General features: G+C 66.5%; 424 protein-coding genes, 9 tRNA genes, 23 pseudogenes and 2 riboswitches (2 of these 458 only partly in view). Of the genes and pseudogenes, 234 read left to right on the plus strand and 222 right to left on the minus strand.

What is annotated here, in order from left to right:
- The 8 genes and pseudogenes from mshD to ACJEIK_RS02695 all read left to right on the plus strand — a co-directional run.
- Positions 1-730, plus strand: partial view of a mycothiol synthase gene (gene mshD, locus ACJEIK_RS02660; protein WP_135355862.1) — the 3' portion only. It extends 185 nt beyond the left edge of the window; only the last 730 of its 915 coding nucleotides appear in the window; its start codon lies beyond the left edge, outside the window; it ends in the stop codon at positions 728-730.
- A 149-nt stretch (positions 731-879) separates the two neighbouring features.
- Positions 880-1,992 carry a phosphate ABC transporter substrate-binding protein PstS gene (gene pstS / locus ACJEIK_RS02665; protein ID WP_133428302.1) on the plus strand — a complete coding sequence of 371 codons (1,113 nt, stop codon included), beginning with the start codon at positions 880-882 and terminating at the stop codon, positions 1,990-1,992.
- A 72-nt stretch (positions 1,993-2,064) separates the two neighbouring features.
- Positions 2,065-3,096: a phosphate ABC transporter permease subunit PstC gene (pstC, locus tag ACJEIK_RS02670; protein WP_409430999.1), complete on the plus strand. Its 1,032-nt coding sequence runs from the start codon at positions 2,065-2,067 to the stop codon at positions 3,094-3,096.
- Between the two features lie 8 nt (positions 3,097-3,104).
- Positions 3,105-3,728 (plus strand): annotated as a pseudogene (pstA, locus tag ACJEIK_RS02675) (phosphate ABC transporter permease PstA); the annotation flags it as partial.
- 88 nt (positions 3,729-3,816) lie between these two features.
- Positions 3,817-5,244: a tyrosine-type recombinase/integrase gene (locus ACJEIK_RS02680; protein ID WP_409431000.1), complete on the plus strand. Its 1,428-nt coding sequence runs from the start codon at positions 3,817-3,819 to the stop codon at positions 5,242-5,244.
- Positions 5,245-5,393: 149 nt separating this feature from the next.
- The gene (locus ACJEIK_RS02685) at positions 5,394-7,118 is read left to right on the plus strand and encodes a hypothetical protein (RefSeq protein WP_409431001.1); all 1,725 of its coding nucleotides are present in this window, start codon (positions 5,394-5,396) and stop codon (positions 7,116-7,118) included.
- Positions 7,115-9,250, plus strand: coding sequence for a hypothetical protein (locus tag ACJEIK_RS02690; protein ID WP_409431002.1), 2,136 nt, complete (start codon positions 7,115-7,117; stop codon positions 9,248-9,250). Before ACJEIK_RS02685 ends, ACJEIK_RS02690 begins: the two co-directional genes overlap by 4 nt.
- Positions 9,247-9,672 (plus strand): hypothetical protein, encoded by a 426-nt coding sequence (locus ACJEIK_RS02695; protein ID WP_409431003.1) that lies wholly within the window; start codon positions 9,247-9,249, stop codon positions 9,670-9,672. Before ACJEIK_RS02690 ends, ACJEIK_RS02695 begins: the two co-directional genes overlap by 4 nt.
- 63 nt (positions 9,673-9,735) lie before the next feature.
- Here the strand turns inward: ACJEIK_RS02695 and ACJEIK_RS02700 are convergent, their stop codons facing one another.
- Complete coding sequence (locus tag ACJEIK_RS02700; RefSeq protein ID WP_061002103.1) at positions 9,736-10,212, minus strand: ArsI/CadI family heavy metal resistance metalloenzyme; 477 nt, start codon at positions 10,210-10,212, stop codon at positions 9,736-9,738.
- Positions 10,213-10,313: 101 nt separating this feature from the next.
- Between ACJEIK_RS02700 and ACJEIK_RS02705 the strand changes: the two genes are divergently transcribed.
- Positions 10,314-10,673 (plus strand): Rv2640c family ArsR-like transcriptional regulator, encoded by a 360-nt coding sequence (locus ACJEIK_RS02705; RefSeq protein WP_061002101.1) that lies wholly within the window; start codon positions 10,314-10,316, stop codon positions 10,671-10,673.
- Positions 10,674-10,684: 11 nt separating this feature from the next.
- Here the strand turns inward: ACJEIK_RS02705 and ACJEIK_RS02710 are convergent, their stop codons facing one another.
- Together ACJEIK_RS02710 and ACJEIK_RS02715 are read right to left on the minus strand one after the other, a co-directional pair.
- Positions 10,685-10,981 (minus strand): hypothetical protein, encoded by a 297-nt coding sequence (locus ACJEIK_RS02710; protein WP_409431004.1) that lies wholly within the window; start codon positions 10,979-10,981, stop codon positions 10,685-10,687.
- A gap of 15 nt (positions 10,982-10,996) precedes the next feature.
- Complete coding sequence (locus ACJEIK_RS02715; RefSeq protein ID WP_212814985.1) at positions 10,997-11,674, minus strand: ArsR family transcriptional regulator; 678 nt, start codon at positions 11,672-11,674, stop codon at positions 10,997-10,999.
- Positions 11,675-11,914: 240 nt separating this feature from the next.
- Between ACJEIK_RS02715 and pstS (ACJEIK_RS02720) the strand changes: the two genes are divergently transcribed.
- From pstS (ACJEIK_RS02720) to ACJEIK_RS02745, 6 genes are all read left to right on the plus strand, one after another.
- Positions 11,915-13,033, plus strand: coding sequence for a phosphate ABC transporter substrate-binding protein PstS (gene pstS, locus ACJEIK_RS02720; protein WP_071287805.1), 1,119 nt, complete (start codon positions 11,915-11,917; stop codon positions 13,031-13,033).
- Between the two features lie 89 nt (positions 13,034-13,122).
- The gene (pstC, locus tag ACJEIK_RS02725; protein ID WP_083420453.1) at positions 13,123-14,094 is read left to right on the plus strand and encodes a phosphate ABC transporter permease subunit PstC; all 972 of its coding nucleotides are present in this window, start codon (positions 13,123-13,125) and stop codon (positions 14,092-14,094) included.
- 1 nt (position 14,095) lies between these two features.
- On the plus strand, positions 14,096-14,998 hold the full coding sequence (gene pstA / locus ACJEIK_RS02730) for a phosphate ABC transporter permease PstA (protein WP_071287806.1): 903 nt from the start codon (positions 14,096-14,098) through the stop codon (positions 14,996-14,998).
- Positions 14,999-15,017: 19 nt separating this feature from the next.
- Entirely contained in the window at positions 15,018-15,794 is a 777-nt protein-coding gene (gene pstB, locus ACJEIK_RS02735) for a phosphate ABC transporter ATP-binding protein PstB (protein ID WP_061002092.1), read from the plus strand.
- 68 nt (positions 15,795-15,862) lie between these two features.
- Positions 15,863-16,597 carry a winged-helix domain-containing protein gene (locus ACJEIK_RS02740; RefSeq protein ID WP_071287807.1) on the plus strand — a complete coding sequence of 245 codons (735 nt, stop codon included), beginning with the start codon at positions 15,863-15,865 and terminating at the stop codon, positions 16,595-16,597.
- Positions 16,594-17,652 (plus strand): helicase associated domain-containing protein, encoded by a 1,059-nt coding sequence (locus tag ACJEIK_RS02745; protein ID WP_071287829.1) that lies wholly within the window; start codon positions 16,594-16,596, stop codon positions 17,650-17,652. The genes ACJEIK_RS02740 and ACJEIK_RS02745 overlap by 4 nt, the downstream gene beginning before the upstream one ends.
- A gap of 24 nt (positions 17,653-17,676) precedes the next feature.
- Here the strand turns inward: ACJEIK_RS02745 and ACJEIK_RS02750 are convergent, their stop codons facing one another.
- The 8 genes and pseudogenes from ACJEIK_RS02750 to ACJEIK_RS02785 all read right to left on the minus strand — a co-directional run bounded on the left by ACJEIK_RS02750 (position 17,677) and on the right by ACJEIK_RS02785 (position 23,440).
- A complete protein-coding gene (locus ACJEIK_RS02750) occupies positions 17,677-19,098 on the minus strand; it encodes an FAD-dependent oxidoreductase (protein ID WP_071287808.1) in 1,422 nt (473 codons plus the stop codon).
- A 112-nt stretch (positions 19,099-19,210) separates the two neighbouring features.
- Positions 19,211-19,630, minus strand: a complete 420-nt coding sequence (locus ACJEIK_RS02755; protein ID WP_071287809.1) for a low molecular weight phosphatase family protein — start codon at positions 19,628-19,630, stop codon at positions 19,211-19,213.
- Positions 19,627-20,154 carry a GNAT family N-acetyltransferase gene (locus tag ACJEIK_RS02760; RefSeq protein ID WP_071287810.1) on the minus strand — a complete coding sequence of 176 codons (528 nt, stop codon included), beginning with the start codon at positions 20,152-20,154 and terminating at the stop codon, positions 19,627-19,629. Before ACJEIK_RS02760 ends, ACJEIK_RS02755 begins: the two co-directional genes overlap by 4 nt.
- A gap of 4 nt (positions 20,155-20,158) precedes the next feature.
- Complete coding sequence (locus ACJEIK_RS02765) at positions 20,159-20,827, minus strand: arsenate reductase ArsC (RefSeq protein WP_409431005.1); 669 nt, start codon at positions 20,825-20,827, stop codon at positions 20,159-20,161.
- Between the two features lie 38 nt (positions 20,828-20,865).
- Positions 20,866-21,906 (minus strand): annotated as a pseudogene (arsB, locus tag ACJEIK_RS02770) (ACR3 family arsenite efflux transporter); the annotation flags it as partial.
- A 35-nt stretch (positions 21,907-21,941) separates the two neighbouring features.
- Positions 21,942-22,322, minus strand: coding sequence for a metalloregulator ArsR/SmtB family transcription factor (locus tag ACJEIK_RS02775; RefSeq protein ID WP_212813416.1), 381 nt, complete (start codon positions 22,320-22,322; stop codon positions 21,942-21,944).
- Positions 22,250-22,432 carry a hypothetical protein gene (locus ACJEIK_RS02780; RefSeq protein WP_213020323.1) on the minus strand — a complete coding sequence of 61 codons (183 nt, stop codon included), beginning with the start codon at positions 22,430-22,432 and terminating at the stop codon, positions 22,250-22,252. The genes ACJEIK_RS02775 and ACJEIK_RS02780 overlap by 73 nt, the downstream gene beginning before the upstream one ends.
- Positions 22,433-22,438: 6 nt before the next feature.
- Positions 22,439-23,440 carry a DUF6602 domain-containing protein gene (locus ACJEIK_RS02785; RefSeq protein WP_212813414.1) on the minus strand — a complete coding sequence of 334 codons (1,002 nt, stop codon included), beginning with the start codon at positions 23,438-23,440 and terminating at the stop codon, positions 22,439-22,441.
- A gap of 655 nt (positions 23,441-24,095) precedes the next feature.
- On the opposite strand from ACJEIK_RS02785, the gene pstS (ACJEIK_RS02790) reads away from it, so the two are divergent.
- The 4 genes from pstS (ACJEIK_RS02790) to ACJEIK_RS02805 all read left to right on the plus strand — a co-directional run bounded on the left by pstS (ACJEIK_RS02790) (position 24,096) and on the right by ACJEIK_RS02805 (position 28,050).
- Positions 24,096-25,181 (plus strand): phosphate ABC transporter substrate-binding protein PstS, encoded by a 1,086-nt coding sequence (gene pstS, locus ACJEIK_RS02790; protein ID WP_212814984.1) that lies wholly within the window; start codon positions 24,096-24,098, stop codon positions 25,179-25,181.
- A 161-nt stretch (positions 25,182-25,342) separates the two neighbouring features.
- A complete protein-coding gene (locus ACJEIK_RS02795; protein ID WP_409431006.1) occupies positions 25,343-26,032 on the plus strand; it encodes a hypothetical protein in 690 nt (229 codons plus the stop codon).
- Positions 26,017-26,382: a hypothetical protein gene (locus tag ACJEIK_RS02800; protein ID WP_212813408.1), complete on the plus strand. Its 366-nt coding sequence runs from the start codon at positions 26,017-26,019 to the stop codon at positions 26,380-26,382. The genes ACJEIK_RS02795 and ACJEIK_RS02800 overlap by 16 nt, the downstream gene beginning before the upstream one ends.
- A 201-nt stretch (positions 26,383-26,583) precedes the next feature.
- The gene (locus ACJEIK_RS02805) at positions 26,584-28,050 is read left to right on the plus strand and encodes a hypothetical protein (protein ID WP_212813405.1); all 1,467 of its coding nucleotides are present in this window, start codon (positions 26,584-26,586) and stop codon (positions 28,048-28,050) included.
- A gap of 77 nt (positions 28,051-28,127) precedes the next feature.
- Here the strand turns inward: ACJEIK_RS02805 and ACJEIK_RS02810 are convergent, their stop codons facing one another.
- Both ACJEIK_RS02810 and ACJEIK_RS02815 read right to left on the minus strand, forming a co-directional pair.
- Positions 28,128-28,442, minus strand: coding sequence for a helix-turn-helix domain-containing protein (locus ACJEIK_RS02810; protein WP_212814983.1), 315 nt, complete (start codon positions 28,440-28,442; stop codon positions 28,128-28,130).
- A gap of 759 nt (positions 28,443-29,201) precedes the next feature.
- Positions 29,202-29,558 carry a hypothetical protein gene (locus tag ACJEIK_RS02815; RefSeq protein ID WP_409431007.1) on the minus strand — a complete coding sequence of 119 codons (357 nt, stop codon included), beginning with the start codon at positions 29,556-29,558 and terminating at the stop codon, positions 29,202-29,204.
- Positions 29,559-29,848: 290 nt separating this feature from the next.
- Here ACJEIK_RS02815 and ACJEIK_RS02820 point away from each other — a divergent pair.
- A pseudogene (locus ACJEIK_RS02820) lies at positions 29,849-30,139 on the plus strand (phosphate ABC transporter, permease protein PstA); the annotation flags it as partial.
- 16 nt (positions 30,140-30,155) lie between these two features.
- Entirely contained in the window at positions 30,156-30,932 is a 777-nt protein-coding gene (gene pstB, locus ACJEIK_RS02825) for a phosphate ABC transporter ATP-binding protein PstB (RefSeq protein WP_409431008.1), read from the plus strand.
- A 301-nt stretch (positions 30,933-31,233) separates the two neighbouring features.
- Here the strand turns inward: pstB (ACJEIK_RS02825) and ACJEIK_RS02830 are convergent, their stop codons facing one another.
- Positions 31,234-32,208, minus strand: coding sequence for a zinc-binding alcohol dehydrogenase family protein (locus ACJEIK_RS02830; protein WP_409431009.1), 975 nt, complete (start codon positions 32,206-32,208; stop codon positions 31,234-31,236).
- A 69-nt stretch (positions 32,209-32,277) separates the two neighbouring features.
- Between ACJEIK_RS02830 and ACJEIK_RS02835 the strand changes: the two genes are divergently transcribed.
- Positions 32,278-32,790, plus strand: a complete 513-nt coding sequence (locus ACJEIK_RS02835) for a MarR family winged helix-turn-helix transcriptional regulator (RefSeq protein WP_409431010.1) — start codon at positions 32,278-32,280, stop codon at positions 32,788-32,790.
- On the opposite strand, the gene phoU is transcribed toward ACJEIK_RS02835, so the two are convergent.
- From phoU to ACJEIK_RS02860, 5 genes are all read right to left on the minus strand, one after another.
- Positions 32,787-33,455, minus strand: coding sequence for a phosphate signaling complex protein PhoU (gene phoU / locus ACJEIK_RS02840; protein ID WP_061002051.1), 669 nt, complete (start codon positions 33,453-33,455; stop codon positions 32,787-32,789). The genes ACJEIK_RS02835 and phoU overlap by 4 nt on opposite strands.
- Before the next feature lie 78 nt (positions 33,456-33,533).
- Positions 33,534-35,609, minus strand: a complete 2,076-nt coding sequence (locus tag ACJEIK_RS02845; protein WP_409431011.1) for an LCP family protein — start codon at positions 35,607-35,609, stop codon at positions 33,534-33,536.
- A 2-nt stretch (positions 35,610-35,611) separates the two neighbouring features.
- On the minus strand, positions 35,612-36,697 hold the full coding sequence (gene dusB, locus ACJEIK_RS02850; RefSeq protein ID WP_409431012.1) for a tRNA dihydrouridine synthase DusB: 1,086 nt from the start codon (positions 36,695-36,697) through the stop codon (positions 35,612-35,614).
- A gap of 74 nt (positions 36,698-36,771) precedes the next feature.
- Positions 36,772-37,773 (minus strand): acyl-ACP desaturase, encoded by a 1,002-nt coding sequence (locus ACJEIK_RS02855; protein WP_061002045.1) that lies wholly within the window; start codon positions 37,771-37,773, stop codon positions 36,772-36,774.
- A gap of 132 nt (positions 37,774-37,905) precedes the next feature.
- Entirely contained in the window at positions 37,906-38,493 is a 588-nt protein-coding gene (locus ACJEIK_RS02860; RefSeq protein WP_133428295.1) for a TetR/AcrR family transcriptional regulator, read from the minus strand.
- Between the two features lie 69 nt (positions 38,494-38,562).
- Here ACJEIK_RS02860 and ACJEIK_RS02865 point away from each other — a divergent pair, with 69 nt between their 5' ends.
- The 5 genes from ACJEIK_RS02865 to ACJEIK_RS02885 all read left to right on the plus strand — a co-directional run bounded on the left by ACJEIK_RS02865 (position 38,563) and on the right by ACJEIK_RS02885 (position 42,267).
- Positions 38,563-39,570, plus strand: a complete 1,008-nt coding sequence (locus tag ACJEIK_RS02865; protein ID WP_267324636.1) for an oxygenase MpaB family protein — start codon at positions 38,563-38,565, stop codon at positions 39,568-39,570.
- A 110-nt stretch (positions 39,571-39,680) separates the two neighbouring features.
- Positions 39,681-40,046 carry a group I truncated hemoglobin gene (locus ACJEIK_RS02870; RefSeq protein WP_135357912.1) on the plus strand — a complete coding sequence of 122 codons (366 nt, stop codon included), beginning with the start codon at positions 39,681-39,683 and terminating at the stop codon, positions 40,044-40,046.
- Between the two features lie 56 nt (positions 40,047-40,102).
- Entirely contained in the window at positions 40,103-41,233 is a 1,131-nt protein-coding gene (locus tag ACJEIK_RS02875) for a serine/threonine-protein kinase (RefSeq protein WP_267324637.1), read from the plus strand.
- 78 nt (positions 41,234-41,311) lie between these two features.
- On the plus strand, positions 41,312-41,650 hold the full coding sequence (locus ACJEIK_RS02880) for an ArsR/SmtB family transcription factor (RefSeq protein ID WP_064858780.1): 339 nt from the start codon (positions 41,312-41,314) through the stop codon (positions 41,648-41,650).
- A complete protein-coding gene (locus ACJEIK_RS02885) occupies positions 41,650-42,267 on the plus strand; it encodes a cation transporter (protein ID WP_061006935.1) in 618 nt (205 codons plus the stop codon). The genes ACJEIK_RS02880 and ACJEIK_RS02885 overlap by 1 nt, the downstream gene beginning before the upstream one ends.
- A gap of 3 nt (positions 42,268-42,270) precedes the next feature.
- Here ACJEIK_RS02885 and ACJEIK_RS02890 read toward each other — a convergent pair whose 3' ends face one another.
- The 3 genes from ACJEIK_RS02890 to ACJEIK_RS02900 are packed head-to-tail and all read right to left on the minus strand — an operon-like array spanning position 42,271 to position 45,719.
- Positions 42,271-43,887, minus strand: coding sequence for an AMP-binding protein (locus ACJEIK_RS02890; RefSeq protein WP_267324638.1), 1,617 nt, complete (start codon positions 43,885-43,887; stop codon positions 42,271-42,273).
- Between the two features lie 18 nt (positions 43,888-43,905).
- The gene (locus tag ACJEIK_RS02895) at positions 43,906-44,895 is read right to left on the minus strand and encodes an SDR family NAD(P)-dependent oxidoreductase (RefSeq protein WP_064858782.1); all 990 of its coding nucleotides are present in this window, start codon (positions 44,893-44,895) and stop codon (positions 43,906-43,908) included.
- Positions 44,896-44,927: 32 nt separating this feature from the next.
- Entirely contained in the window at positions 44,928-45,719 is a 792-nt protein-coding gene (locus ACJEIK_RS02900; RefSeq protein ID WP_064858783.1) for an SDR family NAD(P)-dependent oxidoreductase, read from the minus strand.
- A gap of 80 nt (positions 45,720-45,799) precedes the next feature.
- Between ACJEIK_RS02900 and ACJEIK_RS02905 the strand changes: the two genes are divergently transcribed.
- Complete coding sequence (locus ACJEIK_RS02905; protein ID WP_064858784.1) at positions 45,800-46,522, plus strand: MerR family transcriptional regulator; 723 nt, start codon at positions 45,800-45,802, stop codon at positions 46,520-46,522.
- 3 nt (positions 46,523-46,525) lie between these two features.
- On the opposite strand, the gene ACJEIK_RS02910 is transcribed toward ACJEIK_RS02905, so the two are convergent.
- Together ACJEIK_RS02910 and ACJEIK_RS02915 are read right to left on the minus strand one after the other, a co-directional pair.
- On the minus strand, positions 46,526-46,984 hold the full coding sequence (locus tag ACJEIK_RS02910; protein ID WP_234789634.1) for a PaaI family thioesterase: 459 nt from the start codon (positions 46,982-46,984) through the stop codon (positions 46,526-46,528).
- Positions 46,985-47,550: 566 nt separating this feature from the next.
- A tRNA-Lys gene (locus tag ACJEIK_RS02915) sits at positions 47,551-47,626 on the minus strand.
- A 164-nt stretch (positions 47,627-47,790) separates the two neighbouring features.
- Between ACJEIK_RS02915 and ACJEIK_RS02920 the strand changes: the two genes are divergently transcribed.
- The 3 genes from ACJEIK_RS02920 (at position 47,791) to ACJEIK_RS02930 (ending at position 48,072) form a co-directional block, all read left to right on the plus strand.
- Positions 47,791-47,863 (plus strand) — tRNA-Glu (locus ACJEIK_RS02920).
- Positions 47,864-47,896: 33 nt separating this feature from the next.
- Positions 47,897-47,973: transfer RNA gene (locus tag ACJEIK_RS02925), tRNA-Asp, on the plus strand.
- A 25-nt stretch (positions 47,974-47,998) separates the two neighbouring features.
- Positions 47,999-48,072: transfer RNA gene (locus ACJEIK_RS02930), tRNA-Phe, on the plus strand.
- Positions 48,073-48,088: 16 nt separating this feature from the next.
- Here ACJEIK_RS02930 and ACJEIK_RS02935 read toward each other — a convergent pair.
- The 6 genes from ACJEIK_RS02935 to ACJEIK_RS02960 all read right to left on the minus strand — a co-directional run bounded on the left by ACJEIK_RS02935 (position 48,089) and on the right by ACJEIK_RS02960 (position 54,298).
- Positions 48,089-49,177: a tyrosine-type recombinase/integrase gene (locus ACJEIK_RS02935; protein ID WP_409431013.1), complete on the minus strand. Its 1,089-nt coding sequence runs from the start codon at positions 49,175-49,177 to the stop codon at positions 48,089-48,091.
- A gap of 97 nt (positions 49,178-49,274) precedes the next feature.
- Positions 49,275-50,510 carry an IS256 family transposase gene (locus ACJEIK_RS02940; protein ID WP_036437208.1) on the minus strand — a complete coding sequence of 412 codons (1,236 nt, stop codon included), beginning with the start codon at positions 50,508-50,510 and terminating at the stop codon, positions 49,275-49,277.
- 660 nt (positions 50,511-51,170) lie between these two features.
- The gene (locus tag ACJEIK_RS02945) at positions 51,171-51,404 is read right to left on the minus strand and encodes a hypothetical protein (RefSeq protein ID WP_409431014.1); all 234 of its coding nucleotides are present in this window, start codon (positions 51,402-51,404) and stop codon (positions 51,171-51,173) included.
- Entirely contained in the window at positions 51,401-52,936 is a 1,536-nt protein-coding gene (locus ACJEIK_RS02950) for an FtsK/SpoIIIE domain-containing protein (protein ID WP_409431015.1), read from the minus strand. Before ACJEIK_RS02950 ends, ACJEIK_RS02945 begins: the two co-directional genes overlap by 4 nt.
- Positions 52,933-53,391, minus strand: a complete 459-nt coding sequence (locus tag ACJEIK_RS02955; RefSeq protein WP_409431016.1) for a hypothetical protein — start codon at positions 53,389-53,391, stop codon at positions 52,933-52,935. The genes ACJEIK_RS02950 and ACJEIK_RS02955 overlap by 4 nt, the downstream gene beginning before the upstream one ends.
- A 55-nt stretch (positions 53,392-53,446) precedes the next feature.
- On the minus strand, positions 53,447-54,298 hold the full coding sequence (locus tag ACJEIK_RS02960; RefSeq protein WP_409431017.1) for a hypothetical protein: 852 nt from the start codon (positions 54,296-54,298) through the stop codon (positions 53,447-53,449).
- A 467-nt stretch (positions 54,299-54,765) separates the two neighbouring features.
- Between ACJEIK_RS02960 and ACJEIK_RS02965 the strand changes: the two genes are divergently transcribed.
- Entirely contained in the window at positions 54,766-55,137 is a 372-nt protein-coding gene (locus tag ACJEIK_RS02965; protein ID WP_409431018.1) for a hypothetical protein, read from the plus strand.
- A 42-nt stretch (positions 55,138-55,179) separates the two neighbouring features.
- Positions 55,180-56,034 carry a hypothetical protein gene (locus tag ACJEIK_RS02970; RefSeq protein WP_409431019.1) on the plus strand — a complete coding sequence of 285 codons (855 nt, stop codon included), beginning with the start codon at positions 55,180-55,182 and terminating at the stop codon, positions 56,032-56,034.
- 44 nt (positions 56,035-56,078) lie between these two features.
- Here the strand turns inward: ACJEIK_RS02970 and ACJEIK_RS02975 are convergent, their stop codons facing one another.
- Entirely contained in the window at positions 56,079-56,723 is a 645-nt protein-coding gene (locus tag ACJEIK_RS02975) for an RES family NAD+ phosphorylase (RefSeq protein WP_409431020.1), read from the minus strand.
- Positions 56,720-57,310: a hypothetical protein gene (locus tag ACJEIK_RS02980; protein WP_409431021.1), complete on the minus strand. Its 591-nt coding sequence runs from the start codon at positions 57,308-57,310 to the stop codon at positions 56,720-56,722. Before ACJEIK_RS02980 ends, ACJEIK_RS02975 begins: the two co-directional genes overlap by 4 nt.
- A gap of 174 nt (positions 57,311-57,484) precedes the next feature.
- On the opposite strand from ACJEIK_RS02980, the gene ACJEIK_RS02985 reads away from it, so the two are divergent.
- The 6 genes from ACJEIK_RS02985 to ACJEIK_RS03010 all read left to right on the plus strand — a co-directional run bounded on the left by ACJEIK_RS02985 (position 57,485) and on the right by ACJEIK_RS03010 (position 64,290).
- The gene (locus ACJEIK_RS02985) at positions 57,485-57,919 is read left to right on the plus strand and encodes a hypothetical protein (protein ID WP_409431022.1); all 435 of its coding nucleotides are present in this window, start codon (positions 57,485-57,487) and stop codon (positions 57,917-57,919) included.
- Between the two features lie 132 nt (positions 57,920-58,051).
- Positions 58,052-60,088: an AAA family ATPase gene (locus tag ACJEIK_RS02990; protein WP_409431023.1), complete on the plus strand. Its 2,037-nt coding sequence runs from the start codon at positions 58,052-58,054 to the stop codon at positions 60,086-60,088.
- Between the two features lie 20 nt (positions 60,089-60,108).
- Positions 60,109-60,252, plus strand: coding sequence for a hypothetical protein (locus tag ACJEIK_RS02995; protein ID WP_409431024.1), 144 nt, complete (start codon positions 60,109-60,111; stop codon positions 60,250-60,252).
- A gap of 382 nt (positions 60,253-60,634) precedes the next feature.
- On the plus strand, positions 60,635-61,702 hold the full coding sequence (locus ACJEIK_RS03000) for an ABC-three component system protein (protein ID WP_409431025.1): 1,068 nt from the start codon (positions 60,635-60,637) through the stop codon (positions 61,700-61,702).
- A 91-nt stretch (positions 61,703-61,793) separates the two neighbouring features.
- A complete protein-coding gene (locus tag ACJEIK_RS03005) occupies positions 61,794-62,273 on the plus strand; it encodes a three component ABC system middle component (RefSeq protein ID WP_409431026.1) in 480 nt (159 codons plus the stop codon).
- Positions 62,274-62,358: 85 nt separating this feature from the next.
- Positions 62,359-64,290 (plus strand): DUF3732 domain-containing protein, encoded by a 1,932-nt coding sequence (locus ACJEIK_RS03010; RefSeq protein WP_409431027.1) that lies wholly within the window; start codon positions 62,359-62,361, stop codon positions 64,288-64,290.
- 64 nt (positions 64,291-64,354) lie between these two features.
- Here ACJEIK_RS03010 and ACJEIK_RS03015 read toward each other — a convergent pair whose 3' ends face one another.
- The gene (locus ACJEIK_RS03015) at positions 64,355-65,467 is read right to left on the minus strand and encodes a hypothetical protein (RefSeq protein WP_409431028.1); all 1,113 of its coding nucleotides are present in this window, start codon (positions 65,465-65,467) and stop codon (positions 64,355-64,357) included.
- Between the two features lie 258 nt (positions 65,468-65,725).
- On the opposite strand from ACJEIK_RS03015, the gene ACJEIK_RS03020 reads away from it, so the two are divergent.
- On the plus strand, positions 65,726-66,793 hold the full coding sequence (locus tag ACJEIK_RS03020) for a DNA cytosine methyltransferase (protein ID WP_409431029.1): 1,068 nt from the start codon (positions 65,726-65,728) through the stop codon (positions 66,791-66,793).
- Between the two features lie 33 nt (positions 66,794-66,826).
- Here the strand turns inward: ACJEIK_RS03020 and ACJEIK_RS03025 are convergent, their stop codons facing one another.
- Positions 66,827-68,335, minus strand: coding sequence for a hypothetical protein (locus tag ACJEIK_RS03025; protein WP_409431030.1), 1,509 nt, complete (start codon positions 68,333-68,335; stop codon positions 66,827-66,829).
- A 197-nt stretch (positions 68,336-68,532) separates the two neighbouring features.
- Between ACJEIK_RS03025 and ACJEIK_RS03030 the strand changes: the two genes are divergently transcribed.
- A tRNA-Phe gene (locus ACJEIK_RS03030) sits at positions 68,533-68,600 on the plus strand.
- A 513-nt stretch (positions 68,601-69,113) separates the two neighbouring features.
- Here the strand turns inward: ACJEIK_RS03030 and ACJEIK_RS03035 are convergent.
- The 3 genes from ACJEIK_RS03035 to ACJEIK_RS03045 are packed head-to-tail and all read right to left on the minus strand — an operon-like array spanning position 69,114 to position 70,223.
- Positions 69,114-69,494 carry a hypothetical protein gene (locus tag ACJEIK_RS03035; protein WP_234880517.1) on the minus strand — a complete coding sequence of 127 codons (381 nt, stop codon included), beginning with the start codon at positions 69,492-69,494 and terminating at the stop codon, positions 69,114-69,116.
- Positions 69,491-70,039, minus strand: coding sequence for a hypothetical protein (locus ACJEIK_RS03040; protein WP_138247888.1), 549 nt, complete (start codon positions 70,037-70,039; stop codon positions 69,491-69,493). The genes ACJEIK_RS03035 and ACJEIK_RS03040 overlap by 4 nt, the downstream gene beginning before the upstream one ends.
- A gap of 55 nt (positions 70,040-70,094) precedes the next feature.
- Positions 70,095-70,223, minus strand: coding sequence for a hypothetical protein (locus ACJEIK_RS03045; RefSeq protein ID WP_268815721.1), 129 nt, complete (start codon positions 70,221-70,223; stop codon positions 70,095-70,097).
- 188 nt (positions 70,224-70,411) lie between these two features.
- Here ACJEIK_RS03045 and ACJEIK_RS03050 point away from each other — a divergent pair, with 188 nt between their 5' ends.
- The 3 genes from ACJEIK_RS03050 (at position 70,412) to ACJEIK_RS03060 (ending at position 72,058) form a co-directional block, all read left to right on the plus strand.
- Positions 70,412-70,663 carry a hypothetical protein gene (locus ACJEIK_RS03050; protein WP_234880520.1) on the plus strand — a complete coding sequence of 84 codons (252 nt, stop codon included), beginning with the start codon at positions 70,412-70,414 and terminating at the stop codon, positions 70,661-70,663.
- 62 nt (positions 70,664-70,725) lie between these two features.
- Positions 70,726-71,754, plus strand: a complete 1,029-nt coding sequence (locus ACJEIK_RS03055; RefSeq protein WP_409431031.1) for a hypothetical protein — start codon at positions 70,726-70,728, stop codon at positions 71,752-71,754.
- A 37-nt stretch (positions 71,755-71,791) separates the two neighbouring features.
- Positions 71,792-72,058 (plus strand): DUF6480 family protein, encoded by a 267-nt coding sequence (locus ACJEIK_RS03060; RefSeq protein ID WP_135355531.1) that lies wholly within the window; start codon positions 71,792-71,794, stop codon positions 72,056-72,058.
- Here the strand turns inward: ACJEIK_RS03060 and ACJEIK_RS03065 are convergent, their stop codons facing one another.
- The 6 genes from ACJEIK_RS03065 to ACJEIK_RS03090 all read right to left on the minus strand — a co-directional run bounded on the left by ACJEIK_RS03065 (position 72,059) and on the right by ACJEIK_RS03090 (position 78,414).
- Positions 72,059-72,697, minus strand: coding sequence for a flavodoxin family protein (locus ACJEIK_RS03065; protein ID WP_138247877.1), 639 nt, complete (start codon positions 72,695-72,697; stop codon positions 72,059-72,061).
- A gap of 47 nt (positions 72,698-72,744) precedes the next feature.
- Entirely contained in the window at positions 72,745-73,356 is a 612-nt protein-coding gene (locus tag ACJEIK_RS03070; RefSeq protein ID WP_061003913.1) for a pyridoxamine 5'-phosphate oxidase family protein, read from the minus strand.
- A gap of 27 nt (positions 73,357-73,383) precedes the next feature.
- Positions 73,384-75,960 carry a cellulase family glycosylhydrolase gene (locus tag ACJEIK_RS03075; protein ID WP_409431032.1) on the minus strand — a complete coding sequence of 859 codons (2,577 nt, stop codon included), beginning with the start codon at positions 75,958-75,960 and terminating at the stop codon, positions 73,384-73,386.
- 134 nt (positions 75,961-76,094) lie between these two features.
- Positions 76,095-76,745, minus strand: coding sequence for a hypothetical protein (locus tag ACJEIK_RS03080; RefSeq protein ID WP_318987350.1), 651 nt, complete (start codon positions 76,743-76,745; stop codon positions 76,095-76,097).
- 59 nt (positions 76,746-76,804) lie between these two features.
- Positions 76,805-77,476: an MspA family porin gene (locus ACJEIK_RS03085; RefSeq protein ID WP_133426510.1), complete on the minus strand. Its 672-nt coding sequence runs from the start codon at positions 77,474-77,476 to the stop codon at positions 76,805-76,807.
- A gap of 251 nt (positions 77,477-77,727) precedes the next feature.
- On the minus strand, positions 77,728-78,414 hold the full coding sequence (locus tag ACJEIK_RS03090; protein WP_133426511.1) for an MspA family porin: 687 nt from the start codon (positions 78,412-78,414) through the stop codon (positions 77,728-77,730).
- A gap of 144 nt (positions 78,415-78,558) precedes the next feature.
- Here ACJEIK_RS03090 and ACJEIK_RS03095 point away from each other — a divergent pair.
- The 3 genes and pseudogenes from ACJEIK_RS03095 to ACJEIK_RS03105 form a co-directional block, all read left to right on the plus strand.
- Positions 78,559-78,846, plus strand: a pseudogene (locus ACJEIK_RS03095) (transposase); the annotation flags it as partial.
- 659 nt (positions 78,847-79,505) lie between these two features.
- Positions 79,506-80,960: a group II intron reverse transcriptase/maturase gene (gene ltrA, locus ACJEIK_RS03100; RefSeq protein WP_061002868.1), complete on the plus strand. Its 1,455-nt coding sequence runs from the start codon at positions 79,506-79,508 to the stop codon at positions 80,958-80,960.
- Positions 80,927-82,063 (plus strand): annotated as a pseudogene (locus ACJEIK_RS03105) (IS3 family transposase); the annotation flags it as partial. The gene ltrA (ACJEIK_RS03100) and the pseudogene ACJEIK_RS03105, both read left to right, overlap by 34 nt.
- Before the next feature lie 60 nt (positions 82,064-82,123).
- Here ACJEIK_RS03105 and ACJEIK_RS03110 read toward each other — a convergent pair.
- Positions 82,124-83,443: an ISL3 family transposase gene (locus ACJEIK_RS03110; protein ID WP_073698465.1), complete on the minus strand. Its 1,320-nt coding sequence runs from the start codon at positions 83,441-83,443 to the stop codon at positions 82,124-82,126.
- A 422-nt stretch (positions 83,444-83,865) separates the two neighbouring features.
- On the opposite strand from ACJEIK_RS03110, the gene ACJEIK_RS03115 reads away from it, so the two are divergent.
- The 6 genes from ACJEIK_RS03115 (at position 83,866) to ACJEIK_RS03140 (ending at position 87,985) form a co-directional block, all read left to right on the plus strand.
- Positions 83,866-84,393 (plus strand): hypothetical protein, encoded by a 528-nt coding sequence (locus ACJEIK_RS03115; RefSeq protein WP_244872674.1) that lies wholly within the window; start codon positions 83,866-83,868, stop codon positions 84,391-84,393.
- Positions 84,394-84,416: 23 nt separating this feature from the next.
- Positions 84,417-85,115 carry a sensor domain-containing protein gene (locus ACJEIK_RS03120; RefSeq protein ID WP_244872673.1) on the plus strand — a complete coding sequence of 233 codons (699 nt, stop codon included), beginning with the start codon at positions 84,417-84,419 and terminating at the stop codon, positions 85,113-85,115.
- Positions 85,116-85,178: 63 nt separating this feature from the next.
- Positions 85,179-85,619, plus strand: a complete 441-nt coding sequence (locus ACJEIK_RS03125) for an SRPBCC family protein (RefSeq protein WP_133426512.1) — start codon at positions 85,179-85,181, stop codon at positions 85,617-85,619.
- Between the two features lie 47 nt (positions 85,620-85,666).
- Positions 85,667-86,746: a CaiB/BaiF CoA-transferase family protein gene (locus ACJEIK_RS03130; RefSeq protein WP_318986794.1), complete on the plus strand. Its 1,080-nt coding sequence runs from the start codon at positions 85,667-85,669 to the stop codon at positions 86,744-86,746.
- Between the two features lie 66 nt (positions 86,747-86,812).
- Positions 86,813-87,250 (plus strand): SRPBCC family protein, encoded by a 438-nt coding sequence (locus ACJEIK_RS03135; RefSeq protein WP_318986793.1) that lies wholly within the window; start codon positions 86,813-86,815, stop codon positions 87,248-87,250.
- A gap of 27 nt (positions 87,251-87,277) precedes the next feature.
- Entirely contained in the window at positions 87,278-87,985 is a 708-nt protein-coding gene (locus ACJEIK_RS03140) for a GntR family transcriptional regulator (protein ID WP_409431033.1), read from the plus strand.
- A 52-nt stretch (positions 87,986-88,037) separates the two neighbouring features.
- Here ACJEIK_RS03140 and ACJEIK_RS03145 read toward each other — a convergent pair whose 3' ends face one another.
- Both ACJEIK_RS03145 and ACJEIK_RS03150 read right to left on the minus strand, forming a co-directional pair.
- Positions 88,038-89,198 (minus strand): pyridoxal phosphate-dependent aminotransferase, encoded by a 1,161-nt coding sequence (locus ACJEIK_RS03145; RefSeq protein ID WP_071286757.1) that lies wholly within the window; start codon positions 89,196-89,198, stop codon positions 88,038-88,040.
- A gap of 11 nt (positions 89,199-89,209) precedes the next feature.
- Positions 89,210-89,710 carry a DUF2834 domain-containing protein gene (locus tag ACJEIK_RS03150; RefSeq protein ID WP_071286737.1) on the minus strand — a complete coding sequence of 167 codons (501 nt, stop codon included), beginning with the start codon at positions 89,708-89,710 and terminating at the stop codon, positions 89,210-89,212.
- Between the two features lie 70 nt (positions 89,711-89,780).
- Between ACJEIK_RS03150 and ACJEIK_RS03155 the strand changes: the two genes are divergently transcribed.
- The 5 genes from ACJEIK_RS03155 (at position 89,781) to ACJEIK_RS03175 (ending at position 95,118) form a co-directional block, all read left to right on the plus strand.
- Positions 89,781-90,365 carry a TetR/AcrR family transcriptional regulator gene (locus tag ACJEIK_RS03155; RefSeq protein ID WP_071286736.1) on the plus strand — a complete coding sequence of 195 codons (585 nt, stop codon included), beginning with the start codon at positions 89,781-89,783 and terminating at the stop codon, positions 90,363-90,365.
- Between the two features lie 62 nt (positions 90,366-90,427).
- Positions 90,428-91,978, plus strand: coding sequence for a phytoene desaturase family protein (locus ACJEIK_RS03160; RefSeq protein WP_409431034.1), 1,551 nt, complete (start codon positions 90,428-90,430; stop codon positions 91,976-91,978).
- 65 nt (positions 91,979-92,043) lie between these two features.
- Entirely contained in the window at positions 92,044-92,745 is a 702-nt protein-coding gene (locus tag ACJEIK_RS03165) for a GntR family transcriptional regulator (RefSeq protein WP_409431035.1), read from the plus strand.
- A gap of 83 nt (positions 92,746-92,828) precedes the next feature.
- Positions 92,829-94,376 carry an NCS1 family nucleobase:cation symporter-1 gene (locus ACJEIK_RS03170; protein ID WP_409431036.1) on the plus strand — a complete coding sequence of 516 codons (1,548 nt, stop codon included), beginning with the start codon at positions 92,829-92,831 and terminating at the stop codon, positions 94,374-94,376.
- 19 nt (positions 94,377-94,395) lie between these two features.
- Positions 94,396-95,118 (plus strand): aspartate/glutamate racemase family protein, encoded by a 723-nt coding sequence (locus tag ACJEIK_RS03175; protein WP_212813267.1) that lies wholly within the window; start codon positions 94,396-94,398, stop codon positions 95,116-95,118.
- On the opposite strand, the gene puuE is transcribed toward ACJEIK_RS03175, so the two are convergent.
- From puuE to ACJEIK_RS03190, 3 genes are read right to left on the minus strand one after another with little or no spacing between them, the layout of a single operon-like run.
- On the minus strand, positions 95,115-96,017 hold the full coding sequence (gene puuE / locus ACJEIK_RS03180) for an allantoinase PuuE (RefSeq protein WP_409431037.1): 903 nt from the start codon (positions 96,015-96,017) through the stop codon (positions 95,115-95,117). The two genes, ACJEIK_RS03175 and puuE, sit on opposite strands and share 4 nt — an antisense overlap.
- Positions 96,014-96,976 (minus strand): allantoicase, encoded by a 963-nt coding sequence (gene alc, locus ACJEIK_RS03185; protein ID WP_409431038.1) that lies wholly within the window; start codon positions 96,974-96,976, stop codon positions 96,014-96,016. Before alc ends, puuE begins: the two co-directional genes overlap by 4 nt.
- Positions 96,973-98,187 (minus strand): DUF6986 family protein, encoded by a 1,215-nt coding sequence (locus tag ACJEIK_RS03190; protein ID WP_409431039.1) that lies wholly within the window; start codon positions 98,185-98,187, stop codon positions 96,973-96,975. Before ACJEIK_RS03190 ends, alc begins: the two co-directional genes overlap by 4 nt.
- 103 nt (positions 98,188-98,290) lie before the next feature.
- Between ACJEIK_RS03190 and ACJEIK_RS03195 the strand changes: the two genes are divergently transcribed.
- From ACJEIK_RS03195 to ACJEIK_RS03215, 5 genes are all read left to right on the plus strand, one after another.
- Positions 98,291-99,313: an alpha/beta hydrolase gene (locus ACJEIK_RS03195; RefSeq protein WP_409431040.1), complete on the plus strand. Its 1,023-nt coding sequence runs from the start codon at positions 98,291-98,293 to the stop codon at positions 99,311-99,313.
- Between the two features lie 698 nt (positions 99,314-100,011).
- On the plus strand, positions 100,012-101,223 hold the full coding sequence (locus ACJEIK_RS03200) for an acetyl-CoA C-acetyltransferase (protein WP_073697797.1): 1,212 nt from the start codon (positions 100,012-100,014) through the stop codon (positions 101,221-101,223).
- 15 nt (positions 101,224-101,238) lie between these two features.
- A complete protein-coding gene (locus ACJEIK_RS03205) occupies positions 101,239-103,386 on the plus strand; it encodes a 3-hydroxyacyl-CoA dehydrogenase NAD-binding domain-containing protein (RefSeq protein ID WP_061004846.1) in 2,148 nt (715 codons plus the stop codon).
- A gap of 157 nt (positions 103,387-103,543) precedes the next feature.
- Positions 103,544-103,972, plus strand: a complete 429-nt coding sequence (locus ACJEIK_RS03210) for a VOC family protein (protein WP_406776047.1) — start codon at positions 103,544-103,546, stop codon at positions 103,970-103,972.
- Between the two features lie 49 nt (positions 103,973-104,021).
- Positions 104,022-104,672, plus strand: coding sequence for a flavin reductase family protein (locus tag ACJEIK_RS03215; protein ID WP_406776048.1), 651 nt, complete (start codon positions 104,022-104,024; stop codon positions 104,670-104,672).
- On the opposite strand, the gene ACJEIK_RS03220 is transcribed toward ACJEIK_RS03215, so the two are convergent.
- Positions 104,639-105,232 (minus strand): MarR family winged helix-turn-helix transcriptional regulator, encoded by a 594-nt coding sequence (locus tag ACJEIK_RS03220; protein WP_267324680.1) that lies wholly within the window; start codon positions 105,230-105,232, stop codon positions 104,639-104,641. The two genes, ACJEIK_RS03215 and ACJEIK_RS03220, sit on opposite strands and share 34 nt — an antisense overlap.
- Before the next feature lie 152 nt (positions 105,233-105,384).
- On the opposite strand from ACJEIK_RS03220, the gene hpaH reads away from it, so the two are divergent.
- Both hpaH and ACJEIK_RS03230 read left to right on the plus strand, forming a co-directional pair.
- Positions 105,385-106,215 carry a 2-oxo-hept-4-ene-1,7-dioate hydratase gene (hpaH, locus tag ACJEIK_RS03225; protein WP_071286723.1) on the plus strand — a complete coding sequence of 277 codons (831 nt, stop codon included), beginning with the start codon at positions 105,385-105,387 and terminating at the stop codon, positions 106,213-106,215.
- Complete coding sequence (locus ACJEIK_RS03230; protein WP_406776049.1) at positions 106,205-106,996, plus strand: aldolase/citrate lyase family protein; 792 nt, start codon at positions 106,205-106,207, stop codon at positions 106,994-106,996. Before hpaH ends, ACJEIK_RS03230 begins: the two co-directional genes overlap by 11 nt.
- 5 nt (positions 106,997-107,001) lie before the next feature.
- On the opposite strand, the gene ACJEIK_RS03235 is transcribed toward ACJEIK_RS03230, so the two are convergent.
- The 5 genes from ACJEIK_RS03235 to ACJEIK_RS03255 form a co-directional block, all read right to left on the minus strand.
- Positions 107,002-107,439, minus strand: a complete 438-nt coding sequence (locus ACJEIK_RS03235) for a TIGR03618 family F420-dependent PPOX class oxidoreductase (RefSeq protein ID WP_406776050.1) — start codon at positions 107,437-107,439, stop codon at positions 107,002-107,004.
- A 7-nt stretch (positions 107,440-107,446) separates the two neighbouring features.
- Positions 107,447-107,869 (minus strand): PPOX class F420-dependent oxidoreductase, encoded by a 423-nt coding sequence (locus ACJEIK_RS03240; RefSeq protein WP_064859742.1) that lies wholly within the window; start codon positions 107,867-107,869, stop codon positions 107,447-107,449.
- A 231-nt stretch (positions 107,870-108,100) separates the two neighbouring features.
- Positions 108,101-108,712: a class I SAM-dependent methyltransferase gene (locus ACJEIK_RS03245; RefSeq protein ID WP_064859741.1), complete on the minus strand. Its 612-nt coding sequence runs from the start codon at positions 108,710-108,712 to the stop codon at positions 108,101-108,103.
- A gap of 4 nt (positions 108,713-108,716) precedes the next feature.
- Positions 108,717-109,142 carry a pyridoxamine 5'-phosphate oxidase family protein gene (locus ACJEIK_RS03250; RefSeq protein WP_138247906.1) on the minus strand — a complete coding sequence of 142 codons (426 nt, stop codon included), beginning with the start codon at positions 109,140-109,142 and terminating at the stop codon, positions 108,717-108,719.
- Between the two features lie 58 nt (positions 109,143-109,200).
- A complete protein-coding gene (locus ACJEIK_RS03255) occupies positions 109,201-110,388 on the minus strand; it encodes an FAD-dependent monooxygenase (protein WP_409431041.1) in 1,188 nt (395 codons plus the stop codon).
- A gap of 81 nt (positions 110,389-110,469) precedes the next feature.
- Between ACJEIK_RS03255 and ACJEIK_RS03260 the strand changes: the two genes are divergently transcribed.
- The 3 genes from ACJEIK_RS03260 to ACJEIK_RS03270 all read left to right on the plus strand — a co-directional run bounded on the left by ACJEIK_RS03260 (position 110,470) and on the right by ACJEIK_RS03270 (position 113,383).
- A complete protein-coding gene (locus ACJEIK_RS03260; RefSeq protein WP_212813237.1) occupies positions 110,470-111,021 on the plus strand; it encodes a TetR/AcrR family transcriptional regulator in 552 nt (183 codons plus the stop codon).
- A 112-nt stretch (positions 111,022-111,133) separates the two neighbouring features.
- A complete protein-coding gene (locus tag ACJEIK_RS03265; RefSeq protein ID WP_138247909.1) occupies positions 111,134-112,150 on the plus strand; it encodes a VWA domain-containing protein in 1,017 nt (338 codons plus the stop codon).
- 3 nt (positions 112,151-112,153) lie between these two features.
- Positions 112,154-113,383: a hypothetical protein gene (locus ACJEIK_RS03270; protein WP_064859738.1), complete on the plus strand. Its 1,230-nt coding sequence runs from the start codon at positions 112,154-112,156 to the stop codon at positions 113,381-113,383.
- Here the strand turns inward: ACJEIK_RS03270 and ACJEIK_RS03275 are convergent.
- A complete protein-coding gene (locus ACJEIK_RS03275; protein ID WP_061004862.1) occupies positions 113,380-113,685 on the minus strand; it encodes a type VII secretion target in 306 nt (101 codons plus the stop codon). The genes ACJEIK_RS03270 and ACJEIK_RS03275 overlap by 4 nt on opposite strands.
- A gap of 104 nt (positions 113,686-113,789) precedes the next feature.
- Here ACJEIK_RS03275 and ACJEIK_RS03280 point away from each other — a divergent pair, with 104 nt between their 5' ends.
- The 4 genes from ACJEIK_RS03280 (at position 113,790) to ACJEIK_RS03295 (ending at position 116,366) form a co-directional block, all read left to right on the plus strand.
- Positions 113,790-114,782, plus strand: coding sequence for an LLM class F420-dependent oxidoreductase (locus ACJEIK_RS03280; RefSeq protein ID WP_064859737.1), 993 nt, complete (start codon positions 113,790-113,792; stop codon positions 114,780-114,782).
- A gap of 5 nt (positions 114,783-114,787) precedes the next feature.
- On the plus strand, positions 114,788-115,510 hold the full coding sequence (locus ACJEIK_RS03285) for a YqjF family protein (RefSeq protein WP_064859736.1): 723 nt from the start codon (positions 114,788-114,790) through the stop codon (positions 115,508-115,510).
- 95 nt (positions 115,511-115,605) lie between these two features.
- Positions 115,606-115,980 (plus strand): hypothetical protein, encoded by a 375-nt coding sequence (locus ACJEIK_RS03290; protein WP_131808797.1) that lies wholly within the window; start codon positions 115,606-115,608, stop codon positions 115,978-115,980.
- 47 nt (positions 115,981-116,027) lie between these two features.
- Positions 116,028-116,366 (plus strand): cupin domain-containing protein, encoded by a 339-nt coding sequence (locus ACJEIK_RS03295; RefSeq protein ID WP_061006989.1) that lies wholly within the window; start codon positions 116,028-116,030, stop codon positions 116,364-116,366.
- On the opposite strand, the gene ACJEIK_RS03300 is transcribed toward ACJEIK_RS03295, so the two are convergent.
- From ACJEIK_RS03300 to ACJEIK_RS03310, 3 genes are all read right to left on the minus strand, one after another.
- Positions 116,347-117,942 carry a GMC oxidoreductase gene (locus ACJEIK_RS03300; RefSeq protein WP_267324688.1) on the minus strand — a complete coding sequence of 532 codons (1,596 nt, stop codon included), beginning with the start codon at positions 117,940-117,942 and terminating at the stop codon, positions 116,347-116,349. The genes ACJEIK_RS03295 and ACJEIK_RS03300 overlap by 20 nt on opposite strands.
- Before the next feature lie 78 nt (positions 117,943-118,020).
- Positions 118,021-119,670: a DNA repair helicase XPB gene (locus ACJEIK_RS03305; RefSeq protein WP_226520619.1), complete on the minus strand. Its 1,650-nt coding sequence runs from the start codon at positions 119,668-119,670 to the stop codon at positions 118,021-118,023.
- A 128-nt stretch (positions 119,671-119,798) separates the two neighbouring features.
- Positions 119,799-122,036 (minus strand): helicase-associated domain-containing protein, encoded by a 2,238-nt coding sequence (locus tag ACJEIK_RS03310; RefSeq protein ID WP_267324689.1) that lies wholly within the window; start codon positions 122,034-122,036, stop codon positions 119,799-119,801.
- A gap of 65 nt (positions 122,037-122,101) precedes the next feature.
- Between ACJEIK_RS03310 and ACJEIK_RS03315 the strand changes: the two genes are divergently transcribed.
- The 4 genes from ACJEIK_RS03315 to ACJEIK_RS03330 are packed head-to-tail and all read left to right on the plus strand — an operon-like array spanning position 122,102 to position 123,658.
- Complete coding sequence (locus tag ACJEIK_RS03315) at positions 122,102-122,287, plus strand: hypothetical protein (protein WP_061006992.1); 186 nt, start codon at positions 122,102-122,104, stop codon at positions 122,285-122,287.
- A 41-nt stretch (positions 122,288-122,328) separates the two neighbouring features.
- A complete protein-coding gene (gene moaC, locus ACJEIK_RS03320; RefSeq protein WP_061006996.1) occupies positions 122,329-122,763 on the plus strand; it encodes a cyclic pyranopterin monophosphate synthase MoaC in 435 nt (144 codons plus the stop codon).
- The gene (locus ACJEIK_RS03325) at positions 122,760-123,239 is read left to right on the plus strand and encodes a molybdenum cofactor biosynthesis protein B (protein WP_061006993.1); all 480 of its coding nucleotides are present in this window, start codon (positions 122,760-122,762) and stop codon (positions 123,237-123,239) included. Before moaC ends, ACJEIK_RS03325 begins: the two co-directional genes overlap by 4 nt.
- The gene (locus tag ACJEIK_RS03330; RefSeq protein ID WP_061006994.1) at positions 123,236-123,658 is read left to right on the plus strand and encodes a molybdenum cofactor biosynthesis protein MoaE; all 423 of its coding nucleotides are present in this window, start codon (positions 123,236-123,238) and stop codon (positions 123,656-123,658) included. The genes ACJEIK_RS03325 and ACJEIK_RS03330 overlap by 4 nt, the downstream gene beginning before the upstream one ends.
- Positions 123,659-123,909: 251 nt before the next feature.
- Here the strand turns inward: ACJEIK_RS03330 and ACJEIK_RS03335 are convergent, their stop codons facing one another.
- The 4 genes from ACJEIK_RS03335 to ACJEIK_RS03350 all read right to left on the minus strand — a co-directional run bounded on the left by ACJEIK_RS03335 (position 123,910) and on the right by ACJEIK_RS03350 (position 127,179).
- The gene (locus tag ACJEIK_RS03335; RefSeq protein WP_267324691.1) at positions 123,910-125,043 is read right to left on the minus strand and encodes a transglycosylase family protein; all 1,134 of its coding nucleotides are present in this window, start codon (positions 125,041-125,043) and stop codon (positions 123,910-123,912) included.
- A 7-nt stretch (positions 125,044-125,050) separates the two neighbouring features.
- A riboswitch (cyclic di-AMP (ydaO/yuaA leader) is annotated at positions 125,051-125,246 on the minus strand.
- 210 nt (positions 125,247-125,456) lie between these two features.
- Positions 125,457-125,714 carry a MoaD/ThiS family protein gene (locus tag ACJEIK_RS03340; RefSeq protein WP_082934726.1) on the minus strand — a complete coding sequence of 86 codons (258 nt, stop codon included), beginning with the start codon at positions 125,712-125,714 and terminating at the stop codon, positions 125,457-125,459.
- A gap of 2 nt (positions 125,715-125,716) precedes the next feature.
- A complete protein-coding gene (moaA, locus tag ACJEIK_RS03345) occupies positions 125,717-126,778 on the minus strand; it encodes a GTP 3',8-cyclase MoaA (RefSeq protein WP_133426537.1) in 1,062 nt (353 codons plus the stop codon).
- The gene (locus ACJEIK_RS03350) at positions 126,775-127,179 is read right to left on the minus strand and encodes a YccF domain-containing protein (RefSeq protein ID WP_064859312.1); all 405 of its coding nucleotides are present in this window, start codon (positions 127,177-127,179) and stop codon (positions 126,775-126,777) included. Before ACJEIK_RS03350 ends, moaA begins: the two co-directional genes overlap by 4 nt.
- Positions 127,180-127,328: 149 nt before the next feature.
- On the opposite strand from ACJEIK_RS03350, the gene ACJEIK_RS03355 reads away from it, so the two are divergent.
- Entirely contained in the window at positions 127,329-127,739 is a 411-nt protein-coding gene (locus ACJEIK_RS03355; RefSeq protein WP_053854517.1) for a cold-shock protein, read from the plus strand.
- An 83-nt stretch (positions 127,740-127,822) separates the two neighbouring features.
- A complete protein-coding gene (locus ACJEIK_RS03360; protein WP_409431042.1) occupies positions 127,823-128,827 on the plus strand; it encodes a glutathione S-transferase family protein in 1,005 nt (334 codons plus the stop codon).
- A gap of 1 nt (position 128,828) precedes the next feature.
- Here the strand turns inward: ACJEIK_RS03360 and ACJEIK_RS03365 are convergent, their stop codons facing one another.
- Complete coding sequence (locus tag ACJEIK_RS03365; protein WP_409431043.1) at positions 128,829-129,311, minus strand: DUF2771 domain-containing protein; 483 nt, start codon at positions 129,309-129,311, stop codon at positions 128,829-128,831.
- Positions 129,308-131,038 carry an MFS transporter gene (locus ACJEIK_RS03370; RefSeq protein ID WP_409431044.1) on the minus strand — a complete coding sequence of 577 codons (1,731 nt, stop codon included), beginning with the start codon at positions 131,036-131,038 and terminating at the stop codon, positions 129,308-129,310. Before ACJEIK_RS03370 ends, ACJEIK_RS03365 begins: the two co-directional genes overlap by 4 nt.
- Before the next feature lie 393 nt (positions 131,039-131,431).
- On the opposite strand from ACJEIK_RS03370, the gene ACJEIK_RS03375 reads away from it, so the two are divergent.
- Complete coding sequence (locus tag ACJEIK_RS03375; RefSeq protein WP_234789681.1) at positions 131,432-132,130, plus strand: DUF3027 domain-containing protein; 699 nt, start codon at positions 131,432-131,434, stop codon at positions 132,128-132,130.
- Here ACJEIK_RS03375 and ACJEIK_RS03380 read toward each other — a convergent pair.
- Together ACJEIK_RS03380 and ACJEIK_RS03385 are read right to left on the minus strand one after the other, a co-directional pair.
- The gene (locus ACJEIK_RS03380) at positions 132,127-132,585 is read right to left on the minus strand and encodes an SRPBCC family protein (protein WP_060998947.1); all 459 of its coding nucleotides are present in this window, start codon (positions 132,583-132,585) and stop codon (positions 132,127-132,129) included. The genes ACJEIK_RS03375 and ACJEIK_RS03380 overlap by 4 nt on opposite strands.
- Before the next feature lie 30 nt (positions 132,586-132,615).
- The gene (locus ACJEIK_RS03385; protein ID WP_060998949.1) at positions 132,616-132,882 is read right to left on the minus strand and encodes a DUF2530 domain-containing protein; all 267 of its coding nucleotides are present in this window, start codon (positions 132,880-132,882) and stop codon (positions 132,616-132,618) included.
- Positions 132,883-132,923: 41 nt separating this feature from the next.
- On the opposite strand from ACJEIK_RS03385, the gene ACJEIK_RS03390 reads away from it, so the two are divergent.
- The 3 genes from ACJEIK_RS03390 to ACJEIK_RS03400 are packed head-to-tail and all read left to right on the plus strand — an operon-like array spanning position 132,924 to position 134,486.
- Entirely contained in the window at positions 132,924-133,355 is a 432-nt protein-coding gene (locus tag ACJEIK_RS03390) for a MarR family winged helix-turn-helix transcriptional regulator (RefSeq protein WP_133426540.1), read from the plus strand.
- Between the two features lie 23 nt (positions 133,356-133,378).
- The gene (locus ACJEIK_RS03395) at positions 133,379-134,200 is read left to right on the plus strand and encodes a TrmH family RNA methyltransferase (RefSeq protein ID WP_409431638.1); all 822 of its coding nucleotides are present in this window, start codon (positions 133,379-133,381) and stop codon (positions 134,198-134,200) included.
- Positions 134,201-134,210: 10 nt separating this feature from the next.
- On the plus strand, positions 134,211-134,486 hold the full coding sequence (locus ACJEIK_RS03400; protein WP_060998952.1) for a DUF2537 domain-containing protein: 276 nt from the start codon (positions 134,211-134,213) through the stop codon (positions 134,484-134,486).
- Between the two features lie 237 nt (positions 134,487-134,723).
- Here the strand turns inward: ACJEIK_RS03400 and sepH are convergent, their stop codons facing one another.
- Entirely contained in the window at positions 134,724-135,653 is a 930-nt protein-coding gene (sepH, locus tag ACJEIK_RS03405; RefSeq protein ID WP_060998954.1) for a septation protein SepH, read from the minus strand.
- A 137-nt stretch (positions 135,654-135,790) separates the two neighbouring features.
- A complete protein-coding gene (serC, locus tag ACJEIK_RS03410) occupies positions 135,791-136,897 on the minus strand; it encodes a phosphoserine transaminase (protein ID WP_060998956.1) in 1,107 nt (368 codons plus the stop codon).
- 206 nt (positions 136,898-137,103) lie between these two features.
- On the opposite strand from serC, the gene ACJEIK_RS03415 reads away from it, so the two are divergent.
- Both ACJEIK_RS03415 and ACJEIK_RS03420 read left to right on the plus strand, forming a co-directional pair.
- Complete coding sequence (locus tag ACJEIK_RS03415) at positions 137,104-138,120, plus strand: diiron oxygenase (protein ID WP_060998957.1); 1,017 nt, start codon at positions 137,104-137,106, stop codon at positions 138,118-138,120.
- A 15-nt stretch (positions 138,121-138,135) separates the two neighbouring features.
- Positions 138,136-139,806: an FAD-dependent oxidoreductase gene (locus tag ACJEIK_RS03420; protein ID WP_409431045.1), complete on the plus strand. Its 1,671-nt coding sequence runs from the start codon at positions 138,136-138,138 to the stop codon at positions 139,804-139,806.
- 21 nt (positions 139,807-139,827) lie between these two features.
- Here the strand turns inward: ACJEIK_RS03420 and ACJEIK_RS03425 are convergent, their stop codons facing one another.
- The 5 genes from ACJEIK_RS03425 to ACJEIK_RS03445 all read right to left on the minus strand — a co-directional run bounded on the left by ACJEIK_RS03425 (position 139,828) and on the right by ACJEIK_RS03445 (position 143,983).
- Entirely contained in the window at positions 139,828-141,057 is a 1,230-nt protein-coding gene (locus ACJEIK_RS03425) for an AAA family ATPase (RefSeq protein ID WP_409431046.1), read from the minus strand.
- Positions 141,000-141,539 (minus strand): nicotinamide riboside transporter PnuC, encoded by a 540-nt coding sequence (gene pnuC, locus ACJEIK_RS03430; protein WP_409431047.1) that lies wholly within the window; start codon positions 141,537-141,539, stop codon positions 141,000-141,002. Before pnuC ends, ACJEIK_RS03425 begins: the two co-directional genes overlap by 58 nt.
- A 73-nt stretch (positions 141,540-141,612) precedes the next feature.
- Positions 141,613-142,065 (minus strand): VOC family protein, encoded by a 453-nt coding sequence (locus ACJEIK_RS03435; protein WP_020098902.1) that lies wholly within the window; start codon positions 142,063-142,065, stop codon positions 141,613-141,615.
- A 99-nt stretch (positions 142,066-142,164) separates the two neighbouring features.
- A complete protein-coding gene (locus tag ACJEIK_RS03440) occupies positions 142,165-143,307 on the minus strand; it encodes a citrate synthase 2 (RefSeq protein WP_409431048.1) in 1,143 nt (380 codons plus the stop codon).
- Between the two features lie 55 nt (positions 143,308-143,362).
- Positions 143,363-143,983: a maleylpyruvate isomerase N-terminal domain-containing protein gene (locus ACJEIK_RS03445; RefSeq protein ID WP_409431049.1), complete on the minus strand. Its 621-nt coding sequence runs from the start codon at positions 143,981-143,983 to the stop codon at positions 143,363-143,365.
- 19 nt (positions 143,984-144,002) lie between these two features.
- Between ACJEIK_RS03445 and pdxH the strand changes: the two genes are divergently transcribed.
- The 7 genes from pdxH to ACJEIK_RS03480 all read left to right on the plus strand — a co-directional run bounded on the left by pdxH (position 144,003) and on the right by ACJEIK_RS03480 (position 150,999).
- Complete coding sequence (pdxH, locus tag ACJEIK_RS03450; protein WP_409431050.1) at positions 144,003-144,686, plus strand: pyridoxamine 5'-phosphate oxidase; 684 nt, start codon at positions 144,003-144,005, stop codon at positions 144,684-144,686.
- Positions 144,687-144,714: 28 nt separating this feature from the next.
- The gene (locus tag ACJEIK_RS03455; protein WP_064860332.1) at positions 144,715-145,986 is read left to right on the plus strand and encodes an MFS transporter; all 1,272 of its coding nucleotides are present in this window, start codon (positions 144,715-144,717) and stop codon (positions 145,984-145,986) included.
- Between the two features lie 118 nt (positions 145,987-146,104).
- Positions 146,105-147,400 (plus strand): citrate synthase, encoded by a 1,296-nt coding sequence (locus ACJEIK_RS03460; RefSeq protein ID WP_020098907.1) that lies wholly within the window; start codon positions 146,105-146,107, stop codon positions 147,398-147,400.
- 205 nt (positions 147,401-147,605) lie between these two features.
- A complete protein-coding gene (locus tag ACJEIK_RS03465) occupies positions 147,606-149,060 on the plus strand; it encodes an MFS transporter (protein ID WP_318986768.1) in 1,455 nt (484 codons plus the stop codon).
- Entirely contained in the window at positions 149,050-149,469 is a 420-nt protein-coding gene (locus tag ACJEIK_RS03470; RefSeq protein ID WP_061005598.1) for a MarR family winged helix-turn-helix transcriptional regulator, read from the plus strand. The genes ACJEIK_RS03465 and ACJEIK_RS03470 overlap by 11 nt, the downstream gene beginning before the upstream one ends.
- A 50-nt stretch (positions 149,470-149,519) precedes the next feature.
- The gene (locus ACJEIK_RS03475) at positions 149,520-149,885 is read left to right on the plus strand and encodes an FKBP-type peptidyl-prolyl cis-trans isomerase (protein WP_064860349.1); all 366 of its coding nucleotides are present in this window, start codon (positions 149,520-149,522) and stop codon (positions 149,883-149,885) included.
- A gap of 118 nt (positions 149,886-150,003) precedes the next feature.
- A complete protein-coding gene (locus ACJEIK_RS03480; RefSeq protein WP_409431051.1) occupies positions 150,004-150,999 on the plus strand; it encodes an OmpA family protein in 996 nt (331 codons plus the stop codon).
- Between the two features lie 220 nt (positions 151,000-151,219).
- Here ACJEIK_RS03480 and ACJEIK_RS03485 read toward each other — a convergent pair whose 3' ends face one another.
- The gene (locus ACJEIK_RS03485) at positions 151,220-152,560 is read right to left on the minus strand and encodes a HAMP domain-containing sensor histidine kinase (protein WP_061005594.1); all 1,341 of its coding nucleotides are present in this window, start codon (positions 152,558-152,560) and stop codon (positions 151,220-151,222) included.
- A gap of 6 nt (positions 152,561-152,566) precedes the next feature.
- The gene (locus ACJEIK_RS03490; RefSeq protein ID WP_029104649.1) at positions 152,567-153,277 is read right to left on the minus strand and encodes a response regulator transcription factor; all 711 of its coding nucleotides are present in this window, start codon (positions 153,275-153,277) and stop codon (positions 152,567-152,569) included.
- Between the two features lie 73 nt (positions 153,278-153,350).
- Between ACJEIK_RS03490 and ACJEIK_RS03495 the strand changes: the two genes are divergently transcribed.
- From ACJEIK_RS03495 to ACJEIK_RS03515, 5 genes are read left to right on the plus strand one after another with little or no spacing between them, the layout of a single operon-like run.
- Positions 153,351-154,340 carry a phospholipase D-like domain-containing protein gene (locus tag ACJEIK_RS03495; protein WP_409431052.1) on the plus strand — a complete coding sequence of 330 codons (990 nt, stop codon included), beginning with the start codon at positions 153,351-153,353 and terminating at the stop codon, positions 154,338-154,340.
- On the plus strand, positions 154,333-154,908 hold the full coding sequence (locus tag ACJEIK_RS03500) for a chromate transporter (RefSeq protein ID WP_061005590.1): 576 nt from the start codon (positions 154,333-154,335) through the stop codon (positions 154,906-154,908). The genes ACJEIK_RS03495 and ACJEIK_RS03500 overlap by 8 nt, the downstream gene beginning before the upstream one ends.
- Positions 154,909-154,939: 31 nt before the next feature.
- Entirely contained in the window at positions 154,940-155,500 is a 561-nt protein-coding gene (locus ACJEIK_RS03505) for a chromate transporter (RefSeq protein WP_138247938.1), read from the plus strand.
- Positions 155,501-155,559: 59 nt separating this feature from the next.
- Positions 155,560-157,467, plus strand: coding sequence for an ABC transporter ATP-binding protein (locus ACJEIK_RS03510; RefSeq protein WP_409431053.1), 1,908 nt, complete (start codon positions 155,560-155,562; stop codon positions 157,465-157,467).
- Entirely contained in the window at positions 157,464-159,281 is a 1,818-nt protein-coding gene (locus ACJEIK_RS03515) for an ABC transporter ATP-binding protein (RefSeq protein ID WP_409431054.1), read from the plus strand. Before ACJEIK_RS03510 ends, ACJEIK_RS03515 begins: the two co-directional genes overlap by 4 nt.
- Positions 159,282-159,285: 4 nt before the next feature.
- On the opposite strand, the gene ACJEIK_RS03520 is transcribed toward ACJEIK_RS03515, so the two are convergent.
- Entirely contained in the window at positions 159,286-160,125 is an 840-nt protein-coding gene (locus ACJEIK_RS03520) for a LuxR C-terminal-related transcriptional regulator (protein WP_409431055.1), read from the minus strand.
- A gap of 76 nt (positions 160,126-160,201) precedes the next feature.
- Between ACJEIK_RS03520 and ACJEIK_RS03525 the strand changes: the two genes are divergently transcribed.
- From ACJEIK_RS03525 to ACJEIK_RS03550, 6 genes are all read left to right on the plus strand, one after another.
- A complete protein-coding gene (locus ACJEIK_RS03525; RefSeq protein WP_409431639.1) occupies positions 160,202-161,902 on the plus strand; it encodes an AMP-binding protein in 1,701 nt (566 codons plus the stop codon).
- Positions 161,902-163,518, plus strand: coding sequence for an AMP-binding protein (locus ACJEIK_RS03530; protein WP_409431056.1), 1,617 nt, complete (start codon positions 161,902-161,904; stop codon positions 163,516-163,518). The genes ACJEIK_RS03525 and ACJEIK_RS03530 overlap by 1 nt, the downstream gene beginning before the upstream one ends.
- A gap of 260 nt (positions 163,519-163,778) precedes the next feature.
- A complete protein-coding gene (locus ACJEIK_RS03535) occupies positions 163,779-163,931 on the plus strand; it encodes a hypothetical protein (RefSeq protein ID WP_165605587.1) in 153 nt (50 codons plus the stop codon).
- A gap of 76 nt (positions 163,932-164,007) precedes the next feature.
- A riboswitch (M-box (ykoK) riboswitch) is annotated at positions 164,008-164,179 on the plus strand.
- Positions 164,180-164,469: 290 nt separating this feature from the next.
- Positions 164,470-164,622 carry a hypothetical protein gene (locus ACJEIK_RS03540; protein ID WP_165605588.1) on the plus strand — a complete coding sequence of 51 codons (153 nt, stop codon included), beginning with the start codon at positions 164,470-164,472 and terminating at the stop codon, positions 164,620-164,622.
- An 80-nt stretch (positions 164,623-164,702) separates the two neighbouring features.
- A complete protein-coding gene (locus ACJEIK_RS03545; protein ID WP_064860341.1) occupies positions 164,703-166,463 on the plus strand; it encodes an NRAMP family divalent metal transporter in 1,761 nt (586 codons plus the stop codon).
- 600 nt (positions 166,464-167,063) lie between these two features.
- Positions 167,064-167,810, plus strand: coding sequence for an SDR family oxidoreductase (locus ACJEIK_RS03550; RefSeq protein ID WP_064860343.1), 747 nt, complete (start codon positions 167,064-167,066; stop codon positions 167,808-167,810).
- 6 nt (positions 167,811-167,816) lie between these two features.
- Here ACJEIK_RS03550 and ACJEIK_RS03555 read toward each other — a convergent pair whose 3' ends face one another.
- Positions 167,817-168,569, minus strand: a complete 753-nt coding sequence (locus ACJEIK_RS03555) for an IclR family transcriptional regulator (protein WP_064860352.1) — start codon at positions 168,567-168,569, stop codon at positions 167,817-167,819.
- Positions 168,566-170,023 (minus strand): APC family permease, encoded by a 1,458-nt coding sequence (locus tag ACJEIK_RS03560; RefSeq protein WP_409431057.1) that lies wholly within the window; start codon positions 170,021-170,023, stop codon positions 168,566-168,568. The genes ACJEIK_RS03555 and ACJEIK_RS03560 overlap by 4 nt, the downstream gene beginning before the upstream one ends.
- Before the next feature lie 255 nt (positions 170,024-170,278).
- Here ACJEIK_RS03560 and ACJEIK_RS03565 point away from each other — a divergent pair, with 255 nt between their 5' ends.
- From ACJEIK_RS03565 to ACJEIK_RS03575, 3 genes are all read left to right on the plus strand, one after another.
- The gene (locus ACJEIK_RS03565; protein ID WP_409431058.1) at positions 170,279-171,778 is read left to right on the plus strand and encodes an aldehyde dehydrogenase family protein; all 1,500 of its coding nucleotides are present in this window, start codon (positions 170,279-170,281) and stop codon (positions 171,776-171,778) included.
- A 108-nt stretch (positions 171,779-171,886) separates the two neighbouring features.
- Positions 171,887-173,353, plus strand: coding sequence for an APC family permease (locus ACJEIK_RS03570; RefSeq protein WP_409431059.1), 1,467 nt, complete (start codon positions 171,887-171,889; stop codon positions 173,351-173,353).
- Positions 173,350-175,275 carry a primary-amine oxidase gene (locus ACJEIK_RS03575; protein ID WP_212813165.1) on the plus strand — a complete coding sequence of 642 codons (1,926 nt, stop codon included), beginning with the start codon at positions 173,350-173,352 and terminating at the stop codon, positions 175,273-175,275. The genes ACJEIK_RS03570 and ACJEIK_RS03575 overlap by 4 nt, the downstream gene beginning before the upstream one ends.
- Positions 175,276-175,344: 69 nt before the next feature.
- On the opposite strand, the gene ACJEIK_RS03580 is transcribed toward ACJEIK_RS03575, so the two are convergent.
- On the minus strand, positions 175,345-176,484 hold the full coding sequence (locus tag ACJEIK_RS03580; protein WP_409431060.1) for an FAD-dependent oxidoreductase: 1,140 nt from the start codon (positions 176,482-176,484) through the stop codon (positions 175,345-175,347).
- Positions 176,485-176,580: 96 nt separating this feature from the next.
- Between ACJEIK_RS03580 and ACJEIK_RS03585 the strand changes: the two genes are divergently transcribed.
- A complete protein-coding gene (locus ACJEIK_RS03585; protein ID WP_406802176.1) occupies positions 176,581-177,123 on the plus strand; it encodes a TetR family transcriptional regulator in 543 nt (180 codons plus the stop codon).
- On the opposite strand, the gene ACJEIK_RS03590 is transcribed toward ACJEIK_RS03585, so the two are convergent.
- Together ACJEIK_RS03590 and ACJEIK_RS03595 are read right to left on the minus strand one after the other, a co-directional pair.
- On the minus strand, positions 177,124-178,623 hold the full coding sequence (locus ACJEIK_RS03590) for a carboxyl transferase domain-containing protein (protein ID WP_409431061.1): 1,500 nt from the start codon (positions 178,621-178,623) through the stop codon (positions 177,124-177,126).
- 17 nt (positions 178,624-178,640) lie between these two features.
- Positions 178,641-179,447, minus strand: a complete 807-nt coding sequence (locus tag ACJEIK_RS03595) for a DUF6498-containing protein (protein WP_212813156.1) — start codon at positions 179,445-179,447, stop codon at positions 178,641-178,643.
- 82 nt (positions 179,448-179,529) lie between these two features.
- On the opposite strand from ACJEIK_RS03595, the gene ACJEIK_RS03600 reads away from it, so the two are divergent.
- From ACJEIK_RS03600 to ACJEIK_RS03630, 7 genes are all read left to right on the plus strand, one after another.
- The gene (locus ACJEIK_RS03600; RefSeq protein ID WP_020098935.1) at positions 179,530-180,264 is read left to right on the plus strand and encodes an enoyl-CoA hydratase; all 735 of its coding nucleotides are present in this window, start codon (positions 179,530-179,532) and stop codon (positions 180,262-180,264) included.
- Positions 180,264-181,379, plus strand: a complete 1,116-nt coding sequence (locus tag ACJEIK_RS03605; protein ID WP_212813154.1) for an MBL fold metallo-hydrolase — start codon at positions 180,264-180,266, stop codon at positions 181,377-181,379. Before ACJEIK_RS03600 ends, ACJEIK_RS03605 begins: the two co-directional genes overlap by 1 nt.
- A gap of 73 nt (positions 181,380-181,452) precedes the next feature.
- Positions 181,453-183,861 (plus strand): HAD-IC family P-type ATPase, encoded by a 2,409-nt coding sequence (locus ACJEIK_RS03610; RefSeq protein ID WP_409431062.1) that lies wholly within the window; start codon positions 181,453-181,455, stop codon positions 183,859-183,861.
- 49 nt (positions 183,862-183,910) lie between these two features.
- Positions 183,911-184,123: an antitoxin gene (locus tag ACJEIK_RS03615; RefSeq protein ID WP_020098938.1), complete on the plus strand. Its 213-nt coding sequence runs from the start codon at positions 183,911-183,913 to the stop codon at positions 184,121-184,123.
- Positions 184,124-184,125: 2 nt separating this feature from the next.
- On the plus strand, positions 184,126-184,563 hold the full coding sequence (locus tag ACJEIK_RS03620; RefSeq protein WP_073697853.1) for an SRPBCC family protein: 438 nt from the start codon (positions 184,126-184,128) through the stop codon (positions 184,561-184,563).
- Positions 184,564-184,695: 132 nt separating this feature from the next.
- A complete protein-coding gene (locus tag ACJEIK_RS03625; RefSeq protein ID WP_061004093.1) occupies positions 184,696-185,466 on the plus strand; it encodes a VOC family protein in 771 nt (256 codons plus the stop codon).
- A 107-nt stretch (positions 185,467-185,573) separates the two neighbouring features.
- On the plus strand, positions 185,574-185,822 hold the full coding sequence (locus ACJEIK_RS03630) for a hypothetical protein (protein ID WP_409431063.1): 249 nt from the start codon (positions 185,574-185,576) through the stop codon (positions 185,820-185,822).
- A gap of 8 nt (positions 185,823-185,830) precedes the next feature.
- Here ACJEIK_RS03630 and ACJEIK_RS03635 read toward each other — a convergent pair whose 3' ends face one another.
- Positions 185,831-187,510, minus strand: a complete 1,680-nt coding sequence (locus tag ACJEIK_RS03635; RefSeq protein WP_409431064.1) for an NAD-binding protein — start codon at positions 187,508-187,510, stop codon at positions 185,831-185,833.
- Between the two features lie 5 nt (positions 187,511-187,515).
- Positions 187,516-187,956 (minus strand): cupin domain-containing protein, encoded by a 441-nt coding sequence (locus ACJEIK_RS03640; protein ID WP_409431065.1) that lies wholly within the window; start codon positions 187,954-187,956, stop codon positions 187,516-187,518.
- A gap of 62 nt (positions 187,957-188,018) precedes the next feature.
- Between ACJEIK_RS03640 and ACJEIK_RS03645 the strand changes: the two genes are divergently transcribed.
- The 3 genes from ACJEIK_RS03645 (at position 188,019) to ACJEIK_RS03655 (ending at position 189,700) form a co-directional block, all read left to right on the plus strand.
- Positions 188,019-188,429: a hypothetical protein gene (locus tag ACJEIK_RS03645; RefSeq protein ID WP_073697858.1), complete on the plus strand. Its 411-nt coding sequence runs from the start codon at positions 188,019-188,021 to the stop codon at positions 188,427-188,429.
- A complete protein-coding gene (locus tag ACJEIK_RS03650) occupies positions 188,426-189,016 on the plus strand; it encodes a GNAT family N-acetyltransferase (RefSeq protein WP_110767641.1) in 591 nt (196 codons plus the stop codon). The genes ACJEIK_RS03645 and ACJEIK_RS03650 overlap by 4 nt, the downstream gene beginning before the upstream one ends.
- 147 nt (positions 189,017-189,163) lie before the next feature.
- Positions 189,164-189,700, plus strand: coding sequence for a CHAP domain-containing protein (locus tag ACJEIK_RS03655; RefSeq protein ID WP_061004081.1), 537 nt, complete (start codon positions 189,164-189,166; stop codon positions 189,698-189,700).
- A gap of 5 nt (positions 189,701-189,705) precedes the next feature.
- Here ACJEIK_RS03655 and ACJEIK_RS03660 read toward each other — a convergent pair whose 3' ends face one another.
- On the minus strand, positions 189,706-190,758 hold the full coding sequence (locus tag ACJEIK_RS03660) for a class I SAM-dependent methyltransferase (RefSeq protein ID WP_409431066.1): 1,053 nt from the start codon (positions 190,756-190,758) through the stop codon (positions 189,706-189,708).
- A 212-nt stretch (positions 190,759-190,970) separates the two neighbouring features.
- Here ACJEIK_RS03660 and ACJEIK_RS03665 point away from each other — a divergent pair, with 212 nt between their 5' ends.
- Positions 190,971-192,809, plus strand: a complete 1,839-nt coding sequence (locus ACJEIK_RS03665) for an SLC13 family permease (RefSeq protein WP_167838045.1) — start codon at positions 190,971-190,973, stop codon at positions 192,807-192,809.
- Positions 192,810-193,062: 253 nt separating this feature from the next.
- Complete coding sequence (locus ACJEIK_RS03670) at positions 193,063-193,554, plus strand: hypothetical protein (protein ID WP_409431067.1); 492 nt, start codon at positions 193,063-193,065, stop codon at positions 193,552-193,554.
- A 119-nt stretch (positions 193,555-193,673) separates the two neighbouring features.
- Here ACJEIK_RS03670 and ACJEIK_RS03675 read toward each other — a convergent pair.
- Together ACJEIK_RS03675 and ACJEIK_RS03680 are read right to left on the minus strand one after the other, a co-directional pair.
- A tRNA-Arg gene (locus ACJEIK_RS03675) sits at positions 193,674-193,746 on the minus strand.
- 85 nt (positions 193,747-193,831) lie between these two features.
- Entirely contained in the window at positions 193,832-194,521 is a 690-nt protein-coding gene (locus ACJEIK_RS03680; protein ID WP_409431068.1) for a DUF4396 domain-containing protein, read from the minus strand.
- Positions 194,522-194,689: 168 nt separating this feature from the next.
- Here ACJEIK_RS03680 and ACJEIK_RS03685 point away from each other — a divergent pair, with 168 nt between their 5' ends.
- Positions 194,690-195,121 carry a nitroreductase family deazaflavin-dependent oxidoreductase gene (locus ACJEIK_RS03685; RefSeq protein WP_409431069.1) on the plus strand — a complete coding sequence of 144 codons (432 nt, stop codon included), beginning with the start codon at positions 194,690-194,692 and terminating at the stop codon, positions 195,119-195,121.
- Positions 195,122-195,372: 251 nt separating this feature from the next.
- Entirely contained in the window at positions 195,373-196,095 is a 723-nt protein-coding gene (locus tag ACJEIK_RS03690) for a hypothetical protein (protein ID WP_409431070.1), read from the plus strand.
- A 27-nt stretch (positions 196,096-196,122) separates the two neighbouring features.
- On the opposite strand, the gene ACJEIK_RS03695 is transcribed toward ACJEIK_RS03690, so the two are convergent.
- Positions 196,123-196,419, minus strand: coding sequence for a hypothetical protein (locus ACJEIK_RS03695; protein ID WP_110767100.1), 297 nt, complete (start codon positions 196,417-196,419; stop codon positions 196,123-196,125).
- Positions 196,419-196,802, minus strand: a complete 384-nt coding sequence (locus tag ACJEIK_RS03700; protein ID WP_060999942.1) for a heme-binding protein — start codon at positions 196,800-196,802, stop codon at positions 196,419-196,421. Before ACJEIK_RS03700 ends, ACJEIK_RS03695 begins: the two co-directional genes overlap by 1 nt.
- Positions 196,803-197,177: 375 nt before the next feature.
- Between ACJEIK_RS03700 and ACJEIK_RS03705 the strand changes: the two genes are divergently transcribed.
- Genes ACJEIK_RS03705 through ACJEIK_RS03720 form a run of 4 tightly spaced genes read left to right on the plus strand, consistent with a single transcriptional unit; the run spans position 197,178 to position 200,544 of the window.
- Positions 197,178-198,245, plus strand: a complete 1,068-nt coding sequence (locus tag ACJEIK_RS03705) for a hypothetical protein (protein ID WP_061010372.1) — start codon at positions 197,178-197,180, stop codon at positions 198,243-198,245.
- Positions 198,246-198,302: 57 nt separating this feature from the next.
- Positions 198,303-199,088, plus strand: a complete 786-nt coding sequence (locus ACJEIK_RS03710; RefSeq protein WP_060999945.1) for a DUF4239 domain-containing protein — start codon at positions 198,303-198,305, stop codon at positions 199,086-199,088.
- A gap of 47 nt (positions 199,089-199,135) precedes the next feature.
- A complete protein-coding gene (locus ACJEIK_RS03715; protein WP_064858305.1) occupies positions 199,136-199,537 on the plus strand; it encodes an ArsR/SmtB family transcription factor in 402 nt (133 codons plus the stop codon).
- Positions 199,534-200,544, plus strand: a complete 1,011-nt coding sequence (locus ACJEIK_RS03720; RefSeq protein ID WP_061006794.1) for a cation diffusion facilitator family transporter — start codon at positions 199,534-199,536, stop codon at positions 200,542-200,544. The genes ACJEIK_RS03715 and ACJEIK_RS03720 overlap by 4 nt, the downstream gene beginning before the upstream one ends.
- Here ACJEIK_RS03720 and ACJEIK_RS03725 read toward each other — a convergent pair.
- Both ACJEIK_RS03725 and ACJEIK_RS03730 read right to left on the minus strand, forming a co-directional pair.
- Positions 200,541-200,975 (minus strand): ester cyclase, encoded by a 435-nt coding sequence (locus ACJEIK_RS03725; protein WP_064858306.1) that lies wholly within the window; start codon positions 200,973-200,975, stop codon positions 200,541-200,543. The genes ACJEIK_RS03720 and ACJEIK_RS03725 overlap by 4 nt on opposite strands.
- Before the next feature lie 48 nt (positions 200,976-201,023).
- Positions 201,024-201,386: a metalloregulator ArsR/SmtB family transcription factor gene (locus tag ACJEIK_RS03730; protein ID WP_061006796.1), complete on the minus strand. Its 363-nt coding sequence runs from the start codon at positions 201,384-201,386 to the stop codon at positions 201,024-201,026.
- A 116-nt stretch (positions 201,387-201,502) separates the two neighbouring features.
- On the opposite strand from ACJEIK_RS03730, the gene ACJEIK_RS03735 reads away from it, so the two are divergent.
- Complete coding sequence (locus tag ACJEIK_RS03735) at positions 201,503-203,419, plus strand: heavy metal translocating P-type ATPase (protein ID WP_409431640.1); 1,917 nt, start codon at positions 201,503-201,505, stop codon at positions 203,417-203,419.
- Positions 203,420-203,440: 21 nt separating this feature from the next.
- Here ACJEIK_RS03735 and rd read toward each other — a convergent pair whose 3' ends face one another.
- Complete coding sequence (gene rd, locus ACJEIK_RS03740) at positions 203,441-203,623, minus strand: rubredoxin (protein WP_073697884.1); 183 nt, start codon at positions 203,621-203,623, stop codon at positions 203,441-203,443.
- Between the two features lie 28 nt (positions 203,624-203,651).
- Positions 203,652-204,734: a fatty acid desaturase gene (locus ACJEIK_RS03745; protein ID WP_073697885.1), complete on the minus strand. Its 1,083-nt coding sequence runs from the start codon at positions 204,732-204,734 to the stop codon at positions 203,652-203,654.
- Between the two features lie 83 nt (positions 204,735-204,817).
- Between ACJEIK_RS03745 and ACJEIK_RS03750 the strand changes: the two genes are divergently transcribed.
- Together ACJEIK_RS03750 and ACJEIK_RS03755 are read left to right on the plus strand one after the other, a co-directional pair.
- Complete coding sequence (locus ACJEIK_RS03750) at positions 204,818-205,534, plus strand: TetR family transcriptional regulator (protein WP_162563671.1); 717 nt, start codon at positions 204,818-204,820, stop codon at positions 205,532-205,534.
- 43 nt (positions 205,535-205,577) lie between these two features.
- Positions 205,578-206,789, plus strand: a complete 1,212-nt coding sequence (locus ACJEIK_RS03755; RefSeq protein ID WP_409431071.1) for an acyl-CoA dehydrogenase family protein — start codon at positions 205,578-205,580, stop codon at positions 206,787-206,789.
- A 1-nt stretch (position 206,790) separates the two neighbouring features.
- Here ACJEIK_RS03755 and ACJEIK_RS03760 read toward each other — a convergent pair whose 3' ends face one another.
- On the minus strand, positions 206,791-207,618 hold the full coding sequence (locus ACJEIK_RS03760) for an SDR family oxidoreductase (protein ID WP_135356981.1): 828 nt from the start codon (positions 207,616-207,618) through the stop codon (positions 206,791-206,793).
- Positions 207,619-207,805: 187 nt separating this feature from the next.
- Here ACJEIK_RS03760 and ACJEIK_RS03765 point away from each other — a divergent pair, with 187 nt between their 5' ends.
- From ACJEIK_RS03765 to ACJEIK_RS03795, 7 genes are read left to right on the plus strand one after another with little or no spacing between them, the layout of a single operon-like run.
- A complete protein-coding gene (locus ACJEIK_RS03765; RefSeq protein ID WP_409431072.1) occupies positions 207,806-209,185 on the plus strand; it encodes an aldehyde dehydrogenase family protein in 1,380 nt (459 codons plus the stop codon).
- The gene (locus ACJEIK_RS03770; protein ID WP_135356979.1) at positions 209,185-210,603 is read left to right on the plus strand and encodes a wax ester/triacylglycerol synthase family O-acyltransferase; all 1,419 of its coding nucleotides are present in this window, start codon (positions 209,185-209,187) and stop codon (positions 210,601-210,603) included. The genes ACJEIK_RS03765 and ACJEIK_RS03770 overlap by 1 nt, the downstream gene beginning before the upstream one ends.
- Positions 210,603-211,577 carry a PDR/VanB family oxidoreductase gene (locus tag ACJEIK_RS03775; protein ID WP_135356978.1) on the plus strand — a complete coding sequence of 325 codons (975 nt, stop codon included), beginning with the start codon at positions 210,603-210,605 and terminating at the stop codon, positions 211,575-211,577. The genes ACJEIK_RS03770 and ACJEIK_RS03775 overlap by 1 nt, the downstream gene beginning before the upstream one ends.
- Before the next feature lie 34 nt (positions 211,578-211,611).
- Complete coding sequence (locus tag ACJEIK_RS03780; RefSeq protein ID WP_135356977.1) at positions 211,612-212,856, plus strand: cytochrome P450; 1,245 nt, start codon at positions 211,612-211,614, stop codon at positions 212,854-212,856.
- Between the two features lie 2 nt (positions 212,857-212,858).
- The gene (locus tag ACJEIK_RS03785) at positions 212,859-214,403 is read left to right on the plus strand and encodes an acyl-CoA synthetase (RefSeq protein WP_409431073.1); all 1,545 of its coding nucleotides are present in this window, start codon (positions 212,859-212,861) and stop codon (positions 214,401-214,403) included.
- A gap of 4 nt (positions 214,404-214,407) precedes the next feature.
- On the plus strand, positions 214,408-214,950 hold the full coding sequence (locus ACJEIK_RS03790) for a TetR/AcrR family transcriptional regulator (RefSeq protein ID WP_135356975.1): 543 nt from the start codon (positions 214,408-214,410) through the stop codon (positions 214,948-214,950).
- Positions 214,951-214,992: 42 nt separating this feature from the next.
- Positions 214,993-215,553 (plus strand): TetR/AcrR family transcriptional regulator, encoded by a 561-nt coding sequence (locus tag ACJEIK_RS03795; protein ID WP_135356974.1) that lies wholly within the window; start codon positions 214,993-214,995, stop codon positions 215,551-215,553.
- 19 nt (positions 215,554-215,572) lie between these two features.
- On the opposite strand, the gene ACJEIK_RS03800 is transcribed toward ACJEIK_RS03795, so the two are convergent.
- The 3 genes from ACJEIK_RS03800 to ACJEIK_RS03810 form a co-directional block, all read right to left on the minus strand.
- Complete coding sequence (locus ACJEIK_RS03800; RefSeq protein WP_409431074.1) at positions 215,573-216,193, minus strand: hypothetical protein; 621 nt, start codon at positions 216,191-216,193, stop codon at positions 215,573-215,575.
- Positions 216,194-216,301: 108 nt separating this feature from the next.
- Positions 216,302-217,570: a CdaR family transcriptional regulator gene (locus ACJEIK_RS03805; protein WP_135356972.1), complete on the minus strand. Its 1,269-nt coding sequence runs from the start codon at positions 217,568-217,570 to the stop codon at positions 216,302-216,304.
- A 79-nt stretch (positions 217,571-217,649) separates the two neighbouring features.
- The gene (locus ACJEIK_RS03810) at positions 217,650-217,853 is read right to left on the minus strand and encodes a hypothetical protein (RefSeq protein WP_135356971.1); all 204 of its coding nucleotides are present in this window, start codon (positions 217,851-217,853) and stop codon (positions 217,650-217,652) included.
- A gap of 256 nt (positions 217,854-218,109) precedes the next feature.
- Here ACJEIK_RS03810 and ACJEIK_RS03815 point away from each other — a divergent pair, with 256 nt between their 5' ends.
- A complete protein-coding gene (locus tag ACJEIK_RS03815) occupies positions 218,110-221,586 on the plus strand; it encodes a protein kinase domain-containing protein (protein WP_409431075.1) in 3,477 nt (1,158 codons plus the stop codon).
- Between the two features lie 19 nt (positions 221,587-221,605).
- Here the strand turns inward: ACJEIK_RS03815 and ACJEIK_RS03820 are convergent, their stop codons facing one another.
- The gene (locus ACJEIK_RS03820; RefSeq protein WP_060999306.1) at positions 221,606-221,896 is read right to left on the minus strand and encodes a hypothetical protein; all 291 of its coding nucleotides are present in this window, start codon (positions 221,894-221,896) and stop codon (positions 221,606-221,608) included.
- A 213-nt stretch (positions 221,897-222,109) separates the two neighbouring features.
- On the opposite strand from ACJEIK_RS03820, the gene ACJEIK_RS03825 reads away from it, so the two are divergent.
- Positions 222,110-222,448, plus strand: a complete 339-nt coding sequence (locus tag ACJEIK_RS03825) for a MerR family transcriptional regulator (RefSeq protein WP_082934618.1) — start codon at positions 222,110-222,112, stop codon at positions 222,446-222,448.
- A gap of 33 nt (positions 222,449-222,481) precedes the next feature.
- Here ACJEIK_RS03825 and ACJEIK_RS03830 read toward each other — a convergent pair whose 3' ends face one another.
- The 5 genes from ACJEIK_RS03830 to ACJEIK_RS03850 all read right to left on the minus strand — a co-directional run bounded on the left by ACJEIK_RS03830 (position 222,482) and on the right by ACJEIK_RS03850 (position 228,153).
- Positions 222,482-224,044, minus strand: a complete 1,563-nt coding sequence (locus tag ACJEIK_RS03830; RefSeq protein ID WP_110767102.1) for an FAD-dependent oxidoreductase — start codon at positions 224,042-224,044, stop codon at positions 222,482-222,484.
- A 2-nt stretch (positions 224,045-224,046) separates the two neighbouring features.
- Positions 224,047-224,430 (minus strand): heme-binding protein, encoded by a 384-nt coding sequence (locus ACJEIK_RS03835; protein WP_064858311.1) that lies wholly within the window; start codon positions 224,428-224,430, stop codon positions 224,047-224,049.
- A 325-nt stretch (positions 224,431-224,755) separates the two neighbouring features.
- On the minus strand, positions 224,756-226,900 hold the full coding sequence (locus ACJEIK_RS03840) for an MDR family MFS transporter (RefSeq protein ID WP_409431076.1): 2,145 nt from the start codon (positions 226,898-226,900) through the stop codon (positions 224,756-224,758).
- Between the two features lie 22 nt (positions 226,901-226,922).
- Positions 226,923-227,480 carry a type 1 glutamine amidotransferase domain-containing protein gene (locus ACJEIK_RS03845; protein ID WP_060999312.1) on the minus strand — a complete coding sequence of 186 codons (558 nt, stop codon included), beginning with the start codon at positions 227,478-227,480 and terminating at the stop codon, positions 226,923-226,925.
- Positions 227,481-227,502: 22 nt separating this feature from the next.
- Entirely contained in the window at positions 227,503-228,153 is a 651-nt protein-coding gene (locus tag ACJEIK_RS03850; protein ID WP_409431077.1) for a TetR/AcrR family transcriptional regulator, read from the minus strand.
- A 144-nt stretch (positions 228,154-228,297) separates the two neighbouring features.
- On the opposite strand from ACJEIK_RS03850, the gene ACJEIK_RS03855 reads away from it, so the two are divergent.
- The gene (locus tag ACJEIK_RS03855) at positions 228,298-230,022 is read left to right on the plus strand and encodes an alpha/beta hydrolase (RefSeq protein ID WP_409431078.1); all 1,725 of its coding nucleotides are present in this window, start codon (positions 228,298-228,300) and stop codon (positions 230,020-230,022) included.
- Here the strand turns inward: ACJEIK_RS03855 and ACJEIK_RS03860 are convergent.
- Complete coding sequence (locus ACJEIK_RS03860) at positions 230,003-230,824, minus strand: TIGR03621 family F420-dependent LLM class oxidoreductase (RefSeq protein ID WP_409431079.1); 822 nt, start codon at positions 230,822-230,824, stop codon at positions 230,003-230,005. The two genes, ACJEIK_RS03855 and ACJEIK_RS03860, sit on opposite strands and share 20 nt — an antisense overlap.
- Before the next feature lie 64 nt (positions 230,825-230,888).
- Between ACJEIK_RS03860 and ACJEIK_RS03865 the strand changes: the two genes are divergently transcribed.
- Genes ACJEIK_RS03865 through ACJEIK_RS03875 form a run of 3 tightly spaced genes read left to right on the plus strand, consistent with a single transcriptional unit; the run spans position 230,889 to position 234,472 of the window.
- On the plus strand, positions 230,889-232,403 hold the full coding sequence (locus tag ACJEIK_RS03865; protein WP_409431641.1) for an MFS transporter: 1,515 nt from the start codon (positions 230,889-230,891) through the stop codon (positions 232,401-232,403).
- A gap of 46 nt (positions 232,404-232,449) precedes the next feature.
- Positions 232,450-233,259 carry a GNAT family N-acetyltransferase gene (locus ACJEIK_RS03870; protein ID WP_133426585.1) on the plus strand — a complete coding sequence of 270 codons (810 nt, stop codon included), beginning with the start codon at positions 232,450-232,452 and terminating at the stop codon, positions 233,257-233,259.
- 10 nt (positions 233,260-233,269) lie between these two features.
- Positions 233,270-234,472, plus strand: coding sequence for a lysine N(6)-hydroxylase/L-ornithine N(5)-oxygenase family protein (locus tag ACJEIK_RS03875; RefSeq protein WP_409431642.1), 1,203 nt, complete (start codon positions 233,270-233,272; stop codon positions 234,470-234,472).
- Here ACJEIK_RS03875 and ACJEIK_RS03880 read toward each other — a convergent pair.
- Together ACJEIK_RS03880 and ACJEIK_RS03885 are read right to left on the minus strand one after the other, a co-directional pair.
- Positions 234,462-235,697 (minus strand): Nramp family divalent metal transporter, encoded by a 1,236-nt coding sequence (locus ACJEIK_RS03880; RefSeq protein ID WP_409431080.1) that lies wholly within the window; start codon positions 235,695-235,697, stop codon positions 234,462-234,464. The genes ACJEIK_RS03875 and ACJEIK_RS03880 overlap by 11 nt on opposite strands.
- Positions 235,698-235,769: 72 nt before the next feature.
- Positions 235,770-238,307, minus strand: coding sequence for an AAA family ATPase (locus ACJEIK_RS03885; RefSeq protein WP_409431081.1), 2,538 nt, complete (start codon positions 238,305-238,307; stop codon positions 235,770-235,772).
- 74 nt (positions 238,308-238,381) lie between these two features.
- On the opposite strand from ACJEIK_RS03885, the gene ACJEIK_RS03890 reads away from it, so the two are divergent.
- Positions 238,382-239,269 carry a LysR family transcriptional regulator gene (locus ACJEIK_RS03890; protein WP_133426587.1) on the plus strand — a complete coding sequence of 296 codons (888 nt, stop codon included), beginning with the start codon at positions 238,382-238,384 and terminating at the stop codon, positions 239,267-239,269.
- A 68-nt stretch (positions 239,270-239,337) separates the two neighbouring features.
- Here ACJEIK_RS03890 and ACJEIK_RS03895 read toward each other — a convergent pair whose 3' ends face one another.
- From ACJEIK_RS03895 to ACJEIK_RS03910, 4 genes are all read right to left on the minus strand, one after another.
- Positions 239,338-241,008, minus strand: a complete 1,671-nt coding sequence (locus ACJEIK_RS03895) for a hypothetical protein (protein WP_409431082.1) — start codon at positions 241,006-241,008, stop codon at positions 239,338-239,340.
- Between the two features lie 126 nt (positions 241,009-241,134).
- Entirely contained in the window at positions 241,135-242,211 is a 1,077-nt protein-coding gene (locus ACJEIK_RS03900; RefSeq protein ID WP_212813021.1) for a diacylglycerol kinase, read from the minus strand.
- A gap of 11 nt (positions 242,212-242,222) precedes the next feature.
- Positions 242,223-243,014: an SDR family oxidoreductase gene (locus ACJEIK_RS03905; protein ID WP_060999402.1), complete on the minus strand. Its 792-nt coding sequence runs from the start codon at positions 243,012-243,014 to the stop codon at positions 242,223-242,225.
- 247 nt (positions 243,015-243,261) lie between these two features.
- Positions 243,262-244,101: a Ku protein gene (locus ACJEIK_RS03910; protein WP_060999344.1), complete on the minus strand. Its 840-nt coding sequence runs from the start codon at positions 244,099-244,101 to the stop codon at positions 243,262-243,264.
- 47 nt (positions 244,102-244,148) lie between these two features.
- Here ACJEIK_RS03910 and ACJEIK_RS03915 point away from each other — a divergent pair, with 47 nt between their 5' ends.
- Positions 244,149-246,365 carry an ATP-dependent DNA ligase gene (locus ACJEIK_RS03915; protein WP_060999346.1) on the plus strand — a complete coding sequence of 739 codons (2,217 nt, stop codon included), beginning with the start codon at positions 244,149-244,151 and terminating at the stop codon, positions 246,363-246,365.
- Positions 246,366-246,410: 45 nt separating this feature from the next.
- Here the strand turns inward: ACJEIK_RS03915 and rnhA are convergent, their stop codons facing one another.
- The 4 genes from rnhA to ACJEIK_RS03935 all read right to left on the minus strand — a co-directional run bounded on the left by rnhA (position 246,411) and on the right by ACJEIK_RS03935 (position 248,354).
- The gene (rnhA, locus tag ACJEIK_RS03920; RefSeq protein ID WP_060999348.1) at positions 246,411-246,875 is read right to left on the minus strand and encodes a ribonuclease HI; all 465 of its coding nucleotides are present in this window, start codon (positions 246,873-246,875) and stop codon (positions 246,411-246,413) included.
- Positions 246,872-247,051: a helix-hairpin-helix domain-containing protein gene (locus ACJEIK_RS03925; protein WP_020099001.1), complete on the minus strand. Its 180-nt coding sequence runs from the start codon at positions 247,049-247,051 to the stop codon at positions 246,872-246,874. Before ACJEIK_RS03925 ends, rnhA begins: the two co-directional genes overlap by 4 nt.
- Positions 247,052-247,158: 107 nt before the next feature.
- Positions 247,159-247,779 carry a glyoxalase gene (locus ACJEIK_RS03930; RefSeq protein ID WP_409431083.1) on the minus strand — a complete coding sequence of 207 codons (621 nt, stop codon included), beginning with the start codon at positions 247,777-247,779 and terminating at the stop codon, positions 247,159-247,161.
- A complete protein-coding gene (locus ACJEIK_RS03935; protein ID WP_409431084.1) occupies positions 247,776-248,354 on the minus strand; it encodes a TetR/AcrR family transcriptional regulator in 579 nt (192 codons plus the stop codon). Before ACJEIK_RS03935 ends, ACJEIK_RS03930 begins: the two co-directional genes overlap by 4 nt.
- A gap of 95 nt (positions 248,355-248,449) precedes the next feature.
- Here ACJEIK_RS03935 and ACJEIK_RS03940 point away from each other — a divergent pair, with 95 nt between their 5' ends.
- Both ACJEIK_RS03940 and ACJEIK_RS03945 read left to right on the plus strand, forming a co-directional pair.
- The gene (locus ACJEIK_RS03940) at positions 248,450-249,610 is read left to right on the plus strand and encodes an acyl-CoA dehydrogenase family protein (RefSeq protein ID WP_060999354.1); all 1,161 of its coding nucleotides are present in this window, start codon (positions 248,450-248,452) and stop codon (positions 249,608-249,610) included.
- A gap of 98 nt (positions 249,611-249,708) precedes the next feature.
- Positions 249,709-250,071 carry a DUF5709 domain-containing protein gene (locus tag ACJEIK_RS03945; protein ID WP_060999356.1) on the plus strand — a complete coding sequence of 121 codons (363 nt, stop codon included), beginning with the start codon at positions 249,709-249,711 and terminating at the stop codon, positions 250,069-250,071.
- 8 nt (positions 250,072-250,079) lie between these two features.
- On the opposite strand, the gene ACJEIK_RS03950 is transcribed toward ACJEIK_RS03945, so the two are convergent.
- The gene (locus tag ACJEIK_RS03950; RefSeq protein WP_060999358.1) at positions 250,080-250,955 is read right to left on the minus strand and encodes an LLM class flavin-dependent oxidoreductase; all 876 of its coding nucleotides are present in this window, start codon (positions 250,953-250,955) and stop codon (positions 250,080-250,082) included.
- 59 nt (positions 250,956-251,014) lie between these two features.
- Positions 251,015-252,211, minus strand: coding sequence for a diiron oxygenase (locus ACJEIK_RS03955; RefSeq protein ID WP_061009632.1), 1,197 nt, complete (start codon positions 252,209-252,211; stop codon positions 251,015-251,017).
- Between the two features lie 115 nt (positions 252,212-252,326).
- On the opposite strand from ACJEIK_RS03955, the gene cobF reads away from it, so the two are divergent.
- Together cobF and ACJEIK_RS03965 are read left to right on the plus strand one after the other, a co-directional pair.
- Entirely contained in the window at positions 252,327-253,073 is a 747-nt protein-coding gene (cobF, locus tag ACJEIK_RS03960; protein ID WP_409431085.1) for a precorrin-6A synthase (deacetylating), read from the plus strand.
- Positions 253,070-253,465 (plus strand): phage holin family protein, encoded by a 396-nt coding sequence (locus ACJEIK_RS03965; RefSeq protein ID WP_409431086.1) that lies wholly within the window; start codon positions 253,070-253,072, stop codon positions 253,463-253,465. Before cobF ends, ACJEIK_RS03965 begins: the two co-directional genes overlap by 4 nt.
- A gap of 51 nt (positions 253,466-253,516) precedes the next feature.
- Here ACJEIK_RS03965 and ACJEIK_RS03970 read toward each other — a convergent pair whose 3' ends face one another.
- Positions 253,517-255,301, minus strand: a complete 1,785-nt coding sequence (locus tag ACJEIK_RS03970) for an FUSC family protein (protein WP_409431087.1) — start codon at positions 255,299-255,301, stop codon at positions 253,517-253,519.
- Between the two features lie 40 nt (positions 255,302-255,341).
- Here ACJEIK_RS03970 and ACJEIK_RS03975 point away from each other — a divergent pair.
- Together ACJEIK_RS03975 and ACJEIK_RS03980 are read left to right on the plus strand one after the other, a co-directional pair.
- Positions 255,342-255,536, plus strand: a pseudogene (locus ACJEIK_RS03975) (DNA-formamidopyrimidine glycosylase family protein); the annotation flags it as partial.
- A gap of 195 nt (positions 255,537-255,731) precedes the next feature.
- Positions 255,732-256,205: a zinc finger domain-containing protein gene (locus ACJEIK_RS03980; RefSeq protein WP_286150086.1), complete on the plus strand. Its 474-nt coding sequence runs from the start codon at positions 255,732-255,734 to the stop codon at positions 256,203-256,205.
- A 1-nt stretch (position 256,206) separates the two neighbouring features.
- On the opposite strand, the gene ACJEIK_RS03985 is transcribed toward ACJEIK_RS03980, so the two are convergent.
- Positions 256,207-256,752 (minus strand): chorismate mutase, encoded by a 546-nt coding sequence (locus tag ACJEIK_RS03985; RefSeq protein ID WP_409431088.1) that lies wholly within the window; start codon positions 256,750-256,752, stop codon positions 256,207-256,209.
- Positions 256,753-256,812: 60 nt separating this feature from the next.
- Between ACJEIK_RS03985 and ACJEIK_RS03990 the strand changes: the two genes are divergently transcribed.
- A complete protein-coding gene (locus ACJEIK_RS03990; protein ID WP_133426600.1) occupies positions 256,813-257,562 on the plus strand; it encodes an SDR family oxidoreductase in 750 nt (249 codons plus the stop codon).
- A gap of 51 nt (positions 257,563-257,613) precedes the next feature.
- On the opposite strand, the gene pgi is transcribed toward ACJEIK_RS03990, so the two are convergent.
- Positions 257,614-259,278 (minus strand): glucose-6-phosphate isomerase, encoded by a 1,665-nt coding sequence (pgi, locus tag ACJEIK_RS03995; protein WP_135356953.1) that lies wholly within the window; start codon positions 259,276-259,278, stop codon positions 257,614-257,616.
- Between the two features lie 50 nt (positions 259,279-259,328).
- Between pgi and ACJEIK_RS04000 the strand changes: the two genes are divergently transcribed.
- Positions 259,329-260,777, plus strand: coding sequence for an NAD-dependent succinate-semialdehyde dehydrogenase (locus tag ACJEIK_RS04000; protein WP_409431089.1), 1,449 nt, complete (start codon positions 259,329-259,331; stop codon positions 260,775-260,777).
- Positions 260,778-260,828: 51 nt separating this feature from the next.
- On the opposite strand, the gene ACJEIK_RS04005 is transcribed toward ACJEIK_RS04000, so the two are convergent.
- Positions 260,829-261,122: a chorismate mutase gene (locus ACJEIK_RS04005; protein WP_409431090.1), complete on the minus strand. Its 294-nt coding sequence runs from the start codon at positions 261,120-261,122 to the stop codon at positions 260,829-260,831.
- A 232-nt stretch (positions 261,123-261,354) separates the two neighbouring features.
- Between ACJEIK_RS04005 and pcrA the strand changes: the two genes are divergently transcribed.
- Positions 261,355-263,694, plus strand: a complete 2,340-nt coding sequence (pcrA, locus tag ACJEIK_RS04010; RefSeq protein ID WP_409431091.1) for a DNA helicase PcrA — start codon at positions 261,355-261,357, stop codon at positions 263,692-263,694.
- A gap of 66 nt (positions 263,695-263,760) precedes the next feature.
- Here pcrA and ACJEIK_RS04015 read toward each other — a convergent pair whose 3' ends face one another.
- Positions 263,761-264,459 carry a hypothetical protein gene (locus ACJEIK_RS04015; RefSeq protein WP_060999404.1) on the minus strand — a complete coding sequence of 233 codons (699 nt, stop codon included), beginning with the start codon at positions 264,457-264,459 and terminating at the stop codon, positions 263,761-263,763.
- A gap of 33 nt (positions 264,460-264,492) precedes the next feature.
- Positions 264,493-265,578 (minus strand): M23 family metallopeptidase, encoded by a 1,086-nt coding sequence (locus tag ACJEIK_RS04020; protein ID WP_110767709.1) that lies wholly within the window; start codon positions 265,576-265,578, stop codon positions 264,493-264,495.
- Between the two features lie 269 nt (positions 265,579-265,847).
- On the opposite strand from ACJEIK_RS04020, the gene sucC reads away from it, so the two are divergent.
- Together sucC and sucD are read left to right on the plus strand one after the other, a co-directional pair.
- Positions 265,848-267,011, plus strand: coding sequence for an ADP-forming succinate--CoA ligase subunit beta (gene sucC / locus ACJEIK_RS04025; protein WP_060999384.1), 1,164 nt, complete (start codon positions 265,848-265,850; stop codon positions 267,009-267,011).
- A gap of 15 nt (positions 267,012-267,026) precedes the next feature.
- A complete protein-coding gene (gene sucD / locus ACJEIK_RS04030) occupies positions 267,027-267,929 on the plus strand; it encodes a succinate--CoA ligase subunit alpha (RefSeq protein ID WP_135356951.1) in 903 nt (300 codons plus the stop codon).
- 67 nt (positions 267,930-267,996) lie between these two features.
- Here the strand turns inward: sucD and ACJEIK_RS04035 are convergent, their stop codons facing one another.
- From ACJEIK_RS04035 to ACJEIK_RS04080, 10 genes are all read right to left on the minus strand, one after another.
- The gene (locus ACJEIK_RS04035; RefSeq protein WP_409431092.1) at positions 267,997-269,865 is read right to left on the minus strand and encodes an alpha/beta fold hydrolase; all 1,869 of its coding nucleotides are present in this window, start codon (positions 269,863-269,865) and stop codon (positions 267,997-267,999) included.
- Between the two features lie 69 nt (positions 269,866-269,934).
- Complete coding sequence (locus ACJEIK_RS04040) at positions 269,935-270,549, minus strand: TetR/AcrR family transcriptional regulator (protein ID WP_409431093.1); 615 nt, start codon at positions 270,547-270,549, stop codon at positions 269,935-269,937.
- 105 nt (positions 270,550-270,654) lie between these two features.
- Positions 270,655-271,740 carry a MarR family transcriptional regulator gene (locus ACJEIK_RS04045; protein WP_267324749.1) on the minus strand — a complete coding sequence of 362 codons (1,086 nt, stop codon included), beginning with the start codon at positions 271,738-271,740 and terminating at the stop codon, positions 270,655-270,657.
- Between the two features lie 3 nt (positions 271,741-271,743).
- On the minus strand, positions 271,744-272,856 hold the full coding sequence (locus tag ACJEIK_RS04050) for an ATP-binding protein (protein ID WP_133426649.1): 1,113 nt from the start codon (positions 272,854-272,856) through the stop codon (positions 271,744-271,746).
- Between the two features lie 84 nt (positions 272,857-272,940).
- A complete protein-coding gene (locus ACJEIK_RS04055) occupies positions 272,941-273,333 on the minus strand; it encodes a hypothetical protein (RefSeq protein ID WP_409431094.1) in 393 nt (130 codons plus the stop codon).
- Between the two features lie 179 nt (positions 273,334-273,512).
- Positions 273,513-274,010: a hypothetical protein gene (locus tag ACJEIK_RS04060; RefSeq protein ID WP_409431095.1), complete on the minus strand. Its 498-nt coding sequence runs from the start codon at positions 274,008-274,010 to the stop codon at positions 273,513-273,515.
- Between the two features lie 18 nt (positions 274,011-274,028).
- Positions 274,029-274,475 carry a hypothetical protein gene (locus ACJEIK_RS04065; RefSeq protein WP_409431096.1) on the minus strand — a complete coding sequence of 149 codons (447 nt, stop codon included), beginning with the start codon at positions 274,473-274,475 and terminating at the stop codon, positions 274,029-274,031.
- 273 nt (positions 274,476-274,748) lie between these two features.
- Positions 274,749-275,504, minus strand: coding sequence for an IS21-like element helper ATPase IstB (gene istB / locus ACJEIK_RS04070; RefSeq protein ID WP_074360265.1), 756 nt, complete (start codon positions 275,502-275,504; stop codon positions 274,749-274,751).
- 54 nt (positions 275,505-275,558) lie between these two features.
- Entirely contained in the window at positions 275,559-277,103 is a 1,545-nt protein-coding gene (istA, locus tag ACJEIK_RS04075) for an IS21 family transposase (protein WP_109558051.1), read from the minus strand.
- 134 nt (positions 277,104-277,237) lie between these two features.
- A complete protein-coding gene (locus ACJEIK_RS04080) occupies positions 277,238-278,149 on the minus strand; it encodes a WXG100 family type VII secretion target (protein ID WP_409431097.1) in 912 nt (303 codons plus the stop codon).
- Positions 278,150-278,577: 428 nt separating this feature from the next.
- Here ACJEIK_RS04080 and ACJEIK_RS04085 point away from each other — a divergent pair, with 428 nt between their 5' ends.
- A complete protein-coding gene (locus tag ACJEIK_RS04085) occupies positions 278,578-280,107 on the plus strand; it encodes an acetyl-CoA acetyltransferase (RefSeq protein ID WP_409431098.1) in 1,530 nt (509 codons plus the stop codon).
- Positions 280,108-280,226: 119 nt separating this feature from the next.
- Here the strand turns inward: ACJEIK_RS04085 and istB (ACJEIK_RS04090) are convergent, their stop codons facing one another.
- The 6 genes from istB (ACJEIK_RS04090) to ACJEIK_RS04115 form a co-directional block, all read right to left on the minus strand.
- Positions 280,227-280,982 carry an IS21-like element helper ATPase IstB gene (gene istB, locus ACJEIK_RS04090; protein WP_074360265.1) on the minus strand — a complete coding sequence of 252 codons (756 nt, stop codon included), beginning with the start codon at positions 280,980-280,982 and terminating at the stop codon, positions 280,227-280,229.
- Between the two features lie 54 nt (positions 280,983-281,036).
- Positions 281,037-282,581 (minus strand): IS21 family transposase, encoded by a 1,545-nt coding sequence (gene istA / locus ACJEIK_RS04095; protein WP_109558051.1) that lies wholly within the window; start codon positions 282,579-282,581, stop codon positions 281,037-281,039.
- A gap of 1,500 nt (positions 282,582-284,081) precedes the next feature.
- Positions 284,082-285,310 (minus strand): IS3 family transposase gene (locus ACJEIK_RS04100; RefSeq protein ID WP_109557065.1). Its coding sequence is split into 2 segments (ribosomal slippage): positions 284,082-284,998 and positions 284,998-285,310, totalling 1,230 coding nucleotides; the frame shifts between segments, so codons are not numbered across the junction.
- Between the two features lie 63 nt (positions 285,311-285,373).
- Positions 285,374-286,807 (minus strand): DUF4185 domain-containing protein, encoded by a 1,434-nt coding sequence (locus tag ACJEIK_RS04105; RefSeq protein WP_409431099.1) that lies wholly within the window; start codon positions 286,805-286,807, stop codon positions 285,374-285,376.
- 253 nt (positions 286,808-287,060) lie between these two features.
- Positions 287,061-287,450 carry a hypothetical protein gene (locus ACJEIK_RS04110; RefSeq protein WP_135357009.1) on the minus strand — a complete coding sequence of 130 codons (390 nt, stop codon included), beginning with the start codon at positions 287,448-287,450 and terminating at the stop codon, positions 287,061-287,063.
- A 57-nt stretch (positions 287,451-287,507) separates the two neighbouring features.
- Complete coding sequence (locus tag ACJEIK_RS04115) at positions 287,508-288,359, minus strand: LLM class F420-dependent oxidoreductase (RefSeq protein WP_409431100.1); 852 nt, start codon at positions 288,357-288,359, stop codon at positions 287,508-287,510.
- 185 nt (positions 288,360-288,544) lie between these two features.
- On the opposite strand from ACJEIK_RS04115, the gene sfnG reads away from it, so the two are divergent.
- From sfnG to purH, 5 genes are all read left to right on the plus strand, one after another.
- A complete protein-coding gene (gene sfnG / locus ACJEIK_RS04120; RefSeq protein WP_071286607.1) occupies positions 288,545-289,675 on the plus strand; it encodes a dimethylsulfone monooxygenase SfnG in 1,131 nt (376 codons plus the stop codon).
- 129 nt (positions 289,676-289,804) lie between these two features.
- A complete protein-coding gene (locus tag ACJEIK_RS04125) occupies positions 289,805-290,749 on the plus strand; it encodes a DUF5336 domain-containing protein (RefSeq protein ID WP_409431101.1) in 945 nt (314 codons plus the stop codon).
- Between the two features lie 76 nt (positions 290,750-290,825).
- Positions 290,826-292,349: a DUF6350 family protein gene (locus tag ACJEIK_RS04130; protein ID WP_409431102.1), complete on the plus strand. Its 1,524-nt coding sequence runs from the start codon at positions 290,826-290,828 to the stop codon at positions 292,347-292,349.
- Between the two features lie 9 nt (positions 292,350-292,358).
- Entirely contained in the window at positions 292,359-293,009 is a 651-nt protein-coding gene (gene purN, locus ACJEIK_RS04135; RefSeq protein ID WP_061005730.1) for a phosphoribosylglycinamide formyltransferase, read from the plus strand.
- A 1-nt stretch (position 293,010) separates the two neighbouring features.
- Entirely contained in the window at positions 293,011-294,579 is a 1,569-nt protein-coding gene (gene purH / locus ACJEIK_RS04140; protein ID WP_409431103.1) for a bifunctional phosphoribosylaminoimidazolecarboxamide formyltransferase/IMP cyclohydrolase, read from the plus strand.
- Positions 294,580-294,642: 63 nt separating this feature from the next.
- Here purH and mqo read toward each other — a convergent pair whose 3' ends face one another.
- A complete protein-coding gene (mqo, locus tag ACJEIK_RS04145) occupies positions 294,643-296,061 on the minus strand; it encodes a malate dehydrogenase (quinone) (RefSeq protein ID WP_082761927.1) in 1,419 nt (472 codons plus the stop codon).
- 84 nt (positions 296,062-296,145) lie between these two features.
- Between mqo and ACJEIK_RS04150 the strand changes: the two genes are divergently transcribed.
- Positions 296,146-297,039: a LysR family transcriptional regulator gene (locus tag ACJEIK_RS04150; RefSeq protein ID WP_061005724.1), complete on the plus strand. Its 894-nt coding sequence runs from the start codon at positions 296,146-296,148 to the stop codon at positions 297,037-297,039.
- Here the strand turns inward: ACJEIK_RS04150 and ACJEIK_RS04155 are convergent.
- Positions 297,036-298,052, minus strand: coding sequence for an alpha/beta hydrolase (locus ACJEIK_RS04155; protein ID WP_064860956.1), 1,017 nt, complete (start codon positions 298,050-298,052; stop codon positions 297,036-297,038). The two genes, ACJEIK_RS04150 and ACJEIK_RS04155, sit on opposite strands and share 4 nt — an antisense overlap.
- A gap of 76 nt (positions 298,053-298,128) precedes the next feature.
- On the opposite strand from ACJEIK_RS04155, the gene ACJEIK_RS04160 reads away from it, so the two are divergent.
- Complete coding sequence (locus tag ACJEIK_RS04160) at positions 298,129-299,523, plus strand: sigma 54-interacting transcriptional regulator (protein ID WP_061005748.1); 1,395 nt, start codon at positions 298,129-298,131, stop codon at positions 299,521-299,523.
- Positions 299,516-301,483, plus strand: a complete 1,968-nt coding sequence (locus tag ACJEIK_RS04165; RefSeq protein ID WP_409431104.1) for a VWA domain-containing protein — start codon at positions 299,516-299,518, stop codon at positions 301,481-301,483. The genes ACJEIK_RS04160 and ACJEIK_RS04165 overlap by 8 nt, the downstream gene beginning before the upstream one ends.
- A 169-nt stretch (positions 301,484-301,652) precedes the next feature.
- Here the strand turns inward: ACJEIK_RS04165 and ACJEIK_RS04170 are convergent, their stop codons facing one another.
- The 7 genes from ACJEIK_RS04170 to ACJEIK_RS04200 form a co-directional block, all read right to left on the minus strand.
- A complete protein-coding gene (locus tag ACJEIK_RS04170; protein WP_061005718.1) occupies positions 301,653-302,240 on the minus strand; it encodes a DUF1707 domain-containing protein in 588 nt (195 codons plus the stop codon).
- A 90-nt stretch (positions 302,241-302,330) separates the two neighbouring features.
- Positions 302,331-303,098: an enoyl-CoA hydratase family protein gene (locus ACJEIK_RS04175; RefSeq protein ID WP_409431105.1), complete on the minus strand. Its 768-nt coding sequence runs from the start codon at positions 303,096-303,098 to the stop codon at positions 302,331-302,333.
- Positions 303,099-303,110: 12 nt separating this feature from the next.
- The gene (locus ACJEIK_RS04180) at positions 303,111-304,274 is read right to left on the minus strand and encodes an acyl-CoA dehydrogenase family protein (protein ID WP_406802340.1); all 1,164 of its coding nucleotides are present in this window, start codon (positions 304,272-304,274) and stop codon (positions 303,111-303,113) included.
- Entirely contained in the window at positions 304,271-306,229 is a 1,959-nt protein-coding gene (locus tag ACJEIK_RS04185; RefSeq protein ID WP_409431106.1) for an acetyl/propionyl/methylcrotonyl-CoA carboxylase subunit alpha, read from the minus strand. The genes ACJEIK_RS04180 and ACJEIK_RS04185 overlap by 4 nt, the downstream gene beginning before the upstream one ends.
- A 13-nt stretch (positions 306,230-306,242) precedes the next feature.
- On the minus strand, positions 306,243-307,838 hold the full coding sequence (locus tag ACJEIK_RS04190) for an acyl-CoA carboxylase subunit beta (RefSeq protein ID WP_409431107.1): 1,596 nt from the start codon (positions 307,836-307,838) through the stop codon (positions 306,243-306,245).
- Positions 307,835-308,983 (minus strand): acyl-CoA dehydrogenase family protein, encoded by a 1,149-nt coding sequence (locus ACJEIK_RS04195; RefSeq protein ID WP_061005709.1) that lies wholly within the window; start codon positions 308,981-308,983, stop codon positions 307,835-307,837. Before ACJEIK_RS04195 ends, ACJEIK_RS04190 begins: the two co-directional genes overlap by 4 nt.
- Positions 308,980-310,617, minus strand: coding sequence for an acyclic terpene utilization AtuA family protein (locus ACJEIK_RS04200; RefSeq protein ID WP_237162827.1), 1,638 nt, complete (start codon positions 310,615-310,617; stop codon positions 308,980-308,982). Before ACJEIK_RS04200 ends, ACJEIK_RS04195 begins: the two co-directional genes overlap by 4 nt.
- 302 nt (positions 310,618-310,919) lie before the next feature.
- Between ACJEIK_RS04200 and rpmF the strand changes: the two genes are divergently transcribed.
- The 6 genes and pseudogenes from rpmF to ACJEIK_RS04230 all read left to right on the plus strand — a co-directional run.
- The gene (gene rpmF, locus ACJEIK_RS04205) at positions 310,920-311,096 is read left to right on the plus strand and encodes a 50S ribosomal protein L32 (protein WP_133763289.1); all 177 of its coding nucleotides are present in this window, start codon (positions 310,920-310,922) and stop codon (positions 311,094-311,096) included.
- A 78-nt stretch (positions 311,097-311,174) separates the two neighbouring features.
- Complete coding sequence (locus ACJEIK_RS04210; RefSeq protein WP_020099048.1) at positions 311,175-311,861, plus strand: response regulator transcription factor; 687 nt, start codon at positions 311,175-311,177, stop codon at positions 311,859-311,861.
- A gap of 53 nt (positions 311,862-311,914) precedes the next feature.
- A complete protein-coding gene (locus ACJEIK_RS04215) occupies positions 311,915-313,402 on the plus strand; it encodes a sensor histidine kinase (RefSeq protein WP_061005743.1) in 1,488 nt (495 codons plus the stop codon).
- Positions 313,403-313,514: 112 nt separating this feature from the next.
- Positions 313,515-314,930, plus strand: coding sequence for a trypsin-like peptidase domain-containing protein (locus ACJEIK_RS04220; RefSeq protein WP_409431108.1), 1,416 nt, complete (start codon positions 313,515-313,517; stop codon positions 314,928-314,930).
- A gap of 20 nt (positions 314,931-314,950) precedes the next feature.
- Positions 314,951-315,475 carry a molybdenum cofactor biosynthesis protein B gene (locus ACJEIK_RS04225; protein ID WP_133763292.1) on the plus strand — a complete coding sequence of 175 codons (525 nt, stop codon included), beginning with the start codon at positions 314,951-314,953 and terminating at the stop codon, positions 315,473-315,475.
- Positions 315,476-315,750: 275 nt separating this feature from the next.
- Positions 315,751-316,647: pseudogene (locus ACJEIK_RS04230) on the plus strand (IS256 family transposase); the annotation flags it as partial.
- A 164-nt stretch (positions 316,648-316,811) separates the two neighbouring features.
- Here ACJEIK_RS04230 and ACJEIK_RS04235 read toward each other — a convergent pair.
- The 3 genes from ACJEIK_RS04235 to ACJEIK_RS04245 all read right to left on the minus strand — a co-directional run bounded on the left by ACJEIK_RS04235 (position 316,812) and on the right by ACJEIK_RS04245 (position 319,796).
- Entirely contained in the window at positions 316,812-317,585 is a 774-nt protein-coding gene (locus tag ACJEIK_RS04235; protein WP_226522213.1) for an ExeA family protein, read from the minus strand.
- A 38-nt stretch (positions 317,586-317,623) separates the two neighbouring features.
- Positions 317,624-319,087 (minus strand): DDE-type integrase/transposase/recombinase, encoded by a 1,464-nt coding sequence (locus ACJEIK_RS04240; RefSeq protein ID WP_071289796.1) that lies wholly within the window; start codon positions 319,085-319,087, stop codon positions 317,624-317,626.
- Positions 319,088-319,205: 118 nt separating this feature from the next.
- Positions 319,206-319,796 (minus strand): hypothetical protein, encoded by a 591-nt coding sequence (locus ACJEIK_RS04245; RefSeq protein ID WP_061000565.1) that lies wholly within the window; start codon positions 319,794-319,796, stop codon positions 319,206-319,208.
- A gap of 57 nt (positions 319,797-319,853) precedes the next feature.
- Here ACJEIK_RS04245 and ACJEIK_RS04250 point away from each other — a divergent pair, with 57 nt between their 5' ends.
- Positions 319,854-320,138, plus strand: a complete 285-nt coding sequence (locus tag ACJEIK_RS04250; protein ID WP_409431109.1) for a hypothetical protein — start codon at positions 319,854-319,856, stop codon at positions 320,136-320,138.
- A 216-nt stretch (positions 320,139-320,354) separates the two neighbouring features.
- Here the strand turns inward: ACJEIK_RS04250 and ACJEIK_RS04255 are convergent, their stop codons facing one another.
- From ACJEIK_RS04255 to ACJEIK_RS04265, 3 genes are all read right to left on the minus strand, one after another.
- Positions 320,355-321,446 (minus strand): IS630 family transposase, encoded by a 1,092-nt coding sequence (locus tag ACJEIK_RS04255; protein ID WP_409431110.1) that lies wholly within the window; start codon positions 321,444-321,446, stop codon positions 320,355-320,357.
- Between the two features lie 236 nt (positions 321,447-321,682).
- Positions 321,683-322,105, minus strand: coding sequence for an IS3 family transposase (locus ACJEIK_RS04260; RefSeq protein WP_409431111.1), 423 nt, complete (start codon positions 322,103-322,105; stop codon positions 321,683-321,685).
- Positions 322,102-322,422 carry a transposase gene (locus ACJEIK_RS04265; RefSeq protein WP_409431112.1) on the minus strand — a complete coding sequence of 107 codons (321 nt, stop codon included), beginning with the start codon at positions 322,420-322,422 and terminating at the stop codon, positions 322,102-322,104. The genes ACJEIK_RS04260 and ACJEIK_RS04265 overlap by 4 nt, the downstream gene beginning before the upstream one ends.
- A 492-nt stretch (positions 322,423-322,914) precedes the next feature.
- Between ACJEIK_RS04265 and ACJEIK_RS04270 the strand changes: the two genes are divergently transcribed.
- Positions 322,915-323,571, plus strand: a complete 657-nt coding sequence (locus ACJEIK_RS04270; RefSeq protein ID WP_071289758.1) for an MspA family porin — start codon at positions 322,915-322,917, stop codon at positions 323,569-323,571.
- A gap of 101 nt (positions 323,572-323,672) precedes the next feature.
- Here ACJEIK_RS04270 and ACJEIK_RS04275 read toward each other — a convergent pair.
- From ACJEIK_RS04275 to ACJEIK_RS04295, 5 genes and pseudogenes are all read right to left on the minus strand, one after another.
- Positions 323,673-324,209: pseudogene (locus ACJEIK_RS04275) on the minus strand (IS3 family transposase); the annotation flags it as partial.
- Between the two features lie 63 nt (positions 324,210-324,272).
- Positions 324,273-325,070: an ATP-binding protein gene (locus tag ACJEIK_RS04280; RefSeq protein ID WP_138247680.1), complete on the minus strand. Its 798-nt coding sequence runs from the start codon at positions 325,068-325,070 to the stop codon at positions 324,273-324,275.
- Between the two features lies 1 nt (position 325,071).
- Complete coding sequence (gene istA, locus ACJEIK_RS04285; RefSeq protein ID WP_406775775.1) at positions 325,072-326,682, minus strand: IS21 family transposase; 1,611 nt, start codon at positions 326,680-326,682, stop codon at positions 325,072-325,074.
- Positions 326,683-326,829: 147 nt separating this feature from the next.
- Positions 326,830-327,150, minus strand: coding sequence for an IS3 family transposase (locus ACJEIK_RS04290; RefSeq protein WP_409431113.1), 321 nt, complete (start codon positions 327,148-327,150; stop codon positions 326,830-326,832).
- 50 nt (positions 327,151-327,200) lie between these two features.
- A complete protein-coding gene (locus ACJEIK_RS04295) occupies positions 327,201-327,494 on the minus strand; it encodes a transposase (protein WP_061001527.1) in 294 nt (97 codons plus the stop codon).
- Positions 327,495-327,611: 117 nt separating this feature from the next.
- Here ACJEIK_RS04295 and ACJEIK_RS04300 point away from each other — a divergent pair.
- From ACJEIK_RS04300 to ACJEIK_RS04310, 3 genes and pseudogenes are all read left to right on the plus strand, one after another.
- Positions 327,612-327,899, plus strand: a pseudogene (locus ACJEIK_RS04300) (transposase); the annotation flags it as partial.
- Between the two features lie 657 nt (positions 327,900-328,556).
- Positions 328,557-330,011, plus strand: a complete 1,455-nt coding sequence (gene ltrA, locus ACJEIK_RS04305; protein WP_163693164.1) for a group II intron reverse transcriptase/maturase — start codon at positions 328,557-328,559, stop codon at positions 330,009-330,011.
- Positions 329,978-331,035: pseudogene (locus tag ACJEIK_RS04310) on the plus strand (IS3 family transposase); the annotation flags it as partial. The gene ltrA (ACJEIK_RS04305) and the pseudogene ACJEIK_RS04310, both read left to right, overlap by 34 nt.
- A gap of 30 nt (positions 331,036-331,065) precedes the next feature.
- Here the strand turns inward: ACJEIK_RS04310 and ACJEIK_RS04315 are convergent.
- Positions 331,066-332,333, minus strand: a protein-coding gene (locus ACJEIK_RS04315) for an IS3 family transposase (protein ID WP_409431114.1) whose coding sequence is annotated in 2 segments (ribosomal slippage) — positions 331,066-332,060 and positions 332,060-332,333 — 1,269 coding nt in all. Because the reading frame shifts where the segments join, the coding sequence is not laid out codon by codon here.
- A gap of 425 nt (positions 332,334-332,758) precedes the next feature.
- On the opposite strand from ACJEIK_RS04315, the gene ACJEIK_RS04320 reads away from it, so the two are divergent.
- The 8 genes and pseudogenes from ACJEIK_RS04320 to ACJEIK_RS04355 form a co-directional block, all read left to right on the plus strand.
- Positions 332,759-333,343, plus strand: a complete 585-nt coding sequence (locus ACJEIK_RS04320; protein WP_409431115.1) for a DUF1942 domain-containing protein — start codon at positions 332,759-332,761, stop codon at positions 333,341-333,343.
- 400 nt (positions 333,344-333,743) lie between these two features.
- Positions 333,744-333,902: pseudogene (locus tag ACJEIK_RS04325) on the plus strand (permease); the annotation flags it as partial.
- Positions 333,903-334,139: 237 nt separating this feature from the next.
- A pseudogene (locus ACJEIK_RS04330) lies at positions 334,140-334,451 on the plus strand (transposase); the annotation flags it as partial.
- A gap of 663 nt (positions 334,452-335,114) precedes the next feature.
- A complete protein-coding gene (ltrA, locus tag ACJEIK_RS04335) occupies positions 335,115-336,569 on the plus strand; it encodes a group II intron reverse transcriptase/maturase (RefSeq protein ID WP_163693164.1) in 1,455 nt (484 codons plus the stop codon).
- Positions 336,570-336,682: 113 nt separating this feature from the next.
- Positions 336,683-337,132, plus strand: a pseudogene (locus ACJEIK_RS04340) (IS3 family transposase); the annotation flags it as partial.
- A gap of 185 nt (positions 337,133-337,317) precedes the next feature.
- Positions 337,318-338,862, plus strand: a complete 1,545-nt coding sequence (istA, locus tag ACJEIK_RS04345; protein ID WP_109558051.1) for an IS21 family transposase — start codon at positions 337,318-337,320, stop codon at positions 338,860-338,862.
- Positions 338,863-338,916: 54 nt separating this feature from the next.
- Complete coding sequence (gene istB, locus ACJEIK_RS04350; protein WP_074360265.1) at positions 338,917-339,672, plus strand: IS21-like element helper ATPase IstB; 756 nt, start codon at positions 338,917-338,919, stop codon at positions 339,670-339,672.
- 52 nt (positions 339,673-339,724) lie between these two features.
- Positions 339,725-340,259, plus strand: a pseudogene (locus tag ACJEIK_RS04355) (DDE-type integrase/transposase/recombinase); the annotation flags it as partial.
- Between the two features lie 208 nt (positions 340,260-340,467).
- Here ACJEIK_RS04355 and istB (ACJEIK_RS04360) read toward each other — a convergent pair.
- The 3 genes from istB (ACJEIK_RS04360) to ACJEIK_RS04370 are packed head-to-tail and all read right to left on the minus strand — an operon-like array spanning position 340,468 to position 342,798.
- Positions 340,468-341,250 (minus strand): IS21-like element helper ATPase IstB, encoded by a 783-nt coding sequence (gene istB / locus ACJEIK_RS04360; protein ID WP_212812412.1) that lies wholly within the window; start codon positions 341,248-341,250, stop codon positions 340,468-340,470.
- Positions 341,247-342,503 carry an IS21 family transposase gene (gene istA, locus ACJEIK_RS04365; RefSeq protein WP_165605542.1) on the minus strand — a complete coding sequence of 419 codons (1,257 nt, stop codon included), beginning with the start codon at positions 342,501-342,503 and terminating at the stop codon, positions 341,247-341,249. Before istA (ACJEIK_RS04365) ends, istB (ACJEIK_RS04360) begins: the two co-directional genes overlap by 4 nt.
- A 52-nt stretch (positions 342,504-342,555) precedes the next feature.
- The gene (locus ACJEIK_RS04370) at positions 342,556-342,798 is read right to left on the minus strand and encodes a hypothetical protein (protein ID WP_409431116.1); all 243 of its coding nucleotides are present in this window, start codon (positions 342,796-342,798) and stop codon (positions 342,556-342,558) included.
- A gap of 171 nt (positions 342,799-342,969) precedes the next feature.
- On the opposite strand from ACJEIK_RS04370, the pseudogene ACJEIK_RS04375 reads away from it, so the two are divergent.
- A pseudogene (locus ACJEIK_RS04375) lies at positions 342,970-343,519 on the plus strand (IS3 family transposase); the annotation flags it as partial.
- A 165-nt stretch (positions 343,520-343,684) separates the two neighbouring features.
- On the opposite strand, the gene ACJEIK_RS04380 reads toward ACJEIK_RS04375, so the two are convergent.
- From ACJEIK_RS04380 to ACJEIK_RS04400, 5 genes and pseudogenes are all read right to left on the minus strand, one after another.
- Complete coding sequence (locus tag ACJEIK_RS04380) at positions 343,685-344,332, minus strand: MspA family porin (RefSeq protein ID WP_406776332.1); 648 nt, start codon at positions 344,330-344,332, stop codon at positions 343,685-343,687.
- A 94-nt stretch (positions 344,333-344,426) separates the two neighbouring features.
- On the minus strand, positions 344,427-345,083 hold the full coding sequence (locus ACJEIK_RS04385) for an MspA family porin (RefSeq protein ID WP_409431117.1): 657 nt from the start codon (positions 345,081-345,083) through the stop codon (positions 344,427-344,429).
- 145 nt (positions 345,084-345,228) lie between these two features.
- Positions 345,229-345,396 (minus strand): annotated as a pseudogene (locus ACJEIK_RS04390) (integrase core domain-containing protein); the annotation flags it as partial.
- A 78-nt stretch (positions 345,397-345,474) separates the two neighbouring features.
- Positions 345,475-345,789, minus strand: a pseudogene (locus tag ACJEIK_RS04395) (transposase); the annotation flags it as partial.
- Between the two features lie 77 nt (positions 345,790-345,866).
- Positions 345,867-346,394: pseudogene (locus tag ACJEIK_RS04400) on the minus strand (helix-turn-helix domain-containing protein); the annotation flags it as partial.
- A 1,675-nt stretch (positions 346,395-348,069) separates the two neighbouring features.
- On the opposite strand from ACJEIK_RS04400, the gene ACJEIK_RS04405 reads away from it, so the two are divergent.
- The 5 genes from ACJEIK_RS04405 (at position 348,070) to ACJEIK_RS04425 (ending at position 353,166) form a co-directional block, all read left to right on the plus strand.
- The gene (locus ACJEIK_RS04405; RefSeq protein ID WP_061010369.1) at positions 348,070-349,095 is read left to right on the plus strand and encodes a PLP-dependent cysteine synthase family protein; all 1,026 of its coding nucleotides are present in this window, start codon (positions 348,070-348,072) and stop codon (positions 349,093-349,095) included.
- A complete protein-coding gene (locus ACJEIK_RS04410; RefSeq protein WP_061001302.1) occupies positions 349,092-350,393 on the plus strand; it encodes an MFS transporter in 1,302 nt (433 codons plus the stop codon). Before ACJEIK_RS04405 ends, ACJEIK_RS04410 begins: the two co-directional genes overlap by 4 nt.
- 418 nt (positions 350,394-350,811) lie before the next feature.
- Positions 350,812-351,459: an MspA family porin gene (locus tag ACJEIK_RS04415; RefSeq protein ID WP_212814960.1), complete on the plus strand. Its 648-nt coding sequence runs from the start codon at positions 350,812-350,814 to the stop codon at positions 351,457-351,459.
- A gap of 155 nt (positions 351,460-351,614) precedes the next feature.
- Entirely contained in the window at positions 351,615-351,743 is a 129-nt protein-coding gene (locus ACJEIK_RS04420; protein WP_409431643.1) for a hypothetical protein, read from the plus strand.
- Positions 351,744-351,852: 109 nt separating this feature from the next.
- Positions 351,853-353,166 carry an IS256 family transposase gene (locus ACJEIK_RS04425; RefSeq protein WP_067990476.1) on the plus strand — a complete coding sequence of 438 codons (1,314 nt, stop codon included), beginning with the start codon at positions 351,853-351,855 and terminating at the stop codon, positions 353,164-353,166.
- Between the two features lie 111 nt (positions 353,167-353,277).
- On the opposite strand, the gene mscL is transcribed toward ACJEIK_RS04425, so the two are convergent.
- From mscL to ACJEIK_RS04445, 4 genes are all read right to left on the minus strand, one after another.
- Positions 353,278-353,646, minus strand: a complete 369-nt coding sequence (mscL, locus tag ACJEIK_RS04430; RefSeq protein WP_064859516.1) for a large-conductance mechanosensitive channel protein MscL — start codon at positions 353,644-353,646, stop codon at positions 353,278-353,280.
- Between the two features lie 141 nt (positions 353,647-353,787).
- The gene (locus tag ACJEIK_RS04435; RefSeq protein ID WP_061003897.1) at positions 353,788-354,453 is read right to left on the minus strand and encodes an SAF domain-containing protein; all 666 of its coding nucleotides are present in this window, start codon (positions 354,451-354,453) and stop codon (positions 353,788-353,790) included.
- A 63-nt stretch (positions 354,454-354,516) separates the two neighbouring features.
- A complete protein-coding gene (locus tag ACJEIK_RS04440) occupies positions 354,517-354,834 on the minus strand; it encodes an FmdB family zinc ribbon protein (protein ID WP_061003899.1) in 318 nt (105 codons plus the stop codon).
- A 267-nt stretch (positions 354,835-355,101) separates the two neighbouring features.
- Positions 355,102-355,674, minus strand: a complete 573-nt coding sequence (locus tag ACJEIK_RS04445; RefSeq protein WP_064859513.1) for a 5-formyltetrahydrofolate cyclo-ligase — start codon at positions 355,672-355,674, stop codon at positions 355,102-355,104.
- Between the two features lie 159 nt (positions 355,675-355,833).
- On the opposite strand from ACJEIK_RS04445, the gene ACJEIK_RS04450 reads away from it, so the two are divergent.
- From ACJEIK_RS04450 to ACJEIK_RS04470, 5 genes are all read left to right on the plus strand, one after another.
- Positions 355,834-356,724 carry a UTP--glucose-1-phosphate uridylyltransferase gene (locus tag ACJEIK_RS04450; protein WP_406784555.1) on the plus strand — a complete coding sequence of 297 codons (891 nt, stop codon included), beginning with the start codon at positions 355,834-355,836 and terminating at the stop codon, positions 356,722-356,724.
- A gap of 86 nt (positions 356,725-356,810) precedes the next feature.
- On the plus strand, positions 356,811-358,049 hold the full coding sequence (gene glp / locus ACJEIK_RS04455) for a gephyrin-like molybdotransferase Glp (protein WP_133427929.1): 1,239 nt from the start codon (positions 356,811-356,813) through the stop codon (positions 358,047-358,049).
- A gap of 3 nt (positions 358,050-358,052) precedes the next feature.
- Positions 358,053-358,706 (plus strand): GNAT family N-acetyltransferase, encoded by a 654-nt coding sequence (locus ACJEIK_RS04460; protein WP_409431118.1) that lies wholly within the window; start codon positions 358,053-358,055, stop codon positions 358,704-358,706.
- A 182-nt stretch (positions 358,707-358,888) separates the two neighbouring features.
- Positions 358,889-360,097 carry a gephyrin-like molybdotransferase receptor GlpR gene (gene glpR / locus ACJEIK_RS04465; protein WP_409431119.1) on the plus strand — a complete coding sequence of 403 codons (1,209 nt, stop codon included), beginning with the start codon at positions 358,889-358,891 and terminating at the stop codon, positions 360,095-360,097.
- Between the two features lie 51 nt (positions 360,098-360,148).
- Positions 360,149-360,221 (plus strand) — tRNA-Ala (locus tag ACJEIK_RS04470).
- 62 nt (positions 360,222-360,283) lie between these two features.
- Here ACJEIK_RS04470 and ACJEIK_RS04475 read toward each other — a convergent pair.
- Positions 360,284-360,841: a TetR/AcrR family transcriptional regulator gene (locus ACJEIK_RS04475; protein ID WP_135355204.1), complete on the minus strand. Its 558-nt coding sequence runs from the start codon at positions 360,839-360,841 to the stop codon at positions 360,284-360,286.
- A 217-nt stretch (positions 360,842-361,058) separates the two neighbouring features.
- Here ACJEIK_RS04475 and ACJEIK_RS04480 point away from each other — a divergent pair, with 217 nt between their 5' ends.
- Positions 361,059-362,354 (plus strand): cytochrome P450, encoded by a 1,296-nt coding sequence (locus ACJEIK_RS04480; RefSeq protein WP_135355203.1) that lies wholly within the window; start codon positions 361,059-361,061, stop codon positions 362,352-362,354.
- A gap of 96 nt (positions 362,355-362,450) precedes the next feature.
- Positions 362,451-363,326: a glyoxalase III HchA gene (hchA, locus tag ACJEIK_RS04485; protein ID WP_406784519.1), complete on the plus strand. Its 876-nt coding sequence runs from the start codon at positions 362,451-362,453 to the stop codon at positions 363,324-363,326.
- A 14-nt stretch (positions 363,327-363,340) separates the two neighbouring features.
- On the opposite strand, the gene ACJEIK_RS04490 is transcribed toward hchA, so the two are convergent.
- From ACJEIK_RS04490 to ACJEIK_RS04510, 5 genes are all read right to left on the minus strand, one after another.
- A complete protein-coding gene (locus ACJEIK_RS04490) occupies positions 363,341-364,588 on the minus strand; it encodes an MgtC/SapB family protein (RefSeq protein WP_135355201.1) in 1,248 nt (415 codons plus the stop codon).
- A 14-nt stretch (positions 364,589-364,602) separates the two neighbouring features.
- Positions 364,603-365,400, minus strand: a complete 798-nt coding sequence (locus ACJEIK_RS04495; RefSeq protein WP_061007401.1) for an enoyl-CoA hydratase/isomerase family protein — start codon at positions 365,398-365,400, stop codon at positions 364,603-364,605.
- A gap of 87 nt (positions 365,401-365,487) precedes the next feature.
- The gene (locus ACJEIK_RS04500) at positions 365,488-366,402 is read right to left on the minus strand and encodes a lysophospholipid acyltransferase family protein (RefSeq protein ID WP_135355200.1); all 915 of its coding nucleotides are present in this window, start codon (positions 366,400-366,402) and stop codon (positions 365,488-365,490) included.
- Between the two features lie 56 nt (positions 366,403-366,458).
- Complete coding sequence (locus tag ACJEIK_RS04505) at positions 366,459-366,824, minus strand: WhiB family transcriptional regulator (protein ID WP_244602166.1); 366 nt, start codon at positions 366,822-366,824, stop codon at positions 366,459-366,461.
- 2 nt (positions 366,825-366,826) lie between these two features.
- Positions 366,827-367,078, minus strand: a complete 252-nt coding sequence (locus ACJEIK_RS04510; protein ID WP_061007399.1) for a type B 50S ribosomal protein L31 — start codon at positions 367,076-367,078, stop codon at positions 366,827-366,829.
- 121 nt (positions 367,079-367,199) lie between these two features.
- Between ACJEIK_RS04510 and ACJEIK_RS04515 the strand changes: the two genes are divergently transcribed.
- Together ACJEIK_RS04515 and ACJEIK_RS04520 are read left to right on the plus strand one after the other, a co-directional pair.
- On the plus strand, positions 367,200-368,225 hold the full coding sequence (locus tag ACJEIK_RS04515) for a GNAT family N-acetyltransferase (RefSeq protein ID WP_135355199.1): 1,026 nt from the start codon (positions 367,200-367,202) through the stop codon (positions 368,223-368,225).
- Positions 368,225-369,061, plus strand: coding sequence for a shikimate 5-dehydrogenase (locus ACJEIK_RS04520; protein ID WP_135355198.1), 837 nt, complete (start codon positions 368,225-368,227; stop codon positions 369,059-369,061). The genes ACJEIK_RS04515 and ACJEIK_RS04520 overlap by 1 nt, the downstream gene beginning before the upstream one ends.
- Before the next feature lie 11 nt (positions 369,062-369,072).
- On the opposite strand, the gene ACJEIK_RS04525 is transcribed toward ACJEIK_RS04520, so the two are convergent.
- The gene (locus ACJEIK_RS04525) at positions 369,073-369,765 is read right to left on the minus strand and encodes an LpqN/LpqT family lipoprotein (protein WP_064859501.1); all 693 of its coding nucleotides are present in this window, start codon (positions 369,763-369,765) and stop codon (positions 369,073-369,075) included.
- Between the two features lie 148 nt (positions 369,766-369,913).
- Here ACJEIK_RS04525 and ACJEIK_RS04530 point away from each other — a divergent pair, with 148 nt between their 5' ends.
- A complete protein-coding gene (locus ACJEIK_RS04530) occupies positions 369,914-370,588 on the plus strand; it encodes a DUF5642 family protein (protein WP_061007395.1) in 675 nt (224 codons plus the stop codon).
- Between the two features lie 10 nt (positions 370,589-370,598).
- Positions 370,599-371,258 carry a DUF5642 family protein gene (locus tag ACJEIK_RS04535; protein ID WP_061010658.1) on the plus strand — a complete coding sequence of 220 codons (660 nt, stop codon included), beginning with the start codon at positions 370,599-370,601 and terminating at the stop codon, positions 371,256-371,258.
- Here ACJEIK_RS04535 and ACJEIK_RS04540 read toward each other — a convergent pair whose 3' ends face one another.
- Both ACJEIK_RS04540 and ACJEIK_RS04545 read right to left on the minus strand, forming a co-directional pair.
- A complete protein-coding gene (locus ACJEIK_RS04540) occupies positions 371,259-371,870 on the minus strand; it encodes an alpha-ketoglutarate-dependent dioxygenase AlkB family protein (RefSeq protein ID WP_060999285.1) in 612 nt (203 codons plus the stop codon). It lies immediately after the preceding gene.
- 101 nt (positions 371,871-371,971) lie between these two features.
- Complete coding sequence (locus ACJEIK_RS04545) at positions 371,972-373,510, minus strand: dolichyl-phosphate-mannose--protein mannosyltransferase (protein ID WP_133427940.1); 1,539 nt, start codon at positions 373,508-373,510, stop codon at positions 371,972-371,974.
- 24 nt (positions 373,511-373,534) lie between these two features.
- Here ACJEIK_RS04545 and rsmI point away from each other — a divergent pair, with 24 nt between their 5' ends.
- Entirely contained in the window at positions 373,535-374,389 is an 855-nt protein-coding gene (gene rsmI / locus ACJEIK_RS04550) for a 16S rRNA (cytidine(1402)-2'-O)-methyltransferase (RefSeq protein WP_060999281.1), read from the plus strand.
- Positions 374,390-374,396: 7 nt separating this feature from the next.
- Here rsmI and ACJEIK_RS04555 read toward each other — a convergent pair whose 3' ends face one another.
- From ACJEIK_RS04555 to metG, 5 genes are all read right to left on the minus strand, one after another.
- The gene (locus ACJEIK_RS04555) at positions 374,397-375,605 is read right to left on the minus strand and encodes an aminodeoxychorismate synthase component I (protein WP_060999280.1); all 1,209 of its coding nucleotides are present in this window, start codon (positions 375,603-375,605) and stop codon (positions 374,397-374,399) included.
- Positions 375,606-375,618: 13 nt separating this feature from the next.
- A complete protein-coding gene (locus ACJEIK_RS04560; RefSeq protein WP_060999278.1) occupies positions 375,619-376,536 on the minus strand; it encodes an RNA polymerase sigma-70 factor in 918 nt (305 codons plus the stop codon).
- Complete coding sequence (locus tag ACJEIK_RS04565; protein ID WP_060999275.1) at positions 376,533-377,702, minus strand: NAD(P)/FAD-dependent oxidoreductase; 1,170 nt, start codon at positions 377,700-377,702, stop codon at positions 376,533-376,535. The genes ACJEIK_RS04560 and ACJEIK_RS04565 overlap by 4 nt, the downstream gene beginning before the upstream one ends.
- 89 nt (positions 377,703-377,791) lie before the next feature.
- Positions 377,792-379,147, minus strand: coding sequence for an NADP-specific glutamate dehydrogenase (gdhA, locus tag ACJEIK_RS04570; protein WP_060999274.1), 1,356 nt, complete (start codon positions 379,145-379,147; stop codon positions 377,792-377,794).
- 9 nt (positions 379,148-379,156) lie between these two features.
- The gene (gene metG, locus ACJEIK_RS04575; RefSeq protein ID WP_061010660.1) at positions 379,157-380,722 is read right to left on the minus strand and encodes a methionine--tRNA ligase; all 1,566 of its coding nucleotides are present in this window, start codon (positions 380,720-380,722) and stop codon (positions 379,157-379,159) included.
- 25 nt (positions 380,723-380,747) lie between these two features.
- Here metG and ACJEIK_RS04580 point away from each other — a divergent pair, with 25 nt between their 5' ends.
- The 7 genes from ACJEIK_RS04580 (at position 380,748) to ACJEIK_RS04610 (ending at position 387,791) form a co-directional block, all read left to right on the plus strand.
- Complete coding sequence (locus tag ACJEIK_RS04580; RefSeq protein WP_409431120.1) at positions 380,748-381,581, plus strand: TatD family hydrolase; 834 nt, start codon at positions 380,748-380,750, stop codon at positions 381,579-381,581.
- Between the two features lie 129 nt (positions 381,582-381,710).
- On the plus strand, positions 381,711-382,838 hold the full coding sequence (locus ACJEIK_RS04585) for a resuscitation-promoting factor (protein ID WP_060999293.1): 1,128 nt from the start codon (positions 381,711-381,713) through the stop codon (positions 382,836-382,838).
- Positions 382,835-383,755, plus strand: coding sequence for a 16S rRNA (adenine(1518)-N(6)/adenine(1519)-N(6))-dimethyltransferase RsmA (gene rsmA / locus ACJEIK_RS04590; protein ID WP_135355195.1), 921 nt, complete (start codon positions 382,835-382,837; stop codon positions 383,753-383,755). The genes ACJEIK_RS04585 and rsmA overlap by 4 nt, the downstream gene beginning before the upstream one ends.
- A gap of 66 nt (positions 383,756-383,821) precedes the next feature.
- The gene (locus tag ACJEIK_RS04595) at positions 383,822-384,790 is read left to right on the plus strand and encodes a 4-(cytidine 5'-diphospho)-2-C-methyl-D-erythritol kinase (protein WP_064859490.1); all 969 of its coding nucleotides are present in this window, start codon (positions 383,822-383,824) and stop codon (positions 384,788-384,790) included.
- 282 nt (positions 384,791-385,072) lie between these two features.
- On the plus strand, positions 385,073-386,710 hold the full coding sequence (locus ACJEIK_RS04600) for a fatty acyl-AMP ligase (protein ID WP_135355194.1): 1,638 nt from the start codon (positions 385,073-385,075) through the stop codon (positions 386,708-386,710).
- Positions 386,711-386,868: 158 nt separating this feature from the next.
- Positions 386,869-387,279 (plus strand): hypothetical protein, encoded by a 411-nt coding sequence (locus ACJEIK_RS04605; protein WP_234785587.1) that lies wholly within the window; start codon positions 386,869-386,871, stop codon positions 387,277-387,279.
- Positions 387,280-387,527: 248 nt separating this feature from the next.
- Positions 387,528-387,791 carry a hypothetical protein gene (locus ACJEIK_RS04610; protein ID WP_061010661.1) on the plus strand — a complete coding sequence of 88 codons (264 nt, stop codon included), beginning with the start codon at positions 387,528-387,530 and terminating at the stop codon, positions 387,789-387,791.
- 75 nt (positions 387,792-387,866) lie between these two features.
- Here ACJEIK_RS04610 and pth read toward each other — a convergent pair whose 3' ends face one another.
- The 8 genes from pth to ACJEIK_RS04650 all read right to left on the minus strand — a co-directional run bounded on the left by pth (position 387,867) and on the right by ACJEIK_RS04650 (position 393,774).
- Positions 387,867-388,442, minus strand: coding sequence for an aminoacyl-tRNA hydrolase (gene pth, locus ACJEIK_RS04615; RefSeq protein ID WP_061010663.1), 576 nt, complete (start codon positions 388,440-388,442; stop codon positions 387,867-387,869).
- 6 nt (positions 388,443-388,448) lie between these two features.
- A complete protein-coding gene (locus ACJEIK_RS04620) occupies positions 388,449-389,117 on the minus strand; it encodes a 50S ribosomal protein L25/general stress protein Ctc (RefSeq protein WP_060999258.1) in 669 nt (222 codons plus the stop codon).
- Between the two features lie 142 nt (positions 389,118-389,259).
- Positions 389,260-390,129: an oxidoreductase gene (locus ACJEIK_RS04625; protein ID WP_409431121.1), complete on the minus strand. Its 870-nt coding sequence runs from the start codon at positions 390,127-390,129 to the stop codon at positions 389,260-389,262.
- 24 nt (positions 390,130-390,153) lie between these two features.
- Positions 390,154-390,804, minus strand: coding sequence for an LpqN/LpqT family lipoprotein (locus ACJEIK_RS04630; RefSeq protein WP_409431122.1), 651 nt, complete (start codon positions 390,802-390,804; stop codon positions 390,154-390,156).
- Entirely contained in the window at positions 390,801-391,139 is a 339-nt protein-coding gene (gene arsC, locus ACJEIK_RS04635) for an arsenate reductase (glutaredoxin) (RefSeq protein WP_064859483.1), read from the minus strand. The genes ACJEIK_RS04630 and arsC overlap by 4 nt, the downstream gene beginning before the upstream one ends.
- The gene (locus ACJEIK_RS04640) at positions 391,139-392,119 is read right to left on the minus strand and encodes a ribose-phosphate diphosphokinase (protein WP_064859482.1); all 981 of its coding nucleotides are present in this window, start codon (positions 392,117-392,119) and stop codon (positions 391,139-391,141) included. The genes arsC and ACJEIK_RS04640 overlap by 1 nt, the downstream gene beginning before the upstream one ends.
- Positions 392,120-392,222: 103 nt before the next feature.
- Complete coding sequence (gene glmU / locus ACJEIK_RS04645) at positions 392,223-393,611, minus strand: bifunctional UDP-N-acetylglucosamine diphosphorylase/glucosamine-1-phosphate N-acetyltransferase GlmU (protein WP_244602168.1); 1,389 nt, start codon at positions 393,609-393,611, stop codon at positions 392,223-392,225.
- Positions 393,612-393,702: 91 nt separating this feature from the next.
- A tRNA-Gln gene (locus ACJEIK_RS04650) sits at positions 393,703-393,774 on the minus strand.
- An 85-nt stretch (positions 393,775-393,859) separates the two neighbouring features.
- Here ACJEIK_RS04650 and ACJEIK_RS04655 point away from each other — a divergent pair.
- Positions 393,860-394,453, plus strand: a complete 594-nt coding sequence (locus ACJEIK_RS04655) for a TetR/AcrR family transcriptional regulator (RefSeq protein WP_020099104.1) — start codon at positions 393,860-393,862, stop codon at positions 394,451-394,453.
- A gap of 23 nt (positions 394,454-394,476) precedes the next feature.
- On the opposite strand, the gene ACJEIK_RS04660 is transcribed toward ACJEIK_RS04655, so the two are convergent.
- On the minus strand, positions 394,477-395,724 hold the full coding sequence (locus ACJEIK_RS04660) for a diaminopimelate decarboxylase (protein ID WP_060999250.1): 1,248 nt from the start codon (positions 395,722-395,724) through the stop codon (positions 394,477-394,479).
- A 107-nt stretch (positions 395,725-395,831) separates the two neighbouring features.
- On the opposite strand from ACJEIK_RS04660, the gene mfd reads away from it, so the two are divergent.
- Positions 395,832-399,485, plus strand: coding sequence for a transcription-repair coupling factor (mfd, locus tag ACJEIK_RS04665; RefSeq protein ID WP_061010667.1), 3,654 nt, complete (start codon positions 395,832-395,834; stop codon positions 399,483-399,485).
- Positions 399,482-400,429, plus strand: coding sequence for a nucleoside triphosphate pyrophosphohydrolase (locus ACJEIK_RS04670; RefSeq protein WP_135355191.1), 948 nt, complete (start codon positions 399,482-399,484; stop codon positions 400,427-400,429). The genes mfd and ACJEIK_RS04670 overlap by 4 nt, the downstream gene beginning before the upstream one ends.
- Here ACJEIK_RS04670 and ACJEIK_RS04675 read toward each other — a convergent pair.
- Positions 400,417-400,533: pseudogene (locus ACJEIK_RS04675) on the minus strand (alpha/beta hydrolase); the annotation flags it as partial. The gene ACJEIK_RS04670 and the pseudogene ACJEIK_RS04675 sit on opposite strands and share 13 nt — an antisense overlap.
- 457 nt (positions 400,534-400,990) lie before the next feature.
- Between ACJEIK_RS04675 and ACJEIK_RS04680 the strand changes: the two are divergent.
- The gene (locus tag ACJEIK_RS04680; RefSeq protein WP_133427954.1) at positions 400,991-401,278 is read left to right on the plus strand and encodes a hypothetical protein; all 288 of its coding nucleotides are present in this window, start codon (positions 400,991-400,993) and stop codon (positions 401,276-401,278) included.
- Here ACJEIK_RS04680 and efeB read toward each other — a convergent pair.
- The 3 genes from efeB to efeU are packed head-to-tail and all read right to left on the minus strand — an operon-like array spanning position 401,251 to position 404,604.
- Positions 401,251-402,522, minus strand: a complete 1,272-nt coding sequence (efeB, locus tag ACJEIK_RS04685; protein WP_061006160.1) for an iron uptake transporter deferrochelatase/peroxidase subunit — start codon at positions 402,520-402,522, stop codon at positions 401,251-401,253. The two genes, ACJEIK_RS04680 and efeB, sit on opposite strands and share 28 nt — an antisense overlap.
- A gap of 28 nt (positions 402,523-402,550) precedes the next feature.
- Positions 402,551-403,711: an iron uptake system protein EfeO gene (gene efeO / locus ACJEIK_RS04690; protein ID WP_133427955.1), complete on the minus strand. Its 1,161-nt coding sequence runs from the start codon at positions 403,709-403,711 to the stop codon at positions 402,551-402,553.
- Complete coding sequence (gene efeU / locus ACJEIK_RS04695) at positions 403,708-404,604, minus strand: iron uptake transporter permease EfeU (RefSeq protein WP_212812868.1); 897 nt, start codon at positions 404,602-404,604, stop codon at positions 403,708-403,710. Before efeU ends, efeO begins: the two co-directional genes overlap by 4 nt.
- A 193-nt stretch (positions 404,605-404,797) precedes the next feature.
- Between efeU and ACJEIK_RS04700 the strand changes: the two genes are divergently transcribed.
- The 5 genes from ACJEIK_RS04700 to ACJEIK_RS04720 all read left to right on the plus strand — a co-directional run bounded on the left by ACJEIK_RS04700 (position 404,798) and on the right by ACJEIK_RS04720 (position 409,065).
- On the plus strand, positions 404,798-405,523 hold the full coding sequence (locus ACJEIK_RS04700) for a lytic transglycosylase domain-containing protein (protein WP_064859474.1): 726 nt from the start codon (positions 404,798-404,800) through the stop codon (positions 405,521-405,523).
- A gap of 99 nt (positions 405,524-405,622) precedes the next feature.
- On the plus strand, positions 405,623-406,912 hold the full coding sequence (gene eno, locus ACJEIK_RS04705) for a phosphopyruvate hydratase (RefSeq protein WP_409431123.1): 1,290 nt from the start codon (positions 405,623-405,625) through the stop codon (positions 406,910-406,912).
- Between the two features lie 23 nt (positions 406,913-406,935).
- Positions 406,936-407,631 carry an FtsB family cell division protein gene (locus ACJEIK_RS04710; RefSeq protein WP_061006152.1) on the plus strand — a complete coding sequence of 232 codons (696 nt, stop codon included), beginning with the start codon at positions 406,936-406,938 and terminating at the stop codon, positions 407,629-407,631.
- Positions 407,624-408,115 carry a DUF501 domain-containing protein gene (locus ACJEIK_RS04715; protein ID WP_133427959.1) on the plus strand — a complete coding sequence of 164 codons (492 nt, stop codon included), beginning with the start codon at positions 407,624-407,626 and terminating at the stop codon, positions 408,113-408,115. The genes ACJEIK_RS04710 and ACJEIK_RS04715 overlap by 8 nt, the downstream gene beginning before the upstream one ends.
- Entirely contained in the window at positions 408,106-409,065 is a 960-nt protein-coding gene (locus tag ACJEIK_RS04720; protein ID WP_346416171.1) for a Ppx/GppA phosphatase family protein, read from the plus strand. The genes ACJEIK_RS04715 and ACJEIK_RS04720 overlap by 10 nt, the downstream gene beginning before the upstream one ends.
- Positions 409,066-409,413: 348 nt before the next feature.
- Here the strand turns inward: ACJEIK_RS04720 and ACJEIK_RS04725 are convergent, their stop codons facing one another.
- From ACJEIK_RS04725 to ACJEIK_RS04760, 8 genes are all read right to left on the minus strand, one after another.
- Positions 409,414-410,169, minus strand: a complete 756-nt coding sequence (locus tag ACJEIK_RS04725; protein WP_133427960.1) for a cutinase family protein — start codon at positions 410,167-410,169, stop codon at positions 409,414-409,416.
- Between the two features lie 152 nt (positions 410,170-410,321).
- Positions 410,322-411,002 (minus strand): response regulator, encoded by a 681-nt coding sequence (locus ACJEIK_RS04730; RefSeq protein ID WP_061006148.1) that lies wholly within the window; start codon positions 411,000-411,002, stop codon positions 410,322-410,324.
- Positions 410,999-413,527 (minus strand): DUF4118 domain-containing protein, encoded by a 2,529-nt coding sequence (locus tag ACJEIK_RS04735; RefSeq protein ID WP_409431644.1) that lies wholly within the window; start codon positions 413,525-413,527, stop codon positions 410,999-411,001. Before ACJEIK_RS04735 ends, ACJEIK_RS04730 begins: the two co-directional genes overlap by 4 nt.
- On the minus strand, positions 413,527-414,414 hold the full coding sequence (locus ACJEIK_RS04740) for a potassium-transporting ATPase subunit C (protein ID WP_267324778.1): 888 nt from the start codon (positions 414,412-414,414) through the stop codon (positions 413,527-413,529). The genes ACJEIK_RS04735 and ACJEIK_RS04740 overlap by 1 nt, the downstream gene beginning before the upstream one ends.
- A gap of 2 nt (positions 414,415-414,416) precedes the next feature.
- Positions 414,417-416,519 carry a potassium-transporting ATPase subunit KdpB gene (gene kdpB, locus ACJEIK_RS04745; protein WP_409431124.1) on the minus strand — a complete coding sequence of 701 codons (2,103 nt, stop codon included), beginning with the start codon at positions 416,517-416,519 and terminating at the stop codon, positions 414,417-414,419.
- Positions 416,519-418,189: a potassium-transporting ATPase subunit KdpA gene (gene kdpA / locus ACJEIK_RS04750; RefSeq protein ID WP_409431125.1), complete on the minus strand. Its 1,671-nt coding sequence runs from the start codon at positions 418,187-418,189 to the stop codon at positions 416,519-416,521. The genes kdpB and kdpA overlap by 1 nt, the downstream gene beginning before the upstream one ends.
- Positions 418,189-418,278, minus strand: coding sequence for a potassium-transporting ATPase subunit F (locus ACJEIK_RS04755; RefSeq protein ID WP_212812854.1), 90 nt, complete (start codon positions 418,276-418,278; stop codon positions 418,189-418,191). The genes kdpA and ACJEIK_RS04755 overlap by 1 nt, the downstream gene beginning before the upstream one ends.
- Complete coding sequence (locus ACJEIK_RS04760; RefSeq protein ID WP_244872655.1) at positions 418,275-418,370, minus strand: potassium-transporting ATPase; 96 nt, start codon at positions 418,368-418,370, stop codon at positions 418,275-418,277. Before ACJEIK_RS04760 ends, ACJEIK_RS04755 begins: the two co-directional genes overlap by 4 nt.
- Positions 418,371-418,690: 320 nt before the next feature.
- On the opposite strand from ACJEIK_RS04760, the gene ACJEIK_RS04765 reads away from it, so the two are divergent.
- The 8 genes from ACJEIK_RS04765 (at position 418,691) to ACJEIK_RS04800 (ending at position 426,870) form a co-directional block, all read left to right on the plus strand.
- Positions 418,691-420,337 carry an acyl-CoA synthetase gene (locus tag ACJEIK_RS04765; protein ID WP_409431126.1) on the plus strand — a complete coding sequence of 549 codons (1,647 nt, stop codon included), beginning with the start codon at positions 418,691-418,693 and terminating at the stop codon, positions 420,335-420,337.
- A gap of 7 nt (positions 420,338-420,344) precedes the next feature.
- Entirely contained in the window at positions 420,345-421,664 is a 1,320-nt protein-coding gene (locus ACJEIK_RS04770; RefSeq protein ID WP_409431127.1) for an acetyl-CoA hydrolase/transferase family protein, read from the plus strand.
- A gap of 24 nt (positions 421,665-421,688) precedes the next feature.
- Complete coding sequence (locus tag ACJEIK_RS04775; RefSeq protein ID WP_409431128.1) at positions 421,689-422,066, plus strand: hypothetical protein; 378 nt, start codon at positions 421,689-421,691, stop codon at positions 422,064-422,066.
- Between the two features lie 68 nt (positions 422,067-422,134).
- A complete protein-coding gene (locus ACJEIK_RS04780) occupies positions 422,135-423,151 on the plus strand; it encodes a diiron oxygenase (RefSeq protein ID WP_061006141.1) in 1,017 nt (338 codons plus the stop codon).
- Between the two features lie 101 nt (positions 423,152-423,252).
- On the plus strand, positions 423,253-423,636 hold the full coding sequence (locus tag ACJEIK_RS04785; protein ID WP_212812849.1) for a YciI family protein: 384 nt from the start codon (positions 423,253-423,255) through the stop codon (positions 423,634-423,636).
- Positions 423,637-423,650: 14 nt separating this feature from the next.
- Positions 423,651-424,862: an RNA polymerase sigma factor gene (locus ACJEIK_RS04790; protein WP_212812847.1), complete on the plus strand. Its 1,212-nt coding sequence runs from the start codon at positions 423,651-423,653 to the stop codon at positions 424,860-424,862.
- Between the two features lie 194 nt (positions 424,863-425,056).
- Positions 425,057-425,818 carry an EAL domain-containing protein gene (locus ACJEIK_RS04795; protein ID WP_061006138.1) on the plus strand — a complete coding sequence of 254 codons (762 nt, stop codon included), beginning with the start codon at positions 425,057-425,059 and terminating at the stop codon, positions 425,816-425,818.
- A 155-nt stretch (positions 425,819-425,973) separates the two neighbouring features.
- Complete coding sequence (locus ACJEIK_RS04800) at positions 425,974-426,870, plus strand: alpha/beta fold hydrolase (protein ID WP_061006137.1); 897 nt, start codon at positions 425,974-425,976, stop codon at positions 426,868-426,870.
- A gap of 1 nt (position 426,871) precedes the next feature.
- Here the strand turns inward: ACJEIK_RS04800 and ACJEIK_RS04805 are convergent, their stop codons facing one another.
- The 4 genes from ACJEIK_RS04805 to ACJEIK_RS04820 form a co-directional block, all read right to left on the minus strand.
- Positions 426,872-428,005 (minus strand): MAB_1171c family putative transporter, encoded by a 1,134-nt coding sequence (locus tag ACJEIK_RS04805; protein ID WP_162563611.1) that lies wholly within the window; start codon positions 428,003-428,005, stop codon positions 426,872-426,874.
- A gap of 8 nt (positions 428,006-428,013) precedes the next feature.
- A complete protein-coding gene (locus ACJEIK_RS04810) occupies positions 428,014-428,532 on the minus strand; it encodes a hypothetical protein (protein WP_061006135.1) in 519 nt (172 codons plus the stop codon).
- 2 nt (positions 428,533-428,534) lie between these two features.
- The gene (locus tag ACJEIK_RS04815) at positions 428,535-429,023 is read right to left on the minus strand and encodes a hypothetical protein (protein ID WP_061006134.1); all 489 of its coding nucleotides are present in this window, start codon (positions 429,021-429,023) and stop codon (positions 428,535-428,537) included.
- Between the two features lie 401 nt (positions 429,024-429,424).
- Positions 429,425-432,643 (minus strand): N-6 DNA methylase, encoded by a 3,219-nt coding sequence (locus ACJEIK_RS04820; RefSeq protein ID WP_234935344.1) that lies wholly within the window; start codon positions 432,641-432,643, stop codon positions 429,425-429,427.
- Positions 432,644-432,758: 115 nt separating this feature from the next.
- On the opposite strand from ACJEIK_RS04820, the gene ACJEIK_RS04825 reads away from it, so the two are divergent.
- Together ACJEIK_RS04825 and ACJEIK_RS04830 are read left to right on the plus strand one after the other, a co-directional pair.
- The gene (locus tag ACJEIK_RS04825; RefSeq protein WP_406776152.1) at positions 432,759-432,938 is read left to right on the plus strand and encodes a hypothetical protein; all 180 of its coding nucleotides are present in this window, start codon (positions 432,759-432,761) and stop codon (positions 432,936-432,938) included.
- Positions 432,935-435,385 carry an ATP-binding protein gene (locus tag ACJEIK_RS04830; protein ID WP_208673712.1) on the plus strand — a complete coding sequence of 817 codons (2,451 nt, stop codon included), beginning with the start codon at positions 432,935-432,937 and terminating at the stop codon, positions 435,383-435,385. Before ACJEIK_RS04825 ends, ACJEIK_RS04830 begins: the two co-directional genes overlap by 4 nt.
- Before the next feature lie 369 nt (positions 435,386-435,754).
- Here the strand turns inward: ACJEIK_RS04830 and ACJEIK_RS04835 are convergent, their stop codons facing one another.
- From ACJEIK_RS04835 to ACJEIK_RS04845, 3 genes are all read right to left on the minus strand, one after another.
- Positions 435,755-437,149, minus strand: coding sequence for an IS1380 family transposase (locus tag ACJEIK_RS04835; RefSeq protein WP_099961824.1), 1,395 nt, complete (start codon positions 437,147-437,149; stop codon positions 435,755-435,757).
- A gap of 395 nt (positions 437,150-437,544) precedes the next feature.
- On the minus strand, positions 437,545-438,039 hold the full coding sequence (locus ACJEIK_RS04840) for a hypothetical protein (RefSeq protein ID WP_406776375.1): 495 nt from the start codon (positions 438,037-438,039) through the stop codon (positions 437,545-437,547).
- Between the two features lie 16 nt (positions 438,040-438,055).
- The gene (locus ACJEIK_RS04845) at positions 438,056-439,156 is read right to left on the minus strand and encodes a helix-turn-helix domain-containing protein (protein WP_406776376.1); all 1,101 of its coding nucleotides are present in this window, start codon (positions 439,154-439,156) and stop codon (positions 438,056-438,058) included.
- Positions 439,157-439,702: 546 nt separating this feature from the next.
- Here ACJEIK_RS04845 and istA (ACJEIK_RS04850) point away from each other — a divergent pair.
- The 4 genes from istA (ACJEIK_RS04850) to ACJEIK_RS04865 all read left to right on the plus strand — a co-directional run bounded on the left by istA (ACJEIK_RS04850) (position 439,703) and on the right by ACJEIK_RS04865 (position 443,624).
- On the plus strand, positions 439,703-441,247 hold the full coding sequence (gene istA / locus ACJEIK_RS04850; protein ID WP_109558051.1) for an IS21 family transposase: 1,545 nt from the start codon (positions 439,703-439,705) through the stop codon (positions 441,245-441,247).
- 54 nt (positions 441,248-441,301) lie between these two features.
- Entirely contained in the window at positions 441,302-442,057 is a 756-nt protein-coding gene (gene istB, locus ACJEIK_RS04855) for an IS21-like element helper ATPase IstB (RefSeq protein ID WP_074360265.1), read from the plus strand.
- 269 nt (positions 442,058-442,326) lie between these two features.
- A complete protein-coding gene (locus tag ACJEIK_RS04860; RefSeq protein ID WP_406804964.1) occupies positions 442,327-442,644 on the plus strand; it encodes a hypothetical protein in 318 nt (105 codons plus the stop codon).
- Between the two features lie 116 nt (positions 442,645-442,760).
- Positions 442,761-443,624, plus strand: a complete 864-nt coding sequence (locus ACJEIK_RS04865; protein WP_406804963.1) for a hypothetical protein — start codon at positions 442,761-442,763, stop codon at positions 443,622-443,624.
- 3 nt (positions 443,625-443,627) lie between these two features.
- Here ACJEIK_RS04865 and ACJEIK_RS04870 read toward each other — a convergent pair whose 3' ends face one another.
- The 3 genes from ACJEIK_RS04870 to ACJEIK_RS04880 all read right to left on the minus strand — a co-directional run bounded on the left by ACJEIK_RS04870 (position 443,628) and on the right by ACJEIK_RS04880 (position 446,049).
- Positions 443,628-444,098, minus strand: a complete 471-nt coding sequence (locus ACJEIK_RS04870; RefSeq protein ID WP_406776367.1) for a transposase — start codon at positions 444,096-444,098, stop codon at positions 443,628-443,630.
- Positions 444,099-444,173: 75 nt separating this feature from the next.
- Entirely contained in the window at positions 444,174-445,718 is a 1,545-nt protein-coding gene (locus ACJEIK_RS04875) for an ATP-binding protein (RefSeq protein ID WP_406776368.1), read from the minus strand.
- 133 nt (positions 445,719-445,851) lie between these two features.
- The gene (locus ACJEIK_RS04880; protein ID WP_208676971.1) at positions 445,852-446,049 is read right to left on the minus strand and encodes an AlpA family transcriptional regulator; all 198 of its coding nucleotides are present in this window, start codon (positions 446,047-446,049) and stop codon (positions 445,852-445,854) included.
- Positions 446,050-446,236: 187 nt separating this feature from the next.
- Between ACJEIK_RS04880 and ACJEIK_RS04885 the strand changes: the two genes are divergently transcribed.
- Together ACJEIK_RS04885 and ACJEIK_RS04890 are read left to right on the plus strand one after the other, a co-directional pair.
- The gene (locus ACJEIK_RS04885) at positions 446,237-447,448 is read left to right on the plus strand and encodes a tyrosine-type recombinase/integrase (protein WP_406776369.1); all 1,212 of its coding nucleotides are present in this window, start codon (positions 446,237-446,239) and stop codon (positions 447,446-447,448) included.
- A gap of 20 nt (positions 447,449-447,468) precedes the next feature.
- A tRNA-Leu gene (locus ACJEIK_RS04890) sits at positions 447,469-447,542 on the plus strand.
- A 101-nt stretch (positions 447,543-447,643) separates the two neighbouring features.
- Here the strand turns inward: ACJEIK_RS04890 and ACJEIK_RS04895 are convergent.
- From ACJEIK_RS04895 to ACJEIK_RS04920, 6 genes and pseudogenes are all read right to left on the minus strand, one after another.
- Positions 447,644-448,780 (minus strand): annotated as a pseudogene (locus tag ACJEIK_RS04895) (IS3 family transposase); the annotation flags it as partial.
- On the minus strand, positions 448,747-450,201 hold the full coding sequence (ltrA, locus tag ACJEIK_RS04900) for a group II intron reverse transcriptase/maturase (protein WP_061002868.1): 1,455 nt from the start codon (positions 450,199-450,201) through the stop codon (positions 448,747-448,749). The gene ltrA (ACJEIK_RS04900) and the pseudogene ACJEIK_RS04895, both read right to left, overlap by 34 nt.
- 659 nt (positions 450,202-450,860) lie before the next feature.
- Positions 450,861-451,148, minus strand: a pseudogene (locus tag ACJEIK_RS04905) (transposase); the annotation flags it as partial.
- 169 nt (positions 451,149-451,317) lie between these two features.
- Positions 451,318-451,716, minus strand: a complete 399-nt coding sequence (locus tag ACJEIK_RS04910; RefSeq protein ID WP_409431645.1) for a DUF6941 family protein — start codon at positions 451,714-451,716, stop codon at positions 451,318-451,320.
- Between the two features lie 59 nt (positions 451,717-451,775).
- Positions 451,776-452,270, minus strand: a complete 495-nt coding sequence (locus ACJEIK_RS04915; protein ID WP_162563610.1) for a helix-turn-helix transcriptional regulator — start codon at positions 452,268-452,270, stop codon at positions 451,776-451,778.
- Between the two features lie 47 nt (positions 452,271-452,317).
- Positions 452,318-452,692 carry a hypothetical protein gene (locus ACJEIK_RS04920; protein ID WP_135355178.1) on the minus strand — a complete coding sequence of 125 codons (375 nt, stop codon included), beginning with the start codon at positions 452,690-452,692 and terminating at the stop codon, positions 452,318-452,320.
- 458 nt (positions 452,693-453,150) lie between these two features.
- Between ACJEIK_RS04920 and ACJEIK_RS04925 the strand changes: the two are divergent.
- From ACJEIK_RS04925 to ACJEIK_RS04935, 3 genes and pseudogenes are all read left to right on the plus strand, one after another.
- Positions 453,151-453,387 (plus strand): annotated as a pseudogene (locus tag ACJEIK_RS04925) (transposase); the annotation flags it as partial.
- Positions 453,388-454,055: 668 nt separating this feature from the next.
- The gene (ltrA, locus tag ACJEIK_RS04930) at positions 454,056-455,510 is read left to right on the plus strand and encodes a group II intron reverse transcriptase/maturase (RefSeq protein ID WP_061002868.1); all 1,455 of its coding nucleotides are present in this window, start codon (positions 454,056-454,058) and stop codon (positions 455,508-455,510) included.
- A 116-nt stretch (positions 455,511-455,626) separates the two neighbouring features.
- Positions 455,627-455,789, plus strand: a pseudogene (locus ACJEIK_RS04935) (IS3 family transposase) (its annotated part continues 809 nt past the right edge of the window); the annotation flags it as partial.

Below are 455,789 nucleotides of genomic sequence, written 5' to 3' on the forward strand. Positions count from 1 at the left end.
GAACCTCGCACCGGACATGGCGGAGGCCGTCGTCGCCGTCGAGGCACGACGCCGGGGCATCGGCAGCGACCTGATCCGTGCCGGCCTCGCCGCCGGTGGCGCGGCGACCCGTATCTGGGCGCACGGCAACCTCGATGCCGCGCGTGCCACCGCTGTGGCACTCGGCCTGACCGCGGTGCGCGAACTCTGGCAGATGCGTCGCTCGCTGTCCGACTTGCCTCCTTTGCTGGGTGAACCCGGTGTCCGGCTGACCACGTATCCGGGGCCCGAGGTCGACGCCGAACTGCTGCGCGTCAACAACGCGGCGTTCCACTGGCACCCCGAACAGGGCGGCTGGACGCAGGCCGAGGTGGACGAGCGCCGGGCTGAATCGTGGTTCGATCCGGCGGGGCTGTTCCTGGCATATGACGCCGACGATGCGGCCGGGGAACGGTTGCTCGGCTTCCACTGGACGAAAGTTCATCGGACTCCGGACACCGAGTCTTCTGACGCCTCCGGCGTCGGCGAGGTGTACGTCGTCGGTGTGGGGCCGGACGCGCAGGGCCGCGGTCTCGGAGCGTTGCTGACGCTGGCCGGTCTGCACCACCTGGCGGACCGGCTGGGTGCGGGCGGGACCGTACTGCTGTATGTCGAGGCAGACAATGCCGCGGCGGTGAAGACCTACCGACGTCTCGGGTTCGAGCTGTACAGCGCCGATGTCGCCTACGCGGCAGCCCCGACCGTTAGCTGAAACGACGAGTTGCCTGAAAAGTCGCTGATCGAGTTCACCCGGTGTTCATTCGGCATCAGTGATTCGTCCATTACGGCCGCATACGTTGCGCGGGAGTCGGAAGCCGACCCTTGAAAGCCGACCATCGGCCGACACCGAAAGTAGGACCCGTGAAGTTCACCAGCATCGGTAAAGCATTCGTCGTCACCGCAGCGGCCGCATCGCTTGCCGTCGGCATGACCGCGTGTGGCAACGACAACACCTCCGGCACTTCGTCGTCGTCGGCGTCCGGTTCGTCTGCCGAGTGTGGCGGCAAGAACGCGCTGACCGCCGAGGGCTCGACCGCGCAGCAGAACGCGATCGCCGAGTTCAACAAGGCCTGGGGCCAGGTGTGCGCCGGCAAGAACCTGTCCTACAACGGCACCGGCTCGGGTGCCGGCCGCCAGCAGTTCATCGCCAAGCAGGTCGACTTCGCCGGTTCCGACTCGGCGCTGGCCAAGGAGCAGATCGAGAAGGCCGCCGAGCGCTGCGGTGGCAACCCGGCGTGGAACCTGCCGCTGGTCTTCGGCCCCGTCGCGATGGCCTACCACCTCGAAGGCGTGAGCAAGCTCGTCGTCAACGCCGACGTGCTGGCCAAGATCTTCCAGGGTGAGATCAAGAAGTGGAACGACCCGGCCATCGCCGCGCTGAACGCCGGCACCACCCTGCCGGACACCGACATCAAGCCGGTCTACCGCTCGGACTCGTCGGGCACCACCGACAACTTCCAGAAGTACCTGGCCGCCGCGGCTCCCGAGAGCTGGAAGAAGGGCGCCGGTAGCGAGTTCCAGGGCGGCGCCGGTGAAGGCGCGCAGAAGTCGGCCGGCGTCGTGCAGGCCGTCCAGGCCACCCCGGGCGCCATCGGTTACGTCGAGAAGAGCCCGGCCGCAGCCGCCGGGCTGCCGTTCGCGCAGATCGACAACGGTTCGGGCGCAGTCGAACTGACCGACGACAACGCCAAGAAGGCCATCGCCGCCGCCAAGTTCGCCAAGGACGGCAACGACCTGGCTCTCGACCTGAAGTCGCTGTACTCGACCAAGGAAGCCGGCGCCTACCCGCTGGTGCTGGCCACCTACGAGATCGTCTGCTCGAAGGGCTACGACGCCGACACCGCCGCCGCGGTGAAGTCGTTCCTGAAGGTCGCCGCCAACCAGGGCCAGGCCAACCTGTCGAAGGCGGGCTACATCCCGCTGCCCGACGCCTTCAAGGCGCGTCTGCTGCAGTCGGTCGACGCAATCGCTTAAGCAGTGCTGGCGCTCCGGTTCCATCGCAGTAAGGATGGAACCGGAGCCCACGACCGTTAGGTTCCTGACAGGATGACAGTGACAACACCGAATCCAGCCGACGCGGGGTCGGGGGAGGCAATTGCCGCACACTTCCCCGAGCCGACGCCGGTGTCTCTCGACCCGTCGAAGGGCTCGAAAGTTCGCCTGGGCGACCGGATTTTCCGCCTACTCGCCGAGGGTTCCGGCGTACTGATCGTCGCGCTCATCGCGGCCATCGGTGTGTTCCTGCTGTGGCGCGCCATCCCGGCGCTGGCCCGCAACAAGGAGAACTTCTTCACCTTCGGCGGCAACTGGGTCACCACCGACACCTCCGCGATGCACTTCGGCATCCTCGATCTGCTGCAGGTCACCGTCTTCGTGTCGGTGTTCGCGCTGCTGATCGCGATGCCGGTCGCACTGGGTATCGCGATCTTCGTCACGCAGTACGCGCCGCGCCGGCTGTCCGGCCCGCTGTCGTACATGGTGGACCTGCTGGCCGCGGTGCCGTCGATCGTCTACGGCGTCTGGGGTCTGTACGTGCTGGCCCCGGTGCTCAAGCCGTTTGCGTTGTGGCTCAACAAGGATCTGGGCTGGCTGTTCCTGTTCAAGACCGGTAATGCCTCGGTAGCCGGTGGCGGCACCATCTTCACCGCCGGCATCGTGCTCGCGGTGATGATCCTGCCGATCATCACCGCGGTGACCCGCGAGGTCTTCGTGCAGACGCCGCGCGGCCAGATCGAAGCCGCGCTGGCGCTGGGCGCCACCCGCTGGGAAGTCGTGCGCACCACCGTGCTGCCCTTCGGCCTCTCTGGCTACATCAGCGGCGCCATGCTCGGCCTCGGCCGAGCACTCGGTGAGACCATCGCGCTGCTGATCATCCTGCGCGGTACGCAGACCCACTTCAGCTGGACCCTGTTCGACGGCGGCTACACGTTCGCCAGCAAGATCGCTGCCACCGCAAGCGAATTCAACGACCAGTTCAAGGCCGGCGCGTACATCGCCGCCGGCCTGGTGCTGTTCATCCTCACGTTCGTGGTGAACTCCGCGGCGCGGGCGACGGTGGCCGGTAGGGGAGCGAAATGAACGCCAAGATGGCCGCGATGCTCGAGCGGCCCGTCAAGCACCAGTCGTTCGAAGGCGTCAGCCTGCGTCGCAAGGTGACCAACTGGGTGGCCACTGTGCTGGTCAGTCTGTCGGTGCTGGTGGCGCTGATCCCGCTGGTGTGGGTGCTGTATTCCGTTGTGACCAAGGGCTACAAGGCGATCACGTCGGCGGATTGGTTCACCAACTCGCAGTCCGGCATGACCGCGTTCGTGGAGGGCGGCGGTGCGTATCACGCCATCGTCGGCACCGTGCTGCAGGCGCTTGTCTGTGCTGTCATCTCGATCCCGATCGGTGTGATGGTTGCGGTGTACCTCGTCGAATACGGCGGCGGCACCCGGCTGGGCAAGGTCACCACCTTCATGGTCGACATCCTCACCGGTGTCCCGTCGATCGTCGCCGCGCTGTTCGTCTACGCGCTGTGGGTGGCCACGCTGGGCTTCCAGCGCACCGGTTTCGCGGTGTCGCTGTCGCTGGTGCTGCTGATGATCCCGGTCATCGTGCGGTCCACCGAGGAGATGCTGCGCATCGTCCCGATGGACCTGCGGGAGGCCAGCTACGCACTCGGCATCCCCAAGTGGAAAACGATTGTGCGCATTGTCATTCCGACAGCGCGGACAGTTCTATAGCCACCGTTTCTGTTGTGGTTGAATGACCCGACTTTCTGATGGGAGCGGGCGGTTGGATTCTGGTAGCTGGTCTGTGCATCGGTTCGACTTTCGTCGATCGAACGGTGTGGTTGTAGAGGGGCTTGAACAGCAGGGGTTGGATCTGAGTGCCTGGGCGGCGCGGCTCGGCGTTCGGGATGGGCAGCGCTATCTGTTGGGGCCCAACGGATTTCCTGATGTTCGCGTGAATGCTTTTCTGGCCTCGGCGCGGATGCGCAACTTGGCCGAGACCACACAGCGCGATTACGCGCACGCGTTGGCGCTGTGGCTCAACTTCCTGGAGACCCGAGGAATCTCGTGGTGGGATGCTGCCGTCGACGATGCCGAGGAGTTCGAGTTCTGGCGGTTGATCGATCCGGCCAACGCCGCGCCGGTGGGGACATCGACGTTCGCCAAGGATGTGGCGGCGTGTAAGAAGTTCTACCGGTGGACGGCGGCTCGGTTCCCCGACGTCGTCGACGTGTTCGCGGAGGTGAGCTTTCCGCGGGCGAAACGCCAAGCGGGCGTGAAGTGGTTGGACCCGGCCGCCATCGTACGTTGGCGCGACGTGGGGCTGCGGGGCAGGGACTTGTCCGGACGGCGCGACCGGTCATGGAAGGGACGAAATGAGCAGCGGGACAGCGCTTTTGTCGACGGCCTCTACGGGACGGGTCTGCGCCTGACAGAGTGGGCCAGCGTGGTTTTGCCGGAGTTGCCGACGCTGGAGGCGGACCGGGGTTTTTTCACCTGCCAGCTGGCGGATGCGTGTGCAAAGGGCGGGTACGGGCATACGTATTGGATGCCGCGTGCGGCGCTGAGCGAGGTGCGTGCCTATATCGAGGGGGCGCGTGCGCGCGCGGTCCGCGACGCGCAGTGCGCCGGCCGCTATCAGCAGATGGCGGGGATCTGCGTTGTCGCCGAGACCGGGCGCCGGCGCTCGGTCTCGCTGCCCGACGGGGATGCGATGGTGGAGCGCAACTGGAATCTCATTGGTCCGCGCGTGCGGCGCACGCTGTTTCGCCGGACGCCGTCGGGCTTGGAGCCGCTGGCGCTGTGGCTCAATGAGGATGGCACGCCCCGCGATCCGCATGGTTGGCACCACACATTTGAGACGGGGAACCAGCGGATCGCCGATCTTGGGTTGGCGGATTTCAGCTGTACACCGCATATGTGTCGACATTCTTTTGCACTGAAATGGTTTTCGATCGCCAGGCTGGTCCAGTTGGCACAGCTGGGCCACCTGAGTACTCAGGAGGCCAGTGACTTTCGCGCCCAGTTCGGCGACACCTGGCATCTTGTGCAGACGATGCTCGGTCATGCCCGGGTGGAGACCACCAAGAACGTGTATTTGGAGCCGTTCCGCAACCTGGACGTCGAGGTGCTGCTGACCCACGCAGACGGGTTTCCGATCGCGGAGTTCATGGCCGCTGCGTTCGCCACGCACCCGAAGGTCGCCGGTGACCCGCTCATGGCGGTGCAATGACACGGCGGGGTCGCAAGGCTGCATTGCCCAAGAGTGGTCATGGCACTGATCGTGGCCTGGTGCCGGGAAGCTTGACTGTGCGCTGTTTTTCCCAAAAGTCCGGCACTGTAATCGATTTCGATTTCTCGGCGCTCTCGACGGCGCCGGATGTGCAACGCGCTCTGGCCCTCGCGTTCGCGCGGCGCACCGCTCCAGGTGGCGGCCTGAACGCGGTGCAGTCGTTTCGTATCAGCTTCCGCGTGGCGCGGCTGTTCAGCGATTATGTGTCCGCCCTGCCATCCCCGCCGCTGCACATGGCCGACGTGACGGCTCAACACATCGACGGGTTTCACGCGTCGCGAGGCCACATCTCGTGTGCTCCGATGGAGCTGGGTGCGCTCAAGGCGCTGTTGTTGCGTGCCGATGGCATCGGCGAGGCGTTGCGGGCCAAGCTGCATGAAGCCAACCCGCCGTTCGTGGCCAGCGGAGAGGGCAAATCAAGCTACAGCCGTGCGGAGTTCAAACGAATCGCCGACGCAGCGCGATCGGACCTGAGGGCCGCGGCAGCGCGCATTCGTTCCAATCGGGCGTTGCTGGCGCGGTTCCGCGCCGGGGAGTTGGCCGACCCCGATCGGCGTTTGGAACTGCTCGATTGGGTAGACCGTACCGGCGATGTTCCGCGGTATGAACGAAAGTACCGGCAAGGCACCAACATCAAGGCCTGGGTACAGCAGGGGCGTTACGGCAGCGTGGCCGATGTCATTCGGTGGGCGCACCTGGATGGCTTTGAGGCCAGTGCCGGTGCGGTGTTACTGGCGGTGATGACCGGGGAGAACATGAGCGTCATCTTGGACACCCCGGCGGCCCATCACCGCGCCGACGGGTACACCGGGGACGCGGCGACGGCAATCCTGGACACCTACAAGGCGCGTCGCGGCGCCCGGGCGTACATGAATCTGGTGCTGTCGCAGGTTCCCGACTGGATCAGCATCCCCGCTGAGCCCCAGGCGCTGTCGGTTCGCGACGAGTTGCACACCCCGTTCGGTCTGTACGCGCTGCTGCTGGAGCTGACGGCGCGTTCGCGTGAGATCACCGGCAGTGACCGGCTGCTGCTCGGTTATCACTGGACCGGTGGGCACAGCGGTTTAGGGCGGGGGTTTCGGGTTCCCCCGGGGCACAAGTGTTTCGCCACGTGGGCCGACAGGCACAATCTGCGCAGCGATGCGCTCGACAGCCAGGGCCGCGCGGTACCGCTGGCGGTGGCGGCGGGCCGGATCAGACTGACGTACCTTCAACTGCACCAGAAGCCGGTGGCGCACACCGAGACCACGCTGGTACGCGACTACCTGGGCCGTGATCGAGGCAATCTGCAGGAGTATCGCGGCGTGGTCGCCGCGGCGCTGGCTGATCAGGTGGACACCGCCCGTACCCGCGCCGCCATGGACGTGATCTCCCCCGCCGAACTCGAACAAGCCAGCTCCGACCCCGAGGCGATCGCCGCCAGTCACGGGGTGGACGCCGCGACCCTGCAACAGCTGGCGCGCGGGGAGCTCGACACGGTCATGAATGCGTGTATCGACCACGAGAACAGTCCGCACGCCCCGGCGGGGCAACCCTGCCGGGCGTCGTTCATGACGTGTTTGGAGTGTCCGTGTGCGCGGGCGCTGCCACGCCACCTACCGATTCAGGTGCTGGTTCATGACCGCCTGGCGGCCCGCCGGGCCGTCATGCCGCCGCTGGCGTGGGTGCAGCGTTTCTCGGTGCCGTACGCGCAGCTCGCCGACCTGCTGGCCCGCCAGGACCCGCTGGACGTAGCGGAGGCACGCGCCAATCCCACACCGGCGCAACGTGATCTGGTGGAGCGGTTCGTCAATCGGGAATTGGATCTACGGTGACGACGCTCGCGGCAACGGACTGCTGGCCCGAGGGCCCGCCGGCGGGGGTGTCCTGGCCAACCCCTGACACGGTGGTGTTGCTGGACCGCGAACTGGTACCCGGAACCGATGTGAGCACGTTGTGCCGTTTCGGCGCGGACCGCTGGCGGCTCTCGGAGGCGATCTTCGAAGAGCACGAGACTGCGGCGAGCCTGAACTTCGCGGCACTGCCCGCTCCGCTGCGACTGGCGGCCAAACACTATGTGTGGCAGCTGATTAACCACGACGCGCCGACACCACTGTATCGGGTGGGCGCCGAACGGGCTTCGATCCGCACCATCTTGTCGGCGTGGTCGGGGTTCAAAGATTTCCTCACCTGGCTGCATCGCCGCCAGATCACCCAGTTCTGCGACGTGACCCACGATCTGCTCGATGACTACCTCAGTCATGTCGGCGATCAGGACATCACCCTGGAGGCCAAATTCCGCCGCACCGTCGAGGTCCGGCGGCTGTGGAGCTATCGCAGCATTCTGCCCGCATCGATGCGCCTGCCCGTGTTGCCGCCGTGGGCAGGCGATCCGGCGGGCGAGCTGTTCGGGCGCGCGCGAACCAGCCGGGAAAACCGCACCCCACGTATCGCCGAAGCGACCATGGCGGCGCTGCTGTCATGGTCGCTGCGCTTCGTGGAGGATTTTGCCGCCGATATCGTGGCCGCCCACACCGAGTACGTGCGGCTCAAGGCGCGCACGCCGGAGGGGCGGCGCCGACACGGGCCGGTGCCGTTTCGGCCTCCGCCCGGCACCGTCGAGCGGCAAATGCGCGCCTACCTCGACGACGTGAAACGACGTGGCGCTTGCCTGCCAGGCAAGACAAGCGCCGACGGTCAGGTCGAGGTGGACTGGCGCCACGTCGGCATGATTCTGGAGCGCTCGTTTAACTCCAAGACTGCCTCCAGCCCGGCCGGGCAGCTGCTGCTGGCTGCCGGCGTGCCCGTCGCCGATGACGCCTACCTCGATACCGCGATCACCGCGCAGCTCGACGGCCAGCCATGGCATGCCGGCCCGATCGCCTACCGCGACGCCAAAGTCCTTGCCCGGCACCTGAGTACGGCGTGTTTGGTGGTGATCGCCTATCTGTCCGGGGCCCGCCCGGGCGAGGTGCTCAACCTGCGCCGCGACTGCATCAGTCACGATGACGCGGCCGACATGTGGTTGATGTCAGGGGTGTTCTTCAAAAACGCCGTGGATGTCAGCGGCAACAAGATCCCCGCGGGGGCACCACGGCGTGACCCCTGGGTGGTGGTGGCACCGGTGGCCGACGCGGTGGCGGTACTGCAGCGCCTGCACGACGATGACTTGTTGTTTCCGGTCACCCTCGAGGTGGGGCGAAGCCGGCCCCGCAATATCACGCGCAGCGGGCGGGCCCGTACCGAATCGACTCCCGACATTGCCGCGTTCATCGACTGGGTCAACGACTACTGCCGCCCCCGCGGACTACCGCCGATCCCACCCGATCCGCGTGGCGGGCTGAGCATTTCGCGGTTTCGCCGCACACTGGCGTGGTTTATCCGACGCCGCCCACGCGGCCTGGTCGCCGGTGCGATCCAATACGGACATGTGCACACTCGGCTGATTCAGGGTTACGCCGGCGACTACAACTCCGGCTTTCCCGACGAATACGCCTTCGAAGACTTCTTGGCCCGCATGGAAGAACTGGCCGCCGACGAACAAGCCCTGGCCGGTGGCGAGCATGTATCGGGACCGGCTGCGCACACCTACCGCTCCCGTGTCAGCGCAGCGAGCAAGCAGTTCGGCGGCCACGTGATCACCAGCGCCAAACAGGCACGTGATCTGCTGGGCAATCCGCTGCTGCAGATCTTTCACGGCGACGGGATGACGTGTGTGTTCGAACCGGCCCAGGCACGGTGCCAGATCCGCGGCAGCGCCGAGGATCCTATGGTGACCCCGGATATCGATGACTGTCAGCCGCGGTGTCGTAACATCGCGCGCACCGACCGTGACATCATGGCCGTGCGCGCCCGTCACGATGAGCTGGCCGACATCGTCAACGACAGTTTGGCGCCACCGTTGCGCCATGCACGTGAGCGCCAAGAGCTTTCGCGCTTGGCGGCGATTCTGCAGGAGCACCAATGAGTGGCAGTGTTGCACAACGAGACAACGACCCGGTGCGCCAGAAGATCATGGCCGCGATGGATCGACTGCTGGCGGGCGAGCCGCTGCGGTCGAGCGGGCGGCTCAGCGTGTCCCAGCTGGCGGTGGAGGCCGATGTCGGCCGCTGGCAGCTGACGCATCAGCACGTCGATCTCAAAGAGCAGTTCCAGGCCCGGGTCCGCAACGCTGACGGGGCGCCGGCCGCCTTCGCCCGTCAACTCAGCGACCACGCGAAACTCCAACGCGACCACACCGCGCTGCTCGCGCACTGCGTCGAGTTGGAGGAACGCCTCGCCACCTATGCCAGTGTCATTCAGCTGCTGGTCCTGGAACGCGAAGCCGCTGCGCGGAAAGCTCCTGTCGCCGATATTGCGTCACGACGCATCACTGGCCAGGGCCGCTAACCGACCACGCGGCCCTGCTGCACGCCGCGGTACGCCGTGGCGTGCAGCCGGGCTGCTGGGGCCTCAGCAGCAGGAGGCGGCGCTGGGCTGACCAGCTTCAGCGGCCGCGGTGCCGCCGCAGCAGACACCGCCTTCGCCGGAGTCGTCGAGAAGGTTGGGGCTGGAGCCAAAGGTGTCCGAATCGGCGAGCACGGTGTAGACCTCCCACTTCTCGCCGGCCGGGCCGGTCACCCACACTTTGTCCTGGGTGGCGAAACAGCACGTGGTGCCGATTTCCTCGTCGGTGAATAAGCCTTCGCCGGTCAACCGGGCGATCTCGCTGTGGACCTGCTCGCTGGAGGCCACCTCGACGCCGAGATGGTTGATGGTGCCGCCCTTGCCGGGGTTCTCCAGCAGCACCAACTTGAGGGGCGGCTCGGCCACCGCGAAGTTGGCGTAACCCGGCTTCACCTTGGCCGGGCTGATGCCAAACAGCTTGGAGTAGAACGTGATTGCCTCGTCGAGGTTGTCGACGTTAAGGGCGAGCTGGACACGGGACATGGTCGAGACCTCCAGTATTGGATGTGACATATATCGAATTGGCGCCGACCTCAGCTTGCCACCTTTTTGATATATGTCAAGATCGCTGGCACGATGGTGTCATGCCCAAGGCGTTACCGATGATCGACATGTCCGAGCCGGTGTGTTGCAACCCGGTGGCCTCGGGCCCGATGGGCGATGAGGATGCGCTGGCGGTGGCCATGCGGCTCAAGGCAATCGCCGACCCGGTGCGCATCAAGATCTTGTCGTCCCTGTTCAGCGCGGCCGATGGCGAGCAGACCAGCGGGGACCTGTCCGAAGCGCTCGGCGTAGGAGAGTCCACGATCAGTCATCACATCGGGCAGCTGCGCACCGCGGGGCTGGTGTTGTCCGATCGCCGCGGCATGAGGGTGTTCCACCGGGTGAAACCTGATGCGCTGCAAGCGTTGTGTGTGGTACTCGATCCCCGCTGCTGCCAATAGCGGGGCGGCCTCTAGGCGCGCCCGGGGTATGCGCGCAGCAGCCGCTCGATGGTGCGCCGCTGCCCAGGATGGGGCAGCCGGCCGGTGACACCGACAATCGCCACCGCGACCTCCACCGGATCGGCCGGGCGGTCCACCAAGTGCTCGACCACCTGCTGGGCCTGCTTCGGCGTCAGCGACGGCGGGCCCGCCAACGCCATGAGCGGTGAATACCCCAGGCCCGGAGCCTCATTCGGGTAGCCCGCCCGGAACCGATCGCGCAACGCCCGCAGGCGGCGCGTGAGCGGGACGGAGGCTGTGCCGGCCACCGTGACCACCGGACCTCAGCCCGCCCGCAGCCGCGGGGCGACGTGATCGATGCGTTCGACAAGCGTGTCGACCACGATGTCGAAGGCATCGGGCGTCGCCGCGCGGACCGGATCGGGGATCGACCAGTGGATCCGTTGCGGGTCGGCGGGCAGTTCCTCGTGCGCGTTGTCACACACCGCGATCACCAGGTCGCTGGGCTGCAGCACGTCGTCGAGGCGCTGGGGTGTGCGCGCCGGCATCGGCACCTGCCGACGCTGCGCGGCCGCCAGTGCCAAGGGATGAATGTGCTCGGCGGGATGGGTGCCGGCCGAGGTGGCCGGCACGGCGCTCATACGGTTCCAGATCGCCGCCGCGAGCTGACTGCGCGCAGAATTCTGCGTGCAGACGAAAACCACCCGGCGCGCCCGCCGCCCCGCCACGGGCACCATGGCATCCAACGCGCGGCGGTCCAAATGCAAGTACGTACGGCGCCCGTCGGCTTCGGAGCGGCGGCGGGTGATGAGCCCGGCCTCGGCCAGCACCCGCAGATGATGGGCCAACAGATTCGACCCGACACTCAGCAGCTCTTGAAGTTCCGACGGGGAGGCGTCTGCCAGCAACAAATGGTCAACGATGGTGAGGCGGCCCGGATCGGCCAGTGCGGCGTGGATGGCCGCCCGGTGGTGCACGGTGTCACTCGACTCCATAGGCATTGACTCAATGTTCATTGAGTTATCACGATACGTCAAGGTAGGGCATACCGCTGCAGCGGACACCCTCCCAGCGTGGTTCATCTTCCGTTCATCGTGATTGGGCCGGACGTTCATGGGGGACGCCTAGGTTCTGTTGCCGGACGGAGACAGAACCGTCTAGCGGAGCGACATTTTCGTGCTCGGCCCAACCCGGTGACGCAAATTTTTGCGGACGTCACCCCAATGCTGTGAGGGAGTTCTGTGAAGCTCAACCGATTTGGCGTCTCCGTGAGCTTGGTGGCCGCCGGAGCGCTGGCGCTGTCGGCGTGCGGCAGCGACAACAACGCGTCCTCGGGTGGCTCGAGCGCCAACGGCGGTTCGTCCAACGTGTCCTGCGGCGGCAAGAAGGCACTCAAGGCCAGCGGCTCGACCGCGCAGGCCAACGCGATGACCCGCTTCGTCAAGGCCTACGAGGAGGCCTGCTCGGGCTACACCCTGAACTACACCTCCAACGGTTCGGGCGCCGGCGTGAGCGAATTCCTCGGCAAGCAGACCGATTTCGGTGGCTCGGACTCCCCGCTGAACGCCAAGAAGGGCGAGATCGACAAGGCCAAGGACCGCTGCGGCTCGGAAGCCTGGAACCTGCCGGTCGTCTTCGGCCCGATCGCCATCACCTACAACGTCCCCGGCGTGACCTCCCTGTCGCTCGACGGCCCCACCGCCGCCAAGATCTTCAACGGTGAGATCAAGACCTGGAACGACCCGGCCATCGCCGCACTGAACAACGGCGTCGCCCTGCCGGCCGACCCGATCCACGTGGTCTTCCGCAGCGACGAATCCGGCACCACCGACAACTTCCAGAAGTACCTGGACGCGGCCTCTGACGGCGCCTGGGGCAAGGGCGCCGGCAAGGCCTTCGCCGGCGGCGTCGGCGAAGGTGCCAAGGGCAACGAGGGCACCTCGGCCGCCATCAAGAACACCCCCGGATCGATCACCTACAACGAGTGGTCCTTCGCCAAGACCCAGGGCCTGACCACCGCCAAGGTCGTCACCTCGGCCGGACCGGAGCCCGTCGACATCAGCACCGAGACCGTGGGTAAGACCATCGCCGGCGCCAAGGTCAAGGGCCAGGGCAACGACCTGGTGCTCGACACCGCCACCTTCTACAAGCCGACTCAGGCCGGCTCGTACCCGATCGTGTTGGCCACCTACGAGATCGTGTGCTCGAAGTACGCCGACGCCGACACCGGCAAGGCGGTCAAGGCGTTCCTGCAGTCGACGATCACCGGTGGGCAGAAGGGCCTGGACAGCAACGGCTACATCCCGATCCCGGCCGAGTTCCAGTCGAAGTTGACCACCGCCGTCAACGCGATCTCCTGATTTGAGTTCTCATGGCGTTACAACCCGATATTTCGGGAACCCCGCGGGTGCCGTCGTCGACGGCACCCGCGCCGGGGGACAATTCACGGATGTCTGATCCGATCACGCCCCCGAAACCGGCCGCCCCGAAACGGACCAGCACCGGCGCCCTCGGCGACCGGATTTTCAAGGCCATTGCCGTCGCCGCCGGGGCCACGATCGTCATCGCCATCGCGCTGATCGCCGTGTTCCTGTTGATCCAGGCGATCCCGTCGTTGATGGCCAACCACGACAACTTCTTCACCAGCAGCGAGTTCAAGACCTCCGACGGTGACCACCTGGCGTTCGGTATCGCCGACCTGTTCATGGTCACGGTGCTCAGCGCAGGATTCGCACTGGTCTTGGCGGTACCAGTGGCGATCGGCATCGCCCTGTTCCTGACGCACTACGCCCCGGCCCGACTGTCCCGGCCGTTCGGCATCGCGGTCGACCTGCTGGCCGCGGTCCCCTCCATCGTCTTCGGCTTGTGGGGCATCTTCGTGCTGGCACCCCAGCTCTCGCCGGTGGCCGAGTTCCTCAACCGCAACCTGGGCTGGCTGTTCCTGTTCAAAGAGGGCAACGTGTCGCTAGTTGGTGGCGGCACCATCTTCACCGCGGGCATCGTCCTGGCGGTGATGATCTTGCCGATCATCACCTCGGTGAGCCGGGAAGTGTTCCGCCAGACCCCGATTCCGCACATCGAAGCCGCCCAGGCCCTGGGCGCGACGAAGTGGGAAGTGGTGCGCATGACGGTGCTGCCGTTCGGCCGCAGCGGCGTGGTGGCCGCGTCCATGCTGGGCCTGGGTCGTGCCCTCGGTGAGACCGTCGCGGTCCTGATCATCCTGCGGTCGGCGGCCAAGGCCGGTAACTGGTCGCTGTTCGACGGTGGCTACACCTTCGCATCGAAGATCGCTTCGGCCGCAGCCGAATTCAGCGCCCCGCTACCTACGGGCGCCTACATCGCTGCGGGCTTCGTCCTGTTCGCGCTGACCTTCGCGGTCAACGCTGCCGCACGCGCCATCGCCGGATCGAAGGTGAACTGAGATGAACGTCGCCACACTGGATGAGCCGATCAAGAGCCCGACTTTTCACCCGACCGCGCGCGGTCGGCGCATCAAGAACGCGGTGGCCACCACGCTGGTGGGTAGCGCCTTCGGGGTCGCACTGATCCCGCTGGTCTGGGTGCTCTACATCGTCATCGAGCGAGGCTGGCGCGCCATCGTCAGCTCCACCTGGTGGACCCGGTCGCTGCAAGGCGTGCTTCCTGAAGAGTTCGCCGGCGGTGTGTACCACGCGCTGTACGGCACCATCGTGCAGGCGAGTATCGCTGCGGTGCTGGCGATCCCGCTCGGGGTGATGGCCGCAATCTTCCTCGTCGAGTACGGCGGTGGCCGTCTGGCCCGCACCACTACCTTCATGGTGGACGTGCTGGCCGGTGTGCCGTCGATCGTCGCGGCGCTGTTCATCTTCAGCTTGTGGATCACCACCCTGGGCTTCACCCAGAGCGCGTTCGCGGTCTCGCTGGCGCTGGTGCTGCTGATGCTGCCAGTGGTGGTCCGATCCACCGAGGAAATGCTCAAGCTCGTCCCCAATGATCTGCGGGAAGCCAGCTACGCCTTGGGCATTCCGAAGTGGAAGACCATCGCACGCATCGTGGTGCCCACGGCCCTTCCCGGCATCATCACCGGCGTGCTGCTCTCGATCGCCCGCATCATCGGCGAGACCGCGCCGGTGCTGGTCTTGGTCGGCTATGCCCGTTCGATCAACTTCGACATTTTCGACGGCAACATGGCCTCGCTGCCGCTGTTGATCTACACCGAGCTGATCAACCCGCAGCCCGCAGGCCAACTACGGGTGTGGGGCGCGGCACTGACGCTCATCATCGTGGTCGCCATTTTGATCCTCGCCGCCGCGGCCACGACCCGGCTGCTCACTCGCAAACGCTGAATCGACAGGAACTTTCGTCATGGCCAAACGTATCGACCTCAAAGACGTCAACATCTTCTACGGCGCGTTCCACGCCGTAGCGGATGTCTCGCTGTCGGTGCAGCCGCGTAGCGTCACCGCGTTCATCGGGCCCTCGGGTTGCGGCAAGTCCACGGTGCTGCGCTCGCTGAACCGCATGCACGAGGTCACCCCCGGTGCCCGCGTTCAGGGCTCGGTGCTGCTCGACGGCGAGGACATCTACGCCGCCGGTGTGGACCCCGTCGGGGTGCGCCGCACCATCGGCATGGTGTTCCAGCGGCCGAACCCGTTCCCCACCATGTCCATTCGCGACAACGTCATCGCGGGGTTGAAGCTGCAGGGTGTGCGCAACAAGAAGACCCTCGATGAGGTCGTCGAGCGCTCGCTCAAAGGCGCCAACCTGTGGAACGAGGTCAAAGACCGCCTCGACAAGCCGGGGTCGGGCCTTTCGGGTGGTCAGCAGCAGCGGCTGTGCATCGCTCGGGCGATCGCGGTGCAGCCCGATGTGCTGCTGATGGACGAGCCATGCTCGGCGCTGGACCCGATCTCCACGTTGGCGATCGAGGACCTGGTCGCCGAGCTCAAGCAGGACTACACCATCGTGATCGTCACGCACAACATGCAGCAGGCTGCCCGGGTCAGCGATCAGACGGCGTTCTTCAACCTGGAAGCCACCGGTAAGCCGGGCCGGCTGATCGAGATCGACGACACCGAGAAGATGTTCTCCAATCCCGGCAAAAAGGCGACAGAGGATTACATTTCCGGACGGTTCGGTTAGCGTCAGCGTGCCGCTCACGGTAGGGGCATGAGCGGCATCAGCGGCACAGGAAGGGTGGGCGGCACGCGTTGACCATCGAGGTGCGGCGAACGAACGCGCCGATGGAGCCGGGGACCTACCGCGCGGCACTGGGTGCGCCGCGCGGCAGCCTGGTGTTGTGTGAAGTCGACTCCCGCATCGCCGCGGACCTGATGGATGAGGCCGCACGAGCGGGGATCGACACCACCTGGTGCCGCAACGGCGCTGAGACCCTGCTGGCGGTCGGCGCCGGCGCTCCGGATGTGTTGATCATGGCCGCCCGCACCGCCACCGTCGCCGCCGCCAGCATCACCTCGGCGGTGCGCGCGACCTCCGATCTGCCAATCCTGGTGGGTGCCGCGCCCGGCGAGGAAGACCTGGCGCGTCCGGTGCTGGCGGCCGGCGCGTCAGCGGTGATCGCTCGGCCCTATGCCATCGCCGCGATTACCCCCTTCGCCCTCACCGGCGAACCCGGGCCGGCGATCCTGGTCGCCGGACCGATCCACGTCGACCGGCACGGCTACGAAACCCAGGTTCGGGGCCGCGAAGTGCAGCTCACCCACCGTGAACTGGAGCTGCTGGTGTTTCTCATCGAGCGGCGCGGCAAAGTCGCCAGCAGCGAAGAGATCAGCCGCGCGGTGTGGGGGCACCCGTCGGACACCAATACTGTTGCGGTGCATGTCAAACGACTCCGCCGGAAACTGGGCGACGATCCCGAACATGGCGAGTTCATCCGCACCGTCCGCGGGGTTGGCTACCGGCTGGCACCGTCTGTGTGCGCGTGAGCGTCCCGGACACCGCGCCGCACTGGAACGATGCCCTGGCCGCCCTGCAGCGCTATCAGAGCCAGCGCGGCACCACCGACGTCGGCCCGAACATCCGCGCCTACGGCATCGATCTGGGCAAGTGGGTCGCCCGCTGCCGTGACGAGTACTGGGACGGGATCCTGGACCTCGATCACCTCGCTGCGCTGGAGGCGGTCACCGGCTGGCACTGGGGGCCGCCGCGTCCGGGCAGTTGGCGCCACGGGCACGATGCGCTCGCGACCTTCGCGCGCCAATCCGGCACGACGAGGATGCTGGCCGGCACCGTCGTCGACGGCGTCGACCTGCACGCCTGGGTGACCGCACAGCGCCAGGCCTTCACCGGCCTGGAACTGTCCGCGCCGCAAATCCGGCTGCTGGCGGCGCTGCCGGAGTGGGACTGGGACATCGAGACAGCCCGCTGGGACCACGGTATCGCCGCCGCGACCGCCTGGATCGCCGAGCACCACACGCTCGCCTCGGTGCAGCGCGACACCCGACTGGCGGACTATCCGCTGGGCCAATGGCTGCACCGCTGTCGCGAAGATTTTCGGGCCGGCACGCTGCTCGCTGACCGCGTCGCCGAGCTCGAAGCGCTGCCCGGTTGGAGCTGGGGCCGCCACCATGACAGCTGGGAGGAAGGGCTGCGGGTGTTGCGTGCCTACCTCGCCGAGACCGGCCACGCGTGCCCGCCGCAAAAGACGGTCTTTGACGGCCACCCCATCGGCTGGTGGGTCACCCACCGCCGTCGCGAGCATCGCAACGGCACCTTGCCCGTCGACCGCGCCGAACTGCTCGCCGCCCTGCCGGGGTGGCGATGGACACCGACGCAGGACCGCTGGCAGGAGGGTCTCGATGCCCTCACCACCTACGTCAGCCGGCACGGCGCCGCCACCCCTGGTCGCGGCGACACCGTCGACGGCTACCCACTCGGTGCGTGGGTGAACACCCAAAAGAGCGCGCACAAGGCGGGCCGGCTGCCTGCCGATCGGGCCGCCAAACTTGCGGCCCTACCGGGCTGGCGCTGGCGAACCTGACTCGGTTGCCACGCACCGTCTCGATCAGGCTGTCGCCGACGTGCCCAGGGCGCTGCGCTGGTGACGGGTCCAGGTTTGAGCGGCCACCTGCACCGCATCCCAGGGCGAGCCCAGCGGTGGGGTGTAGGACAAGTCGAGTTCGCTGAGCCCGTCGATAGTCATCCCGTGAAACAGGGCGGTGGCATAGGTGTCGACGCGTTTGGCGACCTCGGCGCTGCGGTGCCCGACCAGCTGAGCGCCCAGCAACGCGCCGCTGGCGGTGTCACCGGTAATCCGGATGTGGATCGGGGTGGCGCCCGGGTAGTACGCCTTGTGATCGTCGGGACTGGCCGCGACGGTGGCCGGGGTCCAACCCCGTTGCGCGGCAATGACTTCATGTTCCCGTAGCCCGGTGCGGGCGGCGACCAGATCAAACACCTTGACCACCTGGGTGCCCAGGCTGCCTGCGTAGCGGGCGTTGCCGCCGATGGCGTTCTCGCCGGCGACCCGGCCCTGCTTGTGAGCGGTGGTGCCCAGCGGGAGCCACGTCAGGCCCAACAGCCTGTGGTGCGTGTGGACGCAGTCCCCGGCGGCGTACACGTCGGGCAGATTGGTGCGCATCGCCTCGTCGACCACGATCGCGCCTTTGGTTCCGAGTTCGGCGCCGGCGTCGGCTGCCAGTTCGACATCCGGGCGCACGCCCACCACGACCAGCACGAAATCAACAGTGCGGGCGATGGTTTCGCCATCGTGGGTGCCGGTCACCGTCAGGGCGCCGGCATCGATGCGGCCGATCGCTTGCACGGTGGTGCTGGTGAGCACCTCAACCCCATGGCGCTCGAGCTCGGTGTGGACCAGGGCGCCCAACTCGGCGTCCACGGTGGGCAGCACTTCGGGCAAGGCTTCGATCTGGGTGACCGCGATACCGCGGGTGGTGAGCGCTTCGGCCATTTCCAGGCCGATGTATCCGGCACCGATGATCACCGCGCGTTTCGGGTCGCGCTTGTGCAGGGATTCCATCACCGCGAAGGTGTCGCCCATGGAATGCAGCAGGTGCACACCCTCGGCGGGGCCGAGGGCATCCGGACCGGTCAGACCGGCGATAGGAGGCCGGGCCGACACCGCGCCGGTACCGACCACCAGGGCGTCGTAGGCCAACTGCTGGGGTGTGCCGTCGGCGCCCAGGACATCGAGGGTGTGCTCGGTGACGTTGATCCGGGTGGCGGTGGTGTCGGTGAGCACCCGCATCCCGGTGGCGGCGAGGTCGGCCGCGGTGCGGTGTGCCAGGTTGCTCCAGTGGGTGACTTCACCGGAGACGTAGTAAGGGATGCCGCAGATGGAGAAGTTCGGGAAAGCGTCGGCGACTACGACGGTGACGTCGGTGGTGGGGTCGAGTTCGCGGATACGTAGGGCGGCGCTGATTCCGGCATCACTGCCACCAATGGCGACAACTCGGCGGTCAGACATCAGGGTGCTCCTCACAGGAGTGGGCGTGCGATCAAGGGATTGCCAGACGGCGGCTGCCGCGATGAAGCACCGTCCATGTCAACAATTTTCGTGATCAATGGCCCGATCGGGCCTAGTGGCCGGTGAGTCGGGAAGCCAACTCCGTGACGCGGGCGGCGATGTCGTCGCGGACCAGCCGCATCCGTTCGATGCCGTCGATGCCGCGGTCGGACGGTTCGTCGGTGTCCCAATTCTCGATCGGGGTGCCCGGTACCGGTTCGACGACGGCTTCGCGACCCAGCGTCACGACCAGATCAACCTGGCTCAGCAGATCAGGGTCGATCGGTTTGGGCTTCTCGCCGGTGATATCCACGCCGATCTCGGTCAGCACCTGTGCCGACAGCGCGTTGATTGCACCGCCGGGTTTGGTGCCGGCCGAGTAGACGGCGACAGTGTCGCCGGCCGTATGGCGCATGAGGCCTGCGGCCATTTGGGACTTTCCGCCGTTCTTCACACAGACGAAAAGCACGGCGGGTGTTTGGGGTTGGGTCATGTCGGGTCCTGTGGTGTGGGTGAGAGGCCGGTGCGGGTGCTGCGCCGTTCGAGCAGGGTGACGTCGCGCCAGCGGCCGTGGTGTTGGCCGAGGTGGTGTTGGGTGCCAACGACGCGGAAGCCGGCCGTTTCGTGCAGGGCCAGGCTGGCGGTGTTCTCGGGGAAGATGCCGCACTGCAGCGTCCAGATGCCGGCGTTCTCGCTGGAGGAGATCAGGGTCTGCAGCAGACGGGTGCCCAGGCGCTGGCCGCGGGCGGCGGCGGTGACGTAGACGCTGTGCTCGATAACACCGGCGTAGACGCATCGCGATGAGATCGGCGCGGCGGCAACCCATCCCAGGACAGTGCTGGTGTCGTCACAGGCGACGTATCGGTGCTCGGATAGGTGGCCTGCGTCGAACGCGGCCCAGTCGCCGGCGGTGCTGGCGAAGGTGGCGTCCGCAGTATCGATCCCCTCCTGGTAGATGGCCAGCACCGCGTCGGCATGAGCTGCCGTCATCGCCGCGATGTGCGGGGTCGGGTTCATGCGGTCAGCCCGTGGTGGTGACGTTGAGGTCGGCGAGCAGCCGACGGACGAGTCCTTCGATATCGTCGCGGATCGGACGCACCGCATCAACGCCTTGGCCGGCCGGGTCGGGCAGTTCCCAGTTCAGGTACCGCTTCCCGGGGAACACCGGGCAGGCGTCCCCGCAGCCCATCGTGATGACGACGTCGGCGGCCTGCACGATCTCCTCGGTCCACGGCTTGGGGTACTCACCGGTGATGTCGATACCGACCTCGGCCATCGCGTCGATCGCCGCGGGGTTGATCGCGTTGCCGGGCTCGGATCCCCCCGACCAGGCGACCGCCCGGTCACCGGCCAGGTAGGTGAAGTACCCCAACGCCATCTGAGAGCGTCCGGCGTTGTGGGTGCACAGGAACAGGACCGTGGGTTTGCCGTCGACGATCTTGCCTTCCACGCGGGCTAGAGCGTGCAGGCGCTGGCGGGCGAATCGCTCGGCCAGCAGCGGCAGAAAGTTGGGAATGGTTGCCCGGCCGGCGAATTGGTCATAGGACGTGTGCAGGAACCGTTCGATGGTCTCCACCCCGAAGGTGTCCTCGAACTCGGTCCGCAGCCGGGTCGCCGCGGTCTTGAGGGCGAGCTTCTGGTCGATGGACAGGTCGTCGCGCAGTTGGTGGGTGACAGGGGTGCCGGTCATGATGCGGATTCCGTAATCGTCGCTGAGTCGGTGGGCAGATGCTGGGACGTGTGGTGGCTGAACCGCTTTCGCAAGGCCAGGGAGACGTAAACCAGCGCGACCAGAACCGGTACCTCAATCAGTGGCCCGACGACACCGGCGAGGGCTTGGCCGGAGGTGGCGCCGTAGGTGGCGATCGCCACAGCGATGGCCAGCTCGAAGTTGTTGCCCGCGGCAGTGAACGCCAGCGTGGTGGTGCGCTCATAGCCCAGCCCCGCCGCGGCGCCGAGCACGTACCCGCCGCCCCACATGATCGCGAAGTACGCCAGCAGCGGCAGCGCGATCCGGGCGACATCCCACGGGCGGTTGATGATCTGGTCGCCCTGCAGCGCGAACAGGATCACGATCGTGAACAGCAGCCCGTACAGCGCCCACGGTCCGACGGTCGGGAGGAACTTGGTCTCGTACCATTGCCGGCCCTTGGCGCGTTCGCCCAGACGCCGCGACAGGTAGCCGGCCAACAGCGGAATCCCCAGGAAGATCAGCACCGACTTGGCGATCTGCCACGGGGAGGTGTCGATCGTGGTTTGTTCCAGCCCGAGCCAGCCCGGCAGCACCGACAGGTAGAACCAGCCCAGGACGGCGAACATGACGACCTGGAAGATCGAATTCAAGGCCACGAGCACGGCGGCGGCTTCGCGGTCGCCGCAGGCCAGGTCATTCCAGATGATCACCATCGCGATACAGCGGGCGAGGCCGACAATGATGAGGCCGGTGCGGTACTCGGGCAGGTCGGGCAGCAGCAGCCAGGCCAGGGCGAACATCAGCGCCGGGCCGAGTACCCAGTTCAGCAGCAGTGAACTGATCAACAGTTTGCGGTCACCGGTGACGGTGTCGAGGCGGTCGTAGCGGACCTTGGCCAGCACCGGGTACATCATGATCAACAGACCCAACGCGATGGGCAGGGAGATACCGTCCACCTGAATCGCTTCGAGCGCGGTGTTCATGCCCGGAATCCAATGGCCCAGCAGCAGGCCGGCAGCCATCGCGATACCGATCCACAGCGGCAGGAATCGGTCCAGGGTGGAAAGTTTGCCCATCACATGCGCGTCGGCGGGGCTGGGGGCGGTATCGGTCACAGGGTCACCTCGGTGGAAACGTCGATGTCGATGGGGGCGAAGAAAGCGGACAGGCCGATCAGGGCTTCGGGGACCACGGAGTAGTACACCCATGACGCCCGGCGTTGCGATGTGAGCAGGCCGGCGTCGCGGAGGACCTTCAGATGATGCGAAATCGTGGGTTGGCCGACGTCAAGGCCGTCGGAGACATCGCACACGCACGCCTCGCCGCCAGCGCGGGTGGCGACTGCACTGAACAGACGCAGTCGTACCGGATCGGCCAATGCCTTGAGTTTGACTGCCATCTCCGTGGCAGCCGCTGTGGTCAGCGGCTCGCGAAGAAGTGATGTGGTTTCGCAGCAGGCGTCAGCGTCGACCCCTGCCGGTGAATTCGACATTCATCGATATTGACAGAGATCGATACCGCCTGCCAAGCGAACAGTTCATGAACGCCTGCGACGTGGACCTCGGCAAGGACGACGTTGAGGCCGGCCTTCCTGGCGGGCACCCGGCCTTAGTAGGACCACGGCTCACTGTTGCGGTATCGATCGGCAATAGTCGCTGGGGCGACATCAGCGAGTTTGTATGGACCGGGCCCGGTATTGAGACCACCCTTGGTCTCCACCGTCTTGGTCATGCGGAGGCCGTCTGCCAACGGTTTGAGAGTTGGGTCGTTGAGCGCCAGGCGATTCCACAACAGGCCGATGAAGTTGGTCAACGGCGACAGGGTCGTCTGCTCATAGTCGTGCCGCATACCCGACAAGACAAGCGATTGAGCCTGGGCGCTTCCCGTGAAAGCGATCATTGCTTCTTCCGGCCATTTCTGCCGCGCGATAAATCGCTCAGGCAGTACCGCAGTTGTCCGGCCCCAGGTCGCTAGGTCGGCTACGCACAGAAGATCGAGCCCCTCGCGCGGCGACAGCACCAGGTCTCGATCGAACTCGTTGGTGATGTCTTTGACGTTGTCTTTCGGTGTGCTGCCTGGGTTCTTCCAGTTATGGGATTCGGCGAGCAGTCCGTAGAACACAGGCGGTATCAGATAGGACTGCAGGCCGTCTCCACGTATCCGTATCCCCCGACGGAGCGCGATGCCCTCTTTGTAGGCCTCTTCAATGTCGTTTCGCCCGATGGTGCGCCTGACGCTAAAAGCCGCAGCTACACCCGAGGCAAGAATGTAGTTCTTCTTTCGCATCTTCTCCGGATAGTGAGGGTGATAGACAACGACGTCGGTTTCCTTGGGGAGCGACGTACCCTCGTCGTTTTCGAGCAAGATGTACTTCCGCTTCGCAACCTCGTACTGCGGCGGCAGCCAATCGGTGAGTACGACGTCCCAGAGTGACTCGACTACGTGCCCCGTCTCCTGGGTGCGCCCCTTGGTCTGGGCCATCTTCTGCTCGCGCTCGTAATCCCTGACGATCGAGTCGTTCACATCGGTCAGCCACTCGTGGTGTTTGTGGATCATGTCCCGAGCGTAGTGAGATGCTCCGACGCTTTTGACGAGCTTGACAATATCCATCTATTTTCAACGTTCGTAGTCAATCGCGTAGCTTGCGCACACGAGATTCGACGTCCAGGGAAGTGAACCTGCGGATCGCTCGAAGTGGTTCTATGGCGAAATGCTCTCGGGCACTTAGTGATTGATGGGCGCGCGTCGCGAGATGTGCCCAATCTCGCCCTTGGTGGTCCGCGCTCCAGATCTGTTCGCAGCGGCCGGAGCCTAACCACGCGCAGCGACAACCACGGCGTTCTTGCTGCGGACATTCAACCGAGCGCGGCTGATGCGTCGCGGCAGGTCGGCTGCTGGTGACGACCGAGGGTATGCGTGATGAACGCTGCATGACACTGTCGGGTGCGCACCTGCTGCGTCTTGACCCGGTAGCTATGTCAGTGAATATTGACTCAATGATGGTTGAGCAATTATCGGGGTGGTGCAGCGGCACGGGGGCTGCGGGCCGTTCATGGGTGATCGGGGCAGCGGGCAGCATCGCATTGGCCGGCCTGTGTGCTCGACGTTGTTCACTCGCAGGCCTTAATCCCGTTAGGCGGCTGCACCGGCCACGCGTCACCCGCCCCGTTCACCGCGATGCCCACCGCGATGCCCACCGACGCGGTGCCGCGCGCTCGGCGCGTCAATCCACCAACCGGTACCTGATCGAGGAGTCGACATGTTGATGAACCCCGCCAAAGCTGGTGCTATCGCCAGCCTGATCGCCGTCTCTGCCCTCGGCTTGTCCTCATGCGCCAGGACGCCGGTCCAGCCTTACGCGCAGAACGCCACCATTGACTGCGGAGGCAAACAGGGCCTGGTGGCCAGCGGTTCCACGGCGCAAGCCAACGCGATGACCCGCTTCATCGCCAGCTACCAGAAGGCGTGCCCCGGCCAGACATTGACCTACACCTCCAACGGATCAGGCGCTGGCGTCCGCGAATTCGTTGCCGGGAAAACCGATTTCGGCGCATCCGACTCTCCGCTTCGCGACCAGGAATACACTACTGCCAAAGGGCGGTGCAACGGCGCGGACGCGTGGAACCTGCCCGTGGTCTTCGGGCCTCTGGCGGTGACGTTCAACCTCAAGGACGTCAACGTGCTGACCCTCGATGCGCCCACCATCGCCAGGATCTTCATCGGTGCTATCACCCGCTGGAACGATCCGGCCATCACCGCGCTCAACGGGCAGATGCCCGCCGAAGACATCCACGTGGTCTACCGCAGTGATGACTCGGGCACCACCGACAACTTCCAGCAGTACCTGCAGGCCGCTTCCGGCGGCGTGTGGAACCGGGGCGCGGGCAAGGCATTTCACGGCGGCACCGGCCAGGGGGCAGCCGGGAACGAAGGCACCTCAGCGGCGGTCGCCAAAACCGAAGGCGCCATCAGCTACAACGAATGGTCCTATGCCCTCAACCAGAACATGGCCGCCGCCGACATCAAAACACCTGCCGGCATCGTCCACATCGGCGACGACTGGGTCGGCAAGACCCTCGCCGACGCCAAGATCACCGGCAACGGCGACGACCTGACCGTCGACCTCTCGGCGATCTACAACACCACGACAAAGGGCGTGTACCCGATCATGTTGGCCAGCTACGAAATCGTCTGCTCCAAGAACCCCGACGCCCAGGTCGGCAAGGCCGTCAAGGCGTTCCTGCAGTCCACCACGACCGTCGGGCAGACCGACCTGACCAAGAGTGGCTACATCCCGCTGCCCCCGGAATTTCAATCCAAAGTGGCTGCCGCCGTGAACAAACTCACCTAACGCCAAACCCGAGCAGCGCGACCCACACGAACGGCCAACGCCTCCCGGGCATGCGCTCGACCGTGTGCGGCCGTGGCGATGGATCAGCACCGAAGGCCACCGGGGCGACCGCGATGGAGAACTAGAATGCGTCAGCATCGAGACGTCATGGGGCCTGGAGTGTGAGCCATGCACGAAAATTGCCTGCGATCGCACGAAACTCGTCGCGTCAGGCGAGTTTCGTGACGCCGGCCGAGGCCATCGAGCAGCGTGCCGCCGGCATCATCAGCACCGACGAGATGATGCAGAGTCTGTTGAGCTGGTCTTACACCTTCGGTGACGTCGCTCGTGTCGATGGCGTTGCCACCGACGCCTGGATCCGTGGTGACTGGGACTGCGTGGAAATGGCCTTCTATGTCGATAAGCTGACCGACGACGAGTTCGAGCGCGTGGCCGAGTATGCCCGCCTTCAGTTGCCGGCGGCTGGGCACGAGCAGCGGCTCACGGGTAGCGCCTTTACCGCGCAGGACGTCGCGGCAGGACTGGAGCTCAACTATGCCCAGGTCCACCACATGCGGATGGCACGCCAGCTCTGGGCGGTCTCGGATGGGCAGTCGTGGCGATTCCCGGCAGCCCAATTCGATATCGACATCGTGGCCTGGCGGCCGATCCGTCAGATCAGCGGCCTCGCTGACGTGCTGGCCGCGCTGCCAGCTGACCTACGTCCGGTAGCGATCGAAGGCTTTCTGTACACGCCGCAACCGGACCTTGTCCGTGGCCGGGCTCAATCGACTCTGGCCTGGCTGCGCGGCGGCGGTGATATCGACGCGGCGGTACGCGCCGCGCGGGCTTATCCGTGGTACGGCCGCTGAGTACCGAACCGACGGGCGTCGTTTTCTACCTCGCCAAGGACGGTGACCGCACCATCGCTCTGGTCGCCGAGCGCGACGGCAGACTGTTCTGCTACATCCCCAACGTCGACGCCTTCGTCTACAACAAGCCGATGAGCGTCGACTTCCTGATCGACCGCAGCCGCCGATACGACCAGATCAACACCGCCGACGCCGCACGGATCATCGGTGAGGGCCGCATCGGCAGAATCGACGGCGGCGAGTACGTCACGCTATGGGAGTGGGCAACATCTGAGCCACTGCGGATGAATCCGGAGGCGGTGCTCGGCGCGCCGGATCCCGAAGAACCGAGAAAGCGCCCGCACCGATGACCAACGCACGTTGAGCTTGCCGCGGGCGGCGGTCTTCGCAGGGGCGCAGCCGCCCTCCGACACGGCCGTTGGATACCCCAAGAGTCCGAGAAGCCGGAGTGCGTCCTGATATGAAATCTGGGTGCCGCAGCGTCGCAAACCGCCCACCGAACGGGACTGGATGCAGGCCCCCGTCAACGCGTGGCCACAGGTGCTGGTCCCGTGAAGATCGATGTGCCCGCTCAGATGTTTGGCGGCGACCCGGCGGGGTTCATTGAGCACTTGGGCTTGCGCATCACCGGTCGCCCATCGCCCTCTGAGACCGTCTGGGACATCGCCGCACCTGCGGCAACGCTGGTCGCGGGACAGACGCTGCACGGTCCGGCGCTCAAGCGCAGCAGATTCGATGTCTCAACGGCACCGGAGCCTTCGGTGCCGGGCGGCGTGCCGGCCGAACTGGCCGGCAGATTCGAACAGCTCGCCGCACTCCTTGACGAACACCCAACGCTGCCTTCGCGATTCGACCGGATCGTCCAGACACTCATTGCAGTACCCGACGACCAAGTACCCACCGCGATCAGATGGGGCAGCAACATGCTCGCGGCCATGCCGCTGCAGAACGAGGACGGCACGACCGAGCCGCTGTTTCCTCGGCATTCGGTCCACGACATTCGCATCAGCGAGAGCGTCTACCGCTGGACCAAACTCCCCCAGGTGTTCCTCCTCCTCAAGCGCCACAGTCTGTCCGAGGTGATCGCCGCTTCCCGAACGAATTCGTTCGAGCAGGTCTTCCAGTCCTCCGGAGCCCTGCTGGAGGGCAGCGTATTTGGCGGCCTCTACTTCGCCCCGCTGCTGGGCAACCAATCCCCGCTGATGTGGGGCATCGGAGCCCCGCGCATCGGCCAGGTCATCATCTACACCTTCGGACGGCTGATCGGTGGACGAAGCGACGGCGCCAGCCGCGACGGCCTGGATTCTCTTCAACCCCTTACCCACTTCACCGCCAGCCGCGAGTTCGCAACCGGACTCCAACACGAAACCACCATGCACAAGGCAGTGTTCTCAGAGGCGGTGGACTGGTGGACCTCACGAATCAACAACGCCATCGTCGACCTCTACTCACCGACCACCTACGTCAACAGTAACGGCTTCTACGTGCCCGAAGCGCACCAACGATGGATGCTCAACTTCGAACAGCTCCTGGTGCGTATCGCGGCAATACTGCGTCACCCTCGCGATCAAGCGGCCCAACTGACCTTGCTGTTCCCGGCGATGGACATGCTCGCAGACAGCTTGATCAGGAGCAGCGGCATCGGCCAGCTCATGACTCCCACCCGCATCCGCAAGCGTATCGTTGCCATAGAACAGCATGTGCCCCAACGTATTAGGCAACTCATCATGGAGCCCGCCCACCGTGCTCTGGCCGCGGCAGAACACGTCGCCGACGAGTTCTTCGTCGAAAGCCTCAACGCGGACGCCACTACCGAGTCGCGGCTCACCACGCTGTGGAACGCCAGGCGCAACGCCACCCACGGCTTCAACAGCAACGCGGAAATCCTCGCCGAGCACAGTGGGCGACTGCCCTCCGACATCGTGCTGGTGCCGATGGTGTACCTGTTGGACATCCTGACCGACCGGCAGTATCTGCTCAGGCACATCGAGAGCAGTTGCGCACGGAATCCGGCATAGCCACCGGACAACCGCGGACGACCCACCCACGCCGCGGCTGCCCGAGTCGGCCGACTGCCGGAGCATCGAAGCGCGAGTTATTCCGCCGGGGGCAGTTCCAGTTCAACAACGGCGCCGTCGCCGACCATCAGAAACTCATGGGGCGAGACTTCAAGGGCGGCGGCTAGATCGAACAAGCGCTCATAGAGCAGGCCGCTCTTGCCGAGTTCCACGTCGACCAGCAGGTTTCGCGAAAACCCGGAGCGTAGTGCCAGAGCTTCCTGAGTTAGACCGCGACGGGTACGCACTTGGCGGATCCGCTGTCCCACAAGGGCGCGAGCCCGGGCCCACTCTGCAACGCGTTCTGGGTCGGACTGATCTCGCGGTTTCGGCACCCAACCAAGTAGCAGCATCGCACCACCAAAGGTCTGCCAAGCTAGCTTGGCATGAGATCTATACTTTGCCGGGTCGCGAATGAGAGGGAAGTAACGAATGCCGGATAGTGCCAGTGCAAAGAGGGGTCGCAGTGGATCGGAAACGCGACAGCGCACCGATACCGTGACCCTTCGGCTTCTACCGGCGGAAGGTGCTGCGCTCAGCATCTTGGCGAAGAAGCATGGACACGCGAGCCGCCAAGCGCTAATACTTGCTGCGCTGCAGCCGCTCATTTCTGATTCTTCGCAAACGCCGTCGTAATCGGCTGTACCATGCGCTATTCCGGCGGCGTGCCCTCCACGATCATCGCGGGACGGGCGTATTCCATCGCTTCGGCTAGGGTGCGACGATGATGAAAGCACATGAAACGTCAGCTGTTTCGGTATTTCGATGAGGAGAACGTTGCCACGTAACGTGCAGTATCCAGTCGCCGAGCCGTCGTCGATGTGGCCAGATACGTGATACTGCGCCACATCTGCGAAGTGTGCGGTATCGAAGAACACCTCACGCCCGAAGCGGCCCACGAAGCCGGCTGGGACTACCCGCCGAAAATGGGCACATTCGGCGTGATCAGCCCACGAACCTGCCCCAATTGCGTGGTCAACCAGACTCTGTGGTGGGCGGTCGTGGTTGAGAAATGCACAGTCGACATGCTCACTACGCGCCAGCGAGAAACGTTCGTCCGGATCACCGGCGAGCCTGGCAACATCACAGTCCCGTAGATCGGTCGGACGCATTCATTCGTTGTGTCCCAACGCTTCACGGCGCTCCTCGTCCGGGAGTAAGCCGCCCATCGGTGACGCTTCACGCATTTCGATTGCGTGGCGATGCAGGCCAATCAATGCGAGGCGCAGTGCCGCCAGATCGTTGCTCTCCACGATGCGTTGCCGACAGTCGAGGTTCGCAATGTGAGGCTGGCCGTGAACACCGGTGCGCAAGCGTGCGATGTTGGCGAGGATGGTCAATGCCCAATCGCCGAGTGACGATTCGGTTAGGTCTGTAGCGAGCTGGCGATGGACAAGCCACGAGCGCCGCTCGGATCGGGTCAGTTCGACATCGTCAACGTGGCGCATCGGCTCGCTGGCCTCGACCATAAGTTCCTCCAGATGAACGTCCCGAGCTGAACGCCTCACCATGCTGGCGCTCAACGGGTTTCACGGCTGAATCGGCGTTCACTGACGAGCTGAAGGTGAAGGCTGGCCCTCGGTCATAGACGGCGCTGCTCGCCGCCTCAGTCAAACGGTCTTGCTTGAAGCGGTGCTCAAGGAGCGACACACGTCGCCCCTGGTGCTGTTGTAGACGGATCAAGGCACGATATAGCTGTTGAAGTGTACGTTCGATGCTACAAGCGATGATGTGTACAACAGAAAAAAGTAGCGAAAGAATATCGGGCATCGTGACCGGCATCATGTTGTCGCTGGCCCGCGTCATGGGCGAGACGGCCCCGCTGCTGGTCCTGGTGGGCTACGCGCAGGCCATGAATTTCGACATGTTCGGCGGCTTCATGGGTTCGCTGCCGGGCATGATGTACGACCAGATCGGCGCCGGTGCCGGCGCCAACGAGGTCCCCACCGACCGGATGTGGGGCGCGGCGCTGACCCTGGTGCTGCTCATCGCGTTGCTGAATGTGGCAGCGCGGCTGGGCGCCAAGTTCTTTGCCCCGAAGAAAGTTTGAGCAGGAGTACGGGATAATGGCCAAGCGTCTGGATCTCAAAGATCTCAACATCTACTACGGTTCGTTCCACGCCGTGCAGAGCGTCAGCCTGTCGGTGGAGCCGCGCAGCGTGACTGCGTTCATCGGGCCGTCGGGCTGCGGAAAGTCGACGGTGCTGCGCACCCTCAACCGCATGCACGAGGTGATCCCGTGCGCTCGCGCCACGGGCTCGGTCCTGCTCGACGGTGACGACATCTACGCCCCCGGCGTCGACCCCGTCGGCGTGCGCAAGACCATCGGCATGGTGTTCCAGCGCCCGAACCCGTTCCCCACCATGTCCATTCGCGACAACGTGGTGGCCGGCCTGAAGCTGCAGGGCGTGCGCAACAAGAAGACGCTCGACGAGGTCGCCGAGCGGTCACTCAAGGGCGCCAACCTCTGGAATGAGGTCAAGGACCGGCTGGAAAAGCCCGGTGGTGGCCTCTCCGGCGGTCAGCAGCAGCGGCTGTGCATCGCGCGGGCCATCGCTGTGCAGCCCGACGTGCTGCTGATGGATGAGCCGTGCTCGGCGCTGGATCCGATCTCGACGCTCGCCATCGAGGACCTGATCGCAGAACTGAAGCAGGACTTCACGATTGTGATCGTCACGCACAACATGCAGCAGGCGGCGCGCGTCAGCGACCAGACCGCGTTCTTCAATCTCGAGGCCACCGGTAAGCCGGGGCAGCTCATCGAGATCGACGACACCGAGAAGATCTTCTCCAACCCGTCCAAGAAGGCCACCGAGGACTACATCTCCGGCCGCTTCGGTTAGGTCGCCTTTTTCGCGGGCAGACGCCCGCAAATGAAGTGCTCCCCACGAGCTGGACTGAAAGTTGGTTCTGGGGAGCACTTTTGAATCGTGCTCACGTCCCAACGGGCAGCGGCGCGACAGCTCGACGGGAGCCCAGTGACAGAAGTACGTGGCTTCAATCACCATGCGGCCCAGCGGCCCTGATTGAACACAAGTACGTTTTCAGGCTGGCAGAGGTGCCTGAGTTCAATCACCGCCGGCATCTTCCCGCCGCGATTGAACTCAGGGACTTGTCCGCCCTATCCGGCAAGTCGAACGACCTCTACGGCGTGATGACGACTCGGGTGCCGGAGGGTTCCTTTGCCGCCCAGACGTTTTCGATGTCGGCGAGCGGGCGGGCAACGGTGGTCAGATGCAGTTCGCCGGAGTCGAGCATCGCGAACATCCGGGGCAGACCTTCGGTGCGGGCGCGCTGCAGCGCCTCGGGCGGGACGCTGCCGATACCCACGCCTTGGAGCGTGATTCCGGTGCTGCGCAAGTTCGCAGCGTCGATCTGGATGCTCGCACCGGTCATGGAACCGACCTGGATGAACCGCGTGGCGTGGAAATGGGCCGACGGATGCGCGGCGGCCAGGGCGTCGAGCGTCTGCTGTGCGGACGTGCCCCACAGGTAGTCGATGACGGCGTCGAACGGCCGCGCCGAGTGTTGGGCGACAACGCTTTCCGTGAGATCGTCGGTTCCGAGCGCGATGACGTCGTCGGCCCCGACGGTGCGGAGCCACTCCAGTCGCTCAGGGTTGCGGCCGGCGACCACGACGTGTCCCGCCCCGAACACGAACTTGGCCAACTGCACGGCAATCGATCCCGTGACGCCGGTGGCGCCGAGGACCAGCACGTGGTCGCCGGGTTTGGTCTGGGCGGCGTAGTCGAGGCTCATCCACGCCGACATGCCGGGATTGGGCACCGCGGCGGCGGTGACCGAGTCGACGTGTTCGGGAACCGGGACCGCGTCGCCGGGGTCGACGAGGGTGCGTTCGGCCATCAGTCCGTACGGGGCGAGCGACGCGGTGTAGACGCGGGAGCCGTCATCGAGGCGGGCGACACCGTCGACCCCTGCGATGGCGGGGAGCTGAATTTCCTTGCTGCTGTAGTGCTTTCCCATGATCAGCATGCGGCTGAGGTTGGTCAGCGCCGACGCCTCCACGTCGGCGACGACGGCGCCCTCGCGTGGCTGGGGTTCGGGGAAGTCCAGATACCGGGGCTCCTGGCCCCACTCGTGCACGACCGCTGCCTTCATGTGCGCTCCTCAAAATAGTTTCTTCGGAAACTATATGCCGCGTGCCGGCGGGATGGCAAGATGGTTTCCGTGAAAACCAAGTCGGCGCTGATCACCGAGATCAGTGCACTGGTGACGGCGGTCGGGGACAAGTTCGACACCGACGAGAGCGATGCCGAACGGGACTTCCTCGCCGAACACTGCCCTGCGCGGCTGGAACGCACCGTGCGTGAGCTGCCCACCCTCAGCCTGCACCTGCTGGCGGAGCTCGCCGAAGGGCCGATCAGCGTGGTGGGCCTGGCGGCGCGCGCCGATCAGCTCAAGGGCACGGTGTCCAAGCATGTGCAGCGCCTGGTCGACGCCGGTCTGGTCAGCCGCTCACCGGTGCCGGGCAACCGCAAAGAACTGCAGCTGAGCCCCACTGAGGACGGAAAAACCCTCATCGAGGTACACCAGCGCATGCACGACGAGATAGACGCCGGCCGACACCACTTCCTGTCGCGCTATCCGGCGGCGGAACTGTCGGTACTGGCGAAGATGCTGCAGGACCTGCTGGCGGCCGATCGGGACGGGGTGCGGCTGGTACCCGCCGAGCAGGGCTAGTGGATGGTCGGCAGGCCGTCGTCGTCGGAGAAACGGCCGGTGACCTGGAAGATCACCCGGCGCGCGACCTCGACGGCGTGGTCGGCGAAGCGCTCGTAGAAGCGGCTCAGCAGCGTCACGTCGACCGCCGCGGTCACGCCGTGCTTCCACTCGCGGTCCATCATCACGCTGAACAGATGACGGTGCAGGTCATCCATCGCGTCGTCTTCTTCCTGGATGCGGGCCGCGCGCTCGGGGTCCTGGGTGAGCAGTACCTCTTGCGCGGTGTTGCCCAATTCGACTGCCAGGCGGCCCATTTCGGCGAAGTAGCCGTTGACCTCCTCGGGCAGCGCGTGCTGCGGGTGCCGGCGCCGGGCGATCTTGGCGACGTGCAGCGCCAGCGCGCCCATGCGGTCGACGTCGGCGACGATCTGGATGGAGCCGACGACGGACCGCAGGTCACCGGCAACCGGGGATTGCAGGGCCAGCAGGACGAAGGCCTGCTCCTCGGCGTGGGCGCTCAGGGTGGCGATCTGCTCGTGATCGGAGATGACCTGCTCGGCCAGCACCAGGTCGGCCTGCAGCAGGGCCTGGGTCGCGCGCTCCATGGCAACGCCGGCCAGTCCGCACATCTCGCCCAGGCGGTTGGTCAGGCCTTCAAGCTGCTCGTGGTACGCGGTACGCATGGGCTCCAGACTACTTTCTGGCCCTTGGACATGCCGTGATCTGGCAATGAACGGCCGGTGAATGGGACAGGTCAGATGCTATTTGCACGTGGTGTCGGCTGCATTGGTGATGCTGAGGTCTTCCGGCAGCTTGGTGGGCTCTCCGGACAGGCTGCCGTGGGTCACCCGCATCTGTGCTGCTGAGCCGCTGGCCGCCGGGGTTCCCACCGCGGTGAAATCGGTCCCCAGCACCACCCGCACCACGTCTCCCAGGCCAGACACCCGTTCGACGTGGGCGCCCGGCAAGGTGGACGCCACGGTCGCGGCGGCCTGTTCGTGCCCTGCCGAGAAGAACACCGTCGTCGACGTCACCTGGCCCTGGTAGTCGTCCGGCGAGTTGACGGTGAAGCCCTGCTGCTCGAGTTCCTTGGTCGCGGTCGCGGCCAGGCCGTCCTGACCGGTCGAGTTGGATACCCGGACCGTCACCTGGCTCGGGTCGGTCGTCGTGGTGTTGACGTCTTCGCCGTCCGGTGCGGCTGCGTTGGTGCTGGGCGCGGCCGACGTGGACGGCACCGGGGTCTTGTCGGCGTTGCGCTCCTCGGGCAGTGGATCGTCGTTGATGATCGCGTCGAACAGTGCGCGCATGTCGTCGACCCGCGGCGGTTCGTTGCCCTCGGAGTCGGTGACGCCGGTGGGCACCGTCACGAAGGTGACGCGGCCGGCGCTGACGCCCTGGATGGACTGGCCGAGCTGCACCAGGTCCTTGGTGGTGACGTTGTCCACAGAGGAGTCGTTGATGAACAGGTTGACGACGTTGTTGAGCTTGCCGATGTTGAAGAACGTGTCCTTGGAGATCATCGACCGCAGCAGCGACGACAGGAACATCTGCTGGCGCTTGATCCGGCCGTAGTCGCCGTTGACCTCGGTGGTGACCTGGCGGGCGCGGACATACTGCAGCGCGGTGTGGCCGTCGATGACCTGACGCCCGGAGTGCTCCAGCACGGTGCCCAGCTCGTAGTCCTCGAGCGGCGTGCTGCTGCAGACCTCGACGCCGCCGACGGCGTCGACGAGTTTGGAGAAGCCGGCGAAATCGACTGCCATGAACCGGTTCACCGACAGGCCGGACAACTTCTGGATCACCTTCACCAGGCACTTCGGCCCGCCGAACGAGTACGCCGAATTCAGCTTGGTCTCGGTGTAAACCTGGTCTGGCCCATAGCTTTTGGTGTCTTCGTCGTAGATGGGGCCGTAGCCGCCGGTCTTCGGATCCCAGGCTTCGCACTGCGTTGACTTGATGGCCAGGTCGCGCGGGAACGACACTGCCACAACACGTTTGCGGTTGGCCGGGATGTTGACCAGCATGATCGTGTCGGAGCGCGTGCCGCCCGCGTCTTCGGTGGTACCTGCGCCCATGTCGGCGTTCTGGCCGTAGCGGCTGTCCACGCCGACGATCAGGAAGTTCTCGTCACCGAACTGCGCGTTGGGGTCGACGATGTCGCGGGAGTTGAGGTCCAGCGCCGAGACCCGGTTCATGTTGTTGTTCTTGATGTTCTGCCACTGCCAGGCGGCGCCGGTCATCGACAGTGCGATGACGGCCGCCAACGCCATGAGAATGCGGCCGGCCACCGCGAACCGGTGACGGGTGTGATGATCGACAGGTGGGGGAGCGTCGGCATGCGTCGGCCGTTCCGGATTGTCGATGTAGTTCCGGACGTCGGTGCGCACCACGGCTCGCGGCCGTTCGGGCAGTTCGACGGGTTCGGCCAGCGGCGCGCCGAAAACCTCTGTGACGGGATCGGATTCGGGCCGAAGGCGGGCGGTTCGCACCGGCTCCTCGGCCGCCGGTTCCGGGATCGGCGCCGGGGCGACGGGCTCGGGCTTCGGTGCGGACCGCGGCGGCTGCGGACGCTTGACTGGCGCCGCCGGCGCCGAGGGCGCGGGTGCCTCGATGGCCGTCGCCGGCGGGACCGCGCCACCGGAGAGCCGGGCGATGAGTTCGGCGACGGTGACGCCGCCGCCGCCGTGGCTGCCGGTGATCTCGTCGTCGGGCTGTTCCGCTAAGCGACTGGCCCGTTCCCATGGCGCCCGGACCGGACCCGAGGCGCGCGTTGTGCGCGTTACCCAGGGGTTGTCGCCGTCACCCTCACCGGGGGTGGTCCGGTCGCGGTCGCTCACGTCTACCCGCCAGAGTTGACCACGTCGGCGCCGAACGGCACCGTGCAGTCGTCGGGGTCGTCCAGCCAGCCTTCGGGCAGCACCACGGAACCCGGCGACCCCTGCCGGCCTCGCGGGCCCTCTGCGCAGTCCGGGAACGGCACATCGGAATCCAGTTGGGTGAGCAGTTCGTCGAGCTCGGCCAGGGTTTTCACCAGGGCCAGGGCGCGGCGCAGATCGGCGCCGGCGGGCAGCCCGTGCAGGTACCAGGCGACGTGCTTGCGGATGTCGCGCATGCCCTTGTCCTCGCCGAAGTGGTCGGCGAGGAGTTGGCCGTGCCGGCGGATGATGTCCGCGATCTCGCCGAGCGTCGGCGGGGTGGGGCGCGGCTGGCCGTTGAAGGCCGCCGAAAGTTCGGCGAACAGCCAGGGCCGGCCCAGGCAGCCGCGGCCGATGACGACGCCGTCGCAGCCGGTCTCGGCCATCATTCGCAGGGCGTCATCGGCGTCGAAGATGTCGCCGTTGCCGAGCACGGGAACGCCGCTGACGTGGGCTTTCAGCGCGGCGATCTGGTCCCAGTCGGCGGTGCCGGAGTAACGCTGCGCGGCGGTGCGGGCATGCAGCGCGACGGCCGCCGCGCCCTCCTCGGCGGCGATACGGCCGGCATCGAGGTGGGTGTGGTGGGCGTCGTCGATCCCGACCCGGAATTTCACGGTGACCGGGATATCAGTGTTTTCGGTCGCGCGCACGGCGGCCGCGACGATCTGGCCGAACAGCTTGCGTTTGTAGGGCAGGGCCGAACCGCCGCCGCGGCGCGTCACCTTGGGCACCGGGCAGCCGAAGTTCATGTCGATGTGGTCGGCCATGTTCTCGTCGACGATCATCTTGGCCGCAGCGTACGTGGTGGCCGGGTCGACGGTGTAAAGCTGCAGCGAGCGGGGCGACTCCTCGGGCGCGAACGTCGTCATGTGCATGGTCGCGGCATTGCGCTCGACGAGGGCGCGCGCGGTGACCATCTCGCAGACGTACAGGCCGCTGACCGTGCCCACCCGGGCCAGTTCCTGCTCGCGGCACAACGTCCGGAAGGCTACGTTCGTCACACCCGCCATGGGGGCGAGGACGACCGGAGAGCGCAACGAGATCGGCCCGATCCGCAGGGATCGGGCCGTGTCTCGTTCCGGACTTACGACGCTGATGTCGACACCAGTAGGTTCTTCATCGCCTTCTTCTCGGCGACCTTGCGCTCGCGCTCCAGGCGACGTTCCTTGGCCACCTCGAACTTCGCGCAGGTGTCCTCGAGCTCGTTGATGATCCGGCCCAGGTCGTCGCGCAGTCGTGCGCCTTCACCGGTGAAGTCTTCGCGCTCGAAGATGCGCCACTTCTTGAGCACCGGCATGAGGACGTCGTCGAGGTGGATGCGCGGGTCGTAGACGCCGCCGACGGCGATGATGACGGCCTTGCGGCGGAAGTCGGGCACGGTGTACCCGGGCATCTTGAAGTTCTCGACGATGCGGTGCAGCGAGGCCATCGCCTGGTTCGGGTTGATGTCCAGGCCGGCGGCCGAGACGTCGCGGTAGAAGATCATGTGCAGGTTCTCGTCGCCGGAGATGCGCTGCAGCAGCTGGTCGGCGACGGGGTCGTTGCAGGCCTTGCCGGTGTTGCGGTGCGAGACGCGGGTGGCCAGCTCCTGGAACGAGACGTACATGACCGAGTCGAACAGGCTCTCGGCGAACAGGTCGCCCTGCAGGTTCTGGCCGGGCGAGAAGCCGCGGGTGACCTGCTCGACGCGCAGTTCCTCGAGCTCGACGGGGTCGCAGTTGCGGGTGACGACGAGGTAGTCGCGCAGGGCGATGCCGTGGCGGTTCTCCTCGGCGGTCCACCGGTTCACCCAGTAGCCCCAGGCGCCGTCCATGCCCATGTTCATCGCGATCTCGCGGTGGTAGGACGGCAGGTTGTCCTCGGTCAGCAGGTTCTGGACCATGGCGGTCTGGGCGACCTCGGAGAGCTTGGCCTGATCCGGATCCCAGTCCTGGCCGCCGAGGGCGTAGTAGTTCTTGCCCTCTTTCCAGGGGATGTAGTCGTGCGGGTTCCAGTCTTTCCGCATGCTCATGTGGCGGTCGACGAGCGTCTCGACGACCGGCTCCAGCTCGTGTAGGAGCTGCAGGTCGGTGTAGTCGGCTGTCATGGCGCCTCCCGGTGCGATGTATCTGTACCTGTTGGTAGCAGTCAGAGTATCTGTGTCGGGTAGTGACATCAAGTTGCTGTGACGCATGTCCGACCGGTGATTCTGAACTGTGATGTCGGCGCTCGTTAGGTGTTACCGGTGTGAGGGCACCCGGCTCATCAGCATGTCGACGCAGTAATCGACGAACTGCTCGCGGGTGACCGGCAGCTTGCCGCCCAGGTACCCGGTGAACAGTGCGGTGAGGGCGCCGATCAGGCTGGTGGCCTCGAGCGCCCGCCGCGCGGGATCGCCGCCGGGGAACATCTTGTGCTGCAGCAGTTCGATGAAGCTCGGCATCCAGTCCGCGCCCGAGCGGGTGAGTACGGGTTCCTGCGCCGGCGCGATGAGCAGGACGCGGCCGCGCGTGGGGTCGTCGACCATCATCGTGACGAACCGTTCGACGGCGTCGCGGGGGCTTTGCGATGTGGTCAGCGCCGCCATGGCCGTCGTGCACACCTCGTCGTACACGGCGCGGACGAAATCCTCACGGTCGGTGAAGCTCTCGTAGAAGTAGCGCTCGGTCAGGCCGGCGGTGCGGCACACCGCCCGCACCGTCGCCGCGGGGCCGTCGGCATGGCCGAGCGCGGCGATGCCGGCTTCGATGAGCGCCTCGCGACGCCGCGTCGGGCGGTCCGCCAGTGGGACGGCGGACCAGCGGCCCTGTCGTTGACCGGAAGGCACGTGACTCCTAAGCTGTGGCTGACAACGCGTGTAGTCAGGATACCCGCTGACATCCAGGAAAGAATGCCGGTGACCCAAAATACTTCCGACACATGCCCAGTGACCAGCGAATCTGCCCCCGTGGCGGCGGTCGGCTGCCCGGCTTCGCCCGGCGGCTACGACGCGGTGCCGCTGGGCCCTGACTCGCTGACGTGGAAGTACTTCGGCCAGTGGACCGGGCTGTTCCAGGGCACGTGGGCCGGCTCCATGCAGAACATGCATCCGCAGCTCGGCGCGGCGGTGGAGGAACATTCGATCTTCTTCATGGAGCGGATTCCGCGGCTCCTGCGGTCGATCTATCCGATCGGCGGCGTCGTCTTCGACGGTGACCGTGCGCCCAAGACCGGCGCCGAGGTGCGGGACTATCACATCGGGATCAAGGGCGTCGACAAGCAGGGTCGCCGCTACAGCGCGCTGAACCCCGACGTCTTCTATTGGGCCCACTCGACGTTCTTCAAATCCACTCTGCTGGCTGCCGAGAAATTCGGCGGCGGCATCTCCGAGGCCGACAAGCGACAGCTGTTCGACGAGCACGTGCAGTGGTACCGCATGTACGGCATGAGCATGCGGCCCGTGCCGAAGAGTTGGGAGGACTTCGAGGTCTACTGGGATCACATGTGCCGCAACGTCCTGGAGAACAACTATGCGGCGCGCGAGGTCATGGATTTGTCGACCATGCCCAAACATCCGTCGCTGCAATGGATTCCGGACTGGCTGTGGTCGCAGAACCTCAAGGTGATGCAGCGCTTCCTGACTTTCATGACGGTGGCCCTCTACGACCCGCCGGTGCGCGAGCTGATGGGTTACTCGTGGTCCGCGCGGCAGCAGTGGGTGCACGACCGGCTGTGCCAGGTGATCACGTTGGTCTCGAAGTACGGCCCGAAGCGCAGGCTGATGCATCCGCGCAAGCGGTCGGCGATGGACCGCGCCTCCGGCCGGCTTCCCGTCGACTCGCCGCTGGTGGAGACGCCCGCGCGTAACCTGCCGCCGCTCGAATATCGGGGTCAGCCGCAGTTCTACTGCCCAATTGTGGACTGACCCAGGCACTTTCCGTACTCGCAGCAATTCGAGGGGTCTGTGAGGCCGATTTAGTCGCTGGGTCACCGTCGAGCAATGGATAGGCAACACGGCGGGTGTTGGCTCGGTGCATGACGAGCATCTATGAGCAGATCGGAGGAGCCGAAGCGCTCGAACAGGTGGTGGCGGACTTCTACGAGCGCGTACTGGCCGACCCCGAACTCGCCGGCTTCTTCGCCGGCGCCAACATGTCACGGCTCAAAGGCCGGCAGGTCGAGTTCTTCGCCGCGGCCCTGGGTGGTCCCGAGCCCTATACCGGCGCTTCCATGCGGGACATCCACCGCGGGCGCGGCATTTCCCGGCAGCACTTCAACCTGGTGGCCGCGTATCTGAGTGAAAGCCTAGCCGCGGCGGGCGTTCCGGCACGGACCGTGCAGCGGATCATGGCCGCCATCGCGCCGCTGGCCGGCGACATCGTCACCGCCAAGAGCGCCTGACGGACCCTGCCCGCACCAGACTCGGCGGGTCGGTCGAGGCGGGCTAGCGTGGAGTCATGCCTTATCCCGGGGTTCTCGCCAACCGCTACCAATTGCGGGGGACGCTGGGCCACGGCGGTATGGCGGAGGTCCGCGACGCGTGGGACGCCCAATTGCAGCGTCCGGTGGCCGTCAAACTGCTTCATGCGCCGCTGAGTGCACAGCCAGACTTCCGGCGCCGCTTCGAGGTCGAGGCCCGCGCCGCGGCCGGCCTGAACCATCCGCACGTTGTCGCCGTCCACGACTACGGCGAGCAGGACGGCACCCCGTACATCGTCATGGAGCGGCTACCGGGACGCACCCTGGCGGACGCGATCGCCGCGGGTCCGCTGCCGCTGCCGCAGGTTCGGTCGGTGCTCGACGACGTGCTCTCGGCACTGGCGATGGCCCACGCGGCCGGCATCCTGCATCGCGACATCAAGCCGGGCAACATTCTGCTGGCCGATTCGGGAGCGGCGAAGATCGCCGACTTCGGCATCGCCAAGAGCGCCGAATCCAGCCACACCACCGCCGGCCAGGTCGTGGGGACGATGGGTTATCTCAGCGCCGATCGCCTCTCTGGGCATCCGGCGACCGTCGCCGACGATCTGTACGCCGTCGGTGTCGTCGGGTACGAGGCGCTCACCGGCCGGCGGCCTTTTCCGCAGGACAATCTGGTGGCGCTCGCCCGCGCTGTCTCGGAGGGACATCCGGTACCGCTGCGCGTGTTGCGGCCCGACGTCGACCCGGCCCTGGCGGTGGTCGTCGAACGCGCGATGGCGCGTGACCCGCGGGTGCGCTTCGGCGGTGCCGACGAGATGCGTGCGGCGTTGCACGGTGCTGTGCCCGCCGGTCGTCCTCCGACGCTGGTGCTGGGGCAGCCGCTGCCGGACCCGACGACGTCGTTGCTGCCGGTCGCCGCGCCGCGGCGCCGCTCGCGACTGCTGCTCTGGGGTGCGGCCGCCATCGTGGTGCTGGTGACGGTCGTCGCGGTGATCGTCGACGCCGCGTCACGGCCGTCGACGCCGGCGCCGGTCGGGACGAGCACGCCTGAGCCGACCCCGACGTCCACGTCGGCCCCGGTTTCGACTCCGCCACAGCCGGTCGATGACGCACCGCCGCCCAACGGTCATGGCAACGGAAAAGGCAAGGGCCACAACAAACATTGACGACGCGGTGATTGGCGGCGGGATGAGTCCGACGGTACATTGGTTCCTGAATACAGAAAATGATGTACCGTCAACCGTATGGCGACACTGCAGCACACTGACGCCCTGGCGCGGTTCGGCCATGCCCTGTCCGATCCGACGCGCACCCGAATCCTCCTGAGCCTGAACAAGGTTCCCGGGTACCCGTCGGACCTGGCCGACCAGCTGGGCGTCTCCCGGCAGATCCTCTCCAACCACCTCACCTGCCTGCGGGGCTGCGGTCTGGTGGTGACGGTGCCGGAAGGCCGTCGGATGCGATACGAGCTGGCGGACCGCCGGATCGGCCGGGCCCTGGACGACCTCATGGGACTGGTGCTCGCGGTCGACCCCGACTGCGTGTGCGTCGGCGCCGACGGCGAGCCGTGCGGGTGCACCTGATGACACTCACCGACGTGCGCCGCGGTCAGCTGGCGCGGCGCATCAGGTGGCTGGTCGCGGCGACCATCTCCTACAACGTCATCGAGGCCGTCGTGGCGCTGTCGGAAGGCACACGGGTGTCGTCGGCGGCGTTGGTCGGCTTCGGCCTGGATTCGGTGATCGAGGTGTCCTCGGCCGCCGCGGTCGCCTGGCAATTCGCGGGCGCCGACCCGGAAGCCCGCGAGAAGACCGCACTGCGCGTCATCGCGTTCTCGTTCTTCGCGCTGGCCGCCTACGTGACGATCGACGCGATCCGTGCCCTGCTGGGCTTCGGTGAAGCCCAGCACTCGACCATCGGCATCGTGCTGGCGGTGGCGAGCCTCATCGTCATGCCGGTGCTGTCTTATACGCAGCGCCGGGCCGGCCGGGAGCTCGGATCTCGTTCGGCGGTGGCCGATTCCAAGCAGACGCTGCTGTGCACCTACCTGTCGGCCGTGCTGTTGATCGGCCTACTGGTGAATTCCATCCTCGGCTGGTCCTGGGCCGACCCGATCGCCGCACTGGTGATCGCGGGCATTGCGGTCAAAGAAGGCGTCAATGCGTGGCGGGGCGACGCCTGCTGTGCCTCGTGCGGATGACGCTCAGTCGTCGTGTACTGCCAGATCCCGCTTGAGCACCTTGCCGGTGGGGTTGCGCGGCAGCTCGTCGAGGAACACCACCTCGCGCGGCACCTTGTAGCGGGCGAGGTTGTCCTTGACGAACTGTTTGACCTCCGCCTCCGACACCTCGGTGCCCTTGACGGTGACGACGAAGGCGCGCAGGCGTTTTCCGAATTCCTCGTCGTCGACGCCGATCGCAGAGGCTTCCACGATGGCGGGGTGGGTGACCAGCAGTTCCTCGACCTCGGCCGGGAAGACGTTCTCTCCGCCGGAGACGATCATGTCGTCGTCGCGGCCGTCGATGTACAGCCGACCCTCGTCGTCGAAGTGCCCGACGTCGCCGCTGGCCATCAGGCCGTCGATGAACTCCTTGGTGCCGCCGCCGGTGTAGCCCTCGAATTGTGTTGCCGCGCCGACGAATATCCGGCCCGTTCCGGGGGTGGGCACCTCGTGGCCGTTGTCATCGAAGATTTTGATCCGGCAACCGAGCATCGGCTTGCCGACCGAGGTGGGTGCTTCGCGGATGTCGGACGGCGTCGCCATGGTCGCGAGCGCCACTTCCGTTGAGCCGTAGAGGTTGTAGACCACCTCACCGAGCAGGTCCTGTGCCGCGGTGGCGACGGCGGCCGGCAGCTGGGAGCCGGCGCAGAAGATCGCGCGCAGGCTGGTGGTGTCGTAGCTGCGGACGGCGTCGTCGCCGAGGCCCATCACCCGCTGCAGCATTACCGGCACGACGCACACCGTGGTGGCCTTGTGTCGCTCGATGTCGGCGACCAGCTGCTCGGCCTCGAACTTGCGGCGCAGCACCAACTTCGAGCCGAGGGCGATCGTCATGATCGCGATCAGCAGGCCGGTGCCGTGGAACAGCGGCGGCCCGATGATGGTGGCTTCGCGAGCCCGCATCGGCAGCCGCTCCAACAGTCCGCCCGGCAGGATGAAGCTGCGCGGCTCGGCGCGCGGTGCACCCTTGGGCGTGCCCGTCGTCCCGCTGGTCAGCAGGATGATCCGGCCCTGCTTGGCCGGCGCCGGCGGCGCCTTGGGTGATGCATCGGCCGCCAGGGCGTCGAGATCGTCACTCGCGCTGTCGATATCGGCGACGAACGTGCCGTGCCTGGCTTCGATGTCCGCGACGAGATCGGTGAATTCGACGTCGTGCACCAGCAGGTCGACGGCTTCGCGGTTCGCGACCTCGGCCGCCTGGCGGGCCGAGAACGCCGTGTTGAGCCATACCGCGTTGACGCCGGCGCGGGATGCGGCGAACGCCACGATCAGCGGACCGCGGTGATTGCGACAGAGGATGCCGACGGTGTCGCCGGGGGCCAGGCGAGCGCGAAATGCGTTGGCGATCCGGTTGACTGCCTCGTCGAACTCGGCGTAGGTGAGTTCGCCTCGTTCGTCGGCGATCGCCGGAAACGCGCCGTGCCGGATCGCGGCGATGCGCGGTGCGGCCCCGAACGGCCCGTAGGTGTCGAGTGCCGCCAGGACCTGCACCAACCGGTGCGGCAGATCGACGCCGATGGCGCCGGCCCGCACCAATGCCACGAGGGCGCGGGTTTCGAGGCCGGCGCGCCGGGCGGGCTCGGCAAGCAGTGAGTTCATGTCCATCAGAGTCCTCTTCTATTCGGCCACAACGGATTCGGGCGCCTCAGCCGGTGCCGCCTGGGCAGCGGCGGACTCGCCGAACATCGAGTAGACCTTGTTCCGCACCAGGTCGAACGGACGCGGGCTGAGGGCGTCGGTGAGGGCCGTCAGCTGTCCGGACGGCGGGCTCAGCCGGCGCGGCCGGTGCATGATCGCGTCGCACAGCGTGGCCGCGGCCTGCTCGGGCGTCAGGGTGGGGAAGCGGTCGTACATCTTGGTCGGGGCGATCATCGCAGTGCGCACCAACGGCATGTGCACCGTGGTGAACGTGATGTTCTCCGACACCGTCTCACCTTGCAACGTGTCGCACAGTCCGTCCAGTGCCGACTTGCTGGCGATGTAGGCGCCGAAACGCGGCAGCTTCGTCTGCACGCCGATGGAGGACACATTGATGATGTGCCCGAAGCCGCGCTCACGCATGCCCGGCGTGAACTTCAGGATCAGCTGGACCGGCGCGAAGTAGTTCAGCTGCATGGTCCGCTGGTAGTCGTGCATCCGGTCGTGCGACAGCTCCAGTGAGCGGCGGATGGAGCGGCCGGCGTTGTTGATCAGGATGTCGACGTGACCCAGGTCGGCCAGCACCTGGTCGGCCATGGCGCCGATGGCGTCGAGGTCGCTCAGGTCGCAGGGGTAGACGTGCGCGGTGCCGCCGTCGGCGCGGATGTCGTCGGCGACGCGCTCCAGGTTCTCCCGGGTCCGGGCCACCAGCACGACCTCGCCGCCGGCCGCGCCGATGCGGCGGGCGGTGGTCTCACCGATACCGGCCGAGGCGCCGGTGATCACGACGACCTTGCCCGCGACGGCGTCTTCGAGGGTGTAGCCGGTGAGGGCGTCGACCACGGTCTGCAGATAGATCGGGCGGGTCTTGATGGGCGTGTTCATGACACTTGCGAACACGGCGAGCGGCTTGGCGCTGACGGCGGCGACGGGCTTGGTCGCCAGTGCGGTGATGTCGGAGAGGTTCATGGCAGGGGTCCGTTCTCGGGTTTCGGTTGGTTTCAGCCCAGGGCCCGGCGGGCCAGGCGCAGGGCGGGCAGCAGCAGGGCGTGGGGAGTGATGGAGCCGGTGATGGCCATGAGCTTCACGACGGTGCCGGGGATCACCTGGCGGGCGCCGGCCTGCATGCCGTCGACGGCCTGGGTCGCAACGTCTGCGGGGGAGACCTGAGCGGGCCGCAGGCTGAACTCATGTGCGGAGGCGACCTCGGCCCATTCGGTCGGGACCGGCCCGGGGCACAGCGCGGTGCAGGAGACGCCGGTGCCGCGCAGCTCCTCGTGGACGGCTTCCGAGAACGAGTTGACGAACGCCTTCGATGCGCCGTAGGTCGCCATCGACGGCATGGGCTGGAACGCGACGACGGAGGCGACGTTGAGGACGGCGCCGGCGCCGCGCTCGACCATGCCGGGCAGTACGGCGTGCGTGAGTTCCTGCACCGCAACAACATTGACCTCGACCTGCTCGCGCTCGCGGTCCATCGGCAGGGTGTGGAAGGCGCCGCTGGTGCCGAAACCCGCGTTGTTGATGAGGCCGGCGACGGGCCGGGTGCGCAGTTCCTCGGTGAGCGTCTGACGCTGCGTGGCGTCGGCCAGGTCGCACGGCCGCACCGTCACGCCGACGCCGTGGTCGGCGCGCAGCTCGTCGGCAAGGGCGTCGAGCCGGTCCAGGCGACGGGCGACGAGGAGGAGGGCGTAGCCGCGGGCGGCGAGCACGCGGGCCAGTTCGGTTCCGATTCCGGAGGAGGCGCCAGTGATGACGACCTCGGTGGTGCCATCGGGCTTCGGCAGGGTCATGTGGCTCTCATTTCCTAGTGACGTGTGACTGTGCCAGTAACACTGGCACAGTGTGAATGTTGGTGTCTATACTTCGTGGAATGACAGATGTCACAGTCGAGGAATTCACCATCGACGAACTGGCCGCTCGCACCGGCACGACCGTGCGCACCATTCGCTTCTACAACGAGAGCGGCCTGCTGCCGCCCGCCGAGCGGCGCGGTCGTCTCGCGTATTACGGTGCGCCGCATCGCATTCGGCTTGAGCTGGTGCAACAGCTGCAACAGCACGGCTACACGCTGGCCGCCATCACCAAGGTGCTGGCGCGGCTACCCGAAGGCGCGACGGCCCATGACCTCGCGGTGCGTGCGGCACTTCTCACACCGTGGAGCCCCGCCGAGGACGAGACCGTCGACCTACGCGAACTCGAGCAGCGCGCCGGTCTGTCGCTGGATGACCGGGCCCTCGACACGCTCGAAGCTTTGGGGGCGATTCGACGATTGGATGACGGCCGTTTCAGCGTCCGGCAGTCGGTCTTGGGCGCCGCCATGAACCTGCGCGACACCAACGTGCCGGCCGAGGATGTCCGGCGCCTGGCCGGCGTCGTCGACAGGCACATCGACGCCCTCGCCAATGAGGTGACGGACGTCGTGTTCAGCCGGATTCGCGAGGCCGACGACCCCAACGTGTACCTCGCGCGGATCGCCAAGGTGGTGCCCAACCTGCGGCCGCTGGCCGCGCAGATGATGGCCGACCGGTTCACCGCGGCGATCAGTCAGGCGGTGCAGGAACGCGTGGTGGAACTGGAGATCCCGGCGAAGTAGGCGTTACTTCCGCCGGAGCTGGCAGGTCGCCTGGGTAGTGGCGACGACGGTGCCGTCCGCGTCGGTCACGACCGCTTCCACGACGTACTCCGACTTACCGTTCTGCGTGGCCTCGGCTTCGATCCGCGCGATGTCCTCGTCGCTGAGCTCTGCTTGTGCCCGCACATCGGATTTCGCCGGTGCTTTGTACTTGATCGACATGTCCTTGACCAGGGGATAGAACTGGCTCTGGTCGAATGCGATGAGGGCGAGAATCCCGCCGAGTACCTCGGCGACGGTGAACAGCACTCCGGCGTACATCACGCCAAAGTGGTTGCCGTTCCCCGCGATTGGGGCCGTCGTCGCGGCGAAGCCCGGGCGGACCTCGACGACTCGGACGCCCAGGCCGTGGGCGGAGGGGATGGTGGTCGCGAACATCGAGTTCATGAACTCGAGCTGGGCGGCGTCGGCGTTGTTCGTCACGTCGCCAGACTATCCATCACGCTTAGTACGGCTACTGATTTTGTGGGTTTGTGGTGCCCCCACCAGGGCTCGAACCTGGGACCTGCGGATTCGCGGACGCGGTTCAGTCACGCAACCGACCGCTGCGTCGCCGATCGTTTGAGAACACGTTTCGAGTAGCCCTCTACTCATACTCGTGAGCCGGATCTGCGTGAGTCTTACGTCAGGCCAGAGCTCCTGCAGAGAGGCGCCGACATGTCCGAGCTCCTTGATGAACTTTCCACGACGTGCCGGCTTTGTCGCCGGTTGCATATCGACTGCGATGTCTGCCCTTGCGTTCAGCGCCTTGGACATTGGGTCATCGAAGGATGCGATCACTGCAGAACCCGAGACGACACGTCAGGGGCCAACTCCGCGATGGCGGCCGGTTGAGAGGTTGGGCGCCCGGCCGAGCGCCTCAAGGATCAGGATTCTTGAGCACCCACCGCCGCAAGACATATAGGGGCCGCGGGATGGTGCACTCGCAGGTAGCGGCGGTGCGGGACGGCGTGATTTCCGAACGAATTAACGTCGATTGGTTGACACTTTGGTGCCCCCACCAGGGCTCGAACCTGGGACCTGCGGATTAAAAGTCCGTAGCTCTACCGACTGAGCTATAGGGGCGTGGGAGAAAGGATACTGCGTCCCGCGCGGCCGCTTCGCCGGGTAGGTGGTTGAGCGGCGGTTGGTGGTCTGAAGTGCCGATTTGGGCCGTGGGGCGGTCGTGCCCTAAGCTATCGAAGCTCCCAACGGAAACGTTGAGAGTGCCCCCGAAGAGATTCGGATTGGCCCCCATCGTTTAGTGGCCTAGGACGCCGCCCTTTCACGGCGGTAGCACGGGTTCGAATCCCGTTGGGGGTACGCAACGCGAAAGCGAAGCAATGCAGTACGTAAGGCCCTGTGGCGCAGTTGGTTAGCGCGCCGCCCTGTCACGGCGGAGGTCGCGGGTTCGAGTCCCGTCAGGGTCGCCAGAACGGCGAGGCAACTTGCCCTTCCGGCCAGGTAGCTCAGTTGGTACGAGCGTCCGCCTGAAAAGCGGAAGGTCGCCGGTTCGATCCCGGCCCTGGCCACTTCAAGAAACCCCAGCTAGTTGGTGGTTTCGTTACCCTGTTCCAGCTCATCGTCAAGGGTTGGTTGCCCACCCAAGTGGGCCAATGGTGGGCCATCTTGCTGCGTGTTAGCGGTATTCGTTCGATGTGCAAGCGTGTCGAGTGCGTCGGCTACGGCGTCGAGGTCATGGTCGTACAGGTCTGCGTAAGTGTGTGCGGTGACGGTGATGGAAGCGTGCCCGAGAGTCTTCTGCAAGAGACGTAGGTCTGCGCCAGCGGAGCGTGCCAGCGACGCATATGTGTGGCGGAGATCGTGGATGCGTAAGTCCGGGCGGTTGATCTGCTTCTTAGCCTTCGCCCAAGCCACGTCGCGGACCCAGTTCTCCCGACGTAAAAGCGAGCCGTTGGGCGAAGTGAACGCCGGCTCCTCGCCGGCACGGCCACCGATGCGTGTTTTCAACAGATCGATGACCTTGTTTGGGATCGGGACCGTTCGTGTGCCGGCTTTCGACTTCGGCGCACCCTCTACCAGCTTGCCGCCGACGGCCGTGATGGAACGGCGGACTCGGATACGCCGCGCTGCCAGATCGACGTCCGACACACGCAGGCCGGTCAGCTCACCCCACCGCAGCCCGGTGTAGGCCAAGACGGTCACTATGTCGCCCTGCGGGCCGCAGAGCGTGGCGAGCTGGTCGACTTCATTGGCAGTCAGGTACACATGCTCGCGTTCTCGGAGCGCCGGGAAAGTCGTCCCAGCGCACGGGTTGCGGACGATCCAGCTCTCATCGAGTGCGTAGGCCAGAACCATCCGCAGTACAGAGTGCCGCCAGCGCAGCGTCCGCGGGCCCACTTCATCGGCCATTCCATTCACCCATGCCTGCACCGAATGCCTGTCCACCTGGGTTACCGACCACACACCGAAATGGGGCTGCACCGCAAGGCGGTAACAATCCATGTAGCCACGGCGAACCTTCGCCGTCAGATCAGCACGTGAGGCCAGCCAGCGCTGGTAGGCGTACTCGACAGTGATCGCCGCGCCCCGTTTCGGATCGACGACGATTCCACGTGAATGGGACGCGATGACCTCAGCTTCGAACGTGCGTGCCTCGGCTGCCGAGCGGAACACTTTCCGACGTTTGAGCCGGCCTGATAGCGTCCCGGGGAGTGGTGGACTTCGGATCTGGCGTGGTTCACGCGTTGTGATCAACGAGTCATGGTGAACGCTAGGCGATTTGGTGTTGTTTGGCAAGTGCTGCCGCGGCGTGTTTGGCGGCGATCACGGCGCGTAGTTCGTCCATGGAGACATCGGAGAGGTAGCGGCGGGTGACCTGCCACTCGTCGTGGGATTCGATGACCACCGCGGTGGCCAGGCGAAGGAACGCCGCCGGATTGGGGAAGATCTCCACGACATCGGCCCGACGCTTGATCTCTTTATTCAGACGCTCTATCGGATTATTCGACCAGATCTTCTGCCAATGCGCCTTCGGGAACGCAGTGAACGCCAACACGTCGGTCTTGGCCTCGCCCATCATCGCGGCCACCTTCGGGAACGACGCGGCCAGGGTGTCGGCGACCCGGTCCCACTGCGCGGCGACCTCGTCGGGTTCGGTGTGAGCGAAGATGGTCTTGACCGCCGCGGTAACCGCCGGGGCGTGTTTGGCCGATACCGCGGTATGCAGGTTCCGCATGAAATGCACCCGGCACCGCTGCCACGATGAGTTCGTGAACTGCTGTGCCACAGCGACTTTCAACCCAGCGTGCGCATCGGAGATGACCAGGTGCACCCCCGATAGGCCGCGCGCCTTAAGCGAGGCGAGGAACTCGCGCCAGAACTCGAACGACTCGCTGTCACCGACCGCGGTGCCCAGCACCTCACGGGTGCCGTCGATCGACACGCCGGTCGCGACCACCAGGGCCTGGGAGACCACGTGCGCCCCCACGCGGACCTTGCAGAAGGTGGCATCGCAGAACACGTAGGGGAAGCTGGTGTGGGTCAGCGAGCGTTCCCGAAACGCTGTGATCTCGCGGTCCAGGCCGGCGCAGATCCGCGACACCTCCGACTTGGACACCCCGGTCTGCACGCCCATCGCCGTCACCAGGTCATCGACGCTGCGGGTGGACACCCCGTGCACGTAGGCCTCCATGATGACCGCGTGCAGCGCCTTGTCGATACGCCGGCGGGGTTCCAGCAGCGACGGGAAGAACGATCCCGCCCGTAGCTTGGGGATCTGCACCTCGATGTCCCCGGCGGTCGTGGAGACGGTCTTGGGGCGGTGCCCGTTGCGGTGCACCGTGCGGCCGTCGCTGCGTTCGTAACGGCCCGCGCCGATCGCCGCGGTGGCCTCGGCCTCGATGAGCTGCTGCAACCCGGAACGGATCAACTCGGCGAACACCGCACCCGAGTCAGCGGACTTCAGTGCATCGAGCTGAGCGAGCAGGGCAGAATGGTCAAGGGTCATCGCGCGGTTTCCTTCGGTGAGTCACTTTGGTACGTAACTCACTGACCACTACGCGATGGCCCACCCCAACACCGGCACCGACACGGCCTGAACATCTCCGCCCACCTCAGCCCCGTCCCCGAATTCCCACCACCCCAGGGGACTTAGCCGCCGGCCTGGAACCCGCCACTCGACGCGCCATCGCGGCTCACCATGTGAGGTCAAATATTTGGTGACAGACAAGACCAGCCCCCTACCGCTGCCCACTCACGCGGCAGGCCTCAATCCAGGCCAAGACGTCGCGGCGCAGCCACCGACGTCGGCGCGGACCAAGCTGAACATGCTGCGGACCGTACGACGGCAAACCGAGTTCACGGCGCTGCGCATATTCGTGCAGCGTTGAGACGGAATATGGCACCAAGACGCTGACCTGGTGCGCAGTCAGGAACTCGAAGTCGTCAGCATCACTGGATACTTCACGAATGACACGCATCTACGCGCTCCCTCTTGGCTCCCGCGGGCCCGCTGACGCGGTCCCTTGCGTCTGAACGACGTGGTCCCAAACGAACTCGACAGTCAGAGCGTCGGTAACCCGGCGGTCGATGAAATCTGCCGCGCGATGAAGACTCTCTTCATCGTCGAACGCCAACCGCGCCGTCAGCATGAATTTCCCTATCGTCACTACGTTCTCCTCAACCTGGCGTCGCACAACTGCACGTCGACACGTCTTCTCAGGTCATCTGCGGTATCAGCCAGGGCATGCAGGAACTCAGCGTTCGGGTCGTCCTCGGCTCGCCAGCGCTGGGTGTCCGCATACTCGGCAAGTGCATCGGTGATCACGAATGCCTCGTGGCTGTCACGGTGATTGGCGCTGATGGCCAGTTCGACATGGAACACCTCTTCGTAACCGGTCACTGGTCGTGTCCTCCGCAACGTGGATCGGCAACCAGGCTCGCGTAGAGCGAGGACCACTCGGCGACTGCGCCGTCCGGAACAAACGGAGAACGGATACGTGCAAGGTGACCCATCCCATCGGCGTAGACGGCGAGTCCCTGTGGTGCCGCGACGGGTGTGACGGGCGATTCAGCGGCCGACCACGCGTCGCCCAGCACTGCTTCGGCAGCCTGTCGTGTCGGCACCGAATAGCACAGCTTGATGCCGGCGGAATCTCGGAGCGATGTCGGCAGGTTGTCAGCCGTCGGCTTCTGCGTGGCGAGAATGCATACCAGTCCGGCCGACCGGCCTTGCGACACCAATCTCAGTAGCAGACCGATGATTTCGTCGACGAGTTCACGAGCACATTTACTCGGGTGATAGGCCTTCGACACGAATGCTTGAACCTCGTCGATGCATAGCACGATCAGCGGCATGTCCACTCCCGGGCCCAGGTCCCAAAAGTTCGATGAGCCACGGTGATTCATCATTGTCGCAACTCTGCGTGATCGTTCGGACTCAAGAGAGCGCAGGAGCGTGATCACCGCGTCGAGATCATCGACCGTGCTGATGTACTCGAAGCACCTCGCGGCCAATGGGTTCCAATCGGACCCGCCCTTTCCGTCCACGACGGCAAACTGGACATGTGGCAGTGACGCCCACGCGGCCAGCATCGAACGCAGCGACCCGGTCTTGCCGGACCCCGGCTGGCCACCGACGACGACGCCGGCCCGATTGGCAAGGGGCACGTCCACCCAGAGTCCACCCTCAGCAACCCCAACTCTGAGTGACCAGTCAACAGGTGGCACCGGTCGTGCTAGCACGAGTGAGCCGTGCAGCGGATCGACGGCGGGAGCTGCCTCCGTATGGCGGTGGCTCAGGTCGAGCACGCCAGGTTGAGGTGACGAGAGAATCAGGTCCACGCCGAACAGATGCGGTAGTTCGCCCATCGCCGCTTTCCACGCCATCGCGGTCCCAGGCAGCGGGCGAAACCGGACAGTGTCGACTGTGTCCCCGGAGCGCGCCTCGATCGCGGTCGGTCGCTGGACCGTGCCATCGTTCAACCGGAAGAAGAGGCCTCGACTGATCAGCACATCATCGAAGTCGGTCCGTCGACCGGTCAGTGATTGATGGAGGAGCCTTAGTTGGTGGATTTTGTTGAAAGTGTTTGATGCACTTGACTTTTTGCGCGAAGTCGCGGCGACGGCGAACGCGGTCCCCACGAGTAGCACTATGGGCCAGATGCTGGCGATCAATTTGATGGACATCCATCCAACTCCGACGAGCGCGGGCACGATGAGCAGCGAACCCAGGACTTTGCCGCTGTTCTTCGCGACTGCGAGCGTCAGCGCGCCGATGATGATGCCGACACCGATCATGAGAATGGCAGGTGCTGTTGCGTGGAGTCCAAACCACGAGATGACGCCGAGGGCGATGAGCCCTGTCGACCACAGGACCCCGCTACCGATGTCTGACACCGTTCGTTGCTGATCGTGAGCTGTACGGGCGATCACGATGCGGCTCGCTGCTCACGCACGGCCGATTTCGCGGCCGCGAGCAAATCGGTAGCGGAGCCGATATCGCTCACACCGGTAATGCCCGTGATCGTCGCCCGAGTCGCACCAAAATCACCGCCGCGCACCGTCATTCGCAAGGAACCGGTGATTTCGATCAAGGTCCCAGCCGGCGGAAGGGCACTGGTGAGGGGCTCGGGCGCGATGACCGTCGCACCTTCTACCCATCCCACCAGGCTGCCAGCGACAGTTGCGGGGAATCCGGCCAGCTCCGTGCCGGACGCGTCGGTTTCTACGCCGACGGCGACTCGGGTGCCATCGGCGCGTGTGCTGTAGCGCGACCGCGCCCGGGCAGGTCCCGCCACGACAACTCGAAGCGAATTGCCAAGTGCCAAATCCATTTTCGAACCTTCCTGTGTGGATTCGTGCCGGTTGATCCGGTACTGATCCAACATTTCCAGTCGGTTGGCCCACCGACTAGAGGAAGATGCAAATGTTCGAAACTGCAGTTCAGGGGGTATAAGTCTGCCGTTTCCGGCCAATGACCGGCGTTCCTGGCGGTGCGGATGACAACCAGACCGTGCCGCGATCCGCGGATTCGATCAATTCGGCGATCGTGCGAGTCATGTTGTGAAACGTGGCGAACAAGGTGTTCGTGTCATCGAGCAGTTTGGGAAGTCTTGATGAAACGCCGTTCGAGGCAGCCCACGGTTCCGTGAATCGGCGCCACGACGCCAACGTTGATTGGCGACCGTACTGGCTGCCCCATCGGCCGAGGACCTTCCCGATTTCGGTGGGGGTGGCGCCCGAGGTCGCAAGTCTTCGTGCAAGGCGAGTTCGGTCGCGAGTGGTCAACACCCCGCCGGCCAGTCGCCGCAGTTCTTTCCATGCCGTGTCGGTATCGGAGAAAGCGTAAACGGCGGCCCCTTCCGGGATATGTGCGGTGATCTCGAGCTGGGCTCCGAGTTCGTCGGTCAGCGTGTCGATGTGTGTCTGGACTTGTAAGAGCCAGGGGATATGCACGTCGAGCAGTGATTTGATCTGGCCTCGCGCCGCGTCAAGCGAGTCATCGACGACTTGCCCGCGAAACTGCATGGCCGCCTGCTCGACACATTCGGCCAAAGCCTGGCGGCCAGCCGTTGTTATCGTTTCTGGCTCGCCGCGGAGTGACGGCCCGGCGAAGACCAATCGGCGCAGCATCCCGCGATCTTGAGACTGCCCGAGAGCACTGTCGATGCGCTTGGCGGCGACGCCAGCTCGCAAAGCTTTCGATGTTGCAGTTCGAACTGTCTGGAGACCGCCGGATAGTGTTTCGGAACTCGCGACCACCTGGGCAAGATTGTCGTCCACAGACTGGCCCATGATCGCAGCCTAGCTGCATTCTGCGGGTAGCCGCAGTGAGTGGCGGTCATAAATCGGCACCACCCGGACTTGGTACGTGATAGCGACCGGTGCCGACATCCGCGAGAAGGCTTGCGGTGGAAAGGCCATACGCGCCGAGCGCCAAACGGAGGCTCGATCCATTTTGGCAGTGTCGCAGAATTGATAGTCATTCGCCACGCCATATTCGGTGATATCTGAATATTTCTGAGGTAAGCATGTATAGCGCTGCTAGCGGCGCTATACATGGGAGCATCGCTATAAAGTAAAGGGTCGATTGCTCTGATTTCGTTGCTATGCGTTATGTGAAAGCTATGTGTGCTTGCAGGGCTATCTTTGTCAATTTGATGGGGTCATATGTCAACGTTTAGTTGACCGTTCCGAAATTCCGGTTTGGAGCGCTATTCTCGCGATGCGTAGTGCAAAACATCAGTTACGGAGTGTCGAGAGTGAAATACATTTCGGGCGAGAACGGCACGGCTGTGCTCGAACTCAGTCGGAGGAACCTGACCGTTCTGCTGGCGAAGTTGGACGACCCGCTTTCCGCGCGCGCGTTGGTCGCGCCGGATGGTCAGCTCATGGTCAGAGCTGTTGAAGAAGAGGGGTATGCAGCAGGCCGCCATGCCCAGTTGAGCGAGGGCGTAGTCCAGCTGACGCGCCGTGAAATCCTCTGTCTATTAACGAGTTTGGACCGTGGCTGCGGAACGCCCAGAGCGAAGCGCATCGGAAACGTATCGATTAGGGCGGTGGAGGACGCCGAGCATTACCGCGATCGGCGGCCAGGACAGGTGTGGATGCCATCGTCAGGGGAGCTGTTGTGAGCAGAGTGCCTGAGTGCCACCCCTACCCCCGACGTTGGCGACATGTCTAGCGACGACATCGTCCCGTCGGAACTCACCGAGAACGAGAAGGCGCGGCACCGCGCTGCGCATGCTGCATCCGCTGACCTACGCGCGGCGTTCGAGAGCGGCGACGACGACGAGCGTTACGCGGCCGCAGGGCAGTTCTTGCAGGCTATTTCGAAGCTTGATCCCACGACCCGCGACAAGCTGCACGTCCCCGATGACGCAGGGGAATACCGCTACGACCTCATCCGAATGATGCTGCGCATCCCCGATCGTTGGGGCCGCTGGATTAGATGCGCAGCCGGCTGGTATCCGCTGATCACGCAACTCGACCAGCAGTTGGCGGAACTCGACCCCGCCTATGAGCTATATCAGTGCAAGGAGAAGTTCGGCGAGCTGCGCTACTACGCGCACACCGAGCTCGAGGACATACGCAGTGCGTTCGACGACGCGATCAGCGCCGCGGAACGCCGCAGTGCCGTCACTTGCGAACTTTGCGGCCAGCCCGGAGCCTTGCATGTCGGGAGCTTCAGCTGGCTACGGACGCTGTGCTCGGCATGTGCGGTCACGCACAACTTCGGCTTGGTCGGAGAAACTGTCGAGGAACTCACTCCGGAGATGCGTGGCGTCTGGCGTGTGACCACGCGCGGCAGCGAGCACATTTGGGATCTGAACCGTGGTCGATATACACGTTTACCAGGCCCGACCAGTGGGTCCGGCGCCATGCTTGGCGACGGCGAATCCAATCGGATTACGCAGGTCGTTCGATGGCCGCGGGTCGGCGAACGATCACATGTCGTCTTCGACTGGGATGACGCGAGTGACCAGTGGAGGATAAGTAGCCCCATCTCGAAAATAGAGCGAATCCATTAACCGCGACACGACAATTGGCGCACGAGCAGTTCGCGACCCCTACGTCAGACGAGCAAATATCCGAGGCGTTGGGCGGCGCCGGCGATCCGCGTCGTCAGCCCAGGGTGAGTCAGCGGCAGGGACAGGACCGGCCGCATCGGCATGGCGGGTGCGGCCGGCGCGAACAATGCTATGCACCCTTGACCTGAGAAGCGGCTGTCATAGTGCACGCCATCCAGATCGGGGAAGGCCTCGACCATCCGGCGGGCCCAGCGTTGTGTGATCGAGTGCGGGCCGGTCGACAAGGCGTACGTTCCGCCGGCTCGGGTGGCCCACGATCCGGCACTGTGCACCGACACGTCCAGTAGGCGTAGCTCGCGACTGAACCGCAGCCCGGTCAGATAGGGAAGCTGGCGGAAGCGGTCGATGGTGCGGTCACCTTGGAAGGCCTCGGCGAGAGCATCGAGTGGGGACGCGGCGCCGTACCAGATCCCGTCGGCGGCGTGGTCGCGTCGCGGCGGAGGATGCGGGTCGAACCGCAGAACCGGCCCATAGGTGCGAAAAGTGTTCCATCCCAACACATGAGCGCCTTGGGTGCGGTGAACGCGCCACCACAAGGCGGCCGGCGTGATGAGACGGTATTCCTCGCTGCGGATGCCAATTACCTGCAATTGGGCTGCGGTGGGTGGGCCGGGTAGGCCGGAACTCACCGGCCGTACCAGTCAGAGGCCAGCGCAGCAGCCACGACGTTGCTGGCATCGCCGCCATCGCGCAGCCAGCTCAGCGGGGCCTGCGCGTGGCCGTCGAGCTCGAGTTCGGGCTGCGGGGTATGCAGGAAGCCGTCGACCGCTACCGGATGCAGATCTTCGGGCATCGCCTTGAACACTTCGGCCAGGCCGCGGACCTGCCGGAATGGCAGACCTGTCTTCGGGTCGCTCTCGAACTGAGAGATTGGGAACAGCCAGGTCTGACCGTCAGGGATCGCCCACAGTTCGCGGGCCAACCGCTTCTGCCGAACTCGGGAGTCGCTGAGACCCAACGCGGTTTTGACCTCAGTGCTGGTCAGTGCCTTCACTGCGAGCCGTCCTGCGTGGCCGGCGATTTCAGTACCGGCGGCGATGTAGGCCTCCGGGTCTTCGCCGAAGTCGGCGTCGTCGAGCAGCCGGGCTTCTTCCTCGGTGAGTGTGGTAGCCCAGGGTCGCACCGACGGCAGCGTTCTGAGGGCCGCTACGAAGTCGTCGCGGGTGATATCGAAGCGCTCGTGGAGCAGCTGGTCGAGCTCGCCGATTGTGCTCATCTCACGTACTCCTAACGAATTCTAACACCATGCTAGATACGTTAATCACGGTCCGCAAGGGAGTGGCCGGCGAAATGGTCAAGCAAGTCGACCCCGAGGAGATGCTGGCCTATCGGCGTGCGATACGTCACGTATCGTCCGGCGATACACTACGTATCAAGGTGGGAGGAGGTCATGATGGCCCTCGTTGTTGAAGAGATCGCATGCAAGGCCCTAATCCGCCAGGCTCGGGAACGACTGGGTGGCATCGAAGAGATGCGCGACGCCGCACAACTGAGCTTGGCCGGCATGAGTCAGAGAGAAATCGCCGAAGTCCTTAACACCACCCAACCGCGTGTGCATCGGATGCTGCGCGGCGCCAAGACGTTAGGCAAATCCACAACGCCCGAGGAAGTGATCCTTCGAGCCACCCTCGACGGGACCGCGCGGGAGCTGCTGGTCAAGGACCTCAGCAGCATGCATTACACCTTCGCGACGTACGCGCCGTCTCCGCACGAGGGGGCAATCCCGGGAACCTGGACCCAGGTTGGCGCCGCGCATGTGCGGGGCTTGCTCAGCGACGCGGAATACGAAGAAATCTGTGCCGCTGTCGGACCACCAACTCCGTAACTAGGTCCACGCTTTGAACTCGCTGCCTCCAAGACGGAGGGCAGCTTGACCGTCGTACCCCAACCTCGTCGAGACTGTCGGCACCTCCACCTACGATCCGAAGCAGCACCGTCAAGACCGCAGGGGAGCGCCGTGAAGCTCGAAGCATTCCGAGTCCAGAACTACAAGCGGGTCGAGGACACCGACTGGGTCTCCTGTGGCGACCTCACGGTCCTCGTCGGGAAGAACGAAGCAGGCAAATCCGCGATCCTGCGGGGCCTGTCCAAGCTCAACCCCTCCGATGGTGAAAAGTATGACGGCCTCCGCGAGTTTCCCCGCCGGCGCTACACCGACGAATTCGACCCGGACGACCCCGCTGAGGTCGCCAGTGCCCGGTTCTCGCTGACGGACGACGAGCGCGCCGAGTTGGCTGAGATCTCGCCACTGATAGCCGACGCGAAGACGGTCGTGATCACCAAGAACTACGGCAACACGTTCACGGTGGGGTTCGACCCGCACCCTGGTTCCGAACGGATGAGTGCGAGCGCAGTCAAGAAGACAGTCACCGCTGCGCTGGACACGTTCGCTGAGTCCGTCGCTCCGGACGGACACGGCGAGGAGTTCGGGCCACTCAAGTCGGAACTCACCGAGCAACTAACTGCGCTCGCCAATGCGCTGCCTTCGCCACTGAAACGAGCAACGGCGGAATCGGTCGAAGCGTTCTACTCCGCTGTCTCGGCGAAGGTCACCGAGGAGTGGCACAGGACAGCTCTCGCCAGTCTGCTCGACGCCTTCCGACCGCTGCGGGACGAAGCACGCAGCCGCGCGGCACTCGGGAACGCCCGCAACTGGGCCGTCGAGAACATGCCTCAGTTCATCTACTTCGACCGCTACGACGTGCTCGACAGCGCGGTCCACATCCCGACGTTCATGACTCAGCTCCGAGAGAACCCGCACGCCCCGCGCGTGCGGACTACGCGCGCACTGTTCCGCCACGTGAACCTGGACCCCCAACAACTGCATGAGCTCAACGGTGACGACACGCAGATCTCTCAGGAGGACATGAGGCGTCGAGTCGACGAGCGAGCCATTCTCACGTCCTCCGCCGGCCAGGCGATGACGGACAAGTTCTCCAAGTGGTGGCTCCAGCGACGCCACACCTTCCGCTACGACCTCGACGGCAACTTCTTCCGGGTCTGGGTCTCCGACGATCTCGACCCCAGCGAGATCGAACTCGACCAGCGGAGCCAGGGGATGCAGTACTTCTTCTCCTTCTTTCTGATCTTCCTCGTCGAGGCGGTTGACACCCACCGCAACAGCATCCTGCTCCTCGACGAGCCGGGGAACTCTCTGCACGGCACCGCGCAGGCCAAGATCATCGAGTTCCTGCGCACCATCTCCGACGACAACCAGGTGATCTACACGACGCACTCGCCGTTCATGATCGACGGCGACCACCTCGAAGAGATCCGGCCGGTGTGGGAGGACCGTGAAACCGGGTCCACCAAGATTTCCGAAGACGTCTGGCCGAAGGACAAGGACGCGCTCTTCCCGCTGCAGGCCGCGCTCGGGTACCAGTTGGCGCAGTCGCTCTTCATCTCTCGTTACCAGGTACTGGTCGAGGGGATCACCGACATGTGGATCGTCAAAGCCCTCGACGCCGCACTGCCCGCCACCGGACGCACGGGGCTTCGCGACGGGATCATCATCACTCCCGGCGGTGGTGCGGGGCGGGTGCTGCCGCTCGCTAGCATGCTCGTCGGCCACGAGGTACGGGCCGCGGCTCTACTCGACGGCGACGAGCCGGGCCGCAAGGAGGGCAGCAAGGTCGAGCGCGTGCTCGGCTACGACAACCGCGTCCTGTTCGTCGGGGACTTCACTCCCGACGGCAACGCCACCGGCGAGATCGAGGACCTGTTCCCTGACGACTACTTCATGGCCGCGGTGAAGGAGGCGTACCCCGGAAAGGACCTTCGCTTCAACGCCGACGAGAAGGGGATCCCGAACATCGTCGACCGGGTTGAAGCTCTGTTCGAGCGCAAGGGGCACGGTGGCTTCGAGAAGTGGAAGGTTGCCCGGATCCTCGCGGACGGCATCATGGCGGACCGGTCGAAGGTTCCGAGTGAGACCCTCGACGCTTTCGCGAACGTCGCGGTCGAGCTGAACAAGCTCGTCGAGGTCACGTCCTAATGCGGCTGTGACCCCGAGTGGTGTCGGCACTGCGAGAGCGGCACCCGAATCGTCGGCTGTTCGCGTACTACGAGGAGGCGCACGGATTCTGGGCATCGCTCGGCTGGGAGCGGTTTGACCACCCGGACGGTGAGCAGCTCCACCGGCCGCTGTTCATCAAGTAGAGGTAGCCGAGTGCTGGATCGTCTGATCGAGCAGCGTTTCGGGCCAGTCGGACGCGCCCCATCGGCGCACATGGTCCTGGGAAGGTGGCCATGTCGACCGGTTGGCCATCTTGTCAGTTGCAGGTGGACGGCGTCTGTGACGCGAGTAGTGTCCGGAGTCGGGCCGTCGAGCCAGCCACCCCACCGCCGGGGTTCCCCCTGCGCAAGCGCTTGTTCGCGAACGGCTAGCCGGCCTAGGGCTGAGGGGACTTGTATGAATCCATCTTCTGTCGGACCCAATCATTCAGCCTCCGCGTCTGCACTGGGGTACCTCCACCAAACTCGCTGGGGCCTTCTTGAACTCCTCCGGTCGAGGTCGGACGATCCCACTCGCAGCCTGACGATGGAGATGTACGACGACGTCGCCTGGGAGGAAGCGGGAACGCCAACGGACCTCAAGCAGCTGAAGCTGCATATCGGGTCTGCTTCTCCGAACCTCACCGACGCGTCGACCGATCTGTGGCGCACGCTACGAGTGTGGATGGACGACGCCTCGCCGGGCGATCCCTACGGTCCGGTGTTGAGCTTGATCACGACCAGCAGCGTGGGTGTGGACTCGGCCGCCTCATACCTTCGTACGGTCAACAGAGACCCCAAGATGGCACTGACCAAGTTGGAAGAGACAGCCCGCACGTCGACGTCGAAGGAAACCGAGACCTCGCGTAAACAGTTCCTGTCGCTGGGCGCCGCTGACCGTGCGGCGTTCATTGAACGAGTATTCGTAATTGATCAGTCGCCGGATTTGGATGGCGTTGACGAAGAGGTCGCCCTCACGCTGAGGTGGTTAGCGCCCAGCGAGCACTTTGACACGTTCATGGACCAGGTGTGGGGGTGGTGGAGCCGCACGTCCCTGAGGTTGCTTCAGGGACAGCGTGGACCCGTAACTGTCGCGGAGGCGCAATCGGCACTCGAACGCATTCGCGACGGCTACTCGAGGGAAAACCTCCCCATGCTGGTCGAAGTCGACGAACTACAAACTGACCCGTCGTCGCATCATGACCGGACGTACGTCAAGCAGCTGAAGTTGCTGCAGGTGAGCCCTCGGCCGATCGAGAAGGCGATCATCGACTACCAACGTGCCTACCTTCAGGAAACGCGGTGGTTGGACCGGCACCTGGTCGACCTCGAAGAGCTGGACCGGTTCACCGAGCGCCTCGTAGACGAGTGGGAGCGTGCTTATGACCACATGTGCGATCAGCTCCCCGGTGACGCCAGCGAGGACGATAAACGAGCCGCCGGACGTGCACTGTTGCACTCGCTATGCAACGAGTCTGCGCTCACTATCCGGGTGCGCTTTCAAGAACAGTTTCATGCTCGCGGCCGGAGACACGCGCTCGCTGACAACCGGACAATCGGCTGGTATCCGAACTTTGAAGAACATCTTGAAGAGGTGCTCCTCAAGACCAGCTAGTCAGAGTCGATAGGAGGATCCGCCGGCCGACACGCGTTCGGGTCCATCAACTTGGCGGGAGCGGCGACTCCGCATGACAGGATCGTCAGTTATGGAGCAGTGGAGCAGGCGAAACCCCGCGGTGGCAGATTTGCTGAACCCCGCACTTGTGGCGACGGTGGTCGCATCCGCAGCGGACCAGTACGAGCGCAACGTCGCCTTGCAGATGCCCTTCGAGCTGTCATTTCTGCTCACCCCGCTTGTCTTGCACCGAGACACCCGTCTATCGCTTCCTCGGAGCACCAACTCTCATCTCACCAAGTGGGTCTCAGACCACGCGGTGCTTGCCGCAGGGTTCGGTGCCCGCGCTAAGTCCCTCGCCGAGCCGACTAGGGAAGGCCTGCGCTTCGGAGTCCGAGAAGGTGCCATCGTGTTCGATGGCGCAACGATCACCGGCCACATGGGTTCGAAGCGCCCGGCACGAATCGGGGACGTTGCCGATGTCGTGAAGAAGGCCGGATTCGTCGGTAGGTGGTTCACGAAGCTTGATTCGCCGGCGACTGCGTTCGCTCTTCTCGGCGTCACGGTCTAGAGCCATGCAGTTACTCGGATTGGCGCTCTACGCACATGACGGACGTCGTCGAGACGTTCGATTCCGCCCAGGCCGGTTGAACATCGTGACGGGAGAGTCGAAGACCGGAAAGAGTGCGCTTCTGACCATCACCGAGTTCTGCCTCGGGCGAGCGAAGTTCCTGGTGCCCGCCGGTCCAATCACCGACCATGTTGCGTGGTACGGATCGCTGTGGCAGATCACTGACGACCCGCACGGGCCCCGCGCGTTCGCGGGCCGACCAGCTCCCCCGAAAGGGCAGGCGTCGGTGAGCCGAGCCATGCTGGCATTTGGAGGGCGCGAACTCGACTTTTTCGATTTCGCCGATCTCATTGAGAACACAGATGCCGATGGTCTCCGCCGAGAACTCGGTCGCCGGATCGGGATCTTGGAAAACGTGATCGAGTCTCGTGGACCGGGCGTCAGTCAGACGCCATTCGAGGCTGGTCTTGGGCACGCCGCGCTGCTGTGCTTCCAAGATCAGGGAGAGATCGCGAGCCAGAGCCTGCTGTTTCATCGACAAGGCGAGCACCCCATCGCGCAGCACCTCAAAGACACCATCCCCTACTTCCTTGGGGCGCTACCCGCCGACGCCGCGGCGTTGAAGGCTGCACTTCGTGACGCGATCCGTGCCCATCGACGTGCAGAGCAGCGACTGTTGGCTGCCGAGCAAGAGGCTGAGACAGCTGACGCTACCCTGCGTGGACTCCTGGCCGAGGCGTACGCGGCGGGCCTCACCACGGAGAATGAACTCATGGAGGGTGCACACATCGTTGCCGCCTTACGCGAGGCGCTCCACGCAGCGCGGACCGAGCCCGAGACCGCGGCCCAAGCGGCAGGCGCGGACGTCGACGATGTCGCGCTCCAAGACCGCCGGCGAGACCTGCTACGCCGACGTGGTGAGATCCGCGATGATCTAGAAACAGTGATGGACAGCAGAGCGCTGCTGCTTGAGCGGGCCGAATCCGAACGCGACTTCGAGACGGCGGTTGAACTGCACGCCGGACGCTTGACGAGTCTTGAATTGCTACCGCAGCAAGACCGCACGGGCGGTGACACGGATCAGTCGGCGGGAGTTTGCCCGCTGTGTTCCAGCGAGCTGGTTCACCCTGACCCGACGTCGTCGGCCCTCACTGAACGTCTGCAGGCCCTCCGCAGAGAGCTGGACCTTCTTGATGCTGCCCCAGAATCCCGCCGCCGGGTCCTCACCGAGCTTGAAGCCGAGGCGAACCGACTACGTCAGGAACTGATAGCGGTGGGGGGCGCGGTCGAGGCACTCAACTCGGCTGACGAAGCGATGCGTGCGCAACGCAACGCAATCGCGACCAGAAACTACACGCGCGGTCGTATCGAGGCGTTGTTGGGCGTGGTGACTTCCAGCACCGGTGAATCGCTGGATCGGCTGCGGAGGAGTGTTGAAGGGGCCGCGGAACGGGTTGACCAACTCCAGGCGGAACTCGACCCCGAAGCTGACCGCGAACAGCTCACTTCGCGCCTCAACATTGTCGGCAGGACGATGACTGAACTGGCCGAGCGGCTGGCGCTGGAGCACGTGGAGGAAGGTGTAAGACTCGACCTTGCGAACCTCACGGTCGTGACAGATACCAACACTGGACCGCTACCGCTTGTACGAATCGGAAGCGGAGCAAACTGGGTCGGATACCACCTTGCAACCCACCTTGCGCTGCACAAGTACTTCACCGAGAACAATCGGCCGGTGCCGCGATTCTTGATGATCGATCAGCCGACCCAGGCGTTCTACCCGTCGGACGTCGAGAAGAACGCAGGAACGGTCAACGACGCGGACCGCGAAGCCGTGCTGGCAATGTTCAGGGCGATGAGGGACGTTGCGGAAGAGTTGGCCCCCAGGATGCAGATCATCGTCAGCGACCATGCGAATCTCGTTGACGAGGATTGGTTCCAGGATTCGGTCGAGCACATCTGGCGCGGGGGCGAGGCTTTGGTGCCGGCGGAGTGGATACAGGACACCGAGCTGTGACGTCGGTACGAATGACGACGCCGAGCGGCACCTGCTTGACCTCGGGTGATTGTGGTTCGACTCTTTACCAGCTGAGATCGGCGATGGCATCCGTCCAATCGGAAGTGATTGGCTGGATCGGCGCGAGTCGGTCAGGGAAGTCCTTGTGCCGAGCCATCCGTGAGGTAGCCCCGTATCGAAACTTCCACTCGCCAGTCGGTGAAAACAAGCACGCGGCAACGACATCGAATCCGTCAGCCGGGTAGAACCGTGAAGCGGGGTCGCCCTTAGACGCGCGCGTTTTCTGCACCTCGACCCTGAATTCGCCTGCGGCCGTTGTCTTTGGGCTCGCGTTCTTGCACTCAACCCGTAGGCGTCGACCATCGGCCAACGTGACATTGAAGTCGTGCATCGCGTCGACATCCAAGCGCTCGACGTCGGAGATGCTGGGTGCTTCTAGAAGTAGCCGCTCTAAGTGGTACTCAGCCACTCCACCGCGTACTGCGACCGAAAGTCGATTGCGGCCGCCGATGATGTCGAGGATCTGCTCACTTGTAAGAGCAAACTGGTCTTCCAGGACATGTCGGCGCAGGGGTTCGTCGCCGGGCGTCTTGTCGGCAAGCGCGAGGGCTGCCGAGTAGCGCAGGGGCGGATCGAGTCGGAGAGAGGCCGCTCGGCGTTCCAATCGGGCGTAATCGACGAGACGATCGGGGGCAAATGCGACGACGGTCTCCAGATTCGTCGGGGAACGAGCTTCGGCCCTCTTGTTGCCGGGCCGGTTAACCTTCTCCCAAACATGCCATCCAGATTTCTGAGCCTGCCTGACCGCGGCCTCCTTGGCGTAGAAGGAGATGCCCATCGGCAACGGATCCCACAGGTTCGCGTCAAGCCCTAGAAACACGCCATCAGCAAGGTCTATCCCGAGAATCATTGTCACATCTACCCCAGCGACATCGCGACCGACTGGATGGTCGCGCAGCCACGTCTCCTCCGACCCATAGCGAAGCTGGCCGCGAACTTCGTCCGCCGGTCGGTTTCTAATGGTGTTCCGGGTGATCCGAAATGGATAGATGAGCATGCCGATCCGCTCATCGGAATCCATCTGCACACCAAGGTAGACGGGTGCACGATTCGGGTCGCTCGCGTACAGAACGCGACCGCCGCTTTTGCGAATCGCGTCGACGAGGAATGCGTGCAAGTCCGCACGACCCTGAACACGGTAGACCTCACCGAAGGCGCGGCCTGCAACCGACGCGTGTTCCAATCGCTGTCCCCTCAGCTTGACTGCGCAAGCTCGGCTCGTCCCGATTGCGCGTGTTCTCGGCAGATTGAGTCGACCTTACTGGCCTGATGCGCAATGGACCCGGAGGCGTGAGAACGACGTCAAAACGCGTCAGGAACGAGACATGACCAGGCAATACGCCGACTTGTGGGTGGCTCGTGGGAAGCTGAGCGCATGGCAGGCACGAATGACGTCGCGATCTCCCTTTTCTCGGGTGCAGGCGGACTCGACCTCGGAGCCGAACAGGCTGGATTTAAGGTGCGCGCCGCCGTTGAACGTGACAAAGACGCGGCGCTCACGATGGAGAAGAACTTCGATTCGCTTGCATCGCCAGTCATCCAGAACGACATCCTCGATACACCGACAAGCGACATCTTGAAAGCCGCCGGCCTGCGAAAGGGACAACGTCCCGACTTGTTGCTCGGCGGGCCGCCGTGCACGCCGTTCTCGAAGAGCGGGTTCTGGTTGGAATGGAAGCGAGCTGGGCTTGACCCAGACGCTTCCCTGCTTCAGGCATATACGCGAGTGCTAAGAGAGGCACGTCCCCGGGCGTTCGTGCTGGAAAACGTGTACGCGCTGACGTACAACAACACGGCCAGCCGCCCTGCCCTCACCAGGCTGCTGCGCGAAATCGACGAGGCTGGCTATGACTGCAATCTCGAAGTCTTGAACGCCGCAGACTTCGGCGTTCCGCAAGCCCGTCCGCGGCTCTTCATAGTTGGAGCGCCGAAGGGTAACCCAACACCGACGCATCCAGACCCCACTCATGGGGGGAGATGGGAACGCCGTCATACAGGCCGTGCCGATCGTCCGCATGTCACTGCCGGGGAGGCGCTCCAAGGATTAGTCAGCGACCCTGAGCGGGAGGAGGTGCACCGCGGGCAGTACGGGCACCTGCTTGCTGAGATTCCTCCGGGAGGGAACTACCTCCACTACACGGAAGAGCGTGGGCACCGAGACCCTCAGTTCGCCTGGCGCAGTCGATACTGGTCCTTTCTGCTCAAGCTGGACCCCAACAAGCCCTCGCCGACGATTCAGGCGCGGCCAGGTCCCAACGTCGGGCCGTTCCACTGGGAAAATCGCCGGTTGCGTGTGGCTGAGGTGAAGCGGCTCTTTACCTTTCCTGACAGTTTTGAATTGGTCGGGACAAGGGCAAGTGTCCAGGCCCAGCTGGGTAATTCTGTGCCTCCACTTCTATCCCAGCACGTTGTAGCATCCGTTAAAAAGTGTGTCGTCAGGTGAGCCTTCGCACCCAGCGGGAAGATAAGCAGTGCATCAAACAATGGCACGTGCGAGCTGGGCTGCGAAGCCTGGTCCGCTGTTCACCAGTACATAACCGCCACCCAAGCCACCCTGATTGCAGAACGTTCGTCGTCGTCGCACCTTCCGGTGTGTCACCACCCCAGTCTCTTCGTCGACACGCGGGACCATGCGGACAACCGTGCGTGGGATCACGGAGGTGGGGAACCGGTTGTCTGAATCTCCGTACGCGGCCTGACTGCGTGACCATCGCCGCACGATCCGACGAGCAGTCAGGTACGCGACTTGGGCGACCTCGACCACTGCGATGGCCTTTTTGAGTCCGTACACGCCCCAGAACCGTCCGGGGCCGCGCCCCGGTTGTCGCCACGGTTCGGGAACGATGTGTTGATACTCCTTATCTCCGTTCATGTTTGGTGATGAGTGCTTGGTGAAGTAGATTGCCAACCGCTTCGGATCGCAGGCTTTCAAACCGCTGAGAACGTCGATGGCGATGCCGGCCGACCGGTGGCGGGCTTTCTGTACAGGGTCGGGATGGTCGACAATCTCAGCCCACACGGCGGACAACCACTGAGCAAAACTGAGCCCCGAGCGGCCCGGTGACATCGGTGGTGCCATCCAGAGGTGAATGTGCGGAGCACCGCGCCGTTGGAACTCAAGCTTCCAGATGTAGCGAGCCGGCTCTCCGTACTCCCGTTGAAAGCGTTTGCGCCACAACACCATATGTCGCTTCACGCTTGCTCCGTCCGGTGCGGTGACCTCCCAGTCGCCGGGATAAGTCAACGTCACCATGGCCGGGATGTGGCCGGACTCGACCATTGGGCTGTAGTCGAGTTCGGCGAAGGTGCGGCACATCATTGAGCGTGACTTGCGTGACCACTCGCTGATCGTCGCGCCGTGGCCAGGTTCGGATGGTGGCAACGAATCACGTTGCGCCAGTGCAATTACAGCTTCGGGCTCGAGCTGACGCGCTCGTTCGTAGGTGTCTTTGACCCGGACCTCGTATTCATCGACTTCGGCCGCATGCCGTCCCACGCTCCGTTCGGCGGCTCTCTCGGCTCGAACGGGATTGGTCCAACCGAGCCGGACGACACCGGGACCGACCGTGATGCGGAACCGTCCGGATTCAGGTTCGGTACCTCGTCGGCTGCGACCACGTGCCCATGGTGCTGCGGGTTCGAACAATGCCGCTGCCGCGGTGACCATTTCGGGGCTCGGGAAGCGCAGCCCTAACGCGTCGATCGCTCGCAGCTCGCCGGTCGCGATTTCGTCGCCGACCGACTCGCGGACATTTTTGGCACATATAACAAGCCCGTGCGCGCGGGTCCCGAACGCGCTTGCTGCTACCGCTGGGCTCTCGCTCCCGCCGCCGCGCTCCGGCGATCGGCTGACGCTGCGCTGGCCTGCGCGCGGCGCTGGCGCGCCGTGCTCGGCCCACCCCTCTCCGCCTCCGCGCTCTGGCGTCCGCTCGTTCGCATTGCTATCGGTACTCGGGTAAGGCACGCTGGATGCCGACGTGGGCATGTGCCGTGCTCCGTCCTGGGAGCCTCCGACACCATCCGCCTGCGAAACGAGAGCGGTGCTGGGGGCTTTTCCCGTTCAGGAGTTGGATCAGTGAAACGGAACAGCCCGGGAGTGGGCCTCTAGTGGGCCGAATACCCAGAGTGGGCCGGTATAGCTGGTCTGGTCACACCGGCAATGTCCGGTGTGACCAGTACGGAAGCTTCAGTGGCGTAACCTCAACCGCCTGAAAAGCGGAAGGTCGCCGGTTCGATCCCGGCCCTGGCCACTTCAAGAACCACCTGCTGACGGGTGGTTTTTCTCGTTTCTAGGGTGCTGCCGCGCGGACTCGAATCTGACACACCCAACGCGCCCTTCTTCTTGCCCGTCGTGATCGACCCGAGCAAGCGTGATCGTCAGCAGCCCCCGCCACAGCCGCCCCCACCGCCGCAACCGCCACCCCCGCAGCCGCTGTGCCCACCACCGCAGCCTGAGTGCGCCCCGTGGCCTCCGTCGCCGCAGCCGGAGAAGTCGGCACCGACCGCCCAGCCGGCAGCTCCGGCGTCGGCGCCAGGCCCGAAGCTTCCGCCGCGGGTAGTTCCAAGGCGCTGAAGCCCCCGTCGCTTGACGGCTGCGAAGAACAAAATGATCGCCGCGTCGAACGCGATGACCACCACCGGAATCGTCCACCACATGATCGCGTCCTTCCGCACGTGTACGTCTTACGGGACGAAGCGGACCATCACCGCGGCGCTACCGATCCCAACTCCGGTGTCGTGGCCGCCGCGTACCTTCATCGCCGTCAGCCGGCGGACATGGCTCGCGCATCACCACCCAGAGCGAGCCCGAACCAGATGCGGTACTGCCACTCCTCAGGCTCACCGTGGCGATCGACGTACATGCCCCGGATTCGCTCGGCGCTGGCGTCAGCGGATAGACCCCAGTCCGGGGTCTCGGCTCCGTCGCCCGGCAGATCCCCCACGCTGACCAGACCCTCTTCGAGTAGCGCGCGCACCACACTCGTCACCAAGTCGAACCGTTCGCCGTCGTTCGCCGCGAGCTGCTGTTGGGTCACGATCTGATCGACCTCGATCATGGGCACCCAGTCGTACGCTGCGGCGTCCAGGATCTCGCCGCGCAACGTGTCCTGCGCTCCGCGCCCGGGCTCTCCAGATGAGGTCATTCGGCCCGGGTCGGGCGAGGCGCCCACACCCGGCTCCACAATTCACGAATCGCAATGCCGACCAGCACCAGCGCGAACACGATCAGCAAGTTCAACTTGAGACCACCGCCGAATCCGGTGCCGTGGTAGAGCGCACTGAGGATGATGGCCCCGCCGGTGATCGGCGCGAGAATCGTGGCAATGCCTGTCGGCCATCTCGCGACGGATATCGCTTCGACCACGGCGGCTATCGCGGTGATGGCCAGCGCCACGACCGCGACGGTCGAGAGGACGTTCATGATGAAGAACCCATCGTTCAGCGACGAGGGCGGATGGCCGGTCAGCGGCTCGTACGCTGTCCAGCCAAAGTCTTTGTGCCCCAACCCGACTCCGAATATCGACTCGTCGTAGTCGGCGTACCGCCGCGGCAGGCCGAAGTTCATTGGCGCTGAATTCATCTCTGTCATGAGACGAGCGACGACGAACACCCACCACGACACAGCCCCGGTGACGTGAGCGATCCGAGCCGTAACGAAGCGCCGACCGTGGAGTTCAACGCAGCTCATCCGAATACCGGCGCGCCGTTCGGGCCGATCTGTGGCGCCGGCATGAAGCAGCGAGTCATAGTTCGTCGTCTTCGTCTTCAAGCCGCGGGCGTGGCTTGAGCATCACGACCACTGCCCAGATCACGCCGCCGATCAGCCCCGCGACGATCGCCAAGAAAACCAGCTGTCCCGCCAAGTAGTCCATCGCATCCCCCTGCCCCCGAAACCAAGGATAAGGCGATCACCGGCATGGTTCCCGCGGACATTTGGGCGTCTCCCGCTGCGGTGATCGCGGGACGGAACACGCGCACTCACTCCGCCAACTCGCGGGTGTACTTCTAACCGCGGGCATCGGGCTATGTTGGCCATTGAACGGGTGAAAGCGTGGCGATGATGGCCGGTCTCCTTCGGATGGACACGTACCTGGCGGCGTGCGGGGCTATGGCCATCGGCCTGTCGCCGGCAGCCGGCGCCGACGCTGCTTTCGACCCGACCGGGAACCGATCAGGTGGGCCGGTACCGACGGTCAATGGGGTGCCCTGTGTCGGCGGCGGCCTGGGTGCTTGCCTGAGCATGACGCAGAACCGTCCGCCCACGTCGGTGCCGCAGTCCGGTGTGGGCCACAGTCCGACGGTGCGCCGCTGAGCTGCGAGCTGCCCAAACGCACAGCCCGCGGCCGATGAGTCCCGCTGGGTAAGGTGCTCGCAATGACCAATTTCCCGGAGCCGGCCGACGACCTCGAGCCGCAGCTCGAACCGGTCGCCGCCCGGCTCCTCGATGCGCAGGTGGCGTTCGCCATGCAGCAGCTGCGCGGCGAGAACTACCACAGCCTGGTCCTCGATGAGATCGAGCACGCGCTGCTGGAGGCGTCGGAGATCACGCTGTCCGACGCGGTGACCCCCACCATGATCAAGAACGTCGCCGCGAAGTACGCCGTGCAGGTGCCGGTGGAGGGCGGCATCGCGGAACTGGTCAGTGAGATCGCCACCCGGCTGTTTCGGCTCACCGCCGCCTCGGATACCCGTTTCGGCGACGTCATCGACGGCCGGCGGTTCAGCGAGCTCAGTGCGATGGTGGTCGAGATGGGCGTCACCCAGCGGCTCCTGGAACGCATTCTGAACAGCGAGGCGTTCACCGAATTCTGCGTGACTCTGGTGCAGCACTCGCTCGCCGAATCCGTCACGCAGGGAGGCAGGTCGCTGGCTCGCGGCCGACTGGGCCGCGTGTTTGGCGCAGTCGGTGCCCGGATGCCGCAGGGCCCGGTCGAACGGTTGGAGCTGCGCGCCGAAGTTCTGGCGCGCCGTGGCGCCCGCTTTCTGCTCGCCCACACGCACGCGGACGAAGACGTGCTCGCCGCGGCGCTCAACGAGCTGTGGCGCAGCAACCTCGACAGCCCGCTGTCGTCGGCGGTTTCGGTGATCTCAGCCGACGATGTCGAGGACGCCGTCGTGCCGATCTACGAGTTCTGGCGTACTTTCCGCGACACCGATTACTTCCGCACGCTCCTCGATGAGGGCATCGACCACGTCTTCGAAAAGTACGGGGATGTCAGCCTTTACGATCTGCTGCTCGATCTCGGCGTGGGTCGTGAGGACATGATCGAGGAAGCACTGCGCTTCGGCCCACCGGTGATCGCGCTGCTCGACGAGCGCGGCTATCTGGAGTCTGTTTTGCGGCGCCGCCTCATCCCGTTCTATGTCTCGGATCAGTTCCGGGAGGCTTTGGCGGGCCACTGAGCCGTTTGGCCGCGCAGCACCCGGGTAACCACCCGTCATGGCTTCTGACAGACAGCCGAACCAGGCACCTCCGGACCCGGATCCGACGTTGACGCCGGGCCTGGCACCTGGCGGCGGCACTGAACCCGGTGATACGCCGCCCGATTCCGGGCAGGAATCGGCGACGAGCAACCCCGATCCGACCCCACCGGCCGGCGGCCCCAAAAAGCTGATCGCGCCGACAGTGGTGATCGCGATCTACGTCCTCGTCTTCCTCACCATCGCGATCCTGTTCATCCTGAAGCTCGTCGGCGTCTTCAACTGACTACTTGTACGGCGGATACGGCGCCGAGTGCAGCACGCGGGCCAGGTGTGCGGCGTTGCGGGCCGCGGCCGCGGTGGCCGACGCCACGGCTTCGGGTACCTCGTCGAGGTCGTTGTAGTCCGTCGACTCCATCGCGGCGCCGTTCCAGTACGTGCACCCCTGGGCGGGGATGTTGAAGCCAATGTCGTTGAGCCCCTGGAAGATGTTGAGCCCCTGGAAGATATCGGCGACGGTCTTGTGGGCGCCGTCCTCGTTGCCGACGACGCTGACGATCGCGACTTTCTGCGAGACGGCCGGTCGGCCCTGATCGTCCTTGTTGGACAGCTCAGCGTCGAGGCGCTCGAGAACCCGCTGCGCGACCGATGACGGGTGCCCCAGCCAGATGGGCGTGCTGATCAGCAGGATGTCGGACTCGAGGACCTGGGCCCGGATCTGTGGCCACTGATCGCTGTCGCCCATGTCGGCCTCGACTCCGGGAGCGATGTTGAAGTCGACGCACCGGACGGTTTCGCACGCGACGCCCTGATCCCGCAACACGGCCAGGACATTCTCGGCGATGAGGTCACTGCTCGACGGTGCCGGGCCCGGCTTGAGAGTGCAGATCAGTGCGGTCGCGCGGAGGGGCGTTGGTTGGGTCATGACGAGCGGGTACCCGGGCTCCGAGTAGACAAACGGAAATGACCCCGTCAGCGCCTCTCCAACTCCGCCACCCGTGCCTTGAGTGCGTCGATCTCGGCCTGCAGCTCGGCCTCGCGGCCGTCGAACTTGGCCTGGTACGCCTCGCCGAGTTCGCGCAGGTACTCGCGGTCGAAGCGCGGAATGATGGAGCGCGAGCAGTTCCAGTCGAAGGCCTCGACCGCGATCTCGATCTCGCGCTGCGGCCCGTCCTCGATGACAGTCCCGCGGCCGAAGACCTTGAGGCGCGTGCGTCGCGGGTAGTCGACGAAGAACATCGCCAGCCGGTCGTCGGCGGCCAGATTGCCCAGGGTGACGAACTGGTTGTTGCCCGGCAGATCGATGAACCGCAGCCGGTCGGTCTCGGGTAGGTATCGGACGAATCCGGCTGGGCCGCTGCGGTATTGGAGGTAGGGCCAACCGTTGGGCGTGACCGTGGCCAGGCAGAACTGATCGGCGCGTCGGATCATCAGCAGCTCGCGGTCGTCGAGGCGCTGCGGGCCGTCGTCGGCCCGTTCGGTGTGCCGACCGTAGGCCAGGTAGCTGCCGTTGCGCTGCTGACGATTCAGTGCGTCAGGGCCGAATGCCAGGTGGTGATAGTGGTTGTTCGGCTCGTTCGACACGTCGATCACGCTACGCCCGGCCTCGGGCTACGGCGCGGCGGTCACCACGACCTGAACGACGCCGGTGTCGGTGTCTGATGCGATCACCAATGTCGGTGCGTTCGCGGCCGAGACCACGTGGCCGCCGGTGACGGTCACCGTGTACCCGTTCGGGTAGGCGACGGCGGGCACCGACACGCTGCTCAACGAACCGGCCGCGAAGTTGCCCGAACCGTCGGCCTTGGCCGTCGAGTAGTTGAAGGTGAAGGCGCCGTCGGTATTTGAGAGTTTGAGTGGTGTGCCCGATACCGCCTGTGGGTACGGCCCGGCCAGCACCTGAAGGTTCCCGGTGTTGACGTTGTCGCCAGTGGGCGGCAGGGCCGGGTCGTAGACGACGGACTCGCCGTCGGTGCTGCCGCTGGTGGTGATGTCACCGACACCGGAGTAGGCCCATACGGACCAGCTCATCAGGTACCGGTCTGCGGCGTTCATCTCGGCTCTCAGATCCGAGGGCAGGTGGGAGGCGCCGAACTCGTCCATGAACACCGGGATGTTGTTGGCCTTGCCGTAGGCGTGTGCCGTGCTGGCCTGCTGCATGGCCAGCCAGCCACAGATGCTGCTGGTGGCCGAGCCGGCGCAGTAATCATGAAACGCCAGAACGACATTCGCATCGTCGATGGTGCCCAGCTGGATGGGCAGGCCGAGGATCGCGGGAACTTCGGACACGGCGGGGTTGGCCGGTTCGACGAACAGCGCGGTGTTCGGATCGACGGCCCGGATGGCAGCCGCCACCTGGTTGTACATCGGCGTCAGCTGTTGCGTCGCGTAGAACGGGCTGCCCAGCAGCGTCGGCAACCACGAGGTGCCCGGGAAGGGTTCGTTCATGATGTCGTAGCCGATGACGCTGTTGTTGCCAGCGACCGCGGCGGCGACCGTCTCCCAGGCCTTGGCGTAGTTGTCCTCGAGCCCGATTCCGTTGGCGGCCTCGGCGTTGTTCCAGAAGCCATCCCACGCCGCGGTTTCGGCGGGGTTCAGGTAGTAGCTGCCGGGGAAGCCGAAGCTGCGGTTGGGCAGCCCGCCGGTCTTGGTGGCCCACTCGGGCGCGCCCTCGCCGCCGAGCGATGCGCTGTACAGGTCCTGGTGCATGTCGATGATGGTGTAGATGCCGTGCGCCGCAAGCATGTCGACGGTCTGCCGGATCGAGTCGACATAGGCGGCGTCGCACACACCGGGCTGCGGCTCGACGCCGGCCCAGATCACCCCGAGCCGCACCACATTGAAACCGTTGGCCGCCAGGAATGCGGCGTCGTCCTCGCTGAATCCGCTCGCCGACGGTTCATACGGCGCCAGCTTGTACACCTCGTTGAAGCCATGCAGCAGGACGACCTGTCCTTCGCTGTTGGTGAGCCAGACGCCGGTCGGCGTGACGGACAGCATGGAGGTGTTCGCGCCGGTCTGGATGAGAGTGGCGCCGGTGCCGGACTTACCGACCGCGCCGTGATTGCCCAGCAGACCCGCGTTGCCGCCCGCGCCAGCGAGCGCGGGCAGTCCGGTGGAGCCGCCGCCCACTCCGCTGTTGCCGGCATCCCCGCCGGCGCCGCCGATGCCCATGATGAAAGCGCCGGAACCACCGTTCCCGCCGCGGCCGCCGTCGGCCCCGTCGCCGCCGCGGCCCCCACCGCCGCCGGCGCCGAACAGCAGACCGCGCCCGTTTCCGCACTTGCCGCCCGGCCCTCCGGTGCCGCCGGCCTGGGCACCGCCCGCACCGCCATGGCCGCCGATACCCATCAGCATGCCGCCGGGGCCACCGGCGCCGCCCGATGCTCCGGCGCCCCCGGAACCGCCGCGCCCGCCATTGCCGACCATGCCCGCCGCGCCGCCGTTGCCGCCGCGGACCAAGGCCTCGGTGCTGTCCCAGCCGGCGCCGCCGTCGCCGAACAGCCACCCGCCCGCGGTGCCATTGGGTGCGGTCGCGGTGCCGATGCGGCCGTTGCCGATCACGTAGGTGCCGGCCAGCCTGTTGATGACGCCGTCCACGCCCTGCCCGAGCGGACTGTTGATCCAGCCTTGGATGCCGGTGTGCAGCGGGTTGTAGATCACTGCCTGGAACCACCCGGCCGCATTGTTGGGTAGGGCGGCCGGCACGGCGCTCGGCGCCGCCTGTGTCGCCGCGGAGGGGAGCGTCGCGGCGACAGTCGTGGCACTGGCGCTGGTGGCTCGCGGGGTCACCGCAGGCGCTGCGGCCGCCGCACTGGCTGCTGACTTCGGCTTGGGGACAACGGGATTCGCCAGGATCTGGGGTCGCGATGACGTCGCGCCGGTGGTCGGTGCGGCTGTGCGGTGCGACCGTTCACCAGCCGAACTCGCCGCAGGTTTGGTGCGGGCGGGGGAGCGGGTGCCGCTCGAGCGGGGCGGTGCGGAACGCGCCGGCCGGCCGGTGGGCGGGGCTGAACTGTCGCTACCCGCGTGCGCCGCGGCACTGGCCGCCGAGGCGGCGGGACTGCCGGCAGCGTTGTGGCCGGGTTCATTGTCCGCCCATGCGACGGCGGTCCCGGTGGTGAGTGCTGCCCCGATGATGGCCGCCGCGAGTCCGCCGACGCCGTACCAGCCGGCGCTTACCGTCATTGCTTGTGTATACGTGACGGGCCCATGCGCTGCGGCCAAAATGGCGCGGCTGTCTGAATTCAGCATGACCGGCGACCAACCGGCGCAGACGATTCGGGCCCGCCAACCGGAGTTGACGGGCCTGAATCAGGTGTTCAGTTGGCGGGTGCCGGCGGTACCGGCGGAACCGGTGCCCCCGGCGGGGGCGGGACATCGGCGGGGTCCGGACGGAACTCCACCAGGCCCGGCGGGATGTTGGTCCCGGGAGGCGGTGCCGTGCCGGGTAGGGATTCGCCGAGCTGTTCGCGCGGCATCTGCCCGAGCAGTCCGCCCTTCAGACGACCGTCGCGGTACATGTCGATGTAGCGACCCAGCCACGTACGCCCGTTGACGTCGGCGTTCTCCTCACCGGGTTCGACATCGAACTGCTCGCACTTACCGGGAGCCGACGGCTTGATGCACTGCTGCGGGCCGTAGGCGTTGTTGAAGGCCCGGAGATTCGGTGTCGTGACGGGCGATGGCCCGCCGGGAGCCGAGGGCACGGCGTACTGGCCCAGGACGCTGCCGCGGTCGAGGCCGGTCAGGTCCGAGGGTGCACCGAGCGCGGCGCCCAGGGGATTCACCCCGTCGCTCTGGGCGAGGACGTTGAGCCCCTGGGGACCCAGGTTGGCGCCCGCGACCGGGACCGCGAGGTTGCCGCCGGGGCCTTCGGGTGCGACGGGCGCCGGTGGTGGCAGGGCGGGGCCAGGCGCGGGAATCGGCGTGGGCACGACCGGATCGGCGGATGCGATGTCAGTTTGCGTCATTGCCGCCGCCGCAGCGAAAACCGCTGCGGCGGTGACAATTCCGCGGGTAACCCGATGCATCAGACCGACTTGGTGATGCCGTAGTAGGCCACGATGTCGTCGGTGTCGGTGGTGGAGCTGGTCAGCACCGCGTACGACCGCAGGAAGGACTGGCCGACGCAACCGTCGATCTTGATGTGGGTGTCCTTGAGCGTCACGCGGACCGGAGCCGACTTGAAGGTCTTCTTGTCGACCGGCACCTGGGTCACGGTGCCCGGCTTGGCGTGGATTTCCAGGGTGCCCGACATCGGCATGCTGACACCGGTCGGGATCAGGCCGGCCAGGGTGGAGCCCGAGGTGCTCAGACCGATCTGGCCGATCAGACGCACCTGGCCGAGCTCGATGCCGCAACCGATCTGGTAGCCGGCCTCCAGCGTGCCGCCGTTCAGCTTGGTCTTGCCGTTGCCGGTGACCGTGCCGGTGAACGTGCCGCCCACCAGGTATTCGCGGGAGCTGACCGCGGTGGTCAGCGGGGCGACGGGCAGCTGGGTCTCGTTCTTGGCCACGACCTCGAGGACCCACCCGTCCGGGCTGGTGATGCGGGCCGGCTCGTCGGAGGCCACGACGCCGTTGTCCGGCGGCGGGCCGTCGAAGCCGGCGGGATCGACCGGGTCGGCCAGGGCGAGCGGCGTAACGGTCGCCGACAGCAGCACGCCCGCTGCGGCAGCCAATGTGGCAAGTCGGTTCAACATGGGGTTACGGCGCCTCTCGTGGGTTGGAATGCGAGAACGAGACTGTTTTCGATTCTCGGAGCATTCAATATTCGGATTTCGAATTGGTGAACGGCTGGCCAATTACTCGGAACTGGCTCTGTTTTGTGGATGGATCAAATTCTTTAATCAGTGACAATATTTTTCGTCTGACTGATTAAATTCACGGCCGGTGTCCGTGGCCGGTGCGGGCGGGCTCGGGGAGAGCTTGCTCGCCCGCACCGGGCATCAGGTCAGACGGACTTCGTCACACCCAGGTAGGTGATGACGTCGTCGGTGTTGTCGGTCGAGCTGGTCAAGGTGGCGTACGACCGGATGAAGGACTGACCGGCGCACTGATCGGTCTTGATCCGGACGCCCGTGATGGTCACGCGGGCGGTGGTGCCCTTGAACGACTTCTTGTCGATCGCGACCGTGGTCACCGTGCCGGGCTTCAGGTAGACCTTGCCCTGGAGGCTGATGCCGGTACCGAGGCTGGGGTCAGTGCCCGCGAACGGGATCTTGATACCCGGCGTGAAGCTGATACCGGGGTTGATCTCGGCCTCGTCGGAGATGATGCCGCAGCCGATCTGCTCGCCGGCTTCCAGCGTTCCACCAGCCAGTTTGGTCTTTCCGCCACCGGTGATCTTGCCGGTGAAGGTACCGGCGACCCAGTACTCACGCGAGGAGATCGCGGTGGTCAGGGGCGCGACGGGCAGCTGGGTCTCGTTGCTGCCGGTGACCTCGATGTGCCAGCCGTCCGGGGTGTCCAGAACGCCGGCGGGGCCCGACGGCACGGCGCCCTCGCCCGGAGGCGGCGGGGCCGGGTTGCCGGCCGGCTGCACAGCCGGATCGGCGGGAGGGTCAGCGAGTGCCAGCGGCGCGGTGCCGACCGGGAGCACCACGCAAAGGGCTGCCAACATGGCATAACGGTTCGACATGGTGATGAGCGCGCCTCTCGTATCGGGTAATCAGCAGTGCTGCGGATCGCTGTGCGTTGCTGAATTTGTGTCGCTGCGGAGCATCTACTGTGAACCGCCCCAGGTTTGATGCCGCTGCTGTTTGAGTCCGGAAGGATGAGCAGCATGCCGAAGAAAATCGATCCTGCCTTGCGTGAGCGGGCGGTGCGGCTGGTGACCGAGCATCAGCAGGAGTACTCGTCGTTGACCGCCGCTTCGGAAGCGGTGGCCCGTCAGCTTGGGGTGGGTAAGGAATCGGTGCGGCGCTGGGTGGTGCAGGCCCAGATCGATGATGGTCAACGACCCGGTGTCACCACGGAGGAGAACGAGGAAATCAAGCGGCTGAGGGCTGAAAACCGAAGGCTACGTGAGGATGTCGCGATTCTGAAAGCGGCGACAACTTTCTTCGCGGGGGAGCTGTGCGCCACGAGGCGCTGGGTATATCGAGAGGCGGTGAGAGACCGTCTCCTTCGGGTCGTCGCAGCGGCCTGAGGAAGCATCGGGGCAGCCGATCGCCGGGAACGACGGTGATCGGTGGCAAGCGGTCCCGAGAAGGCAAGCCGTGCCGGCACTGCCAGACGGTGCGGGCTTGTCGAGCAAGGTCAGAAGGTGCAGCGTAAGCGAACCAGTGTCAGACGCTCCGTAACCGCGAAGCCGGCTCCAATCTGGTGGATATGGGCCGGTGTGCAGTGCACGAACCCGAGCGGGTGGGGTTTGACTCCGAAGCCGTTTAGTTCCAGCGGTGGGGAGGCCACGGTGAAGGCCTGCGGCGTAGCCGTGGCGATGCTGCCGGAGTAGAGCTGGGCGCCTCCCTGACCAATCGATGACCTGGTGAACGTGGGAACCACCCTGCGGGACCGCTCATTTCGTTTCCGGCAGCCAGTCGGGGCGGGTGTGACGACTCGGGTTCGGAGTCAAGGAACCGCATTTCAGGGTGGGGCGGAGGCCTCGTAGTAGTCGCGGGCGGTGACGTGCCCGTCGTGGAGACCGAGAAAGGCGGTCACAGGGCGAAGGGGGCCAGCAAGACATGCAGTGCGGAAACTGGAAGGTCAGGAGAGGAAGTTATGTCGCCGGTGAATACCGACGAGCTGGAGTTGGCGCTGATGCTGGCGCGGCAACGGGTACTGAAGATCCAGACCAAGCTGCACCGTTGGGCACGCGATGATCTTGATCGCCGGTTCGACGATCTGTTCAACCTCGTCGCCGATCCCGCGTTCGTGTTGGTGGCGTGGGATCGGGTCAGCGGGAATAAGGGTGCCGCCACGGCCGGGGTGGATCGGCGCACCGCGTCGTCCATCACTGCCGGGCAGGGCATCGAGGTGTTCCTCGATGAACTGCGGTCGCAGTTGAAGGACCGCAGTTTCCGCCCGTTGCCGGTGCGCGAGCGGATGATCCCCAAGACCGGTGGTGCGTTGCGCCGCTTGGGGATTCCCACCGTGGCCGATCGGGTGGTCCAGGCATCGTTGAAGTTGGTGTTGGAGCCGATCTTTGAGGCGGATTTCCTGCCGTGTTCCTACGGTTTCCGTCCGAAGCGCCGCGCTCATGATGCGGTGGCCGAAGTGCGTTATCTCGCAACACGTCCCCGGTGTTATGACTGGGTTGTTGAGGGAGACATCAAGGCCTGTTTCGATGAGATCGACCACACCGCTCTGATGGGGCGGGTGCGTCGACGCGTCGGTGACAACCGTGTCTTGGGGTTGGTGAAGGCGTTCCTCAAGGCGGGCATCCTCACCGAGGACGGCCTGCTGGCGGACAGCACCGCCGGAACTCCGCAGGGTGGGATTCTTTCGCCGCTGTTGGCCAATGTGGCGTTGTCGGTGCTCGATGAACACATTGCCGGGTTGCCGGGTGGTCCGGCTACCGGCTCGGTTGAGCGCGCTCGACGACTTCGTCACGGGCAGCCGAACTTTCGGCTGGTCCGCTATGCCGACGACTGGTGTCTGATGGTGCGGGGCACCAGAGCCCACGCCGAAGCACTACAGGAGGACATCGCCGCCGTGTTGGCGACGATGGGGTTGCGTCTGGCACCGGACAAGACCCTGATCACCCATATCGACGAGGGGCTGGACTTCCTCGGGTGGCGCATCCAGCGTCGCCGCAAGCGGGGCACCAGCTGCAGCTACGTCTATGTTCATCCGTCCACGAAGGCCGTGTTGGCGGTCAAACGGAAGATCAAGACGCTGCGCCGAACAGTTGAACTCAACCAGCCGCTCGATGACCTGCTGCGCCGCATCAACGCGACGCTGCAGGGATGGGCGGGCTATTTCCGGGCCGGGGTGTCCTCGGCGACCTTCTCCTACCTCAGTCACTACACGTGGCAGACGGTGTGGCGCTGGCTCCGACGAAAACACCGCAAGTCGACCTGGAAAGACCTGCGCCGCCAATATTGCGGCGGCGGCTGGTGGCCAGCCACCGAGGACCGTGTGCTGATCGATCTGGAGAAGATCGGCACGACCCGCTACCGCTACCGCGGTGCGGTCATTCCCTCGCCCTGGCCGACCGACGAGGAGGACACCACAGCAGCCTGACCGGGTCTTGTGGAGAGCCCGGTGCATTGAAAGGTGCACGCCGGGTTCGGGAAGCGGCCCGGGAAAACGGAACAGCCCCAACGGTTGTCACCGCGTCCCGGGCCGACTTTCACCGACCCCCGCAACCGGTGATCTTCGCGTTCATCGACGATCAACGCGCCGCTGGGCACGCGGTCGAGTCGATCTGCCGAGTCTTGTGTGAGCAGGGCTGTCAGATCGCCGCGCGCACCTACCGGTCCTGGAAACAACCAGGCCGGACGGTAGCGGCCCGCACCATCACCGACGCCCAGGTCATCGACGCTGTGCGTGGCCTGGCGTGGACCACCAACGCCGCCGGCAAGCGCGTTCTGGCCCCCGAGGGGCTCTACGGGCGGCGCAAGATGACGGCCCTGATCCGCCGTGCCGCGCTGCCAGAGGCCTCGGCGGGCTCGGTGCACCGGGCGATGTGCACGTTGGGTCTGCAGGGCATACGGCGGTCAAAGAAGGTGCGCACCACGATCCCGGACACCGACGGGCGCCGCGCCCCGGATCTGCTCAACCGCAACTTCCATGCGAGCGTCCCGAACCGGGTATGGGTCACCGACTTCACTTACGTGCGGTCCTGGGCGGGCTTTGTCTACGTGGCCTTCATCGTCGACGTGTTCGCTCAGCGGATCGTGGCCTGGCACGCGGCCACCACCAAGACCACCGATCTGGTGATGGTCCCGTTGCGGATGGCCGTGTGGCAGCGCCGTCACGAAGGTCATCCCACCGCAGCCGGCGAGCTCATCCACCACAGCGACGCCGGAAGCCAATACACGTCGGTCCGTTTCACCGAACACCTTGAACTGGAAGGGATTTCACCTTCCATTGGCAGCGTCGGGGATGCCTACGACAACGCTCTGATGGAAACGATCAACGGCTTGTACAAGACCGAATGCATCCGAACCACAGTGTTCCACCCGGGGCCGTTTAGGACCATCGCCGACGTCGAGTACGCGACAGCAGCCTGGGTCGAGTGGTACAACAACCGAAGGCTGCACTCCAGTCTCGGCATGGTCAGCCCAACCGAGTACGAGCACGCCCACTACAGCGCCCTCGACCGAGAGCGTCAACCCGTATAGCAGCGGCGGAAAACCTGGGGCGGTTCAACTGGCTGGGTTGCCAGACGGTTAACGGGCTCTTCATGATTGACGGTGTAGTTGGGGTCTGAATCCGCCGGTTTCGAGTAGGGATCGGGCGATGTAGTGGGTGAGGTTGCGAAAGCCCAGGGCGGAGCCACGGAGGTGTTCGAGACGGCCGTTGATCGCTTCGGTCGGTCCGTTGCTGGTGCCGGGCCGGTCGAAATAGGCCAGCACATCGACAGCCCGCTTGGTCAGTGTGCGTCCGAGGGTGATCAGCTCGGTCAGCGGTTTGGGAACGCCGGCGCTCAGCGTGTCGATCAGCGCCGCCATCATGGCTCGGCCTTTCGTGCGGTCGGGTTCGCGGTAGGCGGCCACGGCGCGTTGGTACATGTGCCAGGTCGCTTCGACCTCCACATGAATGTCGCCGGTGAACAAGGCTGCCAGCCGGGCTTTCTGGCGGTCGGTGAGCAGATCGACGCCGGTGTGCAGGGTGCGTCGGCAGGCATAGAGCGGGTCGGTCTTGCGGCCGCGGTGCCCACACGTGGCCACCTGGATACGGCGGCGGCAGTCGTCGAGAGCGTTGCCGGACAACCTCACCACGTGGAAGGGATCCATCACCGTGGCTGCCTCAGGAAGTTCTTCGGTGGTGGCGGTCTTGAACCCGGAGAAGCCGTCCATGGCAACAACTTCGACACCGTCGCGCCAGGGCTGGGGTCGCTCGGACAGCCAGTCGGCGAACGCCTTCTTGGAGCGGCCTTCGACCATGTCGAGCAGCCGGGCAGGGCCGGTCTGGTCGTGGACCGGGGTGAGGTCGATGATCACGGTGACGTACTTGTCGCCGCGACGGGTGTGCCGCCACACGTGCTCATCGACGCCGATCACCCGCACGCCGTTGAAGCGGGCCGGATCGGCGATCAGCACTCGCTGCCCTTCGGCCAGGACGGCGTTGTTGGCGGTGTTCCACGACACCGCCAGCGCTTCGGCGACGCGAGCCACGGTCAGGTGTTGGCAGACAATCGCTTTCAAGGCCCACTGCAACGCACGCCGGGACAGCTTGGCGCGTGGTTCGGCGGCGTTGCCGAGGTCTTGGCGCCACACATGGGCACAGCCGGCGCAGCGGTAGCGGCGGAGGGTGACCAGCAAGGTGGTGGGCCGCCACCCGAATGGTTCGTGGGCAAGCTCGCGTGTCACGCTGTCGCGGCTGACGCCTCGCTCGCCGCAGCGGCGGCACCACGAGTCGTCGTCGCTGACCCGGCATGCCAATACCGCACGATCGGGGTGCAGTTGCTGGCCGGTCACCTCCAACCCGAGGTCGTCGAGGCGGCAGAAAGTAGTCAGGTCAGCGCGGGCGAAGCCCGCCCGACCGGTAGCGTCAGGCACGTCGAGGTCTTTCGGATGAGGCGTGTAGGAACCTTCATCTTCGAGAGACCTCGACCCCTATCCCGGCAACGACGCGCCGATGACCTCTACACCCTCAACTGCGAAGAGCCGGTTAACGGACTGCAAAAACTTGCCCTTGCGTTATCAACCAGTGGGCAACACCGGAATATGCGTGTATTGCTGGAGTCATTTGTCGTGGTAGCCGGCTATTGAATGCCCAGTTCGGCGAGTGTGATCTGGGTCATTGGTCCAGTAGTGAAATACAACCGACGGAGATTGGAAATCGCCGGTTTGTCTTGTGTTAACCAACTGGCCATGTACACGCCTGACCGTGAGAGGGTCGAACGCCGAGCGTCCGTCATTGCCGGGTGACTCATGTCCGGTGGACGCGGCAATCGCACCGAATGACTTGGAGGAAAACGGTGAAGTCTTCACGCACCTGGGTACGTCTGGTTGTCGCATCTGCTGCCGTCTTCGGCGCAGGGGCGATGTACCTGCCCACCGCTGCGGCCGACGATGAAGCCGGGCCGGTCGGCCCGATCGATGCCGGCGCCGGGGTGCAGTCGACGGGCGTGACGTCGTCGAACGCCGACCCGGCCGCGGTCGCCGCGTGCTCGCAGTTCGCGACCGCGCTCGACAGTGCGGCCTCGGGCTACGAGGGCTTCGCCGACAGCCTCGACGCCAACGACCCCTACGTCCACCAGAGCAATGTGGCCGGCCGGACCACTCTGCGGCAGTCCTCGGCGGTCGCGATGGATGCCGCGAACACCCCGGGCCTGAACCCGGCAATCGCCGACCCCATGCGGTCCTGGTCGTACGGCGCCGCCAAGCTGCTCGTGAAGATGGGCATCGGCATGACGGGCGGCAGCCTCGACGACACGGCAACCCAGGTCAACACCAACGCCGAGGCCGTCCAGCGCGAGTGCGCCGCGGCCGGTACCCACGCCTGAGCGCGCCGGTATATAAGGAATACGTGAAGCGACACGCCTTCGGCGTCGCCGTGCTGTGCCTGGCGCTGGCCGCCTGCGGTGGCAAGACCGGTACGCCGACACCCGCGACCCCGTCCGTCGTTGCCGAGTCCAGCATGGACAGCCTGCTGCTGACGCCGGACGAGATGAACAAGACGATGGGCACGACCGGGATGGTGGGCCGTCCGCCGAAAGACGGGATGGACGACCACCGCAACCTGCTGCCGAACCTGAACTGCCTCGGCGTCTGGCAGATCGACGAGTCCGTCATCTACTCCAAGGACGGCAAGGATCTCAAGAGCGGCCAGGACTGGAAGGCCGTGCGGCAGCAGACGTTGCAGGTCCCTGACAGTGACCAATGGGACTACCTGGCAGCGCAGTCGGTCGTCTACTACCCGACATCCGACGCGGCCCGAAACTTCTTCAACCTGTCGGCCGCGCGGTGGGCCAAGTGCACCAACCACCATGTCAACATCCGGCTCAACGACAAGCCGTTGCCGAAGTGGCTGTCGGGCGACCTGGAGCGCACCGACACCAAACTGGCGATGCCCATCACGCGTGGCACCGGGCCCGAAACCCGTTGGTGCCAACACGTTCTCCAGCGCGTCGAGAACCTGATCATCGATGTCGAAGCATGCACGCCCAAGGCGCCGGTGACGGCGGCCGCCGACATCGCCACGAAGATCCAGTCGAACATCCACTGACGGTCGTCCCGCTGGTTGCACCATCTGGTCACGGCGCGTGGTCCCGTGGTCTATGGTCGCGCCATGGCAGTCAGCGCGTCGCACGAAGTGACCATCGAGGCAACCCCTGAAGAGATCATGGATGTCATCGCAGATCTTGCGCAGACACCCGTGTGGTCGCCGCAGTACACCAAGGCCGAGGTCCTGGACACCTACGAGAACGGCCGGCCGAAGCAGGCCAAGATGACCATCAAGGCCGCCGGCATGGCCGACGACCAGATCCTCGAATACACCTGGACCGACCTGACGGGCAGCTGGGTGCTGATCAGGTCGTCGTCGCTGAAGAAGCAGGAAGCCAAGTACACGCTGACCCCGGCCGGCAACAAGACCAAGGTGAAGTTCGAGATCACCGTCGACCCGGTGGTGCCGATCCCCGGCTTCCTGCTCAAGCGCAGTGTCAGCGGTGGTGCCGAGACCGCCACCGAGGGGCTGAAAAAGTTCATGGCCAAGAACAAGAAGGGCTGACGCACACCGGGATTCAGCCGCGTCAACCCATGGGCTAACGTCGCGGGATGACGAATGCGGGGCCACTGGCCGGAGTCAAGGTGATCGAACTCGGCGGAATCGGCCCCGGGCCGCACACCGCCATGATGCTGGCGGACCTCGGCGCCGACGTGGTTCGGGTGCGTCGTCCCGGCGGGCTGACGATGCCCGCCGAGAACGTCGACCTGCTGCACCGCGGCAAGCGAATCGTCGACCTGGACGTCAAGTCCGACCCGGCAGCGCTGCTCGCGCTGGCCGCGAAAGCCGATGTGCTGCTTGACTGTTTCCGTCCCGGCACCTGCGAGCGCCTCGGCATCGGGCCGGCCGAGTGCGAGGCCGTCAACCCGCGGCTGATCTTCGCCCGGATCACCGGCTGGGGCCAGGACGGGCCGCTCGCCCAGACCGCGGGCCATGACATCAACTACCTGTCGCAGACCGGTGCGCTGTCGGCCATCGGCTACCGCGACCGGCCGCCGGTGGCGCCGCTGAACCTGGTCGCCGACTTCGGCGGCGGGTCGATGCTGACGCTCATCGGCATCGTCACCGCGCTGTACGAACGCGAACAGTCCGGCCGCGGCCAGGTGGTCGACGCGGCGATGGTCGACGGTGTCAGCATGCTCGCCCAGATGATGTGGACCATGAAGTCCACCGGCGTGATGAAGGACCAGCGCGAGTCGTTCCTCCTGGACGGCGGCGCCCCGTATTACCGCGTCTACGAGACCTCCGACGGCGGCTACATGGCGGTCGGCTCGATCGAACCGCAGTTCTTCGCTCAGCTACTTGTGGGCCTTGGCCTGGATCCTGCCGAGGTGCCCAACCAGTTCGACCTCGCGCGCTACGACGAGATGCGCGACATCTTTGCTGCCCGGTTCGCGAGCCGGACCCGTGCCGAGTGGACCGAGACGTTCGCCGGCACCGACGCCTGCGTCACTCCCGTGCTCACCTGGACCGAGGCCGCCGCGGGCGAACACCTCCGGGCCAGGTCGACGATCGTCACCGTCGACGGCGTCGACCAGGCGTCGCCCGCACCGCGCTTCTCACGGACCCCGTCGGGCCCCGTCGGCGCTCCGCCGCAGCAGACCACGCCGATCGAAGAAGTCGGTTGGTAGCGGGTTTTGAAAGTTAGCTGACGCATTCTCTACCCGAGGCCGGTAGAGAGGACTAAATTTGCCCTTATGGCAGTTATGGCGTCCCGAGAGCTGGTGATCGACGCCTCGCCCGAAGCCATCATGGATGCGCTGGCCGACATGGACGAGGCGTCGCAATGGCGCAGCTTGCACCGGGAATTACAGGTAGTGGATCGGTATCCCGACGGTCGTCCGCACCATGTCAAAGCGACCGTGAAGATCATGGGCATCACCGACAAGGAGCTCTTGGAGTACCACTGGGGTGATGACTGGATGGTGTGGGATGCGGCCGACACCTTCCAACAGCGTGGGCAACATGCCGAGTACAAACTGACTCGCGAGGGCGACCGGACCCGGGTGCGATTCGACATCATCGTGGACCTCGTCGCCCCCATTCCCGAGTTCCTGTTGCGCCGAGCCCGCAAACTGGTGCTCGATGCTGCGGTCGACCGGCTGCGGGCCCGGGTGACTCGTCTCTACGGCTAGTCCACACTCTGTCGATAGGGAGTTCGTATGACCGACCGCCCACCTTCTCCGCTGTTGGAGAAGCTGGTGGTGGTGCGGAACGGTGGGCCGCAGCAGACGGTGGTGACCGAGCTGCGCCGGGTGATCCTGCGCGGTGATGCGCCGCCCGGAACCCCGGTGCCGCTGACCGATGTCGCCGAACTGTTCGGCGTGAGCCATATTCCCGTCCGCGAGGCACTCAAGACGCTCATCAGCGAGGGCTTGGTGACGCACCGGCCCAACTCGGGATACACCGTCGCCCGGATGACGAAGCAGGAACTGCACGAGATGTATCTCGTGCGCGCGGCGCTGGAGGGCGCGGCGCTCACGATCGCCGCGGAGAAGGCCACCGACTATGAGCGGGCCGTCGCGATCGAGGCCAGTGACCGGATGGCGCAAGCGATCGACGACGGTGACGGCGCGGCGTTCCAGCGGGAGAGCCGCAACTTCCACATGTCTCTGGTGCGCCCGTCCGGCATGCATCGGCTGCTGCACATTCTCGAGATGTCCTGGAACATGATCGAACCCGTGCAGGCGATGATGCATGTGACGCCGGACGACCGGGCCAAGCTCAACGGCGATCACGAAGAGATGCTCGAGGCCTTCCTGGCCCGCGACACCGCGCGTCTCGACGCGGTGGCGCAGCGGCACAACGACAGCGTCGACGCCGCGATCGGGACCCTGCCCACCGACACCGGCCTGCTCCACGACGAGTAGCCAGCGATTTGTGCACGTTTTTCCGCGCCCGCCGCGGAAAAACGTGCACAAATCACAGGGTGCGGAGCCGGGTGATGGCCTCATCGAGGGTGTCGTCGCGCTTGCAGAAGGCGAAGCGCACCAGGTGATTCCAGCCCGCCGAGTCGGGGGAGCTCGGATCGAGGAAGGCGGACATCGGGATGGCCGCGACGCCGACCCGCTCGGGCAGCCCGGCGCAGAACGCGGTGCTGTCGTCATATCCCAGCGGGCGGGGATCGGCGCACAGGAAGTAGGTGCCGAAGCTGTCGTGCACGTCGAAGCCGATGTCGGTCAGGGCGCCGGCCAACCGATCCCGCTTGCCGCGGTAGGACTTTCGTAGCGCCGCGACCCAGGCGTCCTCGTGGTCCAGCGCGTGCGCGACGGCCGGCTGGAACGGCGCGCCACCGACGTACGTCAGGTACTGCTTGGCGGCGCGCACCCCGGCGATCAGGTCAGCCGGCCCACATGCCCAACCGATCTTCCAGCCGGTGCAGTTGAACATCTTGGCGGCGCTGGAGATGGTGACGGTGCGCTCGGCCATGCCGGGGTACCCGGCGAGCGGCCGGTGCTGATGACCGTCGAACGTCAGCTGCTCGTAGACCTCGTCGGTGATGACCAGCAGGTCATGCTCGATGGCGAGGGCGGCGATGGCCGTCAGCTCGTCGTGGCTCGCGACCATGCCGGTCGGGTTCTGCGGCGAGTTGAGGATCAGCGCACGGGTCTGCGGCGTGATGGCGGCACGGAGCCGGTCGATGTCGATGGCGAAGCCGTGGTTGTCGGGTGCCAATGGAACGACGACGCGCCGGCAGCCGGCCATGGCGATCACCGGGGAGTAGGAGTCGTAGAACGGCGCGATGATCAGGACGTCGGATCCTGGCTCGACCAGGCCGATCACGGCCGCGGCGATGGCCTCGGTGCCGCCGACGGTGACGAGCACCTCGGTGTCCGGGTCGTAGTCGATGCCGTAGTGCCGTGTGCGCTGGGCCGCGATGGCCTGGCGCAGCGCGGGGATGCCCGGGCCGGGCGGGTACTGGTTCACGCCGTCCGCGATGGCCTGCTGCGCCACCGCCAGCATCGGTGCCGGGCCGTCCTCGTCGGGAAAGCCCTGGCCGAGGTTGACGGCGCCGACCCGTGCGGCCAGCGCCGACATCTCGGCGAAGATGGTGGAGGCGTAGGGCCGCAGGCGGGCGACCATCCCCGGTGGCGTCACCCCTGGATTGTCGCAGAACTCCTGACGTGGTCGACGGCGCGCTCGTGCCGCTGCTGCCGGGCGACGACGGCGAAGTAGAACGCCAGCGCGAAAGCACAACTGGTGAACAGGCTGCTGACGAAGAACAGCCAGGGGTGCCGGATGCCGCGTCGCAGCCCGTCGGCGATGCTGAACAGCGGTAGCAGGATGACGTTGATGATGGTGTAGTCCTGGCCCGCCGACGACGCCGCGGGGTTGACGAACATCAGGCGGATGTAGTCCGACCAGCTGCCCGGCCCGGTGATCGGATTGCCGCCCGGCGGTTGGTAATCCATGACGAATTTGGTGTTGAAGTAGTAGCCCAGCGCTATCGAGGCGATGCCGATCACGTAGTACGCCGACTCGAGTGCCGAGAACGCGGGTCCGTCGGCCGGCTTGCGGAAGACCGCGGGATTGAGCTTGACGATGAACGCAATGGTGATCAGTCCGAGGAGCGCGTGGACGATGAGCGAGACCATGTCAGCGGAGTCTGCTCGCCGCAGAATGTTTTGTCAATCATGACAAAACATTCTGCGGTACCGTACTGGGATGCCCCGGCCGCCGCAGACCGTACGTAGTGAGCGCACGCGCGAGGCGCTGCAACAGGCGGCGTTGGTCCGTTTCCTGGCGCAGGGTGTCGAGGGCACCACGGCCGAGGAGATCGCCGCCGACGCAGGTGTTTCGCTGCGCACGTTCTACCGGCACTTCACGTCCAAGCACGAGCTGCTGTTCGCCGACTACGACGCGGGTCTGCACTGGTTCCGCACCGCGCTGGCCGGACGGCCCGCCGACGAACCGGTGCTGGCGGCGGTACAGGCCGCGATCTTCGCCTTTCCGTACGACTTTGGTGCGGTCACCAAGATCGCCGCGCTGCGCGAACAGGAACTCGACGCCGAGCGGATCGTCAGTCATATCCGGCAGGTCGAGGCCGACTTCGCCGATGCCATCGCCGAGTATCTCGAGCGGCGGGGCGGGCCAGACGACCGGTTGCGCGTCGCGGTGACGTCGCGGACCATCGCCGCCGCGGTGTTCGGCGCCATGGAGGTGTGGATGCTGGGCGCCGAGCGGTCGCTGGCCGATCTCGCGCGCATGTGCCACCAGGCGCTGGACCAGCTGGCGGCCGGACCCGTCTGATCCTCGTCGTATAAAGTTTTGTCACTATTGACAAAACTTTATACGGGTGCGACTCTGCGGAAATGGCGCAATTCGACGCGATCGTGGTGGGAGCAGGGCACAACGGGCTGGCTTCGGCGGTGATGCTGCAGAAGGCCGGCCTGCGCACGCTGTGTCTGGAGGCCAAGCTCTACTCCGGCGGCATGGCCTCCACCGTCGAGCTGTTCGACGGGTTCAAGTTCGAGATCGCCGGGTCCGAGCAGTTCCCGACGGCGCTCAAGGTGAGTCAGGAGTTGGGCCTCGACGAGGTGCCGAGTGTCGAGCAGGAAGTCATGTCGGTCAACATGCGGGGGATCGGCGACGAGCCGTTGCTCTTCTACTCGGACCCCATGAAGCTGCTCACCCACATGAACGAGGTGCATGGTGCCGAGGCCGTCAATGGCATGGCCGGGCTGATGGCCTGGAGCATGGCGCCGGCGCGGGCCCTCGGCCGGTTCGACGCGGGGCTGCCGCCCAAGACCTACGACGAGATGTATGCATGCGCCACAAACGAATTCGAGCGGTCGGCCATCACCGACATGCTCTTCGGCTCGGTGACCGACGTCCTCGACCGCTACCTGCCGGACAAGGACAAGCACGGCGCCATCCGCGGCATGCTGTCGGTGCTGGCGTGCAACTCCACCTACCGCGGCCCCGCCACCCCGGGCAGCGCCGCCGCGCTGGCCTTCGGCCTCGCCGTCCCGACCGACGGCGCGTCGTTGATGCGAAAGCTCAAGGACGGCATCGGCGCACTGGGCAAGCACCTCGAGGACACTTTCGTCGCTCATGGCGGTGAGGTCCGGTTGCGCAGTGCGGTCGCGGCCATCACGGTCGCCGACGGCCGGGTCACCGGCGTACGCCTGGACGACGGCACCGAAATCGCTGCACCCGTGGTGGTTTCGTCACTCGCACCGTCATTGACGGTCGACCGGCTCCTTGGCAGCGCCGTGCCCGACGACGTCCGGTCCCGCTACACCCGCGTCGACCACCGCGGCAGCTACCTGCAGATGCACTTCGCGCTCGACGGCAACCCGGAGTTCGCCGAACCCTACGAAATCCTGAACAACCCCGAATTACAGGGAACCATCGGTCTTTTCAGCACGCCCGAGGAATTGCAGCAGCAGTGGGAGGACAGCCGCCGGGGCATCGTGCCGGCCGATCCGTCCATCGCCTGGCAGATTCCGTCGGTGCTGGATCCCGAGCTGGCACCGCCCGGCAAGCACGCGTCGTCGGCGTTCGCGCTGTGGTTCCCGGTCGAAGGTGACGGCGACTACGGCTCGATGAAACGTGAGATGGGGCAACGGGTCATCGACAAGATCACCCGGGTGGCACCCAACTTCGAGAAGCTCATCCTGCGGCACACGACGTTCACGCCGCGGCACATGGACCGGATGTTCGGCGCTCCCGGCGGTGACTACTGCCACGGGCTGATCCACCCCGAACAGATGGGGCCCAACCGGCCCGGTCCGCGCGGGTATCTCGACCAGGAGCTGCCCGTCGAGGGCGTCTACCTGGGTGGCGCCGGCTGCCACGGCGGCCCGGCCGTCAACTTCATCCCGGGCTACAACGCCGCGCACGCGGTGCTGAACGCGTGATTCGCTAACCGGGCCGAAACGTCGCCGAAACGGGTTCGGCAACAACGCCGACCTACTGTGCGGGTATGCGGCCCCACCGGCGTTCCGTCCTGCTCGGGCAGCTGGTGGCGGATCGGGCCGCGCCGTCACAGCAAGGGGTGCTCAATGAACTGCGCCGTGCTGTCCTCGACGGCGGCGTGCCGCCCGGTACGCCGATCCCCTTGGCCGACGTGGCGGACGTGTTCGGCGTCAGCCAGATTCCGGTACGGGAGGCGCTGAAGACGCTCATCGGGGAGGGGCTGGTGGAGCACCGGCTCAACTTCGGTTACACCGTGGCCCTGCTGACGCCGCAGGAGCTCCGCGAAATGTACATCGTGCGTGAGGCTTTGGAGTCGGCGTCGCTGGGCGTCGCCGTGGCCAACGCCACCGATGCCGACCGCGCGGCCGCGGTCGCGGTCAATGTCAGGCTGCAGCAGGCGATTCGCGACGATGACGCGGGCGCTTACCACCGGCAGAGCCGGGAACTGCATGCCGCGCTCACCCGACCGTCGCGCATGTATCGGCTGCTGCACATGCTGGAGGCGGCATGGAATGTCACCGAACCCGTGCAGCCGATGCTGCATGTCAGCCGCGACGACCGGGCGGACCTGCATGCCGACCATTGCGCGATGGTCGACGCCTTCGTCGCCGGTGACGCCGAGCGCCTGATCGCCGTCGCGGAAAACCATGCCGTCCGGCTCAACGCGGCGATCGCCAAACTGCCCACGGACACCGGGCTGCTGGCGTAGCGGCGAACATATATCTTTTCCGCAATTGCGGCATATCTCAGGGGAAACAGCAGGGAAACGTTGCTTTTTTAGCGTTTTCGAGCATGACTGACACCCTCGTTCCCAAGGACCTGACCCCACCGGGCGCGGTGATCGGCGCAGGTGACATCGTCGAGGCCGCCGGCCACCCCGTCGGCGGCGGCGTCATCAAACCGGATTACGACCCCAGACTGACCAATGAGGACCTGGCCCCGCTGGGCAAGCAGAGCTGGGGCTCGTACAACATCTTCGCGTTCTGGATGTCCGACGTGCACAGCGTCGGTGGCTATGTGACCGCGGGCAGCCTCTTCGCCCTCGGCCTGGCCAGTTGGCAGGTGCTTGTGGCACTGCTGATCGGCATCACCCTCGTCTACTTCTTGTGCAACCTGGTCGCCAAGCCCAGCCAGGTTGCCGGCGTGCCGTATCCGGTGATCTGTCGTACCGCATTCGGTGTGCTGGGGGCGAACATCCCGGCCGTCATCCGTGGACTGATCGCGGTGGCCTGGTACGGCATCCAGACCTACCTGGCGTCGGCCGCCCTGGATGTCGTGCTGCTCAAGCTGTTTCCGGAACTGGCCCCGTACGCCGACCTCGCCACCCACGGCTTCCTCGGTCTGCCGGTGCTGGGCTGGGCCAGCTTCCTGCTGCTGTGGGTGTTGCAGGCCTGCGTCTTCTGGCGCGGTATGGAGGCGATCCGCAGGTTCATCGACTTCTGCGGACCCGCCGTCTACGTCGTCATGTTCGTCCTGTGCGGTTACCTCATCTACAAAGCCGGCTGGGGCGCAATCGATCTCAACCTCGGCGAGGTCAAGTACACCGGCCTGGATTCGATTCCGGTGATGCTCGGCGCCATCGCGCTGGTGGTGTCCTACTTCTCCGGTCCGATGCTGAACTTCGGCGACTTCTCCCGCTACGGCAAGTCGTTCGCCGCGGTCAAGAAGGGCAACTTCCTCGGGCTGCCGGTCAACTTCCTGGTGTTCTCCGTGCTGGTCGTGGTCACCGCGTCGCTGACGCTGCCGGTGTTCGGCGAACTGCTCACCGACCCCGTGCAGACCGTGGCCCGCATCGACAGCACCTTCGCAATAGTGTTGGGCGCGTTGACCTTCACCATCGCCACCATCGGCATCAACATCGTCGCCAACTTCATCAGCCCGGCGTTCGACTTCTCCAACGTCAGCCCGCAGCGCATCAGCTGGCGTGCCGGCGGCATGATCGCCGCGGTGGGCTCGGTTCTGATCACGCCGTGGAACCTCTACAACAACCCGGAGGTGATCCACTACACGCTGGAGATCCTGGGCGCCTTCATCGGCCCACTGTTCGGCGTGCTGCTCGCCGACTACTACCTGGTGCGCAAGCAGAAGGTAGTAGTCGACGAACTGTTCACCATGTCGGAGTCCGGAAAGTACTGGTACACCGGCGGATACAACAAGGTCGCGGTCATCGCCACCGTGGCCGGCGCGGTGCTCGCGGCGCTTCCGGTGCTGCTGGCGGGCAGTGTGTACGGCATGCACACCGCGGCCCAGTACAGCTGGTTCATCGGCTGCGGTGTCGCACTCGGCATCTACCGGGTGCTGGCCGTCCGCGACCGGTTCGTCGCCGAGTCGGTGGCGTGACCGCACGGGAGTCCTTGGGATGAGCCGGATTTGGGTCATCAACCCCAATACCACCACATCGATGACCGCTGGGATCGGCCGCTGCGCACAGGCAGTGGCCGGTTCCGGTGTCGAGATCGTCGCCGTGACATCCGAGTTCGGTCCGCCCTCGATCGAAAGCCACTACGACGAGGCCATGAGCGTGCCGGGTCTGCTCGAGGCGATCCGGCGCGGCGAACAGGCCGGGGTCGACGGATATGTGATCGCGTGCTTCGGCGATCCGGGACTGGACGCGGCGCGGGAGGTCGCGGCCGGGCCCGTCATCGGCATCGCCGAGGCCGCCATGCAGACGGCCAGCCACCTCGGCCGGGGTTTCTCGGTGGTGACGACGTTGTCGCGCACCATGGGCCGCGCCGCCGATCTGGCGGAACGCTATGGGATGCAACGGTTCTGCCTGGGTATCCATGCCTGCGACATTCCGGTGCTCGACCTCGAGGCAGACCCGACGGCACGCAAGGTCATCACCGAGGCATGCCGCGATGCGTTGGAGTCAGACGGCTCCGACGCCATCGTCCTGGGGTGCGCGGGCATGGCCGAGATGTGCGCGGCCATCACGGCAGAACTCGGGGTGCCGGTGGTCGACGGGGTGAGCGCGGCGACGTTGACGGTGCAGGCATTGGTGCGGATGGGTCTGCGCACCGGCAAACGTGGCGAGTTCGCGACGCCGCCCGCCAAGCAGTACACCGCGCGGCGCGACGGCTAACCGGCCGGGTGCACGGCGCGCCAATGCTCGGCGATGTCGATGCGCCGGGCCAGCCACACCCGGTCATGACGCTGCACGTGGTCCAGGAATCGTTCCAGCGCCGCACTGCGGGCCGGGCGGCCGACCAGTCTGCAGTGCAACCCGACCGAGAGCATCTTCGGGCTGCCGCCCAGACCCTCGGCATAGAGGACGTCGAACGCGTCACGCAGATGGGCGAAGTACTCCTCGCCGTTGGAAAAGCCTGCGGGAGAAGCGAATCGCATGTCGTTGGTGTCGAGCGTGTACGGCACCACCAGATGGTCGGTATCGGCCACCTGCACCCAATACGGCAGATCGTCGGCGTAAGAGTCCGAGTCGTACACGAACCCGCCATGCTCGACCACCAGCTCCCGCGTGTGCGGTGAGTCCCGGCCGGTGTACCAGCCCAGCGGCGCGGCACCGGTGAGCTCGGTCAGGATCCGTACCGCCTCCGCCATGTGCTCGCGTTCGGTGTCGCGGTCGATCAGCTGGTAGGACTTCCACCGCAGTCCGTGACAGGCGATCTCGTGCCCGAGTTCACCGAACGCGGCCAGTGCCTCCGGGTTGCGCTGCAGTGCCCGCGCCACCGCGAAGATGGTCAGCGGGATACCTCGTCGCTCGAAAATCCTGAGTATCCGCCACAATCCGGCGCGCGAGCCGTACTCGTAGAGCGACTCCATGCTCATGTGCCGGTTGGGGAACGCCTCGGCCGGCGTCATCTCGGACAGGAACGTCTCCGAGGCCGGATCCCCGTCGAGCACGTTGTTCTCGCCGCCCTCTTCATAATTGAGGACGAACTGCACGGCAATGGCGGCGCCGCCCGGCCACTGCGGGTCCGGCGGGGTGCGGCCATAACCCACCAGGTCGCGTGGGTAACTCACGCGAGGTCCCCGAACAGCCGCAGCCGGGCCAGCCCGCCGTCCGGGTAGATGTCCAGTCGGGCCTCGGACACCACGTCAGCGGTGTCGATGAGGAAACGGTGCCGCGTGTCGGGCAGCAGGTCGGTGCGGGGCAGCAGATCGATCCACTGCCCGTCGGCGCGCAATCCGGTCAGCGCCGCGGCCCCGGGGCTGTTGCCGATGAAGTACGACGTGTCGATCTCGGCGAGCCGCACCCAGCCCGGTCCGGCCAGCCGGATGCGTACCCAGTCGTTGGCGTCGTCGCGACGGCGGGCGGTCTCCCAGCCGTCGCCCATCACCTGTGCCTGCCCGGGGAAGATCAGATTCTGCGGCGAACTGTAGAACCGATTCGAGGCGTCGAGCACCAGACCGCCGTTCTCCAGCGCCGCCAGGTCCACGGGGCCGACGCCGAGGAATCGCTTGCCCGGGCGGCCTTCCCCGTGCACGCGGAGTCGCGCCACCCCGCCGTCGGGAAAGATGTTGAGCCGCAAATGCGTCCAGCGCTGTTCCGAGGACACCTCGAAATTGTTGCGGGTGTCGCCATACACGCGCGAGCGCTCGATGAGTGGAACCCAGCCGGGGTCCGCGGCCAGTTGTTCGGCTGTGGGGTAGCCGTCGACCTCGATGGCGTCGACCGAGACGGCCGGCGGGTAGTTGCCCTTGAACCATGCGGTGTCGACGACGACGCCGCGGATGACACCCGGCACCCCGAGCCGCACGATGGCCGCGTCGTGGCCGGCGTCGCGGCGTCGCCGGGTCTCCCACCCGTCGTAGATCTGGCCCTTGTGTCCGAACGATGCCGGCCGATATTGCGAGGGGCCGGGGGAGATGAGGTTCTCCTTCTCGGCGAACACTTCGTCGTTCGCCCAGATGACCGCGCCGCCGAGGCTCCGCAGCGCGAGGTCCGGCAACCAGGTGAAATCGGGCAGTGATTCAGTCATGACAGCTTTCGGTTCTTGAGGTTTCGTAGTACGTCGATGGTGGCACCAGGCGCGCCGTCAAGGACGTCGTCGGCGCCGAACGCGCCGCAGTCCAGCCCACGCAGCACCACGGCTGCCAACGCCTCTGCGGTCGCGGGTTCGTCGACGATCGGACCGCCGGTGCGGTCGAGGTAGGCCTGCAGCCGTGGCGCCGCGGCGGCCATGGCGGCACGGAAGAAGGTGAATGTGGCCAGCCAGCGCGTCACGAGATGGCCGGGGTGCATGTCCCAACCCTGGTAGAAACCGCGCTGGAGGGACCGGGTGACGAGCCGGTGATGGCGCCGGATCGCCTGCACCACTTGATCTTCGGTGCCGATCGGGGCCACCTGCGTCGAGCCGTCGGCGATCCAGACGCCGGTTTGCGCGGCGGCTGCCTGCATCACCGACTTGGCGTGGTCGGCCACCGGGTGATCGAGTGCCTGATGCTGCGGCGCGATACCGCAGGCGGCGCTGTAATCGTAGGTACCGTAATGCAATCCGCTGCATCGACCGTCGGCCAGGTGGATCGCGCGGGCGAGGGTCGCCGTGCCGTCGGGGCCCAGTACCGCCTGCGGGCTCTCGATCTGCAGCTCGAAGCGCAGTGCGTGATCGGCCAGGCCGTGTGCGGCCTCCAACGCCTCGCACAGCCAGACCGCCGCCGTGACCTGTTCTGCCGCACGCAGTTTGGGCACGGTGAAGACGAATCCGTCGATGGCGCCGGCGTCGAGTACCAATTCGAGGGTGCGCAGGGCGCGACGGCGCTCGGCGGTGGTCAGCCCCTTGATCCGAATCCCACTGTGGCTCAACCCGAGTGCGGGCAGTGTCACCGCGGCCCGCGCTGCGTCGTCGTCCTCCACGTCGTCACCGCGGTGGCCGTAGCCGTCCTCGAAATCCAGCCGCAGGTCGGCTATCGGAGCGGCGGTGAGCTGGTCGCGCACCAACGCCACCGTGGTCGGGTCGCCCAGTTCGGCGAAGACCTCCGGGTGCCGGTCCAGCAGTTCGAGCGCCGCCTGCCCCCACTGTGCAGGAGTATCGGGCGTCGCGTCGGCGGCGCTGACATAGACGGTGTGGATCGGCTGGGCGGCTGGGCCGACCCCAGGAAACCGTGCCGCGAGGTCGGCTTCGACGCGGGACAACAGGGTGTCGATGCGCTCGAGGGCATCTGCCGGGATGCGATGGTGGGGGTCCGACACCTGCCTATCGTGCCGTGCTGACTCGATCTCAGCACGTCGAGCCTGAGCCGGTTTTGGTTAGCTGATCTAGTGTTGGCACTGCAACGTCGCAAAAGGAGTCCCGATGACCAGTGCCGAACGGATCGACGATCCCACCGAGAGCTCTGTGCCCGAGCCCGTCACCTACGCGGGTCCGGAATGGATGGGTAAGGCCAACTGGCACTCGGTCGCCGAGTCCTACCTGCTGCGGGCCGTGAAGCCTCTGCTGTACCTGCTGACCAAACTCATGCTGGCCATCAACACGCGATTCCCGCAGGTCCTGCTGGGCCGCGCGTACGACGGCTCCGAGCGGGTGACGAACTGGATGCCCGCGGTGCGTGGATCGCGCACCGAGAAGGTCGAGCTGCCCAATTGCCCGGCGGAATGGGTCTGGAACGAGACCACCCCGCCGGTCGACGGCCGCGTCATCATCTACTTCCACGGTTCGGCGTTCATCGCGCTCGGCATCAACAGCCACCGGCCGCTCGTCAGCCACATCGCCCGCGACAGCCGCGCGCGGGCCCTGAGCGTCGGGTACCGGCTCTGCCCCCGCAACCTCGTCGAGGATGCGGTCGAGGACGGCGTCGACGCCTACCGCTACGTGCTCGCACAGGGCGTGAAGCCCGAGAACATCGTGCTGGCCGGCGATTCGGCCGGCGGCTTCATCGCGGCCATGACGGCCGTGACGGTGCGCGACCTGGGCATGGCGCCGCCCGCCGGCTGCGTGCTCCTGTCCGCTGCCACCGACAGCGACATGGCGCCGAAATACGAAGCAGCCGCACGCGTTCCAGATGCCATGTTCCCCGTCGACTTCCTCCGGATGATCAACGAGGTCTTCCTCCTGCGTAACGGCGGGCGCGAAGCCACCCCGTCTCCCGTCGACGCCGACCTGCGCGGCCTCGGCCCGTTCCTGCTGCAGGTCGGGTCGGAAGAGGCGCTGCGCCCCGACTCGGAGCTGCTGGCCGAGCGGCTCGCGGCAGCGGGAGTGCCGGCGCGGCTGCAGGTCTTCGACCGCGCCGTCCACGTCTTCCAGGCCTTCGCCTTCTCGAACCCCGACGCCCGACGCGCGGTCGGTGAGGTCGCGGAGTTCGTGAAGGCCGTCGCCTGACTCAGGCGTTGACTCCGGTGTTGATCAGTCGCCGGCGTTGACGTGTCGGCGCCTTTGACTCTGTGGCGAGGGCGCTCTCTACTCGCGAAAGTTCGCCGTGGGTTCAGGATGAACGGGATTCGGGTCGCGGGTGGCGTTGAGCCTGTGGTGAGGGCGCTGTCCTCTCGCACAAATGCGCCCTGGTTTCAGGGTGAACGAGTGCCCGGTTGGCGGTGGCGTTGACTCTGCAATCTGGGCGGTACCTACTCGCGAAAGTTCGCCCTGGTTTCAGGGTGAACGGCCAAGGGTGTTGACCCTGTCGTGAGGGCGCGGTGTTCTCGCACAAATGCGCCCTGGTTTCAGGGTCAACGAGTTCCCGGTCGGCGCCGGCGTTGACTCTGCCCTGAGGGCGCTGTTCGGACGCTGGTTTGCGTCGACACTCGGCGACAGACCTGGCGCTGAACTGGCGCGGGCGTACCGGTCGACGCCGGCCGAAACGGAAGAATTACCAGTTCAACGCACCTTCGCGGCCGGCGAGAGTGCGCGTTCTGCACGCCTCAGACGGCGTGTTGCCGTACAGACGCGGCCGCTCGCGAGTGATGGGCCGCACTCTCCCAACCACCTGGTTGGGAGGGCCTGTTACGCTTCCGGGCAGGGGACCGTCTACCTGCCGGTGGATGCACCCACAACCCCATCTCAATAGGACCTGGAGCAAACACATGTCCGAAGAAGCCTTCATCTATGAGGCCATTCGCACGCCCCGTGGCAAGCAGCGCAACGGTGCACTGAACGAGGTCAAGCCGGTCAACCTGATCGTCGGCCTGATCGACGAAATGCGTCGTCGCAATCCCGATCTGGACGAGAACCTGATCAGCGACGTCATCATGGGCGTCGTCTCGCCCGTCGGTGACCAGGGCGGCGACATCGCCCGCACCGCCGCGCTCGTGGCCAAGCTGCCCGAGACCACCGGTGGTTTCCAGCTCAACCGTTTCTGCGCTTCCGGCCTGGAGGCCGTGAATCTGGCGGCCCAGAAGGTCCGTTCCGGCTGGGACGACCTGGTGTACGCCGGTGGTGTCGAGTCCATGAGCCGCGTCCCGATGGGTTCGGACGGCGGCGCGTGGGCCGGTGACCCCGAGACGAACTACCGCATCGGCTTCGTCCCGCAGGGCATCGGCGCCGACCTGATCGCCACCATCGAGGGCTTCTCGCGCGAGGACGTCGACGCCTACGCCGTGCGCTCGCAGGAGAAGGCCGCCGCAGCGTGGTCGGGCGGCTACTTCGCCAAGTCGGTCATCCCGGTCAAGGACCAGAACGGCCTGACCATCCTGGACCACGACGAGCACATGCGTCCGGGCACCACCCTGGAGAGCCTGGGCAAGCTGAACTCCGCGTTCGCGGGCCTGGGCGCCATGGGCGGCTTCGACGACGTGGCGCTGCAGAAGTACCACTACGTCGAGAAGATCGACCACGTCCACCACGGTGGCAACAGCTCGGGCATCGTCGACGGCGCCGCCCTGGTGCTGATCGGTTCCGAGGCTGCCGGCAAGTCGCAGGGCCTGACCCCGCGCGCCCGCATCGTGGCCACCGCCACCAGCGGTGCCGACCCGGTCATCATGCTGACCGGCCCGACCCCGGCCACCAAGAAGGTGCTGGACCGCGCCGGCCTGACGGTCGACGACATCGACCTGTTCGAGATCAACGAGGCCTTCGCCTCGGTCGTCCTGAAGTTCCAGAAGGACCTGAACATCCCGGACGAGAAGCTGAACGTCAACGGTGGCGCCATCGCGATGGGCCACCCGCTGGGCGCCACCGGCGCCATGATCACCGGAACCATGGTCGACGAGCTCGAGCGCCGCGGCGCCAAGCGTGCCCTCATCACGCTGTGTATCGGCGGCGGCATGGGCGTGGCCACCATCATCGAGCGCGTCTAGGGAGATTGAAAGAACATGGCTGAGAAGACAATTCAGTGGGACAAGGATGCCGACGGCATCGTCACCCTGACCATGGACGACCCCACGGGTTCGGCCAACGTGATGAACGAGCACTACAAGGAGTCGATGCACTACGCGGTGCAGAGCCTGCTCGCCGAGAAGGACTCCATCACCGGTGTCGTCATCACCAGCGCGAAGAAGACCTTCTTCGCCGGCGGTGACCTCAAGGGCATGATGCAGATCGGCCCCGACGACGCCGGCGAGGCGTTCGCCATGGTCGAGGACATCAAGGCCGACCTGCGCGCCCTGGAGACCCTGGGCAAGCCCGTCGTGGCCGCCATCAACGGCGCCGCCCTCGGTGGCGGCCTGGAGATCGCCCTCGCGTGCCACCACCGCATCGCCGCCGACGTCCGCGGCAGCCAGATCGGCCTGCCCGAGGTCACCCTAGGTCTGCTGCCCGGTGGCGGCGGCGTCGCCCGCACCGTGCGCATGTTTGGCATCCAGAAGGCCTTCATGGAGGTCCTGAGCCAGGGCACCCGCTTCACCCCGGCCAAGGCGCAGGCCACCGGCCTGGTCGACGAGCTCGTCGACACCGTCGAGGAACTGATCCCGGCCGCCAAGGCCTGGATCAAGGCCAACCCCGAGGGTGGCGTGCAGCCGTGGGACGTCAAGGGCTACAAGATGCCCGGTGGCACCCCGTCGAGCCCGGGCCTGGCCGGCATCCTGCCGTCGTTCCCGGCGCTGCTGAAGAAGCAGCTCAAGGGCGCCCCGATGCCCGCGCCGCGCGCCATCCTGGATGCCGCTGTCGAGGGTGCGCAGGTCGACTTCGACACCGCGTCGCGCATCGAGAGCCGCTACTTCACCAGCCTGGTCACCGGCCAGACCGCGAAGAACATGATCCAGGCGTTCTTCCTGGACCTGCAGGCCATCAACGGTGGCGCCTCGCGTCCCGAGGGCATCGCCAAGCAGGACATCAAGAAGATCGGTGTGCTGGGCGCGGGCATGATGGGCGCCGGTATCGCCTACGTCTCGGCCAAGGCCGGCTACGAGGTCGTCCTCAAGGACGTCACGCAGGAAGCCGCCGACAAGGGCAAGAACTACTCCGAGAAGATCGAGGCCAAGGCCCTCGAGCGTGGCAAGACCACGCAGGAGAAGTCCGACGCGCTGCTGGCCCGGATCACCCCGACGGCCGATCCGCAGGACCTCAAGGGCGTCGACTTCGTCATCGAGGCCGTGTTCGAGAACCAGGAACTCAAGCACAAGGTGTTCCAGGAGATCGAGGACATCGTCGAACCCAACGCGCTGCTCGGCTCGAACACCTCCACACTGCCGATCACCGGTCTGGCGACCGGCGTGAAGCGCCAGGAGGACTTCATCGGTATCCACTTCTTCTCGCCTGTCGACAAGATGCCGCTGGTGGAGATCATCAAGGGCGAGAAGACCTCTGACGAGGCGCTGGCCCGGGTGTTCGACTACACCCTGGCCATCAAGAAGACCCCGATCGTTGTCAACGACAGCCGTGGCTTCTTCACCTCGCGCGTGATCGGCACCTTCGTCAACGAGGCGCTGGCCATGCTGGGCGAGGGCGTTGCGCCCGCGTCCATCGAGCAGGCCGGTTCGCAGGCCGGTTACCCGGCTGCGCCGCTGCAGCTTTCGGATGAGCTCAACCTCGAGCTCATGCACAAGATCGCTGTCGCCACCAAGGAAGGCGTCGAGGCTGCCGGTGGCACCCACGTCGCGCACCCGGCCGAGGCTGTCGTCGAGAAGATGATCGAGCTCGGTCGCCCGTCGCGTCTGAAGGGCGCGGGCTTCTACGAGTACGTCGACGGCAAGCGCACCCAGCTGTGGCCGGGGCTGAAGGACGCCTTCAACTCGGGTACGACCGAACTGCCGCTGCAGGACATGATCGACCGCATGCTGTTCGCTGAGGCGCTCGAGACGCAGAAGTGCCTCGACGAGGGCGTGCTGACCTCGACCGCGGACGCGAACATCGGCTCGATCATGGGTATCGGCTTCCCGCCGTACACCGGTGGTTCGGCGCAGTTCATCGTTGGTTACCAGGGCGAGCTCGGCGTCGGCAAGGAGGCCTTCGTGGCCCGTGCCAAGGAACTGGCCGCCAAGTACGGCGACCGCTTCCTGCCGCCGGCCTCGCTGGAGAGCTGACCTTCTAGCGTCAACAAAAACCCCCAAATCCCAAGGGATTTGGGGGTTTTTGCGTTGGTGGGTGACGCGCGTTCTTGACACCGTGCCTTCAGTCGGGGCATAGTTACGCCTGCCTGATAGTAAGGCAGACATACTAAAACTGATATGGAGTGACCCGATGGCTGTCCAGATCCGCGAACTGCACCACATCGGCCTCGGCATGGGTAGTGCCAAGGCCGACGAGGCCAAGGACTACTACCGCGATGTGCTCAACCTGACCCAGGACGGCGGCCGGTGGCACATCCCGGGCATCCACGGCTACTTCCTGGATATCCCGAGCGACGTCCAGATTCACCTGCTGGGGAGCGACGGCCCGTCGCCCTACAGCCAGGGGCCTGGCAAGGATCCCGTCGAGAACCACATCGCCCTCGCGGTGGACGACGTCGCCGAAGCCGAGACGGAGCTGAACCGTTTGGGCGTGGACTATTTCGTGCTCGACAACGTCGCCGCCCCTGAGCTCAAGCAGCTCTTCCCGCGCGACTCGGCGAACAACCTCGTGGAGATCCATCAGATCGGCCACTGCCGGTGCCGTAAGAGTCAGCGGTAGCAAGTCCGGTTGGGCGCCAAAGGATTACGAGACAGGTCAGGAGACCGACATGCTGTTCGACATCGACGCCATGGACGTGAAGCCGCGGTACAACCTACTGTCGTCGCTGATCGTCCCGCGTCCGATCGCCTGGGTCACCACTGTCGACGCCGCCGGCCGCGTCAACGCCGCGCCGTTCTCGTTCTTCAATCTCATGGCCGGAACGCCGCCGGTGGTGGTACTCGGCATCGGCAATCGGGACGGCGCACCGAAGGACACCGCCCGGAACATCGTCGACACAGGTGAATTCGTGATCAATCTCGTGACCGCGGGACTGCTCGATGCCATGAACGTCACCGCCGTCGACTTCGACGCCGACGTCGACGAAATCAGCGAGGCCGGTCTGGAAACGGTGGCGTCGCATGCTGTGGCGCCACCCCGGATCGCGGCGAGCCCGGTTGCGTTGGAGTGCACCTTCACTCAAACGGTGGCCCTGGGGCAGGGCCGAAATATGGTGGTCGGCGCCGTTTCCCACGCGCACGTCCGCGACGACATCGTCATCGACGAACGCCGCGGGCATGTCGACGCGAGCCGGCTGGACGTCGTCGCACGCATGCACGGCGGCGGCTGGTACACCACGGTCTCCCCGTTCCGCCTCGACCGGATCACCTTGGCGGACAGCAAGTCTCAGTCTTCGGATGCCGCGGGCGCCTTCACGTGAATCCAGAGTTTGTCGAGGATGCGCTGAAGGTCCCGGCGGTCACGCTCGCTGAGCACGTCGACCAGCTCGCCGCACGCCTGCTCGAAAACCGGGACCGCCTCGGCCACCAGCTTTTCGCCTTCGGGGGTGATCCGCACCGGCGTGCTGCGGCGGTCGGTGGCATGGCGGGTTCTGGTGACGAGCTTCCGGTTCTCCAGCCAGTCGATGAGACCGGTGGCGCTGGCCTTCGTGATGCCGAAGTACTCGGAAAGTCCGCTGGGAGTTTGACGGACACTCCATTCCTCTTCGGGCCGGCCGAGCTGCGCCGCGAAGATCATCAGGACATCGAGTTTGGCTTCCGAGATGTTGACGCGCTCGAGCTTGCGGTTCACCGCGGCGATGACGTCGTCGGCCAACCACAGCAGCGACAGTCCCAGGCGTGCCGCACTGACGTCCTTCGACGGATCGCCACCCTTCATGAGTCCGAGCACGGGCCGCATGGCCTCGGGCGCAGTGAGTTTGACGCGGGCCGCCGAGAGGGTGCGACGAACGTTGGACGTGCTGATCTGCGGCCGGCTCATGACGACAGTCTAGGAGCCTGACAGTAAGGCAGCCGAACCGAATCGCCGGACCGTCACCCCCGACTACCGACCAGAGGAATTCCACGCATGACGTACATCGCGCAGCGGCAACATGTTTGGCCGTCCGTGCCCAGCGGGACCGGAGCCGGCCCGTGCTGAGCGCGGACACGGTGGCGGCCGTGGCCGCGCAGCTCGAGGCCGCGCAGCGGAACCGCCGGCAGATGCCGCAGGTGTCGCGCGCCTACCCGCAGATGACCATCGACGACGCCTATGCGGTGCAACAAGAATGGGTGCGGCACCTGATCGCCGGCGGGCGCCGGGTGCGCGGGCACAAGATCGGTCTGACCTCGCGGGCCATGCAACGCGCGTCGAATATCGACGAGCCCGACTATGGTGTGCTGCTCGACGACATGTTCTTCGACGACGGTTCCGAGCTGCCGGCCGACCGCTTCATCGTTCCCCGCGTCGAGGTGGAACTCGCCTTCATCCTCGACCGCGCGCTCTCCGGGCCGCACTGCACCGTCGTCGACGTGCTGGACGCCACCCGCTACGTCGTGCCGGCGTTGGAGATCATCGACGCCCGCATCGAACAGGTCGACCGGGCAACCGGCGGCACCCGGACCGTCCTCGACACCATCTCAGACAACGCCGCCAATGCGGCCGTCGTCCTCGGTGGAAAGCCGCTGCGCCCCAACGCCATCGACCTGCGCTGGGTCAGCGCCCTGTGCTACCGCAACGCGGTCATCGAGGAGAGCGGTGTTGCGGCGGCCGTCCTGAACCACCCGGCCGTGGGGGTGGCGTGGCTGGCCAACCGGCTGGGTGCCCGCGGCGTCACGCTCCGGCCCGGCGATGTCATCCTGTCGGGTTCGTTCACCCGTCCGGTGCAGGCCCGTCCCGGCGACACCTTCCACGTCGACTATGGGCCGCTCGGATCGATCTCTTGCCGCTTCAGCGATGGCGAAAGTGCAAGCCATGCCTGCTGATTGGTTCACCGGCGGTGCCGACGGGGGCCCGGCCATCGGGTTGTGGCTGGGGCTGGCCAACGCGTACAGCGCCGAGCTGTGCGCAACCCTCGGTTTCGACTGGCTGCTCATCGACGCGGAGCACGCGCCCAACACCGTGCGGACCGTCCTGCACCAGTTGCAGGCGATCTCCGGTACCGCGAGCACCGCCGTGGTGCGTCCACCGACCACCGACGCCGACACCATCAAGCGCTACCTCGACATCGGCGCGCGGCACCTGCTGCTGCCGATGATCGACAATGCCGAGCAGGCGCGGGACGCCGTCGCCGCCTCGCGGTACCCGCCGCACGGAATACGTGGTGTCGGAAGCGCTCTCGCCCGTGCATCTGAATGGGGCGGGCAGACCGACTATCTCGCGACGGCGAACACTCGCATGCGCCTCATCGCGCAGATCGAGACGCCCGCCGCGGTCGCGGCCGTCGATGACATCGCCGGGACCGACGGCATCGACGCGGTCTTCGTCGGCCTGTCGGACCTCGCGGCCACCATGGGGCATCTCGGTCAGCCCGCGCATCCCGAGGTGGAGAGTGCGTTCGCCCACGTGGTGACGCGCGCTCGCAGTGCGGGCAAACCCGTTGGGACACTTGCCGCGAATCCGGCGCTCGCCCGGTCCGCCGAGGACTACGGTTGCCGTTTCATCGCCGTCGGTACCGATGTCGGACTTCTTGCCGGCGGTGGTCGGCGGCTGCTGGCCCAGGCGCGGGGCATGGCCGACGTGCCGCCGACGGCGGGTGGGTACTGAACGCCTCAGCGTGCGGGGTTCGAGTACGCCCGCGTCGGTGAGATCAGCACCGCGGCACGCCCCTCTTCCCGCCTGCCGCGGTCGTAGGTGTCCCAGTCGTCGTGAGTGCCGCCGGCGGCGGTGAAGACGTCGCGCAGCAACACCCGCAGCGTCTCGGGATCAGTGTCGTCCGGGCCGATGATCTCGGCTGCGCCCTCGATCGTCAGCCACTGCCAGCCCGCGTGCGCGACGACCGAGGTGCGCGGGTCCGCGCGTAGGTTGCGCAACTTGCGGGCGGAGCCGATGGCGACGAGCGCGACGACCGGGTCCCCGGTTGTCGGGTGCGGCATCACGCCGGCATTGACCACCGAGGACTGGATGCTGCCGTCACCGCGCAGGGTGTTCAGCACGACCAGCCCGTGATCGCGGGCGGACAACTCGGCGAATGCGGAAAGGTCGGTCATGGTGTCCTCACTCCGCCACATCAAATGCGGCAATGACTTTCGTCGGTTTCACCCGGACCACGAGTTCGCCGGGAACGCCGTTGCGGCGACCGTATTCCTCGGCGCGGTCGGCGCCCATGTAGCGGCCGCCGGTGCGGGTGGCGATGTCGAGCAGCTCGTCGGGATCCTCGCTGATGGCCGCGACACCCTGAACCTGGACGAACGCATAGGGCGGCGACGTGTCGTCGACGCACAACACCACCCGCGGGTCGCGGGCCAGCGCGCGGCCCTTGGCCGTGTCCTTGCCGGTGTTGAACACGAGCGCGCCGTCATCCACCACGAACCATATGGGTGCGGCGAGCGGTCGCCCATCGGTGGCGACCCAGCCCAGCACCGCGGTGCGCGTGCCCTCGGACAGAAACGCGATCACATCGTCGGAAAGTTCGGCCATGCGGCCACGCTACGCCCGGCGGCGTGGACCTTGCCCGCCATTGACCCTGCGCCTACACACACGTGTACTCGGGTTTTGTGTGCGTAGCCGCACGATCGATGTGCGGCCCTCGTTGACTGTGCAACCACGCACTTGTCTACTCGCACTTTGTGTGCGCAGACGCAATGTCAACGCGCGCAAGGTGATTGCTTGTCAAGTGCCCAGCAGAGGACGGTCAGTGACCGCGACGCCTCAGGTACGCCGCCGCGCGAACAGGTAGTACCGCGCCGGGTTCTTGCCATTGTGGTCGAGGCCCGGTTCGTCGCCGCTGTCGAGCAGCGTCCACCCGAGTGCGAAGCGACGTTCCACCTCGGCCGGGTCGATCCCGGGCACCCCGAACGACGCACCTGGCACGAACGCGACGATCAGCAGGCGCGCGTCCGCGGCCGCGACCGCCGTCACCTCGCCCACGTAGGCGTCGCGGTCGTCGGCGCTCATGCCGTGCAGGCACCCGTTGTCGACGATCAGCGCGAAATCAGCGCCGATGCCCTGGCCGGTGAGCCGGGTGGCATCGGCGTGGTCGAACCGCACCGAGCCCGGCGCCGCGGTGTCCCGCTTGGCGGCTTTGGCGCGCGCCTTTTCGACCGCCTTCGCGACGTAGTCGATGCCGGTGACGTCCCAGCCGAGCCCGGCCAGGTACAACGCGTTGTCGCCGGTGCCGCAACCGATGTCGAGCGCGGTGCCCGGGGGCAGGGCACCGTCACCCTCGACCAGCTCACGCAGGCTGGTGGCTAGCGGATGCCCGTCCCACGGTGTGAAGCCGAGCCGGTAGAAGACCCGGAACAGGCGTTGTCGGGACGACATGGCATCACAGCGCCCCGAGGTCGGCCGACAGCCAGTGCTTCGGGTCGACGGTGACGGTCACGCTGGGGCCGTGCTCGCGCCGGGCCATCTCGAGATAGGCCGGGGCCTTCTCTTTACCGAGGTACCGTTCGGCCATCTCGACCAGCTGCTCGTCGGTGCCCGTCTCGATGCTGAGCACCGGACCGTCGACGGCGACGTAGCGGACCGACGGCTCCAGCCGCTCGGCCATCAGCGACAGGTGTCCGGCCGCCTCGATCAGCTTGTGTTTACGGGAGCCGAGACCGGTCAGCAGCCACAGTTTGCCGCCGGGGGTGTACTGGTACCAGATCGGCAGCGTCAGGGGACCGCGGTCCGGCCCGGCGTTGACGGACAGTGCCCCGATGTGTGGTTCGGCCAGAAATTGTTCGCGTTCATCCTTGGAAAGGGCCATGAATCCAACGTAGCGAAAAAGGGTGACACCGCAGCGGCTTCGGCCACACGCGCAGACGTCAGTCGGGCAGCGGCATGGTGTCGTAGAGCCGGACGCCCTTCGCGTTGAGCCGCGCCAGTCGCCCGGTCAGGCCACGTGGCAACACCGATATGGCCCGCCCGACGCCGAGAAGTGTTCTTGCGCCCCAAGCAGACTCGGGCACGATGGTCTTGGCGTTGAACCGTGCCATGGCGCGGCTGCCGTCCACCGGCGCGGCCATGGTCCGTTCGTAGGCGGCGAACGCGGCAGTGTGATCGCCGCGGTGCGTAGTCAAGGCATGCGCCAGCACGTAGGCGCCGTATACCGCCAGGCTGGTGCTGCCGCCGACGCCGGGGCCAGGGCAGTACCCGGCGTCACCGACCAGCGTCACCCGGCCCCGGGACCACGTGCGCATCTCCAGCTGGGTGATGGCGTCGAAATAGAACGACGGGGTGCTGTCGAGTTCCCCGAGCCAGTGGTCGATCTCGGGACCGACGCCCTCGAACGCCGCGCGCAGATGGCGCTTTTGCGCGTCGATGTCGCGGTAGTGGTAGTCGAGGGGCTCATCGGTGCGGAACATGAACACCGCGCGGGCATCGTCGAGGTGGTCGGCGCTGTACACCATGGCGATCTTCCGCGGTGCCAGGTATCCGCTCATCTCACCTTTGGGCGCAAGCATTTTCGGCACCGACACCACCGCCAGGTAGCCACCGAGGAAATGTTCCCGGGCCTGGTCGCCGAAGGTCAGTTGCCGGACCCCCGAGTGCAGGCCGTCGGCGCCGATCACCAGGTCGTAGCGCTCTGGGGCGCCGGTCTCGAATGTCACCTCACCGGCGTCGGTGATCGACGTGAGTTGGTTCCCGAAGCGGAACTCGGCGTCGTCGCGCACGGCGTCGTAGTACGCCTGGCTGAGGTCGTCACGCATGATCTCGACGTGCCGGTCGGACATGGCCCCGATGAGCTTGACGTAGTCGATGTGGGTCCATCGGGTGCGGGGCGGACGGTTGAGGGTGAGGGCGGTCGTTCCGGTGGCCCGGGCCTCGATGCGGTCCAACACGCCCATGCGTTCGGAGATCTCCATGGCTGGACGGAACAGGTCGACGGCATGGCCGCCGGTCTTGCGCAGGGCCGGCGCGCGTTCGACCACCGTCACGTCGAATCCATTGCGGGACAGCCAGTAGGCCAGGACCGGGCCGGCGATGCTGGCGCCGGAGATGAGCACCTTCATGGATTCCTCCGCGTTTACTTAACGGTCGGTAAGTGGATGTGCGGTCAGCTTACCGTCCGTTAAGTAAGTTAGGGTGGCTACGTGGCGAGAACCCCGTCCGAGACTCGATCGCGCATACAGAATGTGGCGCGCGAGCTCTTCAGCCAGAAGGGCGTGCAGCGGACCAGCCTGCAGGACATCGCTGATGAGCTCGGCATCAGTAAACCCGCGCTCTACTACCACTTCAGCTCGCGTGAAGACCTCGTGCGCAGCATCCTGCAGCCGTTGATCGACGAAGGCGAGGAATTCGTCGCAGCCCAGGAACGGTTGCGCGGCGGGGCGCGAGCCACTCCGCGCGAGCTGCTGCAGGGCTACTTCGACTTCCACTACCGGCACCGCGCCGACCTGCTGCTGATCGTCACCGAGCTGACCACGCTGGCAGACCTGGGGCTGATCGACAGGATGCTGGCCTGGCGTGAGCGGCTCGGCAAGCTGGTCTTCGGGCGCGGGCCCACCCTCGAACAGTCCACCCGGGCCGTCATCGCGTTCGGTGGTCTGCAGGACTGCTGCCTGCAGTTCCCGGACGTGCCGGTCGACCAACTGAGACGCGCGACGGTCGACGGTGCGATGGCCGCGCTCGGGCTGCCGGAGTGACGGGCCGTTCGCGTCTCGAACCAGCCGCATCCGGTGCCGCACTCGTCCGCGTCGGTACGATTGCCGCATATCGGTCTGAGCGCCAGACGCCGAACGCAACGGAGAGTGCCTGTTGGAGATCCCCTTTATCGGGCCACTGACGCTGTCCGGGTTCTCGAGCGGTTGGTTCTTCCTGTATCTGATTGCCGTCGTCGGCGCCGTCGCGATCTATCTGCTGCTGCGCAAGGCCCGTCGCAAGCGGGTGCTGCGGTTCGCCAACACCGAGCTCCTGGAGCAGGTCGTCGCGGCACGGCCGAAGACCCGGTCGCGGTGGCGGCACCTGCCGGCGGTGCTGCTGGTGGTCTCGCTGGTCTTTCTCACCACCGCCATGGCCGGACCGACCCACGACATCCGGATTCCGCGTAACCGCGCCGTCGTCATGCTCGTCATCGACGTCTCCGAATCGATGATCGCCACCGACGTCAAACCCAGCCGCATCGAGGCGGCGAAGAGCGCCGGCAAGACGTTCGTCAAAGGCCTGACCAACGGGATCAGCGTCGGCCTCGTCCAATTCTCTTCCAGCGCAACGATGCTGGTGGCACCTACCAGCGACCACGACGTCGTCGCGCGGACAATCGACACCCTGGAGCCGTCCCCCCGTACCGCGACCGGCGAAGGCATCTTCACGGCGTTGCAGGCCATTGCCACCCTCGACGCCGTCATGGGCGGCGGTGACGGTCCGCCGCCCGCGCACATCGTGCTGATGTCGGACGGTAAGGAAACCGTGCCTGCGGATCCGAACGATCCTCGCGGCGCACTGACGGCGGCGCGCGCGGCCAAGGACCAGGACGTCGTGATCTCGACCATCTCGTTCGGTACGCCGTCCGGTGTCATCACCTACGAGGGCCAGGAAGTGCCGGTCCCGACCGATGACCTTTCGCTGCAGAAGATCGCGAAGGTGACCGGCGGTGAGTCCTTCCGTGCCGAGACTCTCGACCAGCTGACCCGCGTTTACGCCAACCTGCAGGAACAGATCGGCTACCAGACCATCCGCGGCGACGCCAGCGGCAGCTGGACGCGCGTCGGATTCTTCGTGCTGGTCCTGGCGCTGTTCGCGGGCCTGAAGATCAACAACCGCCTGCCGGGCTGACGCATGTCCCGGCGGCACATCGCGGTAGTACTCGCAGCGGTGGTCGTGGGCGGCTGTGCCAATTCCGAGCCGGGACAGGCCGAGAAGCCGGCCGGTGGGCCGCCGTCGTCCGTCGTTGACGCGAGCCTGCTCGGCAGCGGGAACTTCCCGGTGACTCCGACGCCGCCCTTGGGCACGGCGGGTGTCATGTCGACCGGGGCCTTGATCGATGCGCGCCGGTTGGCCGACGACGTCGTGGGGCCCTGGGAGATCGATCCGCAGATGGTGGTGCCCGGCCAATCCCGGGCCGTCGTGATCCCCGGCGCGCCGGCCCTCGGCACGATCCTGCCCGCCGCGGTGGCGAGCACCGCCGGCGCCCACAACATGCTCTACGGCTTCGCGTCCGACCGGCAGGACCCCGACCGGTGGCGGTTGATGAACGCCGTCCTACGGTTCCCCGACGCAGCCGCGGCAGGCGCGGCCGCCGCGGATCTGGCAGGCGCGGTCGCCGGGCTGACGCCGACCTTGGATCACCCGGTGCCGATCAGTGGGCACCCGGACGCGCGAGCCGTCACGCTCGGCTCGAACCTTGACGCCGGGCCGGATCAGCCGGTCACGCTCTACGCGTTCACGCCGCACGGTCCGTATGTGCTGACACAGTTGGTCTACGCGCCGGACCAGGACGCCGCGGCAACGGCTGTCGCCGCCACGCTGACCGCCCAGATGCCGCGCATCGACCAGTTCGTGCCGACCGATCCGGCGAAATTCGCGGCGCTGGCGATGGATCCGTCGGGCATGTTGTCGCACACCATGCCGCCCCCGACTTTTCCCGATCCGCCGTCTTCCCGGCTGCCCGACGCCAAGGTCGGCAGTTACCTGCCGCGGGCCGCGCTCCATTTTCAGGACGATCCGGCCGGGGCCGCACCGCTGTTGGAGGCCGCAGGGCTGCGGGAGATGACGTATGACCAGACGATCCTCTATCGCGTGAAAGACGCGGCGGCCGCCAAGAAGTTGGTTGACGACCTGGCCGATCTCACCGGGCGCACCGAGGTGTCGACGCGGCCGGCCAATGCCGTCGACTTCCTGCCGGGCAGCCGCTGCGTCCAATCCGAGATGGATCCGACGATGACCAACGGTTCGATGTTCTATTGCTTTGCGGCGCTGAACGACACCGTCATCGCAGTGCACAACGCCGATGCCACCGGTGCACGCCAGGAGACGGCGGCGCAGTACAAGATGCTGTTGACGCCTTAGCGTCCCGGCATGGTCTTGCCGATGGCGTTGCCCGCCGCGGCGTCGGTGCTCTGGTACTTGGTGGCCGCGGTGCGCAGTGAGTCGGCGAAGCCCGTGATGGCCTTGCCCAGGTTCTGGCAGTCGGTGTTCAGCACCGGGGCGACGCGCTGGCAGGCGGCGCCGGAGGCGAGCCCCGACATGCCGGCCGCGGCCGAGTTCAGGGGTTCTCCCGGCTTGGCTTCGCCGACGGCCGAGCCGCACGAGGTCATGGTGCTCGCCGCGGCAGTCAGCACCTGCGGATCGACGTGCAATTCGGGGGCCATGGACTTCAGCCTAAGCCCGTACCGCGACGGTTCCCGACGCTGTTTCGTGGAGCGGCGTGCTCGGGCCTGGCCGTGCGATCGCCGTTCGGCCTAAAGTCGGGGCCATGCGCTTCGGATTGTTCATCCCGCAAGGTTGGCGTCTCGATCTGGTGGGGATCGCCCCGCAGGACCACTGGCAGGTGATGCGCGATCTGGCCGCGCACGCCGACGGCGGACCCTGGGATTCGCTGTGGGTCTACGACCATTTCCACACCGTGCCGATGCCGACCGCGGAGGCCACGCACGAGGCGTGGACGCTGATGGCGGCCTACGCGGCGACGACCTCGCGGATCAAGCTCGGTCAGATGTGTACCGCGATCAGCTACCGCAACCCCGCGTATCTGGCGAAGGTCGCGGCGACCACCGACATCATCTCCGGTGGCCGGGTCCAGATGGGCATCGGTGGCGGCTGGTACGAACACGAATGGCGCGCTTACGGTTACGGCTTCCCGTCGGCCGGTGTGCGGCTGGCCCGGCTCGACGAAGGCGTACAGATCATGCGCACCGCCTGGCGCGACGGGGTGGTGAGCTTCGACGGCAGGCACTACCAGGTCGACGGCGCCATCGTGCAACCGAGGCCGTTGCAGGACAACGGCATTCCGCTGTGGATCGCGGGCGGCGGCGAGAAGGTGACGCTGAAGATCGCCGCGAAGTACGCGCAGTACACCAACTTCACCTCTGAGCCCGACGGCTTCGCGCACAAATCCGAAGTGCTGCAACAGCACTGCCGTGAGGTCGGCACCGACTACGACGGCATCGTCCGCTCGGCCAACTTCAACGTGGTGATCGGTGAGTCCGAGGACGACGTCGCGGCCCGCATCGCGCGCATCCGGGATCGCCAGGTCACCGTCGCGCACGAAGCCGCCGTCGACGCGATGGTGAAAAACCTGACATCGCCCGATTCTGCTTGCGGCACAACCGAACAGGTCATCGCGAAGCTGCAGAAGATCAAGGATCTCGGCTGCGCGTACGCGATCCTGTACTTCCCTGAGGCCGCATACGACAGGTCGAGCATCGAGGCTTTCGAGCGCGAGGTCATTCCCGCGCTCAGTGACTAGCCACCGTGGACGGATTTCTGGTCGACGCACCGCCGCTGCGGCCGCCGGTGTGGGTGCAGCAGTTCTGGGGTGACCTCACGTTCCTGCACTGGCCCGTCGACCCGGCGAGCGTCGCGCACCTGTATCCGCCCGGCACCGCGCCGGACATCTTCTCCGACGGGCTGACGTACGTCGGCCTGGTGCCGTTCGTCATGCACCGCTCGGCGGTGGCCGGCGGTGTGCCGTTGCCGTACTTCGGCACCTTCGCCGAAACCAACGTGCGGCTGTACTCGGTCGACGCCGCCGGCCGGCACGGCGTGCTGTTCCGGTCGCTGGAGACGACGCGGCTGGCGGTCGTGGGGGCGACGCGGCTCGGCATGGGTGTGCCCTACACCTGGGCCAAACTGCGCGTCACCCGCACCGGTGACCGGATCACCTACTCGGGCACGCGCCGGTGGCCCGAGCGGGGCCTGCGCACCCTGGCCGACGTCGCGATCGGTGCGCCCGTCGAACCCTCGCCCTTGGAGGTGTGGCTGACGGCTCGGTGGGGCGCGCACACCCGCAAGGCCGGCCGGACGTGGTGGGTGCCCAACGAACATCCCACCTGGCCGCTGCAACAGGCCGAGGTGGTCGAGCTGACCGACGATCTGGTGCCGGCCAGCGGGGTGGTGCCGGTGGGTCCGCCGTTGCGCGCGCTGTTCTCGCCGGGCGTGCTGGCCCGTTTCGGGCGGCCGACCGCGCTTCGTTGAGCCTTTACTCGAAGGTGTCCGATTCCGGTCCGGAAGATGAACGGCTGGTAGCGCAAAGGTGCAGTCTCGCTGATCATTGCGCCATGTTGCCGACGATGCGTGATTCCGGACTCCGAGCCGGTGCGGTGCCGATCCCTTCCAACGCCGTGTCCAGTCGGCGCACGGTGCGCCCCGGCGTCGTGAGTGGCCGGCCGCGGGTCAGTGCCGGTCCCGCTCCCGCGCACCGGGCCGACCTGGCGCAATCGCGCCTGTTCGCGGCCCTGCTGCTGGACGAGATCGCCGATCTGGAGGACCAGATGACGTTGGCGGAGCGGCGATCCCGGCGCGCCCAAGCCGCCACGGGGTCGGCGGCCGAACTCCCGTCGGAGACGCTGCTGGCGCTGCGCCGCAGGGTCCTGGAGGTGCAGCGGATGCTCGACGCACTGCGTCGTCGCTTCCCGGGCGAGGGGGATTCGCTGCGCGTGATTTAAACCGCCAAAGGGTCGCCACGGGCATTGCTGAGGCGGATAGTCAGATCATGGAGAAGATCTCTTTGACCGCGCTCGCCCGTCAGCATCTGGACGCCGCGAAGAACGGGAATGGCGGGCGCAGCGCGCACACGGTCTTCGGCGGCCACGAGCACGCGTTGCGGCAGACGCTGATCGCTCTCGCCGACGGCAATGAGTTGGGCGAACACGAGAGCCCCGGCGAGGCCACGCTTCAGGTGCTGCAGGGGCGGGTGCGCCTCGTCGCCGAACAGGCCAGCTGGGACGGCATGGCCGGCGACCACATCATCATCCCGCCCACTCGGCACAGCCTGAAGGCGCTCGCCGACTCGGTGGTGCTGCTGACGGTGGTCAAACAGCCGGCGCGTTAGCCGGAATGAAGCTCATCGCGCGCTCGGCGAGCGCGGTGATCGTCAGGCTCGGATTGGCTCCGACGTTGGCCGGGACTGCCGCGCCATCGGTGACCAGCAGGTTCTCGTAGCCGAAGACGTGGCTCCGGCTGTCGACGACACCGGTCTCAGGAGAGGCGCCGATCACCGCGCCGCCGAGGATGTGCGCCGTCGACGGGATCGCGAAAATGCCTTCTGTCACACCGGAATAGGCGACGCCGCCCATGCGGCGCGCGAACCATTTCGCCGCGTCGTAGGCGGCGGGCACGAAGTCCGGGTTGGGGTTGTCGGGATCCTGCTCGGTGGTCAGGGCGACGTTGCCGTTCGGGAGCCGCATCTTGACCTTCAGGCGCATCGCATTGTCGATGGACTGCATGACCAGCAGGATGATCACGCGGCGCGAAGTGTCCTTGATCTTCCAGGCCGCCAGCGCTGCCTTCGGGTTCTTCGCGGCGGCGGCCAGGAAGTGCAGCGGCCGGGTGCCGCGCTTGCCCGCCTCGATCATCAGGTTGAACAGCAGCGACTGGCTGTCGCCGCCCTTGCCGTATGTGACGACCTCGATGTGGGTGGCGGGGTCGGTGTAGATGCTCGACGTGATCGCGATCGAGTGGGTGAAGTCGTCGGGGTAGTCCTTGGGTGCCATCACCGCCATGATCGATTCGCTGTTGGTGCGCACCACGTACCCGAGGCGGTCGGAGATGTTCGGTAGCGAACCGCCGAGCTTGCAGCGCTGCAGGAGGCGGTTGGTGCCCAGCGCCCCGGCTGCGACGACGACCCCGCGGGCGCGCAGTTTCTCGGCCGACCGCTTGCCGAGCGCGCCGCTCTTCTGGTGTGTCACTTCGTATCCCGTGGCACCACGGGCGTCGAGCGGCTTGATGTCGGTCACCGACCGTTCGCTGAAAATCTTCACGCCGAGCTTCTCGGCGAACCACAGGTAGTTCTTGCGCAGGGTGTTTTTGGCGCCGTGGCGGCAGCCGACCATGCACGACCCGCACTTGATGCAGCCCGTTCGGTCGGGTCCGTCGCCGTCGAAGTACGGGTCGGCCACCGTCTTGCCGGGCTGGCCGAGGAACACCCCCACCCGCGTACGGCGGTAGGTGTCGCCGACGCCGATCGACTCGCTGTACTCCTTCAACAGCAGGTCCGCGGGGCCGTCGTCGTCGTACTCGGTGACGCCGAGCATCCGTTCGGCTTCGTCGTAGTGCGGCGCTAGTTCGGTCTCCCAGTCGGCCAGCCCCTTCCACTGCGGGCTCTCGTAGAAATTCGGGAACGCCCGGTACAGCGTGTTCGCATAGCCCAGGCTGCCACCGCCGACACCGCAGCCGGAGCCGATGAAGATGTCCTTGAACAGCGTCAGCCGGAGGATGCCGCGCATCCCGACCTGCGGTGCCCAGTAGTAGTTCTTGGCATCCTTGGTCTCATCCGCGAAGTCGGCGTCTTCGAATCGGCGGCCGCATTCGAGAACCGCTACGCGATAACCCTTTTCGGCCAGCCGCAGCGCCGAGACGCTGCCGCCGAAGCCGGAGCCGATGACCAGCCAGTCATAGTCGTACGTCATCAGTGACCTCCGCAGGTGGGCGAACTGCGAAGAGCGTATGTCCCGGCGGTCACGGCCGCATCCGATTGCTGGGACTGGCTAAATAGCCGGCCCCAACAGGTCGTCGGCGTCCTTGATGACGTAGCCGTAGCCTTGCTCGGCCAGGAAGCGCTGCCGGTGCGCGGCGTACTCGGCGTCGAGGCTGTCGCGCGAGACCACCGAGTAGAACACCGCGCCGCCACCGTCGGCCTTCGGGCGCAGCAGCCGGCCCAGGCGCTGGGCCTCTTCCTGACGCGATCCGAATGTGCCCGAAACCTGAACGGCAACAGAGGCTTCCGGCAGGTCGATGGAGAAGTTGGCGACCTTCGACACCACCAGGGTGCGGATCTCGCCCGACCGGAACTGGTCGAACAGTGCCTCGCGTTCGGCGTTCTTGGTCGAGCCCTGGATCACCGGGGCGTCCAACTCCTGGCCGAGCTCTTCCAGCTGGTCCAGGTAGGCGCCGATCACCAGCGTCGGCTCGTCGGGATGCCGGGCCAGGATCGACTTCACCACCGCGATCTTGGTGTGCGCCGTCGAGCACAGCTTGTAGCGCTCCTCGGGCTCGGCCGTCGCGTACGTCATGCGCTCGTTCTCGGTCATGGTGACCCGGACCTCGACGCACTCGGCCGGCGCGATCCAGCCCTGTGCCTCGATGTCCTTCCACGGGGCGTCGTACCGCTTTGGCCCGATGAGTGAGAACACGTCGCCCTCGCGACCGTCTTCGCGAATCAGTGTGGCGGTCAAGCCGAGTCGGCGGCGGGACTGCAGATCGGCCGTCATCCGGAACACCGGGGCGGGCAGCAGGTGCACCTCGTCGTAGATGATCAGCCCCCAGTCGCGGCTGTCGAACAGCTCCAGGTGCTTGTACTCACCCTTGGTGCGCCGGGTGATCACCTGATACGTCGCGATGGTGACGGGCCGAATCTCCTTGCGCTCGCCGGAGTATTCGCCGATCTCCTCTTCGGTCAACGAGGTGCGCGCGATCAGCTCGCGCTTCCACTGGCGTCCGGCGACGGTGTTGGTCACCAGGATCAGCGTCGTCGCACCCGCCTTGGCCATGGCCGCAGCGCCGACCATCGTCTTGCCCGCGCCACAGGGGAGCACCACGACGCCCGACCCACCGGCCCAGAACGAATCCGCGGCCAGCTCCTGGTAGTCGCGCAGCTTCCAGGTGTCCTGCTCCAGCATGATCGGGTGCGCCTCGCCGTTGACGTAACCCGCCAAATCCTCTGCGGGCCAACCGATCTTGAGCAGCATCTGCTTGACGCGGCCGCGCTCGGACGGGTGGACGATGACGGTGTCGTCGTCGATCTGGGCGCCCAGCATCGGGGTGATCTTCTTGTTGCGCAGCACCTCGGCCAGCACGGCCCGGTCCAGGCTCACGAGCGTCAACCCGTGCGCCGGGTGCTTCACCAGCTGCAGCCGCCCGTAGCGGCCCATGGTGTCGACGATGTCGACCAGCAGCGGCTGCGGCACCGCGTACCGCGAGTGCGACACCAGCGCGTCGACCACCTGCTCGGCGTCGTGGCCCGCGGCGCGCGCGTTCCACAGCGCCAGCGGCGTGATGCGGTAGGTGTGCACGTGCTCGGGCGCACGCTCCAGTTCGGCGAACGGCGCGATCGCCGCCCGCGCCGCCCCGGCCTGCTCGTGGTCGACCTCGAGCAGCACGGTCTTGTCCGACTGGACGATCAGGGGTCCGTCAGTCATGCGCCATCCACTCCATCAATTGCTCGCAGGCCATCCGATCCATTATCCAGACGCGCGCGAGTGGTCACGTTTCCACCGCGAGCGGGAGGTACCCCCAGCTTGCGAGGAGAACGTGACCCCGCAGCGTCCTATTCCGGCGCGACGACCGAGGTCACCCGGTGGATCGCGAATTCGCGGACCCGGCCGGCGGCCGGGTCGTAGGCGGTCAGCTGGCCGCCACGCACGTTCACCGGCGCCACCACGCGCTGCGTGGCAACCCCGGCGGCGTCGACGTACCCGATCACCACCGACGACTGGGTCACCGCGGCGTCGGTCAGCAGCGAGATCGCGGCCGCCGGGTCCAGTCGCTCCCCGTTGCCGCCGCGGCCGGTCTGGCGCAGGACGGCGACGATGGCGCCGAGAGTCTTCTCGTTCGGTGCCTGCGGGTGCCGGAAGGTGCGCCGGTGGATCGGCGTGGACACCCGCGCGCCGAGCGGGCGCAGGTCGACGATGGTGCCCGACCAGTCCTCGGCGGCCGGGGCGAAGCCCGCGGTGCGCAGGCCGGCCAGCACGTCGGCGATCGGCGCTGGTGACACCGCGACGGTGGGGGCCAGGGCCCGCAGGCTCAACTGCTCGAGCGTGGGGGAGGCCAGCGCCTGTGCCAGCAGCGCCGGGTCCTCGCACCGGATGAACGACGACGCCATGCCGACCCGCAGCTGTCCGTGCCGGCGGGCGACGTCGTCGATCAGATAGGTGAGGCCCTGCGGCACCGGCGTCTTGGAGTGCCGGGCGAACAGGGTGTGGATCTCGCTGGCGGTCCTGCCGGTATCGAGGGCACGCCGGATGGACTGCTCGCTGATGCGGTAAACCGTTGCGGCCCCGGCGGATTCGATGTCGGCGACGGTCGCCAGCTGGTCGGCGAGGTCGCGTTCCAGCGGCCCGGGGACGACGACCGTCAGATCGGCCTGCAGCAGGAAATGGTCGATCGGATCGGGCAGTGCCGCCGCCATCGCGGCGACGACGTCTTCTTCGGGTGCGCCGGCCAACAACATCCGGATCGGCCCGGCGAGCGCGCCGCGGCCGACCATGCCCAAAGCGTGTGCCTCGGTGAGCAATTCGTCGGTGGGCTCGGGCTGCAGGCGGGCGGTCCAGCGCGGCCGGCGCCACAGCATCGCCGCCGAGGCGGTGGCGGTGTCCATGGTGCCGCCCGGCGGCAGTTCGGCGAGCACCGTCAGCAGCAGCCGGCGGTCCAGCGGGGCGGCCGACGAATACAGCGCATTGGTCAGGGCGGCATACGGCTTGCCGTCGGGCCCGCGCTTACCCACCAGGCCGGGGCGGCACGGCAGGTCCAGCCAGGTGGTGGCCAGCAGGTGCCAGCGCGTCGCGGCGCTCGACTCGATGAATCGGTCCGCGGCCACGGTCGGTGCCCAGTACGGGCCGTCGTCGTAGTCGTCCGAGTCGGGGATGCCCGACGCGATCAGCGTCGCCGACGCGCACAGTTCCAGGATCAGCGACAGCCGACTCTCGTCGATCCCGGTGACCTTGGTCAGCCGCTTGGCGTCGCGCACGCCGAGGCCGCCGCTGCGCAGCTCGGGAACCGGTGTCGCCGAGAGGGTTTCGAGAACCAGTTCGACTTCACGCAGCAGGTCGATGGCCGAGCCGGCCGCGGCCGCGTCGACATCCTTCTCGGCCAAGACCGGAGTCGAGGGTGTCGGCGGCGTCAGCGTCGTCGGCCCCGGCGTCTGTCCCCGCAGGACCTGGCCGACGAGCCGTGGCAGGATCACCGTCTCGTCGTCGATCGGGCGCAGCAGTCCGGCCGCGATCAGCTGCGGCACCGGACGGTCGGGTGCGGTCCCCGGCGCCGCATCCTTGGTCCGGCCGATCGGCGACCCGTCGGCCAGCCGCTCGAGCAGGTCCCGCTGCGGCGTATCGATGGCGGCCAGCTTCGCGGCGATGCCGTCGGCGTCTGGGTCCTCGACGGTGACCTGCCCCGGATACCAGGGCAGCACCGACGCCGCCTCCGAGACCACCCGCACCGTGTCGGCGCCCCACACCAGCCCGCGGGTGCGCAGCTCGTCGAGCGCCGAGGTGACGACCTTCTTGTTGGCGCGCCCAGCCAGCAACTTGAACAGCGCGCCGGTCGGCACGGCGATGGTGGTGGCCTGCAGCGTCAGCAGCGCGTCCAGCACGGCGAGCTGCAGAAAATCGAGATCGTCGGTCGCGGCCTTGACCGATTGCCGGGACTGGGCGCGGGCCGCCAGCGCGGACAGGGTCGCCGGCGGCGGATGCGTGAGGTCGGGCCGGACGCTGAGCAGCTGCACCAGCTGCGCGTCCGACATGTCGGCCAGCCAGGAGCCCAGCGGCACACCCGGGGAATCGTCGATCATTGCTGACCAGCGTAAAGCAGCCTCCCGGCCTCGCCAGCGGGCGCGGGGCCTGCCACAATGTCTCCGTGGCTGAGAAGAAGAAGAACCAGTACGTCGACAATGGCTGGCCCGAGGTGTCCGGCGACGACCACGCCGTGAGCGAGCTGGCAACCGACCGTACCGGCGCGCTCTCGCCGTTCGGCGACCTGGAGTTCCCGCTGCCGGCCGAGAAGCTGCCGTACATGCACCCGGTCACCGTCGTCAACAAGTAGCCGTGGAGCTCTCGCACCTGGACGAATCGGGTGCGGCCCACATGGTGGACGTGTCCGCCAAGGACGCCACCCGGCGCACCGCCGTCGCGGCGGGCGTCCTGCACACCCGCGCTGACGTCGTCGACCTCATCACCAGCGGTGGACTGCCCAAAGGTGACGCACTCGCGACCGCCCGCGTCGCCGGCATCATGGCGGCCAAGCGCACCAGCGACCTGATCCCGCTGTGCCACCAGCTGGCACTGACGAAGGTCGACGTGTCGTTCGAGGCCGGGTCGGCTGACATTGCCATCACCGCGACCGTGCGCACCACCGACCGCACCGGCGTCGAGATGGAAGCCCTCACGGCGGTCAGCGTCGCGGCCCTGACGCTGTACGACATGATCAAGGCCGTCGACCCGGCCGCGCGCATCGACGACATCCGGGTGCTGCGCAAGGAAGGCGGCAAGACCGGCCTCTGGGAGCGGGAACAGTCGTGAGCCGCACCGCCCGCGTCGTCATCGCCTCCACCCGCGCCGCTGCCGGCGTCTACGCGGACCGCACCGGCCCGCTCATCGTCGCCTGGTTCGCGGAACGCGGGTTCGACGTGCCCGCACCGGTCGTCGTCACCGACGGCGAGCCGGTCGGCGCCGAACTGCGCCGCGCCATCGCCGACGACGTGGACGTCGTCCTCACCTCGGGCGGTACGGGAATCTCCCCGACCGACGCCACGCCGCAGGCGACGCTCGAGGTGCTGGACTACCAGATCCCCGGGCTCGCCGACGCGATCCGTCGGTCCGGGCTGCCGCACGTCCCGACCTCGGTGCTGTCCCGCGGGGTGTGCGGCGTCGCCGGCCGGACGCTGATCGTCAACCTGCCGGGTTCGTCCGGGGGAGTGAAGGACGGGCTGGGGGTGCTGGCCGGGGTACTGGACCACGCGCTCGACCAGCTCGGCGGAAAGGACCATGCCGGATGAGCGTGCTGCGCGCCGACCTCAGTGAATCGCCGATCGACGTCGCGTCCCACGAGGCCCTGGTCGACCACAGCGCCGCGGGAGCCGTCGTGAGCTTCGCGGGTGTCGTGCGCAACCACGACGGCGGCCGCGGGGTGACGCGGCTGGAGTACTCGGCGCACCCGTCGGCCGCGGCGGTGCTGGCCGAGGTCGCCGCCGACGTCGCCGCCGCCTCCGAAGGCGTGCGCGCCATCGCGGTCAGCCACCGGATCGGGGTGCTCAACATCGGCGACGCCGCCCTTGTCGCGGCGGTATCGGCCGATCACCGCGCCGCGGCATTCCGTACCTGCGCGCTGCTGGTCGACACCGTCAAGGAGCGGCTGCCCGTCTGGAAGCACCAGTTCTTCACCGACGGCACCGACGAATGGGTCGGCTCGGCCTGAGCCCCGAGGCCTGCTCTTCGCTCGCCGAGGAAAGGCTGGCGCGCAAGTACCTGGCTTCAATCACCAGGCGCGCGCAGCTGCCGTGACTGAAGTCAGGTACGTGTTTCGGCCGTCGGCGGTCCCTGAGCGCAATGACCGCCGTCTGACCGCTCCCCGATTGCACTCACGTACTTTCGCCGGCGCCCTGCACTGACTGGCCACGAAAAAAATCGCCCCGGTCGAATGACCGGGGCGATTTCTCTATGTACGTATTACGGAGCCGGAGGGGCGTCGACGATCGGGGCCGGGCCGGGCGCCGGAGCGTTCGGCGGGGCCGAGATGCTGCCGCCCGGTGCGCCGGTCCGCGTCGAGGCGACGGCGAGCAGGGCGTCACGACCGGAGATGTCGTTGTTCTGGACCGCGTGCCACAGCTGCTTCAGGTAGCTCATGTTGGCGCTGTCACCCGTCTCGGGCGCATCCATGGTCGAACCCGGGGGCAGGTTGGTCGGGCTGGCGAGGTGCGGCGTGCCGTCCGGCGGGGTCTGCAGCGCGACCGGGGCGGGAGCCGCGGCATCGGCAACCGGAGCGGGGGCCGGCGCCGGGGCGTCGACGACGGGGGCCGGGTCGGCCGGCAGGTCCTGCTTCGCGTGCAGGGCCCACGCGCCGTTCTCGGCGGGGGCCTCGCTGGTGTCCCAGTTGGCGGCCTGGATCACGGGCGCCGGGGCCTCGACCGGAGCTTCCGGGGCGGGCGCTTCGACGACGGGTGCCTCGGGAGCCGGGGCAGGAGCCTCAGGGGCCGGGGCGGGGGCCTCGGGGGCGGGCGCGGGAGCCTCGGGCGCGTCCAGGACGGGGGCCTCGGGGGCGGGGATCTCGTTGGAGACGTTGACGATCGCGGGGCCCTCGGGGGCCTCCGGCAGCGGCGCGTCGAGCGGAGCGGCGGCCTCTTGCACCGGAGCCGGATCGGCCGGGGCGTTGAGCTCGGGGTTGTCCAGCGTGGCGGCCGGGGCCGGCGCCGGGTTGTTCTTCACGGCGTTGCGCGGGGTGGAACCGGACAGGCCGGTGCCGCAGACCGGCCAGGCGCCGCGGCCCTGGCTGGCCAGAACGCGCTCGGCGACGGCGATCTGCTGGTCCTTGCTGGCCATGTTGGCGGCGGGCGCGTACTCGCCACCGCCGTGGGCACTCCAGGTGCTGGGCGAGAACTGCAGCCCGCCCTGGTAGCCGTTGCCGGTGTTGATGGCCCAGTTACCGCCGGATTCGCAGCGGGCTACCTTGTCCCATTCGCCGTCGGTCGCGGCGGTGGCCTGGGCGGCGAGGGCGATGCTGCCGCCACCAAGAACCGCGCCGGTGAAGGCGATCTTGGCGACAGAGACGCTGGACGTGGTCGGTTTGCGGTGGCGTCCACTCATGAAAAAGCAGTCCTCTCGTCAACGCCTGCGAGGTCAGCTGTCGGGTTCGGGCTGGAGAGGTTGCCCGGCCTGCAGAGCAGGCTTCACCCCAAGGAGCCGAGGCTCCTGGTCCTGATTTCTCGGTGGACCGGTTGGGTCCCCCGCCTCCATCCACGGGTTGTCGTCGGCCGCACCTGATGGATGGAGCTAGGCGTTTCAAGTGCGGGTGCCAAAGGGTCGCTCTGGCTTGAGAGACGACGGTATCGGGTCAGGTGGGTTCCGTCACCTCGACCGATTTCGGGCGTTTCGGGCCCGAGCAAATTATGAGAGGACTTTAAAGCCGCTGGCTGATTCGGCGTTTTCGCAGGTATCGATGCCGGTCAGAGGCGCCGCAGCCAGGTCGTTACCGTTTCGTTATGTGAGGCATTTCACAATTAGCCGCCGGCGAAGGGGGGTAGGACATCGAGCGTCCCGCCCGTGGCGAGCGCGGTGTCCAGATCGCGCACGGCGACGCCGTCGCGCAGAAATGAGCAGCGTGAGAGCACTTTTGCCACATCTGCCCCACGTGTACCAATGGAGTTCACCAGATCGCGGACGGTTACACCCTCATTGAGCTGCAACGTTTCGGTCTCGATTCCGGTTGCGGCCTTCGCGGCGGCGAAATAGCGCACCGTCACCACCAAATCCGCCACCGTCAGCCGCCGATCGCGCTCATCGGGCGGTCCGGCTGGACGAAACCCGGATCGTTTATTCCATGGCCCGCCGGCTTGGCCCACATCGCGGCCCGCCAGGCGGCCTCCACCGCATCGTCGTCCGCGCCGCCGCGCAGCAACGCCCGCAGATCCGTCTCCTGCTGTGAGAACAGACAGCTGCGCACCTGACCGTCGGCCGTGAGCCGGGTGCGGTCGCACGTGCCGCAGAACGCGGCCGAGACGGACGCGATGACGCCGACGGTGCCGAGCACCGCGCCGTCGTCGTGCACCTGCCACAGCTCGGCCGGGGCGGAACCCCGCGGCGCCGGGTCCGGGCGCAGGCTGAATTCGCGGCGCAGCGCCGCCAGAATCTGGTCGGCCTGCAGGACCGAACCCCGCTGCCAGTGATGCCCGGCGTCGAGTGGCATCTGCTCGATGATGCGCAGCTGGTACCCGTGCTCGAGGCAGAAGCGCAACAGCGCCGGGGCGTCGTCCAAGCCGGTTTCCGGGTCGAGCACAGCGTTGACCTTGACCGGACTCAGCCCCGCCGCCTTTGCGGCGGCCAGGCCGTCGAGCACCTCGGGCAGTCGCCGACGCCGCGTGATGGCCGCGAAGCGGTCCGGGTCCAGGGTGTCGAGCGAGACGTTGACGCGATTCAGGCCGGCCTTCTTGAGCGCTGCCGCGCGCTTGGCGAGTCCGATGCCGTTGGTCGTCACGGCCATGGCCGGCCGCGGCTGCAACGCGGCGGTCGCCGCGACCACTTCCTCCAGATGTGGAACCAGCAGCGGCTCACCGCCGGTGAACCGCACACCCGTGATGCCCAACCGCGTCACGGCCACCCGGATCAGCCGGGTGAGCTCTTCGGGAGTGAGCAGGTCGGCGCCGGGCAGCCAGTCCAGGCCCTCGGCCGGCATGCAATAGGTACAACGCAGATTGCAGCGGTCGGTGAGCGACACCCGCAGATCGGCGGCGACACGGCCGTACGTGTCGATCAGCGGCCCGGATGCCGGGGCCGGACCGACAGGGCGCGCGATGGTCGGGAGGCCGAGTGGCGTGAGTGTCATTGCTGCCAGGCTGGTGCGGGGTGGGTCTGGTCGACCGGGACGATCTGCTTGCCCAGCGGCAGCAGCGACACCGGGATCAGCTTGAGGTTGGCCAGCGCCAGCGGGATACCGACGATGGTGATGGCCTGCGCGATGGCGGTGGCGATATGGCCGAGCACCAGCCACCAGCCGCACAGCACCAGCCAGATCACGTTGCCGACCAGCGCCCCCGGGCGCGGTCCGGGCTTGTCGACGACCGTCTGGCCGAACGGCCACAGGGCGTAGACGCCGATGCGGGCCGCCGCGACGCCGAACGGGATGGTGACGATGAGGACGAAGCAGATCAGGGCTGCGAGGAAGTAGCCGAGCGCCAGCCAGAAGCCGCCGAAAACCAGCCAGATGATGTTCAGGATCAGGCGCATGTCACCTCCTCTACATAGAACCTTCAGCCTACCGAGTAATGGGGATGCTGCGATCTGAGGTGGCCGAGTAGGATCAACGGCAACGCGTCCTGCGGAGGTGGGGCGCTTTCGTTATGTAACCGTATGTTGAGAACGAGCAGGTGAGACCAGTGCCAAGCGGCCGGGTTAAGTGGTACGACACGGAGAAGGGCTTCGGCTTCCTCTCCCAGGAAGAGGGCGAGGACGTCTACGTCCGGTCTTCGGCGCTGCCCGCCGGGGTTGAAGGTCTCAAGGCCGGTCAGCGCGTCGAGTTCGGTGTCGCGGCCGGACGTCGCGGTCCGCAGGCGCTGAGCCTCAAGCTGATCGACCCGCCGCCGAGCCTGTCGCGCACCCGTCGCGAGGCCGCGGCCCCCGAGCACAAGCACACGCCCGACGAGCTGCACGGCATGGTGTCGGACATGATCACCCTCCTCGAGGACGTCGTTCAGTCCGAGCTGCGCCGGGGGCGTTACCCCGACCGCAAGACGGCCCGCAAGGTGTCCGAGGTGGTCAAGGCCGTCGCCCGCGAGCTCGACGCCTGATTCACACGCCGAAGGTTGGCTTGTGTTCGAGAGTCGGCTGATTTCTCGCACACAAGCCAACTTTGGGCGGGCAGACTGGGGATGTGACCTACGTCAACCCCGGATCTGAGTTCACCCGCGACACCAACTACATCAGCACCCGGATCACGGCCGACGGTCGTGACGGGTATCCCGTCGAACCCGGGCGGTATCGGCTGATCGTCGCCAGGGCCTGTCCCTGGGCGAACCGCGCCATCATCGTCCGCCGGCTGCTGGGCCTGGAAGATGTTCTCTCCATTGGTTTTTGCGGTCCGACGCACGATCAGCGCAGCTGGACATTCGACCTGGATCCCGGCGGCGTCGACCCGGTGCTGAAAATCCCGCGGCTGCAGGACGCGTACTTCAAGCGCGACCCGGACTACCCCAAGGGCATCACGGTGCCCGCGATCGTCGACGTGCCCACCGGTGCCGTCGTGACCAACGACTTCGCGCAAATGACGCTGGACCTGTCCACCGAATGGACGGCGTACCACCGCTACGGTGCGCCGCAGCTGTACCCCGAGCATCTGCGCGACGAGATCGACAGCGTCGCCAAGCGCGTCTACACCGAGGTCAACAACGGCGTCTACCGCTGCGGGTTCGCGGGATCACAGGAGGCGTACGACGCCGCCTACGACCGGCTGTTCACCGCGCTGGACTGGCTGAGCGAAAGGCTCAGCGGCCAAAGGTATCTCGTGGGGGACACCATCACCGAGGCCGACGTGCGGCTGTTCACCACGCTGGCCCGGTTCGACCCGGTCTATCACGGGCACTTCAAGTGCAATCGGTCCAAGCTCGCCGAGATGCCGGTGCTGTGGGCGTACGCCCGGGACCTGTTCCAGACCCCCGGCTTCGGCGACACTGTCGACTTCGTGCAGATCAAGCAGCACTACTACATCGTGCACGCCGACATCAATCCGACGCAGATCGTGCCGAAAGGTCCCGACCTGGCCAATTGGCTGACGCCGCACGGCCGGGAAGCGTTGGGCGGCAGGCCTTTCGGTGACGGCACGCCGCCCGGGCCGGTTCGCGACGGTGAACAGGTGCCGGCCGGCCACGGCGCTGGGTAGGTCAGGGCCAGGCGGTCCGTACCGACCATTCGGCGTGCGGCAGGGGGAACTCGTTGCCGTCGGAATCCCTTGCCAGAGTGGGCAGTTGGACGGCGAGCCCGAGCAGCTTGCCGTGATGCGGGTCGACGGTCGGGATGGTCACGGCCAGCCGCTGGTTCGGCCGGAACTCGCTGACGGTGGAACCGCCGTCCTCGTAGGCGAGCAGCAGCACCCACGGCGCCCGCGCCACGGGCTGCGGCACGGACAGCTGAATGGGGTGCCGCGCCGTGACGTGCAGTTCGCCCGTCGTCGCGGGGACGTCGCACGCCTTCAGGTGGACGTCGCAGTAGCGGTACGGCCCGATGCGGGTCAGCTGGCCGTCGGTGAAGGCGCTGATCTCGGGGAAGTCGGGACCCTGGTGCCGCGTCAGCCGCCAGACCAGGACACCTGTAGCCGTCGCCGACAGCACCGCGACCACTGCCAACAGCGCGAGAACTCGTTTCATATCCATCCTTGACGCGCCCCGGGCATTGCCGCGGGATCGGGCCGTGGTCCTTCCTGCTCGGCGAGTACGGGCCGGTTGCCGCCGAAGCCCGGGATCAGTGAGCCACCGTTGTAGCTCACGAGGGTCTGGGCGAGCCCGGGGATCAGCAGGGCGCTGACCGCGGTGAACCCGACCCAGAGGTCGGTATAGATCAGCACACCGACGGCGCCGCCGACCACCCAGGCCAACTGCAGCACCGACTCGGACCGGCCGAAGGCCGACGCCCGGGACGCCTCGGGCAGGTCGTGCTGCAGCGAGGCGTCCAGCGACGCCTTGGAGATCGCCGTGGCGGCCGAGGTGATCAGCGCGGCGGCCGCGGCCACCATCAGGTTGCCGGCCACCGCGGCGGCGATTGCCGCAGCAGTGACGATGACAGTTGCGCGCACGACCACCTGCGCGGGATGCCCCAATTTGAGGCGGGCACTGGCGATGTTGCCGGCGAAGTTCCCGATGCCGGCGGCGGCGCCGATGAGGCCGAGGATCTTCAGCTGTTCCCACGCACCCGCGTCGTGCGACTTGGCGACGAACGCGGGGTAGAGGAACAGAAAGCCGACGAGCACCTTGATGGTGCAGTTGCCCCACAGTGACGTGATGATGTTGCGGCCCAACGGCTGTCGCGGGGACTTGTCGTGATGCGGATGTCGCAGCTGCTCGGTCGGCGCGTGATACGACAGCGTCGCCGGCACCTCACCCTCGGTGACCTCGACCCACTTGGGGATGCGCATCGTCAGGACGGCGCCCGCGACCGCCACGACGGCGACGACGTAGAGCGCGCCCGGCAGATGCATCAGGCCGAAGGTGTACTCGAACGCGGCTGCGACGCCACCGCCCAGACCGGTGCCACCGAGCAGCCCGAACATGGTGAGCCGGGAATTGACCCGGACCAGGTCGATCGTCGGTGGCAGCACACGTGGCGTCACGGCGCTGCGCAGCACGCTGAACGACTTGGACAGCACCATCATCCCCAGCGCGCACGGGTAGAGCACCCACGGGGGATAGCTGCCCGTGGCGCCGTCGTAGTTGCCGATCAGCACCAGCGCCAGCACCACGCGCAGCGCGAACGACACCGCAAGGGCGACGCGCCGGCCGTGCTGCACGCGGTCCAGCGCCGGCCCGATGAGCGGGGCGATCACCGCGAACGGCGCGATGGTGATGAGCAGGTACAGGGCCACCTTGCTCTTGGACTCACCTGAGGCCGCCGCGAAGAACAGCGTGTTGGCGAGCGCGATGCCCATCGCCGCGTCGAGCGCGTTGTTCGCGACGACGGGCCACGTCAGCGCCGTCAGACCGGATTTGTCGGCGCCGTCGGCCGTCGCGGCCCGGTGCACCAGGCCATACACCTTGGTGCCCATCTCACGGCTGCGCTGCGCGGCGGCCCGGGTGACGGTGATCTTCTCGCCGCCCGCGGGGCCGCGGCGCCGGTCGTCGTCATCGCGGCGCCGGTCGTCGTAGCCGTCGTCGTATCCACGGTCGTAGCCATGGCCGTCGTGGTGATCGTCGTCGAGCGGCGGCAGCCAGCGGTTGTCGCTGTGCGACGACGACCCCCGCGGCGGCGGCCGGCGGCGGGCCTGACCAGGATCGCTCGGGTAATTGGCCATGCCCGGATGCCCTTCGTCATCGCGGCGCGGTGGGCGCGGCGGGTAGTAACGGGGATCCCCCGACCTCCCGGCATCCCGCGGTCCACTCATGAGCACGATTGTTCCCCATGCTGCCGACGGCGGCGCGCAGGCAGGCGGTGTGGCCTTGTCCTTGGTGGTCAGGCAGTATTGATCACGATGGACATGCCCAATGACACCGAATCGGCAGCCGTGACGCCGGACGAGTCGACGCCGACCGAGGCGCCGGTCGAGGTGCCGACCCCTGAAGCCGCCGTGGAATCCGTCGACGCCGTCGAAGCTCCCGCCGCGGCACCGGAATCGGCCGAAGTGCCCGAGACCGTCGATGAGCCGCAGGCCGCCGACGCTGCTGTCGGCGAGGCGCCGGTTGCGGAGACCGCTGACGCGCCCGCGACCGAAGCGGCCCCCGAGGCCGCGGCGGCTGTCGAAGAAGAGGCCGAGCTGCCCGACCTGACCCCGATCCTGATGGGCGCGGTCGACCAGGCCCGCGCCGCGATCATCGAGTTCAGTGGCGAGGGCGTCGTCGGTGACTACCTGGGCGCCAGCTTCGACGACCCGGCGTCGGTGACCCATCGATTCCTCGCGTCGATGTCCGGCTACCACGGCTGGCAGTGGGCAGTGGTGCTGGCGACCTACCCGGGCGCCGACCACACCACCGTCAGCGAAGTGGTCCTGGTGCCGGGACCTGATGCGCTGCTGGCCCCGCAGTGGGTGCCGTGGAACGAGCGCGTGCAGCCGGGCGATCTGAGCCCGGGCGATCTGCTGGCGCCGCCGCCCAACGATCCCCGGCTGGTGCCCGGTTACCTGGCCTCCGGTGACCCCGAGTGGGACGAGGTGGCTGCCGAGGTCGGTTTCGGCCGCAAGCAGGTGCTCAGCGACTGGGGCCGGACGGATGCCGCGCAGCGCTGGCAGGACGGCGACTACGGGCCGAACGCCGCCATGGCCCGGGCCACCCGCCGGACCTGCCGTGGCTGCGGTTTCTACGTGCCGCTGTCCGGGTCACTCGGCCTGGTGTTCGGCGTGTGCGCCAATGAACTGTCCGCCGACGGACGTGTGGTGTCCGCGGAGTACGGCTGTGGCGCGCACTCGGACACGCCGCCGCCGGAGCCCATCGGCTCACCGGCCTTCGAGCCTTTCGACGACGGCGTGCTCGACCTCGGCTAAGCGCCTTCGGCCGCGGCCTTGATCCGGCCGAGCGAGGTCTTCATGCCCTCGACCAGTTCCACCTCGAAGTTGGGCACGCCGCCCATGAAGCGGTTGATCAGCGTGCTCGAGATCGGCTTGACGGCTTCCGCACGCCGGCTCACGGTCACCTTGGTGCCGGTGCCCGCAGGCTCGAGGTCATAGGTCCACTCGGTGTTGTTGGTGTTGACCCGGAACGACAGCTTCTTCTGCGCGTCGAGCGCGGTGATGGTCGAGGTCGTGGGCCAGAACATCGCGCCACGGCGGTTGACGTTGACGGTCTTGGTGCCGACCTTGACGGCGCCGACCGCCTTCATCACCCGACACTGCGGGCTCCACTTGGGCATGTTGTCGAGGTCGGAGATCAAGGCCCAGACCTTGGCCACCGGCGCGTTGATGGTGATGTCTGCCTGCAGCAGAGGTGTTTCGCCAGCCATCGGACTTCTCCCTTGTCGAGATGAGAATGGTCAGCGCAGGCCGCGTTGGGCACCTCGTGCGCCGCGACGGGCCGCGCTGCGTTGCCACAGAAATATAGATGTGCCGAGTACGCCGACACCGAGGCCCGCGACGGTCACCGGCCGCCAGGTGTGCAGGGCCGTGACGGTGAAGGCCAGCGCCACCGCCACCAGCCAGCCGACGGCGATCACCACGATCACCGGAACCGGGTCGAGGAGGCGGTCGGGGAGAGCCGGCGGAACGGGTTCCGCCGGATGTTCGTGCGCGGGCGTGGCCATCTCCTCTAACGCTAGTCGATCGATCGGTACGCTATCTGCTCGTGACGGACGCCGATGACCGCTTGGCCAATGACCTGTCGCTGGCCGTTGTGCGGCTGGCACGGCAGTTGCGATTCCGTCGTCCCGATTCCCCGGTGTCCCTGACGCAGTTGTCGGCCCTCGCCACACTCGCGAAGGACGGCCCGATGACGCCGGGCACGCTGGCCACCCGGGAGCGGGTACGGCCGCCGTCGATGACGCGCGTCATCGCGTCGCTGGTCGAGCTGGGGCTGGTGGAGCGCAGTTCGCATCCGGATGACCGGCGCCAGGTGCTGGTGGTGGTGTCCAAGGCCGGCGAGGAGCTGTTCGAGGCCGAGCGCCGGGCCGGCATGGAGTGGCTGCAGGGCCGGCTCGAGAAGCTCAAGCAGGAGGACCGCGCGACCTTGCTGGCCGCGGCGGACCTGATGTTCGCGATCATCGACGAAGCCCAGTGAGTGCCGCGACGGACCTCGACGCGATGGACGACGTCATCGTTGTCGACGTCACCGACCCCGCCGACCCGCGGCTCGACGATTTTCGCGATCTCAACAGCGTGGACCGCCGGCCCGACCTGCCGTCGGGCAAGGGACTGGTGATCGCCGAAGGCGTATTGGTGGCGCAGCGCATGCTGGCCTCGCGGTTCAGCCCCCGAGCGTTCCTCGGCACCGATCGCCGGCTCCGTGAGTTGTCCGACGACCTGGCCGGCTGCGGCGTGCCGTACTACCGCGCCAGTGCCGAGGTGATGGCCGAGGTCGTCGGCTTCCACCTCAACCGCGGCGTACTCGCCGCGGCACCCCGGCCCGTCGAACTCTCGATGCCCGAGGTCCTGCGGGGTGCACGGACCGTCGCGGTGCTCGAGGGCGTCAACGACCACGAGAACCTCGGCTCGATCTTCCGCAACGCCGCGGGCCTCGACGTCGACGCGGTGGTGTTCGGCGCCGGGTGCGCCGACCCGTTGTACCGGCGCGCGGTCCGGGTGTCGATGGGCCACGCACTGCTGGTGCCCTATGCCCGCGCGGAGTCCTGGCCCGGCGATCTGAAGTTGATGCAGGACAACGGCTTTCACTTGATCGCCATGACGCCGGGGGACGGCTCCGTGCCGCTGGCCGACGCGCTTGCGCCCCTGGCGGGCCAGAAGGTCGGCGTGCTCGTCGGCGCGGAAGGCCCGGGGCTCACCGAACACACCATGCGGGCCTGCGAGGTGCGGGCACGCATCCCGATGTCCCGAGGCACCGACTCGCTGAACGTCGCTACGGCCGCCGCGCTGGCGTTCTACGAACGCGCCCGATCGGCGGGCTAGATTGGCTCAGATGACGACACCGGCGCAGACGCCCTGGGGCACCGGACTGACGGTGTCGGGGTTCGTCGCCGCCGTGACGGCCGCCGCCATCATCGTCCTGTCCCTCGGGCTGCTGCGGGTGCATCCGCTGCTGGCGGTCGGGTTGAATGCCGTCGCGGTCGGCGGTCTGGCCCCGACGGTGTGGGCCTGGCGCGTACGCCCGGTGTGGCGCTGGTTCGTCTGGGGTGCCGGTGCCGGCGTGGCGCTGGGCTGGATCGCGACGCTCGCGATTGCCCTGGGCCGCTAGCCTCGCTCGGCGTTGATCCTGCGGCTGGGGCCTAGAAGTGCGAGTAACGAGGACCCTGAGCGCAGGGTGAACGTGGCATTGGCTGACTCTGCGGCTGGGGCGCAAAAGTGCGAGTAGCGAGGACCCTGAGCGCAGGGTGAACGTGGCATTGGCTGACTCTGCGGCTGGGGCGCAAAAGTGCGAGTACGGCAGACCCTGGGCGCAGGGTGAACTCGAGAACTGTCCAGAACTACAGAGTCAGCGCTGGCCGTTGGCCCGCACGCCGAGCAGGACGTCTTCCCACGCCGGAATCTCGGGCTTCTTCTTGCGCGGGCGCGCTGCGGGAGCCGCCGGCTCGGGCGTCTCGACGACTGCTGCCGGCTCCGGCGCAGGGATGGGCTCGGGTGCCGGCGGGGCAACCGGTGCCGCCGGCACCGGGGGAGCGACAGGCGCCGGCGTCATGACGACGATCGGGGCCGGCGTGGGCTCCGGGGCGGGCTCGGGCTCCGGCTGGTAAGCGGGCATCGGGATCTCGGCGACTGATTCCTCGAAGTGCAGCTGCGCGAGCGGCGCGACCGACCGCAGCGCCGGACGGGTGTAATTCGGATCGATCAGTTCGGTCGCGGCGTCGTCGAAGGCCGTGGTGGTGCCGCCATGGGCGCCGGGGCTGAACCGGAAGTGCGCGACGTTGTCCGAACGTCCGGCCTTCCAGCCGAACTGCACGGTCCACCGGCTGTCCTCGTTGCGCCAGGCGTCCCACTTGGTGGCCTCGGGGTCGAGGCCACGGGAGATCAGGGCGCCGGTCACCGTCTCGAGCAGGGTCAGCACCGACGGGCCGTCGGGCAGGATCGGGTGCGACGCGCTGGCGAGCTCGGCGGCGCGGGACCGCTCCAGCAGCACCGGGTGGGCGAAGCGCATGATGCGCTCCGGGCTCACGCCCGACGCTGCGGCGAGCTGCTCGACGGAGGCGCCGGCCCGGATGCGGGACTGGATGTCACGGGGGCGCAAAGAGTTGGGCACCTCGACCTCGACTTCGATCTGGGTCTGGTTGCTGGCGGCCCGATCCCCGCGGACGGCGGCCTTCAGTCGATTGTCGACGCGCACCGCGAATTTCTCGGCGGTGTCGGCGGTTTCGCAGATGATGCGCTTGCCGTCGGCGTCGAGTCCGACGACCTTGAGTTCCCTCATTGGTGACCTCCTAGGACGCGGCTTAACGGCTCACCCTAGCGCGTTATCGACTCGTAACCCTTCTGACACACCGAGGCGCGCAGCTCGTTGTGAGCTGCACGCCTCGGATCGTGTTCTTGATTGTGCGGAGAGGCGTGCTACAGCTTTTCCACGACCCAATCGACACAGGCCGTCAGCGCGCTGATGTCGTCGGGGTCGACGGCCGGGAACATGGCCACGCGCAGCTGGTTGCGGCCCAGCTTGCGGTACGGCTCGGTGTCGACGATGCCGTTGGTGCGCAACACCTTTGCGACGGCCGCGGCGTCCACGTCGTCGTTGAAGTCGATGGTGCCGACCACCTGGGACCGCAGCGCCGGATCGGCGACGAACGGCGTGGTGAACGGACGCGACTCGGCCCACGAGTACAGCCGCTGCGACGAGTCGGCGGTGCGCTTGACGGCCCAGTCCAGGCCGCCGTTGCCGTTGAGCCAGTCCAGCTGCTCGGCGAGCAGGATCAGGGTCGCGATCGCCGGGGTGTTGTAGGTCTGGTTCTTGAGGCTGTTCTCGACCGCGATGGGCAGCGACAGGAAGTCGGGCACCCAGCGGTCGGTGGCGGCGATCTGCTCGACGCGGGCCAGTGCGGCGGGGCTCATCACGGCGAGCCAGAGGCCACCGTCGGAGGCGAAGTTCTTCTGCGGCGCGAAGTAGTAGGCGTCGGTGTCGGCGATGTTGACGGGCAGACCGCCGGCGGCCGAGGTGGCGTCGATCGCGACCAGAGCGTCACCGGCGGGACGCTGGATCGGCACCGCGACACCCGTCGACGTCTCGTTGTGGGCCCAGGCCACGACGTCGACGTCGGGGTCCGACTGCACGGCGGGGGCGCTGCCGGCGTCGGCCTTGATGATGATGGGGTCGCCGACGAACGGGTTCTTGGCGACGCACGACGCGAACTTGCTGCTGAACTCGCCGTAGGTGAGGTGCAGCGAGCGCTTGTCGATGAGGCCGAACGCGGCGGCGTCCCAGAAAGCGGTCGAGCCGCCGTTGCCGAGGATGACCTCGTAGCCGTCCGGAGTGGAGAACAGTTGCTTGACGCCGTCGCGCACGCGGCCGACCAGATTCTTGACCGGGGCCTGGCGATGCGAGGTGCCGAAAAGGTCGCCGGCGGCGGCCAGCGCGGTCAGCTGCTCGGGGCGAACCTTGGACGGGCCGCAGCCGAAGCGTCCGTCGGCGGGCTTGATGTCGGCGGGGATGGTGAGCTCAGCCATGGGTGTCAGCGTAGTTGCAGGTCGACGGCCGGTGTCGTGGGGATCCGGCTGCTCGCCCGACGGTTCTGCACGTAGGTGTGATCACGGTCACAATAGGTGTGCAGATGTGTGACGGCGGGCACTAGTTTTTAGGTGGTACCTCCGGTACCGTTCGACACAAGACAGCCGAATGTAAAGCTGACAGAAAAGCCTTGGGAGGCTCGAAAATGGCTCGTACCCGGATGATCCGTCGTTGGCGCCGGAACATGGACGTGCTGGATGACACTGTCTACGTGGAGAAGCTTGCCACGCTGTCCGAGGGGTCGGTGCGGCGCAACTTCAACCCGTATCAGGACATCGCCTGGGACTCTCCCGAGTTCGCGGTCGTGCCCAATGACGAGCGCTGGATCCTCCCCGACACCGATCCGCTCGGTGGCCACCCGTGGTACCAGGCGCAGTCGCAGGAACGCAAGATCGAGATCGGTATGTGGCGCCAGGCCAACGTCGCCAAGGTCGGCCTGCACTTCGAGAACATCCTGATCCGCGGCCTGATGGAGTATGCGTTCTGGGTTCCGAACGGTTCGCCCGAGTTCCGCTACTGCACCCACGAGGCCATCGAAGAGGGCAACCACACCCTGATGTTCCAGGAGATGGTCAACCACATGGGGGTTGACGTCCCGGGCATGCCCAAGCTGCTCAAGTGGATTCAGCCGCTGATCCCGCTGGCCGCCGGCCCGGCGCCCATCCCGTTCTTCTTCGGCGTGCTCGCCGGCGAGGAGCCCATCGACCACACCCAGAAGAACATCCTGCGTGAGGGCTCGGAACTGCATCCGATCATGGAGAGGGTCATGGCCATCCACGTGGCCGAGGAAGCCCGGCACATCTCGTTCGCCCACGAGTACCTGCACAAGCGCGTTCCGGAGCTGAGCCGCTGGAAGAAGTTCTGGCTGTCGCTGTTCGTGCCGCTGACCATGCGCATCCTGTGCTCGGCGATCATCGTGCCGCCGCGGGTCTTCTGGAAGACCTTCGACATCCCGCGCTCGGTGCGCGACGAACTGTTCTTCGACGCTCCCGAGTCGCGCATGTTCCTGCGCAACATGTTCTCCGACGTCCGCATGCTGGCGTACGACACCGGTCTGATGAACCCGCTGGCCAAGCTCATGTGGAAGATCTGCAAGATCGACGGCCCGCCGAGCCGGTACCGCAGCGAGCCGCAGCGTCAGCACGTCGTGGTCGCCGCCTGAGCATTTAGGTAACTCATGCCGCACGTCATCACCCAGTCGTGCTGTAGCGATGGTTCATGCGTCTTCGCATGCCCGGTGAACTGTATTCACCCGTCCCCGGACGAGCCGGGTTTCGCTACCGCCGAAATGCTGTTCATCGATCCCGCCGCCTGCGTGGACTGTGGTGCCTGCATCACGGCCTGCCCGGTCGGCGCGATCAAGCCGGACACCAAGCTGACCGAAGCGCAGCTGCCGTTCATCGAGCTCAACGCGTCCTTCTACCCGAAGTACGAGGGCAAGCTGCCGCCGACGTCCAAGCTGGCGCCGGTGCCCGACGCCCCGGCGGTCGACCAACGGCCGCACGGTCCGCTGCGCGTCGCGATCGTCGGCTCCGGGCCGGCCGCCATGTATGCCGCTGACGAGTTGCTGACCCAGCGCGGGGTCCGGGTCAACATCTTCGAGAAGCTGCCGACGCCCTACGGGCTGGTGCGTGCCGGGGTCGCCCCCGACCACCAGAGCACCAAGGGCGTGACGCGGTTGTTCGACCAGATCACCAAGCGCCGCGGGCTCGACTTCTACCTCAACGTCGAGGTGGGTCGGGACGTCACGCACGCCGAGCTGTTGGAGCACCACCACGCCGTGCTGTACGCGGTCGGTGCGCCGAACGACAAGCGCCTCGACATCGAGGGCATGGGGCTGCCCGGAACCGGAACCGCGACCGAGGTGGTGGCCTGGTACAACGGGCACCCCGAGTTCTCGCATCTGCCTGTCGACCTGAGCCACGAGCGGGCGGTGATCATCGGAAACGGCAACGTCGCGTTCGACGTGGCCCGCATCCTGACCGCCGATCCGGATGCGTTGGCGCGCACCGACATTTCGGATCACGCGCTGGCCGCCTTGCGCGACTCGAAGGTGCGTGAGGTCGTCATCGTGGCGCGCCGCGGCCCGATCCATTCGGCGTTCACCCTGCCGGAGCTGATCGGCCTGACCTCGACGTGCGACGTGGTGCTCGACGCAGCCGACCACGAGCTGGTCCGCCGCGATCTCGAAGCCGAGACGGACGCGTTGACGCGCCACAAGCTCGAGATCCTCGCCAAGCTGCCCGACAGCTCGGCACCGGCGACCCGGCCGCGGATCCGGTTGGCCTACGAGCTGACCCCGGCCCGCGTGCTCGGCTCGGACAAGGTCACCGGCATCGAGTTGACCGTGACCGGCACCGACGAGGTCCGGCAGCTCGACGCGGGCCTGGTGCTGACGTCAATCGGCTACCACGGCAAGGCAATTCGTGGTCTGCCGTTCGACGATGCGGCCGGCGTGGTCCCCAACGACGAGGGCCGCGTCATCGATCCGGCCACCGGCAAGCCGGTCCGCGGCAGTTATGTCGCGGGCTGGATCAAGCGCGGTCCGACGGGCTTCATCGGCACCAACAAGTCGTGCGCCGCGCACACCGTCGACCGGCTGGTCGCCGACTACAACGCCAGCCGGCTCAGTGAGCCGACCGCGAAAACCGGTGCGCTGCAACAGCTCATCCGCGACCGCCGGCCCGACGTCGTCGACATGGCGGGGTGGCGGGCCATCGACGCGGCCGAGATCGCGCGCGGTGGCGCCGACCGGCCGAGGGACAAGTTCATCGACGTGTTCGACATGTTGGCCGCAGCCGCGAACGCCCCCAAGCCGACGCTGCGTCAGCGCCTCTTTTCCTGGTGATTTGTGCACGATTTTCCGCGCTCACCGCGGAAAATCGTGCACAAATCCCGGTCCGGTCAAGGGTTCTCCGAACGTCATCCGGTGTTTGAGCAGCGCGTCGACGGTGCGGACTGCGATGTCGACCCGCGCATCGAGTGGGCCGGTGAGTAGCACCCAGGAGTGGCCGGCGGTCGTGAGTGCGTCCGCGAACCATCCGGTCATTTCCTCACGCACGGTCAGGTCGCCCTCGCGCATGCCGTCGTCATGCCAGGGCACCCCGGCATGGTCGGTGAGAAGGTAGACAGCACGGGGCGGCACGCTGGTCCAGGGCTGGGCGGTGCGAGCCGCATCGCCGAGATAGCGACGTTCCCAAATCGCCGTGGCGAACGCATCGGTGTCGCAGATCAGAATCGGCGATCCCGATGCCGCCGCAGCCTCTTCCAGCCTGGTCTGCTCGGCCGCGACTGCATCGAAATCCTCGGCAGTCCAGGTCAATTCGTCGAGTGGTAGCTCGGGATCGCGCGCCCATTTCAGCGAGGTGTAATCGCGCCCGTATTCGGGCACGACCGCGGTTGCCGGCCAGCGCTGCGCATAGTGCTCCGCAAGCAGGGTGGAAACCGTTGTCGTGCCAGTCGATTCGGCACCCAGCACGACGACTCGAGTGGTCAGCCCAGCGCGGGTTGCGGGCGCAAGCCAGTCCCAGTGCGCCGCCAAGTCCTGTCGGATCGCAGTGGAGTTGAATCCGTCCCGTGCCGTCCGGACATGTTTCGCATCGAACCACCGGGCCAGTTCGGAGCCGTAGTCGTCGTTGGAGAACACCACGTCGACGCCGGATGGTGCACCGGCAGCGCGAATGCCGGCACGCATCGCCGCGACCTGGGCGGCCCATACGTTGTGGTCGTTCAGGTCCATCGGTGCGTCGCAACGGATTCCGGCGACCACGACGTTCTCGTCGGCCGCATGCTCGGCCTGCAGCCAGCCGACACGATCGTCCAGTGACAGCGTCTCCACCGCGGCGGCCATCACCAGAACGGTGACTTGCTCGCACTGTGTGGCCGCGCTCCGGATGACCGAATGATGACCCCGGTGCGGTGGATAGAACTTGCCGATGAACAGTCCGTGCTTGTTCACACGGCCGCCAGTGCAGGCGTCTCGGGTGCGAGACTGCGCCGCCACGAACGCCAGCCGGCCACGCACAAGCCCAGGAACAACACTTAGACGATGGCGGTGAGGTTCAGTCCCTTGCTGAAGTACATCGGTATGTAGATGCAATCGGCCACGATCCAGAAGTACCAATTCTCAAGACGTTTGGCGTTGAGCAGCCATTGCGCCGCGAGCGACAGGCAGGTGGTGAGCGCATCGAGGAACGGTGCCGAGTCGTGCGTGACGCGCAGCAACGCGAACAGGGCTCCGGTACCGACGACCACGAACACCAGACAACCGGCGATCTCGCGGTGCCCAGCCCGCGTGACTGTCAGCGGAGTGCGCCCGGCATTCCCGTACAGCCACTGCCACCACCCGATGAAGCCCAGCGTGATGAACAGGACCTGTAGCCCGGCGTCCGCCCACAGCCGACTGGACACAAAGAGCACCAGGAAGAAGGCGGAATTCGCGATCCCGACGGGGAAGTTGGCCACGTGCCGGCGAACGGTGAGAAAGACGCACAGCCCGCCGGTGATGAACCCGAGCAGCTCGGCCCAGGTGACGGCGTCGTTGCCCAGCGTGAACAGCGGCGTCGTCAGCGATTGCAGCATGCGGTTCCCCCGGATCGTGTCGTCGACATTCTGGTCGATGACACCATCCGGGGCTCAGTAGGCCGCTAAATCGTCAGCCCTGCTGCGCCGCCATCGCCTCGGCGATCTCCTCCGGGCTGACCACGCGCACGGTCTGTGCCAGCGACCAGTGGTGGCCGAACGGGTCCTCTACCTGGCTGTAGCGGTCACCCCAGAACATGTCCTGGGGGGCCATCAGTTCGCGCGCGCCGGCGTCGATGGCGCGCTGGTAGGCGGCATCGACGTCGGGCACCTGCAGGTGGATGGTCACCGGGGTGCCGCCGAAGGCCGTCGGGGTCTGGGACTTGCCGCCACACATCTCCGGGAAGTCGTCGTTGAGGTAGACGTTGGACCCGTTGATGGTCAGCGCGGCGTGCATGAGCTTGCCGTCGGGGCCGGGCACCCGGCCGAGCTCGGTGGCGCCAAAAGCTTTGACGTAGAAGTCGATTGCCGCGGCGCCGTCGCCGACGACGAGGTGCGGGGCGAGGAAGGTCTGGGACTCGGTCATCGTGTTCTCCTCAGAGCGGTACTGCATGGATTGGGGTCATTCGTTATGACCATCTCCAACGCTACTTCTCATCGGTGACAAGAAATCGAGCCCGAAGTGTCAGCTGTGCGCGATGCTGTCCCAGCCGGCCACCGAGTCCGCGCTACGGGGCTGCGGGCCGACGTAGATGGCCGCCGGTCGGACCAGCTTGCCGAGGCGCTTCTGCTCCAGGATGTGGGCGCACCAGCCCGCGGTGCGGCCGCAGGTGAACATCGCGGGCATCATCGCGCTGGGCACCTGGGCGAAGTCCAGGATCACCGCGGCCCAGAACTCGACGTTGGTCTCGATGGCCCGGTCGGGACGGCGCTCGCGCAGCTCGGCGAGGGCGGCCTGCTCCAGCGCGGCGGCGGCCTCGAAGCGCGGGGCGTCCAGGCGCTTGGCGGTGGCGCGCAGCACGCGGGCCCGCGGGTCCTCGGCGCGGTACACCCGGTGCCCGAAGCCCATCAGCTTTTCCTTGCGGTCCAGGATGCCCTTGACGACGGCGCGGGCATCGCCGGTGCGCTCGGTCTCCTCGATCATCGGCAGCACGCGGGCGGGGGCGCCGCCGTGCAGCGGGCCGCTCATGGCGCCGATCGCGCCGGACAATGACGCGGGCACGTCGGCGCCGGTGGACGCGATGACGCGCGCGGTGAAGGTGGACGCATTCATGCCGTGCTCGGCGGCGCTGACCCAGTAGGCGTCGATGGCCTCGATGTGCCGCGGGTCCGGCTCACCCTGCCAGCGAGTCATGAAACGCGCTGTCACAGTGGGGCATTCGTCGACGATGCGCTGCGGCACGGCGGGCCGGTAGATGCCGCGGGCCGACTGGGCGACGAACGACAGCGCCGTCACCGACGTCTGGGCCAGCTGATCGCGCGCGGTGTCGTCGTCGATGTCGAGCAGCGGCTGGAAACCCCACAGCGGGGCGAGGGTGGGCAGTGCGGCCTGGACGTCGACGCGGACGTCGCCCGAGTGCACGTGCAGCGGGAAGGGTTCGGCGGCCGGCAGACCCCGGCCGAACTCGCCGTCCACCAGCAGGGCCCAGACGTCACCGAACGTGACGCGGTGGCTCACCAGATCCTCGATGTCGACGCCGCGGTAGCGCAGGGCACCGCCGTCCTTGTCGGGTTCGGCGATCTCGGTCGTGAAGGCCACGACGCCTTCGAGGCCTGCGACGAAGTTCTCGGGGACCTGCGGCGTCGACACTGACGTTGCCTCTGTCATGCCGAAATTGTTCCACTAGCCGATGAGCCGGGGCCTACCGGCCGGTAACAAGCGGTCAGACGACGGAGAAACCGGCAGGTAGACCACCGCGTCCAGTGAGCGCCGGCAGCACCGCCGCGGCCTGACCGGTCAGTGCCGCGATCTGCGCGGCCAGGACGGTCGCATCGTGCAGCGCCTCCTCGGGCAGCGTGAGGTCGATTCCGGCGGCGCGTGCGATGTCGAGGCTGTGCACCGTCAGCTCGAACACGCGGGTCGGCAGGTAATTGCTCAGCCGGATGCCCAGGCCGCCGATCACGGCGATCAGCGGGTCGCCCGCCCCGTCCAGGTCGGTCAGCACCTGGCGGAGCAGTTCGGCGACCGTGGCGGCGGGGTCCGTCCCGAGATTGCGTCCGGCTTCCCGGCCGCGCTCGACGATGTCAGGGCTGCCGGCGGCGTAGCCGCGCATCAGCGCGTAGTAGTGCGCCGGTCCGGTCACGTCCTCCCGGACGGCGGGCGTGCGCAGGTAGCTGCTGACGGTGATCAGTGACCGCGAGGTGTGCCCGACCAGCGCCCGCAGGTCCCAGTCTCCCAGCCCGGGGCCGTCCCATGCCGTGGCCGGGATCAGTGCCACCAGGTCCGCGAAAGCTGTTGCCGCCGAGACGAATACTGAATGGTCCCGCGGTGCGTCCGACGCCATGTCTGCATTGTGTCACCGTATGGGCGTACCGTCGCCGATCATGGTGTCCGACCACAGTGATCATCTCGCCCGGATGCGGGTCGAATACGGCTCGACGGAGAAGGACGGCAGCATCGACCTCGACGTCGACTGGCTGAGCCGGGGCTGGCTGGCGCTGTTCCGCGACTGGATGGCCGAGGCCGTGCAGGCCGGCGTCTCCGAACCCAACGCCATGGTGCTGGGCACCGTCGATGCGCAGGGCCATCCCGTCACGCGCTCGGTGCTGTGCAAATCGATCGAAGAGACGGGCGTCTCCTTCTACACCAACTACGACTCCGACAAGGGCGAGCAGCTGGCGGCGGTGCCCTACGCGTCGGCGACGTTCCCCTGGTACCGGCTGGGCCGTCAGATCCATATCCGCGGCGCGGTGACCAGGGTCGACGCCGAGCACACTGCCGAGTACTGGTCCAAGCGGCCGCGGGGTTCGCAGCTGGGGGCATGGGCGTCACACCAGTCAAAATCGATTGCCTCGCGGTCGGCGCTGCTGGAACAGTTGCGTGACGTGACCGAGCGATTCGCCGACGTGCCGGAGGTACCGGTGCCGCCGAACTGGGGCGGCTACCTCATCGCCCCCGAAGTGATCGAGTTCTGGCAGGGCCGAGAGAACCGGGTGCACAACAGGATTCGCATCACGGGCGACCGCATCGAACGGCTCCAACCGTGAACTTCCCCGTCGCTTCGCTCGCCCGCCGATGAAAGGCCTCATCGCCGACACCACACCGCTGCGCAACCCCGACTACCGCCGCCTGTGGGGGTCCAGCGTCGTCACGGTGATCGGGGCCAACCTGACGATCTTCGCGGTGCCGGTGCAGCTGTACGCGCTTACGCAGAACTCGGCCTACGTCGGGCTGGCAGGTGTGTTCAGCGTGGTGCCGCTCATCGTGTTCGGCCTCTGGGGCGGCGCCTGGGCCGACGCGATGGACCGCCGGCGGCTGCTGATCATCGCGTCCTGCGGGCTGGCGGTCGCGTCGGTGCTGTTGTGGGTGCAGGCCGCGGCCGGGCTCAACAATGTCTGGCTGGTGCTGTGCCTGCTGTCGGTGCAGCAGGCGTTCTACGCGATCAACTCACCCACGCGTTCGGCTGCGATCCCCCGGATGCTGCCGGCCGAGCAACTGCCCGCCGCCAACTCGCTCAACATGACGGTGTTCCAGGCAGGCGCGATCATCGGCCCACTGCTCGCCGGTGTGCTGCTGCGGTGGGTCGACCTGTCGACGCTGTATTTCATCGACGCCCTCACCACGATCGCGCCGATCTGGGCCACGTTCCGGCTCACGCCGATGCCACCCGAGCACTCGCCCGACGACGACACCTCACGCTGGGGCTTCGCGGCCGTGCTGGACGGTTTTCGCTATCTGTCGGGTAACCGCGTCGTCCTCATGTCCTTTGTGGTCGACCTCATCGCGATGATCCTCGGCATGCCGCGGGCGCTGTTCCCGCAGATGGCCCACGAGAACTTCGGCGGGCCGGTCGCGGGCGGCACGGCGATGGCGTTGCTGTCGGCGGCCATGGCGGTCGGCGCGGTGGCCGGCGGGGTGTTCTCGGGGTGGCTGCCCCGGGTCCGCAAGCAGGGTCTGGCGGTGGTGGTCTCGATCGTGGTGTGGGGCGCCGCCATGGCCGGTTTCGGGCTCGCTGTCGGCCACGCCACCGGCCGGCCCGACGGGTTCCTCTGGATCGCGCTGGTGCTGTTGGCCGTCGGCGGCGCCGCGGACATGGTCTCGGCGGTATTCCGCAGCACGATCCTGCAGGAAGCCGCGTCCGACGAACTGCGTGGCCGTTTGCAGGGCGTGTTCACCGTGGTGGTCGCGGGCGGGCCGCGGATTGCTGACGCGGTGCACGGCGCGGCGGCCGCGGTGGTGGGGACGACGGTGGCCGCAGCCGGCGGCGGTGTCCTGGTGGTGGTCGGCGTCGTCGTCTCGGTTCTGGTGGTACCGGCGTTCGTGCGCTATCAGGTGGCTCGCAAATGATGCTTGACAGCGGGGTTATGGCGACCCGAGCAAGCACATAGTTCTCTTAACGACTACCGTCTAGTCCCGGACGTTTCACCTGCCGACACTGCAAGTCGACACCGCAAAAGGGGTTCAAGTGGCCGACACCTCCAGCTCTGACGACGTAGCCAACCTCCGGTATCCCGGGGGCGAGGTCGATCTCAAGATCGTGCGCGCCACCGAGGGCTCGGACGGCATCGAGCTCGGCTCGCTGCTGGCCAAGACCGGCTACACCACGTACGACGGTGGTTTCGTCAATACCTCGGCCACCAAGAGCGCCATCACCTACATCGACGGTGACGCCGGCATCCTGCGCTACCGCGGGTACCCGATCGAGCAGCTCGCCGAGAAGTCGAACTTCATCGAGGTCAGCTACCTGCTGATCTACGGTGAGCTGCCGACGGCCGCCGAACTCGAGGCATTCACCACCAAGATTCAGCGGCACACCCTGCTGCACGAGGACCTGAAGCGGTTCTTCGACGGCTTCCCGCGCAACGCGCACCCGATGCCGGTGCTGTCGTCGGCGGCCAACGCGCTGAGCGCCTACTACCAGGACTCGCTCGATCCGAAGGATCCCGAGCAGGTCGAGCTGTCGACCATCCGCCTGCTGGCCAAGCTGCCGACCATCGCGGCCTACGCCTACAAGAAGTCGGTCGGGCAGCCGTTCCTGTACCCGGACAACTCGCTGAACCTGGTCGAGAACTTCCTGCGCATGACGTTCGGCCTGCCGGCCGAGCCGTACCAGGTGGACCCCGAGCTGGTCCGCGCCCTGGACATGCTGTTCATCCTGCACGCCGACCACGAGCAGAACTGCTCGACGTCGACGGTGCGCCTGGTCGGCTCGTCGCAGGCCAACCTGTTCACCTCGATCTCCGGTGGCATCAACGCGCTGTGGGGCCCGCTGCACGGCGGCGCCAACCAGGCCGTGCTGGAGATGCTGGAGAAGATCCGCACCGAGCACAGCGACGTCCGCGACTTCGTCAAGAAGGTCAAGAACCGCGAAGACGGCGTGAAGCTCATGGGCTTCGGCCACCGGGTCTACAAGAACTACGACCCGCGGGCGCGCATCGTCAAGGAGCAGGCCGACAAGATCCTCGGCAAGCTCGGCGGCGACGACGAGCTGCTGGACATCGCGAAGTCGCTGGAGGAGATCGCCCTCACCGACGACTTCTTCGTCGAGCGCAAGCTGTACCCGAACGTCGACTACTACACCGGCGTGATCTACCGGGCCATGGGCTTCCCGACCCGCATGTTCACAGTGCTGTTCGCGCTCGGCCGGCTGCCGGGCTGGATCGCGCACTGGCGCGAGATGAGCGCCGACCCGAGCACCAAGATCGGCCGCCCGCGCCAGATCTACACCGGCTACACCGAGCGCGATTACCCCAACCACTGAGTTTCACCGAGACGGCCCCTTGCGCACTGCGCGCGAGGGGCTGTCTCTTTTCCCGCGAGTGGCCGTGTCTGTACGGCAACACGCCGCTTTTCACGTGCACTTCGGGGCCGCTCGCGGGCGCCGAGCGCGCGCGTTCTGCTCATGTCGCCAATGTCACTCCGGAACGACGTTGCGTCAAAGACAGTTGTAGTTTCACAATGGTTGTGTGAATACAACTATCGGCGCGCTCGACTCGCGGCGCAAGACGATCATCCTGATCTCCTGCTGCCTGAGTCTGCTGATCGTGTCGATGGACTCCACCATCGTGAACGTCGCCATCCCCTCGATCCGCCGTGACCTCGGCGCGAGCGCCGCCCAGATGCAGTGGGTCGTCGACGTCTACACGCTGGTACTGGCCTCGCTGCTGATGCTCTCGGGCGCCGCCGGTGACCGGTTCGGCCGTCGGCGGGTGTTCCAGATCGGCCTGACGATCTTCGCGTGCGGGTCCCTGCTGTGCAGCCTCGCGCCGACCGCGGACGCGTTGATCGCTGCCCGCCTGGTTCAGGGCATCGGCGGCTCGATGCTCAATCCTGTTGCCCTGTCGATCATTTCGCAGGTCTTCACCGACCGGGTTGAGCGGGCGCGGGCGCTCGGTTTCTGGGGTGCTGTCGTCGGTATCTCGATGGCGCTGGGCCCGACCGTCGGTGGCCTGCTGATCCACGCCGTCGGCTGGCGGTCCGTGTTCTGGATCAACCTGCCGATCTGTCTGGCCGCCATCGTGCTGACCGCGATCTTCGTCCCGGAGAGCAAGTCGGGCACCATGCGCGACGTCGACCCGGTCGGCCAGGGACTGGCGGTGCTGTTCCTTTTCGGTCTGGTCTTCATCCTCATCGAGGGGCCGGGCATGGGCTGGAGCCACCCGCGCACCGTGGCCATCGCGGTCATGGCGGCGGTCGCCCTCGTCGCGTTCCTGCGCTACGAGCGCCGGCGTCGCGACCCGTTCATCGATCTGCGCTTCTTCCGCAGCATCCCCTTCGCCGGCGCGACCGTCACAGCCGTGATGGCGCTGACCGGCTGGGGCGCCTTCCTGTTCATGATGTCGTTCTACCTGCAGAATGAGCGGCACTACTCGGCGATGCACACCGGCATCATCTATTTGCCCATTGCCATTGGTGCCCTTGTCTTTTCACCGTTGTCCGGACGAATCGTCGGGCGCTACGGCGCCCGGCCGTCACTGATGGCCGCCGGCATCTTGATGGCGTCCGCGGCACTGATGCTGACGACGCTGACTGCGACGACGCCGATGTGGCGGGTAGTCGTCATATTCGCGGTGTACGGCATAGGGTTCGCGATGATGAATGCGCCAGTGACCAACGCCGCCGTGAGCGGCATGCCGGTGGACCGTGCCGGCGCCGCGGCGGCTGTGACCTCCACCAGCCGCCAGGTCGGCGTGAGTATCGGTGTGGCACTGTGCGGTTCGATCGCCGGCTCGGCACTGGCCGGCAGCGGTGTCGACTTCGCCGCGCAGGCCCGGCCGCTGTGGTGGATGTGTGTCGGCGTGGGTGTGGCGGTCACCGTGCTCGGATTCGTCTCGACCTCGCCACGGGCGCTGCGCTCCGCGGAGCGGCTGGCGCCACTGATCGAGGGGCCACGCGAGCCGGAGCCGGCCGGTGTCCACTGATCCGCTGGCCGACGAGGTCTGGCAGACCATGGCCGCCGTCGTGGTCGAGAACCGCGACAGCTGGAAACGCGCGGTGGTCGAGCAGACGGGGTTGCCCTTCAGCCGTGCCCGGATTCTGCGCCGGCTCGATGCCAAGGCCATGACGGCCAAAGAGATCGCCGCCGCGACCGGCATGGACGCGCCAGCCACCACCGTCGCGATCAATGATCTGGAAGAGCGCGGATTGGTTGTGCGCCAACCGGATCCGGAGAACCGGCGTTGCAAACTGGTGTCCCTGACGGACGCCGGTGGCGCAGTGCTGCGCGGCATCGGCCAGCTCGACGACCCGGCCCCGCCCGTGTTTGCCACGTTGGACGCCGACGAGCTCGCCACGCTCCGTGACCTGTTGAGCCGGCTGCGCCGCCACTAGGGGTGCGGTTCCTGTCCGCCCGCGTCGGGTGCCCGACTACGGTGGTCCCCGTGGCTAACACCAAACCTGAGATCGAATTTCCGGACGGCCCGGCACCTGACTCGCTGGTGATCGAGGACGTCATCGTCGGCGACGGTGCCGAGGCAGTGCCGGGCGGCAACGTCACGGTCCACTACGTCGGCGTCGAGTACGACACCGGTGAGGAGTTCGACAGCTCCTGGAACCGCGGCGAGACCATCGAATTCCCCCTGCGCGGCCTGATCCAGGGCTGGCAGGACGGCATCCCCGGGATGCGTGTGGGCGGCCGGCGCAAGCTGACCATCCCGCCCACACAGGCCTACGGCCCCGCCGGTGGCGGGCATCGCCTGTCCGGCAAGACGCTGATCTTCGTCATCGACCTCGTCGGCGTCCGCTGACCTGATCGACTTTCTGTCGGGCTTAGAGCCCGGCGGTTGTGGCGTGTCATGGCGGCAACGTGCCGTCTCCACAGCTGCCGGGCTCTAGGCTCGAACGTGTTTCAGGGAGGGTTTTGCAATGCCGGACACAGCTGACGTCATCGAGCCGTCCGGCAGCGTTCGTCGCCTCGGCACGCGCGGCAGGGTGGCGGTGCTGGCGGTCGTGGTGGCCGTCGTCGCCGCCGTCGGCTGGGTGGTGTTCGGCACCTCGGACGAGCACCGGGCCCCGAGCTCCATTGCGGCCTCGGCGGTACCGACACAGGCACAGCCCGAGCTGACCTCCGCGCCATTCGCGCTGACCCGCGACGGCAACACCGTCACCCTGACGGGCAGCCTGGCCAACACCCGGTCGAAGTCCGAACTGGCCGCCGCCGTCAAGGCGCAGTGGCTGAATGCCACCCTCAACGACAAGACGACCGTCGTCGACGGTGCCGGCACTCCGGACATGGCGGCCATCGGCAACGTGTTCTCGGCGGCCGATGCCATCGCGGATTTCGGGCTGGCCATCGACGGCGCCACCGTCACGCTGATGGGCACGGCGCCCAACCTCGACGTGGCCGGTGATGTGCAGAGCGCCGCGGCCCTGTCGTTCCCGGGTGCGAAGCTGGCCAACAACATTCAGATCCCGGCGCCTGGTGGTCCCGTGGCGCCGCCCGCGCCGGAACCGTCGTCAGCTCCGGCTCCCGGACCCGCACCCGCTCCGGCCGGTGGCCCCTGCGCCAAGGTGCAGGCCGACGTCACCGAGCTGCTGCGGACCCCGATCAGTTTCGTCACCGGCGGCTCGCAGATGACGGGGGAGTCCCGCCGGCTGCTGGTGCAGATCGCCGACAAGATCAAGGGCTGCCCGAACGGTGCGGTCACCGTGATCGGCTACACCGACAACCAGGGCAGCGACGCCGTCAACCTCAGGCTGAGCGACACAAGGGCGAAAGCCGTTGCCGCCGCCCTGGTTTCGAACGGCGTGCTGGCGTCGAAGATGACGGCCCGCGGTGCCGGCTCGGCCAACCCGATCGCCGACAACAACACCGAGGAAGGCCGCGCGAAGAACCGCCGGGTCGAGATCACCGTCGGCTGAGCAGGTGGCGCGATCGAGGCTGCCGGACCAGGAAGTACCTGGCTTCAATCAGCAGGCGCGCCCGGCAGCAGTGATTGAACCCAGGTACTTTTCTGGGCCATCGGACGTCCCTGAGCTCAAGAACCACCGGTGGATCACCACCACGAGTGAGCTCACGTACTTTCTGCCCTCGCCGCAACAGCGGAGTGACAGACCCAGAACGGGATTCGGCTGGTAACTCTCAGCGATGCCCCGGCAGACGCAGCAGCAGCCGCGTCCCGCCGAGGGGACTGGTCTCCAATGTCGCGGTGCCGCCGTGCAATTCGGCTTGCTGGGCCACCAGCGCGAGGCCCAGCCCGGAGCCCGAGTGCGATGCGGTGGAGCCCCGGTTGAATCGGCCGAAGACCTTCAGCCGTTCGTCTTCGGGAACGCCGCAGCCGTCGTCGTCGACGGCGATCTCGACCCCGGCGCGCGAACTGACCGCTGACAGCTGAACTTTCGACGCACCACCGTGCTTGACGGCGTTGGCGATCGCGTTGTCGACCGAAAGCCGCAGCCCGGCAGGCAGTCCGACGATGATGATGGTCGGCGCCGGTACCAGTGAAACCTCCAGGTCCGGGTACACGCGCATGGCGTCGTGCGCGGCGCGATCCAGGAGTTCGGTGATGTCCACGGGCACATGGTCATCGACGGTGGACAGCTCACCCTGTGCCAGGCGCTCCAGTGCCCATAGCGTGGTCTCGATGCGCGACTGGGTGCGCACCACGTCGCTCAGCACTTCCTTGCGCTGCTCATCGGGAAGGTCGAGCGTGCTCAGGATTTCGACGTTGGTGCGCATCGCCGTCAGCGGCGTGCGCAGCTCGTGCGCCGACACCGCCGCGAAGTCACGCGCCGACGCCAGCGCGGCCTTCGTCCGGCCCTTCTCTTCCCACACGCGGTCCACCAGACCTTTGACCGCGTCGGCGATTTCGACGGCCTCGGTGGCACCGCGGACGTCGATGTGCGGGGCGTCGCCTTCGGGGTCGATATCGCGCGTCTGCTGCGCCAGCCGTTTGAGTGGACGCACCGCGAACGCGGCCAGCGCCCAGCCCGCGACGGCGGCCGCGCCAATGGCGAACGCGCACAACGCGATCACCCGGCGATGCAGGTTGTTGGTGTCGATGATCGTCGCGTCGTACGTGGCGCCGACCGCCACCAGCATCGGGTCCGGCATGTGGATCTGCACCGTGCGCACCCGATAGCGGACGCCGTTGACGTCGGTGTCGGCGTAACCGACCGGCAACTCGGGCAGCACGACGTTCGAGTTCGAGCTGACCTGGCCGCTGCGGCGGGCGGTGATGACGACGTTCTCGTCGTGCGGTGGCCGCGGAATCTCGTCCAGCCCGCGCGGCAGGAACGGGATCGCGAAGCCGGCGGCCTCGTCGAGGCGGCGGTCCAGCCGTTCCTTGCGGTCGTTGGTGATGCCGATCCACACGATGGTGCCGACGATCCCGACCACGATGGCCGCGGCGATACCGGTGGCGAACGCGACGCGCGACTGCAGCGACGGGGTGCGACGGAAGACGCGCGCCAGGATGTTCACGGTGGCTTACTGCTGCCTGAGTACGAACCCCACACCGCGGACCGTGTGCAACAGTCGCGGCGCCCCGTTGGCCTCCAGCTTGCGGCGCAGGTAGCCGATGAACACGTCGACGACGTTGGTGTCGGCGGCGAAGTCGTAGCCCCAGACCAGCTCGAGCAGCTGGGCGCGGGACAGCACGGCGGTCTTGTGCTCGGCCAGCACGGCCAGCAGGTCGAACTCGCGCTTGGTGAGGTCGACGTCGGCGCCGTTGACGCGGGCCCGCCGGCCCGGGATGTCGACTTCGAGCGGCCCGACGGAGATGGTCTCCGACGAGAACGTCGCCGTCGCGCCGCGGCGGCGCAACAGCGCCTTGACGCGCGCCACCAGCTCGGCCAGCACGAATGGCTTGACCAGGTAGTCGTCGGCGCCGGCTTCCAGGCCCGCCACCCGGTCGTCGACCGAGCTGCGGGCCGAGAGCACACACACCGGCACGTCGTTGTCCATGGCGCGTAGCGCGGTGACGACGCTGACGCCGTCGAGCACCGGCATGTTGATGTCCAGAATGATGGCGTCCGGCCGGAATTCGGTGGCACTGCGCAGGGCTTCGGCGCCGTCGACCGCGGTCGAGACCTCGAAGCCGGACAGCCGCAGGCCACGCTCCAGTGAGGCCAGCACGTCCGGGTCGTCGTCGACTACGAGCAGGCGGGGGGAGGCGCTTCCGCTATCCATGTGCCTCATCTTGCCCGATGGCCCACTGTTATTGACGGAGGCACGTCTGGCAGCCACTATTCGGTGCTAGCATCCGGCGCTTATGGGGCCTGTGTCGCCGCGAGTCATCGTCCAACCCGATGATGGCGTGCAGCCGGTGCGGGATTTCCTCGCATCGGCGCAGAAGTCGTTGCTCATCAAGCAATTCACGTTCACCGAGCCGTCCCTCGTGGCGGCGGTGATCGACCGGCATCGGGCGGGCGTCGCGGTGCGGGTGATGCTGAACCCGGCCCGCTCGGGCGGGGACCGCGCCAATGACGAGACGTTCGAACAGTTCTCGGATGCCGGCGTGAACGTCCAGTGGTCCAATCCGACGTTCTATGTGACGCATGAGAAGTCGATCGTGGTCGACGAGACGGCGGCGCTCGTGGCGACGTTCAACCTGTGCGAGAAGTACTTCACCCTGACCCGGGACTACGGCTTCATCACCACCGAGCCGGACCACGTCGCGCAGATCGTCGAGGTGTTCGACGCCGACTGGTCCCACACCGACTGGGAGCCGTCGCAGTATCACGGGCTGCTGTGGAGCAATTCGAATTCCCGCTACCACATGGCGAAATTCATCGACACTGCCGAACACCGGCTGCGCATCCAGCACCCGAAGTACGTCGACGCCGTCATCCTCGACCACATCGCGGCGGCGGTGGGCCGGGGCGTGAACGTCCATGTGCTGTGCGGTGGCAAGCACGGCATCAGCGACTGGGACATCCTCGACACGTTCGCCTCGCTGCGGACCCTGCGCCGGTTCGGCGCGAAGGTGCGCAAGCAGAAGAACCTGCGGGTGCACGCCAAGCTGGTCATCGTCGATGACCATGAGGCCCTCGTGGGCTCGATGAACATCGACCGCAGCGCCTTCGACCTGCGCCGCGAACTGGGCGTGATGGTCAAGGACCCGGACGCCGTCGCGCAGCTGTCGCAGGTGTTCGACGCCGACTGGGAGACCTCGCACCACTACGAGCCGCCGGATCCGCTGGATTCGTCGCAGCATCACGAAGACGACTTCCCGCATGACCCCGAGCTCGTCCATGAGTGAGCAGATCGACTCGACGGCCCAACGGGTTTCGTTGTTCGAGTTGGTCCTGACGTTCAACCACATCGCGCTGGCGTCGTTCGGCGGCGGGCTGTCGGCCTGGTCGCGCGAGGTGCTGGTCGTCGAGAAGGGCTGGCTCGGGGACGCCGAGTTCCTCTCGGCCACAACGATGTGCCGCATCCTGCCCGGCGCCAACCAGGTGAACATGGCGGTGTTCGCCGGCACCAAGATGCGTGGCTTTCCCGGTGCCGCCGCCGCGGTATTCGGCTTGTGCGCCATGCCTCTGGTCATCGTGCTGGCACTGTCGTTCGCCTACTTCCGGTTCAAGGAAGTGCCCGCGGTCAAGGGTGTGTTGCACGGCGCGTCGGCGGCCGCGGTGGCCCTGACGCTGACGATGGTGCTCAAGACGGGCCAGAAGTGCCTGACGGGCGTCGTGCCGGTGCTGCTGTTCGCCGGCGCCTTCGTGCTGAACGGCGTGCTGCGGTTCCCACTGCTGGGGACGCTCGCGATCCTGGCCCCGCTCAGTCTGATCTGGGCGTGGCCGCGGGAGCGCACCGCGGCGTCGACATGAGCGTCAGCGAGAAGCCGGAGGCGGATCGCGCATGAGCACAGCGGCGCTCTCGACGTACATCCAACTCATCGGGCTGTTCGGCATGCTGTCGCTGCTGTCCATCGGCGGCGGCAACGTGGTGCTGCCGGAGATGCACATCAATGCCGTCAACGGCAGGCACTGGCTCACCGACAACCAGTTCGCCGACCTGTTCTCGATCTCGCAGACCGCGCCGGGGCCGAGCATCCTCATCGTGTCGATGGTCGGCTACGGCGCCGGGCTGAAAGAGGGCGGCATTCCCGGCGCGATCATCGGCGGCGTCGTCTCGATGGTCGCGATGGTGGTGCCGGCCGCGGGCTTCGTCTACGTCATCACGCTGATCTGGCAGAAGGCCGAACGCTCCAAACTCCGCCGCGCCGTCGAAAAGGGTTTCGCCCCGCTGACGGTGGGCCTGATCCTGGCGGCCTCGCTGGTCATGAGCCGCGCCGCCGACCACGACTGGCGGGCCTACACCGTCACGGCGGTCTGCACGGTGATCTTCATGCTCACCAAGCTCAACCCGCTGATCGTGGTCGCCGCGGCGGGCCTCGTCGGGTACCTGGGCTTCATCTGACCTGGTCGCGCCGACGCGCCGGGTGATTGTCGGTGGCACGTGCGAGCATTGAAGTTGTTGTGTCTGATGTAGCCCAGCCCCTGCACTCGGCCCCGGCGATCGCTCCGGTGCCGCAGCGTCGGCGTGCGTCGACGGACCTGCTGCGCCTGCTGCCGTACCTCGGCCCCTACCGCGGTCGCTGGGGCGCCATGCTGCTCACCGCGTTCGCCGGTCTGGGCGTGACGGTCGCGATTCCGCTGATGACCAAGGCCGTGATCGACGGTCCGGTGCGGCATCAGGATCAGCACGGCCTGTGGGTTCTCGGTTCGGCGGCGCTCGCATTGGGCCTCCTCGAGGCGGTGCTGTGGTTCATCCGGCGCTGGCTCGGGGCGCGGGCGACCATGGGCGTCGAGGCCGACATCCGCAAAGAGCTCTACGCGCGCCTGCAGATCCTGCCCATGTCGTTCCACCGGCAGTGGCAGTCCGGGCAATTGCTGTCCCGGGTGATGAACGACCTTGGCACCATTCGCCAATTTCTCGGGTTCGGCCTGCTGTTCCTGGTGCTCAACTCGATTCAGATCGTCGTGGTCACGGCCATCCTGCTCGCCATGTACTGGCCGCTGGGTGTGGTGGTCCTGGCCTCTGTGGTGCCGGTGTCGGTGACGGTCTTCAGATTCGAGCGGCAGTTCAGCCGGCTGTCGCGGCTAGCGCAGGACCAATCCGGCCATGTCGCAACGCATGTCGAGGAGTCGGCGCTGGGCCTGCGGGTGATCAAGTCGTTCGGCCGGGAGGACTACGTCTATCAGCGGTTCGACGAGCGGGCGACGGACCTCTACGACGCCGAGGTCGGCAAGGTGGCGGTATCGGCCCGGTTCTGGACGCTGCTCGAGGTCATCCCGAATCTCACGCTCATCCTGGTGCTCGGATTCGGCGCGTACGCGGTCGGCCACGACCTGGTCACCATGGGCACGCTCGTCGCGTTCATCACCATGATGCTGTCGCTGGTGTGGCCCATCGCGTCGCTGGGCTTCCTGCTGTCGATGATGCAGGAGTCGATGACCGCGGCCGACCGCGTCGCCGAGATCTTCGACGCGCCAGTGGATGTCACCGACGGCCCGGTCACCACAGTGCCGCGCGGCGGACACCTCGAATTGCGTGACGTCGGCTTCCGGTTCCCCGACGCCGCACCCGACGACTGGGCGTTGCGCCACGTGTCGGTGACGGTCGAATCCGGGCAGACGCTGGCTCTGGTCGGTGCCACCGGTTCCGGGAAATCGGTTCTGGCCGCGTTGTTCTCACGGCTGTACGACGTCACCGAGGGCGCGATCCTGCTCGACGGCCGGGACATCCGCGAGCTGTCGCTACCCGCCCTGCGGACCGCCGTGGCCACCGCGTTCGAAGACCCGACGCTGTTCTCGATGTCCGTCGCCGAGAACCTCGCCCTCGGTCGTGGCGCCGACAATCCCGCCACCGACGACGAGATTCGCGCAGCCGTCGACATCGCCGCCGCCCAGTTCGTCTACGACTTGCCGTTCGGGCTGGACACCCGCATCGGCGAGCAGGGGATGAGCCTGTCCGGCGGTCAGCGGCAACGCCTTTCGCTGGCCCGCGCGATCCTCGCCGCGCCGTCGCTGCTGGTGCTCGATGACACCCTGTCGGCCCTGGACATGCACACCGAAGCGGAGGTCACCGTCGCGCTCCGGCGGGTGCTGACGTCGGTGACGGGCATCGTGGTGGCGCACCGGGCGTCGACTGTCCTGCTGGCCGATCGGGTGGCACTGCTCCAGGACGGCACGATCACCCGCATCGGCACGCACGCCGAGTTGCTGGCGGAGGCACCCGAATACCGCTATCTGTTGTCGGCCGACGACGAGCTCGACGACGGCTGCGAGCGCAGCTGCGATTGGGAGCAGGACGCCGAACGCGAGCGGCTCGAGCAGCTGTATCTCGAGCAGACCGATGAGTCCGAAGAGGTGCGCCGCCGATGAGCACCGAGAGCTGGCGCGGCCAGACGGTCGACAAGGCCGAGGACCTGCCCATCGACGAGAGCGTCTCGCGTCGCCGTGAAGCGCGGGCGCTGCTGGGTTCATTGTTGAAGCCGTACCGGCTCGCGGTCCTGCTGCTGGGCCTGGTCGTGGTGGTGGAAAACGGTGCGCGGCTGTCCGTTCCGCTGCTCGTCCAGCGCGGCATCGACCACGGCATCCCGCCGATCGTGCAGGGCGGGCCCGCCCGTGAACTGTTGCAGATCGTCGCCGCCCTGTGCGGCGTCGTGGTGCTACAGGCCACCTTCCGGTTGTTCTTCCTGAACCGCTCGGGCCGGATCGGGCAGAAGGTGCTGCTCGAACTGCGCCGCCGGGTTTATCGACAGTTCCAGCGGCTCGACGTCGCCTTCCACGACCGCTACACCTCGGGTCGCGTGGTGAGCCGGTCCACCAACGACATCGAAGCCATCCAGACCATGCTGTCGACGGGTTTCGACAGCCTCATCACCGCGGTGCTCACCCTCGGCGGCACCGCGGTCCTGCTCGTCACACTCGACGTGCGGCTGGGCCTGATGTGCCTGGCCGCCTTCCCGCTCCTGGTGCTGCTGGTCGCCTGGTTCCGCCGCGAGTCGTCCAGGACGTACCGCACCGTCCGCGAACGCGCGGCCCTGGTGATCGTGCAGTTCGTCGAGACCATGACGGGTATCAAGGCCGTTCAGGCCTACCGGCGCGAGCCGCGCAACCAGGAGATCTTCGACGACGTCGTCGACGACTACCGCGTCATCAACGAACGCACCATGACGCTGCTCGCCGTGTTCATGCCCGGCGTCAAACTCGTCGGCAACGTCACCACCGCCCTGGTGCTGCTGTACGGCGGAAACCTGGTGCTGCACGGGCAGATGACGATCGGCACGCTGACGGCCTTCCTGCTGTACCTGCGCATGTTCTTCGAACCGATGCAGGAGATTTCGCAGTTCTTCAACAGCTTCCAGTCCGCCGCGTCGGCGTTGGAGAAGCTGGCCGGCGTGCTCGGGCAGCGGCCGGCGATCATGGACCCCGCCGACCCTGCCGCGCTGACGACGGTCAAGGGGGACATCGCTTTTCGGGGCGTCAGCTTCGGCTACACCCCGGATCGTCCGGTGCTGCCCGAACTGAATCTGACGGTGCCCGCGGGGCAGACCGTCGCCCTCGTCGGTGCCACCGGCGCGGGCAAGACGACCATCGCCAAGCTCATCGCGCGCTTCTACGACCCGGTCACCGGCACGGTCACCCTCGACGGCATCGACCTGCGGTCCATCGCCCAAAGCGAGTTGCGCCAGCACGTCGTGATGGTGACGCAGGAGAACTTCATGTTCGCCGGCACCGTCGCCGACAACATCCGGTTCGGGCGGCCCGACGCCACCGACGCCGAGATCCGCGCGGCCGCGGAAGCCGTTGGCGCGGACCGGTTCATCGACAATCTGCCGGAGGGCTACGACACCGATGTCGCGAACCGGGGCGGACGGTTGTCGGCGGGGCAACGCCAGTTGGTCGCGTTCGCCCGGGCGTTCCTGGCCGATCCCAAGGTGCTGATCCTGGACGAGGCGACGTCGTCGCTGGACATCCCGACCGAGCGGCTGGTGCAGCGCGCGCTGGCCACCGTGCTGGCCGGGCGGACCGCGCTCGTGATCGCGCACCGACTCTCCACGGTGCAGTCCGCGGACCGGGTCCTGGTGCTCGACGGCGGGCGCATCGTCGAGGACGGCGCGCCCGACGATCTGGTCGCGCAGAACGGTCGGTATGCGGCGCTGCACCGCGCCTGGGTCGACTCGCTGGCCTGACGGGTCAGGGGATAATCCGCAGCTGCCGTGCCTTCGACACGGCCTCGTGCCGGCTGTGGGTGCCGAGTTTCATTGCGGCACTGCGCAGATAGCTCTTGACGGTCTCGGGTTTCAGCGAAAGCCGCTGGGCGGCTTCGGTATTGGTGCACCCCAGCGCGATCTGCGCGAGGACGTCGACTTCGCGCGGGCTCAGCGGACCGGCCGGCGCGGGACCGCCGGCCAGGGCCTCTGCCAGCCGGTCGGCGAGGCCGCCCAGATCGCCGGGCGCGACGGGCGAGCCCCCGGCCGCCAGCCGGCGCAGCTCGGCGTGCACCTGGCGGATGTGTTCGGCGTTCACCGCGGTGTCGGCGGCGGGGGCCTGTTGCAGCCGCAGCCGGCGGTCCACCTCGTCGCGGATCGTCAGCTCGTCCGACAGCCGTTGCGCCGAGGCCAGCATCAGGTCCACGGCCCGGCCGCCGAACGGTGCGCTGGACCGGTAGGCGCCGTACAACACGGCCCGGGCGCGGCCGTCGACCACGACGGGCACCGCCAGCACCGACCGGATGCCTTCAGAGAGCACAGGCATGTCGTAGTCGTGCGTGATGGACGGCGCGTGCCGGTAGTCGGCCACCGCGAGCGGCTGACCCGAGACCATGCTGGCGCCGCCGAGCCCGCACATCGAGCGCACCGTCAGCCCCCGGAGGCCACCGCCGCGGGTGCCGTAGAACTCGGTGATCAGCAGCGCGTCGTCGTGCACCTCGCCGCCGAACATCACGGGTACCGCACCCTCGGAGCCCAGACGGCGCAGCTCAGCGCGCACCGCGTCGGTGTCGCGCGGGCGCAGCACGGATGGGCCGGTGGTCACGGTCAGTACCCTCTTTCGGGGGTAGCGGGCGGAGGGGTGTGACGTAGATCCTACGTTCATGGCGACAGACGCTGGGATCACCACCAACACCGAGCAGTACCGAGCGGCGCGGGACCGCCTCGTGGCATCGATCGGTGACTACGCGCAGGCCGTCGATTCGTTCAGCTGGCCGCGGCTGACCGGGGCCTTCAACTGGGCCACCGACTGGTTCGACGTCATCGCCCGCAGCCCCGAACGGGCCGGGCAGACGGCGCTCTGGATCACCCAAGAAGGCGGTGACGAGCAGCGCTACACCTTCGCCGAGATGGCCGACCGGTCCGACCAGGTCGCGACGTGGCTGCAGTCGCTGGGCGTGGGAAAGGGCGACCGCGTCATCGTCATGCTGGGCAACCAGGTCGAGCTGTGGGAGTCGATGCTGGCGGTGGCCAAGCTCGGCGCAGTGGTGATGCCGACGACCGGGGCACTGGGCCCGGCCGACCTGGCCGACCGGATCACCCGTGGCGGGGCGGGCTTCGTGGTGACCAATGCGGCCGATGCGGACAAGTTCGCGTCCGTGGACGGGCAGTACGTCGGGATCGTCGTCGGGCATCCGGTACCGGGCTGGCACCGCTACGCCGACGCGTACGACGTGGTTTCGGCGGGACCGTTCGCCGCGGTCACCGAGGTAGACGACCCGCTGCTGGTCTACTTCACCTCGGGCACCACCAGCAAGCCCAAACTCGTTGAGCACTCGCAGATTTCGTACCCCGTCGGCCATCTGTCCACGATGGCCTGGATCGGGGTGACGCCCGGCGACGTCCATCTGGCGATCAGCTCGCCGGGCTGGGCCAAGCACGCCTGGAGTTGTGTGTTCGCGCCGTGGATCGCCGAGGCGACGATCTTCGTCTACAACTACAGCCGCTTCGACGCCGCTGCGCTGCTGGGCCAATTGCGTCGCGCCGGCGTCAACACGTTCTGCGCGCCACCGACCGTGTGGCGGATGCTGATCCAGGCCGACCTCGGCGCCAAACCCGAAGGGCTGCGCGAGATTCTGGGCGCCGGCGAACCCCTGAACCCCGATGTCATCGCCAAGGTGCAGGACGCCTGGGGGCTGACCATCCGCGACGGCTTCGGCCAGACCGAGACCACCCTGCTGGTCGGCAACGCCCCGGGGCAGCCCGTCAAGGCCGGCTCGATGGGCCGGCCCATGCCGGGCGTGCCGGTGGTGCTGGTCGACCCGGTGACCGGTGAGCTCACCGACGAGGGCGAGATCTGCCTGGACCTCAGGTCCGAGCCGCTCAACCTGATGACTGGTTATCTTGCTGACCCGCAACGCAATGCGGCCATCATGGCGGGTGGTTACTACCACACCGGCGACGTGGCCTCCCGTGACAGCGACGGCTACATCACGTACATCGGCCGCACCGATGACGTGTTCAAGTCGTCGGATTACAAGGTGTCGCCGTTCGAGCTGGAGAGCGTGCTCATCGAGCATCCCGCGGTGGTGGAAGCCGCGGTGGTGCCGCAGCCCGACGACACCCGGCTCGCCGTGCCGAAGGCGTACGTCTGTCTGGCCACGGGCTGGGACGCCGACGCGGACACGGCGCGGTCCATCATGGAATTCGCCCGTGACCACCTGGCGCCGTACCTCAAGGTGCGCCGGGTGGAGTTCGGTGACCTCCCCAAGACGATTTCCGGCAAGATCCGGCGCGTTGACCTGCGCAAGCGCGAAGATCAAGCGCATGCGGCCGGCACCCCGATCGCATCGGAATACCGCTATGAGGACCTGGTGAACTGATGCTGAGCTACGACGCGGGGCCCACCGACACCCCGATCCTGGAAGAGACCATCGGGGCCAACTTCGAGCGCACCGTCGCGGCCCATCCGGACACTCTCGCGTTGGTCGACCGCGGGCAGGGACTGCGGTACACGTACGCCGAGTTGAACACCGAGGTCGACCTGATCGCGCGCGGCCTGATGGCCCGCGGCATCGAGAAGGGTGACCGCGTCGGCGTCTGGTCGCCGAACTGCGCGCAGTGGATCGTGACGCAGCTCGCGACGGCCAAGATCGGCGCCATCCTGGTCAACGTGAATCCGGCGTACCGGGTGCACGAACTTGTCTACGCGCTCAACCAATCCGGGATGCGCGTGCTGGTCTCGGCGACGTCGTTCAAGACATCCGACTATGCGGCGATGATCGCCGAGGTGCGTCCGCAGGTTCCCAGCCTGAGTGACGTCGTCTTCCTGGACGGCGCGGACTGGGACCGGTTGCGAGCGGACAGTGCGGCCGTCGGTGCCGATGCCCTGGCGACCCGGCAGGCCACGCTGGCCAACACCGACCCGATCAACATCCAATACACCTCGGGCACAACCGGATTCCCGAAAGGTGCGACGCTGTCGCACCGCAACATCCTGAACAACGGCTACTTCACGACGGAAGGCATCAACCTCCGAGCGGGCGAGCGGTTGTGTGTTCCGGTGCCGTTCTACCACTGCTTCGGCATGGTCATGGGGGTGCTCGGCTGCATGGCTCATGGTGCGGCCGTGGTGATTCCGGCCCCCGGCTTCGACCCGGCGGCGACGCTCGACGCCATCGAAGCCGAGCAGTGCGCCGGCGTCTACGGGGTGCCGACGATGTTCATCGCGATGCAGCACCACCCGTCGTTCGCCGGGCGGGATCTGTCGAGCCTGCGCACCGGCATCATGGCCGGCTCGGTATGCCCCGTCGAGGTGATGAAGCACTGCGTCTCCGACATGCACATGGCCGAGGTGGCCATCGCGTACGGCATGACGGAGACGTCGCCGGTGTCCTGCCAGACGCTGATCGATGACGATCTGGACCGCCGCACCGCGACGATCGGGCGGGCGCATCCGCACCTGGAGGTCAAGGTCATCAACCCGGAGACCGGCGAGACGGTGGAGCGCGGCGAGCCGGGGGAGTTCTGTACTCGTGGTTACTCGGTGATGTTGGGTTACTGGGACAACGACGAAAAGACCCGGGAGGCCATCGATTCCGAGGGCTGGATGCATACCGGCGATCTCGCGGTGATGCGGTCGGACGGTTACTGCGCCATCGTCGGCCGCATCAAGGACATGGTGATCCGCGGTGGGGAGAACGTGTACCCGCGCGAGATCGAGGAGTTCCTCTACACCCACCCGGACATCGAAGACGCCCAGGTGATCGGCGTGCCCGACGCCCGCTACGGCGAAGAGATCTGCGCCTGGTTGCGGATGCGGCCGGGTGCGGCACCGCTGGACGCCGCCGCTATCCGGGAATTCACCGCGGATCGGCTGGCGCACTTCAAGATCCCGCGCTACGTGCACATCGTCGACGAGTTCCCGATGACCATCACCGGCAAGGTCCGCAAGGTCGACATGCGAGCCGAGAGCATCCGGATCTTCGGGCTGGAGTGAGCGCACTCCTGCGCCGCGGCCGGGCTACAGAGTCGACGCGATTTCCGCGTAATCCGTGCTCGCGATGACCCCAATGTCGGCGATGGGAGCGAGAATCCCCTGGTGAGCGGCTGTCCATCAGGCGAAATTCTTAACACGGTTTTGACAGTTTGATCACCTGTCATGTTTACGTTTGCGTGCTGTCATTGTGGGTAAAGGTCTGTCTATCCGGCCCCCTGACACTCTCGGGCCGGCGGGGCAGACGTCGACAGGAGCGCATCATGACCGTTTTTCGTACCGCCGCTGTCCGCCGGGTAGCCAAGTTGGTGCGCCGGCGCGCCCATCTGACCCCGCAGGAACGCCACAATCTCGAGCTGTCGCATACGCCCCTTGCGGTGATCTCGGCGTCGCTCGGAGCGCACCTGGAGCGCTGATCCGGGGCTGTAACCCGATCGCCGGAGCACTTATTCAACTTGACGGGCCCCAATTGCCGGGTCTATCTTCCAAAAGTCAGCACCTCGCTAGGCGAGGCTCCTGAACGAACAGAAGCCACTGATCCCACGACGTCGAGAGACGCCCAGGGTCAGGACAGGTCTCCCCGGATTAAGGGGTTACCCAAAGTGGCTATCCGCCCAGCGGATTACGTCGTCCAGTGCCGAAGCTCTGACGAGAGGGGTGTGAGCGGTGCCGAATCGTGACAGGTTCTTGACGGCCTGGCGGGCACTCGCCTTCTCCCTTTTGTGTTGTCATGTACAGCAGATGCCTCTGCGGAGGCTCGGCGGCAAGGAGGTGAGGGGCACAGATGTTACCCGGCGATAGTCCGAGTTCCAGTCCGGAACGAGAACGTATTCATTCCAAGCACATTCAGCATTTTGTGAAATCCCTGCTGCCCTGCCGACGTATCAGCGGTTCAGCTGTCTGAACGACGCTGCTCGAGGCAGGCTCGCGGGTTGACCCGACAGGAGCACTGTCATGACCGTATTCCGCGCTAATCCAGTTCGTCGTCTCGCCCGGCTGGTGCACACCCGCACGCACCTGACGCCGCAGGAACGGCACAACCTTCAGATGTCGCAGACGCCGCTCGCGGTGATCTCGGCTTCTCTCGGGGCGCACCCCCACTTCTGACCCGTTCGGCCGCACGGTCCGTCCACCGGTTCCGGTGGACGGACCCCTGCTGTGCTGCCTTTCCCGAGAGGAATCTCGACATGGCCCTGTTCGCTCGTACCCCGCGCCCCACCGGCGATACGTCAGTGCGGCAACGTGATTCACCAAGCACCGCGGTGCTCGACACCGCGCACGTCGGCGACATCGTCGGCGCGCTCGGCACCATCCGTACCGACGAGACCACCACCGGCCGCAGCCGCCGGCAGCGACTGAAGATGCTGCTGGTGGTGATGGGGCCCGGCCTCATCGTCATGGTCGGAGACAACGACGCCGGCGGCGTCGCGACCTACGCCCAGGCCGGCCAGAACTACGGCACGGCGCTCATGTGGACACTGGCGCTGCTGATTCCGGTGCTCTACGTCAACCAGGAGATGGTGGTCCGGCTCGGCGCCGTCGCCGGGGTAGGGCACGCCCGGCTGATCTTCGCGCGATTCGGCAAGTTCTGGGGTGCCTTCAGCGTCGGCGACCTGTTCATCGTCAACGCGCTGACCATCGTCACCGAATTCGTCGGGGTGTCCATGGCGTTGAACTACTTCGGGCTGCCCAAGGCCATCTCGGTGCCGCTCGCGGCGGTCCTGCTGTTCGCCGTGGTGGCCGGTGGTTCGTTCCGCCGTTGGGAGCGTTTCATTTTCGCGCTGATCGCCATCAACATCGTGATCTTCCCGCTGGCGTTCATCGTCCACCCGTCGGTGTCGGAAACCGCGCACGGGTTGATCCCGTCCTTCCCGGGTGGCCTGAACTCGACGCTGTTGCTGCTGATCGTTGCCATCGTCGGCACCACGGTGGCGCCGTGGCAGTTGTTCTTCCAGCAGTCCAACATCGTCGACAAGCGCTTGACCCCCAAGTGGATTCGTTACGAGCGGGTCGATCTGTGGATCGGCATCGTCGTGGTGATGGTCGGCGCGGTCGCGATCATGGCCGCCGCGGCGTTCGGGCTGGGCGGCAGTGCCGCGGCCGGCAACTTCACCGACGCCGGTGACGTGGCAACCCAGCTGGGCCGGCATGTGTCGCACACGGCGGGTGCACTGTTCGCGATCCTGCTGCTGGACGCGTCGCTCATCGGGGCCAACGCCGTCGGCCTCGCCACCACGTACGCGCTGGGTGACACCATGGGTAAGCGGCACTCGTTGCACTGGAAGGTCAGTGAGGCGCCCGCCTTCTACCTGGGTTACGCCGCGTTGTTGGCGGTGGCCGCCGCGGTGTCGTTCAGCCCGGACCACGTGCTGGGGCTGCTCACCCAGGGCGTGCAGGCGCTGGCCGGGGTGCTGCTGCCGTCGGCGACGGTGTTCCTGGTGCTGCTGTGCAACGACAAGGCGGTGTTGGGGCCGTGGGTCAACACCATGCGGCAGAACATCATGGCGGGCGTGATCGTCTGGGCGTTGGTGCTGTTGTCACTGGCGCTGACGGCGGCGACGTTCTTCCCGAATCTGACTGCCGGACAGCTGGAATGGGGCTTTGGGGCCGGGGTTGCCGTCGGCGTGCTCGGTGGCGGCGCCATCGCGGGGGTGACGCTGCGGTCTCGGCGGCGGGAGCGGAAGCAGGACGCTGTCCAGGTGGCCGCCGAGTTGGGTGGCCTGGATCCCGAGCAGGTGGAGGATCTGGATGAAGAGCCAGACGACCGCAAGGTCCGCAAGGCACTGCGGAGCCAGGAGCGCGACAGCTTCCGCACGCCTGCGCTGGAGACGCTCGATCGGCCCGCCTGGTCACCGCTGCGGGTAGCCGGGATGGTCGCGCTACGCGGCTATCTGCTGGTGGCAGTGGTGCTGGTCGGGGTGAAGGTCGCCGAAGCCATCAGCGGTTGACTGTGGTGGGGCGCGGTGCCGGTGGCGCCGCGCCCCGGCTCACAGGGAGTCACGTGCCGGACAGTTCGAAGGGTCGCCGTCCCCGCAGGTGCACAGGTCCGTGTGCCGGCGCTCCGGATCGATGCCAGCAACGTCAGCTGCCGAACTCCGCACAGCGGTGACGATCGAGGCCGTCCCGGCCGCCGCGGTGAGCAGCAACTCGAATTGATTTGCCGACTGCAGCAGAACGACCAAATCATGCACTGTGAGCAGCCGATTTACCATGCTGACCGTCCGATGCATTGCATTGCTGTGCGTACCTGGATTCGTTCCCGACGACTGTCGCACAGTACCGACGTGGGCGTCAATTCCGCAAACGGTGTGTCCCGGGTCGAGGAACCTGGCGACAGCTGATCGCCAGCGCCGGAGGCCCCGCCGACGGGCGAAGCGTGACGCCGGCAGTGGCACCAATTGTGTTGCGTCGTCCAGCGATACGGGACGTACGCTGCCGCCGGTCCAGGCGTCCCGGACGGCAGATTCGTGCCCCTCGGCATGCCGGGCGACGTAGGCTGAGTGTCCGACTCTCGGGTCGGCGTGGCGACGACGAAAGGTGTTGGCACAGTGAAGGTGACAGTCATGGGGGCCAGTGGCCTCATCGGGAAACTGCTGGTCGACCTCTTGACCCGGGAGGGCGAGGACGTGGTCGCCGCGTCCCGGCGCTCCGGTGTCGATGTGCTCAGCGGCGTGGGCCTCGCCAAAGCCCTGGCGGGCGCAGACGCCCTTGTTGACGTCACCAACTCGCCGTCCTTCGAAGAGGACGAGGTGATGGATTTCTTCGTCAGGGCGACCACCAATCTGGTGGCCGCGGCCCGGGCGGCCGGGGTGGGCCATTACGTCGCACTGTCGATCGTGGGCGTCGACGGACTGCCCGACAGCGGCTACCTGCGGGCCAAGGCCGCGCAAGAGCGGATCATCTCGTCGTCGGGGTTGCCCTACACGATCGTGCGTGCCACGCAGTTCCACGAGTTCGCAAGGGCCATAGTCGATTCGATGGTGGTCGAGGCCGACACCGATGAAGGTGACGAGCACGATGTGCGGGTGCCGGATGCCTTGATCCAGCCGATCGCGGCCGACGAAGTGGCGGCGTACCTGGCCGAGGTCGCGATTGAGCCACCGCGCAACCACGTCATCAACATCGGCGGGCCCGAGAAGTTCCCGTTCTCGAGGCTGGCTCGGGAGGTGCTGGCGCTCCGCCACGACGATCAGCGGGTGGTGATCGACCCGCACGCGAAGTACTTCGGCACGACGCTGAAGAAGGAGAGTCTGGTCACCGGGGCCGGGGCGATGATCGCGTCGATTCCCTTCTGAGCGCCATCACGCCAGCAGCGGCGCCAACTGGGTCGCGCAGTCCTGCAACGCCGGAACCTGCTTCCGCAGAAGCTGTTCCTGTTCGGCCCGTCCGGACATCGCCACCGCGGCCACCAGGGTCGCGGTGGCGGACCGGACCGGCACCGCGACGCACGCCGAATCGGCCCGCAGTTCCCCGGTCTGCGCGGCGTATCCACACTCCCGGATCTCGGCGAGCTGTTCGGCCAGAGCGGATTTCGAGGTGATGGTGCGGTCGGTGAGCGCCGCCGGGGTCAGGGCCAGCAGCGTGTCGGCATCACGCTTCTCGGCGAGCAGCAGCTTTCCGACGGCACTGGCGTGCAGGTGGCGGTTGAGCACCGATTCGTCTGCGGGCGGCGGATATTCGCTGTCGGCGTCGGCAAGTCGCACCGAGGTGTTGGTGAAGTAGAACAGGTGCACCCCGAACCGCACCGACAGCCGCAGTTCGGCCAGCGTCTCGCGGGCCTTGGTGCAAACGGTGGGGGAGACCGCGGCGTCGATCAGCAGGCCCATCCGCGGGCCCAGCGCGAACCCCGACAGGTCCGGCAGCCGCACGATGTAGCCGTCGGCGACAAGGAGATTCAGCAGCCGGTAGGTGGTGGCCGACGGCATGGACAGGTGCTCGGCGATGTCTTTCGCGGTGACACCCGTGCCGGCCAGCGCCACGGCCTCGAGCACCTGGAGGGCGCTCTGGACGGCTTTGGGCTGGCGGCCGGACAGCGCGCCGTCGGCGGGGCTCACCGGCGCACCTCCCACGGGTTGTAGTCGGCGAAAACGTCACCGGCGACGGTCTCGTCGAACACCCCGACCCGTTCGGCGAGGTCGGGCACCCGGCGGCGGCGAACCAGGAATGCCGCCAACCCCAGTGCCAGCAGCGCGGAGTAGACCGCGGTGGCGATCCATACCGGCGACGCCACCGACAGTGCAGCCCAGATGATGATGGCGATCATGGTGACGGCCGTGGCCAGCCCGACGATCAGCGGCACCGTGGTGAGCTCGCCGATCCGGCGCAGAAATGCCGGAGTGGCCAGGCACACCAGCAGATACGCCACGATGTAGCCGTGGGCAGACACCGCCAGCAGCCCGATGAGGACGTCGCGGCTGGAGTCCGCGGCGAACAGGTAGGCGACCGGCACCGCGACGATCACCGGCATCGCGACGCTGAGTGCGACGTGCGGTGTGCGATAGCGCGGATGGGCATGGCCCAGTGCATCCGGCAGTAGCCCCTCGCGGCCCATCGCGAACAGGGTCCGGGACAACGCGGTGGTGGAACCGATCACGCACGCGATCCAGGACGCGGTGATGCCGACTTCCATTGCCACGGACAGTGCGCCGGCCAAGGTGTCGGCCGAGTCGGGGAGTGAGAGCACGATCGGCGTCGACCCGGTTCGGGTCTGGATCGTGCCCGTGGTCTGCAGGACGGCGGCGAAGGTGTACAGCGCTCCCAGCGCCAGTGGCGTCCAGCGGATGGCCCGGGTGACGGTGACGAACGGGCGTTGCGCCTCGCGGGCCACAGTGCTGGCGCTCTCGAAGCCCACGTACGAGGTGATGGCGAGCAGCAGAGCGAAGCCCAGCGCGGAATGTGGCGCATCGGCGACGGTTTTCGATGATGCGGCGCTGCCGGTCACGGCTCCGCCGAAGGCGATCATCAGCACCACCCCGGCCACCACGATCGCGAACAGTTCGACGGCCAGCGAGATGCGCGCCGACAGCCTGATGCCGCGCGTCATGAGGATCAGCGCCGCGGCGCCGACCAATACGGTCAGGCCGGCGATGACGGGTTTGCCTGCCGGTACCCCGACGCGGCCCAACAGCGTCGCCAGGTAGCTGGCCGCGCCGAGCGCGCTCGCCATCGCGGCCGCGGCGTAGCCGACGACCAGCGACCAGCCCGCCGCGATACCGGGAACCGGGCCGAGGCCTTTGACGGTATAGCTGTACAGCCCGCTCACCGCGACCATGCGGGTGGAGAACTGCGTGATGCAGTAGCCGACCGCGGTCATCATGAGCGCGGTCAGGATGAACACCGCGATCGTGGTGTGGCCGGCCGCCGGCAGGACCAGCGCGGGCAGGGTGACCATCACCGCCGACGGCGCCACCGCCGAGACCGACTGCCCCAGAACCTGCGTGAACGTCAGCTGTGCGCGCTGAAGCCCGGCGACCGGCGAGCGGCTCCGGATGGTTCTGGTGGGGCCCATTTGTCGGAAGGTAGCCGATCGCCGATGGTCCCGACAGCGTTGTCGGGTAAACATCCAAAATCTTCAAATGAGAATCGGGGCGCCGCACCGTCCCGAAAGACCCCGTGACCGCATCTCATGGTGGACGCGAACTGCGATTATCGGCCGGCTCGAATGGGAATTCCGGAGCCATTTCAAATGAGAATCGGAATTCGCGAGATACCCATTCGGAATTAGTGGTGACGCGCACCACATCGGGGCGTAAACATGATTCCCATGACAGCCACGCTCAGCACGAATCTGGACCCGCGGACCGTCGAATTCATTTCCCGTCCGCAGCAGATGTACGTCGACGGACAGTGGGTCGAATCGGTGTCCGGTCGGCGGTTCGACACCGTCGACCCGGCTACCGAGCAGGTCATCACGACGGTCCCGCACAGCGGCGCCGAAGACGTCGAGCGGGCGGTGCGGGTAGCGCGCCGGGCGTTCGAGGACGGCCCGTGGCCGGCGATGACGCCCGCCGAGCGGCAGCGCATGATCTGGCGCATCGCCGAGGGCATCACGGCCCGGGCCGATCAGTTCGCCGAAGTCGAGAGCATCGACAACGGCAAGTCCGTCGCGGTCGCCAAGGCCGTCGACGTCACCTGGGCCGCGGAGATCTTCTACTACTACGCGGGCTGGGCCACCAAGATCGAGGGCCGCACCGTCCCGGTGTCGGTGCCCTGGGCGCCGGGCGCCAAGTTCCACGCCTTCACGCTGCGTGAGCCCGTCGGCGTCTGCGCCCAGATCACCCCATGGAACTTCCCGCTGGTCATGGCCGCGTTCAAAGTCGCACCGGCCCTGGCCTGCGGGAACACCGTCATCCTCAAGCCTGCCGAGCAGACCCCGCTGACCGCGGTGCTGCTCGCCGAGGTCATCGCCGAGGCCGGCGTCCCGGCCGGGGTGTTCAACCTGCTGACCGGCTTCGGTGACGTCGGCGCGGCACTGTCGGCGCACGACGGCGTCGACAAGGTCGCCTTCACCGGGTCCACCGAGGTGGGCAAGAAGATCGTCAACGCCGCCTCCGGCAACCTCAAGAAGGTCTCGCTGGAACTGGGTGGCAAGAGCCCGCAGGTGGTCTTCGCCGACGCCGATCTCGAGGCCGCGATCCCCGGCGTGGCCAGCGGATTCCTGTTCAACCACGGTCAGACGTGCACGGCCGGCACCCGACTGCTGGTCGAGGACGCCATCTTCGACGAGTTCACCCAGGGCGTCGCCGAGCACGCCGCCCGCCTGCGGATCGGGCCCGGACTCGACCCCACCAACGACATCGGCCCGCTGGTCTCGCGTGAGCAGCTCACCAAGGTCACCGGCTATCTCGACGACGGCATCGCGCAGGGCGCGCGGCCCCTGGCCGGTGGCGGTCGGCACGGCGACAGCGGCTTCTACGTGCAGCCCACGCTGCTGGTCGACGTGCACCGCGACTTCAACGTCTACCAGGAGGAGATCTTCGGCCCGGTCGCCGTCGCGGTGCCGTTCAACCGCGACCGCGGTGTGCGCGAAGCCGCCAACGACACGCCCTACGGGCTGGCCGCCAGCGTGTGGACGCGCGACGTCTCGACCGCGCACCGGGTGGCGCAGCAGATCAAGGCCGGCACGGTGTGGGTCAACTGCCACAACGCGTTCGATACCGCCCTGCCGTTCGGCGGATACAAACAATCGGGCTGGGGCCGCGAACTCGGCGAGGGCGCCATCGCCGAATACACCCAGACGAAAGCCATCAACATCGCGCTGTGAATTTCGGCGTCAAATGAGAATTTGCCCATTCGGCAATTCTCATTTGAACTCACTCAAGCCTTACCGCACCGCAACCAATTTACATTCAATTCCAGCGAAGGTGCTGTCATGACAACTGACGCAGTTCTCGATGCCGGTCGAAGCACCGGCGCTCAGCCCAACCGGTTGACGGGCCGCCTAGGTCCGGTGGCGATCGTGTTCATGGTCGTCGCGGCCGCCGCCCCGCTGACCGTCGTCGCCGGCACCTTCCCGATCGGCATCTCCGCCGGCAACGGGGCGGCCTACCCGGGGTCGTACGTGATCTGTACCGCGGTGCTGCTGCTGTTCGCGGTCGGCTTCACCGCCATGGCCCGGCACATCACGGGTGCCGGCGCGTTCTACACCTACATCGCCCACGGCTTCGGCCGGCATGCCGGGCTCGGCGCCGCGTTCCTGGCGCTGCTGTCGTACACCGCCGTCCAGGTCGGGGTGTACGGCTACATCGGTGCGTCCATCAACGAGCTCGTCACCGCCCATGGCGGACCCGCCGTGCCGTGGTATCTCTACGCGCTGTTGATGATGGCGGTCACTGGGTTCCTGGGTTACCGGCACATCGAGCTGTCGGGCAAGGTGCTCGGTGTCCTGCTGGTGTGCGAGGTCGGCATCGTGCTGGTGATCAACGCCGCCGTCATCGGACATGGCGGCGCACAAGGGCTTTCGACGGCGGTGCTGTACTCGGGCAACTTCTTCTCCGGGGCGCCGGGCATCGCCCTGATCTTCGCGCTGGCCGGCTACATCGGTTTCGAGGCGACGGCGGTGTTCCGCGACGAGGCCCGCGACCCGGTGCGGACCATCCCGCGGGCGACGTACGCCGCGCTGCTGCTGATCGGTGGCTTCTACGCGCTGAGCAGCTGGGCGCTCGTCAGCGCGTGGGGTGACGCCGGTGCGGTCGACGAGGCGACGAAGAACCCCGCGACAATGCTCACCGAGACCGCGACCCACTACGTCGGTGCGGTGGCCGGCGACCTGGTCCAGATCTTCTTGATCACAAGCCTTTTCGCGGCGCTGCTGTCCTTTCACAATGTGCTGGCCCGCTACATCTTCTCGCTCGGCAACAGCCGGGCGCTGCCCGAGCGCTGCGGCCGCTCGCACCCGCGGCACGACTCCCCGCACATCGCCTCGTTCGCGCAGACCCTCTCGGCGCTGGTGCTGGTCGCGGCGTCGGTCCTGGCCGGGCTGGACCCGGTGACGCAGGTGTTCACCTGGTTCGTCGGCGCCGCCTCGGTGGGCATCGTGGTGCTGATGACGCTGACGTCCGCGGCCGTCGTCGTCTACTTCCGCCGCACCCGGCTGGACACCCGGCCGTGGCACACCGTCGCCGCACCGAGCCTCGGATTCGCCGGTCTGGCAGTCCTTTCGGTGCTGACGGCGATCAACCTGCCGCTGCTGGTCGGCGGCTCCGGAACCTTGGCCGCGATCATCGGCGTCCTGCTGGTCGGTGCCTTCGCCGGCGGCATCGTGGTCGCGCTGATGCGGCCGCACGCCGGAACTCAACACAACGAAAACCCTGATATCGCAAAGGAGATCGCACGATGACTGCCACTATTGAACCTCAGGTGACCACAGTTCCGGACCACCCGCTCACCCCGCTGAGCGCCGACGAAATCCGCGCGGCACGCCGCATCGTCGACGCGCACGGCCTGCTCGGCGACAGCGTCCGCTTCGTGTTCGTCGCACTGGAGGAGCCGCACAAGAGCGAGGTGCTGGCCTTCCGCCCCGGCGACGCCATGGACCGGCGCGCCCGGGTGCTGCTGCTCGACCGGGCCACCGGCCAGGGCTCCGATCTGGTGGTGTCGGTGACCGAGGGCCGCGTCGTCAGCGAGGTAGCGATCGACAGCACCCGCGACGGCCACGTGCCGATCCTGGATCAGGAGTTCGAGGACATCGAGGCGTTCCTGCTCGACTGCCCCGAATGGATCGAGGCCATGACCAAACGCAAGCTGAATCCGGCTGACGTGCGGGCGGTTCCGCTGTCGGCCGGCGTCTTCGGCCACGAGGACGAGGTCGGCCGGCGCATCGTCCGGGTGCTGGCGTTCTACCAGTACGACGCGGCCGACCTGCCCTGGGCGCACCCGATCGACGGCGTCGTCGCCTACGTCGACCTGACGGGCCGCAAGGTGGTCAAGGTGATCGACGAGATCGAGCTGCCGCTGCCCACCGAACGCGGCGAGTGGGATGCCGCGCCACACGCCGTCCCGGCCCGCACCGACCTCAAGCCCATCGAGATCACCCAGCCCGAGGGCGCGAGCTTCACGGTCGACGGCAACCAGATCACCTGGGCCGATTGGTCTTTCCGCTTCGGCTTCGACGTCCGCGAGGGCCTGACCCTGCATCAGCTGTCGATCGACGGGCGGCCGGTGGTGTACCGCGCGTCCATCGCCGAGATGGTGGTGCCCTATGCCGATCCGTCGCCGGTGCGCTACTGGCAGAACTACTTCGATCAGGGGGAGTACCTGTTCGGCCGGTACACCAACGCCCTCGAACTGGGTTGTGACTGCCTCGGCGAGATCAAGTACTTCGACGTCACCATCGCCGACGAGAACGGCGAGCCCAAGCTGATGAAGAACGCAATCTGCCTGCACGAGGAGGACTTCGGCGTGCTGTGGAAGCACACCGACATGTTCAACGGCATGGCCGAGGTCCGTCGTTCGCGCCGTCTGGTGATCTCGTTCTTCCTGACCATCGGCAACTACGACTACGGCTTCTACTGGTACCTCTACCTCGACGGCACCATCGAGCTGGAGGCCAAGGCCACCGGCATCGTGTTCGCCTCGGCCTACCGTGGGCCGGAAGGTTTTTCCACCGAGATGGCACCGGGCCTGGGCGCGCCGTTCCACCAGCACATGTTCTCCGCGCGGCTGGACATGGCGGTCGACGGGCTGACCAACACCGTCGAGGAAGTCGACGCCGTCGGTGTTCCGATGGGCCCGGAAAACCCGTGGGGCAACGCGTTCCGCCCGCAGAAGACCAAGCTGACCCACGAGCTCGAGGCCATGCGCACCGCCGACAACCTCAAAGCCCGGGTCTGGCACATCACCAACCCCACCAAGCAGAACCGGCTGGGGCAGAACGTCGGCTACGCGTTGCACCCGGAAGGTCAGCCCACGCTGCTGGCCGACCCGTCGAGCTCCATCGCCAAGCGCGCCGCCTTCGCGACCAAGCACCTGTGGGTGACGAAATACGATCCGGCCGAACGGTATCCGGCCGGGCAGTTCGTCAACCAGCACCCGGGTGACGCCGGACTGCCGTCGTACGTCGCGCAGGACCGCAACATCGAGGGCGAGGACATCGTGGTGTGGCACACCTTCGGGCTGACGCACTTCCCGCGGCCCGAGGACTGGCCCGTGATGCCGGTGGACTACGCCGGATTCAAGCTCAAGCCCGTGAGCTTCTTCGATCGCAACCCGGCGCTGAATGTGCCACCGTCGCCGAAGAAGTCGCACTGCTGCAACGGCTGAGCGGAAATTGAGCTGCCGGGCCTGGTCACCCCCGAAGACCGGGCTCGGCTTTTCCGTTGTCCGGACCGCTCAGCGGTTGGACAGCCCGGACAACCGCCACGCGAGCTGGTGCTGCACGGCAGGGAGTCGGCCGGCCAGGCCGATCAACAGGTTCCGGAGCGGGCGGACCGGCGCGGGCAAGGTGGCCAGCCGGGTCAGCCGGTCCGTCAGGGCCACCACTTGCTGTGCCAGGGGACGTCGGGTCGCGCTGTATTCGTCGAGCACGCCGTCGCGTCCCGTCGTCAAAGCCGTTGCCAGCGCCTGACTCAACGCGAGGGCGTCTTGGATGCCCAGGTTCATGCCCTGTCCGCCGGCGGGGCTGTGGACATGGGCGGCGTCGCCGGCGAGTAGTACCCGTCCGGCGCGATAGCTGTCGGCGACCCGGTGGTGAACCCGGAACCGGGAGCCCCACTCGACGCCGGTCACCGTCACCCGGCCGGGCCCGAAGGCGCGTGTGTCGAGCAGATTCTGGACGAAGGCGGCGGACGGCTCCTCGGGCGCCGAGTCGACGGGTGCCACGATCCGGTAGGTGCCGCCGGGTAGGGGCGCGACGACCGTCAGCCCGGTGGCCGCCCAGAACAGGATCACCTCGTCATCGGTGACGTCGCCACTGAGGCGGACATCGGCGAGCGCGAACGACTGCCCGTACTGCCCGCCGCTGAACCCGATGCCGGCCTGCTCCCGCACGACGCTGTGCATGCCGTCGGCGCCGACAAGGTACCGCGCCCGAATGACCTCACCATCCTCGAACTGGGCCGTGACGCCGTGGTCGTCCTGCGTGACGCCGGTCAGGGTCTTCGGCCGGATGACCTTGCCGCCGAGCTCGGCCAGGCGGTCGAGCAGCACCTGCTCAGTGGTGCACTGCGGCACCATCAGGCTGTAGGGGTAGCGGGTCGGCAGCGTGCTGAAGTCGACCGGGATCAGGGTCCTGTGGCCATCGCGGATGGTGAATCGGGGCGCCTCGATGCCGAGTTCCACCAGGCGTTCGGACACGCCCAGTTCTTCCAGCACCTCCAGCGTGCGGGCGTTCACCACCGCCGCGCGTGAGGTGTTGGCGCCCGCGGCCAGGCGGTCGACCACCAGGGCGTCGACGCCGCGGGCCTGTAGCGCGGCGGCGAGGGCCAATCCGGTGGGGCCTGCTCCGACGATCAGGACATCGGTGTCGGTCATCTGCGTCTCCTTCCGCGTATGCCAACAGTTGTTGGCATAACAATGGTTGCGCCTTTCGGCGCTGAAGTCAACAAGTGTTGGCATACAGTTGTTGGCATGCGTAGATCGTCAGAAGAGACCAAGGCCGTGATCCTCGCCGCCGCCCGGGAGCGGTTCGCGACGACCGGCTACCAGGCGGCCACCATCAGGGCCATCGCCGCGGACGCGCACATCGACCCGTCGATGGTGATGCGGTACTTCGGCAACAAGGACCAATTGTTCGCCGCGGCAGCCGAATTCGACCTGCGCTTCCCCGACCTGTCAGGCGTCCCGAAGGCCGAACTCGGCGCTGCGCTGGTCACGCATTTCCTCGACCGCTGGACGCAGGACGAGGGGCTGATCGTACTGCTGCGCTCGTCGACCACGAATGCCGATGCGGCGCAGCGCATGCAGAGCATCTTCGCCGACCAGCTGCGGCCCGCCATCGCGCGGCTCGAACCCACCGATCCCGCACGCTGCGCCGGGCTGATCGCCACTCAGGTGCTCGGGATGGCGATGTGCCGGTTCGTGCTCAAGCTGCCGCCCATCGTCGCGATGAGCGACGGCGACCTCGTCCACTGGCTCGCGCCGACGCTGCAGCGCTATCTCGACGAGGCCTGATCAGCTGTCGGGGACGCCGATCCGCCGGTAGCGCTGCAGCCGCACCCCGAGCCGCTGTGCCGCGGGCACGGTGTGCAGCGCGTGCAGCTCGGCAGCGATGGCGGCAGACATCCGCGCGGTGAACCCGGCCGGGTCGTCGGCGGCGTCGGTTTCCTCGGGCACGATCACGTCGACGATGCCGGCCGTCAACAGATCCGCGGACCGAACACCTTGCGCGGCAGCAAGTTCCGGGGCATGGTCGACGTCGCGGTAGACGATGGCGCTCGCGCCTTCCGGCGGCAGCGGAGCCAGCCAGCCATTCTGCGCGGCGAGCACCCGGTCGGCCGGGACCATCGCCAGGGCCGGCCCACCGCTGCCCTGACCCAGCAGCACCGACACCGTCGGCGTATCGAGCGTGACGAGTTCGGCGAGGCACAACGCGATCTCGCCGGCCAGCCCGTCCTCCTCGGCCTGCCGAGACAGCGCGGGCCCGGCGGTGTCGATCACCAGCACCAGCGGCAGCTGCAAGCCGGCCGCAAGTGCCATGCCGCGGCGGGCCTCCCGCAGCGCGCGCGGCCCGACGAGACCACCGATCACCCGCCGCTGACCGACCACCACCGCGGGCTGCCCGCCGAACCGGGCCAGCGCCAGCAGCGTCGTCCCCGATTCGCCGCGCCCGGTCCCGGACAGCAGCACCCGGTCGGTCGCCCCGTGCGCCAGCAGGTAGTCCACGCCCGGCCGGTCCGCGCGCCGCGACGCCTCCACCGACTCCCACGCCGGCACCTCAGCGATTTGTGCACGATTTTCCGCGCCCACCGCGGATTTTCGTGCACAAATCCCTGGGTCGGGCGGGTCCGCGACCACCGTCAAAACCCGATTCACGACGCCGCGCAGCTTGTCGAGCGGGACGACGCTGTCGATCACGCCATGGGCGAACAGGTGCTCGGCGGTCTGCACGCCGTCAGGGAACGGCTCGCCGTACAGGTGCTCGTAGACACGCGGCCCGAGGAACCCGATCAGCGCGCCCGGTTCGGCCGCGGTGAGGTGCCCGAGCGATCCCCACGACGCAAACACCCCGCCGGTTGTCGGATGCCGCAGATACACCAGGTACGGCAGGTGCGCCTTCTTGTGCAGCTCGACGGCCGCGGCGATCTTCACCATCTGCAGGAACGCGACGGTGCCCTCCTGCATGCGCGTCCCGCCCGAGGATGGCGACGCGATCAGCGGCAAGCCGAGGGCCGTCGCGCGCTGCACGGAAGCGGTGATCCGCTCGGCGGCGGCCACCCCGATCGAGCCGGCCAGGAAGTCGAACTCGCAGGCCAGCACGGCCACGCGCCGACCGGAGACGGTGCCCTCACCGGTCAGGACCGACTCGTCCAGCCCGGTGCGCAACGTCGCGTCGGCCAGCTCGGCGCGGTAATCGTCGCTGACGGCCACCTCCAGTGGCGGGCCGTCCCAGCTGCGGAACGATCCGTCGTCGAGGATGGCGTCGAAGAACTGACGGGCTCCGGTCCGACTCACCCGGACAGGCTAATCGGCTACCGCCCCGCCCCGGTCCACACTTCGTCGTTTCGCGTCCGGCGTCTGACCTCGGCGGCCTGATCCTTCACCCACATGTCTTCGAACCGCTGCCCCTCCGGCTCGCGGCGAATGCGGTTCATCGCCCGGCTCAGCCACTTCGGCGGGGTGGCCGGCTCGTACATCGGCAGCGCCGAGGCGAGGGAGTACAGCGTCTTGAGCACGACGAACACTCCGAACATCCGGGCGGGTGAGTTGGTCACCGCGGCGGCGAAGATGCCGAAGATCAGCGCGAGATGCACCACCCCGACCCGCCCGAAGCTGCGGTTGGCGGTCTGCTCGAGCACGCCGAATGACCAGCGGCGCAGGTACGGCACGTCGACGAGGAAGTCGACGGCGACGATGACGAGCATCTGGAGGCAGCCGATGCCCGCACTGCGCCAGTTGAGACCGACGAGCTCGGCGTTGCCATTGTGCGTCAGGATCAGCAGGATCACCGCGATGAAGACGCCGTGCGCCGCGCAGAACACCGCGTTGATGAAGAAGAACCCCTTGATGAAGGAACCGGGCTTGCCTTGGGGCCCCTTCGACTGCGGCGCTTCGTACCGGAAATGCCCGCGGCGCGGGTTCCACCGCTGCTGCAGGACGCCGCGGGCGTAGATGAACAGCAATCCGGCGACGGTCTCGAACCAGTAGACGATCAACGTCGTCGCCGCGGACCACTCCTGCGTGAACCAGCCGACCGCGGGGATCGCGTTGGCCGCGACCAGCGTCAACAGATGGGCGAACTGATTCGCCCGGGGTTGCTCGGGTGGACTGGGCGGCACGCGCCAATCGTCGCACCTGAACACCGGCGCTACTCCGCAACGCGGCTCGGCGCTCGATCGGCGCACCGCCTAGGCTGGCCCAATGATCGGAGTGACCCGGGACGGCAATGTCCTGACCCTGGAAATGCAGCGCCCCGAGCGGCGCAACGCGCTCAACGCCGCGCTCGTCGACGGCGTACGTGAAGAAATCGAGAAGGCCTCGCCGTCGGACACCCGCGCGATCGTGCTGACCGGGCAGGGCACCGTGTTCAGCGCCGGCGCCGACCTGTCCGACGCCGAGGGTGTGGCCAAGGAACTGCCGGACAAGGCGCTGGCCCTGAACCTGGCGATCGACGCCAGCCCGATCCCGATCATCGCGGCACTCAACGGCCCCGCGATCGGCGCCGGCGTCATCCTGGCCATGATCTGCGACCTGCGGGTCGCCGCGCCGGGCGTGTTCTTCCAGTTCCCCATCGCCAAATACGGCCTGGCGCTGGACAACTGGAGCATCCGCCGGCTGACGTCCCTCGTCGGCCACGGCCGCGCCCGCGCCATGCTGCTCGCCGCCGAGCGTCTCGAGCTGGAGACCGCCCTGCAGACCGGCATGGTCAACCGCACCGGCTCGCTGGCCGACGCGCAGGCCTGGGCCGCCGAGATCGCCGGCTACGCGCCGCTGTCGCTGGCACACTCCAAGCGCGTGCTCAACGACGACGGTGCCTACGACACCGTCCGCGGCGAACACACCCGCATGTTCAACAAGGCCTGGGCCAGCCCGGACGTGATCGAGGCGCAGGTGGCCCGGTTCGAGAAGCGGGCGCCGAGGTTCCAGGGCGCCTGATGCTGCGACGGGCACTGCGGCTGATGTGGGGAACGGCGGCGCTGGCAGCCGGAGGCTGGGTGTTGCGGGCGCTCAATGGGGCGCCCGCCGCGCTCGGCGCCGGCCCCGTGGACATCAACGCGGTGGCGGCCAACTCGCCCAACTATCACGACGGGGTGTTCGTCAACCTCGAGCCGCCGTCCGGCACCGAGCTGAGCCGGGAGCAGCAGGCCGGGCTGGTGCGCGAACTGCTGACCAGCAGCGCCGTGCAGCGCCCGCCCATGCCCATCCCGCTGGTGGTGCCCGATCCGGGCCTCCCGGCGGGCGACCTGGCGGTCACCTGGTTCGGGCACTCCTCGGCGCTCATCGAGATCGACGGCTACCGCGTGCTGGCCGACCCGGTGTGGAGCCGACGATGCTCCCCGTCCCGGCGGGTCGGACCGCAGCGGCTCCACGAGGTGCCGGCGCCGCTGGAGGCGCTGCCGGCCGTCGACGCGGTGATCATCAGCCACGATCACTACGACCACCTCGACATCGACACCGTCACGCAGCTGGCGGGTATGCAGCGGGCCAAGTTCTTCGTGCCGCTGGGTATCGGCGCGCACCTGCGGTGGTGGGGCATCCCGGCCGAGCGGATCGTCGAACTCGACTGGAACCAGAGCGCCGCGCTCGGCGAGCTGACCCTGGTCTGCACCCCGGCCCGGCACTTCTCGGGACGCTTCCTGACCCGCAACACCACCCTGTGGGCGTCGTGGGCCTTGATCGGCCCGCAGCATCGCGCCTTCTTCGGCGGCGACACCGGCTACACCAAGAGCTTCGCGGACATCGGCGCCGACCACGGCCCGTTCGACCTGACCCTCATGCCCATCGGGGCGTACCACCCGGGCTGGCCGGACATCCACATGAACCCGGAGTTCGCGGTACGGGCGCACCGCGATGTGACCGACAGCGGCCTGCTGGTGCCGATCCACTGGGCGACGTTCCGGCTGGCGCCACACCCGTGGTCCGAGCCGGTCGAGCGGATGATCGCCGCCGCGCGCGACGAATCGGTGGACGTGGCCGTGCCCATGCCGGGTCAACGGCTGGAACCGGCGCGGCTGCCGGGGCTGGATGAGTGGTGGCGGCCGTCTCAATAGCGATTTGTGCACGATTTTCCGCGCCTGCCGCGGATTTTCGTGCACAAATCCCGACTCGGTGGGGGGATGACGGGTGACTGTCGGTGATCGGGAACGTACGACGGATCTCAGCGGACTGTCGGATGACGAGGTCGCCCAGCGCGTCGCCGCCGGCCACACCAACGACGTCCCGACGCGGGCGGCCCGCAGCGTCTCGGAGATCATCCGCGCCAACGTCTTCACGCGGATCAACGCGATCCTCGGGACGCTGTTCCTGATCGTGCTGGCGACGGGATCGGTGATCAACGGGCTGTTCGGGTTGCTGATCGTCGCCAACAGCGCCATCGGCATCATCCAGGAGCTGCGGGCCAAGCAGACCCTCGACCGGCTGGCCATCGTCGGACAGGCAAAACCGTTGGTGCGCAGACAGTCCGGTACCCAGGAACGGCCCGCCGGCGAGGTCGTGCTCGACGATGTCATCGAGCTCGGCCCAGGCGACCAGATCGTGGTCGACGGCGTCGTGCTGGAAGCCGCCAACCTCGAGGTCGACGAGTCCCTGCTCACCGGTGAGGCCGACCCCATCGACAAGGGCGCCGGCGACACCGTCATGTCGGGCAGCTTCGTCGTCGCCGGTAGCGGTTCCTACCGCGCCACAAAAGTGGGTCGCGCGGCATACGCAGCCCAATTGGCCGCCGAGGCAAGCAAATTCACCCTCGTCAAGTCCGAGCTGCGCAGCGGTATCAACACCATTCTGCGGTTCATCACCTACCTGCTCTGGCCGGCCGGTGCGCTCATCATCTACACCCAGCTGTTCACCGTCACCGGTGTGGGCTGGAAAGAGTCGGTTCTGCGGACGGTCGGTGCCCTGGTGCCGATGGTGCCCGAAGGTCTGGTGCTGATGACGTCGCTGGCATTCGCGGTCGGGGTGGTCCGGCTGGGCCGGCGGCAATGCCTGGTGCAGGAACTGCCCGCCATCGAGGGGCTGGCCCGCGTCGACGTGGTGTGCGCCGACAAGACCGGCACCCTGACCGAAAACGGTATGCGGGTCAGCGATCTGAGCACTTTCACCACGGATGACGCCGCGTCCGTACTGGCCCAGATGGCGGCCGACGACGTCCGGCCCAATGCCAGCATGGCCGCCATCGCCGAGGCCTACAAGCTGCCACCGGGCTGGACCCAGACCGCGAACGCGCCGTTCAAATCGGCGACCAAGTGGAGCGGGGTGTCCTACGGCGAGCACGGCAACTGGGTGCTCGGTGCGCCCGACGTCCTGCTCGCGGCCGGTTCTCCCGAGGCCGAGCAAGCCGAACAGATCGGCGCCCAGGGCCTGCGGGTGCTGCTGCTCGGCTCCTCGGACCGCCCCGTCGACGCCCCCGACGCACCCGGGGAAGTGACCCCCGCGGCACTGGTGACCCTTGAGCAGCGCGTCCGCCCGGATGCCGGCGAGACGCTGGACTACTTTGCGCAGCAACATGTCTCGGTCAAGGTGATCTCCGGTGACAACGCGGTGTCAGTGGGTGCGGTGGCCGGGTCGCTCGGCCTGGGCGGCGAGACGCTCGACGCCCGCCGGCTCCCGGACGATCCCGAGCAGCTGGCCGAAACCGTCAGCGAATACACCACTTTCGGCCGCGTCCGGCCGGACCAGAAGCGCGCCATGGTGCATGCCCTGCAGTCCCGCGGCCACACAGTCGCGATGACCGGCGACGGCGTCAACGACGTGCTGGCGCTCAAGGACGCCGACATCGGCGTCGCGATGGGGTCGGGCAGCTCGGCGACGCGGGCCGTCGCGCAGATCGTCCTGCTGGACAACAAGTTCGCGACCCTGCCGTACGTGGTGGGGGAGGGCCGCCGGGTCATCGGCAACATCGAGCGGGTCTCGAACCTGTTCCTCACCAAGACGGTCTACTCGGTGCTGCTGGCCGTGCTCGTGGGCCTGGCAGGCCTGTCCGCGAGGTTCTTCGGCACCGAGCCGGTGCTGTATCCGTTCCAGCCCATTCACGTCACCATCGCGGCGTGGTTCACCATCGGCATTCCGGCGTTCGTGCTGTCGCTGGCACCGAACAACGAACGGGCACACCACGGTTTCGTGCGCCGGGTGATGACGGCCGCGCTGCCGTCGGGCCTGGTGGTGGGTGCCGCGACGTTCGTCTCGTACCTGCTGGCCTACCACGGGAAGTACGCCGACACCGTCGAGCAGAACCAGGCATCCACCGCCGCGCTGATCACACTGCTGGTGTCGGCGGTGTGGGTGCTGGCGGTGGTGGCACGGCCGTACCAGTGGTGGCGCATCGCGCTGGTCGCCGCGTCGGCGTTGGCATACGTGGTGATTTTTTCGATTCCCTGGGCGCAGCAACAGTTCATGCTCGATCCGTCGAACCTGGCGCTGACCTCGGCGGCCGTCGGAATCGGGCTGGTGGGCGCCGGTGCGATCGAGGTGTTGTGGTGGCTGCAGGGCCGCTGGCTGGGCGAGCGACGCCGGTTGTGGCGAACCGACGACCAATGAAGAATGAGCACGTTCACCGGACAATCCGGCAATAGATAGGGTGGGAATCATGGGATTTCTGGACAAGGTGAAGGACCTGGCGGCGCAGAACGCCGACAAGGTCGAGGCCGCCATCGAGAAGGTCGGCGACATCGTCGACGAGAAGACCGAAGGCAAGTTCAAGGGCGTTGTCGACAGCGCCCAGGAAGCGGCGAAGAAGGCCGTCGCAGGGGACCAGCCTGCCGCTGAGGCTCCTGCCGAGGGGACGCAAGAACAGCAGTAGCCATGGCAAAACTCGCAAGTTCCATCGAAGTACCGCTGTCGCCCGAAAAGGCCTGGGAGGCAGCGTCGGACCTCTCCCGGTATGACGACTGGCTGTCCATCCACCGGATGTGGCGCAGCCCGTTGCCCGAGACCTTGGGGAAGGGCACGCAGATCTCGTCCGTCGTCGAGGTCAAGGGCATGCTGAACCGGGTCGACTGGACCATCGTGCACTACAACCCGCCGGGATCGTTGACTCTCAACGGTGTCGGCAAGGGTGGGGTCCGGGTCAAGTTGATGGCCAAGATCACGCCGGCCGAAGCGGGTTCGAACGTGGCGTTCGACATCCACCTCGGCGGTCCGGCCCTGTTCGGGCCCATCGGCATGGTGGTGGCGGCCGCGCTGCGGTCCGACATCCACCGCTCGCTGGACAAGTTCAAGGAGCTGTTCGCGTCGGTGTAGACCCGTCAGAAAAGGTGGCGAGAATCTTCGGATTCTCGCCACCTTTTTCCTGTCGACCAAGCCGCGATGAGTTTTCGGCCGCGCCGTTGTCTGTACCGGTGACCACTCCGTCACTCGTCTAGGGAGAACATCATGGCCACTCGTACCGCAACCCCGCTGGGCGCGCCCGTCTGGATCGACCTCGCCACCTCGGATGTGGCCGGCGCCCAGGCGTTTTACCGCACAGTCCTGGGCTGGGACTACGAAAACCCCGGGCCCGGTTACGGCGGCTACCTCAACGCCCGGCGCGACGGCCGCTACGTAGGCGGCATGATGGCGAGCGACCCGGCGTGGAACGCCCCCGACGCCTGGACCGTGTATCTGCACACCGCTGACATCCAGGCCACCATCGACGCCGCGGTCGCCGCCGGCGCCACCACCTGCATTCCGGCCATGGAGGTGCCCGACAAGGGCTGGATGGCCATGCTGACCGACCCGACGGGCGCGTTCTTCGGCCTGTGGCAGCCGACCGGCCACCAGGGCTTCGAGGCGTACGAAGAGGCGGGTGCCCCGGTGTGGTTCCAGCTGACCACAACCGACTTCGCCAAGGCCACCGAGTTCTACACGACGGTGTTCGGCTGGCAGCTGCAGGTCGAGGCCGACAGCCCCGAGTTCCGCTACAGCAACGCCATCTTCGACGGCGAGCCGCTGATCGGCGTGATGGACGGCTCCGTCATCCCCGGCCTGGACCGTTCCACGTGGAACGTCTTCCTCGGCAGCGACGATGTCGACAAGACCATCGAACTGATCACCGCCAACGGCGGCTCTGTCGTGCGCGCCGCCGAGGACACGCCCTACGGCCGGCTGGCGGCCGTCACCGATCCGACGGGCGCCGCGTTCAACCTGTCGTCGATCAAGGACTGACCGCCGACCCGAGCTTGTGGCCGAACGTCGCGCGGGGTTTCGGCCACAAGCTCATTTTCGATCCCGAAAAAGTGTCCCGATCAGACCGGCGCGGTGCTCCTACCGATATGAACATCCATTGGCGGCACCAGCACCGGGCAACGACGACCTACGAGATCGTCGACCAGCTCCACGATCGCCACGCCGTGGGCGTCACGGCAGACCGCGTGGCGGCGACGGTCGCGGGCTGGCTCGCCGAACTGGATGTGCAGAGTCCGTTGACCGACGAACTCGCCCGCGCGACGCAGCGCGGCGACTGGCCCGCCACCCACACCATCTGCGACCAGTTGTCCATCGACCTGATGATCGCGGCCTGACGGTGTGGCTACACCGGTTGCCGGCCGGTCAGCAGCGTCTCGATCAGTTCCCGGTACGGGCCGACCAGATACGCGGTGTCGCCCGCGCAGAGCTGGGTGTCGCGGCGGGGTCTGCGATGCGTGGTGCCGGCCCGGGTGATGGCGATGACCCGGATCTGCGTCGGCACCTCCGCCATGCGCATGCCGTCGAGCGCGCTACCCGCGTCGACCTGGACGCCACCCACCGTGAACGACCGCTGGCCCACCGAGAACGTGCCCAGCACCTGTAGTCCCATCGCCGCGCCGACGAACCACGGCGCCGCCAGCTCGACCGTCGACCGGACGTGGGCGAAGCCGAAGCGCTGCGCCACTGCGGCCCCCAGCGTGCGGTCGTAGATCCGCAACACCAGCGGCACGTCGGGCCGGTCGATCTCGGGCAGCACACGCGGACTGAGCATCTCGCGCAGCACGATGCCGGTCTCGATGTTGACCATGTCGTCCTGGGTCAGCACCGCGACGGCGCGGGCCCGGTCCAGCCGGGCCAGTTCCAGCGTCTGCCGCAGGGTGGCGTCGCCGAAGATCACCGGCACGTCCAGTTGCGCGGCCTGTGCCAGGAACCGGTTGGACTCGTCGCGTTCGATGACGGCGACGTCGTAGCCGGCCGCGGTCAGGTCGCTGACCACCCGGATACCGAACGAGCCGAGGCCCACCACCACGATGTGGTTGCGCAGATGCTGCACCCGTCGGCGCCCCGAGGAATTGCCCAGACGACGGGACAGCAGCGCGTCGGCGACGAACGCGACCAGGATCGCGGTGGTGGTGACCCCGGCGAACATGAGCCCGATGCCCCACAGCCGCAACCAGGTTGGTTGATGCATGAAGCTGAAGTCGCCGTAGCCGACGGTCGCGATGGTCTCGGTGGAGAAGTACAGCGCATCGATCCAGCTCATGCCGGCCGGGTTGTGATACGCGAAGCGCAGCAGCACCGTCGAGCCCAGCAGCAGTGATGCCGACGTGCCGAGGGCCCACCAGAAAATGGGATTGATGTCGTCGCGGATGACGCGCAGCGTGTCGATCACTCGGCGTGGCCACGGGCGGTGCGTCCGGCTGGACAGCGGGCGCGGCACCGTGATGCCGGCGTCCGCCAATTCGTCGGCGGTGCCGATCATGGCCGTCCAGTCGCCGGCATGCACCCCGAAATCCCTTCCAGGACAAGGCGTGACCTCACCGGGTGATTCCGCGTTCTCGCCGCGGATGACGGCGACGGGCGCCAGGTCGCCGAACATCTCCCGCAGCGTGGCGTCGCGCGGGGCCTCGGTGCCGGAGATGACGAAGTCGATGCCGGCCGCCGAGATGGTGTGTGTGGTGCGGGCCAGACAGGCTTCGACGACCGACGGCGCGGCCAGGTCGGCGACGTCCAGGACCGCGCCGGGGCCGTTGTCCTCGGCTACCGCAGCGCGCAGCACACTGTTGGCCAGCCGGGTCACCACCCGGACGGTCGGGTTGAGCTCCCTTGCCAACAGGGCGATTTCGAGGTTGACGGCATCGTCGTCACCGGCACACACGATGGCCGCGGCGCTGGTGACGATGGCCGCCTTGAGGCCGGCCGGTTCATGGATCGTCACCACCGTCGCACCCGCCGTCTGCAGCCCCTCGGTGATCCGGTTGGCCAACGCGTCGGTGCCGCAGACGATGACGTGTCCCTGCATGTGCCCTACTGCCCGGTCAGCGCGAAGTCGGCGAAGTCGAAGCCTGGCACCACAACACAACTGACCAGGGTGGGTTCCTCGTCCCCGGGCCGGGCGCGCTGCCAGTGCCCCGGCGGCACCAGCGCCTGCGGCCGCGCGCCCGCCGCGACGTCCGCGCCCAGCAGCACGGTGTCCGCGGTCGCCGGCTCCGGCCCGACCTCCAGCAGCAGCGGACTGCCGCGGTGGAAGAACCACAGTTCGGCGCTGTGCACGGTGTGCCAGGCGGACTGCTGCCCGAGCATCAGCAGGAACAGGATCGCGGTCCCGGCGCTGCGCGGGCCGGAATACTGCGCGGGCAGCGCGGATTGGGGGACGGTCAGGTCGCTGCGCCAGGTCTCGCGGTACCAGCCGCCTTCCGGATGCGGCGACAGGTCCAGCTGCTGTGCCCAATCAGGGAGATCGGTCATGGCACTTGAGGCTACGGCTGATCAGCTGTGTCGGCCTGCCGGACGGTCTATACGCTCGTGGCATGGAACGGTTGCGGCCCGCCTGGATCGTCGCGCTGTGCGCGCTGGTGCTGTTGGTCAGTGCCTGGTTGCCGTGGCTGTCGAGCCCGGCGGGGCATGCGAACGCCATCGGCGGCAAGGTCGGGCATATCACTGTTCCGCCACCGGGTTTCGGGGTGGGGCAGCTGATGGTGCTGCTGGCCTCATGCCTGCTCGTGGCGGCCACGATGGCCGCGCGCCGGCTCTCGTCGCGCGTCGCTTCCGTTGTGGCCCTGGTGCTTTCGGCCGGGCTGACGGCGCTCGGCGTCTGGTATCACGTGCTGTACGTGCACAGCCCGGTGGTCGCGTCGTACGGGTTGTATGTCGGGCTGGTGGCGGCTGCGCTGGCGATCGTGCTGTCGGTGCTGGCCTCCGTCGTCGCCTGGCGGTCGTGATGGGGTTCGTCGAACCCGTCGTGCTGACGGGGCAGCGGTGGGTGACGCTGGAACCGCTGACCACCGATCACATTCCAGAGATCGCCGAGGCGGCGGCCGACGGTGACCCGGGCCGGTTGTGGTTCACCTCCGCGCCCTCGCCGACGACGGCGGCAGAGTGGGTGCAGGCCCGGTTGGCGGTGCAGCGCCCGGATACCGGGTTGACGTTCGTCGTGCGCGCGCTCGACGGCCGGCTCATCGGCTCGTCCAGCTACCTCAATGTGGACGGTCCCAACCGGCGCCTGGAGATCGGCGCCACCTGGTATGTGGAGTCGGTTCGGCGCACCGGGGTGAATACCGAAGCCAAGCTTTTGCTGCTCGGGCACGCTTTTGAAGCGCTCGACTGTATAGCAGTCGAGTTCAGAACCCACTTCTTCAACTCGGCGAGTCGCGCGGCAATTGAGCGGCTCGGAGCCAAGCTCGACGGGGTGCTGCGCTCGCATCAGTTGCTCAGTGACGGTTCTCGCCGGGACACCGTGGTGTATTCGATCCTCGACGTCGAATGGCCCGCAGTGCGCAACAACCTGCAATTCCGTCTGAACCGGTAACTTCGCCCACCCCGGTGATGAGCATCTCTTGAGCAAAACTTGACAGTTTGCCAAGCTATGTTTTTGAATTCGTGTCTAATCGTGACCGAATTGTGATTTGATCCAAGCATCGGTTCGTTCGCTTGATCGCGGGGACGGATGTACGCAATGAGCTTCAAGTCGTATGCGGGTGTCGCGCTCGCGGCCGCGTTGATCGCCGCCGGCGGGATGATGACGGCGCCCGCGAGCAACGCTGATTCGGCGTCGTACGTCGACCCGATGTCCTACGGGCAGCAGACCGGTCAGCCTGCCGGTCAGCAGTACGCCGGCCCCGCGCGGACCATGGGCGCGGTCCAGGCCTCGAACTCCGGCTGGCCGGGTCAGTGCACGTGGGGTGCGCTGCAGATGGCCTTCCAGAATGTGGGTTATTACCCGGACATCCACGGCAATGCCAGGGTCTGGGCTGACGCCGCACGGTCCCGTGGCTGGACCGTCGTGGACGAACCGCAGGCCCGGTCCATCGCGGTGTACCCGGCCGAACTGCCCGGGGTGAGCCAGTACGGCCATGTGGCCTGGGTGAATTCGGTGTCCGGCCGGTGGATCAACATCACCGAGATGAACAACGAGTCCCACGGCGGGCCGTTCGCCTGGTGGACCCGCGACACCCAGCACATCCCCGGGATGAGCTACATCCTGATTCCCTGACGCCGTTACGGCCGCGCTTCGAAGACGAGGTTGAACGGCGTCTCGGTGGCGCGCCGGAACCGGGTGAAACCGCCTTCGTCGACGACGACGTCGCGCAGCCTGGCCTCCCCGGCCTGCGCGCCGAGCGCCGGCCCGTTGCGGGCGAGTGACACCGGCACGCAGATCTGCGACGAGGCGCCGTACATCATGCGGCCGATCGGATTCAGGTTGTCCTGCAACCCATCCCCGGCGAAAGGCTCGACGATCATCGCGATGCCGTCGGGTGTGAGCGCCGTGCGGGTGTGCTGCATGACGCCGACGGGATCAGCCATGTCGTGCAGGCAGTCGAAGAACGCGATCAGGTCGAAATCCTTGTCCGCGTAGCTTGTCGCGTCGGCAACCTCGAACTTGGCGTTGGGCACGCCCGCCTCCGCAGCCCGTTCTGCGGCGACGCGGACCGACTCTGCGTGATAGTCGTAGCCGATGAACGTCGAGTTCGGGTAGGTCTGGGCCATCAGGACGGTGCTGGCACCGTGGCCGCAGCCGACATCGGCGACCTTGGCTCCGGCTTCGAGTCGCTCGACCGCGCCGTCGAGTGCCGGTAGCCACGAGCTGACGAGGTTGGCGTTGTAGCCGGCGCGGAAGAACCGCTCGGTGCCGGCGAACAGACACGGGTGGTGGTCGCCCCATTCCAGGCCGGCGCCGGTTCTGAAGTTCTCGGTCGTGCGGTCGAGGACGTGGAACACCGCCTCGATGATGTTGTAGGCGCCGGGGACGTCGACGGGCCCGTTCGGGTCGGCCAGGCACGCGGCCTGTTCCGGGCTCAGGGACCAGGCGCCGTCGTCCGCGTCGAACTGGACGTAGCCGCCGGCCGCCTGGTTGGCCAGCCACTCGCGGACGTAGCGCTCCACCGTGCCGGTCTTCTCGGCCAGCTGCGTGGACGTGAGCGGTTGGGCTGCCAAGGCTTTGTACAGGCCCAGGCGGTCGCCCAACAGGATCAGACTGGCGCTCATCGCGGCACCCATGTCCCCGATCGCCATGCCGAGAAAGTCGTTGAGCTTGTCTTCATCCACAGGCATGTCTGGACCTCCAGAAACGTGGTTGCCAGATTGACTGTACGACTGCGGAAATTCCTGAACAATGCGTAGTTTTTCGACGGTTGAACGCGTGCTGCGGCAATCGGCGCACGGGCGACGTGCGCTCCGGATTCGGGGCATCTCCGACCGATTCACGGCGCCGAATGTTATTGATCAAGGGTGCTCGTATCGGTCGGCGTCGTTCAGGTTCGCCAGTGACTCATCAGATGTGGATCGTCGCCGGCATCCTGGCCGGCGCCATCGGCCTGTTCGTGTGGGGACGTCCGCGCGCTGACATCGTCGGGGTGCTGGTGGTCGTCGCGTTGATGAGCACCGGAGTGCTGACCCCCACCGAAGCGCTGGCGGGCTTCGGCTCGCCGGTGGTGATTCTGCTGGCCGGCATATTCATCGTCAGCGCGGGTCTGGTCAACACCGGGATCACGCAGCGGCTCGGTGAATTCGTCGTCAAGGTCGGTGGCCGTAGCGAAGCGCGGCTCGTCGCGTTGGTCATGGTGCTGTCGGCCGGCATCGGCTCGGTCATGAACTCGTCGGCGATCGTCTCGATGCTCATTCCGGTGGTGCTCACCGTCACGGCCGCAACGGGTTTGAACCGTAAGCGCATGCTGATGCCGTTGTGCGTAGCGGTGATGATCAGCGGCATGATGACGTCGATCGCGTCGTCGCCGAACATCATCATCGAGGGCATCCTCAGCGAACGCGGCATCACACCGACGCTCGGCTTCTTCGGCTTCACCCCGTTCGGCGTCGTCACGCTTGCGGTGAGCGTCGTGTTCATGCTCGTGATCGGACGTAACCTGTTGAGCCGCAACCGGACCGGTGCGGCCGATGCGCAGGAACCCTCAACCTTCGATGTCATCGCGTCCTACGGTTTGCGGCCCCGCTGGCACCTGCTGCACGTGTCCGCCGATTCGCCACTGGTCGGGCAATCGGTTGCCGCGCAACGCCAACCGCTGCGCGACCGCTACGGCCTCGATCTCCTCGGCTTCGAGAAGCACACCCGCGGCGCAGCTCAGTATCTGTCGGCGCGGCCGGAAACCGTATTCGAGGCAGGCGATCTGGTTTTCACGCTCGTCGATGAACAGCAGGCGGCGGCAGTCGCGGCGGACCTGCGGTCTCAGGTGACCGGCCCGCGCGCCGACGACGAGCGCCGCGAAGTGCTGCAGAACGTCGGGGTGGCCGAGGTGATGCCGGCGCCGGAGTCGAAGTCCATCGGCATGACGCTCGGCGACCTCGATCTGGCCACCGCCCACAACGTGACCGTGCTGGCGGTCCGGCACCGCGGTCAGAACATCACCGAGAATCTTTCGAGCCGCACGCTCGACTTCGGCGACGCGATGCTGGTGGGCGGCAACTGGGACGACATCGAGCGGCTCAGCGATTCGCGCCGGAACTTCATCCTGCTGAACCTGCCCGCCGAATACGCACAGCGGCTGGTGGCGCCGGGACGGGGCCGTGCCGCGGTGCTCATCCTCATCGCCATGGTCACGTGCATGGCGTTCGGCTGGCTGCCCAGCGCCGACGCGGCGCTGCTCGGTGCGCTCGCCATGGTCGGAGCGGGGTGCGTCCGCGTCGACAGCATCTACCGGCTGATCAGCTGGAGCACCCTGGTCCTGATCGCGGGGATGCTGCCGTTGGCCACGGCGCTGGCCAAGACCGGCACGACGACGCTGATCGCTCATCACCTGGTCGACACGCTGGGCGATCTCGGGCCGACCGGCATGCTCGCGGTGGTGTTCCTGGTGACCGCGGTGGTTGCCCTGTTCATCTCGAACTCGGCGACCGCCGTGCTCATCGCGCCGGTGGCCATCGAAGCGGCCCAGGCATTGCACGTCTCGCTGCAGGGGTTCGCGATGACGGTCGCGATCGCCTGCTCCGCCGCGTTCGTCACGCCCGTGTCGTCGCCGACCAACATGCTCGTGATGGAACCCGGCGGCTACCGGTTCTCGGACTACGCGAAAGTTGGCCTGCCCCTGCTGGCGCTGACCATGGTGATCACGGTGGTCATGGCTCGGCTGATCTACCTGCCGGGCTAGCGTCCTACGCCGAGCGTGGCGGCTGGCGAGGCGACACGCGACGTGGAATCTCGGCAAGCGACACGTTCGACGGGAAAATCCTGCGTCATCGTTGCATGCGGCTGGCCGCGCTCGGTCTGGCGTGAACCGCGCACATGCGATAGGGAATTCCCTTATTTCGCGCGATCCCCGACGTTCGTAGTGTTTGACGCACACGTTCACTTGCGTAGCGAACCGTCACACCAGCCATGCGAGACCGCTGAGAGGAATCGACATGTTCAGGTCAACGCACTCGGCGATTGCAGTTGCGCTCCTCGGCGCCACCGTATGCACCACGATGATCGGCCCGGCCGCCGCCGTACCGGTGATCAGGGTGCCGCTGAAGGAGTGGCCGGCGGGATGCGAGTGGGTTCTTCGCGATAAGTTCCGAATTGATCAGGACAACGAGGTCTATGTTGACGCGACTGGCGAGAATGGCCAGGCCCACCACGCCGAGTACAGGTCTTATCCCGGCCCCCGGCTGATAACCGGCAAGGCCTGGGGCGGGATGAACTCCGACGCGGTGCACTTCAAAATGACCGTTCATTGGAACGAAACCGGCGGGCGCAACACCTACGAGGGCCAGATTGTCGGAATGTACGGCGACATTGACGGGAAGACCGTCAACGAGCGGAATCTCACCAACAGCTTTCACATCAGCGGTGGTGCCGCCTGCAAGCCGGGCACGGTAACCGATGGCAACTTGCATTGGGCGGGGTGGTTCTGAACTCGCTCGACCCACCAGGGACTACCAACCCACCGGCGCACCCAAAGGCCCCAAAACGAAAAAATCCCGGACCTGAAGTAGGTCCGGGACTATTCGTATGTCCTGCGACATCACAAGAGTGCCCCCGGCAGGATTCGAACCTGCGACACCGGCTTTAGGAGAGCCGTGCTCTATCCCCTGAGCTACGGGGGCGGCACCTATCGAGATAGGGACCCATAGGGACGACTCATGCTAAACGCCGGGCGCCGCATCGGTGGCATCGGGATTCTGATGTCGCTCACGGTGTCGCGTGGGCTGACGGTGCTGTTTGGCTGTGCGGCGCGGTGTCGGGAGCGCCGAGCTGGTCTGCGACGGCGACCACCAAGCCGCCGAGCATGAAGGCAGTGATCGCTGCGGTCAGCGTCGGAGTGCTCAGCGACGGGATGAATCGTCGAACTCCGGCGACGTCGGGGCCGCCGCCCCCGTGGTACTTGTGCGTCAGTGCGTGGCCTTTGCCTTTTTGCAGCAGGTACCGGTTTACCGGGTAGGCGGCGAAGAAGGCGACAGTCAGCGCGATCATCATCCCGATCCAGAAGACCGGATTGACCAGGCCGGCGTTCATCGCACCCGGGATCAGCGCCATGACCAGGTTGTCGACGACCTCCATGGTGGCGATCGACAGCGTGTCGGCGGCCAGGACCACGCTGAGCGCCGTGCCGATCGCCAGACCGGACTTCAGGAGCGGCAGCGTCGACAGCGTGTAGCCGAAGACGAATGCCAGCGCGATGGCCAATCCGATGGTCGCCAGGTTGGTCAGGCCGAGCGCCGTGCCGATGATCAGGCCGACGATCTCGCCGATGGCGCAGCCGGTGAGGCAGTGCAGTGTCGCGCTGACGGCCATCGCGTTGATGTTGCCGCCGTGGTGCGCATGATCCATATGGGAGCTGTGGTCGTGTCCGGCGTGGTTGTCGTGGGACTCGCTGGCCATGGTGTCGTTCCTCGTCGTCCTAATCGATCGCGTATCGGAGTCGACATCAAACATACCCCCTGGGGGTATCGATGCCAAGGTGTTGGGAACTGACGGCATCACGCCGCTTGAGGCGGCACACATATTAACCTAGTTGACATTGGATGGCGTTGCCAGAACGATGAAGGCATGAGCACTTCTGGGGATGAGACGGATTTCCACAGCGACGTGATCAGGCAGATTCGCGAAACCGGTGCGGTCGGTGGCTGGTTCGCGCAATTCGACATGCTGATCCTGCATACCGTCGGCGCCAAGTCCGGCCAGCCGAGGCAGAACCCGATGGCCTATCAGAAATCTGACGGCGACGAGATCTATGTGTTCGCGTCCAACAACGGCAACGACACGAGCTCTGCCTGGTACCACAACGCGATGGCGCATTCCGAGCGGGTGGCGGTCGAAATCGGGCCCGAAAAGTACGCGGTTCGGGTCCGCGAGCTTCAGGGCGCCGAACGGGACCGTATCTACGAGACGCAGGCCGGCCGTTTCGAGAACTTCGCCGAGTACCAGCGCAAGACCACGCGGAGAATTCCGGTTCTGGGACTTACCCGCATCGAGGGATAGCGACTCGGTCGCGGAATGCCGGAACGGCAATACGCGAAGGGGGCCGGTTCTCTGCGCGTGAAGTGCGGAAATTCCGCCATATTTACGCAATTGCAGAATCCGCCTTGCGGCGGGCCGATTTGCGAGGTCATCGCCGGGCAAATGTCAAATCGCAGCAATCGTGGTAATGGCGTTCTCGGGTTGTCTAGACTTCCGTCCAAATGTGTGAATTTGACACGAAAGCGTGCGATCCCGTCGATGTGGCGCACCAGTTGGACGCCACCGGCGTCGCGCGGGTAGCAAACGCCGTGCAATGGGATTGGGTGATTGATTCCCGGGCGGAAATCGACCGTTGTTTGGCCGCGCACGGGGAGAAAGACCATTTCGTCCTATCTCCGCAGGACGGCCACTTGGAATCGATTCACGCGTTCATGGCCAGTGACTCGGTCCGCACATTTCTCGACAATGTCGTCCGCCAGCGGTTCCCGGACCGCGCGCATGACATGGCCGGCACGGCGGTGCGCATCGTCGCCGGGCCACATGCCGACGGCGATGCCTGGTGGTTCCACTACGACGCCAGTGTCGTGACGATGGTGGTCCCGCTGTTCATCCCTGATGCGGAACCGGGCCGGTCGGGAGAGTTGGTGGGGTACTTCAACAAGCGGCCGTTCCGCCGCTCGGTGCTGGTCAACATCTTCGACAAGATCGTCCATCAGAGCGCGAGGTTCCGGCAGCGGATCCTGGAGAGCCTGGGCCGCAGCCACGGACCGACCGTCGTCGATATGAATGTCGGTGACGTGTACCTGTTTTGGGGCTATCGGAGCCTGCACGCCAACATGCCGATCGCTTCGGGGCAGCGGCGCGTCACGTTGCTCATCCACTATGGCCAGCCGCACGCGCCCAGCGGTGCGCTGGCTGCGGCCAAACGGCTGCACTGGGCGCTGCGTGGCCGCACCGACGCCACGGACCAGCCAGCTGCCGCTGGGGCGTACTGACCGGCGCGGTCCGGGGCGGGTGCGGGCTCAGCGGCAGGTGTTGGCGCTGACCCAGCGACCGTTCCAGCCGACGCAGCCCTGAACCGGTGGCGGCGGTGGTGGCGGCGGCACGTCCTCGGGCAGCGGTGCGTAGTAGGCCGGCGGCGGCGCGTACGGCGCGACGGCGCCGAAGTCGGTGCACCCACTGACGGTGATGCGTCGCCCGGCACCGAAGCAGACATCGGCGGCGGCGGTGCCCGCGGGGACGACCGCGATCAAACCGGGTACGGCGGCTGCGGCCAGTGCGGCGGCGATCAGCCGGGGGCGTAGCGAGGCGGTACGCATCAGTCGCCCAACAGCGGACGGTCGGGCTGCTCGAGGCCGCAGCGGTCACGGAAATCCGTCATGGGCTGACGGATCGCCTGAAGTTCACTGTGCGCCTGCGGGTTTGCGTTGAAGAACGTGCGGACTTCGTTAGCGACCTCATCGCGCGGCTTGCCCTGCAGGCTGCCGTAGAAATCGTTGACGTCCGGGTGCGTGAACAGGTAGGCGGAGGCGGCAGCGGCGACACCCGAAGCCACCCCGGCCAGATCCGCGGGAGTGCAGTTGGGGGCTGTCGGAGCGGCCAGCGCCTGACCCGACGTCGGCAGGGCGACGGCCATGACGGCCATGGCGGCTCCTGCGGCAGCCACGACCGCCCGCTGGGCGACCGATTTGGTGAAGACCATTGCCGTATTCCTTTCCACAGTGCCAGCTCCGGGTCGATCGACCACCGGACACAGCCGGACTGTAGCAGGCGGATTGACCCCGCCGACATTTTCTGCGCCAGTGCGGTCCAGGGCTTTGCCTGGGGTCGGTCACCGTCGTCGTCGCTGTCTTCTCGAGGTTGCCGGTCGGTGGCGTACTGGGCGGCTCCGACTTCATTCTGGCTAATCAGCCCCTGTGGTGTTTTTCACTATGGGAAACAAGATTCGCCGTGAAATCGATGTACAGGCAAACCGGACGCACGTCCGGTGCCGATACGTCCTGTGGTGCAGCGGGCGTGACGCGCTGGCCGTTTGCCGAAGCATTCGCCAAACGCGGTGAGTTTCGAGGAGTGGCCCATGGACGCTGTGATCGGTATTGCGCTCACCGCAACCACGGCGGGCGTCACGCTCGCTTCCGGCGATGTGGCGCCCCACCTTGCGGTCGACGGCGTGACCGTCTCTCTCGACGAGGGGCGATCGTCCCGTGCCCAACTGGCCGCGGCGGTGCGCCGCATCTACGCACAGGGCGCCAAACGTGGCTGCCGTGCCCGCACGGTCGCCGTCACCTGGACCGCCGACGCCGATGATCACGCCGTCGGATTCAGTGGGCTGCCCGCAGAGTTGGATGTTGATCTGCTGCCGGTTCCGCTGGCGTCGGCCGGCTCGGCGCTGGTGTCCGACACCGGAAGTACCGACACCGTCGTCTGCGTATTGGAGCCCGATGTGGAGCGCGGGCTACGGGGGTGCGCCGTTGTCGCGGGTACCGACGAGCCGCGGGCCGTCGTCGCGTCGGGACTCTATGACGACGACGCGGCCGGCTGGCTGGCCGGCATCCTCGGTGGGCTCGATCGCCAACCTCAACGGCTCGTCCTCGTCGGCGCCGACGAGCACGCGCATCCCATTGCCGCGGAACTGCCGGACCACATTCGAGTGGACTCGGAGGCCGAATCGATCCTGGCACTCGCGCATGGTGCCGCGTTGGCCTCGCCTCGCGACGGCGCTCACGGAACTGCCGACGGGACCGGCCCCAAACGCCTTGCCAGGAAGCCGGCATGGCTGACGCCGGTGGTACTCGCAGTGATGGTGCTGGTTTCGGCTCTGGTTGCGACGATGCCTCTGGGCTCCGCCGGCCCGTCGCCGGCGCCCGCGCCGCCACCGGCTCACGTACCCGCGTCCCCTGTCGTGCAAGCTCCGCCGAGTTCGAGTCCGATTCCGCCGGCCCCGGCACCCGTGGTTGTGCCGGCGCCGGCATCGGATGCGCCTCCGGTCAACCAGAAGCAGAACCAGAGCGAGACGTCCGCCGGGTTGCCCGACGTCCGAGCGACGCACGTGCCGCCGATGGGCGTCGAGCCCGCAGATCCGGCACCGCCGCACATTGCCGAGGTGCCGGACAACTGCGTCGTATTGTGCGGTTTCGTGCTCTAGGCGGTTTTGCCGGATTGGCTGACGCCGCCTCGGGGCGATTGGCATGCTTGTTCCACTATGGGTGACCTCGGAGTGTTCGGCGCCTGGCTCCTGCTGGCCATGGTTGTCGGCGGGGCGGTCTGCGTGGCGGTCGGCTGCGTGTTCGTGACGCGACGCATGATCGCCCGCGATGCGCGCCCCGAACAGAACTCGTTCCTGTCGCCGTTCCTGACTGTTGTCGGTCTGGTCTACGGCGCGCTCCTGGGATTCACGGTCGTCGTCGGCTGGCAGCAGTTCCTCAGTGCCGAGACGAACGTCGCCAACGAAGCGTCGACGTTGACGACGCTGTACCGCCAGACCGTCGCGATGCCGCAACCTGAGCAGGCGCAGGTTCGCGAGCAACTGCGTAAGTACGCCGCCGCGGTGCAGGGGCCCGCCTGGGGCATGGACGAGTTCGCCGACATCGGCAACAACGGCCGCGCCGCGCTCAGCGAGATGTATCGCATTGTGGGAACGCATAGTTCGGGACCGACGGCGAGCCCGATCGATTCGCAGTTCCTCAGTGAGCTGACGGTGTTGGCCTCGGACCGCAGCGAGCGCATCCTCAATTCCCATCAGCGCATCCCGGCGCTCCTGTGGAGTGCCCTGATCTTCGGTGGGACGGTTCTGATCCTGTTGACCTGCTTCATGCGGCTGGAGAACGCCCGCGCGCACGCGGTCCTGGTCGGAGCGGTCGCCGTCCTGTTGTCGCTGCTGCTGTACGTCATCTACACCCTCGACCATCCCTTCGGTCCGATAGGTGTTACGCCGCAGCCGTTTTCGCATGCGGTCAAGGTGTTCGACATGGTGGACCGCGGCAGCTGATCGCCGCTCCCGGAATCGATCGGCGGTCGACGGTCTATTATCTGCGTATGAATGCAGATAACCAGGTGCCGGCGCCGCTCGCCGACGACCAGGTGCGTCTGGTGGTGGAAGTGTTCCGGATGCTCGCCGACCCGACGCGGGTCCAGCTGCTGTGGGCGTTGAGTGCGTGCGAGCTGTCGGTCAACGAACTGGCCGAGCGCGTCGGCAAGCCCGCGCCGTCGGTGTCACAGCATCTGGCGAAGTTACGCATGGCGCGGTTGGTCCAGACCCGCCGTGCCGGTACGACGATCTTCTACGGCCTTGAGAACGAGCACGTGCGTCAGCTTGTCGTCGACGCCGTGCACAACGCCGAACACGCGGGTCCCGGGGTGCCGGCCCACCATCGGCAGGACCCGGGCGTGCGGAGTCTCGATGCCGACACCGCCGTGCGCAGGGGCGGCCGGCGATGAGCGGGCACCACCCTCACGGCGACCACGATCATGTGCACGAGCACGGCCACCAGCACGATCACAGCCACTCCCACGGCGGCTGGGGCGCGGTCAGAGGGCTGTTCGCTCCCCATTCCCATGACGCGGCGGACAGCCTGGACAGCGCGCTCGAATCGAGCGCCGCCGGTATCCGGGCAGTGAAGATCAGCCTGCTGGTGCTGGGTCTCACCACGGTGGTGCAGATCGCCATCGTGGTGGTGTCCGGGTCGGTGGCCCTGGCGGCCGACACGATCCACAACTTCTCCGATGCCCTGACCGCGGTGCCACTGTGGATCGCATTTGCGTTGGGCGCCAAGGCCGCAACGCGCCGCTATACGTACGGCTTCGGCCGGGTGGAAGACCTGGCTGGGTTGTTCGTGGTCGGCATGATCACGCTGTCGGCGATCGTCGCCGGCTATGAGGCGGTACAGCGGTTGATCCACCCGCAGATGATCGATCACGTGGGATGGGTGGCGCTGGCCGGACTGGTCGGATTTCTCGGCAACGAAACGGTGGCGGTCTACCGCATCCGGGTGGGGCGGCAGATCGGGTCGGCAGCGCTGGTCGCGGACGGCATTCACGCGCGCACCGACGGGTTCACGTCCCTGGCGGTGTTGCTCGGCGCCGGCGGTGTGGCCCTTGGATACCCGCTCGCCGATCCGATCGTCGGGTTGATCATCACGGTGGCGATCCTGGCGGTGCTGCGCACCGCGGTGCGAGATGTGTTCCGTCGCTTGCTCGATGGCGTCGACCCCGCACTCGTCGACACTGCCGAGCAGTCGCTGGCAGCCGAACCGGGGGTGCGGTCGGTGCACAGCGTGCGCATGCGCTGGATGGGGCACCGCCTGCATGCCGACGTCGAACTCGACCTCGATCCCGAGCTGAGCCTGGCGCAGGCCCATCGGATCGCCCACGACGCCGAGCATCATCTGGTGCACGCGGTGCCCAAGCTCACGACCGCGTTGATCCACGCATATCCCGCGCGCTAGACCCTGCCCACTGCGCCGAGTTGCTGCAGCTGCGACAAGGTGTCGACCACGCCCCAGACTTCGGCGATCAACCCGTCGGAGAATCGGATGATGAACATCTCTTCGTACACAACGGTTTTGCCGGTCGGCGCCAGTCCGCGGTACTCGCCGAGATGTGTCCCGGTCACCGTCTGGCGGGAGGCCAGCTTGTCATGGTCGACGACCATGTCGTCGACCATGACGTGAATGTCGGGGAAGGCACGCAGGAGCAGCGTCCAGATGAGCTTCATGGTGTCCGGCCCGGAACCCGCCGCGAGCGGTGAGTGGACCACGGCGTCGGGGAGGAAGACGTCGTCGATCGTGCTCACGATGTCGTCGATGTCGCCGCTGTTGCAACTGCAGTGGAATCGTTCGAAGGTCGCGACATTGGTGCTTGTGGGTGTGGTGGACATGGACCCTCCTTGCGATGTGGCGCAACGCTTCACGAGACCACCCGGCGCTCAGCTCGCGTCGCCCGTGCGGTCCGCCAGCCCCAGTCGCAGGTGCTCGCTGTGATAGACGGCTTCGTCGAGCAGTTGCGCGACGTGGTTGTCGTACAGGCTGTAGACGATGCTGCGGCCGCTCCGGGTGCCGGTCACCAGCCCGAGATTGCGCAGCAGGCGGAGCTGGTGTGAGACGAGCGACTGCTCGAGTCCGATCGCGTCGGCGAGGTCGGTTACGGAGCGAGCGCCCTGGCGCAGTTCGGTGAGGATCATCAACCGGCTCGGAGTGGCGAGTGCCTGCAGAGTCGTGGCGACCTGAGCCGCGGCGTCAGCATCGAGCCGCCCGGTGGGGCGGTCACGCCCCTCGACACCATGTCCCACGGTTGTAGTGTACTCGGGCACACACATGAAGACATATTCATTTGTTCTGATAACGTTGGCCGCATGTGTTTGCGAGGTTCGCCATGGCGACGGTGACTCAGGACGCCCGGCCGGCGATGGCCGGTGCGGCGGTGGCTCCGGCGCGCCGCGGATGGTTCGACCTGTCTGAGATGCGCTGGGCAGCAGCGGCTTTGGCGTTGTTCCTCGCCGGTTTGGTGGTGCAGCTGGCCGGTGGCCCGGCATGGGTTTGGTGGGCTCTGTATCTCGCGTGCTACGTCACCGGCGGTTGGGAGCCGGCGCTGGCGGGGCTGCAGGCGCTGCGTGAGAAGACCCTCGACGTGGATCTGCTGATGGTCGTCGCCGCGATCGGTGCGGCCTCGATCGGCCAGGTCACCGACGGCGCGCTGTTGATCGTCATCTTCGCAACCTCCGGCGCGCTGGAAGCGCTCGCCACCGCGCGGACCGAGGACTCGGTGCGCGGCCTGCTGGACCTGGCGCCCGATACCGCGACCCGGTTGTCCGACGAGGGCGAGCACGTGGTGCCGGCCGCCGAACTCGAGGTGGGCGACGTGGTGCTCGTGCGGCCGGGGGAGCGCATCTCCGCGGACGCCACGGTGATCGACGGCGCCAGTGAGGTCGACCAGGCGACCATTACCGGTGAACCGCTGCCGGTCGCCAAGACCGTCGGCGACGAGGTCTTCGCCGGCACGCTGAACGGCACGGGAGCACTGCGGATCCGGGTGGACCGACGGGCCGCCGACTCGGTCGTGACGCGCATCGCAGCGTTGGTGGAAGAGGCCTCGCAGACCAAGGCCCGCACACAGCTTTTCATCGAGAAGGTCGAGCAGCGGTACTCGATCGGCATGGTGGCCGTCACCCTTGCGGTGTTCGTGATCCCACTGCTCGCGGGCGACTCCGTGCGGGAGGCGCTGCTGCGTGCCATGACTTTCATGATCGTCGCGTCGCCATGCGCGGTGGTGCTGGCCACGATGCCGCCGTTGTTGGCGGCGATCGCGAATGCCGGACGCCACGGCGTGCTCGTCAAGTCGGCCGTGGTGATGGAACAGCTCGGCGCCGCCAGCCGCGTGGCGTTCGACAAAACCGGAACATTGACCCGCGGGACGCCGGAACTCGCCGAGATCCGTCTGCTGACAGACGATTTCACAGAAGATCAGGCGCTGACGCTGGCCGCGGCCGCTGAGCACCCCAGCGAGCACCCCTTGGGCGCGGCCCTCGTCCGGGCGGCGCTGGCGCGTCGACTGTCACTGCCGCGCGTCGCCGATTTCGTCGCCCAACCGGGCCGCGGCGTGCGGGCCACTGTCGACGGACGCGTCGTCACCGTGGCCGCGCCGTCGACCGAGAGTGCGGAGGCCGCGGCTCAGCTGGAACGACGCGGTTGCACCGCGGTCGTCATGGCGGTCGACGGTCGCGCCGTCGCGGTGTTCGGCATGACCGACGAACTTCGTCCCGACGCACACAGCGCGGTTGCCGCCGTCGCCACGCTGACGGGGCAGGCGCCCGTCCTGCTCACGGGCGACAATGATGCTGCCGCAAGGCAATTGGCCGGCCAGGTGGGTATCACCGAGGTAGGCGCAAGCCTGCTGCCGCACGACAAGGTGGCTGCGGTCCGGGACCTGCAGGTCGATGGCGGTCGGCTGGTCATGGTCGGCGACGGCATCAACGACGCGCCCGCGTTGGCGGCCGCGCACCTGGGCATCGCGATGGGTGGCGCCGGTTCGGATCTCACGCTGCAGACCGCGGATGCCGTCGTCATCGGTGACGACCTGCGCACCATCCCCGCGGTGATCGCGCTGTCGCGACGGGCCCGCCGCGTGGTGCTGGCCAACCTGGCAATCGCGGCGACTTTCATTGCGGTGCTGGTGGTCTGGGACCTCGTCGGCACCTTGCCGCTGCCGTTGGGGGTGGCGGGCCACGAAGGTTCGACGATCATCGTCGGACTCAACGGGCTGCGGCTGCTACGGCGCGGTGCCTGGGGCGTGCCCAGCAATGACGCCACGAACCCGGGCCGATGACCCGGGTTCGCAGAGTGCTGCTCAGTCCTCGTAGGGGACGAACTCGTCCTTGCTGACGCCGCAGACGGGGCATACCCAGTTGTCGGGGATGTCCTCGAACGCGGTGCCGGGGGCGATTCCGCTGTCGGGGTCACCGTCGGCAGGGTCGTAGATCATGCCGCAGCGCACGCAGATCCACAGCTGGGCGGTTTGGGTCTCGTTCATGGTGTTTCCTCGGTAAGAAGTGGTGGGGTCAGGGCTCGACGTGTGCCGGGGCGAGGCTGAATCGGTTGGCCCGCTGGAAGGTGCCGAAATCGTTGAAGCGGACGCCGTTGTCGCGCAGCACTTTCTGGCAATCGTGCTTGATCGCTTCGCGGAGGTAGAACGGGTCGCGAACCAGGAAATGGTGGATCGCATGGGTCTCGCCGAAGTTGAAGCACAGGGCGTGGAAAGGCTTGAGCCACTTGGCCGTCCACACCTGCGTCTGCTGCATCACGTTGTGCTCCTCGACGTCGCCGTAGTAGTGCATGTTGGAGCTGACGAAGTGCAGGCAGAATGTGCGTACCGCGTTCGGCGCCAGCAGCGTGACGGCGACGAAGTTCAACGCGGTCACCCAGGAACCGGAAACAGTGTTACCGGAGACGAATTCGTACACGTGCAGGCCGATGAACAGATGCCACAACGCGTAGTGGATGGTCCCGAGCGGGAAGTACAGCGCCAGCGTCTTGGCGGCCAGTTGGCGGGCTTCTTCGGGTGAGCGGGCCTCGTGCTTGATGTAGGCGGTGACGATGGCGCGTTGCCGCAGCGGCTTGGAGTAGATGCCCAGCATGGAGTCCAGCAGGCTGAGCAACCGGTGGCTGCCCCAGCCTTCGCCGTTGGTGATGCCCCGTTCCTCGAGGTCGGAATCGGTGCCCGAGACCTCGTGGTGGTGCAGGTGCAGTGTCCGCCGGATCCAGGGGTTGATGGTGCTCGGCCGGAAGAACCAGACGCCGAACATCATCGCGTTGTGGACCACGCGGTTCTGCCGGAAGTACATCGAGTGGATGAGGTCGTGCTCCAGCTCGTGCAGCAATGACAGCCAGAACGCGGTGATCAGGATGGTCGCGTACCACGGCAGGATGCCGGCCGCGTAGAGCGCGGCGTCGACGACTACGCCGGCGATCGACATCAGGAAGACCGCCATCCCGATGCTGTCCTGGTGGGCGGCCAGGAACGGATGGCGCTCGCGCCAGTCGTTGCCGATGCGGATGAGTTCGCCCCGGACCGCAGCGATGCGGTTGCGGTCCTCCTCGGCCAGGTTGCGCTCACCCGGCAGGCGGGTTGCGATGCGTGCCATGATCTCTCCATTCAAGTTAGAGAACGAATGTTCCGTAAGATATGGTTGTCGATATGGCGAGGTCAATAGCTATAGTTGGTTTCGTGACAGGTAACACAGAGAACAAACGATCTCTATCTGTCGAGGCGGACTCCGGCACCGGGCGGGATCGGCATGGGCGCCGGACGCAGCAGGAGCGCCGTGAGCACACCCGCCGCGCGCTGATGACGGCGGCGCTGGATCTCACCGGCAGTGGTTCGAGCTTCGACGCGCTGAGTCTGCGGCAGCTCGCCAGCAAGGCCGGCGTCGCGCCGTCGGCGTTCTACCGCTACTTCCAGTCGCTCGATGACCTCGGCCTCGCCGTGATTCACGAGACGTTTCGCACGCTGCGCGAGATCATGGGCGAGATGGCCTCTCTCGACATCGATGCGTCCGGTGGCGCCATCCATGTCGGTGTGCAGGCCCTTCGTGGCGTGGTCGCGCGGGACCATGCGCACCTGGCGTTCCTGGCTCGCCAACGCGCAGCCGGTCATTCGGTACTCCGGCGCGAGATCCGATCCGAGATCCGCTTGTACGCCAGCCAATTGGCCACCTACATGGCCCGGTTCGAACCCATCCGGTCGTGGACCGTCGGTGACGTGGAGATGCTGTCGAGCATGTTGATGGCCACCATTCTCGCCGGTATCGACTCGATGCTCGAGGTCATCGCGCGCGGGCTCGACGACGAGACCACGGCGCGCGATCTGGACACGGCCGCCACGATGCTCGAGCGCCAGATTCGGTACCTGTACGTCGGTGCCACCGCGTGGCACAGCAGTTGATGGCCGGCAGAACTGAAACCCCCTTACTACCAACAGGAGTGGCATGACATTCTCACTACAACCCAGCGATGACGTCATCGAGGTGCGCGACTGGGTGCACCAGTTCGCCGCCGAGGTCATCCGCCCCGCCGCCGCGGAATGGGACGAACGCGAGCAGACCCCGTGGCCGATCATCCAGGAAGCGGCGAAGATCGGGCTGTACTCGCCAGAGCTGTTCGGCACTCAGGCCGCCGAGCCGAGCGGGCTCGGCATGCTCACCGTTTTCGAGGAACTGTTCTGGGGTGACGCCGGAATCGCGCTGTCCATCATGGGCACCGGTCTGGCCGCGGCGGCCCTGGCGGGCAACGGAACTCCGGAACAGATAGGTCGGTGGCTGCCGGAGATGTTCGGCTCTGCCGCCGATCCGAAGGTCGCGGCCTTCTGTTCGTCCGAGCCCGATGCCGGCTCCGACGTCGGCTCCATTCGGGCTCGGGCCCGCTACGACGAGGCCACCCGCGAATGGGTGCTCACCGGCACCAAGACCTGGGCCACCAACGGCGGCATCGCCAACGTGCACATCGTCGTCGCGTCGGTGTACCCCGAACTCGGATTGCGTGGCCAGGCCAGCTTCGTCATCGGGCCGGACACCAAGGGGCTGTCCCAGGGGCAGAAGTTCAAGAAGCACGGCATCCGGGCGTCGCACACCGCAGAGGTGGTGCTCGACAACGTGCGGCTGCCCGAGGACGCGATCCTGGGCGGCCGGGAGAAGTTCGAGGCCCGGGTGGCGCGGGTGAAGTCAGGTGCATCCGCGGGTGGCCAGGCCGCGATGAAGACGTTCGAGCGCACACGTCCGACGGTCGGCGCGATGGCGGTCGGCGTGGCCCGGGCCGCCTACGAGTACGCCCTCGAATATGCCTGCCAGCGTGAGCAATTCGGCAAGAAGATCGGTGAATTCCAAACCATCGCCTTCAAGCTGGCGGACATGAAGGCCCGCATCGACGCTGCCCGGCTGCTGGTGTGGCGGGCCGGGTGGATGGCACGTAACAACGTGCCGTTCGAGAACGCCGAGGGCTCGATGGCGAAGCTGGTGGCCAGCGAGACCGCCGTGTACGTGACCGACGAGGCGATTCAGATTCTCGGCGGCAACGGGTACACCCGTGACTACCCGGTCGAGCGGATGCACCGAGATGCCAAGATCTTCACCATTTTCGAAGGCACCAGCGAGATTCAGCGGCTGGTCATCTCACGGGCGGTGACGGGTCTGACGATCCGCTGAGTCACGTCTCGTCGATCCGGTGCTGGTAGGCCGCGCGCGCTTTCGGGTCGAAGTCGAGGAACGTGCGGTACGCGCCCAGTCGCCGGTTGACGACATCGCGTAGCCGGCGCCCCATCAACGGCTGGCTGCCCAGAATCGGCCCGATGATCCTGGGCACGAACACATCTGCGGTCGGGCGCGCGACTGCGGCCACGATCGCCTCAGCCACGTCATCGGGTTGCGCATTCGGGATGAACTTCAACCCGGCAGTCCCGGCGATGAGCTCGGTGTTCGTGAACGACGGCATCACGCAGGTGAACCCCACTCCCGTGCCGGCGTATTCGACGCGTGCGGTCTCGGTGAGCGCGATGACGGCGGCCTTGGTGCCGCAGTAGGTGAGGCCGCCCGGCACCGGAGTCTTCCCCGCGGACGAGGCGATGTTGATGATGTGGCCGGTCCCGCGCTCGACCATGGCGGGCAGTGCCAGATGCATGCCGTTGATGCAGCCCATGACATTGATCTCGACGGCGCGCCGGTGCCGGTCGGCCGACTGTTCGAGGAAACGGCCGATGGGCATGATCCCGGCGTTGTTGATGAGGACATCGAGCGGCGCGTGGGCGGTCGCCTCTTTGTGGAACGTGGCGAAAGACTCGTAGTCGGAGACGTCGACGGGGTAGCCCTCGGTGCCCGGGCCGACGCTGCCCGCGGCCGCGACGGCCGAGTCGCTGTCCAGGTCGCCGATCACGATCGTGGCGCCACGCCGGTACAACGCCTTGGCTGTGGCGAGGCCGATGCCGCGGCCGGCGCCGGTGATGGCGATGCGTCGTCCGCGTAGGGAAGTGGCGCTCATGGGCTGGCTCCTCCAGTTTGTCGTGATGATTCAAATGTAAATCAACCTACATTTGATACGCAAGAGGCCTTGACGCTCGAATGTAATGTAAGTTATGTTTCAAACCACACGCCGGCCTGGTCACCGAGGTAGACCGCTTGCGTGCACAGTCTCAGCGACCTTCGGCACACGAAAATTGGTGAAGCGGATGATTGGTTCAACGGAACAGGTAGCGCCCGTGGTCACCGGGCTGCGTGAAGTGTTCGCCACCGGCCGCACTCGCGACATCCTGTGGCGGCTCGAGCAACTGCGCGGCATCGAGCGGATGTGCGACGAATGCGAGCAGGAGATCGTCGACGCCCTCGCCGCCGACTTGGGGCGTCCCGCGTTCGACGGTTGGCTCGCCGACATCGCATCCACCAGGGCCGAAGCGGCGTATGCGCGCAAGCACCTCAAGAAGTGGATGCGCCGGCGTCGTGTCGGCCTGCCGATGAGTCAACTGCAGGGCAAGGGCTGGGTGCAGTACGACCCGCTGGGCGCGGTGTTGGTGATCGGGCCGTGGAACTATCCGTTCTACCTCACCGTCGGGCCGCTGGTCGCGGCCGTTGCGGCCGGCAACTGTGCAGTCGTCAAGCCGTCGGAGCTGGCCCCGGCGGTGTCCGCGGTGCTCGCGCGCCTGCTGCCGAAATACCTTGATGCGGAGGCGATCCGGGTCGTCGAAGGTGACGGTGCCACGACCCAGGCGCTGCTGGCGCAGGGATTCGATCACGCGCTGTTCACCGGCGGCACCGAGGTGGGCAAGAAGATCATGGCCGGCGCCGCTCCCACGCTGACGCCGGTCACGCTGGAGCTCGGCGGGAAGAGCCCGGTCATCGTGACCGCGGACGCCGACATCGATGTCGCGGCCCGGCGGATCGCCTGGGTGAAGCTCCTCAACTCCGGCCAGACCTGCATCGCACCGGACTACGTACTGGCTGAACGGCCGATCGCGGACGAATTGGTCAGAAAGATCATCGAAAACGTGCACCGGTTCCGATCGGCCGAGGCGAACCCGGCGCTGCGGATCGTCAACGGCCGTCAGTTCGACCGGCTGGCCGGATTGATCACTTCGACCACGGGCGCAGTTGTGACCGGCGGTGGGTCGGATCGGTCGGCACTGCGCATGGAGCCCACCGTCATCGTCGATCCCGCTGCGGACGACCCCGTCATGACCGAGGAGATCTTCGGCCCCATCTTGCCGGTACTGCGGGTCGGTTCGACCGACGCGGCGATCCGGTACATCAACGCCAAGCCGAAACCGTTGGCGCTCTATGTGTTCACGGAATCGGCGGCGCAGGCCCGCCGGGTCATCGATGCCGTCCCGTCCGGTGGCGCCGTCATCAATCACATCGCGATGCACGTGATGGTGCCGCAGTTGCCGTTCGGCGGTGTCGGGCCGAGCGGGATGGGTGCCTACCACGGCCGGTGGGGATTCGAAGCGATGAGTCACCGCCGGGCGGTACTGGCCAAGCACAGCAGCCCGGATCCCAAGCTGTTCTACCCGCCCTACGGCCGACTGGCCATGAAGCTCATGCGAAAGGTGTTCTGATGCGACGTCTTTCGAGCCTGGATGCCCAGTTCCTGGCAGCCGAGCATGACAAGTTCGCGGCGCACTACAGCGGCCTCGCGCTGTTCGAGACCGTCGACGCCACCACCATCACCGCCACGACGATGAAGAGCCGGGTGGCGGCATGCATCGACCGGCTGCCGCCGCTGCACTGGAAGATCGTGACGGTCCCGCTGGGCCTCGATCATCCGGTGTTCGTCGAGACCGACGTCGACCTGGATCATCACATCTTCGAGTCGGACCTACCCGCGCCGGCCACCGACGAAATGCTGGGAGACGCGGTGGCCCGCATCTTGTCGACCAGATTGGACCGGGACAAGCCGCTATGGCGCTTGGACGTCATCCATGGGCTTCCCGGCCGCACGGCCGTGGTCATCACGCTGCACCACGCGGCCGCTGACGGAATCGCGGCAAGTGAAGTCCTGGCGGCCATCATGGACGGCGACAACCAGCCGGCCACCGAGCCGCGACGGTTGGAAGCCGGGCCGAACTCGTTGGGGCTGGCCACTCGTGGGCTCGCGGCGCTCCCCATCCGCGGTGTTCAGGCACTGCTCTCCGCACGGCAGACGCTGGCGCACCTCGACCAGGTTCCGGCGATCCGCGCTCTGCCGGGAGTGCGCACCCTGACGCGAGTGATCCGGCGCGACGGCGATGCGGACCCCCTGCACTCTCCACGAACGCGGTTCAACGTGAAACTTTCCGGGAACCGCACGGTGGCTTTCGGGACGGTCCCGTTCAGTGAGATCAAGGCGCTGAAGGCGCATTTCGGGATCACCGTCAACGACGTGGTGATCGCCTTGTGTGCAGGTGCGCTGCGTCGGCGGCTCACCGCGACCGGTGAAGCACCGGCGCAGCCACTGGTCGCCTACATCCCGGTGTCGAAGCGGTCACCCGACGCGCAGGACCGCTTCGGCAATGCCATCAGCTCCATCATCGCGCCTGTCCCGGTTCATCTTTCCGAACCCGAAGGACGGCTGTCGTACGCGCACGAAACCATGACGAAGGCGAAGCATCGCACCCGCGAGGCCCCGGACACCCTGCTGAGCGATGTGAACGACCCGATTCCCGTGCCGCTGTTCGGCTTCGCGGCGCGCGCGCTGATGGACCTGGTCTCGTCACGATTCTCGCGCCCGCCGATCAACCTCGTCATCTCCAATGTGCCCGGATCACCGACGCGGATGACGTGCTCCGGCGCACCGCTACTGGCTGCTTACCCCGGCAGTGTCGTCTTCGACGGCTTCGCGCTCAACATCACCGTCGTCAGCTATCAGGACGGTCTCGACATCGGGATTGTCGGTGATGCAAAGGCTTTGCCGGATGCCTGGGAATTGCTGGCGGATATCCGCCGTGAACTGAATGACCTGACCGCCTTGGTGAACGCAGAAAGGGTTTCGGAGTGATGACTACAACTGTCGGCGAATTCACCGCCGAGCTGGTGGTGCGGCGACGGACGGCCGCGGCCGACGGGGTCGTGGCGCTGGAACTCGTCGATCCGCAGGGGCGCGCGCTGCCCGCATGGGAGCCCGGCTCCCACATCGATCTACTGCTCGACGAGGGCCTGGTGCGCCAGTACTCGCTCTGCGGTGATCCGCGCGACGCCGGCACGTGGCGGGTCGGTGTCCTGCTCGACCCGAACAGCCGGGGCGGCTCACAGCACGTCCACGCCCACCTGCAGGCGGGCGCTGTGGTGCGGGTTCGCGGTCCCCGCAACCACTTTCCACTCATCGCGTCTCCCAAATATCTCTTCATTGCCGGAGGCATCGGCATCACACCGGTGAAGGCAATGGCAGAAAGCGCGGAGCGCGCGGGCCTTGATTGGACCATGCTGTACCTCGGCCGCACTCGGTCCAGCATGGCTTTCCAGCAGGAATTGCAGGACACCTACGGCGACCGCGTCACAATATGGGCCGATGACGAGCGCGGCGGCTTCTGCGACGTGGCGGCCGTGCTGGCCGAGCCGGCCGCCGGCACGGTGATCTACAGCTGCGGTCCGGAGCCACTGCTCGCAGCCGTCGAAAAGCATTGCGCGCACTGGCCGGAAGGCAGCCTGCACGTCGAGCGGTTCGCGGCGAAGGCGCCGACCGCCGAAACACTGGCCGAAGCGCTGGACAGCTACCAGGTGGTGTGCCGGCAGTCGGGTGTCACCGTCGAGGTGTCCGACGGCGTGCCGATGCTGGAGGCATTGGAGGACGCCGGCGTTCCCATCATGTCCTCCTGCGGTGAAGGCGTCTGCGGCACGTGCCGGACCACCGTCCTGGAGGGGATCCCCGACCACCGCGACTCACTTCTGACCGCGGCCGAACGAGCCGCGGCCAACGTCATCCTGCCCTGCGTTTCGCATTCGCGCTCCGAGAAATTGATTCTCGACCTCTGACCTCGACGTCCGACCAACCATCAAGGAGTCCACCATGAGCACCGAGACCTTCACCGACATCGACCTCGCCACAGTCGATCTCACCGATCTGTCGTATTTCCAGGACGGGCCGCCGCACGAGTTGTTCGCCCGCATGCGCAAAGCACCCGGCCCGCACTGGAACGCGCTGACCGACGCCGACGAACCCGGCTTCTGGTCGTTCACCAAATACGATGACATTCAAGCGATCAGCAGCAATTCGCAGCTGTTCTCCTCGGCGCGGGGCGGGGTCTTCTTCACGGCGTCCAGGGGTGCCGCGCCCATCGAGGCACTGCGCGAAGTCATTCTCGGGATGGACCCGCCGCGGCACACCCAGCAGCGCATGGTGGTGCAGGCGGTGTTCACGCCCCGCATGATCCGCCAGATGGAGGCGGAGGTCCGCCAGACGGTGGCCACATTGATCGACAACGTCATCGAGAGGGGCACATGTGATTTCGTCGATGAAATCGCGGTCGAACTGCCCTTGATCGTGATCGCCGACATGCTCGGTGTGGCGCAGGACGACCGCCGACAGCTGTTCGAGTGGACCAACATGCTGTCGCGCGCGGCGGCCACCGGTGATGCCCAGATGGGCATGGGTGCCCTGATGCAGATCGGTGGCTACCTGGCGGGGTTGACGGCGGAGCGCAAGGAGAACCCCGGCGACGACCTGCTGTCACGGATGCTGGCGGCCGAGGTCGACGGTGAGCGACTGTCCGAGGCCGAGATCACGTTCTTCTTCGGGATCTTGATGTTCGCGGGCAACGACACCACCCGCAACACCGCCTCGGGCGGCATGCGCGCGCTCATCGAGAACCCCGCCGAACGCCAGAAGCTGCTCGACGATCCAGAATTGATCCCCGGTGCCGTCGAGGAGATGCTGCGCTGGGTGTCCCCCGTCATCTACTTCACCCGCACCGTCACCGCGGACACCGTCGTCGGCGGGCACCCGTTGAAAGAGGGTGAGCGCGTGTGTCTCTGGTACCCGGCAGGCTCGCGGGACCCGGAGAAGAACGAGGACCCCGAGGCGTTCAACGTGTCGCGGGGGAAGATGCCGCACATGGCGTTCGGCGGCGGTGGCGCTCACTTCTGTCTCGGTAATCAGTTGGCGCGCCTGGAATTGCGGGTGTTGTTCGAGGAGCTTCTCCGTCGCATTCCGGACATGCAGATCACCGGACCGGTGGGCCGCCTGGTCTCGAGTTTCTCCAATGAACTGACCTCGATGCCGGTGAGCTTCACGCCTGGCGAGCGGGAAGGCTGACCATGTTTCCGGGAACCCACGCGCTGACGACGCCGGACAAGGCCGCTGTCATCATGGCCGGATCAGGGCGCACCGTCAGCTATCGCGAACTCGACGACAGCTCAAGGCGACTCGCGGTGGCACTGGCCGACCTCGGGCTTGTCAAAGGTGACGTCATCGCAATGCTGAGCGACAACGCTGCCGAATGCTTCACCATCTACTGGGCCGCGCTGCGGTCCGGGCTGTACCTGACCGCGGTGAACTTCCATCTCACCGCTGAGGAAGCCGCCTACATCGTGGACGACTGCGCTGCCAAGGTATTGATCGCCGCCGGTGGACTCGGCGAATTGGCCGAGCGGGTGCGCGCCCTGGTCCCTGGAGTCGACCATGCGTACAGCTTCGGCGGAACCCTGGACGGATTCGATTCGTACACAGACCTTTTGGCCTCAGCGGGCGACAGGCTTCTGACCGACCAACCCCGGGGCAGCGACATGCTCTACTCGTCGGGCACCACGGGACGGCCGAAGGGGATCAAGCCGCCGCTGCTGCCGATCCAGGTCGACGAGCCGGGGGATCCCATCACCGGACTGCTGGGCACCGCGTTCGGTGTGACAGGAGACGACGTCTACCTCTCTCCGGCACCGATCTATCACGCCGCGCCGCTGCGCTGGTGTGGAGCGGTCCAGTCGCACGGCGGCACCGTCGTGGTGCTCGAGAGATTCAAGGCCGAGACGACGCTCGACGCCATTCAGCAGTACCGGGCCACGGTCATCCAGGTGGTGCCGACCATGTTCGTGCGGATGCTGCAGTTGGCGGACGAGACCCGGGCGTCCTACGACGTGTCGAGTCTGCGGTTGGCGGTGCATGCCGCAGCACCGTGCCCGCCGGAGGTCAAGCAAGCCATGATCGATTGGTGGGGACCGATTCTCGTCGAGTATTACTCGTCGACGGAGGCGTGCGGTTTCACCGTCATCAACTCGCAGGACTGGCTTGCCAAGCGGGGTTCCGTCGGCCTCAGCATGCTCGGTCCGGTGCACATCTGCGGCGACGACGGCTCGGAACTGCCCACTGGTGAGCCGGGATTGGTGTACTTCGAGCGCGATGTGCGGCCGTTCGAGTACCACAACGACCCGGCCAAGACCAAAGAGGCCGAGCATCCGGCGCACGACAACTGGACGACGGTGGGCGACATCGGCCACCTCGACGCCGACGGTTATCTCTTTCTGACAGACCGGAAGTCGTTCATGATCATCTCCGGCGGCGTGAACATCTATCCGCAGGAAGTCGAGGACGCCCTCGCGCTGCACCCCGCGGTGTTCGACGTCGCCGTCATCGGGGTGCCGGACCCGGCCATGGGACAACAGGTCAAGGCGGTCGTCCAGCTCCGTGCCGGCGTGGCGGCCAGTGACGCGCTGGCCGCCGCACTCATCGAGCATTCCCGGGCGAAGGTCGCGGCGTTCAAGACGCCCAAGACCGTCGACTTCGTCGAGAGCCTGCCCCGCACCCCGACCGGGAAACTGGTCAAGCGCACGCTGGTTCAGCAGTACACGGCACCGACGACAGGCTGACGGGATGAGGCGCATCGTCGGCGTCGAAGACTACTTCGACGCCGGCGTGGAACTGTTGGTCACGCAGGGCCCGGGCGGCATCAAAGTCGGCGCTCTCTGCACTGCGCTGGGGGTGACCACCGGTTCTTTCTACGGCTACTTCGCCAGTCTGGACGACTTCGTCGCCCGGCTCCTGACGAGTCGTCTGTCGCGGCCGAACCGGCGCCTCCTCGAGTTGGCCGCTTCCGATGACGCGCCGGAGGCGATCATGGCGCGGTTGCGCGAGCTTCTCGACGTCGTTCCGCACGACGCCGAGAAGGCGCTGCGGGCCTGGGCCCCGCGCCGTGCGGTCGCGGCTGCGCTTCAGCATCGACTGGACACCGAACGTGGCGCGGCCCTGGCGGCCATCCTGGGCAAGCTCGTGCCGGCGGATCGATGCGGTCAGCTTGCCGAGGTCACCATGGCGCTGTTGATCGGCTACCAGCACATGTATGCCGGCACTGGAGCTGCGGACCGCGACAGCCTGTTCGATCAGTTCGAAACCATGGTGCGGGCGCACCAAATGTAGGTTCCCTTACGATGGGCGCTGCGTGAGTGAAAGGTGTGGCGAGTGCGGCTGTCGGTGACGCGCGATGACTATTTCAACGCCGCGATGGAGATCCTGGCGTCGACCGGGGTGGCCGGCCTGAAGATCGCTCCGTTGTGCAAATCCCTCGGCGTCACGTCGGGCTCGTTCTATGGATACTTCGGCAGCATGGACGGCTTCGTCACCGAGTTCCTCGGGTACTGGGAGCGCGCCCAGACCGAGCGGATCGCCGAATTGTCCAATGTCCCAGAGGATCTTGCGACGCGGGTTCATCTGATGAAGACCTTGACGGCGAAACTGCCGCACGATGCCGAGGCGGCGATCCGCGGCTGGGCGCATGCGAATCCGCAAGTGGCCCAAGTTCAGAAGGCGGTCGACGCGCGGCGGGTGGAGATCCTGACCGACCTGTTTCGGCCGGCGGTGGATACCCGCCGGCAGGCCGAGACGCTCGCCATCATGGGAATCACCTTGCTGGTCGGATTGCAGCAGTGGCGCTCACCGGTTACGCGGAAGGACTTCAACCGGGTCTTCAACGAGTACGAACAGATGGTGTATCACGCGATCGGGCACGCCGCCGCGCCGTGAGCGCGCGGCCGGTCGTGCGTCAGACGAGTTCCGGCACCCGCAGATGAGCGATGGCCAACTCGAATTCACAGATGTCGACGAGGCTGCCACCCAACTGCGCGAGCTTTTCGGTGCGCAGCGCGCTGGCCTGTTCGCGGTTGTGGTCGAGCGCCGCCGCGTTGTCGAACGTCACCGATGACACGGCGCGTCCGGACGGCTTGTCGAGCAGCAGGCTGGCACTGCAGAACCCCTCGAGCTTCTCCACCGCCGGCAGCACCAACGTGCGGTAGAAGTCGGTGAGGAGGTCCGCCTGATGGGGTTCGACCGAGAACCACGCAACCCGCAGGCAGGCGCCCTCCGGTGAACGGTGGTCGCGGTGCAGGGCCGTGACCTCCCACTCGTTGATCTCTTTGCGGGTGCCGTTCAGCAGCTCCGCCGCCCGCGGCCCGAGTGGTCGCGCGGCGTGTGCCGTCAGGTGCATCACCGCCTCGGACTCCCAGGCGCTGGTGGCGATGCACCGTCCCAGGCGCCGGTCCACCATCAGCGACATTCCCGCCGCCCCTAGCTCTTCCAGGGCGGGCAGCACGGTGTCGCGCATGTACGCAATGCCGGCGTCGATCGACGCCGGCTCGGCCTGAAACGTGGTTGAGCGTGCGTACACCAAGCGCTCCTCGGTTACAGCAGCGCCGGGTCGCGCTACTGGTTCTCCCCACAGCGTCCCTTGTCGACCCCGCTGGTGTACGGACTTTGCCGGAATCCACAGGTTGCGTTAAGGAGCGAGAACTGCGGCCCCGAACCAATGGCAAAGCAGCAGTGCGACTTCCACGTCGATGCGATCTTCTTCGATCGGTCTGCCGCGCCGCTCGATGGCGCGCTGGACGCGGTACTTCACCGAGTTGACGTGCAGGTGCAGCTCGTCGGCACTGGCTTTGAAGCTGGAACTGTTGCGCAAGAACCCGCGCAGGGTCTCTCGTAACCGTTCATCGCTGTCGGTGTCGGCGGCGAGCGGGCCGAGGACGTGGCAAACCCATGATCGGGCGTTGTCCAGGTCGGAGCTGAACTGTGCTGCGACCATGAGTCCGGGTTCGTCGGCGGCCGTGACAGGTCGTGGCGGCGCGCCCGGCGCCATCGCGACCGCCCTGGCGGCGACGGCCTGGCGGTGTGAGTCGCGGAACCCGGCCAGCCCGGTGAGGGGATTGCCCACGGTCGCCCACGGCGCGTCCGGGCGTGACCGGACGAACGCGCGGATGCGGTCCACCGCATCGTCGACGTCGGCCGGTAGCGGAATCCAGGCCCAGCCGGTGACCTGATCCGACGCGACGAACAGTGGGCGCTCCCGGGCCCCGAGGGCGGCGGCCAGGTCGGTGACGAACCGTTCCATGACGTCGAGTTCGTTGCCGTCGGGGTGCTCCACGCACCACACGATGAGCGCGAGATGGACCCGGTGCAGTGGATAGCGGATGAGGTCGGTCGTCTCATCGATATCGAGATCACCGCCGTCGAGCACCTCGCGCACCCGCAGTGCCCGCATCTGGTTCCGGTTGGCCAGCCACCGATCACGTTCGACCTGATAGGCACTCACCACCTGGTGCGACACCTGGTCGATGTACACGAATGAGCCGGCGGCGATCTCTTCGAAGACCTGCCAGCCCAGATCGGCGTCGAGCCGCGCTGACCGCACTTCGTCGAGGATCAACTTGAGGACACTGTGGTGACCGAGGCGGTAAGCCCGCACCAGTTCGTCGACATCGGTGCCGCGCTGGGCCATCCGGCGCGCGTGCTCCAGCGCTGCCGTGGGTGGCGCGATGCGATCGATGGGGATGCCGTGGCGGATAGCGGGGAAGAACGCTTCGAGATTGCCCTGCACCGCGTCGTAGAGCAGCGCCATCAACTCGCCGTCGCCGGCCATTTCCGACCGCTCCTGGGCCAGCTCCTCCTGGATGGAGCGGGTCATGGCGGGCAGCTTGTCGCTCAATCGGTCCATGATCATCGCCGCGGTTTCGGCGGCGAGTGTCCCGGTGTCGTGGCTGCGCGACATCGCCCGACTCTATGGCTTCGCGGGCGTGCCTATCGGTGAATGCGCAGTGCGAGCCGCGACTGACCGAATTGTCAATCGGCTACTGGCCGGCGGCATAGGCCAGGGTGCGCGCGCGTGCCGGCGCGGCGACGTGCGGCAGCGCGGCGGAGTGGACGGCGGCAGCGGCTGCGCTGCGGCGGGCGTTGAACCAGCGGACGCCGGCGGCGGTGACGACCAGCAGCAGCGGCCACAGGCCGATGGCGAAGAGAACGACGGCGTCGATGATGAAGGTGGGTTCGAGCATGGCAGTACTCCCGAGGTTGGTGGAATGTATTTGATCCGTTGGTATTTGGCGGTTCCCAACGGGGAAGCTGATACAAGAACGGTACGGCGCGGGCGCACGGCGACCCAGGTACCGCCGAGACAATCTTTTGGCGATCTCGCCCGAATCGTTGTCCGGAAGGAACAAAGGGACATCAATTTCCGCGGGTGGCCCCCATTCCGGCCTGCCGCGCCGACAATTGATGGTGACGACAGCAACCGAACCGAAGGCCTCCGACGTGTCAGAACCCGACGAAACGCAACGTGGCGTCGCGACCGGCATCGTCGCGGAGCTCGAAGCCGAGGGCTTCTACGGCGCCGAGCCCGTCGGGCGCGGTGGGTTCGGCGTCGTCTACCGGTGCCGCCAGCCGGCGCTGGACCGGGTCGTCGCGATCAAGGTCCTGGGCGCCGACTCGGACGACGTCGACCTCGAGAATTTCGAACGTGAGCAGCGGGCCATGGGCCGGGTGTCAGGTCACCCGAACATCGTGCCGGTGCTGCACAGCGGGCTGACGTTCACGGGGCGCCCGTTCATCGTCATGCCGTACCTGGGCCGGAACACGCTGTCGGCCTGGATCCGGCGGCACGGCCCGCTGGCCGTCGGGGAGGCGCTGACGGTCGGGGTCCGGCTGGCCGGGGCGCTGGAAACCGCGCACCGCGCCGGCGTGCTGCACCGAGATGTCAAGCCGCCCAACGTACTTCTCTCGGCGTACGGGGAGCCGCAGCTGTGCGACTTCGGCATCGCCCGCATCGCGGGCGGCCGTGAAGCGACCATGAACGTGTTCGTCGGATCGCCGTCGTACACCGCGCCGGAGCTGTTCGAGGGTGCGACGCCGACGGCCGCCGTCGACATCTACGGGCTCGCCGCCACCGTCTTCACCTTGATCAAGGGGGAGCCGCCGTTCCAGTTCCAGAAGGGGGAGAATCCCATCGCGTTCGCCCGGCGCGTTCTCGCCGGGCCGGTGCCCGACCTGCGCGGGAGCGGCGTCGCCGATCCCGTCTGCGCTGCGCTCGAGCAGGGACTGAATGTCGATCCCGCACAGCGCCCCGCAACGGTCGCGGAGTTCGGCGAGTTGTTGCGGGCCGCGGGTGCGCGCGTCGGACTGAGCATCGCTGACGTCCCGCTGGAGCTGCCGGAAGTCGCGTACGACGCGGTGGAATCGTCGCCGGACACCGGCGGGCGCTCCACCGGAGGGATCGGACTACGGACCGACGGTTCCGGCCGGTCGACCTATCCGCCCAGTTCACCGGCCAGGTTCCGGCCGCCGACGTTCAGCCGCCCGCCGGTGCCGCGCCGAAACATCCTGGACCGGCTGGGTGCCGGGCGCAGGCCGAAGCTGGTGCTCATCCACGGACCGGCCGGCTACGGCAAGACCGTGCTGGCGACGCAGTGGGGCGAGGCGCTGGTCCGCGCGGGCCTGCCGACGGCCTGGCTGACGGTCGATGCCGACGACAACAACGCCTTCTGGTTCGTGGCGCACCTGATCGAGGCGGTGCGTGTCGCGCTGCCCGAGCTCGCGGACGCGTTGCAACAGGAATTCGATGAACGGCCGGACTCCGCGCTGCGGCAGGTGCCCAACCTGTTGATCGACTGGCTGCACTCCCGCAAGCAGACGCTGGCTCTGCTGATCGACGAGTGGCATCGCGTCACCAGCGCCGACAGTCTGGACACACTGGCTTACCTGCTCGAGAAGGGCTGCCACCACCTGCACCTGGTCGTGGCCGGCCGAAGCGGCACCGGACTGCCGTTGGGCACCCTGGGTGTGCAGGGTGAACTGGCCGAGATCGACGCGTCGCTGCTCCGGTTCGATGTCGAAGAGGCCCGGGCCCTCCTGGTCGACCGGTGCGGCCTGGATTTGTCGGGGGCCATCGTGGCCGACCTCGAAGAGTCGACCGACGGCTGGCCGGCCGCCCTGCAACTGGCGTCGCTGAGCCTGCGTGACGGCGGTGATGCCGCCGCGCTCGTCGGTCGGCTCTCCGGCTCGGACAAGGTCATCGGCGATTACCTGACGTCCAATGTGCTGGACAGCCTGGAGCCCGAGCTCGTCGAGTTCCTGTCGGCGACGTGCATCACGAAACAGATCTGCAGCGGTTTGGCGACCGCGCTCACGGGCCGTCCACACAGCCGGGAAATACTCGAGGACATCGAGCGGCGGGACCTGTTCCTGCGGCGGACCGACGCGGACGGGACCTGGTTCCGTTACTCCAATCTGTTCGCCGACCACCTCCGGCACCGGTTGAAGCGTGCGGACGAAGACCGCGTCGTGGCGTTGAACCGAACGGCCGCACAGTGGTTCATGAAGCACCGGATGTACAACGACGCCGTCGATCACTGGATGGCGGCGGGCGACGACGACAAGGCGGTCGACGCCGTCGAGCAGGTGTCGCCGGATCTCCTCGAACAATGCGAACTCATGGCACTCATCGGTCTGGCAGCCAAGTTGCCGCCGCACCTGGCCGAGGAGCGGCCAAGGCTGCAGACCAACCTGGCATGGGCCAACGTCATTCTCCGCCGGCCTGCGGCCGTGGCCGACGCGCTGCAATTGGCCGAGGACAACATCGACCTGCTCAGCGACGACGAAAGCGACGACGTCCGTTGCGAATTGGACCTGCTGCGCGTGGTGATGGCCGGCCACGCCGACCACATCGATGCGTTCACCGAAACGGCGGCGCAGGCATGTGTGGCCCGGGCCGACACCCTGGCCCCGTTCGTGCTGTGCCGCGCGGCGTACACCCTCTCCTACGTCGCGCTGCGCAAGTTCGACTTCGACGGGGCGCTGCGCTGGCACCGGTGGGGACACAAATATCGCCGATCCATCGCGGGGCCGATGACCGTCGGCTACGGGTATCTCATCGCCGCCCTGGCCGCGAACGAGCAACTCGATGTCGCCGGTGCCGAGGCACATCTGCGGCATGCGATCAGGATCGCCCTGTCGCCGTCGGGGCGGCCGACCTACATCGCCAAACTCGCCGGGGCGCTGCTGGGTGAATTGCTCTACGAGCGTGGGCAACTCGACGAGGCAGAGGTCCTGCTCGACGAGGCGTACGCCCTCGGGGCGGAGGGCGGCATCGTGGACGTGATGCTCGCCACCTACCGCGCGGGCGCCCACGTGAAGAGTGCCCGCGGTGACACGTCCGGTGCCGAGCGCAGACTGTCGGAAGGGATGGGGCAGGCCCGGGCGCTGGGATTGCCCCGGCTGGAGGCGGGACTGAAGCTGGCCCTGATTCGCGTCGCGACCTTGTCCGGGAACGAGATCGACAAGACGCTGGCGCGGCGCGTCATGGCGCACGGCGTGCAGGACTTCGGTGAAAGCGGCGATCTGACAGCAGAATTCAGAGAGGACGCACAGATCAGACTGCTACTGCTCGACGGGCAGCCGGCGGCATCAACCTCGGCGTGCGAACGGGCTCGGGTCCGGCTCGACCACACCGACAGGCTGCGGCGGCCACGAGCGCATCTGCAGGCCAGGATTCAGTATGCCCGGTGCCTCGCGGTGGCCGGGCTGGACGAAAAAGCTCGATGGGTGCTGGCCCCGGCGCTGAAAACCTGTGCTGCGCTTGGCTTGAGCAGGCTCCTCGTCGACGAGGGATCGGTAATGCTGCGCGTCGCACGTGACGTGGCGGCCGGCTGGGAAACGGTCGACGTAGCGACTGCGGCCGACATCAGCGACTTCGTCCACAAGCTCGAGGCGGCATCTTTGCATCACACGGGTTGATGGCGCCGGTGGCCCACTGTCACTGCAGACCGGCCACCGACGCCTGTTCACCGCCTGGCGGACCGGCGGCATCGTCTATCCCGAGAACTTTTTGCACGACAGCATCGATGCTGGGGATGTCATCGAAGGTCTCGTTCGCGGGAGATGCGGTGTCGCTCAGCGCCGTTGCGATGACGTCCCAGGTGTGGCCGGCGGCATGTGCCGACTCGACAGCCGCACGCAGTTCGGTCTGTGCGGCACGCAGCGCCTGATGAGCCGCGCTGATGCGTTCGATGTACGCGAGGTGCAACTCCTGCTTCTCTGTCGACATCTCCCGTGCTCCAAGCGTTCTTGAGGCTGATGACCGATTCGGCTGCCGAGACTGAGCTTGTATGCCAAATCCAGCTCAGATCTGGCACACCGGCTCACGTCGTCAGCTCCGCCTATACCTGTGCATATCCGATAGTTTATCTGTGTCAACTGGCATAGATTTCTATATAGCACTGTGCCATGATTCAATGCAAGTAGTGGAACAGGAAATCTCATGAACGATGCAGATCGCCGGCTGATGCCGCCGAACGCAGGACCCGCTGCCGGGGGTCCTGCATCTGATCATGCGGTGTACGGGATCACGGTAGCTGCCGAACTTTCCGGCGCGCCAACACAATCACTGCGGCTGTGGGAACGCCACGGGCTTCTCACGCCGGCGCGCACCGATGGCGGTACCCGCCGCTACAGCGCAGACGACGTGGCCCGGATCGGGCGCATCGTTGCCCTGGTCGCCTCCGGCGTCAACATCGCGGGAATCGGCAGGATCCTCGAATTGGAGGATGACAACAGCGCGCTGCGCAGCGCTGCCGACCGGCGCTACCGGTCGAAGTGACAGCCGGCTGACCAGTTCTCGCGGTTGACGAGGTCAGGTTTTCTCCGAGAGACCGCGGGTCGCAGGCCCCTCCAGGAGTCGCCCGTCAGGCGCGAACCGCGAGCCGTGTAGCGGGCACTCCCAGGCCCGGTCCGCATCGTTCCAGCGCACCACGCCGCCCAGGTGCGGGCAGATCGCCGACACGGTGCATTGCCGTCCGTCGACCAGGCTGTCGGCGCGCAACTGCCACGGGGGACCGCTGACCACTCCGGCACCTTCGGCGAGCCCATCCGGCGACGTGGTGATCGGGGTGATCCAGCCTTTGGACAGGTTCAGTCCGACCTCGAGATTCGCGCGCAACGCGGCAGTCACGCCGCGCAGTTCGTGCGGGCTCCAACTCGCGAACGCGCGCGCCCACTCGATGTGGCCGCCGAGCAGCTGCGCCGACAGGGCCAGCGCCGCCGCAACGCCGTTGGTCAGACCCCACTTGTCGAAACCCGTTGCCACCCGGATTTTTTCATAACCCGGAAGCAGTGGACCGACGTACGGCAACTCATCGACGGGCGAATAGTCCTGTGCCGACCAGAAGTGTGTCGGATGGGCGCCCGGATAGTGCAGCTCCGCCCACTTGGCGAGTTCGGCCACGTCATGTGCGGGCGCGTGCCCACGGCCCACCGGATGGCCGGCACCACCGACGATGAGCTTCTCGCCGGCCGCGGTGGGTGCGTAACGCACCGACCGGGTGGGTGAATCGACCGAGATGAACATGCCGCCCGTCGCCTCGCGAGCGACGTCAAATGCCATGCAGTAGGAGCGTTTTGCCGTCAGCCGGGCGAAGAATCCGCCGCGATCCAGGATCGGCGTCCCGGTTGCCAGGATGCACCGGTGTGCGGTGACCGACATCTCGGATCCGGCGGTATCGACGGTGGGGTGTGTTGCTCGCAACGCCACGCGTAACAGTCCGTCGTCGGCCACCGACACGGCGCGCACGCCCTGCAACAGCGTGCCGCCGTGTGTTTCGAGTTCGACCGCCAGACTGTTCAGCAGGGGCATCGGGTCGAGCTGCGCTTGATCACGCAGCCGTACGCCGCCGTGGAAGGGAAATGGGACATCGGCGGTGTCGATCCACTCGGCTCGCGTCAATCCCGCTTCCTGGCAGGCGCTGAACGTATCGCGCGCGGTGGCGATGCCGGAGACCGTCTGGGCGTAGGCATGGTCGGGTTCGGCCTGCCACGGGATCGCGTGATTCTCGCAATGCCGCACCAGCCAGTCACGGCCCTCGGCGTTACCGCGGACATAGTCGCGCAGCACATCCGCGTTGTGCTTGGCGGCGATGCGCGCCAGCTTGCTGCCCTGCAGCACGCTCAATTTACCGGAGGTGTTGCCCGTTGTGCCGGCACCCACATGCCGTGCCTCGACGACCGTGACGTTCTTGCCCGCCCGGGCCAGTAGCACCGCGGTGGTCAGCCCGGCGATGCCGGCGCCGATCACGACCACGTCGGCGGGTGACGCCATATCCGTCGACTCCGGCGACGGCGGCGAAGTCGGCGACATCTCGCGGTCGGCCAACCACAACGAGGTCAGGTGGCAACCTTCTGGAGGTCCGGTCTCCGCCATGCCTAGCCGGCCATGAATTCGGCGTAGGCGGAGGCCAATTCGGGTGGTAGCACCGTCACGTTGCACCGCTGCTGGGTGTCACCGATGGGCGCCAGAATTCCGCGCAGGTCCTGATACTGCTGGGGGTGGGCCGTGAAGTAGGCCCGGAGATTGGCCGACGCCGTCGGCCGCGGCTGCGAATATGACGCCACCACAACCTGATTGGCCTCGGGGTGTGCCGTCAGGTAATTGCTCGCCGCGCCGGTGGCCGAACTGACGGTATTCGCAACAGATTCCGGGCTGCAGTCGGTTTCTGCGCCGGCGGTCGCGGGCGTGGCCAGACTCAGGCACACCGGTACGACGGCCAGTGCCGGGATCAGGCCCGTGATTCGAGTTGAAAGCGTCATGGCATGTCCTCCTCTGTGTTTCGTTGCCGACTGGACGCAGCTCAGCCGCTTCGGCTGTACGGCATCCGCCAGGCGTCGGTCGTCATATACCCCCGGTGGCGAATCTGAACCCACCGGCTTTTGCTGTCTCTCCCACAGCGCGTGTTTCAAAGCAGTGGAGCGGGTATTCAGCCACCGTCAGGCGGATCCCGAACTCGACGTCCGCTGGAGTGGCTCCGACATCGCCGTCGCTTCTCTCCGGTTCCACAGATCCGGGCGTCCGGTCGGTCCGCACTGGCACCGCCGGGACGGTCCAGCCGCAAACAGGACCGTCCCGGCCACCATGTCAGCCGCGCGGGAGTGTGGCGTGCGGGCGGAACGGTCGAGTCGGGGGCTCTTCGTGCCGCACCGCGCGCATCCGGGTGGTGGGTTGCTCGGCGACAAACTGATGCGGGGGGCCGAGTTTGGTGGTCCGCCTCTCGCGCCGGGCGGACTCCCGCTCGATCAGCAGACCGCTGGCGATGCGGTCGAACGCGCTCTGGACATGAATGCGCTCGGGCACGCCCTGGAATTCGTCTGACTGCGTGAGGGTTTCGGTGATCCAGCTGGAGATCACATTGCGTGCCCTGCCGACCTCGGCGGAGCCCGCGGCCGTCAGTGCGTATTCGCTTCCGGAGCGCGTTGCGAATCCGGTGGCCACCAAACGACCGAAGGTCGGTTCGAGCACCTGATGTGGCACCCGTCGATCATCCGCAATGTCGAGCAGGTCGGCTGCCCCTGTCACCGCGGCGTACCGGTAGATCAGCATCAGCGCCCACAGTTGCGCGGTCCCCAGTCGGCTGTTCGAGGTGCGCGCCACGGCTTCGAGGTCAATGCCGTTGCTGCGCTGCAACAGCCGTCCGACGGCAACTTCGATGAGCTTCTCCGGCGACTCGGTGGTCGGCATGCCGAAGCCCTCGCCCATGTCGGTGCTGCCACTGGCGGCAGCATCACGCAGCGGCACTTGTTTGAGGAAGAGCGCCAGGACGAAGCCGACGACCGCGACGGGCGCCGCCAACAGGAACACCTGGCTCAGAGAATCGGCGTAGGCGTTGATGATCGGGGCGGCGGTGTCGTGCGGAAGGCTGTGCAGCACTTTCGGAGACGTTGCCGCCTCGGGTGGCGCGCCGCCCGACCTCATGGCCGACGGGATGCGGTCGCCCAGGAAGTTCGCGAACATCGAGCCGAAAATCGCGGCACCGAAAGAACTTCCGATGGTACGGAAGAACGTAACGCCTGACGTGGCGACTCCGAGATCGGCGAAGTCGACGGTGTTCTGCACCACCAGAATCAGCACCTGCATGCTGAGCCCGATCCCGGTACCGAGGATCAGCAGGAACAACGATTGGGTCAGCGTCGAGGTGTCGGCGTCCATCCGGGACAGCAGCACGAACCCCAGCGCCATGATGGCCGTGCCGGCGATCGGGAAAATCCGGTATTTCCCTGTGCGGCCGACGATCGCGCCGCTGCCCAGTGAGGTGACGAGCAGACCGGCGACCATCGGCAAGGTGCGCAGCCCGGACGCGGTTGCCGAGACGCCGTCGACGAACTGCATGTAGGTCGGTAGGAACGTCAGCGCACCCAGCATCGCGAAACCGACGACGAACGACAGCACACAGCACACCGTGAATACCGGGTTCGCGAACAAGCGGATCGGCAGAATCGGTTCAGGCGCACGACGTTCCACCACGACGAAGCCGACGAGTGCCAGCGCCGACGCGACGAACAACCCGATGATCGTCGCCGAACCCCAGGCATAGGTGGTGCCGCCCCAGCTGGTCGCCAGCGTCAGGCCGGCGGCCCCGAGCCCGACCAGGACGATGCCCGCATAGTCGACGACGGGTCGTCCGGCGCGCGTCAGCTCCGGAATGGCCACTGCCGCAATCCCGATGACCACCACCGCCACCGGCACGTTGACCCAGAATGCCCAACGCCACCCCAGGTGGTCGGTGAACAGCCCGCCTAGCAGCGGCCCGACGACGGTCGTGACGCCGAACACGGCGCCCAAAGCGCCCTGGTACTTGCCTCTTTCGCGCAACGGGATGACCTCGCCGATCACCGCGACGGCCGTCACGGTGATCGCGCCACCACCCAGGCCCTGCAGCGCCCGCGATGCGACGAGCATCCCCATCGATTCCGAGAGTCCACACAGGACCGAGCCGGCCAGGAACAGCAGGATCGCGACCTGAAAGACCTTCTTGCGGCCGAAGATGTCACCGAGCTTGCCGACCACCGCGGTCACGATCGTCGAGGCGAGCAGGTAACTGGTGACGACCCAGGACTGATGGCCGGCGCCGCCGAGGTCGGCGACGACGGTCGGCAGGGCCGTCGCCACGATGGTCTGGTCGAGTGCCGCCAGCAGCATCCCGAGGACGACGGCCAGGAAGACGAAGTTGCGCTGCCGGATGCTGGGGGCCGCGTCCGCGACATCAGCAGGCGGATGAGTGGTCATGGTTGCCACGGTCCGGCCGATGTCAGGTCTGGGCCGGACTGCTCGCCAATGCCTCGGTGATGGCCTCGCAGAACGCCGGTAGATCGGAGGGCGAACGGCTGGTGATGAGATTGCCGTCGATACACACTGCTTCATCGACGACGGTCGCCCCGGCGTTACGCAGATCGGTGCGAACACTCGGATAGCTCGTCACCTTGCGGTCGCGCACGACGTCCGCCTCGACGAGGGTCCACGGGCCGTGACAGATGGCGGCGACGGGCTTGCCGGAGCGCACGAAGTCGCCGACGAACGCCACCGCGGTGTCGTCGACCCGCAACTTGTCGGGGTTCACCGTGCCGCCCGGCAGGATCAGCGCGTCGAAGGCGTCGACCCGCACTTCACCGACGGTGCGGTCCACGGCAATGCTGCCCGCTGGTTCGAGGTCGTGATTGCGGGCCTGGATTTCACCGGCCTTGATCGACAACACCTCGACGGCGCCGCCGGCCTCCTCGACCGCGGCGCGCGGTTCCTCGAGCTCGACTCTCTCGACCCCGTCGGCGGCGAGAATGGCGATCCGGCGGCCTTGCAGTTCCTTGAGCACCTGGGTGGGCTACCCGGGTCGGCTACTCCGGAAACACGCGCGTCGCCGGTGGGGGACTGGCGACAATGGCCGGCAACACGAAGGTCCGGAGATAGTTCCGCGCCACCGTCGGATCGCTGCTGCCGGGCACCACGTCCAGCAGCAGGCTCAGTGCCGTCGAGATGAGGAACTGCGCTAGGTCATGCGGATGCAGCCCGGGCCGGAACTGGCCCGTCGTGCTGTTGGCGAGCATGCCCTCGACCATCGACTGGACCGTCCTGGTCAGCGAGCCGTCGTTGGCGATGAGCGTGGCGACGGCGCCGTCGGGCGTCTGGTCGGCGATGGTTTGCAGCAGCGGATCGTGCACCAGCTGTGTCGCGACGATGACGAGGCTGTCGATCAGCAGGTCGACCGGCGTGGCGTCGGCGGCCACCTGCTGCAGCATCGCCAGCATGTGCCGTTGGGTGGTGCGTTGCACCAACGCTGCGATCAGTTCTTTCCGGGTGGCGAACTGCCGGTAGATCGCGCTGCGCGAGTAGCCGGCCTCGGCGGCGATGACCTCCATCGTGAAGGTCCCGCTGCCACCGTCGATGAAGAACTGCTCCGCGGCGTCGAGCAGTACCTGCCGGGCCTGCTCGGTGTTGTTGCCGCCACCGACCGGACGCCCACGGGGCCTGCGCTGCGGAGCTGACACTCGACGGTCCTACCGGGGATGGGCCAATGGGACCATCAGTATGCCGTAGCCCTGACTGGTCGCCGGGCCGCACTTTAATGACACATGCAAACCAATTTGTTCATTTTCCCGCGGCGGGCAGCGACGCGGGCTAGCGTGCGGTTGATGACGAGGTTGTCCGCACAAGCGTGGGTACTGCTGGCCTCGGGATGTCTGGCGCTATGGCTGCCGCTCGCGCCGGCGTTGGCCGACGACGCGACCGGTTCCCAACCCGGCGCAGCGGGTCCCTCGTCGCAGACAACGACGTCGGGGGCCACGACATCGCAGAAGTCCACGTCGCAGAAGTCCACGTCGCAGACCGGCAAGTCGCAGCCCGCGACCGACGCGCATGCGCGTAAGTCCGCCGGGCATTCCCCGCGCAACAAGAAGGCCGACGACCCGCCCAAGGTCGACAAGAGAAAGCCCGATGAGGGCAAGTCCGAGCGCGGCACGGCGCCGGCCGGCCCCATCCGCCCGGAGAAAGTGGTTCGGGCGCAGACGGTTCGGCTCAGGCCGACAGTGCCGCCGGTGAGGCTTCCGAACGCAATGGCGGTCGAGCAGCCCCAGTCCCCGGGCGTCGCCGCGCTGCCAGCCTCGGCGATGGCATCGCAGCCGAGCGCCACGACCGCCACCAGCGCCACGACCACCGCCGGCGCCACGACCGCCACCAGCGCCACGACCACCGCCGGCGCCACGACCGCCACCAGCGCCACGACCACCGCCGGCGCCACGACCACGGCCGTCAAAACCGCGCGGCCCAGCCTGATCAACGCCATCGGATCGTTCGTGTTCAACGTCATCGGCGGCGCCATGCTTGCGTTCGCCGGCCCGCCGGCACTGCCGCGGGGGAGCACGGTCACGGTCAAGGTGTCCAGCCTGACCATGCCGGACACCGGGCAAAAGGTTCAGGCGAACTGGTACTTCCCGCAGAACGCCGATACGACGACCCGGATGATCTACTTCCAGCACGGCTTCATGGCCGTCGCCCCGATGTACAGCTACACCCTCGCTGCGCTGGCGCAGAGCACCAACAGCATTGTGGTTGCTCCGACATTGTCCTCCAATGCATTTGATCCGAAAGCCCGATGGCTCGGTGGTTCGGCAGATCAGCAGGCCGTGGCGGACCTGTTCGCCGGTGACCGTTCGGCGTTGACCGAAAGCGCAAGTGCCGCAGCCGGACACCAGGTGACGTTGCCCACGAGTTTCGTCCTCGTCGGGCATTCGCTCGGCGGCGCGCTGGTCACCGGCGCCGCCGGCCGCATGGTGGACAACGGCGCCGTCGCGAACCTGCAGGGCGTGGTGTTGATGGACTCGGTCGACCTGAACAACGTGGTGCCCACCGCGCTGCAGAAGTTGACCGGCGCCGATTACCGCCCGGTCTACGACATTTCATCCGAGCCGTACGTATGGAACCGGGACGGTCTGGTCGGCCGGGAACTCGAAGCGGCGCGACCCGGCCAGTTCAACGGGGTCATGCTTGTCGGCGGCCGGCATATCGACGCGCTGCAGGGTGCCAATCCGGTGCTGCAGTTCGCCGAGTACGCAGTCGCCGGGTTCTCGAAACCGTCGAACGTGGAAGCGGTGAAGATCCTCGCCGGCGGATGGATCAACGACATGTTCGCCGGTACCCACACCGGCAGCTACGGATCGCCGCAGCAGGCCATCGAGATCGGTACCAAGGCGGGCACGGCCACCGCGGTGACATTGCCTTTCGCTTCCGAGCAGCCGGTGCGGGCCACGCCGTGGGACGGCATCGCGCAACTGATCCTGAACGCCGTGATGCAGGTGGCTGTCTACGAGCCCATGGCGCAGACGACCACCAGTCGCGCCGTCAGCGCAGTTCTGCGATGACCTTCGCGAAGGCTTCCGAATGCTGTTGCTGGACAATGAAGTAACTCACCCCGTAGCGATCCCGTAGGTCGCGAATCCGGTCGGCCATGTCGGTGGTGCTGCCGCTGAGCACACCAGGGGTCGTCATCAGTTCGGCGTCGCTGAGTTCCGGCTGGAAGTGGCGGGTCATCGACAGGTTCGGAATGCCGGATTCATCGGTCGGCACCGCGGTGATGGCCAGGTTCAGCTCCAGCTCAGCGAAACGGTCGCCAGCGGCGTTGCGCACGAAAGAAATACGCTCGGCGAGGGGATCGTGCGCTTCGGTGCGCGGCCCGCCACCGGTCAGTCCGATGATCTGGGCCTGCTGGGCGGCGACCGTCAGCAGCTTGTCGCCGGCACCGGCGATCATCACCGGCACATCGGGCAGGTGGGTGCGCAGATACGAGGTGACGTGCGCGGTGTACTCGACCCGTTTCCCGGCGCTGGGGAACGGCAGCTCGGCGGCATCGAATTCTTCCTTGACGTACCCGGCGCCGAGGCCCGTCTCGAAGCGTCCCTCGGTCAGGTCGCGCATGGCCGCGATATCGCGGGCCAGCAGCGCGGGCTTGTAGAAGCACGCGTTGAACACGAAGGTGCCCAGGTGCAGCGTGCTGGTCGCGGTCGCGGCCGTCGCCAGCACCGGAAACGGGGCCGGAGCGCCCAGATGGTCGGGCACCAGCAGGACGTCGTAGCCGAGGTCCTCAGCGCGGCGCGCCGCGTCCTGGACCGCTGACCCACTGTCGGTGTGCCGCAGGCCCACGCCGAACCGGAAATCTCTCGTCATGTGTTCGACCTTACGGACGCGCGGGCCGCGCCCGCCGGTGCAAACTTCAGGTGTGAGCGCCAGACTGACCCTGACCGCGGTCTGCGTCGTGGTGTTCATGCTGCTGCTCGACATGACGATCGTCGCCGCGGCACTGGCCGACATCCAGGCGTCATTGCACGCGCCGCTGTCCGGTTTGCAGTGGGTGGTGGACGCCTACGCCCTGCCGATGGCCGGATTGCTACTGACCGCGGCGACGGTGGGGGACCGGTTGGGCCGGCGGCGGTTGTACCTCGGTGGCCTGGTGGTGTTCATGTTCGCGTCGGCCGGGTGCGCGCTGGCCCGCAACATCGATGCGCTCAACGGGCTGCGGGCCGTGCAGGGCTCGGCCGGGGCGGTGCTGCTCGGGGCGTCGCTGCCGATGCTTGCGGCCGCGTTCCCCGATGTGCGGCAGCGGGCGGGCGCCATCGCGGCCTACGGCGCGGCGATGGGCGCGGGCGGTGCCGTCGGGCCGCTGCTGGGCGGTGCGCTGGTCACTGCGTACGGGTGGCCGTCGATCTTTCTGATCAACCTGCCGGTCGGGGTGCTCGCGCTGTACATCGTCATCTTCGCCGTCCCCGAGAGCGTCGTCCCGAGGTCCCGGCCGGTCGACATCTGGGGCACGGTGGTGTTGACGGCGGCGCTGTTCGCGGGCGTGTACGTGCTCATCGAAGGTAACCACTTGGGCTGGGATAGTCCGATCACGTTGGGGCTGAGCGCTTTCTGTGTGGTTGCTCTGAGCGCCTTCGGGCTCCGCGAGTCCCGGCTGTCCGAGCCCATGCTGGATGTGCGGCTGCTCGCCGGCCCCGGCTTCGCGGGTGTCTCCCTGGCCGCGTTCGCCGCAACCGGGACGTTGATCGCGTCGACGAACTACCTCGCGTTGTATTTCATGAACACGTTGGGATTCAGCCCCTTCGGTGCCGGGCTGCGGTCGCTGCCGCTCACGCTGGCGATCGTGCTGGGTGCCCCGGTGGCGATGGTCGCGGCGCGGCGGATACCCGTGGTCGCGACCGTCCCGGCCGGCGTCGCGTTGATTGCCGTGGGGATGTGGATGATGACCGCAGTAAACGCGAACACGACATGGACGCACTTCATCTCGGGCTCGGTCGTCGCCGGACTGGGGCTCGGCGGGCTGTCCGCGCTGACCTCTGACGCGGCGTTGCGCTTCGTGCCTGTCGCCGACGCCGGGATGGCGACGGGAACGGTCAGCACGGCGCGCCAGATCGGCATCCTGGCCGGCGTCGCCGGGCTCGGTGCGTTGTTCAGCCGGCACGCGGGCGACGTTGCCACGTCCCGTCTTTCCGCAGTGCCGGGCCTGGGCGCCGAAGCGGGGCGGCAGCTCAGTGACGGGCTGGCCGCCGGGGCCGGGCTGCGGGCGCTCGAGGTCGTGCCCGAACGGCTGCGTCCCGCGCTTGCGACGGTAGCGCGGGAAGCGAGTGCGGCCGGCATGCAGTCCGCGTTGACCGCCGCCGCGCTGGCGGCCACCACGGCCACGTTGTTCGTGGCGCTGCTCATCCGGACAGGTTCCCGGCAAACAAACCGAACAGAGTCTGTGGATTAGCCGAAGTTGCTACGGCCGCGCCGCGATGCGGATATTTTCAGACCTTATGGTCGGCGCTGCTGTTCTCATCCCAGCGACCGATTCCGGCCGCTACAGCATCGTCATCTCCGACGACCCCGATGAGATCGAAGCAGCGCAGCGCCTGCGGTATCAGACGTTCGCCGAAGAGCTGGGTGCCGCACTCCCACAAGCGATTCGCGGACCACGCACCGGCGAGATGATCGACGTCGACCGCTTCGACGCATTCAGCGATCACCTGTTGGCCCGAGACGAACAGACCGGGGCGATCGTCGGGTGCTACCGGCTGCTGCCCCCGGACGGCGCCCGGGCGGCCGGCGGCATCTTCACCGACACCAACTTCGAGATGAGTGCCGGCATCGACGCGTTGCGGCCGTCGCTGGTCGAATTGGGCCGTGCCAGCGTGCATCCCGACCATCGCAGCGGCACCGTCATGGCGATGCTGTGGGCCGGCATCCTGCGCTATCAGGAACTGACCGGTTACCGGTGGGCGATCGGGAGTCTCTCGGTGCGCATGGCGGACGGCGGATCGCGCGGTGCGCTGGTGCGCGGCGTTCTCGACCGGGCCTACCGGCAGCATCCGGCGCCGCCGGAGTTCCTGGTGACACCGCGAAACCCGGTGCAGGTCAACGGCATACCCCTCGCTGAGCTGCCCGATCCCGGTCGCGTGCGGATTCCGCCGATGGTGGCGGGCAGCCTGCGGATCGGCGGCGTCATCTGTGGGGAACCGTCGTACGACCCGGAATTCGACATGGCCGATTTCGTGGTGCTGATCAATCGGGACATGGTGCATCAGCTCTACCTTGCTCGGCTCACCCGCAACCATGTCCAGACCTGAGCCCGCCGACATGCTGGGGGTCGGGTTCGGGCCGTCGAACCTGGCGCTGGCGGTGGCCCTGGCCGAGCGCGGCGTGCGCGGCCGCTTCGTCGACGCCCAGCCGCGGTTCGGCTGGCACCGCGACATGTTGTTACCTGGCACCCGGATGCAGATCCCGTTCCTCAAAGACCTGGCGACGCTGCGCAATCCGCAGAGCGCATTCACGTTCGTGAACTACCTGAGCGCGCGGGGCAGGCTCGTCGACTTCATCGGTCGCCATGACGTGTTTCCCAGCCGGCACGAGTTCCATGACTACCTGCAGTGGGCCGCGGACCAGTTCGCCGCCGACGTGCGCTACGGCCACCGCGTGGTCGGGGTGAGGGGAAAGGACGACGGTTTCGGGGTGCGGCTGGAACCCGGCGAGGTCATCTCGACACGCACTCTGGTGCTGGGTACGGGCCTGCACCCGGTGTTGCCGCCGGACACGCACCCGAGTCTGCGGCAATGGCACAGCCACCAGCTGCTCAGTGCCGTGGCCGCGCTCGGTCCGGTGGAGCACGGCCGGTTCGCCGTGGTGGGCGCGGGCCAGAGCGCCGCCGAGGTGGTTTCCCACCTCCACCGCACCTACCCGCGCGCCGAGGTGCACGCGGTATTCGGCCGGTACGGGTACAGCCTCGCCGACGACAGCGCCTTCGTGAACCGCATCTTCGATCCCGCCGCGGTCGACGAGTTCTACGGCGCGGACAGCGTGGAGCGTCAGCGGCTGCTCGACTATCACCGGTCGGCCAACTACTCCGCCGTCGATGTCGACCTCATTGCCGACCTGTACGAGCGCGAGTACGACGAACGCGTGAGCGGGGCCCGCCGGCTGTTCCTGCACCGCGCCTGCCGTGTCACCGGCGCCGACGAAGACGACGCGGAGGTCCGGCTCGGCGTGCGCAACCTCATCGACAACTCGACCGAGACCGTGCGCTGCGATGCCGTGGTCTACGCGACCGGTTATGCGCCGATGGATGTGCCGGCGTTCCTGGGCGACCTCGCGTCCTGCTATCAGTTCGATGAGCAGGGCCGCCCACTGGCCACCCGTGACTACAAGTTGGTGGCCCGGCCGGGCGCGCCCGGTGACATCTACCTCAACGGCGCGACCGTCGAACACAGCCACGGGCTCGGTGCGACGCTGCTGTCGAACGTCGCCGTCCGCAGCGGCGAGATCGCGGCGGCGCTCAGCCCCTGACGGTCAGGTAGATCAGCACCACGTTCAGCACCGAAATCAGCACGGCCACAGCCCATCCCAGTGTCGTGACAATGCGGTGGTTGATGTTCTCGCCCATCACGGCACGGTTGCTGGTCAGGCGGACCAACGGGATGAGCGCGAACGGGATGCCGAACGACAGCACCACCTGGGAGATGACCAGCGCGCGTGTCGGGTCGAATCCGATGGCCAACACCACCAACGCCGGAATGACCGTGACGGCGCGCCGCAGCAACAGCGGGTACGACCGGTTCAGCAGGCCTTGCATGATCATCGCGCCGGCGTACGCGCCGACCGACGAGGACGCCAGGCCCGAAGCCAGCAGGCCGACCGCGAAGCACAGCGCGACCGCCGGGCCCAGGGCATGGCCGACGGCGGCGTGCGCGCCGGCGATGGTGTCGGTGCCTTCGACGCCCTGCAGGTGTGTTGCCGCGACCAGCAGCATCGACAGGTTCACCGCGCCCGCGACCACCATCGCCAGGCCGACGTCGAAGCGCGTGACGCGCAGCATGCGGCGCAGCGGGGCGCCGGACTCGGGCTTCCCGTGCCGGTCACGAGCCAGGCCGGAGTGCAGGTAGACGACGTGCGGCATGACCGTCGCACCCAGGATCGCGGTGGCCAGCAGGAGGCTCTCGGGTCCGGCGAAGTGCGGCACCACGCCGCCGAGCACGGCGCCGGGCGCGGGCGGGTCGACGATCAGGCTGGTGAGGAAGCCGATGGTGATGATCATCAGCAGTCCCGCGATGATGCGTTCGAACGCCCGCTGGCTGCCCCGGTTCTGTACCGACAGCAGGCACATGGAGACCACGCCGGTGATCACGCCGCCCACCAGCATGGGCAGCCCGAACAACAGCTGCAGCGCGATGGCACCGCCCACCACTTCGGCGAGATCGGTTGCCACGGCCACCATTTCGGCCTGTACCCAGAACGCCAGCCGGGTTGGGGTGCGGCAGTTCTCGGCGACCAGCTCCGGCAGGGAACGGCCGGTCGTCAAGCCGAGCTTGGCCGACAGGTACTGCACCAGGCCGGCCATGACGTTGGCCAGCAGGATCACCCACACCAGCAGGAAGCCGAACTTCGCGCCGGCGCTGATGTTGGCCGCGACGTTGCCCGGATCCACATAGGCGATGGCAGCGACGAACGCCGGGCCCAGCAGAGACCAGGTCGGGCGCGACGAGCGCGACGGTGCGCGGGTGTCGGTCAGCATGCACTCACTCTCTATCCGGGTTTGCGAATAGAAAAGTTAGGTTAGCCGAAATCTAGCGATGTGGAAACCTGGTCAGCCCGCGCTCGAGCGCCCGTCAGGCGGCGGCGGGATGTCGCGGATCTGATGCCGGCTGGTCACGCCCAGCTTCGGAAATGACCGGTAGAGGTATCCGGAAACCGTGCGCGTCGAGAGTTGGAGTCGCGCCGCGATCTGCGGGTTGGTCAAACCGCGGCCGGCCAGATAGACGACCTGATGCTCCTGGGGACTCAACCGCCCGGTGGCTGGCAGCGCCGGTGTCGTCGTCGGGACGCCGGACGCGCGCAGCTCCCGGGCGCAGATGTCCAGCCACGGTCTGGCACCGAGCGTTTCGAAGGTCGCCAGTGCGGCGGAGATGTGCCGGCGCGCCTCCTTGCGTCGTCGGCTGCGCCGAAGCCACCCCGAGTAGCTCAGCCGCACCCGCGCCCGTTCGAACGGCCACCGTTCACCCGCGGTGTCGGCCAGGGTCCGGGCCAGGATGTCGCCGGGGTCGCCGATGCCGAGCAGGGCCGAGGCATGGTTCACCAACTGGTCGACGCGCGTGGAGTGCGGCTGTGGGAGGTGGTCCAGTGCTGCGGTGAATCGGCGCCGCGCGTCCTCGGCCATACCCGTCCGCACGGCCGCCTCTGCGTAGTCGACGAGAGCGGGGAAGGAGACGTGCGGGTGCAGCGGTGCACCAGTGTCGGTGAACAACTCGGCCAGATGGCCGTAGGCCCCGAGATCGTTGCCGTCGACGAGATTGATCAACCCGAGGACGTGGTGTGCCCGCGCCGAGTGCAAGCGGTTGTCGTGGAAATCCAGCACATCGAGCGCCGCGGTCAGGTGTCCACGCGCCGGTGTCGTGTCGCCGCGGCGCGCTGCCACCACCGCTCTGATCAGGTCCCCGGTGGCGCCGACCAACGGCTGATCGCTGACGGCCCCGAGCGTGCGCAGCTGGCCGGTAATACGCAGCGCCTCATCCCAGCGCCCGGTGTCGACGCATGACCACGCCAGCATCGCGGTCGTGAGCGCGTGCCCGTCCGTCGAATCATGTTGCGTCATCAGGGATTGGGCGGCGCGCAGCGCACGGATGCCGAGTTCCGATTCGTCCGTGACCCCGGCGGCGAGCCCAATCAGGCTCAGGTCCAGCACTCCCAGGCCGCCGATCGGCCGGGTGCTGAGTGACGTCAACTCGGCGCGCGCACGCGGGGCGTCGGCCACCGCGCGCACCCACAGCCGCGATGTCGACGCGCTGTCCTGGACTGCCGGCATCGAGTCATCAAGTCGCTGAAGCGTTTTCGCCGTGTCCTGATACACGGCCGGATCACCGGACAGGAAGGCCGCGGCGGCCGCCACACGCAGCGGCTCCCAGGCCAGTGCGGGTTCCAGCTGGAGCGCGTCGTCCGCCGCGGCCAGCAGCGACGCGGCCGCGGCCCGCCCGTCGTTCCACATCATCGCCATCCCGTGGGCGGTCAGTGCGCGAATCCGGTCATGCGGACTGCGCGAGGCGGCGGACGCGGCATGGGCCTGGTGCCAAGTCTTGCGCTGCGGCAACGCATTCAGCGCATCGGCCAGAAGTTGGTGTGCGTCCTGCCGGGCGGTCAGCGGCGCGCCGTAGTACGCCGCGGAGCGGATGAGCGGATTGACGGGGTCGATCCGCGCAGACGCGATCCGCACGATGCCCGCGGTTTCCGCCGGTGCCAGGACCGCCGGATCGGTCAGTGCGCCAGGGGGCAGCACGCGCAGATCCGTGGCGGACGCCGCGGCGACGACGAGCGCGGCGCGCGTGGCCGCGGGCAGGTGTGCCAGATGCTGCGCGTAGATCGCGTGGACGCTGATCGGCAGGGGCAACGGGTCCGGCGCGTAGCCCGCCATGGCCGCCGGGCCGGCGGTCGCGCTGGAAAAGTGGATCATCGCCGCGGCGTTACCCGCGGATTGCTTCACGATCTGCTCGCGCAGGACTCCGTTCGGCGGTGTGGGTTGCGCCTCCAGCAGCTCGAGCGATTGATCGATGGTCATTGGCCGGAGCGGGATCTCGACGGCAGACCGGCCCGCCAAACCCGTTGCCGCCACGGTGTCGGGCAGCGTCAGCACCACGGTTATCGGGCGGCCGGCGCTGCGTCGGGCGGCGAACAACAGGACGCTGCGGGATTGGTCATCGAGCCAGTGGGCGTCGTCGACCGTGACCAGGACCGGCTGTCGCCGCGGCACCGCGTCGAGGAGTTCGAGCAGTGCCGTGGCCAGTCGGGCGGTGTGGATCTGGTCGCCGAACAGCGGTGTGCTGAAAAGGGTCTCGATGATGTCGGCGCGGCCGTACGGGTTGGCCTCGGCATCGTCCAGCGCCCGCAGCAGCCGGTGCAGGCCGCCCAGCGGAGTGCCGGTCTCTCCGGGCAGTCCGGCGATCCCGAGGACGCGCTGGCCCAACGCTTCTGCTTGCTGCTGGGCGGTGGTGAGCAGGGACGTCTTTCCCGAGCCCAGGGCGCCGGCGATCACGATCACCTGCCCGTGCGGTGGTGACGCGATGGCGTCTCGTAGGACCGCCAGTTCCGCGTCGCGCCCGATGAGCTGCGTCGACGCCGTGTTCACACGATCCATGAGACATCCGATCGGTCAGCACGTCTAATGACAGATATTGATATGTCCCATCTATGACGTAGATAATCTCGGGCGTGGAGCTACGGCAGGTCGAACACTTCGTGGCGGTCGCCATCGAGCGGAGCTTCACCCGCGCGGCACGCCGCGTCCACGTCGTGCAGTCCGCGGTCTCGACATCGGTCGCGAAGCTGGAGCGTGAGCTCGGTGTGCAGTTGTTCGATCGTTCCCGTCAGCAGATCGAGCTCACCGTCGCCGGCGAACGCTTTCTCGCCCAGGCGCACGAACTGTTGCGCGTCGCGGGTTCGGCCGCGGAATCGGTGGCGTCCAGTCGCGGCCGGCTGATGGGTAGCGTCGAGTTCGGGTCATTGATCTCCTACGGGCCGATGAACGTCGCCCAGGTACTCGGCGAGTTCCACCGCGCGCACCCGCTCGTTCGACTTCGGTTGCAACTCAACCAATCTGGCGCCTCGGCGTACCTTTCCGCGCTCGTCGACGGCGCATTGGATCTGGCGCTCGTCTCGGTACCCAACCGATTGCCGCCGCAGCTCGAGATGCGGCTCATGTTCGAGGAGCCGATGTTGTTCGTGTGCCGCGACGATCACCCCATGGCTGCGGAGAAGGTCGTCGGCCTGCTCGATCTGGCAGCGGAGGACCTGATCGGATTCCCGCCCGATTGGGGTTTTCGGTCCTTGCTGGACAACGCCTTTCTGTCCGCGGGCGTCCAGTCGCGGCCCGTCCATGTGATCCCTGCCGGCTTCTCGGTTATCGGTGAACTGGTTCGCCAAGGCCTCGGGACCACTTTCATGCCGGCGTCGGAGTGCGCCGAATTCGAGGACCTGCGCGCCATCGAATTGCGGCAGACCGTCACATGGCAGGTCTATCTGGCATCGCAGCCCCGGGATCGCCTGACACCGGCCACGGCGGCCCTGGCGGACATGTTGATCCAGGCGGCGCCGAGCTAGCTCACGATGAGTGTCGGCCTGTGGTCGAGAATCATCGAGATCCTCGACCACAAGCCGACATTCGACTGCTACTTGGCGTGGCTGCTCTTGCCTTCCTTGGTCTGCCCGGCGCCGTGGAGAGCCTTGGCGGGCTTGGCGCCGGTCTTGGCCGGTTTGGTTTCGGTCTTGGTGCCGCCCTTGGTTTCACCGCTGTCGCCGGACTTCGAGTCGCCGCCCGTGGCGTGGTCAGCGCCCTTGCCCTGCCCCTTGGTGGGCGTCTTCCCGGTGCCGGTGGTGCCGGTGTCGGTGCCGGCGGTGTCGGTGTCGGTGCCGGTGCTGCCCGACGTGCTGCCGGTGCTGCCCGACGTGCTGCCGGTGTCCGCGGGCTTGGTCGCGCCGCTTGTGTCTGTCGCGGTGTCCGTGCCGGTGCCCGTCGACGAATCCGGTTTGGTCACTGGAGTTTTCGTGGGAGCGTCCGTCGGGCTCGTCGGGTCCGTCTTTGTGGTGTCCGTCTTCGTCGTGGTCTGGTCGGCCGGCTTTGTGGTGTCCGTTGCCGTCTTGGCAGGCAGGGCTTTGACGACGGTCGCAGCCGGCAGCGCGACGGTCGTCGCATCGGTGGCGGGCACCGCGTTGGCCGCGACGGGCGCGTTGGTGGCGGCAGCCGCCGTCTTGGCGGTCGTGATCGGCGGCGGCTTGAGCGCGTCGGCGACGAGCTTCTGCAGCAACTGCAGCGCGGCCACCGGACCCGGCAGGTTGACAGTGAAGCCGAGCGGCCCGCCGCCGATGTTGATGCCGAACGAGGTCAGCAGCCCGCCGGCATACAGCGGCACGCCGGGGAGCCCGGTGTCGATCACCGTCGACAGGTCGGGACCGTAGCCACCGTTGAGGACGCCGTTGATGACCGTCGCCGGAATCGAGACGAGTGCGGTGGCCACCTTGCCGAGATCGCCGGTGCGCGTGGCGTCGATGACGTCCTGTACCGCGGCGCCCAGGGCCGCGGGCGCCTGGATCAGCGGGCCGAGCAGACCACCGACGATGACGAGGGCGTTCGACGGCTGCAGCCCACCGAAGCCCTGGTTGAGCGTGTTGAGCACGTTGACGGCGTTCTGCAGCGGGTTGGCTGCGATCACGCCGAGCGGGCCGAGCTTGTCGATCGCGCTGACAAGACCCTGCAGCGGATGGGCGATGGAGTTGATACCGGGGCCGAGCAGATTGGTCAGCGGGATCAGCGCGTTCAATCCGACCAGCAGCAGCTGATTGGTCGCGTCTTCGACGTTGCCCTTCGCCAGATCATTGACGGCGGCGGCCAGCAGCGGCGGCACCGCGGTGGTGAGGTTGGTCCCGATCTGGCCGAGCGTGCTGCCCAGCGCGTTCAGCAGCGGCGGGGCAGAAGCGAACGGAACAGCGGGTTGCGGGCTGGGATCGACCTTCACCGAACCAGGTGACGTCACCAGCTTCAGCAGGTCCTGCAGCGCGGCGAGCTGATTGTTGAGCGCTGCCGTGAGAATCGGCGTCGGCCCGTTGGTCTGGGCCGTGCTCACGATGGTCTGCAGGCTGGCGACGGTGTTGTTGAACGCCTGGGCATACGCCTCGAACGGATTGACGGCGGCGGTCAGATGTACGGCGGCGCGCTCGATCTGCGCTTCCACGTGGTGAATCTGGGTACTGACGGTCGGCGCCATGACCGGGGCGACGGCGATAGCCGCGGCCCCGGCCAGGGACACGCCGACGGAAGCGAACGGTCGAGCGGCGGTGTGCATAGCGGGCCCTTTCAAAAGGCTCAGAATCGGACAATCGGCGAACTGACTTCGGCGTAAGTTCGCCCTGATTCTGGCTTTGACAGGTGGGTCGCCCGCTAGCGACGAATGACTCTATTTTCGACGGCGTCAGACGCCGCGGTACAGGCCTTTCCCGGTGACGAGCGGCAGATCCAGCGTGGTACGGATGCCGGGCTCGGCGGCAACGACCGCCGGGATCGCGTTCACGACACGTGCCGCGGTGGCAACGAGTCCGGCGTGGTTGTGGTCGCCCTTGCGGCTGCTCAGGCACAGGTCCAGGGCGTACGACGGCTCGCCGGTCACCTCGACGCGGTACGAGCCGCCCTCCTGTGCGGGCTGCGGCCAGTCGGGGCACAGATCGTCGCGCAGGCGGGTGATGTGCTCGAGCACGACGGCCGGGTGGCCGTCCTTCATGCCGCGCACCTCGAACCGCATGGCTGCCGTCGTGCCCGCCGGGATGTGGCCCGATGCGATGTCGAAGTCCTCGGGCGCCGGCACCCGGGTGTGCGTCTCGGTCACCTCGTCGAGTTCTATGCCCAGGCCCGCGGCCAGCTGCCGCACGACCGAACCCCAGGCCAGGCTCAGCACACCGGGCTGCAGCAGCATCGGCAACTCGTCGATGGGCTTGCCGAAGCCCATCACATCGAACATCACCGTCGCGCTGTCGTAGGTGGCGTAGTCGACGATCTCCATGCACCGGACCTGCTCGACGCTCTGACAGGTGCCCATGAGGGCAAGGGGCAGAAGGTCATTGGCGAAGCCGGGGTCGATGCCGTTGACGAACAGCGACGAATTGCCCTCTTTGGCGGCATCTTCGAGCGGCGCGATCAGTTCGGCGGGCAGCACCTGCCACGGATACTGCAGGAACACCGCCGCGCTGGCGACCACGTTGACGCCGGCGGCGAGTATCCGCCGGTAGTCCTCCAGCGCCTCGGGCAGCCGGTTGTCGGCCATGGCGGTGTAGACGACACAGTCGGGCTTGGCGGCCAAGATGGTGTCGAGGTCGTCGGTCGCCGTGACGCCCGTCGAAACATCAAGGCCGGCAAGCTCGCCGGCGTCCTTGCCGGCCTTGGCGGCCGAGGAGACCCAGACGCCGGTCAGTTCATAGGCGGGGTCATCGATGAGCTGAGTCAGGGCATGGCGGCCTACGTTGCCAGTGCCGACTGCGGCGACTTTGATGGGCATGTCGATGTTCCTCACAGGTCCGGGATGGGGAGATCAAGGTTGGGAAACGTGAGGCCGCCGTCGACCTCCAGCACCTTGCCGGTGACGTAGGCGCCGGCCGGTGAGGCCAGGTACAGCGCGGCGGCGGCGATGTCCTCCGGGTCGCCGAGGCGGCGCATCGGGGTGGCCTTCTCCATGGGGTCGCGCAATGCCTCGTTGGAGGCGACGATGTCCAGCGCGGAGGTCAGGATCGAACCCGGCGCGATGCCGTTGACCCGGATCTTCGGGCACAGATCCATGGCCGCGAGCTTCGTGTAGTGCGCCAGTGCCGCCTTGGCGGTGCCGTACGCGGCGAAGCCGCGACCCGCGAGCCGGCCGACGGCCGAGGTGATGTTGATGACGCTGCCGCCACCGGCGTGCTCGAGCATCAACGGGACCGCCGCCTGGGTCAGCGCGTGCGCGGTGGCGACGTTGAACGTGAAGGCGTCCTTGAGGTCCTGCGGCGAGGTGTACATCAGCGGGCCGGGCATGGTGCCGCCGACGTTGTTGACGACGACATCTAGTCGCCCGAACGCCTCCACTGCCGCGGACGCGAGCTTCGCGGTCTCGTCCGGATGGGCGAGGTCGGCGGCGATGACGTGCGCCTTGCGGCCCGCGGCCTCGACCTGCGCGGCGACCTCCTGCAGCTGGGACTCGGTGCGCGAGGCAATCACCACGTCAGCACCGGCTTCGGCGAATGCGACGGCGATGGCGGCGCCCAGCCCGCGGCCCGCGCCGGTCACTACCGCTACCTGGTCGTCGAGCCGGAATCTGTCCAGAATCACGTGTGCCTCACTCGCGTCGTCGTGGTCGTTGTTAGGCACGCTAGCAAGTTTGGGGCGCGGCGGGAACGGATTTCTAGAACACGTTTCAATCGCCCTCGGGGGGCGTCGACCTTGCCCGTGGCTGTGTGCAGCCCGCGGTGCTACGGCGAGTGTGTGGGTTTGGCGCCGATTCTGCGGAGAATGCGCACAGAACCGACACGTTCGTCGTAGGGCCGTGGGACACCCCTATCGACAGGCCTACAGCAGCTCAGGACTTCCGGGACTTCGCGGTGGATTTCGTGGGGGACTTCGCGTTGGACTTGCGTGACTTCACGCTGGCCTCCAGCTTGGCCAGCAGGTCGGAGACGTCCTCGGTCGCGTCCAGTTCCGTCGCCGCTTCCTCGGTGGTGAACGCCTCGCCGCCCGCGATCTTGGCTTCGATGAGCTCTTCCATCTGCTCGCGATAGGTGTCGTGGAACTGTTCGGGCTTGAAGTCCTCGGTCATCGAGTCCACGACCTGGCCGGCCATCGTCAGCTCGGCCTTCTTGATCTCGACTTCCTTGTCCAGCACCGGGAAGTCGGGATCGCGGATTTCGTCGGGCCACAGCAGCGTGTGCACGACCATCACGTTGCGCTTACCGAAATCCTTGACCCGCAACGCCGCAAGCCGCGTCTTGTTGCGCAGCGAGAAGTGCACGATCGCCACGCGGTCGGTCTGCGCCAGCGTCTGGGCCAACAGCACGTACGACTTCGACGACTTCGAGTCGGGCTCCAGGAAATAACTTCGGTCGTACATGAGCGGATCGATCTGCTCGGCCGGGACGAACTCGACGACCTCGATCTCGCGGCTGCGTTCTTCCGGCAGCGTGGCGATGTCCTCGTCGGTGATGATGACGGTCTGGCCGTCCTCCGATTCGAAAGACTTGGCGATATCCCGAAACTCGACGACCTCGCCGCAGACCTCGCACACCCGCTTGTATCGGATGCGGCCATTGTCCTTGGCGTGCACCTGATGAAACTTGATGTCGTGATCCTCAGTGGCGCTGTACACCTTCACTGGCACATTGACCAGTCCGAAGGCGACTGACCCCTTCCAGATGGACCGCATAAATCCAGTATGGCCCATGATCGCGCTGCGGCTTGGATACTTGAGGTGTGGAGCAATTCGGGCGGGTGCGGCTGACCAATCCCGACAAGGTGCTCTATCCGGCGACCGGCACGACCAAGGCCGATGTTTTCGACTATTACCTCGCCGTCGCCGACGCCATGTTGCCGCACATCGCGGGCCGTCCCGTGACCCGCAAACGCTGGCCCAATGGTGTTGCGCAGCAGTCGTTCTTCGAGAAGCAGCTGGCGTCGTCGGCGCCGGAGTGGCTCGAGCGCGGCGCCATCACGCATCGCAGCGGGACCACCATGTACCCGGTCATCGACACCCCCGAGGGGCTGGCCTGGATCGCCCAGCAAGCGTCGTTGGAAGTGCATGTGCCGCAATGGCGCTTTATTGAGGCGACGGTGGGACCCGCCACCCGAATCGTGTTCGACCTCGACCCGGGCGAGGGCGTCACCATGGCCCAGCTGTGCGAGGTGGCGCGGGCCGTCCGTGAACTCGTCGCCGGTATGGATCTGGAGGCCCATCCGGTGACCAGCGGCAGCAAGGGTTTGCACCTCTATGTGCCGCTGGCCTCGCCCGTCAGTTCGCGGGGTGCGTCGGCCGTCGCCAAACGTGTTGCCCAGCAACTCGAATCATCGATGGGTGGGCTGGTCACCGCGACCATGACCCGCAGTCTGCGGGCCGGCAAGGTGTTCCTGGACTGGAGCCAGAACTCCGCGGCCAAGACGACCGTGGCGCCGTACTCGTTACGCGGCCGCGACGAGCCGACGGTCGCCGCACCCCGCACCTGGGAGGAACTCGACGATCCGGAGTTGCACCAACTGCGGTTCGACGAGGTGCTGGCCCGCCTGGCTCGCGACGGCGATCTGCTCGCGGGAATGGATGGCGACGCGCCGGTGGCCGACCGGCTCACCACCTACCGCAGCATGCGAGACCCGGGCCGGACGCCGGAGCCGGTGCCGGCGGCCCAGCCGACGTCGGGGCAGAACAACCGCTTCGTCATCCAAGAGCATCACGCCCGCCGGCTGCACTACGACTTCCGGCTGGAACGCGACGGTGTGCTGGTCAGTTGGGCTGTGCCGAAAAACCTTCCGGACACCTCGACCGTCAACCACCTGGCGGTGCACACCGAAGACCACCCACTGGAATACGCCACCTTCGAAGGTGACATCCCCAAGGGTGAATACGGCGGCGGCCACGTCACGATCTGGGACTCGGGCACCTACGACACCGAAAAGTTCCGGGACCCAGGCGAAAACGGCGAGGTGATCGTCAACCTCCACGGCAACCGGGTCTCCGGGCGGTACGTGCTGATCCAGACCGACGGCAAGAACTGGCTGGTGCGCCGGATGAAAGAGCAACGGCTGCAACCCATGCTGGCCACCCACGGATCGGTCGACCGACTCTCTCCGGAGCACTGGGCGTTCGAGGGAAAGTGGGATGGCTACCGGCTGCTGGTCGACGCCGACCACGGCCGCATCCGGCTCACCGCACGCAGCGGCCGCGACGTCACCGGGGAGTATCCGCAATTGCAGTCGCTGGCAGCCGATCTCGCCGATCACCACGTGATCCTGGACGGTGAAGTGGTGGCCCTGCAGGACGGCGTGCCGAGTTTTCAGGCCATGCAGAACCGCGGCTCCGGCAGTCGCATCGAGTTCTGGTGTTTCGACATCCTGGCCCTCGACGGGCGCGACCTGACACGCGCGAAGTACCGGGATCGACGAAAGCTGCTGGAAACGCTGGCCTCTGACGGTGCGTTGACGGTGCCCCCACTGTTGCCGACGGACGACCCGCTGAAGTTCGCCGATGAGCGCGGCTTCGAAGGTGTGGTCGCGAAGAAGTGGGACTCCGGATACCGGCCGGGGCGGTCGGAGGCCTGGGTGAAGGACAAGTTCTGGCGCACCCAGGAAGTGGTCATCGGCGGCTGGCGTGCCGGGGAGGGCGGTCGCACCAGCGGCATCGGCGCGCTGCTGATCGGGGTTCCCGAGGGGGACGGCCTGCAGTTCGTCGGCCGCGTCGGCACCGGGTTCACCGACAAGATGCTGGCTGATCTGAAGGCGATGCTGAAGCCGCTCGAAACCGGCGAATCTCCTTTTACCGCACCGCTTTCCACAGTGGATGCCAAAGGGTTGACATACGTGCGACCCGAGCTGGTGGGCGAGGTGCGCTACAGCGAGCGCACGACCGACAACCGGCTGCGTCAGCCCAGCTGGCGGGGCCTTCGCCCCGACAAGACGCCAGCGGAGGTCACCTGGGAGTGATTTGTGCACGATTTTCCGCGGCAGGCGCGGATTTTCGTGCACAAATCACGGCAGGCAGAGAGCTCCGGCGACGGCTTCTTCCAGCCCGCGGGTCGCCAGCTGATCAGCCAACTCGTTGTCGGCGACGCCGTTGTGCCCCTTCACCCAGAACCACTCGACCTCATGCCGGGCGCACGCGGCCTGCAGCCGCTTCCACAGGTCGACGTTCTTCACCGGCTGCTTCGACGCCGTCATCCAGCCGTTGCGTTCCCAGCCGTACACCCACTTGGTGATGCCGTTGCGGACGTAGGTGCTGTCGGTGTGCAGGTGCACCACGACGGGCCGCGTCAGCGCCTCGAGCGCCATGATGGGCGCCGTCAGCTCCATGCGGTTGTTGCTGGTTTCGCCGGGCTCACCGCCGAACATTTCCCGCACGTGGTGGCGCATGCGCAGCACGGCGCCCCAGCCGCCGGGGCCGGGGTTGGGACGGCAGCCGCCGTCGGTGTGGATGACCACGACGTCGTCGCTCATGACTGGCGTGCCTCCTGGAGCAGTCGTACAGCCTTCGGTCCGACACCATGCAGGGCGAGAAGCTCGTTGAGATCAGCCGGCAGGTCCGCGACAGAGTGGTAACCGGCGTCGATGAGTGCGCCGGTAGCGGGTCGGCCGATCGAGATGCCGTCGAAGACGGGGCCGCGGTCGGTCATGGAGTGAGGTTAGCGTTCCGGGCCGGCTCGATCACAACGTCAGGCTGAGCGCGTCGCTAACCGCATATACGTTTATCGGCGCGCTCAGAAGGACATTGCGTCGGCGCTCAGTGCCCGGAGATCATCGCCGTGCGGACCGACATCCCGAATTCCTGATGTCGCAGCGTGGTGATCCGGCGTCCGGGTTGCACCGCCGGTTTGACCGGCGCGGTGCGCTCGCCGAAGAACGCGGCGGTCGCGTCGATGTCCTGCACGACGTACGTCAGCCCCCACAACGCGGACGGGCCGTCTCCCGTGGCGTCGGGCGAGCCGACGACTTCGAGGATCACCTCACCCAGCCGGAAGAAGATTTGCCGCATCGGCCGGCCGCCGAGTTGGCCGTCCCGTTCCCGGCGCGGGTGGACATCGACGGCCGCCAGCGCTGCGACGGTCCGCTTCAGATCGGGGGACAGCAGCACGACGTGGTCGACCGAGACGGCGCCGTTGCCGTGCTCGGCAGGCGTCGGCGGCGGCGCGTCCGATGAGGTGGTGGGGATGCCGTCGAGCGGCTGGTCGGACGGCACGCCGCGCAGCGACCATCCGACGATGCCCGTGCCGCGCTCGCGTCCGGCCAGCCGGATGCGGACGCCGCCGATCCGGCACACGCCACCGGGGTCGACGGTGAAGCCGGCGGCGGTCCACGAATCGGCGGTGTCCGCGACCTCGAACTCGTCGACCGTGACCGTCATCGGCCGGCCTCGTCGACCGTCACCCGAAGCCGCGGCGGTTTCGTATCCGGCGCCACCCGTGCCCACACCGCGTCGACCATGGGTGCCAACAGTAGTTCGCCCATCTGCCGGGCCAGCACCGCGACGACCTGTGTGTTCTCCCGGCGGGTGGTCGAGGCGCGACCGGTCTTGCGGGCCGCACTGACCTCGCGCTGGGTCAGGTCGACGAGCACGTCGACCAGGTGGCTGTCGGCGGCGTTGGGTTGCAACAGGGCCCGCCGCACATAGTCGACGACCGCTGGATTGGCCTGCAGCATGTCGCGGACGGCGTCGTCGCGTACCGCAGTGGAGGCGTCCTCGGGCACCTCGGCCAGGGCGCCCGCGAAGTAGTCGACCACCAACTGGTCCACCGCGTTGCGGAGGCCCGCCTTGGTCTTGAAGTGGTGCTGCACGAGACCGACCGCGACGCCCGCCTCGGCGGCGATGGCACGCAACGAGATTCGGTCTTCGCCGTGAGTGGCGTACAGGTCCAGGGCGGTGTTGCGAATGCGCGCCTTGGCGGTCAGGTCGTCGACAGTTGCCCTCGGATCAACCATCAGACCTCCCGTCGGCAACCAGATCAATGTACTGTACACATGAACAGGGGCCTATACAGTTGTATAGGCGCGCGGAAATCTAGCGAGGTGGACCAATGTCAGAGCTCTTCCCGAAGTACCGGGCCAGCTGGGAGACCGATCAGCATCGTGAGCTGCGCCAGCACGCGGCGGCGTTCCTGGCCAAGGAGGCCACGCCCAACCAGGAGCGCTGGGCGAAGAACCATCAGGTCGACCGCGAATTCTGGAACAAGCTCGGCGACGCCGGCCTGCTCGGCCTGGACCTGCCCGAGGAGTACGGCGGTGCCGGCGGCGACTTCGGATTCTCGGCCGTGGTGGCCGAAGAGTTTGCGCTGGCGCATGATTCGGCCTCGGGCTGGTCGGTGCACTCGCCGATCGTGGCGCACTACATCGACACCTACGGCAACGCGGAGCAGAAGGCCCGCTGGATGCCGAAGATCATCAGCGGCGAGACGGTGCTGGCCATCGCGATGACCGAGCCCGGGACCGGCTCGGATCTGCAGGCCGTCCGCACCACCGCCATCCGCGATGGCGACCACTACGTCATCAACGGTTCAAAGACCTTCATCTCCAACGGATCTCTGTGCGACATGGTGGTGATCGTCGCCAAGACCGATCCCACGCAGGGCGCGGCCGGAGTATCGCTCATCGTCGCCGAGGTCAACGACCTGCCGGGCTTCGAGCGCGGCCGGGTGCTGGAGAAGGTCGGCCAACACGGCCAGGACACCCGCGAGCTGTTCTTCACCGACATGCGGGTTCCCGTCGCCAACCTGCTCGGTGAGCAGGAGGGGCTGGGCTTCTACCAACTGATGTCGCAGCTGGCCCGTGAGCGGCTGGTCATCGGGTCGATCTGTGCCGGCATGGCCGAGGCTGCGGTGCTGGAGGCCATCAAGTACACCAAGCAGCGCGAGGCCTTCGGTAAACCGCTGATCAACTTCCAGCACAACCGATTCCAGCTCGCCGAGCTCAAGGCCGAGGTGCTGTCCATCAAGACCACGGTGGACTACTGCGTGCAGGCGCTGATCGACGGCGACAACGATCCGGCCGTCGCGTCCATGGGCAAGCTCATCGCGGCCGACCGGGCCGTGGCGGTCGTCGACCGCTGTGTGCAGTTCTTCGGCGGGTACGGCTACATGATGGAATACCCCATCGGCCGGGCCTACGCCGCGGCGCGCGTCAACAAGATCTATGGCGGCACAAGCGAAATCATGAAGGAAATCATCAGCCGCACGCTCTAGCGGTTGCGGTGACCGTGTCGAAAACCCCCAGAACCGTCAGGTTTTGGGGGTTTTCAGGCGTACTCGCCAGACTCGGCGATCCGTGGCAAGGTGATGACATGAGCGACTCGGATGAGTACAGCATCGACGACGAGGATCAGCTGCCTCAGGAGGACATGCTGATCGACCGCGGCGTCGACGACCTGCTGGACGAGGGCTATGTGCCGCCGGATAAATGGCGTGAGCCCCGGGACAACGAGACCCTCGACGAACTCCTCGCCGAGGAAGAGCCAGACCCGGCGATGCAGCTGGACCCGCCGGAAGACCCCGATGAGCAGTGGGGCGAGGACGAGGTCGGTGACCAGCGGTCCGGTCGGCTCGTGGCCGGCGAGCAGGACGGTGAGCTGCTCGCGGGGGACGTCGGCATCGACGGGAGCGCGGCCTCCGCTGAAGAGGCCGCGGTCCACATCGTCGACGAGTAGCGCCGAAACTAGACCTTCGCGATGACGTTCTCGGCGAACATCTCCAGGTGCTTGATCTTCTCATCGAGCGGCTGCGTGTCTTCGCCCATGATGTAGGGCACGCGGAAGCCGACGATGACGTCGGTGACGCCCTTGTCCTCGAGGCGCTTCACGCCGTCGACGGTGAAGCCGTCGATCGAGATGACGTGAATCTGGAACTCGTCGCACAGCCCGATGCGCTCTTCGGATTCGCGGTACTGCGCGAGCTTCTTCAGCAGCGGGTCGAGCTCGGCCGGGTCGCCGCCGCCGTGCATCCAGCCATCGTTGCGCGCGGCGCGCTTGAGAGCGGCGTCGGCGTGGCCACCGACGAGGATCGGCACCGGCTTGGTCGGCGCGGGCGTCATCTTGGTCTTGGGGATGTCGTAGAACTCGCCGTGGTACTCGAAGTAGTCGCCCGAGGTCAGGCCGCGGATGACGTCGATGCACTCATCCATGCGCTTGCCGCGGCGGGCGAACGGCACGCCCATGACCTCGTAGTCCTCCGGCCACGGGCTGGTGCCGACGCCCAGGCCCAGGCGGTTGTCGAACAGTGCGGCCAATGACCCGGCCTGCTTGGCGACCAGGGCCGGCGGCCGGATGGGCAGCTTCAGCACGAAGATGTTGAAGTGCAGCTTGGTCGTGACGGCCGACAGGGCGCCGATCAGCGAGAACGACTCGATGAACGACTTGCCGTCGAGGAATTCGCGGCTGCCGTCGGCGGTGTACGGGTAGGACGAGTCGGACTCGAAGGGGTACGCGATGCTGTCCGGAATGGTCATTGCGTGGTAGCCGGCTTCGTCAGCCGCCTTGGCCAGCGGGATGTAGTACTTCGGATCGGTCATCGCTTCGGCGTAGGTGAACCTCATGAAGCGATGCTAGAACGTGTTCTAGTTTTGTGGAATGGGTACCGCCCATTCAGTGGTTGTCAGGTCAGCGGGAACGGCGGCAAACCGGCGCCGCTGATGGCGTAGCCGCCCTGCTGGCTGCGCTCGGTGACGCGCGCCGTCGCGGTTCGTTCGCCGACCGCCACGGTGACGGCCGTGCGCGGCAGCTCGTCGAGCGTCTCGAAAACCGTTCCACGCCAGTGGTACTGGCCGTCGATCGGATCGAGGTGCCCGGCCAGCCGGACCCGGACGTCGCGGCCGTCGATGGTGGCGGGTCCGTCGTACAGGTCCTCGGGTTCGGCGATCTCGGCGCGCGTCGCCGGCGCAATCTTGCCGCCGGGCAGGAAGCCGCTCCGCCGCCACATCCGCCGTGCGATGGGGCCGAGGAGTCCAACTTCCTCCAGGAACGACGCGAGCGGCGCGAACCCGGCGATCTGTGTCTCGATCCGGTGCGGCGACGTCCGCGCCATCCGGCGCGCGGCGCGCGCGTCCAGTCCGACGCGGCGGTACTGCACCTTGTTGGTGAACAGGAACCGGAAGAACAGGCCGCCGATACCGTTGAGGTTGCCGATCCAGAAGCGCTTCGGCCACGACATCTCCGGTGCGCGCTTGCGCAGGCCGTCGCGGGCGAACTGGATGTGGCGGGCCTCTTCGGTTACGTGAATTCGCATGAGCCGCTGCACCATTGGTTGCAGCTCGGGATCGTCCATCATCTGGCGTTGCAGTGAATCGAAGATCTCCTCGCCGATCAGTGCGGCCACCCACAGCACCGAACCCTGGAAGGCGAACGGCAGCATGTTGATGATCGTGCGCTGGTACCACTTGGGCCGCACCGGGTCGGCGCCCACCTTCTCGATGGCCTTGCCGAACATCACCATGTGCCGGGTCTCGTCGCCGAGTTCGGTCAGCTCGTAGTGCGTGGCGCTCGCGGTCGGATCCTGATGCATCGCCTTGCGGAGCAGGGCCTGGTTGAGGATGTTCTCGAACCAGATGCCGGCCGACAGGGTGTTCACCAGTTCCTGGCGGGAGAGCTCGATCCGCTCGGCCCGGCTCATCGCTTCCCAGATCGGGGTGCCGTACAGCGAGACGACCTTCGGTGGCAGGAAGTACTTGTCCGGGTCGATCGGCGCGTCCCAGTCGATGTCGACGATCGGCGCGTATGACTTACGTACAGAGCCCTTGAGCAGGCGCTCGGCGAATTCCTCGCGAGTCGCCTGACCCTTGACCGAAGCTGTCATCGTTGACATCCCTTCGAAAGTGTCCGTAATCCGAAGTTACGTCCGATACCAGAGGTAGTCAATACCTGCGGTACTGGATAAATGTGTGCCTGCCGCGGGCGGCTAGCCTTCGCGGATGCGCACCATCCACGTCATCGGTATCGGCGCCGGCGACCCGGACTACGTCACCGCCCAGGCCGTCACGGCGCTCAACGACACTCAGGTGTTCTTCGCCATGGATAAAGGCGATACCAAGGATGACCTCGTCGCGCTGCGCCGGCTGATCTGTGAGCGCTTCATCGAGAAGCCCGGCTACCGGTTCGTGGAGCTGCCGGATCCCAAGCGGGCCAAAGATCGTGAGTACCACGAGGCGGTGGCCGAATGGCATGCCGCGCGGGCCCAGCTGTGGGCCGCGGCCATCGAGACCGAACTCGGGCCCGACGGCGTCGGCGCGTTCCTGGCGTGGGGCGACCCGTCGCTCTACGACAGCACCCTGCGCATCCTGGACCGCGTTGCCGAGCACGTCGAGTTCGAGTTCGACGTCATCCCGGGCATCACCGCCATCCAGGCCCTCACCGCCCGACATCGCATCCCGCTCAACGACATTGGCGAGCCGGTGCTGATCACGACGGGCCGTCAGTTGCGTGAGCACGGGCTGGCCGGGGCCGCAGTGGTGATGCTCGACGGCGAATGCTCGTTCCTGGAATGCCCGCCGCAGACCCGGATTTGGTGGGGTGCCTACCTCGGCACGCCGGACGAGATGCTCATCGCCGGCACCGTCGGAGCGGTCGGGGAGCGCATCGCCCGGGAGCGCGCCGAGGCCCGGGCGCGGCACGGCTGGATCATGGACACCTATCTGTTGCGGGCAGAATCGACAGCATGAAATCGTTGCTGCTGCGGGCCGCGGTGACCGGCCTGGCGTTGTGGGTGGTCACTCGCATGGTGTCGGGGATCTATTTCGTCTTCCCGGTGGGCGCCGATCAGCTCGAGCGGGCCGGCATCATCCTGGTCGTGGCGTTCGTCTTCGGACTGGTCAATGCCATCATCAAGCCGATCGTGCAGTTGTTCGCGATTCCGCTGTACATCCTCACCCTCGGCCTGATCCACGTCGTCATCAACGCGTGGATGCTGTGGATCACGTCGTGGATCACCGAGAACACCACGCACTGGGGCCTGGGGATCGACCAGTTCTGGTTCACCGCGATCTGGGCGGCGATCCTGCTGTCGATTGTCGGCTGGGCCCTGGGTCTGGTGCAGCGCGCCTTCGAAAAGTAGGGATTTGTGCACGATTTTCCGCGGTCGGCGCGGAAAAACGTGCACAAATCCCTACGCCAGCGACGCCCGGATCGCGCGTAATTCGTTGGCGCCGAAGGCCGGTGGCTCGGCGATGTCGGCAGCCGGGCGCCCGGTGCGGACCGCGTCGGCCAGGTCGCTGATCGTCGCGGTCAGGGGCTGGGCGTCATCGGGGGTGAACGGCGCTTCGGATCGTTCAGCGGCCCAGGCCGCGGCGAGCGTCCGGTACGTGAGCTGCTCGGTCGCGACGATGGCCGGCCAAAGTCGTTCTGCCGCAACCCGGCTCCGGGTCGAGCCGCCGATCGCGGTGTCGTACACCGGAAGCATGGCCATCGCGCGCAGCTGCAGATCGCGGCGGTCGCCTCGCGCTTGATCAGTGGTGACCGCGCCCGCGGCCAGATGGCCGACGACGACGGCGACGGCGTCCAGCGTCGCCGCGATCGACTCGGCGGGGCGCGCCGCGGGATGGCCGCGTCGTGTCAGCCACAGCACGAGAAGTGCCACCGCACAACCGATCACGGTGTCGACGCCTCGAGCGAGCAGCATGGCGGGCACGTCGGCGATGTGATGGCCGCCCGACGCGATGGTCAATGCCGCAGGCGTGATGAAGATGACCGCGACGGTGTAGTTGCGCACCACGAACATCTCGATGAGGAACTGCAGCGTGCCGACGATGACGGCGAGCCACGGTCCACCCGGCGCGGCGAGCAGGACGCCGCCCGCCAGCAGCAGGCCGAGCCACGTGCCCAAAGTGCGTTCGATGCCGCGTTGTACGGTGCGCCGCCAATCGAAACCCTGGTGCAGCATCAGCACCGCCGCCGCCATGGCCCAGTACGCGTGGTCGATGTTCAGGCCGACGGTGACGGTGCCGGCGATCGCGACGGCGACCGCGGTGCGCAGTGCCGCGGTCAGTGGGGGAGCCCCCGGCGTCACCGCCCGGCGCAGCAGCGTCCCCACCGAGGGGCGTCCCAGTGGGATCAGGCCCTCGAAACTGCCGCCGATGTCGTCGGGCACGGTGCCCAGGTGCCGAGCCAGTGCGGCGCTGTCGACAGACATCGGTTGGCCGTGGTCGGCGGCAGCCATCGCTTCCGCGAACAACACGTGTAGCCGGCGGTTCGTCATCCGCAGTCGATACAGGGTGTCGTCGGGCTTGGGCCGTACGGGCTGGAACGTGACCAGCGTGATCCAGGCTTCGTGCAGGAGCTGTGCGGCGCGGTGCCGGGCGTCGGGTGACGAGGTTTCGATGTAGGTGGCCACCGCTTCGGCGGCGCCGGCGACCGTGGCGCGTTCCGGCGCACGCGGACGGACCAGTACGCCGGCCATGTGCACCACCCATGCGAACGCGCCGCCGGCCAGCACCAGCGCGCCCAGGCGCCACGGGCTGAGGTGCTCGGCCGCGATTCCGACTGCCGCCGCGCACGCCAGCACTGGCATGTAGGCACCGGGTGGTCCGACCGAAAGGGCCTGGCAGATCAGGACGGCGGCCATCGCGATGACGCTCACCACGAGCACGGCCGACCACGGGGTGGCAGCTGCCCAATCGCCGAGTGCCACGACCATCGCGAAGGAGACGGCGATGGCGCCGAGATACATCGCCCGGTTGAGATACGGCCGGCCGCTGCCGTACAGCGAGGTGAAGCCGCCGATGGTGGCGATCAGCCCAGCCGACACGTCCCCTGCTGCCCAACCGACGAGAATCGGCACCACCATGCAGATCGACGCCCGCAGCGCGAACGGCCAGCGGCGCGGTACGGCATTCATGACCAGCATGCGTCGCAGCGGATTGGTGGCCGGGGCGGGTGCCGAGCGGTCTGCCATGTGTACAGCATGCGGTACATCCAGTCGCTAGCCTGAACCCATGCCGGAACTTCCCGAGGTCGAGGCGCTCGCCGATCACCTGCGTCGTCATGCGGTCGGACTGCCGGTGGGCCGTGTCGACGTCTCCGCTCTGTCGGTGCTCAAGACCTTCGACCCGCCGCCGACGGCCCTGTACGGCAAGGAAGTGACGGGTGCCAACCGCTGGGGCAAGTACCTGGGGCTGCAGGTCGGCGACCTACACCTGATCACCCACCTGTCCCGGGCGGGCTGGCTGCGTTGGTCGGAGAAACTGACGGCCGCGCCGCTGAAACCGGGCAAGGGGCCCATCGCACTGCGTGTGCATCTCGGAAAGCCTGGTGAGGCACCGGGTTTCGACCTCACGGAGGCGGGAACGCAGAAGCGGTTGGCGGTCTGGCTGGTGAACGACCCGCTGGCCGTGCCGCAGATCGCCACGTTGGGACCCGACGCGCTGTCGCTCGGCCCGGCGGAACTGGGCGCGGTGCTGGCCGGGAACACCGGGCGGATCAAGAACGTCATCACCGACCAACGGACCATTGCCGGGATCGGCAACGCCTACAGCGACGAAATCCTGCATGTGGCCAAGCTTTCGCCGTTCGCGACCGCGGGCAAGCTGACCGCGGAGCAGTTGGCGACTCTGCATGACGCGATGATCTCGGTGCTCACCGATGCCGTGACCCGTTCGGTCGGACAAGGAGCGGCAACCCTCAAGGGGGAGAAGCGCTCTGGGCTTCGGGTCCATGCTCGCACCGGATTGCCGTGCCCGGTCTGCGGCGACACGGTCCGTGAGGTGTCCTTCGCGGACAAGTCTTTTCAGTACTGTGCGACGTGTCAGACCGGTGGCAAGGTGCTGGCCGACCGGCGCATGTCGAAGCTGCTCAAGTGATTCAGTTGCAGTAGTTCCTGGTCGCTGCTGTGAGCGCCTGCTGGTAGAGCGGGTCGAGGTGCTGGTTCGTCACCACCTGTGCTCGGGCGGCGTCGAGTGCGATGGCGCAGCCTGGGCCGCGCAGTACGCCCTGCTGCGAGGCCAGCTCGGCGACCATGGTGCGATTGAAACCGTCTATCGCAGTGCGTGATTCGGACAGGTCAGGCGCCGTCGTGGGAGCCGTCGCCGGATCGAACTTCCACTGGCTGAACCGCAGGTACTCGATGCCCTCGGTGGCGTGAATCTGGTCGGTGAACACCTGCCGCACGAACGCCGGGTCGGCACCGGACGCGGTGGCCTGGGCGCCGACCGCATTCAGCACCTGTTCCACTCGCGCGGGGTCCTCGATCGAGCCGCCGCTGATCCACTTCACGGCGGCCACCGGATCGGCGGTCTGCAGCCGCTGGACGGCGGTGTCAACCAGCCGGAACAGCTGATCGTCGTCGGCGTGGGCGAGGGGCAGCCACGTCATGCCCATGGCGGCAACCAACAGGGTGGCGAGCTTCATACCTCGATCTTGCACCCGCGGCCTTTCTTGACACGTGTCGAGTTGGTTACGCTGCAGGGCATGACTCGGCAGAAGATTCTCATCACCGGAGCGAGCTCGGGCCTGGGCGCCGGTATGGCCCGGCAGTTCGCCGCCAAGGGCCGCGACCTGGCACTGTGTGCCCGCCGGCTGGACAACCTCGAAGAACTCAAGGCCGAACTGACGGCGCAGTATCCCGGCGTGACCGTCGCCATCGCGGCGCTGGACGTCAACGACCACGATCAGGTGCCCAAGGTTTTCGAGGAGCTGTCCGACCAGCTCGGCGGCATCGACTGCGTCATCGTCAACGCCGGCATCGGCAAGGGCTACCCGCTCGGTGGCGGCAAGTTGTGGGCCAACAAGGCGACCATCGAGACGAATCTCGTTGCGGCGCTGGTGCAGATCGAGACGGCGCTGGAAATGTTCAAGGCCGCGGGGCGGGGCCACCTGGTTCTGGTGTCGTCGGTGCTCGGCAACGTCGGCGTGCCCGGGCACAAGGCGGCCTACGCCGCGAGCAAGGCCGGCGTCACGTCGCTGGGTGAGTCGCTGCGCGCCGAGTATCCGTCCGGTCCGATCAAGGTCACCGTTCTGGAGCCCGGTTACATCGAGTCCGAGATGACCGCCAAATCCAACTCCACCATGCTCATGGTCGACAACGAGACCGGCGTGAAGGCCATGGTCGACGCCATCGAGAAGGAGAAGGGGCGCGCCGTCGTCCCCGGCTGGCCGTGGTGGCCGCTGGTCGAGGTGATGAAGTTGGTGCCGCCGCGCTTCACCAAGTACTTCGCCTAGGGATTTGTGCACGATTTTCCGCGCCGGCCGCGGAAAATCGTGCACAAATCCCTAGGAAACGCGGCCGCGTTCGGCGCGGTAGCGACGCACCAGGGCATCGGTCGAGCTGTCGGACTGCGGGGCCGGCGCGGCCTCGGACGTGATAACCGGCAGCAGGGCCTTGGCCTGGGTCTTGCCGAGTTCGACGCCCCACTGATCGAACGAGTCGATGCCCCAGATGACGCCTTCGGTGAAGACCTGGTGCTCGTACAGCGCGATCAGCTGACCGACCACCGACGGCGTCAGCTTGGTCGCCAAAATTGAAGTGGTGGGCCGGTTTCCGGGCATCACCTTGTGGGGGACAACGTCGGCCGGCGTCCCTTCGGCGGCGATCTCTTCGGCGGTCTTGCCGAAGGCGAGCACCTGAGTCTGGGCGAAGAAGTTGCTCATCAGCAGGTCGTGCATGCTGCCGGTGCCGTCGGCGGTGGGCAGGTCGTCGGTCGGCTCGCTGAAGCCGATGAAGTCGGCCGGCACGAGCCGGGTGCCCTGGTGCAGCAGTTGGTAGAAGGCGTGCTGGCCGTTGGTTCCCGGCTCGCCCCAGAAGATTTCGCCGGTGTCGGTGCTCACCGGCGTGCCGTCGGCGCGCACCGACTTGCCATTGGACTCCATGGTCAGCTGCTGCAGGTAGGCCGCGAAGCGGGCCATGTCATTGGAGTAGGGGAGCACCGCACGCGCCTGTGCCCCAAAGAAATCCGAGTACCACAGGCCGATGAGGCCGAGCAGCGCCGGCGCGTTCGCCTCCAGCGGCGCGGTGCGGAAGTGCTCGTCGACCAGATGGAAGCCGGCCAGGAATTCGCCGAACCGTTCCTTGCCGATGACGGCCATCACCGAGAGCCCGATGGCGCTGTCCACCGAGTAGCGGCCACCGACCCAGTCCCAGAAGCCGAACATGTTCGCGGTGTCGATGCCGAACTCGGACACCAGCTTTGCGTTGGTCGACACGGCGACGAAGTGCTTGGCGACCGCGTCGTCACCCAGCGCGGCGACGAGCCAGCGCCGCGCGGCAGTGGCGTTCGTCAGCGTCTCCAACGTCGAGAACGTCTTGGAGGCGACGATGAAAAGCGTTGTGGCAGGGTCGAGTCCGTCGAGCTTGGCCACCAGGTCGGCCGGGTCGACGTTCGACACGAACCGCGCCGTGATGCCCGCATCGGCGTAGTGGCGCAGGGCCTGATCGACCATCACGGGCCCTAGGTCGGAACCACCGATACCGATGTTGACGACGGTCGTGATGCGCTGCCCGGTGGCCCCGGTCCACTCACCGCTGCGCAGCCGGTCGGTGAAGGTACCCATCTCGTCGAGGACCGAGTGCACGTCGGCGACGACGTCCTGGCCGTCGACCACCAACGAGGCGCCGCGCGGCAGCCGCAGCGCGGTGTGCAGCACGGCGCGGTCCTCGGAGGTGTTGATGTGCTGACCGGCGAACATGGCGTCGCGCCGCTCCTCGAGGCCGGCCGCACGGGCCAGATCGAGCAGCAGTGCAAGGGTTTCCCTGGTCACCCGGTGCTTGCTGTAGTCGATGTACAGGTCGCCGACGGTCAGCGTCAGCTCGCGGCCGCGGTCCGGGTCGTCGGCAAATAGCTCGCGCAGCGTGGTCGCCTCGACTGCGGCGTGGTGCGCGGTGAGCGCCTCCCAGGCTGAGGTGGTCGAGATGTCGGCAGCGGGAGAGTGATCAGCCATGCCCCAAACCCTAGTGTGACGTAGGAAACGCCGCCGTACATGATGGGTGTATGGACATCGCCGCGCTGTTGTCGTCTGTCCCAACTGGCCTCTGGATCGGCGGTGAGGAGCGCGCCGGTCAATCCACATTCGAAGTGCTCAACCCGGCTACCGAGGACGTCATCGCCCACGTCGCCGACGCCACGCCGCAGGACGGCGTCGCCGCACTCGATGCCGCGGCGGCCGTCGAAAAGGAGTGGGCGGCAACCCCCGCGCGTGAGCGCGGCGAGATCCTGCGCTCGGTGTTCGAGACCATCACCGCCCGCGCCGAGGAGGTGGCCACGCTGATGACGCTCGAGATGGGCAAGGTGCTGGCCGAGAGCCGCGGCGAAGTGAAATACGGCGCCGAGTTCTTCCGCTGGTTCGCCGAGGAGGCCGTCCGCATCGGCGGCCGCTACACCCCGAGCCCGGCCGGCACCGGGCGCATCGTCGTCACGAAGTCGCCCGTCGGCCCGTGCTATGCCGTGACACCGTGGAACTTCCCACTGGCCATGGGCACCCGCAAGATCGGCCCCGCCCTGGCGGCCGGCTGCACCATGCTGGTCAAGCCCGCCGCCGAAACGCCGCTGACCATGTTGCTGCTGGCCAAGCTGATGGCCGATGCCGGCCTGCCCAAGGGCGTCCTGTCCGTGCTGCCCACCACCAGCCCGGGTGAACTGACCAAGGCGCTCATGGACGACGGCCGGCTGCGGAAGCTGACCTTCACCGGGTCGACGGGCGTCGGCCGGGCGCTGGCGCAGCAGGGCGGCGAGAAGCTGCTGCGCATGTCGATGGAACTCGGCGGCAACGCGCCGTTCGTGGTGTTCGACGACGCCGACATCGATGCGGCGGTCGACGGCGCGATCCTCGCCAAGATGCGCAACGGCGGCGAGGCCTGCACCGCGGCCAACCGCTTCCACGTCGCCAACTCGGTGCGCGAAGAGTTCACCACGAAGCTGGTGCAGCGCATGAGCGAGTTCACGCTCGGCAACGGGCTGGACGAGAACGCGACACTCGGCCCGCTGATCAACGCCAAACAGGTCGGCACCGTCACCGAGCTGGTGTCCGACGCGGTGTCCCGCGGGGCGACGGTGGCCGTCGGCGGCACCGCTCCGGGCGGGCCGGGTTACTTCTATCCCGCGACGGTCCTGGCGGACGTCCCTGCCGATGCCCGCATCCTCAAGGAAGAGGTGTTCGGCCCCGTCGCTCCGGTGACCGGTTTCGACACCGAGGACGAGGCGATCGCCGCGGCCAACGACACCGAGTACGGCCTGGCGGCGTACATCTACACGCAGTCGCTGGATCGGGCGCTGCGGGTGTCCGAGGCGCTGGAGTCCGGCATGGTCGGCGTCAACCGGGGTGTCATCTCCGACCCGGCGGCGCCGTTCGGCGGGGTGAAGTCGTCAGGATTCGGCCGCGAAGGCGGCACCGAGGGCATCGAGGAGTACCTCGACACCAAGTACATCGCCCTGACCTCCTAGGGATTTGTGCACGAAAATCCGCGCTGACCGCGGAAAATCGTGCACAAATCGCTAGTGGCCGAGGCGGCCGCGGCCCAGACGCAGGAGCAGCATGGCGAGGTCTTTGCCCTCGGGGCCCAGCTCGCTGTAGCGCTCGATGACCTTCATCTCGCGGCTGTGCACCAGCCGGGTGCCGCCGGAGGCCATGCGGGCCTTGCCGATCATCTTGGAGACCTCGGTGCGACGGGCGACGGCCGCCAGGATGGTGGCGTCCAGCTCGTCGATCTCCAGGCGGAGCGCATCGATGTTGGGGAGTTCAGTTTCGGTCGACATGGTTTCCTCGCTGTTGGTGGATTCTGGTGTCATCCGAATTCAGGCCTCACACAACAAACGAGCCCCGGATCCGGATGCGGACCACGGGGCTGAAGGGAAGCAGCTAAACCCCGGGTACCGGCGTCCGGTACCCGTAGAAAAATCGCTGCTGCGCATTGAGCACGTTCCGAGTGTGCCATCCCGGCCGGTGCCAGCGCAAAGAGGCGACCGAAGCGACCGGGGAAATGCGTGGGTTGTCGCACCCCGGCGGTAAGTTTGAGCTGATATGACGAGCACAGCCCCCGACATCGATCAGCTCCTGGATGGCCTCAACCCGCAGCAGCGTGCAGCAGTGCTGCACGAGGGTTCGCCGCTGCTGATCGTGGCCGGCGCGGGCTCGGGCAAGACCGCGGTCCTGACCCGGCGCATCGCCTACCTGCTGGCCAACCGCGACGTCGGCGTCGGCCAGATCCTGGCCATCACGTTCACGAACAAGGCTGCCGCCGAGATGCGTGAGCGCGTGGTCCAGTTGATCGGTCCGCGGGCCAAGTCGATGTGGGTGTCGACGTTCCACTCCACCTGCGTCCGGATCCTCCGGAACCAGGCCTCGCTGCTGCCGGGGCTGAACTCCAACTTCTCGATCTACGACGCCGACGACTCGCGCCGGCTGCTGATGATGGTCGGCAAGGACCTCAACCTCGACGTCAAGCGGTACTCGCCGCGCATGCTGGCGACCGCGATCTCGAACCTGAAGAACGAACTGATCGACCCGCTGCAGGCCGCCGCGGAGGCGTCGGAGGCCGACGAGGATCTGCCGAAGATCGTCGCCGAGGTGTACGGCGAATACCAGCGCCGGCTGCGGGCCGCGAACGCCATGGACTTCGACGACCTGATCGGCGAGACCGTCGCTGTGCTGCAGAGCTTTCCGCAGATCGCGCAGTACTACCGGCGACGGTTCCGGCACATCCTGGTCGACGAATACCAGGACACCAACCACGCCCAGTACGTCCTCGTGCGCGAGCTCGTCGGACACCACGCGCCCGAAGGCGCCGACGACGTCCCGCCCGCTGAGCTGTGTGTCGTGGGTGACGCCGACCAGTCCATCTACGCCTTCCGCGGCGCGACCATCCGCAACATCGAGGATTTCGAGCGCGACTTCCCGAACGCGAAAACCATTCTGCTGGAACAGAACTACCGGTCCACGCAGAACATCCTGTCAGCCGCCAACGGCGTCATCAGCCGCAACGCCGGACGTCGCGACAAGAAGCTGTGGACCGACACGGGCGAGGGCGAGCTGATCGTCGGCTACGTCGCCGACAACGAGCACGACGAGGCGCGGTTCATCGCCGAGGAGATCGACACGCTGACCACGAAGGGCAGCGGGATCGACACCAAGTTCAGCTACGGCGACGTCGCGGTGTTCTACCGCACCAACAACTCGTCACGGTCGGTGGAAGACATCTTCATCCGGGCCGGTATCCCGTACAAAGTCGTTGGGGGCATGCGCTTTTACGAGCGCAAGGAGATTCGGGACATCGTCGCGTACCTGCGGGTGCTGGACAACCCGGGCGACGCGGTGAGCCTGCGCCGCATTCTCAACACCCCACGCCGGGGCATCGGCGACCGTGCTGAAGCATGCGTCGCCGTGTACGCCGAGAACACCGGCGCCAGCTTCAGTGACGCGCTGCAGGCCGCGGCCGAGGGCCGGGTGCCGATGCTGAACTCCCGCTCGGAGAAGGCGATCGCCAGCTTCGTCGAGCTCATGGACAGCCTGCGCGGCGGGCTCGACGGCGAATTGGGCGACCTGGTCGAGACGGTCCTGGACCGCACGGGCTACCGCCGCGAGCTGGAAGCGTCCAGTGACCCGCAGGACCAGGCGCGGTTGGACAACTTGAACGAATTGGTCAGCGTCGCACACGAATTCAGCACCGACCTGGCCAACGCGCAGGCGCTGCAGGAAGAGGAACTCGACGAGGACATCCCCGACACCGGAGCGCTGGCCGCGTTCCTGGAACGGGTCTCGCTGGTTGCCGACGCCGACGAAATCCCCGAAGACGGCGACGGCGTCGTCACCATGATGACGCTGCACACCGCCAAGGGCCTCGAGTTTCCGGTGGTCTTCGTGACCGGCTGGGAAGACGGCATGTTCCCGCACATGCGCGCCCTGGGCGATCCCACCGAGCTGTCCGAGGAACGCCGGCTGGCGTACGTCGGTATCACCCGGGCCCGCCAGCGGCTGTACCTCAGCCGCGCCAAGGTGCGGTCGTCGTGGGGACAGCCCATGCTCAACCCGGAATCACGTTTCCTGCAGGAGATTCCGCAAGAGCTGATCGACTGGCGCCGGGTCGAGCCGCCGCCATCGTTGTCGGCGCCCAGCCGCTACGGGTCCGGCGGATCGGGTGGCGGTCTGGGTGGTGGACGGCCGTCGCCCATGCGACCGGCGCCGAACCGCAACAAGCCGCTGGTGGTGCTCTCGCCGGGCGACCGCGTCACGCACGACAAGTACGGGTTGGGGCGTGTCGAAGAGGTCAGTGGCGTCGGTGAATCGGCCATGTCGCTCATCGACTTCGGCAGCTCCGGCCGGGTCAAGCTGATGCACAACCACGCGCCGGTGCAGAAGCTTTAACGTCGTCGCGCGCGGAAATCAGACGGTGCGATCTCGCTGATTTTTAACCGGATTCGCCTGTGCGCGTCAGATTTTGGTGCACCAGCGTCCGGTAACGGGCAGCATCGCGAGCACCATGCTCGTGATGGGCAGCACCGGGATGCCGTAGACGATCGGCGGCAGTTGCGCCCCCGCCACGAACAAACTGGCGAAGATCACCAGTGTCACCAGGGCGCCGACCACCACCAGCATCCGGCCGGTGCGATGACGCAGTAGCACCGCGATCTGGCCGCCGATGGTCGCGCCGGCGGACACCGCGGCGAGGAAACCGATGGCGACACAGAACAGCGGATCGGTGCGCCACCACCCGGCGATCAGTGAGGTGGCGATGACCGCGGTGGCCCAGCCGCTCAAGATGCAGGCCGTTGCGGTGGCGCAGGCGGCAAATGGGCCGGGTGGCGGCTTCGGTGCCGGCGTCGGAGCGGATGCGGGACCGGGAGCCGCTGCCGGAGTGGGGGTCGAGGCCGGGATGAACGTGGTCGCGGGCGCATCTTCGGCCGCGATGAGGCCGGTGGCCGGCTCGGCGGGGATGAGGCCGGTTGCGGGTTCGATGACACTCGTTTGAGGAGCGTCGACGATGGGAATAGAACCAGTGGGAGTGCGGCGGATGATGCTGGTTGGCGGTGCGTCGGCGACGGGGATCGCGGCCGTCGGAGTGCGACGGATCAGCCCCGTCCTGGGTTCGTCGTCAGATTGGCGCGCGAACGTCTGGGTGGGGTCGGACAACGGCCCGTCGGCGTTGTTGTCGTCCGTCACGGATCAGCCGACGTAATTACCCGGGCTCAGGCCACGCTGTGCCAGCCACGGCACGGGGTCGATGCGCTGGCTGCCGCCCATGAGCACCTCGAAGTGGCAGTGCGGGCCGGTCGAGTTGCCGCGGTTGCCGATGGTGGCGATCTGGTCGCCGGCGAAGACCCGCTGGCCGACCGAGACGACCCAGGTGTTGACGTGGCCATACAGCGTGACGGTCCCGTCCGAGTGGCGGACCTTGACCCACGCGCCGTAACCCGCGGTCGGGCCTGCGGCGACGACGACGCCGTCGGACACGGCGACGATCGGGGTGCCGATCGGGCCGGCGATGTCGATGCCGCCGTGCAGCGCGCCCCAGCGGTAACCGAAGCCAGAGGTGAACACGCCCTTGGTCGGCATCACGAACAGCGGGCGGGCCAGCCGGGCTTCGCGCTCGGCGCGCTCCTGCGCGAACGCTGCGCCGTTGGCGAGCTCCTGGGCGTGCACCGCGCCGGACGAGGCGGCGGGCTCGACGTTGACGATCTGGATGCCATCAGATGATCCGTCCGCCCGGACAACCTGGTCTGCGGCCAGCTTCGTGCTGGTCGGCTGGTCGGCGCTGGTCATCATCGAGTACCCGGCGGCGGCGGTGGCGCCGACGGCCATCGCGGCGGCGACCAGGCGGCCCTTCACGCCATTGACGGGCTCAGGCTTGCGGTGGGTGCCGCGGCTCGCGCGCAGATCGATGATGTCGGTGTCGTCGAGACCGTTGCTGGTATCGGTGTGGCTGTCGCGATAGGCGCTCGCGGAGAGCCGTCGGGCGCCCTCGGGCTGCTGGAATTCGGCCGGGACGGTCAGCGTCAGAGGCGTCTCGTCGTCGGTGTCGTTCAGATCATCGAGTTCAGGGGCGGCGTTGACGCGGGAATCGCGGTCGAAGGCGCTCTCGGACAGGTCCAGATCGTGCAGGTCGCCGAACTCGTTGAACGGGATGATGTCGGTCACTTCGGCAGGGCTCACAGCGCGGGAAAGCTTGACGGTGGTGCGGGTAGCGTTCTCGGTGATGCCGGCGTCCGTCGCCTCTCCGAGGGGAGTGCCAGACGAATCGTGCTCAGTCAACCGAAAATTCCTTTGCTCCGTGACCGTACCGTTACCGAGACCGCCCATGACGGTACTGAAAATCAGAACCGATTGGCAACCTATAGGTGTCATTGGCCGGGAACTGTGATTTGCCTCACTGGTTGCTCTCAGGTGAGATGTACCACATGGGTAGTAGGCGGTGCTGGCTACTCATTAGTACGTGGCTAAAGTGCCGAGCGAGCCAGTGCGGCCCAATGCTGAAGTGAATTCAACCGTCAACGCAGACAGAACGGGATTTCTCAGAGCTCATGGATCTCTTCGAGTACCAGGCGAAAGAGCTGTTCGCCAAGCACAACGTCCCTACTACACCGGGCCGGGTCACCGAGTCCGCCGATGACGCCAAGGCGATCGCCGAGGAGATCGGCAAGCCCGTCATGATCAAGGCACAGGTCAAGGTCGGCGGCCGCGGCAAGGCGGGTGGCGTGAAGTACGCCGCCACCCCGGAGGACGCCCTCACCCACGCGCAGAACATCCTCGGTCTGGACATCAAGGGCCACATCGTCAAGAAGCTGCTCGTCGCCGAAGCCAGCGACATCGCGGAGGAGTACTACATCTCCTTCCTGCTCGATCGCGCCAACCGCACTTACCTGGCCATGTGCTCGGTTGAGGGTGGCATGGAGATCGAAGAGGTCGCCGCCACCAAGCCGGAGCGTCTCGCCAAGGTTCCCGTCGACGCCGTCAAGGGTGTTGACCTGGCCTTCGCCCGTGAGATCGCCGAGAAGGGCCACCTGCCCGCCGAGGTGCTCGACGCCGCGGCCGTGACCATCCAGAAGCTGTGGGAGGTCTTCGTCGCCGAGGACGCCACCCTGGTCGAGGTCAACCCGCTGGTTCGCACCCCCGACGACCAGATCCTCGCCCTCGACGGCAAGGTCACCCTGGACGCCAACGCCGACTTCCGTCAGCCCGGCCACGCCGAGTTCGAGGACAAGGAAGCCACCGACCCGCTCGAGCTCAAGGCCAAGGAGCACGACCTCAACTACGTCAAGCTCGACGGCGCCGTCGGCATCATCGGTAACGGTGCCGGTCTGGTCATGTCGACGCTGGACGTTGTCGCGTACGCCGGCGAGAACCACGGCGGCGTGAAGCCCGCCAACTTCCTGGACATCGGTGGTGGCGCCTCGGCCGAGGTCATGGCCGCCGGTCTGGACGTCATCCTGGGCGACAGTCAGGTCAAGAGCGTCTTCGTGAACGTCTTCGGTGGCATCACCGCGTGCGACGCCGTCGCCAACGGCATCGTCAAGGCGCTGGAAATGCTGGGCGACGAGGCCAACAAGCCGCTGGTCGTCCGCCTCGACGGCAACAACGTCGAAGAGGGCCGCCGCATTCTGGCCGAGGCCAACCACCCGCTGGTGATCCAGGCCGAGACCATGGACTCCGGTGCCGACAAAGCCGCCGAGCTGGCGAACAAGTAAGGGAGCCAACAACTTATGTCTATCTTCCTGAACAAGGATTCCAAGGTCATCGTCCAGGGCATCACCGGCGGTGAGGGCACCAAGCACACCAAGCTGATGCTGAAGGCCGGCACCCAGGTTGTCGGTGGCGTCAACGCGCGCAAGGCTGGCACCAAGGTCTCGCATGTGGACAAGGACGGCAACCCCGTAGAGCTGCCCGTGTTCGCCACGGTGGCCGAGGCCATGAAGGAGACCGGCGCCGACGTGTCGATCGCCTTCGTCCCGCCGGCGTTCTCGAAGGACGCCATCATCGAGGCCATCGACGCCGAGATCCCGCTGCTGGTCGTCATCACCGAGGGCATCCCGGTGCAGGACAGCGCCTACGCGTGGGCCTACAACGTCGAGAAGGGTCAGAAGACCCGCATCATCGGCCCCAACTGCCCGGGCATCATCACCCCCGGTGAGGCGCTGGTCGGCATCACGCCGAACAACATCACCGGCAAGGGCCCGATCGGTCTGGTCTCCAAGTCCGGCACCCTGACCTACCAGATGATGTACGAGCTGCGTGACTTCGGCTTCTCGACCGCCATCGGCATCGGCGGCGACCCGGTCATCGGCACCACCCACATCGACGCCATCGAGGCGTTCGAGAAGGACCCGGAGACCAAGGTCATCGTGATGATCGGCGAGATCGGTGGCGACGCCGAAGAGCGTGCCGCCGACTACATCAAGGCCAACGTCACCAAGCCGGTCGTCGGCTACGTCGCGGGCTTCACCGCTCCGGAGGGCAAGACCATGGGCCACGCCGGCGCCATCGTCTCGGGCTCGTCGGGCACCGCCGCCGCCAAGCAGGAAGCCCTCGAGGCTGCCGGTGTGAAGGTCGGCAAGACCCCGTCGGCCACCGCTGCGCTGGCTCGCGAGATCCTGCAGTCGCTGTAATTTCGTTCTGCGCAACAGGCCCCCACCGTTTGGTGGGGGCCTGTTGTGTTCTGCGGCGAACGTGCAGTCAGACCCGACCGCCGAGATGCTGGGCGAGGAAGCGCTCGACGGCGTGGTTCATGTCGATCTGGTTGTCGGGGTTGACGAATCCGTGGCCTTCGTCGGCCTTGACCATGTACTCGACCTCGACTCCGCGGGCGCGCAGTGCCTCGACGAGGTTGTCTGATTCTGCTTGCACGACGCGAGAGTCGTTGGCGCCCTGGATAACTAACAGTGGTGTGCGGATCTGATCCACCTTGGTGATGGGAGAGCGGGCCAGCATGTCACTTTCCTGTGCGGGGTCACGGGGGTCGCCCACGTACTTGTGCCAGTTGGTCGCAAGAAACGGTCGGGCCACATTGGGCAGGGTGCGCATGAAGTTCGCGAGACTCGAGATCCCGACGTAGTCGATGGCCGCCGCGAACACGTCCGGGGTGAACGTCACGCCGACCAGCGCGGCATAACCACCGTACGAGCCGCCGTAGATCGCGACCTTGTCCCGATCCGCGTAGCCCTGCTTGACAGCCCAGTCCACGGCGTCGATCAGGTCGTCGTGCATCTTGCCCGCGAATTCCCCGATCGCGGCCTTGGTGAAGGCCTTGCCGTAGCCCGTCGAGCCGCGAAAGTTCACCTGCAGCACCGCATATCCGCGATTGGCCAGCAGCTGCACATCGGGTTGGAAGCCCCGGCAGTCACGCGCCCACGGACCGCCGTGGACCAGTAGGACCAACGGTAGATCACGGGGTTCGATCCCGACCGGCAGCGTCAGGTACGCATGCAGATCCAGCCCGTCGCGCGACGTGATGGTCACCGGTGTCATCGGGGCGAGCTTTTCGGGATCCAGACGCGCGTAGGGCCGGAACAACAGCCGGCTTTCGCCGGTCGAGTGGTCGTAGAGATAGGTGGCCCATGGATCGCGGTCATGGGTGAAGCTGACCACCCACCGCTGCCCACGGTCGTCGGCCGACACGCTGGCGAGGTCGCCGTCCGAGAGTTTGACCAGATTGTCCAGTACCGCAGCGAAATTCGAGTCCAGCGGGTGGATGACCTGGCGTTCGCCGTAGTAGCGCACGCCGATCAGCTCACCGGTCCGCGGGCAGAGGATGAACGGTGACGGAAGGACCATCTGGTTGCCCACATCGAATGTCGGGTGGCTGTCGATTTCGGTCTCGGTACCGGCGGCCACGTCGACCACGACCAGTCGAGACCGGTCGCTGTTCTCATAAGACGGGAGCCAGATGCCCTTGCCGTCCGGCGTGACGGTGACCGGGAAGATGCCCAGGGGGTAGTCGCTGCCGTCGTAGACCTTGACCGGACGCAGGCTGCGCGTTGCCGGGTCCCAATAGGAGATTTCGACGTCGCCTTCCGCGGTCAGCGTGTTGGTGAACAGGTCACCGCTCGGCCCGCTCAGCCAGGTGACGACATTGCCTGGATTTTCCGCGCGAAGCGTGAGTTCGCCTGTGGCGATGTCGAGTTCGTAGACATCGAACAGTTCGGGGTTGCGTTTGTTGATCTGGACGATGGCCTTTCCCGGCAGCCTCTTGGGCAGTTCGAAGCTCGCACGCGTCCCGGGAAACGGGGTCAGGTCGACTGCGGGGGTGTCCGGGTTCTCCAGGTCGACGCGGTAGACATGCCAGTTCTCGTCACCGCCCGAGTCCTGCATGTAGAGCATCCATCGTGGATTGTCGGTCCACCGGTAGATGTACACACTGCGCGTTTCGTCGGCCGTGACGCACCGTGCGGTCGCGTCGTCGTCGACGTCCTGCACCCAGACGTTCAGGCGGTTCTGCCACGGTGCGAGGTACGCGATCCTGGTTCCGTCCGGCGAGATCGTCGCCGCCGTGCGCTCGGGTGCGCTGAAAAGGTCTTCGACCGAGATGAGTTCGGGTAGCGCCATGGGAAATCCTTTCTTGGACAAGCTTGTTCGCCGGGCCGGCGTCGCCGGCTCGTGAGAGATATGGAATTTTCAGTGTTTGACGGGGCCGCCCAGCCTGCCGTTCGTGGCCTCGCGAATCGCCCGGTCCATGAGGGTCAGCGCCTCCTCCTGGTTGACCTGCTTGCCGTCGACGATGATTGCCCTACTCACGTCTTCGTCGACGACGCGGAAGGCGCCGGTGACTGCGGCCGCGCATAGGCGGACGGTCAGGTCGTCTTCGGGTAAGCCCAGGCGGTCGGCGATGACCGGGATGAGTCCCCGTTCCATGCGGTCGTGGACCATCAGGTACGCGGTGCGTAGGGCGGGGTCGGATTCCGTCATGGTCGCGAGCCGGATCGCGCTGAGCTCGTCCTCGATGTCCTGCGGTGACAGCGGATGCGCAATGGCATCTGCCGCAAGGTGTTCCGACAACGACAGTTCGTGCGGCCAGCGCCGGGCGCTCGCCAGGAACCGGTCTGCCGACTTGGCGAGCAGCGGTTCGACGCAACTCTCCTTACTGCGGAAATAGCGCCAGATGGTGCGGGTGGACAGCCCTGCGGCCGCGGCGATGTCGTCACCGCTGGTGCCGGCGACGCCTCGTTCCCAGAACAGGGCACAGGCAATGCGTGACACCGCAATTCGCGCCTGTTCCTGCTTGTCGTTCATCGCCCTCCCTCCTGTCACTTAGTGACAGCTCAACTGTGTCACTAAGTGACAGCCTCGTCAAGGAGTCGCTTCGTATCCGCTCAACGGAGGGGGCGTACTGCGGCGTCACCGTTGGCGGCGCTCGCGGTAGTGCAAGTAGTTCCGGAGTAGCGGGTCGCTGAGGTCGTACCACGTGGCGCGACGGTCGCCCGAGTCCGCTTTCCCGGGGTGCACCCAGCCGCCGGTCGTGAGGCGGCCCAGGGCCGCCGACGCCGACTGATTCGAAATGCCCACGGCGGCAGCAAGATCGGTGACAGTTCGGGCGCCGTCGGCACGGGCCAGTTCGACGATGAGGCGCTGTTCACCGGCGGGCAGCTGCCAGAGGAGTTGCTGGTAGTGGGGTGTGAGCTGTTCCAGTACCGCGTCGGCAGCGGGTGTGACGCCTTCCAGGGCGGCCCGGTCGGCGGTGTCCGCGATGATCTGCCAAACCCGCGGCGACCAGCCGACGAGCTGGGCGACGGCGTCGATGTGGGCCAGACCCTCGGAAGTCTGGACGTACGAAGCCAATTCGTGGTCGCGGGCATGCTGCTTGAGAAGCTCAGCGATGTCAGCGTCGGCGAGGTCGGGGAGTTCCTCGATGATGAACGACCCGTACCACGGGTGGGTGCGAGAGGAGACGGCCGGGAACAACGCCGGCGCCGTGGCGAAAACCAATACCGCGGTGGATGTTTCGACCCAGGCGCGGAAACTGCCTTGCCCTGCTTCGCCGATCGCATCGAAAATCCTGTCGGCGTTCTCGATCGCGACCAGCACCATGCGGCCCGCGGCCAAGTCGAGGATCTCTCGTTCCAGCTCCAGCGCGTCGCCGCGAAGTTCCTTGGCTCGTTCGTGTGTGTCCGGTCCCTGCGTGCGCAGCAGTTCGACGAGCAGGTCCGGGTAGCTGCCGATGGCCAGGGCGTCCTCTGGAAGTGCCAGCAGCAGTGTGGCTTTCGCGGCCTTGCGCTGTTTCAGAGCCCGGTGGATCGCCACCTGAAGGGTGTGCGTCTTGCCGGCGCCGCGCGGCGCGACGAGCAAGGTGTGCGGACGCGAACCGTCCTGTGCCGAGCTGACGATGCGGTCCGCCAGCCGCTTGAGAAGTGGCGCGCGGCCGACGGTGCGGGCGTCGAGTTCGGCGGCGTCGACGGTGCTGGGGGAGAAGGCGGGGTGCGTCATGGCCTACCGCCTCATGGCTCGCCATGCGGACTGCACCAGGCCCGAGGCGAAGCAGTCGTCATCTCCGACGCGGCGCAGGTAGTGGTCCTGTTCGAGGCGCTCGATGAAGGACACCAGCTCGTCGCGGTCGGTGATGGGGGAGCCCTCGGTCTTCAGGAACTGAAGTGTTGCGTTGACGCTCAACGGGGTTGGGGCATGGGCGTAGATGTCGAGTAGCCCGGCGATGGCGGGGGCGTCGTCGCCGTAGTAGTTGCGCAGGCGGTCGCGGTAGTGCCGCAGATCCCAGGGGTCATGCGGATCGGTGATGGCGGCGGCCAGCAGCTCCGCGATACGGTCCGGCTTGACGGACCCTTCACGTGCCGCACCCGCGACCAGATGCTGGATGTAGTACGGCACGTTCTCTGCCGCCGCCGCAATGGATTCCGCGACCTGATGCCGGTCCGTGGTCGGGACGTTCACGCCGAGCAGCAGGCACTCGGCCAGGTACGTGGCGTGGTCGTGACGGATCGGGCCGACCGTGACCTTGCGGATGTCGTTGACCGAACTGAGCGCGTCCTCCGAAACATGGTGGAAGCCAATGGAACCGGACAGGACAGTGGCCAGCCGTCCGGAGTGCTCCTGCCGGAAGCGGCGCAGCAGGTGCAGGAACGCGTCTCCGCCGCCGGGCTTTTCGCGTTCGAGGTTCCGGGCGAGCACGGTGACCTCGTCGATGAACAGCACCAATGGACCGTCCTTGGTGCGGGCGACGGCGCGCTGCAGCAGATCGTCGAGAGCGGCGTCGGCGCGGACCCGCTCGAACTTGAACGGCCCGGTGCCCACCGCGACCTTCCAGCGGTCGACCTCCTGGCGAAGGGCGTTGTCGACGCGGCCGAGCTCGGCGGCGAGAGCCGTGACGAACTCGGCGTAGGTCTGCCGCTCCGCACTGACCGAGACGACGGTCAGGCCCTGCAGGCGGGCGGTGTGCGCGACGAGTCGGGCCAGGGACGTCTTGCCGTGCCGGCGATCGCCGACCAGGGCAGCGCCACCGTCGGGCAGGCTGGCCAGGATTTCCTGCTGCTCGCGTACCCGGCCCACCACGTTCTCGGGCGGGACGACGCCGCCGACCACGAGGGACATGGGTCTGATGGGCCAGTTCATGACGGCAATTGTACGTCGAATTAGATGTACGTCTAGATAGTTGTACGTTGAAATTGTCGTGGATCAGAAGGTCCAGCTGCCGGTGGGTGAGATGACGAAACCATGGTGTTGGCTGGTTACGCAGGCAATGTAGTGGTCGTCACCGACAGCGCAGCCCGTCTCGCCGACCGTGAGCTTCATGCCCGCGGGTAGAAGGCGGTAGCCCTTCTCTTCTGTGTACGTGCCCAGCGAGGACGTGAACTTGAATGCGCCGTCAGATGATTCTGCGACGGTGAACACCGTCGGTCGATCCTTGAGCTTGGGGTTGAGAGCATCAGCGGGAAATCCCGGCATCGATCGTCCGTGACACTCGATCAGTCCCATGACGCCGCTGTAGATGTAGGCAAAGCAGCCGATTTCACCTGGCGTCTGAAAGAGGACGTAGGTGTCCTCATGCCAGTTCTTGGCGGAGTACAACGCGAGATCGGCTGGCGCGAAAGTGGCGAAGTCTGGGAAGACTCCTCTTGGTGGCGGCGGGTGCGGGGGACCGCCGGGCGGTGCGGTGGGTGGAGCTTCGGGAACCGGCTGACCTGGCGACGAGACGTCACATGCGCTGACGATTGACGCCGCCAACGCCAGCGCTGTCAGCCGGCGCATCAGAACGTCCAGCTGCCCGAGGGCTGGAGGACGAAGCCGTGGTTGTGCCAGCTGTCGATGCAGGCGGTCAGTCGGTCCTGCCCGACAACACAGGTAGTGCCTCGCGCCTCGAAGGTCAACTTGTATCCGGGGTTCAGTACAGCGTCGGTGGCTGGAACACATTGCTGGTCGGACCGATTGAATCTGAATGGTGTTGAAGGGTCGTCTTGCATGACCGAACTGCATGCACTTGTTTCGGCGGGCGCGAGCCCAGGCAGGTTGCCGTAACAGGTCTTGGTAGCGCCGATCATGCAGTTCACACCATCCGCCGTCCGGAAGAACATGTAGCCGTTGGCCCATTTGTCTGGGCGGGAGAATTGATTTGGCGTAGGTGACTCGGCGAAGGCGCTCAAATCGGGGAATTGTTGCGGCTGCGCGAATGCCTGCGGCGGGGCCAGCGTGGTTGCAGCGAGGCACCCGGCGAAGAGCAGTGGTGCCACGTTTCTCTGAAAATTCACAGCCTGTAACTCCATCGGCTAGTGCTGGACTGTCACGGATGTTCGGTATGTCTGCGGGTTGTACGGCATGTCTTTTTGTTTGGTGGGGTCCCAATCTTTTGGCGCTTCCCACGTGCTGACTCGAACGTCGACGGTTTCGCGGCCGGTGACCGGGTCGTACGTAGTGTCTACAACGGTTGGGCCATATGGCGGAGCCCCGCCCGGCCAATTCTGTTGTGGTCCAGGCGGAAATAGAGCCGTAGGTTTGGCAGTCAGCAAGCCTTCAGGTGTTGCCGCCGTGATCGCGCTCATAGGTTGTTGGTTGCCATTGGGGACGACGTTGTCTGAGCCCAGCAGCATGAAGCCCCCGCCTTTGAGTGCAACGAGCTGGTTTTCTCGATCACCTGGCAAGCCAGGGATCACACCGGCTGGATGAAGCGTATTCATCCAACCATCGGGGTTCGCCGGGTCGATTGGGTCGGACACCCACAGCATCCTCGTCCGATCGCCGCGGTCGGGGCCAGTGTTTCCGACGATCACCATCCTGTTTGTCGTCTTGTCGTATGCGCCGCTGGCCTGTGAAATTCCCGGTAGAACCCCGATGCTCTTCGCCGGGTTCGCTAGATCAACGACCGTGGTGTCCTTTGTGGCGTAGTTGGGGTTTGGTGTCGTCGGTCACGTAATTCCCCAGGGGTTGCTGTCACGTAATTCCCCAGGTGTGGGCCTCGTGTTGGTCTTACCGGTCGGGGCGGGCGTTGTCTAGGTGGTGGTGCGGCCGGGTCGTTTCCGGGGTCGGTAGCTGGGTCCGTCCATGAGGACTTGGTGGCTGGTGTTGATCAGTCGGTCGAGTAGGGATTCGGCCACGACGGGGTTGGGGAACAGCGGGTACCAGTCTTTGGGGGCGCGGTTGCTGGTCAGGATGAGGGGTTTGCCAGCGATGGCCCGGTCGGAGACCAGATCGTAGAGATCGTCGGATTGGGTGGTGGTGTGCTCACGCATCGCGAAGTCATCGACGATCAGTACCAGGGGCCGGGTGTACTCGCGCATGCGCTGGCCGATGGTGCGGTCGGCGTGTCCGCCGGCAAGGTCGGCGAGCATGCGGGCGCATTTGACGAAGCGGATGTCCCCGCCGCGGCGGGCTACGTGATGTCCGAGTGCTTGTGCCACATGGGTTTTGCCGACGCCGACGGGGCCGTAGAGGATGACTGATTCGCCGGCGTCGAGCCAGCGCAGGGCGGCCAGGTCGCGCAGCATCGCGGCGGGCAGTTTCGGGTTGGCGGTGAAGTCGAAGTCTTCGAAGGTGGCCTGTTCTTCGAACTTGGCGCGGCGCAATCGCCGTGTGAGAGCGGCGGATTCGCGGCGGGCGATCTCGTCTTGACAGAGGGCTTGCAGGAATTCGAGGTGGCCGAGGCCGCCGTCGCGGGTTTGGGCGAGCCGGGCATCGAGGGTGTCGAGCATGCCGGACAGTTTCAGGGTGCGCAGCGCGGTGCGTAGCGCCGGATCACAGATAGACATGGTGGGCTTCCTTTGAAGGTTGATTATGTTGCAGCAGTGTGGAATTGGTGACGATCAGGCGATGATGCCGGTATCGGTGCCGAACTGGTCGGGGCCACGCAGAAACGCCCCCGCCGCGCCGGTGCTGGCGGGCGGTTCGTCGCCGGCGTGTTCGGTGCCGGCGGCCAGGATGCCTTTGATGGTGCGGTAGGACGGGTCACCGACGGCGATGGCGCGGGCGCACGCGGCCTCCAACCGGTCGCAGCCGTGTTTGTCGCGCAGCCCGAGCACTCCTTGCGCGGCGCGCAGATGGTGGATGGCGTTGTCGGCCATGAACGCGGCGATCACCGCGACGCAGGCCGGGCCGACCAGTTCGGCGGTGCGCCGGCACCAGGTCGGGGTTTTCATCGCGAACGCGACCTTCTCCGGCGGGTAATGGGCGAAGTCGGTCGAGCGCCCCGATGGGCGGCGCACGTGGATGGCCACCACCGCATCGGCGTGAAAGACCTGTACCACGTCGCCGGCGGTGCGGGCATGCAGGCGTTGCCCGATCAGCCGCCACGGCACCGAGTACAACGCCTTGCCGACCTTGAGGTGCGCGTCGGTGCCGACGGTGCCGATCGACCAGGTGGACAGTTCAAATACTCTGGGCGGCAACCCGATCAACGCGCTGGCTTCGATCGCTTCAAACACCCGCAACGGCGGCGCGCCCTCCAGTGCCCGACACGACCTCGCCCCGGCCACCTCGATGCTCCAGCGCTGGGCGTCGGTTTGCATCGCGGGCAGCCCGTCGAACTGGCGGCCGCGCCAGAACGAATCCCGGATGTATTGCATGGGCCGTTCGACGCGGGGTTTGTCTTTGGGTTTGAACGCCCGCGCCGGGTCGATCAGGGTGCCGTAGTGGGTGGCCAGCTCGGCATAGGCGCGGTTGATCTTCGGGTCATACAGGTCGGGTTTGTCCACCCCGGTCTTGAGGTTGTCACACACCAACCGGGCCGGGACCCCGCCGAAGAACTCGAACGCCGCGACATGGCAAGCGCACCAGGTGGTTTGGTCCATCCGGATCACCGGGCGCACGAACAGGTGCCGCGAACACGCCAACACCATCACGAACGCCCACACCGCCACCCGGCGGCCCACCGCGGGATCGAACCACATGCCCAGGCGACCGTAGTCGATCTGCGCTTCACTGCCCGGCTCGACCGGCCCGCGCGGCACGGTCACCTTCGCTCGTGCCACCTCTTCCGCGAAATGTGTTGCGATCCAACGCCGAACCGAGGACTCCGACACCGCTACCGCATGCTCGTCCCGCAACCGCTGAGCGATCGTGGCGATCGTGACATCGGCATCGAGCCAGGTCTTGATCTGGTCCCGGTGCGGTTCGATCAGCGGCCAGGTCAGCGCCCGCGCCGCAGGATCGGACAGTTCCGGGAACCACCCGCCGATCAGCTCCGACCACTGTGGCGCGGTCAGCGGCTCCGTACCCGGGCCGATACCCGCCGCGACCGCCGGAGCCAAATATTTGCGGACGGTCTTGCGGTCAATGCCCAGCGACTCCGATAACTGGACCTGCGAACGGCCCGCGTGCCAGTGGGTGAACAACTCGACCAAATCGAGCATCACGATACTTCTCCTCGCCATCAGCGCCCTTCCATCCACCATCAGATGGATGCAGAGCGAACCGGTAAACGAGGCCCACACCAGGCAGACACACCGCCCAGGGTGGGGAATTACGTGACAGCCAGGGTGGGGAATTACGTGACGGACAACCCCTCAAACCTGGGGAAATACGTGACCGCTGACATTGGATCGCCGTTGGGCAAGTGGTAAGGCACCTTGCTGTACAACGCGTACTGCTTACCGTCCGGGCCGACGATTGTTCCGGTCGGCAAAGGCCTTGTGTCGTCAGGCATGTCCAGTGGGTTCCGTTTGCCATCGATCGTCGGATAGCCCAGACGGCGGTCTCCACTGATGGTGATATCGCTTCCGGGCAACGTCACGTTGAGATCGCCGCGGTTGCCCTTGCCGCCATCTGCTGTTGGATTCGGGTCGAACTTGTCAGGCTCGGGAGTGAGCGGCCCGGCTGGGCCTGTGATAGTTGGCTCTTTAGGCGCGCCGCCCGGCGCAGGCGCTCCGTTTCCAGGCTGATCCGTCTTGAATTCGCGCAGACTGGTCGCGATCGGTTTCAGTTGACTCGCGATCTGTTCATCGGCGGCCGCCAGGCTCAACGCCTTGCCTCGGATGTCCGCTTCGATAGCTGCGCGTGTGAGGTCTCGCACCAGGAGCAGTGGGCCGACTAGGACTTTCGGCATGCGGTCGGTGACACGGAGATTGTCGCTTACCGAAAAGAACTGGCGCTCTGCGTTGGATATCGCTTCGACGGCGGTGCGCTTCAAACCGGCCAGGAGATCCGCGCCGTTCTTGGCAATGCCGGCAGCCTTGCGGAGCATTTCCATAGCGGTCCGCACGCGGACGATGTCACTGAACATTCGGTCGTGGGCGCTGTCGGCGGCACTACCGTGCCACGTGGGTTCGGCAACTGCCTGTTGGGCGCGGCCGTAGATGTCCTCGACCGTGTGAGCTTGTCGAGTCCATGCGTCAGCCGCGCTCGCCAAGTGGTCTGATTTCCAATTCTCGACTTTGGTGCGCGTCGGCATCTCCACCATGTGTGGTGCGCTATCTGTCCATGTGCATCGTTGTCAGCACACGCTGTCCGCCATCGGAGTCCGTCGCGGAGTAGGACTTGGCAGCTTGCGCTAGTTTGTCGCCGAATGCCTTGAGATCACCTGCACAGACTCCGGCTACGTGATCAGCCGCGGCGGTTACGGCTGCTGCGGCTGCACCGCTGGCTTGGTTGTCAGCGGCCGGAAGCCCGCGGACGACTGCGCTATTTGTCAGGTCGCTGCTCAAGCTGGACAACTTGCGGGCTGCTGACTCCAGTTCAGCGGTGTCGACACGCAGGTTGGGTCCAGTCATCACTCAACCGTACTTCGCTCCGCGGGTACCTCCTGACGCAAATGTGCAGCTACCCGTAATGCAGGTTCGCATCCCAATCGGTTAGCCTGTCGAATTAACAGGTTTCTGGAGGTTTGTAATGGGTGTTGATCCGCGTACGCCGGTGATCGTGGGTGTCGGTCAGTTCACCGAACGCCTTGAAGACCCTGATTACCGCGGGATGTCCTCAGTAGATCTCGCGGCGGCCGCCGCGCAGGCGGCGCTGCAGGACACCGGAGCCGACGTCACGGCAGTTGCCGCGGCGATCGACACCGTCGCGGGCACCCGGCAGTTCGAGATCTCCGGCCACGTGCCGGCACCGCTCGGCAAGTCGAACAACTACCCGCGCTCCGTGGCGCAACGCATCGGCGCTGACCCGGCCCGCGCGGTGCTCGAAGTCATCGGCGGGCAGAGCCCTCAGCACCTGATCACCGAATTCGCCGGCGAGATCGTGGCAGGCAACGCCGACGTCGTGATGATCATGGGGTCGGAAAACACGTCCAGTATCCGGTACTTCAAGGGCCGGGACGACAAGCCCGATCACTCGGAGAACATCGACGGCCAGCTCGAAGACCGTGGCTACGGATACGACGGCATCTTCGACGAGTACACCGTCCGGCACGGGCTGATCGGTGCGCCCGTGCAGTACGGCCTGCTGGAGAACGCCCGTCGTGCGCGCCTCGGGCATTCTGTTCAGGACTACCGGCAGGCGATGGGGGAGCTGTTCGCCCCGATGTCGAAAGTCGCTGCCAAGAACCCTTATTCGTCGGCGCCGGTGGAACGTACCGTCGACGAGTTGGTGACTGTCACCGACAAGAACCGGATGATCTGTGACCCCTACCCGCGGCTCATGGTGGCTCGTGACCAGGTGAACATGGGAGCGGCCGCCGTGCTCATGTCGGTGGAGTCCGCACGCAAACTTGGCGTGCCGGAATCCAAGTGGGTCTACCTGCGTGGGCATGCGGATATGAAGGAGCAGAAGCTCCTCGGCCGTCCCGACGTCGGTGCCAGCCCGGCCTCGGTGCTGGCCGTGCGGGAAGCGTTGCGGGTAGCCGGAATTGGGATCGACGACATCTCGGCATTCGACCTCTACAGCTGCTTCCCGTTCCCGGTCTTCAACATCTGCGACGGCGTCGGTTTGGACGCCGATGATCCGCGAGGCCTGACGCTGACCGGCGGCCTGCCGTACTTCGGCGGCCCGGGAAACAACTACTCGCTGCACGGCATCGCTGAAGCTGTCACCCGAATGCGGGAAACCCCAGGCGAATTCGCGTTGGTCGGCGCAAACGGCGGCATCGCCAGCAAGTTTTCGGTCGGCATCTATTCGACCCAACCCGCCGATTGGGTCGCCGATAACAGTGCCGAACTGTACGCGGAGGTCGCGTCGTGGCCCACCGTTGCGGTGGTTGAACATGCGAACGGACCCGCGACCATCGAGACCTACACCGTCCGGTACGACTGGACTCCCAACGTCGGCATCATCATCGGCCGCCTCGACGCCGACGGGGGCCGGTTCCTGGCCACCACGACCGACGCCGATCTGATGGCGCTACTGTGCGACGGCGAACCGCTCGGCGCGAACATCGTTGTCACCTCAACCGACGAGGGTAATCGGGCAGTGCTGGCCTGATCTGGGTCGTCGAGATTGACGAAATGTGTCGTCGGTCACGTAATTCCCCAGGGGTTGCTGTCACGTAATTCCCCAGGTGTGGGCCTCGTGTTGGTCTTACCGGTCGGGGCGGGCGTTGTCTAGGTGGTGGTGCGGCCGGGTCGTTTCCGGGGTCGGTAGCTGGGTCCGTCCATGAGGACTTGGTGGCTGGTGTTGATCAGTCGGTCGAGTAGGGATTCGGCCACGACGGGGTTGGGGAACAGCGGGTACCAGTCTTTGGGGGCGCGGTTGCTGGTCAGGATGAGGGGTTTGCCAGCGATGGCCCGGTCGGAGACCAGATCGTAGAGATCGTCGGATTGGGTGGTGGTGTGCTCACGCATCGCGAAGTCATCGACGATCAGTACCAGGGGCCGGGTGTACTCGCGCATGCGCTGGCCGATGGTGCGGTCGGCGTGTCCGCCGGCAAGGTCGGCGAGCATGCGGGCGCATTTGACGAAGCGGATGTCCCCGCCGCGGCGGGCTACGTGATGTCCGAGTGCTTGTGCCACATGGGTTTTGCCGACGCCGACGGGGCCGTAGAGGATGACTGATTCGCCGGCGTCGAGCCAGCGCAGGGCGGCCAGGTCGCGCAGCATCGCGGCGGGCAGTTTCGGGTTGGCGGTGAAGTCGAAGTCTTCGAAGGTGGCCTGTTCTTCGAACTTGGCGCGGCGCAATCGCCGTGTGAGAGCGGCGGATTCGCGGCGGGCGATCTCGTCTTGACAGAGGGCTTGCAGGAATTCGAGGTGGCCGAGGCCGCCGTCGCGGGTTTGGGCGAGCCGGGCATCGAGGGTGTCGAGCATGCCGGACAGTTTCAGGGTGCGCAGCGCGGTGCGTAGCGCCGGATCACAGATAGACATGGTGGGCTTCCTTTGAAGGTTGATTATGTTGCAGCAGTGTGGAATTGGTGACGATCAGGCGATGATGCCGGTATCGGTGCCGAACTGGTCGGGGCCACGCAGAAACGCCCCCGCCGCGCCGGTGCTGGCGGGCGGTTCGTCGCCGGCGTGTTCGGTGCCGGCGGCCAGGATGCCTTTGATGGTGCGGTAGGACGGGTCACCGACGGCGATGGCGCGGGCGCACGCGGCCTCCAACCGGTCGCAGCCGTGTTTGTCGCGCAGCCCGAGCACTCCTTGCGCGGCGCGCAGATGGTGGATGGCGTTGTCGGCCATGAACGCGGCGATCACCGCGACGCAGGCCGGGCCGACCAGTTCGGCGGTGCGCCGGCACCAGGTCGGGGTTTTCATCGCGAACGCGACCTTCTCCGGCGGGTAATGGGCGAAGTCGGTCGAGCGCCCCGATGGGCGGCGCACGTGGATGGCCACCACCGCATCGGCGTGAAAGACCTGTACCACGTCGCCGGCGGTGCGGGCATGCAGGCGTTGCCCGATCAGCCGCCACGGCACCGAGTACAACGCCTTGCCGACCTTGAGGTGCGCGTCGGTGCCGACGGTGCCGATCGACCAGGTGGACAGTTCAAATACTCTGGGCGGCAACCCGATCAACGCGCTGGCTTCGATCGCTTCAAACACCCGCAACGGCGGCGCGCCCTCCAGTGCCCGACACGACCTCGCCCCGGCCACCTCGATGCTCCAGCGCTGGGCGTCGGTTTGCATCGCGGGCAGCCCGTCGAACTGGCGGCCGCGCCAGAACGAATCCCGGATGTATTGCATGGGCCGTTCGACGCGGGGTTTGTCTTTGGGTTTGAACGCCCGCGCCGGGTCGATCAGGGTGCCGTAGTGGGTGGCCAGCTCGGCATAGGCGCGGTTGATCTTCGGGTCATACAGGTCGGGTTTGTCCACCCCGGTCTTGAGGTTGTCACACACCAACCGGGCCGGGACCCCGCCGAAGAACTCGAACGCCGCGACATGGCAAGCGCACCAGGTGGTTTGGTCCATCCGGATCACCGGGCGCACGAACAGGTGCCGCGAACACGCCAACACCATCACGAACGCCCACACCGCCACCCGGCGGCCCACCGCGGGATCGAACCACATGCCCAGGCGACCGTAGTCGATCTGCGCTTCACTGCCCGGCTCGACCGGCCCGCGCGGCACGGTCACCTTCGCTCGTGCCACCTCTTCCGCGAAATGTGTTGCGATCCAACGCCGAACCGAGGACTCCGACACCGCTACCGCATGCTCGTCCCGCAACCGCTGAGCGATCGTGGCGATCGTGACATCGGCATCGAGCCAGGTCTTGATCTGGTCCCGGTGCGGTTCGATCAGCGGCCAGGTCAGCGCCCGCGCCGCAGGATCGGACAGTTCCGGGAACCACCCGCCGATCAGCTCCGACCACTGTGGCGCGGTCAGCGGCTCCGTACCCGGGCCGATACCCGCCGCGACCGCCGGAGCCAAATATTTGCGGACGGTCTTGCGGTCAATGCCCAGCGACTCCGATAACTGGACCTGCGAACGGCCCGCGTGCCAGTGGGTGAACAACTCGACCAAATCGAGCATCACGATACTTCTCCTCGCCATCAGCGCCCTTCCATCCACCATCAGATGGATGCAGAGCGAACCGGTAAACGAGGCCCACACCAGGCAGACACACCGCCCAGGGTGGGGAATTACGTGACAGCCAGGGTGGGGAATTACGTGACGGACAACCCCTCAAACCTGGGGAAATACGTGACCGCTGACAAATGGTCGTTGTTGCACGAGATTAGCGACCACTTCCTCAATCTCGACGCGTCAGAAGAGTAGGGGTTGATCGGTTGTAAGAGCGAATCCGTGATCGCCGATGCGGCATGCGGGCGTTCCGTTGTCGACGACGCCGCATACGAGGTCATTCTCGGTGCGCTTGACGACGTGACGAGTGGGTAGGAGAACCCTTGTTGGCTCAGATGTCCCAATTTCGGATGTTCCAACAGGGGCCCGGTGCGGTGATGTCCTTCATCGTGGCGGCGCTCCGCAGCTCTGCGACTATCTGCCATTGGCCGGGCTTGCCGGGCAGTGAGCCCGAGCAGTCGATTCGCGCATATTGTCGCTCGGAGTAATCGTTTGAGGCGCAGATCATTCCGCTCGGCGTCCGAAAGGAAATCCCTGCATAGCGTTGCCCGCTGCCGAAGTACGCGTACTGGTCGACCTCGATGAATTTCGAAAGGTCTGGAAACCCCGACCACTGTAGGAGGTGACGTGGTGCTTGGGGCGGTGCCCGTCGGCTGACCAGATCCGTCGGGAGTGCACGCGACCGCAGCAACGAGAATTGTTGCGGCGATGGCGTTTTCCGCCAGCGCTGACTGGCGCGGAAACCTCATCTGTTGGTCATCTCTAGAAGAGGGCCAGCTTGTCGCCCGCCGCCACGAATCCGTGCTCGCCGATGCGGCACGCAGCGGATCCGTTGTCGAGGATTCCGCATTGGACGTCGTCCTGGGCTGCATTGAGAACGTGTCGGACCGGCAATGTTGGTGGTGGAGGAGGAGGGAGTATCCCGGGGCCGGATTTGATGACGAGTTCGCCGACGCTAGCGGTGGTACCCCGCTTGATATGCAGTGCCCAGTCGTGTGCTCGTCCAGGGATGGGGCCACTGCACTCGATACGTGCCGGATCGGAACTGGTGTCTGCGTACATGGAGCAGCGCTGGCCGCTGGGGGTGCTGAATCCTAGGCCTGGATCATCATTGGTTCCAGGGGAATACATGGCGGGTCCGGCGGGCGCAAAGCTGCTGAGGTCGGGAAATGCGACGTCGCGCGGTACTGCTGGAGTGTGCGGACCTTCCTTAAACGATGAGCACCCCATAAGCGGAACTGACAGCGCAACTAGCACTGTGGCTACTCGCCTTACGCGCATGTTCAGTACGCCCCCAAATTCTTGGTGTCCGAGTTCTCGATTCGGTAGAGCGCCGTCCCGTACCGATTCCACAGTGACAGAGTGGAATCGATGGAGTCGCCGCCTGAGAAAGGCGATTGGAATGCGCCGTAGGGCCTTGCCCCCATGTAGTGGACACGGGATTTGTGGTTACGCGGCTACTGGCAGCGTAGCCGGTGTTAGGGTCCTTTCGTAGGTCGCAGGGCTGGAATAGCGGCACCGGGAGTGCCGTCGTTTGGTGTTGTAGCGAGCCAGCCAGCGGAACACTTCGCGGCGGCAGGTAGCAGCGTCGGGCCAGTGGCTGCGGTCCTGCAGGATCTCGCGTTTGAGGGCGGCGTTGAACGATTCGGCCAGCGCGTTATCGGCACTTGACCCGACGCCACCCATAGACTGGGTGACCTCCAAGTCACGGCAGAGGTTCGCGAAATCCCTTGAGGTGTACTGACTTCCGTGATCTGTGTGGAACACTGCACCGGTCAGGGAGCCGCGCAGCGCCGCAGCGGCTTTGAGGGCATCTTCGACCAGTTCGGTGCGCATGTGCTCGGCGATCGCCCACCCCGCCACCCGTCCGGAGAAGCAGTCGATCACGGTCGCCAGATACAGATTCGAACCGCTTGCCAATGGCAGGTAGGTGATGTCGCCGACGTACTTGACGTTGGGTGCCGCGGCGGTGAAGTCCCGGTTGAGCAGGTCCGGGACTTTCTGTTTGGCCGGATCCGGCGTGGTGGTCTTCACCCGTCGCCGGCGGCGGTAGCCGGCGATCCCGGCACTGCGCATGACCCGGGCCACCCGCTTGTGGTTGACCCGCTCACCGTCGGGTGCACCGTCGTTGAGTTCAGCGGTGATCCGCGGCGCCCCGTAGGTGTTGTCCTCATCGTGCACGGTGCGGATACGCGCGGCCAGCGCCTTGTCAGCGGCCTGGCGGGCGGCGCGTCCGTCGGCAGCGGCCAACCAGGCGTAGAACGATGAACGCGCAACCTCGACGACTGCGCACAGCCACTTCACCTCGAAGGTGTGCAGGTGGTCGGCGACGAACTGGAAGCGGCTCACCAGTTCGTCTCCCCGGCGAAATACTTGGCCGCCGACCGCAGAATGTCACGCTCGGTAGACAACCGAGCCTCCGTGGCGCGTAACGCCTTGTTCTCGGCCCGTAGCCGGGCCAGCTCCTGCTCTGGGGTCTCAACGCCGGGGCTCGGCTGTGCTGCTGCGGTGGGGTTGCGGTGCCTGATCGGCACCCCGGCGGCTTTGCACCACGCTGAGAGCGTCACACCGGAGATGCCGAGTTCGTCGGCGATCTGCGTGATCGTGGCGCCCTCGGTGTCTCGGTACAGCGCTACCGCGTCCCGTTTGAACTCGTCAGGGTAATTTTTCCTTGCCATCGTGGTGGATCATCTCGCTTCCCCCGCCAACCTTGCGGGATTCAGCGTGTCCAACACACGGGGTCAAGTCCCGTACGCCCCACCCTGCCGCACTACCTGAGAAGGCACAGTCCAATCTGTGCTTCCGTTGGCTGAGGAACTTGTATAGATACCGCCAGATGCGTCATTGAACGTAACCAGCACCTTGTTCTCGTAGAAGTGCACGTTTGGCTCGCCGATTCCGCTGACCCCTGGTGGCGTTTTGATGATGGGCGGACTGGCATTTGGGTCATGGCCAGTGAATGAGCTTCCGTCCCAATACTTGTATGCGGATCGGTCCGTGATTTTCTCTACGGGGACCTGGGCGGCGTGCAGCCCGTCGTTGGTACGGCCGTCCTGAGTGCCGTACATATAAACGGTCCGGCCATCTTGCGACAGGGCGAAGCTCTGTACCTGAAATGGGTTGTTGAACTTGTCGTTGTTGGGCCACGTGGCAGCTACTTTCCAGGTCTTCCCACCGTCTGTGGATTGCCAAAGATCGGCGCTACGTGTCTGCCAGGTGTTGTTGTTCCAGTTCTTCACATTCATCACAGAGGCGTACATGGTGTCTCCGACGTTGAATGTCGACGTCGGGATCGTCGAGATGTCGAGCGGATCGCCGTTCTTGTCGAGTTCCGGTGTGAATGGGTTTTTTACGACCTCATCGACGACCCATTTTCCGTGCTCGTCCATCTTCCAGTAAATGATGTTGTTGTTTCCTCCGCCACCTTCGTCTTTGGAGGGGCGTACTCCTGGCCCACCGTCCTTTGTGCCCTGGTTCATCCCCTTGCCTGTGTCGCCTTGGATCGTGAACATGCGGCCATCTGGCGTCATGCCCATGATCGACAGATCGGTATTTGGCACACCCACACCGCCCTCGCCGGTTCTTGGGTCACCAAAGCCAGCCATCGTCTGCTCGAACCCGATCTGGCCGTTGTTGAAGCTGTCTGGATCGATGCCTGGCGTGAAGCCCGGAACTGGCTTCGGGTTGTTGCCCGGAGTGTTGCCGTCCGCAATGGTTTTCAGGCTGTTGCCCAGGTTCTGATCCTGATCCATGAACGCCTTGATCATGTTCTGGGTGCATTTGGTGAAGGTAGCGGCGATGTTCTCCCAGGCCCCGCCGGTACGCGGCGGACGGGTGGTAACCACGCCGTCGTCGGCGACGTTGAACATCTGGGACACCGTGCTCACCCAGTTCAGCAGCACGTCGCGCAACGTCGCGAGGATCTGGCCGCCGGCAATCATGGCCGTCGCCATGGCGTCGGTGATCTCGTGAAAGCGGTGCTGTCGCTCGATATTTCGGTAGGTCTGCCCGCGGGCGGCGTTGGCCGCCTTGCCTTTCCAATCTTGTTCAAGTTCCTGGATGGCATGCACCTGCTTGCCGATCAACTCGTCGAGTGCTTCGGCTTTGCGCTTCAGATCTCGTCCGCCATCGACCAAAGTCAGTGGATTGGTGCCACGAATCTTCAGAATCGACACTGGCCCCACCCGTCAACCAGCCGCCCCATGACCCCCAGTCTATGGCCGCGGTCGTCTGCGACCTGACGCAAATCCAGCACCACCTCAGGGAGCTGTCGGGAAGCGAGATCGTCCGACGTCGAAGTCGCCGGCAACAAACCGTCGTTTCGCCCTGCACCAGGTCGCTAATGTGGCGACCCGCCCCGCCGATTCGGTTCGTACGATCTTCGAATTGCCTTAAGCGCGAGCCATTTCCGTCGAGAAATCTCGCGCTCTATTCGGCCTGCCGGTTCTGCAGTAGCACCACTGCCGAGTCGGACCGGGTGCAGCGCGTCTTGAACTTGCCGCTTTCGGCAAGGCATTTCCAGTTCTCGAACTCAAGGTAGTAGCCCGCAGCGCGTCCTTTTGGCGTGGCCCACCACAGTTCGCCCACCCTGCGCGCCTCGGCGCAGTCAATGTTCCTGCTGCCTCGAATGGCATGGGTTGTTTCGGTTCTGTATTGATGGACCACGCCGCAGTCCTCTTCGATCTCCGGTGGCCCCGGAGTCGTGTAGACGACCGATGGCGAGGTGCTTGTCGTGGAAGGAGCTGACACAGCCTCTTCCGTCGAACAACCGAGCAGCGGCGCACAACAAATGGCAACCACCAACACTCGTATCCGCATGGATCAATCCTGGCACGCCAGGGCGGCACTACCCGACGCCAAAGCGCCGGCGAAACCTCAGATCCCGAAGTCGCTCAGCTTCTTCGCCAGCTTCTCGACATACGCCGACACGGTCGCGTCGTCGCTGTCCGGCAACCCGAACAGCACCTCGGTCACGCCGAGCTTCTTCCAGTGCGCCAACTTGTCGGCGTCGGGCTTGAAGTCCAGCGCGACGATGGTCGGCGCACCCGAACGGCCGGCCGCGGCCCAGGTGTCCTGCAGCAGCTTGACCGGCTCGTCGATGTCGAAGTCGCGCGGCGTCGTGATCCAGCCGTCGGCCGACTTGGCGATCCACTTGAAGTTCTTCTCGGTGCCGGCAGCGCCGACCAGGATCGGCACGTGCGACTGCACGGGCTTCGGCCAGGCCCACGACGGACCGAACTTCACGAATTCACCGTCGTACTCGGCTTCTTCCTGGGTCCACAGCGCGCGCATGGCCTCCAGGTACTCGCGCAGCATGGTGCGCCGCCGGGCCGGCGGGACGTTGTGGTCCTGGAGTTCGTCTGTGTTCCAACCGAATCCGACGCCGACCGACACCCGGCCACCAGACAGGTGATCCAGCGTCGCAATCGACTTCGCGAGGGTGATCGGGTCGTGCTCGACGGGCAATGCCACCGCGGTCGACAGCCGCACCCGCGACGTCACCGCTGCGGCCGAGCCGAGCGCGACCCACGGATCCAGCGTCCGCATGTAACGGTCGTCGGGCAGCGTCTCGTCACCGGTGGTGGGGTGGGCCGCCTGGCGCTTGATCGGGATGTGCGTGTGTTCGGGCACATAGAACGTGGTGAAGCCGTGGTCGTCGGCCAGTTTGGCGGCGGCGGCGGGCTTGATGCCGCGGTCGCTGGTGAAAAGTACGAGCCCGTAGTCCATACCGTGATTAGAACGTGTTTCAGTATCGGGGCGCAAGAGGGGGTGGCGAGAAACCTGAACAAGCCGGATTACCTGGCATTATGCCGCGAAGCTGAGCCGCGAGACGCCCGTGAACCGATCCGGAGATAACTTCATCGCGAACGTTACCCACGACGGTGAGGTGCCTTGCTTGTTGACATGGGCCCATGACGACCGAACGCATCGCCGACCACGTCAAGTTCGCCTACTGGGTGCCCAACGTCAGCGGCGGCCTGGTGACCAGTGATATCGAGCAGCGGACCGACTGGAACTACGAGTACAACAAGAAGCTCGCGCAGACCGCGGAGAACAACGGCTTCGAGTACGCCCTCAGCCAGGTCCGGTACGAGGCCAGCTACGGCGCCGAATACCAGCACGAGTCAACGAGTTTCAGCCTCGCGCTGCTGCTGGCGACCGAACGCTTGAAAGTCATTGCGGCCGTTCACCCCGGCCTCTGGCAGCCGGCCGTGCTGGCCAAACTGGGCGCCACGGCAGACCACCTCTCGGGCGGCCGCTTCGCAGTCAACGTCGTATCCGGTTGGTTCAAGGACGAATTCACGCACCTGGGGGAGCCCTGGCTGGAGCACGACGAGCGCTACCGCCGCAGCGCCGAATTCCTCCAGGTGCTGCGCAAGATCTGGACCGAGGACGACGTCGACTTCCGCGGCGACTTCTACCGCATCCATGACTTCACGCTGAAGCCCAAGCCGCTCAACACCGCCGAGCGCCCCAACCCCGAACTGTTCCAGGGCGGCAACTCGAGCGCGGCGCGTCGCAACGGCGGCTATTACGCCGACTGGTACTTCTCCAACGGCAAGGACTTCGACGGTGTGACCGAGCAAGTCGTCGACGTCCGCGACCACGCCCGTCAGGTTGCCCGGGAAGTCCGCTTCGGCCTCAATGGCTTCATCATCGCGCGCGATACGGAGAAAGAGGCGAAAGAAGTCCTCCGCGAGATCGTCGCGAAGGCGAACCGGCCGGCCGTCGAAGGGTTCCGCCAGGCCGTTCAGCAGGCCCGCAACTCCACGGGCGACAAGAAGGGCATGTGGGCGGATTCGAGCTTCGATGACCTCGTGCAGTACAACGACGGTTTTCGTACCAAGTTGATCGGAACTCCGGAACAGATCGCGGAGCGGATTGCTGCCTACCGCAAACGCGGCGTCGATCTGATCCTCGGCGGCTTCCTGCATTTCCAGGAGGAAATCGAGTACTTCGGCGCCAAGGTGCTGCCGTTGGTACGGGAAATCGAGGAGGCGGAACAGGACGCCGCAGAGGGGCCGATCCGCGTCCCGGCGTGACGGGTGGGCAAGTTTGCTCGGGGCCGTCGCGGCCGGTCAGGACGCTGCTCTGTGGGCCGAACTGATGCAGGGCACCCTCAATGAAGTGCGCTAGCGTGGTTGGTCGAGTCGACCAGTACAGGAGAGGTCATGACGTACCAGCCCGGTAACTCCGGCTACCCGCCCGCCCAGCAGCCCAGCCAGTACAGCAACCAGTACGGCGGGCCGACCCAGCAGTTCAATCGTCTGCCCGAGCAGATCCCGGCTGCGCCCGCTGCGCCGGCCGGCCCGAGCAAACTGCCTGAGTACCTGACCACCGCGGTCGCGGCGCTCGGCCTGCTCATCTTCGGCTTCAACTTCGCGCCCCAGTTGGGTGCGGGAGGCCTGGATGCAGGCACCGGCAGCATCCTGACCCAGGCGCCGATCGTCGTCGCCGTGCTGGCCGCGCTGCTCGCGGGCGTCAGCCTGCTGCCCAAGCAGAAGAGCTTCAAGTCGTGGGTCGCCATCCTCGCGGTGCTGGCCCTGCTGCTGGTGATCAACGAGATCGTGCAGGCGCCCAAGGGCATCGAGGTCGAGTGGGGCCTCTACGTCGTGCTCGCGCTGTCGGTGCTGCAGGCCGGTAGTGCCGTCGCGGCGCTGCTGCTGGACGCCGGTGTCATCCAGCCGCCGGCGCCGCGTCCTCAGTCCGATCCGTACAACTACGGCGGACCGGCGCAGGGCTACAACCCGCAGGCTCAGTACTACGGCCAGCAGCCACAGCAGCAGTACGGCCAGCAGACCGGTCAGCACTACGGTCAGCAAGGCGGCTACCAGCCGCAGTCCCAGAACGGTCCCATCGGCGGCTACACCGGTGCGCAGAGCGCGTCGCAGCACGGCGCCGACTCGGGTCCGCCGACCCCTCCGACCGGATTCCCGGCGTTCGGCCAGCCGCAGCAGTCGGGCGGCCAGTCGTCGGCCCCGCAGCAGTCGGCAGGCCAGGCGCCTTCGACGTCGGAGTCTGGCGCCGGATCGTCGTCGTACGGCACGACGCCGGGCACGACAGGGTCGGGCTCCGAGCCGACGACGACCTTCCAGCAACCCCCGGCTTCGCAGTAATCGGGCGCGGCTTCGTCATAATCGCTAGGGCACTCGCGGCAGGCGGGTGACGACCTCGCGAGGAGTGACCCAGCTAGTGGATAACCGACCAGTCGGTACGCGCCAGGCGCGTGACCTGCTTCGGGTTGCTTTCGGCCCGTCGGGCATCGCCCTGGCGATCATCGCCGCGCTGGTGCTGATCCAGTTGGTCATCGCCAACAGCGACCTGACCGGTGCGTTCGGCGCGATGGCCAGCATGTGGCTGGGCGTGCACGGCGTGCCGGTGTCGATCGGCGGTGCCGAGCTCGGCGTGATGCCCCTGGCCCCGCTGCTGGCGATGGTCTGGGGCACGGCCCGCACCACAGCGGCGGCGACGCGGCCGGGCGCGTCCTGGTTCGTGGTCCGGTGGGTCGTCGCCTCGGCGCTCGGTGGACCGTTGCTGATCGCGGCGATCTCGATCGCGGTGATCCACGATGCGTCGTCGGTGCTCACGGAACTGCAGACCCCGAGTGCCCTCCAGGCGTTCGGCTGCGTCCTGGCGGTGCATGCGGTCGGTGCGGTCATCGGTGTCGGCTCGCGCCTGCAGGGACGACTGCTGACCGATGCGCACCTGCCGTACTGGCTGCCGGAGGCGTTGCGCGGAGCGGTCGCCGGTGTGTTGGCGTTGCTCGGCCTGTCGGGCTTGGTCGCGGTCGCCTCGATGGTCGTGCACTGGTCGACGATGCACGACCTGTTCGGCATCACCGATTCGGTGTTCGGCCAGCTCAGCCTGACCGTGCTGTCCGCGTTGTACATCCCGAACGTCATGGTCGGGTCTGCCGCGGTGGCTGTCGGGTCGAGTGTGCACGTGGGGCTGGCCACGTTCAGTTCTTTCACCGTGCTCGGCGGCGACGTGCCCGCCGTGCCGGTACTGGCCGCGGTGCCGTCACCTCCATTGGGTCCGGTCTGGGTGGCACTACTGATCATCGCGGCGGCCTCGGCGGTGGCGGTGGGGCAGCAGTGCTCCCGCCGCCCGGCGCCGTGGCCGATCGCCTTCGCCAAGCTGGCGGTCGCCTCGCTACTGGCTGCCGTGATGATGGTCTTGCTCGCGATCGCCGGCAGCGGTCGCCTGGGCAACTTCGGTGAGCTCGGGGTCGATCAGACGACGTTCGGGCCTGCGGTTTTCCTGTGGTTCGTCTCGATCGGCGGTCTCACGGTGGCCATGGCGGGCGGCCTGACCCGCCGCCCGGCCCGGCCGGCGCCTGTCGCGCCGGCGGCGCCCGTGGACGAGGAACCGGCTGCAGATGAACCGGCAGAGTTCGTCGACGATGACGAACCCGTGACGGAGAAGCTGATCGGTGACGTGTCGGCGGCCGCGGACGACGGGGACGACGACTCGCATTTCGCCGGTGGTCCGGCGTTCGAGCAGGCCGCTGAGACAGTGCCAGCGCCGGAGCCAGTTTCTGAGCCGGCGGCCAAACCCGCCGCACCGCGCCGACCGGCGCGTCCGGAACCTGACATGACCCCGGCGCCGGCGGAGGCCTATCAGTCCGGAACTACCGATCGCATCGGCGAGCACGTCGCCTTCGACCCTGACGAGGACCCTGAGGCGCATTTCGTCGTCGACGACGACGGCCACTAGGCTGCTCCCGTGCAGCAACCGGTTCACGTGCCCCCGACTGCGCCGGCGCGGCTCGTCGTCCTGGCGTCCGGGACCGGCTCGCTGTTGGAATCGGTGCTGGCCGCGGCGGTCGGCGAGTACCCGGCCCGGGTAGTGGCAGTGGGTACGGATCGCGAATGCCGGGCGCTGGAGGTCGGCGCGGCAGCCGGCGCGGCGACGTTCACGACCCAGTTGCGCGACCATGCCGACCGGGCCGCCTGGGACGTCGCATTGACCGAAGCCGTCGCAGCCCACGAGCCGGATCTGGTGGTGTCGGCGGGGTTCATGAAGATCCTCGGCCCCACGTTTCTCGGGCGTTTTCAGGGACGGGTACTGAACACCCACCCGGCGCTGCTGCCGTCGTTTCCGGGAGCACATGCGGTGTCCGAAGCCCTCGCATACGGGGTGCGGGTCACCGGCAGCACGGTGCACCTGGTGGATGCCGGTACCGATACCGGGCCGATCCTGGCGCAGGAACCGGTTGCGGTGCTCGAAAGCGACGACGAATCGTCGCTGCATGAGCGGATCAAGGTCGTCGAACGACGGCTGCTGGTAGATGTGATCGCCGCGGTGGCCCTCCGCGGTGTGACGTGGAGTGGGCGAAAGGCGGCCATCGGGTGCCGCGAAGGTGAGGAGCAATAGGATGACGCGACGACCGATTCGGCGCGCGCTGATCAGCGTGTACGACAAGACCGGCCTGGCTGAGCTGGCTCGCGGGCTGCACGAGGCCGGCGTGACCCTGGTGTCGACCGGCTCGACAGCGAAAACCATTGCTGCCGAGGGAATTCCCGTGACTCCGGTCGAAGAGGTCACCGGTTTCCCGGAGGTGCTGGACGGCCGGGTCAAGACGCTGCACCCGCGCGTGCACGCCGGTCTGCTGGCCGACACCCGCAAGGCGGAGCACCTAGCCGCGCTCGATGAGCTCGGTGTCGAGGCATTCGAACTCGTTGTGGTGAACCTGTATCCGTTCACGCAGACCGTGGCGTCGGGCGCGTCGGAGGACGAGTGCGTCGAGCAGATCGACATCGGCGGTCCGTCGATGGTCCGCGCCGCGGCGAAGAACCACCCGAGCGTCGCCGTCGTCGTGGACCCGCTGGGGTACGACGGCGTGCTGGCGGCCGTCCGGGAGGGTGGCTTCACGCTCGACGAGCGGAAGAAGTTGGCGTCGTTGGCATTCCGGCACACCGCCGAGTACGACGTGGCCGTCGCATCCTGGATGGGCTCCGTGCTGGTGCCCGGCGACGACGAGGCATCGGCCGCCGGCATGCCGGCCTGGCTGGGTTCGACCTGGCGTCGCAGTGATGTGCTGCGCTACGGCGAGAACCCGCACCAGAAGGCCGCGCTCTACAGCGACGACGCCGGCTGGCCGGGGCTCGCTCAGGCTGAGCAGCTGCACGGAAAAGAGATGTCCTACAACAACTTCACCGATGCCGATGCGGCGTGGCGGGCGGCGTTCGACCACGAGGACATCTGTGTGGCGATCATCAAGCACGCCAACCCGTGTGGCATTGCGGTGTCGTCGATCTCGGTTGCCGATGCGCACCGCAAGGCGCACGAGTGCGACCCGCTGAGCGCGTTCGGTGGCGTCATCGCGGCCAACACCGCGGTGACCGAGGAGATGGCCGAGACGGTCGCGGACATCTTCACCGAGGTGATCGTCGCTCCTGCCTTCGAACCGGGCGCCGTCGAAATCCTGAGCCGTAAGAAGAACATTCGCATCCTGGTGGCGTCGGAGCCGCAGCCCGGCGGCACCGAGTTCCGTCAGGTCAGCGGTGGTCTGCTGGTGCAGCAGCGTGACGCGCTGGATGCCGCGGGCGACGACCCCGCCAACTGGACTCTCGCGACCGGCAGCCCGGCCGACCCGGAGACGTTGGCCGACTTGGTGTTTGCGTGGCGTGCGTGCCGCGCGGTGAAGTCGAACGCCATCGTGGTGGCCACCAATGGCGCCACCGTCGGTGTCGGCATGGGCCAGGTGAACCGCGTCGACGCGGCGCGGCTCGCGGTGGAGCGGGGCGGTGACCGGGTTCGCGGCGCTGTGGCTGCCTCCGATGCCTTCTTCCCGTTCCCCGACGGTCTGGAGACCCTGACCAATGCCGGTGTGAAAGCCATTGTGCACCCGGGTGGTTCGGTCCGAGACGACGAAGTGACCGCTGCCGCCGCTGCCGCGGGCATCACGCTGTACCTGACCGGGGCGCGACACTTCGCCCACTAGGTCTTGCCGGCTGAATGGCCAGGTCTGCGCGGAGGCGATCCGTGCAGACCTGGCCATCGGCTTTCAGAGGCTGAGCAGCGCGGCGGTGTCGCGCGCCGCCAGGGCGTCGTCCATGCGTGCCTGCCAGGACGTGCCCCAGCGCGCGGGGAAACACCGCTGCAGGAGCTCGAGCATGATCGGCACGGCGGTCGAGGCTCCCGGCGATGCGCCGAGCAGCCCCGCGATGGTGCCGTCGGCCGACGTGACCAGTTCGGTCCCGGACCGCAAGGCGCCGATACGTTCGGGGTCCGGGGTGACCAGCTGGGCCCGCTGTCCCGCCGGCACCAGCTCCCAGTCGCGGGGGTCGGCGTCCGGGTAGAACCGCTGCAGCTGTTTGATCTTGCCGCCGAACGGCGTGAGCAACTCACCGATCAGGTAGCGCACCAGCGACAGGCTCTGCGCGGCCGCGGCGGCCAGCACATGCAGGTTGTGCCACCGCAGCGTGGTGAAGAAGTCGGTGAGCTTGCCGCCCTTGAGTAGCTTGGTGCTGAATGTCGCATACGGACCGAACATGAGGTACTCGTCGCCGTCGACGACGCGTTTGTCCAAGTGCGGCACCGACATCGGCGGGGCTCCTATCGCGGCCTGGCCGTACACCTTGGCGTCGTGCCGTGCCACGACGTCGGGTTTCGCGCACCGCAGGAACGCGGCGCCGACGGGCAGCACGCCGTAGCCCCGGACTTCGGGGATGTGCGCGCGCTGCAGCAGGCGGAGGGCGAATCCGCCGGCTCCGACGAACACATGGCGTGCCCGCAGCTGAAACCTGTTGTGCGAGTCCGTACACCGGCCGCTGACCAACCAGGTGTTATCCGGGTCCTGGTGCAGTCGGCGCACGTCGTGGCCGAGCCGTACCTCGCCGCCATTCGAGGTGATGATGCGGGTCAGTCCGCGGGTGAGTGCCCCGAAATCGACGTCGGTACCGCCGGGGTGCCGGGTGGCCGCAATCGGTTGCGCCGGATCTCGGCCGGCCATCACCAGCGGGGCCCATTCGGCGACTTTGGCGGGATCGTCGCTGAACTCGAGATCGGCGAAAAGCGGATCGGCACTGAGGGTTTCGAAGCGTCGTCGTAGGTAGGCCACGTCGCGGTCGCCGAACACCACATCCATGTGCGGCGTGCCGTGGACGAAAGTCGCCGGGTCCAGCAGGCCCTGCTCGACCAGGTATGCCCACCAGCGGCGGGACACCTGGAATTGTGCGGCGATTTCGGCCGGCGCCGAGCCGTCTTCGGGGTCTGGCATGTAGTTGAGCTCGCAATAGCCGGAGTGGCCGGTGCCGGCGTTGTTCCACGGCCCACTGCTCTCCGTGGCGATGTCCGATGCCCGCTCCACCAACACGATGCGCCACTGCGGCTCCAGCGTGCTGATCATGGCGCCGAGGGTGGCGGACATGATGCCGCCACCGATGAGGACGACGTCGGCGACTTCGGGTTCAACGGTGTTCATGGTTGCTCCTTGTCTCGTTGACTCCAGCATCACTCGCGCCGATTCGATCCGTCCAATGAATGTTCTGGTGATTACCATCCGAATATGGATCAATGGATGAGCCTGCTGGCGCCACAGCTGCGGGCGCTCGAAGAGCTGGACTCGCAGGGCGGACACATGACCCGAGCTGCCGACAGCCTGGGGATTCCACAGTCGTCGATGAGTCGGCGCATCCACGCGTTGGAGAAGACACTCGGCGTCCGGCTGCTTACCCAGGAAGGGCGGACAGTACGCCTGACACCGGTGGCGGTGCAGCTGGCCGAGCAGGTGCGGCGCCCGTTGCATCAACTCGAGGCGACGGTCGAGATCATCGCCGGGGAAGCCGACCCCGAGCACGGCACCGTCCGGTTCGGCTTCCCTCTGACGATGGGGGCCGGCGCGGTGCCGAACCTGCTCACCGAATTCCACCGGCGCGCACCGGGAATCCGGCTGCAGATCAAACAGGCACACGGCAGTGAACTCACCGCGGACCTGAAAGCCGGGGCGCTTGACGTCGCGGTGGTGATCCCGCCGCCGGACGGTGTCGAGCATGTGGTGATCGGCGGCCAACCGATCCGGGCCGTGTTACCGGCGGCTCATCCGCTCGCTGCCCGTCGCCGTCTGCGGCTGGACGAACTGCGCGACGAGACCTTCATCGCCAACCCGGCCAGCTATCACTTGCGTCAGGCAACTGAAAGCTGGTGCCGCGATTCGGGATTCGTGCCCCACGTGCCAGTGGAGATCACGGAGTTCTCGACCATCCGCGAGTTGGTCGGCCGTGGCATGGGTATCGCGTTGCTACCGCACGACGAGCACACCTCACGTAAGGTCCGCGAAATCCCGTTGTCGCCCAACAGCTATCAGCGTCAGATCGCGCTGGCGTGGGCGCCGACCGCAGGCACTCCCGCCGCGCGCAGGTTGCTCACTTTCCTGCGTGCAGAATGGTCGACCACCGGTTAGGACGCGACCTCGCCGGGCTGGTGCTGCGTGGTGGCGTATTCGAAGAAGTCCACGATCTCGTCGACGGCCTTACGGGCATCCGGGTTGACGTCGAAGCTCAGCTGGAACATGTGCATCGCCTTGTCCCACACCTGAACCCAGGCGAGCGCCCCGGCGGCGCGCAAGGCGTCGGCGAGTGCGAACGAGTCGTTGCGCAGCATCTCGTTGTTGCCGACCTGCAGGAGCGTCGGTCCCAGGCCGTGCAGGTCGGCCTCGGTGGGCATCTCCGGTACCGGGTGGGTGCCGTTCTTGGTCGCGAAGACGTCGTAGAGGTACTTCACCGCCATGAACGGGAACAGCACGTCGCGGTGTTCGAGCATCGCGTTGTACTTCAGGTTCATGTCGGACGACGTCAGCGGTGACAGCAGAATCTGGCCGGCGGGCACCTGCAGGCCGGCGTCACGCACCGCGAGCGCGGTGCCGGTCGCGATCAGGCCGCCGGCGGAGTCGCCCGCGAACACGATCTTCTCCGCGTCGACGCCGGCGGCGAGCACCATGCGGTAGGCGCACACGCCGTCGGCGATGGCGTCCTCGATCAGGGCCTGCGGTGCCAGTCGGTAGCCGACGTTCAGGACCCGGGCGCCGGTCGCGGCCGACAGCTTGCTGGCCCAGCGCCGGTGTGAGTTCAGACCGAGGGTGATCAGCGCCGAACCGTGGAAGTAGATGATCACGCGATCGGAACCCTGTGCGCGCGGCGCGACGATCCATTCGGCGTCGCAGTCGTCCAGCCTGATCGGTGTCACCGTGGTGCCGGGCAGCGCGCGGAACGCGCGGAACGGCCCGTCGATGATGTCGTAGCGGCCCCGCTGCACCAGTTCCGGATGGAACCGGTTGACCACCATGCCGATGAGCGTGAGCAGGGCAATTACCGGTCGGACGAACACCGCGGTCAAACCGCCGAGCAGTCGGCTCTGCCACGCGGCGGGGCCGAACTCGAGGTCGGTGGGGCGGTGAGTCCAGTCGAGCGAGTTCACGATACCGAGGGTACTGGGTAAAGCTCCGGAGCCCAAGGGGCTGCCGCTCACCGTGCACCGTCGTAGCGTGGAGGTCGTGACATCACCTAACGACCTTCCAGCCGACCTGCCCAGGACCGTCGGCGAACTCAAGGCCTCGGGCCACCGCGAGCGGGGCATCAAGACCGAGATCCGCGAGAACCTGCTGGCAGCACTGGCTGACGGCGACGACGTCTGGCCCGGCATCTTCGGCTTCGAGGACACCGTCCTGCCGCAGCTGGAGCGCGCGCTGATCGCCGGGCACGACATCGTGCTGCTCGGCGAGCGCGGGCAGGGCAAGACCCGCCTGCTGCGCGGCCTGGTCGGTCTGCTGGACGAGTGGACGCCCGTCATCGCGGGCTCGGAGCTGGGCGAGCACCCCTACTCGCCGATCACGCCCGAGTCGATCCGCCGGGCCGCGGACTCCGGCGACGACCTGCCGATCACCTGGCAACACCGCAGCGAGCGCTACTTCGAGAAGCTGGCGACGCCCGACACCAGCGTCGCCGACCTCGTCGGCGACATCGACCCCATCAAGGTGGCCGAGGGACGCAGCCTGGGCGACCCGGAGACCATCGCCTACGGCCTCATCCCGCGCGCGCACCGCGGCATCGTCGCGATCAACGAGTTGCCCGACCTCGCCGAGCGCATCCAGGTCGCCATGCTCAACGTGATGGAGGAGCGCGACATCCAGGTGCGTGGCTACACCCTGCGACTGCCGCTGGATGTGCTCGTGGTGGCCAGCGCCAACCCCGAGGACTACACCAACCGTGGCCGCATCATCACGCCGCTGAAGGACCGCTTCGGCGCCGAGATCCGCACCCACTACCCGCTGGAGCTCGACGCCGAGGTCGGCGTCATCAAGCAGGAAGCGCACCTGGCCGCCGAGGTCCCGGAGTACCTGTTGCAGATCCTGGCCCGGTTCGCCCGGTACCTGCGCGAGTCGCAGTCGATCGATCAGCGCTCCGGCGTCTCGGCCCGTTTCGCGATCGCGGCGGCCGAAACCGTCGGCGCCGCGGCCCAGCACCGCTCCGCGATTCTGGGTGAACAGGATCCGGTCGCCCGGGTGGTCGATCTGCAGACCATCATCGGCGTGCTGCGCGGCAAGCTGGAATTCGAGTCGGGTGAGGAAGGCCGCGAGCAGGCCGTCCTGGAGCACCTGCTGCGGCGGGCCACCGCGGACACCGCGCAACGGCTGCTCGGCGGCATCGACGTCGGTTCCCTGGTCGTTGCGGTGGAAGGCGATTCGCCGGTCACGACGGGCGAGCGGGTGTCGGCCAAGGACGTGCTGGCCGCGCTGCCGGACCTGCCGGTGATCGACGCGATCGCCGACCGGTTGGGCGCGCAGTCCGACGGCGAGCGGGCGGCGGCCGTCGAGCTGGCGCTGGAAGCGCTGTACCTGGCCAAGCGCATCGACAAGACCTCCGACGACGGCGAAACGGTATATGGCTAAACACCTCTCGCGGTATTCGCGCTACACCGGCGGGCCCGACCCGCTGGCGCCTCCGGTCGACCTGCGGGAGGCACTGGAGCAGATCGGACAGGACGTCATGGAGGGCGCGTCGCCCCGACGCGCGCTGTCCGAGCTGCTGCGCCGGGGTACCCAGAACATGCGCGGCGCCGACCGGCTGGCCGCCGAGGCCAACCGGCGCCGTCGGGAGTTGCTGTCGCGCAACAACCTTGACGGCACGCTGCAGGAGATCAAGAAGCTGCTCGACGAGGCCGTGCTCGCCGAGCGCAAGGAACTGGCCCGCGCGCTCGACGACGACGCGCGGTTCGGTGAACTGCAGTTGGAGTCGCTGTCGCCGTCGCCGGCCAAGGCGGTGCAGGAACTATCCGAATACGACTGGCGCTCGGCGGAAGCCCGGCAGAAGTACGAGCAGATCAAGGATCTGCTGGGCCGGGAGATGCTGGACCAACGGTTCGCCGGCATGAAGGATGCGCTGCAGAACGCCACCGACGAGGATCGTCAGGCCGTCAACGACATGCTCGACGATCTGAACAACCTGCTGGAGAAGCACTCCAACGGTGAAGACACCCAGCAGGATTTCCAGGATTTCATGGCCAAGCACGGCCAGTTCTTCCCGGAGAACCCGCAGAACGTCGACGAGTTGCTCGACTCGCTGGCCAAGCGTGCCGCGGCCGCACAGCGGTTCCGCAACAGCCTGTCACCCGATCAGCGCGCCGAGTTGGATGCGTTGGCGCAGCAGGCATTCGGATCACCGTCACTGATGAACGCGCTCGATCGGCTCGATGCCAACCTGCAGGCCGCCCGCCCGGGGGAGGACTGGACCGGCGAGCGGAGTTTCACCGGAAACAACCCGCTCGGGATGGGCGAGGCCGCGCAGGCGATGGAAGACATCGCGGAGTTGGAACAACTGGCGGAACAGCTCTCGCAGAGCTACGCCGGTGCCCAGATGGACGACGTCGATCTGGACATGCTGGCCCGGCAACTGGGCGACGAGGCCGCCGTCGACGCTCGTGCCCTGGCGGAACTGGAACGCACCCTGATGAATCAGGGCTTCCTGGACCGCGGTTCCGACGGGCAGTGGCGGTTGTCGCCGAAGGCGATGCGGCAGCTGGGCCAGGCGGCGCTTCGCGATGTGGCACAACAGCTTTCGGGTCGCCACGGTGAGCGGGACACCCGTCGCGCCGGTGCCGCCGGTGAACTGACCGGCGCCACCCGGCCGTGGCAGTTCGGCGACACCGAGCCCTGGAACGTCACCCGTACCTTGACCAACGCGGTACTGCGGCAGGCTGGTACGCGCGAGGACGGGCCCCTGCGGATCACCGTCGATGACGTCGAGATCTCGGAAACCGAGACCCGCACCCAGGCCGTGGTGGCGCTGTTGGTGGACACCTCGTTCTCGATGGTCATGGAGAACCGGTGGCTGCCGATGAAGCGCACCGCGCTGGCGCTCAATCACCTGGTGAGTACCAGGTTCCGGTCAGATGCGTTGCAGATCATCGCATTTGGCCGGCATGCCCGCACGGTCTCGGCGGCTGAACTCACCGGACTGGAAGGCGTGTACGAGCAGGGCACCAACCTGCACCACGCGCTGTTGCTCGCCGGCCGGCATCTGCGGCGTCATCCCAACGCGCAGCCTGTGGTGCTCGTCGTCACCGACGGCGAGCCGACGGCCCACCTCGAGCAATACCGCAACGGGACCGAGACGTTCTTCGACTACCCGCCGCACCCGCGCACCATCGCCTTCACGGTGCGCAGCTTCGACGAGGTGGCCCGGCTGGGCGCGCAGACCACGATCTTCCGGTTGGGTAGCGATCCCGGCCTGGCGCGGTTCATCGACCAGGTGGCCCGGCGCGTCGAAGGTCGCGTCGTGGTGCCCGAGCTCGACGGGCTGGGTGCCGCGGTGGTCGGTGACTACCTGCGGTCGCGGCGTCGTCGTCGCTGACGCGCACTCGAACCTGTGCAGGACGCGCACGCTCGTCGCCCGCGAGTGGCCCGAAAATGTACGCCGATCACGGCGTGTCGCGGTACAAACACGGCCGCTCGCGGAAAGGGGCTAGCTCGCGGGAAGGGGCTAACTAGCGGGAAAAGGGGTTAGCTCGCGGAGAGATGGGTCAGTCGGCGGGCGGGGGCTTGCGCTTCTTGGACTTGATGCCGACGCGGCCCCACAGTGAGAAGCCGCGGATGGTGACGCGCGGGGCGCCGGGCGTGCCCTGCTGTCCGAGGTGGTCGAACGCGCCCATGACACCGACACCGTGCACGTCGACGTTGACCTCCGGCGGCAGCAGGATGGTCTGCCCGCCGAAGATCGAGTAGGAGTGGATCTCGACATCCGGTGACGTGAAATCGGCGTACCGCAGATCGATGACGCCACCGCCGAAGAGCGAGAACGACGTCAGCCGCTGCGGGACGTTCCAGCGTCCCCGTCGTTCGAATCCGCTCATGATCGCCAGCAACAGCGTCGAGGGCGCGGGATGGCATTCGCCGCCCGTTTCCCACGGCGCGGTGGTGATGTACGGCAGGTCTGCACTCAACTTCGACAGTTCGGCGTACGTCTGCGCCGAATAGGCGCGGTTGAGCCTGTCCTCGTACTCGGACATCGGGAGCCGTCCCTGGGCGGCCGCATCGCTGAGGAGGTGAGCGACCTGGATCCGGTCGGTATCGGCGGCGCGCATCTGTGCGCGCGAACCTGGGGTGCTCATCAACTCAAGCCTACGACGATCACAGCGACTTGCAAGGCTGTTGAGGCAAACTGTGGCCGCATCGACGTCCCATCCGTTACGGGATGTGGATCACTTATTCCAGTTCGGCTGCCGCTTCTGGAGGAAGGCCATCATGCCTTCGCGAGCCTCGTCGGAGACGAACAACTCCGCCGATTGCTTGGCCAGCTTCTCGGCATCGCGGTCGAAGTCAGCCAGTATCGCGGCCGTGGTCAGCGCCTTCGATGCGGCCAGGCCCTGCGGCGAGCCCTTGGTGATCTCGTCGGTCAGTTTCGCCACCGCGGCCGGCACGTCGTCGGTCGCCACCGTCACCAGACCGATCCGTTCGGCCTCCTCGGCGCCGAACTTCTCGCCGGTCACGAAGTAGCGGCCGGCCGCGCGGGCCGTCATCTTCGGCAGCAGCGTCAGCGAGATGATCGACGGCGCCACCCCGATCCGGGCCTCGGTCAACGCGAAGGTGCTGGCGGTGCCTGCGACCACCAGGTCGCACGCACCGATCAGCCCCATACCGCCGGCCCGGACGTGACCGTCGACCGCCGCGATCACCGGAATGGGCAACTCCAGGATCGAGCGCAGCAGCCGCGCCGCCTCCAGGGCGCGAGCGGTGGCCAGGTCGCCGGGGTCGCGCCCCGCGGCTTCACTCAGATCGGCCCCGGCGCAGAACGTGCCGCCGGTGTGGCCGAGCACCACGACCCGCACGCCCGGATCGTCCGCAGCATCGGTGAGGCCCTGCCGCAACTGGTCCACCAGCGCGGTCGACATCGCATTGCGGTTGTGCGGTGAGTCCAGCGTCAGCCGGGCGACACCGTTTTCGACGGAGTAGTGGACCAGTGCGGTCATGAGACTTTCCTGTCAGTACGAGCGCGGCAGACCCAGCGAGGTCTGCGCCACGAAGTTAAGCACCATCTCACGGCTGACCGGAGCGATGCGCGCCAGTCGCGACGCCGTGACCGCGGCGGCGATGCCGTACTCCTTCGTCAGGCCGTTGCCGCCGAGCGACTGCACGGCCTGGTCGACCGCGCGGACCGAGGCCTCGCCTGCGGCGTACTTGGCCATGTTGGCGGCTTCGGCGGCACCGAAGTCGTCACCGGCGTCGTACAGCGTGGCGGCCTTCTGCATCATCAGCTTGGCCAGCTCGAGCTCGATGTGGATCTGAGCCAGCGGGTGCGAGATGCCCTGGTGCGAACCGATCGGCACCTTCCAGACCTGACGGGTCTTGACGTACTCGGTCGCGGTGCGGATCGCGAGTCGACCGGTGCCGACGGCCATGGCCGCACCGATGATCCGCTCCGGGTTCAGGCCCGCGAACAGCTGCGCGATCGCGGCGTCCTCGGAGCCGACGAGCGCGTCGGCGGGCAGCCGCACCTCGTCCAGGAACACCTGGAACTGGCTCTCGGGGCTGATGATCTCCATCTCGATCTTGGTCCAGCTCAGGCCCGGTGCATCGGTTGGGACCACGAACAGTGCCGGCTTGAGGTTGCCGGTCTTGTGGTCCTCGGTGCGCCCGACGACCAGCACGGCGTCGGCCTGGTCGATACCGGAGATAAAGACCTTCTGGCCGGACAGGATCCAGTCGCCGCCGTCGCGGCGCGCCGTCGTGGTGATGCGGTGGCTGTTGGAGCCGGCATCGGGTTCGGTGATCGCGAACGCCATGGTGAACGAGCCGTCCGCGAGGCCCGGGACCCAGCGCTTCTTCTGCTCCTCGGTGCCGTACTTCGAGATGATGGTGCCGTTGATGGCCGACGAGACCACCATCATCAGCAGCGGACAGCCATTGGCAGCCATCTCTTCCATGACCAGGCTCAGCTCGTACATGCCGGCGCCACCGCCGCCGTACTCCTCGGGCATGTTGACGCCGAGGAAGCCCAATTTGCCTGCCTCGGACCACAATTCGTCGGTGTGCTGTCCGGCGCGGGCCTTCTCCAGGAAGTAGTCCTGGCCGAATTTCGACGCCATGGCGACGACGGCCTCACGAAGCGCCTTGCGCTCGTCGGTTTCGATGAAAGACACGGTCATTCTCCTTCGGGGGTTTCTACGCGGGCCAGCACAGCGCCGACATCGACCTGCTGGCCGGGTTGCACGTTGAGTTCGGTGAGCACACCGGAATCCGGTGCGGCGATCGTGTGTTCCATTTTCATGGCTTCCAGCCAGATCAGCGGCTGGCCGGCCGTGACCGCGTCGCCGACGGCCGCGCCGACCCGGACCACCAGCCCAGGCATCGGGGCCAGCAGGGAGCCTTGGGCCACCGCGGAGTCCGGGTCGGGGAACCTCGGCTGAGCGACGAGGTGCACAGCACCGGCGGGGGAGTCGACGAACACGTCGGCGTCGTAACGCGCGACGTCGAACGACCGCTCAACTCCGTTGACCGACAACACCACCCGAGCCGGGTCGGTGGTCACCACGGTGACGTCGTCCCGGTCGGGCAGGTCGACGCCGTCGCGGGTGAACCGGTACCGCACCTGGTGCTCCGCCCCGGCCGCGTCGGTGTACGAACGGTTCTGGTAGCCCGACGCGAGGTTCCGCCAGCCGCTCGGCGCGGCGGCGAAAACCGTTGCCGTGGCCCGGTTGTGCGCGGCGTCGGCAAGGGCCGCGGCGACAGCGGCCAGCGTGACGTCGGTGTCCGCCGGGGCCGCCAGCTCGGCCAGTCCGTGCGTGTCGAAGAACGCGGTGTCGGTGTCACCGGCCAGGAAAGCGGGGTGCCGCAACACGTTCACCAGCAGGTCGCGGTTGGTGCGCAGGCCGTGGATGCGGGCCCGGGACAGCGCGTCGGCGAGGATCGCCGCCGCCCGGTCGCGGGTCGGTGCGAACGAGATGACCTTGGCCAGCATCGGGTCGTAGAACACCGACACCACCGAACCGTCGACGATGCCGGAGTCGACGCGCGTGCCGGCTCGGCCCAAGAGACTGAACTCGGTCCGGACGCCCGGTACCTCGAAGCGGTGCACTGTGCCGGCCTGCGGCTGCCAGTCCTTGGCCGGGTCCTCGGCGTAGAGCCGGGCCTCGATCGAATGTCCTTGCGTTGCTGGCGGTTCCGCGGCGAGTGCACCACCGTCGGCCACGTCCAGCTGCAGTTCGACCAGATCGAGTCCGGTGGTCTCCTCGGTGACCGGGTGCTCGACCTGCAGGCGGGTGTTCATCTCCAGGAAGAAGAAGTCGCCATTGGCGTCGGACATGAACTCGACGGTGCCGGCGCCGGTGTACCCGATCGCCGTGGCCGCCAACCGGGCCGCCTCGAACAGCTTGGCGCGCATGCCCGGGGTCCGCTCCACGAGCGGGGACGGCGCCTCCTCGATGACCTTCTGGTGCCGCCGCTGGATGGAACACTCGCGTTCGCCGACGGCCCAGACGGTGCCGTGCGCGTCGGCCATGACCTGCACCTCGATGTGGTGGCCGCTGGCCAGGTAGCGCTCGCAGAACACCGTCGGGTCGCCGAACGCGGACTGTGCTTCGCGCTGCGCCGCCGCGACTTCCGCCGGCAGCGCCGACAATTCGCGGACCACACGCATGCCGCGACCGCCGCCGCCGGCTGACGCCTTGATCAGCACCGGCAGCTGGTCGGCGGTGACGGTGTCGGGGTCCAGCTCGGTCAGCACCGGAACACCGGCCGCCGACATCAGCTTCTTGGCCTCGATCTTCGAGCCCATGGCCTGCACGGCGGCCACCGGCGGGCCGATCCAGGTCAGCCCGGCATCCTGCACCGCGGCCGCGAAATCCGGGTTCTCCGAGAGGAATCCGTATCCGGGATGGATGGCGTCGGCGCCCGACGCCTTGGCCGCGGCGATCAGCTGGGCGGCGTCGAGATATCCGGTGCGGCCGTCCAGGCGCGCCCGGTCGTCGGCCTCGGCGACGTGCGGTGCGGCCGCGTCGGGATCGGTGTACACCGCGACGGTGCTGATACCGAGGCGGCGGCAGGTGGCGAATACCCGGCGAGCGATCTCGCCGCGGTTGGCGACAAGGACTTTCGTGATCATCTGGCTACTCAACTCACATCCGGAAGACGCCGAAGTTCGACGTCCCCTCGATCGGGGCATTGGCAATGGCGGACAAGCACATTCCCAGCACGGTGCGGGTGTCGCGGGGGTCGATGATGCCGTCGTCGTAGAGCCGGCCGGACAGGAATGCCGGCAGCGACTCGGCGTCGATCTGCGCTTCGACGGCGGCTCGCAGCGCGGCGTCGGCGGCTTCGTCGACCTGGCCGCCCCGGGCCACGGTGGCCGCCCGGCTGACGATCGAGAGCACACCGGCCAGCTGCGCACCGCCCATCACCGCGGATTTCGCACTGGGCCAGGCGAACAGGAATCGGGGGTCGTAGGCCCGCCCGCACATGCCGTAATGGCCGGCGCCGTACGAGGCACCGATGAGCAGCGAGATGTGCGGCACCTTCGAATTGGAGACGGCGTTGATCATCATCGAGCCGTGCTTGATCATGCCGCCTTCCTCATACGCCTTGCCGACCATGTAGCCGGTGGTGTTGTGCAGGAACAACAATGGCGTGTCGGAGCGGTTGGCCAGCTGGATGAACTGGGTGGCCTTCTGGGATTCCTCACTGAACAACACGCCACGCGCGTTGGCCAGGATGCCGACGGGGTAGCCCCAGAGGTTGGCCCAGCCGGTCACCAGCGACGAGCCGTACAGCGGCTTGAATTCGTCGAAGTCCGAGCCGTCGACGATGCGGGCGATGACGTCACGCGGATCGAACGGGATGCGCAGATCGGCACCGACGATGCCGAGCAGTTCGTCTTCTGGATACAGCGGCGGCACGACCGGTGCCGGCGTCGGGCCCTGCTTGCGCCAGTTCAGCCGGGCCACGATGCGCCGGCCGATGCGGATGGCGTCGAGCTCGTCCTGGGCCAGGTAGTCACCGAGACCCGATGTGCGGGAGTGCATTTCGGCGCCGCCGAGCGATTCGTCGTCGGACTCTTCGCCGGTGGCCATCTTGACCAGCGGTGGCCCGGCCAGGAACACCTTTGAGCGTTCTTTGATCATCACCACGTGGTCGGACATGCCGGGGATGTAGGCGCCGCCGGCCGTCGAGTTGCCGAACACCAGCGCGATGGTCGGGATGCCCTCTGCCGACAGCCGGGTCAGGTCGCGGAACATCGCGCCACCGGGAATGAAGATTTCCTTCTGCGTGGGCAGATCCGCGCCGCCCGACTCGACCATCGAGATCACCGGCAGCCGGTTCTCGCGGGCAATCTGGTTGGCGCGCAGGATCTTCTTGAGCGTCCACGGGTTGCTCGTGCCGCCCTTGACCGTCGGATCATTGGCGACGATCAGGCACTCGACGCCCTCGACCGTCCCGATGCCGGTGACCAGGCTGGCGCCGACGACAAAGTCGCTGCCCCAGGCGGCCAGGGGGCTCAGCTCCAGGAATGGCGAATCCTGGTCGACCAGCTGCTCGATGCGTTCACGTGCGGTGAGCTTGCCCCGGGCATGGTGGCGGTCAACGTATTTCGCGCCGCCTCCGGCCAGCGCCTTGGCGTGTTCGGCATCCAGCTCGGTGAGCTTGGCCGTCATCGCCGCGGCTGCTTCGGTGTAGCCCGCCGCCGCGGTGTCGAGCCGAGATTTGAGGGCGGTCATGACTGGAATCCCAACGTCTTGGCAGCCAGCGAGGTGAGAATCTCGGTGGTGCCGCCGCCGATGCCGATGATGCGCATGTCGCGGTACTGCCGTTCGATTTCCGACTCGGCCATGTAGCCCATGCCGCCGAACAACTGGACGCCCGCATTGGCCACCCACTCACCGGCCTCGACGGCCGTGTTCTTCGCGAAACAGACCTCGGCGATCAGGTTCGTCTCACCGGCGAGCTCCCGCTCGACCAGGTGATGCGTGTACACCCGGGCGACGTCGATGCGCCGCGCCATCTCGGCGAGGGTGTTCTGCACCGACTGCCGCGTGATGAGCGGCCGGCCGAACGTCTCCCGGTCCCGGCACCACTGCACGGTCAGGTCCAGGCAGCGCTGCGCGCTCGCATACGCCTGCGCGGCAAGGCCGACCCGCTCGGAGACGAAGGCGCCGGCGATCTGTAGGAAGCCGGAGTTCTCGGGCCCGACCAGGTTGGCGGCCGGGACACGGACGTCGACGTAGGACAGCTCGGCGGTGTCCGACGAGCGCCAGCCCATCTTCTCCAGCTTGCGGCTGACGGTGAAGCCCGGCGTGTCCTTGTCCACCACGATCAGCGAAACACCCGCTGCGCCAGGGCCTCCGGTGCGCACCGCTGTCACCACATAGTCGGCACGCACACCCGAGGTGATGTAGGTCTTGGCGCCGTTGATGATGAAGTCGTCACCGTCGCGGTCGGCGCGGGTCGTCAGGTGCCCGACATCCGAGCCGCCGCCGGGTTCGGTGATGGCCAGGGAGCCGATCATCTTGCCCTGCAACGTCGGTCGCACGTAGGTGTCGATCAGTCGCTGGTCGCCCGAGGCGATCATGTGCGGGGTGGAGATGCCGCAGGTGAACAGCGACGCGAAGACGCCGCCGGGCACGCCGGCGTAATGCAGCTCCTCGCAGACGATCACGGCGTCGGCGCCGTCGCCGCCCCCGCCGCCAACGGACTCGGGCGCCTGGGCGCCCAACAGTCCGGCGGCACCGGCTGCCTCGTGCAGCGAACGGGGCAGCTCGCCGCTGCGCTCCCATTCGTCGACGTGGGGGAGGATCTCGCGTTCGGCGAACGCGCGCACGGTCTTTCGCAGTGCGTCACGTTCGGGCGTGGTCCAGATGCTCACGAAAACAGTTCCTCCGGGATGTCGAGATGGCGGGTTCGTAGCCATTCCCCGAGGCCCTTGGCCTGGGGATCGAATCGGGCCTGATACGCGACGCCTTCGCCGAGGATGCCCTCGATGACGAAGTTGATGGCGCGCAGGTTGGGCAGCAGGTGCCGGGTCACGGGCAGCTCGGCTGCCTCGGGCAGGAGCTCGCGCAGCTTCTCGACCGTCAATGCGTTTGCCAGCCAACGCCATTGGTCGTCCGTGCGGACCCAGACCCCGACATTGGCAGAGCCGCCCTTGTCGCCGCTGCGGGCCCCGGCGATGGTGCCCAGCGGTGCGCGACGGACCGGCCCGGCGGGCAGGGGTTCCGGCAGCGCCGGATCGTCGACCGGTCCCAGCGTCACCGTCTCGGCGGACGGCGCGATGTTGGTGCGGGTGCCATCGGCCAGTACCGCCACGTGCGGCACCAGGGCCGCGTCGACGTAGCCGGGCTTGAACAGGCCGTACACCTGGCCGTCGCCCGGGGGCGCGGTGGTGGTGAAGCCCGGGTAGCTGGCCAGCGCGAGTTCGACTGCCGCTGCGGAGAATTGGCGGCCGACCTTGGCCGGATCGGGGTCGCGCACCACGCAGTGCAGCAGCGCGCTGGCGCGCTCCTCGGTGTCGGCGTCGGGATGATCGGTCCGCGCCAGCGTCCACTGCAACTCGGCCGGGCGCTGCGTGATGCCGGCCTCCAGCTGGCGCTGCAGCAGATCGGCCTTCGCCTCGATGTCGAGGCCGGTGAGGATGAACGACGCGGCATTGCGGAAGCCGCCGATGCTGTTGAGGGACACCTTCAACGTGGGCGGCGGCGCCTCGCCGCGGACGCCGGAGATGCGGACCCGGTCCGCGCCGTCGGACGTCAGCTCCAGCGAGTCGACCCGCAGGGTCGCGTCGGGGTTGGCGTAACGCGCGCCGGTGATCTCATACAGCAGCTGCGCGGTGACGGTGTCGACGCTGACGCGTCCGCCGGTGCCGGGGTGCTTGGTGATCACCGACGACCCGTCGGCGGAGATCTCCGCCAGCGGGAAACCGGGGCGGATGAGGTCGGGAATCTCGGTGAAGAAGCTGAAGTTGCCACCGGTGGCCTGCATGCCGCATTCGATGACGTGGCCGGCGGCGATGGCGCCGGCGAGTGCGTCGTAGTCGGTTCGGGCCCAGCCGAAGTGGGCGGCGGCCGGTCCGACGATCACCGAGGCGTCGGTGACCCGGCCGGTGACGACGACGTCGGCGCCGGACTTCAGGCAGTCCACGATGCCCCAGGCGCCGAGGTAGGCGTTGGCCGACAGCGGGGTGCCGAAGCCGAGCTCGTCAGCGCGCGCCACGAGATCGTCGCCCTCGACGTGTGCCACGTTGACCGACAGCCCGAGCTTGTCGGCCAGGGCGCGTACCGCTGCTGCCAGGCCCGCCGGATTGAGGCCGCCGGCGTTGGCCACGATCTTCACGCCCTTGTCCAGGGCGAGGCCGAGGGACTGCTCCAGTTGGCGCAGGAAGGTCTTGGCGTACCCGAGGTCGGGGTTCTTGGCCCGGTCCCGCGCGAGGATCAGCATGGTCAGCTCGGCGAGGTAGTCGCCGGTCAGGTAGTCCAGCTCACCCCCGGCGAGCATCTCGTGCATCGCCGCCAGCCGGTCGCCATAGAACCCTGAGCAGTTACCGATCCGGACTGCTGGTGATGTCACACACACTCCCGTCGTTCAACCAACCGGTAGGGAGGTTAGTCGGTACTAGCGGTACCGAGTCAAGGGGGCTGGGGGTTGCGTGTTGCCCGGTTGGGGCGACGTTTTGGAGCCTACGCAGGTCGGCGGCTATCCTGAGGTGCAATCGCTGCGCACGCGAGGAGCAAGGTAGTTTCTGCCGGCCTTCGTACGTCGCGCGGCTGACCGCAAAGCAATTCCGTTTAGTTAGAGAGGTGCACATCATGGCTGTGCCCAAGCGCAGGATGTCGCGCTCGAACACCCGTAGCCGTCGCGCGCAGTGGAAGGCCGAGGCCACCGGCCTGGTCAGCGTGAACGTCGCCGGTCAGGCACACAAGGTGCCGCGTCGCCTGCTCAAGGCCGCGCGTCTGGGTCTCGTCGACCTCGACCGTCGCGCCTGAACCGACTGACGGTTTTTCTCGCGCCCGCGTGGCGCGTCTTCTCAGTCCGCTCTCAGATGGTGGGGTGAGACTGTGCCTGTGCGAATCCTTGTAGTCGACGATGACCGCGCTGTACGCGAATCACTGCGTCGGTCACTGACTTTCAACGGGTACTCGGTCGAACTGGCTCAAGACGGTGTCGAGGCGCTGGAGCGCATCTCCAGCGACCGGCCCGACGCTGTCGTGCTCGACGACATGATGCCCCGGCTGGATGGGCGCGGTGTCTGCCGTCAGCTGCGCAGCAGCGGTGACGACCTTCCGGTGCTGATGCTGACCGCCCGTGACTCGATCGATGAGCGGGTGGCCGGCCTCGACGCCGGTGCCGACGATTACCTGCCGAAGCCTTTCGCGCTCGAGGAGCTCCTGGCCCGGATGCGGGCCCTGCTCCGCCGTACCGGCCCCGCCGACGGCGCCGAGTCGGCGGCGTTGACGTTTTCCGACCTCAGCCTCGATCCGGTGACCCGCGAGGTCACCCGGGGGTCCCGGTCGATCAGCCTGACCCGCACCGAGTTCTCGCTGCTCGAGATGCTCATCCACAACCCGCGCCGGGTACTCAGCCGCAGCCGGATCCTCGAAGAGGTGTGGGGCTTCGATTTTCCGACGTCGGGCAATGCCCTCGAGGTCTACGTCGGGTACCTGCGCCGCAAGACCGAGGCCGAGGGAGAACCACGCCTGATCCATACCGTGCGCGGCGTGGGTTACGTGCTGCGTGAGACGCCGCCCTGATGCTCGACAAGCTTCGCGCAACCGTGGATCGGAAGATGCGGGAAGTGCCGCAGATGCCGGCGACGACGCCGGACGGCACGGTGCAACACGACGCCAGCTCGGTGTCGCTGAAATGGCGCGTCATGCTGCTCGCGATGTCGATGGTGGCGATGGTCGTCGTCCTCATGTCGGTCGCGGTGTACGTGGTGGTGTCCAAGGCGCTGTACGGCGACATCGACAACCAGTTGCACAGCCGCGCGCAACTGCTCATCGAGAGCGGTTCCCTGGCCGTCGACCCCGGCAAGGCCATCGAGGGCACCGCCTACTCGGACGTCAACGCGATGTACGTCATCCCGGGCCAGTCGATCTACACCGCGAATCAGCAGGGGCAGACGCTGCCGCTCGGGACGCCGGAGAAGGACGTCATCGCCGGCAAGCTGCTGATGTCGTTGCGTACCACCAACTATCAGCGCGTGCTGGCGGTGCATCTGCAGTCGGGTAACTCGCTGCTGATCTCGAAGAATCTCTGGCCCACCAGCCAGGTGCTCAAACGGCTGGGCACCATTTTGCTCATCGTGGGTGGAATCGGCATGGCCGTCGCCGCGATCGCCGGTGGCACGGTCGCGCGGACCGGGCTGAGACCCGTGGCCCGGTTGACCGAGGCCACCGAACGCGTGGCCCGCACCGATGATCTGCGCCCCATCCCGGTGTACGGCAATGACGAATTGGCCAGGCTGACAGAGGCTTTCAACATGATGTTGCGGGCGCTCGCCGAGTCGAGAGACCGGCAGGCCCGGTTGGTGTCGGATGCCGGGCATGAGTTGCGCACACCGCTGACGTCACTGCGGACCAATGTCGAACTGCTGATGGCGGCCATGGCACCCGGTGCGCCGCCGTTCCCCGAGGAGGAGATGGCGGGTCTGCAGTCCGACGTCATCGCCCAGATCGAGGAGCTGTCCACGCTCGTCGGCGACCTGGTCGACCTGACCCGCGACGACGCCGCGGTGACGGTCCACGAGCCCGTCGAGATGGCCGAGGTCGTCGAGCGTAGTCTGGAACGAGTTCGCCGCCGCCGCAACGACATTGACTTCGACGTCGACATCGCCGGCTGGCAGGTGTACGGCGACGGGGCCGGGTTGTCCCGGGCGGTGCTGAACCTGCTCGACAACGCCGCCAAGTGGAGTCCGGCCGGCTCGGTGGTGGTGGTCCGGCTCGGGCGCATCAATCCGACGCACGCCGAGCTCGTGGTGTCCGACTGGGGGCCGGGTATCCCGCCGCAGGAGCGGGCGCTGGTGTTCGAGCGCTTCTACCGGTCGACGACGGCACGGGCGATGCCCGGTTCCGGTCTCGGGCTGGCCATCGTCAAGCAGGTTGTGCTCAAACATGGTGGCGCACTGCGGATCGAGGACACCGTGCCGGGCGGGTCGCCGCCGGGCACGTCGATCCATCTCGTGTTGCCGGGACGGCCCTCGGGCGTGACCGCAACACACCGGCCCTCTGGGCTGGACGTAACGGGCGTGACCACGGAAAATGAACCTGCCCGGACGGGGGAGGAAGTCTAGGGTGCGGCCTGTGGTGTCTCAGTGGATTCTCAGCCCGAAAGGGCACCGTCGGGTCATGTCGTTCGTTGTCCCGGCAACGAAAGCGGAAATACAGGAAGAGTGTCGACCAGTAATGACGAATCACCCGAGGTACTCGCAGCAGCCCGAGTCCGGTCGGCGTCCTGATTCCTATCAGTCCGCACCTGGCTACGGCGCGTCGCCGCAGCAGGGGTCGTCGTACGACTGGCGCTACGCCGGCCAGCAACAGAACACCGGGCAGTACCCCACGGGCAGCTACTCGACCGGTCAGTACCAGACGGGGCAGCACCAGACCGGTTCGTACACCACCGGCCAGTACTCGACGGGCCAGTACGGCACGCAGCCGTACGACCCCTATCGCAACGGGTCGCCGAACGGCCGGCCTTCGATCGCGCCCCGGCCGCAAAACCGTTCCCGCACAGGGACTCTGATCGCCGGTATGGCGGCGGTGGCACTGGTGTCCGCGGGTATCGGCGGCGGCATCGTGATGCTGGCGCAGCCCGACTACTCGAGCAGCTCGACCTCGTTGGGCGGTTCGGCGCGCGGACAGCACGCCGGGAATGCGCCGATCGGTTCGGTGGAGCAGGTCGCCGCCAAGGTGGTGCCCAGTGTCGTGAAACTCGAGACCGACATGGGCCGGGCCTCCGAGGAGGGCTCGGGCATCATCCTGTCCGCCGACGGGCTCATCCTCACCAACAACCACGTGGTGGCCGGTGCCAAAGACGCCCCGCCGCCCGGGGCTCCGCCGGTGCAGACCAAGGTCACGTTCAACACCGGTAGCACCGCGACGTTCCAGATCGTCGGGACGGATCCGAGCAGTGACATCGCAGTCGTGCGGGCCAAGGGCGTCTCGGGCCTGACGCCCATCGCGCTGGGATCGTCGTCCAACCTGGTGGTGGGCCAGCAGGTGGTGGCCGTCGGTTCGCCGCTGGGTCTGCAGGGCACGGTGACCGAGGGCATCATCAGCTCGCTGAATCGCCCCGTCGCCGCCGGCGGCGATGCCAAGAACCAGAACACCGTGCTGGACGCCATCCAGACCGACGCCGCGATCAACCCCGGCAACTCCGGTGGCGCGCTCGTCAACATGAGCGGCGAGCTGGTCGGCATCAACTCGGCGATCGCGACGCTCGGCGGGGATTCCGGCCAGTCGCAGAGCGGTTCGATCGGCCTGGGCTTCGCCATTCCGGTGGACCAGGCCAAGCGCATCGCCGACGAGCTGATCAAGAACGGCATCGCGAGCCATGCGTCGCTCGGCGTGCAGGTTGGCAACGACAAGACCATCGACGGCGCCAAGATCGTCGACGTCACCAACGGCGGCGCGGCCCAGTCGGCCGGCCTGCCCAGCGGTGTGGTGGTGACCAAGGTGGACGACCGGGTGATCAGCAGCGCCGATGCGCTGGTGGCGGCGGTGCGCTCGAAGGCGCCCGGAGACAAGGTCACGTTGACCTACCTGGACACCGCGGGCAAACCGCAGACCGTTCAGGTGACCCTGGGTAGGGCGCAGCAGTGATGGGAACGGGGCGGAGTTCGATGTCAGAGGCGGGATATACGGTGACAGGCATGGAACAGGCAGGGGAATTGGCCGGGCGCGCACTCGTCGTGGTCGTGGATGACCGGACCGCGCACGGCGAAGAGGATCACAGCGGCCCGTTGGTCACCGAACTGCTCGGTGAGGCCGGCTTCCTCGTCGACGGCGTCGTCGTGGTCCCGGCCGATGAGATCGAGATTCGCAATGCCCTGAACACCGCGGTGATCGGTGGTGTCGACCTGGTCATCTCGGTTGGTGGCACCGGCGTCAGCCCGCGCGATGTCACGCCGGAAGCCACCCGCACCATGCTCGATCGGGAGTTGCTGGGTATCGCCGAGGCGCTGCGTTCCTCGGGCCTCGCCGCGGGCATTTCGGACGCTGGGCTCTCACGTGGCCTGGCCGGGGTCTCGGGAAGCACGCTGGTGGTCAACATCGCCGGCTCGCGTGCGTCGGTGCGCGACGGTATGGCGACGCTGGGGCCGTTGGCGGCGTACATCATCGCGCAGCTGTCCAGCCTGGACATCTGATAGCTGAGCTCCCATGGGGCTCGATGGTCGAACGGAGTGGTCATGGGCTCGTCCCACCTGAACCCTTCAATTTGGCAAAGGTGTGATCTTGATCATACTCGTGGTGGCTTGTGATGAGCGATACACAGCCCTCGCGCGACCTAGTTAACAAGGTGTTCGGCGACGTTTTGCCGGACGTTACCCGGGACGAATGTAACGATCAGCCAGATTCGGGGGATGGTGACCGGGATCGCTGGCTACGGGAAAACGTCCCGCCGCACCACAGCTGAACAACATTTCACCTCGCGTCGACGATCGGGACCGAGGTGTCGCACGAGACGATCTCCAAGATCGTCGACGAGATCTCCGATGAGGTGCTGGCCTGGCAGCGCCGGCCGTTGGAGCCGCTGTATCCGGTGATCTACCTCGACGCGATGATCGTGAAGGTCAAAGACGGTGGCCACACCCGCAACAAGGCCGCGCACATCGCCGTGGGCGTGGATATGGCCGGGGTCGAGAACGTTCTGGGGATCTGGGTCCAGCCCAATGAAGGTGCCTCGTTCTGGGCGTCGGTGTGCGCGGACCTGGCCAATCGGGGTGTCAAGGACGTGCTCATCGTGTGCTGCGACGGGCTCACGGGCTTTCCGGAGGCGATCGCCGCGACCTGGTCGCAGGCCGCGGTGCAGACCTGCGTGGTGCACCTGATCCGCAACGCGCTGCGGTTCGTGTCCTATGCCGATCGCAAGGCCGTGGCCGCGGCGCTCAAGCCGATCTACACCGCACCCGATGCCGACGCTGCCCGCGTCGAGTTGGACGCGTTCGCCGCCTCGGATCTTGGGAAGAAGAACCCAACGGTGACAATGGTTTTCGAACGGGCATGGGAGCAGTTCATCCCGTTTTTAGCGTTCCCGCCCGAGCTGCGCCGGGTGATCTACACAACCAACTCAATCGAATCGCTGAACTACCAGATGCGCAAGATCATCAAGAACCACGGCCAGTTCCCCAACGATGCCTCGGTCGTCAAATTGCTGTGGCTGGCGATCTGCAACATCGAAGACAAACGCGCCGCCGAGCGGGCCAAGGAACGCGGCCAGAAACAGGGCCGCACAGCCCCCGGACGCCTCGTGGAAGGGCAGGTGGTCACCAACTGGAAGGAAGCACTCGAACAACCCGCAGTGCTGCGGCCTGGGTGATTGTTGGCCGTCGTTGAAGATGACGATGTCGGCGTCATCGGTGTTGATGACGATGCACTGATGAGAACGCCCCGCTCGACTGTGGCGAGCGGGGCGTTTGTGATCTCGGTGACGGGATCCTCGTCGCGGTGACGTGGTCGTCGCCGTGGTGAAGCGGATCGGGTTCAGTCGGTTGCTGTTTCGCTGATGGCGATGCGGGCGGCTTTCTCCCCGACGATGGAGTGCCCGGCGGCGAACGCGGCCGTGAGCGCGTGCAGGGCGAGATTGTTGACCGCACGCGGATGTCCACGGGAGGCGTTGTGGATCAGGGTCATCGCGTCGTCGGCGAACAGCGCATCGGAGCGGCCGGCGATCTTGGTGTGATGCCCGATGTAGTCGGCGGTGTCGGCCGCTGTCATGCCGGGCAGGGTGTAGCGCACGGCGATGCGCTGATCCAACGCGGCCAGAACACCCAGACGCAGTCGGTGCCGCAGGGTGGGTTGCCCGACCAGGACCACGGCGAACGGTGAACCACTGTCCATGTCGTGGTTGGTCAGCAGCCGGATCGCTTCGAGTTGATGGTTGTCGAGCAGGTGGGCTTCATCGACGACTAACACGGGGTTGCGGCCACGTTCAGCGTGCTCGGCGGCCAAGGCGTCTGCGGCTTGGGGAGCCAGCCGGGCGGTGTGAAACGCCGGGGTGTGCCCGAGGGTGGCCACGATGTGGGTGAGCATGCCGCGCACCCCGATGGTGGGGTTGGCGAGGTAGATGATTACGTGCCGCGCCGGATCCAAGGAGGTGGCTGCCGCGCGGATCGCGACGGTTTTGCCAGCGCCGACTTCGCCGGTGATGACGCCGATGGCGCATTGGTCCACACACCAGCCGATGCGGGCGATCGCTTCGCTGTGGCCGGGGTGGCGGTGCAGCATCGACGGCGCCAGATCCCGCCCGAACGGCATCCGTGTGAAGCCCCAATGTGATTGCAACCGTTGAATACTCACGCCGACACCCCGTCCTCGAACTCGTCCTCGGTGGGAGCGAGGTCGGTGATCGAGAGCTGAGCGGCGACCTGGTCGCCGTCGGAGTCGGTTCCGTAGAGGGCGTGATAGCCGATACGTTCATCCTCACGCAGCTGCTCGTGATGGGCGGCAGCGGTCAACGCCAGGTAATCGATCCCCGTCGTTGCCGGCGGGGTCTCGACGGTCTCGGGTCGGGCTTTCGGGTGGGCATGGCGGCTGATGGTGTGCGGTGTCGCGGCACCGAAACTCTGGTCGCGGTGGCGGACCTCGACGGTCTGCAGGTCGAACGGGGAGAACACCAGCTCCACGCGGCGCCCGGCCAGGGCGGGGTCGACCTGGTAGGTGTTGGAATGCAGGGAGACGGTGGCGGTCTTGGTCACCACCCGAAATTCCGACCACAAGAACGCCTCGGTCAGATCCGCCGCCGTCGGCAACTCCGGAGTGTGACCAAGGCGGTCCCAGCCGGTGTCCCAGCGCTCCAGTGGGGATTGCCCGGTCTCGGTATGGGTGCGGCGGTGGTATTCGGTCTCGACCCAGGCCATGAACAGCCGGTTGAGCTCCAACAGCGCACCGGTGTGGTCGACCCCGGCGGCGGCGAGGTCCTCGGTGGTGGTGTCGGTGACCTCAACGAGGAACTGCCCACGCACGGTGCGGAAGAACCGTTCAATCTTGCCCCGTCCCTGCGGGCGCCCGGGCGCCGAATGTACCAGTCGGATACCGAGTTTCGCGCACGCCCGCAGCAGCCAGGCATCGACGAACGCCGAACCATTGTCGACATAAATCGAGGCTGGCACGCCGCGGGCGGCCAGCGCGGGTTTGAGCGCGGCCGCCAGACGCACGGTGTCCTCGGCGAACCCGAACCGGTGACCGACCACCAACCGAGAATGGTCGTCGAGGAAGGCGAACAGGTAGGTCTTGCGGTCACCGACCCGCGGACCGTGCAGAGCGTCGCCGACCCACAGTTCGTTGGGGTCGGCGGCTTCGAACCGGCCGAACACCTCCCTGGCGCCACCGGCGGCCGGGCCCATCAGCTCGCAGCGATGGAAATGGCGCAGCAGGGTCGATTCCGAGGGTGCCCATCCGGTCGCGGTGCGCAGGATGCGGGCCACCTGGGCGGTGGTGCGTGACGGATTCTCCCGCTTCAACGAGGCGGCCAGCTCCAGCACCCCGACATCGGTGCGGGTGGCCAGCCGGCGCGGCTCGGGCACCAACGCTTCGAACCCGCCGGCCCGGTAGCGACGGATCCAACGGTCCAGGGTGGCTCGCGCGATCTGGACCTGGGTGCCGAACGGGTCGATATGGCGACGTTCGGCGATCTCGCGGACCAGCCGACCCCGTTGGCGGGTCGATAACCCCTCGTCCAGCGCCGGGCAGATCAGCTGATACCGGAACAGTCCGATCGCTTGGGCCCGCTCCCGACGCTTGTGCTCCTCCAATGACACCGCAGTGCCCTCCTCGCAGTCGAAGGCCCTGCCCGAAACCAATGCCGGGCAGGTGCCTTCGCGAGGATCACCGATCACGCCGCGCCGCGTCAGAGGCAACTGGTGTTGCGTACCGGACCTACCGCATCCAGGACCAGCCCGGTGAGAGCAGCCGGCCGCCGCTGACCGCGACCAGCACCTGTGCCGGCGTCACCGCGCCCACCAATCCGGCCGGTCCGAACCGCTGCCGGATCGCCGCCGCCGCGGCGTTGACCGCCGCCACCACGTCACCCCAGGGACTGCTCCGCTCGTCGGGAATCGTCACATCGATCCCGACTCGAACCGCCACCATGAGGAACCGCGCCCGAACCGCCTCAAGTCGCCCGCCGGCCCGACGTAGCCAGCCGCGGACCGTGGCCGCCGGAACCCGCAACTGCTCAGCGATCTGCCGATACCCCTGCCCGTGGCCGCGCAGCGACAAAGACTCCCAAATCACCTGTGCCGCATAAGCCCTACGCAGCAACACCGTGACCGGCAACAACACATGGGTCACCAGACACGACCGGCACCGCGCCCGCCGCGGCCGAACCGCACCGGCCAGACCGACGACACGGCGAGTGCGGGCGAATCCCCAGCCGCCAAGAACACCCTGCGAGCACGCCGGGCAGCTGATCTGGCCAGCTGCCAACCGGGACTCGACGCAGACCAGATCAGCCTCTACCGTCACCATCAGTGCCTCCGTGCACTACAGCGCGGCACCCTGCGAGCCCGCCAAGACTTCGGCGGGGTGCCGCGCACCCATCAGTTCCTCATCACACTGATGGTGCACACCACCAAGCTCAAGCCGGCGGGCCACGCCACCGATCACATCGGCAAGATCAATGACGAATGGCCACCCCGTGATAGCCATCCAGAGAGACGGTCAACAGGTGATGGTGGTCCGCACCAATATGTCGGTGTTGCCGGTGGCGCATTCTCAGCCCACGATCCGCCCGGCGTAGGCGTCGATGGCGAACGCGGTGTCCACGAACGCCCCGCCAGCCAATCGGACGTAGACATCCCACGCGAGTGAGTTGTCAAGCAGCGGCCGGATTTTCCTGCTCTCGGTGTGGCCAGGCAGCGATGTCGTCCCACATCTGGCCGTTGGCCAAGCACCACCTCGGCCCAGTCGACCCCGCAGGTCAGCGTCATGTAGTTGTCTCCGTTCCAGTTGCCGCGTGTTCTCCTTCGTTGAGCTCGAGGCTGGTGCGGCGACCTAATGGACAGCGCTCGATGGCGCGGCATCTCACTAGTGTCCTGCGCCGGGAATCCGTTGAAGATATAGGGAGAGGCGTTCGAGGATATCGTCTGCGGTTCTGGTCCAGCTGAATGGCCGTGGATTTTCATTCCACACTCGGATCCAGTCACGAATATCGTTCTCCAGAGCCTGAATTGAGCGGTGTGTTCCGCGGCGCAACTTCTTGTCGGTCAGCAACCCGAACCAGCGTTCGACCTGATTGAGCCACGATGAGTAGGTCGGGGTGAAATGCATGTGGAAACGCGGATGTGCGGCAAGCCATTTCGCGACCGCTGGTGATTTGTGGGTGGCGTAGTTGTCACAGATCAAGTGGACGTCCAACTCGGCGGGGATCTGCTGGTCAAGTTTGGTGAGGAACTTCTTGAACTCCACCGCGCGGTGCCGGCGATGGATCGATCCGTAGATCTCGCCGGTGGCCACGTCTAAGGCGGCGAACAGCGTGGTGATGCCGTGACGTACATAGTCGTGGGTGCGGCGCTCCGGCATGCCGGGCATCATCGGCAGCACCGGAACTGACCGGTCCAACGCCTGGATCTGTGACTTTTCGTCCACACAGAGCACCAACGCCTTCTCCGGCGGGTCCAGATACAACCCGACCACATCGCGGACCTTGTCGACGAACTGCGGGTCGTTGCTGATCTTGAAGGTGTCGACCAAATGCGGTTTGAGTCCGAACGCTTTCCACACACGACCCACCGTGGACTTCGACAGTCCCGACTCCTTGGCCATCGACGCGCGCGACCAATGGGTGGCATCGGTCGGCGTGCGTTCCAATGTCGCCACGAGCACCGCCTCGATCTGCTCATCGGTGATGGTGCGCGGCCCACCCGGACGCGGATCGTCATCGAGGCCGTCAAGACGATCGGCCAGGAACCGCCGGCGCCACTTACCCACCGTCTGTGGCCACACGCCCTCCTCGGCCGCCACCTCCTTGTTGGATTTACCTGCCGCACAACCCAACACGATCCGAGACCGCTGCGCCAACGCCTGCGAGGACTTCGCCCGCCGCGCCCACCGCTGCAACGTCTCACGCTCGTCATCGGTCAACACCAACTCAACTACCGGCCTGCCCCTGCTCGCCACCAGCCAATTCTACAATTAATCAATGGATTCCCGGCGCAGGACACTAGCCGATCACGTACCTCGTGGCGGACCGGCAGGGTCACCGTCTACATAAGAGATCTCTGACGCGTCCGTGTCATCACATGCAGTGATCACCTGCCGGCAGCTCACCGGCCAGACTGCGCCCGGATCGGTGAAATCTCAGTGACCCCTGCCGGTTCGCCTCCTGCGTGTCGGAACGAAATCCGACTCTCCCATTAGGTGATATCGACCACCCGCAGCTGATTCGGTTGGGTGGCAACGAAATTGCGCTTCACCAGGTCCTTCGGTTTGGTCGGATCAGGATCGACGTGGGTGGTGAACACCCGCCGCCCGCGGTGCACTCCGCGTACCCCGGCCAGGCGCATCAGCCGGCGGGTCTGTTCACGGCCGACGGCGTAGCCTTCCCGCCGCAGCAGAGCATGCATTTTCTTCACCCCATACACCGAGAAATTCTGCTCGTGTAAGGTCCTGATGGTGTCGACCAGTTGCGCGTCGCTGATCGAACGTGCCGATACTGCACGGGATTTGGCGGCACGATAGCCACGCGAGGTGATCCAGCCCATGAGTGTGGCACCCAGGGTGCGGCAGATGAGCTCAACCCCGAACTGGCCGCGATAGGTGTCGATGAACGCGATCATTTCGTCGTGGGGCGGTCGAGCTCTGCGGCAAAAAACGCCGACGCGGCTTTGAGGATCTCGTTGGCCCGGCAGGCCTCGGCGAGCTCACGCTTGAGCCGACGGATCTCCGCATGCTCGGCGCTGGTGGTGCCCGTACGCTCGCCGGCGTCGACCTGAGCCTTACGCAACCACCGGCGCACGGTTTCCTCGGCCACATGCATCTTGGCCGCGACCCGGCGGATCGCCTCGTACTCGGTCAGCACCGAGTCTTCCTCCATGACCGCCGCCACCAAGCGGACCGCTTTGTGCCGGATCTCCGGCGGATACTGCTTCGGCATGATTCCAATCCTCCAATACGGATCGGAACAAAACCTGGGGTAGTTCAGGGGCGGATCAACTGGAGAAGAACCCCAGCGAGGCCAGTTCATCCGTCGCCGCTTCCGGCACGGTGGAAACGTTACCGGCGGACGGCATGCCACGTGAGGTCATTGAGGCGCCGCCTATTGGAAACGATTTTCGACAAGCCCTTGGGTGTCGGGTATCGTCGGCAGCCATTAATGAAAACAATTTTCACTTAGTTGACGGAGGTTCCATGGAAGCTGGCATTCACCCAGGCCACCACCACCCGGTCGCCTTCCGGGACGCCACCCCCGGCCGCACGTTCCTGACCCGCTCCACCGCCACCAGCTCGCGAACCGTGCATGAATTTCGTGTTCAATGATGTGGAATTGGCAAGAGCAACATGCGAATTCGCCCATCGGACACATATGGACATCTTGCGACCGTTGCACGGATGGCGTATTAGCGCCACCGGCTAGGTTGGGGAGAGCATGAGGGTGGTTGGTCGGGTGCTGTTGGCGATGGCAGCGGCGGTGTCGTCGCCGTTCCTGGGCGCGGGGGCAGGGACGTCCCATGCGGGTCTGGACAATGAGCTGAGCCTGGTCGATGGTCAGGATCGGACGTTGACGGTGCAGCAGTGGGACACGTTCCTCAACGGGGTGTTCCCTCTGGATCGCAACCGGTTGACGCGTGAGTGGTTCCATTCGGGCCGGGCCAAGTACAACTGCGCTGGTACGGGTTGTGATGGGTTCGCGGGCACGTTGGAGTTGGGTTATCAGATTGGTTTCCCATGGTCGCTGGGTGTGGGGATCAATTTCAGTTACACCACACCGAACATCCTGCTCGATGATGTGACGCCGGCGACGTTCTTCCCGGGCACCATCGGCAGCGGTTTCGGTGGCATCATCACGCCGAACCTATTCCCGGGTGTGTCGATTTCTGCTGACCTGGGCAATGGTCCGGGTATCCAGGAAGTCGCGACGTTCTCGGTGGACGTGTCCGGCCCGGCCGGTGCTGTTGCCGTCTCGAATGCCCATGGCACGGTCACTGGCGCCGCCGGCGGTGTTCTTCTGCGTCCCTTCGCCCGGCTGATCGCCAAGACCGGTGATAGCGTCACCACCTACGGCGAACCCTGGAACATGAACTGAATCGCCCCGACTTTCGTGCCACCTGGGGTTGACCCCTGACGGTGGACACCTAACTGGTGGGACTGAACCGCTGGGCTTGACCCTGTTTGGTGGACACAGGGTCAGGCGGCTTGTGCCGTCTGATTGATCCGGTTTTCAAACTCGACGGGGCTGATCATGCCCAGTGCGCTGTGACGCCGGCGGCGGTTGTAGACCCGCTCGATCCAGTCACCGACGGCGAGCCTAGCGGCAGCTTTCGTCGGCCACAACCGCCGGTCGTAAAACTCGACTTTCAGTGTCGCCCATAATGATTCAGTCGCAGCGTTATCCCAGCACACCCCGGTACGGCCCACCGACCGCAGCAGGTTGTTCTCCCGGGCGAACCGAGCCAGCTGCGCCGAGGTGTACTGACAGCCCCGATCGGCATGGAAAATCACCTTCTCCGGCAACGGGCCACGCAACGCGATCGCCATCGTCAACGCCGACTCGACAACATCGGTATGCAGGGTATCGGCGATCGCCCAACCGATCACCCGCCGCGAATGCCCGTCCCGTACCGCCGCCAGATACAACCAGCCTTCCCCAGTCCGCAGATAGGTGATGTCGCTGGTCCACACCGCGTTGAGCACACCGGTATCGAAACGACGTTTGACCAGGTCCGTGTCGCTTGCCAGGGTGATGGGACCACCTGATTGCCAGGGGGATGGGACCACCGTGGCGCGTTATTGAGGATGCTCGTCGGCGGGGTCTGGGTCAAGCTGAGGGCGGGTCCGTTGGCGGTAGGACGGTCCTTCGATGACCAGGGTGTGCGCGGCGGAGGTCAGTCGGTCGATGGCTGATTGGGCGAGCAGGGTGTCGGCGGTCATGGTCAGCCATTCGGCGGGCTCGCGGTTCGACGTCATGATCGTGGTCTTGGCGCGGTGGCGCTCGACGACGATTTCGTAGAAGTCGCTGGTTTCGGTGGCGTCGAGGGGGCGTAGCGCGAAGTCGTCGATGATCAGAACGTCGACGGCGGCCAGGCGGCGGATCTCGGCGTCGACGGTGTGGTCGAGGCGGGCGGCGCGCAGCCGGGTGAACAGTTTGTCGGCGCGGCCGAACACGACGGTGTGTCTGCGTCGAATAGCCATGTTTCCCAATGCTGTTGCCAGATGCGTCTTGCCAACGCCGACGGGCCCGAGGACGATCGCGGACTGGCCGGCATCGAGGAACCGTAGCGAGGTGAGATCACCGAGCAGGGTGCGGTCATAGCGCAGGTCGCCGTGGGCGGTCCAGGTATCAAACCGCATGCTCGGATCGAGTCCGGCTTTGGCCGCTCGTAGTGCCGCGGAGCGGGATTCGCGTCGGGAGACCTCGTCAGCCAGCAGTGTTTCCAGGAAGCCGATGTGGCTGAGTTTGTGTTGTCGGGCCAAGGCGGCGCGTTCGGGCAGGGTGTCAGCCAGTGCACCGAGCTTGAGGGCTTTGAGCAGTCGGAGCAGATCAGCGCCGATCGGGTCGGTAGCTCCACGGGCGGTGGTAGTCATGTCAGCGGTTCTCCTCGGAAACGATGGTCAATGATGTTGGGGTGGAGTTGAATTCGGAAGGATCACGGGCGAAGCGGGTCGCGGTGTGACCGACCGCTTTCGGCAGGGCCGGGGAGCTGGTCTCGGTGGCACGCTCGAGCATGGAGGCGATCTTGTTCACCGAGACGACATCGAGATCCAGCGACAATGAACAGGCCTGTTCGACCCGGTCGGCGCCGTAGCGGCGCACCAGACCCAGCAGCCGGTAGACGGTACGCATCTTCGTCCAGGGCAGCCGGTCATCGAGGATGCGTTCGGCGTAGATCCCGACGTTGGGGCCGTGCGCGGCGCAGGTGGCGATCAATGTCGTCACATCGCGCAGCGCGTAGCCGGTCTTGTGTTCGGGCAGATCAGCGGGGTCGGTGCTGCGCCCACCGGCCGGTTGGCGGGGATGGACCTTGACCAGCACGCCGCGGCGATAGAACTTCACCAGCTCGGTGTCGGCGCGCACGTCCAGGTACTGACCGATCCAGCATTCGGGCAGCGAATACAGGGCCTTGGCGACCTCGGCGTGGAAGTCGCGGTGGACCTTGACCGTCTTGAACACCGGCACGTCATAGACCTGCGGCACCGCCAACAGCCGGGGCTGCTCTTCGTCGGTGAACACCTCCAGCGGGCGTGCGCAGGTGGTGCCGTGGGTGCGGGTGCCCGCAGTGTCACGACACCACGCTGTGGCGGCGTCCTGCGCCTGCTGCAGACTGGTGAATGTTTCTCCGTCCCAGAAGTTTCGCCGCACGTACTGCACGGCGCGTTCCACCCGTGGCTTGTCTTTCGGCGAGGCCACCCTGGCGGGGTCGGTCAGAAACCCGCTATGCCCGGCGTAGTCCAGCCAGCCCTGGCTGAACTGCGGGTTGACCGCGTCCGCGGCGGCGATCACCGGTTTGAGGTTGTCGGGGATCAGCACGGCGAACACCCCGCCGAAGAACTCCCAGGCCGCCTCGCAGCCGGCGATCACCGCGGCCAGGGTCTGCGAGTACGACAACCACACGAACATGTGCCGGGAGTACACCGCGGTGAAGATCAGCGCGTGCACCTTGCGGCGGCGCCCGTCAGCAGCGTCGGTGAGCATCCCCAGGTAGCCGAAGTCGACCTGGCACTCCACTCCGGGATCGCCATCAGCGACCCGCACCGTGAGGTCTTTGCGGCCGAAACCGCAACGCTGGCTGGCGAATCGGTGCAACGTCCGATACGGCACCACACACCCCTGCCGGGCCAACAGGGTGTGGATCTTCGTGACCGTCAACGGCCGATGCTCACCGGTGCCGGCCACCCAGGCGGTGATCTGATCTTCGAAGCCCACCAGCTGCTCCCACGCCGCCCCGTGGCCATCGGGGCGCACCGGACGCACCGCCTCGGCAACCATCCCGATCAACGCATCATCGACCGCGCTGACGTCGTCGTCGCGACGCAAACCCGCCGCCTGGGCGGCCTCGACGTAGCGGCGCACCGTCTTGCGGTCCAGGCCGCAATGCGCGGCAATGCTGCGGTACCCCGGCGCCGGCAGTCCCACCACCCCCAGCCACACCCGCAGCACTTCCCTGATCTCATTCACACTGACCTCCCGAAAAGCCATGCCCGCCGACCTCCGTGACCTTGAGCCGTCACGGCGATCGAACGAACAAATGAAAAGACCACCGACGCGACGCGCCGGTGGTCCCATAACTGGCAATCCAGGTGGTCCCATCACCCTGGCAAAAATCAGGTCACACTGGTCCCATCCTCATGGCAGACGACAGTCCGGGATCGCTTCGGCATCCGGGTCCGCCACGGTGGTCGGCGGACCGAAAGTGCGCGGACTGATCCCGAACAAACCTTGGCGGCGCAGTGATGCCGCCACCGTCTTGCACGAGACCACCCAGCCATCCTCCCGTAGATCGGCCAGGATGCGCGGTGCGCCGTTCACCCCGTCGGAGTCGGCATGAAACCCCGCAACTGCGGTGTCGAGGCGCTTACGGCGCTGCTGGGCCGGCGTAGGACCGGCAGCGTCGGCCACACGCCACTTGTAGAACCCCGACCGCGATACCACCAGCAGTCGGCACATCCGCACAATGCTGAAGTTCGCCTTCTCCGCCTCGATGATCCGGTAAGCATCTACCGGTTCTGTTCGGAGGCGAAGAAGGCTGCCGCTTTTTTTAAAAACTCACGGTCCAAACGCAATTCAGCGTTCTCCTTGCGCAGCCGCTCCAACTCGGCGCGCTCATCAACATCAAGCACCCCGCCAGTATCCCCGGCCGACTCGCGGGCCTGGCGCACCCACCGACCCAACAACTGCTCACCCAGATTCATCTCCGCGGCCACATGCGCGATCGGACGTCCCGTCTCGATCACCAGGCGGGCAGCCTGCTCCCGAAACTCCGGGGTGTACTTCTTACGCTTGCCCGCCATACGGACATCCTTCCCGCAGGACCAGCAGTCCCACCAGTTAGGTGTCCACCATCAGGGGTCAAGCCCACCGCCCCAGGTTTGATGCCGCTGCTGTTTGAAGTCCGGAAGGATGACAGCATGCCGAAGAAGATCGATCCTGCCTTGCGTGAGCGGGTGGTGCGGCTGGTGACCGAGCGTCAGCAGGAGTACTCGTCGTCGACCGCCGCTTCGGAAGCGGTGGCCCGTCAGCTTGGGGTGGGTAAGGAATCGGTGCGGCGCTGGGTGGTGCAGGCCCAGATCGATGATGGTCAACGACCCGGTGTCACCACGGAGGAGAACGAGGAAATCAAGCGGCTGAGGGCTGAAAACCGAAGGCTACGTGAGGATGTCGCGATTCTGAAAGCGGCGACAACTTTCTTCGCGGGGGAGCTGTGCGCCACGAGGCGCTGGGTATATCGAGAGGCGGTGAGAGACCGTCTCCTTTGGGTCGTCGCAGCGGCCTGAGGAAGCATCGGGGCAGCCGATCGCCGGGAACGACGGTGAGCGGTGGCAAGCGGCCCCGAGAAGGCGAGCCGTGCCGGTACTGCCAGACGGTGCGGGCTTGTCGAGCAAGGTCAGAAGGTGCAGCGCAAGCGAACCAGTGTCAGACGCTCCGTAACCGCGAAGCCGGCTCCAACCTGGTGGATATGGGCCGGTATGCAGTGCACGAACCCGAGCGGGTGGGGTTTGACTCCGAAGCCGTTTAGTTCCAGCGGTGGGGAGGCCACGGTGAAGGCCTGCGGCGTAACCATGGCGATGCTGCCGGAGTAGAGCTGGGCGCCTCCCTGACCAATCGATGACCTGGTGAACGTGGGAACCACCTTGCGGGACCGTTCATTTCGTTTCCGGCAGCCAGCCGGGGCGGGTGTGACGACTCGGGTTCGGAGTCAAGGAACCGCATTCGGGTGGGGCGGAGGCTTCGTAGTAGTCGCGGGCGGTGACGTGCCCGCCGTGGAGACCGAGAAAGGCGGTCACAGGGCGAAGGGGGCCAGCAAGACATGCAGTGCGGAAATTGGAAGATCAGGAGATGACGTTATGTCGCCGGTGAATACCGACGAGCTGGAGTTGGCGCTGATGCTGGCGCGGCAACGGGTACTGAAGATCCAGACCAAGCTGCACCGTTGGGCACGCGATGATCCTCATCGCCGGTTCGACGATCTGTTCAACCTCGTCACTGATCCCGCGTTCATGTTGGTGGCGTGGGATCGGGTCAGCGGGAACAAGGGTGCCGCCACGGCCGGGGTCGATCGACGCACCGCGTCGTCCATCACGGCTGGGCAGGGTATCGAGGCGTTCCTCGATGAACTGCGGTCGCAGGTAAGGGACCGCAGTTTCCGCCCGTTGCCGGTGCGCGAGCGGATGATCCCCAAAACCGGTGGTGCGTTGCGCCGCTTGGGGATTCCCACCGTGACCGATCGGGTGGTCCAGGCATCGTTGAAGTTGGTGTTGGAGCCGATCTTCGAGGCGGATTTCCTGCCGTGTTCCTACGGTTTCCGTCCGAAGCGCCGCGCTCATGATGCGGTGGCCGAAGTGCGTTACCTCGCAACACGTCCCCGGTGTTACGACTGGGTTGTTGAGGGAGACATCAAGGCCTGTTTCGATGAGATCGACCACACGGCCCTGATGGGCCGGGTGCGTCGACGCGTCGGGGACAACCGTGTCCTGGGATTGGTGAAGGCGTTCCTCAAGGCGGGCATCTTCACCGAGGACGGCCTGCTGGCGGACAGCACCGCCGGAACCCCGCAGGGTGGGATTCTTTCGCCGTTGTTGGCCAATGTGGCGTTGTCGGTGCTCGACGAACACATCGCCGGGTTGTCGGGTGGTCCGGCCACCGGCTCGGTGGAGCGTGCTCGACGACTTCGTCACGGGCAGCCGAACTTTCGGCTGGTCCGCTACGCCGATGACTGGTGTCTGATGGTGCGGGGCACCAGAGCCCAGGCCGAAGCACTACGGGAGGACATCGCCGCCGTGTTGGCGACGATGGGGTTGCGTCTGTCACCGGATAAGACCCTGATCACCCACATCGACGAGGGGCTGGACTTTCTCGGGTGGCACATCCAGCGTCGCCGCAAACGAGGCACCAGCTGCAGCTACGTCTACGTTCATCCGTCCACGAAGTCCGTGTTGGCGGTCAAACGGAAGATCAAGACGCTGCGCCGAACAGTCGAACCCAGCCAGCCGCTCGATGACCTGCTGCGCCGGATCAACTCGACGCTGCAGGGCTGGGCGGGATATTTCCGGGCCGGGGTGTCCTCGGCGACCTTCTCCTACCTGAGCCACTACACGTGGCAGACGGTGTGGCGTTGGCTGCGCCGAAAACACCGCAAATCGACCTGGAAACAGTTGCGCCGCCGCTACTGCGGCGGCGGCTGGTGGCCAACCACCGAGGACCGGATGCTGATCGATCTGGAGAAGATCGGCACCACCCGCTACCGCTACCGCGGCGCGGTCATCCCCTCGCCCTGGCCGACCCCCGAGGAGGACACCACAGCAGCCTGACCGGGTCTTGTGGAGAGCCCGGTGCATTGAAAGGTGCACGCCGGGTTCGGGAAGCGGCCCGGGAAAACGGAACAGCCCCAACGGTTGTCACCGCGTCCCGGGCCGACTTTCACCGACCCCCGCAACCGGTGATCTTCGCGTTCATCGACGATCAACGCGCCGCTGGGCACGCGGTCGAGTCGATCTGCCGAGTCTTGTGTGAGCAGGGCTCTCAGATCGCCGCGCGCACCTACCGGTCCTGGAAACAACCAGGCCGGACGGTAGCGGCCCGCACCATCACCGACGCCCAGGTCATCGACGCTGTGCGTGGCCTGGCGTGGACCACCAACGCCGCCGGCAAGCGCGTTCTGGCCCCCGAGGGGCTCTACGGGCGGCGCAAGATGACGGCCCTGATCCGCCGTGCCGCGCTGCCAGAGGCCTCGGCGGGCTTCGGTGCACCGGGCGATGTGCACGTTGGGTCTGCAGGGCATACGGCGGTCAAAGAAGGTACGCACCACGATCCCGGACACCGACGGGCGCCGCGCCCCGGATCTGCTCAACCGCAACTTCCATGCGAGCGCCCCGAACCGGGTATGGGTCACCGACTTCACTTACGTGCGGTCCTGGGCGGGTTTTGTCTACGTGGCCTTCATCGTCGACGTGTTCGCTCAGCGGATCGTGGCCTGGCACGCGGCCACCACCAAGACCACCGATCTGGTGATGGTCCCGTTGCGGATGGCCGTGTGGCAGCGCCGTCACGAAGGTCATCCCACCGCAGCCGGCGAGCTCATCCACCACAGCGACGCCGGAAGCCAATACACGTCGGTCCGTTTCACCGAACACCTTGAACTGGAATGGATTTCGCCAACCCATTGGCAGCGTCGGGGATGCCTACGACAACGCTCTGATGGAAACGATCAACGGCTTGTACAAGACCGAATGCATCCGAACCACAGTGTTCCACCCGGGGCCGTTTAGGACCATCGCCGACGTCGAGTACGCGACAGCAGCCTGGGTCGAGTGGTACAACAACCGAAGGCTGCACTGAACCGCCCCGGGTTTGATGCACACCGGTTTATTGGTGTGCAGCCTCTGATTGGGCTGTCGCTGCAGCGTAGTAGATGGTCTCGTATTCGATCGGCGGGATGCGTCCGAGACGGTGCATGAGCCGGTCGGTGTTGTACCAGTGCACCCAGTCGGCGGTGAGCAGTTCCACGTCGGTGAGCCTGTTCAGTGGCCCTCTCCGAAACGGTGAGTCATCACGGACAGCTTCGGTCTTGTACAGGCCGATGGTGGTCTCAGCCAAGGCGTTGTCGAAGGCATCGCCGACGGATCCGATCGACGGCAACAGCCCGGACAACGACAGCGTTTCACCGAACCGCACCGATGTGTACTGCGAGCCTGCATCGGAGTGATGAATAGTGTTGCCCGGCAATGGGTTACCTTCTCTTCGGCGGAGTTCAGCGGCGTGCCGGATCGCCTGGCGCACGAACAGATCTGCCTTGCTGGTCGAGCAGGTCCAGCCCACGATCCGGCCGGCGTACGCGTCGATGGCGAATGCGGTGTAGACGAACACCCCGGTGGCCAGCGGCACGTAGGTGAAATCAGCCACCAGCAGCATGTTGGGGGCGGGGACTCGGAATTGGCGGTCCACCAGATCCGGGGCACGCCCGGCGGCCGGATCGGCGATGGTGGTGCGGACCTTCTTGCGCCGACGCACGCCCTGCCAGCCGTTGGCGCGCATCAAGCCCACGGTGCAGCGTGCGACCGTGATGCCCTGGCGCTGCAGGTGCGCCCACATCTTGACCGCGCCGTACAACGACTCGGGCTTGCGGCGGCCGTGCTCATCTCGCTCGTAGTAGCCGGCCAACACCTCGGTGATGACGGTGTCCCACAAGGTCCGCGCCGACGGCGGTCGAGCCAGCCAGGCGTAGAAGGTTCTCGGGGCGATCTGACAGCCATGCTCAGTGAGCACGCGGCAGATCGGAACGACCCCGAACCGAGCGCGATGCTCGGCAATGAACCCGCAAATCAGCGGCGTCGCGGGTCGCTCTCCCGCGCGAAGAAACTTGTTGCCGCCTTGAGGATTTCGATGGTTTCCTCAAGCTCACGGTTCTTACGTTTGAGCTCCCGTAACTCCCGGGCGGTATCGGATGGGACACCGTCGCGGACCCCAGTATCGACCTCGCCCTGGTTGACCCACCGGCGCAGCGATTCGTAGGACACCCCCAACCGCTTGGCCACCGCGGTGATGCAGGCCGTACGGGTGTCGTACTCCTCGGCATGGTCGGCGACCAACCGCACCGCCCGGGCCGTGAACTCCTCGTCGTACTTCTTCGGCATGATGCGAACTACCTTCCCTCGAAAGAAGGTGTGCATCAAACCCAGGGTGATTCACACTCCAGTCTCGGCATGGTCAGCCCAACCGAGTACGAGCACGCCCACTACAGCGCCCTCGACCGAGAGCGCCAACCCGTATAGCAGCGGCGGAAAACCTGGGGCGGTTCACACGCTCGTCGTCGGTCAACGCCATGGGGTTCCCCAGACAGTGCGGACGAACCGACAGCGCTGGCCACACCGAAGGCCATCCGGTGCGAAAAGATACCGGGCTCAACGAAGGTTCACACGAACTTCGCTCAACGCGCGGTACTGCAGGCCATGGATGTGGCGTCAGCAGGAATGCATCCGAGGGCATTCGACCGCCGCACACGCCAACTGGTACTAATGTCCGTAGTATCCACGTAGATTTCGAGGAGAGGTGAATAGCCATGGTGCGTGCGATCCGGCAGCTGATCATGACGGCCGTAGCGCTGATTGCGGTGATGACGATCGGGTCGCCGCTTGCGGCGGCCGCCATGAAATGCCCGCACCAGCTTGGGTCACAGCAACAGCTAACCGACGCGAGCGGCGCAGCGACTGCCGAGTGGACTCTGACCGATCTTCGCCCGAGTGCCGACCCTGCTCCGGGATACCCCCTGGCCGGGCGACTGTGGGAAGCGACGGTGACGGTGCGCGCTGCATCCGGCGCGGTGACACCGGTGATCCCCAACTTCAGTGCGATGGGCGCCCGGCACACTCAATACCCAGTCCTGTGGCAGCTGGCGACCCCCACCGGTATCTCGCCAGCCACCCTTGCCGAGGGGCAATCGGCCACAGGCAAAATCTATTTCGATGTCACCGGGCCTGACCCGATGGTCGTGGCGTACACCACCGGAGGGTCTAAGCCGGCGATGATGTGGTGCAACATGGCCGCCATGGCGCCGATGATGTCCAAGTCGATGTCGATGCCGATGTCGATGGATGACTGCCCGTGCTGCGACGCTGGCTGCCCGTCCTGTCCCGAGCGGCGCTAACCGCCACCGCGAAATCGAAAGGTGCCAGGCGTCCGTGCTGCCGGCGACCGGGCTTGTGGGTGAACGCCAACGTGGCGCGTTGGGCCACGAGCGGCAACACGCAGCCGGCGACGGCGACGGCGACCAGAACCTCGTTGCGTTCACCCACCCCTACCAGCAGGGCGCCCTCCTCCGTCACTCACACCGGCAAAACGTCGGTGTGAGTGACCGTCATTGTGTGCCCGGCCAGCGCCACCCGAGGTGGCGTGTCCGATCCGGCATCGATGATTCGTAAACCCATACGCTGGCCATCGGATGGCCGATCATCGGTTTCGATGAACAGCTCCGCCAATATACCCCTAGGGGGTATATTGGCGGAGCGCATGACGAACCTGATTTCCAACCACGGAAGGATCTCAATATGAGCGCTGTGATGGGAGCGATCGGTCACGCACTGGCCCTGGCCGGTTCGATGACGTGGGAGATTCTCTGGGCGCTGATCCTCGGCTTCGCGCTGTCGGCGGTGGTGCAGGCCGTCGTCCGGAAGTCGACGATCGTCCGCCTCCTCGGCCTGGACCAGCACCAGGTGCGGACCTGGACCTCCTGGCACCGCTGGAGCATCCTGGTCCTGCTCGCCCATGCATTCCTGGCCGTGCAAGCCGCCATCCAACGCGACACCGAGTACCCGAACCCGACACTGATCCGATTGAGCGTCAACGAATTTCGACGACTATTCGTGGCACTACTGCTGACCCCACTGCACTGAAACGCCCTGGCAATGCCGGAGGCTCCTGACCTTGGAAACGAGGATGCAGGTATGCCGAAGGAACAGTCGCCAGGTAAGCCCATAACACGGCGTTACAGCCCGGAGGAGAAAGCCGCCGCGGTGCGGATGGTGCGGACGCTGCGGGAGGAGTTGGGCACCGAACAGGGCACGGTGGCGCGGGTGGCCCGCCAACTCGGCTATGGGGTGGAGTCGGTGCGCTCGTGGGTGCGCCAGGCCGATATCGACGACGGCCGCGCGCCCGGGGTGAGTTCAGTTGAGTCGCAACGGATTAAAGATCTGGAGCAGGAGAACCGAGAACTCAAGCGCGCCAACGAAATTCTGAAACGAGCGGCGAGTTTCTTCGGGGTGGAGCTGTGCGCCACGAGGCGCTGGGTATATCGAGAGGCGGTGAGAGACCGTCTCCTTTGGGTCGTCGCAGCGGCCTGAGGAAGCATCGGGGCAGCCGATCGCCGGGAACGACGGTGAGCGGTGGCAAGCGGCCCCGAGAAGGCGAGCCGTGCCGGTACTGCCAGACGGTGCGGGCTTGTCGAGCAAGGTCAGAAGGTGCAGCGCAAGCGAACCAGTGTCAGACGCTCCGTAACCGCGAAGCCGGCTCCAACCTGGTGGATATGGGCCGGTATGCAGTGCACGAACCCGAGCGGGTGGGGTTTGACTCCGAAGCCGTTTAGTTCCAGCGGTGGGGAGGCCACGGTGAAGGCCTGCGGCGTAACCATGGCGATGCTGCCGGAGTAGAGCTGGGCGCCTCCCTGACCAATCGATGACCTGGTGAACGTGGGAACCACCTTGCGGGACCGTTCATTTCGTTTCCGGCAGCCAGCCGGGGCGGGTGTGACGACTCGGGTTCGGAGTCAAGGAACCGCATTCGGGTGGGGCGGAGGCTTCGTAGTAGTCGCGGGCGGTGACGTGCCCGCCGTGGAGACCGAGAAAGGCGGTCACAGGGCGAAGGGGGCCAGCAAGACATGCAGTGCGGAAATTGGAAGATCAGGAGATGACGTTATGTCGCCGGTGAATACCGACGAGCTGGAGTTGGCGCTGATGCTGGCGCGGCAACGGGTACTGAAGATCCAGACCAAGCTGCACCGTTGGGCACGCGATGATCCTCATCGCCGGTTCGACGATCTGTTCAACCTCGTCACTGATCCCGCGTTCATGTTGGTGGCGTGGGATCGGGTCAGCGGGAACAAGGGTGCCGCCACGGCCGGGGTCGATCGACGCACCGCGTCGTCCATCACGGCTGGGCAGGGTATCGAGGCGTTCCTCGATGAACTGCGGTCGCAGGTAAGGGACCGCAGTTTCCGCCCGTTGCCGGTGCGCGAGCGGATGATCCCCAAAACCGGTGGTGCGTTGCGCCGCTTGGGGATTCCCACCGTGACCGATCGGGTGGTCCAGGCATCGTTGAAGTTGGTGTTGGAGCCGATCTTCGAGGCGGATTTCCTGCCGTGTTCCTACGGTTTCCGTCCGAAGCGCCGCGCTCATGATGCGGTGGCCGAAGTGCGTTACCTCGCAACACGTCCCCGGTGTTACGACTGGGTTGTTGAGGGAGACATCAAGGCCTGTTTCGATGAGATCGACCACACGGCCCTGATGGGCCGGGTGCGTCGACGCGTCGGGGACAACCGTGTCCTGGGATTGGTGAAGGCGTTCCTCAAGGCGGGCATCTTCACCGAGGACGGCCTGCTGGCGGACAGCACCGCCGGAACCCCGCAGGGTGGGATTCTTTCGCCGTTGTTGGCCAATGTGGCGTTGTCGGTGCTCGACGAACACATCGCCGGGTTGTCGGGTGGTCCGGCCACCGGCTCGGTGGAGCGTGCTCGACGACTTCGTCACGGGCAGCCGAACTTTCGGCTGGTCCGCTACGCCGATGACTGGTGTCTGATGGTGCGGGGCACCAGAGCCCAGGCCGAAGCACTACGGGAGGACATCGCCGCCGTGTTGGCGACGATGGGGTTGCGTCTGTCACCGGATAAGACCCTGATCACCCACATCGACGAGGGGCTGGACTTTCTCGGGTGGCACATCCAGCGTCGCCGCAAACGAGGCACCAGCTGCAGCTACGTCTACGTTCATCCGTCCACGAAGTCCGTGTTGGCGGTCAAACGGAAGATCAAGACGCTGCGCCGAACAGTCGAACCCAGCCAGCCGCTCGATGACCTGCTGCGCCGGATCAACTCGACGCTGCAGGGCTGGGCGGGATATTTCCGGGCCGGGGTGTCCTCGGCGACCTTCTCCTACCTGAGCCACTACACGTGGCAGACGGTGTGGCGTTGGCTGCGCCGAAAACACCGCAAATCGACCTGGAAACAGTTGCGCCGCCGCTACTGCGGCGGCGGCTGGTGGCCAACCACCGAGGACCGGATGCTGATCGATCTGGAGAAGATCGGCACCACCCGCTACCGCTACCGCGGCGCGGTCATCCCCTCGCCCTGGCCGACCCCCGAGGAGGACACCACAGCAGCCTGACCGGGTCTTGTGGAGAGCCCGGTGCATTGAAAGGTGCACGCCGGGTTCGGGAAGCGGCCCGGGAAAACGGAACAGCCCCAACGGTTGTCACCGCGTCCCGGGCCGACTTTCACCGACCGCCAACACCGCAAATAGTCGACTTCATCGACGCGAACCGCGAAGAGTTCGGGGTCGAGCCCATCTGCACGGTCCTGCGCACCGCAGGGGTGTCGGTGGCCCCGAGTACCTATTACGACACCAAAGCCCGCCCGCCGTCGCAGCGGGTCTGCCGCCACGCCGTGTTGGGCCCGGCTCTGGTGACGCTCTGGGAGGACAACTACCGGGTCTACGGGGCCCGCAAGCTGTGGAAAGCGGCCCGCAGGGCCGGCCACGACGTGGGTCGTGATCAGGTGGCCCGGCTGATGCGGGCGGCCGGGATCTGCGGGGCGCGGCGCGGTAAACGGGTGCGCACCACCAAGGCTGATCCGGCCGCGGTGCGCCACCCGGATCTGGTCAAGCGACAGTTCACCGCGACCGCCCCGAATCAGCTCTGGGTGACCGATCTGACGTTCGTCCCGACCTGGGTGTCAGCGGTCACGTATTTCCCCAGGTTTGAGGGGTTGTCCGTCACGTAATTCCCCACCCTGGCTGTCACGTAATTCCCCACCCTGGGCGGTGTGTCTGCCTGGTGTGGGCCTCGTTTACCGGTTCGCTCTGCATCCATCTGATGGTGGATGGAAGGGCGCTGATGGCGAGGAGAAGTATCGTGATGCTCGATTTGGTCGAGTTGTTCACCCACTGGCACGCGGGCCGTTCGCAGGTCCAGTTATCGGAGTCGCTGGGCATTGACCGCAAGACCGTCCGCAAATATTTGGCTCCGGCGGTCGCGGCGGGTATCGGCCCGGGTACGGAGCCGCTGACCGCGCCACAGTGGTCGGAGCTGATCGGCGGGTGGTTCCCGGAACTGTCCGATCCTGCGGCGCGGGCGCTGACCTGGCCGCTGATCGAACCGCACCGGGACCAGATCAAGACCTGGCTCGATGCCGATGTCACGATCGCCACGATCGCTCAGCGGTTGCGGGACGAGCATGCGGTAGCGGTGTCGGAGTCCTCGGTTCGGCGTTGGATCGCAACACATTTCGCGGAAGAGGTGGCACGAGCGAAGGTGACCGTGCCGCGCGGGCCGGTCGAGCCGGGCAGTGAAGCGCAGATCGACTACGGTCGCCTGGGCATGTGGTTCGATCCCGCGGTGGGCCGCCGGGTGGCGGTGTGGGCGTTCGTGATGGTGTTGGCGTGTTCGCGGCACCTGTTCGTGCGCCCGGTGATCCGGATGGACCAAACCACCTGGTGCGCTTGCCATGTCGCGGCGTTCGAGTTCTTCGGCGGGGTCCCGGCCCGGTTGGTGTGTGACAACCTCAAGACCGGGGTGGACAAACCCGACCTGTATGACCCGAAGATCAACCGCGCCTATGCCGAGCTGGCCACCCACTACGGCACCCTGATCGACCCGGCGCGGGCGTTCAAACCCAAAGACAAACCCCGCGTCGAACGGCCCATGCAATACATCCGGGATTCGTTCTGGCGCGGCCGCCAGTTCGACGGGCTGCCCGCGATGCAAACCGACGCCCAGCGCTGGAGCATCGAGGTGGCCGGGGCGAGGTCGTGTCGGGCACTGGAGGGCGCGCCGCCGTTGCGGGTGTTTGAAGCGATCGAAGCCAGCGCGTTGATCGGGTTGCCGCCCAGAGTATTTGAACTGTCCACCTGGTCGATCGGCACCGTCGGCACCGACGCGCACCTCAAGGTCGGCAAGGCGTTGTACTCGGTGCCGTGGCGGCTGATCGGGCAACGCCTGCATGCCCGCACCGCCGGCGACGTGGTACAGGTCTTTCACGCCGATGCGGTGGTGGCCATCCACGTGCGCCGCCCATCGGGGCGCTCGACCGACTTCGCCCATTACCCGCCGGAGAAGGTCGCGTTCGCGATGAAAACCCCGACCTGGTGCCGGCGCACCGCCGAACTGGTCGGCCCGGCCTGCGTCGCGGTGATCGCCGCGTTCATGGCCGACAACGCCATCCACCATCTGCGCGCCGCGCAAGGAGTGCTCGGGCTGCGCGACAAACACGGCTGCGACCGGTTGGAGGCCGCGTGCGCCCGCGCCATCGCCGTCGGTGACCCGTCCTACCGCACCATCAAAGGCATCCTGGCCGCCGGCACCGAACACGCCGGCGACGAACCGCCCGCCAGCACCGGCGCGGCGGGGGCGTTTCTGCGTGGCCCCGACCAGTTCGGCACCGATACCGGCATCATCGCCTGATCGTCACCAATTCCACACTGCTGCAACATAATCAACCTTCAAAGGAAGCCCACCATGTCTATCTGTGATCCGGCGCTACGCACCGCGCTGCGCACCCTGAAACTGTCCGGCATGCTCGACACCCTCGATGCCCGGCTCGCCCAAACCCGCGACGGCGGCCTCGGCCACCTCGAATTCCTGCAAGCCCTCTGTCAAGACGAGATCGCCCGCCGCGAATCCGCCGCTCTCACACGGCGATTGCGCCGCGCCAAGTTCGAAGAACAGGCCACCTTCGAAGACTTCGACTTCACCGCCAACCCGAAACTGCCCGCCGCGATGCTGCGCGACCTGGCCGCCCTGCGCTGGCTCGACGCCGGCGAATCAGTCATCCTCTACGGCCCCGTCGGCGTCGGCAAAACCCATGTGGCACAAGCACTCGGACATCACGTAGCCCGCCGCGGCGGGGACATCCGCTTCGTCAAATGCGCCCGCATGCTCGCCGACCTTGCCGGCGGACACGCCGACCGCACCATCGGCCAGCGCATGCGCGAGTACACCCGGCCCCTGGTACTGATCGTCGATGACTTCGCGATGCGTGAGCACACCACCACCCAATCCGACGATCTCTACGATCTGGTCTCCGACCGGGCCATCGCTGGCAAACCCCTCATCCTGACCAGCAACCGCGCCCCCAAAGACTGGTACCCGCTGTTCCCCAACCCCGTCGTGGCCGAATCCCTACTCGACCGACTGATCAACACCAGCCACCAAGTCCTCATGGACGGACCCAGCTACCGACCCCGGAAACGACCCGGCCGCACCACCACCTAGACAACGCCCGCCCCGACCGGTAAGACCAACACGAGGCCCACACCTGGGGAATTACGTGACAGCAACCCCTGGGGAATTACGTGACCGACGACACCTGGGCCGGGGTGGCCTATGTGTGCTTTCTGATCGATGCGTTCAGTCGGATGATCGTCGGGTGGCGGGTGGCGTCGCACATGCGGACCACGATGGTGCTCGATGCGATCGAGATGGCGCGGTGGTCACACGGAAAACTGTTGCCGGACTTGGTATGTCACTCCGACGCCGGGTCGCAGTTCACCTCCATCCGCTACGGTGAACGGCTCGCTGAGATCGGCGCGGTGCCCTCGATCGGCACGATTGGGGACAGCTTCGATAACGCGTTGGCCGAGACGGTGAACGGGTACTACAAGGCCGAACTGATCTACGGACCGGCCCGCTCGGGGCCGTGGAAGACCGTCGAGGATGTCGAGCTGGCCGCCCTGGGCTGGGTGCACTGGCACAACACCAGCCGCCTGCACGGCTACCTCGGTGACCTACCCCCGGCAGAGTTCGAAACCACGTTCTACGATGCCCAACGGAGCGACCAACACCTGGTCGAAATCCAATAGCCCGGGCCTCCGGCGAATCCAGGGCGTTTCACAGTGCGGGTGCGCGCAAGTCGGTAAGGATTTGCTCGACCAGCGCGGGGTGGTTGCCCCGGCCGGACCGCTTCAACAGTGCGACCACGCGTGCCCGGGTCAGCTTCTCGGCTGCTGTCAACGACGGTCGAAAATTGACCCCGTAGCGTCGGTTGAATTTTGACCCCCTTGGTTGTGGTTACTTGCTGGTTCTGACCAGTTCTCGGCGTGTTTTGGTCCGGTAGGAGTCGCCGTTGATGGTGATGACTTCGGCGTGGTGGACCAGTCGGTCGATCAGGGCGGCGGCGACGATCTCGTCGGCGAAGACTTCGCCCCAGCGGCCGAACGGCATGTTCGAGGTGATCAGGATCGATCCCTGTTCGTAGCGGCTGGCGATCAGTTGGAAGAACAGGTTGGCGGTGTCCGAATCGAACGGCAGGTAGCCGATCTCGTCGATGATCAGCAGTCGGTAGCGGCGCAGCCGTTTGAGCTCTTGTGGCAGGCGGCCGCTGTTGTGGGCGTCGGTGAGCCGGGCCGCCCAGCCGGTCGCGGTATCAAAGAGCACCGGGTAGCTGCTCTGGGCGGCCTTGATGCCCAGAGCGATGCCCAGATGAGTTTTGCCGACCCCGGGTGGTCCGAGCAGAATCACGTTGTCGCCCTTGGCGATCCATGTGCTTGTCGCCAAGTGTGCGATCACATCCCGCGGCAATGACGGTACATGGTCAAAGGTGAAGTCTTCCAACGTTTTTGTCGCCGGGAACCGGGCACCGGCAATACGTAATGCGGTGCCGTTGGCTTCGCGTTCGTTGACTTGGCGCTCCAGGACCGCGGCCAAATATTGTTCGTGGCTCCACGTTTCGGCGCGAGCCCGCTCAGCCAGCTCAGCCCACATCCGCCGGATCGTCGGGGTTTTCAACACCCGGGCCAGATACTCGATCTGTTTACCAATCTCGCTGTGGCCGTGCATGTTTGGGTCGTTCATGATGGTTCTCCCAGGACGGTGAAATCAACGCCGAACAGGTCGTCGTAATCGGGCAGGGAACGGATCGGCACCAGGTGCCCGTCACGGTGGGTGCGCACCCGACCGCTATCGCCGGTGGTGCGTTGTTGGTGGTAGTGGCGGCGCAGCAGCGCGGCGGCGGCCACGTGCTGCGGGTCGGTGAGCGTCATGTGCCGGGCCCAGCACCGCTGATGGGTGGCGACTACCTGCCCTTCGCAGGTGACGATCACGCGATCGAGGGTGGCGGTGATATCAACAAGCCGACCGATGACCGCCGGATGCACCGAGTAGTCGTTACCGGCGACCCGCACGTAGTAGTCCCGCGCCAGGCGCACCCGATGGCAGATGCCGGTCGCCGGGGGTACCGGCGGCAGCAGTGTCATCCCGGCCAGGTCCTCGGCCAGCAGATCGATCGGACGGGCCCGGATCGAACGCACCCGAGTGGTGTTGGCGTGCTCGGTCAGCCACGCCTCGAACTGGGTGTTGAAATCGGCCGGCGAACCGAACACCCTGCCTGGCAGGAACGAGGTCTCAAAGAACCTGTTGTTGCGTTCAACCATGCCCTTGTACTCAGGGTCCGCCGGTGGAGCCAGCTCCAGGCGGGTGCCCAACGTCCCAACAAACGACGTGGCCACCACCGTGGGCCGGCCCGTGCCGCCGATCGCAGACTCGCGGTCCCACACCAGTTTGGCGGTCACCGCGCCGATCCGGCTCAGCAGCTGCCACATCCCGGCCAGAATGTCGCCGCCCTGGCGCGAGGGGATCATCAACCCGGCCCGGAACCTCGAATACGCCAACGTCATCACCAACACCGGCAAGATCGCTAACTGGTTGTGGCCCAACGGGATACGGTAGTCGGGGAACCACAGGTCCCACTGCGAACAGGCCCCCGGCTCGTAGATCACTCGATCAGCCGGATCGAGGCCGCGGTACTCCGGGCGGATCACCCGCACCCGGTCTTTGAGCACCGTGATCGACCTGGTCCACCCGATCCGCTGTGCGATCACCGTCGCTGGCATCCGCGGATGGTCCTTGAGCAACGCCCGGATCTGCGGTTCGAACGCATCCACTGCCGAACCCCGCGGTGCCCGCGAGTACTGCGGCGGCGCATCGGCCGCCAACGCCGACCGCACCGTATTACGGGCCACACCGAGCTGACGCGCGATCTCCTTAATCGGCACCTGCTCCGTGCGATGCAAACGGCGGATCTCCGCCCACTGCTCCACTGAAATCACCCTCCTATCAATGACGGGGGTCAAAATTCACCCGTCGACAGGGGGTCAGTTTTCAGGCGTCGTCAACAGCTGCCGCCGAAGTCGTTGCCGCGGCCAGCACGGTCATCGCGGCACGGTGCTTGAGATTCGGAAATGCCTGCAGTGCTTGCGGATAGAACTCCAGCAGCACCGAGCGCAGCCGGCTGATGGTCTGGTGCAACGCCCAGATCGCCTCCTGATGCTGGCGGGCCAACGCCTCGATGGCGCGGCATCTCACTAGCCGATCACGTACCTCGTGGCGGACCGGCAGGGTCACCGTCTACATAAGAGATCTCTGACGCGTCCGTGTCATCACATGCAGTGATCACCTGCCGGCAGCTCACCGGCCAGACTGCGCCCGGATCGGTGAAATCTCAGTGACCCCTGCCGGTTCGCCTCCTGCGTGTCGGAACGAAATCCGACTCTCCCATTAAGTGAAGTCGGTGACCCTGCCCCGAACCGGGTATGGGTCACCGACTTCACTTACGTGCGGTCCTGGGCGGGTTTTGTCTACGTGGCCTTCATCGTCGACGTGTTCGCTCAGCGGATCGTGGCCTGGCACGCGGCCACCACCAAGACCACCGATCTGGTGATGGTCCCGTTGCGGATGGCCGTGTGGCAGCGCCGTCACGAAGGTCATCCCACCGCAGCCGGCGAGCTCATCCACCACAGCGACGCCGGAAGCCAATACACGTCGGTCCGTTTCACCGAACACCTTGAACTGGAAGGGATTTCGCCAACCCATTGGCAGCGTCGGGGATGCCTACGACAACGCTCTGATGGAAACGATCAACGGCTTGTACAAGACCGAATGCATCCGAACCACAGTGTTCCACCCGGGGCCGTTTAGGACCATCGCCGACGTCGAGTACGCGACAGCAGCCTGGGTCGAGTGGTACAACAACCGAAGGCTGCACTCCAGTCTCGGCATGGTCAGCCCAACCGAGTACGAGCACGCCCACTACAGCGCCCTCGACCGAGAGCGCCAACCCGTATAGCAGCGGCGGAAAACCTGGGGCGGTTCACTGCGCAGATCGGCCACCATCTGCACCGCCCGCGCCTTCAACTCCTCCGGATACCGCCGTCTCGACGTCCCTGCAGCCATGGACCCATCCTTCCCAAAAGAAGAACTCTCCAGACACGCCGGGGCGGATCAGACAGGCTCAGTTCATGTTCCAGGGTTCGCCGTAGGTGGTGACGCTATCACCGGTCTTGGCGATCAGCCGGGCGAAGGGACGCAGAAGAACACCGCCGGCGGCGCCAGTGACCGTGCCATGGGCATTCGAGACGGCAACAGCACCGGCCGGGCCGGACACGTCCACCGAGAACGTCGCGACTTCCTGGATACCCGGACCATTGCCCAGGTCAGCAGAAATCGACACACCCGGGAATAGGTTCGGCGTGATGATGCCACCGAAACCGCTGCCGATGGTGCCCGGGAAGAACGTCGCCGGCGTCACATTATCGAGCAGGATGTTCGGTGTGGTGTAACTGAAATTGATCCCCACACCCAGCGACCATGGGAAACCAATCTGATAACCCAACTCCAACGTGCCCGCGAACTCATCACAACCCGTACCAGCGCAGTTGTACTTGGCCCGGCCCGAATGGAACCACTCACGCGTCAACCGGTTGCGATCCAGAGGGAACACCCCGTTGAGGAACGTGTCCCACTGCTGCACCGTCAACGTCCGATCCTGACCATCGACCAGGCTCAGCTCATTGTCCAGACCCGCATGAGATGTTCCCGCCCCCAGGAACAACGACGACACGGCCGCCGCCGCCAACAGGACCCGACCAACCACCCTCATGGTCCCCACCTTCTGCGGATTGATGATGTGTCATATGAAGTTTGCGACGGACGACAGTTCATCTGCAGTGTCCAGGAGAGTCACTAGCACATGTCTAGTTCATGTTCCAGGGTTCGCCGTAGGTGGTGACGCTATCACCGGTCTTGGCGATCAGCCGGGCGAAGGGACGCAGAAGAACACCGCCGGCGGCGCCAGTGACCGTGCCATGGGCATTCGAGACGGCAACAGCACCGGCCGGGCCGGACACGTCCACCGAGAACGTCGCGACTTCCTGGATACCCGGACCATTGCCCAGGTCAGCAGAAATCGACACACCCGGGAATAGGTTCGGCGTGATGATGCCACCGAAACCGCTGCCGATGGTGCCCGGGAAGAACGTCGCCGGCGTCACATCATCGAGCAGGATGTTCGGTGTGGTGTAACTGAAATTGATCCCCACACCCAGCGACCATGGGAAACCAATCTGATAACCCAACTCCAACGTGCCCGCGAACCCGTCACAACCCGTACCAGCGCAGTTGTACTTGGCCCGGCCCGAATGGAACCACTCACGCGTCAACCGGTTGCGATCCAGAGGGAACACCCCGTTGAGGAACGTGTCCCACTGCTGCACCGTCAACGTCCGATCCTGACCATCGACCAGGCTCAGCTCATTGTCCAGACCCGCATGGGACGTCCCTGCCCCCGCGCCCAGGAACAACGACGACACCGCCGCTGCCATCGCCAACAGCACCCGACCAACCACCCTCATGGTCCCCACCTTTCCGAGTTTGATGTGCCGTATGAAGTTCCTTGCACACGGCGACGGCGCCGACAAGACCAGGAGACCCTGGTCTGCCGCCGCCGCCCCGAATTCGTTGCCGGCGCCAAGCATAAGCCCTAGCTGTACTCGGCCATCAGGTTGGTCGCGGTCGGCTGATGGGTGGTAGTCCGTCGAGTGCGCTGTGGCGGCGTTGAGTGTTGTAGAACTCGACCCAAGGTGCAAGGGCTCGGGCGCGGTCTGCGTTGGAGACGAAAACCCGGCGATAGGACCATTCGCATTGCAGCGTCCGGTTGTAGCGTTCGCTGCTCCTATGTTTGTCAAGCCGCGGCGGGTTGGCTGTTCGGGTCAGTGAGTTGTCTTGTGGTCGTGGGAGGTTGGCGTAGATCTCCCGGGCGATGTAGCGCTTGAGGCACCGGATGATCTCTCTTTTGCCGAGTCCTTCGTTGGTACGTCGTTCGACGTAAGCGCGGGTCGGCTCGTGATGGCGTAGTCGCACGATAGTGACGATGTAGAGGGCACTGTTGGCTTGGCGGTCGCCGCTGCGGCAGAGGCGATGGCGGCCGGTGGTTCGTCCGCTGCTGGCGGGCTGTGGGGCCACGCCACAGAGTTTTGCGAAGGCTTTCTCGTTGCGGATCCGTTCGGGGTTGTCCCCAGCGATAACGAGGAACTGACCGGCCAGCTCGACCCCGACGCCGAAGTGTGGTTCCCCCGAGATCGTGGAGGAAGAATCGGCTGAGATCGGTCCAGGGCCTGGATCTGGGATTTCTCATCGACGCTGACCACCACCGCTCCTTTGGGCGGGTCCAGATACAGCCCGACCACCTCACGCAACTTGGCCTCCAACTCCGGGTCGGTGGAGAACTTGAAGGTTTCCACCCGGTGCGGCTGGATGTTCCATTTGCGCCAGATGCGAGCCACGGAGGCGAATGAAATTCCCAACCGGGTGGCCATCAACCGTGCAGACCAGTGCGTGACCCCCAGATGGGCCGGCGGTTTGCCCCTGTCCGCCAATGTTTCCGACAACACCGCGATCTCGTCGATCACCGCCGCACGCCCCGGCCGGGGATCGTCATCGAGTCCTTCGATACCGCAATCCTGGTAGCGGCCACGCCATTCGAGCACCGTGCGCCGCGTGGTGCCCGTCCGGTCGGCGATATCGGTATTGGGCATACCGTCGGCGGCCAGCAGCACGATCCGCGCCCGGGTCGCCAGTCCTGCCTTCACCGTCGAAGCCCGTGTCAACGACTCCAGTCGAGCCCGGTCACCATCACGCAACTGCAATGCTGCGGCCGTATACATCCGCTAATTCTTGCGGCCAACCAAACGTAAATGAATTAACGACACGCAACACTAGCGATGGCCTCCCTGGCCGCCCTGGCCGCCGCCCCAGGCTCCGTGCGCGCCGCCCCAACCGCCGTGGCCGCTGTCGCAATTGCCGTGCGGTGGGATTAACCAGCACTTGTCGTGGTGGCCGGGACTGGGTCGCGTTGGAGCACTGAATGTGGCTGGCGGTGCCGCACCATGGCCTGCCGCTTGCGTGGTTGCCGGAGCGGAGAGGGCTAGTGCGGAGGCGGCCGCTGGTGCGGCGATCGCTACCGCGAAACGATGAACAGCCTTGATAGTCATAGGGATTCCTTGCGTGTGGGCCGCCGTTGAGGTGGCCGTGATGGATGATTGCCGGTACCAGCGGCCCCGGGATTGAGGGCCGTGGGTATCGTCAGTCAGTTCCGCATCACGCAGAAATGCCGCAGTCGCTCACGACCGCCATGCAGAAGCCAGATCGCAGTGCGTGACGGCGGGCCGCGGGTGTTCGGCGACCGCACTGCCCGCAATGCCATTGACAGGACGACCGCAAGCGCCGCCGGCACTCCCCATCCGCGCCCAACGCCTGCAGTAGCCATGATTGCTGAGGCGGCCACTGGCAGTTGACATTCCTGGTGAACATCGACGGTGTGGGCGGCGGCAATCTCGGTAGATAGCCCCTGCGCTGCGGGTATCAGCGACGCACGCGGAACATGCTGGCCCTCGAAATCGTGAGTCGGGGGGCATTGGAGCGCTGGGATCAGCGCGACAGCGAGCGCCAGCAGCACCCACACTGCGCCCGCGGCGAGTCTGCCACGGGCGCAGGCACGGTCACCTGTGAGCGCCATCGCCCTACCTTAACACCGCCACGCACACCCGTAGGGGGTATGCATGTCCGGTGTCGCCCGCCGCGACAGCGCCGGCCATGAAGCGCTGTGCTGGAAGGTTTGCGGGGGTGGGCCGAAACGGCTCGGTGCGTCGCGGCATTGCGTGACGATTTGATCACATACCCGCTAGGGGCATTGGGGCCATGGTAGTTTTGTGGCCGTGAGGATCTGGGGCCGCCGATGCTGTCGCAGTCGGGTGCGGCTGTGGTTGGTGGCGCTGGTGGTCGGCATTACTGTCAGTTTGCCGCTGGCGCACTGCATCGGTGACCGTGGACAGCACCTCCGCGCACCTCAGCATCATCAGGCACCGATCACGATCTCTGGAGCGCCGGCAATCAATGTCGCCGCAATGACGGCGCATCCGCATGTAGGCAGTACCTTGCATGCGGCGTGGTGCTCGGTTTTTGACGTACCTGCGTTGAGTGTCCGAACGGATGGTCCGTTGCGGGTGTTGGTCACCGTGGGTGTGATGCTGGGCGCTGGTGCTCTCGGGGCGCTGTGGTCTGGGCGTGAGTGTCGTGGATCGCCTCGGCGACGCCGCTGCCCGGGGATTCCGCGCTTCGGGCGGGTCCTTCTTACTGATTTGTGTGTGATTCGCTGCTGAGGGTCGGGTTCGGCTGCTGGAGCGATCGTGGTATCGCCGGTGCGGCTCAAGCGCCCGTTACTACCTTTCGGCCGTATCGTTGCGGCCCTCACACAGGGAATTTTTCATGAACAACAGTATTGCTCTGTCTTCTCGTCGTAGTTGCACTCACCTGGGACCGAAGTTCCACGACCCCAACACGTTGGTGGGTAACACCCCGGTGTTGTGGGTGTCGGAACCTTTTGCTACATCTGACACCGGATTTTGGGCCAAGCTGGAGGCGCACAACCCCAACGGTATGAAGGACCGGCCCGCTCTATATATGGTGGAGCAGGCCCGGGACCGTGGGGACCTCAAGCCTGGGGCGATGATCGTCGAATCAACCAGTGGAACGCTGGGGCTGGGGTTGGCGCTGGCTGGGATCATCTACCGGCACCCGGTAACCCTGGTCACTGATCCGGGGATGGAGCCGATCATCGTTCAGATGCTGACCGCCTACGGCGCGCAGGTCGACATCGTGACCGAACCGCACCCGATCGGCGGATGGCAACAAGCTCGCAAGGATCGTGTCGCTGAAATCCTTGCCGTTGAACCGGATTCGTGGTGTCCTGATCAGTACCAGAACCCCGATAATGTCGATGCCTACCGCGGCGTCGCCGAAGAGTTGATCGATCAGCTGGGCACCGTTGACACACTCGTGTGCTCGGTGGGCACCGGTGGGCACTCGGCGGGCGTGGGACGTGTGCTGCGGGAACACAATCCGAATCTGCGGCTGGTGGGGGTCGACACCATCGGTTCTACGATATTCGGGCAGCCCGCCAGCACGCGGCTGATGCGTGGCCTCGGGTCGAGCATCTACCCGGGTAACGTCGATTATCCCGCGTTCGACGAAGCCCATTGGGTCGCGCCGAATGAGGCCGTCTGGGCCGCACGAACCTTGGCCGCTAAATACCATGCCAGCGGTGGGTGGAGTGTGGGGGCGGTCGCATTGGTCGCGGGGTGGGTAGCCCGCACATCTGCTCCTGGTACGCGTGTCGCCGCCGTGTTTCCCGACGGTCCGATGCGCTACCACGGCACCATTTACGACGATGACTACTGCCGCAAACATGATTTGCTCGATCGTCCGCCGGCGCAGGAGCCCGATGTGATCGATGATCCGTCCGCGCGAGTGGTGGATCGATGGACCAGACTGACTCGGGTGATCGATCCGATCGGCCGGCAGGCATGATTCGGACTTTCCGTCAGTTCCGTTCTTTCGACCGGGCCAGCCAGATCCTGATGGTGAATCAATTCACCATCAACGTCGGCTTCTACATGCTGATGCCCTACCTCGCTGGATACCTGGCGGGGCCATTGGGTTTGGCGGCGTGGACGGTGGGTCTGGTCCTGGGGGTCCGGAACTTCTCCCAGCAGGGCATGTTCCTGGTGGGTGGCACCCTGGCCGACCGGTTCGGATACAAGCCGCTGATCGTTGCCGGCTGTTTTCTGCGCACAGCCGGATTCCTGATGCTGGCCTTCGTAGACTCGCTACCTGCGGTGTTGATTGCCTCAGCTGCAACAGGTTTCGCGGGTGCCCTGTTCAACCCCGCGGTGCGCGCCTACCTGGCGGCGGATTCGGGGAATCGCAGGGTGGAAGCCTTCGCCGTCTTCAACGTCTTCTACCAGGCAGGTATCCTGTTCGGACCGATCGTGGGTCTGGCATTGACGGCTTGGGACTTCCGGATCACCTGCGCCGTCGCCGCCGCGGTGTTCGCCGTCCTGACAGTGATCCAACTGACGGCGCTGCCGCCGAGCCGAGCCGAACAGAACCCGGACAAGCAGCCAGTGCTGGCCGACTGGCGGTCGGTGATGTCCAACAAGGCCTTCCTGCTGTTTTCGGGCGCAATGATCGGCTCGTACGTGCTGACCTTCCAGGTGTACCTCGCGCTGCCTTTCCAGGCGTCGCTGCTGACCGCCGACAAGAAATCCGAAACTGCGTTGGTGACAGGCATCTTTGTGGTGTCCGGGCTGGTGGCGATCGCCGGACAGGTGCGACTTACCGACTGGCTATCGGCACGGTTCGGACCAAGTCGCAGTTTGGTGATCGGGATGCTGGTTATCGCGGTTGCCTTCGTACCGCTGGCGCTGCTGCCATCGGCCGGCGCGGCCGGATCGATTCCCGCGACCGTTGCCCTGTTGCTGGCTGCGGCTCTGCTGGCTGTCGGCACCATCGCGACCTTCCCGTTTGAGATGGACACAGTGGTCAGGCTGGCGGGTAACCGTTTGGTAGCCACGCACTACGGGTTGTACAACACGATCGTCGGGGTCGGGATCCTCGCCGGAAACCTGTTGACCGGCTCGGTATTTGGTTACACCCGGCAGCACGGCCAACCTTCCCTGCTGTGGATGTCGCTGACCGCGGTAGGGCTCGTATGTACCGCAGCACTCTACGCATTACACCAAACCGGGCTCCTCGGCCAGGACGAACAGGTCGCATCGGCCACAGACAACGAGTCGTCGACTGATCGCCTTCCGTCACGGCGGTGACTGCCACCAATACACACGAACCGACCGAGCAGCCCGCATTAGAACAGGATCACTACTGGCCAGTAGCGCGCTCAAGTCGGCGGTGGCCACTTCGCCGCCGAAGACGATACCGATCGCTGTCGTGCTTGGCGTGCGACCACTTGAGCGGCACCGGGCCACGGTACAAGAGTGTTGTGGTACCCCCAAATCGGCCGACTTCAAGCACGGAGGGCCCGCAACGCAGTTGCGGGCCTCGGGCGGCAGATGCCAACTGGAGGAAAAACGCGCTCGAACAGCTCACCAGCGGGCAGAAGGCCGTATGTTGAGCGTCGGCGGCGCATTCGGGGCGGCGTCGACAGACTACGGTGTTGGTTTGTCGACGCCGCCCGTCGTCTGCGGGAGCTTTTGTGCAGGACATCGAGCCCAGAAAGTGGGGACTATGAAGGCATTCAACCGGGTGCTGGTAGCGGCGGCGGCCGTGTCGTCGTTGTTCCTGGGGGCGGGAACATCTCATGCGGGTCTGGACAATGAGCTGAGCCTGGTCGATGGTCAGGATCGGACGTTGACGGTGCAGCAGTGGGACACGTTCCTCAACGGGGTGTTCCCTCTGGATCGCAACCGGTTGACGCGTGAGTGGTTCCATTCGGGCCGGGCCAAGTACAACTGCGCTGGTACGGGTTGTGATGAGTTCGCGGGCACGTTGGAGTTGGGTTATCAGATTGGTTTCCCATGGTCGCTGGGTGTGGGGATCAATTTCAGTTACACCACACCGAACATCCTGCTCAATAATGTGACGCCGGCGACGTTCTTCCCGGGCACCATCGGCCGCGGTTTCGGTGGCATCATCACGCCGAACCTATTCCCGGGTGTGTCGATTTCTGCTGACCTGGGCAATGGTCCGGGTATCCAGGAAGTCGCGACGTTCTCGGTGGACGTGTCCGGCCCGGCCGGTGCTGTTGCCGTCTCGAATGCCCATGGCACGGTTACTGGCGCCGCCGGCGGTGTTCTTCTGCGTCCCTTCGCCCGGCTGATCGCCAAGACCGGTGATAGCGTCACCACCTACGGCGAACCCTGGAACATGAACTGACCCAAGCGGTTTCGAGCCGACTTACGACAAAGCCCCCGCCGAAGTGAAGTGCTCCCCGGAAGTTGGACTGAGAAATTCAGTTCCTTCTTCTGGGGAGTACTTTTTTGCATCCACGTAGTTCGTTGACTGAGGCGCAGCGTAGTGCGGCGGTAGCGTTGTTCGATCAGGGTTGGGGTGATAGGGCCACGGCGACGCATATGGGTGTGAGCCGGTGGGCGGTGCGCAGCTTGTACCGCCGGTGGCGTCTGCACGGGCAGCGAGCAATGATCAATACCTGTGGATGAGGCCCGGCGAGGTGGCCTGAAAGTGGGCGCACCTTCCCGAGGATGATCATCACGGAATCAGGTATTCGATCAAGACCGGCGTTGGCGCGCTGGTTGGGAAGGTACGCCCATGCTCACCGTAGTTCACGATGCCGAGGAGGCCAACGGCGGCGAGGCCGGCCGGTCGTTGTTGGACGAGATCGTCCGCGACGGAGCCCGGCAGATGTTGGCCGCTGCCCTGCAGGCCGAGGTCGCCGCGTACGTGGCCGCATTCGCTGATCAGCTCGACGAGAACGGTCACCGACTGGTGGTCCGCAACGGCTATCACCAGCCGCGTGAGGTGCTGACCGCGGCCGGTGCCGTGCAGGTGAAGGCGCCGCGGGTCAACGATCGCCGTGTCGACCCCGATTCTGGTGAGCGGCAGCGGTTCTCCTCGGCGATCCTGCCGGCCTGGGCACGCAAGTCCCCGCAGATGAGTGAGGTGCTGCCGCTGCTGTATCTGCACGGCCTATCGACCAGCGACTTCGGGCCCGCACTCGAGCAGTTCCTCGGCTCGGGTGCCGGGTTGTCGGCCACCACGATCACCCGTCTGACCGCGCAGTGGCAAGACGAAGCCCGTACGTTCGCTGCCCGGGACCTGTCCGGCAGCGACTACGTCTACCTGTGGGTCGACGGCATTCACCTCAAGGTCCGCCTGGACCAGGAGAAGCTGTGCCTGCTGGTGATGCTCGGCGTGCGCGCTGACGGCCGCAAAGAGCTCGTGGCGATCACCGACGGCTATCGGGAGTCATGCGAGTCGTGGGCGGATCTGCTGCGCGACTGCAAACGCCGCGGCATGACCGCCCCAGTGCTGGCCGTCGGCGATGGCGCGCTCGGGTTCTGGAAGGCGGTGCGGGAGGTATTCCCGAAGACCCGAGAGCAGCGCTGCTGGTTCCACAAGCAGGCCAACGTCCTTTCCGCACTGCCGAAGTCAGCGCATCCGGCCGCGCTGGCGGCCATCAAGGACATCTACAACGCCGAAGACATCGACAAAGCTCAGGTCGCGGTCAAGGCCTTCGCGGTTGCCTTCGGCGCGAAGTACCCGAAAGTGGTCGCCAAGATCGTCGACGACCTCGATGTCCTGCTGGAGTTCTACCACTACCCCGCCGAGCACTGGATCCATCTGCGTACCACGAATCCGATCGAATCCACCTTCGCCACAGTGCGTTTGAGAACGAAGGTCACCAAGGGTCCGGGATCGCGGGCCGCTGGATTGGCCATGGCCTACAAGCTGATCGACGCAGCCCAAGCCCGCTGGCGGGCCGTCAACGCCCCACATCTGGTCGCCCTCGTCCGCGCCGGAGCGGTCTTCCACAAAGGCAAACTGCTCGAACGGCCCACCGACATCACCCCACCGACACCACCGTCAGACGGCGATCAACACACCGAAACGGAGGTCGCCTGAAACACCCCGATCCACAGGTATTGACAATTGCTCGGCCCTCGCGGCTTAAGCTCCCTACGTCAGGGTCCAACTTTCGGGGACCACTTCAGGCCGGGGGCTTTGTCGTATCCGCTACTTGTTGCCGAGCAGGTCGCGGATTTCCTTCAGAAGTTCGACTTCCTCCTTGATGGCGTCTTCCTTGGCCGCGCGGAACTTGCTGTACGGCAGCACAACCACGAAGTAGATGACGGCGGCCACCAGGACGAAGTTGATCGTCGCGCTCAAGACCGCGTTCAGGTCCATGTAGTTGTCGCCGAGCAGGTGGATCCGCAGGACCCCGTACGAGTGGTCGCCGCCGGCACCGATGCTGGAGATCAACGGCTGGATCACCTGGTCGGTGAACGCCTTCACCAGCGTGGTGAACGCGGCGCCGATCACGACGGCGACCGCCAGATCGACGATGTTCCCCTGTGCGAGAAACTCTTTGAAGCCCTTAAGCATGACTGCCCTCCCTGTGATACGGCCTGTACCCACGAACGGTAAGACCGACCTGAGCATCGTGCAGGAGTCGGCGGCCGGACGATCGCAACAGATGCGTACTGGTGACGAAATCGAAATCAGCCGTGCGGCAAATTTCGCGGATCAGTGCAGAGTGACGGTGATGGCCCGGTGCAGCGCCGCGCCCGCGACGACATTGGCGCTGTGCCGCGGCAGGGCGACGAGTACGACGCGTTCGTCGGCGCTCGTCGGTGACTTGCGCCGTTCGGACACCAGCACCACCCGCGCGTCGGTGGCGATCACCTCGGCCGGCGATTGATCGGCTGTCGTGCCGGCGTTCTCCGGTCCGGCCAGGACGTCGACCACGTCGCCTGCGCGCAGCAGGTCCGGGAGCGCGGCGTCCGCCAGATGCAGTGGTACCATGCGCGCGTCGGGCCCGGCGGCGGCGACGGTGAGCCGGGAACCGAGTATCCGCACGTCGGTGATGACCTCGCCGCGTCGCGCTGGGGCGGCCAGCGTCGAGCCGACGACGGCGCTGGATTCGCGCAGTGCGCCGTCGGGAATGCCTGGCGCGGAACGGGATTCGACGACGACGTCGTCTGCCGTCAAGGCTGAGCCGGGGGACAGGTCATGCGCGGCGACGACGACGGCGACCTGTCCGTCCGCGGGGTCCGGCCGAAATTCGATGACGGCCGCGAGGACCACCAACATCCCTGCGGCGGCGCGGCGCGCGGCCGTGGTCCTGGTCCAGTCGGGCCGCAGCTTGTGTGTCAGTCGGCCGATCAACGGCGCATCGAGCGAATCCCCCATGCCGTAACGGTAGGGATTCTGTGCGGGAAACACAGGCCGGAACGCTTCCGGCCTGTGGATAACTCAGTTGGACGCGGCGGCGGCCGGCGCGGCCGACTTCGTGCTGCTGCTCGACGAGGACGACGAGGACGACGAAGACGAGTCCGACGAGCTGGAGCTCGACTCGCTCTTTGCGGGAGCGGCCGCGGTGCTGGAGCTCTTCGAATCGCGGTTGTCGGTGCGGTAGAAGCCGCTGCCCTTGAAGACCACGCCGACGGAGCCGAACAGCTTGCGCAGCCGGCCGTGGCACTTCGGGCATTCGGTCAGCGCGTCATCGCTGAATGCCTGCACCGCGTCGAACCGGTTGTCGCACTCGGTACACGCGTAGGAATAGGTCGGCACGTAAACCTCCGAGGTCGTCAAACTTGTTAGCACTCTACCGGCTCAAGTGCCAAAACAGCTATTCGGTGCCGGGCATTCCCAGGCCGACAGGCCCGGTGGCCAGGTGGCAGGGGCAATCACGTCCGGGATGGCGGCGGGACACATAGCATTGTGCGCATGACTCGCATCATGACCAAGGGCGGCTGTGACAACCCGGACTGCACCTGTGAAAACTGCAACTGCGGATCGGGATGTACCTGCGGCAAGGACTGATCGTCTCCCTCAGCTTCAAACTCCCAGCGTGACCAGGCCCGCCCGCGGGGTCAGGGCATGCGTCATCGCGACGTCGTGCGGTTCGGCAGGTAGCGCCGGCAGCAGATCGTCGTCGTACACCACCGCCACGAGCAGCGCGTCCGCCGCGGCCAGCGAGAGCGACCGGTCGTAGAAGCCGGCGCCGCGGCCGAGGCGCACGCCCGCACGGTCGACGGCGAGCGCAGGGACCAGCACCACGCCGGCCTGCCGGATCGCATCGGGTGCAAGATGCGGCCCCGCCGGTTCGAGTAGTCCGAAGGACGCCTTCGTGAGATGCCCGGCGCGATACCAGCCCCAGCTCAGCGGGGCGTCGGGGTGCGTCACCGGCAACAACACCCGGGCACCGGCGTCGATCAGGGCGTCCAGCATCGCCGGCGAACCCGGTTCGGTGCCGATCGGGACATACGCGCACACCACGACGCCGGGGCTCACCAATTCGGGCGCCCGTCGCGCCAGCGCTTCGGCGTCCGCCTGCCTCTGCTCCGGCGTCAGGGCCCGCCGTCGATTCAGGATGGCGCTGCGCAGCTCACGCTTTCCCTCAGGGGTCACGGTTACCACCGTGTCATATTTGCTCGCCCGGTGTTGTACACCTGTCCAGGTAACGGCCACTTCGGCGTTGCCGCTGACCCCTGGAAGGTGCACCTTGGTAGGGCAGATCGAGGCATTGCCGTTATCGTGTGAACAATGACGACACAGACTTCAGTGCCGATGCCGCGTACCGCGGTGGTCCCGGCGGCTGGTCTGGGCACGCGTTTCCTGCCTGCCACCAAGACCGTGCCCAAGGAGTTGCTGCCGGTCGTCGACACCCCCGGCATCGAGCTGGTTGCTGCGGAAGCTGCCGACGCCGGCGGCGAGCGACTGGTCATCGTGACCTCGGAGGGCAAGGACGGCGTCGTTGCGCATTTCGTCGAGGACCTCATCCTCGAAGGAACGCTCGAGGCGCGCGGCAAGCACGTGGTGCTCGAGAAGGTGCGGCGCGCACCCGCATTGATCAAGGTGGAGTCGGTCGTGCAGGCCGAGCCCCTGGGCCTGGGCCACGCCGTCAGCTGCGTCGAGCCGGTGCTGCTGCCCGACGAGGATGCCATCGCGGTCCTGCTGCCCGACGATCTGGTGCTGCCGACCGGCGTGCTCGAGACCATGGCGAAGGTACGCGCCAAGCGTGGCGGCTCGGTGTTGTGCGCCATCGAGGTGCCCGAGGACGAGATCAGCGCCTACGGCGTGTTCGACGTCGAGACGGTGCCCGACGCGGCCAACCCGAATGTGCTGCGCGTCAAGGGCATGGTGGAGAAGCCGAAGGCCGAGGACGCCCCGTCGCCGTTCGCCGCGGCCGGTCGGTACATCCTGGACCGCGCCATCTTCGACGCGTTGCGGCGCGTGCAGAAGGGTGTCGGCGGCGAGATCCAGTTGACGGACGCCATCGCGCTCCTCATCGAGGACGGCCACCCCGTGCATGTGGTGGTGCACCGCGGGTCCCGACACGACCTGGGAAATCCCGGCGGCTACCTTAAAGCTGCGGTTGACTTTGCGTTGGAACGCGACGACTACGGCCCGGAATTGCGGCGTTGGTTGGTCGAGCGATTGGGTCTTGCCGAGCGCTGAGCGCCTGACACCGGCGGTACGGTTGGCCCGCACGTGCGCGAGCATGTGGTCAGCCACGGTGTGCGAGGTATGCAGAAAGGCGAGCTGTGCGTTCGGTTGAGGACCAGCAGGCCCGGGTTGCGGCTGCGGCGGTGGCACCGCGGCCGGTGCGGGTGGCGATAGCCGAAGCGCAGGGCCTGATGTGCGCCGAAGAGGTGGTCACCGAACGCCCGTTGCCCGGGTTCGATCAAGCCGCCATCGACGGCTATGCGGTGCGCAGCGTCGACGTCATTGGCGCGGATTCCGGCGGCGACGCCGACGTCACGCTGCCCGTGGTCTCGACCATCGCCGCCGGCGAACGAACCCCCACTCGCCTGCAGCCGCGGCAGGCCGCCCGGGTGCAGACCGGTGCGCCGATGCCCACGCTCGCCGACGCGGTGCTGCCGCTGCGCTGGACCGACGGCGGCGAATCGCGCGTGCGGGTCCTGCGCGGGGTGCGGTCCGGCGCCTACGTCCGTCGTACCGGGGACGACGTGCAGCCCGGCGACGTCGCGGTGCGTGCCGGCACCATCATCGGGCCGGCCCAGGTCGGACTCCTGGCGGCGGTGGGCCGCGAACGCGTGCTGGTCCACCCGCGGCCGCGGCTGACGGTCATCTCCGTCGGCGGCGAGCTCGTCGACATCTCCCGCACGCCCGGCAACGGCCAGGTCTATGACGTCAACTCCTATGCCTTGGCCGCCGCCGGGCGCGACGCCGGCGCCGAGGTGAACCGCGTCGGCATCGTGGATGCCGACCCCAAGACCCTGCGCGATGTGATCGAGGGCCAGCTGAGCCGGTCGGAAGTCGTGGTGATCGCGGGCGCTGTCGGCGGCGCGGCGGCCGAGGGCGTGCGCGCGGTGCTCGCCGAGCTGGGGGAGATGGAGGTCGCCCGGATCGCGATGCACCCCGGATCGGTGCAGGGTTTCGGCACGCTCGGCCGCGACGGCGTCCCGGTTTTCCTGCTGCCCGCGAACCCGGTGAGTGCGCTGGTGGTCTTCGAGGTGATGGTCCGTCCGTTGATCCGGATGTCGCTGGGCAAGCGGCAGCCGATGCGGCGCGTGGTGCCGGCCCGGACGCTGTCGCCCATCTCATCGGTGGTGGGGCGCAAGGGATTTCTGCGCGGGCAGCTCATGCGCGATCAGGACACCGGCGAATATCTGGTGCAGGCGCTGGGTGGGGCGCCGGGCGCGTCGCACCTGCTGGCCACCCTCGCCGAGGCGAACTGCCTGGTGATCGTGCCCACCGAGGCCGAGCAGATTCGCACGGGCGAATCGGTCGATGTGGCCTTTCTTGCGCAGCGCGGCTGATTCGTGAACCTGTTGCGTTCGAGTGCGATGCATCCGGGCTGGCCGCTGTCGGTTGGCCCGATCCGCGTGCGGGCCGGGGTGGTGCGACTGCGGCCCGTGCGGTTGCGCGACGGTCCGGTGTGGAGCCGGATGCGGCTGACGGACCGTGCCCACCTGGAACCCTGGGAGCCCGTCGGTGAGGTGGATTGGACTGCGCGCCATGCTGTTTCGTCATGGCCGGCACTGTGCTCGGGGCTGCGGGGCGAGGCCCGGCGCGGTCGCATGTTGCCGTATGTCATCGAGCTGGACGGTGAGTTCTGCGGGCAGCTGACCATCGGCAACGTCACGCACGGAGCGCTGCGGTCGGCGTGGATCGGGTACTGGGTGGCAAGCCGGTTCACCGGCGGAGGGATCGCGACGGCCGCGCTGGCGCTGGGCGTCGACCATGCCTTCGGCCCGGTCGGCCTGCACCGGATCGAGGCGACGGTGCGGCCGGAGAACGGTCCGAGCCGGTCGGTGCTGGCGCGTGTGGGCTTCCGCGAAGAGGGCCTGCTGCAGCGGTACCTGGAAGTCGACGGAGCCTGGCGCGACCATTTGCTGGTTGCGAAGACGGTGGAGGAGATGACGCAGTCAGCGTCATCGGCGCTGGTCAGGGATGGTCGAGCCACCTGGGTCTGAGCAATTCGTACCGTCGGCGCCGTGAAATGTGCGCAAATCGCAAATGAGTCTGTGTTGCAGATGTGACATAAGTGACTGATGTGCTTGTAAGTAGCGAATTACAGGTGTGTAATTGAACCTGGCGCGTCGGCTTCGGATGCGCTGGTCACGGACCTAATCTGATGGGGAAAGGAGCCGGCGACATGCCAAGCATCCCCCAATCCCTACTGTGGATATCCCTCGTCGTGTTGTGGCTTTTCGTGTTGGTGCCGATGTTGATCAGCAAGCGCGAAAACGTCCGCCGTACGAGCGATGTCGCGTTGGCGACCCGCGTGCTCAACACGCAGGGCAACAGCCGGCTGCGGCGCCGCAGTGGACCCGCCTCGGGGCACTACAGCGACCCGCACTGGAAGCAGGACGAGGACTTCACCGCGTTCGAAGATGACTTCGCGCGCGGCGACGCGACGACCGATTCGATCCCGGTCGCCGACCCTGAAGCCGGTGCCCCGCGTGCGGTGGTACTGGCCGAACAGGTCGTCGTCGAGGAATCGGCGTATCTGGACGTCGAGGTCGTCGAGATGGACTCCGGTGCGCTGCCGATCGGTGCCTCGGGACGCATGAAAGCCGTGCCCGAGCCTGAAACTCAGGAACAGCCAACACTTTTCGACGACGTCGCGACGCCCACCATGGCGATCCGGACCATCTCCGAGGCCGACTTCGAGCCCGAGGAAGCGCTCACGGACGAGATGGCGGCGGCTGAGCCCGAGCCAGAAGCCGAGCCTGAAGTGGATGTCGAGCCGACCACCGACGTGCACGAGGCCATCGCCTCTGACGAGGAACAGGCCGAGGTAGCGCCCGAGCCCGAGCCCGCAGCGGAAGCCGAGGACGGCACCGAACACGACTACGAGTACGTCGACGACACCTCGGGCGTCGAGGCGGCATCCGAGGCCGAGCCGAAGCTGGCCGATTCGATGTCCAAGGCGCGCCGCGTCCGCCACGAATCGAAGGCCGCCGTCGCGGCCGCAGAGCGCAAGTACCGCTTCCGCAGCCGCATGCTCTCCGGCATGGCTGTGGCCATCCTCGTGACCGGCGTCGCGGCGTTCACGCTGGCATCGAGCACGTGGTGGTGGTTCTGCGGAGTGGTCAGCGCGGCCGCCGTGCTGTATCTGGCCTACCTGCGTCGTCAGACCCGGATCGAAGAACAGCTGCGGCGCCGGCGCGCCCAGCGGATGATGCGGTCGCGGCATGGCGTCGAGAACACCCAGGACGAGGAGTTCGACGTCGTCCCCTCCCGCCTGCGCCGTCCGGGTGCCGTCGTCCTAGACATCGACGACGAGGATCCGATCTTCGAGCACCTGGAATATGCCCGGATGGCGCGCGACTATGACCTGCCCCGAGCGGCCGGTCAGTAACTCGGTTTTTATGTGGCGGACCGGTACTGGTAGCCTTTGCTTCCGGTACAAGGGGCTATAGCGCAGTTGGTAGCGCGTCTCGTTCGCATCGAGAAGGTCAGGGGTTCGATTCCCCTTAGCTCCACAAAGATTCAAATGGGGTCGGTGTCCACCGGCCCCATTTCTGTTTCCGGAACTCGCGGGAGTTCACTCGCCCAGGCCCAGTGTCACCGACGGCCCGGCGAAGCGCTTCACCAGTTCGTATTCGACCTGTTTGTCCTTGAGCGGCCAGTACCACAGTGCGAATGTCACGCGGATCAGCCATTGCGCCGCCAACGGGTCGTGGCGCCCGATCATCTCGTCGGCGAACTTGGCAACCAGAGGTGAGGCGGTCACGGCCTCGCTGCCGTGATCGGGCCGGACATCTCCCATGATGAGTTTTCCCAGCGGTTCGGCCCGCATGCAGTCCAGCGCGACGACGATGGCAGCCACGACGCGCTCGGTGCCGTCCAGGCCGGTGATGGCCTCACGGATGGAGCCGACGATTCGTTCGGCGAACAGCGATACGAGTCGCTCGAGGATCGCGGCCTTGCCGCCGGCGCGGCGGTAGACGGTGGCCGGGGAACAGTGCAGTTCAGCGGCCACCGCTTCGACCGTGAACGCGTCGAAACCCTTGCGGGACACGAGTTCCGACGAGGCCGAGAGAATGCGGGCGAGCGCTTCGGCATTGCGGTCGGTTCCGAGCACCCAGTCATGTTGTGGCATGTGGTGGGGCCTCCTCGCGATAGAAGCAAAATCCGTTCTATCACCTTGAGACGTTCTGCGGTTTCTATCTCACAGGTATGGGCTGGTCCGGAATCACCCCGCGCCCGACCACCGGCGCCGCGCTGCTGGTGCGTCTTTCAACTTCGATGAGACGCATTGACCACCCGGGTGGCCGGCACGGACGCTGATCATGTGGCAACCAGGAAGGTCCGCTGACATGACAATCGCACAGGCGGTACGTGGCACCACCTCGGTGCTGTCCCCGCTGCTGGCGGCCGGCCAGCTGAACGTCGCGGCCACGGTGCGTGCCCGCCGCCTCGGCTACCGCAGCTGGACCGGCGCCATCAACACCGACTACGACCCACTGGACCCGCAGACGGCCGCCCATCCGCACGAGGCGTACGCGGCCCTGCATCGGGGTGGGCGCGTCCACTACAGCCCACAGCGGTCGACGTGGATTCTGCACCGGCTCGACGACGTCCGTGCCGCCCTGCGCGATACCGACCAGGTCACCAGCAGCCAGGGGGTGACGCGGATTCGGATGGTCGCCGACCTTGTCGTGGTGACCGACGGCGAACAGCACAGCCGGCTGCGCAAGCAGGTGCAGCCGGCGTTCACCAAAGGCGCGCTGGACAGTTGGCGCGCCACCATCGATGGGCTCGCCGCGGATCTCGTCGGCGATCTCATCGCCGACCCGGGTGCGGACGCCGTACAGCGACTGACGGTCCCGCTGCCGCTGCGGGTCATCGCCGCGCTGCTCGGCGTCCCCGAGCGTGACATCGCCGAGTTCCGCCGATGGTCCGACGAGAGCACCCGGCTCATCAACTTCACCCCGACCGTCCCCGGTCTCGTCGACGCCGCGAAGTCGATGCGTGCCGCAATGGCGTTGCGCCGGTACTTCTTACGGCATCTGGCGGCAGGAGAGCTGAAGGGCTCGGACACGGTGCTGGGGCGGCTGCTCGCCCACAGCTCCGACGGCGCGTTGTCGGACGAGGCGCTGTTCCAGATCGCCATCCTGCTGCTGATCGCCGGCAACGAGACGACCACCAATCTGCTGGGCGGGATGCTCCACACCTATGCGCTGCACCCGGATCAGTACGACATGATCCGGGAGAACCCGGACCTGATCCCGCAGGCCATAGAGGAACATATCCGGTACACCAGTCCCATTCAGAACCTCTACCGCTACACCCGCGCGCCCTACCGGGTCGGCGACGTCACCATTCCGACGGGTTCACGCGTCCTCCTGTCGTTCGGCGCCGCGAACCGCGATCCGCTCGCATTCGATGACCCCGACGTTTTCCGCACGGACCGCAACCCACGGACCCATGTCGGTTTCGGCTTCGGGGCGCACCTGTGTCTGGGCGCGCCGCTGGCGCGGATGGAAGCGCATGCCGTCCTGCGTGAGCTCGTCAACCGCGTTTCGAGAGTGGCCATCACCGGACCGCCGACATGGTCCACCAACAGTTCGCTGCGCGGACCCACGCGACTTCCGGTCGTGCTTCACCCCTGACGCACTCCTTCGCCGAGATTTCGACGGTTCCGTGATCGCCGGGAAGTTCGTAGGCTGGCCTTGTCGTCGCAATTCCCGCCAAGGTCAGGACGTCTCGTGAGCGAATCCGAACTGAGCAAGTCCCCGACACCCGATCCGGCCGAGGACAACGCCTTCTTTCCCTCGGCGTACTCGTTGAGCCAATACACCTCGGACAGAACAGATTTCGGCGGCGTCAAACATGCCGGCGCCTATGCCGGCGGCCGGTGGAAGATTCTGATGATCGCCACCGACGAGCGCTATCTGCTGATGGACAACGGCACCATGTTCTCCACCGGGAACCACCCCGTGGAGATGCTGCTGCCGCTGCATCACCTGATGGCCGCGGGCTTCGACGTCGACGTCGCCACCATCACCGGAAACCCGGCGAAGCTGGAGCTGTGGGCGATGCCGGGCAAGGACGACGCCGTGCAGCAGACCTACGCCGACCTCAAGCCCAAACTCAAGGAGCCGCTGAATCTTCGTGAGGTGATCGTCGACAGGCTGGGACCCGATTCCGACTATCTGGCGGTATTCATCCCGGGTGGCCACGGCGCCGAGGTCGGTATCCCGTTCAGCCCCGAGGTCGGTCAGGTACTCAATTGGGCACTCGAGAACGACAGGTTCGTCATCACGCTGTGTCACGGTCCGGCCTGCCTGCTGGCGGCCGCGATCGGCAAGACGGAGTCACCGTTCAAGGGCTACCGCATCTGCGTTTTTCCCGATGCGCTCGACAAGGGGCCCAACAAGGAGATGGGTTACATACCCGGCGGGCTGCGGCTCTTCATCGGGGAGGCGCTGGAGGATCAGGGTCTCAAGGTCGTCAACGACCAGATGACCGGTCAGGTCCATCAGGACCGGCGGCTGCTCACCGGCGACAGTCCGCTGGCCTCGAACAACCTTGGTCTGCTCGCCGCGGACGCGTTGGTCGAGGCGGTGACTGCCGAGGCGTAGCCGCTGGTGACGGGCTACGTCATCGTCACGGCCAGGACAACGCCGAAAACCACGGCGGGTGCGGTCATCCCGGCGAGAAACCGGAGCCCGAACCGGCGACCGCCGGCAGTGAATGCCAGCACGGTCTTCACGATCAGGTTGGAGCCGAGTGCGGCCGCTATCGCGAGCAGCGCGGTGTCGACGGTGATATCGCCCTTGGCGGCGAGGCTGGCGGCGGCGACGGAACCGGCGTGCGCGTCGGCCAGACCCGCGGCGAACGCGGCGAGCACGGTGCCGCCGGCACCGAGCACGTCCGCGCCCCACCGCCCGACAAGCAGGGCGAGGGTGAGTACCGCGGACAAGATCAAGGCCGGACGCAGGGCGAACGGTCGGCTTGCGGCTTTCGCGCCGGTGTCCTGCTCTGGTGACGGATTGTCCTCGGCGAGACCGGCTCCGCGGTAGACGACCCCGGCGATCACCACCAGCACCAACGCGCCGGCGGCCACGGGTGGCCACAGGCGCTGGAGGACGTGGGAGTCGACCACGCCGATCACGATCAGCAGCTGGACGAAGGTGGCCAGGCTGGCCAGCAGAGCGCTGGCCAGGGGCGCGCGCACACTCGGTGTCGTGCGGCTGAGCCGGGCCATGGACGCCGTCGTCGCGGTCGCCGAGACGAAGCCGCCGGCGATACCGGTGATCAGCAGGCCGCGTTCCGGGCCGAGCGCACGAACCCCGATGTAGCCCACCCACCCGATACCGGTGAGCAGCACGACGAGGAGCCAGACCTTCTCCGGATTCAGAATGCCGTACGGTCCCAGTCCGCGGTCCGGCAGCAGCGGCAGGATCACGAACGCGACGACGAGAAACTTGATCGCGTCTTCCAGCTCGACCTCGGTCATGATGTCGCGGGCGAACCGGTGGATGCGATTCTTCGAGACGAGCAGGCCCGCGACGACGACCGCGAGGCCGACCGCGAGTGCCGGACGCGAATAGGCGAGGGCGCCAAGGAGATACGCGACGAGGGCGGCTGTCGCGGTGGTCGTTCCCGGATCTTCCGCACTGGTTCGGAGATAGGCCAGTGCGATGAGCGCGCCGACAGCCAGAAATCCGGCGACGACAGCCCACTGACTGAAACCGGCCGCCACCGCACCGGCCAGTGACAGCAGCGCGAACGAACGCGAGCCGGCTGGCAGCTTGCGGGCATGGCTGCGTTCGCGCTCCAGGCCGAGCAACAGCCCGATGGCGAGTGCGACGAGGAAGGGCTCGATCTGCTGCCAGGTCATTTCGGTTGCCGCGTCTACTGCGCCGACGGAAACCGGGGCGGCCGCTTCTCGCGCAGCGCCGTATATCCCTCGACCACGTCCGGCCCGAGGAACGTCAACATCTCGTAGGCCGCGGACTGGTCGAAGATCGGGCCGGCGTGGCGCAGCCAGTTGTTGAGTGCGCGCTTGGTGAGCCGGATCGCCTGCTGGGCGCCGGTGGCCAGCACGTCGGCCACCCGCAGCGCTTCGTCCAGAACCTGTTCGCGGGGAAGGGCTTTGGCGACCATGCCGATGCGCTCGGCCTCGACGCCGTCGATCATCTCACCCGTCATCAGGTAGTACTTGGCCTTCGCGGTCCCGGCCAGCAACGGCCAGATGATCGCGGCGTGATCGCCCGCGGCCACACCGAGTTTGACGTGGCCATCGCCGATCCGGGCGTCCTCGGCGATGATCGCCACATCGGCCAGCAGCGCGGCGACGGCGCCCGCGCCGACCGCGACGCCGTTGATGGCCGACACGATCGGTTTGTCGCAGTTGATCATGTTGTAGACCAGGTCGCTCATCTCGCCGAGCATGTGCGAGACGCGGTCGTAGTCACCCGCCATGCGTTCGACCATGGCCAGATCCCCGCCGGCGCTGAATGCCTTTCCCGCGCCGGTGATCACGGCCACCCGGGTGTCCGGATCGGCCGCGACGTCCTTCCAGATGTTGGCCAGCTCGGCATGCATGCCCTCGTCGGCGGCGTTGTACTTCTCCGGCCGGTCGAGGGTGATCAGCAGGACGCCGTTGTCGCGGCGCGTCAGGGACAGCTGCTGGTAGTCGGTGAATGCCATCTCGCGAAGCCTTTCTGCCGCATGCGGGTGCATGAAGCGCTGCGCCCGACGGCAACCCACGTTACGGTCTCCCCACCGCCGTCGTGGTCAGCCCACGCGGATGGCGGCCTCGGGTGGCTGAGCGGCCCGGGACCAGGCCAGGGGATTCAGGCTGCGGTACGGATCGCTGGCCCGGACTTCCTGGAGGTCGGACAAGATCTGTTCCAGCGCTTGCTGAGTCGTGGACTTGACCGTCTCGACCCACCGAGCGTGATCGGTCGTACCGGCCGGCGCCGTGGTGCTGATCGGCTCGGCGAACTCCAGGTACATGCGCTGCGGACGGGGGATCAGCGTCGGGCCGATACCGCGCACCAGCGGCATCGCCATGTCGGACCGTCCGCCCAACCGCTCGCCGATGGACTGGCTCAGCCGGCCCAGCGTGCTGTCGCGCTCGAAGAGGGGCGCGTAGACGTCGTCGCTGCCGACCAGTCCGACCGGCACGATCGGGTAGCCGTTCTCGATGGCGATCCGAGCGAAACCGCTTCGCCCGTCCCATTTCAGCTGGTATTCCTCGCCTTTGAACTTGGGCATCTCACGTCCGCCGCCGGGGAAGAACAGCACGGTCTCGTTGTGCCGCATCAGTTCTCGCGCGGTGTCGGGATGGCCGACCACGCCGCCGTACGCCGCGACCAGGTCGCCACCGAAGCCCTTGGCCTGTGCCAGGGCGCGCTCGGCGAGCGGGCGCACCTGCACTCCGAGCTCGCGGCGGGTGTAATACGGCATCAGCAGGATCTCGGCGAAGCCGAACGCGGTGTGGTTGCCGACCAGCAGGAAACGGCCGTCGCGCGGCAGCCGGTCGAGGCCGGCGACGTACGGTCGATACAGATCGATCAACGGTTCGAGGGCATCGCCGGTGGCGTCCAACACATTTCGCAGGGTTCGGACGCGTTGCGGCGGTTCCATGATCGCAGTGATCTCGTCGTCGGTGACGGTCGGCCGGCCTTGTGGCGGTCCGAATCCCATCGGTGCTCCCGTCGGTGTCGTGATGTTGACACCAAGGTACCGAGAGTTTTGATAGATCAGCTAATAAAAGCCTGTGAACTTCGTATCGCGGCGCGCTCCTTCGGTGTCGTCGCACCCCAGATGCCGTAGGGCTCATCGGCTTCCAGGGCGTGGCCGAGGCAGGCGCGCAGTACCGGACAGCGCTGACAGATTTGTTTGGCACGCTCTTCGTGGGCGACCCGCCGGGCGCCACGATCGTCGTCACCGGTGTAGAACACCTCGGCCGGCAGCCCGCGGCAACGGGCATGCAGCTGCCAGTCCCAGGTTGCGGTGGTGGCCGCGCCCCGGGTGTGGGACCCGGGGCGCGGCCGGTGCCGGGTGGTGCGGGTCAGGCCCGGGGGAGAGGTGAATGTGTCGTCGTGGCAAGGGGATTCCCGCGCCAAGGTCAGCGTCCGTACTTGCGGTTGAACTTCTCGACGCGGCCCGCGGTGTCCAGGATTTGCCGCTTGCCGGTCCACACCGGGTGTGAGTCCGAGGTGACGTCGACCACGATCAGCGGGTAGGTGCGGACGCCGTCGGCGGTCTGCCATTCGATGGTTCGCGAGCTCGTGGCGGTGGATCGGGTCAGGAACGTGCGCCCGGTGGTGGCGTCCTGGAAGACGACGTGGTGGTAGTCGGGGTGAATGCCGGCCTTCATGGGAACCTCCGTCAACCAAGTGAAAATCGTTTTCATTAAGACGTGGCCGACCATACCCGACACTCGGAGGCTTGTCGAAAACAGTTTTCAATAGTGCCGGGTCTCAACGGCCCCACATGGCATGCCGTCCGCCGGTAACGTTTCCTGCGTGCCGGAAGCGACGACGGATGAACTGGCTTCGTTGGGGTTCTTCGCGAGCTGCCGTCGGGAGGACCTCGACCGGCTGGCGCCCCTGCTGCGTCCACTGACGGCCGAACCGGGCAAGGTGCTGATGAAGCAGGGCGAAGTCGCGTCGTCGTTCATTCTGATCAGCGCCGGCAGCGTCCGGGTGACGCACACCGCTCCCGACGGCGAACTGGTCGTCCACAACATCGGCCCGGGCCTGATCGTCGGTGAGATCGCCCTGTTGCGCGGCGGCACGCGCAACGCCACGGTGCTGGTCACCGAGCCACTGGCCGGGTGGATCGGCGGACATGACGCGCTGACCGCCATGCTCGACGTGCCCTGTATGGCCGAGCGGCTGGTGCGCACGGCGCGGCAGCGGCTCGCGGAGTTCATCACGCCGCTTCCGGTGAAGCTGAGCGACGGCAGTCAGATGTACCTGCGGCCCGTGCTGCCGGGCGACAACCCGCGGGTGCGTCAGGGGCCCGTCCATTTTTCGACCGAGACCATCTACCGCCGGTTCCAGACGGCCTACCAGCCCAGTCCGGCGCTGATGGCCTACCTTTTCGAGGTCGACTACGTCGACCACTTCGTCTGGGTGCTGACCGACGGCGTCGACGGGCCGGACGGGCCGATGGTCGCCGACGCGAGATTCGTTCGGCTGCATGAGAATCCGACGGTCGCCGAGGTGGCCTTCATGGTCGGTGACGACTATCAGGGCCGGGGCATCGGCACCTTTCTGATGGACGCGCTGGTACCCGCGGCCCGGGGCTCGGGCGTCGAGCGGTTCGCCGCGCGGGTGCTGTCCGACAACTTCCCGATGCGCAAGATCCTCGAGCATTACGGCGCCACCTGGGAGCGCGACGACCGCAACATGATCGTCACCGAATTCGACGTCCCGAAACCGGACCAATTGTCGTTGTCGCACAAGCAGTATCGCGAAATCCACAGGTTGGCGCAGCAAGTGATCAAGGCGGTCGGCTGATGACGGAATCGCTGTACTCGCGGCGGCCGCTGCTGAACAAGGACACCGCGGTGTGCATCTCGCTGGCGGCCCGGCCCAGCAACATCGGTACGCGTTTCCACAACTACCTCTACGACGAACTGGGCCTCGACTTCGTCTACAAGGCCTTCACCACAACCGACATTGCCGCGGCGATCGGCGGCGTCCGGGCGCTCGGAATCCGCGGCTGCTCGGTGTCCATGCCGTTCAAAGAAGACGTCATCGCGCTCGTCGACGAGTTGGAAGAGTCGGCGCGCGTGATCAATTCGGTGAACACGATCGTCAACGACGCGGGCCGGCTGACGGCCTGTAACACCGACTACCTGGCCATCGCCCGGCTCATCGACGAGTACCGCCTGGATCCGGCCGCGTCGCTGCTCATCCGCGGTAGCGGTGGCATGGCCAGCGCGGTGGCGGCGGCGTTCCGGGACAAGGGATTCGAGGCGGGCACCATCGTGGCCCGCAACCCGGACACCGGCGGCCGGCTGGCCGACCGGCTCGGGTACCGCTATGCGGCCGACGCGTCAGGCGGCGCGGACATCGTCGTCAACGTCACCCCGATCGGGATGGCCGGTGGCGCCGAAGTCGACGACCTGTCCTTCGATCCGGACGTTATTGCCAAGGCGCGCACCGTGTTCGACGTGGTCGCACTGCCGTCGGAGACCCCGCTGGTCCGGGCGGCGCGCGCGGCCGGGGTGCCGGTGATCACCGGCGCCGAGGTCATCGCCCTGCAGGCCGCCGAACAGTTCGAACGGTATACCGGGGTGCGGCCGACCGCCGAGCAGGTGGCCGCGGCATCGGCCTTCTCGCGCGCCTGACTTCAGGCCCGTCAGGGCACGGTGATCTTCAGCGACTTGTCGATCGACGACGTCGCATCCATCAGCGGCGCGATGGTCTCCTTGGTGCCGCTGGCGTTGATCTGCAGCACGATCACGCCGTCCTTGGTCGGGATGGCCGCCGTCTTCTGGGCCATCAACCGGTCCTTGCCGTCCTGGTTGTACATGCCGCCGACCTGACACGCCTTGAACCCGGCGAGCATGGCCTCGCAGTTGGTGCCGGCGTCCTGCCAGTTGTGCAGGTTCTGCAGCTCGCCGGGCGCGTACTGCAGCACCTCGTCGGCATTGGCGCCAGGTAACTTCGAGATCAGCACGATGATGGTCGGCGGGTCGGCCTTCATGGCCGGGTCGTCGAATTTGCTTGCGCTCCAGGCCCATTTCGGCGTCAGTGGACCGGCGTCCACCCAGCCTTGGGGGAGCGGCATGGTCAGCGTCGGGGCCCCGGGATCGCCGGGGTGCAGCTGCTGCTCGGTGATGTTCTTCTCGTGCAGGTAGTCCCGGATGGTCTTTTTCGGAACCGCCGGCGCGCTCGGTGCCGCGGAGGTCGGTGCCGCCGCGGCGCTGCTGCTCGCGGCGCTGCTCGATGTCGACGACGGCGCCGGCTTCGAATCCGAGTTGCAGGCACTCGCGCCCAGCGCAGTCACAGTCACGGCCAGCGCAACGCCGGCAACCCTCATCGGCAACATTTCCGTCTCCTGTCGTCGGTTGCAGACTACGGGGCGGACGAAGCCGCTTGGGTCAGCTTCCGGCGCAACGCCGTGTCCGCAAAAGTCGTATCGGCGTGGCGCCGGGCATCGGCCGGGGTCGGCGCGTTCGCCGTGCTATCAACAGCAAATGCGCGCACTCGCGTGGTCGGCAGCGGTTCTGCTGTGCGCCGCGTGCGGATCGACGACCCCGCCCACGCGGCCCACCACCCCGTTGGCCGCGAAACCCGCCGATCCCGCCGCGATCGGCCGGATGCGCCAACACCTCCCCAAAGACCTGCGGGGCTACGAGTTCGCGGCGTTGCCCGCGCCCGCCGCCCCGACGACGTTCTGGGGTATGTCCGCCGGCTCGGCCGCCGACCCGCCGGACTGTGCAGCGCTGGTGGCCGCACCGGCTGCCGGCGTTCGCGGCTGGTCGGCATCGGGACCCGGTGGCATCGTGTACGCGACCGCGGCGCCGGCCGTCGCCCCGGCGCCCGAGCTCGTCGGCGACTGCCACAGCTGGACGTTGAGCACAGACCGGGCGCGCGCGGCCGTCGACCTCACCGATGCGCCCCAGGTCGCGGACGGCCGCACGCTGGGCCTGACGGCGCACATCACCACGAGCGTCGAGAACGGCGCGCAAACCCATTCGCAGGCAACGACTCTGATCGCGTACGTCGACACCCTGGCGGTTTCGGTGACCATGGTGACCGACCCGGGTGCCGTCGCGCCGCCGCTGCCCGCCGAACTCCCGGCGACATTGTTGGACGCGGCGGTGCGGTCGGTGCGGGGCATCCCGGCCGCCGACGGGTTGGCCCGGTAGATTCGCCACAATGCGCAGAACGGTGCTCGCGGTGGCCTCCGCCGGTCTGGTGGCGGCATGCACGTCCCACTCCCAGGTGGTGGTCGCCGACCCCGACATCACCAAAATCCTTGACCTGAAGGGCACTTTCGGGCCGGATTACCAGGTCAAGACCGTCGCGCCGACGGGCATCGACCCGCGCGCGTTCGCCCCGCAGACCCTGCCGCCGGGCCTGAAATTCGAGCCACCGGACTGCGCGAAGTTCGCGTCCGGCATGGCCGTCTCCCCAGGTGCCAAGGGCAACATGACCGCCGTCACCGCGGAAGGGCAGGGCAACCGGTTCGTCATCCTGGCGGTGGAGACGTCCGAGCCGATCGCGCCGGCTGATCCGGGCGACAGCTGCAAGAAGGTGGCCTTCTCCGGCGCCGGGGTGCGGGGCCTGGTGGAAGAGGTGCCCGCCCCGCCCATCGATGGGGTGAAGACGCTGGGCACCCACCGCATTCTCGAGACGGTGGCGGCCGGCAAGCCGGCTGCCGGTCAGCTGTACAACTACGTCGGCGGGTTCGGCCGATTCCTGGTGATCGTGACCGCCAACTCGCTCGTCGTGCCGGACAAGCCAGTCGTGCCGGTCAACACGCAGAAGGCGACGGAGCTGCTGACCAAGTCGGTCACCGCGGTGCGGGGCCAGTAGTCAGCGCACGTTGCGCGGCCGGAACTGGATACTGATCCGCGGCCCTGTGGGGCGGGCGGTCTTGGGCACCGCATGCTCCCAGGTGCGCTGGCAGGAGCCGCCCATGACGAGCAGGTCGCCGTGGCCCTGCGGCAGCCGGACGCTGGTGCGCCTGCCGTCGGCGCCCGTGGTGCGGGGACGCAGCGCGAAAACCCTTGTCGCGCCGAGGCTCAGCACCGCGACCATGGTGTCCTCGGTGCTGCTGCGCCCGATGGTGTCGCCGTGCCAGGCGACGCTGTCGTTGCCGTCCCGGTACAGGCACAGGCCGACGGTGGTGAACGGCTCGCCGAGCTCGTGGGCGTAGGCGTCGTTGAGCCGGACCCGCAGCCGCGCCAGCCCGGGATGCGGCGCCCGGTCCTGCGCGAGGTCGTGGAAGCTGACGAGACGCGGCACATCGAGCACCTTGTCGTACATCTGGCGCTGCTCGGCACGCCAGGGAATGGCGGTCAGCAGCTCGTCGAAAAGCGTGTCGGCGCCCGTCAGCCAGCCGGCGCGGACGTCGACCCAGGCGCCGTCACCGAGCCAGCGCCGTTCGGCATGGTCGAACAGCGAACCCTGAACCGCCAAGGACACCCCGCGATCTTATCGCACAGGCGTTCGATGTGTCGGAAGCCTTCCGTTGACTCCGCGGTGGCGGCGTTCGCCACTCGCACTCTTGCGCCCTGGACGCAGGGTCAACGCCAGGACGGGAGCACGATCTCCAGGTTCCAGGTGGCCGGCGAGATCGGCAGTCCGGTCAGGATCGGGTACATCCACGCGAAGTTCGTGATCACCAGCGCCACGTAGAAGCACACGACCAGCAGCCCTAGTGTTCGTCGTTCCGGTTCCGTCGATCTCGGATACAGGATGTCGCCGAGGATCAGCGTGATCAGGATGATCAGGAACGGCGCCATGGGCGTCGCGTAGAAGAAGTACATCTGCCGGTCGATGTCGGCGAACCACGGCAGGTATCCCGCGGCGTAGCCGGTCAGCGCGGCGGCGTACCGCCAGTCGCGTTTGACGAACGTCCGCCACACCGCCCAGGCCAGCACCGGCACCGCGATGAACCACATGGCCGGCGTGCCGGCCAGCATGACGGCCTTGACGCACGACTGTGCGCCGCAGCCCGGCACATTGTTGTTGTCGATGGCGTACAGCACCGGACGCAGCGACATCGGCCACGTCCACGGCTTGGATTCCCAGGGGTGGTGATTGCCCGCGGCGTTGGTCAGCCCGGAGTGGAAGCGGTAGACGTCGTGCGTGTAGTACCAGAGCGAGCGCAGCGTCGCGAACGGCCCGTCGCCGATGTTCCGGCCCTCCATGTGCCGGTCGATCGCGGTCTCCGACGCGAACCACGGCGCGTACGACGCCAGGTACACCCCTACCGGGATCAACGTCAGCGCCCACACCCCCGGGGCGACATCGCGGCGCAGTGTGCCCAGCCAGGGCCGCTGTACGCGATACGCGCGCCGGGCCGCGACGTCGAACGCGACGGTCAGCAGGCCGAAGAACACCATGTAATAGAGGCCCGACCACTTCACCGCCAGCGCGAGCCCCAGCAGGACGCCGGCACCGAACCGCCACCACCGGACGCCGAGCCGGGGGCCCCACACCGTCTCGTTGATCCGGCCTTCGGTCATCGCGACGTGCATCCGAGCGCGCACCTGGTCGCGGTCCACGATGAGCGCGCCGAACGCCGCCACGATGAACACGGCCTGGTAGACGTCGAGCAGCGCGGTGCGGGCGGAGACGAAGCTGACACCGTCGGCGATGATCAGCAGCCCGGCGATACCGCCCAGCAGCGTCGAGCGCGTCATGCGCCGCGCGATCCGCGCCACCAGCAGCACCAGGATGACGCCGCACACCGCGCCGGAGAAGCGCCAGCCGACGCCGTTGTAGCCGAAGATCCATTCGCCGATGGCCATCAGCTGTTTGGCGACCGGCGGGTGTACCACCAAGCCGTAGCCGGGGTTGTCCTCGACGCCGTTGTTGTGCAGCACCTGCCAGGCCTGCGGCGCGTAGTGCTTCTCGTCGAAGATCGGGGTGCCGGCGTCGGTCGGGGAGCCCAGGTTCAGGAACCGGGTGATGACGGCCAGCGCGGTGATCACCGCGGTCATGGTCCAGCCGCGCAGCCGGTCGGTCGGGCCGAAATCGGCGGCAGGCGTCAGTGGCGCCGGACTGATCACGGGGACCTCGCGCTCGGCGTCGGAGGCGTCGAGAGCGGGGGCGGTCACGTCAGCGAGCTTAGGCTGTCCCGTGTGACATCAGTATCTGGTGCGCCCGCGGACGCTGGTCGACTGCTGCTCGCGGCCACTCCATTGGGCCAGCCCGGCGACGCTTCGGCCCGCCTCATCGAGGCGCTCGGCACCGCCGATGTGATCGCCGCCGAGGACACCCGACGGGTGCGGGCGCTGGCTGCGTCGCTGGATGTCCGTCCCGTCGGGCGCGTCGTCAGTTTCTTCGACCAGAACGAGGCCTCCCGGGTCGCGGGGCTCGTCGAATCGATCGCCGCGGGCGAGACCGTGCTGGTGGTCAGCGACGCCGGCATGCCGCTGATCAGCGATCCCGGGTACCGACTGGTGGCCGCCTGCGCCGAGGCCGGGCTGCCGGTGTCGTGTCTGCCGGGCCCGTCGGCGGTGACGACGGCGCTGGCGGTGTCCGGGCTGGCATCGGACCGGTTCTGCTTCGAAGGTTTCGCGCCGCGCAAGGGCCGGGCGGCGTGGCTGGCCGGGTTCGCGACCGAGCGGCGGACGTGTGTGTTCTTCGAGTCACCGCGCCGGCTGGCCGAGACCTTGGCCGAGGCAGTGACGGCGCTCGGGCCGGACCGGCGCGCGGTCGTGTGCCGTGAGCTGACCAAGACACACGAGGAGATTCGGCGGGGCACCCTCGCGGAATTGGCCGAGTGGGCCGCCGACGGCGTACTCGGCGAGATCACCGTGGTGCTGGCGGGAGCGACGCCGGTGGCGGACATCGACGCGCTGGTCGCGCTGGTTCAGGACCTGGTCGACGACGGCGCGCGCGTCAAAGACGCCTGCGCGCAGGTGATCGCGGACAACCCGGGCGCGCCTTCCCGCCGCGAGCTCTACGACGCGGTCCTCAAGTCCCGCGACTGACCTTGGTTCAGTTGCCCTCGCGGGACAGGGCGAGGCTGACGGTGGCGGCGGCCTTGTGGAGGCACTCCTCCCATTCGCGGTCGGGGTCGGAATCGGCGGTGATGCCGCCGCCCACGCCCAGGACCGCGGTGCCGTCGGCGTCGAATTCCACAGTGCGGATCGCGACGTTCAATTCGGTGCCCGCCAGCGGCGACGCCAAACCGACTGTTCCGCAATAGATTCCGCGGTCGTCGGGCTCCCATTCGGCGAGCAGTTCGCGGGCGCGGCACTTCGGTGTCCCGGTCACCGATGCGGGCGGGAAGGTGGCGTCCAGCACTGCCGCCATCGGGGTCTCGACCGGAACCTGCGCGGCCACGGTCGACACGAGATGCCAGACGCCCGGTGCGGGTTCGACCGTCAGCAGTTGCGGTACCCGGACCGAACCGGTCGTCGCGACGCGGCTCAGATCATTGCGGACGAGGTCGACGATCATGATGTTCTCGGCGACGTCCTTGGTCGAGGACGCCAGCTCCGACGGCGAACGGTCAAGGGGCAGAGTGCCTTTGATCGGACTCGAGGTGACGACCTCGCCGCGGCGGCTCAGGAAGAGCTCTGGGGACAGGGACGCCACGGCGCCCCACGTGCCTGCGACGTAAGCCGCCCGGGCGGGCGCGGTCCGTCTCACCGCGTCGACGAAGAAGTCGATGGGTGCACCGGACAGTCGGCCGGTGAAGCGGGTGCAGACGCAGGCCTGATACACCTCGCCTGCGGCGATCGCATCCAGGCAGGACAGCACGCCGGCGCGGTGGCTGGCGCGGTCGGGCGCAACCCAGTCGATGGCGTACGGTGCGGGCGCCGCCGGTTCCAGGTCGGCCAGCCAGTCGGGAAGCGTTGCCCCGGAGAGACTTTCGTACCACCAGTGCCCAGCGGCATCCTGCCGCAGTACCGAGTCCGACCAGCCGCCCGCGGCCGCCGGGATCCGGTGACCGCCGTCCGGGTACGACAGGTAGCCGAACCAGCCGCCGCCGATCGCTTCGCCGGAACCTGTTGGCGCGTCGAAGACTTCGGTGGCAGGCACCGGTTCGATGGCGACGCTCGGTGCGATGACGGCCGTCGCGCCGAACCAGTCACCCAGCAGCGCGGCCGGCGGTGGCAGGCCGCGGCGGCCGGCGGCGTCGGCGACAGCCCTCAAGACCCCCGGGGCGTCGCCCAGGTCGGCCAACCGCTCGACTCGCACGCCCCACAGCTTGTCAGACGGTCCGCCGGATCTCCCGCTCGACCAGCACCCCACCGAGCTTGTCGGGATTGCGCATGGCGTAGAAGTGGCTGATCTTGCCGTCTTCGACCTCGATCAGGATGACGCCCTCGAGCTTCTCGCCGAGGTACAGCACCAGTGCCGGGGCGTTGTTGTACGTCGCCAGGTCGGCGCGCGCCTCGGGGAATTCCGACACACCACGCATGAGCCCCAGCAGCAGCCGCGCGACCTTGTCCGGGCCGAACACCGGCCTGCGGGCGGCGCTGACCTTGCCGTCGCTGTCCGCGGTCCACGTGACGTTCGGGGCCAGCAGCGTCATCAGGCCGTCCAGGTCGCCGGTCGCCGCGGCCGTCAGGAACTGGGCTGTCACCTCTGCGGACTTCGCGGTGTCGGGCGTGAACCGCTTGCGCCGGGCCTGCACGTGTTCGCGCGCCCGGTGCGCCACCTGCCGGACCGCGGCGGCGGATTTGCCGACGGCGCCGGCGATTTCGTCGTAGTCGAAGCCGAAGACCTCGCGCAGGACGAACACGGCCCGCTCGTCGGGCGTCAGCGTTTCGAGAACCACGAGCATCGCCATCGAAACCGATTCGGCGAGAACGACATCCGATGACGCGTCGCGCTCGTCGAGCAGCAGCGGCTCGGGCAACCACGGGCCGACGTACTCCTCGCGGCGCCGCGCGCCGGCCCGCAAGGTGTTCAGCGCCTGCCGGGTGACCAACTGCGCCAGGTAGGACTTGGTGTCCCGCACCGTGTCGAGGTCGACCTCGGCCCACCGCAGGTAGCTGTCCTGCAGGACGTCGTCGGATTCCGTTGCCGAGCCCAGGATTTCGTAGGCGATGGTGAAGAGGAGTGGCCGCAGGTGGGTGAACCGCTCGGCGTGTTCACCCCCTGCGACACTGGCTGAGCCGGTCATGCGCTGACGGTCTCCGCGAGCTGTTCGGCACGCTTGCCGCCCGTCATGAGGAATACCGAGCTGGGCTTGCGGGCGGTCCGGCGGATGCCCCACAGCGTGCCCTTGCAGATGGCTTCCTTCAGCTTCGCCGCGACCCGCCCGCCGATGTAGTAGTTGGTCGGCGAATCGTCCTTGTGCGCGATCTGGATGGTCGCCGTGTGGCGGCCCAGGCTGACGCACGATCCGACGAACACCGGGTCGAGTGGCTTGGGCTCGGTGCCGGCGATGCGGCTCAGCACGGTCGCCACGGCCGTCGCGGTGAGCGGGCTCGACGCCTGGCAGCTCATCCGCAGCGGCTGACCCGACGGCGCGGCAGCGTCACCGGTGGCCACGATGCGCGGATCGTCGATGCTGGTGAGGGTTTCGTCGGTGAGCAGCCGGCCCACTTCGTCGGTGCGCAGTCCGCTGGCGGCGGCCAGTCCCGGGGTGCCGAAGCCCGCGGTCCACACCGTCACGGCGCTGCTGATGAAGCGTCCGTCGGCGAGGGTCACCCGGTGGGCGCTGACGGCGCTGACGTCGCCCTCGATCACCGTCACGCCCAGCTTGGTGAGGGCCTTGGCCACCGAGCGGCGGGCCGGGGCGCTCATCGCCGGTGCGAGCTTGTTGCCGACCAACACGACGTTGCGGCCGGCCTCGGCGAATTCGGAAGCCGCCTCGATGCCCGTCAGGCCGGCGCCGATGACCACCAACGGCGCGGACAGCGGCACGTCCTGCAGTCGCGCTGCCAGTCGCTCGGCCTGCTCGAATTCGGCCAGGGGATAGGCGAATTCGGCGGCGCCCGGCACCGACGCCGGTACCGTCCCGGTGCTGCCGACCGCGTAGATCAGGTAGTCGTAGTCGAGCGTGTCGCCAGACGCCAGCTCGACGGTGCGGGCGGCGGCGTCGATGCGGGTCGCGGTGTCGACCACCAGGCGCACATCGTCAGCGAGCAGCGTGTCGTAGCCGACGGTGGCGTTGTAGTTTCCGGCCGCGTGCTGGTGCAGACGGATGCGCTCGACGAACTTGGGCCGCGGGTTCACCAGGGTGACGGCCACGTCGTCGCGCATGAGGACGTGATTGGCCGCCAGCGCGCCGGCGTATCCGCCGCCGATGACGACGACGCGGTTGGGCTTCTGGTTTCCGGTCATCACTGCATCTCCTTCGGGGTTGGTTATGCCCTCAAGACACCGGCGGCGCCGAAAACGTGACACTGTGTGACACGGCTCACATTAAAGCGTCAGACGACCCCGAGGGCCGACATCGCGTCGGCGACCCGGATGAACCCGGCGATGTTGGCACCGGCCATGTAGTTGCCCGGCTGGCCGTACTCGTCGGCGGTACTCAGGCAGCGGTCGTGGATGCGGCCCATGATCTCGGCCAGCCGCTGCTCGGTCTCCTCGAACGTCCACGAGTCACGCGACGCGTTCTGCTGCATCTCCAGCGCGCTGGTGGCGACGCCGCCGGCGTTGGCTGCCTTGCCGGGCGCGAACGCGACCTTGGCGTCGGCGAACAGCTTCACCGCCTCCGGCGTGCACGGCATGTTGGCGCCCTCGGCGACGACCTGACAGCCGGACTCGATCAGCGCCTTCGCATCGTCGCCGTCCAGCTCGTTCTGCGTGGCGCAGGGCAGCGCGATGTCGCACGGCAACTGCCAGATCGAGTCGTTCTCGACGAATCGCGCTCCGCCGCCGCGCATGTCGGCGTACTCGGAGATCCGGCCGCGGCGCACTTCCTTGAGCTCCTTCAGCAGCTCGAGGTCGACGCCCTTCTCGTCCACGATGTACCCGCCGGAATCCGAACAGCCGATGACGGTGCCACCGAGCGCGTGCACCTTCTCGATGGCGTAGATCGCGACGTTGCCGGATCCGGACACCACCACCTGCTTGCCGTCGAACGATTGCCCGGAGCTGCGCAGGATTTCGTCGACGAAGAACACCGTGCCGTAGCCCGTGGCCTCGGTGCGGACCTGCGAGCCACCCCACGTCAGGCCCTTGCCGGTCAGGACGCCGGACTCGTAGCGGTTGGTGATGCGCTTGTACTGGCCGAACAGGTAGCCGATCTCGCGGCCGCCGACGCCGATGTCGCCGGCGGGGACGTCGGTGTACTCACCGATGTGCCGGTACAGCTCGGTCATGAACGACTGGCAGAACCGCATCACCTCGTTCTTGGAGCGGCCCTTGGGGTCGAAGTCCGACCCGCCCTTGCCGCCGCCGATGGGCAGACCGGTCAGCGAGTTCTTGAAGATCTGTTCGAAGCCAAGGAATTTCACGATGCCCAGGTACACCGACGGGTGGAACCGCAGGCCACCCTTGAACGGGCCCAGCGCGGAGTTGAACTCGACGCGGAAGCCCCGGTTGATCTGCTCGGCACCCGCGTCGTCGATCCACGGCACCCGGAAGATGATCTGCCGTTCCGGCTCGAACAACCGTCGGATGATGGCGGTGTCGGAGTACTCCGGGTGCTTGTCGACGACCGGGCCCAGACTCGTCAGAACCTCGTAGACGGCCTGGTGGAATTCGATCTCGCCGGCGTTGCGGCGGGTGACTTCCTCGTAGACGTCGTGCAGCCGCTCGTGTAAGCCGTCCTGCGCCATATCTTTTCGCTACTCCTTGGTCTCCGCTTGATAGCGGGGAAATACGCCTTCGGGTGTCGGTAGCACCGTGCCCGGTGCCAGCCTGGTGCCCAGGGCACGGAAATCCCGTGCCGAGGCGTCCTGCCCGAGCAGATCGAGCAGCTTCCCCCCGGACTCCGGCATCACCGGCTGCACCAGCAGCGCGGCGATCCGGACCGCCTCCAGCGTCGTGTACAGCACCGTGCCGAAGCGGGTCTGGTCCGACTCAGCGGGAGACTTGCGCAGCACCCACGGTTCCTCGGCCGAGAAATAGCGGTTGGCGGCACCCAGCATCAGCCAGATCGCCTCCAGTGCCAGATGCATGGCCGGCACGTCGTAGTGCGCCCGCACCTGCTCGAGGAGCGCGTCGGCCTGCTTCAGCAGCTCCAGGTCGGCAGCGGTGAATTCGCCTGGCTCCGGGACGATTCCGCCGAGGTTCTTGTTCACCATCGACAGCGAGCGCTGCGCCAGGTTGCCCAGTTCGTTGGCCAGGTCGGCGTTGATGCGGCCGATGATGGCTTCCTCGCTGTAGCTGCCGTCCTGGCCGAAGGACACCTCCCGCAGGAAGAAGTAGCGCACCTGATCCAGGCCGAAGGCATCGATCAGCGCGATGGGGTCCACCACGTTGCCCACCGACTTGCTCATCTTCTCGCCCTTGACGTTGATGAAGCCGTGCGCGAAAACCCGCTCCGGAAGGGCGATTCCGGCCGACATCAGGAACGCCGGCCAGTACACGCTGTGGAACCGGATGATGTCCTTGCCGATCATGTGCAGGTTCGCCGGCCAGTACTTCTCGAACGCCTCGGCGGCGGTGTCCGGAAAACCCACGCCCGTCAGGTAATTGGTCAACGCGTCCACCCACACGTACATGACGTGCTCGGGGTGATCGGGCACCGGGACGCCCCAGTCGAACGTGGTCCGCGAGATCGACAGATCCTTCAGCCCGCCCGAGACGAAGCTGACGATCTCGTTGCGCCGCACGTCCGGCCCGATGAACTCGGGGTGCGCTTCGTAGTGCGCCAGCAGCCGGTCGGTGTACGCCGACAGCTTGAAGAAGTAAGTCTGCTCCTCGGTCCACGTGACGGGGGTGCCCGTCTCGATGGCGAACCGGCCGGCCGTATCGCCTGAGCCGCGCACCTCGGTCTCGTCCTCGGCGAAGAAGCGCTCGTCGCGGATCGAGTACCAGCCGGCGTACGTGCCGAGGTAGATGTCCCCGGCCTCGTTCATGCGCCGCCAGATTTCCTTGGACGCCTCGTAGTGGTCGGCGTCGGAGGTCCGGATGAACCGGTCGAACGAGATGTTGAGCTTCTCCTGCAGCGCCTGGAACACGTCGGAGTTGCGCTTGGCCAGCTCCGCCGCGGTGATGCCCTCGGTCGCCGCGGCCTCGGCCATCTTCTGGCCGTGCACGTCGGTGCCGGTCAGGTAGCGGACGTCGTAGCCGTCGAGCCGCTTGAACCGGGCGATCGCGTCGGTGGCGATGTACTCGTAGGCGTGCCCGATGTGCGGTGCGCCGTTCGGGTACGCGATGGCGGTGGTGATGTAGAAAGGCTCACTCATTTGGGTCTCACTTTAGGGTGTCGCTGTGAGCGCCAAACGAGAGAAGCCGCCCGCCCCGGAACCACTGCCCGGCCTGATCGACGCCCACACCCACCTGGATGCGTGTGGCGCGACCGATGCCGAGAGCATCCGCGTGATCCTGGACCGGGCCGAAGCCGTCGGCGTCGAGAAGGTCGTGACCATCGCCGACGATCTCGAGGCCGCCGAGTGGGCCGTGGGCGCGGCGCACGCCGACCCGCGGGTCTACGCCGCCGTCGCGCTGCACCCCACGCGTGCCAACGCCCTCGATGACGAGGCCAAACGCACCCTGGAGAGGCTGGCGACCGACCCGCGCGTGGTCGCGGTGGGGGAGACCGGCATCGACATGTACTGGCCCGGCAAGCTCGACGGGTGCGCCGACGAAGCGACGCAGCGCGAGGCCTTCGCCTGGCACATCGACCTGGCCAAACGCGTCGGCAAGCCGCTGATGATCCACAACCGGGACGGCGACGCCGAGGTCCTCGACATGCTCAGGTCCGAGGGCGCTCCGGAGACGGTGATCTTCCACTGCTTCTCGTCGGACGCCGCGATGGCGCGGACCTGCGCCGACCACGGCTGGCTCATGAGCCTGTCCGGCACCGTCAGCTTCCGTAATGCGCATGCGCTGCGGGAGGCGGCCGCGATCATCCCGGCGGAGCTGCTGCTCGTCGAGACCGATGCGCCGTTCCTGACGCCGCACCCGTTCCGCGGGGCGCCGAACGAGTCGTACTGCCTGCCGTACACGGTCCGTGCGCTGGCCGAGATCCGAGATTCTTCAGCGGCCGAAATTGCCGCGGTGACCTCGGAAACCGCTTCGAAAAGCTATGGACTGTATCATTAGTCCAAGTTGCCGCCTCCCGGGGACGTTCGTTACCGTTCTGTGATCAACCCGGTCGAGGTGGCTTTTATGCGGTCACCGCGGCCGCTGCTCGGGGCCACCTCGGGCCCGAAAGACACGGGGATTGACGCCTTGAACGTTCTGAACAAACTGCATGATGCGCGCTCGCCGATGCTGCGTGGCGTGACCGGGGCCTTCCTCGCCACGCTGACCGTCGCCGGAGGGTTCGCCGTCGCGAACCACAAGACCGTCACCCTCACCATCGACGGCGCACCCATGACGGTGCAGACCATGAAGACCCGCATCGGCGATGTCCTGACCGAGAACGGCTTCTCGGTCGGCGAGCGCGACGACTTGTTCCCCGCAGCCGACCAGGACGTACACGACGCCGAGAACATCGTGCTGCGCCGCAGCCGCCCGCTCGAGATTTCGCTGGACGGCCAGGGCACGCGTCAGGTGTGGACCACCGCGGCCACCGTGCAGGACGCCCTCAAGCAGCTCTCCATGACCGACACCGCGCCCGTCGCGGCAGACCGCGCCACCCGCGTGCCGCTGGCCGGCATGTCGTTGCCCGTGGTCAGCGCCCGCAACGTGACCATCGTCGACGGCGGCGTGCCGCGTCAGGTGCACCTGGCCGCGGCGAACGTCGCCGGGCTGCTGGCCACCGCAGGCGTGCCACTGGAGCAGCGCGACACCGTCGTCCCCGCGGCGGCCACGCCGGTGACCGAGGGCATGACGATCGACGTGACCCGCATTCGGCTGCAGCAGGTGACCACGGAATCGCCGCTGCCCCCGACCATGAACACCGTGCCTGACCCGGCGCTGAACATGAGCCGCAAGGTGGTCGACGATCCGGGCCAGCCCGGCACGCAGAACGTCACGTTCGCTGTGGCCACGGTCAACGGTGTCGAAACCGGCCGCCTGCCGGTCTCCAACCAGGTGCTGACCCCGGCGCGCGACGGCGTCCTGCGCATTGGCGCCAAGCCCGGCACCGAGGTGCCGCCGGTGACGCAAGGCGCCGCCTGGGATGCCCTGGCGCGTTGCGAGTCCACCGGCAACTGGGCCATCAATACCGGCAACGGTTTTTACGGCGGAGTCCAATTTGATCAGAACACCTGGGAGCGCCAGGGTGGTCTGCGTTATGCTGCGAGAGCTGATCTTGCGACACGTGAAGAGCAGATCGCGATTGCTGAAGTGACGCGAGCCCGCCAAGGTTGGGGTGCCTGGCCAGTGTGTAGCGGGAGAATTGGGGCACGATGACGATCCGGCTACTCGGTCGAACCGAAATCCGGCATCTGGCAAAAGAGCTTGATTTCCGGCCGCGTAAGGCATTCGGACAGAACTTCGTGCATGACGCCAACACGGTGCGCCGCATCGTGTCGGCCTCCGGGGTGAACCGGCAGTCCCACGTGTTGGAGGTCGGCCCGGGTCTGGGCTCGCTGACACTGGCGCTGTTGGACCGCGGCGCGAAGGTGACGGCCGTCGAGATCGACCCCGTGCTGGCCCGCCAGCTGCCGACCACGGTCGCCGAGCACTCCCACAGCGAGATCGGCCGGTTGACCGTGCTGAACCGCGACGTGCTCGACCTGATGCCGTCCGACCTGGACGAGCAGCCGACCGCGCTGGTCGCCAACCTGCCGTACAACGTCGCGGTGCCGGCCATCCTGCACCTGCTCTCGGAATTCCCGACCATCCGTACCGTCATGGTGATGGTCCAGGCCGAGGTCGCCGAGCGGCTCGCCGCTGACCCGGGCACCAAGGACTACGGGGTGCCCAGTGCCAAGGTCCGGTTCTTCGGCAACGTGCGGCGCTACGGCATGGTCTCGCCGACGGTGTTCTGGCCGATTCCGCGGGTGTACTCGGGCCTGGTCCGGATCGACCGGCACGAGACGTCGCCGTGGCCGACCGACGACAGCTTCCGCACGCAGGTGTTCGGCCTGATCGACATCGCGTTCGCGCAGCGGCGCAAGACGTCGCGCAACGCGTTCGCCGAGTGGGCGGGTTCGGGCAATGCCTCGGCCGAGCGCCTGCTGGCCGCCAGCATCGATCCGGCACGTCGGGGCGAGACCCTGGCGATCGCCGACTTCGTGCGACTGCTGCAGCGTTCGGGTGAGCTGGATCGCGAGCAGCGCGCCGCCACTCCGGAACCTGAGCAGCAGGTCGACGCCACCCACTAGGGCTGGCGGGCGGGCCTTTTCAGCACTTGGTGTTGTGGCCCTCGCTGCGGGCGTTACTGTCGTGGCGTGTCTACGTCGGATGGAAACACTGCTTCTGAGTGGGTGCCCACCGGCTCGGTGACCGTCCGCGTGCCGGGCAAGGTGAATCTGTACCTCGGTGTCGGGGACTGCCGCGATGACGGCTATCACGAGCTCACCACGGTGTTCCACGCCGTCTCCCTGTTCGACGAGGTGACCGTCCGCAACGCCGACCTGCTGTCGGTGGAGATGTTCGGCGCCGGTGCCGAGGGCCTGCCGACCGACCACCGCAACCTCGCCTGGCGGGCCGCGGAACTGATGGCCGAGCATGTCGGCCGCGCGCCCGACGTCGCGATCTCGATCGACAAGTCCATTCCGGTGGCCGGCGGCATGGCCGGCGGTAGTGCCGACGCGGCCGCCGTGCTGGTCGCGATGAACAATCTCTGGGAGCTGGGCGTGCCGCGGCGGGACCTGCATGCGCTGGCCGCGCGGCTCGGCAGCGACGTGCCGTTCGCGCTGCACGGCGGCACCGCGCTGGGCACCGGCCGCGGCGAGCAGCTGGCCACGGTGTTGGCGCGGAGCACCTTCCATTGGGTGCTGGCATTTGCCGAGGGCGGGCTGTCCACGCCGAAAGTTTTTGCCGAGCTGGACAACCTGCGGGAAGACGCCCGCGCGGGCGGCCCGCCGGCGCTGGACGATCCCGAGCCGTTGCTGACCGCGTTGGCCTCCGGTGATCCGCGTGAGCTGGCGCCGCTGCTGGGCAACGATCTGCAGGCCGCGGCCGTCAGCCTGGACACCGGACTGCGGCGCACGTTGCGCGCGGGCGTCGAGGCGGGCGCCCTGGCGGGCATAGTGTCCGGTTCCGGGCCGACGTGCGCGTTCCTGTGTGCTTCCGCCGACGACGCCGTCGAGGTCGGTACCCAGCTTTCCGGCGCCGGAGTGTGCCGGACGGTACGTGTGGCCAGCGGCCCGGTGCACGGCGCCAGGGTGGTGCCGGCGCCCAGCAAGCAGGGCTGATCCGGGTGTGACCCAGCACTCAATTCGGCCAACAGTTTGTTAGCTACTTAAGAGTCTCTTAAGATGATCGATGGTGTATGCCAGCGGCCAGGCGTGGAACGCAATGGTTTCTCTCACCGGCGGTGTCGGTGAGCGGATGCGCAGCGCCGGAGTCATGGCAGTGCAGCCATCGATTCGAGATATAACCGCGGCCGAATTGTGCGTGCGCGCCTCTACATGTGCGCCTGGCACCGGACGGACTATGGAACGACGGGCAGTGGCGCCTGACCTCAGGAGGTTGTCGTGAGCCGATTTACCGACAAGATGTACTACAACGCTCGTACATCGCAGCGGGGCATGGTCACCGGTGAGCCGCACGAGCCAGTGCGCCACACCTGGGGTGAGGTCCACGAGCGGGCGCGCCGCGTCGCCGGCGGCCTGGCGGCCGCGGGCATCGGCCCCGGCGACAAGATCGGTGTGCTGGCCGGTTTCCCGGTCGAGATCGCCCCGACCGTGCAGGGCATCTGGATGCGCGGCGGCAGCCTCACCATGCTGCATCAGCCGACGCCCCGTACCGACCTGGCCGTCTGGGCCGAAGACACCATGAACGTCATCGGCATGATCGAGGCCAAGGCCGTCGTCGTCTCCGAGCCGTTCCTGGTCGCCGTCCCCGTGCTCGAGGAGAAGGGCCTGCAGGTCCTCAAGGTCGGCGACCTGCTCGCCGCCGAGCCCATCGACCCCGTCGAGACCGGCGAGGACGACCTCGCGCTGATGCAGCTGACGTCGGGTTCGACCGGATCGCCCAAAGCCGTGCAGATCACGCACCGCAACATCTACTCCAACGCCGAGGCCATGTTCATCGGCGCCGAGTACGACGTCGACAAGGACGTCATGGTCAGTTGGCTGCCGTGCTTCCACGACATGGGCATGGTCGGCTTCCTCACCATCCCGATGTACTTCGGCGCCGAGCTGGTCAAGGTCACGCCGATGGACTTCCTGCGCGACACCCTGCTGTGGGCCAAGCTCATCGACAAGTACAAGGGCACCATGACGGCGGCCCCGAACTTCGCCTACGCGCTGTTCGCCAAGCGGCTGCGCCGCCAGGCCAAGCCGGGCGAATACGACCTCTCCACCCTGCGGTTCGCGCTGTCCGGCGCCGAGCCCGTCGACCCCGCGGACGTCGAAGACCTGATCGACGCCGGTAAGCCGTTCGGGCTGAAGGCCTCGGCCATCCTGCCCGCCTACGGTATGGCCGAGACCTGCCTTGCCGTGTCGTTCTCGCCGTGCAACGCCGGCCTGGTCGTCGACGAGGTCGACGCCGATCTGTTGGCCGCGCTGCGGCGTGCCGTGCCCGCCTCGAAGGGCAACACGCGTCGCCTGGCCTCGCTGGGCCCGCTGCTGCGCGACCTCGAGGCCCGCGTCGTCGACGAGGACGGCAACGTCCTGCCCGAGCGCGGTGTCGGCGTCATCCAGCTGCGCGGTGAATCGGTGACCCCCGGCTACATCACCATGGCCGGCTTCCTGCCGACGCAGGACGAGAACGGTTGGTACGACACCGGTGACCTCGGGTACATCACCGAGGAGCAGAACGTCGTGGTGTGTGGCCGCGTGAAGGACGTCATCATCATGGCGGGCCGCAACATCTACCCGACCGACATCGAGCGGGCCGCGGGTCGTGTCGAGGGCGTGCGCCCGGGCTGCGCCGTCGCGGTGCGCCTCGACGCCGGCCATTCGCGCGAGACGTTCGCTGTCGCAGTCGAATCCAACGCCTGGCAGGACCCGGTGGAAGTGCGCCGGATCGAGCATCAGGTGGCACACGAGGTCGTGACCGAGGTCGACGTGCGGCCGCGCAACGTCGTCGTGCTGGGCCCCGGCACCATCCCCAAGACCCCGTCCGGCAAGCTCCGTCGCGCCAACTCGGTAGAACTCGTCACCGGATAACTTCGTGAAGACGTGAGATCCCCTGGTTTCCTTGGAAATCAGGGGTTTTTACGCTTTTCGTGCGGTGGTGATCGCTCGCTACGCTGAGCGAAAGCTGTGAACCCCGGGTAATCTCGCCAATTACGGACGAGAGGACCGGCGGATTCATAAGGCGTGTGGTGGCTGCCCTGGCGGCAGTGCTCGGCGTGAGCGCCATCGCCGCGGTGCCCGCGTGCGCTGACGGTTCAGCGGGCGTGATCGGGAAGCCGAACAACATTGCCGCCGCGGTCGGTTCCGGCGTGCGGGGCGGCACCATCGTCGGCTTCACCGCGACCGGGCCTGACCTCCACGCTGCTTCTGTGGCGGTGATCGCGGCCTGCAACCGGGCCGGCGCCGACCAGTGCACGAGTGATGAGGTCACCAACGACCGGTTGTGCATCGTCAACGTGCACGCCCCCGCGAGCGGTGTCGTGGCCGGCGGCGCGGGGCCGACGGTCGAGGACGCCCGCCGCGACGCTTTCAACCGGGCAGCGGCGAACAACACCCCTCTTGCTGCGGACTCGCCGACACTGGCGTCGTCCTGCCCGTGAGCTGAGGGCCCTCACGCAGCGGTCGTCACGAATTCCGTTGCATGGGAAAGTTCCTCGGCTGTTCGGTGACGTTCCTCACCGGTATTTCCAAGATCGCCAGGTCACCGCATTTCGGCTGCTCACGGACATGTGAGTTTGCCATGAGTTCATGGCACGGTCACATGGCTGAAACATATAGTCGAACTAACATGCGGGGACAGAAGGCAGGCTGAGAGACAGAAGGCCTTCCCCGGAAATGAGAAGGTGACATGACTCATCAAGGCAAGCGCACGATGGCAGCTCTGCTGGTGGGCCTGGCCTCGGTCAGCGGCATCATGGCGCCCGTCGCAGGTGCCCGCCCGACCTGTCAGGACTCCGGAGCTACTTCTACCTGTGAGACCAACGGCAGCGTGGCGATCAAGGCGACCCCGGGCATCCGTACCCAGGACACCACCCAGAGCTCGCGCGTGGGCGCGCAGGGCCGCCGTAACTGCTACACCGATGCCGTTGACCGGCAACACATCTGCGGATAATCTTCCCGCGACAATCGCGAAAGCCCCCAAATTCGGTGGAATTTGGGGGCTTTCGTGGTTTCACGCCGCGGACAGCTACCAGGCGTGGACGGTGTTCTGTGCCGCCTCGACGCCGTGCTGCAGCAGCAATTCCGTTGCGTCGGCGGCTTGTTCGAGGATGGTGCCCAACTCGGGCCGTTCCTTCGAATTGAAGTTCTCCAGCACGAACGCGGCCGGGTCCTGCCGTCCCGGCGGGCGGCCGACGCCGATGCGGACCCGCTGAAAGTCCTTGGTGCCCAAGGCGGAAGCGATCGAGCGCAGGCCATTGTGGCCGCCCTCGCCGCCACCGAACTTCAGCCGGATACGGCCGAAGTCGATGTCCAGCTCGTCGTGGAGCACCACGACATCAGCCGGTGCGACCGAGTAGAACTTCGCCAAAGGCCCCACGTGCCTACCGGATTCGTTCATGTAGGTGCGCGGCTTGGCGAGCACCACGGACCGGCCTCCCAGCCGGCCCGTGGTGACCTCAGCCCCGGACTTCTTGTGCACCTTGAACCCTGAGCCGATGCGCTCGGCCAGGATGTCGGCAACCAGAAATCCAACGTTGTGCCGCGTTGTTTCGTAGCGCGGCCCAGGATTGCCCAGGCCGACCACCAGCAGTGGCTCGGCCAAAGCGGACTACTCCGACTCGGCAGCGGCCTCTTCGGCCGCCTCGCCCTCGGCGGCGGCCTCTTCGCCCGAAGCGGCCTCTTCCTCGCCGGCGCCCTCGGCGTCCAGGTCCTCGGCAGTCGGCGCGGTGACGACGTTGACGACCAGGGTCTCGGCGTCGGTCACCAGGGTGACGCCCTTGGGCAGCTCGACCTGGCCGGCCAGGATCTGGGTGCCGGCCTCGACGCCCTCGACCGAAACGGTCAGCGACTCGGGGATCGACAGCGCCTCGGCCTCGATCTGGATGGTGTTGGCGTCCTGGGTGACCAGGGTGCCGGCGGCGGCGTCGCCCTCGACGAGGACGTTCACGTCGACGGTGACCTTCTCGCCACGCTTCACGACGATCAGGTCGGCGTGCTCGATGTTGCGCTTGATCGGGTGAACGACGACCTGCTTGGTCAGCGCGAGCTGCTCCTTGCCGGCGATGTCCAGGGTCAGCACCGCGTTGGTGCCCGAGTTACGCAGGACGGCGGCGAACTCGCGGGCGTTGATCTCGAGGTGCTGGGGGTCGGTGCCGTGGCCGTACAGCACGACGGGCACGCGGCCTTCGCGACGGGCCAGACGCGAGGCGCCCTTGCCGGTCCGGGTACGGACCGCAGCGGTCAGATTGTTCGAGGTGGGGGCCGCGTTCTTGGCCATGTGAATTGCTCCTGATGCCGTATCTACTGGGTGGCACGGCCAGGGCTGAGCACATTTGTGCTGTAGTTCCCGTCGATAACGGTGGCCTGAAAAACAGACCGACCCTCGCCGTGATCGTCAGCAAGACTAGCGGAAACGCCCCTTACAGCGGAAATTCAGTGGCAGTGAGCTGGGCGGACAGGTCCCAGAGGGCGGTCGCGGTGCGCGCCGAGCGGGCGGCCGGTTTGATCAGCTGGGTGGGGCCGGTCGGCCCGCGGAAGCCGAATTTCGGGCCGACGAACGTGTTGCCCGGCAGGTCCTGCGACGCCGCGAACAGCGTCTGGCGGGCGCCGAAGGCGGCGGGGGTGGCGATCTTGTTGGCGGCGAGCCAGAACTTGTCGCCGAACTCGTTGCCGGTGTGGCCCTGCAGGTTGGTGGCCGAGTAGCCCGGGTGCGCGGTCAGCGCCCGCACGGGAGAGCCGGCCACCGACAGCCGGCGCTGCAGGTCCTTGGTGAACAGCAGGTTCGCCAGCTTCGACTGGCCGTACGCCAGCCAGGCCGAGTACGGCCGCGACTTCCAGTTCAGATCCTTGAGGCTGATGTAGCCCAGCAGGTGCAGCTCGGACGACACCGTGACGACGCGGTCGGTGATCTTGGGCAGCAGCAGATTGGTCAGGGCGAAATGGCCGAGGTGGTTGGTGCCGATCTGGCTCTCGAAACCGTCCTCGGTCACCGAGAAGGGCACCGCCATGATGCCTGCGTTGTTGATGAGGACGTCGACCTTGTCGACACCGGCGGCGAACTTCCGCACCGAGGCCAGGCTCTGCAGATCCAGGGGCCGAACCTCGACGTCGCCCGTCATGCCCGCGGCCGCGGCGTCGCCCTTGGCGGTGTTGCGGCAGGCGAGGATGACCTTGGCGCCCACACGGGCCAGTTCACGGGCGGTGATCTCGCCGAGGCCACTGTTGGCGCCGGTGACGATGACGGTGCGGCCGGCGAAGGAAGGAAGGTCGGCGGCGGTCCATTCGCTCATGACGGCGAGCTTAGTGCGGAGCCGCTACTTGGGTCCGACCGAGAAGCCCTTGATGATCGCCTCGATGTCGCCCGCCTGCTCCTTGGCCTGCTCGGCGTACGTCGTGACGGTCAGCTGGATCAGGTAGTGGATCCCCGGTCGCGGCGGCGACGGCTGCGCGATGACGATGCGGTTGTACGACTGCATCCGGCGGTTGTGCAGGTCGTAGCTGCCCTCGATCATCGCCGACGGATAACCCTGGAAGTCCTCGGTCGAGCTGTAGAGCTTCTTGAAGTTCTCGGACAGCAGCGCGTCGGCGTCGGAGTGTTTGAGGGCGTCCTTGACGTCGAAGTCACCGGACAGCTGGAACACCATCAGCATCGCCAGGGGATAGGTGTCGTTCTTGGCGATCGTCACGGTGCCGGGCGAGTAGTTGAGGTTCTTGTAGCCCGTCCAGCCCTGCGGCCGTGGCAGTGTCACCTTGAGATCGGTGAGCTGATCGGGGACGACCTGCTTGCTCTGCACGCCGAGCTTGTTCAGGTAATCGGGGAACGGGATCAGGCTGGCCTTGTCCACCGGCGTCGTGCTGGTGGTCGGCGTCGTCGACCAGATCGACTTGTAGTCAGGCGTTTTCGCGTCGCATGCGGCGAGGGTGAGGGCGACGGCAGCCGCCGCGGCAACCCGCTGCAGGATCACAGAATCTCGCGGACCGCGTCGATCGGGCGGGCCAGCCGAGTGCCCTTGTCGGTGACGACGAACGGTCGCTCGATCAGGATCGGGTGTTCGGCCATGGCGTCGAGCAGCTGCTCGTCGGTGGCCTCGGCCAGATTGAGTTCGGTGTAGAGGGCCTCGCGCTTACGCACCGCGGTCCGGACGTCGATACCCGCAGCCTTGATCATCGCCGCGAGCTCGGCCCGGGTCGGCGGCGTCTTCAGGTACTGCACGACCTCGGGCTCGATGCCGTTCTCCCGCAACAGATCCAGCGTCTTGCGGGAGGTCGAGCATTTCGGGTTGTGGTAAATCCGCGACATTACGCAGAACCGTCGAAAAGGCCGGTGACCGAGCCGTTTTCGAACACCGCGCGGATGGTCGCGGCCACCAGCGGCGCGATCGACAGCACGGTCAGTGCCGGGAACTGCTTGTCCGGCGTGATGGGCAGCGTGTTGGTGACGATGACCTCGCGGGCGCCGCAGTCGGCGAGGCGCTGGGCCGCGGGGTCGGACAGCACGCCGTGGGTGGCGGCGATGATGACGTCCTTGGCACCGTCTTCGCGTAGCAGTTTGACGGCGCCGGCGATGGTGCCACCGGTGTCGATCATGTCGTCGGTCAGGATGCAGGTCTTGCCCTTGACCTCACCGACGACGCGGTTGGCCTTGACCTGGTTGGGGACCAGCGGGTCGCGGGTCTTGTGGATGAAGGCCAGCGGCACGCCGCCCAGGGAGTCGGCCCACTTCTCGGCGACGCGCACGCGACCGGAGTCGGGGGAGACGACGACGAGGTCGGAGTCGCCGTACTTGTCACCGATGTAGCCGCAAAGCAGCGACTGCCCGCGCATGTGGTCGACCGGACCGTCGAAGAAGCCCTGAATCTGGTCGGTGTGCAGGTCGACCGAGACGATGCGGTCCGCGCCGGCGGTCTTGAGCAGGTCGGCGACCAGGCGGGCCGAGATGGGCTCGCGGCCGCGGTGCTTCTTGTCCTGGCGCGCGTACGGGTAGAACGGCAGGATCGCGGTGATCCGCTTGGCCGACCCGCGCTTGAGCGCGTCGATCATGATGAGCTGTTCCATCAACCAGTGGTTCAGCGGCGCGGGGTGGCTCTGCAGCACGAAGGCGTCACTGCCGCGCACCGACTCGTCGAAACGGACGAAGATCTCGCCGTTCGCGAAGTCCCGGGATGTCTGCGGGGTGACCTCGACGCCGAGCTCTTTGGCCACCTGTTCGGCCAGTTCGGGGTGCGCGCGCCCCGAGAAGAGCATCAGATTTTTGCGGTTGTCGGTCCAGTCCGTGGCCACTGTGTGCTGCTTTCGCGGTGGGGGCTCGATACGTCGTAATCGTACTTACCGGTAACCCTGTCCCGTTGCCGGGTTACCGGTATACCAACATCAGATGTCGGGATCAGGCCTCGCCGCGTGCTTTCCTCGCGGCTTCGGCGGCCTTCGACTCGGGTCGCTTCCGTTCGACCCAGCCCTCGATATTGCGCTGTTCGCCCTTCGAAACGGCCAGCGCACCAGGGGGTACGTCCTCGCGGACCACGGTGCCGGCGCCGGTGTAGGCGCCGTCGCCGACGGTCACCGGTGCGACGAACATCGTGTCCGAGCCGGTGCGCACGTGGGAACCGATGGTGGTGCGGTTCTTGTTCTCACCGTCGTAGTTGACGAAGACGCTGGACGCGCCGATGTTGCTGTACTCGCCGATGTCGGCGTCCCCGACGTAGGTCAGGTGCGGCACCTTGGTGCCGGTGCCGATCTTCGAGTTCTTCACCTCGACGAACGCACCCAGCTTGCCGTCGGCGCCGAGTTCGGTGCCGGGCCGCAGATACGTGAAGGGGCCGACGGTGGCGCCCGCCCCGATGACCGCGAGCTGCCCGTGGGTGCGGATCACCTCGGCGCCGTCGCCGACCTCCATGTCGGTCAGCGTGGTGTCGGGGCCGATGACGCAGTTGGCGCCGACGTCGGTGGCGCCCAGCAGCTGGGTACACGGCCTCACGACGGTGTCGCGGCCGATGCTCACGTCGACGTCGATCCAGGTGGTGCTCGGGTCGATGACCGTGACGCCCGCGCGCTGGTGGCCGGCGATGATGCGGCGGTTCAGTTCGGCGGCCACCTCGGACAGCTGCACACGGTCGTTGACGCCGGAGACCTGCGCGCTGTCGTCGACATGGTGGGCCCGCACGATCTGGCCGTCGCCGCGCACGATCGAGATGGCGTCGGTGAGGTAGAGCTCCTGCTGCGCGTTGTCGGAGCGCAGCCGGCTCAGTGCCGAGCGCAGGGCGGCCGCGTCGAAGGCGTACACCCCGGAGTTCACCTCGCGGATGGCGCGCTGGGATTCGGTGGCATCGGCCTGCTCGACGATGCCGATCACCTCGTGGTCCTGCGTGCGCAGGATGCGGCCGTAGCCCGTCGGGTTGGTGACGGTCGTGGTCAGCACGGTGGCCGCCGCGGTCGCGGCGGCGTGGGTATCGACGAGATTGGCGAGGGTGTCGGCGTCGAGCAGCGGCACGTCACCCGCGGTGACGACGACGGTGCCGGCGAAGTCGCCGGGCAGTGCGGACAAGCCGCAGCTGACGGCGTGCCCGGTACCGAGCTGCTCGTCCTGGATGGCGACGGTGACGCTGCGCCCGAGGCCGCCCGCGATCTCGTGCACATGCGCGGTGACGCGCTCGCGCTCCTTGCCGACCACCACAACGAGGTGCGTCGGATTGACCTTGGCGACGGCATGCAGCGCGTGTGCCAGCATGCTGCGGCCGGCCAGCGTATGCAGGACCTTCGGGATGTCGGAGCGCATCCGGGTGCCCGACCCGGCCGCCAGGACGATGACAGCGGCTTCGCCTCGAGTCACGTACGCCTCTCTCTACGCGGATGGTCGCGCTTTACAGCTCCGTCGCCAGGACTCGAACCTGAACTATCTGAACCAAAATCAGAGGTGCTGCCGATTACACCACGACGGATTACTCGCCAGAGACTCTAATGCAAGCGGATAGGCTGGCGACCATGGCAGCGGCGGAGAACGGAGCGCGCAGCCCTCGTGCGCGCATGACCGGCAGTGAACGCCGTCAGCAGCTCATCGAGATCGCCAAGTCGCTTTTCGCCGAACGCGGCTACGACGGCACGTCCATCGAGGAGATCGCGCAGCGCGCCAACGTCTCCAAGCCTGTCGTCTACGAGCATTTCGGTGGTAAGGAAGGCCTCTACGCCGTCGTCGTCGACCGTGAGATGTCCGCGCTGCTCGACGGCATCACGTCGTCACTGACCAACAACCGGTCGCGGGTGCGCGTCGAGCGGGTGGCGCTGGCGCTGTTGACCTACGTCGAGGAGCACACCGACGGCTTCCGCATCCTGATCAGGGATTCGCCGGCGGCCATTACCTCGGGCACCTACTCGACGCTGCTCAACGACGCGGTCAACCAGGTCAGCTCGATCCTGGCCGGTGACTTCTCCCGCCGCGGGCTCGACCCGGAGCTGGCGCCGCTCTATGCGCAGGCGCTCGTGGGCTCAGTGTCGATGTCCGCGCAGTGGTGGCTGGACACCCGCGAACCGAAGAAGGAAGTGGTCGCCGCGCACCTGGTCAATCTGATGTGGAACGGCCTGACGCATCTCGAGTCGGATCCCGAGCTGCACGAGAACTGAGTTCACGTTCGGCTGACGGGGTCCTAGCCGCAGTCGCGCAGCAGCAGGTCCGCCGTGGTCTCCCGGCGGATCAGCGCCCGGACCCGGCGGTCGCACACGGCGATGACCGGTGGCCGGGTCGTCATGGTGAAGTTCGACGCCGTGCTGTGGTGGTAGGCGCCGGTGCACGCGGTGGCGAGCAGATCGCCGGGGTGGACGTCGTCGGGCAGGTCGAGGTCGTCGGCGATGACGGTGCCGTCGCGGCCGAGGACGGTGGCGGGTCGCGTGGGCCCGAGCGGGTGCCGATTGGCAAGGGTGACAGTGTAATTCGCGACCGGCGCCGAGTGCGGGTGGCTGCCGTCGACGGTGACGACGGCGCGGCCGTCGGTGCGGGCCGACACCGACTGCACGCGGTGCAGCGTCACGCCGGCCCGGCCGCTGATCGCGCGGCCGGGTTCGACGACGAGCCGGGGCCGGGGGAAGCGGTTGGCGGCGCAGGCGGCGTCGAGGGCGTCTTCCAGGAAATCGGCGAGGGCCGCCACGTCGAGTTCGGGTTCGCCGGTCCGGTAGGCGATGGCGTGGCCGCCGCCGATGTTCAGTTCGGTGAGCACGACGCCGTGGGCGGCGCGCACATCGGTCATGGTGTCGACGAGACCGCGCACGGCCTCGACGTACACCTCCGGTTCGGCGATCTGCGTGCCGAGGTGGCAGTACAGGCCGGCCAGCGGCAGTTGCGGGGTGGCGAGCGCCCGGCGGACGGTCGGCAGCACGTCGACACCGGGCCGGACCTGCAGCAGCACGGCCTGCCGCCGGCGCGCGACGCCCGCCAGGTAGGCCATCTCGATGGGGCAGTCCAGCACGATGCGGCCGACGCCGGCGCCCGCGGCGGTCGCCAGCTCGTCGACCGACTTGCCGCTGCCGTGGACGACGATGCGCGCCGGGTCCATGCCGCCGGCGAGGGCCGTGGCCAGCTCGGCCGTCGAACACACCGCCATGCCGAGGCCGGCCTCGTGCACCCAGCCGGCAACGGTCCTGGTCAGCAGGGACTGGGCGGCGTAGACGACCTCGACGCCGCGCAGCGTGGCGCGGTAGTGCTGGGCCCGCTTGCGGAAGTCCGCCTCATCCAGAACATATGCGGGCGTGCCGAACTCGTCGGCCACGTCGGTGAGCGCGACCGACCCGACGCAGAGTCGTCCCAAGGCGTCGACCTGGGTGGTCAGCGGCCAGATGGTGGTGTCGATGCGCGGACGCATGGCGCCCCGCAGGGACGGCAGGATGTCGAGCAGTGTCATGGATCCACCCTGCGCCCGGAATCGCCCGGTGAGCGCCCCGTTGACGATCCCTTGACGGGACGGTGCCCAATATTGACGAAGTCCTGCGAACTACAATCGGAGTCATCATGACCTCCCCGGGGCAGCAATCGATCCAAACCCCGTTGGCGGGGCTCGTCCAACTCGCACTCACCGATCCTGGCCTGCAGGAACTGACGCGGCAGGCCGCCGAGGGTGTCGCCGAGCAGGCTCTGGTGGGCCCGGTCAGCGCGCGGCTCCCGGTCGCGGCCGCGCTGGCCGCCGCCGGTCCGGTGCTGGTCGTCACGGCCACCGGTCGCGAGGCCGACGACCTCACCGCCGAACTGCGGGCCGTCCACGGCGACGCCGTGGCGCTGTTCCCGTCGTGGGAGACGCTGCCGCACGAGCGGCTCTCGCCCGGCGTGGACACCGTGGGTGCCCGGCTGACGGTGCTGCGCCGGCTGGCGCGGCCCGACGACGCCCGCCTCGGCCCGCCGCTGCGCGTGGTGGTCACCACGGCCCGGTCGCTGTTGCAACCGCTGGCCGGCGGGGTCACCGACGCCGAGCCGGTGACGTTGACCATCGGCGGTGAAGCCGACTTCGACGACACCGTGGCGCGGCTGGTCGAGCTGGCCTACACGCGCGTCGACATGGTGGGCAAGCGCGGCGAATTCGCCGTCCGCGGCGGCATTCTCGACGTCTTCACGCCGACCGCCGAGCACCCGGTGCGCGTCGAGTTCTGGGGCGACGAGGTCACCGAGATGCGGATGTTCTCGGTGGCCGACCAGCGGTCCATCCCCGAGATCGCGGTCGACACGGTGATCGCGATGCCCTGCCGCGAACTGCTGCTGACCGCGGATGTCCGCGAACGCGCCGCCGAGATCGGGGCGGGCCTGCCCAGCAGCGACAACCAGGTCACCGGCAGCATCGCCGACATGATGGCCAAGCTCGCCGAGGGCATCCCGGTCGACGGCATGGAGGCACTGCTTCCGGTGCTGCGCCCGGGCGAACTGGCATTGCTCACCGACCGGCTGCCCGCCGGTGCGCCGCTGCTGATCTGCGACCCGGAGAAGGTGCGCACCCGCGCCGCCGATCTGATCAAGACGGGCCGCGAGTTCCTGGAGGCCTCGTGGTCGGTGGCCGCCGTGGGCGGCGACGCGCCGATTGATGTTGAGCAGCTTGGTGGTTCGGGTTTCCGGGACTTCGTGGAGGTCCGTGAGGCCGCGGCCGCCGGTGGCCACCCGTGGTGGACGCTGAGCCAGCTGGCCAATGAGTCGGCCGCGGAGGTCGACATCCGGCCCGCGCCGTCGGCCCGCAGCCAGCAGAGCCTCGAGGAGATTTTCGCGATGCTCCGGGCCCACATCGCCACCGGCGGGCTCGCCGCGGTGGTGACCCCCGGTACCGGTACCGCGCACCGCGTTGTCGAGCAGCTCGGCGAATCCGACGTCGCCGCAACGATGTTGGAGCCCGGTGAGGTGCCAAAGCCCGGTGTCGTCGGCGTGCTCAAGGGCCCGCTGCACGACGGTCTGGTGCTGCCCGGCGTCAACCTGGTGATCATCACCGAGACCGACCTGACGGGTAACCGCGCCGGAGCTACCGAGGGCAAAAGGCTTGCCGCCAAACGGCGTAACGTCGTCGACCCGCTCGCCTTGACGGCCGGTGACCTGGTGGTGCACGACCAGCACGGCATCGGCAAGTTCGTCGAGATGACCGAGCGCGTGGTCGGTGGCGCCCGGCGCGAGTACCTGGTGCTCGAATACGCCTCGGCCAAACGTGGCGGTGGATCCGACCGGCTGTACGTGCCGATGGACTCGCTGGACCAGCTGTCCCGCTATGTCGGCGGCACCGAGCCCACGCTGAGCCGGCTCGGCGGTAGCGACTGGACCAACACGAAGACCAAGGCGCGCAAGGCCGTTCGCGAGATCGCGGGCGAGCTGGTGTCGCTGTACGCCAAGCGGCAGTCCGCCCCGGGGCACGCGTTCGCGCCGGACACCCCGTGGCAGGCCGAGATGGAGGACGCGTTCGGCTTCACCGAGACCATGGACCAGCTGACCGCCATCACCGAGGTCAAGTCCGACATGGAGAAGCCGGTCCCCATGGACCGCGTCATCTGCGGTGACGTCGGCTACGGCAAGACCGAGATCGCGGTCCGCGCGGCGTTCAAGGCCGTGCAGGACGGCAAGCAGGTCGCGGTGCTGGTGCCGACGACGCTGCTGGCCGACCAGCACCTGCAGACCTTCACCGCCCGCATGGCCGGGTTCCCGGTGACGGTCAAGGGCCTGTCCCGGTTCACCGATCCCGCCGAATCCCGTTTGGTGGTCGAGGGTTTGAAGGACGGCTCGGTCGACGTGGTGATCGGCACGCACCGACTGCTGGCGACCGGCGTCACCTGGAAAGACCTCGGCCTGGTGATCGTCGACGAGGAGCAGCGCTTCGGTGTCGAGCACAAGGAGCACATCAAGTCGATGCGCACCCACGTCGACGTGCTGACCATGAGCGCCACCCCGATCCCGCGCACGCTGGAGATGAGCCTCGCGGGTATCCGGGAGATGTCGACGATCCTGACGCCGCCCGAGGAACGCTTCCCGGTGCTGACTTACGTTGGGCCACACGACGACAAGCAGGTCGCCGCGGCGCTGCGGCGTGAACTGCTGCGCGACGGGCAGGCGTTCTACATCCACAACCGGGTGAAGTCGATCGACAACGCGGCCGCGCGGGTGCGTCAGATGGTGCCCGAGGCGCGGGTCGTCGTGGCGCACGGGCAGATGCCCGAGGAAATGCTGGAGAAGACCGTCGAGGGCTTCTGGAACCGCGAGTACGACATCCTGGTGTGCACCACGATCGTCGAGACGGGCCTTGACATTTCGAATGCCAACACGCTGATCGTGGAGCGGGCCGACACCTTCGGCCTGTCGCAGCTGCACCAGCTGCGGGGCCGCGTCGGCCGCAGCCGCGAACGTGGCTACGCGTACTTCCTGTACCCGCCCGAGGTTCCGCTCACCGAGACCGCGCACGACCGGCTGGCCACCATCGCGCAGAACAACGACCTGGGCGCCGGTATGGCCGTCGCGATGAAGGACCTCGAGATCCGCGGCGCCGGCAATGTGCTGGGTGTCGAGCAGTCCGGGCATGTCGCGGGCGTCGGCTTCGACCTGTACGTCCGGCTCGTCGGTGAGGCCGTCGAGGCCTACCGGGCCGCGGTTGACGGGAAAACCATTGCGGCCGTGGAGGAACCGAAGGAGGTGCGGGTCGACCTGCCGATCGACGCCCACCTGCCGCCGGACTACATCGCCAGCGACCGGCTGCGGCTCGAGGCCTACCGCCGGCTGGCTGCGGCGTCCGATCACGCGGCCGTGGCGGCTGTCGTCGAGGAGTTGGTGGACCGCTACGGACCGCTCCCCGAACCCGCGCAGCGCCTCGTCGCGGTGGCGCGCCTGCGGCTGTTGTGCCGTGAGTACGGCGTCACCGAGGTGTCCGCGATCTCGGACTCGACCATCCGTCTGACGCCGCTGACGCTCCTGGACTCGGGGCAGCTGCGGCTCAAGCGGATGTATCCCGGCGCGACGTACCGGGCCACCACGTCGACGGTCCAGATTCCCATTCCGCGGGCCGGTGCCGGGGTCGGCGCGCCCCGCATCCGTGATCTGGAGCTGGCCCGCGCGGTGGCCGGATTGCTGCTGGTGCTCGACGGGAAAGCGGCAGGTGAAGTCGACATCACTGACCTGGGAGGTAGCGCAGTGGGAGAATCGGGGCAGTCCAAGTGACGGTCGTCCTGGTCGATCCGCGCCGCCCCTCGCTGATGCCGATCGACGCTCTGGTCCTGCTCACCGGCGACGTGCAGTACACCGAGGAACTACCGGTCAAGGTGCCGTGGTCGTTGCCGGCCGGCCGGCCGGCGTACGGCGACGCCGACAATCCGGCACCGGTGCTGTTGTCCTCCGATCCGGAACATCCGCAGGTGCGGGCCCGGCTCGCGGCCGGCGAGAAACTGATTGCGGCGGACGGTTCGCAGCCCGGAGAGCGGCTCATCGACGCCGTCACGATGATGGACAAGCTGCGCACCAACGGTCCGTGGGAGAGCGAGCAGACGCACGACTCGCTGCGCCGGTACCTGTTGGAGGAGACCTACGAGCTGTTCGACGCGGTGCGGGGCGGCAACGCCGACGACGTCCGTGAGGAACTCGGAGATGTGTTGCTGCAGGTGCTGTTTCACGCCCGCATCGCCGAAGACGCGCCGCTACACCCGTTCGGCATCGACGACGTCGCCGACACCCTGATTCGTAAGCTGGGCAACCGGGTGCCGGCAGTACTTGCCGGACAAGAGATTTCGCTGGAAGACCAGATCGCCCAGTGGGAAGAGCGCAAGGCGCTGGAGAAGGCGGCACGGACGTCGTGCATGGACGAGGTGCCGACGGCGCTGCCGGCGCTGGCGCTGGCGCAGAAGCTGATCGAACGGACCGGCACGGCCGGTTTGCCGTCCGATCTGCTTCCGGCCGGGCTCACCTCGGTGACGCTGGAACCTGGCGTCGACGCCGAAAGTGCCTTGCGCACAGTGGCTCTGGAATTCATCGACACTGTGCGCGAGGCCGAGCGCCGCATCGTCGCCGCCCGCCGCGGCGACGAAGTGGCGGTGGAGTTGGATGCCGCACCGTTGGGCGCGGTGTCAGAGGACGAGTGGCGGGAGCACTGGCCGCCTCAGGACGTCTGAGTCGCGGCCTCGTCGATCAGGTCGGCCACGGCCACCGCCTGCGAAGCCAGCGACGCGTGGCTGGCGTCGAGTTCGATGATCTTGCGCGGGCTGATGCGCTCCGCCGAGGCCGGCTTCAGCCGGGCGTTCAGCCGGCGGTTCGGCGCCCCGCCGCTGCGCTGGCGAAACACCGTGGGCCGCGCCGGCTGAGACGGTGCGCTGCAGCGTCCGAACGCAACTGCACGGCGACTCTCGGGCTGGTTTTCCGCCACCCAGTTGCGTTCGAGCGACGGCGGATCCTGAGCGGGTTGTCGCACAGAGGGGGCGCATCGGTCCGTCTCCTGGCCGGCGACACAAGTGCCTGGTGTGGTGACAGTGACTGCAACAATGCGCCCGCCACCGCGAATGTGCAGCTAGAGCGCCCATTCGGCTGGATCTGCGATCTGTGCGCACGGTCGCGGCCCAACTACCGACACACCCGCAAGGCCCCAGAACTTGGGATCGGTAGCCGCCGGGCCCCGGTGTGATTGCTCCAACGACGCCGACCGACGAGCGTCGGAGAAACCTGAGGAAGGAATCACCATGAAGCTCCCCGCCGCCATCGAACAGCACGTCAACCGCTTCGACCGCCAGCAGAGCCTGATCATCGCGATCAGCACCGGCCTGTTGGCCTTCTGGTCGGGCTACCGCGTCGCCTGGTCGCTGTACCTGACCATGACCTACGACTTCCTGTTCGGTTCGCTGGTCTTCCAGATCGCACTGTGGGGTGTCATCGGTGCCGCCGCAGCGGTCGCGTCGCTCGCGTTCTACAACCGTTACCGCACCGCCGAGCAGCCCGAGTCTCAGCCGAGCAGCGTCGATCCCCAGTAGTCCGACGAACCATCACGCACACCCGGCGGGCAGGCAAAGATGCCGCTGCCGGTGTGCGTGATGTATTCGTTGAGGGCATCGTTGTCGGACAACGACTTCTGCATCGGGATGAACGATTCGGCCGGGTTGCGGACGAACGCGATGAAGAACAGGCCCGCGTCCAGGTGGCCGAAACCGTCTGAGCCGTCGGTGAAGTTGTACCCGCGGCGCAGGATCTTCGCGCCCTTGTTGGCCTCGGGTGAGGCCAACCGCACGTGCGAGTCGACGTCGATCAGCGGTGCGCCGTCGGCGCCCTTGCTCTCGAAGTCGAGCGGGGTGAACTCGTCGGTGTACCCGTTGGGTGCGCCGTTGCCCTTCTGCCGCCCGATAACCCGCTCCTGCTCCGCGAGCACCGTGCGGTCCCACGATTCGATGAGCATCCGGATGCGGCGGCTGATCAGATACGCGCCGCCGGTCATCCAGGCCGGTCCGTCGCCGGAGCCGACCCAGACGTGCTGGTCGATGGCCGCGGTGTCCTCGGCCTTCAGGTTGTTCGTTCCGTCCTTGAACCCGAACAGGTTTCGTGGCGTGGACTGTGTGACGGTGGTCGACGACGTGCGGCCGAACCCGAGCTGCGAGTACCGCACCGCGACCGTGCCGAAACCGACGCGGGCCAGGTTGCGGATGGCGTGCACCGCGACCTGCGGGTCGTTGGCGCAAGCCTGCACGACGATGTCGCCGCCGCAGCGCTTCGGGTCGAGCGTCTCGTTGCGGAACTTGGGCAGGTCGACCAGATGTGCCGGCCGCTGCCCGTCGATGCCGAACCGGTCCTTGCCGTCCTTGCGGAAGAACGTCGGGCCGAAGCCGATCGTGAGGGTCAGCGCAGAGGGTGAAAGCCCAAGGGCCTCACCGGTATCGGCCGGCGGGGCGTACGGATTGAGCCCGATGGCCCCGTGCGCGACGGCCTCCTCGCCGAGCGTCATGCGCTCGGCCATCTCGGTCCACTTCTTCAGCATCGCGACGACGTCGGCCTTCTTGTCCGTCGTGACGTCGAAAGTGGCGAAGTGCATCCGGTCCTGCGCGGCGGTGACGATGCCCGCCTGGTGGGTGCCGCGGAACGGCACCGGCTTGGTCAGGCTGTTGTCGACGACGGCCGCGGAGGAACGGCCGGCCAGCGCGCCGGTGGCGGCGGCGCCGACGACGGCGGCCGTCACCCCGGCAGCGCCGAAGAGCTTGCGCCGGCTGAGCCCACCGGACTCGGTCACGGTCGGCTCAGCGGTCGCCGGCTGGGGCTCACTGCTTGGCGACGACACCCTGCACCTCGCTGACCTCCTTGCTCAAGGCGTCGACGGCGCGCGAAAGTTCCTGCCGCTCAGGCTCGGTCACCTTGTCGTACGAGATGAAGCCGTCGCCCTGGCGCCACTTGTCCAGCAGCTTCTGGACATTCTCGAAGGCCGCGTCGACGTCCTTGCCCAGCTGCGGGTTGCGCTCGTCGAGGATGGGGTCCACCGAGCCGACCGCGGTGCGCGAGCCCTCGATGTTGGCCTGGATGTCCCACAGGTCGGTGTGGCTGAAGATGTCTTCTTCGCCGGTGATCTTGGTCTTGGCGATCTCGTCCAGCAGTTCCTGCGCGCCACCGGCGATCTTGGTGGAGTCGATGGTCCACTTCGGATCCTTGACGCCGGCCTCGAGCTCCTTGACGTCGGCGACCAGCTGGTCGGCCAGGGCGTTGGCGTCAGGCTGCAGGCCGGTGACCCACAGCTGCTTCTCCAGGACATGGAAGCCGGTCCACTTGTCGCCGGGCTTGACGTCGGCTTCGCGCAGGTCGATCCGCGGGTCCAGGTCATCCGGGAACGACTCGGCGACCGGCTCGATGCGCTCGTAGAAGGTACGGGCCTTCGGGTACTGCGCCTTGGCGCCGGCGACGTCACCCTTCTTCACGGCGGCGGCGAACGCCTCGGTGGCGGGCACCAGGGCGGTGGTCTGCTCGACGACGTACTTCTTGTAGAAGTCCGCGGCGTCCTTGAACTTGCCGGTGTCGTCGATCTTGACGGTGTCGCCGGTGACGGTGAAGTCACCGCGGATGCCGTCGCCGACCATGCCGGGCTTGCACGCGGTCTTGTAGGTGCCGGCTTCGGGCAGCTGCACGATCAGCTTGCGCTGCAGGCCGGGGGAGACGTTCTCGATCTCGCCCATGACCTTGTCGCCCGGGCCGTAGACGTAGAACTCGGTGACCTTGGTGCCGTTGTTGGTGACGACGAAGGTGCTGGTGCCCGTCTTCGCGGACGTCGCCGACAGCTTGCAGGCGTCGTCGGAGGCGGTCACGGTGATCTCGCCTGCGGCGGACTTGTTCTCGTCCGACTTGGAGGAGCACGCGGAAACCGCGGTCAGGCCGGCGAGCAGGGCGGCGGAGGCGGCCACGCCGGTCTTGACGTTCAGGGCAGCGAGTTTCACTTAGCGGACCTTTCGAGGGTTGCAGCGGGGGCGGGTTTGGCTGCGACGGGTCGCAGGAACAGCGTCAGGACGACCACGAGGTAGGCCAGCCAGCAGACGAACTGCAGGATCGAGGGGGCGGGGCTGATGTTGAAGACGCCCTGGATCACCTGGCCGTACCACGACGACCAGTTGAAGGCGCCGGTCATGTCGAAGGCCTTGGCGCCCAGGCCGGGCAGCCAGCCGACGGTCTGCAGCGCATGGATGGCGTACGACAGGATGCCCGCGGCGACGACGACGAGGAACGCGCCGGTGTACTTGAAGAACTTGGCCAGGTTGATCCGCACCGCGCCGGCGTACATGCCGTACGCGACGACGACGGCGATGAGCAGTCCGATCACGAGTCCGGCCAGCGGCCAGGCGGTGGACGCGTTGGCGTAGCCGACCATGAACAGCGCCGTTTCGACGCCCTCGCGGCCGACGGCCAGGAACGCGAGCGTGGCGACGGCCATGCCGCCGGTCTCCAGGGCGCGCGCCATGTCGCTGCGCAGCTCGCCGGAGATGGTGGCCGCGGCTTTGCGCATCCACAGCACCATGGTCGTCACGATGATCACCGCCACCAGGGAGGCGACGCCGGCGATGGCCTCGGCGGCCAGGCCGGAGATGGTGTTCTCGCTGAGCTGGATCGTCAGGAACACACCGATGGTCATCGCGATGGCTGCGGCGACGCCGAGCCAGACCCACTTGAGGGCGTCGCGGCGGTCGGATTTCACGAGGAAGGCGATGAGGATGGTGACGACGATCGCAGTTTCCAGGCCTTCGCGAAGCCCGATCAGCAAGCTGCCAAATAGCTGTGAGGAAACGCCGGGGCCGGCGGCGACCAGCGATGTCGAGACCGCGAAAGTGGTGGTCATCCGCAATCCTTAGATAGACTAAACGGCAACACAGGTTTGCCTTGCCAAAGGAAGGCAAGCCAACCTTATCAGCGGATGGGCGACCGTCGTACCTTCGTGCCGGAAAGCTTGCGCTTCGGGGTGCGCTCAGCCCGGCATGCGACGATGACGGGACGACGAATCCGTCGAAATCTCTGGGTATAGGGGAGTACCGGTGTTGCGAGCGCGATGGCTGCAGGCGAGCGCTGTTGTCGCCGCGACGGCGCTCCTGATGGCCTCGAGCTGCTCATTTCAGCCCGGCTACCTGCGCGGAGTGCCGCCGCCACCCGGGCCCGCCGTGCCCCCGATCAACACTCATGTGAAGGGTCGGGGCGCGGACCAGCTGCATGACTGGGCCGAGCATCTGGCACCGCCTCTCGGCATTCCGGTCATGGCGCTGGAGGCCTACGGGTACGCCGCGCGCGTGGCCGAGGTCGAGAACCCCAAGTGCCACATCGCGTGGACGACGCTCGCCGGCATCGGCATGGTCGAGAGCCATCACGGCACCTACCGCGGCGCGACCATCGCCCCGAACGGCGACGTCACGCCCCCGATCCGCGGTGTGCCACTCGACGGCACCATGAACAATCTGCGGATTCCGGACTCCGACTCGGGCAGCATGGACAGCGACGACGCCGTCGACCGCGCCATGGGGCCCATGCAGTTCATCCCGGACACCTGGCGGTTGTACGGCGTTGACGCCAACAACACCGGTTTCGCCAGCCCCGACAACATCGACGACGCCGCGCTGTCGGCGGCGGGTTACCTCTGCTACCGCGGCAAGGATCTGTCCAGTCCGCACGGCTGGATGGACGCGCTGCACGCCTACAACCTGTCCGACGACTACGCTCGCGCCGTGCGGGACTGGGCGACGGCGTACGCGAACGGGCACCAGAGATAGGTCTGCGAATAGCTACCGGTAGCTGACGCACTTCACACCCTGGCACCGTTTAGGCTGATGGGCGTTCGCACGAGTCCGTGACGCCAAAGGGAGACCCAAGTGCCAATCATCGAACAGGTCGGAGCCCGCGAGATTCTCGACTCTCGGGGAAATCCGACGGTCGAGGTCGAGGTCGCTCTGACCGATGGAACCTTCGCTCGCGCGGCGGTGCCGTCGGGTGCGTCGACCGGTGAGCACGAGGCTGTCGAGCTGCGCGACGGCGGCGCCCGTTACCTCGGCAAGGGTGTCGAGAAGGCTGTCGAGGCCGTGCTCGACGAGATCGCGCCCGCGGTCATCGGCCAGGCGGCCGACGACCAGCGCATCATCGACCAGGCGTTGCTGGACCTGGACGGCACCCCGGACAAGTCGCGCCTGGGCGCCAACGCCATCCTCGGCATCTCGCTGGCCGTGGCCAAGGCCGCTGCCGACTCCGCCGGCCTGCCGCTGTTCCGCTACATCGGTGGCCCGAACGCCCACATCCTGCCGGTGCCGATGATGAACATCCTCAACGGTGGCGCGCACGCCGACACCGGCGTCGACGTCCAGGAGTTCATGGTCGCCCCCATCGGTGCGCCGACCTTCAAGGAGTCGCTGCGCTGGGGCGCCGAGGTCTACCACTCGCTCAAGTCGGTGCTCAAGAAGCAGGGGCTGTCGACGGGTCTGGGTGACGAGGGCGGTTTCGCTCCCGACGTCGCCGGCACGCACGCCGCGCTCGAACTGATCAGCACCGCCATCGACGCCACCGGCCTCAAGCTGGGCAGTGACGTGGCGCTGGCCCTGGACGTCGCGGCCACCGAGTTCTACACGGACGGAACGGGTTACGCCTTCGAGAAGCAGACCCGCACCGCCGAGCAGATGGCCGAGTTCTACGCCTCACTGCTCGATGCGTTCCCGCTGGTGTCCATCGAAGACCCGCTGTCCGAGGACGACTGGGACGGCTGGGTCGCGCTGACCACCGCCATCGGTGACCGCGTGCAGCTCGTCGGCGACGACCTGTTCGTCACCAACCCGGAGCGTCTGGAAGAGGGCATCGAGAAGGGCGCCGCCAACGCGCTGCTGGTGAAGGTCAACCAGATCGGCACGCTCACCGAGACCTTGGACGCCGTCGCCCTGGCGCACGCCGCCGGCTACAAGTCGATGATGAGCCACCGCAGTGGCGAGACCGAGGACACCACCATCGCCGACCTGGCCGTGGCGTGCAGCTGTGGCCAGATCAAGACCGGTGCCCCGGCCCGCAGCGAGCGCGTCGCCAAGTACAACCAGCTGCTCCGCATCGAGGAGACCCTGGGCGACGCCGCGCGTTACGCCGGCGACCTGGCGTTCCAGCGTTTCGCGGTGGAAGCCAAGTAGTTTCGCGGGTCTGACCTACCGACATGGCCGATCCCAAACGGCGTACCCCCGCCTCTCGCCCCGCCAAACCCGGCGAGGCGAAGCGGGGGCGTGCCGGGGCCGGCACGTCGGCGGCCAAGGCGGGTAACCGGCCCAAGGCCGAGCCACGGCGCGTCCCGGACAACCTGCCGGTTCCGGTCACCGAGCCCATCCGGCAGGCCTATGCGGAGTCGGTCGAGCACCATGCCGAGCAGCGGCTGGGGTCGGCGGCGCGGCGCGCGGCGATCCTCGCCGTCGTGGTGTGCGTGCTGACCCTGACCATCGCCGGGCCGGTCCGCACCTTCTTCGCGCAGCGCACGGAGATGCAGCAGCTGGCCACCGCCGAGTCCCAATTACGTTCGCAGATAGCCAATTTGGAGCAACAGAAGGTGAAGCTGGCCGACCCGGTGTACATCGCCGCGCAGGCCCGTGAGCGGTTGGGCTTCGTGATGCCAGGCGATATCCCGTATCAGGTGCAACTGCCTCCCGGCGCCGTCACGACACCGGTCGCACCCGCGCCGTCGCCCACCGCGAAGAGCAACCAGCCCTGGTACACCGCGCTGTGGCACACCATCGCCGATCAGCCGCACGGGCTGACGCCGGCTCCGGCCGTCGTCCCGCCCGGCCCGGACGGCGTCACCCCGGACCCTGACGTGCCCCCGACCGATCTGCCCGCACCCCAGGCGCCGCCCGGTGGTTGACGCTGCTGATCTCGAAGCCGTTGCGGCCCAATTGGGGCGGGAACCGCGTGGCGTCCTGGAGATCGCCTACCGCTGCCCCAACGGCGAGCCCGGCGTGGTCAAGACCGCGCCGCGACTGCCCGACGGAACCCCTTTTCCCACTTTGTATTACCTGACGCACCCGGCGCTGACCGCGGCCGCCAGCCGACTGGAGTCGTCGGGCCTGATGCGGGACATGACCGAACGCCTGCAGGCTTCCGAAGAGCTGGCGGCGGCGTATCGGCGCGCGCACGAGTCGTTCCTGGCCGAGCGGGACGCCATCGAGTCGCTGGGCACGACCTTCTCCGGCGGCGGCATGCCCGACCGGGTCAAGTGCCTGCACGTGGTGATGGCACATTCGCTCGCAAAAGGACCGGGTCTCAACCCCTTTGGCGATGAGGCGTTGGCGTTGTTGGCGGTCGAACCGGCGATGGCCGGGATTCTGGATCCGAAGGTGTGGGTGTGAGTTCGCGGGTTGCGGCGGTCGACTGCGGTACGAACTCGATCCGGCTGCTCATCGCGGACGTGGCCGACGGCCGGTTGCGGGACGTCCACCGCGAGATGCGGATCGTCACCCTCGGTGAAGGTGTCGACGCCACAGGCGAATTCGCGCCTGCCGCGCTGGCCCGGACCGAAGCGGCGCTGACCGACTATGTCGAGACGATGCTGGCGCACGACGTGACCAAGGTGCGGATGGTCGCCACCTCCGCGGCTCGCGACGCCGGGAACCGCGACGAGTTCTTCGCCATGACCGCGCGCCAGCTGGGTCGGGTGATGCCGGGGGCCGTGGCCGAGGTGATCACCGGGACCGAGGAAGCGGCGCTGTCGTTCCGCGGCGCCGTCGGCGAATTGGACCCGGCCACAGGGCCTTTCGTGGTCGTCGACCTGGGTGGCGGCTCGACCGAAGTGGTGCTCGGCGGGACCGGTGCCGCGGTTGCGGATGTGGTCGCGAGCTTCTCGGCCAACATCGGCTGCGTCCGGCTCACCGAGCGCTGCCTGCAGACCGACCCGCCCACCGCCGACGAGGTCGCGGCCGCACGTGCCGTGGTGCGGGAGAAGCTGGACGAGGCTCTGGGCGTCGTGCCCATCGAAGGTGCCCGGACGTGGGTCGGTGTGGCCGGCACGTTCACCACGGTTGCCGCGCTGGCCCTGGGGCTACCGGAGTACGACTCCGAGGTGATTCACCTGTCCCGCATCGGAATTCCGGATGTCGTCAAGGTGTGCGATGAACTGATCGCGATGCCGCGGGCGCAACGCGCCGAACTCGGCCCCATGCACCCGGGCCGCGTGCCGGTGATCGGCGGCGGCTCCGTCGTCGTCGAGGAATTGGCCCGCGAATTCGGTCAGCGGGCGGGGATCACGGAATTGGTGGTCAGCGAGCACGACATCCTGGACGGCATCGCGCTGTCGGTCTGACGCCGAGCGTGGGGGCCTACGCGGAAAACCGAAGCGAATCCCTCGTCAACCCCCACGGTCGACGGTCGAGAATCCTGACTAGACCTTGCAGTTCGGGCGGTTGTGGCAGTGGTGTCCGTCGCGGCAGGCGTTGCACTGACAGCCACAGGTCGACACGTTCTTGGTGGAAACCTTCATTACTGATCACCCCTGTTTGTCTCGGCTTATCGAGATATGACTACCTCACCATAGTTCGATCGCGGGATGGAGTGAAGGTCACGGGAGCGACCGGCGCGACGGTGTCATGACAGACCGACGGCCGGAACCAGTCCTCGTGAGACTGGCTTCCGGCCGTCGGCAGGGGGTGATTCAGTTGGCTGAGTCGTCCGACGTCTGGACCATCGGGGCGGCGGGAGCGGCAGGCGCGCCCAGCTGGCGGGCGACGAAGTCCGCAGCCTGGTTGGCCATGCCGTTGAACTTGTAGGCGCTGTGAGCGGAACGGTCCATGCCGCCGCCACAGATCGGGTCGCCGGGGGCGCACAGCTGGATGGTCTTGCCGGCGTAGGCGCCGCCGATGTTGATGGCGGGCGCACTGCGGTCGGCGACGCTCAGCACGAACGGGCTCGGGGTGCCGAACAGGACGACAGCGGCGACGTGCGAGGCGACCGACGCGGGCATCGGGCCGGAGATGCCGGCGGGCAACGCGAATCCGGCGGGAACGCTGCTCATGGTGCTGTAGCCGGCGACGGCCGCGCCCTGCGAGTAGCCGCCGATGACGATCTTGGTGGCGGGGCACGAGGCGGCGATGGACTCGATGCGGTTGGTGGCGTCGGCGACGCCGTCAGCGGCGGCACCGAAGTCCAGGGAGGCCGGGTAGTTCACGCCGTAGGCGTCGATGTTGCGACCGGGCATCCGGGCGTTCAGTGCGTCGACGAAGGCTTGGCCGGTGGCTCCGACGCCGGGGGCTTCGAAGGTACCGCGGGCGAAGACGACCTCGACGTTCGCACAGGAGTCGTCAGCGGCGTTGGCGGTCGCGACCGGGCCGGCGATGGCGCCGGCGATGATCGTGAAAGCGGCCACGGCGGTCAATGCCACCTTGCCGGCCGCGTTACGAATGGCGCTCATGTTGTTTTCCCCGTCCTTGAAGTTCCAGTTGCCTGGTATAAGCCGAACGGGGGAGCTGCGATTCCGCGCGGTCGTGTGACGTACCGCATACCTAGGGTGACTAAGCACTGGGGATGACCAGGGGCCTCGAATGCGTTGGATTCGGGCCGGCGCTACTCCTGGAAGCGGTACCCCATCCCGGCCTCGGTCAGCAGGTGTTTGGGGTGTGACGGGTCGACCTCGAGCTTGCGGCGCAGTTGCGCGAGATACACCCGTAGATAGTGGGTCTCCTTGGCATAGGCCGGACCCCACACCTCTTTGAGCAGCTCCTCGCGGCCCACGAGCTTGCCGCGGTTGCGCACCAGCATCTCCAACATCCCCCACTCGGTGGGCGTCAGATGCACCTCGACTCCGCTGCGCGTCACGCGTTTGGCCGCCAGATCGACGGTGAACGACGATGTCTCGACGACGGGCTCGTCGGTCTCGGACGCGGCCGCACCCCGTCGCACCGCGGCGCGGAGCCGGGCCAGGAACTCGTCCATGCCGAATGGCTTGGTGACGTAGTCGTCGGCGCCGGCGTCGAGGGCCTCGACCTTGTCCATGGAGTCGGTGCGCGCCGACAGCACGATGACGGGCGCGGTGAGCCAGCCGCGCAGCCCGGCCAGCACGTCGATGCCGGACATGTCGGGCAGGCCGAGGTCCAGGATCACGACGTCGGGCTTGTGTTCGGCGGCCGACTTCAGGGCCTCGGCGCCGGTGGCGGCGACCGAGACGTCGTAGCCGCGCACCGACAGGTTGATGCGCAGCGCACGCAGAATCTGTGGTTCGTCGTCGATGACCAGAACCCGTGTCACACCCGATCCTTTCCCGCGGCTGCCAGGTCCACCACGACCGTCAGCCCGCCACCGGGAGTGTCGGTGGCAGAGATGGTGCCGCCCATTGCTTCGACAAAACCGCGCGCCACCGAAAGGCCAAGTCCCACACCGGTGCTGTTGTCGTGGTCGCCGAGGCGCTGGAACGGCGCGAACAGTTGTTCCTCGGCGCCGCGGGGGATGCCCGGCCCCTCGTCGACGATGGTGACCAGCACCCGCTCGCCGACCTGTCCGGCGTTCACCCGCACCACGCTGCCCGCGGAGTAGCGCAGCGCGTTGTCGATGAGGTTGACCAGCACCCGCTCCAGCAGTCCCGCATCGGCCAGCGCGACGGCGTCGCCCACTTCGACCTTGACCCGGTCGAGGCCGCGGTTCGCGTAACCGGTTGCTCCGCGGCTGATTCCGAGCAGCGCCCGCTGCACGACCTCTTCCATGTACACGCGGCGCAGCTCGGGCTTCACGACGCCGGCCGCCAGTCGCGACGAGTCGAGGAGGTTGCCCACCAGCGCGGTCAGCTGATCCACCGATTCCTCGATGGTGGCCAGCAGTTCGGCGGTGTCCTCGGGCGAGAATCCGACGTCCTCGCTGCGCAGGCTCGACACCGCGGCCTTGGCCGCGGCCAGCGGGGTGCGCAGGTCGTGGCTGACGGCGCTGAGCAGGGAGCGGCGCAGTTCGTCGGCCTTGGCGAGCGCCTCGGCGCGGCCGGCTTCCTCGGCCAGGGCGCGCTGGCGCACCAGCCCGGCCGCCTGCCGTGCGACGGCGCCGAGCACCCGGCGATCGCGCGCCTCGGTCTTGCGGCCCGCCATCAGCAGCCAGTATTCGTCGTCGCTGACCTCGATGGCGGTGTCGGCGGAATCGACTGTCACACAGGGGTCTTTGCCGACACAGGCGACGATGCCGTCCTCCTCGTGCAGCAAGCTGACGGCCCGTTGCGCGTACGTCTCGCGGACGCGTTCGAGCAGCGTGGTGAGGTCGGCGCCGCGCAGCACGCTGCCGGCGAACAGGGCCAGCAGCTCGGCTTCCTGGGAGGCGTGCCGGGCCTCCCTGGACCGTTTGGCGGCGCCGTCGACCAGCGCGGCGACGGCGACCGCGACGGCCAGCAGCACGACGATGGTCAAAGCGCTGTCGGGGTCGGCGATGGTGAAGCTGTAGCGCGGCGCGACGAAGAAGTAGTTGAGCAGCAGGCCGGACAGCACCGCCGACAACGCGGCCGGGGCGACACCGCCGAGCAGCGCGACGACCAGCACGCCGATGAAGAACACCGCGCTCTCGCCGCCGACGTGCAGGAACGGGTCCAGCAGGGAGGCGATGGCGGTGATGATGGCGGGCACGACGAGGGCGGCCAACCACGACGTCAGATGGCGCTGCCCGCGGGTTGCCGTCGACCACGACCAGCCCGGCTGGGACTGCTCATGGGTGACCATGTGCACGTCGATCTTGCCGGAGTTCTGGACGGTCTTGGCGCCGATGCCCTCGTCGAAGAGCCGGGCCCAGCGCGAGCGTCGTGACCTGCCCAGCACCAGCTGGGTGGCGTTCATCTCGCGCGCGAAATCCAATAGGGCACTGGGCACGTCACCGTCGCTGCCACCGACGACGGTGTGCAGCGTGGCGCCGAGGCTGGCGGTCAGTTCGCGCACCTTGCCCATCTGCGGGGCGGAGACGCCCGTCAGGCCGTCGCCGCGGACGACGTGCACCACCATCAGTTCGGCACTGGATTTCGAGGCGATGCGTGACGCGCGCCGTACCAGCGTCTCGGATTCGGGGCCGCCGGTGACCGCCACGACGACGCGTTCGCGGGCTTCCCAGGTATCCGAAATATTGTGCTCGGCGCGGTATTTCGCGAGCGCGGCGTCGACCTGGTCGGCCAGCCACAGCAGCGCCAGTTCGCGCAGGGCGGTGAGGTTGCCCTGCCGGAAGTAGTTGGACAGTGCCGCGTCGACGCGTTCCGGTGCGTACACGTTGCCGTGGGAGAGTCTGCGGCGCAACGCTTCCGGCGTGATGTCGACGAGTTCGATCTGGGCGGCACTGCGCACCACGGAGTCCGGCACGGTCTCCTGCTGCTCGATGCCGGTGATCTGGGCGACGACGTCGTTGAGGCTCTCCAGGTGCTGGACGTTGACGGTGGAGATGACAGTGATGCCGGCCGCGAGCAGTTCTTCGACGTCCTGCCAGCGTTTGGCGTTCTTGCTGCCGGGCGTATTGCTGTGCGCCAGTTCGTCGACCAGCACCACCTCGGGGTGGCGGGCCAGCACCGCGGGGACATCCAGTTCGGCGAACGTCCCGCCGCGGTAGTCGATGAACCGCGGCGGGATCCGTTCGATGCCTTCCAGCGCCTGGGCCGTCTTCTTGCGCCCGTGTGTCTCGACCACGGCCGCCACGACGTCGGTGCCGCGCTCGAGGCGGCGGTGCGCCTCGCCGAGCATCGAGAAGGTCTTGCCCACGCCGGGGGCCGCACCCAGGTAGATGCGTAGCTCGCCCCGCTTGTCCGGCGTTCCCATGTCTCCCATCATCCAATACGGGCTGGGTGCTTCTGGTCCAACGCGAGATTCAGCTGCAGGACGTTGACCCGCGGCTCACCCATGAAGCCCAGTACGCGGCCGGTGGTGTTGTCGCGCACCAGCGCCCGGACCTCGTCGGCGGAAAGGTGCCGCGCCTTTGCGACCCGGTCCACCTGCAGGTCGGCATAGTCTGCCGAGATGTCGGGATCCAGGCCGCTGCCGCTGGCGGTGACTGCATCGGCCGGCACCTGCGGATCGGCGGGCGCCGCGCCGCGGATCGCGACGATCTGGCCGGCGGTGTAATCCGCGCCGTCCGTGGCGCATTCGACCCGCACGCCCTCGTACGTCGCCAGGAACGGCACCTTGGTGGTGGCGCACGGCTGGTTGACGCTGACCACCTTGGAGGGGTGGGTGACGTTGCCGGTGGCGTCCCGCGGGCCGATCACCGACAGCACCGCGCCCACGCCGTCGGCGGTGCAGAACGGACGGGCTCCCGCGGCGCGGTCCAGCCCTTCGGCCTCGGCGACGGCGTAGCTGCGGGTGCACACCTGGGTCAGCAGGCTCGGCTTGCCGGCGGCGTCGACGATGCTCTCCGGTCCGAGATTGCCCGCACCGCTGGCCATCGGGTCGTACCCGGTGCCGGCATTGGACGGCCGGCTCTGGAAATACTGCGGCAGCGCATTGCCTTTGGCATCGGTGAACAGCTGGCCGATCAGGGAGCTGCCGACCACCTTGCCACCCGCCGTGACGAGCGAGCCGTCGGCCTTGTCCTTGAGCCCGGGCAGCTGGGCGATGGCCCAGACGAGCACCGGGTAGGCCAGACCGGTGATGACGGTCAGGACCAGTAGCGCCCGCAGGGCGGCGCTGTGTACGCGAATCAGGTTGCCAATGTTCATGATTAAGACATCCCCGGGATGAACTGGATGAGCAGGTCGATGAGTTTGATGCCGATGAACGGGGCGACGATGCCGCCCAGGCCATAGACGTACAGGTTGCGGCTCAAGAGCTTTGACGCACTGCTGGGGGTGTACCGGACACCGCGCAGCGACAGCGGGATCAGCGCGATGATGACCAGGGCGTTGAAGATCACCGCCGACAGGATCGCCGACTGCGGGCTGTGCAGCCGCACGATGTTCAGCAGATCCAGGCCGGGGAACAGCGCCACGAACATCGCCGGGATGATCGCGAAGTATTTCGCGATGTCGTTGGCGATGGAGAACGTGGTCAGGGCGCCGCGGGTGATGAGCAGCTGCTTGCCGATCTCGACGATCTCGATGAGCTTGGTCGGGTCGGAGTCGAGGTCGACCATGTTGCCGGCCTCTTTGGCCGCCGAGGTGCCGGTGTTCATCGCGACGCCGACGTCGGCCTGCGCCAGGGCGGGAGCGTCGTTCGTGCCGTCACCGGTCATCGCGACGAGTTTGCCGCCGGCCTGCTCCTTCTTGATCAGCGCGAGCTTGTCCTCGGGGGTGGCCTCGGCGAGGAAGTCGTCGACCCCGGCCTCGTCGGCAATCGCCTTGGCGGTCAACGGGTTGTCGCCGGTGATCATGACGGTGCGGATGCCCATCTTGCGCATCTCGTCGAACCGCTCGCGCATGCCTTGCTTGACGACGTCCTTGAGGTGGATGACGCCGAGGACTTCGGCTCGCCCGTCGACGACCCGACCCACCACCAGCGGGGTACCGCCTGCCGCGGAGATGCCGTCGACGATCTCGCCCAACTCAACGGGCACAGTGCCGCCGTTGGTCCGAATCCAGTCGGCGACCGAGTTGGCCGCACCCTTGCGCAGCTTCTGGCCGTCGTGCAGGTCGACACCGGACATGCGGGTCAGGGCGGTGAACTCGACCCACGTGGCGTCGGTCAGCTCTCCCGGGGTGCGGGCCCGCAGGCCGTGAGCCTGCTTGGCGTACACCACGATCGACCGGCCCTCGGGGGTCTCGTCGGCGAGGCTGGACAGCTGTGCCGCGTCGGCGAGTTGTTCGGCGGTGACGCCGGGCACCGGGAGGAAGCCCGCGGCCTGCCGGTTGCCGAGCGTGATGGTGCCGGTCTTGTCGAGCAGCAGGGTGTTGACGTCACCGGCGGCTTCGACGGCACGACCCGACATGGCGAGCACGTTGCGCTGCACCAGCCGGTCCATGCCGGCGATGCCGATGGCCGACAACAGTGCGCCGATCGTGGTGGGAATCAAGCACACGAGCAGCGAGACCATCACGATGCCGGTGACGCCGAAGCCGTCGAGCGCCTCGGTGTCCGGCACGCCGGGGTTGTTGGCCTTCGAATAGATGGCCAGCGGCTGCAGCGTCGCGACGGCGAACACGAAGATGATCGTCAGCGCGGCCAGCAGGATGTTGAGCGCGATCTCGTTGGGCGTCTTCTGTCGGTTGGCGCCCTCGACCAGCGCGATCATGCGGTCGACGAAGCTCTCGCCCGGCTTCTGGGTGATCTGTACGACGATCCGGTCGGACAGCACCGTGGTGCCGCCGGTGACAGCTGACCGGTCGCCACCGGACTCCCGGATGACGGGCGCCGACTCGCCGGTGATTGCCGATTCGTCCACGGAGGCAATGCCTTCCACGACGTCGCCGTCACCGGGGATGACCTGCCCGGCTTCGACGACGACGATGTCGCCCTGCTGCAGCAGGGGCGCGGCGATCTCTTCCTCGGTACCGGCGTTGCCCGGCGCCCACCCGACCAGCTTGCGGGCCATGGTGTCGGACTTGGTCTTTCGCAGGCTGGCGGCCTGCGCCTTGCCACGTCCCTCGGCGACCGCTTCGGCGAGGTTGGCGAAAACGACTGTGAGCCAGAGCCAGAACACGATCAGCCAGGCGAACCAGCTGGAGTTCAGGACGGCCAGGACCGTCGACCACACGGCGCCGACCTCGACGATGAACATCACCGGGTTGCGCCACAGGGTGCGGGGGTCCAGCTTGCGCAGCGCGTCCGGCATGGACTTCCACAACATCTTCGGGTCGAGCAGGCCGCCCTTTACAGCGGTATCGGACATCAGTGAATTCCTTCAGCAAGGGGGCCGAGCGCCAGCGCCGGCAGGAAGGTCAGGGCGACGAGAATCAGCGTCACGCCGGCGACCATGCCGACGAACTGGGGTCGGTGCGTCGGCAGCGTGCCGATGGACGGGGGAGTGCTGCCCTGCTTGGCCAGCGAGCCGGCCAGGGCCAGCACCAGGATCATCGGTAGGAAGCGGCCGATCAGCATCGCCAGGCCCAAAGCCGTGTTGTACCAGACCGTATTGACCGACAGGCCGGCGAACGCCGAGCCGTTGTTGTTGGCCGCGGAGGTGAAGGCGTACAGCACTTCGGACAGGCCGTGCGGGCCCGAGTTCAGCATCGCCGCGCGTTCACCCGGCAGGGCCATCGCAAATGCGGTGCCGGTCAACACGATCAGTGGCGTGACCAGAAAATAGCTTGCCGCGAGCTTGATCTCCCGCGGGGTGATCTTCTTGCCCAGGTATTCGGGGGTGCGTCCGACCATGAGGCCGGCGACGAACACCGTGATGACCGCGAGGATCAGCATGCCGTACAGGCCCGACCCGGTACCGCCGGGCGCGACCTCACCGAGCTGCATGTTGAACATCGTCATCATGCCGCCCAGCGATGTGTAGGAGTCGTGGAACGAGTTCACCGCCCCGGTGGAGGTCAGGGTGGTGGCAGTGGCGAATACCGCCGAATTGGCCACGCCGAAGCGCTGTTCCACGCCTTCCATGGATGCCCCGATGGCGGTGGGGACGGTGCCGTGATGCTGGGTCTGGAACACCAGCATGAGGCTGGTGCTGATGACGGCCAGCACTGCCATCACGGCGACGATCGCGTAGCCCTGCTTGCGGCTATCCACCATGCGGCCGAACGTGCGTGGCAGCGAGAACGAGATCACCAGCAGCAGGAAGATTTCCACCCAGTCGGTCCAGGCCGTCGGGTTCTCGAACGGGTGCGCCGAGTTGGCGTTGAAGAAGCCGCCGCCGTTGGTTCCCAGTTCCTTGATCACTTCCTGGCTGGCCACCGGACCGCCGGTGATGGTCTGCTGCGCGCCGGCCAGGGTATCGGCGATCTGGTCGTGCAGGTGGAAGTTCTGGATGGCGCCGCCGGCGATGAGAATCAGCGCGGCAATAACGGCCAGTGGCAACAGGATTCGGATGGTGCCGCGCACCAGGTCGACCCAGAAGTTGCCCAGTTCGGTGGCGTGCCGGCGGGCGAACCCGCGCACCAGGGCGACGGCCACGGCCATGCCGACGGCAGCCGAGACGAAGTTCTGCACCGACAGACCGGCCATCTGCACCAGGTGGCCCTGCGTCGTCTCACCCGAGTAGGCCTGCCAGTTGGTGTTGGTGACGAAGCTGACGGCGGTGTTCCACGCCAGATCGGCCGTCAGCGGGGTCGCGGGACTGTTGAGGTGCAGCGGCAGCACGCCCTGCACGAGCTGGAAGAGGAAGAGGAACAACAGGGAGACGGCCGAGAAGGCCAGCGCGCTGCGGGCGTAGGCGCCCCAGTTCTGCTCGGCCTCCGGGTCGGCGCCGATCACCTTGTAGATGAGACGTTCGGAGCGCGAATGCTTTTCGGATGTGTACACGCGGAACATGTAGTCGCCCAACGGCACATGCACGGCGGCGAGCGCGACGATCAGGGAGAGCAGGAACGCGATTCCTGCGGCGGTGGGACTCACTAGAACCGCTCCGGAAACAGCAAGGCGGCGACCAGGAACAGTGCGATCACCAGACACAGCACCAGGCCGATGGCGTTGGCGAGGTTCACAGGCGCTCGACCGCCTTCTGGATTACGCCGAGCAGCGCGAAAATCGCGACCGTCAGCAGCACGAACACCACTACAGACATGGGTTCTCCCACACGTAAACGGGTCGCCGGCCCTCGGCGACCTCGTCAGCATCGGCCCGCCGGAGGGGACATCCCGCGATCTTGACGCCTTCTTTACGGCCGGCCCGGCTTCCTTTACGGAATTCCGCCCCGAGCGCCGGGCCCGAGGTGCGCGCGGTGCGACAAATGCCTGGTCATGTGATGTTTTGCACAACGAACTGGGGCGGTGCCGGGACATTTACGGGCAGCGCGGCCGGTGGGAGTCGAAAGCAGGTGATGTCGCGTCAGCGCGCAACCGGCTAACGTGCCATGCGTGTGGGGCCGATCACCCCTCAAACCTCGGGAGGCATGTGGTGTTGGACGTCGTCGGTGGAATGCAGCAGAAGCTGGGCCGCATAGCGGAATCCGCAACCGCGGTACGCAGGCTGTTCGAGACGGGATTCCTGGATCTCGCCAACCCCGGGGCGATGATCGAGACCGCGAAGAATGCGCCGATATTCGGCCCGCAGGCCACCATGGCCATCCAGGGCGGCCGCAAGTATGCGGGTCTGCCGGCGCTGGTGGACGAACGCGGCACGCTGACCTACCGGCAGGTGAACGATCAGTCCTGGGCGCTCGCGCGCGGCCTGCAGAGCCTGGGCGTGACAGAGGGCTCAGTGGTCGGACTGCTGTGCCGCGACCATCGTGGCCTGATCCTGGCCATGGTGGCGTGCGGAAAGCTCGGGGCCCGGCTGGTGCTGATGAACACCGGCTTCGCCAAGCCGCAGTTCGCGCAGGTGTGTGAGCGCGAAGGCGTCAAGGTGGTGCTGCACGACAGCGAGTTCCTCGGGCTGCTCGACGCCCTGCCCGCCGACATGCCGCGCGTGTTGACCTGGGTGGACGAGGGCACTGAAATCCCCGATGGCGCACAGACCCTCGACGCGATCGTCGCGGCCAATTCCACCGAGCCGCTGCCGGCGCCGAGCAAGGCAGGCGGCTCGGTCATCCTCACCAGCGGGACGACGGGCCTGCCGAAGGGTGCGCCCCGCAGCTCGGTGTCGCCGTTGGCGACGGCGCAGATCATCGACCGAATCCCGTTCCCGCGCAAGGGCACCATGGTCATCGTCTCGCCGATCTTCCACAGCACCGGCTGGGCCACCTACACCGTCGGTGCCGCGCTGGGGAACAAGGTGGTGACGGCGCGGCGGTTCAACGCAGAGCGGACCCTGCAACTCATCGCCGAGCACAAGGCCGACATGCTCGTCGCGGTGCCGACGATGCTGCACCGGATCGTCGAACTGGGGCCCGAGGTCATCGGCAAGTACGACACCTCATCGCTGAAGACGATCCTGATCGCCGGCTCGGCGTTGAGTCCCGAACTGTCCAACCGGGTCCAGGACACCTTCGGCGACGTGCTCCACAACCTGTACGGCTCAACCGAATGTGCCATCGCCAGCGTCGCCACCCCGGCCGAACTGCGTCTCGCCCCTGGCACGGCCGGACGGGCACCGGTGACGTGCGAGGTGGTGTTGTACGACGAGAACGACCGGCGCATCACCGCCAAGAACCGGCGGGGCCGCATCTTCGTCCGCAACGGCGCACCGTTCGGCGGTTACACCGACGGCCGGAACAAACAGATCATCGACGGCTACATGTCCAGCGGCGACATGGGGCATTTCGACGACAATGGGCTGCTGTTCGTCGACGGCCGTGATGACGACATGATCGTCTCCGGCGGCGAGAATGTGTTTCCGCAAGAGATCGAAGAACTGCTCGCCGAGCGGGACGACATCTATGACGCGGCGGTCGTCGGCGTCGATGACGTGGAATGGGGAAAGCGCCTGCGCGCCTTCATCGTTTCGCAGCCGGGCGCGACCCAGGACGCCGATGAGATCAAGGCATTCGTCAAGAACAACCTGGCCCGGCACAAGGTGCCGCGCGACGTCGTGTTCATCGAAGAGCTGCCGCGCAACACCACCGGCAAGCTGCTGCGCCGCGTGCTGATCGAGATGGACGTCTAGGGCGGCGATGCCGACCGAACTCAGCGCCGAGCAGGCCGCTGCCCGGTTGGGGGCTGTCGACACGCTGGGCATCACCCTCGGCCCCGGCCAGCCGCCGGCGATACTGAGGGCGCTCGGCGCGCGCCAGGACTGGTCGAATCTGCGGGTGTTCGGCGCGTTGTTGGCCGTTGGTACCGAACTGTTTTCGCGCCCCGGCGTGCACTACGTCTCCGGCTTCTTCGGGCCGATCGAACGGGCGCTGCGGGACATGGGCGCCGACATCGAGTTCGCCGCCGCGGACTTCCGCCGGTTCGCACCACTGTTGGAGCGGCAGGCGCCGCGGGTGATGACGACCGTCGCCACCCCACCTGATGCCGACGGGTGGTGCTCGCTGTCGCTGCATGCCGGCGGGACGGTCACCGAATTGCGCCGGGCCGGGGCGGACCCGCAGCGACTCCTCATGGTCGAGGTATCCGACTCCTACCCAAGGACTTTCGGATACGGCTCCCGCCGTCACGCACTGCACGTCGACGAGATCGACATCCTCGTGCGCTCGACCGACGGCCCGCTGGCCCTGCCCGGCGGGGACGTGCCACCGACCGAGGTCGAGCGAGCGATCGCGCGGCACGCCGTCGGCTTCATCGGCTCGGGCGCGACGCTGCAGACCGGAATCGGCGCAATTCCCAACCAGATTGCCACCTTGCTGGCCGAGGGTGACGGCAGCGGCTACGGCTTGCACACCGAGATGTTCACCGAGGGCTGCATGCATCTGCACCGCGCGGGCAAGATCACCAACACCGGTAAGGGGCAGTACGACGGCGTCAGCGTCACGACGTTCGCATTCGGGTCGCAGGAGCTCTATGCGTGGCTCGACGGCAACCGTGATGTCGCGTTCCTGCCCGTCGACCTCGTCAACTCCCCGGAGGTGATCGCCGCGAACACGGACATGGTCTCCATCAATGGCGCACTCGCAGTGGACATTCAAGGACAGGTGATCGCCGACACCATCGACGGGGGACAGTTCAGCGGGATCGGTGGCGCCGAGGACTTCGTTGCCGGCGCCGGGCTGGAGTTGTCCGACCGTTCGCTCATCTGTCTGCCGTCTACTTTCGTGAAGGACGGCGAGCTGCGATCGCGAATCGTGCCGTGGTTCGGGCCCGGCGCGGTGATCACCACGCCGCGGCAGCAGGTCGACGTCATCGTCACCGAATACGGGGCCGCGGAACTGGAGGGCAAGACCGTCCTCGAACGCGGTGAGGCGCTGGCGGCAATCGCGCACCCGCAGTTCCGGGACGCCCTGCTGGCGGCGGCCCTACGCGCCGCGAAAGGGCGTTCGCCGGTCGGCTAGCGCAATTCGTGATTCACTGCCGCCATGACGACCAGCGATCAGCCGTGGTGGATCGCCGCGTCCGTTGCGGACCTGGCCGCGGCGATACTGCCGATGTTCGGGCAGTCGTCGTTCGACAGCGAGCGAGCGGCGATGGCGGACGTCGTGTCATGGCTCCGGACCGGCGCCCGCGCTCCCCGTGGCATGTTCTCCGCGGGCGTCTCCATCCGCGGTGATGTGTTCCAGAACCCCGACCTGCGCGCTGTCGCGGAGGCCATGCAGTTGCTCGAACGCTCGGGCCTGCTGCTGCGGGTCCTGGTTCCGTCGAGCCACTCGAGCTTTGACGTCGGTCTGACGCGGCTCGGCTGGCACGCCGTCCAGACCGGCACGGTCCGACAGCATCTCGGCCTCAGCGACCCTTGACAATCATATGGGACCGGAGGTCCCATATAACTGGGTGGGCAACGGTGCCCGCGTGGGAGGTTGATGTCATGGCAGCTACGAAGACGATCCGCCGGTGGCGTGCCGGTATGGATGTGCGCGACGACGTCGACTACTGCGCGAATCTGGAGACGCTCTCGGCGGGCTCTGTGCGCCGGAACTTCAACCCCTACCTGGATGTTTCGTGGGATTCGCCCGAATTCCGGGTGACGGAGAACGACCCGCGCTGGGTGCTGGCCAAGAGTGACCCGATCGGTATGAGCGCGTGGTACCAGGCGCAGCCGCTGGAGAAGCAGATCGCGATCGGCATGTGGCGCCAGGCGAACGTCGCCAAGGCCGGCCAGCAGTTCGAGAGCATGCTGATCCGTGGGTTGCTCGCCTACACGTTCTGGGTGCCCAACGGCAGCCCCGAATACCGGTATTGCCTGCACGAAGCGAACGAAGAGGGCAACCACACCCTGATGTTCCAGGAGATGGTGAACCACGTCGGTGTGGACGTCCCGGGTCTGCCACGCTGGATCAAGTGGCTCAACTGGACCTTCCCGCTTTTCGCCAGCCCGACGCCGGCATTCTTCTTCATGATGGTGCTGTGCGGCGAGGAGCCCATCGACCACATGCAGAAATCCATTCTGCGCGAAGGCAGTTCGATCCATCCGATCATGGAGCGCGTCATGGCGATCCATGTCGCCGAGGAAGCGCGACACATCTCGTTCGCCCACGAGTTCCTGCGCCGGCGCGTCCCGGAGATGCGGCCGTTCAACCGCTTCGTGCTGTCGCTGTTCTATCCATTGGGCTTCCGTGTGGCGGCGTCCCTCATCGCCAAGCCGCCCCGCATCTTCTGGCGTCAGTTCGGCATCCCCAAGTCCGTGAAGAATGAGATCTTCTGGCGGTCGCCCGAATCCCGGACGATGCTGCGCGAGTTCTACGGTGACGTGCGCATGCTCGCCGAGGACACCGGCCTGATGAACCCGGTTGCGAAGGTGTTGTGGCGGATCTTCCGGATCGACGGTCCGGCGTCGCGCTACCGCAGCGAGCCGGCGCGCCAGGCCGTCGTCCCTGTGGCCTGACCGAGGCCCGTCGCCGAGATCTTTTCTCGAGCCATGTCGAAATCCGCCCCACCCGTTCGACGTGTGTGTGAAGGATTGACACACCGACGAAAGGTCAGGCAATGCGCTACATGGGTTTGGTCATCATGGATCCCAACCAGGGTCCGCCGCCGCAGGCACTGATGGACGCGATGGAGGTCTACGTCGGCAAGAACGCTGCCGACGGCATCTATCTGGACGGCGGTGGTCTGGGACAGGGCGAGAACCGCATCGGCTACCAGGTCCGCGCCGGCCAGATGAGCGCGACCGACGGGCCTTTCACCGAGGCCAAAGAGATCATCGGTGGGTTCGCGATGCTGGAGTACCGCAATCACGCCGAGGCCGTCGAGGGCGCCCGGTCCTTCACCGAACTGCACCGGGAGCACTGGCCTGAGTGGGAAGGCCGGGTCGAGATGCATCTGATCGAAGGCGCACCTGACCAGGAACCGGGTGCTTGTCCCCGGTAACTACAACCGAGGCAGTGACCGCCGCCTGGCGTGCCGAATCGGCGCGCCTCGTGGCGGCGCTGGCCCGCATGACCCGCGATATCGAACTCGCGGAGGACGTCGCACAGGACGCGCTCGTCGCGGCGCTGGAGGAGTGGCCCGAGCGCGGAATTCCGGCCAACCCGGCCGCGTGGCTGATGACGGCGGCGAAGCGCCGCGCCATCGACCACATCCGTCGCGCCGAGACGCTGCGCCGCAAGACCGAGGAGATCGGACACCGCCTGGAGGAGGTCGATATGCCCGATTTCGCCGGGCAGGTCGACTTCATCGAGGACGACGTGCTCCGACTGATGTTCCTGACGTGCCATCCGCAGCTGGCCCCGGCGTCGCGGGCGGCGTTGACGCTGAGGTTGGTGTCAGGGTTGAGCACCGCCGAGATCGCCCGTGCCTTCCTGGTGCCGGAATCGACGATGGCACAACGGATCAGCCGGGCGAAGAAGACTCTCGTCGGCGCCGACATGGAACTGCCGGTGGGGGCCGAGCGCGTGGCACGCCTCGACGATGTGCTGGCCGCCATCTACCTCACCTTCAACGAGGGATATGTGGCGACCACCGGCACGGATTGGACGCGCCCCGACCTCTGTTTCGAAGCGATCCGGCTGGCCCGCATGGTGGCCGCGATGGTGCCGGACATCCCGGATTCGCTTGGGCTGCAGGCACTTGTCGAACTCCAAGCGTCGCGGATTCCCGCCCGTGTGGACCGTGACGGCGCGCCGGTGCTGCTGGACGATCAGGACCGGGCGCGGTGGGATCACCTGCTGCGCCGCCGTGGGTTGCAGGTGCTGGCCCGCGCCGAGCAGCTCGCCGAGGCTGGTGCGCCCGTCGGGACCTACTTCTTGCAGGCGGCCATCGCTGCGTGCCATGCGCGCGCGATCAGGGTCGAGGACACCGATTGGCAGCGGATCGCGGACCTGTACGACGTCCTGGCGGTCGCCGCGCCGGGCCCCGTCGTGGAGGTGAACCGCGCCGTGGCACATGGGCGTGCCTACGGGGCAGCGGCGGGGCTGGCGGTGCTCGACGCGCTCGGGCCCGATCCGCTGCCCCGATCACCGCTGCCGCATGCGGTGCGCGGCGATCTGTTGGAGCGTCTGGACCGAGTCGCCGAGGCGTCGGCGGCGTTCACACGTGCCGCCGAACTCAGCACCAATGACGCCGAGCGCGCGTTGCTGCGCCGTCGGGCTGAATGATCCAGGACTTGCTGCGATCAACCGGAGCAAAGCACTTGTCAGCGCCGATGGGGTCGGGTGTCGCAGACCGCTCGGCCCAGTGTCGTGATTGACCATCTTGAGACGTTGGGTCAGGATTGTTTCAAGCGACGGTCCTGAGGCGGTCGCGTGCTTCGATGCGGGGCGGGGGTGAGCAAGCCATCTCTGAACTTCTCATGGACCTTCGCCAGGCGATCGACCGAGACGAACTATCCCTGGTCTATCAGCCCAAATTCGACGCGCACACGGCCGGTGTCGTCGGGGTGGAGGCGTTGTTGCGATGGCGCCATCTCGACCGCGGTCTACTGCGGCCCGCCGATTTCCTGCCGTTGGTGCGTGAGCACGGCCTGATGGAACAGGCCACCGGTCTGGTCGTCAACATGGCGCTCGACGATGCGCTGCGGTGGTACGCCGCCGGGGCGGAAGTGCCTGTGGCCGTTAACCTTTTCGCGCCGCTACTGAGCGACTTGAACCTGCCGGACCACCTGTGCCAGGCGCTGGATGACCGCGGTTTGCCGCCCTCGGCGCTCGCGGTCGAGATCACCGAAGACCTGTTCGTCGACAACATGGAAGACACCCGGACGGTGCTGACGGGCCTGCTCGACCACGGCATCAGCGTCGCGCTCGACGATTTCGGCACGGGATACTCCGCACTCACCTACCTGTCCGATCTGCCGGTCGACGAGATCAAGCTGGACCACGACTTCATCGCGCGGGTCACGGCTGACGAGCGTGCCTCGTTGGTGGTGCGCACCATCATCGACCTCGCGCACCGGCTCGGTTTCGGGATTGTCGCCGAAGGCATCGAGAGTGCCGAATCAGCCTCGCAGTTAAGGGATTTCGGGTGCGATGTGCTGCAGGGATTCTTCCTCAGCCCGCCCCTACAGGCGTCCGAAGTCCTCGGTGTGGTGAGTGCCGGCGCTCGGGCGGCGTTCTGAGTTTGCATATTTTGCGGCGCTCGACTTGACGCCAGAGAGATTTCAACGGACAGTTGATTTGTTGCTCAATCTGATAACGGTCAGTTGAGTGATGCGCAGCGTCGCGCGCGGTTACGTCCGGCAGTGCTCACTGTGTTGGGAAGGCGCCCTCACTCATGTCCACGCTCACATCCACAGCCGTTCCTGTCGAAATGACGGCCACCGAAACAGGTTTCCTCCGGCGCAATGGTCCCGATGGTGCCCGAGTCGCGTATCAGACCTGGGGGCGGCGACGTCCGGGTGCGTCATGCGGCGATGTCCTGCTCGTTCACGGATCGTTGCAGTCCTCGAAAGTATGGTCCAAGCACGGCTACGTGGCGCAGTTGGCGCAGCGCTACCGGGTCATCACCATTGATGTGCGTGGCCACGGGCGCAGCGATAAGCCCGAACACCCCGCCGGGTACGACATTCAGGCTTCGGTGCGCGACGTGTGCGCACTGCTCGACCACCTCGAGATCGCCCAGACGCATTTCCTGGGCTACTCACTGGGAGGTCGCATCGGCTTGACCATGGCGGCCGCCGCCCCGGAGCGGCTCGCGTCCCTGGTGGTCGCCGGCTCGTCGTCCCGGCCGCAATGCGGTGCGGTCAACGTGGTGATGTTCCCCGATGCCATTGCGGTGACGGAGAAGTGGGGTGTCGAGGGATTCGTGCAGGGCTGGCAGGAGCATCGCGGTACGACGATGGGCTCGGGATTTCGCGCCACGGTCGATGCCCTCGGCGCGCGGGGTCTCGTCGCCTTGATGCGGCAGTGGGATGCCGAACCCGGGGTTGCCGAGGATGTGCTGGCACAGGTGCAGACGCCGTCGCTGTTCTTCGCTGGTTCCCGAGACATGTTGCGATTGGCTGATTCCCGTCATGCCGCGGCGCTGATGCCGCGCGCCTATTTCACGCTGCTCGAGGGCGCCGATCACGGTCAGACCATTGCAATGCGTGACCGCATTCTGGACCGGGCCGAGGCATTCTTCCGGTTGGCGGAGTTCCCCGACATCGAGAAGCTCAGCGCCGTCGGTTGATTTACTGTCGCGAGATCGCCGGTGCCCTCAGCTCACGGGACACTTCGAGGAGCCAGCTGAGTTCGTTGGTCTGCTCGGTTCCCCACGGTTCGCCGGCGATCTGGCCATGCGAATGGCCGGCCGGAAGCTGCCGTGCGCGCTGATGCTGAATGGCGCTGCGGATTTGTTGCGCCGCTGAGGTTTTTGCCGGGTCATCGCATACATACGGGCGGATGGCGCTGAGCCCGTCGCGGATCTCGACGATGCGGCGGTACAGCCGATAGTCGTGGTCGCCGATCGGTGCCCGCGGCGGCGCGAGAGCGATGTGCGAATTGCCTTCGTAGAGTGCGGTCCACAGCGGCTCCAGTTGTCGGTGCCACCGGTAGATCTGCGCGCGGCGGCCTGCTGCGCGGGCCAGCTGGGAAAAGGACGGGCCCGCAAGACCTATGACGATCAGTACCTGCCCCACTGCGGCGACGAATGGTGCCAGGTGCTGCCAGGACATGCTGCGGTTGGTGAGCAGGCCGTAAATGGCCGAGTCCGCGCGCAGCAGGCAGAAGACCAGACATAGCGTGGCTCCGGCAGCGGTGAGCAGCAGACTGCGCCGTAGCCAGGCCACCTCGTGGTAGCGGGCGTACTGCAGGCAACGCACGATAATGATCACTGCGCCAAGGGCATACGTGCCCAGGTACAGCAGCATGTAGGTGACCCAGACGGGTTCGCCGCCGTGCGCGGCGTAGAAATCGACTGGGAGTTCGGCCTCTGGCGCGGCGATCCAGCAGACGATCAACGCGACGGCGGCCAGGCAGGCCAGAACGATCCACAGGCGCAATTGGCGATAGGCGCGTCGGCCGGACTCGCCCCAGAACGTGATGACTGCGAGGACGCACGCAGTCCAGGCCATCCCCCCGGTCAGGCTCAGGATAAGTCGGCAGATGTTGTGCACGCCGATCGCGTGGTCTAACCATGCCGATACGCTCGGAATGGACAGCGTGACCGCAATTCCCTTGAACAGGAACGACATCAGCAGCGCTTTGGACGCGGGCGGCCGCACGGGGGACCGGCTGATGGCCAGGGCAACCACGACGACGGCGCCCCAGATGAACGCTGCGGAAACCACATAACTGAAGGCCATGTTCTCGAGCATTTGGGCCACCGAAGACATCACGGCGTCGCCGGATGGCCCTCGAGTCTCAGCGACGCGAGAACGCGTCCCAAGTTGGCATTTGAGATCGAGACGGTTTGCGGCGCACCGCGTCTGACCCGTTGCCCCATGATGGAGGCGAGAGTTTCAGCCTCGATCTCTTGATGGTCCATGTAGTTCTCCCGGCGCAGTACTTCGGCAGGGCCGGTTTGGCCGGCGGCGGAGTGGCCGCACAGCACGTGGCTGAGTTCGTGGAGGATGATGTGCTCGCGGTGCATTGTGGTGGTGTCGCTGTCGAAGACCACGTAGTCGGTGAGACCCGTTCGCACCAACATGCCGTGCACACCGCTTCCTGACAAGCGATACGGCAGCAGCTGGATGTCACGACCGCTGATCTGGCTGGCGACCGCGCGGATGTCGTCGACGGCGGTGAGCTTGTTCAGCCCCAAATCCACGAGCTTGCGTGTGCAGTCGCGGTGTATCGCCTTGAGCTCGCGCGTCGAGCGCAGAACTGGCGATGCGCCACACGACGCGTCCATGACTACCGTTCGGCTTTCGCGGGCGCGATGGTCGGCAGGCCCTGCAGTGCGCGCACATGATCCAGCACGGCAGCAACGGTTTCCAGGCTCTCCTTGTTGAGGCCGATGGCGCGCAACGCAATCAGTTCGACGTCGTCGCGGACAGATTCATCGAGTGCGCCGAGCCGCTCGTCGAGTGAATGTGACCGCGCCGGATCGGTGATGGTCGACAACGGCACCTGAAAGAAGTCAGCCAACGCCCCGAGCAGGTCGATGCCGGGGCGCGCCCGCTTGCCGGTCCGCAGCGCGGAAAGATAAGCGCCGCCGACCTTGATTTCGGGATGGGCCTTCTTGAGGGCGGTTGCGACTTCTTCGTTGGTCCACATCCGGCCGTCGGGACGTCGATGGGCGTCGAAGAGCGCGTTGATGCGCTCAGCCAGGCTGTCACCCGCGTCGCGCGCATCGGCTGCGGCGCCGGACTGGCTGGTCGGTGGGGTCGGCGAAGTCGCCATCTCCCCAGTGAAACACCGATACCCGGTCGTCTCAACTCGTAGACGAGTGTTCTCCTTCAATTCAACGTGTGGTTGATCTTGTGACTGCGGCCGGACCGCTGCGTCCGGTCGGACTGCCGGGCGCTACCGTCATTGCGGCGCCAGTTGAGTCGGTGCCCGCCCCTATAGCCCAATTGGCAGAGGCAGCGGACTTAAAATCCTCTGAACTGGGTGTTTGTTGTGTTTGACTCATTCGGCAGCTGCTGGATGAACGACCTCGACCTGCGAATATGTTGTTGGTTGCATTGGCGGCCGATGAGGGCGAATGAAAGCACTGCGGTATCTCCTGCGGTATCTCACGGGCGGCTCTCGGCCCGCCCGCCAACAGCGCGGCGCATCGCCTCCCACTGGGACGGCAGTCGTTACAGCGAAATAGCGGCCATAGGGACCAATTCCGCCACCGCAGCGTTGATCTTGGCGGCGATACCGGCGTCTTTCAGAGCTTTATCGACCAACTTCCGCGCAGCCTGGAACGTCCGAGCCGAGGACACATCGACCTCAGCGGCGAGTTTCTCGGCCGCGGCGCCGAGCTTCGCCAACTGCAGGTGCAGATCGATGGTGTTGTCGTACTCCGGGAACGGAACTAGGAATACATACTTATCGAAGTGCCGGGCTCCGTACAAGCCCAGGGCTTGCAGCGGCTTTACTCGCTCCAACACGGTCCCCGAGTTCAGAATGGCGCAGAGGTAGCTCGCTTCTGACTCAGTCGCGACGGCCGTCCAGTAGAGGGAGAAGTCGATAATGGCCCGTGAATCCCTTACGACCGCTGCGGCGAGTCTGTTCCCGGTCTTGGTGTAGACCACTCTGACCGCTGCGGGCGGCAGCTGCGCGGACAGTTGCCCGTGGAAATCGATGCGGTCCAGCAGCGTCCCTGCGTCGGACTCGGACTTATTCTCGGCCCACGCTTTCTCAGCTTGGTCCCACCACGACTTCAGTCCCGGGTGGTCAACGACTGCCGCTTCCTCCAACACCCCGTCGTCACTGATCGCGAGTAGTGTTCGGCGCGGCTCCAGAGTGCGGAACGGAAGCGTGGTCAGGCCCAGATACGTTGGCCGAACGAACCTCGTCTCGACTGTGGCGGTGATCGCCGGCAACTGTTTCCACCGTTCGGGCTCGTAGACGCTTCGGTTCGATGACACCGAAACGCGGCCCGCGCCCGCGCCCAGTGGACCTGCCGGAGCCTCGCGTACAAACAGTGCCATCTGGGGAGCGAGCACGGCGCCCTGCCGGAACTGCGACTTGTACGGGGACTCCGGGCGCACCGCTCCGGCATCGTGCGCAGCGACGGTGCCGGAGCCGACGGTGATCTTGTCCTTCGCTTCGTCCCACGGAATGTCTGGTCGTGCAAGGTATCCCGTCCACGTTACGGTCTCAGCGTCGATCGGAGTCGCTGATGAGGACCTCTCGCCGTGGATGACGCAAGACACCATGGGGAATCCGGTGGTTGCGCGTGCGAGGTCCCAGCTGAGCCCGAATTTGACGGCGAGGTGCTCGGAGTTCCTCGTCATCCACTTGCCAGTGCGGAATCCGGTATGTGGCTTGCGCGTCAGGATGCCGTAGGGCATCACAAACGAGAACGCGCCGCCGGGGCGGAGGTACAGCTCCACAGCCCGTACGACGAACAGCGTGGACAGGTCGCGGCTGGCCGCTCCTAGGCCGCCGGTGAGCAGATTGCGCGGCTTGGCGAGCTTCTTGTAGTTCTCCTGCATTGTGGCGGTCATCTTTGCGTACGCCAGCCACGGCGGATTTCCTACGAGTACGTCGACGCGGTTGTCCGGCTCGGCGAGCCACAGGGGGCGGATGAGGTTGCGGACGTAGTAACCCCAGATGTGGTCCTTGCCCGACTTGTGCAGCGCCCGCATGGTCGCGAAGGTGGCGCTGAGAACCTCTGCCTCCTCAGCGGTCACCTTAAAGCGCTTGAGGATCGGGTCGATCAGCGTCCCGTTCCTCTTGTTCGTTGAGTCGAGCGCGTTGTCGGCCATCTCCGACACCAGGCGGTCGAACCGGCCGGCGTCACCGAGGATGCTGCGCGGGAAGACCAGATCGTCACCGAACAGGACACCGCCTCCGCCGGCGATGATGGAGTCCCCCTCGGTACTGATGGTCACCCGGTCCACGCCTCCGATGAGGTCCCGGCTCTGCTCCCACTGCATCGAGTCACCCAGATACACAGGGATCGCGATGGGACCCCTGTCATCGTCTCGGAGCCGATTCAATCCGATCGCCAGGACGTAGGTGACCCTGGCGAGGGTCACCGCGACCGGGTGAACGTCCATGCCGATCACATTCGCAGTTACCTCGTGCACCGCTGTCGCCGTTGGCGTTCCCGACTTCTCCGCGGTCTCGAGGTAGCGCCGGATGGCGTGGAACAGGAATGTCCCGGAGCCGCAGCTCGGGTCTGCCACCCGAGAGCCTAGGGGGTCGGTCACGGTCGCTTCGACGACACGGTCGGCGAGCCAGTCCGGCGTGTAGTACTCGCCCAGCCGGCGGCGCTCGGTGGGGGCGATTACCGATTCGTAGAGGATCTTCAGCACGTCGTGTTCAACCTTTGTCCAGTCGAACCGTGCGATGCGCCTGCCGAGTTCGACGACGAACTCCTGCCCGCCCTTGACTTGCACCACCCAGTCGAAAAAGTCTGCCTCGACGACGCCGTGGATTTGAGCCTGTTGAAACTCCGACCCGGATGTCAGTTGCATGGGCGACAGGCCACCGCTGGGAGATACGTCCCAGCCGACCGCGGCGTGGGCGATCAACTCAGCGGTGATCACCAGCAGTGTGTGGTTGATGAATAGGTTCGGGTCGTCGACGAAGTTCTTGCCGAACGCGGTACGCAGCAGCTTTGCCCACAGTTCTCGCTTGAGCTTCACCTCCGGGTCGTCGACGTTAGCCTCGAAAAGCGCGGCCAGAGAAGCATGGTCGAGCCGGTGGCCCGGGGAGTCGGCACCCAACCGGTCCTGGATCTCCTGCGGGGTTGGTTTGATCTGCTCCCGTGTCGCCATCACCGATTCCAGCCAGACAAGAAGCTGAGCGACGTCGGGTGCGCTGGGGTTCAGGACCAGCTCGGAGACGAAGACGAGAGCGTCGCCTTCCAGGTTGTAGAGCATCCAACCGGTGCCGTCGGTGAGAATGCCGACGTAGCGTGTGCCCAGCTCTTTGTGCCGCTGTTGAACGTAGCCGGCGAGCTGCTGTTCGTAGTCAGCGAGGTTGCCGACGGTGAGGTCCTTCTTCACCTCGATCACGACGTGCCCGGCCTCGATATCGATACGCCGTCGTGTGCCGTCAGCGACCTGGGATTCGATCTTCACAACGTCGTCCGGATCGAGTCCGAGACCGGCGGTGGTCAGCAGCATGTAGATGTCCGCCTGGGTCTCGGCCTCCGCGCGGATCGGCTTGCGGCGGGCGAGGCGGCCGACGGTTTCGTTCACGAGTTCGCTGGGCACGTGACGACCATATGCAGTGGTACCGACACCCGTGTTGATAGTCGACTCCCGGCGTGGCACACCCCGGCGCGCCTTCTTTAAGCAATGCAGACTGCCGCACAGGCGGAAGGTCTGTTGCGTCGTATCTAAACCGGCCGGCAAGCAGGGAGATCCTCCCGAGGTTTGCTGTTAGCGAACACGCTGCATGTTTGCTGAAATTGACGCTACGGTGATCGAACCGCTGGGGAGGCGGGGTGAACCGTTGGCAGGGGGTCGAGTGTCTCGAATCGAGTCTGAGGTGCTGCGCACGTTTATGCAGCGCCTGAACGAGGTCGACGAGGTGGTGCCCGCGGCGGTAGCAGCACAGCTGGGCGCGTTACTCGGTGCCGACAAGTTGCCCAAGGCTGACGTACTGGTCGCGTTGTTTGCCGAAGAGACCGGCGACCGACGCGCGTGATCCAGATCAAAGCCATTCACGTTGAAGAGTTTCGCGGCATCCGGTTGCTGGATTTGCGACTAGATGGCCAGTCGTTCGTCGTTGCCGGGCCAAATGGCTCTGGCAAGAGTGGCGTCGTCGACGCGATCGACTTCGCGCTAACAGGCTCCGTTGCTCGACTGAGCGGCGCGGGCACCGGTGGAGTCAGCTTGGCCAAACACGGCCCGCACGTGCACCAACGCGACAACCCTGCCGCCGCATCGGTGGCACTGACGATCGTGGACAGCGCGAGTGGCCAGACCGGCGTGCTGACGAGGTGCGTGAAGACTGCCGCAACCTACAAGCTGGAGCCCGACACCCCCGAACTGCATTCCGCAGTGGATTGGGCTGCCCAGCATCCCGAGCTGATTTTGTCGCGGCGCGAGGTCATCAAGTACGTGTACACCGAGCCGGGTAAGCGCGCTCAGGAAGTGCAAGCGCTGCTGAAGCTCGACCGCATCGACGAGACTCGCCGGCTCTTGCGGACCGCGATGACTAGGTCCGCCAGTGACGAAAAACAGGCGACAACCGAGGTTGGCAACGCTGAGGACGCCTTGCGCCGTCATCTCGATCTCACAACGCTGCTGGAATCGCAGGTCCTCGGCGCAGTCAATCAGCATCGTCAGGTCCTCGGGATTGCGCCGCTGGACTCGCTGCAGCCCGACACCGACTTAATCGTCGGGGCTCAGGTTGCCGGTGAGCATTCCTCCTTCAACAAAGCTTCCGCACTCCAAGATGTCAACGAGCTGAGCGCCTTCGCTACGGATCACCCAGAGTTAGATAACGCCGCCCTGGACCTGGCGCAGGCTTTGGCCGAACTGGAGGACGACCCGAGCATTCTCCACGCCCTCACCCATCGCGAGCTCATCGAGGCTGGGCTGCCCCTGGTCACCGAGGCCGCGTGCCCATTGTGCGATCAGCCATGGGAGGACGCCGAGACGCTCCGGCTGCACCTGCAGGGCAAGCTGTCGCGCTCGGAGGCGGCCAAGACGCTGGAGCGTCGGATTCTGCTTGCGGCAGCGCGGTTGAAGGGGCAGGTGCAACGGGCAGAGGCGTTGATTCGCGCCGCCCAACCCCATGCGCTGAAGGTGGGACGTAACGACGACCAAGCTGTGCTTGTCGACTGGCTAGCCGATCTGGCCGCTTTCGCCGCCGTACTGGACCATCTAACGACCATCCGTGAACAGGCGACGCGAGTCGGCGCCAACCCATTAGCCCTTCCCCCTGGGTTGACGGCCCTGCTTGCCGGGGTGCGGCAAGATATCGAGGCGCTGCCGGACCAGAGCGCCACCGCCAACGCTCGCAGTGCCCTGACAGTCGCTCATGAACGGTGGACCCGGCTGCGCCAGGCCCGGGCCACACACATCAAAGCAAGCGCAGCCCACAGCACCGCCAAGGCGGTCTACGAGATTTACAACGACGTGGCAGACACCGAGCTGACCAGGCTTTACACCACCGTGGAACACGACTTCAGTGACTATTACCGCCGCATCAACGCAGACGATGAGTCGTCGTTCAAGGCTGGTTTGGCTCCGTCGGCTGGGAAGTTGGATCTAGAAGTCGATTTCTACGGACTGGGCATGTTTCCTCCAATGGCCTATCACAGCGAGGGCCATCAAGACGGTATGGGAGTGTGCCTCTATCTGGCGCTCATCAGGCAGCTCCTGCACGACGACTTCCGCTTAGCCGTGCTGGATGACGTCGTTACCTCCGTCGACACCAATCACCGACGGCAGTTCTGCAGTCTGCTCAAGGACGTCTTCCCTGACGTTCAGTTCATCCTGACCACCCACGACGAAGTCTGGGCCAGGCAAATGCAGTCCTCAGGGCTTATCGGGGCGAAGGCCCACGCCCGATTCCACGGCTGGACCGTCGATCGCGGTCCGGTGTATGGCCAGGGCGAGGATCTCTGGACGCAGATTGACGCTGACCTCGCGGACGATGATGTGCCCGGAGCAGCTCATAAGCTCCGTCGTAACCTCGAAGCGTCGATGGCAGATATCGTTGCCGCGCTGCAGGGCAAGGTGATCTACCGACCCGATAACAATTACGAACTTGGCGCCTTATTCTCGGCGGCCAAGGGCCGCCATGGAGACCTGCTCAAGAAAGCTGGTACTTCGGCCGAGAAATGGAACAACCAAGCTGGTAAGCAACAAGTTGAAGACCTCAAGACGGCCCGCCAACAGGCGATGCTTGCTCAGGATGGAGAGAATTGGGCGATTAACGCCCTTGTCCACAATAATGATTGGGCGTCGATGTCGAAGGCTGACTTCGCTCCGGTGGTCGCGGCATGCAAGGACTTCTTGGAGCTATTCAGATGTACGAACAGCGCCTGCGGTGGGTGGCTCTACGTCAATGGTTCCCCGGGGCGGGAAGACGCTCTGCGCTGCCCATGCGGGGCGTTGAACCTAAACCTGCGGACAAAATAGTGAATAGAGCTCGTGATTAAGAATCTAATTTCGCGGCGCGACGCCAGGTAGTGATGGTCTCGACAAAACTGGTTACCGGGAGGTCGCCGTCCCGAACCACCCAATTTCATTCGCGCAGTTGGGGTTACGCCAAATTAAGATTGCACGTATCACCGTCCTCGCCGCATCCCGGAGTGAACACGTCGATCCGTTGGCGGCGTGACATACCTAAGCCTCGATCCACCGGTGAGCTGTCGGTGTGAAGTCGATTTCGATTGTGTGAGTTGGGCCCGGGGTGTGCCGTGAGGTGGGTGTGTGTGATGGCCCGATCTCGGTATCGGCTTGTTCCTGTGGGTCTTTCGTCTCGTGCGGGCGGTTGGGGTTGCTCTGTTAGGCCAGCAGTGGCCGGTTTCGGCCAAACAGACTGTGGAACAGGGTGTTCCACGCGGTTTCCCAGGGCCAGTTGCGTGGCAGGTGCAGGGTCAGGCGTCGGGCCGAGGAGGCGATGCGTGCCGGCACGCTGATCAGGGTGCGGCGGATGGTGCCGGTGCGGGCTTTGGCCAGCGCTGGTCCGGTCAGGGTGGCCGCGGCGCGGGTGAGGTTGAACGCCATCGCTGCGCACACCAGCCAGGCGGCGTTGGCGCCGAATCGCCCCGAGGGCAGATGGGCCAGAGCAGAGTCTTTGAGGTCGGCGTGGACCTGCTCGATGAGCGCGTGGCCGCGGTGGGTCTTGTCGGCGGTGACGGTATCGAGGTCGGTGGTGGTGAAGAAGGCATGGAAGCGCCAGGTGTCGAACAGGGTGGTCTGCCCCTCGCCGCTGGCGGGGTTGAGGTCGGGGATGCGCCGCACCACCAGCCTGCCGGGGATCTGCTCGCTGGTTTTGCGGGAGCTGAACGCGGTGAAGTCGATCTCGGCGACCTCGGCGCGCGAGATCCAGCGCTGGGTGTTCTCGTCGTAGATCGCGTCGGTGTACTGGATCGAGATCCAGGCGTCCTCGGGTATGGCGGCGATGGCGGCTTTGACTTTTGGGTCTAGGCGCACGGTGATCGACACGTCGGCACCACCGCGCAGAGCAGCCGCCACGGTTGGGTAGCCGTAGAACGCCGAGTCGGCTCGCAGCAGCGGCCGGGTGGCTGCCGCCGAAGAGCGCAGTCGTGTCACGGTGGCCAGCGTGTCGCCGACGATGCGGGCAGCTCCACGTGCTGATCCGCAGGCGCCTTTGCGTAGGCGTTGGCCGCAGATGATCGGTGCACCATGCTCAGTGGTGAGCGTGGCGATCAGCGCATTTAACCCACGGACCCCGGAGTATCCGTAACCAGATCCCTGTTTGGTGTAGCCGTGCACTTCGATGATGGTGTCATCGAGATCAACACACACCGGACCGTCAACACCGGCCAGCACCGGAGTGCGTTCGTGCAGACCGGCCAGCAACCGCGCCGCCACGGCGTCGAGTTGGCGGACATGACCGAAGCTGAATTCGCGCAGGAACGATCCCAGCGTCGACGGGGCGTACGGGCGGTCGAACACGGTGCCCATCGCGCCGTGGCGCAGCAAGGCCATGTCATCGATGCTGTCAGCACCAGCTACCATGCCCGCGACCAGCGACAAGACTTTCGCCCCGGCGTTGGCGCCCTTGTCGGTCGGCACCGTGATGTGCTCATCAGCCAGGCTGCTCAACCCGCACTGATGAGCCAGAGCGGCCATCGGGACCAGCCCGGCACACGACACCAGATTGGGGTCATCAAAGCGGGCTGACGCCACAGGACGAGTGTGAGATAGTTGCATCTACGAGATGCCCTTCGTTCTGACCGAATGTGATCCTCGACAAATCCCATTCTTTCACCGCGACAGGGCATTTCGTTTTTACAACCCGCCCCAACTCCTATTCGATCGGTGGATCAAGGCTAAGGTCGCTCAGCGTCTAGCCCCTGCGCTGACGTCGACGACAAACCAGGAGAGGCCTTCGCCGAAGTAAGGATGGGCGCTCGGTGCCCGGACAGCAGGAGAACCTTCGATGGCCCCCATTGCGTCCTTCGGATCGTCTGGTGATTGCGCTCTCCTGGAGCCGGAATAAGGACCGCCGATACGACGCCGAATGCAGCGGCGCTTATGGCAAGCGCACGATGGGGGCGACAGACGGGCGAAGCTTTCAATTCAGGCAGGCGGACTCGCTCCTAGATTCAGCCGAACAACTCAGATCCCGACTTCACTGGCAACCACATCCCGGTTCCCAGGAGTGCGTCAACCAGGGCGACAGTCTTGCTCTCGTCTTGATCAAAGATGGATTTGTGCGCATTTGCAACGAGTCTCATCGTGTCTAGAAACGGAACTTTGCGCGCGATTGCTTCTGCCACAGCGGCGCGCTCGTCAATCACAGCAACGAGTTTGCGATGCTTCGCGCACGCAATCACCGCACATTCGCCCATGTGTTCTTTAGTGCCGCCTCCAAGCACTACTTTCACTTGCATCGCCGTCCACTCCTCATCTGAGGTTAGGAATATCCGACCGGCCCACGTCGTGGAACCCACGGTGGGCACGCCGACGTGCAGATTTCTAGCTGCATCGATTTCCAGTTCGACTTCACGCGGGATGAGCACCACACCCTGCGGCGCCAATGCTTGCAGGATGTGCCCGTATCCAGCCCGGCAGAAGTGAGTGAAAGTGCTGGTGTCCATCACCCACTGCGTGCCCTCAGTCACCGCCAACCGCGAATAGCTTTCGCACGCTATCGAGGGATTCTGCCTCCCGTTCCGGTAGGTCTTCGCGTTTCATTGTTCCGCGTAGCAACTCGATGGTTCGCGCTGCGGTCAGCCGGCCCGATGTGTAGCCCTCTACGCAAGCCGCTGCGAAACCCGGCGAGACGTAGGGACATTTTGGCTCGTCGTCCCATGACAACTTGAGTGCGACGTAATCGCCATGGCGAGGCTCTCGGTCGAGCAGGGACTGCCGCGTCTCGTACGAGATCAAACCTAGATTTCTCAGCTGGCTGACGACAGCTGACCAACTCAGCCTGAATATTGATCCCACCGCCAGGGCACGATCGCGAACACTCCACTCGTCGTGCTCGTTCCATATTTTTTGAACTCCCGCGCGTGGGGCGAGAAAATGGATGGCGAATGCGTTGATCATCTTCTCGTGATCGTCGCCAGTCGAGCCGTCGTACGCATCGCCACAAATCCAGTGGCCCAGTTCGTGTGCGAGCGTCATACGCCGTCTTCCGGATTTGGCTTCTCCGTTGACGACCGAAACCGCCAGCCCATCGCGAACCTCGACACACCCGCCATCTGGGCCGTTTTCCCCTAGCGCGGCGGCGTAGGTGACTAGGCCCACCCGCTCGCAAACGTCAGCTAGGTGGTAAATCGGGCCAGTGTCCAACTGAAGGCGATCGCGCACTCGCCGCGCTAGATCCTCAGCTTGAGAGAAGTCCTGAGGTGTCCGGACCTCTTGACTTCTGGTTACGGCCTGAAGCAAACCAAGATCGAACAACGTTTGCGCATCGCTGGCGAACACCTCTATCTCGTCGTCGAGGGCCTGTGAAGTCTCGTCTGAACGTGTGTTATCGGACCTGCGACTGACTACTGCCGGCAAGGGTTCGCTTACGAAAAAAGCTAGAGGTCGACGCAGGGCCTCTGCGATAGCCACCATCTCCGTCATAGCAAGCTTCCGCTCGCCTTTCTCGGCTCGACCCAGTGCCGTACGCTCCATTTTCACCATTTCGGCGAGCTTGCTCTGAGGTATACCGGCGTGTTCTCGCGCTCGGGCAACCCGTTGTCCAAGCGTCAGGTGGTCCATGTGTGGGATTTTCCCACACAAGGATCAAACTTGTCGAGGTTACGGGCCTTGACCTGGTTAAACACCCCGGGGAACGGCCCGGCCGGGCCGTGACTGTCTGAGCCGAAGGCCATCGCCAGCCTGAATGAGGATCCGCATCTGTGGGCCCGCACCCTCTACGACGAACTCAATGACCTCGGGTTCGAGCTTCGCGACGCTTAAATGAGTGTTTCCACCGAAGACGTCTAATCTCGGCGAGCCTCGCCATCCTCGCGGTGCGGAGGCCACCACGCGTCGCTTTCCTGGGGGGCAGAATATCGTCCGTCGACATTCGGTCCACCGCTTCCCGGAGTGCAAGAGGTGTGTGCTCGTCTGGTGCTGAATGTCAGCGGTCACGTATTTCCCCAGGTTTGAGGGGTTGTCCGTCACGTAATTCCCCACCCTGGCTGTCACGTAATTCCCCACCCTGGGCGGTGTGTCTGCCTGGTGTGGGCCTCGTTTACCGGTTCGCTCTGCATCCATCTGATGGTGGATGGAAGGGCGCTGATGGCGAGGAGAAGTATCGTGATGCTCGATTTGGTCGAGTTGTTCACCCACTGGCACGCGGGCCGTTCGCAGGTCCAGTTATCGGAGTCGCTGGGCATTGACCGCAAGACCGTCCGCAAATATTTGGCTCCGGCGGTCGCGGCGGGTATCGGCCCGGGTACGGAGCCGCTGACCGCGCCACAGTGGTCGGAGCTGATCGGCGGGTGGTTCCCGGAACTGTCCGATCCTGCGGCGCGGGCGCTGACCTGGCCGCTGATCGAACCGCACCGGGACCAGATCAAGACCTGGCTCGATGCCGATGTCACGATCGCCACGATCGCTCAGCGGTTGCGGGACGAGCATGCGGTAGCGGTGTCGGAGTCCTCGGTTCGGCGTTGGATCGCAACACATTTCGCGGAAGAGGTGGCACGAGCGAAGGTGACCGTGCCGCGCGGGCCGGTCGAGCCGGGCAGTGAAGCGCAGATCGACTACGGTCGCCTGGGCATGTGGTTCGATCCCGCGGTGGGCCGCCGGGTGGCGGTGTGGGCGTTCGTGATGGTGTTGGCGTGTTCGCGGCACCTGTTCGTGCGCCCGGTGATCCGGATGGACCAAACCACCTGGTGCGCTTGCCATGTCGCGGCGTTCGAGTTCTTCGGCGGGGTCCCGGCCCGGTTGGTGTGTGACAACCTCAAGACCGGGGTGGACAAACCCGACCTGTATGACCCGAAGATCAACCGCGCCTATGCCGAGCTGGCCACCCACTACGGCACCCTGATCGACCCGGCGCGGGCGTTCAAACCCAAAGACAAACCCCGCGTCGAACGGCCCATGCAATACATCCGGGATTCGTTCTGGCGCGGCCGCCAGTTCGACGGGCTGCCCGCGATGCAAACCGACGCCCAGCGCTGGAGCATCGAGGTGGCCGGGGCGAGGTCGTGTCGGGCACTGGAGGGCGCGCCGCCGTTGCGGGTGTTTGAAGCGATCGAAGCCAGCGCGTTGATCGGGTTGCCGCCCAGAGTATTTGAACTGTCCACCTGGTCGATCGGCACCGTCGGCACCGACGCGCACCTCAAGGTCGGCAAGGCGTTGTACTCGGTGCCGTGGCGGCTGATCGGGCAACGCCTGCATGCCCGCACCGCCGGCGACGTGGTACAGGTCTTTCACGCCGATGCGGTGGTGGCCATCCACGTGCGCCGCCCATCGGGGCGCTCGACCGACTTCGCCCATTACCCGCCGGAGAAGGTCGCGTTCGCGATGAAAACCCCGACCTGGTGCCGGCGCACCGCCGAACTGGTCGGCCCGGCCTGCGTCGCGGTGATCGCCGCGTTCATGGCCGACAACGCCATCCACCATCTGCGCGCCGCGCAAGGAGTGCTCGGGCTGCGCGACAAACACGGCTGCGACCGGTTGGAGGCCGCGTGCGCCCGCGCCATCGCCGTCGGTGACCCGTCCTACCGCACCATCAAAGGCATCCTGGCCGCCGGCACCGAACACGCCGGCGACGAACCGCCCGCCAGCACCGGCGCGGCGGGGGCGTTTCTGCGTGGCCCCGACCAGTTCGGCACCGATACCGGCATCATCGCCTGATCGTCACCAATTCCACACTGCTGCAACATAATCAACCTTCAAAGGAAGCCCACCATGTCTATCTGTGATCCGGCGCTACGCACCGCGCTGCGCACCCTGAAACTGTCCGGCATGCTCGACACCCTCGATGCCCGGCTCGCCCAAACCCGCGACGGCGGCCTCGGCCACCTCGAATTCCTGCAAGCCCTCTGTCAAGACGAGATCGCCCGCCGCGAATCCGCCGCTCTCACACGGCGATTGCGCCGCGCCAAGTTCGAAGAACAGGCCACCTTCGAAGACTTCGACTTCACCGCCAACCCGAAACTGCCCGCCGCGATGCTGCGCGACCTGGCCGCCCTGCGCTGGCTCGACGCCGGCGAATCAGTCATCCTCTACGGCCCCGTCGGCGTCGGCAAAACCCATGTGGCACAAGCACTCGGACATCACGTAGCCCGCCGCGGCGGGGACATCCGCTTCGTCAAATGCGCCCGCATGCTCGCCGACCTTGCCGGCGGACACGCCGACCGCACCATCGGCCAGCGCATGCGCGAGTACACCCGGCCCCTGGTACTGATCGTCGATGACTTCGCGATGCGTGAGCACACCACCACCCAATCCGACGATCTCTACGATCTGGTCTCCGACCGGGCCATCGCTGGCAAACCCCTCATCCTGACCAGCAACCGCGCCCCCAAAGACTGGTACCCGCTGTTCCCCAACCCCGTCGTGGCCGAATCCCTACTCGACCGACTGATCAACACCAGCCACCAAGTCCTCATGGACGGACCCAGCTACCGACCCCGGAAACGACCCGGCCGCACCACCACCTAGACAACGCCCGCCCCGACCGGTAAGACCAACACGAGGCCCACACCTGGGGAATTACGTGACAGCAACCCCTGGGGAATTACGTGACCGACGACAGCTGAAGCGTGGCGGTAGGCGACAGCCGCGATGTTCTTATGGGCGGGGAGAGGATGTCGGTCGGAGCCAAGTGCGCGCGACCGCGCGAGGTCAGCGTGTCGATGACTCGTTGGACTTTCGGGCGAATGTGCTTGCGGTGGTGGCCGCGAACCAGGGCGGGGTTCTATCGTTCGGCCATGGTTAAGAGAGCGCGAACCCGCCATTCGAACACCGAGCGAGAGCTGGCCAACATGGCCGATGGCGTGATTCTCACACGTGCACTGGCCGGTATTGCCGAGGTGAAGGTGTGGAAGCTTGAGACGCTATCGGCGGGTGGCGACGACATTGATGAGCTTGAGCGCGCCGAGGCTTCGGCGGAACTCACTAAGGCTCTGTGTACGTACGGCAAGCAGGTCGAGCGAATGCTCGAATATGGAAGCTCGTTGGAAGACATCGCCCACCTAACGAGCATGGAAGTCGATGAACTTCGGCTGGCCGTGTCGTACGCGCGTTGATCCGCGGTTCCAGAGGCATTTTTCGTAGCCGGTTGGTGTACGCGCCAAATTTCGGATATGCGCGAATATGATTGTGGTGGTGGACTATTTCGCCCGGAGCTTCGTACGTTCGAGGCATGAGCGCGAACGAGAAGCTGCGGGCGCGATACCGAGCGGTCGAACTGCAGCGCAAGAGGAACGAAGAGCGGGCTCGGCGTGATCGAGCCAATGCGGCTGGAGCCGAGGAGATTCGGGCAATTCTGCATCGCGTTGGTGCGGTCGATACCTGGGAGCGCAAGCGTTTCGACCACGCTGCCGAGAGCATCCGCACTGATGCGGTGAAGAGGCGGTCAGGTCACTTTCGTGGACTACAGACTGTCGTCGAGCAGATGCGGGGTCGCGGCCAAACCCTGGCGCGGATTGCAGAACTCGCGAGCATAGACGTGCGCGAGCTTCAGACCATGCTGCGGCGGGCGCGATCCGGTGATACCGGCAGGCAGGGTTCATCAGCTTCGCCGGAGGCGAGTGGACGACCCGATTCCAGCTCGATCGCCCTCGATCCGCGCTCAGAGGCTGCGGCGGACGGATCCCCAAGCTGCGGCGCTGGTGGTTACGATCCGACCCGGTGTGTCCGCTGCGATGCAGCGATGCTCGATGAGGACGCTGCTCCACGACGCGGCCGTCGCCGGCTGTACTGCTCGGATACCTGTCGTCGGGACGCATCGGCAGCACGTAACGCCGCACAGCGATATGGGGCGCCGATTCGAGTGATCGAAGTACCGAAAGCTGCTGCAGCGCAGAAGCAATCTGCAGAAACGCCCAAGCCGGACCAGCCGGGCGTGCCGATGGATGCTGTCAACAGCGTCCTGGGCGACGGCAAGGCCCTACGCGGGTTGCTTACTCGCGTGGCAGAGCAGGCTCGGCTCAAGAAGCTGGACCGCGCCACACTGACGGCTGCGCGGGAGCTGTCCAATGCCGTTCATCCGCATCGTGATTGGTGATTTTTACCTGATCCGGCGAGGCCGTCGTCTTGACTTTCTGCGGGCGCGTCGTGCGGCGGGACTGCACCCGGTCATGCTCGAGGCGGTACGGCCAGCGGCGTGGATCGCCTTCTGGGCGAGGTCTTCGGCAAGGTACGCGATGCTGGCCTCCAATTCGTAGACCGCTTCCTTGCGTTCTTCGGCGATCATCTCTCCAGCGTCCCCGGGGTGCGGCAGATATCCGTTCTGTCGGCCGAGCGTGTCAATCACGACGTCGATGGCATCGTCGAACTGGGTGTCCAACTGTTGGGCATCGGTATCGGCCCATTCCTCGATGTACTCTTCCCGCTCTTCTGGGGTCCAGAATTCTGGAAACGACAGATGTGTTCGGTAGAGGTCGCGGATTGCCGCATCGAGCTGGCCGGACTGGCGGATCTCGGGCCAATCGCTGATCGCGGCGGTGGCCAGGTTCTCCAGGTCGTCGTCCAGGCTCATCGCGGCTGCTCCCTCCAGGCTTGTCCAGATACTGCCTGCACGCACCGACAAGTCGTCGGATCTGGGACCCCCTTGCTATGCGGAGAGGTCGTCGCGGGCATCGTCGATGTGCGAGGGCGTGGGGTGCTCGGGGCCGGGCCGTAGCAGCGAGGGACGCGAGGGTTGCGAGGCTCGGTGGGCGGCCACGTCTTTGTGTGGGGGGTAGATGGTCCACAGCAGGACGTTGCGGTGGTTGCGTGCCCCGTCGTCCTCGATCAACCATCCGAGTTTCCGCAGCGCCGGCGCGTGCCTGCGGAGCAGGCTCGTGACGTCGCGGCCGTTCCTTGGCCATTCTTTGGGCCGTCGCCAGTCGCCACCCGTCGGCGTGATCAACGCGAGCAAGTCGACACCGGACTGCCCGCGCAACGGTTCGTGAGTGTGGAGGCGCAGACATTCGATGAAAGGGTCAGCGGACAGGCTGTCTTCCGACAGCTGATCCGAACGTGACATGTAGCGGCGCAAGCCATCGGACGACAGAACCTCGTCGACGCACGCCAGCACGCGACCGAAGTCAGCCATGCGTGGTGCGTCGTCGACCTCGATGGTGTCCAGGCGGTGATGCACGGTCGCAGCCAGGCTGAGCAGTCCACTCAAAATGCCCGGTAGAGCCTGGTGCCACAGTTGTCGCAGGCCGGCCTCCGGCTGTCGCATGTGGCGGTCGATGCGTCGCAGATCAATCATCGCCATGCGTTCGGCAAGGTCGGGGCGCACCGCGCCGACGTCGATGCCGTTGATGATGATGCAGCGGCGGAACTTCACCACGGCAAGATCGCCGTCGGTGTACAGCGCACGTTTGACGTTGCCGTCGCCGGTGGCGGCACGGCACAGCGAATCTGACAACCAGGGAGGAATCGCCGACAGATTGTCCAGAGCGACAAGCCAGGAGCCGGACGCGGCAGTTACCCAGGAGTCGGCGTCGCGTGGTGCCTGGCGCAGTGGAACGGGGGAGGGGTCGATGAGGTCGACCAGCATGCGCGTCGTCGTGGTCTTAGCGCTGCCCTGCTCGGCGAACAGTGCTACCACCGGGTGCGGCACATCGGTCTGGACGAGTGCCGCGATGAGTGCCGCGAGCAGCACGGGGCGGTCTGGGAGGGCGACGTTGATGAAGTCCCACAACCGGTAGAGGTCTCCGGTCCGGGGTGGTAGAGGCATTGCAGCCGTTAGCTTGGTGCGCAGGAACCGAACTGGGGCGGTGTCGATGACCGACCAGGTGCCTGCGCGGAGACGAATGACCTTGCCGTCGGTTCGTCCGGTGTCGATGTAACTGGTTCCGTCGAGCTCAGCGACGCGGAGATTCAGCTTTTCAGTTCTCTGCGCGGTGGCCAGGCCTTCGAGGACCAGGGTGGCGTCGGTGAGGGCCTGGCCACCGGCGACGGTGCCCGTCTCGGCAAAGTAGCGGGAGGCGAGTTCGGCGCGTAGACCGGCCTTGCCTGCACGCAGCAGAATCGCCAGATGCGGGCGGGCGCGGTCAGTGCCAAAGGGCTCTCCGTCCTCGGACACGCCGAGGAGATACCGTTCTTGAGCCATGGCTACCAGGCGCGCGGCAACTGACTTCTTGTCGCTTTCGTTGTTGGCGCTCATGGGTTTTCCTGCCAGCGGTGCTTCTGCAGGCGGGCATGACGGGCTATTCTCATGGGGAACTTCCGGTTGAGCGATCGGGTTGTTCGAACGAAAGGCCTCGGCTAGACCCCGAGGTCTTTCTCATGCCTGGGCATCACGCGGCGTCGCCGCCTCCGCGCCGGGTTGCGCACTCCCGCTCGGATATCCACCGCAGAACCTCATCGCGTCGATACACGACCCGGCGTCCCAGGGTGAAGCTTGCTGGACCGATATCCGAGTGACGCCAGTACCTCAGCGTTCCAACCGGAACACCGGTGATGTCCGAGACTTCCTTGGCTCCTAGCAATTCCATCAGATTCCTCCTGAATCTCAGTTGTCTTGGCTGAGCCAACATTGACTGGAAGAACGGCGACGTGTCCACCACCGCAGCCACATTCAAGGAAAAGTCGTTCGAGTCCCGCTGATGCGACCGAACAGGACACCGACAGACGGCTTGCAAAGCGGATGAACCCTACGGATTTCTGCGGTATGGTCCATTTGTGATCACCCGGAACGAACGGGCGGGTATCGATGACCGCTGGCACAAGCGTGTCAAAGGCCAGGATGGCGCCATGCGCACGGAGCGGTCTGCGGTGTACGGCAAGGTCTCGCGATGGCGTGTCAGATGGGTCGACAGCACAGGTGCTGAACGCACCAAGAGTTTCCAGCGCAAGCCGGATGCGCAGGCGTACCTCAACGGCCTGACCGCTGATTTTCAGCGCGGTGAGTATGTCGACCCGAGGAAGAGCGCGGAGACATTCGGGTCGGTGGCCGAGCAGTGGTTCGCCACCAAACAGCACCGAAAGCCGAAAACCGTTGCAGGATATCGCTCGTTGCTCGACACCGTGGTGCTGCCGAAGTGGGAAGGTGTTCCGCTGAAAAGGCTTGACTACGAGTCCTATTCGACGTGGCTGGGGTCGCTATCGGTCGATGGTGGGCAACGTGGAGCCGGCTTATCGGCAAGTCGGATCACCCAAGCGCATCAGCTGGTAGGTGCTGTCCTCAAGTACGCCCAACGGACTGGCAAGGTGGCGAAGAACGTCGCGTTGGAGATCAAGCGGGACGAGGATCTTCCCGAGCAAGCCGAGCGTGAACGGCGCTACCTGAGCCATACCGAGCTGTTGATGCTAGCCAAGGCTGCCGATCGGTTCGAGACGCTGACGCTGGTCCTGGGGTACTGCGGGCTGAGATTCGGCGAAGCCGTTGCGTTGCGCCGCCGGCATGTGGGGGATCGGGTGCTGACGGTTCGCTCGTCCGCAACCGCGGTCACCGGTAAGGGCATCGTGGAGTCGACGACCAAGACGAAGCGGGATCGTCACGTGCCAGTGCCCGAACCCGTGTGGAAGAAACTCAAGGCAGAGCTACCGGCCGACCCGAACGCGCTGGTGTTTCCCAGCCGCAAGGGTGGGTTCCTGCCACTCGGTGAGTACCGCTGGGCATTCGACAACGCGTGTGCAGACGTCGGCATCGAGGGGCTGGTACCGCACGGCCTCAGGCACACCACGGCCTCACTGGCGATCAGTGCAGGCGCTAACGTCAAGGTCGTGCAGAGACTCCTGGGGCATGCGACGGCGGCCATGACGCTCGACCGCTACGGCCACTTGCTCAACGACGATTTGAGCGGTGTGGCCGATGCGCTGGGCAAGGCCATCGATAGCACTGCGGTATCACTGCGGTACTTAGGACGTCAAGGGACGGCTGAGACGGCCTAAAGTATGCTCTGAGCTGCAAAGCCCCCATAGCCCAATTGGCAGAGGCAGCGGACTTAAAATCCGCCAAGTGTCGGTTCGAGTCCGACTGGGGGCACCGTAATTCCCTGATCGGCGCCTTCCTGCCTGGGTTGGGTGAGGCCCGCCTCAGTGTCACGAGTTGTCGCAACCTGAACCGCCCCAGGTTTTCCGCCGCTGCTATACGGGTTGACGCTCTCGGTCGAGGGCGCTGTAGTGGGCGTGCTCGTACTCGGTTGGGCTGACCATGCCGAGACTGGAGTGCAGCCTTCGGTTGTTGTACCACTCGACCCAGGCTGCTGTCGCGTACTCGACGTCGGCGATGGTCCTAAACGGCCCCGGGTGGAACACTGTGGTTCGGATGCATTCGGTCTTGTACAAGCCGTTGATCGTTTCCATCAGAGCGTTGTCGTAGGCATCCCCGACGCTGCCAATGGAAGGTGAAATCCCTTCCAGTTCAAGGTGTTCGGTGAAACGGACCGACGTGTATTGGCTTCCGGCGTCGCTGTGGTGGATGAGCTCGCCGGCTGCGGTGGGATGACCTTCGTGACGGCGCTGCCACACGGCCATCCGCAACGGGACCATCACCAGATCGGTGGTCTTGGTGGTGGCCGCGTGCCAGGCCACGATCCGCTGAGCGAACACGTCGACGATGAAGGCCACGTAGACAAAGCCCGCCCAGGACCGCACGTAAGTGAAGTCGGTGACCCATACCCGGTTCGGGACGCTCGCATGGAAGTTGCGGTTGAGCAGATCCGGGGCGCGGCGCCCGTCGGTGTCCGGGATCGTGGTGCGCACCTTCTTTGACCGCCGTATGCCCTGCAGACCCAACGTGCACATCGCCCGGTGCACCGAGCCCGCCGAGGCCTCTGGCAGCGCGGCACGGCGGATCAGGGCCGTCATCTTGCGCCGCCCGTAGAGCCCCTCGGGGGCCAGAACGCGCTTGCCGGCGGCGTTGGTGGTCCACGCCAGGCCACGCACAGCGTCGATGACCTGGGCGTCGGTGATGGTGCGGGCCGCTACCGTCCGGCCTGGTTGTTTCCAGGACCGGTAGGTGCGCGCGGCGATCTGACAGCCCTGCTCACACAAGACTCGGCAGATCGACTCGACCGCGTGCCCAGCGGCGCGTTGATCGTCGATGAACGCGAAGATCACCGGTTGCGGGGGTCGGTGAAAGTCGGCCCGGGACGCGGTGACAACCGTTGGGGCTGTTCCGTTTTCCCGGGCCGCTTCCCGAACCCGGCGTGCACCTTTCAATGCACCGGGCTCTCCACAAGACCCGGTCAGGCTGCTGTGGTGTCCTCCTCGTCGGTCGGCCAGGGCGAGGGAATGACCGCACCGCGGTAGCGGTAGCGGGTCGTGCCGATCTTCTCCAGATCGATCAGCACACGGTCCTCGGTGGCTGGCCACCAGCCGCCGCCGCAATATTGGCGGCGCAGGTCTTTCCAGGTCGACTTGCGGTGTTTTCGTCGGAGCCAGCGCCACACCGTCTGCCACGTGTAGTGACTGAGGTAGGAGAAGGTCGCCGAGGACACCCCGGCCCGGAAATAGCCCGCCCATCCCTGCAGCGTCGCGTTGATGCGGCGCAGCAGGTCATCGAGCGGCTGGTTGAGTTCAACTGTTCGGCGCAGCGTCTTGATCTTCCGTTTGACCGCCAACACGGCCTTCGTGGACGGATGAACATAGACGTAGCTGCAGCTGGTGCCCCGCTTGCGGCGACGCTGGATGCGCCACCCGAGGAAGTCCAGCCCCTCGTCGATATGGGTGATCAGGGTCTTGTCCGGTGCCAGACGCAACCCCATCGTCGCCAACACGGCGGCGATGTCCTCCTGTAGTGCTTCGGCGTGGGCTCTGGTGCCCCGCACCATCAGACACCAGTCGTCGGCATAGCGGACCAGCCGAAAGTTCGGCTGCCCGTGACGAAGTCGTCGAGCGCGCTCAACCGAGCCGGTAGCCGGACCACCCGGCAACCCGGCAATGTGTTCATCGAGCACCGACAACGCCACATTGGCCAACAGCGGCGAAAGAATCCCACCCTGCGGAGTTCCGGCGGTGCTGTCCGCCAGCAGGCCGTCCTCGGTGAGGATGCCCGCCTTGAGGAACGCCTTCACCAACCCCAAGACACGGTTGTCACCGACGCGTCGACGCACCCGCCCCATCAGAGCGGTGTGGTCGATCTCATCGAAACAGGCCTTGATGTCTCCCTCAACAACCCAGTCATAACACCGGGGACGTGTTGCGAGATAACGCACTTCGGCCACCGCATCATGAGCGCGGCGCTTCGGACGGAAACCGTAGGAACACGGCAGGAAATCCGCCTCAAAGATCGGCTCCAACACCAACTTCAACGATGCCTGGACCACCCGATCGGCCACGGTGGGAATCCCCAAGCGGCGCAACGCACCACCGGTCTTGGGGATCATCCGCTCGCGCACCGGCAACGGGCGGAAACTGCGGTCCTTCAACTGCGACCGCAGTTCATCGAGGAACACCTCGATGCCCTGCCCGGCAGTGATGGACGACGCGGTGCGCCGATCCACCCCGGCCGTGGCGGCACCCTTATTCCCGCTGACCCGATCCCACGCCACCAACACGAACGCGGGATCGGCGACGAGGTTGAACAGATCGTCGAACCGGCGATCAAGATCATCGCGTGCCCAACGGTGCAGCTTGGTCTGGATCTTCAGTACCCGTTGCCGCGCCAGCATCAGCGCCAACTCCAGCTCGTCGGTATTCACCGGCGACATAACTTCCTCTCCTGACCTTCCAGTTTCCGCACTGCATGTCTTGCTGGCCCCCTTCGCCCTGTGACCGCCTTTCTCGGTCTCCACGACGGGCACGTCACCGCCCGCGACTACTACGAGGCCTCCGCCCCACCCTGAAATGCGGTTCCTTGACTCCGAACCCGAGTCGTCACACCCGCCCCGACTGGCTGCCGGAAACGAAATGAGCGGTCCCGCAGGGTGGTTCCCACGTTCACCAGGTCATCGATTGGTCAGGGAGGCGCCCAGCTCTACTCCGGCAGCATCGCCACGGCTACGCCGCAGGCCTTCACCGTGGCCTCCCCACCGCTGGAACTAAACGGCTTCGGAGTCAAACCCCACCCGCTCGGGTTCGTGCACTGCACACCGGCCCATATCCACCAGATTGGAGCCGGCTTCGCGGTTACGGAGCGTCTGACACTGGTTCGCTTACGCTGCACCTTCTGACCTTGCTCGACAAGCCCGCACCGTCTGGCAGTGCCGGCACGGCTTGCCTTCTCGGGACCGCTTGCCACCGATCACCGTCGTTCCCGGCGATCGGCTGCCCCGATGCTTCCTCAGGCCGCTGCGACGACCCGAAGGAGACGGTCTCTCACCGCCTCTCGATATACCCAGCGCCTCGTGGCGCACAGCTCCCCCGCGAAGAAAGTTGTCGCCGCTTTCAGAATCGCGACATCCTCACGTAGCCTTCGGTTTTCAGCCCTCAGCCGCTTGATTTCCTCGTTCTCCTCCGTGGTGACACCGGGTCGTTGACCATCATCGATCTGGGCCTGCACCACCCAGCGCCGCACCGATTCCTTACCCACCCCAAGCTGACGGGCCACCGCTTCCGAAGCGGCGGTCAACGACGAGTACTCCTGCTGATGCTCGGTCACCAGCCGCACCGCCCGCTCACGCAAGGCAGGATCGATTTTCTTCGGCATGCTGCTCATCCTTCCGGACTCAAACAGCAGCGGCATCAAACCTGGGGCGGTTCAACCCGGCTGAAACTCGTTCTGGCCGCCTGGAGGGCCAGTGCCAAGCGTTCGATGCTGCGAATCCGGAGAACGTGCCTCGTATGCGTCAAGGTTTGCGCAACGTACCGGGGCAGGGCTAGGGGGAATCGTGGGGCGGCGTGGGTTCCACACCGACCTCAACAGGCGCAATGCCCGTGTCGACCTCGAAGTAGATAGAGCTACCGGGCTCCTCGGTCCCAGGAAACCTGACGTTCACCTTGTAGAGGCCGACTTTCGTCACGGCAATCGGTGAGATGTCAACGACGATCGCCGCCGTCGCAGCCCTTAGATCGGCCCCCGGCCGTATTTGGGACGCGACCCCTCCCTCGACTCGACCGAAGACCTCGTCTTCGTCTGGGGACGTGATCGTAATCTCGATCGCTATCTCGGAGCCGCTCACGTAGTCAATGGGCAGTTCAATCATGGCGACGAGCGTCAGGCCGAGGGGGGCCGGGAAGATGGGGCGGCCGATGCGGTTTACGCCACCGTTGAGCATGCTCACCAAGCCGACACTGGATACCGTCGCGTGCTCACAAAGGGTCAGAACGATAACCCTCACTTTAGGTCCGCCTCAGTAACTAATTCGGGGTTGACCTCACCCATGGTCAGGGCATTAATTGGCGCGTTGCTAAGGAACGGGTCGTAGTGTCCTCCCGCTGCGTTTAAGGCGCGGGTGCCGGTGATCAGCTGGCCACCGTATTCGTTGAGCTGGCTGGTGCCCCACGACCTAGTCGATTCAGCGCTCTTGATAGCGTTGATGATAACGATCGCGTTTGCGGCGTTGATCACGGTCTGAGATGTGTTGCTCTGCGGTGTAACCCATTTGGCGCCGGGAGCGTACGGCGTTTCGCTGTCTTCAACAGTGAGTTTGGCGCGAACTCCGAGGGCCTCCATCATTGCGGCGAAGCTTCGTAGCGTCAGATTTCGACGGCCACTCAGTCTCTGGCTTATCTCGCTGGGACGAACGTCCAAGCGCGCGGCGAGTTGCTTCTTGTTGACCCCAGCACGCTCCATCGCCTCATGAACCGCTTCGCTTGCCTCGACGACCAATCGTTCGCCGGCAAGTAACGACCTGTACTCGCGTGAGTTCCGCGATCTCATAGTTCTCCCCGCTTATGCTGGCCGAAGATCTTCACTGCCTTCTTTATCTCCCGCTTCACCTTGCTATCGTCCGGTCGCTTGCGGCCGTGGGTTGCGGTGAAGTCCTTCCCGTCTCGGAGCATGTACAACCGGTAACCCGGTCCTGCATGGACTTTTATCTCGAAGACAGCTTCATCGAGGAATCGCCACTGTCCAGTTGCGCGAAGGTGCCCGATCGTGCATAGATGGGCGAACCTTGCTTCGAATCCGGCGAATGCGATGTCGTCCAGACCGTCCAGCCACTCCTCGACCTCACAGACGCCCTCCTTCGTCTCCACCGCGTACAACGTCAACGCTTCGCCCTCGAAGATTATTCGACGTTGTGAAGTCATATCTTCACTTTGCTCCAAGTGTAGATCGTGAACGGACGACCGTCACCGTGCCCCCAAGATTGAAACCGTAATCTACCTGCGGTTAGCCGGGCATCAGTAAGTATCGGGGTAAATCCGGCCGCGTGGGCTGCCGGTGTATCGCGAGGCGGACGTACCCAAGGCTTTTGTGCATTGTGCTCGCAGCGATTGCCGGATCCGCCCATGCAGAAAGAGTGCCCCGCTGCTAGCAGTTGTCGCGGTACACGTCGGCGACGTCCGGGCCCTCGGCACGCAATGCGAGAAGGATTCGCGACATGTCGCCGTGCCGCCTTCTCCGTGTCGCCCTCGACGTGTTGTTGCGGCCCGCGTGATCCACCCCGGCGTGTCTGGAGAGTTCTTCTTTTGGGAAGGATGGGTCCATGGCTGCAGGGACGTCGAGACGGCGGTATCCGGAGGAATTGAAGGCGCGGGCTGTGCAGATGGTGGCCGATCTGCGCAGTGATTCGGTCTCGGAGTGGGAGGCCATGGGTCGGGTCGCTGATCTGCTGGGTGTCGGTAGCGCCGAGACCGTGCGCAAGTGGGTGCGTCAGGCCGAGATCGACGGCGGTGCGCGGGCCGGACAGACCACAGAGGAATCCGAGACGGTGCGCAAGCTGCGCCGAGAGAACGCCGAACTCAAGCGAGCCAACGCGATCTTGAAGGCGGCGTCGGCTTTCTTCGCGGCCGAACTGTGCGCCACGAGGCGCTGGGTATATCGAGAGGCGGTGAGAGACCGTCTCCTTCGGGTCGTCGCAGCGGCCTGAGGAAGCATCGGGGCAGCCGATCGCCGGGAACGACGGTGATCGGTGGCAAGCGGTCCCGAGAAGGCAAGCCGTGCCGGCACTGCCAGACGGTGCGGGCTTGTCGAGCAAGGTCAGAAGGTGCAGCGTAAGCGAACCAGTGTCAGACGCTCCGTAACCGCGAAGCCGGCTCCAATCTGGTGGATATGGGCCGGTGTGCAGTGCACGAACCCGAGCGGGTGGGGTTTGACTCCGAAGCCGTTTAGTTCCAGCGGTGGGGAGGCCACGGTGAAGGCCTGCGGCGTAGCCGTGGCGATGCTGCCGGAGTAGAGCTGGGCGCCTCCCTGACCAATCGATGACCTGGTGAACGTGGGAACCACCCTGCGGGACCGCTCATTTCGTTTCCGGCAGCCAGTCGGGGCGGGTGTGACGACTCGGGTTCGGAGTCAAGGAACCGCATTTCAGGGTGGGGCGGAGGCCTCGTAGTAGTCGCGGGCGGTGACGTGCCCGTCGTGGAGACCGAGAAAGGCGGTCACAGGGCGAAGGGGGCCAGCAAGACATGCAGTGCGGAAACTGGAAGGTCAGGAGAGGAAGTTATGTCGCCGGTGAATACCGACGAGCTGGAGTTGGCGCTGATGCTGGCGCGGCAACGGGTACTGAAGATCCAGACCAAGCTGCACCGTTGGGCACGCGATGATCTTGATCGCCGGTTCGACGATCTGTTCAACCTCGTCGCCGATCCCGCGTTCGTGTTGGTGGCGTGGGATCGGGTCAGCGGGAATAAGGGTGCCGCCACGGCCGGGGTGGATCGGCGCACCGCGTCGTCCATCACTGCCGGGCAGGGCATCGAGGTGTTCCTCGATGAACTGCGGTCGCAGTTGAAGGACCGCAGTTTCCGCCCGTTGCCGGTGCGCGAGCGGATGATCCCCAAGACCGGTGGTGCGTTGCGCCGCTTGGGGATTCCCACCGTGGCCGATCGGGTGGTCCAGGCATCGTTGAAGTTGGTGTTGGAGCCGATCTTTGAGGCGGATTTCCTGCCGTGTTCCTACGGTTTCCGTCCGAAGCGCCGCGCTCATGATGCGGTGGCCGAAGTGCGTTATCTCGCAACACGTCCCCGGTGTTATGACTGGGTTGTTGAGGGAGACATCAAGGCCTGTTTCGATGAGATCGACCACACCGCTCTGATGGGGCGGGTGCGTCGACGCGTCGGTGACAACCGTGTCTTGGGGTTGGTGAAGGCGTTCCTCAAGGCGGGCATCCTCACCGAGGACGGCCTGCTGGCGGACAGCACCGCCGGAACTCCGCAGGGTGGGATTCTTTCGCCGCTGTTGGCCAATGTGGCGTTGTCGGTGCTCGATGAACACATTGCCGGGTTGCCGGGTGGTCCGGCTACCGGCTCGGTTGAGCGCGCTCGACGACTTCGTCACGGGCAGCCGAACTTTCGGCTGGTCCGCTATGCCGACGACTGGTGTCTGATGGTGCGGGGCACCAGAGCCCACGCCGAAGCACTACAGGAGGACATCGCCGCCGTGTTGGCGACGATGGGGTTGCGTCTGGCACCGGACAAGACCCTGATCACCCATATCGACGAGGGGCTGGACTTCCTCGGGTGGCGCATCCAGCGTCGCCGCAAGCGGGGCACCAGCTGCAGCTACGTCTATGTTCATCCGTCCACGAAGGCCGTGTTGGCGGTCAAACGGAAGATCAAGACGCTGCGCCGAACAGTTGAACTCAACCAGCCGCTCGATGACCTGCTGCGCCGCATCAACGCGACGCTGCAGGGATGGGCGGGCTATTTCCGGGCCGGGGTGTCCTCGGCGACCTTCTCCTACCTCAGTCACTACACGTGGCAGACGGTGTGGCGCTGGCTCCGACGAAAACACCGCAAGTCGACCTGGAAAGACCTGCGCCGCCAATATTGCGGCGGCGGCTGGTGGCCAGCCACCGAGGACCGTGTGCTGATCGATCTGGAGAAGATCGGCACGACCCGCTACCGCTACCGCGGTGCGGTCATTCCCTCGCCCTGGCCGACCGACGAGGAGGACACCACAGCAGCCTGACCGGGTCTTGTGGAGAGCCCGGTGCATTGAAAGGTGCACGCCGGGTTCGGGAAGCGGCCCGGGAAAACGGAACAGCCCCAACGGTTGTCACCGCGTCCCGGGCCGACTTTCACGGACCGGCCACATCAGTAGTCGTGGAGTTCATCAGCGCCCACCTGGGTCACCGGGTGGGCGCTGATGGTCTCAAGTGGGGTGTCGAGTCGATGTGTGCCGTGCTTACCGAGTACGGCATTGCTATCGCCCCGTCGACGTATTACGCACATCGAGTCGGTGACGGCC

Origin of the sequence: Mycobacterium sp. SMC-16 (assembly GCF_046250085.1) — a bacterium.
In the GTDB taxonomy this organism is placed as follows: Bacteria; Actinomycetota; Actinomycetes; order Mycobacteriales; family Mycobacteriaceae; genus Mycobacterium; species Mycobacterium phocaicum.

Coding starts and splice junctions, on each gene's coding strand:
- ACJEIK_RS02855 (WP_061002045.1), bottom strand. CDS start 37,773: ATGACAGCCGACTACACCGACCTGCAGCTCCTACACGAGCTGGAGCCG.
- ACJEIK_RS03985 (WP_409431088.1), bottom strand. CDS start 256,752: ATGAAGCTCGCCACCCTGTTGGTTGCCGCCATGGGCATGACGTGGCTG.
- ACJEIK_RS03130 (WP_318986794.1), top strand. CDS start 85,667: ATGACGAATGCGGGGCCACTGGCCGGAGTCAAGGTGATCGAACTCGGC.
- ACJEIK_RS04040 (WP_409431093.1), bottom strand. CDS start 270,549: ATGAACGACAAGCAGGAACAGGCGCGAATTGCGGTGTCACGCATTGCC.
- ACJEIK_RS03860 (WP_409431079.1), bottom strand. CDS start 230,824: ATGACGAGAGATTTCCGGTTCGGCGTGGGCCTGCGGCACACCGACAGT.
- ACJEIK_RS04655 (WP_020099104.1), top strand. CDS start 393,860: ATGACCGGCAGTGAACGCCGTCAGCAGCTCATCGAGATCGCCAAGTCG.
- ACJEIK_RS04610 (WP_061010661.1), top strand. CDS start 387,528: ATGACTCATCAAGGCAAGCGCACGATGGCAGCTCTGCTGGTGGGCCTG.
- ACJEIK_RS02750 (WP_071287808.1), bottom strand. CDS start 19,098: ATGTCTGACCGCCGAGTTGTCGCCATTGGTGGCAGTGATGCCGGAATC.
- gdhA (WP_060999274.1), bottom strand. CDS start 379,147: ATGGCGCAGGACGGCTTACACGAGCGGCTGCACGACGTCTACGAGGAA.
- ACJEIK_RS03930 (WP_409431083.1), bottom strand. CDS start 247,779: ATGACGGTCACGGTCGACGAGTTCGAGGTCGCGGACACCGCCGATTCG.
- ACJEIK_RS04870 (WP_406776367.1), bottom strand. CDS start 444,098: ATGAGCCTGGACGACGACCTGGAGAACCTGGCCACCGCCGCGATCAGC.
- ACJEIK_RS02715 (WP_212814985.1), bottom strand. CDS start 11,674: ATGCCTATGGAGTCGAGTGACACCGTGCACCACCGGGCGGCCATCCAC.
- ACJEIK_RS03420 (WP_409431045.1), top strand. CDS start 138,136: ATGCCGCACGTCATCACCCAGTCGTGCTGTAGCGATGGTTCATGCGTC.
- arsC (WP_064859483.1), bottom strand. CDS start 391,139: ATGTCGCGGATTTACCACAACCCGAAATGCTCGACCTCCCGCAAGACG.
- ACJEIK_RS04775 (WP_409431128.1), top strand. CDS start 421,689: ATGACGACCAGCGATCAGCCGTGGTGGATCGCCGCGTCCGTTGCGGAC.
- istB (WP_074360265.1), top strand. CDS start 338,917: ATGTCTATCTGTGATCCGGCGCTACGCACCGCGCTGCGCACCCTGAAA.
- ACJEIK_RS03945 (WP_060999356.1), top strand. CDS start 249,709: ATGAGCGACTCGGATGAGTACAGCATCGACGACGAGGATCAGCTGCCT.
- ACJEIK_RS04845 (WP_406776376.1), bottom strand. CDS start 439,156: ATGGACCACCTGACGCTTGGACAACGGGTTGCCCGAGCGCGAGAACAC.
- ACJEIK_RS03125 (WP_133426512.1), top strand. CDS start 85,179: ATGGCAGTCAGCGCGTCGCACGAAGTGACCATCGAGGCAACCCCTGAA.
- ACJEIK_RS03870 (WP_133426585.1), top strand. CDS start 232,450: ATGGTCGGCGCTGCTGTTCTCATCCCAGCGACCGATTCCGGCCGCTAC.
- ACJEIK_RS03455 (WP_064860332.1), top strand. CDS start 144,715: ATGAAAGGCCTCATCGCCGACACCACACCGCTGCGCAACCCCGACTAC.
- ACJEIK_RS04235 (WP_226522213.1), bottom strand. CDS start 317,585: ATGCCGTTCGGGCGGGATCTGGCGCCGTCGATGCTGCACCGCCACCCC.
- ACJEIK_RS02875 (WP_267324637.1), top strand. CDS start 40,103: ATGCCTTATCCCGGGGTTCTCGCCAACCGCTACCAATTGCGGGGGACG.
- istB (WP_212812412.1), bottom strand. CDS start 341,250: ATGAACGACCCAAACATGCACGGCCACAGCGAGATTGGTAAACAGATC.
- ACJEIK_RS03385 (WP_060998949.1), bottom strand. CDS start 132,882: ATGGCCACGCCCGCGCACGAACATCCGGCGGAACCCGTTCCGCCGGCT.
- sucC (WP_060999384.1), top strand. CDS start 265,848: ATGGATCTCTTCGAGTACCAGGCGAAAGAGCTGTTCGCCAAGCACAAC.
- istA (WP_109558051.1), bottom strand. CDS start 277,103: ATGCTCGATTTGGTCGAGTTGTTCACCCACTGGCACGCGGGCCGTTCG.
- ACJEIK_RS04115 (WP_409431100.1), bottom strand. CDS start 288,359: ATGGACTACGGGCTCGTACTTTTCACCAGCGACCGCGGCATCAAGCCC.
- metG (WP_061010660.1), bottom strand. CDS start 380,722: ATGAGTGAGCCTTTCTACATCACCACCGCCATCGCGTACCCGAACGGC.
- ACJEIK_RS04425 (WP_067990476.1), top strand. CDS start 351,853: ATGCTCACCGTAGTTCACGATGCCGAGGAGGCCAACGGCGGCGAGGCC.
- ACJEIK_RS04840 (WP_406776375.1), bottom strand. CDS start 438,039: ATGGACACCAGCACTTTCACTCACTTCTGCCGGGCTGGATACGGGCAC.
- ACJEIK_RS03830 (WP_110767102.1), bottom strand. CDS start 224,044: ATGGCGGAGACCGGACCTCCAGAAGGTTGCCACCTGACCTCGTTGTGG.
- ACJEIK_RS02695 (WP_409431003.1), top strand. CDS start 9,247: ATGAGTGGCAGTGTTGCACAACGAGACAACGACCCGGTGCGCCAGAAG.
- ACJEIK_RS03935 (WP_409431084.1), bottom strand. CDS start 248,354: ATGGTTGATCCGAGGGCAACTGTCGACGACCTGACCGCCAAGGCGCGC.
- ACJEIK_RS03310 (WP_267324689.1), bottom strand. CDS start 122,036: ATGATCGACGATTCCCCGGGTGTGCCGCTGGGCTCCTGGCTGGCCGAC.
- ACJEIK_RS03880 (WP_409431080.1), bottom strand. CDS start 235,697: ATGCTGACCGACACCCGCGCACCGTCGCGCTCGTCGCGCCCGACCTGG.
- ACJEIK_RS04080 (WP_409431097.1), bottom strand. CDS start 278,149: ATGGTGGAGATGCCGACGCGCACCAAAGTCGAGAATTGGAAATCAGAC.
- ACJEIK_RS03415 (WP_060998957.1), top strand. CDS start 137,104: ATGGCTCGTACCCGGATGATCCGTCGTTGGCGCCGGAACATGGACGTG.
- ACJEIK_RS03615 (WP_020098938.1), top strand. CDS start 183,911: ATGGGATTTCTGGACAAGGTGAAGGACCTGGCGGCGCAGAACGCCGAC.
- ACJEIK_RS02810 (WP_212814983.1), bottom strand. CDS start 28,442: ATGCTGCTACTTGGTTGGGTGCCGAAACCGCGAGATCAGTCCGACCCA.
- ACJEIK_RS04680 (WP_133427954.1), top strand. CDS start 400,991: ATGAAGCTCCCCGCCGCCATCGAACAGCACGTCAACCGCTTCGACCGC.
- ACJEIK_RS03270 (WP_064859738.1), top strand. CDS start 112,154: ATGTCCCGGCGGCACATCGCGGTAGTACTCGCAGCGGTGGTCGTGGGC.
- ACJEIK_RS03205 (WP_061004846.1), top strand. CDS start 101,239: ATGGCTGAGAAGACAATTCAGTGGGACAAGGATGCCGACGGCATCGTC.
- ACJEIK_RS03680 (WP_409431068.1), bottom strand. CDS start 194,521: ATGGCCAGCGAGTCCCACGACAACCACGCCGGACACGACCACAGCTCC.
- ACJEIK_RS03240 (WP_064859742.1), bottom strand. CDS start 107,869: ATGGCCGAACTTTCCGACGATGTGATCGCGTTTCTGTCCGAGGGCACG.
- ACJEIK_RS03685 (WP_409431069.1), top strand. CDS start 194,690: ATGAGCACTTCTGGGGATGAGACGGATTTCCACAGCGACGTGATCAGG.
- ACJEIK_RS04490 (WP_135355201.1), bottom strand. CDS start 364,588: ATGACCTGGCAGCAGATCGAGCCCTTCCTCGTCGCACTCGCCATCGGG.
- ACJEIK_RS03560 (WP_409431057.1), bottom strand. CDS start 170,023: ATGGGCCCCACCAGAACCATCCGGAGCCGCTCGCCGGTCGCCGGGCTT.
- ACJEIK_RS03825 (WP_082934618.1), top strand. CDS start 222,110: ATGAACGATGCAGATCGCCGGCTGATGCCGCCGAACGCAGGACCCGCT.
- ACJEIK_RS03235 (WP_406776050.1), bottom strand. CDS start 107,439: ATGACCGACCTTTCCGCATTCGCCGAGTTGTCCGCCCGCGATCACGGG.
- ACJEIK_RS04270 (WP_071289758.1), top strand. CDS start 322,915: ATGAGGGTGGTTGGTCGGGTGCTGTTGGCGATGGCAGCGGCGGTGTCG.
- ACJEIK_RS03380 (WP_060998947.1), bottom strand. CDS start 132,585: ATGGCTGGCGAAACACCTCTGCTGCAGGCAGACATCACCATCAACGCG.
- ACJEIK_RS03065 (WP_138247877.1), bottom strand. CDS start 72,697: ATGACCCAACCAACGCCCCTCCGCGCGACCGCACTGATCTGCACTCTC.
- ACJEIK_RS03990 (WP_133426600.1), top strand. CDS start 256,813: ATGACTCGGCAGAAGATTCTCATCACCGGAGCGAGCTCGGGCCTGGGC.
- istA (WP_406775775.1), bottom strand. CDS start 326,682: ATGGCTTTTCGGGAGGTCAGTGTGAATGAGATCAGGGAAGTGCTGCGG.
- pcrA (WP_409431091.1), top strand. CDS start 261,355: ATGACGAGCACAGCCCCCGACATCGATCAGCTCCTGGATGGCCTCAAC.
- sepH (WP_060998954.1), bottom strand. CDS start 135,653: ATGAGGGAACTCAAGGTCGTCGGACTCGACGCCGACGGCAAGCGCATC.
- ACJEIK_RS02980 (WP_409431021.1), bottom strand. CDS start 57,310: ATGAGCACAATCGGCGAGCTCGACCAGCTGCTCCACGAGCGCTTCGAT.
- ACJEIK_RS03745 (WP_073697885.1), bottom strand. CDS start 204,734: ATGGCACGCATCGCAACCCGCCTGCCGGGTGAGCGCAACCTGGCCGAG.
- ACJEIK_RS04625 (WP_409431121.1), bottom strand. CDS start 390,129: ATGAGCGAATGGACCGCCGCCGACCTTCCTTCCTTCGCCGGCCGCACC.
- ACJEIK_RS03630 (WP_409431063.1), top strand. CDS start 185,574: ATGAACATCCATTGGCGGCACCAGCACCGGGCAACGACGACCTACGAG.
- ACJEIK_RS04150 (WP_061005724.1), top strand. CDS start 296,146: ATGGATCAATGGATGAGCCTGCTGGCGCCACAGCTGCGGGCGCTCGAA.
- ACJEIK_RS03305 (WP_226520619.1), bottom strand. CDS start 119,670: ATGACTGACGGACCCCTGATCGTCCAGTCGGACAAGACCGTGCTGCTC.
- ACJEIK_RS03710 (WP_060999945.1), top strand. CDS start 198,303: ATGGGTGACCTCGGAGTGTTCGGCGCCTGGCTCCTGCTGGCCATGGTT.
- ACJEIK_RS03175 (WP_212813267.1), top strand. CDS start 94,396: ATGAGCCGGATTTGGGTCATCAACCCCAATACCACCACATCGATGACC.
- ACJEIK_RS04510 (WP_061007399.1), bottom strand. CDS start 367,078: ATGAAGGCCGGCATTCACCCCGACTACCACCACGTCGTCTTCCAGGAC.
- serC (WP_060998956.1), bottom strand. CDS start 136,897: ATGGCTGAGCTCACCATCCCCGCCGACATCAAGCCCGCCGACGGACGC.
- ACJEIK_RS03855 (WP_409431078.1), top strand. CDS start 228,298: ATGACGAGGTTGTCCGCACAAGCGTGGGTACTGCTGGCCTCGGGATGT.
- ACJEIK_RS02940 (WP_036437208.1), bottom strand. CDS start 50,510: ATGACCCTTGACCATTCTGCCCTGCTCGCTCAGCTCGATGCACTGAAG.
- ACJEIK_RS03370 (WP_409431044.1), bottom strand. CDS start 131,038: ATGAGTGGACCGCGGGATGCCGGGAGGTCGGGGGATCCCCGTTACTAC.
- ACJEIK_RS04225 (WP_133763292.1), top strand. CDS start 314,951: ATGTCAGAGGCGGGATATACGGTGACAGGCATGGAACAGGCAGGGGAA.
- ACJEIK_RS03715 (WP_064858305.1), top strand. CDS start 199,136: ATGAATGCAGATAACCAGGTGCCGGCGCCGCTCGCCGACGACCAGGTG.
- ACJEIK_RS04515 (WP_135355199.1), top strand. CDS start 367,200: ATGCCGTCCGCCGGTAACGTTTCCTGCGTGCCGGAAGCGACGACGGAT.
- ACJEIK_RS03135 (WP_318986793.1), top strand. CDS start 86,813: ATGGCAGTTATGGCGTCCCGAGAGCTGGTGATCGACGCCTCGCCCGAA.
- pstS (WP_212814984.1), top strand. CDS start 24,096: ATGAACCCCGCCAAAGCTGGTGCTATCGCCAGCCTGATCGCCGTCTCT.
- ACJEIK_RS03600 (WP_020098935.1), top strand. CDS start 179,530: ATGATCGGAGTGACCCGGGACGGCAATGTCCTGACCCTGGAAATGCAG.
- ACJEIK_RS02775 (WP_212813416.1), bottom strand. CDS start 22,322: ATGTCGAATTCACCGGCAGGGGTCGACGCTGACGCCTGCTGCGAAACC.
- istB (WP_074360265.1), top strand. CDS start 441,302: ATGTCTATCTGTGATCCGGCGCTACGCACCGCGCTGCGCACCCTGAAA.
- ACJEIK_RS04560 (WP_060999278.1), bottom strand. CDS start 376,536: ATGACCGGCTCAGCCAGTGTCGCAGGGGGTGAACACGCCGAGCGGTTC.
- ACJEIK_RS03075 (WP_409431032.1), bottom strand. CDS start 75,960: ATGACGGTAAGCGCCGGCTGGTACGGCGTCGGCGGACTCGCGGCGGCC.
- ACJEIK_RS04290 (WP_409431113.1), bottom strand. CDS start 327,150: ATGTGCCGACTGCTGGTGGTATCGCGGTCGGGGTTCTACAAGTGGCGT.
- ACJEIK_RS03575 (WP_212813165.1), top strand. CDS start 173,350: ATGACTGCCACTATTGAACCTCAGGTGACCACAGTTCCGGACCACCCG.
- ACJEIK_RS04875 (WP_406776368.1), bottom strand. CDS start 445,718: ATGAGCGCCAACAACGAAAGCGACAAGAAGTCAGTTGCCGCGCGCCTG.
- ACJEIK_RS03885 (WP_409431081.1), bottom strand. CDS start 238,307: ATGGATCGTGTGAACACGGCGTCGACGCAGCTCATCGGGCGCGACGCG.
- ACJEIK_RS03895 (WP_409431082.1), bottom strand. CDS start 241,008: ATGCACACCGCCGCTCGACCGTTCGCTTCCGTCGGCGTGTCCCTGGCC.
- ACJEIK_RS02815 (WP_409431007.1), bottom strand. CDS start 29,558: ATGGTCGAGGCCAGCGAGCCGATGCGCCACGTTGACGATGTCGAACTG.
- kdpB (WP_409431124.1), bottom strand. CDS start 416,519: ATGTCCGATACCGCTGTAAAGGGCGGCCTGCTCGACCCGAAGATGTTG.
- ACJEIK_RS02705 (WP_061002101.1), top strand. CDS start 10,314: ATGCCCAAGGCGTTACCGATGATCGACATGTCCGAGCCGGTGTGTTGC.
- ACJEIK_RS03055 (WP_409431031.1), top strand. CDS start 70,726: ATGACCAATTTCCCGGAGCCGGCCGACGACCTCGAGCCGCAGCTCGAA.
- istB (WP_074360265.1), bottom strand. CDS start 275,504: ATGTCTATCTGTGATCCGGCGCTACGCACCGCGCTGCGCACCCTGAAA.
- ACJEIK_RS03910 (WP_060999344.1), bottom strand. CDS start 244,101: ATGCGGTCCATCTGGAAGGGGTCAGTCGCCTTCGGACTGGTCAATGTG.
- pnuC (WP_409431047.1), bottom strand. CDS start 141,539: ATGCTGCAATCGCTGACGACGCCGCTGTTCACGCTGGGCAACGACGCC.
- ACJEIK_RS03495 (WP_409431052.1), top strand. CDS start 153,351: ATGGGGCCTGTGTCGCCGCGAGTCATCGTCCAACCCGATGATGGCGTG.
- rpmF (WP_133763289.1), top strand. CDS start 310,920: ATGGCTGTGCCCAAGCGCAGGATGTCGCGCTCGAACACCCGTAGCCGT.
- ACJEIK_RS04380 (WP_406776332.1), bottom strand. CDS start 344,332: ATGAGGGTGGTTGGTCGGGTCCTGTTGGCGGCGGCGGCCGTGTCGTCG.
- ACJEIK_RS03695 (WP_110767100.1), bottom strand. CDS start 196,419: ATGCGTACCGCCTCGCTACGCCCCCGGCTGATCGCCGCCGCACTGGCC.
- ACJEIK_RS04280 (WP_138247680.1), bottom strand. CDS start 325,070: ATGACTACCACCGCCCGTGGAGCTACCGACCCGATCGGCGCTGATCTG.
- ACJEIK_RS03005 (WP_409431026.1), top strand. CDS start 61,794: ATGGAGCAGTGGAGCAGGCGAAACCCCGCGGTGGCAGATTTGCTGAAC.
- ACJEIK_RS04910 (WP_409431645.1), bottom strand. CDS start 451,716: ATGCTCAACGGTGGCGTAAACCGCATCGGCCGCCCCATCTTCCCGGCC.
- ACJEIK_RS03155 (WP_071286736.1), top strand. CDS start 89,781: ATGCCCCGGCCGCCGCAGACCGTACGTAGTGAGCGCACGCGCGAGGCG.
- ACJEIK_RS03445 (WP_409431049.1), bottom strand. CDS start 143,983: ATGGCGTCGGACGCACCGCGGGACCATTCAGTATTCGTCTCGGCGGCA.
- ACJEIK_RS04800 (WP_061006137.1), top strand. CDS start 425,974: ATGTCCACGCTCACATCCACAGCCGTTCCTGTCGAAATGACGGCCACC.
- glmU (WP_244602168.1), bottom strand. CDS start 393,611: ATGCGCTCCGACATCCCGAAGGTCCTGCATACGCTGGCCGGCCGCAGC.
- ACJEIK_RS04660 (WP_060999250.1), bottom strand. CDS start 395,724: ATGACACTGCTCGACATCCTGCCGTCCCTGCGGGGCGCCATGCGTCCG.
- ACJEIK_RS04170 (WP_061005718.1), bottom strand. CDS start 302,240: ATGAGCACCCCAGGTTCGCGCGCACAGATGCGCGCCGCCGATACCGAC.
- ACJEIK_RS04530 (WP_061007395.1), top strand. CDS start 369,914: ATGCGCGCACTCGCGTGGTCGGCAGCGGTTCTGCTGTGCGCCGCGTGC.
- ACJEIK_RS03350 (WP_064859312.1), bottom strand. CDS start 127,179: ATGCGCCTGATCCTGAACATCATCTGGCTGGTTTTCGGCGGCTTCTGG.
- ACJEIK_RS03255 (WP_409431041.1), bottom strand. CDS start 110,388: ATGAAGGTGCTCATCTCCGGCGCCAGCATCGCCGGCCCGGTCCTGGCC.
- ACJEIK_RS03835 (WP_064858311.1), bottom strand. CDS start 224,430: ATGACGCTTTCAACTCGAATCACGGGCCTGATCCCGGCACTGGCCGTC.
- ACJEIK_RS03375 (WP_234789681.1), top strand. CDS start 131,432: ATGGGCGCGGTCGACCAGGCCCGCGCCGCGATCATCGAGTTCAGTGGC.
- ACJEIK_RS04165 (WP_409431104.1), top strand. CDS start 299,516: ATGGCTAAACACCTCTCGCGGTATTCGCGCTACACCGGCGGGCCCGAC.
- ACJEIK_RS03780 (WP_135356977.1), top strand. CDS start 211,612: ATGAGCACCGAGACCTTCACCGACATCGACCTCGCCACAGTCGATCTC.
- ACJEIK_RS04565 (WP_060999275.1), bottom strand. CDS start 377,702: ATGACCGGAAACCAGAAGCCCAACCGCGTCGTCGTCATCGGCGGCGGA.
- ACJEIK_RS02905 (WP_064858784.1), top strand. CDS start 45,800: ATGACAGATGTCACAGTCGAGGAATTCACCATCGACGAACTGGCCGCT.
- ACJEIK_RS03020 (WP_409431029.1), top strand. CDS start 65,726: ATGGCAGGCACGAATGACGTCGCGATCTCCCTTTTCTCGGGTGCAGGC.
- ACJEIK_RS03090 (WP_133426511.1), bottom strand. CDS start 78,414: ATGTCGAACCGTTATGCCATGTTGGCAGCCCTTTGCGTGGTGCTCCCG.
- ACJEIK_RS02890 (WP_267324638.1), bottom strand. CDS start 43,887: ATGAACTCACTGCTTGCCGAGCCCGCCCGGCGCGCCGGCCTCGAAACC.
- ACJEIK_RS03785 (WP_409431073.1), top strand. CDS start 212,859: ATGTTTCCGGGAACCCACGCGCTGACGACGCCGGACAAGGCCGCTGTC.
- ACJEIK_RS04295 (WP_061001527.1), bottom strand. CDS start 327,494: ATGGCGGGCAAGCGTAAGAAGTACACCCCGGAGTTTCGGGAGCAGGCT.
- ACJEIK_RS04125 (WP_409431101.1), top strand. CDS start 289,805: ATGACGTACCAGCCCGGTAACTCCGGCTACCCGCCCGCCCAGCAGCCC.
- rsmA (WP_135355195.1), top strand. CDS start 382,835: ATGACGATCCGGCTACTCGGTCGAACCGAAATCCGGCATCTGGCAAAA.
- ACJEIK_RS04785 (WP_212812849.1), top strand. CDS start 423,253: ATGCGCTACATGGGTTTGGTCATCATGGATCCCAACCAGGGTCCGCCG.
- ACJEIK_RS03335 (WP_267324691.1), bottom strand. CDS start 125,043: ATGAGTGGACGCCACCGCAAACCGACCACGTCCAGCGTCTCTGTCGCC.
- ACJEIK_RS03810 (WP_135356971.1), bottom strand. CDS start 217,853: ATGCTCGAACCCACCTTCATCATCGACGCCGTCGTTCTCTTCGCCATC.
- ACJEIK_RS04320 (WP_409431115.1), top strand. CDS start 332,759: ATGGTGCGTGCGATCCGGCAGCTGATCATGACGGCCGTAGCGCTGATT.
- ACJEIK_RS03050 (WP_234880520.1), top strand. CDS start 70,412: ATGGCCGGTCTCCTTCGGATGGACACGTACCTGGCGGCGTGCGGGGCT.
- ACJEIK_RS03165 (WP_409431035.1), top strand. CDS start 92,044: ATGCGGCCCCACCGGCGTTCCGTCCTGCTCGGGCAGCTGGTGGCGGAT.
- ACJEIK_RS02700 (WP_061002103.1), bottom strand. CDS start 10,212: ATGTCCCGTGTCCAGCTCGCCCTTAACGTCGACAACCTCGACGAGGCA.
- ACJEIK_RS03220 (WP_267324680.1), bottom strand. CDS start 105,232: ATGAGCCGGCCGCAGATCAGCACGTCCAACGTTCGTCGCACCCTCTCG.
- ACJEIK_RS04045 (WP_267324749.1), bottom strand. CDS start 271,740: ATGACGCACCCCGCCTTCTCCCCCAGCACCGTCGACGCCGCCGAACTC.
- ACJEIK_RS03670 (WP_409431067.1), top strand. CDS start 193,063: ATGTTCAGGTCAACGCACTCGGCGATTGCAGTTGCGCTCCTCGGCGCC.
- ACJEIK_RS03940 (WP_060999354.1), top strand. CDS start 248,450: ATGTCAGAGCTCTTCCCGAAGTACCGGGCCAGCTGGGAGACCGATCAG.
- ACJEIK_RS04385 (WP_409431117.1), bottom strand. CDS start 345,083: ATGAGGGTGGTTGGTCGGGTGCTGTTGGCGATGGCAGCGGCGGTGTCG.
- ACJEIK_RS04480 (WP_135355203.1), top strand. CDS start 361,059: ATGACAATCGCACAGGCGGTACGTGGCACCACCTCGGTGCTGTCCCCG.
- ACJEIK_RS04520 (WP_135355198.1), top strand. CDS start 368,225: ATGACGGAATCGCTGTACTCGCGGCGGCCGCTGCTGAACAAGGACACC.
- ACJEIK_RS04795 (WP_061006138.1), top strand. CDS start 425,057: ATGGACCTTCGCCAGGCGATCGACCGAGACGAACTATCCCTGGTCTAT.
- ACJEIK_RS03435 (WP_020098902.1), bottom strand. CDS start 142,065: ATGACCGAGTCCCAGACCTTCCTCGCCCCGCACCTCGTCGTCGGCGAC.
- ACJEIK_RS03295 (WP_061006989.1), top strand. CDS start 116,028: ATGGAGAAGATCTCTTTGACCGCGCTCGCCCGTCAGCATCTGGACGCC.
- ACJEIK_RS03300 (WP_267324688.1), bottom strand. CDS start 117,942: ATGACGTACGACTATGACTGGCTGGTCATCGGCTCCGGCTTCGGCGGC.
- ACJEIK_RS03840 (WP_409431076.1), bottom strand. CDS start 226,900: ATGACCACTCATCCGCCTGCTGATGTCGCGGACGCGGCCCCCAGCATC.
- ACJEIK_RS04035 (WP_409431092.1), bottom strand. CDS start 269,865: ATGGCGCTACCCGAACTCATCTCGGTCGAAGACCTTTTCAGCGCACCC.
- ACJEIK_RS04860 (WP_406804964.1), top strand. CDS start 442,327: ATGGTTAAGAGAGCGCGAACCCGCCATTCGAACACCGAGCGAGAGCTG.
- ACJEIK_RS03765 (WP_409431072.1), top strand. CDS start 207,806: ATGATTGGTTCAACGGAACAGGTAGCGCCCGTGGTCACCGGGCTGCGT.
- ACJEIK_RS03060 (WP_135355531.1), top strand. CDS start 71,792: ATGGCTTCTGACAGACAGCCGAACCAGGCACCTCCGGACCCGGATCCG.
- ACJEIK_RS03250 (WP_138247906.1), bottom strand. CDS start 109,142: ATGGCCCTTTCCAAGGATGAACGCGAACAATTTCTGGCCGAACCACAC.
- ACJEIK_RS02830 (WP_409431009.1), bottom strand. CDS start 32,208: ATGAAGGCAGCGGTCGTGCACGAGTGGGGCCAGGAGCCCCGGTATCTG.
- ACJEIK_RS03585 (WP_406802176.1), top strand. CDS start 176,581: ATGCGTAGATCGTCAGAAGAGACCAAGGCCGTGATCCTCGCCGCCGCC.
- ACJEIK_RS04265 (WP_409431112.1), bottom strand. CDS start 322,422: ATGCCGAAGCAGTATCCGCCGGAGATCCGGCACAAAGCGGTCCGCTTG.
- ACJEIK_RS04200 (WP_237162827.1), bottom strand. CDS start 310,617: ATGCACGAGATGCTCGCCGGGGGTGAGCTGGACTACCTGACCGGCGAC.
- ACJEIK_RS03645 (WP_073697858.1), top strand. CDS start 188,019: ATGGAACGGTTGCGGCCCGCCTGGATCGTCGCGCTGTGCGCGCTGGTG.
- ACJEIK_RS02760 (WP_071287810.1), bottom strand. CDS start 20,154: ATGAACCCGACCCCGCACATCGCGGCGATGACGGCAGCTCATGCCGAC.
- ACJEIK_RS03215 (WP_406776048.1), top strand. CDS start 104,022: ATGCTGTTCGACATCGACGCCATGGACGTGAAGCCGCGGTACAACCTA.
- ACJEIK_RS03700 (WP_060999942.1), bottom strand. CDS start 196,802: ATGGTCTTCACCAAATCGGTCGCCCAGCGGGCGGTCGTGGCTGCCGCA.
- ACJEIK_RS03805 (WP_135356972.1), bottom strand. CDS start 217,570: ATGTCGCGCAGCCACGACACCGGGACACTCGCCGCCGAAACCGCGGCG.
- ACJEIK_RS03000 (WP_409431025.1), top strand. CDS start 60,635: ATGGAGATGTACGACGACGTCGCCTGGGAGGAAGCGGGAACGCCAACG.
- ACJEIK_RS02960 (WP_409431017.1), bottom strand. CDS start 54,298: ATGGGCCAGTCTGTGGACGACAATCTTGCCCAGGTGGTCGCGAGTTCC.
- ACJEIK_RS03490 (WP_029104649.1), bottom strand. CDS start 153,277: ATGAGGCACATGGATAGCGGAAGCGCCTCCCCCCGCCTGCTCGTAGTC.
- ACJEIK_RS04180 (WP_406802340.1), bottom strand. CDS start 304,274: ATGACCGTGTCTTTCATCGAAACCGACGAGCGCAAGGCGCTTCGTGAG.
- ACJEIK_RS03720 (WP_061006794.1), top strand. CDS start 199,534: ATGAGCGGGCACCACCCTCACGGCGACCACGATCATGTGCACGAGCAC.
- ACJEIK_RS03640 (WP_409431065.1), bottom strand. CDS start 187,956: ATGACCGATCTCCCTGATTGGGCACAGCAGCTGGACCTGTCGCCGCAT.
- pstC (WP_409430999.1), top strand. CDS start 2,065: ATGACAGTGACAACACCGAATCCAGCCGACGCGGGGTCGGGGGAGGCA.
- ACJEIK_RS04410 (WP_061001302.1), top strand. CDS start 349,092: ATGATTCGGACTTTCCGTCAGTTCCGTTCTTTCGACCGGGCCAGCCAG.
- ACJEIK_RS04500 (WP_135355200.1), bottom strand. CDS start 366,402: ATGGGATTCGGACCGCCACAAGGCCGGCCGACCGTCACCGACGACGAG.
- ACJEIK_RS03200 (WP_073697797.1), top strand. CDS start 100,012: ATGTCCGAAGAAGCCTTCATCTATGAGGCCATTCGCACGCCCCGTGGC.
- cobF (WP_409431085.1), top strand. CDS start 252,327: ATGCGCACCATCCACGTCATCGGTATCGGCGCCGGCGACCCGGACTAC.
- ACJEIK_RS03025 (WP_409431030.1), bottom strand. CDS start 68,335: ATGCCCACGTCGGCATCCAGCGTGCCTTACCCGAGTACCGATAGCAAT.
- ACJEIK_RS03280 (WP_064859737.1), top strand. CDS start 113,790: ATGCGCTTCGGATTGTTCATCCCGCAAGGTTGGCGTCTCGATCTGGTG.
- moaC (WP_061006996.1), top strand. CDS start 122,329: ATGGTGGACGTGTCCGCCAAGGACGCCACCCGGCGCACCGCCGTCGCG.
- ACJEIK_RS03535 (WP_165605587.1), top strand. CDS start 163,779: ATGACCGTTTTTCGTACCGCCGCTGTCCGCCGGGTAGCCAAGTTGGTG.
- mqo (WP_082761927.1), bottom strand. CDS start 296,061: ATGAACACCGTTGAACCCGAAGTCGCCGACGTCGTCCTCATCGGTGGC.
- ACJEIK_RS02985 (WP_409431022.1), top strand. CDS start 57,485: ATGATGGCCCTCGTTGTTGAAGAGATCGCATGCAAGGCCCTAATCCGC.
- ACJEIK_RS04735 (WP_409431644.1), bottom strand. CDS start 413,527: ATGGGAGACATGGGAACGCCGGACAAGCGGGGCGAGCTACGCATCTAC.
- ACJEIK_RS03395 (WP_409431638.1), top strand. CDS start 133,379: ATGGACGACGTCATCGTTGTCGACGTCACCGACCCCGCCGACCCGCGG.
- ACJEIK_RS03040 (WP_138247888.1), bottom strand. CDS start 70,039: ATGAGCTGCGTTGAACTCCACGGTCGGCGCTTCGTTACGGCTCGGATC.
- glpR (WP_409431119.1), top strand. CDS start 358,889: ATGCCAAGCATCCCCCAATCCCTACTGTGGATATCCCTCGTCGTGTTG.
- istB (WP_074360265.1), bottom strand. CDS start 280,982: ATGTCTATCTGTGATCCGGCGCTACGCACCGCGCTGCGCACCCTGAAA.
- purH (WP_409431103.1), top strand. CDS start 293,011: ATGACGCGACGACCGATTCGGCGCGCGCTGATCAGCGTGTACGACAAG.
- ACJEIK_RS04185 (WP_409431106.1), bottom strand. CDS start 306,229: ATGATCACGAAAGTCCTTGTCGCCAACCGCGGCGAGATCGCTCGCCGG.
- ACJEIK_RS03035 (WP_234880517.1), bottom strand. CDS start 69,494: ATGACCTCATCTGGAGAGCCCGGGCGCGGAGCGCAGGACACGTTGCGC.
- moaA (WP_133426537.1), bottom strand. CDS start 126,778: ATGACACTCACGCCACTCGGCCTCCCGACCATCGCGCGCCCTGTCGGT.
- ACJEIK_RS03655 (WP_061004081.1), top strand. CDS start 189,164: ATGAGCTTCAAGTCGTATGCGGGTGTCGCGCTCGCGGCCGCGTTGATC.
- rd (WP_073697884.1), bottom strand. CDS start 203,623: ATGAACGAGACCCAAACCGCCCAGCTGTGGATCTGCGTGCGCTGCGGC.
- ACJEIK_RS03760 (WP_135356981.1), bottom strand. CDS start 207,618: ATGAGCGCCACTTCCCTACGCGGACGACGCATCGCCATCACCGGCGCC.
- mfd (WP_061010667.1), top strand. CDS start 395,832: ATGACCTCCCCGGGGCAGCAATCGATCCAAACCCCGTTGGCGGGGCTC.
- ACJEIK_RS03950 (WP_060999358.1), bottom strand. CDS start 250,955: ATGAGGTTCACCTACGCCGAAGCGATGACCGATCCGAAGTACTACATC.
- ACJEIK_RS04005 (WP_409431090.1), bottom strand. CDS start 261,122: ATGACACCAGAATCCACCAACAGCGAGGAAACCATGTCGACCGAAACT.
- ACJEIK_RS04260 (WP_409431111.1), bottom strand. CDS start 322,105: ATGATCGCGTTCATCGACACCTATCGCGGCCAGTTCGGGGTTGAGCTC.
- alc (WP_409431038.1), bottom strand. CDS start 96,976: ATGACTGAATCACTGCCCGATTTCACCTGGTTGCCGGACCTCGCGCTG.
- ACJEIK_RS03085 (WP_133426510.1), bottom strand. CDS start 77,476: ATGTTGAACCGACTTGCCACATTGGCTGCCGCAGCGGGCGTGCTGCTG.
- ACJEIK_RS03965 (WP_409431086.1), top strand. CDS start 253,070: ATGAAATCGTTGCTGCTGCGGGCCGCGGTGACCGGCCTGGCGTTGTGG.
- ACJEIK_RS03620 (WP_073697853.1), top strand. CDS start 184,126: ATGGCAAAACTCGCAAGTTCCATCGAAGTACCGCTGTCGCCCGAAAAG.
- ACJEIK_RS02765 (WP_409431005.1), bottom strand. CDS start 20,827: ATGACCGGCACCCCTGTCACCCACCAACTGCGCGACGACCTGTCCATC.
- pdxH (WP_409431050.1), top strand. CDS start 144,003: ATGGGCGTACCGTCGCCGATCATGGTGTCCGACCACAGTGATCATCTC.
- ACJEIK_RS03140 (WP_409431033.1), top strand. CDS start 87,278: ATGACCGACCGCCCACCTTCTCCGCTGTTGGAGAAGCTGGTGGTGGTG.
- ACJEIK_RS04245 (WP_061000565.1), bottom strand. CDS start 319,796: ATGGTGACGGTAGAGGCTGATCTGGTCTGCGTCGAGTCCCGGTTGGCA.
- ACJEIK_RS04415 (WP_212814960.1), top strand. CDS start 350,812: ATGAAGGCATTCAACCGGGTGCTGGTAGCGGCGGCGGCCGTGTCGTCG.
- ACJEIK_RS03955 (WP_061009632.1), bottom strand. CDS start 252,211: ATGACAGCTTCGGTCAAGGGTCAGGCGACTCGCGAGGAATTCGCCGAG.
- ACJEIK_RS02895 (WP_064858782.1), bottom strand. CDS start 44,895: ATGAACCTCTCCGACATCACCGCACTGGCGACCAAGCCCGTCGCCGCC.
- sfnG (WP_071286607.1), top strand. CDS start 288,545: ATGACGACCGAACGCATCGCCGACCACGTCAAGTTCGCCTACTGGGTG.
- ACJEIK_RS03705 (WP_061010372.1), top strand. CDS start 197,178: ATGGACGCTGTGATCGGTATTGCGCTCACCGCAACCACGGCGGGCGTC.
- ACJEIK_RS03660 (WP_409431066.1), bottom strand. CDS start 190,758: ATGCCTGTGGATGAAGACAAGCTCAACGACTTTCTCGGCATGGCGATC.
- ACJEIK_RS03045 (WP_268815721.1), bottom strand. CDS start 70,223: ATGGACTACTTGGCGGGACAGCTGGTTTTCTTGGCGATCGTCGCGGGG.
- ACJEIK_RS03150 (WP_071286737.1), bottom strand. CDS start 89,710: ATGGTCTCGCTCATCGTCCACGCGCTCCTCGGACTGATCACCATTGCG.
- ACJEIK_RS03500 (WP_061005590.1), top strand. CDS start 154,333: ATGAGTGAGCAGATCGACTCGACGGCCCAACGGGTTTCGTTGTTCGAG.
- ACJEIK_RS04725 (WP_133427960.1), bottom strand. CDS start 410,169: ATGAGCGCCATTCGTAACGCGGCCGGCAAGGTGGCATTGACCGCCGTG.
- ACJEIK_RS04190 (WP_409431107.1), bottom strand. CDS start 307,838: ATGACCGCCCTCAAATCTCGGCTCGACACCGCGGCGGCGGGCTACACC.
- ACJEIK_RS03635 (WP_409431064.1), bottom strand. CDS start 187,510: ATGCAGGGACACGTCATCGTCTGCGGCACCGACGCGTTGGCCAACCGG.
- phoU (WP_061002051.1), bottom strand. CDS start 33,455: ATGCGTACCGCGTACCACGAGCAGCTTGAAGGCCTGACCAACCGCCTG.
- ACJEIK_RS02785 (WP_212813414.1), bottom strand. CDS start 23,440: ATGGATATTGTCAAGCTCGTCAAAAGCGTCGGAGCATCTCACTACGCT.
- ACJEIK_RS03580 (WP_409431060.1), bottom strand. CDS start 176,484: ATGACCGACACCGATGTCCTGATCGTCGGAGCAGGCCCCACCGGATTG.
- rnhA (WP_060999348.1), bottom strand. CDS start 246,875: ATGAGCGACGACGTCGTGGTCATCCACACCGACGGCGGCTGCCGTCCC.
- ACJEIK_RS04920 (WP_135355178.1), bottom strand. CDS start 452,692: ATGACTTCACAACGTCGAATAATCTTCGAGGGCGAAGCGTTGACGTTG.
- ACJEIK_RS03790 (WP_135356975.1), top strand. CDS start 214,408: ATGAGGCGCATCGTCGGCGTCGAAGACTACTTCGACGCCGGCGTGGAA.
- ACJEIK_RS03820 (WP_060999306.1), bottom strand. CDS start 221,896: ATGTCGACAGAGAAGCAGGAGTTGCACCTCGCGTACATCGAACGCATC.
- ACJEIK_RS04740 (WP_267324778.1), bottom strand. CDS start 414,414: ATGAACATTGGCAACCTGATTCGCGTACACAGCGCCGCCCTGCGGGCG.
- ACJEIK_RS04835 (WP_099961824.1), bottom strand. CDS start 437,149: ATGCAACTATCTCACACTCGTCCTGTGGCGTCAGCCCGCTTTGATGAC.
- ACJEIK_RS03210 (WP_406776047.1), top strand. CDS start 103,544: ATGGCTGTCCAGATCCGCGAACTGCACCACATCGGCCTCGGCATGGGT.
- efeU (WP_212812868.1), bottom strand. CDS start 404,604: ATGACCACCACTTTCGCGGTCTCGACATCGCTGGTCGCCGCCGGCCCC.
- ACJEIK_RS04110 (WP_135357009.1), bottom strand. CDS start 287,450: ATGCGGATACGAGTGTTGGTGGTTGCCATTTGTTGTGCGCCGCTGCTC.
- ACJEIK_RS03145 (WP_071286757.1), bottom strand. CDS start 89,198: ATGGTCGCCCGCCTGCGGCCCTACGCCTCCACCATCTTCGCCGAGATG.
- ACJEIK_RS03245 (WP_064859741.1), bottom strand. CDS start 108,712: ATGTCGTCCCGACAACGCCTGTTCCGGGTCTTCTACCGGCTCGGCTTC.
- ACJEIK_RS04220 (WP_409431108.1), top strand. CDS start 313,515: ATGACGAATCACCCGAGGTACTCGCAGCAGCCCGAGTCCGGTCGGCGT.
- ACJEIK_RS03230 (WP_406776049.1), top strand. CDS start 106,205: ATGCCTGCTGATTGGTTCACCGGCGGTGCCGACGGGGGCCCGGCCATC.
- ACJEIK_RS02755 (WP_071287809.1), bottom strand. CDS start 19,630: ATGACCCAACCCCAAACACCCGCCGTGCTTTTCGTCTGTGTGAAGAAC.
- ACJEIK_RS03970 (WP_409431087.1), bottom strand. CDS start 255,301: ATGGCAGACCGCTCGGCACCCGCCCCGGCCACCAATCCGCTGCGACGC.
- ACJEIK_RS03400 (WP_060998952.1), top strand. CDS start 134,211: ATGACGACACCGGCGCAGACGCCCTGGGGCACCGGACTGACGGTGTCG.
- ACJEIK_RS03160 (WP_409431034.1), top strand. CDS start 90,428: ATGGCGCAATTCGACGCGATCGTGGTGGGAGCAGGGCACAACGGGCTG.
- ACJEIK_RS02970 (WP_409431019.1), top strand. CDS start 55,180: ATGTCTAGCGACGACATCGTCCCGTCGGAACTCACCGAGAACGAGAAG.
- ACJEIK_RS04770 (WP_409431127.1), top strand. CDS start 420,345: ATGCCGACCGAACTCAGCGCCGAGCAGGCCGCTGCCCGGTTGGGGGCT.
- ACJEIK_RS03725 (WP_064858306.1), bottom strand. CDS start 200,975: ATGTCCACCACACCCACAAGCACCAATGTCGCGACCTTCGAACGATTC.
- ACJEIK_RS04525 (WP_064859501.1), bottom strand. CDS start 369,765: ATGTTGCCGATGAGGGTTGCCGGCGTTGCGCTGGCCGTGACTGTGACT.
- ACJEIK_RS03440 (WP_409431048.1), bottom strand. CDS start 143,307: ATGACAGAGGCAACGTCAGTGTCGACGCCGCAGGTCCCCGAGAACTTC.
- ACJEIK_RS02870 (WP_135357912.1), top strand. CDS start 39,681: ATGACGAGCATCTATGAGCAGATCGGAGGAGCCGAAGCGCTCGAACAG.
- ACJEIK_RS03565 (WP_409431058.1), top strand. CDS start 170,279: ATGACAGCCACGCTCAGCACGAATCTGGACCCGCGGACCGTCGAATTC.
- mscL (WP_064859516.1), bottom strand. CDS start 353,646: ATGCTTAAGGGCTTCAAAGAGTTTCTCGCACAGGGGAACATCGTCGAT.
- istA (WP_109558051.1), top strand. CDS start 439,703: ATGCTCGATTTGGTCGAGTTGTTCACCCACTGGCACGCGGGCCGTTCG.
- pstB (WP_409431008.1), top strand. CDS start 30,156: ATGGCCAAGCGTCTGGATCTCAAAGATCTCAACATCTACTACGGTTCG.
- ACJEIK_RS04050 (WP_133426649.1), bottom strand. CDS start 272,856: ATGTCCCTCGTGGTCGGCGGCGTCGTCCCGCCCGAGAACGTGGTGGGC.
- ACJEIK_RS03515 (WP_409431054.1), top strand. CDS start 157,464: ATGAGCACCGAGAGCTGGCGCGGCCAGACGGTCGACAAGGCCGAGGAC.
- ACJEIK_RS04710 (WP_061006152.1), top strand. CDS start 406,936: ATGGCCGATCCCAAACGGCGTACCCCCGCCTCTCGCCCCGCCAAACCC.
- ACJEIK_RS03505 (WP_138247938.1), top strand. CDS start 154,940: ATGAGCACAGCGGCGCTCTCGACGTACATCCAACTCATCGGGCTGTTC.
- ACJEIK_RS03925 (WP_020099001.1), bottom strand. CDS start 247,051: ATGACCGACCGCGGCCCCGTCTTCGACGGCATCTCGATCGGCCGACCC.
- ACJEIK_RS04450 (WP_406784555.1), top strand. CDS start 355,834: ATGCCGCGTACCGCGGTGGTCCCGGCGGCTGGTCTGGGCACGCGTTTC.
- ACJEIK_RS04215 (WP_061005743.1), top strand. CDS start 311,915: ATGCCGGCGACGACGCCGGACGGCACGGTGCAACACGACGCCAGCTCG.
- ACJEIK_RS04000 (WP_409431089.1), top strand. CDS start 259,329: ATGGACATCGCCGCGCTGTTGTCGTCTGTCCCAACTGGCCTCTGGATC.
- ACJEIK_RS03170 (WP_409431036.1), top strand. CDS start 92,829: ATGACTGACACCCTCGTTCCCAAGGACCTGACCCCACCGGGCGCGGTG.
- ACJEIK_RS02880 (WP_064858780.1), top strand. CDS start 41,312: ATGGCGACACTGCAGCACACTGACGCCCTGGCGCGGTTCGGCCATGCC.
- ACJEIK_RS04085 (WP_409431098.1), top strand. CDS start 278,578: ATGGGTGTTGATCCGCGTACGCCGGTGATCGTGGGTGTCGGTCAGTTC.
- ACJEIK_RS03195 (WP_409431040.1), top strand. CDS start 98,291: ATGACCAGTGCCGAACGGATCGACGATCCCACCGAGAGCTCTGTGCCC.
- ACJEIK_RS03480 (WP_409431051.1), top strand. CDS start 150,004: ATGCCGGACACAGCTGACGTCATCGAGCCGTCCGGCAGCGTTCGTCGC.
- ACJEIK_RS03755 (WP_409431071.1), top strand. CDS start 205,578: ATGACATTCTCACTACAACCCAGCGATGACGTCATCGAGGTGCGCGAC.
- ACJEIK_RS03900 (WP_212813021.1), bottom strand. CDS start 242,211: ATGCCCATCAAAGTCGCCGCAGTCGGCACTGGCAACGTAGGCCGCCAT.
- ACJEIK_RS03570 (WP_409431059.1), top strand. CDS start 171,887: ATGACAACTGACGCAGTTCTCGATGCCGGTCGAAGCACCGGCGCTCAG.
- pgi (WP_135356953.1), bottom strand. CDS start 259,278: ATGGCTGATCACTCTCCCGCTGCCGACATCTCGACCACCTCAGCCTGG.
- ACJEIK_RS04880 (WP_208676971.1), bottom strand. CDS start 446,049: ATGGAATTGCTAGGAGCCAAGGAAGTCTCGGACATCACCGGTGTTCCG.
- ACJEIK_RS03545 (WP_064860341.1), top strand. CDS start 164,703: ATGGCCCTGTTCGCTCGTACCCCGCGCCCCACCGGCGATACGTCAGTG.
- ACJEIK_RS03735 (WP_409431640.1), top strand. CDS start 201,503: ATGGCCGGTGCGGCGGTGGCTCCGGCGCGCCGCGGATGGTTCGACCTG.
- sucD (WP_135356951.1), top strand. CDS start 267,027: ATGTCTATCTTCCTGAACAAGGATTCCAAGGTCATCGTCCAGGGCATC.
- ACJEIK_RS03365 (WP_409431043.1), bottom strand. CDS start 129,311: ATGAAACGAGTTCTCGCGCTGTTGGCAGTGGTCGCGGTGCTGTCGGCG.
- ACJEIK_RS04815 (WP_061006134.1), bottom strand. CDS start 429,023: ATGGCGACTTCGCCGACCCCACCGACCAGCCAGTCCGGCGCCGCAGCC.
- ACJEIK_RS04435 (WP_061003897.1), bottom strand. CDS start 354,453: ATGGGGGATTCGCTCGATGCGCCGTTGATCGGCCGACTGACACACAAG.
- ACJEIK_RS03080 (WP_318987350.1), bottom strand. CDS start 76,745: ATGACGCAAACTGACATCGCATCCGCCGATCCGGTCGTGCCCACGCCG.
- ACJEIK_RS04175 (WP_409431105.1), bottom strand. CDS start 303,098: ATGACCGCACTGGTCCACTACTCCGTCGAAAACGGTGTCGCCCGGCTG.
- dusB (WP_409431012.1), bottom strand. CDS start 36,697: ATGGCGGGTGTGACGAACGTAGCCTTCCGGACGTTGTGCCGCGAGCAG.
- ACJEIK_RS03290 (WP_131808797.1), top strand. CDS start 115,606: ATGCGTGATTCCGGACTCCGAGCCGGTGCGGTGCCGATCCCTTCCAAC.
- ACJEIK_RS04620 (WP_060999258.1), bottom strand. CDS start 389,117: ATGGCCAAGAACGCGGCCCCCACCTCGAACAATCTGACCGCTGCGGTC.
- ACJEIK_RS02955 (WP_409431016.1), bottom strand. CDS start 53,391: ATGTTGGATCAGTACCGGATCAACCGGCACGAATCCACACAGGAAGGT.
- ACJEIK_RS02885 (WP_061006935.1), top strand. CDS start 41,650: ATGACACTCACCGACGTGCGCCGCGGTCAGCTGGCGCGGCGCATCAGG.
- ACJEIK_RS03540 (WP_165605588.1), top strand. CDS start 164,470: ATGACCGTATTCCGCGCTAATCCAGTTCGTCGTCTCGCCCGGCTGGTG.
- ACJEIK_RS04810 (WP_061006135.1), bottom strand. CDS start 428,532: ATGGACGCGTCGTGTGGCGCATCGCCAGTTCTGCGCTCGACGCGCGAG.
- ACJEIK_RS04495 (WP_061007401.1), bottom strand. CDS start 365,400: ATGGCATTCACCGACTACCAGCAGCTGTCCCTGACGCGCCGCGACAAC.
- ACJEIK_RS03625 (WP_061004093.1), top strand. CDS start 184,696: ATGGCCACTCGTACCGCAACCCCGCTGGGCGCGCCCGTCTGGATCGAC.
- pstA (WP_071287806.1), top strand. CDS start 14,096: ATGAACGTCGCCACACTGGATGAGCCGATCAAGAGCCCGACTTTTCAC.
- istA (WP_109558051.1), bottom strand. CDS start 282,581: ATGCTCGATTTGGTCGAGTTGTTCACCCACTGGCACGCGGGCCGTTCG.
- ACJEIK_RS04535 (WP_061010658.1), top strand. CDS start 370,599: ATGCGCAGAACGGTGCTCGCGGTGGCCTCCGCCGGTCTGGTGGCGGCA.
- ACJEIK_RS03775 (WP_135356978.1), top strand. CDS start 210,603: ATGACTACAACTGTCGGCGAATTCACCGCCGAGCTGGTGGTGCGGCGA.
- ACJEIK_RS03275 (WP_061004862.1), bottom strand. CDS start 113,685: ATGGCCCCCGAATTGCACGTCGATCCGCAGGTGCTGACTGCCGCGGCG.
- ACJEIK_RS04865 (WP_406804963.1), top strand. CDS start 442,761: ATGAGCGCGAACGAGAAGCTGCGGGCGCGATACCGAGCGGTCGAACTG.
- ACJEIK_RS03330 (WP_061006994.1), top strand. CDS start 123,236: ATGAGCGTGCTGCGCGCCGACCTCAGTGAATCGCCGATCGACGTCGCG.
- ACJEIK_RS03530 (WP_409431056.1), top strand. CDS start 161,902: ATGCTGAGCTACGACGCGGGGCCCACCGACACCCCGATCCTGGAAGAG.
- pstB (WP_061002092.1), top strand. CDS start 15,018: ATGGCCAAACGTATCGACCTCAAAGACGTCAACATCTTCTACGGCGCG.
- ACJEIK_RS02900 (WP_064858783.1), bottom strand. CDS start 45,719: ATGACCCTGCCGAAGCCCGATGGCACCACCGAGGTCGTCATCACTGGC.
- istA (WP_109558051.1), top strand. CDS start 337,318: ATGCTCGATTTGGTCGAGTTGTTCACCCACTGGCACGCGGGCCGTTCG.
- pstC (WP_083420453.1), top strand. CDS start 13,123: ATGTCTGATCCGATCACGCCCCCGAAACCGGCCGCCCCGAAACGGACC.
- ACJEIK_RS04475 (WP_135355204.1), bottom strand. CDS start 360,841: ATGCCACAACATGACTGGGTGCTCGGAACCGACCGCAATGCCGAAGCG.
- ACJEIK_RS03875 (WP_409431642.1), top strand. CDS start 233,270: ATGCTGGGGGTCGGGTTCGGGCCGTCGAACCTGGCGCTGGCGGTGGCC.
- ACJEIK_RS04780 (WP_061006141.1), top strand. CDS start 422,135: ATGGCAGCTACGAAGACGATCCGCCGGTGGCGTGCCGGTATGGATGTG.
- ACJEIK_RS03605 (WP_212813154.1), top strand. CDS start 180,264: ATGCTGCGACGGGCACTGCGGCTGATGTGGGGAACGGCGGCGCTGGCA.
- ACJEIK_RS03770 (WP_135356979.1), top strand. CDS start 209,185: ATGCGACGTCTTTCGAGCCTGGATGCCCAGTTCCTGGCAGCCGAGCAT.